The sequence below is a fragment of the Rhodococcus sp. 05-2255-3B1 genome, assembly GCF_002258545.1.
Lineage (GTDB): Bacteria > Actinomycetota > Actinomycetes > Mycobacteriales > Mycobacteriaceae > Rhodococcoides.
Genome location: NZ_NOZC01000007.1, coordinates 1 through 456,946, shown reverse-complemented (window position 1 = coordinate 456,946; position 456,946 = coordinate 1). Strand labels below are relative to the sequence as shown.

Genomic DNA, 456,946 nt, shown 5'->3' with positions numbered 1-456,946 from the left:
GGTGGACGGCACTGCGCTCGACTGGGTCATCTCTCGTCGCGGGCCCCCGGTGTCGATCTACTGACCGACATCCCTTTTCCCGCACATCTCTGCACAGAAATGACCCGATCCATGAAGAGCTCTCTTTCCCGTGCCCTGTTCGTCTCAGGAGCCACCGTCGGCGCGTTGCTGATCGGCGCAGGCGCAGCGTCCGCACACGTCGTCGTCTCGGCACCCGACGCCGCGCAGGGCGGCTACTCGGTGCTGACGTTCCGCGTTCCCACCGAGTCCGATACTGCCTCGACCAGTTCGGTCAAGGTGACCCTGCCTGGCTTGAATTCTGCTCGTACGCAGCCCATCCCGGGCTGGACGTCCACCGTCGAGAAGGACTCGGCCGATCTGGCCGTGTCGGTGACGTGGACGGCGAACCCCGGTTCCGAGGTCGGCCCGGGCCAGTTCCAGCAGTTCCTGCTCTCCGCGGGACCGCTGCCCGAGCAGGAGACCGTCTCGTTCCCGGCCACTCAGACCTACACCGACGGTGAGGTCGTGAACTGGAACGAGCCGATGACCGAGGACGGTAGCGAGCCCGAATTGCCCGCTCCCACCCTGACTCTGGCCGCGGCCGGCGGTGATGCGCACGGCAGCGCCCACACCGAGACCACCGCAACAGCCAAGGCATCGGCGGAGTCGTCGTCCTCCGACAACACCGCTCGCTGGCTCGCCGGCGTCGGACTGGTACTCGGAGCCGTCGGCGCAGGTCTGGGCATCGGCGCGACGATCAGGGCGCGGCGCTCGTGAGATCGCTCGTAGTTTCCACGAAGGCACTGCTCGTCTCGGCCGCAGCACTGCTGGTGCTGTTGATCGCCGCACCGATCGCATCGGCGCATTCGCAGGTCACCGGGTACAGCCCGGCCGACGGCTCCTCCCTCGACTCGTCTCCGGCGACGGCGTCGGTGTCGTTCAACGAGGTGCCGCAGTCGCAGTTCGCCACGCTCAACGTCGTCGGGCCCGACGGCAACATCTGGTCGAAGGGCGACGCACGCATCGAGGGCCAGAGCGTCGTCGTCGACGTCGGTGAATTGGGACCGATCGGCGAGTACACCCTCGCGTACCGCATCACCTCGGCCGACGGTCATCCCGTGAGCGGCACGGCGACGTTCACGCTGACGCAGGAAGGTTCCGGTACTCCCGGGGCACCGGCCGACGCGTCGGGCACCTCGGAGGAGTCGGCTGGCGGATTTCTCGGCGGCTACGGACACATCGTGTTGATCGTGGTCGCGGTTCTGGCCTTCGCGGGCGCGTTGGGGTTCGCCCTGCGCAAGCCGAAGACCCAGAAGTAGTACCGACGTGGCTGCGGTGGGCGAGAGAAGCGTTCGGTTGGTGCTCGCCGCCGCAGCTGCGGCGTTGCTGGGGGTCGCGGCGGCATTCGCGCTGGCGTACCCCACCTTTCCCGGTGGGTCGTCGTGGCTACGGGTGATCGCGGTGGCGTCGGGCTCGGTGGTGTTGGGGTTCGGAGTTCTCGCTGTCCTGGACGCCAGTTCCGAGTCCCGACGCCCCGCCGTCGACCCGCTGGTGATGTGGCGCGCGATCGGCTATCTGTCGGGGCTGTGGGCGGTGGCCGAGTTCGTTCTGCTGGCCGCTGCGGCAGCCGATTCGGCCGGGCGTACGCCACTGACGTTGTCGCCGATCGCTTTCACCACATTCGCCACCTCGATCTCGGTGGGCCGTCTGGGTTCGGCGACGGTGATCCTGGCGCTCACTCTGTGCGCCGTCGGGGTGGCCGGGTATCGGTCGGGGGCGAGCTGGTCTCCGACTCCGGTGATCGTGCTGGCGTCACTCGCCCTGGTGGCGCGGCCGATCACCGGTCACATGTCGCAGTTCGCGTTCGGATCCTTCGCCGTTGCCGTGCATGTGCTGTGCGCGTCGGTGTGGCTCGGCCTACTGAGTGCGATGGCGCTGAGTCTACGGAGCAAATCCGCGTGGGCGACTCTGTTGCCGGTCTATTCGCGGGTCGCGTTCTGGTGCGTCGTCGGGGTGGCCACCACCGGGGTGCTGGACGCGGTTCTGAAGCTCGACAGCCTCGGCGCCGTGGTCGAGACCGGTTACGGCCGAATCGTTCTCGCCAAGGTTCTCGCCACGGTGATCCTGGTCGCGTTGGCTCATCGAATCCGTGGGACGTGGTTGCCGACCGTCGCCGCACACCGATCCACGGTGGAGCACTCGGTGGGGCGAGCGGCCGCGCATGTGAGCCTGCTGGCGGTGGCATTCGGCTTGGCCGCGGCGCTGGCGACCACCGCGTGAGCCGGCGGTAGGCACAACCGTGTCGGTGCGCTGTACTAGCCTGAGTGCATGCCGAAGTTGACTGTGGTGCCGAGTGATTCCTCGGCACCTGCGCTCGGCCGGATCCACACTGTCGCGGAGTTCTTCGCCGGTATCGGCTTGGTGCGAATGGGCTTGGAGCAGGCCGGTTTCGAGGTCTCGTGGGCCAACGACATCGAGCGCGACAAGCACCACATGTATCGCCAGCACTTCGGTGACGATGCAGGCCATTTTCAACTCGGCGATGTTGCCCACACCCGGGGAGAGGACCTGCCCGACGGTTTGTCGTTGGCGTGGGCGTCGTTTCCATGCACCGACCTGTCGTTGGCCGGGGGCCGCGCCGGTCTGGCGGGCAAGAACTCCTCGACGTTCCGGCATTTCACGCGGGTGTTGAGCGAGCTCGGTGCCGCTCGGCCGAAGGTGGTGGCGCTCGAGAACGTCGTCGGGCTGGCCACCAGTCACGGCGGCGACGATCTGGCCGCAGCGGTGCGAGAACTCAACGAACTCGGCTACTCGGTCGATGTCCTCACCATCGATGCTCGACGCTTCGTTCCGCAGTCGCGGCCACGCCTGTTCCTGATCGGCGCGCAGAATCCCCCCGAGGATGCCCGCGATCCCAACAGTGAGCTGCGGCCGGATTGGTTGCAGGCGGTGTACGGCGATTCGACGTTGCTGACGCACCGCGCTCCGTTGCCGAGTCCGCCGATTCCGTTGACCAGTGGCCTCGGCGATGTGGTCGAGCGCATGGACTACCGAGACGAGCGGTGGTGGGACACAGCCCGTACCGCGGCGTTCGTGCAGTCGTTGTCGCCGATTCAGTTGCAGCGCATAGAGATTCTGAAGAAGTCCCGCAAGGTCAGCTACCGCACCGCCTACCGTCGCACCCGCAACGGCGTCGCGGTCTGGGAGGCTCGGCCCGACGACATCTCCGGCTGCCTTCGTACCGCCCGCGGCGGTTCGTCGAAGCAGGCGGTGGTGAAGATGGGCAACGGCCGGTTGCAGGTGCGTTGGATGACACCGCTCGAATACGCCCGCCTGATGGGTGCCGGCGAGTACACACTCGACGGTCTGCGAAACAACCAGGCGCTCTTCGGTTTCGGTGATGCGGTGTGCGTTCCCGTGGTCACGTGGCTCGCGGAGCACTACCTGATGCCACTGGTCAGCGGGACGATGCATGCATCGAATACAGCTGCGGCGCATGTCCAGTCACGGTAAGTCCTCGCTGCGGTCGTCTGCCGTTGCGCCGCGCAAGAGCACTCTTCCCGCGGACGATGTGCAGTCCTTTCGCGCGGCCCTGCGAGAAGTGCTGAGCGAGAGGGACGATCAGGGCCGGGTGTGGTCGGCGGCCAAGTGGGGCGTGTATGCGTTCTACGATTACGACGGCGAGCCGATCTACGTGGGGCAGACCAAGGAAAAGCTCAGCGTTCGGGTGCAGCGTCACCTGACCAACCAGCGCACCGACGCCGTCGCGATGCGGGTGCTCGACGTCTTCGAGGTCGCGGAAATCGAGATCTGGCCGCTGTGGCAGTACGAGGATCTCAAGAAGTCCGACGGTGCAGAACGATTCCGCGCAGCCGAGCGTGATCTGAACGCTCACGAGTACACGGCGTACCTCGAGGCCATCGACAAGTCGCGGCACAAGGCGATCCTGAACGAGAAGATCCCACCGGTCTCGGAGCCCATCGCACTCCCGGCCTCGCTGCGTCGATCGTTGATCTCGGAGCAGACCCGCCGCGAGCGCGGGCACCCCGACATCCGCATCGCCCGTCGTGCCGAGACGATTTCGCGATTGGCTGCGGTCACCCGCGAACGCGGCGAGGTCTCCGAGGGTCTACGACGCGTACTCGTGGTCCAGGCCGTGCGCCTGGCCTACCTTTCGGCCGAGCGACTCGCCTTCGTCGAGGGACACCCCATCCCCGACCCCGCCGCCATCGACGTCACCGCCCTGGTGGGATCGGTGCTGCACGAGCGCAGTGAGCCTGACGATCCCGAAGACACGGAAGATGCGATCGAGTCCGCGGACATCACCGAGCCCGACGGCGAGTTGGACCTGTTCAGCGAGTACTGACTCGCCCCGCCGTAGGCTCGCCTCGTGCCACTTCCCCCTCACGTTGCCGATCTCACCAGCATCGATCTGCTGCTGTCGGTGGCCGAGCTCGGCAGCATCGGGCGAGCGGGCAGAGCCCACGGCATGTCGCAGCCGGCGGCCAGTGCGCGCATCCGTGCCCTCGAACGCCGCGTCGGCGCGCCATTGCTGACACGGGGCGCGCGCGGAACGGTACTGACCGAACTCGGTGAGCTCGTCGCCAGTTGGGCTGCGCCGGTCGTTCGGTCCGCCGAGGACTTGGCGACGGCCATCGCCACGTTGCACGCCGAACGCATCGGCCATGTGCAGATTGCCGCGAGTCAGACTGTCGCAGAGTATCTTCTGCCGCGCTGGCTGGTCACGCTGCACACGCTTGTCCCGCACATCGTTCCGACGCTGAGTTCGGGTAACTCGACGGTGGTCGCCGAGAAGGTGCTCGCGGGAACCGCCGACCTCGGTTTCATCGAAAGCCCCAGTGTCCCTGCAGCTCTGGATCACCGTACCGTTGCCACCGACGAACTGGTGCTGGTGGTGGCACCGGACCACTCGTGGGCCGCCACTACGCCGTCGGCCACCGAGATCGTCGGCACTGCACTGGTGACGCGGGAGGCCGGGTCGGGGACGCGCTCGGCCTACGAAAGCGCCTTGGCGGCAGCGGGTCTCGGGCATCCGGCCTCGCCGCTCCTCGAGGTCTCCTCGACGACGGCGATCAAGTCCGCGGTCGGGGCAGGAATCGGCGGAGCCGTGCTGAGCTCACTGGCCGTCGCTCCCGAGCTGGCTGCCGGGACCCTGGTCCGCGTACCGATTCCAGGACTGACCCTGCATCGTGAACTGCGGGCGATCTGGCCGTCCGGCCGCGCGCCGAGTGGACCGGCCGCGGAGTTGCTCACCGTGGCTGCGAAGACGCAGCCATAGCCCTGGGTTATGACTGATTGTTGAACCGGTGCCTACCGAGCCGGCACGGCACCCCGCAGGCTGAAGACATGACAATGACAGCTCCTACCCGCGTGGTGCGCCGCCAGCCCTTCGAGCACATCACCCCCAACTGGTTCGCCGCGGTGATGGGGACCGGCATCGTGGCCACCGCGGCCGCCACGTTGCCGGTGCAGTTCGCGGCTCTGCACGTGTTCGCGGTCTCTGTCTGGGTCTGCGCAGCTACGGCGCTCGTCGTGATCGGTGCGGCCTTCGCGATGCACTGGATCGGGCACCGCGACCGAGCTGTCACCTATGCCCGGCACCCGGTGATGGTGCAGTTCTACGGCGCTCCGCCGATGGCACTGCTCACCGTCGGCGCGGGAGCAGGCCTCCTCGGAGTGGACCTGCTCGGATCCACCGCGGCCACCACGCTGTTCGCCGGTCTGTGGATCGCCGGGACGATCACCGGTCTGCTCACCAGCGTCGTCGTTCCCTATCGCATGATCACCGCGTCGGATCATCGCGACGTTGCCGCCCTGCCCGCGTGGCTGATGCCGGTGGTGCCGCCGATGGTCTCGGCCTCGACCGGGGCGTTGATGCTTCCGCACCTACCCGACGGCCAGTGGCGGCTGGCGCTGCTGTGCGCCTGCTACGCAATGTTCGGACTGTCGCTGATCGTCGGGATGATCACGCTGACTCTGATCTACGGACGTCTGCTGCACGGCGGTCTACCGCCCGTCGACGCGGCTCCCACCGTGTGGATCACGCTGGGGTTGATCGGTCAGTCGATCACGGCGGCGAACCTGCTCGGCACCGACGCCTCGATGGTGTTCACCGGTGGACAGTCGTCGATCGCCGTCGGATTGCACGTCTTCGGCATCGGCTACGGACTGATCATGGGCGGCTTCGGCGTGCTGATGTTCGCGCTCGCGACGGCTCTCACCGTCCACGCGGCGCGCAGGAACCTGGGGTTCTCGCTGACGTGGTGGTCGTTCACCTTCCCCGTCGGCACCTGCGTCACCGGGGCGAGTGCCCTGGGACATGCACTGAATTTCGGTGCGGTGCAGGCTCTGGCCGTTGCCCTGTACCTCTTGCTGCTCGCCGCCTGGTTCACCGTGGCCACCCGCACTCTGCGCGGTATCCGGCGCGGAGAGTTGTTGTACCCCGCCTGATCTCACATGTGCGAGAGCACGTTCACCACGTTGCCGTCGGAGTCGCGAAAGAAGAATCGGCGCACGCCCCACTCCTCGTTGGTGATCTCGTAGACGATCTCGAGTTCGGCGTCCATCGCTGCCCGGTACGCCGCGTCCACGTCGTCCACTTCGATCGACGCCGACGGGTTGACCGGTCCGGTGGGATCGATGGTGATCAGGCTCAGCTGCGCCGCGCTGTCACCCGATGGCGCGAGCGTGGCGATCCACCCGTGATTCATCACCACCTCCATGCCGGTGACCTGGACGTGCCTGTCCAGCGCCGCATCGAGATCGGTGACCGTGAGCAATGGCATCGCGCGCACAACGTCCATGCCCGGACTGTATCGCCGAAAACGTCCCCGCGGGGACGTCCTCCCCACTGCTCAGGTGGGCGCAAGTCCCACTCTCTCCATGGAGTCCATCGGATTGACTGAGCTTCGGCAGCACACGTCCGACTATGTCCAGCGCGCGGAGGCCGGCGAGTCGATGCTGGACCCGTGGCAGCGAGGCACCGAAGAGCTGTCGAGATCCACAGCCCCTGACGCCATCGCGTCGTTCACCCCGGCGACACGTGCAGTTCCCGCAACACACGCCTGCGCGTCGGTTCGGGTCGGAAGCATGAGCAACTTCCGTGCTCGATGCCTCCAGGAGATGTACCAAGTGAACACTGTTCGTCGCGTTGCCACCGGTGGAATCCTCGGTCTCGCCGCCCTCACCCTTGCGTCCTGCTCCGAGCCTGCGGCTCCCGAGGCCGGTGGAAATGGCGACGGGGCCAGCGGCACCCTCACGGTGTACACCTCTGAGCCGCAAGCCAAGATCGACGCGCTCAACGCCGAGTTCACGGCGGAGAACCCCGGCATCGACGTACAGGTGTTCCGCGCCGGCACCGGCGATCTCAACGCGCGCATCGCGTCGGAGCGGCAGACCGGTTCCATCGGTGCCGACGTTCTGCTCGCTGCTGACGCCCCCACGTTCGAGAAGTACAAGGCCGACGATCTCCTTCTGCAGTACACCCCTGCCGACGTCGACGCGCTCGATCCCAACGTCGTCGATCCCGACGGTTACTACGTCGGCACCCGCATCATCCCGACGGTCATCGCGTACAACACCGGCGCCGTCTCGCAGCCCCCGACGTCGTGGAAAGAACTGGCGGATCCCCAGTACAGGGGCCGGATCACGCTGCCCAATCCCGATGTGTCCGGCGCGGCCGCGTTCAACACCGCGGTGTGGCTCGGTCAGGACGACCTCGGCCTTCCGTGGCTCACCGACCTCGTCGCCAACGAGCCCGTGGTCGCCGAGAGCAACGGCCCGGTCGCTCAGGCCGTCGCCGCCGGCACCCAGCCCGTCGGCATCGTCGTCGACTACCTGGTGCGCGAGCTGGCCGAGAAGGGCTCGCCCATCGCTGCGTCGTACCCCACCGACGGTGTCCCGTACATCTCCGAGCCCGCCGGAATCTTCAAGGACTCGGCCAACCAGGAGGCCGCCCAGAGGTACGTGGACTTCCTGGTCAGCAAGCGCGGTCAGGAGATCGCCGTCGAGCAGCAGTACCTGCCGGTCCGGTCCGATGTCGGAACGCCCGAGGGTGCGCCCGCGCTCGACGACATCGAACTGCTCAACCCGGACCTCGACACGATCACCGCCTCGCAGCCCGATGCCGTCGCCACGTTCAACGATCTTCTTGGCTGACCGCATCACCTGGGTACGCGCCTGCCTGTGGTTGGCCGTCCTCGCCCTGATCGGCGCTCCGCTGGCCGCTGTGGTCTCGATCGGATTGGGCGGCAACCACATCCAGGAGCTGCTCGACGGCGGAATCGCGTCGGCTGCGGCCAACAGCATCGTGTCGGCAGGTCTGTCCGCGGCCGCGGCGGTGGCCATCGCGACCGTCATGGCCCTCGTTCTCGATCGCACCGATCTGCCGGGCCGGTCGGTGCTGCGCCTTATTCTGCTCAGTCCCTTGCTGATCCCGCCGTTCGTCGGCGCGATCGCCTGGACGGGTCTATTGGGCCCGAGCGGAATGATCAACTCGTTCTGGAACGAGACGTTCGGCGGCGGTCCGCTGTGGAACATCTACGGCGGCGACGGGGTGATCTTCTTGCTCACGGTCCACTCGTACCCGCTTGCGTACCTGATCATCTCGGCGGCGCTAAGGCGCGTACCGGGCGATCTGGAACAAGCGGCCCGCATTGCCGGAGCATCTCCGTTCCGGGCCATGCGCGACGTGACGCTGCCACTGCTGCGTCCGGCCCTGCTGGCGTCACTGACGTTGACGGCCGTATCCAATCTCGCAGACTTCGGCATACCAGCTCTGATCGGATTGCCCGAGCGCTACGTCACGCTCTCGACCATGGTGTACCGATACATCCAGTCGGGCACCGTCGATCGCCCCCTCGAAGTGGTCTCGACCATCGGCATCGGGCTCCTCGCACTCGCCGTGGTCGCAGTAGCGATCGATCGCATTCTCGGCCGTCGATCGATTCAACTGGACGGCGCGGTCACTGCCCCGCAGCTACTTCCGCTGGGTCGCAGTCGAATTCCCGCAGGAATCGTTTTCTGGCTCATCGGGCTGGCTCTGACGGTGTTGCCGATCCTGGCGTTGGCCACGCAGGCGTTGCTGCCGGCTCCCGGCGTACCACTCACCTGGGCCAATCTCACGCTACAGAGCATCGAGAGCGCGGTCACCGCACCGGGAACGCTGGTCGGCATCCAGAACTCGGTGACCCTGGCCCTCGGGGCCGCTGTGGTGTGCGGATTCCTCGGCCTGGCCATCGGCGTGCTCACCACCCGCACTCGCTCCCGCGACAACGTCGGCCTGGATCTGGCAGCGATGCTGCCGCAGGCGATTCCCGGCCTCGTCATCGCGGTCGGCTGGTTGATCATCGGCCGATACACCGGCCTGTTCGACACCACGTGGGTCATCCTGTGCGCCTACGTGATGGCGTTTCTCGCGATCGTCGTCCAAGCAGTCCGCGCACCGTTGAGTTCCACTCCGACAGCCCTCGAAGAAGTCGCCAGATCCTCTGGCGCGTCGCATCTTCGATCACTGTGGGACGTGCCGTGGAAGATGGCGATACCGGCTGCGATCACCGGCTCGGTACTCGTCGCCCTCACTGCGGTCCGCGAGCTGACCATGTCGGTGCTCCTCGTCGCGCCCGGCACACAGACCCTCGGCGTGTCCATCTTCAACCTGCAGCAAGCAGGCGACTACAACGCCGCCTCCGCCCTGTCCCTACTCGTCGCGCTCGTGGGATTCGCAGGCCTCGGCCTCGTCGCATCCACTCGAGCCGGACGCCCGTAGCTCCGACGCCGAGAAGAAGGAATCGATGTCCGCCATCACGATCGAGCAGCTCGGCCTCCGATACCCCGACGGCACAATCGGTTTGGAGGGCATCGACCTGGAGATCGCAGACGGCGAGTTCGTTGCGCTCGTCGGGCCGTCGGGCTCCGGCAAGACCACGCTACTGCGTACCGTCGCCGGCTTCCTGACGCCGACCGCCGGTTCGATTGCCGTCGGCCCCGATGTGGTTGCGAACAAGCAACTTTCGACGCCTCCCGAGTCGCGCAAGCTCGGCATGGTGTTTCAGCAGCACGCGCTGTGGCCGCACCGCAGCGTCGGACGGAATGTCTCCTACCCACTCGAACTGGCCAAGGTCACCAAGACCGAACGCGAGAAGAAGGTCGCCGACGTGCTCGAACTCGTCGGGCTGCCCGGGCTCGAGAAGCGGGATCCGTCGACGTTGTCCGGTGGCCAGCGACAACGCGTCGCACTCGCTCGCGCCCTCGTCTCTTCGCCGCGAGCGCTGCTGCTCGACGAGGCACTGTCTGCGCTGGACGAGCCCCTGCGTGATCGCCTTCGTCTCGAACTGCGCGCTCTGACGCGGGCCGCGAACCTGACCGTCCTGCACGTGACCCACGACCGCACCGAGGCCCTTGCCCTCGCCGACCGGGTGGTCGTCCTCGATCAGGGTGCCGTCGCACAGATCGGTACGCCCGAGGACGTGGTGCGCGCTCCGGCATCGGCGTTCGTCGCCCGCTTCCTGTCCGACGCCACCCTCGTGGACGGCACCGTCGCGCAGGGCACCTTCTCCTCGGGCTCCCTCACCCTCGCGGCGGAGGGTTCCGGACCCGGGACGCTCGCAATCCTGCCGACCGACATCGAGATCGTGCCCGACGGCGGGGTCAGTGACGAAAAGATCAGCGGCACCGTGACCTCCTCATTGTTCGGACGTGATGCCAGCGACGTTCTGGTTCGCTCCGGCGACGTGGACTTCCGATGCTCGGTGCGTGGACCGCGCCCGCAGGTGGGCGAGACCGTCGCGTTGAGCGTTCGGCGGTCGTTCTTCTACCCGAGCTAGCCACCCTCGATCGCGATCCGGCTCCAACCCTGTGACCCACCAGACAGGAATAATGTTTGCTTAGCGCATGTATGTATATATATGGTTGCAGACAGCAAGTAAATGGAACTCATCGTTGGAGCACTCATGGCAGTTCGATCCACTACAGCGGAGTCGCTGGTCGAAGAGGTCTTCCTCTTCGGGCGCACGCTGAAGCGGGCCGTGACCACCGGAGTCGAGGATTCACCCCTGCCGCAGGCCCTGACCGGAGTGTTGGCCATCCTGGCGACCGAGGGCGAATGCAGACAGACCGACCTGGCCAGCAGGCTCTGCGTCAGCCAGTCCGCCCTCAGCCGGCAGATCGCGGACCTCGTCGACCTCGGCTACATCGATCGGCATCCCGATCCGGACGACCGAAGGGCGTCCCGGGTCTGTGTGTCGGACGTCGGCCAGGTTCGACTGAAACAAATTTGGGACAGACGCGCACGTCGCCTGGCAGAGATGCTGAGCGGCTGGAGCGAGTCCGAGGCACTCGATGCACTCGACTCGATCCGCAAACTGAACGACACCTTCAACGAAGACGCCCACGCCCAGCACCAGGACGTGGTCCGCATTGAATCGATTGCGAGATAGAACATGACTACATCTGCGGAAACTCCGCCCAATCAGGCAGTCGTCGATCCCGACGCGATGTCGCACCGCCAGATCCTCGAGGCCCTCACCGGCCTGCTGGCCGCGCTGTTCACCGCGCTGCTGAGCACCACGATCGTCTCGACGGCGCTGCCCACCATCATCGGTGATCTGAAGGGTTCGCAGACCGCGTACGCCTGGGTCATCACCACAGCCCTGCTGGCCAACGCCGCCTCCACTCCCATCTGGGGCAAGCTCGCCGACCTGTTCAACAAGAAGGTGCTGGTCCAGAGCGCGATCGTCATCTTCGTCGCGGGCTCGCTCATCGCCGGCTTCGCACACAACGTGCCGGTACTGCTGGCTGCCCGCGTCGTCCAGGGCATCGGCATGGGTGGTCTGACAGCACTCGTCATCGCCATCATCGGCACCATCGTCTCGCCGCGTGATCGCGGCCGCTACTCCGGCTACACCGGAGCGGTCATGGCCGTGTCGATGTCCGGTGGCCCGATCCTGGGCGGCGTCATCGTCGACAGCCCCCTCGGCTGGCGTTGGTGCTTCTTCGTCTGCGTGCCGCTTGCCGTGATCGCCCTCGGACTGCTGCAGAAGACCCTGCACATCAAGACCGTTCGCAAGGACAACGTCTCCATCGACTGGCTCGGCGCACTCCTGCTCACCGCAGGCGTTTCCGTTCTCCTCGTCTGGGTCTCGTTCGCAGGCAAGGCGGACTACTACGCCTGGATCTCCCGTGAGACTGCCTACCTGGTGGGCGGCGGAGTTCTGCTGCTGATCCTGACGGTCGTTGTCGAGGCTCGGCACAAGTCGCCGATCATCCCGCTCAAGATCGTCACCGAGCGCACCACCGGCCTGGCCATCATCGCCTCCATCGCCGTCGGTGTCGGCCTCTTCGGAGCCACCACCTTCCTCGGCCAGTACTTCCAGACCGCTCGCGGCTACACCCCGACCGAAGCCGGATTGCTCTCCATCCCACTGGTGTTCGGCATGCTCGTGGCCTCCGTCGGTTCGGGTCAGCTCATCACCAAGTTCGGAAAGTGGAAGCCGTTCATCGTCACCGGATCCATCCTGCTGGTGATCGGATTCCTGCTCCTGGGCACCATCGATCACGCCACCAGCCTGGTCACGGTCGGCATCTTCATCACGATCGTCGGCCTCGGTACAGGCATGCTGATGCAGAATCTCGTTCTCGCAGTGCAGAACACGGTCAGTGTGCAGAACGTCGGTGCGGCATCGTCGACGGTTGCGTTCTTCCGCACCTTCGGCGGCGCGATCGGCGTCTCGGTTCTCGGTTCCCTGCTGGCGACCCGGGTGGCCGACAAGTCCGCAGCCGGCCTGGCCCAGCTCGGCGTCGACAGCTCGTCGGGCGGCGGTGGATCGCTCGATCTCACCTCACTGCCTGCTCCGGTCCTCGAAGTCATCCGCACCGCGTACGGTGATGCGACCGGTCGCATCTTCATGATCGCCGGGTTCGTCGCGATCGTCACGCTGATCGCGGTCGTCTTCATTCCGAATCGCCCACTGCGCCAGACGATCGACATCGCGTCGACCCCTGCCCAGGGACCCAAGGATGAGCCGCAGGACCAGCTCGCCGAGATTCCCTCCTTCGGTGCCACCCAGGATTACGTCTCCGCCGAGTACGAGACCGACCGTCGCTTCGAGGGCGGCCGCGCCGAGGGTCGTCACGAGGCGCAGCCGGGGCAGCGCCCCTTCGAGGGTCTGAGCACCGACGCACGTGACCGGCTGCTCGCCCTGCTGCTACCCGAGCCGAAGGACACGCTGGCGGCACTGGACGAGGCCGAGACCATCCGCGCCGAAGTGATTGCACTGCAACAGGAACTCGACGCGAAAATGCTCGATTTCGATGCGGTCTGCGAGCGGCTTCGTCGCCTCGGACTCAGCGAGCAGCAGATTGCTCGGGTGTTGGGAGACAACCACATTCCCGACAGTCGCAATCACTACGCACACGCCGGACTGAACGGACACAGCGTCAACTAGGCTCGCGCGTCGACGAAAGTTCCCCGCACCCCCACCGGGAGTGCGGGGATTTTTCGTTCTCTATGCTCCAAGACCGAACCGTCCACCATCTTTCGGTTCTGCACAGGCGGGAGGATCTTTCATGACACGTCGTCTCCAGGTCTCCGCCGCCGCGGTCCTGGTAGCAGCGCTTGCCTGCGCGTCGTGCGGAACCGAGGAACGAGCGTCGACGGCCGGCACTCCCATCGACGGTGCAACAGGACCTGCTCCGACGCTGGGCTGGACTCTCACTCCCTCGGATGTGGGTGTCGAAGGCGGTCAGTTTCGTGATCCCGTCCAGGGCAGCGACACCGATTCGACGGAATCCGGTTCCATCTCCGACGGCTCGACGGTCGTCACGCTCGTCGGCCGCCTCGACGGCAGAGAGTTCGTCGACGCCACCCTGGTGGGATTGCACATCGCCGACGGTGCGGTGCGGTGGCGTACCCCCGCGGAGAACGTCGTCGGCTGCGGTGAGGAGTTGGTCGACGGGCAGGTCGTCTGCTACCGCGGCTCCGCAGGCACGACATCCGAAATCCTCACCGTCGACGCTGAATCCGGGGAATCGAGTACTCGGGACGCAGCGTTTCCGATCACCGGTCTGACCACCACGGACGGCCACGTGTACACCTCTCGGGCGGTCCCCGAGGGCGTCCGGCCGACGGTGTCTCGCGGCACTGCGGACGACGTGGACGCGGACTGGTCGGTGCAGTTCGATTCCACGTCCTCACCCAACGCACAGTTCGCCTCGACACTGCACACCGAGAACGGAATCGGGCTGTTCGACGACGGCCGAGGAGTGTTCGCCTTCGACCTCGCCACCGGGGAGAACCGGTGGTCCAGAACAGCTCCGAACTGCGCTCGCTCGGGCACCGCGTCGAGCGACGGCAACGTGCGGGTGGTGCGGATGGACTGCTCGGATCCCACCGTGGTCACAGGTTCGGAGATCGTCGACGCCGACGGATCCGTGCTCGCTGCAACGGATTCCGTGACCCTGCAGCGGCCGACTTTCGACGCACCCGCCGAGCAGAGCCCGTTGCTGCTCGGGACGGGCGGCTATCGGCCACCGAATCCGGATCCCGTGTGGACCGACGAGAGTCTGGTCTGGGCTGTTGCGCCGGAGATCACCGGACCCGCCGCTGCGTTCCTGTCCACCAACGGACTGGCATACGCCGTCACGGGTTCGGTGGCGCTGCTGCGCAACGACGACACAGCCACCGAATCCGCAATCGACCTCGACACCGGGAACACGCTGTGGAGTCGCGAAACAGAAGGTTTCGCGGAGGTCGGTGCGCTCGACGGTGACGTCGCCACTCTGTTCGGACCGGAAGTGCTGCGCGGGATCGACGTCGGAACCGGATCCACAGTGTGGGACATCCCCGTGGCGACATTCGACGACGAGGGAATCGATCGGCAGTCGTGGCCGATGTTCGATCGAGTCGGCACCGACTCGATCTTCACCAGGGCCCTGAGCATCTCGGTCCTGCGTACGACCTAGACCGTCCCTCGTCGCCCGACGTCGCCGGGCCCGGTTCTACCGACCCGGGATGTACTTCAGCGCCTTGACGAAGGGCGGCATGATCTTCGCCCACAGCTTCGGCGGAAGTCCGCGCGGTCCACCGAGATTGAGCAGACGCGTCGTCGCGATGGTCTGCGACTCGGTGTACTTGAGCAGGCCCTCGGTACCGTGCCTGCGTCCGACACCGGACACGCCCATGCCGCCCATCGGAGCACCGGTGGTGCCCCACGTCGGTGCGTAGCCCTCGTCGACGTTCACGGTGCCCGAATGCAGCCGTGCCGCAATGGCTTCGCCCTGGGCCTTGGTCTTGGCCCACACGCTGGCGTTGAGTCCGTACTCGGTGTCGTTGGCCTTCTCGATGGCCTCGTCGACGTCGGCGACGGGATAGATCGACACCAGCGGCCCGAAGGTCTCGGTTGCCGCGCATTCCATGTCCTCGGTGACGTTCGTCAACAACGTCGGCTCGTAGAACAGCGGGCCGATGTCGGGGCGCGCATTGCCTCCGGCGACGACGGTCGCGCCCTTGACCTTGGCGTCGTCGACGTGGGCCGAGACGGTCTTGATCTGATCCTCGGAGATGAGGCTGCCCATCTCGATGCCGAATTCGTAGTCGGCTCCGAGGCTCATGTTGCGGACCCGCTGACCGAACTTCTCGGTGAACTCCGCGGCGATCGACTTCTCGACGTAGATACGTTCGATGGAGATGCAGAGCTGGCCGGAGTTGGAGAAGCAGGCCCGCACGGCCGCGTCGGACACTTCCCGGAGGTTGGCGCCCTTGGCCACGATCATCGCGTTCTTGCCGCCGAGCTCGGCCGAGAATCCGATGAGTCGACGCCCGGCCTGCTCGGCCAGGAGCTGGCCGGTAGCGGTGGAGCCGGTGAACATGACGTACTCGGTGTTCTCGACGATGGCGGTTCCCACCACCGAACCCGGGCCGGGAACGACGGCGAACAGGTCACGGGGCAGACCGGCCTTGTAGAGCAGTTCGACGCAGGCGAGCGCGCAGTACGGCGTCTGGCTGTCGGGCTTGAGCACGACGCCGTTGCCTGCCAGCAGTGCCGGGATGGCGTCGGACACTGCAAGGGTCATCGGGTAGTTCCACGGGGCGATGATTCCGACGACGCCCTTCGGCTGGTAGCGGACCCGGGTCTTGGTCAGCACGGGCAGCATGCCGGTGACCTTCTTCGGAGCCAGCAGCTTCGCGGCTGTGCGCGCGTAGTGCCGCGCGGTCATCGAGATGTCGAGAACCTCTTCGAGAGCGGCGGCGCGGGACTTGCCGGTCTCGGCCTGCGCCATGTCCATCAGCTCGTCGCGGTGGGCGAGCACCAGGTCGCGGTAGCGGTGGAAGATTTCGGCGCGCTCGGACACGGGCCGCTTGACCCAGGCAGCCTGAGCTGCGCGGACGCGCGCGATCGCGGCGGTCGCATCGGCGGCGGTACCGACCGGGATGGTCGCCAGCTCCTTGCCGGTGAACACCTCGGTGATGGTCTTCGTCGGCCGCGATTCGGCGTCGGGGATGGCGATGAGATCGGCGAGCCGGGTGAAGGTCGCAGCTGACGGTGCTGGCATGGACGGGTCCCTACTGGTGAGTAGTGTTCGGAGTAACAGACAACCTACCTGCTTGCTGGCTCAGTTCACAGACCCGAAATTGCGCCACCGTATGGCACGATGGTCACTGGTCTACCGGACGTCGGGGCGTACGGAGCTACAGGGTGGGAATCACATGCGCAAGGCACTCGTTCTGGCCGGAGCCGCAGCATTGATGCTGTCGTTGGCAGGCCCGGCTCAAGCCGATCCTGTTCAGGACTTCGTCGCTCCCCCTTCGGACCCCGCTGCGTACCTGCCCACCCCCCTGGGCGATGCGTGGTTCGATCCCCCGGCCGGGTACGAGAACCTGCAGCCGGGCACGGTGCTGAACCGTCGAGACGTCGCGGTGACGCCGGAGGCGTCGTCCGTTCAGTTGCTCTTCCGTTCGACCGACTCCAAGAACCGCCCCATCGCGGCGGCGACGACAGTCCTGACGCCCACCGCGCCGTGGTCCGGAGCCGGAGATCGTCCCGTCGTCGCATACAACGAGGCAACGGACTCGCTCGGTAATCAGTGCGCGCCGTCGTACACACTGCCGCGGGGCAACAACAAGGAGATCGATCAGGTTCGAATTCTGCTCGGTCGCGGCTACACGGTGGTCGTCACCGACTATCAGGGTCCTCGACAGGCCTATTCGGCCGGTCTCGTTTCAGGGCATACCGTGCTCGACGGCTTGCGCGCATCGCAGAGCGCGGGGGTGGCTGCGGACGCTCCGATCGGCATCACCGGTTACTCCGGCGGTGCCATCGCCTCGGGTTGGGCCGCGCAGTTGGCTCCGGAATACGCGCCGGAGTTGAACATTGCCGGCGTCGCGTTCGGTGGCCCGCCGACCGACTACAAGATTCTGCAGACGTCACTGAACGGCCAGATCGGATCGGGTCTGTTCACTGCGGCGACGATCGGCCTGTCCCGCGAGTACCCGGAGATGCGGCAGCTCGCCAACGACAACGGCAAGCGACTGGCTCTGGCGCAGAAGGATCAATGCGTGGACGTGTTGTCCTACACGGGACTGCTGCTGCTGGACCAGCGAAACCTCTCCAACGTCCCCGACGTGTTCGAGCATCCGATCACCAAGGCGATCGTCGAGGAGAACCGCATGGGCCAGCGCAAGCCCGACGCACCGATCTACATCTACCAGGGACTGCAGGACTTCCTCATTCCCAAGGAGGGTGCCGAGGCGGTGCAGGACCAGTGGTGCGCAGCGGGGGCGTCGGTCCGGCTCGAAGAGATTCCAGGGGATCATTCTCTGGCGCAGACCAACGGCCGTCCCGGAGCGTACGACTGGCTAGGGCAGCGGCTCGCCGGAGAATCGACCTCCGGGTGCGAGCGCGTCATCCGCTAGGAGTTGCCCCTGCGGAACGACCCGCGAGGCTCGTAGCTTGACCCTCACGTCACGGGAGGCGGCACAGTGTCTTTCGTGAGTGATTCTTCCGCGAACGGTTCGGCCGGCTTGCAGGTCGGGGCAGTCTCGAAGTTGGTGGGTGTCAGTGTCCGAACGCTGCATCATTACGACGAGATCGCGTTGGTGGTGCCGTCGGGCAGAACGCCGAAGGGCTATCGGACGTACTCGTCCGCCGATGTCGAACGGCTGCACCAGGTTCTGACCTACCGCGAACTCGGGTTCCCGCTCGACGCCATCGCGGCGTTGCTCGACGATCCTACGGTCGATGCCATGGCGCATCTACGCCGACAGCGCGACCTACTGAACGAGCGGATCGATCACTTGCACGCAATGGCTGCGGCCGTGGACAAGATGATGGAGGCGAAAAAGATGGGTATGCAACTGACTCCCGAAGAGCAGCGAGAGATCTTCGGCGACAACTGGCCTGGCGAGGAGTACGCCGAGGAAGCCGAGCAACGCTGGGGCGAGACCGACGAGTGGAAGCAGTCGCAGCAGCGGACGGCGTCGTTCACCAAGGACGATTGGAAGGCCGTCAAAGAGGAGACGGATCTACTGGAAGCGGATCTCGCTGCCGCGATGCAGCGGGGTGTGTCGCCGGAGTCCACCGAGGCCGGGCAACTGGCCGAGCGTCACCGGGCGTCGATCGAGCGGTACTACGACTGCGGCTACGAGATGCAGGTGAACCTGGCGGAGATGTACATCGCGGACGAGCGATTCGCCAAGCACTACAACGATATCGCCGACGGTTTGGCGCAGTACCTTCGTGATGTCATTGTCGCGAACGCCGCTCGTCAGGGGTGACGCGGACCATCGCAGAACGCTCGTGTGCGGTCGACCCTCCCCAGACTCCGTGCTTTTCGTCGGAGTCGAGCGCGTGTTGCAGGCAGCGTGCGATCACGGGGCATCGTTCGCACACGAGCTTCGCCTGTCGCTCGAGGCTTTTCAGCGAGTATCCCCGCAATCCCAACGGCGGGTAGAACATCGAGACCGGCATCGAGCGGCAGGCGGCATCGATCTGCCAGTCCCAGTGCTCGGCGATCGGTTGCAGTGCTTGCGCTTTCATCGGCAGTGTCCACCTCTTTCGGATCAGCGATCGAGCAGTCGGCGAGCGTTGCCGGATGTGGTCCCTCGCCAGTTGTCCAGTCCGCCGTTCGCGGCACCGGCGTCGAGTGATTGCAGTTGCTCCTGCACCGCGGCGATCGGCGTGAAGCAGTAGTCGCTGCCGTAGACCAGACGATCGGGGCCGACGGTGGAGAGCAATGCGGGCAGCTGCCTCGGTACAGGAGTTCCGGCGAGGTCGAACCACAAGCGCTGCAGCACATCCGGCGTGGTCGAGGTCCCCAGACCCACCTGGGTTCGGAAGAAATCGACTCGGTCCGCCAGCAGTGGTAGAACTCCGCCGCCGTGAGTGAACACCCAGCGAATGTTGGGGAATCGATCGACCACGCCCAGCAGAAGCAGGTCGATGACGGTTCGTGCTGTGTCGAAGAGGAACTCGATCATCGGTGCCGGACGCCCGAGCGATACTGCCCCCGAATTCGGCGGTGACGTCGGATGTACGAACACGACCGCCGATCGCGCATCGAGCGCCACCAGCAGTGGCGTCAAAGCGGCGTTGCCCAAATACATTCCGCCTGCGTTCGACATCACCGTCACTCCGTCGGCCCCCAGCTGGTCCAGCGCACGGATGGCCTCGACCGTCGAATCGACGACGTTCGGCAGTGGCAAGGACGCGAAGAACCCGAGTCGAGGCCGATTCGCGACCACCCCGGCTCCGAAATCGTTGACCCGTCGAGCCAGTTCGGCCGCTTTTCCGTCGTCACCGAAGTGCACACCGGGCGAGGAGACGGACAGGATCGCGCAGTCGATGCCGCAGCCGTCCATCATCTGCAGGTGCTCATCGACCGACCAGGACGGCCACTTCGGCATGCCGTCGGGAAGGACGATGCCCGACGCGAGAGCTTCGCGGAGATAGAAGTCGGGAACCATGTGCGAGTGGACGTCGACGAGCCCGGCCGACGTGAGGCCGGGGGACGCCGATGCCATGGCGGAGGTCAAGGTCGAGAGGGCAACCCCGGAGATCGTCGCGGCACTGAGAGTGCCCAGCAGCGTTCTGCGATCGATCACAGTGGAGGTCCTCGTTTCGATGCCACCGACTCAACTGACGTTATCGTCACATATGAGATAATCCGCAGTCAACGGTGAGATGTACCAACGAAGATCGGACTAGCATTGCGCGATGACCACCGAACGTACGAAGCCGAGCCCGCTGCAATTTCTGGGGTATTCGTTCGGTCGCACGCTGCCCGAGTCCATGCAGGAGTGGGTACGCAAGGACTTGGTGGGCAACGGAGCGCAGGTCCGCTACATCGCGCGGTTCACGGTGCCCGTCATCCCGCTGCTGTTGTTGTTCTTGTTGATCCCGGGACCGCTGTGGATGTCGCTGGCGATGATGGCCTTGCTGTTCATTCCGCTCGTCTACTTCGCGATCGCATTGATGAACGTCTACCGGCGGCATCGCTTGTTGATCCACGGCCTCGATCCGCAGTTGATCAACGCGAAGGCGCAGAGCCGCGCCGACCGCACTCGAAACGACTACGAACGCCGTCACGGCCGCGGTTGATGTCCGGGCGATAGTCTGTGCCGCATGACTTCACCTGTGGAATTCAAGGCAACAGCTGATCTGGCCGACGAGATCGGTCCCGACATCCGCAGCTGCGACACCCAGTTCATCCAGTACGGCAAGCACACCGAATTCGCGGGCCCCATCACCACCATCCGCTGCTTCCAGGACAACCTGCTGGTGAAGCAGACTCTGAGCGAACCCGGTAACGGTGGCGTTCTGGTGGTCGACGGCGACGCCAGCGTGCACACCGCACTCGTCGGCGACATCATCGCGGGCCGGGGCGTCACCAACGGTTGGGCCGGAGTCATCGTCAACGGCGCGGTGCGAGACTCGGCGATCCTGCGCACGCTCGACATCGGCGTCAAGGCACTGGGCACGAATCCGCGTAAGAGCACACAGACCGGCTCGGGTGAGAAGAACGTGCCGGTCAGCTTCGGCGGCGTCACCTTCACCCCGGGCGAGATCGTCTACAGCGACCACGACGGCGTCGTCGCGGTCTAGTCCGACGCAGAAAGGGACGGCGATTTCGCCGTCCCTTTCTGCGTTTGCCTCTACTTCACGAACGCGAGCAGCGCGTCGTTGACTTCCTGGAAGTGCGTCCACAGCAGTCCGTGCGGTGCGCCGTCGACTTCGACGTACGTGGCCTCCGGGAACACCTTGTGGAACTGACGGCCGGTGGAATCGATCGGCAGGATGTTGTCGGCCGTGCCGTGCAGAATCAGCGTGGGCTTGCCCGATGCGCGTACCTTCTCCACATCGCCGCGGAAGTCCTCGAGCCACGTGGGCACGACGGCGTAGGCGGCCACGGGCGCGCTGTTGGTCGCGGTGTTCCAGCTCGCACGTACCGTGGCCTCGCTGATACGGCTCCCGAGGTTCTCGTCGAGGTTGTAGAAATCCTTGTAGAAGTTGTCGAACCAGGCGAAGCGATCTTCCCGCGCGGCACTGTCGATGCCGCCGAACACCGACTGCGGAACTCCGGTTGGGTTGTCGTCGGTCTGCAGCAGGAACGGCTCGAGTGAGGCGAGAAATGCGAACTTCGCGACGCGATCCGTGCCGTACTTCGCCGCGTACCGAGCGAGTTCGCCTGTGCCCATGGAGAATCCGACCAGGATGACGTCGCGCAGATCCAGTTCGGTCAGAACCTTGTCCAGGTCCGAGGCGAAGGTGTCGTAGTCGTATCCGACGGTCGGCTTGCTGGATTGACCGAAGCCGCGGCGGTCGTAGGTGATGACGCGGTAGCCGGCGTCGAGCAACGCCCGTGACTGACGTTCCCAGGAGTTACCGTCGAGTGGGTAGCCGTGGATGAGGACGACCGGCTGACCGGAGCCGTGATCCTCGTAGTAGACCTCGACGGGGGTGGAGTTCTCGGTTCCGACGTTGATGTACGCCATGATCCTGCCTTCCTGTGTCTTGATCATCGAGCGGGAGAACGGTCGTTCTCTGCGCGTGTAGACTACAGTAGAGAACGTTGGTTCTCTCGGCAAGGGGTATGCGATGACCAGTACGGAAATCGGACGCGCACAGGTGGTGAACGCCGCGGACGCACTGTTCTACGCGCGCGGTATCCAGGCGGTGGGGATGGACGAGTTGCGTGCCAAGGCCGGTATCTCCCTCAAGCGCCTGTACACGCTCTTTCCCTCGAAAACCGCCATCGTCGCCGAGGTTCTTCGTGGTCGTACTCGGCAGTGGAACGACGGCATCAACGCCGAGGCCGCGGCCTACGAGTCACCTCGTCGGAAACTGCTGTCGATCTTCGACTTTCTGGACCACTGGTTCCGGGAGGACGACTTCCGCGGGTGCGCCTTCATCAACTCGTTCGGTGAACTGGGTACAACCATGCCCGAGGTCGCCGACGCGGCACAGCAGCACAAGAAGAACTTCATCGACTACGTCACTCGATTGGCCGTCGAAGCCGGATGCGCTCCGTCGGTGGGACTGCAGATCGCGTTGCTCGCCGAAGGTGCGCAAACCACCGCAGCCATCACCGAACTCACCGAATCTGCCACTGCAGCAAAGGCTGCGGCCGAGGTGCTGCTGGATTCGGGTAAGCAGTAGCGCAGCCCTGGTGTAGGCGGCGCCGAATGTGCCACACTCGACGCCATGACGGCATTCGGCCCCGCTGTTCCGATTCTGCGCATCTTCGACGACGTCGAAGCGCGTGCGTTCTATCTGGACTATCTGGGCTTTTCGGTCGAATGGGAACATCGATTCGAGCCGGATCTGCCGCTGTACATTCGTCTTTCGCGCGGGGACTGCACCCTGGATCTGTCCCAACACTACGGCGACGGCACTCCGGGAACCTCCGTCTGGATACCGATCACCGATGTCGCGTCCTTCAATGCCGAACTGCTCCAGAAGAACAACCCACGCAGCCGACCGGGAATCGATCACGACGCGCCGGGCGGTCCTACCATGACGGTCATAGACCCGTTCTCGAACACCCTCCGCTTCTGCCAGGTGAGTCGCTGACTCATCGAAAATCACTGACATTTGACACTGAAATCATCTGCGGGGCGTCGTTAGCGTCGACGACATGAGCAAGCTACGAATCCTCGCCGCCCTCACAGTGTCGACGTCCCTGCTGGTCGCCGGGTGCTCGTCGACCGATCAGCCGTCGACCGTCGAGCCGAGCACCACCGCACCCTCGAGCGGAACCATCGAGACCGACGACGTTCAGGCAGCATTGGACGCACTGGTCGACGCCGGTTCCGTCGCCGCGGTCGCGCAGGTACGCGACGGCGAGAGTTCGTGGTCGGGAGCCGCAGGGCTCGTCGAGCGCGACGGCACCGAGGCGGCGTCGGCCGACGACCCGGTCCGGATCGCCAGCGTCACCAAGGCGATGGTTGCGGCCGTCGTGCTGCAACTGGTCGACGAGGGGAAACTCGAGCTCGATCAGCAGGTGGACGAGTTGCTTCCCGGGGTGCTACCCAAGCCGGTGACCGTCCGCCAACTGCTCGATCACACCAGTGGGGTTCCGGACTACTTCACCGGATTCGACTCTGCGGAGCAGATTGCCGCCCGTGCGAACGACGCCGTCGCCGACGACGAGTTGATCGCGCAGGCTCTGGCCATGCCCTGGACGAGCGAGCCAGGCCAGGAGTTCAGCTACGCGAACACCAACTATGTTCTTCTCGGACGGATCGTCGCCGAACTGGACGGCAAGTCCATCGGACAAGCGTTGCAGGACAGGATCTTCGATCCGCTGGAGATGGCCGACACGACGTACCCCACCGATTCCGCTCTGGACGAGAACGCGTTGCACGGCTATGTCCTCGAGAACGGAACCTACACCGACGTCACCGATTACGACGCCGGCATCTGGTCATCCGGTGCCGCCGTGGTCTCGACCGTCGGCGACATGAACACCTTCTTCAGAGCACTCTTCGACGGCACACTGATCCCGCAGAACCTTATCGACGAGATGCAGGTCGTGACGCCGTCGACGTACGGACTCGGTCTGCTGCTGGGCGGAGACACGTGCAACCCGGGTTCGGGTGAGCTGGTGTTCGGCAACCGCGGCAACGGCTTCGGCTACCGCACCTACGCGTTCTCGAGCCCGGACGGTCAGCGTCAGGTATCGATGGCCTGGACCACGGCCGGTCCCAACCCGGCCGCCGATCCACTCGAACAGCCTGCCTCCGAAGCATTGATCGCCGGACTCACCTCCACCTGTCCGGCGTAGCACTCACAGCACACTCACCCAGCCGTGCACTTCGTCGCTGGTGAGCGCGGCCTGGTGACGCTTTCGCAGGGTGAGCGTCACCGGGCCTGACTCCTTCGTTCCTACTGCGCGACCGTCGATTTCGTTTACCGGGGCAACTCCCGCCGAGGTGCCGCAGACGAAGACCTCGTCGGCGATGTACAGCTCGGTGAGATCGACGGTGCGCTCCTGAACCGTCAGCCCCTCTTCACGCGCGAGCGTCAGGAGCGTCCGACGGTTGATGCCGTCGAGGATGTCACTGGTGACGTCAGGGGTGATGAGCGTTCCATTGCGGACGAGGAAGATGTTCGCGGCACTGAGCTCGCAGACGTGGCCGTTGATGTCGAGGAAGATGCAGTCGTCGAAGCCACTGTCGATCGCATCCTGTTTGGCCAGAACAGAATTGACGTAGGCTCCGTTCACCTTGGCGCGCGAGGGAATGGCGTTGTCCGGGATGCGTCGCCACACACTCGTTTTCAGACGCATCCCATTCTGCGGAACGATGGGAGTGGCGTCGTACAGGAAGATGGACACGGTGGTGTGCAGGCCACGGACCCGAGTTCCCGGGATCGACTCGTCCACGTGGACGGTGGCCCGAACGTAGACCTCGGTCGTCGGAGCGTTGGCGGCGACCACGTCGCGCGTCGCCTGGACGAACCTCTCGAAGGTCCACTGCGACGCGAAGGTGTCGATGCCGATGATCTTGCAGGACTCGACCAGCCGCTGGTAATGGTCGAGCAACCGAAACGCGGTACGCCGATCACCGTCCACCTGCACCGGGAAGACGGTGTAGACACTGAGCCCGTACAGAACGGCCGAGGTGGCGACTCCGAGAGTCGCGTCCTGCGCGTCGACCAGACGGTCGCCGAAATACACCTTCGAGTGTGGAAGAGCCATGTGGCGATGCTAGCCGCCCATCGAATGCGGGCGACAACGGTTTTTCTTCTCTATCGTCGAGTGCATGAGCGCACGCACCGTACCGACCCGAACCCTGTGGAACGACGGCCCCGAAGTCGGTGCCATAGGCCTCGGATGCATGGGGATGACCTGGGCATACAAGGCCGACGATCAGACGCAGAGCCCCGATCGAGTGATCGGTCATGCCCTCGATCTGGGTGTGAACTTCATCGACACGGCCGATGTGTACGGGCCGTTCACCAACGAGGAAGTTGTCGGAAAAGCCATCGGGAACCGGCGTGACGAGGTGATCCTCGCGACCAAGGGCGGTCTCGTCTCCCACGTCGGCGACGCCGGTGAACCCGTCATTTCGGGCCCCAACGGCAAGCCCGATCACCTTCGGCAGGCCATCGACGATTCGCTGCGCCGCTTGGGCGTCGACCATATCGATCTGTACTACCTCCACCGTCCGGACCCAGAAGTGAACGTGGAGGACAGCATCGGCGCGATGGCCGAGGCCGTGCAGGCAGGAAAGGTGCGTGCACTGGGGGTCTCGGAATTCAGCGTCGAGCAGCTGGATCGAGCCCAGCAGGTGCATCCGATTTCGGCGGTGCAGTCGGAGTTGTCGCTGTGGACACGCGATCACCTTGCCACGTCGCTGAAGTGGACGCAGGACAACGGTGCGGCGTTCGTCCCGTTCTCACCGTTGGGCCGCGGATTCCTCACCGGCAACTTCCGCGGAACCACCCCTGCCGCAGACGATTTCCGATCGCGATTGCCACGCTTCAGCCAGGACAACCTCGATGCGAACCTCGTGATCGTCGACGCCATCGCGGGTGTCGCCGACGACCTCGGTGCGACGCCTGCACAGGTGGCCTTGGCCTGGGTTCTTGCGCAGGGCGAGCACGTGGTGCCGATTCCCGGTACTCGACGCACGTCGCGTCTCGACGAGAACGCAGGAGCGGCGACGCTGACCTTGAGCCCGGATCACCTTGCGGCACTGGACGCTCTGCCTGCACCCGCCGGTAGTCGCTATTGAGATCGTCCGCGTCGACCCTGCCGCCGATCGGGGGCTCGCCGAACGGATTCTCGCGGTGCAGAAGAGTTCGTATGCAGTCGAGGCGCGACTGATCGGCGACGAGCGAATCCCGCTGCTGCACGAGTCGGTGGACGATCTGTGCGCTGCGCAGGTCCACTGGCTCGTCGCGCAGGACCAGCACGACATCCTCGGGGCTGCAGCGTGGTCCGAGGCTGAGATCGACCGCCTGGTCGTTGCTCCATACGCCCATCGGCGAGGCATCGGTAGGGCATTGGTCGGCACAATGCTGGAATCGATTGTCGCACAACGCGTGCGTGTGGCCACCGGGCGAGACAATCCACCGGCACGCACGTTGTACGAGGCCTTCGGCTTCGTGCACACCGAGGACACTCAGGTACTGCCCGGGCTGTGGCTCGCCCGCTACGAACTCGTCCGCTGATCAGAGTCAACGGCTTTCGGTCCAGGGCCTGTCCCCACCCGACTCGGCGAGGATCATTCCGACGTTTGAGCGGTACCGAAGATGGGCCAGCAGATTTCGGTTGCGGTGAACGCATACGGCTCCGATGGCGTTGCGCCGATGTAGTGTTCGCGGATCGGTCCTCGGCCGCTCACCAGTCGTTCGTTCACGTACGTCCCCAGGGCCGCGTAGCTGCGGTCGATGCCCTCGTGACCGCCGGAGTGTGTGAGGACCGCGAACTGGGTCTCGGGTAGGACCTGGGCCCGGATACCGTCCGGAGGGTCCGCCGATCCTGGAGCTGCGACGAACAGCGTTGCTTCGCCCCGGGATTCGAGGAAGAGTGCCCGGTCGTACAGGCCGCCCGGCACGACCTCGGAGTCGTCGCCTGTCGCCGCGACTGCATCTCGCAGTTTCCCGACCGTCACCGCGAACCAGCTGTCGATCTCGGCGACCTCGATGGTGGTGCCGATGGACCACACGGCGAGGGCCGGCTCGAGGCGCAGTTCGATCTCGGCGGGTGCGTGCACGGGCGAGAGTAGTTCGCGCAGCGCGCCGACGGTATCGCGAGTGTGCTGTAGCTGCATCTCCATCCGTTCGAGATGACTCGTGAGGATCTCGGTGCGGGCCGCGGCGTCGTCTGCACTCAGCAGCGCCTTGATGTCCGGGATGGACATGCCGAGCGATCGGAATCGGCGAATGATGTGTGCGTGATCGACCTGGCTGGTGTCGTAGAAGCGGTAACCGGTGTGTGCGTCGACGAGAGTCGGTTCGAGGATCCCGATCTCGTGGTAGTGGCGTAGCGCTTTTCTGCTGAGGCTGGTCATCACTGCGAAGTCGCCGATCGAGACCTGTGCGCCCATGGCGTCCTCCTGTCCGTAGCACCGTTCGCATTGTCGGTTGGGCCCATCGTGAAGTTTCCCCCTAGGGCAAGGTCAACAGGAAGCCGGGACCGAGTGTCGGTTACGGATACCGGTACAGACCCAGTGTTGACATTCCCCTTGGGGGAAGCATCACCGTGGGGTCATGACAACAGAATGGGATGGACTCCCGGACAACGTGAAGACGTTCATGACCGCACTCGACGCCCGACAGGGCGCGCGAGCGCTCACCGTGTTCACCGCGGACGCCGTGGTGACCGATGAGGGCCACGACCACTCCGGCCGTGACGAGATCGAGACATGGCTGACCGCCTCGGTCAGCGAGAGCGAATACACCTACACAACAGAGTTCACCGGGGCGACCACGACCGGCCCGACAGTCGACGTCGTGCAGCACCTGGAAGGCAACTTCCCCGGGGGAGTCGTCGACCTGCACTACCGCTTCACGCTGGACGGCGCGCTGATCGACCGCTTGGTGATCGAGCCATGAGCAAGCGATGGTTCATCACCGGTGGCACACCGGGCGGCTTCGGCATGGCCTACGCCGAGGTGGCGCTGGAGGCAGGAGACCGCGTGGTACTCACCGCCCGGCGCCCGGAGGAACTGACGTCGTGGGCCGAGCAGTACGGTGACCGCGTTCTCGTCGTGCCCATGGATGTCACCGACGCGGAACAGGTTGCACGAGCAGTACGAACAGCCGAAGAGCACTTCGGCGGTATCGACGTGCTGGTCAACAACGCCGGCCGCGGCTGGTACGGATCGATCGAGGGAATGAGCGAGACCTCGATACGGGCGATGTTCGAGCTGAATTTCTTCGCCGTACTGTCCGTGACCCGCGCAGTGCTACCAGGTATGCGCGCCCACGGAAGCGGGTGGATCGTCAACGTGTCCTCGGTGGCCGGACTCGTGGCGGCAGTCGGATTCGGCTACTACAGCGCCACGAAATACGCGATCGAGGCCGTCACCGATGCGCTGCGCCAGGAGGTCGCCGAGCACGGCATCTCCGTGTTGGCGGTCGAACCAGGGGCGTTCCGCACGAACGCGTACGCCGGATTCGCCGAAGAGCCGGTCTTGGAGGTGATTCCGGAGTACCACGACATGGTGCAACAGGTGCGGGCCGCCTTCGTCGACATGAACGGGGTGCAACCGGGAGATCCGCATCGCGGTGCCCATGCGGTGATCGCAGCGATGACCCAGGACCCGCCGCCACGCCGACTGATCCTGGGCAACAGCGGGTACGACGCCGTCATCGACGCGTTGGAACAGAACCTGAGCGACATACGATCGAACGAGACACTCGCTCGTAGTGCGGATTTCCCGCATAGCGGGACCGCCGAAGCAACGTACGACACCGAGCATCCGGCGCATCCGGGCCTGAATGTTGCTCGGATGGCGACGGATTCGAGGGTGGGCGTCGACTGGACCGACCCGGCGTAGCTCACCTTCGCGACGAGACGGATCGAGACTGTTCCGAGTGGTGGCTGAGCTACCGTCTCGGGTATGGCTTCTGCCGGTGGTGCCGTCACAGTCCTGCTGTCCTTGATGGCGTTACTGTCGATCGCCCGTGACCGCACCATGGGCTATCGGCCGAAGCTGGCGTGGGCATTCGTAGTGGTGGTCCTTCCGATCATCGGGCCGGTCCTGTGGTTCGTAGTCGGCAAGCGCTATCCCTACGGACCGAGCGGCGGCAACAGATGACAGTTCAATATCCAGTCGCGTTGCGCAGGTCGATGTTCACCAGATGACTCACCTGGTCGCGTAGCCACTCCACGGTCTGCGGATCGGGCACGGGCGGGTGGGCCAACAGCGTCCAGCGCAACCGGGTTTCTGGAGTCAGGTCGAACTGAACGAGGACGCCGGGGAGGCTCGGCCACGGCGAACTCCACACAACGCGGTCGAACTCGCTGCTCTCGACGATTCGAGGCAGAGCGGCACCCTCGAACATCACCGGCCAGGCGAACCCCTGGTTCTTCGGATGCACATCTGGGCGCATGAGCGCCTTCCACACGAAGCGGACCGGCGGCGACAGTACTGCCGTCCTGCTCGCGAGAACCATCATGAACCCACCGTACGCAACTGCTTTCGACGATTCCTGCCTGGAGCTGGGTCGATCTCTCGGCTTACAGCACGCCGCCCGTCCGGACGTGCGCGCACGCTCGACAAGGCCGCGCGTTGCGCTGGCTTCAGGCAGGACTGTGCCCGAGACTGGTTCGGACCGTCAGGCGGGTTGTCGTGGTTCTTCGTCGCCGGTGTCGTTGTGGTTGTTGCTGTGGTTGTGGTCGTCGGGTGGGTAGAGGACTTCTTCTGGGTGGTGGGCGTGATTGATCAGGCCTCGGCGTTTGGGATCCATTCCGGCGGGTGGGTGCCACAGGGTGCGGCCCGGGTACCGGTGTCCTGCTCCGGTTTTGGTGGTGGCCCACTTGCCGGGGCCGGTGCCGACGAGTGCGTGGTGCATGTCGCAGCCGAAGGTGAGGGAGTCGATGTCGGTGTAGCCGCCGGTGTTCCAGTCGGTGACGTGGTGGGCTTGGCACCAGGTCGCCGGGCGGGTGCAGGAGGGGAAGCTGCAGCCGCGGTCGCGGGCGATGAGCACGATGCGTTGGTCGGCGGAGGCGATGCGTTTGGAGCGGCCGAGGTAGAGGGCTCGGCCGTGGTCGTCGAAGATCGTCAGGTAGTGGTGGGCGTGCGAGGCCATGCGGATCGCGTCGCGGATCGACACCCGTGATCCGGTGGCGGTCATGGCGTAGCCGCAGCCGGCTTCGAGGTCTTTGAGGGTCATGGTGACGATGGCGGTGACGGGTAGGCCTCGGTGGGTGCCGAGGGTGCCGGAGGCGAGTGTCTGACGGAGCGCGAGTTTGAGGGCGTCGTGTTGGCGTTCGCGTTGGGTGCGGATATCCCGCGCGGCGGCAGCGTCGCGCGTTGCAGTCTTGTCCTGCGCTGCCGTGTTCGGGCCTGCATCGTCGGCGTCGCCGTCGCCGTCGGTATCGGTTTCGGATTCGGAGTCGGCAATGTCGTCGGGTTCGGCTGTGTCGTCGTGTCCTGTGCCGCAACCGCAACCGCAGTCGATGCCGTCGCCGCACCGGCCGTCACCGTCGCATGGACCGTCGCCCCACAGTCCCGCATCGCTCGTCGGACCATCGTCCGGCTGTGGGTGCGGTGGGGTGTCGGTATCGCGGACACCACCCGATGGAGGCGAATCCGGTTCGGTGGCTGCAGGATCGGGACGCGCACCGTCACTCTCGGCACCAGGGGTCGTGCTGTCCTTGCCGCCGGAAGTGCTGTCGGTCTCGTCGGTCTCTTCATGGACGACGGACGTCGGGTCTGCGGGGTTGTTGACGCCCGGTTTCGCGGCTTTGGAGAACAGGGCTTCGAGGTAGGCCCGTAGTTCGGGGTCGACGCAGAATTTTCCTTCGGACATTCCGTCGGCACCCTGCTCACCGAGGTAGAAGAACGCATCCCTGCGTTTCGGTGGTTTCGGTGGCTTCCCGTCTTCGTCTTCGTCCTCGTCTTCGTCGTGGTCGCCGTCGGGATTGAGGATCGAATCCAGGTGCGCCACCAACGGTGCGAAATCGTCGGGTCGCCTGGTCGAGGCGTAGCCCGCCAGTTGCTCGTCGGCGAGCTCGCGCGTCTGCGGATCGACATCCCGGGGCAGATGGCGGAAGAATTCGCGGATCATCTGCACATGCTTGGCATCGAGTAACCCCGCCCGCAACGCTCCCGCGGTGTGCGGCAGCAACGGCGGCAGGACTTCACCGGAGAAGGCGGTGCGGTCACCCAACTCGGCAGCCAGACGGACCCGAGCACCTGCTGCTCGTGGGGTGATCCGCAGCATCCACGCCACCGACGACGGCACCGATCCCGGATACACATCGAGCCCGTGCTGAGAGATCAGCTCGTTGAGCCAGGTGTACGAGTACGCGGTCAGCGATCTGGTCAGCATCTCCATCCGTTGGATCACCGCGCGCCGGTCCGCGTTCGTCCACGACACCGACGCCTGCCCGGCCAACTCCGCGATCGCGGATTCCACTCGGTCGACCAACACAGACAAGTCGGGATCGGACACCTCAGGGGCGGGCGGCACCGTCTCGATGCCGTCCACCCCTGATCCGCCGTCCCCCGAAAGCATGCACAGAATCTATCGCGACCCACCGACAAAATTTCGAACAGACGTTCTCCGTATGGCCGTACCGCAGATCGGTAGCGTGGTGACATATGCATTGGAGCGGTTCGCGGGCTGAGGCTCTGTATCGACCGGAACGAGTAAGGACACACAATGACCGTGCGGGCGTCCAGCGATCCTTCGGCCGCCGACTGGCTCGTTCACGCAGAGCGCGATTGGTGGGACCTCGCGGTCCGAGGTCCGCTGGGGTACCCGAGCTATGCGCGGCTACGGTTCATTCCCGATCCGACGTACCCCGGTCAGCGTGAGGGCGAAGCAGACGCTCCGTACGACGAGCGTTCGGAGACCGAACAATTGGCGACAGTCGTCGCTACGCTGTCGAAGCACACGACCAAACCGGAGGACTGCTACTTCTGCGTATGGGAAGGCTGGGGCGGACTCGAGGTTCATGGTGCCGCGCGAATTGCCCTCCCGGAACGGGAAGCGTTTCTGTTCAGGGGACCTGCCCTGGACTTACAGCAGTGGGAGCAGGCACTCGATCCCCCGGGTCCCGAAGGATTGCCGATTCCCTCGTTCGTCTGGCCCGGCGACCGCTCCTGGTGCATTGCAAACGACGTCGACCCTCACTTCGCCACCATCGGTGCCAGCTCAGCGGCGATCGAGGACGTTCTCGCGGACCCTCGAGTCGACACTGTCATCGACGATCCTGCCAGACCACAACCTTGGTACAGCCAGTGAATACTGCCGGCACAGAATGGTCGAACGCTGATCTGCAACAGGATGTCTCGGAAGCAGGCTGGGTAGATGACAGTCTGAAAGTCGTCGCCGAAACCACGGTGGGCTCGCTGGTCCCCACTGTGTTCGACGCCTATGCGCTCATCGACTATCCCGCTCGTAACGGGAGGCCGAACCCCTTGTCGCCGGCGAAAACCGTTGCAGCCTCGCATGTTCAGCTGGTTTCCATCATCGAGGTACTCGCCCGAACCACGAACACACCGAACGAATGCTGGTTCGCGGTCTGGGAAGGCAACACCGGACTCGACGACATTCGCGAAACGGCACCGACCGCGAATATCGCCGGTTACAACTACTTCCTGGTTCGAGGTCCCGTCTCACGCGCAGCGGACACCCTTGGTGGGTTGTCGCCGAATCTCTGGTGGCCCGCGGACCACGCATGGTGCGTGGCTCAGCACTTCGACTTCCCGTGCGCATATCTCGGAGGCAGCACGGATACCGTTGCGGACCTCCTCGAACTCACCGACGTCGAGTCCCGATCGGTCCGCGTCGACCAGATCATCACCGCGGACCAGCACGACGACCGAGAAACCTCACCCATCGAACGCAACAGTCTCGACGACTGATGCGTCCCATCGAACTCCGAATCCCTTAGGTAACGAACCCCGTTGGTAGTACTCCAACGCGCCGTACGGTGCCACACTGAACACGCCTGGGTGACGAGTCGCGATCCATGCCTCACGTTGCGCGAGAAAGCCGGCGCGATCGACCACTCGAAGGTTGCCCCGCGGTCTCGTCTTGTGGTCCAACCACAGGTATCTGTCCCACACCAAGCAGCCGTGCAACAACACATCACCTATCGGGTCTTCGTCACCCATCATGGCGGTAAAGCCGTCACCGAGGTGGGCGATCCTCTCCGTTCTGCCATCGATATGCACGGCCTCGACCCGAGCCGGCACCTCGGCGCACACCTGCGGGGGAAGTTCCATCTGCTCTGGTGAAGCCCAGTACGTCGTGGGTGAGAACACCGCACCTACGGCTGGTTCGTCAGGCCAGGGTTCCATGTCCTCGAGCATCCACAGTTGCGGCATTCGCCCATGCGCCTCAGGAGAACTGCGCCCTCGGCGCACCCATACCCGGGTCGATTTGGAACGGTCCGCTCGCAGAGGGCGCTATCGGGAAATCGAAGATCGCCGTGGGGATGTACACGGTGGCACAGGAGTTCGGAATGTCCACCACCCCGGACAGGCGTCCTTCGATCGGAGCCGATCCCAGTAGCAGGTACGCCTGCTCGGGGCTGTAGCCGAACTTGGTGAGGTAGTCGATCGCGTGCATACATGCGTTCTGGTAGGACAGGTCGGAGTCCAGATATTTCTGCTCGCCGTCCACGGTCACCGAAATACCCGAGAAGGCAATCCATTCCGAGTACTGCGGCGCGGTGTTTCCGGGCATGAAGATCGCGTTCTCGCTCACCCCGTAGGTTTCCATACCGCCCTTGATCAGGTCGACGTGCAGGTCCATGAAGCCACCCATCTCGATGGCACCGCAGAACGTGATCTCCCCGTCACCCTGCGAGAAGTGCAGATCACCGAAGGACAACTTCGCGCCCGGCACGAACACCGGATAGAAGACGCGGGTTCCTTTGGTGAGGTTCTTGATGTCCTGATTTCCACCGTTCTCCCGGGGCGGCGCTGTACGTGCGGCTTCACCTGCGACACGGGTGAATTCGTCGCCGCTCAAGGAACCGAGGATTGCACCGTCGAGCTCGGGTGCAAGGGCCAGTGGCGGAACCCGATTCGGATCTGTCGCGATCAACGCACCTTCACGGGCGTTCCACTTCGCCAGCAGGGCAGCCGACGGCGCGGTCCCCATCAGCCCGGGATGGGTGATGCCGGTGTACTTCACGTGCGGCACGTGGCGAGATGTGGTGGTCTGACCGGAAAAGTCCCAGATCGCCTTGTACGCATCGGGGAATCGATCGGTGAGAAATCCGCCTCCGTTCTGCTTGGCGAAGATCCCCGTGTAGCCCCAACCCTGGCCGGCCAGCGGACCCGAATCCTCCTGCGGTATCGGACCCACGTCCAGGATGTCGACGATCAGCAGGTCACCGGGCTCGGCACCCTCGATGTGGAAGGGCCCTGACAGTGTGTGCACGTTGTTGAGCGGCGCATTCAGGATGTCCTCGGCGGAATCGTCGTTGTGGATGGCCCCGTCGAACCATTCGCGACAGTGGGCCCGAAAGGACGTACCGGGTTTGACTGTGACCGCCGCCGGGATATCGGGATGCCATCGGTTGTGGCCGACGACCTCCTGCTCGGTGAAACTCTTCGTCGAGTCGAGCGGAAACAGCAGTTCGGGCACGAGGCACCTCCGGTTGCGCGGATTCTCCTGCCCCGATCATTGCACCGTCGCGGTCCATCCGGTCGGATATGGCATGTAAACCTTGTATGACGTTGTGCCGGAACGTTGCTGATGCGCCACATCGCGCTACTCTCGAATGCGTGCCCACCTACAGCTTCCGCTGCGCGCGACGATGCGCCCCCGTCGAGCAGAGATTCTCCATGGCGGACGCGCCATCCGAGGTGACGTGCCCGGAGTGCGGCGACGCGGCCCCACGACAGATCTCCTCGCCTGCTCTCGGACGTGGGAACAGCGCTGCGATGAAGGCACACGACGCCTCGCGCGCCACTGCGGACACACCTGCCGTGGTCTCGTCTCTACCTCCGGCCGGCAGATCCGCAACAAGGACCACGTCCAATCCACTGCATCGCCGCCTGCCGCGCCCCTGACGACTCCGCGTTTCCCTTTCGCGCCGACAGGGAAGTCCGACGCCATGCCCACGCTTCCAGCTCCCCCGTCGATTGCCGACGGCTCCACCACCGAGGACGTCGTCGACTGGGTCGCCGAGCATCTGGGGGATCTGACTCGCGAGGGTCCGGATGCCATCACGGCCGGCGGCATTCGCGGCGGGCAGTCCGCTGCCGATACCGCGCTGGCCGGACTCGACATCACCGGATATGCGCGCGATCGCAGCACCGTTCTACCGGTGAATCGCCGAGGTGCGAGCCGCATGTCGCCCTACACCCGACACGGGCTCCTGACGCTGCGGGAGGTATGGGACGCGGTCGCCGACGCTCCCCCACGCGACCGTTCCCGCTATCGCGACGAACTGATGTGGCAGGAATACGCGCGTCATCTCTACGCGCGCACCGGATCCGATCTCGGTCGTTCGCTACGCCGTGAGCAGCCGCGACCCCAGGGCTGGACCGCGCAGCCGTGGCCCGAGGAGATGAACTGCATGTCCTCGGTGGTGGGTGAATTGCACCAGGACGGCTGGCTGGTCAACCAAACCCGCATGTGGCTCGCCTCCCAGTGGGTAGTCCGTGCCGGGGCGACGTGGCGCGACGGCGAAGACGAGATGTTCGCCCATCTACTCGACGGCTCCCGCGCAGCCAACCGCCTCGGCTGGCAGTGGACCGTCGGTACCGGAAGCGGCAAGGTCTACGGATTCAGCCGGTGGCAGGTGAACAAGCGAGCACCGTCCCTGTGCCGCAACTGCGCATTGAAAGATGCGTGCCCCATCGAGAATTGGCCCGACGACGAGCTAGGCCCGGCGGTCGACGGTCCCGATCTGAACAAGGCACCGATCCCCGCCGGCCCCGCCCACATGGAAGGCACTGGCGCAGAACAGGTGTGGATAACGGCAGAGTCACTCGGCACCGCAGACCCGGCACTGGCCGCCGACACCGATCGACCCGCGGTGTTCGTCTTCGACGAGCCACTCCTGCGGAAACTCAGGCTCTCCGGCAAGAGGCTGGTCTTTCTCGCCGAGACGCTCGGTGAGATCGCGTCGACCCGCCCGTTGGAGGTACGTCGCGGCAGAGTGTCCGACGAGCTCTCCGGACGCTCCTTGGCTACCACCTGGGCACCCGTTCCCGGCTTCTCCCGCATCGCCGACGCCATACCCCCGGTCGAGTTGCATCCGTGGCCGTGGCTGTTCCGACCGACCACATCCTCGGTACGGTCGTTCAGCGCGTGGCGACGCAGTCATTGAACGGCGGTCCTCGACCGGAGCTATCTCCGCAGCACCGAAATCCGGCCCTCTTCACTGCTGACGGATACCGACCTCGGAGAACTCGGATCGTCGACGACGTCGATCTCGACATCTCCCTTCTCCGAAGTCGCCTCGACGTCGTACAACTCGGCCGGCGGGAGTTCGATCATGCTGTCGCCCTGCATGTTCTGCACACGTAACGAATCCGGCGGCTGCCTCGAATCAACGGTGACCCGACCGAACGTCGTGTCCACCTCCAGTGCCGACACGGCCGCATCGGTGATGTCCACGTCACCGAATCGTGTTGTTATGTTCAGGGTTCCGGCAGATCCCCGAGAGATCACCGAACCTGCCGAGGTGGACACCGATGTCTGCGCGTCGACGTCGACGAGCTCGACATCGGCTGTGGTGCCATCGATATCGAGTGTCAGGCCCGACGGTATCCGTAGTTCGAGACCTATGTCGCAACTGCTGCGCTTCCGGTAGGAGCATTCCACAGCGATGTTCGACCCGTCGTCACTGATGTCGACGGTCGGAGTGTCGCCTCGATAGGAACCGTCGGCCCGCACGTGCACCTCCGAGTCGGGACTCATGGACACCGACACGTGGGCGAAACCGGTCGTGAGCGAGAGATTCTTTCCGGTGATCGCTGCGTCGGTGGCGTAGTCGAACGACTGCATCTTGGGCATGGTGAATCCGTAGGCAATCGTGGCCGTCGTCGCCGCACCCGCCACGCCCACGACAGCTATGGCGACCGACACCGCAACGACGTTGCGCCACAATGACTTCTTCACTGGATCGCTCCCAGATATCGTAGGACGGCCATGACGCGGCGGTGATCGGCACTGTCTCCGAGTAGCCCGAGCTTGGCGAAGATGTTTCCGATGTGCTTCTCCACGGCAGCTTGACCGACCACCAATGCAGCGGCGATTCCGGCGTTCGACTTGCCTTCGGCCATGGCGGTCAACACGTCCCGCTCCCGCGGGGTCAGCGAATCGAGTGGATCCGACCGTGGGGCCCGCGCCAGGATCTGCTGCACCACCTCGGGATCGATGACGGTTCCACCGGTCGCAACGGCCCGCACGGCATCGGCGAACTCGTCCACGTCGGCCACCCGGTCTTTCAGAAGGTATCCGACGCCGTCCGTGCTCTGCCGGATGAGTTCGGCTGCGTACCGTTCCTCCACGTACTGAGAGAGCACGAGAACTCCTACAGCGGGCCACCGTTGGCGAATGACCAGCGCTGCGCGCAGACCTTCGTCCAGGAAGGTCGGCGGCATGCGTACGTCGATCACGCACACGTCGGGAAGCGGATCGGCAGCGGACATGGCCGCGAGCAGTTCCGACGCATCGGACACCTTCCCGATCACGTCTGCTCCGGTATCGATCAGCAGGCGAGCCACACCCTCTCGCAACAGAACCGAATCGTCGGCGATGATCACTCGCACGGGATGCTCACCTCGAGCCGCGTCGGGCCGCCGGACGGCGACGTGATGGACATGGTTCCGTCGATTCCGCTGAGCCTGTCCTCGAGCCCGGCCAGACCGCCCCCCGGTGCCGGATGCGCTCCCCCACAACCGTCGTCGACCACCGTCACTCGCACGGCGGACTCGACTTTCGAGACATCGACTCGGACGTGGGCGGCCTTCGCGTGCTTGCTCACGTTGGTCAGGGCCTCGGAGACGACGAAGTAGACCGTCGACTCGACCGTCGCGTCCGGGCGTCGATCACCGGAGAGGGCTGGGTCGATACAAACAGTGACCGGTACCGCACACAACGCCGCGACGGACGACAGAGCGGCGTCGAGACCGCGGTCGGTCAGAATCGGCGGATGCAGACCGCGCGTGAGGGTACGGATCTCGCCGATCGCGTTCTTGGCCTCCCGGTGGGCATCGTCGAGCAGGCCTTTCAGTACCGCATCGTCCGTCGCCGAGGCGCGCGACTTCGCCTGCCCCAGTGACATTGCCACCGATACCAAACGCTGCTGGGCCCCGTCGTGCAGATCGCGTTCGATGCGGCGGCGTTCGGCATCGGCAGCGTCGACGACGCGAGCACGACTGACCGTCAATTCGTCCACTCGCCTACTGGATTCGGATCGGCCGAGAAGGACTGCGGCACTCCACCAGTCGAGCCGTGCCAGAGCCGTGAGCAGTAGTGGAACCCCCGCGACGAAGGTCACCAGCGAGGCGAAGCCGACCAGCGCGACGAACGGATAGCCCACCCGATCTCCGATTTCGAGCTGATTGCCGACCGGGTTCGTCACGATCCAGGCGACCGGTGCCGCCGCCAGAACCGGCAGGACCACGAACAGCGCCGGCAGCAAGAACAGCAGAACGGCCGAGACCGGAATCCGAAGGAGCCAGTAGCAGAACGACTTCCACAATCCGATATCGCGGAGGCACCAGATGAACCTGCGCCAACTGGTCGGGTACACGGTCGGTTCTGGGCCCTCGATGGAAATTCCACCGGTGAAACCGATTCCGGCACGCGCTGCACGGTCCATCCACCGGAGCGCCACTATCGTCAGCGCAAAGACGAGCACACCACTGAGCGCAAACGGCAATGCGCACACCGCCAGTACCAGCAGTCCCAGGATCATCCAGCCGCCGAGCCCGGCGACCGTCGATGCCAGCAGCGACGCCACCGCCAGCCACCAGTTCGGCGAGATCCATGCCCTGAGCGGATTCAGGGGAATCGGTAGTGCCTCGTTCATGCGGATCAGCCTAAGTCGGGTGTCGTCGGCTTGTCGGCACTGCGAACCCACGGCCCGAGGTAGGGCCAGCCCTACCGTCGGTCCGTGGGTCGATCGTGGTGTTTTACGCGGTCCGGACGACGAGATTCGACAGGTATGAACCTGAACATCCTCGATGTGGACCGGTTGTCGTCCGTGCCCGTGTGGGTCGTCTTTGCCGTCGTCTTCGCACTGCTGGCATTCGAGTCCGCGTCGTTGCTCGGTCTTTTCACACCGGGAAACAGCGTGCCGATCACGCTCGGGGTGCTGACGTCGATCGGTGTGGTGCCGTGGCTGCCTGCCGTCGTCACCGCGGCGGTGGCGTCGAGCATGGGCGCGCAGTGGGCGTTCTGGCACAGTCGCCGCACCGGCACCGTTTTGGGTCTCGGACGAGCGGAGTCGGCGCTGCCTGCCGCGGTGATGAGGGTCGTCCTCGGGCTGACCACACAGGCGCGATCGAGGCCACGCGCTGTCGCCATCGTCGGACACCTCATCGGGGGTATCCGCACCATCACGCCCCGGCTGGTCGCGACGTCCTCACTGCGGCACCGCGAGTACACGGCGCTCAGCCTGCTGGCCGCAGTCGTGTGGGCAGGTGTACTGGTGTCGGTCGGAGCGTGGCTGGGTGACAGGACGGTCATCAGGACCGCGCTCGGATACGCCTGGATTCCGGCTCTGACCATCATGGCTGCTACCCAGCTCAGGCGTCGAACACGCTCGTCTTCTCCCGAACTTGTCGGAGCCCGGTGATATCAAGGAGGTAGAGAGATACGACAGAAAGGGATTCGCATGTCCGCACGCTTCGATACCTGCAACGGCACACTCGTGATCCACGCGGTCGGCGGTGCGGAGTGCACGGAGCCGGACTGCGTGGATCTCGAGTACGTTCGTCACTTCCTGGTGCTCGAATGCGAGGAAGTCACCGGCGGTTGCCAGTGCACCGCCCTCGTGGAGTTCGCTCAGGCGTCCTGACGTCGAACCACCGGCTGCTGCAGTTCGGTCACCCAATTCTCCTGCGGCTGCGGCTCGGACACCAGGTAGAACTCGCGGCAGATGCCGGAGAGTTCGTAGCCGTTCGCCTCGATCCACGCGATGAACTGCTCCCAGGTTTCGCCGATCGTGGCCATCGAACCGTGGTGGACGGTGGTCACCGCGAGCTCGACGGGCGGTAGCTCGCGCACCTCGTAGCCCTCACCGCCCACGACCTGGGGTCCCACCTCGAATGCGGCATGCACGGTGACGCCGCTGCCGTCTCCGTCGTCGACGGCCTCGTACATGGCGATGGACGACGGTCCGAACGTCACGCCGTGCCCGGCGAGTGTCCGGGCGAGCCGGGCGTACATCGGACCGATGATCGGTCCGATGTTCTGGGGGCCGAAGCCAGCGGCAGTCTCGGTGAGAACGGCAATACGGGTGGCCGGCAACGACTTGGTATCCACGGTGATCATCGAAATCCCTTCGGTGTGGGAAAGTCGCGCTTCGATGCGACGCAGGCGAGCGGCGTCGAGATCGAGCCGACGAGCGACATCATCGCGCTTGGCCGTGAGCATCTCGCGTAGCCGATCGTCATCGACCTGGCCGTGCACGATCTGTGTCACCTCGTCGAGCCTGAACCCGAGGTCCTTGAACATCAGAATGCGTCCCAGAACCTCGAACTGCGAACCGTCGTACGAGCGATAGCCCGTGAACGGATCAACCCGCGCCGGCGTCAACAACCCGATCTCGTCGTAATGCCGAAGCATACGAACCGACACCCGGCCGATCGATGCGAACTCTCCAATGCTGAACATGACCCTCCGAGGTTCTCGTCTCACACAGTGTGAGGGTCAAGCGCAGAAAGTTGGGTGCACTCGACCTTCACAGCACGGGAATCCGGAAACGAACCACCGACCCGATGCAGTCGACTTTCTCGCCTCCGGCACGCTCCAGAGTCGCTATCGAGGCCGCGTTGCTCACCTCGCAGACTGCCGTCACCCGGGTCATGCCCATGCCCGCCGCGAGCGTCAGCACCTCGCGTACCGCCCACGATGCAACTCCCCGACCTCGTTCGGACGGGCGAACCCCGTAGCCGATGTGCCCGAGTCGGGCGGCGAACTCATTGCTGTCGTGTCTGAGCGACGAGATCACCGGAGGGAACGACGAGGTCCACGGGCAGACGGTAACACCGGCGTCAGACCCGACGCATGGTCGGTGGTGGCGTCGTTGCCACCAGCGACAGAACTACCACCGCCGATCCGGCGGCCGTTCATCCTGGGCTGATGGAACCGAGGAAGGAGGTAGTCCAGATCGCCGAATTGGCCGAGCCTGCAGCATCGTTCGTCGGAACCAGACCGTTGAGCGTCACCTGGCCACCGGTCAGGCCGAGAGCCGGCTGCGGCGGCAGGGTGAAGCCACAGGACTGCTGTACGGTGCCCGGTTCGATGGGCAGATCGGTACGACGGCACTGCCCGGTGGACGTGGCCGTGAGCGCAGGCGTGACGCCGTAGCTGGTGATGCTCAGCGATGCGCCGAAATCCGGAGTCGACGGGTTCTGATAGCAGATCGATGCGGTGGCGGCCACGTCCGCGGACGGCTCGGTCGATGCCGCGCCAGTGGCAGCGTCCACGGACACGGCGTGGATCTCGGTGGTGCGCACGCCACCCGGACATGCGGGAGTGCTTCCGGTCGAAACCGAGTTCACCTCGCGTCCGACGCTGTACTTCACCGACCCGGTCGGTTGCGGTGTTCCTGCAACGGGTTCCGGCACGGGGGCAGTGCCGTCACCGAGTGTGTAGAGGGTCCACAGCGAGCCGGTGCGACCGTCCGGCAGGCGAAGCGGGTTGACGATGGAGTTGCTGGTCGCGACGCCGTCGACGACCCCGGAATCGTTGGGGTCGACTCGCATCACACAATCAACGGCCGCGCGTCCGGGCGAACCGATCAGGAACTCGAGTCCGCACGGGCCGTACATGGAGAGCCTGCCGAGGCCGGGAGCCGTCAGAGCACCCCACTGATCCAGGAAGGCCTGACCGTCGAGCAGGGGCCCGTCGCACACGTAGATCGGTCCGACGTTCTGGGCCGTCGGGTTCTGCAGGAAGCCCGTCGACGGGTCGTTGGTGAAGGTGTACATCCGTGCGTCGAGCCGTTCCACCACGGTCAGCGAACGCGGGGAGCCGAAGTAGTCGTTGCACGCAGCGTTGTCCTCGGCGGTGGGGCGCTGACCACTGTCGACGGTACGGAAGACGCTGAAGCTACCCGGCCCGTCGTCGATGGACCCCATGATGGTCGCTGGTGCCGGGCTCGGCGCAGGATCCGCCGAGACCGTGGCGATCGGACACAATGCGACCGCCACTGCACACACCACGACGCCGCGCAACCACTTCTTCGACACGTGTTCCCCCGGAACATCTGGATCCGCAATCGGTGCAGATCGGACTCACCCCGCCGAGGACAGTAGCGCAACAGACGTTGAGAAGCGAGAGTTGGAGGACCACAGCGGTAGCTGAGACTTCGCCGGAAACTTCCAACCCGGCGGTACGACACGGCTAGGGTTCGACCTGCGCACTCACCGACCGAGGAGAGACTTCATGAACAAGCGTCTGGCATCGTATTCGGTTGCAGTACTTGCTGCTTCCACATTCTTCGTGGCCCAACCCACCGGTGTGGCGAACGCTGCCCCGTGCTCGGATGTCGACGTGGCCTTCGCCCGTGGAACCGCGGAGTTCCCCGGCCTCGGTATCACCGGCGGGCCGTTCGTCGATCGGCTGAAGTCGGAGTTGTCGGACCGCTCGATCAGTACGTACGCGGTGAACTACGCGGCCGACGTCACACAGGCCAGCGCCGGACCGGGATCTCGGGACCTCGTCGAACACCTCACGTCCGTCGCAGCGTCGTGCCCGTCAACGACGTTCGTGATCGGGGGATACTCACAAGGGGCCACCGTGGTGACCAACGCCGTGAGTCTGCGGACCAGCAGCAGCAACACCGGAGCCGTCATCCCGGCGGAGATCGCCGACCGCATCGACGCGGTGGTGGTGTTCGGCAACCCGCTCGGGCTCCGCGGCAGCAAGATCGAGACCGCCAGCGCCACGTACGGCCCGCGCACGCAGAGTTTCTGCACGGCCGGCGACCCGGTGTGCCAGATCGGCAGCTTCGATGTTCTCGCGCACCTTCGGTACGCAATCGACGGATCCACCACCGCCGGTGCCCAATTCGCAGCGGCTCGAGTTCGTAGCTGACCCGATCTCAGCGGCGCAGGTTCAATCCCGTCGTGGTCGAGAAGTAGTGGGCCGCCTCGGCGCGAGGGGCGATGCGGAGGACATCGCCCTGCGACGGGGTAGCGATGTCGGGGATTCGCGCGATGATCTGCGCCCCGACGGTACCGAGGTTCGACGCGTCCTCGACGGTCCGGCCGTAGATGTAGGCGTCCGCGCCGAGTTCCTCGACGACGTCGACGACGATGTCGGTACCGGAGTCGGAAAGCGTCCACGCTTCCGGTCGGACGCCCATCGTGACGCGGCTGCCGTCGATTCGATCGGAGATCGTGCGCTCGATGGGCACCGACAGCGATCCGAGCTTCGCGGCACCGGCGACGACGTCCACCTCGAACAGATTCATCGCGGGCGATCCGATGAATCCTGCGACGAATGCGTTGACCGGGTGCTCGTAGAGCTCCTTGGGGCTGGCGCACTGTTGCAGCACACCGGCTTTCATGATGGCGACGCGATCACCCATGGTCATGGCTTCGACCTGATCGTGGGTGACGTACACGGTGGTGGTGCCGAGCCTGCGCTGCAGCAGCGAGATCTGAGTGCGGGTCTGCACGCGGAGTTTGGCATCGAGGTTGGACAGCGGCTCGTCCATGAGGAACACCTGCGGGTTGCGCACGATCGCGCGGCCCATCGCGACGCGCTGCCGCTGACCACCGGAGAGCGCCTTGGGTTTACGGCCCAGGTAGTCGGTGAGATCGAGGATCTTCGCAGCCTCCTCGACGCGTCGGCCCACCTCGGCCTTGTCCATTCCGGCGATCTGCAGCGCGAAACCCATGTTCTTGGCGACGGTCATGTGCGGGTACAGCGCGTAATTCTGGAACACCATCGCGATGTCGCGTTCCTTGGGCGCGAGTGACGTGACATCCCGGTCGCCGATCTTGATGGCACCGTAGTCGACGTCCTCCAGACCGGCGAGCATCCGCAGCGAAGTGGACTTACCGCAACCGGAAGGCCCGACGAGCACCAGGAATTCGCCGTCCTCGATGGCGAGGTCCAGCGATTCGACTGCCGCGACGTCCGATCCCGGGTAGAGCTTGGTGGCTCCTTCGTACGTGACCTGTGCCATGGGAGTGCTCCTTTGTATGGGTTAGAAGAATCGATGTGCGGAGCCGGCGGGCTCGGCAGTGAGAAAGGTGGGTTCCGGCAGTCCGGATCGTGTTGCACTGTAGGCGATCTCGTTCGCCACGGTCTCGACGAGTTCCGAGGGCACCAGCGCAATGGCCGAGCCGCCGAATCCGCCGCCCGTCATCCGAGCGCCGTACGCGCCTGCCCGCAGGGCCGCGTCGACTGCGCTGTCGAGTTCGGGAGAACTGACCTCGTAGTCGTCACGCAACGACCTGTGCGACGCGGTCATCAGCTCACCGAGCTCGGCACCTGCGGCACCGCGGTCGAGGAGTTCGGCAGCCTGCTCCACGCGCCCGATTTCACTGATGACGTGGCTGACTCGGGCGATCAACGTCTCGTCGCCGAGTCCCGACACCGCCCGCTCGAGATCCAGACCTCGTAACGTCGTCACCCCCAACTCGGCGTACGCCGTATCCAAGGCGGCGCGCCGGGCTCCGTACTGACCGTCGACCAGACGGTGCGGGGCGTTGGTGTCGATCACCAGCAAGCGCGTTCCCGACGTGGCCAGATCGAGGGGGATCTGACGCGTCGAACCGTCCAGGCAGTCGAGCAGCAGCGCGTGTCCCACCTCGGCCGACATCGCGATGTTCTGATCCATGCCGCCCGTCGACGCGCCGGCGATCTCGTTCTCGGCGCGAATACTGGCATCGATCAGCACCTTTCGGTCGAGCCGAAGATCGAACAGATCGTCGAGCGAGAGGGCGAACGAGCATTCCAGCGCCGCCGAGCTCGACAGCCCCGAACCCACCGGCACCGAGGAATGCACGGCCACGTCGACTCCGCCGACTCCATGCTCACCGAGTGCCCAGGACACTCCCGCCACATAAGCCGCCCAACCCGACGGGGTGCCCGGACCGATCTCGTCGAGCTCTCCGGTCCACGACTGCTCGGTGTGCGTCGACACGGCCCGCACGGTCGTGTCCTCGCGGCGACGCACGGCCACCGCGGTGGCATACGGCAGCGCGAAGGGCAACACCAGTCCCCCCGCGTAATCGATGTGTTCGCCGATGAGGTTGACGCGACCCGGAGCGATCCAGACGCCGTCGGGTTCACCGCCCAGTGCACTGCGGAACAGCGCGGCGGCACCGTCGGCGAGATCCTCGTCGGCAATCACGTCGAGCCAGTTCACGCGAGCACCTCGCGCATCCGGTCTGCGATCCGCTCGGGAGTGGTGTCGTTGATCCAGGCTCCCATCGCAGATTCCGATCCGGCGAGGAACTTCATCCGACCGGGTGAGCGCATCATCGAGAACAGTTGCAGATGCAGGCGTCCCAGTTCGCGATCGTCTCCGACAGGGGCCTGGTGCCACGCCGCGATGTACGGCACCTCGTCGACGCCCTCGAAGAATGCGTCGACTCCGCGCAACAGATCCCGATAGACCACGGCCAGCTCGTCCCGCTCCGCACCGCTCAACTCGGCGAGATCTGCAACGTCGCGACGCGGAGCGAGATGTACCTCGACCGGCCACCGCGATGCTGCAGGCACGTACGCAACCCAATGCTCGGCATCGACGACGATGCGTCGCCCCGAACGCAGCTCGGCGGCCAGCACATCGGCCAGCAGAACCCGGCCCGTGCTCTCGAAGTGCTTGCGAGACTGACGAATCAGCGCATCGGTGCGCGGCGGCAGGTACGGGTACGCGTAGATCTGACCGTGCGGGTGGGTCAGGGTGACGCCGATCTCCTTACCCCGGTTCTCGAAGCAGAACACCTGCTGGACACCGGGGATCGCGGACAATGCGGTGGTGCGATCGGCCCAGACGTCGATGATGGTGCGGACGCGAGAGAGCTCCAGCGCGACGAAGGATGTATCGGGGTCACTCGCGAAGCAGATCACCTCACACCGCCCGGTGCCGGGGGCCATCGGCCACAGCGCTTCGCCGTCCACCTCGCTCGGAAGTGATTGCTGCGCTGCCGTTTCGGACAGGGAGGGGAAGCGGTTCTCGAACACCACCACGTCGTAGTCGGCCGCCGGAATCTCCGTGGCCGGACGGTCCGGTCGGCTCGGTGCCAACGGCGACGCGTCGGCCGGCGGCAGGAACGTGCGGTCCATTCGTTGCGCCGCGATGACGATCCATTCCCCGGTGAGGACGTCGAATCGCATCTGCGACTGGGACATCGACGGTGCGAGGGCTCGGGTATCGACCAGATCGCGGGTGGCTCCACCGGAGAGGTAGGGCTCGGTGTCGTCGTAGTAGATCAGCTCACGGCCGTCGGCCAGAGTGGTCGACGTCTTGCGCATCGAGTGCGTCGTGGCGTCATGCGCGGTCATCGAGTGCTCGTTCCTCGTTCGTGTCGGGGGTGTGCTCTCCGGCGATCACCACGTCGTCGACCGTCTCGGACAACGCCTCGTGAACGCCGGGGTCGAGTCCGGCATCGGTGACGAACACGTCCACGCGCGAGAGCGGGATGGTGTTGGCCAGTGCGCGAACACCCCACTTGGTGTGGTCGGCGAGCACGATGACGCGACGAGACGACGCGACCAGCGCCTGGTTGGTCTGTGCTTCCATGAGATTGGGGCAGGTGAGCCCGGATTCGATGTCCACTCCGTGTGTTCCGAGAAACAGCATGTCCAGGTGAATACTCTGCAGGGCACTGACCGTGAGCGGTCCGACGAGCGCGTAGGACGGCGTGCGCTGTCCGCCGGTGAGCAACACCGTCTGATCCGACCGCCCACCGGTGTGGAAGACCTCGGCGACAGGCAGCGAATTGGTGACGACGGTGATGTCCGGAACGTCGAGGAGTTCCTGTGCGAGTGCATGCGTCGTGGTGCCACCGGAGATGCCGATGGAGGTCCCGGGCCGCACGAATCGTGCAGCGGCACGGGCGATGGCCGCCTTGGCATCGCGATCGAGTTCGGACTTGGCCGAGAACCCCGGCTCGAAGACGCTCGCCGATCGCGGCAGCGTCACGCCGCCGTGCACCCGCTCGACCAGACCGCGGGCGACGAGCTCGTTGACGTCGCGTCGAATGGTCATGTCCGACACCGACAGTGTGGCACCGAGATCCGCGACCTTGACCGCACCCTCCGCCGTCACCTGGTCCAGGATCTTCTGCTGGCGCTGGTGGGCGAGCATCAGCGGTTCTCGGCGATCACGGCACTGCCGCCTGCGGCCAGGATGAGTTCGCCGTTGATCTGTGCGCCGCCGACCAGATCGGTACCCGAGGCGGGCACGCTGACCTTGTCGGTTCCGTGGTTGAGCACGAAGAGCCAGGATTGCTCCCCTGCCGACCGTCGGACGATCTCCACATCCGATCCGAGATCGCGTCGGGTGTCGATTCCGGCTGCGGCGCAGAGCTTGTCGGCGAGCGTGGCCCAACCTGCCACGTCGGGCACGGTGGCGGCGTACCAGGCGGCACCGGTGCCGACAGTGCGTTTGGTCAGCGCGGGAACGCCGCGCAGATGCCCCCGGGTATGGCGCGCCAGCACATCGACGTCCTCGGTCGTGGTGAGGTATTCGCTCCAGATCTCACCGACGGTCTCGTCGTCGAGATTCAGCGTCTCGCCGTCGGCGAGCGGGAAGAACTCCTCGACTCGGACGCCGAGCAGCTCACGGAATGCGCCCGGGTAGCCGCCGAGTCGCACGTGGTCGTCCTCGTCGGCGATTCCCGAGAATGCGGTGACCAGTACCTGCGCGCCGGCATCGGCCGCGTCGGCTATCCGCGCCGCGGTCTCGTCGCTGCACAGGTACAGAGCCGGCACGACGACGATGTCGTAGCCGCCGAGATCCGTGGACGACGGAACGACGTCGCAGGTCACGCCTGCGGAGGTGAAGCCGCGATGTGCGCGTCGGGCAATCTCCATGGGCTGCATCGCCATCGACGGATGGCCCTCCTGCTCGCACGCCCACTGCGATGCCCAGTCGAAGAGCACGGCGACCCGGGCATCGACGGTGCTTCCTGCCACCGGGGCCATACGACGCAGCGCAGCGCCGAGCTCGACGACCTCGCGCCAGCGGGCGGAGTCCTCACCGGCATGCGGCACCAGTGCGGAATGGAACTTCTCGGCCCCGGCCTTGGAGGCACGGAACTGGAAGTACGCGATGCCGTCTGCGCCTCGGGCCATGTGCGCCAGGGAGTTTCGCATCATCTCACCGGGCATCTTGGCCCGGTTGATGTGCTGCCAGTTGACCGCGCTGGTGGAATGCTCCATCAACAACCAGGGTCGACGGCCGGCGACGCCGCGGGTCAGGTCGGCGGAGAACGACAGCTTGTGATGCGCTGCCGCGTCACCGGTTTCGGGGCCGACGAGGTAGTGGTCGGTCGAGACGATGTCCTGCTCCGGAGCCCAGGACGCGTAGTCCATGTTGCCTGCGAGCGCGGGGCCCTGGCCCATGCCGACCATGAAGTTCGTGGTGACCGGGACGTTCGGGGTGATGCGGTTCAGCAGGGCCTTCTCGGCGCGGTACTGCTCGAGGAGAGCGTCGGAGCAGAAGCGGTGCCAGTCGAGCTGGTGCGTCGGGTTGCCGAAAGTGGTGCTCACCGACGGGGGAACGATCTCGTCCCAGTCGCTGTAGCGCTGGCTCCAGAAGTCGGTTCCCCAGGCGGTGTTGAGGGTCTCGAGGTCGATGTACCTGGCGCTGAGCCATTCTCGGAATGCATGGGCACTGTCGTCGGAGTAGCACAGTGCGTTGTGGCAGCCGAGCTCGTTGGAGACGTGCCACATCGCCAGTGCCGGGTGCTCACCGTAGCGATGCGCCATCTTCTCGACCAGCACGAGCGAATGTTCGCGGTACACAGCGGAACTGGGGCTCCACGTCTGACGGCTTCCGATGGCGTAGCGGTAGCCGCGCTCGTCCACCGGGCGCATCTGCGGGTAGGCGGTGGCCAACCACGGCGGGGGCGAGGCCGTCGCCGTTGCGAGGTCGACGCGGATGTCGCCCTCGTGCATCAGATCCATGACTCGGTCGAGCCACTCGAAGTCCCACGTCGACGCGGTCGGCTGCAGGCGCGCCCAGGAGAAGACACCGACGGTCACGAAGTCGACGCCGGCCTCGTGCATCAGCTCGACGTCGCGTCGCCAGACGTCCTCGGGCCACTGCTCGGGGTTGTAGTCGCCGCCGAAGGAGATTCCCTGGGTCGGCCAGGTGCTGCGTCGCGCTGTGTCCATGCTCACAATATGAACGAGCAGTTCTCAGATGTCAACATGAATGAACATTTTCTTACTGATGCTGGTGAGCGGGCCTCGAAGAGCTTGACAGACGCCCTCGCGTCGTGTTTCTGTAACCTGCATCACCCCGGATGGTCAGAGAAACGACGCGGAACCTACCGCGAATATGTTCACTTCTGATCGTTATCGATACTTCTCGTCGAAGGACTTCCATGAACCCACACGAGTGGCCGCGCACGTGGCAGCCGTCACGACGCGATTTCCTGCGGTCCGCGCTCGTCGCCGCGGGTGCGATCACCGCCGGTGGCGCGCTGTCGTCGTGCTCGAACAGCGTCGACCCGAACGTCACCACGCTCGGGTCACGATTGTCCGACCCCAACTCCAAGCTGGGTGTCGAGGACTTCGTCGCGATGTATCGACAGCAGACCGGGCGACAGCTCGCCGTCAACACCGTCGACTCGACGTCGTTCCAGGAGAACGTCAACAACTACCTCCAGGGCACGCCCGACGACGTCGTCACCTGGATGGGCGGCTATCGGGTGAAGTACTTCGCCGAGAAGGGGTTGGTGGAGGATCTGTCGCCGATCTGGGCGAACCACGGCGGTGGCTTCAACGACAGCTTCCGCGAGAACTCGACCGGTATGGACGGCAAGCAGTACCTGATCCCGTTCTTCTACTACCCGTGGGCGGTGTTCTACCGGCCGAGCCTGTGGGCCGAGCGCGGGTACGAGCCCCCGGCGACCTACGACCAGTGGGTGGCGCTGAGCAAGCAGATGCAGGCCGACGGCCTCACCCCGATCGGCTTCGGGGCCCGCGACGGGTGGCCACCGTTCGGAACGTTCGACTATCTGAATCTGCGGCTCAACGGCGTCGAGTTCCACCGAACCCTGCTCGCCGGAGACGTGAGCTGGACCGACAATCGCGTGCGTTCCGTGTTCGACACCTGGCGTGAACTGCTGCCCTTCCACCAGCCGCAGCCGCTGGGCCGCAAGATCGCCGATGCGCAGATGGCGCTGCTGAACAAGAGCGTCGGGTCGCTCGTCGCCGGCATGTTCGTGGCGCAGAGCTTCCCCGCCGGTGCCGAGCGCGACGATCTGGACTTCTTCACCTTCCCCGAACTCGATTCAGCCGTAGGAACATCCACGGTCGAGGCACCGATGGACGGGTTCATGATGCGCACCGACCCGCGCAACCGGCCCGGAGCCGAGGACTTCCTCACCTACATGACCGGCCCCGACCCTGCCGTCGCATACGCGAAGCAGGATCCGCAGGCGATACCTGCTCACCGGGATGCCGACCTGTCGAGTTTCCCTGCACTGGTCCGCAAATCGGCCGATCTGGTGCAGAACGCCGAGGAGATCACCCAGTTCTTCGACCGCGATACCCGACCCGATTTCGCCTCGATCGTCATGATCCCGGCCCTACAACAGTTCATCGGCAACCCCAACGATGTCGACGGCCTGGTACGCAGTATCGAACGGCAGAAGTCGGCGGTGTTCGGAACATGAACGTGCGCAGTGTGATTCGACCCCCAACATCCACTCGACATCGAGATCAGGTAATGCCATGACCGCACCCGAACGGGTGAAGTCGCCGAAGATTCGGCGCAGTGTTCGCGAGAAGTGGACCATCGCGCTCATGCTCGGAGTCCCCGCGCTGATCGTCATCGGTCTCGTCTGGATTCCGACGGTCTTCACGGTGATCCTGTCCTTCGCCCGCTGGGACGGCATCGGCGGCACATCGAGCATCGAATGGATCGGCACTCGGAACTACGTCGATGCCGTCGAGGCCTACCCACCGTTCCAACAGGCCCTGCACAACAACGTGCTCTGGCTGGTGTTCCTGTTCCTCGTCCCCACCGTCATCGGCATCCTGCTGGCGATCCTTCTGGACAAGAACCTCAAAGGATCTCGGCTCTACCAGAGCATCTTCTACATTCCCGTGGTGCTGTCGATGGCTCTCATCGGCTTCATCTGGCAGCTCATCTACTCCACCGAGGGCGGCGTCCTCAACAGCCTGCTGGGCACCGACGTCGACTGGCTCGGCGACCCGGACATCAACATCTGGGCCGTGATGGTCGCCGCCGGGTGGCGTCACACCGGCTACATCATGTTGTTGTACTTGGCCGGCCTCAAGGCCATCGATCCATCCGTCCGCGAGGCCGCGGTGATGGACGGTGCCGGGCCGATCCGCACGTTCTTCAGCGTCATCTTCCCGCTGATGAAGAACACCAATCTGCTCATCGTCGTCATCACCGTCATCGAGGCACTGCGCGCCTTCGACCTGGTCTGGGTGATCAACAGGGGCAGAAACGGTTTGGAACTGATATCGGCGTTGGTCACCGCCAACGTCGTCGGTGAAGCAGGCCGCATCGGCTTCGGCTCGGCCCTGGCGACCGTCATGCTTCTCATCTCTCTCGTCTTCATCGCCCTGTACCTCGCCATCGTTCTTCGGAGCAAAGACTGATGACCACTTCACTCACCCGCACAGCACCGCCCGAGCGCGATCCGTTGACCCGCAACCGCGCCGCCGTCGCCAACCGTCGGCGCGCCGGCACCGCCCAGATCGCCATCTACGTGCTGCTGACCGTCATGGCGCTCGTCTGGATGTTCCCGCTCGTGTGGGCGGTGTACAACTCGTTCCGCGACTACGACTACGTGTTGCTCAACGGATACCTGTCCGTCGGCGGTTATACGTTCAGCAACTACATCGACTCGTGGCAGATCGGCGGAATTCCGCACTACTTCTTCAACTCGCTGATCATCACCGTGCCGTCGGTACTGCTCATCCTGTTCTTCGGCTCGATGGCGGCATTCATCCTGGCCCGCTTCAGCTGGAAGTTCAACATCTTCATGCTCGCGGTGTTCATCGCAGGCAACCTGCTGCCCCAGCAGACATTGCTCACGCCACTGTTCCGTCTGTACAACGCAATTCCCGTTCCGTACTGGATGAGTTCGTCGGGTTCGCTGTACGACAGCTACTGGGGTCTGATCATCGTGCACGTCGCGTTCCAGACCGGATTCTGCGTGTTCGTGCTGAGCAATTACATGAAAACAGTTCCGCACGAGCTGCTCGAGGCCGCCACCGTCGACGGAGCGAGTCTGTTCCGCCAGTACTGGCAGGTGGTCATGCCGCTGTGCCGTCCCGCGCTGGCTGCACTCGCGACACTGATGGTGACATGGATCTACAACGACTTCTTCTGGGCTCTGGCCCTGATGGTCAGTGGCGACAAGCTCCCGGTGACGACGGCGCTGCAGAATCTACAGGGTAGCTTCTTCACCGACACCAATCTGCTCGCCGCGGGCTCGGTGCTGGTGGCTCTACCGACAGTGCTCGTATTCGTTGCGCTGCAACGCCATTTCGTATCCGGTCTGACGATGGGTGCCAACAAGTGAGTTTTTCCGTCCTTCGCCGTGACGGTGTCATGGTGATTCTCGGCCCGTCGTCCACCGCCGTTCCGGCCGTGCTGCATTGGGGTACCGATCTGGGCGAGCTGTCCGAGAACGACCTGACCGAGCTGCGCAGGGCCGCGATCCCCGCTGTCCCGCATTCGAGCGTGGATGTGCCCCGGTGGCTCACCCTCGCACCCGGCAGCGACGACGCCTGGCAGGGCACACCGGCTCTGGCATTGCACCGCAATGGGTCGGTGCAGTACCCACGGTGGGGCGACGTCGCTGTTCGCGCCGACGACTTCCGTTGTGAGGTCGAGGCGTCCGACTCCGAGTTGGGAATCGCGTGGTCGATCGAGTTGTCGTTGGAGATCGGTGGCTCACTGCGAGTGCAGCAGAGTGTTCGCAACGTTTCCGGTGGACCCTTGACCGTCGACGGTGTCGTGACGCTGATGCCGTTGCCGGACAGTGCAACCGAACTACTCGACCTGACGGGACGGCACTGCCGCGAACGTACCCCCCAGCGGCGACGGTTCGATCACGGCTCTACCGTGCGCGCCTCACGACGCGGTAGAACCGGGCACGACGCCACCCTGGTTCTCACCGCCGGTAGTGAAGGCTTCGGCTTTCGCACTGGCGAGGTATGGGGTGCACATGTCGCCTGGAGCGGCGATCACCTGCATCTGGCCGAGCGGCTTCCCGAGCGGGCCGGTCAGGCCTCGGGGGTGCTGGGCGGCGGTGAGCTGCTCGGCCCCGGCGAGGTGGTACTGCAGGACGGCGACACCTACACGACACCGTGGGTGCACTTCGTGTATTCCGATGCAGGGCTGGATGGTTCGGCGCAGTCGCTGCACCGATGGATGCGATCCCGACCCGCACATCCCACCTCGCCGCGACCGGTGGTGTTGAACGTGTGGGAAGGGGTCTACTTCGATCACGATCTCACCCGACTCCGCGGGATCGCCGACGTCGCCGCGCACGTGGGCGTCGAACGATTCGTGCTCGACGACGGCTGGTTCCGACACCGCCGCGACGATCGAGCCGGCCTCGGCGACTGGCAGGTGGACGAGGGCGTCTGGCCCGACGGACTGGCACCGCTGTTCGATCACGTTCGTGAACTCGGTATGAGTCCAGGACTGTGGTTCGAGCCCGAGATGGTCAACCTGGATTCCGACATCACTCGGGCGCATCCGGATTGGCTGCTCGCGGCACCCGGGCGACTACCCCTCGAATGGCGTCACCAGCACGTGCTCGATCTGACCCGCCCGGAGGTGTTCGAGTATCTCCTCACTGCCATCGATACCGTGCTGACGAACGAGCGGCCCGACTACGTGAAGTGGGACCACAACCGGGACCTGATGCTGGCGGTCGATTCCGACGGACGCCCTGCGGTGCATGCCCAGACCTCGGCGTTCTATCGGCTGTTGGACGCGTTGCGTTCGCGGCATCCCCACGTCGAATTCGAGTCCTGTGCATCCGGCGGTGCCCGCATCGACCTCGAGGTCCTCGAACACACCGACCGCGTATGGGCGTCGGACACCAACGATCCACTCGAACGTCAAAGGTTGCAGCGGTGGACGACGCAGTTGCTGCCTCCGGAGCTGATCGGCTCGCACGTCGGTCCGCAGATCGCGCACACGTCCGGTCGGTGGTCGACTCTTCAGTTCCGTTGCTTGACATCACTGTTCGGTCACGCCGGATTGGAGATGGACGTCACCGAGCTGGCGGCGGAAGATCACGAGTACCTGCGGTCGTGGACTGCGCTGTACAAGGAATTGCGCGGACTGCTTCACACCGGCAACGTGGTACGCGCCGACCATCCCGACCCGAGTGTCTGGGTGCACGGCGTCGTGGCTGCGGACTGCTCGGAGGCCGCGTACGCAGTGGTGCGAATGGACACCTCGCCCGAGGACCGCACCGATCGGGTTCGGCTTCCGGGCCTCGATCCAGCCGTGCGGTATCGCGTCGAATTCGTTCATGCACTGAGTGATTCCGGCAACGGGATCGAGCTACCACCGTGGATCGCCGACGGCGGAGTGGTCGAGCTGTCGGGTTCGATGCTGGCTCGGGCAGGTGTGGCACTACCGGTGCTGTTCCCGCAGACCGGGGTATTGCTCAGGGTGCAAGCCGTCTGAACTGTGAATCGGCTCCTCAGTTCTGGATTTCCGACTGCGATCAGAGGATGGAATCCGAATCCGAGGAGCCGATTCGCCGCTTCAGTCCCAATTCACCCGGGACGCCATGCTCAGCAGCTTTGCTCGACGCGTTTCGTTCGTCTCGCCGATTCGGGCAATTCGCCCGTAGACATGCGCCCGAAAGTCGTTGTGGTGATGCCGATTCTGCTCGGCTGGGCCGCTAGCGATGCAGTTGTGCAGCAGTGCCCGGAGAGTGTCGTACTCCTCTCGGGGCACCGCCGGCCACGAGTTGACGACGAGGCCGGTGAGCTGTTGTCGCTGATGAGCGCGCCTGACCCTGGTCTTGTCCGGATGAATCGTGAAGCCTTCGTCGTGGGCGATCTGAGTAATCAACCACAGCAGTCTGTCCACGTCGAGGTCTGGCCCACCGGAGAACGCCAGATCGTCGGCGTATCGGCTGTAGCGGGCACCGACGGACCGGGCAAGCCCTGTGGCTCGGATATCGAGTTGTCGCGCAGCCAGATTCGCCAACGCAGGTGACGTAGGCGCTCCCTGAGGCAGGTGGGTGGCGCGAAGCCGCGCCGCCGTGGGACGGTCCACGCCGACCAACTCACGTGCCGGGGTCACCGTGGTACAGAGCGCGGCGAGATTCGCCGCGACTGTCCGCGGATATCCCACGGCCTCGAAGATCGCGACCACTCGATCGAATCCGATGGACGGAAAGAAGCGCCGAAGATCCACCGAGATCACCACGTCGCGTTCGGAATGCGGCATCGCGAATGTACGCGGACTGCGCGCCTTCGCGAAGCCGTGCGCCGCCGGATGAGCCGGGATCCGATCGATGATGCGGCGCAGTATTTTTCGTTGAATTTCCCGTAGACGTGGCTTCGGCACCTCGAGCAGTCGGATGCCTTGACGCTTGTCGAGCCGTGCAGATCGATAGTGCTGCAACGGGAACGGTGCAGTGCGAAGCCTCCCCTGCAGATCGGCGAACCATTCGATTTCGGAGATCGTCAGGTCCAGCGACCGCGCGAGCTGACCGGTGGTCTCGTACCGCGGTACCTCGAATCGCCAGGGCTTGTCACTGTTGCGCGTCGGTCTCTGTGACGACACCGACGGCTCCGGAATGAACGGAAGGTCGCGCAGCAGAACGAAAATCGATGCCTCGTCGAACGGCGGACTCGGATACAGATTGATGACCCGATCCGCCAACCACGTCGCTTTGGCCGGGACGAGTGGCTCGAACGCCTCCGCGAGTCCTGATCGCGTCCACTCGGCGTCCGCAGCCAGGCGCGCCAGCGTCGCGGCCGCCTGTGGGGTCAATTCGCGTTCGGTCACAGGCGGTCGTCGATCGGATGCAGTGCCGTGGAATTCAACGCCGTGACATGCAACGGCGCGGGGCGACCGAAATCTTTCGTCCTCGGAGCTGCCAAGCACGCGGAGCGTGCAGACCAGCTTCGGACGCAGTGCTCGATTCTCGTGATGTACCCAGGGGTTACCCCTGAGACCGGTCCCGCGGACCAACTCTCGCCCACGCGCCGCTGCATCCCTCCACCATGCCAAAGGGACGCAGATCTGTCAGTGCGGTGCCCGCAGGACCGTCACGGAAGAAGAGACTCGACTTCGCCTATGAGGTCGGAGATCTGCGGCCGAATCTGCTGGTTCACCAGCGTCCACCGCGCGCGACTACCCGCCGATCAACTGCGATTCCGAACGCCGAGGTTCGCAGCGAAGGTACTGGAACCGACAAGAGCCGGGCTGCGTCCAAGGACGTAGACGTCCGCGAGAAATGGGGGAGGCAATGCGTAGGGCACGACGATGGATGCCGGCGATGGCGGTGCTGGTGATCGCCGCGGGCTGCTCGAACACCACCGATGATGACGCCCTCGCCGACGCGACATCAAGTGGGGCGGCCAGTACGACCAACCCCGCGCCGACGCCCTGGGACCCATGCACCATCCCCAGCGAGGCCATCGAACGAGCGGGATTGAACGTGGACACCAAGGAATCGGGAGTCTTCGGGCGGGATCAGAATGGATTCAAGATCTGCAGCTGGGAGACGCAACCTCCGAGCAGCGAGTACATCTTCTCGATATTTGTCGGACTGGAAAGCATCGATTACATCGACGATCCGAGCTACTTCGACCGCCTCCAACCTGTTCGAGTAGGCACGCGTGACGCCACCCAGTACCAACAATTGTCTGCTGATGCGTCCCGAAACTGCGGTGTCGCCTTCGCAGCCGGGCCTGAACTGATCAGAGCCACAATCATCACCAGCGCGTTGGTCAAGAACCCGCTGTACGCCCCGTGCACGGAGCTGAACTCCCTGGTCGCAGGGCTCGACTCGGATCTTCCCAGCTAAATCCATCGACTGAGAGACGCAGAAATCGTGACCGAAGACAGGCCAAACCTCATCGCACACTGGGAAGACCTCAACGCCCAAGCCGACGCCGGCACCATCACCATTCCCCCCGACGTCGCCGCGAAATGCGACGCGGCATGCGCTGCCTACCTCATACACCTCGCCAAGATGCAAGCTCAAGCAACCCAGTTGACCGAAGTCAAGTCCTGGGGCGACCTCAAGTCTGCCCAAGATTTGCAGGGCAAATTCCTGCGTCTCGCCACCGGCACCGATCGGTCTCTCGACGTGATTCTTCAGCAGCACATCGAGGTCATCGAATCAATGCGGATGCTCTTTCGGCGCTACTTCGACGAGACCGAGGCTACCGATACCCAGACGTCTGCGAACATCACCGCACTCGCTCCGGGAAGCTAGCAGCGCAACACTTTTCGGTGGACTTCGACCTCGCGTTTGTCGTTGTCCAGTCGCCGTTCGACCGGCAGATAGCCGAGTGAACGCCACCATCCGATGCTCTCGACCATGCTGACCATCGGACCCACGAACACATGGGTCCACCCCTGCGCCGCAAGCCTGCGCTCGAGCTCCGCCAGCACCGGATTCGCCACACGATCGTGGCCCTCGTCCGCGTCGACGATCAGACTCCCCACCCATGGCTGTCCCTCGCGCGTATGCGGAACAAGCAACGTCACCACTCCCACGATTCGTTCTGCTACACGAATCACCAGGCACTGGGAGTTCTCCATAACCGTGTTGTGCCACAGGAACTTCTCGACATCCTCCGTGGTGAATGCGGTGACACCGGTGTGCAACGTACTCGCGTCGAGGAACTCGGGATTGCTGTTGAACACCGCCAGGAGGTCCTCAGGACCATCGCTGCCCTCGACCTCCCGGACCGCATACGAACCCACGTCGAATCGGATTTTCATCACGCCACGATAAGTCCACTACCCAATCCACGCCCTTCATCGTCATTCACGCCCGCTACAGGCGGTGTGAATCCCCACGAGGGGCGTGAATCCGCGCGCAAGCACTTCTGGCAGGCGATGCGTTTGCAGGCAGCTACCCGCAAGACGGTCGTGCTTCGCAACCCCTACCTCGAAGAGGCGTCGACGCCAACCTGCCACGGTCCGAAGCCGAAGTCGCTGCAGCTCGAGTCGACTTCTGCTGGTCCCTGGGAAGAATCAGCCTCCGTGCGCCTCCACGGCCACGGGCTGCCATTCGCGCCAGTTGGCCAGTCGCGACTCGTAGTCCTTCGTCGCGATCTGCAGTGGCGCGTCGCCGAAAAAGACTCGCAGCGGCGGCTTTTCGGCGTCGACGACCTTGAGCAGTGCCGACCGTGTTGCACTCGGATCACCGGGAGTTGCCTGCCGGGCACTGCGCAGCTTCGCAGCCTTGTCTCGAATCGAGTCGTACGCGGCGATGTCGGTCGACTTCTTCGCGGACGGGCCGGACCAGTCGGTGGAGAAACCGCCCGGCTCGATCAATGTCACATGGATGCCGAAGTCCTCGACCTCCTGCGCCAATGCCTGACTGAATCCTTCGAGGGCCCATTTGGAGGCGTGGTACGCACCGACGTTCGGGAACGCGGAGATTCCGCCGATGGACGACACCTGCAGGATGTGGCCACTCCCCTGCTCACGCATGAACGGCAGGGCCGCCTGCGTCACCCACAGCGCACCGAAGACGTTGGTCTCGATCTGCGCGCGGGCATCTTCCTCGGAGAGTTCCTCGATCATGCCGAACTGGCCGTAGCCGGCGTTGTTGACGACGATGTCGAGCGAGCCGAACTTGTCGTGGGCCTGCTGCACAGCCGCGAAGTCGGCCGCGCGATCGTTCACGTCCAGTTCGATCGGCAGGATGGCGTCGCCGTACTGCTCGACCAGGTCCTTCAATGTGTCGGTGTTGCGGGCGGTTGCCGCCACTCGGTCTCCGCGCTCGAGAGCTGCGATGGCCCACTCACGACCGAAGCCCTTGGAGGTGCCGGTGATGAACCATGTCTTCGCTGCCATGAATCTCGTCCCTTCGCTACACGGACAGAAGTAGGGACGACGCCCGCTGCAAACGCCTCTCGGCGAGTGGTCGCTCGAAGCGACAAATGGGGTGAGGCCCGGGGCTTGCCAAGCGGACGCCGTCAGGGGTTCCAACGAGACACCCCCGCCGACTATTCCCCACCCCGTCAGCTGTGTTCGGTGATCATCACTGCCATGGTGTTCGGCTCCAACGCTTCGAAGATATGCGGCACATCGCCGGGGTAGGCCACGTAATCGCCCGGAGCCAGCTCGACGGCCTCGCCGAGCGGCCCGACCATGGCTCGTCCCGCGCTGAGCACCACGTGCTCGACGACACCCGGCGAATGCGGATCCGAACGCCTAGGTTCGCCGACGTCCGCGCTGATCAAGTAGATGTCGCGGCGGGCGTTCGGCGGAGACGACGCCAGCAGGGTCGCCGTGTAGTCCGCTCTGTCCGACGCGAATCTCGGCCCCTCCCCCGCACGGATCAGGCGGACCGACTGCTTCGCGGGCTCGACCAGCCTGGAGAACGGCACGTCCAGCGTCACGCTGAGCGCCCACAGAGTCTCCAGGCTCGGATTTCCGGTACCCGATTCCAGTTGCGACAAAGTCGATTTGGCGATGCCGGCACGGCGGGCGACTTCTGCGAGGGACAGGCCGACGCGTCGTCGCTCCTGCTGGAGAGCGGCAGCGATGGCCGCAATCGGTGGACCGGTATCCGCCATTCGTTCACTCCATCGGTACGTCCGTTTGATTTGACGAACAGACTAACAGGGTCCACTATAACGACCATGCGTTCGACATGGCGAACCCTGCAGGGGGTCAACATCCGCGACATTGCGTTGGTCTGCTTGGCCGACGCCTTGGTCGGGGCATCATTCGGTGCCATCTCCGTAGCCGCGGGCCTGCCACTGTGGCTTCCGGTCGTGATGTCACTGGTGGTCTTCGCGGGCTCGTCCCAGTTCATCTTCGTCGGAATTCTGGCGGCCGGAGGAAATCCCGTTGCTGCTGTGGCCAGCGCGTTGCTCGCCAACATCCGACTGGTTCCGCTCGGCTTCTCCATCGGCGAGGTGTTTCGGAACGTCGCACCACTGAAGCGGCTACTCGGCACTCACCTCATCACCGACGAGGCAGTGGCCTTCAGCGTGGCCGAACACGACGAGGGCAGCCGTCGAACAGCGTTCTGGGTGTGCGGGATCGGACTGTTCGTCACCTGGAACATCGGCGTGGCGATCGGCACCCTTGGCGGTGGAGCAATCAGCGATACCGCCGCACTCGGTCTCGATGCCGCATTCCCGGCGATTCTGCTGGGACTGATCATGCCTGCGCTCCGAGACCGGGCCACCCGCAACGCAGCCCTCGCCGGAGCGTGCATTGCGCTCGTCGCGTCGATGTTCCTGCCCAGCGGACTACCCGTTCTCCTGGCACTGATCGCCGTCGTACCGGCAATGCTCTCCAATACCCCTGCCGCACAGAAGGAATCCGCATGAACCTCACGATTCCCCTGCTCGCGTTGATCATCGGCACCTACGCGCTCCGCATCGCCGGCCCGGCACTCCGAACCCGAGTCACCATCTCCCCTCGCATGGACAAGGTGATGACCACCGCAGTCGCCGTCATCTTCGTGGCACTGGTCGCCACCTCGACGCTGCTCGTAGGCAAGGACTTCGCCGGATTCGCGTTACCCGCAGGAGTAGCTGTCGCTGCCGTACTCGCCTGGCGACGAGCGCCGTTCGTGGTCATCGTCCTCGCCGCAGCCGCCACCACTGCGGGGCTTCGATGGGTCGGCGTTGCCTGAGTCTGCAACACTGGGTTGGTGTCCGAGTCCCCTGTTCAGTCCGTCGATCGCGCGATCGAGGTGCTCGAATACCTTGCCGACCACGGTGAATCCGGCGTGCAGGACGTTGCGGCGCACCTCGAAGTGCACAAGTCCACGGCGTTTCGCCTGCTCAGCGCACTGGAGTTTCGCCGACTCGTCGAACAACCAGGCGAGCGCGGCAAGTATCGCCTCGGCATCGGTTTGATCCGCCTCGCCACGTCGGTATCCGCGCAACTCGACATCACCCGCATCGCCCGACCGATCCTGCAGGAACTCGCCGACACCATCGGCGAGACCGTCAACATCGCTGTGCCGGACGGCAACGTCACCGTCAATATCGATCAGGTCCGCGGCGGTTCGTCGATCATCAGTCACAACTGGCTCGGTGAGAGATCTGCCCTGCATGCGACGTCCAGCGGGAAAGCACTGATGGCGTACGACGACTCGCTTCTGAAAGCCGGAGTCGACGGTCATCTCGAACTGTTCACCGCCAACACCATCACCACCAAGACCGCTCTGCTCGACGAGATCGAGACGGTCCGGTCCACCGGAATCGCCTACGCGCGCGAGGAGTTGGAGATCGGACTGAACGCGACAGCGGCCACCATCCTCAGCTACGACGGCTCCGCGGTGGGTGCGATCACCGTCTCGGGCCCCGCCTACCGACTTGACGAGGACCGCCTCACCGCGGCAGGGGTGTCCGTTCTCGCTGCTGCACAGCGCGTCTCGACGCTATTGGGTTGGTCCGGCCAAGCGTGATCCGACCCAGTCGTGAAACGCCCTGATGTGATGCTCCGCCGGCACCAGCACGCCGCCGTCGCGATACATCCGTGACGACATCGCCGGCTGGCACCGCTCGCACGCCTCGAAGTCCTGCTCGTTGACGCGATGGAACAGCTCCACACTCTTGTCCATCGTCGCCGCGCTGTGCGGATCTGCCACGACTGCAGGGGCATAGAGCCAATCGCATTCGACGACCGTTCGATCGACGGACATCGGGAACATGCGATGGATGATGACGTGGTCGGGAACCAGGTTGACGAACACCGTCGGCCTGATCGTGATGGCGTAGTACCGTCGATCCCGATCCTCCCCTACCCCGTCGAGGGCGTCGAATCCGTGGGAGCCGTCGACGGTGAAGCCGGCTATGTCACTGCCGAACTCTGCACCGTGCCCCACGTACGTCTGTGCTGCCATGCCGTCGGCGAACTCGGGTAGCACCTCGGTGAGCTCGGGATGAATCGTGGCGCAGTGGTAGCACTCCATGAAGTTCTCGACGATGAGCTTCCAGTTGGCCTTGACGTCGTAGACGATCCGGCGCCCGAGGGCGAGTGATTCCACGTCGTACGAATCGATGGCACCCACACCTCCGAGTCGTTCGCGAACGTCGCCCTGCACCGTGTCCTCGAACGACGGGGCCTCCTCGGCAACGCACACCCAGACGTATCCGAGCCATTCCCGGACATGCACCTTCCGGAGCCCGTACTCCACCCGATCGATCATCGGCATATCGATCAGGTTCGGAGCTGCGATCAGCTTGCCGTCGAGATCGTACGTCCATGCGTGATAGGGACATTGAAAGTTTCGACGCACCGTGCCCGACGCCTCGGTGCACAGAGTCGCGCCGCGATGTCGGCAGATGTTGAAGAACGCGGTCACGCCGCCCTTCCGATTGCGGCTGACCAGGATCGACTCTCGACCGACCTGAACCGTGCGGAATTTTCCGGGCTCTGCGATGTCGTCCGATCTGACGGCGCAGAACCACATCTGCTCGAAGATCTGCTCCTGCTCGCGAACGAAATATGCTGGATCGACGTATGTTTCGCCGCCCAACGTCGGGAGCAGAGTGGGCTGCAGTTCGGGATCGACCATGGTCATGCCGACACCGCGCATCTCGCCGGGTCGAACAGCGCTATCGGGTGTGACGTGGCCCCGTCGATCGCGAGGTCGGCCAGAACCTCTCCGATGACGGGAACGAACTTGAACCCGTGGCCCGAGAAGCCGCACGCCACGGTGACATTGGCGTGGTCCGGATGCTTCGCCAGTACGAAATGCTCGTCCGGCGTCGTGGTGTACATGCAGGTCCTCGCATCCAGGTGTGGTCCCGACAGCGCCGGGAACGTGGTGACGATGCGCTCCTGCAGTCGAGCGATCTCTTCGGGATGCACTGTGCGGTCGATGGTGTCGGGATCACACGGTGTCCCGGCGCGGAAGAACGAGATCTTCACACCGCCGCCGTCCCCGTCGATGGCCGGAAAGCCGTAGATCTGATCCGGCCCGTCCCCGCAGATGTAGACGGGGTGATGCGAGCTGTCGAAGGCCGCTTCGCCCGATTCCGGGGTGACCCAGTGCATCACCTGCCGTTCGACCACCAGCGGTACGCCGATCTCGGCCAACAGCTGCGGTGCCCACGCTCCCGGTGAAATGACCAGTGCTCCAGCGGTGTACGTTCCGGCCACCGTGGTCACGGTCACCGAGGAGTCGGTGGATTCCCAACCGAGCACCTTCTCGTCGTAGCGCAGTTCGGCACCGGCAGCCTCGGCGAGATCGAGATGTGCGGCCACCGTCGTCTCCGGTCGCGCGATGCCCGCCTTCTCCTCGAACAGGGCGAACTCGTCGGACCTGAGTCGGACCGTCGGGAAGCGTCGCTGCGCCTCGGCAGGGTCGAGTACGTCGTGCTTCAGACCCCACTTCTCCGACGCCCGAAGGCTTCCGCCGAACGTGAGCCCGTCGGGCCTTCCCACATAGAGGCCACCGGTTTCGGTGAACACATCGCGCCCACTGTCCGCGGCGAGGTCGTGCCACAGTTCGTACGCGCGCAGGAGCAACGGCACGTAGGCCGGGTCCTCGAAGTACGACTGCCGGTAGATGCGGGAGCCGCCGTGACTCGATCCCAGCGCATGCGCCGGTCCGAATTGGTCGATACCCAGCACCCGCTGCCCGCGTCGGGCGAGGTGACAGGCGGCGGCGCTACCCATGCCGCCGATACCGAGGACGATCACGTCATACGTCATGTCAGCACCTGATCTTGTTCATGTCGGGATCCACCAGCGGTTCGGCCATGACCGTCGCGGGTAGTAGGTCACGGAAGTACTGCACTGCAACGTGTTCGCCGGGTTGCAGCCCTGCCGGTAGCCAGGCGTAGGCCACAGTCTTGCCGATCGTGTAGCCGTAGGCGGCACTGGTGACGTAGCCAGCCACGGTGCCGTCGATCAAGACCGGTTCCTTGCCCATCACCACGTGCGACGGGTCGTCCAACGTCAGGCAGGTCAACACCGGTCTGCCGCGTTCTTCCTGCAGCGCCGAGGCTCCGATGAAGTCGCCCTTGGCCTTTCGTACCGCAAACCCGAGTCCCGCCTGATACGGATCGTGTTCGGTGGTCATGTCGGTACCCCACGACCGGTAGCCCTTCTCCAGTCGGAGACTGTTGAACGCACTGCGCCCTGCGGCCACGACGCCGTGCGCCTGCCCGGCCTCCCACAGCGTGTCCCACAGGCGCAGTGCGGTATCGGCGTCGGTGTACAGCTCCCAGCCGAGCTCTCCGACGTACGACAGTCGCAGCGCCAGGACGTCGATCCCGCCGACGTGAATGGTCCTGCCGTTGAAATACTTCAGCCCTGTGTGCGAGATGTCGGCCGAGGTGAGCGGAGCCAGTACCTTCCGCGCCGACGGTCCCCAGAGCCCGATACAGGCAGTGGCACCGGTGATGTCGCGAACGTACACGTCACTGCCGGCATGACGCAGCATCCAGTCCTCGTCGAGCGGACCGTTCACTCCCACTTGGAACCGATCCTCGGCAACTCGGGCGACGGTCACATCGCTGCGAACACCACCGGTCGCGTCGAGCATCAGTGCGTAGGTGACGCTGCCGACCTTCTTGTCGAGCTGGTTGGTCGTCAACTTCTGCAGCAGCGCGAGCGCACCGGGTCCGCCGACCTCGAGGCGTCGCAGCGGCGTCATGTCGTACATCGCCACCGCCTCGCGGGTGCGCCAGGCCTCGACGGCGCTGATCGGTGACCAGAACTTCGCCGACCACGGCTCTCGCTTCGGTGCCTGCCACTGTTCCGGAAGTTGTTCGAGCAGAACGCTGTTCGACTCGTACCAGTGCGGTCGCTCCCAGCCGGCACCGTCGAGGAACATCGCGCCGAGCTCCTGCTGACGACCGTAGAACGGGCTGACGCGGAGCGGTCGCGGTTCCACCTTGGGCTGCAGTGGGTGGATGATGTCGTACACCTCGACGAAGTTCTGCGCACTGGTGCGCGCCACGTTCGACGGCACCAGGTCGGTCTTCTCGAATCGGTAGAGGTCGCACTCGTGCATGTCGATCTCGCTGTGCCCGGTGATCATCTGCTCGGCGAGCGATTTCGCGACGCCGGCAGAATGCGTCACCCAGATCGCCTCGGAGACCCAGAGCCCCTGCACTTCTCGTGATTCTCCGACGATCGGCGCGCCGTCGGGTGTGAAGGAGAAGATGCCGTTGAACGCGTGCTGTATTTTCGCGTGTTCGAGCGTGGGAAGGAGCTCGGTGCTGCGCTGCCAGGCGTCGGCGAAGTCGGCTTCGGTGAACGGCATCGACGACGGCATGTTCTGCGCGGTCACGTTCTCACTGGAACCGAGTTCGCGAGAATCGACGGGCATGGGACGGTGGTGGTACGAGCCTATTCCCAGGTGATCGCCGTGTTCGCGGTAGTAGAGCCGCTCGTCCTGATGACGGAGGATGGGCAGAACCGCTTCGGTACGAGCTCGACGCGACGGTAGGTCCAACTCGGTCGTGTGCGCGTACTGATGCGCCAGGGGCTGTAGCGGCACCGTCATACCGAGAAGCTCGCCCAGCTCCGGCCCCCAGAATCCGGCGCAGCAGACGACGATATCGGCCTCGAAGGTGTGCTCGCCCGCCCGCACGGCCGTGACTCGACCGTTGCTCCGGTCGATCGACGTGACGTCCATGCCGCCGATGAAGCGCGCACCGCGGGCGGTGGCCTGCTCGGCCTGCGTCGCGCTGGCCTTGACGGCCTTGGCCAGTCCGTCGTCGGGGGTGTGCAGGCCGGCGAGTATGCGGCCGCGATCGAGCAGGGGGTAGAGCTCGAGGCACCGTTCGGCGTCCACCACCTCCGACTGCAGTCCCCAGGACGTGGCGAAACCGTGGCGTCGATGCAGTTCGTCGACGCGCTCGGGCGTCGTCGCCACCTCGAGGCCACCGACGTCGAGGAAGCAATCGAGGCTCTTGAACTTGGCGGCCGTGTAGGCCGCGAAGCGCGACATCGATCGGGACGAATTGGTGGCGAACACCAGGCCCGGCGCATGCGAGGTGGAACCTCCGGTGAGCGGTAGCGGGCCCTTGTCCAGGACGGTCACGTCCGTCCAGCCGCGCGCGGTGAGTTCGTCGGCGAGGCTGCAGCCGACGATTCCGGCACCGACGATCACAACCCTCGGGATGCTCGAGGACATGACACGCTCCTAGGGGGTGTACGTCGAGTTGATTTAGTTGCACAATACGAACTGCACTTCGTATAGCGCAACAGATTCACACGATCGAAACTCGAGCGTTCCATCGCCGCAACGGGGTGATCCCACGCTGGGTACAACACGAGCACTGCACACCCTCAGGTCCCCGGAGGCCCGACCATGACCGCAACGTTCTCCACCCGCGTCCTGCTCGACGTCGGTCGCGCCGAGGATCTCCCCGACGGCGAGGCCCTGCGCATCACCCCGGCCGGAGCACCGCCGATCGCGATCTTCAACGTCGGAGGTGAGTTCTTCGCCATCGACGACACCTGCACCCACCAGGACGCCTCATTGTCCGAAGGCTGGGTGGAGGATTGCGCCGTCGAATGCCCGCTCCACACAGCATGTTTCGACCTACGCACCGGAGCGGCACTGGGTGCTCCCGCGAAGATCCCCGTACGTACGCACGCCGTACACGTCGAGGACGGAGTCATCCGCATCGCGGTCACTCCGTGAAGTCGGTGACCGTGGTCGGAGCCTCGCTCGCCGGGGTGGCCGCAGCCCGTGCACTGCGCGATCAGGGTTTCGACGGCCGCATCACGATGATCGGCGACGAAGTGCACCTGCCGTACGACCGACCGCCCCTGTCCAAGAGTTTCCTTCTCGGTGACGAATCCGCACTGCCACTCGACATCGACGGTCTGGACGTCGAGTGGCGTCTCGGTTGTGCGGCCACCGGCCTGTCGGGGACCACGATCTCGACCGCATCCGGCGATATCGGCGCCGACGCGGTGGTGATCGCAACCGGAGCTGCGGCCTGCCGGCTCCCCGGCACCGTCGGGATCGACGGAATTCATGTGCTGCGCAGCCTGGACGATGCGCGTGCGCTGCGGTCTTCGCTGTCGTCGGGAGTTCGGGTCACGGTGGTCGGAGCCGGGTTCATCGGCAGCGAAGTCGCCTCCACTGCAGTAGGAATGGGCGCTTCGGTGACCGTCGTCGAAGCCTCGGAGACTCCGCTCGCTCGCGTGTTCGGCAGTGAGCTGGGCTCACTCATCGCCGGGTGGCACCGCAACGCCGGTGCGGCACTGCTGACCGGAGTATCGGTAGCCGGATTCGTCGTCCAGGCGGGCCGGGTACGTGCGGTGGAATTGGCGGACGGTTCGATGATCGAGTCCGACGTGGTCGTCCTCGGCGTCGGTTCGACGCCGAACGTCGGCTGGCTCGACGGATCCGGCCTGGACATCCACGGCGGAGTGGTGACCGATCACCGCGGCATCACCTCCAACCCAGCCGTCGTCGCCGTCGGGGACTGCGCTGCAGTGCGCGATGCCTCCGGGGTGATTCGGCGCGACGAACACTGGACCTCCGCCGCCACTCGCCCTGCCGTCGCCGTCGAGGCACTGCTGACCGGTGGGTCCAAGGGGTTCACCGGACTGCCATACGTGTGGTCCGACCAATACGCCGCGCGAATCCAGTTCGCCGGACATCACGGACCCGACTGCATCGCCGACATCGTCGAGGGCGACCCCACCACCGGGCCCTTCGTCGCTCTCTACCGACACAACGACCGCCCGGTCGCCGTGCTCGCGGTGTCCTCGCCGCGATCCTTCGGCAAATGGCGCCGTCAGGTGGTCGATACCTCGACCCTGATGACCTGAGCGTTCCCTGTTTCCCTCCGCCGACGGCGCTCCCCAGGTCCACTCGATGTGACATTGACCCCCGAAAAGGCCACCGAATGTCACATTGAGTACCCACCAACGGGAACAATGGTGATCGAACACGGGAATCGATTGTCGACTTTGGGAGCAGCAATGACCGCGCTGGATGCAGTACGACGACGGTGGCCGAAGACGATGCCGCTGCAGCCGCTGCCGTCGGAGTCGTGGGCCAAGCAGGAGCCCACTTGGAAGGGTGCGAATCCGCAGGTCATCGAGTCTGCTTTGAAGCGTGCGAAGACGCGGACCTCGGGCAACTGGTTCGTGTTCGCTGCCAGTCGTGACGTCAAGGCCGACAAGCCGTTCGGCAGGTATGTCGGCACCACCGAATTGGTGGCCTGGCGGGACTCTACGGGCAAGGTGCACATCGGGCCGGGTGCGTGCCCGCATCTGGGCGCTGCGTTGGATACCGCGAAGATCGAATGCGACACATTGGTCTGCCGCTGGCACGGTCTTGCGCTCGGGCCGAAGGGCAAGCCCGGTTGGCGTCCGGTGCCCGCGTTCGACGACGGGGTTCTGGTGTGGGTTCGGCTCGACGAGCTCGGTGGCGAGGAGCCGACGCCCGTCCCCGTGGTTCCGATCCGCCCGCCTGCTTCGACTGCCATCGCCGGTGTGGTCACTCTCGTCGGCAAGTGCGAGCCCGACGACATCATCGCCAACCGACTCGACCCCTGGCACGGTGCGTGGTTCCACCCGTACTCGTTCGCACGGCTGAAGGTGGTCAGCGCGCCCACCGACATCGATGTGCCCGAGGAGGACGATCGCTTTCTCGTCGATGTGACCTTCCGCGTCAGTCGTGGCGTCGGTGTGCCGGTGCGGGCCGAGTTCGTCTGCCCCGGTCCCCGCACCATCGTGATGCGCATCCTCGACGGTGAGGGAGCGGGCAGCGTCGTCGAAACCCATGCGACGCCGTTGGCCCCCGCACCCGACGGCACACCGCGTACCGCCGTCATCGAAGCCACGATCGCAAGTTCGGATCGACCGGGGTTCCAGATGGCGCGCAAGGCGTCCGGTCTCCTGCGACCGGCGATGAACTTCACCGCTGCGCGGTTGTGGAAGGACGATCTCGACTACGCCGAGCGACGCTACGAGTTGCGTTCGCAGGGCCGGGCTTGATCTAGCCTTCGACGAACTGGGCGAGTTGAGCGATGACGGTACCCCAGCCGTCGTGGAAGCCATACTCCTCGTGCATCTTTCGGTCTTCTTCGTTGCGGTGCATCACGTGGGCGTTGTACTGGGTTCCGTCGGGGTGGTCGGACAGGGTGATCACCGCGGTCATGAACAGCTGCGGTGCCGGCCGCCACCCTTCGACGAGGGAGTTGGTGAACACGATGCGCTCACCGTCGTCGACGGCGAGGAAGCAGCCGTCGATGTGCGGAGCGAAGTCGCCACCGGATTCGCTGATGAGGGTCCGGAAGGCGCCACCCGGTCGCGGGTCCCAGCCGTCCACCCGGCACTGAGCAGGCGCAGGGATCCACCACTTCTCGAATTTCGACGGGTCGATCCACGCACTCCACACTGCTGCGCGTGGAGCCTTGATCACGCGTGAAATGGTCAGGTCGAGGGAAGGATCGATCGATGTCATTGCGCTTCACTTTCTTTCGCGGTGTCGGTGACGAACTGTTCGAGGCGATCGGTGCGGGATTCCCAGACGGCTCGTTGCTCGCGTAGCCAGTGATCGGCCACGTCCAGGTTGGCTCGCTCGATCGTGCATGCACGAACACGGCCCACCTTGCGCGTGCGAATCCAGCCACTGCGCTCGAGCAGATGAATGTGTTTCATGAACGACGGCAGAGTCATGTCGAACGGTTCGGCAAGTTCGCCCACCGTGGCCGGTCCGGAGCTCAACCGGCTCAACACTGCCCGCCGGGTCGGGTCGGCCAGTGCCTGAAACACATCATCGAGAACGGTCGAATACTGAGCCATAAGGCACACTATCGCCAAGTCATACTTAGTGCAAGAGCTAAGTATCGAAACCGACTTCCCTGATCACGACCCATGCTGCGGCACAGCACTATTGGATCTGAAAAATTTCTGAGAACCTCCAGAAAACCCCTTGGCACTCGAAGGGTCAGAGTGCTAATTTCTGATCTGCACAGTTGAGGAGCGACTCGCCACAGGGGTGAGCGCATCTGGGTACAGGAGGTGGTTGCTGTGCTTCGTTTCGATCCGTTCCGTGATGTCGATTCCCTCACCTCGGCCATGCTGGGTGCCTCTTCCGGTTCGGACCGCGTCCCGCGATTCATGCCGATGGACCTCTACAAAGTCGACGACCACTACGTGCTCAGTGCCGATCTTCCCGGCATCGACCCCGGATCGATCGATGTCGACGTCGACCGCGGTACGTTGACGCTCACCGCTCATCGATCCGCTCCGGAAAACACTGGGGTGCAGTGGATTACCTCGGAGCGATTCGCCGGCACGTTCCGCCGCCAGGTCTCGTTGGGTGACGGCGTCGATACCGAGCGCATCTCCGCGGCGTACGACAACGGCGTTCTGTCCATCACCATTCCCCTCGCCGAACGCGCGAAACCACGCAAGATCGACATCGCACACACCGAGCAGAAGTCCATCGAACACGAATCGACCTGACCCGAAACGGACAGCCGAACAGATCACGAAAACCATTGGGGTGATGCACTATGCCATCCGAGGCGGTGGTGTGGACGGAATCGGCCGACCGTGAGCAGTGGTGGCGCACGGTGGTGGGTGTCGAGACGAGCATCAGGGAATGCTCGACGGCGGATGTGCTCGATCAGTGTCGAGCCGAGCCTCTCGACGACGATCTCTACCCGCACACACAGCAAGCAGCGTGACGAGAAAGGCCGGTACCGAATACTCGGTGCCGGCCCTCCGTCATCGGGACCTCTACAGAGACAACGAGAAGAACGTGCTCGATGGATCGAGCACGTAGTCCGCGAACGGTGGGCACTCGACGAACCCGTGGCGCACATACAGCCTGCGGGCAGCAGCGAAGTAGTCCTGGGTTCCCGTTTCCAGGCTCACCCGCCCGTACCCACGTCGACGCGCATCGTCGAGAACATGCACGAGCAGGCGCGAGGCGACACCCTGCCCCCTCGCCGCCCCCGTGGTCCGCATCGACTTCAGCTCGCCATGATCCGGGTTGAGCTCCTTCAGCGCTGCGATACCGCACAGTGTGTCGGCATCCCAAGCCGTCCACACGCAGACGTCGGACGCACGCAGACCCGACAGATCCAGGGCATGCACACTCTCGGCAGGCGAGGTGGCGTTCATGTCCTTGAGATGCTCGGTGAGCAGCGCCTGCACTTGCGGACGCGACAGATCGTCGACCTCGATCCGCATGCCGGAACTCACCTGTTCATGAGCCGCTCGATGGCGTCGAACATCTTGAATCGTCCACTCGTCGGCACTGTTTCGATGTCGTGACCGGTGACGCCCCAGCTCGCCAACAGTGTGTTCGCGGCCTGCAGCCCGGTGGTGGCCGCACGTTCCATCAGCGCCACCGGCAGATCTATACGGATTCCGTCGCCGGCAAGTACCAGTGCGGGTTCGGGGGTGCGGACGGTGGGGCGCTCGTCGAACGCGCCGAGGCCGAACATGGGGCAATCGTCACGCCACTCGGATCGTTCTGCGATCACCTCTGCATCGGCGGTTTCCGGATAGATCTCGTGCATCCGATCCATCAACTGCTGACGCGTGACCTCCTCGGATTCCTCGGCGGCGTAGGCGTGCAGTTCGACGACGGAGCCGCCGGTGCGGGCAGCCCACTGTGCGGCCTCGTCCTCGAACCGTTCGAGCACACTGATGTTGTCGATCGGGGGCATGCCACCGGTGCCGATGAAGGCGGGGCGATCGGCGTTGACGGCCTTGCTCAACCACACGCGGTGCACCAGGAACGGCGGTGTGTTCTGCAGCGCAGCAACCTGTTTGCGCCAATCGGGCGTCCCCAGCTCGGGCGACTGCTCGAGCACTCGCTGCAATCCGGCGATGTCCGTCGCCAGTACCACCGCGTCGGCGTCGATGATGCCGCCTGCGTCGACGCGAAACTTTCGCAACCCGCCGCGGCTGATCTCGCCGCACGGAGTTGAGGTTCTGATGTCGACTCCGAGTCCGGTGAGGTACTCCCCCAACGGGTTCCACAGAGCCTGCGGGTACGGGTCACGGGGAACGTCGAAGATCAGGCCCTCGGAGGAGCCGAGGAAGTAGATGTGGAACATCATGGCGAGCTCGGCGGCAGACATCTTCTCGGGGTCGGCGAAGAAGCTGCGGGAGAACACTCCGAACGCCAGGTGCCGAGCGGCCTCGGGGAAGTTGATGTTGCGCAAGAACTCTGCGGCGGGAGTGGTGTCCAACTCGTCGAAGGTCTTGGGCACGCTGACCGTCATCAACGGCAGTGCCGCAATACCGTTGAGGTCGGTGAGGTCCTTCCACCGGAACGTCGGACTACGTTTGACGAACGCGAAGGCGTTGAGTGGCGGCGTTTCGGGCAAGCCCTTGAATCCGTCGATCCGGCCGTCACCGTCGATCAGTGGGTAGTCGTCCACCGGACGCAGCCGAGCCAACTCGGGGTCGGTGCGGCGGAGCAGGTTTCGCAGGTTGTAGTACTGCCGAAAGAACGCATGGAAGCCGCGGCTCATGGTGGCGGGTGAGCCGTCCTCGAGCGTCGTGTCCCATCCGCCGACGCGGCCGCCGAGGTAGCTCTCGCGTTCGACCACGTGCACTTTCACCCCCCGCTCGGCCAGCGCGGTCGCAGCACTCAGACCCGCGATGCCACCGCCGACCACCACCACCTGCGGAACGTCCGCCAGCTGTGCGGCGTCGGAATATCCCTGCACCGCAGCATGAGTGACTCTCTTGGAATCGGTCAACGCTCTTCCTCCACGGGACGAGAGCCGAGGAACGTGTGCACCACACCGTTCTGCCAACCGGTCATGGTCTCTTTGGCCACCCCGGTGTAGCCGGCTCGCTGCATCCGCCGCATGAAGGCCGAGGCACCGTCGAAGGTCACGACGCTGCGCCACAGGTGCCGGTACAGGGTGGCGTCGCGCGTCGCCAGCCAGCCGAGAGGAATGATGATGCCCCAGCTCACCACGTTCCAGGAGATCCTGGCCCGCAGCGAGTCGTGCACCGAGTACTCGTGGAATGCGATGGTCGAGCCCGGACGCAGCAGGGACAGAAGCGATTTCAGCTCCGTGTCGGGATCGTCGACGTTCCTGATGAGGTACGCGGCGAGTATCGCGTCGAACGGACCGTCCACCCCGTTGATCGCCAGATCTTCGACGCGTGAGTGCACGAACGTCACGTTCGACGGCCAGTCCTTGCTCCGCGCGACCTCGAGCATCTCGGCCGACGCGTCGGCGGCGACGATCTCGGCATGCGGCGCGGCTTCGAGCAGCGCTGCAGTGGATGCGCCGGTGCCACAACCGATGTCGAGCAGACGCAGGCCTGCACCCAGATTCGGGATCCGCAGCCGCTTGGCCGACTTGAGCAGGTGTTCGTGGTAACCGGGGTTCGCTCCGACGAGCCGGTCGTACGCCTTGGCACCGACATCGAATGCCCCGGGAACTTCGTTGCGCGGCAGTCCGCCCTTACCGACCTTCACAGTGCCTCTTCCTTGCTGACGCGGGCCGAGGGCCCACCCTGGACCGATACGACATCACCGTGCTGCAACTGCCGTCCGCGCCGCACATCCACATCCCCGTTGACACTGACCAGACCGTCGGCGATCACGCCCTTCGCCTCGGCACCGGATTCGATGAGGTTGGCGAGCTTGAGGAATTGACCCAGTCTGATCGATTCGTCGCGGATGGGGACATCGTGTGCGTCGGACATGTCTCCATCCTGTACTAGCAAGCCGTTCGCTGCTACCAACCGGTCACATCGACGAACGGAACCGGCGCAACCGCAGGCTGTTGCTCACCACGAACACCGACGACAGCGCCATCGCGGCACCGGCGAGCATCGGGTTGAGCAGGCCCGCAGCGGCCAGCGGCACAGCGGCGACGTTGTAGGCGAAGGCCCAGAACAGGTTGCCCTTGATCGTGCTCAGGGTGCGCCGGGAGAGCCGGATGGCATCGCCCACGGCCCGTAGATCACCGCGCACCAACGTCAGGTCGCTGGCCTCGATCGCCACATCGGTGCCCGTACCCATCGCAAGCCCCAGATCCGCCGTGGCGAGGGCGGCCGCGTCGTTGATGCCGTCGCCGACCATCGCCACCACCTTGCCCGACGCCTGCAGTTCCCGAACGGCATCGACCTTGCCCGTCGGCAGGACACCGGCGATGACCTCGTCGATTCCCACCTCGGCGGCGATCGTGCGAGCGGTGGCCTCGTTGTCGCCGGTCAGCATGACCGGGGTCAGGCCGAGTGCCCGCAGTTCCGCGACGGCCTGCTTCGAAGTCGGCTTGACCGAGTCGGCGACCACCAGCACTCCGCGGGCCCTGCCGTCCCAGCCGAGAGCGACGGCGGTGCGTCCCTGCCGTTCGGCGGCCTCGAATGCATCTGCGAGTTCGGTGGGTAGAGGCATCGACCGGTCGGCCAACAACGAGCGACGCCCGAGGACCGCGGCGCGACCGTCCACGACGCCCTGCACCCCGAGGCCGTCGAGGCTGGTGAATTCTTCGACGGCCATGGACTGGGTCGAACCCGCGATGGCGCGGGCGATGGGGTGTTCCGAACCCGATTCCAACGCTGCCGCCACGGCACGGACCTCGGTCTCGTCCTCACCGTCGGTCACGTGAACCGACTGCAGCGTCATCTCACCGGTGGTGACGGTCCCGGTCTTGTCGAGTACGACGGTATCGATGCGGCGCGTGGATTCGAGGATTTCCGGGCCCTTGATCAGGATCCCGAGTTGAGCGGCCCGGCCGGTGCCGACCATCAGCGCAGTCGGTGTGGCCAGGCCGAGCGCGCACGGGCACGCGATGATGAGCACCGCGACTGCAGCAGTGAACGCGCCCGCTGCGGAACTGCCTGCACCGAGCCAGAATCCGAGGGTCGCGACCGAGATCGCGATGACAATCGGCACGAATATCCCGGAGATACGATCAGCCAATCGCTGCGCCTGCGCCTTGCCGGTCTGCGCGTCCTCGACGGCCTTCGCCATCTGTGCGAGCTGAGTGTCGGAGCCGATTCGCCTGGCTCGGACGGTGATTCGGCCACCGACGTTGAGCGTCGCGCCGACCACTGCGTCGCCGACGCCGACTTCCTTGGGCACGGATTCGCCCGTCAGCATCGATCGGTCGACGGCCGAGGAGCCGCTCTCGACGGTGCCGTCGGTGGCGACCTTCTCGCCCGGACGAACGACGAACAGATCGCCGACGGCCAACTGCTCGATCGGAATCTTTTGTTCCGTATCGCCTTTCAGAACGGCCACCGTCTTGGCACCGAGGTCCATCAGAGCGCGCAGCGCAGCGCCGGCCTGGCGCTTGGATCGGCTCTCGAACCATCGTCCGGCCAGGATGAAGGTGGTCACGCCCGCTGCGGCCTCGAGGTAGATGTTGCTTGCCCCGTCCGTACGCGCGATCGTGAACTCGAACGGATGCGTCATACCCGGGGTGCCTGCGGTGCCGAAGAACAGTGCATAGAGCGACCACCCCAACGCCGCGAGGGTGCCCATGCTGACGAGGGTGTCCATGGTCGAGGTGCCGTGCCGCAGATTGGTCCATGCGGCGCGGTGGAACGGCAGCGCGCCCCATACGACCACCGGCGCGGCGAGAGTCAACGACAGCCACTGCCAGTTGGTGAACTGCAACGCCGGAATCATCGCCATCGCGATCACCGGCACGCTGAGCACCGCCGAGACGATCAGCCGCTGCTTCAACGGGTCGGCGGGAGGCTGGTCGGCCTGTTCGGCCGCAGGCAGAGAGGCGGTGTAGCCGGCCGCCTCGACGGCCGCGATGAGGTCTTCGGTGGCCACGCCGTCACTGGTGACGCGCGCCTTCTCGGTGGCGTAGTTGACCGTCGCCGTTACCCCGTCGAGCTTGTTGAGCTTGCGTTCGATGCGGTTGGCGCACGACGCACAGGTCATGCCGCCGAGGATCAGTTCGGTTTCCTGGCTCATGCCTGCCCCTCCCGTGCTTCGATGGTGAATTCGGCTGTGTGCACGACGCCCCCGTGCTGAAAGTCCAGGAAGAGCGCATATGTTCCCGCGGTCGGCGCGGCGACGGTGAAGTCGACCGTCGGTCCCGGCGGCCCGTCCTCGGGGTGAACGTGTAGATAGGCGAGGTCGTCGGCGCGGAGGGCCACCAGGTGTCCGTAGGCACCGAGATACGGCTCGAGATCGGTGACCTCGCGGCCGTTCTGCGCGATCGACAAGGACACGATGGAGTCCTCGCCCGCGGTGACCGCTCCGGTGAGCGTCACGTCGTAACCGTCGACCCTCGATGTCACATTCGGTGTACTCAGGGGCTCCGGCCGATAGTCGCCGGGAACGGTCAACTCTGCCCCGAGGGTGATGTTCTCCCCGCCGGCCGGGGTGAAGTCGGCGAACAGGCGGTACGGCCCGGATCGGGTGAGATCGAGAGTCGTCGACCATGTTCCCGACGCGTCGCGCGTCGGATGGACGTGCTGGAAGTCGGTCAGATCGCGCCGAACGACGATGAGGTGCGGTTCCTCGGTGTGCATGAGGTCGTAGTCGGTCAGTGCCGCCCCGTCCGGTCCGCTGATCGTGAAGGCGACCGGTACGTCCGGTCCCGATTCGACGACCGATCGTTCGAGCGAGAGTGTGTAGCCGTCCTGGGTGGCCTGGAGCCCGGCTGGCACTGCGGCCGGGGCAGCCGTCTCGCCGTGCGCGTCGTGGCCGGTGTGCGACGCGGCTGCGGTCGCCTGGGCGTCGGGTCCGATCTTGTCCCCGACGAACAGCGCCGCCAGGAACAGGAACGCCATCCCGACGAAAAATCCGACGAGCTTGGTGGGTGCGTCGAGCTCCTGCCGTTCTGTGTTCACGGCACTACCCTACCCCCCCAGGGTATCTATTCGGTAGTTCGAGTGCCATCTTGTATCCGACGTGGGCAAGCCCGGGAATGACGGTCTACTGCAGCGCTCCCACCACCTCGTCACCGTGCACCGCCACGACCTGCAGGTTTCGCGGGTCCGATGAGATGTCGTCGAAGGCGGTGCGATACCGATCCATGTCATCGGCGCGCTCCCGCGTGAGACCCAGCGGGTCGTCGACGAGCAGAGCCACGATCGATTGGAGGTCCGACGCCACCGCCTCGCGCACGACGCAGGTCGACCCATCGGTCAGGTCGAATTCCGTCGATGTCATTCGTCGGTGAAAAGCCATGCGTACGACGGTAAATGATGCGGTTTGTAACGCGAACGACCCGACCGACGAAACCCCGGGTAACCCATTGGCAACTGCAGTGGGATCGGTTCGGGCGGACATGATGGGGATCGAAGACATGAATGTTGGCAAGTCGAAGCGTGCGCGCGTCGCGCTGAGCGCGTTTGCGATCGGAGCCCTCGGTGCCGGAGTAGTCGTTGCCGCACCGTGGTCGACTCCGTCCACGAGCACCGAGGCATCGATCGAACTGGTCTCGACCGCAACCTGCTACGACATGGTGAGCATCGCTATCGGCGGCCGCGGCGACACCCCGCGCGAGGGCGTCAAGTGGCTCACCACCCCCGAGGGCGAGCGGCTCCCCGCAGCGATGTCCGGCGACTACTCCAGCGACTGGATCGACCAGGCCGTCCGTGCGCCCAACAACGGCAACGTGGTTCCGGACTCCTACGCCGCGGTGTACGTCGAATACCCGGCAGACCTGGCGAGCTACGAGAACGCCGTACAGACCGGCGTCACCAACTCGCAGACCATCATGAGGACGATCTCGGCGTCCTGCCCCAAGACCCGCTTCGCCATCGTCGGCTACAGCGAGGGCGCAGACGTTGCCCGCCGCACCGCGATGGAGGTCGGTAACCAGGTTGCGTCCGCCGACGGCACCTACGGAATCGTCGACCCCAACCAGGTCGTCGGTGTCGTCATCTTCGCCGACGCCGGCCGCGTCGCCGGGGAAGGACCGTTCCCCGGCGCCGAGAACCCGTTCAGCAATCCGGACGGCTTCGACACCCGGTACCAGAACGGCAACAACGCAATTCCCGGTCAAGGAGCACTACCCGGTACGTCCGGTGGATTCGGAGCGCTCGACGGCCGAGTGGCGTCCTTCTGCTCCGACGGCGACCTCACCTGCGCACTGCCCGCCAACACGTCACTGATTCACCTCGCCGCCAACGTCGGTCGCCAGGTCAACGCCGACGCGCTGCAGAACGAGAACCTCAACCCCGCCACCGGTGCCGATCTGGCGCTGGCACTGGGACGCATCGCCGTCAATGCCTTCAACGACATTGCTTCTCAGCCCAATTGGATGCAGAGCGACGAGACGTTCCTCGACGTGCTGATCAAGGTGTCGGAGCCCGGCTACAAGCCCGGCACAGTGACCACTCCGGTCTCGGCCAAGGTCGACGGCGAGCAGGAGCCCATCGAGACCGGTCAGATGGTCGACATGGTGTACCTGCCGCAGAAGATCTTCAAGGAGATCACCGGATTCATCTCCTCGAACCAGAACACCATCCCCGTCGTGATGAACGACCCGTACGGCCTCACCCTGGCACCCGGATCGGGACACCACTTCGACTATTGGCGCGACGCCGACGCCGCCAACGGCAAGCCACTGACCTCGGTGCAGTACGCAGCGGCCTGGCTGACCCAGCTGGCCGAGCAGGCCAACCGGGGCGAGCCGGTGGAGACCAAAGAGGTGCAGGAGAAGGCCGGACGTGCAGCGGTCGAGACGATCGTGGCACCTGTGACCACGCCGGCAACCACGACTCCGAAGGCCACAACGACCACCCCGGCAACCCCGGCAACCCCGTCGCCGATCGTGACCACCACCGTTCCGGTTGTGCCTGCACCCGTCACCACCGCCGAGACACCGGCACCCGCCGTCGTCGCGACGACCCCCGAGTGCACGATCCCCGTCGAGGGTGGAACCCCCGTCGAGGGAGCACCGCCGGTCTGCGTCACCGCAACCGAGACGGCTGCCGAGTCCGTGGTTCCCACGACCACCGAGGTTGTGCCTGCGCCGTAGTCCAGTGCAGAACGCTCACGAGCCCGTCCACCGCAGTCATCGGGTGGGCGGGCTCGTGTGGTCTCGCATCAAGCGATTCGCCGTCGAATTCACCGGACTCAGGCCGTGCCGCGTAGCTTCCCTCGGATCACGATGCCCACGATCCTGGACATGCACCATGGCAATCGCCAGAGGTACCGCTACGACCAGCCACAACAGCGGGGACAGCGACAGTCCAACTCGGCCGAGCAGCGCGTCGGTGACGAGCGTGGCACCGAAATACGAGGGCAAGAACATCGCCACGGCGAGGAAGAACCCCAATGTCACATCGGAGACGTCGTCGGGCAGATCTCTGTTCCGGTTGTGATCGGCCATCCCACGCAGGCTACGGCCACGGTGCCGTCGCGGGAATGGCCGCTGTCGGCAGCTACCGCGCCGCCGGATTCTGGGTGGGTCTGCGCATCAACACCGCGCAGGCAACCGTCACCACCGCAACGACCACGAGCCCGGCCAGCGACAACACCAGGTGGTCGGGCTCGCTCATGCGGGTAGCGACCGCGTTGTCCGAAGACAATGACAGCCCCGCTTGGTAGCTCGCGGCGAACACCGTCACCGGCAGCGACATGGTGAACAACGCAGGCAACGCGACGGCCAGCGAACCCGGCGCCGTCGACAACACGGACACCAGCGCGTACGCGACGACGAACGGCAGAGCGAACTGCGACAACGACGGCAGAGCGACGTAGCCCTCGATCAGAGATGCACCGGCAACGACGAGCAGCCCACCCAGTCCGACGTACAGCTGCGGCCACCGGTAGCCGATCCCCGCTCCGACGACCAGCAACGCGACACTCACGGCGAGTTGCAGCGAATCCTCGACGGCGAATCCCATCGACCCGATCGTGGCCGACGCGAACAGCACCAGCAGTACGCGCCCGTCCCGGCCGGGGAATGCGAACGCGGCCACCACCGCAAGAACGGCCATACCGGCAAGTGCACCGAGCCAGACGGCATCCCCACTGTCGTGGCCGCCGGCGAACCAACTCACAACACCGGCAGCTATGGGCAGCGGAAGTCCGACCAGCAGAGTCCGTCGGGTCTCGTGCGACTGCAACGCCACATCGCGGTGTGCCTGGTAGAGCGAGAGCGCCGTACCCAGTGCCGCAATCACCATGACGATCGCTCGCTCCGGAACCACCGCATCCTCGGCACCGACGACATCCCACACGAACACGGGACCGTCGTCGGCTTGCAACAGGGCATCCAGCGCTGTGCCGAGAAGACCGGCTCCGATCGCCGCGACGGCCAGCGATGCCTGCGCTCCGCGATGTCGCCCCGCGAGTACGGCGGAGGCGCCGAGCAGGGCACCTGCGCCCACTGCGCCGGCCCAGTCGCCGAACATCCCGGTCACCATGCCGACTGTCCGGAACACGACGACGAGTACTGCTCCGATCGCCACGACGAGCACACCCCGCGCACTCGAACGCGCGAGCGCGACGCTCACCAGGCAGACGGTCAACGCGAGGACGGTGAGCCCGTTGACGATCGCTGTCGGTGAACCGAATTCGGCCGTGCTGCTCAGCAGGGAGTCGAAGGGTCGGATATCACTGACCGCATAGCCGACGACGAAGCCGGCCAGGATCATCGACAGTACTTTCATACTGTCGATCATGCCGTCAGCCGAATTTCACTCCCTGCGCCAGGGGCAGTTCGTTGGAGTAGTTGACGGTGTTGGTTGCGCGGCGCATGTATGCCTTCCATGCGTCCGAACCGGATTCACGTCCGCCGCCGGTTTCCTTCTCTCCGCCGAATGCCCCGCCGATCTCGGCGCCGGACGGTCCGATGTTGACGTTGGCGATGCCGCAGTCGGAGCCGGCAGCGGACAGGAAGCGCTCGGCTTCACGCAGGTCGGTCGTGAAGATCGATGACGAAAGACCCTGCGGCACATCGTTGTGCAGTGCGATGGCCTCGTCGAGGGTGTCGTACACCAGCACGTACATGATGGGGGCAAACGTCTCGTGCTTGACGATGTCGGTCTGCGCGGGCATCGTCACGATCGCGGGCTGAACGTAGAACGAATACTCGTCGACCACGTTCACCCGCTCCCCGCCGACCACCACTGTTCCGCCGTCGGATACCGCGGCTTCGAGCGCCTTCTGGTACCCCGCGAACGCACCGGCGTCGATGAGCGGGCCCACCAGAGTGTCTGTGGCCAAGGGAGATCCGATGGAGAGCGTCTCGTATGCCGCGACCAGCTTTGCGACCAGTTCCTCCGCGACCGAGGAATGCACGATGACGCGTCGCAGCGAGGTGCAGCGCTGACCGGCCGTCCCGGCGGCCGAGAACACCAGTCCACGCGTCGTCAGATCGAGATCGGCCGACGGCGTCACGATCGCGGCATTGTTTCCACCGAGTTCGAGCAACACCCGGCCGAATCGCTCGGCGACCCGAGGTGCGACGGCACGGCCCATTCTCGTCGAGCCGGTGGCCGACACCAACGCAACTCGCGAATCATCCACCAGCGCTTCGCCGGACGCGCGATCACCGATCACCAGCTGTGCGATCTTGGGGTCCACGCCCGCGGCAGCGGCGGCACGCTCGAACAGCGCCTGCACTCCGACGGCGGTCAGCGGAGTCTTCTCCGACGGCTTCCAGATGACGGTGTCTCCTGCGACCAGAGCAAGTGCGGTATTCCAACTCCACACGGCGACAGGGAAATTGAAGGCGGTGATGACACCGACGACACCGAGCGGATGCCATTGCTCCATCATCCGATGCCCGGGCCGTTCGGTGGCGATCGTGTTGCCGTACAGCTGACGCGAGAGTCCGACGGCGAAGTCGCAGATGTCGATCATCTCCTGCACCTCACCGAGCCCCTCGGAGACGATCTTTCCGGCCTCGATGGACACCAGCGCGCCCAGATCCTCTTTGTGTACGCGCAGCAGTTCGCCCAGTTCCCGAATCACCTGACCACGTGCCGGAGCGGGCACCTGCGACCACGACACGAACGCGGTGCGCGCGTCGGCGACGACGGCCTCGACGTCGGCAGCCGAGGCCGACGCCAGCGACGCCAGGTTCCCTCCGGTGATCGGCGATCGCGCGATGATCGCGTCGGGTCCCGCGGGGGCGTCGAGCGCGATCGTGGCACCCAGCCGGTCGAGGATGGCGCGAGTGCGCACACTCAACTCGTCGTGGGTGATGGATGCAGACATGCGCGTACACCTTCCGTGAAGAGAACCGAACCGTCGGAGATCAGCCTACCGACGACGGTCACAACAGTATAATTTCCTGTCATATGGACTTGCTTACGGAATTTTAACGCGTATCTTCGTCTTCATGACGCAAGTATTACAGCGCACCGGAGTGACCATCGATGCCTCCAACGTCCGCGACGTGATCGGCGAACACCTGTTGGCCGACGGTTTCGAGTTGGTACTGGACCTCGATGCTTCGACCGGGTGCACCCTGGTCGACGCCAGAGACGGCACCCGCTATCTGGACCTGTTCACCTTCTTTGCGTCCAATGCGCTGGGCATGAACCATCCCGCCCTGATCGACGACCCGGAGTTTCGGGCCGATCTCATGCAGGCGGCGATGAACAAGCCCAGCAACTCCGACATCTACACCGTGCCCATGGCCCGATTCGTCGACACGTTCGCGCGGGTTCTCGGTGACGCTCGCCTACCGCACCTGTTCTTCGTCGAAGGCGGCGCACTGGCGGTGGAGAACGCGTTGAAGGTCGCCTTCGACTGGAAGTCACGGTGGAACGAGCGCAACGGCATCGATCCCTCGTTGGGCTCGCAGGTGATGCACTTCGAGCACGCATTCCACGGACGCTCGGGCTACACGATGTCGCTGACCAACACCGACCCGAACAAGGTCGCCCGCTTCCCGAAATTCGACTGGCCGCGCATCCCGTCCCCCTTCATCAGATCCGACGCGAACATGGACGAACTCGAGGACGCATCGCTGGCGGCAGCCCGCATGGCGTTCGAGGCCAATCCGCACGACATCGCTTGCGCCATCATCGAACCCATCCAGGGCGAGGGTGGAGACCATCACTTCCGGCCACGCTTCCTGCAGAAGCTGCGCGAGCTGTGCCACGAGTTCGACGCGCTGTTCGTGATGGACGAGGTGCAGACCGGTGCCGGAATGACCGGCACCGCATGGGCATTCCAGCAGCTGGGCGTCGTCCCCGATGTCGTCGCCTTCGGTAAGAAGGTTCAGGTCTGCGGCGTCATGGCCGGCGGTCGCGTCGACGACATCGACGACAATGTCTTCGCTGTCAGCTCCCGCATCAACTCGACGTGGGGTGGCAACCTCACCGACATGGTGCGGTCGCGTCGAATTCTGGAAGTGGTCGAATCCGAGAAGCTCATCGACCGGGCCGGTGAGCTCGGAGCAGTGCTGTTGAACATGTTGCAGGAGCTGGCAACTCGACACACGGCTGTATCCGAGGTCCGTGGACGCGGGCTGATGTGCGCCTTCTCCCTACCCGACGCCTCCACCCGCGACCGAGTGATCGAGCTGTTGCGCACCGAGGAACATGTTCTGGCGCTCGGCTGCGGCGAGTCGGCAGTGCGATTCCGCCCTGCACTGACGATCACCGAAACCGAGCTGACCCAGGCCGTCGACTCCATCGACCGGGTGCTGAGAATGCTCTGACATTGTCAGGTAACTCTTGACAACATCGGCGGCCTGCTGTCAGGATTTTCCTGACACAGGAGGTCAGTCATGGATCCCATCACCCTCGCAGCCGAGGCTGATATCACCGCTGCAACGCGGGCGGTCGTAACAGCGGCAGCCACCGAAGCGGGCCGTATCGCAGACGAGATCATCGGCACCGGTCCGCTGCCGGGCACCCCGGAATGGGAGGCCGATCAATCTTCCGATCTGCCTGCACGTCGGAGTCTCGCGTGGCATCTACTCAGCCTGCGCGTGCAACTGGCGGCAGGCCTGGACGGCATCGAAACCGTGGTGGTGCTCCGAGTTCAGGGTGCAACGTGGGCGACGATCGGGACGGCCGTCGGCATGTCGCGGCAATCCGCGCACGAGCGGTGGGGTGCCCGCTCGGCGGCGATTCTCGATCCGGTCGGCGACGGTCTGCCCGAGATCGTGCCGAACGACAGTCCGGCCTGAATCACAACAACATTCGCTCTGCGCCCTCTGCCACGGCATCGGCTGCCCGTTGGAGTGCGGCAGACGACAACGACCACTGCTGCCAATACAGCGTCACGTCGTCGATTCCGTTGTCGTCGAAGCACATCAGCGTCTCGCGGGCCTGAAGATCCGGAATCATGCCCCAGCCGAAGCCGAGGTCGACGGCCCGTGCGTAATCCGAGGACGCAGGCACCAGATGTCTCGGCGGCTCATGCGGTTCGACATCGAATCGCTGTAAGTAGTGGTCCTGCAACCGGTCGTCGGCATCGAACACCACCACCGGCGCGGAGCGCAAGGCCTCTGCCGTCACTCCTGCGGTGAACCACCGTTCGATGAACTCGGGTGTGGCCGACGGCCGGTAGCGCATCGCACCGAGGCGTCGGACGGTGCAGCCACGAACCGGATCGGCAACGGACGTTATTGCGGCAGAGACGATCCCGTCGTGCAGCAACTGCGCCGTCCGGTCCTGATCCTGTCGATGCAGATCGAAGGTGGTGTTGCGCGCCAGTGAAGAGAGCGCGGGCAACACCCAGGTCGCCATCGAATCCGCATTGACGGCGAGCGAAATCGGCGCGGCGACGCCGTCGTCACTCAGTTCGGCACGAGTCTGCTCGGTGAGAGTGTCGATCTGGCGCGCCAGACGCAGCACTGCGACGCCCGACTGAGTTGCGACCACCGGCTTGCTCCGCTGGACCAGAGTCCGGCCGAGTGATTGCTCCAGTGACTTGATGCGCTGACTGATCGCCGAGGGCGTCACGTACAGCGCGCGGGCCGCGGCTTCGAACGTTCCGCTGTCGACCACGGCCCTCAGGGCTCTGAGCTGCTCGATCTCCATCAGATGAAGCTACGCTAATTGTTCCTGAAATACATTCGCTGGACCTAATGACGACTCGCTCCTAACGTTGCCGTCATGACCTCCCTTGCGGCCGCACAATCGACCCTCACCGGACTGGGCGTCGGACTTTCCCTCATCGTCGCCATCGGAGCGCAGAACGCCTTCGTGCTGCGCAAGGGGCTGCAACGAGCCCACGTATTACCGGTGGTCGCGGTGTGCGCACTGTCCGATGCGGTCCTCATCCTGGCCGGGGTGGCTGGAATCGGTGTCCTCGTGGATCGATTTCCCGTGGCTCTGCGGATCGTGACCGTCCTGGGTGCTCTGTTTCTCCTCGTCTACGGTCTGATGGCGTTGAACCGCGCCCGAACACCTGCTTCCATGACCTCCCAGGTGGAGGGAACGGGTTCGCTGATCGCCGCCCTTGCCACCTGCCTGGCCCTGACCTGGCTCAATCCGCATGTCTACCTCGACACCGTGGTGTTTCTCGGCTCGATCGGCAACCGACAGCCGGGGGACTTGCGGTGGTGGTTCGCCGTCGGCGCGATGCTGGGCAGCGTCCTGTGGTTCACCGCCCTGGGCTACGGATCACGGGTGCTGAGTCCGCTGTTCGCCAAGCCCGCTGCGTGGCGGGTACTCGACCTCGGCATCGGAGCGATGATGCTGACCCTGGCTGCTCTGCTGGTTTTCGGCTGAGCCACGACACTCGAGACGTTCGCAGCACTTGATCGGTGGTACAACGAGTGATCTGATAGTCGCGAAAGACCGACCGCACGGTCTCGAAAAGACTGGAGGATTCTCCGTGCCGTACCTCGGCCTGCTGATCATGCTGCTGTCGATCTTCTGTTTGATCGACGTCATCACCGCCGACGATTCGGGAATCCGGCACCTCCCGAAGATCGTCTGGCTGCTGCTCGTCATCGTTCTGCCGCTCGCCGGGTCCATTGCGTGGCTCATCGTCGGCCGGCCCGAGAACGGCGGCATCTGGGGTGGCAGCGGTGCACCGCGTACTGCGTCGGCCTATCCCGAGTACGACGCAAGACCCGGACGGGCCGTCGCCCAGTCGCAGGAAAGCGACGAGGAGTTCCTACGCCGCTGCCGCGCCCGCGCCGAGGAGCAGCGTCGCATCGCCCGCGAACAGCGCAAGAGCGAATGAGCCGACAACTAGAGAAGCCATGGCCAAGCTGACGACGTTTCCCGAACCGAACTCCGCCCTCTCCGATCCCGCCGACCTGTTTCGCGAGTACCTGCGCTTCTATCGCGGCGAGTTGGTTCGGCGCATCACTGCACTGAGCGGCGATTCCTTGACCACCACAGCCCTACCCTCCGAGTGGACCCCACTACAGATGCTGACCCATCTGGTGCACATGGAGCAGCGCTGGTTCGTCTGGGGATTTCTCGGCAGGGCAGTCGACGCGCCGTGGGGTGACGAGAAAGACGGCTCCTGGCATGTGCCGGCCGAAGTGGACGCCGAGACCCTGCTGGGCAGACTCGACGACGGTGCCCGGCTCACCGAAGAAGTACTGAGCACACATCGGATGGACGAATTGGCAACTCTCGGTGGAAGATTCACCGATGAGCGGCCGACTCTGATCTGGATCTGCTTCCATGTACTCCAGGAATACGCCCGTCACCTCGGCCACCTCGACGTCGCAGTCGAACTGGCCGGCGGGCCGAGAGGTGAGGGACCGGCATGAGAATCAACATCACCAGCGTCTTCGTCGACGATCAGAGCAAAGCGCTGACGTTCTACACCGAGGTACTGGGCTTCGTCGTCAAGCACGACGTAGCCATGGGTGGCCCCGATCGTTGGCTCACGGTCGTCTCGCCGCAGGATCCTGAAGGCACCGAGTTGCTGCTCGAGCCCAGCGGTCATCCCGCAACCGCACCGTTCAAGGATGCACTGTTCGCGGACGGCATCCCGTTCACACAGTTCGCGGTGGACAGTGTTGCAGCAGAATACGATCGGCTCATCGGCCTGGGCGTTCGGTTCACTCAGCAGCCCACCGAGATGGGCCCGGTGATCACTGCGGTGTTCGACGACACCTGCGGCAACCTGATTCAGATCATCGCTCCGTCGAGCTGACGCCTCAGAGGTTCGCGTACAGATCGACGGTGGTGCCGTCGGGATCGTGTACGACGGCATAACGCTGCCCCCAGAACGCATCCCACGGCTGCAGGTGTCCGGTGTACCCCGCCTCGGTCACCGCTGCCCACGCCGCGTCCACTCCGGCGGCGGAACCGCAATCGAACGCGAGCGCGACGCGGTGGCCCCCGCTGGGCGGCGTCCACGTCGGATCGAACGACGCGATGGTCGACGGCAGGTCGAACAGCAACCTGACGCCGCCGAGGTCGACCTCTACGTGCTGCTCGGCATCGGCGTCGGCCGGAATGTCCAGTCCCAGAACGCGATAGAACGCCAGAGCTGCGGCCATATCGGCGACGACGATCTCGATTCCTGCCAGACGTGGTTTCACGACGACAAGGCTAGCCGTGTCAGCCCCAGTTCGCGGCATTGGTCAGACAGAACGGATGCCCGGCCGGATCCAGCAGCACCCGCCAGGTATCGCCCGGCTGGTCCTCGGGCAGCGTCGCACCCAGCTCCACCGCAGCCGACGCCGCGACATCGAGGTCCTCGACCGCCAGATCGAAGTGAAACTGCTTGCTGCCGTTGGCGTTGGGCCACGACGGCGGTTGGTAATCGTCGACGCGACCGAATCCGAGCGCGCTGCTCGGACCCTGCAGCATCGCGTAGTCCTGCTCCGCGTGCACGACGCTCCAGCCCAGCAACGACGACCAGAATTCCGCGCTGGCCGTAGGGTCTGCACAGTCCAGGGTGACCATCTTCAGCGTGGCAACGGGTGTCTCGGTCATGGTGTTCTCCTTTTCGTGTCGGACCAGGCTCCTACACTGACGCGCGTGCCGGATAGGAAAAACGCGACAGCCACCCAGTCCGGCGTCCTGCGGCCGGATCAGCTGGCTCGATATGTCGATCTGACACGGCTGCCGTGTGCAGCGGCGTTGGAACCGTGGGTCGAGAACTACTGGCAGCTGCGATGGGATCTGCCGTCGGACATCTCGTATCGCAGCTCGACGCTCCCGCACCCGGCCTGCACGTTGAGCGTCGAGCACGGCTGGACCCGGGAAGGCGTCGTCGAACCGGTGGTCGTGACGGGCGTGCTCACCCGTCGCTTCGACGTCGTGCTCGCCGAATCCGGTTGGGTGTTCGGGGTCAAGTTCCGTCCCGGCGGATACGCGAGTTTCACCGGAACCGTGGCCCGAAATCTGCGCGACGTCTCGGTCGCGCCGCCGACCCCGTTCCGAGCCGAGACCGTTGCTGCACTGGCCGAGCTGGGAGGACATCTCAATGCCGACCACTGCCGAACCGTCGTCGACTCGGTTCTCGCGCCCTATGCCCGTGACGTGGAACCGGAGTACCGGACCGTCCTGGGCATCATCACGACGATGCTGCGCGACCGGACGCTGGTTCGCGTCGCACAGGTGGAACAGCGGTGCGCAATCGGCACTCGTCGATTGCAACGGCTGTTCGAGCGCTACGTCGGTGCGACGCCCAAGTGGGTGCTCGGGCGGTATCGGATTCACGACGCTGTCAGTGAACTCGACAACGGCTACTCGGGTCCGCTGGCAGACCTGGCCGCGCGATACGGCTGGTTCGACCAGGCACACTTCACTCGGGAGTTCACCGAACTGGTCGGAATGCCGCCGAGCGCCTACCAACCCTGAGTAACGCCTTCGTCACGCAATGCGACTTTTGCGGATTCGTTTGGCACAGTATCCCGCGGTGCTCGACGAGCATCTCGGTGAGGAACAGCAGCACAGAGGAAGAGTGGGCTTCAACGCATGATCAACATTCTCATCGCCGGTGGAATCGCGTTGGCGGTCTCGATTCTGTTGACTCCATTTCTCATCGCGCTGTTCACCCGGCAGGGATTCGGCCAGGAGATCCGTGTCGAGGGTCCGGCAAGTCACCACGCCAAGCGAGGAACGCCGACGATGGGCGGCGTCGCGATCATCGTCGGCCTGTGGGCCGGTTACCTCGGCTCCCACCTGGTGACGATGGGCGGCGACGGACCGTCGGCTTCGGCGCTGTTGATACTCGCTCTTGCGACGGCACTCGGCGTTGTCGGATTCCTCGACGACTACATCAAGCTCCGCATGAAGCGGAGCCTCGGACTCAAGGCGACCGGCAAGTACGTCGGACAGATCAGTGCAGCGGTGATCTTCGCCGTGCTGGCGCTGCAGTTCCGCAATGGGAACGGGCTGACTCCGGGCAATGTCGAACTGTCGCTGGTACGCCAATCCACGTTCTTCACCATGGCCCCGATCGTCTTCGTGCTGTTCTGTGTCTTCCTGGTCGTCGCCTGGTCCAACGCGGTCAACCTCACCGACGGTCTCGACGGCTTGGCCGCAGGATCGATGACACTCGTCCTCGGCGCGTACACGGTGATGACGTTCTGGCAGTACCGGCAATCCTGCGCCACCAACTCCGTGGCCGGGTGCTACCAGGTGCGCGATCCACTCGACCTCGCCGTCGTCTGCGCGGCTGCCGCGGGTGCCTGCATCGGATTCCTCTGGTGGAACGCAGCTCCGGCGAAGATCTTCATGGGCGACACCGGCTCACTCGCCCTCGGCGGACTGCTCGCAGGCCTGTCGATCGTGAGCAAGACCGAACTGATCGCCCTCGTCTTCGGAGCCCTGTTCGTCGCCGAGAGCGCCTCCGTCGTCATCCAGGTCGCGTCGTTCAAGAGCACCGGAAAGCGACCGTTCCGCATGGCACCCATCCACCACCATTTCGAGCTGGCCGGCTGGGCGGAAACAACGGTCATCATCCGACTGTGGCTGTTCGCTGCCATCGCGTCGGCACTGGGGCTCGGGTTGTTCTACAGCGAGTTCCTCGCCGCCGTCGGCTGACCTCTACGATTCTGGGATGACTGACGAACTGTCTCCGGTTGCCAAGGTCGACGCTCTCGCCGCCGAACTCGAGCAACTCGATGCTCGACGCGTCGCCATCGGGGTCGAACTCGTCAATCTTCAATTCGGTCTCGACGGAGACGCCAAAATCCGCGCGACGGAGGTCTTCCACAGCGACTACCTGGGCCGACTGTTCACCTTGGTCGAGGAACTGCGCACCGACGAATAGTTTCTGGCCCCGCTAAACAGCATCCGGGTCAGAGCGAGACACCACGGTCAGCCGGAAGTCTCGCAGCGACAGAGTGAATGCGGCCAACGCTGCAATCGCTACTCCACCGATCGGAAACACCAACCACGGATTGCCGATGGTGGGAGCGAAGGTCGACGGGACCTCTTCATCACCGAGATACGGTACAAACACTGCGTCTGTTTCATACGTTTCGGCCACGTAGGTGTCCGAAACTGAACTACCGATTGACGTCCAGCCGAAGTCAGCTGCAGGAGGCGAGTTGATCTCGATACTCAACGGATGCTCCCACCACCAATTCGACGCGACTTCAGTTGGTTGCGGTGGCCAATGCGTCCAGGCGAGTGCGCTGCCCGCTCCCAGCGCCACGCCGACCACGATCAACACCACGAACAGGTGGACGCGGCTGCGCCGACGATCCTGGACGATTCGCAGACCCGCATCGACGAGAAACGAGGCCACCACCAAGCCGGCCGCCAGTCCCGCAGCGACGAGATAGAGCGACACCGGGAACCAACTAGGACGGGCGTAGGTCACTCCCAGGTCCTGCGGATCGACAACGGCGACATGCCAGACCACCGCTGCGGCTGCGCCCGTCGAGGCCCCGACTGCCGCGAGCATTGCAACCAGCTTCTTCCCTGATGGGCTGTCCACGGGCGGGACTCTACCCTTGACCTGAAGTTCGGTTCAGGTTTTAGGGTCAGCCTCATGACAACGACAACCAGCAGACCGATGCAGCCGCCAGAGCGTCAGCCCATCGGGTTCTGGACCGCGCGAGCCGGGGAAGCCATTCGAGCACGAACCCGCGGCGCACTCCACGAAATAGGCGTCACACAACCCGAATGGTGGCTCCTACATCAGATCTCGCTGCATCCCGCGGGAGCCGATCGCGCCGAGACGATCGAGAAGATCGGCCACAACGACACCCCGGAGGTCATAGTCGAGGCCATCGACTCCGCGGAGTCCAAAGGTTGGATCGTGGAATCGAATTCGCGTATGACGTTCACCCCGGATGGTCGCGACACGTTCAGGCGCGCAGCCGATCTCCAGAACATGCTGCAGAAGGAGCGCATGAGGGGCATCAGCGAGGCCGACTTCGTGACCACCATCGAAGTCCTGCAACGAACGATCGAGAACGTCGGAGGCAATGCCTGGCATTGGTGACGATCAGGCGGTGCGGGCCACCTCGCGCGGGATCGGGTTACCCTCGAGCCCTCGACATCAGCACGCCTACAACTAAGCCGACGACTGCTCCCAGAACAGGCAAACCGACTACGAGTGCGCCCAGCGGCCCAGGCATACCCAGGAACTCCGAGTACTGCGAATGGCCTGCGACGAACGCGTAATTCACTCGACGCGGTGCGCCCGTCCACAGGACGATACCGATCGACGCGATGAGCCCGAGTGAGAATCCGATCAGTGCGGAGACCTTACGCATCCGAGCGGGCTTCGCGGGCCGCTGCTGCGAATGCGGCCATGCTCGGGAATTTCATGTCGACGCTGTATTGCTCGGACGGCTCCGGTGTTGCGCCCCATCCGGGGCGATCGTGTCGCCGATCGATCCACACCGAGGCGATGCCGTGCCGTTTCGCCGGTACGTGATCGTGGAACAGGCTCTGCGCAACATGGAGTAGCCGTGATCGTGGAACACCCAGCGTCTCGAGGACTCCATCGAGCGCGTCGAAGTGGTTGTCGGCCGGTTTGTAGGCCTTGACGTCCTCCGCGGTCACGATGGCATCGAACTGCACGCCGAGCCGGCGGTTGCTACCTGCGAAACCGTCGCGGTGCACATTGGACAGTATGACGAGCTTGTAGCTCTCACCGAGGGACGCCAAGGCGTCGGCGGAGTCCTCGAATGCCGGCCAGTCCGAAACGGAGGCCCCGAGCTTGTCCGCCCACTCGGCCGATACAGGTATTCCCAATGCGCGCCCGGTCTGCGCGAAAGCATCGGCGAGTATCCGCGGGTACAGCGCAGAGGGTGAATCCCGCTGCGCCTGAGATTCGTTGACGCCGTGCATCTCGAGAAGCTCGTCGTCGGACAGCGGAGAACCGGCCTGCTGCGCCCATGGTCTGAGCACCTCGAGGATGCCCGCTTCCCAATCGATCAGCGTTCCGTAGCAATCGAAGCTCAGGACGTCGTAGTCGGCGAGATTCATGCGGCCGGTCCTCCTTGCGACAATTCGATGACGGCCGACTGTTCGTGCCGATACCGTGTTCAGGTCACCAGCAGCCTACTGCTCTTCGTCTGTTCTCGAGCGTCCGACCGTCGCTGCGACCACCGGACCGGACGCCGACCGATTCGAGATCAAACGTGTTGCGCAGCAGATGTATCGGGTTGTTCACCGTGGTCTCGTCCGGGAAAGTGTCGGGCGGGGTGAGCTCGTTCGCAGCGATCCGTGCGGACCATCGCCGGGTCACGACGCAGGTAGAATTTCATCGAGCCGACTCGATCGACGACGAAGGGCAGCCCTGTGAGCATCGACCGCGACAGAGCCGACACCAACAAACGCAATGTCGACGACGCACTGAACAAGATCGACAAGCCCTGGCAGCCTCACCGACTCGTCAGCGTCGACGACTACGAAGTGAAGGTCGTCAAGCTGCTCGGCGAATTCGTCTGGCACACACACCCGGACACAGACGAGATGTTCTTCGTCCACCGTGGGGAACTGATCATCCAGCTGCGCGACCGGGACGTCGTTCTCGGACCTGGTGATGTCTTCGTCGTCCCGGCAGGCGTCGAGCACTGTCCCAAGGCCGTCGAGGAGGTGTCGGCGTTGCTGTTCGAGAGGGCGGGCACCGTCAACACCGGGGATGTTGGCGGAGAGATGACTTCGCAGGTCCACGAGTTGTGACTCGACTGAAGCTGCGCGCTGCTGTCCCGTCCGACGCCGATTTTCTCTTCTCGATGGCGTCGGACCCGGAGGTCGTCCGATGGGTCGGTGATGGAAAACCCTGGAGTAGAGACTATTTCGATGGTCGTTTCTCACGTTCCCTGAACGCCGAGGACACCCGAACGCCGGACGTGCCGAGATGGTTCATCGGCACCGCCGAGGATCGACACCCCGTCGGCTTGCTCAGCCTGACTCGACGATCGGATCACATCGAAGTCGGGTACTGGGTGCATCCGACCCAATGGGGTCGTGGCTACGCCGGCGAACTGATCGACCTCGCGCGGGATCACACGGATGGTCTCCCGATGGCCGCGCAGGTGTATCCGGCCAAAAGTGCCTCACGTCGGGTGCTCGAGCGTGCCGGGTTCACACTCGTCGACGACGGTGATCCCATGATCTTTCGATGTCCTCCGACGTAAGGATTCTCCGGTTCACCAGGTTCTGATGGGACGGGGCCGAACCGAGGTGCGGCCGGTGGTGACGCCGCGCACCATCGGTCGCATCAGGAATTCGTGCGGAAACCCCAGGTCGATAACGCTGGCTGCGTGCAGTGCATCGAGGTGGGAGTCGTCGAGGGTGACATCGAGCGCAGAGATGTTCTCCTGCAACTGTTCCGGAGTACGCGCGCCGATCAGCGAGCTGACGACCGACGGATGCCTGAGCGTCCATGCCAGCGCCACCTGAGCCGCGGACGCCCCGAGTTCGCGTGCGACACCAACGACGACGTCCGCGACTGCGAGCCCCCGCGTGGTCAGCGTTCCGTTCGCCTTGGCGTGATCACGACGGGTTCCCACTGGGCTGTCCGAGCCCGCCGTCGCAAGGTCTGCGGCAGAGTATTTGCCCGTCAACACGCCACCGCCGAGGGGAGCCCAAGGAATCACACCGAGGCCCAAACTCGCTGCCATCGGCAACAATTCCCGCTCGGTTGTTCTCTCCATCAAGCTGTACTCCACCTGAAGTGCCGCGAACGGCGGCCACCCGCGCAACTCCGCGGTGGTCTGCATTCGCGCGACTTCCCATGCCGGTGTGTCCGAAATTCCTATGTACAGAACCTTTCCCGAACGGACCAGCTCACCGAGCGAAGCGATGATCTCGTCACTCGGCGTCATACGGTCCCACGCATGCACATACAGCAGGTCGATGTAGTCGGTACCGAGATTCCTCAGGCTTGCCTCGACGGACCCGCGGAGACTCTTTCTACCGCCCCCACCTGCGTTCGGATCCGACGGATCACGCGTCGCCGCATATTTCGTCGCGACGACGACCGAATCGCGGCGGCCCCGGAGAAATGTACCCAGGTACCGCTCCGACTGTCCGTCGGTATAGATGTTGGCGGTGTCGACCATGTTTCCGCCGGCGTCGAGGTAGGCGTCGAAGATTTTCCTCGAGTCTTCCTCGTCCGCACCCCAACCCCACGCATCGCCGAATGTCATGGTTCCCAGCGACAGAGGTGAAACTCGCAGACCAGAGCGGCCCAGCAGTCGGTAGTCGTCCAAACGTGTCATCGGTCATGTCTCCTTCGTGTCCGGTCCCACTCACCGTCCTGGCACCGAGGGGGAACGGAAAGGACCAGATCATCCTGGGAAGAGCGATACCAGGCCGATCGCGCCCGAGTGCCCTACCGTGGATCGGGTGAGCGGGCAGCTGGGTCGAGACGAACTGGCGGCATTTCTGCGCGCCAGGCGCGAGGCGCTGATCCCGTCGGACGTCGGTCTACCACCTCGGATAGGGGCATCACGTACGCCCGGTCTGCGGCGTGAGGAGGTCGCTGCGTTGGCCGGTGTGAGCGTGGATTACCTCGTTCGTCTCGAACAGGCACGTGATGTCAGGCCGTCCGCCCACGTGGTGCAGTCACTGTCGAATGCGCTGAAGTTGTCTGCTGATCAGACGGGCTACCTGTTCACGCTCGCCGGCCATCGCGCACCCGACCGACCCGCCGTCCAGCAGGTGCCCGACGGCATCCGAGCGTTGATCGACGACATCGGTCCGCTGCCGGCGATGGTACTCAACCACTGACTCGACATCCTCGCCGCGAACGACACCATGGCCGCACTCCTCCTCGACATCGACGAACGCCCGGTGTCGGAGCGCAATGTTCTACGAATGTGTTTCCTGGACAGCCGATTCGACGGATTCTACGAGGCACGCGACGACGTCGTCCGAGGCGCAGTGGCAGACCTGCGTGCCGCATGGGTGAACCACTCTCACGACCAGGAGCTCGCCGCCTCGATCGACGAACTCGAACGAGGCAGCGCAGAATTCGCCCGCTACTGGCAGTCCCGTGAAGTGTCGGTGCGCAGCCGCGGTGACAAACCGATGCGACATCCGCTCGTCGGACCGGTGACCGTGACGTTCGATGTCCTCACTCCACTCGGCGACCCTGATCTACGATTGATCGTCTACCGGCCTGTCGATGCGCAATCTCGTTCTGCGCTGGACGAACTCGGCCGGTTACGCTCTCATCGAAAGCAGCGGCACCTGCGCACGATCTGAATCCGACCTTTCGCGGCACGGAAAGTCGAGACTCCATCGGTCCCGTGCTCCTATCGTTTCGGGCAGAACGAAGGAAGGTCACCGGCACATGCTCGAACGATGGAACGCAGCACTCGACTACATCGAGAAGAACCTCGACCGCGAGATCGATCCGACCGAACTCGCTCGGATCACCCGCACATCGGAGTATCACTTTCGACGCGTGTTCTCGGCGCTGGCGGGACTACCACTGTCGCACTACATCCGACAACGCCGAATGACGCTGGCAGCAGCCGACATTCTCGACGGACAGGGTGTGCTCGACGTCGCGACCAAATACGGATACACCGCGGACGCATTCACCCGCGCCTTCCGAGACCTACACGGCATCACACCATCTCGAGCACGCCGCCCCGGAGCCATCCTTCGTTCCAGACAAGCAGTGACATTTCACCTGACCATCGAAGGACGAAGCACCATGCGATACCGCATCACCGACCTGCCCGCATTCCACATCGTCGGCAAAACCACCCGAATCCCACTCCGATTTCACGGCGAGAACACCGCCATGACCGAATTCCACCGAAACCTGGCCCCCGGAACCGGCGACGAATTACGCGAACTTGCCGACCTGCCCGAACTCCCCGACATCCTCTTCGTCAGCGACGGCTTCGAACCCGAACGCGAGGACGGCAGTCTCTTCGACTACTACTTCGCAGTTGCAAGCACGTCGGCCGGAACACCCGACTGGGACACCCTCGCCGTGCCCGCATCGACCTGGGCGGTATTCGAGACGAGCAGCAACACCGCACTCGCCCCCGCACTCCAACAACTCTGGGCCGACGCCTTCAGCGAATGGTTCCCCTCCAACCCCTACGAAACAATCCCGGGACCGGAAATCCTGACCGTCACCGAAGCCTCCCCCGACTGGTCCTCGGGAGCGGGAGAACTGTGGCTCCCCATCCAACGAAATCCATAGCCGTCCTCATCTCCTCCCCTCCCGGCGCTGCCCCCCCCCGTTGACCACTCAATGTGACGTTCAGTGGCCTTTTCGGGGGTCAATGTCACATCGAGTGGACTGCTGGAGGGAGCCCAGCGCACGGCCAATCGGTCTCGGCCGCCGTGCTCGGTAGTCTGACGACATGTTGGCCGGCCGACGAGAGGGGTTGCGTCGGCGATATCTGTCGCTGGGGATCGGCGAGCTGGTCGCAGCCGTAGTCTTCCTGACGCTTGCCCTCACCATGGCGATACCGCGGCTCGACGACCGACAAGACCGTCTCGCGTTGTGGTCCGCCCTTGTTCCGTTGCTCGTCGTGCTCGTACAAGCGGGGGTCTACTGGCTGCTGGCGCGTTCCTGGGTCGAAAACCACCCGATGCCCGTCTTCCTACGCGGGACCTACCGGGTGTGTCGAATCGTCGACGTCGCGTTGCTCGCTGCCGGGTTGGTGGGCATCATCGTATGGCTTCCCGCCGGGATCGGTGCGGCTCTCGCCGTCGTCGCGGTATGGCTCTTCGGAGTCATCGAGTTCGTCAACTACTTCGTCGTCCGGCTTTCCTATCCCGTACGCCATTGGCTGTCGACTGTTCGTCAGCTGCGCACTCCTCGATTGGTTCGCGACATGAACACTGTTGCCTGACTCCACCGTCGGCGTACCCGGTAGACACTCGATGTGACATTCAGTGGACTTTTCGGCAGTCAATGTCACATCGAGTGGACTGCGGTCGACTGGGCGAAACGCTCAGGACGATCGACGAGCCAGGATTTCCGTGATGTCGGCCAGAGCAGGGATTGCCGCAGAGAGTGCTCGACGGCTGTCCACGGTCAGCTCGTCGAGTGCGTCGGAAAGGACCTGCGAGCTGACTGCGTCGTATTCGGCGAGGAGGCGGAGGGCCTTGGTCGACGCCGTCAGGGTCGCTCCCCGGAGGTCGTTCGACGAGATCGATCGTTCGACGAGACCCGCGTCGACCATTGCCTTGATCAGGTTGCTCACGGTGGAGCGAGCGAGGTTCAGATGTGCCGCGAGGACGCCGGGGCTCATCGACGGCTTGTCGACCAGCGCCCTCATCACCTCGACGTGCGAGTCGGGGAGGTCAGGCAAATCCGCGGCCTCGCGGGTCGCGCGGAGCAGCGAGCGTCGCAGCGGGCCCAGTTGTCGCGCGAGCTCGATTGCGGAGGAGTGCATCGTTCGATGATCGCACATGTAGTTTTGCCGCAAACATAGTTTTGTGACAAAATGTCCTTATGGATATAGAGACCTCGGTTCAGAATCCGGTCCCGAATCAGGACCTCAGCGGCATCGTCGGGCACCGCTTCATCTACACGTACGCGAACAACTGGCAGTACGAGATGTACGTCAAGAACGCTACGACGATCGACTACCGCATCCACACCGGCATGGTCGGTGGTCGATGGGTCAAGGACCAGGAAGTCGATCTGGTCCAACTCGATGACGACGTCTACAAGATCTCATGGAACGAGCCCACCGGAACATCCGTCGTCGTCAACGTCATTCCCGGCAAGCGGCGTCTGCACGGCACGATCTTCTTCCCTCAGTGGATCGAGTTGGACGGTACGAAAACTGTTCTGTACCAGAATGATCATCTCGACGAGATGCGCGCCTATCGTGATGCCGGACCGACCTACCCCATTTACGTGGTCCCCGAATTCGCCCGAATCACTTTGTTCGAGCACGTCGGCATCGACGACGAGACGATCGTGTCGCTCGCGCCCAGCGATCTGCCCGACGGATTCGCCGACCGAACGAACTGACGTGCGCCCCGATCTGATCTTCGTCGCACATCTGTCGGTAACCGTGGGCGAACCGATCGACTTGGGCGAGGTGGTCGATGGTCACCGCCGCATCGTGCCGATCCTCGGCGGGACCGTCGAGGGCCCCCTACTGCGCGGCCGAGTCCTGCCCGGAGGAGCGGATCACCAGATTCTCCGCACCCCCACAATCACAGAACTGGACGCCCGATACGCCCTCGAGACCGATGCGGGCGAACGAGTCGCCGTACACAACATGGGCATACGAAGTGGTGCCGAAGAGGACATCGACGCACTTGTCCGCGGCGAAGATGTGCCCGCCGATCGCGTCTACTTCCGAAGCCAACCGCGCCTGTCCTCCGCCGCAAGCCGCCTCGCATGGATGAACGAACGACTGTTCCTCGGATCCGGCAAACGACTGCCGAACTCGATCGAACTGGACATCTATCAGATCACCTGACCGACGTTATTTCGCGCAGTCAATGTGACATTCGGTGGCCTTTCGGGCAATCAATGTCACGTCGAGTGGACAGGGAGGGGTGTCAGGCCATCGATTGGCCGTAGACGTGGGTCACGGAGATAGTCACCAGAACTCGTCGGTCGGCGACCATGACTGCTCGGTATTCGTTCCAGTCAGGGTGCTCACCGGCCGCAGCGCGGTAGTAGTCGACCAGTGCCTCGACTTCGGGGCTGTTCGGTGACGATCCCGGACCGGTGAGGGTGACGGTGCCCTCCGCCGTCGCCCATGCCCTACCGTCGGGACTGGTCACTTCTAGTGCGGCGCGTGGATCTCGACGCAAGTTGGCCGTTTTCGCTCGTCCTTCGGTCACCGAGATTCGGATGGTCTCGGCAGCGCGATCGTAGAACGGCGTCACCGGCGAGAGCTGCGGAAGTCCGCTGGCCTTGATGGTCGCCAACACTCCGATTCGGCTCTGTTCGAGAAGGTCGTGTGGATCGAATGCGCTGTCGGTCATGGATTCCCCTCAGGTCGTGTTGACAACTCGGCCGCGTAGGCCCCGATTGCTCGACGATATTTCCCCATTGCAGGGTTCGCTGCCTGAAGCGCACTCCGAAGCGCCTGCGCTACATCCCCGATATCCCACAGGGCCAGCGCCACGAATGCGTCACGTGCGGAGATGTATTCGTTCGCGAACTCGAACTCTCGGAGCACATGCAATGCATCGTGCGGTCGCCCGACATTGCGCAATGAACTCGCCAATTGGATCCGGGCCTGATTTTCCCGGTCGCCCTCGAGACCAGCCGACAGGGAGGCTTCATACAACGGGACTGCGGCCGCACCGTCGCCCAAGAAGTCTTCCAGCGATGCACGCTCGAACAGAGTACGAGCATCCGAATAGGATGCGGCCGAGAGCAAGTCCGCCATCTCGACACGCATACGGACGGGGTCGGTGTCATCCGCTTCACGCCAGAACGCCACTAGCGGGTCCACATTGCCTCCACCTGTCGTCACGCGCTCCATCGTCGCAGACACCGCTTAGTCTCGACAGATGGATGTGGACCTGTCCCTACTCAAGTTGCTGGTGGAAATCGACCGCAGCGGGTCGATGACGGCCGCTGCCGAACGGCTCATGTTCACCCCCTCAGCTGTGTCCCAGCAGGTCAAGAGACTCGAGGCCGTCGTCGGAACCCCGGTCCTCGAGCGACACGCACGCGGAGTGCGCCTCACCGAGGCCGGTCGGCTCGTTGCGGGGAGAGCGGCGGCGATCGACACGCAACTGTCTGCCCTGCGCGCCGACCTCGACGATCTGCTCGACGCCCGCAGCGGCCACGTCACCCTGGGCGTCTTCCCTTCCTTCGCTGCATCTCTTCTGCCGGACGTCATGAGTGCATTTCGCTCTGCGCATCCAGGGATCGATTTGGGCATACGGTCGTCGCGGCTGCGCGACCTGCACGCGATGCTGCTGGGCCGAGAAGTAGATTTGTCCTTGGCATGGGACTACCCGGAATTGCCGATGGTGGTCGACGACGTCGAGACCGAAGTCATCGCCGAGGACGCCACGGTCCTTCTCGTTCCCGCGGGTTGGTCTCGGAGAGGCCCCGTTCCACTCCAATCGCTCGAAGGCGAACAGTGGATTGTTCGCGCGTCGCAGCACTCCATCACCACGATGTTCCGAACAGCCTGTCTCAAAGCCGGTTTCGAGCCGAAGATCCTGATCGAGTCCAACGACTACATGGAATCTCAGGCGATGGTTGCTGCCGGGCTGGGACTCACCGTGGCACCCGCGATGACCACTCGCTACCTTCGCGAGGGCGTCGAGTCGATTGCCTTGGATGAACTCTCGAGGCGGCGAATCCTGCTGTGCCGCCTCGAGCAGCGGGCGCCGTCCCCTGCATCGAATGCCATGACATCGGTGCTCGTCACGCTCTTCGAAGCTATGAATTCTGCTTGAGTCAGATGTAAGAAACGATCTCTGGTCTTCACGCTGCGTAGGCGGCAAGGTATGCCACAGGTCACATCGGTGACCTAGTCCGCAACAGTGCGGACGTGAACACCTGGAGACATCGTGACTACCGGACACCCAGCGCCAGCCCCAGACAACACAGTCGAACTGGTGGTTCTCGCCGGCGACGGCATCGGTCCCGAGATCAGCGCGGCGACTGCCTCGGTGGTCGAAAGTGCGCTCGCGCACAACGGAATCACCGCCAGGTTCACCGATGGAACCATCGGTTTCGATGCGCTCGCCGCCTCGCGGACAACCATGCCCGACGCCATCGTCGATCTCTCGCGTGCAGCAGACGGCGTCGTTCTGGGCCCGGTGTCGCACCTGGACTACCCACCGACCTCCGAAGGCGGCGTCAACCCGTCGGGAATACTGCGGCGAAAGTTGGACCTGTACGCCAACATTCGGCCCGCCAGGACTGTCCCGGCTCTCCCGAATCCTCTCGGCAAGAACTTCGACCTCGTGATTGCCAGAGAGAACACCGAAGGCTTCTATGCCGATCGGACGATGTTCGCCGGTGGTGGCGAGTTCATGCCCACAGAGGACCTCGCACTGGCCATTCGAAAGGTGACTCGTCACGGTTCCGAACGCATCGTGCGCCGAGCGTTCGAGCTGGCACGGACGCGTAGATCGAAAGTCACCGTGGTGCACAAGGCCAACGTCCTCAGGCTGAGCGACGGGCTGTTCCTCGAGGCGGCCAGAGCCGTCCGGCAGGACTTTCCCGACGTCTCCTACGAGGAGCTATTGGTCGACGCTGTCGCCGCGCTGCTGATACGTCGACCGGAGTCCTTCGACGTGATCGCAACCACCAACATGTTCGGGGACATCCTCTCGGACGAGGCCACCGAGCTCTCCGGCAGCTTGGGATTGGCGGCGTCACTGAATGTCGGTGACAAGCACGCCGTCGCGCAAGCACAACATGGATCGGCACCCGACATAGCAGGGCAAGGAATCGCCAATCCCGCGTCGCTGATCGGTTCTGCCGCAATGCTCCTGGACTGGATCGGACAGCAGCGCGGCGACGAAAGACTGACTGCAGCGGGCAGATCGATTCATCGAGCCATCGACACGGCCGTGGGTATGCCCGAGACCCGCACGGCGGACCTCCACGGAACCGCAACCACCGAGCGCTTCACGCTCGCAGTAATCGAGCACCTCGAATCGGAGCGCTGAATCATGTTGGCAGTGCTCGGATTCGTCTCACTCGCATCCTTCATGCTGGTGGTGATCAAGAAGTGGGCGACGGCACTGGTTGCCGTCGTCACCATCCCCATCGTTGTTCTGTTGATCAGTGGACAGGGTGCAGCGCTACCGGACATGGTCGCGAAAGGCATCGAAACCGTTGCTCCCACAGCAATTTTGCTGCTCTTCGCGGTGCTGTACTTCGGGATCATGATGGACGCCAAACTGTTCGACCCCATTTCGCGCGGCATCATCCGACTGTCCGGCGGAGACCCAGTCAAGATCTGCGTCGGCACAGCGGTTCTCGCACTCCTGGTCGCACTCGACGGCGACGGCACCACGTCATACATGATCATCTGCTCCGCGTTTATCCCCATCTATCGCAAGCTCGGAATCAACCCCCTGGTGATCGCCACGATCGCGACCATGGCTCTCGGGACCATATCCGGTACTACGCCGTGGGGCGGAGCCGCGACCCGAGCGATCAGCGTGCTGCAGATCGATGCCACCGAGTACTTCGTACACATGCTGCCGGCGATGCTGCTGATGTCCGCGGCGATCGTCGGCCTCGCGTACCTGTTGGGGCGCAGCGCACGTAAGAAGATCTCCCCTGAGCGCATCGCCGAAGTCACCGCGCACGTGTCTGCTGGCGGGCACGAAGAGGGCTCGGAGGGAACACTTCTGACGAAGGCAACCTGGCGAACGTGGGTGAACGCAGCACTGACGGTCACCTTGCTGGTGCTGCTGGTGCTGGGAGTCGCGGACCTATTGGTGCTGTTCATGCTGGGATTCATCATCGTGCTCGTCGTCAACCACCCCAAGCCCTCCGATCAGGGCGAGGTGATCCGATCGCACGCTGCCAACGCCGTCCCCGTCGTCATATTGGTCCTGGGTGCCGGCGTGTTCACCGGCATCCTCACCGAAACCGGTATGACAACCGCCATGGCCGACGCGCTGATATCTCTGATTCCGGACGGTGCCGAGGGCATGATTCCCGCCGCAGCCGCGCTGATCGGCATACCGCTGAGCTTCTTCATGGCCAACGACGCCTACTTCTTCGGGATAGTGCCGGTACTCGCGGAATCGGCTGCGCAGTACTCCATCCCACCCGAAGAGATGGCGCGTGCCGCCGTGATCGGCCAGATGGCTCACTCGATCGGACCGGCGTCGGCACCGTTGTGGGTTCTTCTCGGCCTGGTCCGCGCGTCACTGGGCGACTTCCAACGCTTCGCATTCCTGTGGGTGTTGGCCGCGTCGCTGATGTACATCGTGTTCGCGATTGTCACCGGAGCCATCTCGGTGGGTCTGTGACCTATTGTGCTGCCACGAATTCGATTCGATTGCCCACTCCGTCGCGGGTATGGAACCGTCGTCGACCCTCGATCCCCTCAGGGTCGGCCCAATCGACCGGGTAGCCGGCAGACGTCAACGCCGCAGCGGTTGCATCGACGTCGGCAACGAAAGCCGGGTGCGCCTTCACTGCCGGACGAAAGTCGTCGTCGACGCCGACATGCAACTCACCGTCGGGACCACCTACACCCGGCACCCGGAACCAACAGCCCCCGCGAACGGCCAACAACGGCGGCTTCGGGACCTCCTCCCAGCCCAAGGCTCCTGAGAAGAACGCTCGCTCTAGATCCTCGCCGCCCGCCGGACACGCGACCTGCACATGATGAATCATCGACAGAACGTACCGCCGACTCGATTGACACGTCGATGAACGGTAGGCAAACGTATGGGCATGCAACTGAGATTTCTGGCCGGCATCTCGACGGCCTTCGCATTCAAGCTTCTGCTGATGCGAGCGCTGACACTCAAGCTGCAGCGAGACATCGAAGCGCTGAACAACGGCGACTACCGTCCCCTGCTCGCGTCGTTCCACCGAGACGCAGTGCTCAAGTTCGCCGACGGAGACAGCCGCTGGTCGGGCACCCATCGCGGCCGCGCAGCCATCGAAAGATTCTTCCAGGACTTCGTCGCAGCCGGGATACAAGGACAGATCAGCGAAATCTACAGTGGCGGCGCACCCTGGCGAATGACCCTGCTCGTGCGGTTCGACGACCGAGCCCACGCAGCCGACGGCACCCAGATCTACAACAACCGCACCGTGCTCCTGGTCCGCACGAGCTGGGGGAAAATCATCTCGCAAGAAGACTTCTTCGAGGACACCACACGCATCGACGCATTCGAGAAGAAACTGCGGCAACTCTAGATCACCCGGCCCGGCATCACACCGTGTGCCATCCGCCGGTACTCAATGTGACATCCAGTGGCCTTTTCGGCGGTCAATGTCACATCGAGTGGACTCCAGGGTCGGAGGGGGTGGGGCGGCGATAGGTCACCTGGGGGTAGTTGTCGGCATTCGTGACGCTGGCGTTCACGTTGTACACCGTGCGCACGAGGTGTTCGGTGATCACTTCGTTCGGGGTTCCCGATGCCACGATGGTGCCGTGATCGAGGACGATGATTCGGTCGCAGAACATGGCGGCGAGGTTGAGGTCGTGCAGGGCGATGTAGCTGCTCAGGGGTAGGCCTGCGACGAGGGTGAGGATGTCGAGTTGATGTTGGATGTCGAGGTGATTGGTCGGCTCGTCGAGCAGTAGTTCGGTGGGTTGCTGGGCGAGGGCTCGGGCGATCTGGACTCGTTGGCGTTCGCCGCCGGAGAGGGTGTGCCACCGTCGGGTGGCTTTCGATGCCATGGCGGTGTCGGTGAGTGCTCGTGCGATGGCGGCGTCGTCGTCGGATGCGTCGCCGCCGAGGATGCCGTGATGTGGGATGCGGCCGAGGCGGACGACGTCGCGGACGCTGATGTCGACGTCGGTGTCGGAGTGTTGGTCGACCATGGCCACCCGTCTGGCGACGCGACGTCGGCGCAGTGTTCGCAGGTTGTCTCCGTCGAGCAGCACGTCGCCACTGTCGGGTGCGACGATGCCGGCAAGAATGCGCAACAGGGAGGATTTGCCCGAGCCGTTGGGGCCGATCAGGCCGATGGTCTCTCCCGGTTCGGGCGCGAAGCTGATGCCGTCGAGGATCGGGTGTCCACTCCGGGTCCATCGAATGTCTCTGGCGTGCAGTGTCATCGAGATCTCCTGAGCCGAAAGAGAATCAGGGCGAAGGCCGGAACGCCGATAAGGGCCGTGACCACTCCGACCGGAATTTCCTGTGGTGCGAACACCGTTCGAGCGATGGTGTCGACCCAGACCATGAATATTGCCCCCATCACCACCGTCGTCGGAAGCAGTCTTCGATGGCGCGACCCCACGAGGAAACGAGCAGCGTGCGGTAGCACCAGCCCTACGAATCCGATGGCACCGGCGGCGCTGACGAGGGCGGCCGTGATCAATGCGGTGATGACCAGCAACAGGATTCGCACGTACTTCACCGGAACGCCGAGGGATGCGGCCGCGTCGTGCCCGAAAGTGAAGGCATCGAGGGCCGAGGTGTTGAACAGGCACACCGCCATGCCCAGCAGTGCCACAGTGCCGCACAGTGCCACGTCCGTCCAGTCGGCGCCGCTCAAGGAACCGAGCAGCCAGAACAAGACTCCTCGGGTTTGCTCGGCGTCGGCCGAAGATATGACGATGAACGACGTCAGAGCCGAGAACAGTTGTGTACCTGCCACTCCCGCCAGCACGACGCGGTCGTTGCCGCCGCCCGCACCTGCGGCGAGCAGCATGACCAGCACGAACGACAGCAGCGCTCCGGCGAAGGCTCCGGTGGACAGCGACAGTGCACCGCCACCGACGCCGAGCACCGCGACGACGACGGCACCGGTGGATGCGCCCGACGAGATACCCAGTACGAACGGGTCGGCGAGGGGATTGCGCAGCAGCGATTGCATGATGGCTCCGCACAGCGCGAGGCCTGCACCGCAGACGGCGGCGAGCAGCGTTCGGGGCAATCGCAACTGCCAGACGATGCCGTCCTCGATGCGGCTCACTTCGGCCGTACCGATCCCGATGTGCCCCAGTATCACTCGATACACATCGGATACCGACACGCTGGCCGGACCGATGGTCACGGCCACGCCGATCGAGAGCAACAACACCACGAAGCCACCGAGCAGAAGCGGGATCAGCAACCCGCGATCGGTCCGGCTCATGGGGTGGTCGATCCCCAGTTCTGCAGAGCAGCAGCAACTTTTTCGACCCCGTCGATCGTACGGATCGACGGGTTGAGGTCGGCGCCGTTGACGACGATGTACCGCTTGCTCTCGACGGCGGTGAGCCGACTCGTGACGGGATTCGATTCCAGGAAGGCGATCTTGCTGTCGAGAGCATCACCGGCGATGCTCCGTCGGCTCAGGTCCGCGAGCACGAGCGCGGTGGGATCACGATCGAGAACACTCTCCCAATTGACCTGTGGCCATTCGTCGGTGGTGTCGGCGTAGATGTTCTCGGCACCGACGGATTCGGTGATGATGCCCGACGATCCACAGCATCCGGCCATGTAGGGGGTGTCGGTGTCGGCGAACCAGTACGCCAGCGACACACCGGAGGCGTCGACGGCTCCCGATGCCTTCGCGAAGCGATCCTGCAGTTCGGCGATGAAGCGTTCACCGCGATCACGCACGTCGAAGATGGCCGCGAGGTCGCGAATCTCCTGGTAGACGGTCTCGATCTCGAGTGGCGACGTACGCGCGCCGTCGGAGTTGACGCTGTCGTCGGTCTTGCCGTTGCAGTCGGTGGGAGAGAGGTAGCTCGGCACACCGAGCTGCTCGAACTGGTCTCTGTCGGCGACGCCTCCCGGTCCGAGGGTGCCGCCGAACGACGCGGTGACGAAGTCGGGCTCGGCGTCCAACACCACCTCGAGGGAAGGTTTGTTGTCCGCCAACCTGGGCACCTTCGCGTTCTCCGACTCGAGGTTCGCACGGACGGGGTCGGTCCAGGTGGCGGTGCCGACCATACGGTCGGCGAGGCCGAGCGAGAGAAGGATTTCCGTCGAACCCTGATTCAACGAGACCGCACGTTGCGGCGGGGCGTCGACGACGACGTCGCGACCGCAATTGTCGATGGTCAGCGGATAGTTTCCTGTGGTCGGGGTGGCCGCGTCGGTCGTCGCCGTGGACGAACAGCCGGCGAGAACGAGGAACGAGACAGCGCCTAGTACGGCGAGGGTGGTGCGCATCGTGAAGAGCTTCCTGCTGAGGGCTCGTGTCGCGGAGCCGCGGTTGGAGGTGGATCGCGACGTCCGAGCATTCGGACTTCGAGCTCTCACTCGTCACCGTTGCGCGCCAGCTCCGGAATTGCACCGGATTCCCTCTTTCGTCGCGTGCTGACCCTATCGTGCGGGGTACCTCAACGGTCAGCCTGCCGTTGCTGTCACCGGCTCCTGTCCGTAGCGACTCGGAAAGGTTCTGCGCGCCACCACGACCACGGCCAGCGCTGCGGCGACCAGGACTGTTGCAGCAGCGGTGACGGCCCCGATGCCGCTCAGGTCGATCACCACACCGCCCAGCAGTGCGCCCGTCGCGATCGCCAACTGGAAGGAAACGACGTAGATCGCCGACGCCTTGTCCGCATCGGCCGGGGCGGCTCTGACCACGGCCGATTGAATACAAACCGGAAGGGTGGTGAAGGCCAGCCCCCACAACGCGATGGCACCGACAGCGAACACGGCCCAGCTGCCCGGAGCCCCGCTCAGAGTGCACCAGAGAATTGCCACTGCCGCTGCGACCGCACCGAGGGCCGCGATGGTCGAGTGCCGGGGCCACCGGTCGTAGGTTCTCCCGATCACCCAGATGCCGACCACCCCGAACAGTCCGTACAGCATCAGCATCAAGGTCAGGGTGGTTCCCGCCGATCCGATGGCACGGTCGACGATCACCGAGAAGTAGGTGTACGCGGCGAAATGACCGAGGACGGCCAGGAACGTCACTGCACACAGAACGGCCAGGGAGCCGTCGAGCACCCGCGGTGTCTTCTTCGTTTCCGAGACCGCTCGGGTGACCGGTAGTGCCGGGAGGACGAAGTACAGCGCCACCGCGATGGCTGCGGCGACGATGCCGAGAATCGTTGCTGCGGTGCGCCATCCGAGCCACTGGCCCAGTGCGGCCGTGAGCGGGTTGCCGGCAACCAACGCCAACGAGGTACCGGCATACACCGTCGCGATGGCCTTGCCCTGCTTACCGGGTAGAGCCAGCGATGCCGCGACCGGAGCGACGACAGCCCAGAAGACTCCGTGCGTTGCCGCGCAGAGCATTCGAGAGATCACCAACATCGGATATCCGACCGATACCGCCGAGAGGAGTTGCGAGAGTGCCAATGCGGCAACGGTGATGACCACGACGCGTCGTCGGGGCCACTGCCGCACGAACCGGATCAACGGCATCGTCATCACGGCGACGCCGTACGCGTAGAAGGTCAGTAGGAGACCCACGGCGGATTCGCCGACACCGAGGTCCCCGGATATCTCGGGGAGCAACCCCACGGGCAGCGTTTCCGCCGTGACGTAGATGAATGCGGCTGCGGCGAGCACCAGCAGCTTCGGTAGCGGCGACGACATACTGTGTATCGTTACACATCGTGGGTGCCGCGCGCTACAGTGGGCCGGTGAACACTCGGGTGACCATGGCCGACGTCGCAGCGTCCGCAGGCGTTTCCACCATGAGCGTCTCGTACACCTACAACCGACCGAGCCGAGTTTCCGCGGCCACCCGCGATCGCGTGCACGAGGCAGCAGCGGCCCTCGGATACGCCGGTCCCAACCGCACCGCGCGGTCGTTGCGCAGCGGCAGGCACGACAGCATCGGAGTCGTCCTCGGCGAGAAGCTCACCTACGCCTTCGAGGATCCCCAGGCTCGACGCTTTCTGTCCGGCATCGCCGAAGCGTGTCTCGACGCCGACACCGCGCTGGTGATGCTGCCGAACCTGCACCGCGACACCGACAACGCTCGCATCCGAGACGCACAGGTCGACGGGTACGTGGTGTGGACCACGGAGATCGACGACCCCTTGCTCGACGTGCTCGTCGAGACCGGCCGCCCCACGTGCATCCAGGGTGGGCCCGACCACCCCGGCCTGAACTCGATCGCCATCGACGACAGGGCGGCAGCCGAGGCAGTGGCCACCGCCGCATTGCACAGCCGATCTCGACCTGCCATCGTCGCTCTCAGGCCCGATACCCGACGCGAATCGACGATCGTGAGTGGCGCGGACGCGTCGGACATCTCGATGCCGGTGACCCGAGCTCGACTCGAGGGTTACCGAGACGCATGCCTGCAATCGGGGATCGAATGGTCGACGGTACCGACACTGTTCACCACCAACAACGCCCGCCCCGAAGGGGACCGAGCAGCGCAGGTGTTGTTGCAGGACAACGCTATCGACACATTGCTCGTGATGAGCGACGAACTTGCCCTCGGGGTGCTCGATGCTGCGGCCACGGCCGGAATCGACGTTCCGGGGCGACTGGCCGTGACCGGGTGGGACGACTCCCCTGCCGCGGCCGAGGCCGGATTGACCACCGTTGCGCAGTCGCTGTTCGATCAGGGCCGGTCGGCGGCTCGGTGGGTGCTCGGACTCAGCGACAGCGTGGACGACGCGATCTGGAGCGTCGAAGAACGAGCATCGACAGGACGCGCAAACGGCCCACAAACCAAGGACACCGTGATCTAATAGTCCTAAAAAAGGGGATGCCCCCTGTTTATAGCGTTCAAGCAGACTCTTCGGCTAGTATCATCCATGGCTGTCCGGCCATGAGGGGGAACAGTGAGCCGAGAGCACGACGCGCCGCCCCGTCATGTCGCCGCGGTTACCTCAGCCGCTGCCGTAGGCGGAACAGCTGCCCAACGCGACGCGCTGACCGGTCTTCCGAACCGCGTCGAGATTCTTGCCCTCATCACCGACGAGCTCGACCGACGCACCCCGGATCGTCAGTTCAGCGTCCTGCTGGTCGACATCGACGGATTCCGAGAGTTCAACGACGCTCTCGGCCCCGCGCAGGGCGACAGCCTGCTGTGCATGGTCGCCGACCGACTGCTCGCCTCCACCCGCCCCGGCGACACCATCGGCCGACTCACCGGCGACGAATTCGTCGTCATCGCACGGGGCTGCCACTCCATAGCCGCGCGCGCCCTGGCTGCCGGATTCGCGAGCATCTTCGAGCCCGCCTTCGAGCTCTCCGGCCGCCAACTCACCCTCACCGCCAGCGTCGGAGTCGCCTCGAGTACCACCACCGACATCAGCGCCACCCAACTGGTCCACAACGCCACCGCAGCCATGCACGCCGCCAAAGCCGTCGGACGCAACGAACACCACGTCTTCACCGACGAGCTCCACCACACCAACCGCACCCGACTCGAACTCATCGAACGACTACGCGGCACCGCCATGGTCGAGCGCGAACTGACGATGGTCTACCAACCCATCGTGGAACTCGCGACGGGAACGGTCGTCGGAGCCGAAGCACTCATCCGATGGAACCACCCCGAACTCGGCCTGCTGATGCCCGACACCTTCATCCCCCTCGCCGAGGACGCCGACCTCATCGTCCCGCTGAGCATGTGGATTCTCGCCGAGGTCGCGCACACGATCGCGGACTGGCAGACCCGCAACATCCACCTCCAAGTGGGCGTCAACATCAGCCCAGCCCACTTCGCCACCGGAACCCTCGCCACCGACGTCATCGACACCGTCGACACCTACGGCATAGAACCCGGACGACTCGCCCTCGAACTCTCCGAATCACAGACACTCCACGACCTCGACGCAGTCCACTACCAACTCCGCGACGTCCAACGCCACGGCGTCCTCATCGCCATCGACGACTTCGGCTCCGGCTTCTCCTCCCTCGAACGACTCGCCACCCTCCCCGTCGACACCCTCAAGATCGACAAATCCCTCACCCAACACCTCGACAGCGACAACCTGCACCGACGCCGCGCCATGACCACGCTCTGCACAGCCCTCGTCGACGTCACCACCACTCTCGGCAAAGACACCGTCATCGAGGGAATCGAGACACCGGAACAACTCCAGATCTGCACCGACATGGGCGTAACCTTCGGCCAAGGACACCTACTCGGACGCCCCATGTCCGTTGCGGCACTCGAACAATTCATCACCCGACACAGCACCCACAGCGAATCCGCATAACCCGAGGAACCGAACGTGAAGATCGACAACGAAGTCCAACGCTTCACCGCCGCACCCCGAGCCCAACTCTCCACCATCAACCCCGACGGCACACCACACCTGGTCCCGATCGTCTTCGCCGTCGCCCCCACCGGCGACCGAATCTTCACCGCCATCGACTGGAAACCCAAGACAACGCAGAAACTCCAGCGACTCGACAACATCCGCGCCGACCCCGCCGTCAGCCTCATCGTCGACCACTACACCGACGATTGGTCCCAACTCTGGTGGATCCGCGCGGACGGATCCGCCCACATCGTCGAAACCTCCAGCGCCGAAGGCACATCGGCCACCGACGCCCTGGTCGCGAAATACAGTCAATACAAAAACAACAGACCCGAAGGTCCGGTCATCATCATCGACAAACTGTCCTGGAGATCCTGGTCGGCTTCCTGAACCCCGCCCTTGCCGCTGCCCCTTGTCCACTCAATGTGACCTTCGGTGGCCTTTTCGCCCGTCGATGGCACATCGAGTGGACTGCGAGCGGGTGACAGTGCAACGAAATTCGTTGGCAGATCGGGTGCACTGTTGACACACTGCTGGCCATGCTGGATGTACCTCCCGATCGGATTGTCACCGGCCGACTTCTCATTCGTCGCGAGTCGGCCGGCGATGCCGACGCCGTTGCCGACGTGATCGGTCGCAATCTCGCGCGCCTTGCGCCGTGGATGGGGTGGGCGACCGAAGAAGCGGCCCAGCCTTCGGTGCAATCGGCTCGCATTGCGGAGGCCGTCGAGCAGTGGAATGCCGGGGAGATGTTCGATTACGGAATTTTCGAGCGCGACGGCGGTGCGTTTCTGGGCAAGATCGGGATGCATCGCCGGATCGGCCCGCACGGCATCGAATTGGGTTACTGGCTCGACGCCCGGGCCGAGGGACGTGGGATGATCAGCGAGGCCGTCGCCGCCCTCATACGGGAGGCCTCAAGGCTGGACGGAATCAATCGAGTCGAAATTCATTGTGACGCAGCGAATCTCCGGAGCCAGGCCGTACCCAAGAGGCTTGGATTCGTGCTGGACAGGATCGAGCATCGGCCGATCGCAGCTACGTCCGAGACCGGCAAGCACATGGTGTGGGTGTATCAACCCGAGCGACTACGAGCCTGATCCGCTCGCGGTCGGACCGTGACATTCGGTCGCGGTCGCGCCTTGGCCTGCTCGTAACGCGCACGAAGGTCGGACAGAACGCGTTCCGGGTCCTCCCGAATATCGCTCGGCAGATGTGTCACCACGATGAGGCCGGCATTCTGCGCTCGTTCCCGACGCGCCACCGTCGCCCTGTGCGCCGCGGGCGAGAGATGGTATTCGAGCGAATCGATCTCCCAATCCAACGCGACATCGTCGAGCCAGTTGTCGGCTATCAGCAGGAACCTGCCCTGCTCGTCGTGGACAGCCACGTTGTGCTGCATCGTCGGAAGTCCGCTGCGCGCGTACAGCTTCTGGGCCTGAGCCTCCGCCACCGAGTGCGCACCTGCAGCCAGTTCCCTCAGAACTCGACGTGGCATCGCAGTTCCCCGCGTACTACCGGCGTTCAGTTCCTTCATGATCGCGTCCACGGTAGCCGCACCTCGCTGCACGACACCGGCAATCAACGCCATGCACTGCTCGGCATTCTTCATCCGTCGAACTGCATCGCACAGACACCGAACGATCGGGGCGACGCGAAGTCCCGACTTGATTTCCGCCGTCGGCATTCGCCACGTCCGCTCCACGACAGCGAAGCCCACGGACTTGCGATGTTGCGGCTCGGGAATCAGTGCGAACGTCTCCTCCAACGAACCCGACGTGCCCAATCCATGCAACGCCAGCCCTGCCCGACCGCTGATGAGAGCATCCTTTCCGCAGTAGATCGCAACCGCGGTGGCGCGTTCGATCGGCGTCAGCGAACGATTCTTCAAGAACACCAACCCAGGTAACACCCGTGACCAGCTGCCGTCCGGCTGGGTGCGTCGAACGATGGTCTTCGACGCCACCCCAAGCTCGAGTAAGTGCGCTGTCCTCATGAAGCCGCGATCCGACGCAGCCGCGATCACCTTCGCATCGACTCGTGCTCCACCCCGCTTCATGGCCATGATGATGCACAGTCCGCGCACCCCGAATCCGCCGCGACGACGGGAAACGAACTGCCCTGTGGATAACTCACGCCCTGTGGACGAACTTTCACCCACGCGCCGCCGAGGCGACGTCGTATCGAGATCCAACGCACCCGAAGATCCGCCGCCCGCAACCGACCCGATGTCCACTCGATGTGACATCGACTGTCGAAAAGGCCACTGAACGTCACATTGAGTGGGCGGGGGTGCGGGCAATGGGCACCTGACTCGCCTTGGCGGGGATACCGTCTACGGTGCAAGTGCATTCTGACTTCGGGAGTGAGATATGACGGCGACAGCAGTTTCCTCGGAGCGGTCCGGGTCCATGGTTCCGCGGTCGTTCGTGCCACCCGAGCGCGGTCGTTTGAGTGAGGTTCCGCATATCGCGGGTCTGGTGCTCGGTGTGTTCGCGGTGTTGTTGTTTCTGTGGAGTCTGTCGCCGACTCTTCGTTTCCTGATTCACGTTCCGCGTGAGTACGTCGACAGCTATTACTTCGATGCTCCCGATACGAGTTTGTCGTGGGCGCTGGTGGTCGGTTTGTTGGCGGCGGCGTTGGCGAGCCGTAAGCGCATTGCGTGGTGGTTGCTGACGATCTATCTGGTGTTGTTGGCGATCACCAATGTGGTCGAGGGGATCACGGACAAGAGCGTCAATTCGTGGATTGCGCTGGCTGTCCATGTTGTGGTGACGGGGGTGTTGATCGCCGCGCGCAAGGAGTTCTACACGCGGGTGCGTCGTGGTGCGGTGTGGAAGGCACTCGGGGTGCTCGTGCTCGGCGCGGCCATCGGGACGGTGATCGGGTGGGCGCTGGTTGCGTTGTTCCCCGGGTCGTTGCCGGAGAGTCAGACGTTCCTGTGGGCGTTCAATCGCGTGACGGCGTTGGCGACGGTGGACAACGAGCAGTTCGACGGCAGGCCGAACGGCATCGTGAACACGGCCCTCGGGCTGTTCGGAGCGTTGGCGTTGTTGGGGGCTGTCGTCACGTTGTTTCGGTCGCAGCGGTCGAGCAACGCGCTCACCGGTCGCGACGAGTCCGCGCTGCGTGGCCTGCTCGACAAATGGGGTGCCGACGATTCCCTCGGCTACTTCGCCACTCGCCGCGACAAGGGCGTCATCTTCGCCACCAGCGGTAAGGCGGCGGTGACGTATCGCGTCGAGGTCGGCGTCTGTCTGGCCAGTGGTGACCCGATCGGCAATCCCGAGGCGTGGCCGCATGCGATCTCGGAATGGTTGGACCTGGCCGAGAAATACGGCTGGACCCCAGCTGTCATGGGCGCCAGCGAGATCGGCGCGACCGCGTACAAGCGGGCCGGACTGAGTGTCCTCGAACTCGGCGACGAAGCGATCCTGAAAACCAAGGATTTCAACCTCAATGGACGCGAGATGCGCCCCGTGCGTCAGGCGGTCAACCGGGCTCGTAAAGCGGGTGTCGTGGTCACCGTGCGTCGTCATCGTGACATTTCGTCGGAGGAGATGTCGGAGATCATTGCCTGCGCGGATGCGTGGCGCGATACCGAAACCGAGCGTGGGTTCTCGATGGCGTTGGGTCGACTGGGTGATCCGCTCGACGGCGATTGTCTTCTGGTGCAGGCAGTTCAGGGCGAGAAGGTGATCGGCGTCCTCTCGCTGGTGCCGTGGGGTCGCACCGGTGTGTCCTTGGATCTGATGCGTCGTGATCCGGCGTCGCCCAACGGGGTGATCGAACTGATGGTGACCGAGCTCGCCACCAGCGCCGATCAATTCGGGGTCGGCAAGATCTCGCTGAACTTCGCGGTGTTCCGCGCGGCGTTCGAGGAGGGCAGCCGGATCGGTGCCGGGCCGGTGTTGCGAATCTGGCGCAGCGTGCTGGTGTTCTTCTCTCGGTGGTGGCAGCTCGAGGCCCTGTATCGCTCGAACGTGAAGTACCTTCCGGAATGGGAGCCGCGCTACCTCTGCTTCGCCGACAATCGGGTGTTGCCCAAGGTCGGCGTCGCGTCGGCCATCGCCGAGGGCTTCTTGACCCTGCCGACCTTCCGACGCGCCTCGAAGCACACCGGTTCTCACGTTGCGGTGCCCGCGGCTCTGGCCGACGCCGACGACATTCATCCCGACGGCAGCGGCCCCGACAGCGTCCCGGACGAGCCGACACCGGGCCGTAAGCGTCCCGACCAGGTGCGCGTACGCATGTCGAAACTCGATCGTCTCGAACGCGAGGGCACCGAGGGCTATCCCGTCGCCTATCCCCCGACGCATACGGTCGAGGCGGCGGTGGCCTCGCCGCAGGGCACAACGGTACGAATTGCCGGACGCATCCTGCGGATTCGCGACTACGGCGGTGTCGTATTCGCTGTGGTGCGTGACTGGTCGGCCGATATCCAGGTTCTCTTCGACCGCGATCGCGTCGGGGATTCGATCGAGAACTTCGACGCCGATTTCGACCTCGGCGATCTCATCGAGGTCAGTGGCGCGATCGGCCGCAGCAAGCGTGGGGAGCTGTCGCTGCTCGCGACGGACTGGCGAATGAATGCCAAGTGCTTGCATCCACTGCCGGACAAGTATCGCGGACTCACCGACCCGGAAGCTCGGGTGCGGCAACGCTACGTCGATCTGGCGATCAATCGCGATGCTCGTGCACTGATGATCGCCCGATCCAATGTCGTGAAGTCACTTCGTGATTCGCTCGGCGAGCGCGGATACATGGAGGTCGAGACACCGATTCTGCAGCAGGTTCACGGCGGTGCCAACGCAGCACCGTTCGTCACCCACATCAATGCCTACAACCTCGACCTCTACCTGCGGATCGCACCGGAGCTCTATCTCAAACGCCTGTGTGTCGGCGGCATGGAGAAGGTGTTCGAGATCGGCCGCGTGTTCCGCAACGAAGGCGCGGACTTCAAGCACAACCCCGAGTTCACGATCCTCGAGGCCTACGAGGCCCACAGCGACTACGAACGCGCAATGGTGTTGTGCCGCGAGCTGATTCAGCGAGCAGCCGTTGCCGCGCACGGACGCGAGATCATCCTGCGCCCGGACGGCCCGAACGGAGAAATGATCGAGATCGACATCTCCGGCGAATGGCCGGTCAAGACGTTGCACGGTGCCGTCGCCGAGAAGTTGGGAGTGCCCGTCGAACCGGCGACTCCTCTGGAGGAGCTGCAACGCCTGTGCGACGAGAACGACATTCCGTACGAGAAGACCTGGGATGCTGGGGCCGTCGCGCAGGGAATGTACGAACATCTCGTCGAGGACTACACCGAATTCCCCACTTTCTACAAGGACTTCCCGACGTCGATGTCGCCGTTGACGAGGCCGCATCGGAGCATTCCGGGCGTCGCCGAGAAGTGGGATCTCGTCGCGTGGGGTGTGGAGCTGGGTACCGCGTACAGCGAGCTGACCGACCCTGTCGATCAGCGACAGCGCCTCACCGAACAGTCGCTGTTGGCGGCCGGCGGTGACGAGGAAGCGATGAGCCTGGACGAGGATTTTCTGCAAGCACTCGAGCACGGGATGCCGCCGACCGGCGGTCTCGGCATGGGAGTCGACCGGGTCGTCATGCTCATCACCGGTGGCAGCATTCGGGAAACGCTCGCGTTCCCCCTGGCCAAGCCGCGTCAATGACCTTCCCTCGTGACCGATCCACGCACACGAGTGTGCAAAACGGGGAAAATGATGGAAACTGGAGCGTGAAACAGTCGACAGGTCGGTAGAGCATCGTGGAGTACCAAACATGGACAGCGGGGATCGAGCCGAACGCAGTGCGTTGTTTCCCGTGAAACATCCTCCCGGTCAGTACGTCGAGGTGGACGGGCAACGTCTGCATCTGTTCGTACGCGGAACCGGCCCCACGGTCGTCCTGTGCGGAGGCCTCGGCAGTAACTGGTTCGACTGGAACGACACCGTCGACATCCTGAGCGCCCACCATCACGTGGTCGTTCTCGACCGCCCCGGCTTCGGACTCAGCGACCCCTTGCCCGCCGGTGCCACACCCACCGTCCGCGGGGAGGCAGACCGAATCATCGGTGTCCTCGACGCACTCGGAGTCACCGACCCGGCCGTCGTGGTAGGTCATTCGATAGCCGGCTTCTACGCAGAAGCTGTGGCCCGGCTGTACCCGTCGCGCACCCGCGGAATTCTGTTGCTCGATTCCAGCGCCGAATCCGACCCCAGACGCTTCGTCCCGACCGTCGTGCGCGTCGAGGCTGCCCACGTCATCGCCACCGCGCTCAGCAAGACCGGCCTGCAGAAGCTGGTCGGACCGCGTGTGCGACGCGTCCTCAATCAGGCGACACCGCCCGACGGCACACCGCAGGAGACGTTCGACTGGGTCGACGACATCTATCGACGACCCACCTACCTCGCCGCCGCCCTGGTGGAGGACGTCGTCTACCCGGACCTCGCCGCCGAACTGAACAGAATGCGGAAGCGTTCGCCCCTCGTCGTTCCGGTCATCGTCGCCGCAGCCCACACCGGACGACCCTCCCCGTGGGGCAAGCGATGGATCAAGACTCAACGCAAGCTGGCCGCGTATCTGCGGGCCGACTTCACTGTCGTCATGCCCGCCCACCACCACGCCATGATCGACAAGCCCGCCGAGGTCGCAGCCCTCATCACCGAACTGGTGTGAACTCCTCGAGGCGACGCACGTAACGTGTGTCACCGAGCCCGTAGCCCAAGACCCGAGCCGAAGCTCGGCGATGGCGCGGTAGCACGAGAGGAAATTGAAGATGGGTGCGATCAGCACGACGCAGGGACGACAGTCGAAACTACTCGGACTCGGCGTTCACCGCCCCGAGAGAGTCGTGACCAACGACGAGATCTGTGAATTCATCGACTCGAGCGACGAGTGGATCCAGACGCGGTCCGGAATCAAGAACCGGCGCTTCGCCGATCCCAAGGAAAACGTCGTCGAGATGTCCATCGCGGCAGGTCGTAAGGCCCTCGAAGCCAGCGGAATCACCGCCGACCAAGTCGACACCGTCATCGTCGCCACCTCGACGCATCTCGAACTCACACCCCAAGCAGCTGCAAAAGTAGCGCACGGACTCGGCACCAAGGGGCCGGCCGCATTCGACATCTGCGCCGGCTGCGCGGGCTTCTGCTACTCCCTCGCCGTCGCATCGGACCTGGTCAAGGCCGGAACGTCCAAGTACGTCCTCGTCATCGGTGCAGAACAGCTCAGCGTCACCACCGACCCCTACGACCGCACCACCCGCTTCATCTTCGCCGACGGCGCCGGTGCCGTGGTCGTCGGCCAGAGCGACGAAACCGAGATCGGACCCGCCGTCTGGGGCTCCGACGGCTCGCAATCCGACGCCATCGTCCAGACCACCGACTGGTACGACTACATCACCGAAGAAGGCCTCGAGCGCCCCTGGATCCGAATGAACGGAATCTCCGTCTTCCGCTGGGCCGCATTCGAGATGGGTAAAGCCGCGCAGCGAGTCCTCGACGTCGCCGGCATCAAGACCGACGAACTGCACGCCTTCATCCCCCACCAGGCCAACAGCCGCATCACCGAACTCCTCGCCAAGAGCCTGAACCTGAACGAGGACACACCCGTCGCCAATGACATCGCCGAAACCGGCAACACCTCGGCAGCCTCGATCCCCTTGGCCATGGAAGAACTCCTGCGCACCGGCAAAGCAAAAGCAGGAGACACAGCACTGCTACTCGCCTTCGGTGCCGGACTCTCCTACGCCGGACAGGTAGTCAAACTCCCCAACCTGTAGTCGCCGATCCACATCGGATGCACCCGATTCCCGAGTGCACACCTTTCACCCCAGTGCACTCGATGTGACATTGAGTGGCCTTTTCGGCAGTCAATGGCACATCGAGTGGACTCCGGGGGACGCTGTGGGGCGATTCGGGACCCAAGGCGGGGGTCGAGTCGTACTGTTGTCGTATGCCCAAGCCTCCGTTGCCCGATGCCGCTGTCGAATTGCTGAAGAAGGCCAATCCCGCGGTCATGGCGGTGGTTCGTGCAGATGGGACGCCGATCACCGCACCCACGTGGTATCTGTGGGAGGACGGGAAGGTCGTGCTCAATTTCGATGCGTCGCGGAAGCGTCTCGAGCACATCAAGGCGAATCCGAAGGTCTCGATTTCGGTGTTGGACGAGGCCAGTTGGTACACACATGTGACGGTGCACGGTTCGATCGAGTTGCGTGACGATCCCGATCTGGTCGACATCGATCGCATTTCGACGCATTACACCGGCGATCCGTATCCGGTTCGGGATCAGCCGCGCGTGACCGGATACGTCACTGTCGACGCCTATGTGGGGTGGGGCAAGCTCGGCACGTAGCGCCGAGGGAGAGCGGTTGCGACTGCTGTCTCCAGGTGCCACACTCCCGCCATGGGCTATCCGCAGGGTGAGAGCAACGATCCGTTCGACGCAGTGAACAAGGATCAGCCGTACGGCGGGCAGCAGTACCCGCCCTATCAGAACCCGAACCCCCAGTACCCGAACCCCCCGCAACAGAGCCCCCAGTACCCGAACCCGCAGCAACAGTATTCGCAGTACGGGAATGCGCCGTATGCCGGCGGGTATCAGGCTCCGGCGTCCACCAACACCTTGGCGATCGTGTCACTCGTGTTGGCGATTCTCGGTCTGACGTTCATTCCGTTGATTGCGTCGGTGTGCGCGGTGGTGTGTGGCCACATCTCGCGCGGTCAGATCAAGCGCACCGGCGAAGGCGGATCGGGTTTTGCGACGGCGGGCCTGATCGTGGGTTACGTCTCGATCGCGCTCTTCGTCGTCATCGTGGGTGCGATCGTCATTTTTGCCCTCGCTGCCGCAAACACGTCAAGCTACTGATACCGGCTTCGCCAATCGGCCGTTCATGCACGCGGCCCACACGCCTGCGATCACTGCCAACGCAATGACGAACAGCGCCAACGCGTTCCATCCCTTGGATTGGAAGACGACGCCGCCGATCCAGCCGACGACGGAGGATCCGCCGTAGTAGAAGAGGTTGTACAGCGACGTCGCCTGGGCTCGGCCGTGGACGGCTCGTTGTCCGGTCCATCCCGACGCGATGGCGTGGGCGGCAAAGAATCCCATGGTCAGGATCACCAAGCCGGTCAGAATGACGGCGAGATTCGACGCCATCGTCAGGGCCACTCCGGCGATCATCGTGGCGGTGGATCCGGCGAGCACCACCGATCTGCCGTGCTTCGTCGCGAGATTGCCCGCTACCCGTGAGGACACGGTACCGCTGAGGTACGCCACGAAGATCAGGCTGATCAGAGACTGCGGGAGCCCGAAAGGCACGGCCTCCAAACGAAATCCGAGGTAGTTGTAGATCGCGACGAAGCCGCCCATCAGCAGAAATCCCTGGCCGTAGAGTGCCGCCATCCCCGGCTCGCGCAGGTTCACCCACAGCCGTCCGGGTAGGTCACGAATTTGGCTGTCCACGAGCGTCGTTCGCGGCTTCGGTGCGAGCCAGACGAACAGTCCGGCGGCCAACGCAGCGATCATCGACACGGTCAACGTGCCGATCCGCCAGTTGGTGTATTCCGCAACGGGTCCCGCGACGATGCGGCCGAGCAGTCCGCCGAGCGTCGTACCGGACACGTAGGTCGCCGCGGCCAGGGCTGTGTGCTTGTGATGGATCTCTTCGCTGAGGTACGCGATGGCGATGGCCGGAAGACCGCCCAGTGCAGCACCTTCGAAGAATCGAATCACCAGCAATACTTCGAGCGACGGCGCGAGCGGAACCAGCAGACCCAGCGCCGTGGCGGTGAGGATCGACGCCGTCATGGCCCGAACACGACCGATGCGGTCGGCCGCCACCGACCAGGGAATGACGGACACCGCAACGCCGACCGTCGCGAGCCCGACCGCGAGCGAGGACTGCGACGGCGTGATGTCGAGATTGGCGGCGATGAGGGGCAGAATGCCCTGCACCGAATAGAGCTGAGCGAACGTTGCGACTCCGGCGAACAGCAGTGCCAGCACGAGCCTGCGGTATTCGCGCGATCCCCTGGGGTGTCCCTCCCATCCGAGCACCTCGGGCTGCGTCGTGGTCATGCAGATCACGTTAGAAGCGCTCACGATATTCGTCCAATGCATGAGACCGGGCAAACCGATACACCGGCGATATGATTCGGGAATGCGTCGTGAAGCGATCGAACTCCTGCCGCTGCTACCGACTCTCGTCGCAGTGGCCGACACCGAACACATCACCGACGCCGCGCACGTCCTGGGCGTCCCACAGCCCACCGTCAGTCGGCAGGTCGCCCGCGCCTCGGCAATTCTGGGCGTCGACATCGTGGAACGACGCGGCCGCGGGATCGTGCTCACCAGCACCGGCCGAGTGCTCATTCCTTATCTCCAGCGGGCGTTGAGCGACATCGACGCCGGCATCGACGCCATGACCGAGCACGACGCCAGAGCCCGCGGCCGTATCGCGGTGGCGTTTCAGAACACCCTGGGCGAGGACGTCGTACCGGCGCTGATCCGCCAGTTCCGCGTCGACCACCCGGCCGTCACGTTCGATCTGGACCAGGGTGCCCGGGCACGCTGCCTCGACCGTCTCGCCGACGGGGTCTCCGACCTGGCGTTCGTCTCTCTCAGCGCCGAACACACCGAGCACAATTCGTTCCAGCTCTACGACGAGCGACTGATGCTGGTGGTTCCGGCCGATCATCGGCTGGCCACGCGCAGGTCGGTCGATCTGGCCGACACGGCCGACGAGAACTACATCGCGATGGGCCACGGCTTCGGGATGCGCTCGATCTGCGACGAGTTGTGGGCGGACGCCGGCTTCAGCCCGCGCATCGCCTTCGAGGGTCAGGACACCCACACGGTGCGCGGACTCGTCGGAGCCGGTCTCGGTATCGCCATTCTGCCGCGAATACGCGCGCACGGCGGTGAGGGCGGAACCGTGGACATCGGACTCACCCAACCGGCCGCGCGCAGGCGAATCGGCATGGTGTGGGATCCGCGGGCCGATTCGCCGCGTCAGGTGGCGGCATTTCGATCGATGGTGCTGCGCAGCGGCAGAACACTCGTGATTAGGTGAGTCGATGCAATTGGTTCTGGTGCGGCATGCCCTCCCGCAACGGTCGGAGACCTCGGCCGATCCCGCTCTGGCCGACCTCGGCGTCGAACAGTCCCAGCGAGTGCCGGGTGCCGTCGCCCGGTTCCCGATCTCGCGAGTCGTCTCGAGCTCGCAGCTACGCGCCGTCCGGACCGCGCAGCCTCTTGCCGATCGGCTCGGTCTGACCGTCGAGCCCGACGATCGCCTGACCGAATACGATCGCGACTTCGGCGGCTACGTCCCGATCGAGTCGGCCAAGACCGAATTCCGTGAGGCATTCGATCGCATCAAGGCAGGGTATCTCCCGGAGCAGGTCGACGAGCAGGCGTTTCGCCGGCGAGTCCTGGACGGTGTCGCCGATGTCGTCTCGGCGAGCGCACACACCGACACCGTGGCACTGTTCGCTCACGGCGGCGTGATCAACATCCTGCTGCAGGACATTCTGCAGACCCCGAAGGTACTCGGCTTCCCGATCGACTACTGCTCGGTGACGCGGGTGCTGTTCTCGCGCAGCGGCGCGAGGTCGGTCTCCTCGGTGAACGAAACCGAGCACGTGTGGGACCTGCTGCCCCGCAATCGGTAATCCACAGAGACCTCTTAAACTCCCAGGTCGAGGGCACAAAATAGGGCGTCGACGGTCGTCGGCTGGTCGGCGACGCTGCACCGTGCGGTTAGCCTCGAACTCATCATGGGTGAATTGCGTATCTTCCGACGTCCTGCCGTTGCTCTCACTGCGCTGGCGTTTCCTCTGGTAGCGGTAGGTGCCTTTGCACTGGGCACCGGCTACGACCTCGGTGGCGAGTCCGCGGCGACCACCACCGTCGTCGCCGACACCGAGCAGGCACCGGCAGCGGACCAGCAGACGGCCGATCCCCTGGCCGCGGCCAGGAGCAGCCTCAACAGCGCATCGCTGCCCATCACGTTCCTCTCCAGCGGTATCGGCCAGCTGACCGACGGCGGAACGCAGCTCAACGACGGCGTCGGGCAGCTCGCCGACGGCATCACCCAGGCGCACGACGGAACCATTCAGCTCGCCGATGGATTCGGGCAGTACCGCGACGGCATCGGGCAGCTCGGGGACGGCGCGTCGCAGATCAGCGGTGGCGTCGACCAGGTCGTCGATCAGCTCGCTGGCTTCGGCGCTCTGCAGGCCGATTTCACCGCCAAACTCGCCGCCACCGCTGACCAGGTCGATCGATTCCCGCACCCGGGATCGGACGCCATCTCCGGTGAGATCCGCGGGGTCATCGACACTCTGAACACGCAGGCTTTCGGGCCCGACACCCTCGCCCAGCTGCAGACCCTCAAGAGCGGTGCTCAGCAGCTGTCCTCCGAACTCAACGACCCCAACAGTCAGTTCCTCGGAGCCACCGCCCAACTCGGCGACGCGACCGTGCAGTTGCGTGACGGACTGGGCCAACTCGACGACGGCGGCCAGCAGCTCAAGGCCGGCACCGATCAGCTCGTGACGTCGGTCGAACCGGTCGAGGGAATCGTCAACGGCATCGCCACCAATGTGCGCGACGCCTCCGCGGCACTTCCGCAGGGAACCACTGCCGCTACCGACGACGCAGCGTCGGACCAGAACATTGCGGCCACGTCGTCGAGCACCGGAACCGGTGCCACCCCGTATCTGATCGCTGCACTGATCGCGCTCGGGGCTCTCGGGTGCGTCAGTCTCGTGCGGGTTCTGGGCAGGGACAGCAAGCCTCGCTGGCTCGCCGTGGCCGCAGCGGTCGCCGCAGTGGGCATCAGCGCCGCCGTTGCGTTCGCCTTCGCCACCGACGCCGCCCTCGGGCCGGTCCTGGGAGCGGGTGCGTTCCTGATCGTCTCGGCTGCGGCCTACCTCGCCGCAGCGGGAGCGATCCAACGGGTGCTCGGTGCCGTGATCGGCCAGATCGTCAACGTCGCCGCGCTCGCGGTGCAGGTCGTCGTCTGTGGCTTTGCGTACGCGTCGACGGCACCGATCTGGGGCGATCTCGCCGCCTTCATGCCCATGAGCTACACCGCCGCCGGAGCCCGCGTCATCGCGTCGGGCGAGATGAGCGGGACCGGCTGGCTCGCGATCGGAGCCACGGTGGCACTGCTGTCCGTCTCGGCGCTCGTGTACGCGAGCGCGCGGGCTGACTCAGCCGACGGGTCGGAGCGGATGGATGGCGGGCGGGGCCGCGAGATGGGCCCCGAACTCGCTTAACGCCTGCTGCAGGTGCGGGGTCTGCATGTGACCGTCGAGGTCCTCCTGCGACTTCCACACCTCGACGGTGATGAAGGTCCCCGGCTCGACCGCCGACTCGAACAGCTCGTAGGAGATGTTTCCGTCTTCCTTCCGAGATTCGGCAACCAGGGCCGACAGCCCGTCGCGCACGGCGTCGATGGCATCCGGCTTGGCGATGATCGTCGCGACTACCTTCAGATCGTTGGTCATGAGGTGATTTTTCCTTCGTTCGGCGAGAGACATGTTTCTTCACCGAACGTACTCCCGATCCCCCTAAGCTGAGGTGTCCATTCGGGAAGGGAAACCACAGTGAGCCAGACGGCAACCGACCAGCGCGCCACCGGTAAGGAGTGGCTCGGCCTCGCAGTGCTGGTGGTGCCGATTCTCGTCGTGTCGATGGACATGTCGGTGTTGTACCTGGCCCTGCCGTTCATGACGGCCGATCTCGAACCCACCAGCAATCAGTCGTTGTGGATTCTCGACATCTACGGATTTCTGCTTGCCGGCCTACTGATCACCATGGGCTCGCTGGGCGATCGCATCGGCAGGCGCACCCTGCTCATGATCGGTGCCGTCGTGTTCGGAGTGGCGTCTCTGGCCGCGACGTTCTCCACCTCTCCCGAGATGCTGCTCGCGGCGCGCGCTCTGCTGGGAATCGGCGGAGCCACCATTGCGCCGAGCACACTGTCGTTGATCCGCAACATGTTTCACGACCCCACTCAGCGAAAGGAAGCCATCGGCCTGTGGACTGCCGGCTTCGCCGGTGGAGCAGCAGTGGGCCCTGTCATCGGCGGTGTTCTGCTCGAACACTTCTGGTGGGGCTCGGTGTTCCTGATCAACATTCCGATCATGGTGGTACTTTTCGTCGCCGCCCCGTTTCTGGTCCCCGAGTTCAAGGACTCCGACCCCGGGAAGTTCGATCCCATCAGCGTGATTCTCGCTATCTCCTCGATGCTCTCGATCGTGTTCGCCATCAAACACGGCGCACAGGAGGGGATCGACGCGGCAACGATCGTCACCGCCCTCGTCGGGCTGACGCTCGGTGCAGTGTTCGTCATCCGGCAACGGAAGGCAGCACACCCTTTGATCGACGTCACGCTGTTCGCCGAACGTGCCTTCAGTGCAGCCGTCGTCGTGCAGTTCCTGGTGATCTTCGCGATGACCGGCTTCAGCCTGTTCGCCGCGCAGTATCTCCAGCTGGTAGTCGGGCTCGGGCCGCTCGAGGCCGGATTGTGGTTGTTGATTCCCGCCGCGGCTGCAGCGACCGGAGCTGTGTTGGCACCGACGATGAGTAAGGTCATCCATACGGGCACCATCATCGCCTGCGGCCTGGCTTTCATCGGATTCGGTTGTGTGGCAATGGTCTTCGTCACCAGCGACTCGGGCCTACCGTTACTCCTGACCGGGATGGCTCTGCTGACGTTCGGCATCGGCGCGGCGTCGACGCTCAACTCCGACATCGTCCTGACTGCCGCGGCACCCGAAAAGGCCGGTGCCGCATCGGCACTGTCGGAAACCGGAGCCGAACTGGGCGGTGCCGTGGGTATCGCGATCCTCGGCACGATCGGCAGCACCGTCTACCGGCACCGCATGGACGACGCCATCCCCGCGGGTACCCCTGCCGAGATAGCGGACCCCGCACGAGAAACCATAGGCGGCGCCGTCGCCGTCGCGGACTACCTGCCCGAGCCGTTCGCCTCGCAACTGACCACCGTCGCGAACTCGTCGTTCGTCGACGGCTTCAACCTCGCGGCCGGCTGGAGCGCCGGTCTGATGGCCGTCAGCGCTGTGGCGGTTTTCGTGCTGCTACGCCGTCAGACCGCGTCGGCGAGGTAGCGCGCCAACCACCGAGTCGCGGACTGGCCGCCCCCGACGTCGTAGCTCTGGTACTCCTGGTGGATACCCGAACGGTAGAACGCCTCGATCTCACGCTGACGCTGAGCGTTCGCCTGGTCGGTGAGCTGGCCCTGCAACACCGGCAGACCACCGGCCGCGGCGAGGTCCGCGATCAGGGACTGCGCTTCCTGCGAGTACTGATCGGCGACGTTCGGCGCGGGGTTGGACGAGACGGCCAAGAAGCCGGCCAGCCGCGCGACGTAATCGTCCTTGGGCGTCGAGCAGTACAGGTCGCCGACGGCACAGAACGTTCGCACCACGGGGCTGACGTAGCCGAATCCACCGACGCGGGGTCCGCCGACCCCAGTTCCGACCACGGCGGGTCCCACGAGAGCGTCGGTATCGGAGCGCTTCGGGTCGGAGATCAGCCCCACGGCGACCACCTTGTCCGCGGGCACCACGCCCACTCCGGTGCCGATGGCCGCGGCGAGATCGCCCGCCGCGTCGGCACCCTGGCTGTACCCGATGATGCCCAGTTTCGTTGCGCCACAACGATCCACCATGGCCTCGAGCATGCCGCCCGCGTTGGCGACGGCTTCGGCACGCGATTGCCCGTACACCTCGCCCTCCCATGGGAACGCGGTCGCGGGATACGAGACGTAGTCGGTGCGGATGTCGCCACCGAGACGATCGGTGACGTCGGTCAGCATGCCCGGCTTGGGGGCCGCACCCGAGCTGGTCTCCCAGGTGCCAGGAATGGCCACGACGTACATCGCCGGACAATCGGCCGGGTCTGCGGCGGCGGGCGATGCCGCTCCGACGACCAGGCCGGATGCAACAGCTGCAGCGACGCCGATACCGGCGCAGATCTTCTTGACACTCATGGGAGGGGGCCTCACTGGTGGTCGAACGCGCTTCGTTGTTCGATCACCACAATGACAGCGGCCTGTGACCATCAGATGCCTACATGGTTAACGGACGTAACCGTGTGTCGAATGGCAGCGGAAAGCAGACGAACTCGAAGTTGTGGACGGAATCGGACCTCGATCCGTCCACAACTTCGAGCTCGGCGGAGAAACGCGACTTACCGCTGCGGTGCCTGAGTGGGCACGATCGGTGCCGGTAGCGCCGTTGCTCCCTGCAGGAAGGTGTCGACGGCGGCCGCGCAGGAGCGGCCCTCGGCGATGGCCCACACGATGAGCGACTGGCCGCGGCCCATGTCGCCGGCCACAAACACGCCGGGGACGTTGGTGACCCACTCGTTGGTGCGCTCGACGTTGCCGCGCTGGTTGAAGTCGACACCCAGGTCGGTCAGCAGGCCGCCCTTCTCCGGTCCGACGAATCCCATGGCGAGCAGAACCAGATCGGCTTCGAGGGTGAATTCACTGCCCTCGACCTTCTCGAACTTGCCCGCCTTGAACTCGACCTCACAGGCCTCGAGTGCGGTGACCTTGCCGTCCTCGCCGACGAAACGCTCGGTGTTGACGGAGAAGACGCGTTCGCCACCCTCTTCGTGAGCCGAGGCCACCCGGTACATCAGTGGGTACGTCGGCCACGGGGTGGACGTCGCACGCTCCTCGGGCGGGCGGGCCATGATCTCGAACTGGTGGACGCTTTCTGCGCCCTGACGGTGCGAGGTACCGAGGCAGTCGGCCCCGGTGTCGCCGCCGCCGATGATGACGACCTTCTTGCCCTCGGCGCTCACCGGCGGCGCGGCGAAGTCGCCCTGCTGGACGCGGTTGGCGTGCGGCAGGAACTCCATGGCCTGGTAGATGCCGTCGAGCTCGCGGCCCTCGATGGGCAGGTCGCGCCATGCGGTGGCACCGCCGGAGAGGACCACGGCATCGAACTGCTCACGCAGTTCGTCGGCCGAGATGTCGACGCCCACATCCACACCGGTGCGGAAGACGGTGCCCTCGGCCTCCATCTGCGCCAGGCGACGGTCGATGTGGCGCTTCTCCATCTTGAACTCGGGGATACCGTATCGCAGCAATCCGCCGATGCGATCTGCCCGCTCGAACACCGTGACGGTGTGCCCGGCGCGGGTGAGCTGCTGCGCTGCAGCGAGTCCCGCGGGTCCGGAGCCGACGACGGCGACGGTCTTGCCGGTCAGATGCGTCGGGTAGACCGGCGTGACCCAGCCCTCTTCGAAGGCCTTGTCGATGATCTCGACCTCGACCTGCTTGATGGTGACCGGATCCTGATTGATACCCAGGACACACGCCGCCTCGCACGGGGCGGGGCACAACCGACCGGTGAATTCCGGGAAGTTGTTGGTGGCGTGCAATCGATCGATGCTGTCGCGCCAGCGGTCCTTGAACACCAGGTCGTTCCACTCGGGAATCAGGTTACCCAGCGGGCAGCCGTTGTGGCAGAACGGAATACCACAGTCCATGCATCGACTGGCCTGCGTGCGCAAGGTGTCCTTCGAGAAGTCCTCGTAGACCTCTTTCCAGTCCATCAGGCGCAGGTCGACAGGGCGCCGCTTCGGCACTTCGCGGGCCGTGTTCTTCAGAAATCCCTGTGGGTCACCCACGAGCTGCCTCCATGATCGCTTCGTCCACGTCCGCGCCGTTCTTCTCGGCTTCGGAAATGGCCAGCAGTACCTTCTTGTAGTCGCGAGGCATGACCTTCACGAAATGGTTCACCTGCTGTGACCAATCCGCGAGGATCCGCTCGGCCACCTCGGAGCCGGTCTGCTCCTGATGGCGGGTGACGATGTCCTTCAGCCAGGTGAACTCGTCACCTTCGAGCTCCTCGATGTCGACCAGCTCGGTATTGAGGTTGGCCTCGAACGTCTTGTTCGGATCGAACACGAACGCGACTCCGCCGGACATACCGGCACCGAAGTTGCGGCCCGTCGAGCCGAGGATGACGACCTTGCCGCCGGTCATGTACTCGCAGCCGTGATCTCCGACGCCTTCGACGACCGCAACGGCACCGGAGTTACGAACGGCGAAACGCTCGCCGACGACGCCGCGGATGAGAGCCTCACCGCTGGTGGCACCGAACAGGAACACGTTGCCACCGATGATGTTGTCCTCGGCGACGAATCCCTTCGGAGCATTCAGCGACGGACGCAACACCAGATGTCCACCGGAGAGTCCCTTGCCGACGAAGTCGTTGGCATCGCCGTTGAGTCGGAGCGTCATACCAGAGGGCACGAACGCACCGAAACTGTTGCCGGCCGAGCCGGTGAAGGTGATCTCGATGGTGTCGTCCGGCAGACCGACGCCGCCGTACGCCTTGGTGACCTCGTGCCCCAGCATCGTGCCGACGGTGCGGTTGACGTTGGTGATCTTGGACTCGAACGCGACCTTCTCACCCCTGTCCAACGCATTGCGGCTGGCCGAGATGAGCTGCTGATCGAGAGCCTTGTCGAGACCGTGATCCTGGACGCCGGTGTTGTAGAGATTCTGGTTCATGAACGCCGACTCGACCTCTTCGAGGATCGGTGCCAGATCCAGCTTCGACGCCTTCCAATGCTCCTTGGCCGCGGTGGTGTCCAGCAGACCCACCTGCCCGACGGCCTCGTCGAGCGTGCGGAACCCGAGCTCGGCCATGAGCTCGCGAACCTCTTCGGCGATGAACATGAAGAAGTTCTCGACGAACTCCGGCTTGCCTGCGAAACGCTTGCGCAGCAACGGATTCTGAGTTGCAACACCGACGGGGCAGGTGTCGAGGTGGCACACGCGCATCATGATGCAGCCCGAGACGACGAGCGGAGCGGTGGCGAAACCGAACTCCTCGCCGCCGAGCAGAGCGGCCACCATGACGTCGCGGCCGGTCTTGAGCTGACCGTCCACCTGCACGACGATCCGATCGCGAAGCCCGTTGAGCAGCAACGTCTGCTGCGTTTCGGCCAAACCGAGCTCCCACGGTCCACCCGCGTGCTTGACCGACGTCAGCGGCGTCGCGCCGGTGCCGCCGTCGTGGCCCGAGATGAGCACCACGTCGGCGTGCGCCTTGGACACACCGGCGGCGACCGTTCCGACGCCGACCTCGGAGACCAGCTTCACGTGAATGCGGGCCTGCGGGTTGGCGTTCTTGAGGTCGTGGATCAGCTGCGCGAGATCCTCGATGGAGTAGATGTCGTGGTGCGGCGGCGGCGAGATCAGGCCGACGCCGGGCGTCGAATGCCGAACCTCGGCGACCCACGGGTACACCTTGTGCGCCGGAAGCTGGCCGCCCTCACCGGGCTTGGCTCCCTGCGCCATCTTGATCTGGATGTCGGTGCAGTTGGTCAGGTAGTGCGAGGTGACGCCGAAACGTCCCGACGCGACCTGCTTGATGGCACTGCGTCGCCAGTCACCGTTCTCGTCCGGCTCGAACCGCGAGACGTCCTCGCCGCCCTCACCGGAGTTCGAGCGCCCGCCGAGACGGTTCATCGCGATGGCGAGGGTCTCGTGCGCCTCGGCCGAGATGGAGCCGTAGCTCATCGCGCCCGTGGAGAAACGCTTGACGATCTCGCTGGCCGGCTCGACCTCGTCGATCGAAATAGCCTGTCGCTCTTCGGTCTTGAAGCGGAACAGACCGCGCAGCGACGCGAGGCGCTCGGACTGGTCGTCGACCATCTTCGTGTATTCCTTGAAGATGTCGTACTGACCGGTGCGAGTGGAATGCTGCAGCTTGAACACCGTGTCCGGGTTGAAGAGGTGGTACTCCCCTTCGCGACGCCACTGGTACTCACCGCCGGTTTCGAGCTCGCGGTGCGCACGCTCCTGACGGTTGTCCAGGTACGCCACCGCGTGCCGCGCTGCGACGTCGTCGGCGACCTGATCGAGATCGATACCGCCGAGGTGGCTGTTGAGGCCGGTGAAGTACTCGTCGACCAGTTCCTGCGAGAGGCCGATGACCTGGAACAGCTGGGCTCCGGTGTACGACGCGAGGGTCGAGATGCCCATCTTGGACATCACCTTGAGTACCCCCTTGCCCGCGGCCTTGATGTAGTTGGCGACGGCCTTGTCGAACTCGATGTCGGTGAGGGCACCGCGCTCGATCATGTCCTCGATCGACTCGAACGCCATGTACGGGTTGACCGCTGCCGCACCGAATCCGATGAGCAGAGCCATGTGGTGCACCTCGCGGGCGTCACCGGCCTCGATGATCAGACCGACCTTGGTTCGGGTCTTCTCGCGGACGAGGTGATGGTGCACTGCCGAGGTGAGCAGCAGCGACGGAATCGGAGCGAGCTTCTCGCTGGACTCACGGTCCGAGAGCACGATGATCCGCGCGCCGCCCGAGATGGCAGCGGACACCTGAGCGCGGATGGCCTCCAACGACTTTCGGAGGCCCTCACCACCCTCGGACACCGGGTAGAGACCGCGCACGACCACCGAGCGCAGCTCTTCCTGCGTGCCCTCGTCGTTGATGTGGACGAGCTTGGCGAGGTCGTCGTTGTGCAGGATGGGCTGCGGAAGCACGATCTGCTTGCAGCTCTCGGCACCCGGGTTGAGCAGATCGCCCTCGGGTCCGATGGTGCCGCCGAGGCTGGTGACGATCTCCTCGCGGATGGCGTCGAGTGGCGGGTTGGTGACCTGCGCGAACAGCTGCGAGAAGTAGTCGAACAGCATCCGCGGGCGAGCCGACAGCACGGCGATCGGGGTATCGGTACCCATGGAACCGATGGCCTCGGCACCGGACTTCGCCATCGGCGAGACCAGTACGTTCAATTCCTCGGTGGTGTACCCGAAGATCTGCTGACGGATGAGCACGCGGTCGTGCGGCATGTGCACGTGCGGACGCTCGGGCAGGTCGTCGATCGAGGTCAGGCCCTCGTCGAGCCACTGCTGGTACGGATGCTCGGCGGCGAGCTCGTCCTTGATCTCGTCGTCGGAGACGATGCGGCCTTGCGCGGTGTCCACCAGGAACATGCGGCCCGGCTGCAGGCGAACCTTGCGGACGACCTTCGACGGATCGATGTCGAGCACGCCGACCTCGGAGGCCATGACGACCAGACCGTCGTCGGTGACCCACAGCCGGCTCGGGCGCAGGCCGTTGCGGTCGAGAACCGCGCCGATGACGGTGCCGTCGGTGAAGCACACCGAGGCCGGTCCGTCCCAGGGCTCCATCAACGAGGAGTGGTACTTGTAGAACGCCCGACGTGCGGGGTCCATGGACTCGTGCCGCTCCCAGGCCTCGGGAATCATCATCAGCACGGCGTGGGGCAGGCTGCGGCCGCCGAGGTGCAACAGCTCGAGCACCTCGTCGAAACGTGCTGTGTCACTTGCACCGTGGGTGACCACGGGGAAGATCTTCTCGAGAGCCTCGGAGCCACCGAACACGTCGGAGGTGATGAGTGCCTCGCGGGCGCGCATCCAGTTCTCGTTGCCGGTGGCGGTGTTGATCTCGCCGTTGTGGGCGACGCGGCGGAACGGATGTGCCAGCGGCCACGACGGGAACGTGTTGGTGGAGAAGCGCGAATGCACAAGTCCCAGTGCGCTTTCCACACGCTCGTCCTGCAGGTCCAAGTAGAAGCCCTTGAGCTGAGGCGTCGTCAGCATGCCCTTGTAGACGAACGTCTGCGAGGACAGCGACGGGAAGTACACGGTTTCGCGGCCGGGGCCGTCCTTGCCCGCGCCCTCTTCGCCCAGCTCGTGCTCGACGCGCTTGCGGATGACGAACGCGCGCCGCTCGAGGTCGAGGTCGGTGACCGACGCGTCGGGGGCCGCGAGGAACAGCTGACGGAAGGTCGGCATCGCGTCGCGCGCCAGAGCTCCGAGGGAGGAGTCGTCGGTGGGGACCTCACGCCAACCCAGAACCGACAGGCCCTCGCTCTCGACGATGCGCTCGACACCCTCGCAGGCACGCGCGGCATCGCTGCGGCCCTGGGGAAGGAACGCGACACCGGTCGCGTACGCGCCGGCAGCGGGGAGCTCGAAATCTACGACGGCGCGGAAGAACGCGTCCGGAACCTGGATCAGAATGCCCGCACCGTCACCGGTGTTCGGTTCGGAGCCGGCAGCACCGCGGTGCTCGAGGTTGACCAGTGCGGTGATCGCCTTCTCGACGATGTCGCGACTGCGTCGACCGTGCATGTCCACCACGAACGCGACACCACAGGAGTCGTGTTCGTTGACGGGATCGTAGAGGCCTTGCGGGCCCGGAGTGTGCTTCATACCTAGCCTTCGGATAAGTCCAGCCTTGATACTCGTCGGCGACGGTGTGGTGTAACCGGCTGCACGAACGGCCTGCGGTGCGTCCTCGCCGTTGAAGCAGCACCTGTCGATCGTCGACGCTTTCCCCTGCACGAGCGGGTGAGCTCATGGTAGAAAAGTGAGGGTCTCGACGGATCCGGCCGTGGTGAGGCCGATCCAACTACGAACGATAAGTCAGCACCTGGGTGCCCCCGCAAATAAGGTAAGCCTATTATGGGCTTTCACCTGCGAATTCTCGTATACGAGACGCCATCGAGACCGGGTACTGGACCAACCCGGCCGACATCGACCGAGAATCACACGCCTGTAGGACGATTCGAGGATCGGGCCGCGAGGAAACCGACCCGGAAGAAACTACTGGCCGCAGCGATCGAATCAGCTGCGGCCAGTGTGGTGGGCGGAGGGGGACTTGAACCCCCACGTCCCGAAGGACACTGGCACCTGAAGCCAGCGCGTCTGCCATTCCGCCACCCGCCCGGGTAACGGCGAGAACACTAACACGCACCATGCCGCGCTCGAAAATCGCCGCGTCGGGCAGCCGGGAGCCGACCGCGGCGGGCAGTCCCCGTCGGCGGCACCGTATATCATGCTTGCAGCGCGACTTCGTGATGACACGCGGCCGTCGCGTCCTGCACACCAGCAGGCACCACACGGTGGAAGAACACAGTGAGAGGAGGGGTCACGATGGGCATCGTTCAACGTTTCGAACGCAAGCTCCAAGGCGCTGTCGGCGACGTCTTCGCCCGCGTGTTCGGCGGAGGCGTCGTACCGGCGGAGGTGGAGGCAGCGCTCCAGCAGGAAGCGTCGGATCTGGTTCGGCCCCTGGACGGCGGGCATCTGCTGGCACCCAACAGCTACGTCATCACCATCAACAGTTCGGACCACGACGAACTCGCCGGCGACCGAGAACTCACGGTCAAGGCGTTCTCACGCCACCTCGACGATTACATCCGCGATCAAGGCTGGCAGACCTACGGCGACGTGGTGGTTCGATTCGAGCCGTCGCCCACCCTGCACACCGGACAGTTCCGTGCCAGTGGCTCGGTCGATCCCGATGTGGGACGATCGGCGACTGCTGGCCGCAACGCGCAGCAGGGTGCCTCGGCCCCGAAGAACGTATCGGCTCCGCCGGCACCCAGTCCCGTCCCTTCAGCTACGCAGCGACCGTCTGCCCCACCGATGTCGATACCAGGAGCCGGCCACATGACGCAGAACCCAGGCTACGACCCGCAGCGCGATCCCGCGGACGGCCATCGTCCCGATCCGCGCACGCGCAACGGTTACGCCGGTGGCCAGGATCCGCGCTACCCCGCACGTGAGCAGAACGGGTACGACGCCCAGGCCTACGCGCCTGCCGATCACGATCCGCGCTACGACCAGCAGCCGTACAACGGTGGCTACGACGAGCAGTCGTACCCCGAGCAGGGTCAGGCCTACAGCGCGGCCGGCCAGGAACAGGGCTACGACCCCAAAGCCTACGGCGCGCCCGGCGGCCAGGATCAGGGCTACGGTGCCCAGGGTTACGACGCGCAGGGGTACGACGGCCAGGCATACGACGCGCAGGCCTACAACGCGCAGGGCTACAACGGCCAGGGCTACGACTACAACGCCGCCGAGCAGGGTGCCGCGTACTCCGAGGCCCCCTACCAGGAGCAGGCGTACAACGACCCGGCCGGCCGGTATGCCGAGCCTCAGGCCGCCGGATATCAACAGCCCGGCTACCAGCAGCCCGGCTACGACTACCCGCCTGCGCCGGCCGCCTACGGCCGTGGCTATCCGCAGGGTGCGGGCGACCGCGGGGACGGTTACGGCTACGACCAGCCCGCCTCGTACGCAGGGCGGAGCCAGGCGCTCGCCGCCACGCTGCAACTGGAGGACGGCAGCGGCCGCTACTTCCAGCTCCGTGACGGTCAGAACATCATCGGCCGTGGCCAGGATGCACAGTTCCGGCTCCCCGACACCGGTGTCTCGCGTCGGCACATCGAGATCCGGTGGGACGGCCGCGTGGCCATGCTCTCCGACCTCGGTTCCACCAACGGCACCACCGTCAACGGCGCTCCGGTGCAGGACTGGCAGTTGGCCGACGGCGACGTCATTCGGGCCGGTCACTCCGAAATTCTGGTTCGGATCGTCTGACGATCGACGTGGGCTCGGGTGGGGGTTCGACTCGCACTCTCGTCCACCCGTATGTCGTCGACACGAGCTGCTTCACCCTATGATGCTGCGAGGCAACCATGTCTGCCGCGCCGCGACTTTGCGCGTGTGCGGAACACGGGTCGATTGCGAAGGAGGAGGTGAATCGTCGTGCAGGGATTGATTCTGCAACTGACAAGGGCGGGCTTCCTGCTCTTGCTGTGGTTCTTCGTCTGGGCCGTCCTTCGCACCTTGCGCAGTGACATCTATGCGGCCGCAGGCATGCGAGTGCCTCCTCGCTACTCCGGCGGCTCGAAAGTTCTCCCGTCGTTCAACAAGCAGAAGGTGGCCAAGTACCTCGTGGTGACCCAGGGCGGTCTCGCCGGAACGCGCATATCGCTCGGCACGCAGCCCGTCCTCATCGGGCGAGCGGACGACTCCACTCTCGTTCTGACAGACGACTACTCGTCGACGCGGCATGCGCGCATCTCGCCCCGCGGCGGAGATTGGTACGTCGAAGACCTCGGCTCGACCAACGGCACCTACCTCGACCGCGCGAAGGTGACCACCGCCGTTCGCGTCCCCCTGGGAACCCCTGTCCGCGTCGGCAAGACCGTGATCGAGTTGCGCCCGTGACCCTCGTCCTTCGCTATGCCGCCCGCAGTGATCGCGGTCTGGTTCGATCCAACAACGAGGACTCCGTGTACGCCGGGGCTCGCCTACTGGCGCTGGCCGACGGCATGGGCGGTCACGCCGCCGGTGAAGTGGCCTCGCAGTTGATGATCGCCGCATTGGCTCATCTCGACGACGACGAGCCCGGCGAGGATCTGCTGGGCAAGCTCGAGGCAGCCACCCGCGAAGGCAACGCGTCCATCGCAGATCAGGTCGAGGACGAACCCGAGCTGGACGGCATGGGGACCACACTGACCGCAATCCTGTTCGCGGGCAAGCGAATCGGACTGGTACACATCGGCGATTCGCGCGCGTACATGCTGCGCGACGGCTCGCTCACCCAGATCACCCGAGACGACACCTTCGTTCAGTCTCTCGTCGACGAAGGCCGCATCACCGCCGAGCAGGCGCACACACATCCGCAACGGTCCTTGATCATGCGTGCCCTCACCGGCAACGAGATCGAGCCGACGCTCACCGTTCGGGAAGTGCGCGCAGGCGATCGATATCTGCTGTGCTCCGACGGCCTCTCGGACGTCGTGAGCGACGAAACCATCGAGAACACTCTGAACGAGGGCGAGACGGGACCCTGCGCCGACCGACTGATCGAACTCGCGCTTCGCAGTGGCGGGCCCGACAACGTGACGGTCGTCGTCGCCGATGTGATCGACCTCGACTACGGACAGAGCCACCCCATCCTCGGCGGTGCCGCCAGCACCGAAGACGAGGAGGACGCCCCTCCGCCCAACACCGCAGCAGGGCGCGCCGCAGCGATGCGTCCCCCCCGTACGACGCCCAAGCGCGTCACCGCTCCGGTTGTCGCACCGGAGAAGAAATCGCACAAGCTGCGCTGGACACTCATTGCCCTGACCCTGGTCGTTCTCGCCGGAATCGGTGCAGTGGTGGCCAATTCGATCATCAAGGGCAATTACTACGTCGGTGCCGACAACAGCAAGGTGACCGTGCTGCGCGGGCTGCCCGGCTCGGTGCTGGGGTACTCGCTGCAGAGCGTCGAACTGATCGGCTGCCTCGACGACGACGGAGCCGTCACGTTGACCGCGCCGGATGCCGCCCCGGCGGACTGTGTTCCGTTCGAGATCGACGATCTTCTGCCTGCTGCACGTGAGCAGGTCACGGCCGGGTTGCCGTCGGGATCTCTCGACGATGCGCGCGGTCAGGTCGAGCGGTTGGCCTCCGGGGACCTGCTTCAGGTCTGCGAGACCGAGCCGGTCGTGACCACGACCGTCGAACCGACTCCGACGGCGATCATCCCGCCGCCCGCGGCCCCGCTGCCGCCCACGGTCGAACCCACTCCTGAGGCAGCACCGACCACCACAGCGGTGCCGACACCGACGGTTCCGCAAATTCCCGGTCAGAACTGCAGGACCGGTACTCGATGAGTTCCAATCCGTCCGCGGGAGGATCCTTTCCGAGTCCGCCCGAAGGGTTCGCGCCCGCGCCGGTTCAATCCAACCGACGCGGCATCGAAATGCTGTTGCTCGGCGCTGCCGTTCTGATCACCACGATCTCCTTGGTTCTGGTCGAAGCCAGTCAGGAACAGACCATCACCTGGGATCTGGCGAAGTACGCGGTGGCGTATCTCGCGCTGATGACGGTGGCGCACCTGGCGGTACGCCGTTTCGCGCCCTACGCGGATCCGTTGCTGTTGCCGATCGTGGCGTTGCTCAACGGACTCGGTCTGGTGCTCATTCATCGCCTCGATCTGGCCGACGAGCAGCAGGCCCAGTATCTCGGCAACCCCATTCCGTCCCCCGATGCCAACCAGCAGGTGCTGTGGACGACGCTGGCCATCGCCGGGTTCGTCGCTCTGCTGGTGCTGCTGCGCGATTACCGCACCCTGGCTCGCTACGGCTACACCGTCGGACTCGCCGGACTGGTGCTCCTGGCCATCCCGGCCATGCTGCCGTCGGCATTCTCCGAGGTCAACGGATCGAAGATCTGGATCCGACTGCCCGGCTTCAGTATTCAGCCCGGTGAGTTCGCGAAGATCCTGCTGCTCATCTTCTTCGCTTCACTGCTGGTGGCCAAGCGCGAACTGTTCACCGTCGCCGGCAAGCACTTCCTCGGAATGGACTTCCCACGGGCACGCGATCTGGGGCCGATCCTGGTCGTCTGGATCGTCTCGGTCGGCGTACTCGTGTTCGAGAAGGACCTCGGTACGTCGCTGCTGATCTTCGGAACCGTCCTGGTGATGATCTACATCGCCACCGAACGCGTCGGCTGGTTGATCATCGGATTCGGGCTGTTGCTCGTCGGATTCCTGTTCGCGTATCAGGTGTTCGGCCACGTCAAGATCCGCACCGACACCTGGCTGCACCCGTTCGACGACTACAACGACACCGGCTACCAGATCGTCCAGTCCATGTTCAGCTTCGCCACGGGCGGGTTGGCCGGCACCGGGCTCGGCAGCGGTCGCCCGTCCCAGGTTCCGTTCGCCAAGACCGACTTCATCATCGCGACGGTCGGAGAGGAACTCGGCCTCATCGGCCTGACCGCGGTCCTGATCCTGTACTTGCTGTTCATCATTCGCGGCTTGCGTACCGCGCTGGCCGTCCGCGACAGCTTCGGCAAACTGCTGGCCGCAGGTCTGTCGTTCACCATTGCCATCCAGCTGTTCGTCGTCGTCGGCGGCGTCACCAAACTCATCCCACTGACCGGCCTCACCACGCCGTATCTGTCCTACGGAGGATCGTCGCTTCTCGCCAACTACCTGCTCCTCGCGCTGCTGATCAAGATCTCCGACGCAGCCCGTGAGCCGGCAACGCCCAAGAAGAAGCCCGCCCCCGCAGCGCCCATCGCGGAGGCACCCACCGAGATGGTGAAGCGCGCATGAACACTCCCCTGCGCCGCGTCTCCATCGCCGTGATGGTCATGGTCGTTGCGTTGCTCGCCAACGCCACCTATCTCCAGGTCATCAAGGCCGACGATCTGCGCACCGACCCCAGGAATTCGCGAGTACTGCTCGACGAGTACTCGCGCCAGCGCGGTCAGATCTCGGCAGGCGGTCAGGTACTCGCGTCCTCGGTCCCGACCGACGACCGCTACAAGTACCTGCGCACCTACCCGCAGAATTCGATCTCCCCCGCCAGCCCGCAGGCCAACGCGCCGATCACCGGCTACTATTCGATGCTGTACTCGAGCAGTGGCCTCGAACGCGCCGAGGATCCCGTCCTCAACGGATCCGACGACCGGCTCTTCGGCGGACGCCTGTTCGACCTCATCTCGGGCCGAGATCCCCGCGGCGGCAACGTCGTCACCACCATCGACCCCGTCGTTCAGCAGGTCGCGTACGACCAGCTGACCGCCAAGGGATACACCGGTTCGGTAGTGGCCCTCGACCCCGCCACCGGCAACATCCTGGCCATGGCCAGCACCCCCAGCTACGATCCGAACCTGTTGGCCAGCCACGACGGCAGCACCACCACCGAAGCGTGGGAGAACCTGAGCAACGATCCCGAGAAGCCGATGGTCAACCGGGCGATCTCGCAGACCTACCCACCCGGATCGACGTTCAAGGTGATCACCACCGCAGCCGCACTCGAAGCGGGCGCGACACCGGACGATCAACTCACGGCCGCGTCGAACATCACGTTGCCGGGGACATCGACGACACTGGAGAACTACAACGGGTCGACGTGCGGCGGTGGCCAGACGGCAACCCTGCGCGAAGCGTTCGCACGCTCGTGCAACACCGCCTTCGTCGAGCTCGGCATCGACACCGGGGTCGACAGGATGCGTGAGACCTCCGCGGCATTCGGCATCGGTGAGGACTCGACCATTCCGCTCACCGTCGCCGACAGCACCATCGGGCCCATCGACGACGACGCCGCGCTCGGCCAATCCAGCATCGGCCAGCGCGATGTGGCGCTGACCCCGCTGCAGGACGCCGTCATCGCCGCCACCGTCGCCAACGGCGGCGTGCGGATGGCCCCGAACCTGGTGCAGCAGCTGCAATCTCCCGACCTGTCGGACCTGTCGAGCTACCAGCCCAAGGCCATGGGCGAGGCGATCAGCTCGGCGACCGCGGCGACGCTGACCGATCTGATGATCGGCTCCGAGAACAACACCAGCGGCGAGGGCAAGATCCCCGGCGTCCAGATCGCGTCGAAAACCGGTACCGCAGAACATGGTTCCGACCCGCGCAACACCCCACCGCACGCGTGGTACATCGGATTCGCACCCGCCGACGACCCCAAGGTCGCCATCGCCGTCATCGTCGAGGACGGCGGCGACCGAGCTCTCGCCGCAACCGGTGGATCCGTGGCCGCCCCCATCGGGCGAGCCGTCATCGCAGCCGCATTGCAGGGGAGGTGAACGTACGGTGCCACTGAGCAACGGGGCTGTCATCGCCCAGCGCTACCGACTGCTGCGCCTGATCGCCACCGGCGGTATGGGTCAGGTGTGGGAGGCAATGGACAATCGCCTGGATCGCCGCGTGGCGGTCAAGGTACTCAAGGCCGAGTTCTCCGAGGACCCGGAATTCCTGCAGCGCTTCAGGTTCGAGGCGCGCACCACCGCACAGCTGAACTACCCCGGAATCGCCGGGGTCTACGACTACGGCGAGACCCGTGACGGCGCGGGCGAATCACTGGCCTACCTGGTGATGGAACTGGTCAACGGTGAGCCGCTGAACGCGGTGTTGGGCCGGATGTCCCGGTTGCCGCTCGGCCATGCCCTCGACATGCTCGAACAGACCGGCCGCTCCCTGCAGATCGCGCACACCGCAGGCGTCGTCCACCGCGACGTCAAGCCGGGCAACATCCTGATCACCCCCACCGGGCAGGTCAAGATCACCGACTTCGGCATCGCGAAAGCGGTCGACGCGTCGCCGGTCACCAAGACCGGAATGGTCATGGGCACGGCGCAGTACATCGCCCCCGAACAGGCACTCGGCGAAGAGGCCACCTCGGCTTCCGACGTCTACTCGCTCGGAGTCGTCGGATACGAAGTACTCGCGGGCACGCGGCCGTTCGTGGGCGACGGCGCCCTGACCGTGGCCATGAAGCACGTCCGCGAGACGCCGGCACCCATGCCGCTCGACCTGCCCCCTGCCGTACGCGAACTCATCGAGATCACGATGGTCAAGGACCCCGCCGCGCGCTACGCCAACGGTGGCGAGTTCGCCGACGCCGTCGCCGCGGTCCGTGCAGGCCGTCGCCCGCCCGCACCCGGAAACTCCCGCGGTACGGGCACCGGCCGGGTCATGATGCCGGGCGTCGTACCCAGCCCTGCGGTGCCGCCGTCGAGCACCCAGATGATGCCGACATCGCAGCGCGAGTACCGCGGACCGGTCACCGGAACGGCAGCCGCCGCAGTCCCCGAGTCCACCGGAATGTCGTCGGCGCAGAAGGCCCTGGCCTGGGGCGGCGCCGGACTGCTGCTGCTGGCCATCCTCATAGGCGGTTACGTGCTGTTGACCGGGGGCAGGGACGACACGCCGACTCCGTTCGTGCCGCCGACCACCACGACCACGCAGCCGACCACCACGACGACCACAACCACCGAACCCACGACGACCACGGAAGAAACCACCACCGAAGAAACCACGACGACCACGACGACGACCACAACCGAGGCGCCGACGACCACCGAGGAAACCACCACGACCTCGGCCGAGCCGACGCAGACGACGACGAGACGGCCGCTGATCGAGATTCCATTCCAGCAAGATCCTCGAGGACAACAATGACGACTCCCCGTACGCTGTCCTCTCGCTACGAGCTGGGCGAGATACTCGGTTTCGGCGGCATGTCCGAGGTTCATCTGGCACGTGACACTCGGCTGGATCGCGACGTCGCCATCAAGGTCCTGCGCGCCGATCTCGCTCGCGACCCCACGTTCTACCTGCGCTTCCGACGCGAAGCCCAGAACGCGGCCGCCCTGAACCACCCCGCCATCGTCGCCGTGTACGACACCGGCGAGGCCGAGACCGAGGCCGGACCGCTCCCGTTCATCGTCATGGAGTACGTCGACGGCGACACCCTGCGCGACATCGTGCGCGCCGAGGGACCCATGGCGCCGCGTCGGGCCATGGAGGTCATCGCCGACGTCTGTGCTGCACTCGATTTCAGCCACCGCAACGGAATCGTGCACCGCGACGTCAAACCCGCGAACATCATGATCAACAACGCGGGCGCCGTGAAGGTGATGGATTTCGGCATCGCGCGTGCCATCGCCGATTCGTCGTCGCCGATGACCCAGACCGCCGCCGTCATCGGGACCGCTCAATATCTCTCACCCGAGCAGGCCCGCGGCGAACAGGTCGACGCTCGATCGGACGTCTACTCGCTCGGATGTGTGCTGTTCGAGATCCTCACCGGCGAACCGCCGTTCAAGGGTGATTCACCGGTCGCCGTCGCCTACCAGCACGTGCGCGAGGATCCTCAGCTGCCGTCGTTGGTCAACGACACCGTGCCGCGCGAACTCGACTCGATCATCCTCAAGGCGATGGCCAAGAACCCCGCCAACCGCTACCAGAGCGCCGCCGAGATGCGTACCGACCTGGTCCGTGTCCTCGGAGGTCAACGCCCGAGCGCCCCGATGGTCATGAACGACGAGGACCGCACCACGATCCTCGGATCGGTCGACTCCCGGCAGGCAGACTTCTCCGGCGCGGACAAACCGGCCGCAGCCGCCGCACCCCGTGCGTCGAGGCACGCCGAACGCGAGGACGAACCCAGGAGCCGTCGCGGCCTCAAGATCGCCCTCGTTTCCGCGGCGTCGATCATCGTCGTCGCGATCGTCGGAGCATTCCTGTGGTCTCTCGGTCCCGGAGCGGAGCCCACGTCCGTCACCGTGCCGTCCGTCGCCGGACTCGTCGCGGACGAGGCCCAGCGGGAACTCGAGAACGTCGGACTACGCGTCACCGTGCAGGAGAGGCCGGATGCGTCGGTCCCCGAGGGTTCGGCGATAGGCACCAACCCGGCCGCAGGGTCACAGACCGAATCACCGGGAGACATTCAGCTCGATGTCTCCTCGGGCCCGCAGCAGGTGCAGGTGCCGCGGCTGACCGGACGAACGCAACAGGAGGCGGCAGACGCCTTGAACGAGGTGGGCCTCGAACTCGATCCCACCGTCGCCCGTGCGCCGTCGACGCCGGAGAACCTCGACAAGGTCATCGAGCAGAACCCGTCCTCGGGCGTGAGCATGAACGCCGACTCGCAGGTTCGCATCACGCTCGGTTCGGGGCCTGCGCAGGTCCGGATGCCCAACGTCGTCGGCCAGCTCGTCGACGTCGCGCAGCCGAACGTCGAGGGTGCTGGGCTCCGTGTCCAGATACAGAACATCGACTCGAGTCAGCCGGTGGGACAGGTCGTCTCGACGGACCCGACCGGTGGTGCCAACGTCGCTGAGAACACCGTCGTGACATTGCGGGTCTCCAACGGCGACAAGATCCCGATGCCGGACCTGTCCGGCCTCACCGAGGCTCAGGCCCTGACAGCGCTGGAATCGGCAGGGTGGACCGGAACTGCATCGAACCTGTCGACGTCGAGGCAGTCGACACTCGACCCACTGATGGTCGGGCGAATCGTCAACCAGACGCAGCCGGCAGGCTCGGAGATCAGCAAGACCGACACCATCACCGTGAGCATCGGGGCGCTGGGAATCCCCAGCGGCAACTAGCCGCGTCGAGACCGGCTCAGGCGAACGCCTCGGCGACCTGGGCCTCGAGCTTGGAAACCAGACCCTGGTCGGTGGGCATCCCGCAGACGGTCAGCCAGTTCGCCAGCATGCGGTGACCGCCCTCGGTGAGGATGGACTCCGGATGGAACTGGACGCCGTGAATCGGTAGTTCGGTGTGCCTCATGGCCATCACCAGACCGGATTCGGTGCGCCCGATGATCTCGAGTTCGTCCGGGATCGTGTCCTCCCGGACGGTCAGCGAGTGGTAGCGAGTGGCCGTGAACGGCTCGTTCATCCCCTCGAGCACTCCGACGCCCGAATGGTGCACCAGGCTGGTCTTACCGTGCAGCAGTTCCGGAGCCTTCTCCACCGTCGCACCGAAGGCTGCACCGATCGCCTGATGGCCCAGACAGACCCCGAGCAGGGGCGTCTTCGCGCGAGCGCTGGCCGAGACGAGATCCATCGTGGCACCCGCGCGCTGCGGCGTGCCCGGCCCCGGGCTGAGCAGAATGCCGTCGAACCGGCCAGCAACGGCGTCACGATCGGTGAGGCGCTCGTCGTCGTTGCGCCAGACCTCGACATCGGCATTCAACTGGCCCAGGTACTGGACGAGGTTGAAGACGAAGCTGTCGTAGTTGTCGACGACGAGAATACGCATGTGGACAGCGTACTCAGCGAGGCTGTGCATACCGCATGCGCACCGATTCGGAGTACGCGGGCACCGAGAGGTTCTCGGACGCTGCGACGTCGTAACGGAGGCCGTACCGAAGCGCGTACTGCTCGTACAACCGCACACCCGGCTCGTTCTTCAATGCCGCGCGCAACCGATCCGAATCTCCGATCGCTGTCATCACGTACGGCGGACTGTACGTTCGCCCGCCGAGCAGAAGGGTGTTCCCGATGCACCGCGGAGCCGACGAGGCCACCAGGCGTTGATCCTGCATCGCGATCGCCGACGCGCCGCCGGCCCACAACGCGTTGAGCACGCTCTGGACATCGACCTGATGAACCACCAGATCGTCGACGGACGCGTCGGACGCATACGAGCCGTCCGGTCCACGGGGAGCGTCGGCCATCGTGACGGTCACACCCCCACCGGACGCGGGCTCGCGTCCCGCCGCGTCGGCCAGGGAATCGATACGCACCAACGCATCGGCAACCTCGGTGTCCCCCGTCGCAGTGCGTTTCTGGATGGACTCGACCTGCTGCTCGAGCGCGTCCCGGCTCCGCTGAGCATCGTCACTGCTGAGTCGGGCCGCATCGACCAGATCCGCGAGCCGAGTGGTGTCGCCGCCGCGCAGCTCGGAGCCGTCCGAGACATGCCTGGTGGTGCCGAGCAGCAGACCCACGACAGAGCAGACCACCACGGCGAGCACCCACCAGCGCGTGTCGGCGGGGGCAGTCGATCGTCGTCTCACGGGTGCTCGCAATTTGTCCGGTGGGTCGGTGCTGGGCTCACCTGCGTTAGCGTGTACAGCAACCGGTTCGGTGACCGTCACGGTCCTCGAGGTGACAATAGCCTGGGGATGCGCGGCACCCGCCGATCCACAGGTTCCGACCGTAAGTTGTCCACAGGTACGGCCGCAGTGCCACCGGCCGTCACGAACACGAAGAGGAAGCAATGCCGAAGTCGAAGGTACGGAAGAAGAACGACTACACGATCAACCCGGCGAACCGTACGCCGGTCAAGGTCAACGCCGGGCCGTCACCGGTCTGGTACGTGGTGCTGATGCTGGGATTCATGCTGGTAGGGCTGCTGTGGCTGATCGTCTACTACCTGGCTTCCGAGGACATCGCCTTCATCGGGAACCTCGGCGCCTACAACTTCCTGATCGGCTTCGGGTTCATGATCGTCGGACTCGTGATGACCATGCGGTGGCGCTGAGAGCCGACCGAGTTACATCGATGTCATTCATCCCCAATGTGGATAAACCCTGTGGATAACTCTACGAACGATCCACAGGGTGTGTACGAACAGCAGTGGGCGACGCCCCTCGTCGCCGTCGCAGCCCTGGTCGTAGGCGGAATCGCGCTCGGAATCGGAGCCGCACTCTCATCCACCGACGCAGCCGGAACATTCCTCGTCGGGCTCGCCGCCGTCGGAATGTGGATCATGGCCGCACTCGCCGCCGCACAACGCCCCCGACTGGCCATCACCCACGACGGATCACTGGTGATGAAACGCCTCGGCGGCAAACACACGTACACCCGCAATGACATCGTCCGCATCAAAATCGTGAAATACCCACGACTGGGCCGACGCGTCCCGATGCTCGAACTCGACGTCCGCCCACCCGGCGAAGACGACGACCGACTCATCATCTTCGGCAGATGGGACCTCGGAACCGACCCCCGAGATGTGTACGACGCACTCGAAATACACGGTCTGGTGCCCCGCAACTCCTGACCGCCCGGCCCCCAGGGGTCACTCAATGTGACATTCAGTGGCCTTTTGGGGGGTCGATGTCACATCGAGTGGACTTGCTAGAGGCCCATGTGGGCGCGCAGGTCGAGTACACGGATGGCGATGATGCCCAGTGACACCAGAGCGACGGCGATGACCGAGAGCCAGGCCATCGACACGCCGGCCATGGTTCGTTGTCGACCCGTGTCCGGGGTTCGTCGGGAGAGGAACACCAGACCGGCGGTTGCGGCGGCGCCGGCGACGAGTCCGCCCATGTGTCCCCACAGCGAGATGCTGGGGATCGAGATGCTGATGAAGATGTTCACTGCGATGACGATGAGGATGGGTGCCGGGCTTCGCTTGAGCCGCAGCAGGATGACGGCCTGCGCGCCGAGGAGGCCGAAGACGGCACCGGACGCGCCGACGGTGAGCGCCAGTGGGTTCTCCAGCAGCATCACCGACGCGCTTCCGCCGAGGAGCGAGAGGAAGTAGACGACCAGGTAGCGGGTTCGGCCGAGCACGAGTTCGACGTCGCGACCGATGATGTACAGCGCGAACATGTTCACGAGCAGGTGGATCGGCCCGTAGTGGACGAAGCCGCTGCCGATCAACCGGAACACGTCGCCGTCGGAGACGAGCAGGCTGTTGAGAGCCCAGCTGCGCGCGAGCGCGGATCCGGAGGTGTTGTTCATCGGATCGCCGGACTGTGCCACGGTGATGCCGTAGACGATCACGTTGACGGCGATGAGGGCGTACGTCAGGGGGGTTTTGGCCGATCGTGCCATGGGTGCACCGGCGACGGTCTGCGCAGTGCGGATGTTCTTGTTGCCCTCGCGCACGCAATCGACGCAGTGCTGTCCGACGGCGGCGGCCTGCAGACACTGCGGACATGCCGGCCGGCCGCAGCGCGAACAGGCCAGGCCGGTGGGGCGATCGGGATGTCGGACGCACACCGACTGGGGTGGGTTGGGCTGGTCGCCGTAGGCGCCACCCCAGCCGGGGTTCGTCATCTTGTCGAGAGTCCTTCGGTCAGATCAAGAGATGGTGACGTTGTTGATGACGACCTCGTCCACCGGGCGATCTCCGCGGCCGACCGGCGTGCTCGAGATCGCGTCGACGACCTTCTTCGACGCCTCGTCGGTGACCTCACCGAAGATGGAGTGCTTGCGGTTGAGGTGCGGGGTCTTGCCGGTGGTGATGAAGAACTGCGAGCCGTTGGTGCCGGGGCCGGCGTTCGCCATGGCCAGCAGGTACGGGCGATCGAAGGAGAGCTCCGGGTGGAACTCGTCCTCGAACTTGTAGCCCGGTCCGCCTGCACCGGTGCCGGTCGGGTCGCCGCCCTGGATCATGAAGCCGTCGATGACGCGGTGGAAGACCGCGCCGTCGTAGAACGGTCCGGTCTTGGCACCCGATGCGTTCTGCGTCGTGTACTCCTTGGATCCGTCCGCGAGACCGACGAAGTTCGCGACGGTCTTGGGGGCGTGATTGCCGAACAGTTCGATGACGATATCGCCGCGGTTGGTGTGCAGCGTGGCCGTTTGGGTCTTGTTTGGTGAAGTCACGCCCTCCATCGTGCCATCTCGGGTGATCGGGCAGTTCACAACGGGCATCGAGTCGGATGTATCGGGAGGGTTCAGCGGGGGCGTGTTGTGGAACAGTGAGGGTATGACGAGCACAACGAAGCCCGACCGGGGTCGGTCGACCACCGGTACCGCAGCGTCCGCGCTGCTCGGAGCCGCATCTGCCGCAAGCAAGGGTCCGGCCGGAGTGGGCCTGCTGTTGGCCAGACGGGGTTACGGGCTGGCACGCAAGCAGGCTGCGCAGCGGCGAGCGGTGACCGCGGAGCGTATTGCCGAAGCGAATCGCACCCCAGCGCTGGTCACGGTCGACGCCGGATCGCGTCGGACCCGCCGAATACTGGTGTTCGGTGCCGCTGCTGCCGTCGTCGGAGGTGTCGTGTTCTTCCTCGGTCGCCGTCGCAACGAGGTGCCCCCGCCTGCCGACGTTCCGCCGAGTCTGGCCGACTACGACGACACGCCGTCATAGGTACAGAGCTTTCTGCAGCAGGTCGAGCAGACCCGGCCTCGTTCTGATCACGGCCTCAGCGCCGCGGTCGGCGACGACCAGTGCCGTGTTGTGTCCGCTGGTGGTGCCCTCGGTGAGATAGTCGCTGTGACCGATCGAGCCGCGGGCACCGTCGGACGGCTCGGTGGACAGCAGTGTGACTCCGTCGAGTGCGCCCGGATCGCGGCCGAACGCGGCGAGATCGGCGACGATATCGCCCTGGGCCTCCGCTGCGAAGGCGTGTCCGACGGGAAGCTGAAGGTCTACGAGGCTGTGGGTGCCGAGCCCCGGTGACCCGAGAGCTACGAACTCGTCGACTCCCGTGTCACCTCGGAGCGCGGATGCTGCCGTGAGGGATCCGTAGGAGTGGGCCAACACCGACAGATGCGGATCGCTCGCACGCGCGGCGTCGAGACCGTTCAGAAACGGAACCAGTCGATCGGCTCCCGCCTGCGCAGCCGCACCCGAGACCACGGTCCGATTCGGATCGAGCAAGCTCCACCCCACCTGAGGGGCTTGGTAGTCCAGCCAGGTCACGGCAGCCGCAGATTGCGGTGCGTCTTGCGAAACAAGTTGCTGCACAGTGCTTTCGAGGTCCTCCATGTCGCCGTCGTAGCGGAGAAGATGACCGTGCACCGTCGAGCCGAGACCGGGCACGAAGACGGCGACATGGGTTGCGGTGTCGACATCGCCGACCGCCACGGCCGCCATCGTCTCCTCGTACGAGGAATTGTCGAGGACAAGAAGCTGTCGAGCTCCTTGCGCCAGCGTCGCGTCGATCGCATCGAGTGATGCCAGCCGTGTGCGAGTCTGCTCGAGTCCGGCATCGGCGTCACTGAAGATTCCGCCGAACACGTTGTCGTCCAACTCTTTCTGCAGTTCGGCCTCGACGGCGCGGAGGCGGATACGCTCGGCGGCCAACACTCGGCGGTTAGCGCTGTCCCGTACCCGTCCAGGCAGGCCGTCGAGATTGCCGATCAGCGCGGGCTGTTCGACGAGCAACCTGGTTCGTGCCGCAGGCGAGAGCGCGCTCCAGAAGGCAGCATTGGCCGCCGGTGACCCGTCGCGCGGCACCGAAGCCGCAACTGCCGCCGCGACGGAGGCTGCGGACGTTTCCCCGGCGAGGCGTCGGGCAAGGAAGTCGTCGAAGTCCGTGGCCGTACGAATCAGCTGCGCGATTCGCTCGGCGAGCTCGTCACGGCACCGCCGCCGCTCTCGCATCGTCGACCACAGATCCACGAGCGCAACCGAATACGACGCTGCAGCGTCGGACACCGAGCCATCGGATTCGACCGCGAATCGCTCGTCCGCCGCTCTCTGCTCCACCGAGCGGAGGGCAGCGACCAGACTCTGCATGTCGATCGAGGCATCCGCGGTACAGGTCGCGATCCGAAGCAACTCGGCTGCGACGTCTGCCAGATCGGATCGGATGCGGCTCATCGCCTCACGCGTCGCCTCGGCCGCAGGACCGTCCCACCCTGTGCCCAGGGCCGCGTCCGCTACCGAATCGTGCACGGCAGTCACTTCACGCCACCGCCACATCAGGGCTTCGGACGCGGCTGCCAGCACTCGGCTGTCCCATGTTCTGAACTCGTCGAGAGTGACCATCGCGTATCCCCCGCAGCATCGTCGTTGTCGACGAGTCAACGCGAGAAGTGCACAGCGCGGGAAAATCTATCCCCAGCCTGTGGATGAAATCTGGGGATCAACGCTGCATCGACGGAGTGCTACTGCGCGATCCTGCGAATCGGTCCGCTGTACCCGGCGTCGGGATCGGACGGCCGACTCGTCCTCGGCGGCCGGCTTCGCTTCGCCCGGTACAGATCGGCGTCGGCTGCCCGATAGATCTCACCCCAGCGGCGACCCGCGGGCATGCAGGCCAATCCGACGCTCCACTCCGCACGATGAGCGCGGCGCAGTCGCTCGATGATCTGCCAGGCCTCCGTTTCGAGAACCCCCGGCATGAACAGCACGAACTCGTCTCCGCCGAGCCGACCGAGAACGTCGCGTCGGGTCAACTGCCCCTTCCATGCCTTCGAGACCCGGGCGAGCAGGACGTCACCGGCAATGTGGCCGTACTCGTCGTTGATCTCCTTGAAATTGTCCAGGTCGAGCACGGCGAGGCTGACCGACAATCCGCGAGCGGCACATGCCGGCAACATCTTCTCGATCTTGGACTCGAACCCGAATCTGTTGAGCAGGCCGGTCAGAGCGTCGTGCGTCGCGGAATAGCGCATTCGGCGCGCGAAGACACCGAACACCTCCGTGGCACCGACGATGCCGAGCGCCACGAGGATATAACTGATGAACGGCGTGCCGTACGGCGCGATCGCGGCTCCGATGACCGCTGAAACAGCAAGCACTGCAACCCAAATGCCTGCACTGCGTTCGGACCAGAACGCACCGATGTGCATGCCGAGGAACATGGCCGCCTGGACGCAGATCAAGAACGCCGGCATGGTGTCGCTGCTCCCCAGCGCACAGGCGAGTGCCATCACCGACAATGCGGTCGCCAATCCCACCGCCTGCTTGGGGCTCGGCACACCCGCCCTTGCCAGCACCACGATCGCCGTCGGACCGAGGATCAGAGCCAAGGCGGCCAGAACCTGCTGCGCACCGGTCAGATTCGACCACGACGCTATCGCGCTGGCGGCGTACAGAACCGTGGTGACCGCCGCGAACACGGCGAGCATGCGTCCGGACTCGTCGAACCTGAGCCTGCTCACCAGTCGATTCCAACCGTGCAAGACCATGATTCGGCCGACTGGAGGCAGCATTCACCGAAAGGAACACCACCACTCACCCGATACCCCCCAGGCACCATCGGCCCTCCCCACGCACTACGGCCATCGCCTCACATGACCCAACGATGCCCGGACTCTAACACCTCCGAGACGTGATCACGACTCTGGCCGGCGAAGACGTAGCAGGTCAGGACGCCTTCTCGGCGCGTGCCGCCTCCCTGGCAAGCAGACGATCGCGAGACTCCTCGAACTTGGTCGCCTTGACTGCCAGGTCTTCGACGAAGGCTGCCAGCCGATCACGATCCCGCTCGCCCTCACCCGTGAAATCGTTGCGCTCGAAGATCTTCCACTTGCGCAAGACAGGCATCAACACCTCGTCCAGATGCTGCCGCAGATCGTAGATCCCGTGCTTGGCCAAGGTCATCGCATTCTTGCGGAAATTGGGCATGTTCAGACCGGGCATCTGGAAGTCGGTCGCGACATCGGTGATGGCGCGGACCATCTGATCGGGCACCAGATCCAGCGACGCCTCACCGAGGTTCCGATAGAAGATCATGTGCAGGTTCTCGTCCGCGGCAACACGAGCCAACATTCGATCCGCCACCGGATCTCCGCACGCCAGACCCGTGTTCCGGTGCGACACCCGCGTCGCCAACTCCTGAAACGTCACATACGCCACCGAATGGAGAAAATTCGCGCCATCCATCGGCGCATCGACGCCCACCGTCATGTGATGCATTCGAGCCCGCTCCAGCTCCACCGGGTCGACCGCTCGGGTCACGACCAGATAGTCGCGCATGACGATGCCGTGGCGATTCTCTTCCGCAGTCCAACGCCCCACCCACGTCCCCCAGGCACCGTCCAACGAGAAGTTGTCTGCCAACCCCCGGTGATACGACGGCAGATTGTCCTCGGTGAGCAAATTGGTGATCATCGCCGTGCGAGCCAGTTCCGACAACGACGACTGCTCCAGAGACCAGTCCTGCCCACCCATCGCCGCGAAGTTCCGACCCAGATCCCACGGAACGTAATCATGCGGATGCCATTCCTTCGCCATCGACAGATGGCGATTCAAATTGGCTTCCAGAGTGCCGTCGAGTTCCGTCAACAGCTCTTCATGATCGAGAACACGCGTCATCTGCGGGACTCCTTAGAGATTCGAGATGCCCGAACCGCCAACCGATTCGAGACAGTGGCGAACAGCGTCCGCCGAGATCGGACGACGGCACACCCCCCTGCGGTGCGCCGTCGCGACCATCCACATCGATCCGAGAACCGACGTGCTTTGCACAGCGACCACGCTAAGGATCGAAATACGGATACGACACAGAACCGGCGACTGTCTGGACATGTGGGCGCCGAAGCACAGACCGCCTTGGGTCCGATCACAACCGGGCCGCCGAATCCGCTTCGAACCTCTCGGCACTCGAGGGCACTCGATGTCACATTCAGTGGACTTTTGGGGGGTCGATGTCACATCGAGTGGACGTGGGGCCGGTGGAGAAACGAAAAAGGACGCCCACCGAAGTGGACGTCCTATTTCTTGTGGAGCCTAGGAGATTCGAACTCCTGACATCTGCCTTGCAAAGGCAGCGCTCTACCAACTGAGCTAAGGCCCCGGGTGTTGCCGGTAATCGTAGACGAACCTTACACGTCCACTCCGAGCGATTGTCACGCGGTGGGGATGCTGTGCCAGACGCCGTCTGCGCTGCGCTGCGAGCGCACCTTCGATAGTGTCAGCACTGCAATCACCGCCGATGCGACCAGAAGAAGGATTTTCACGTCCTGCCTCTTTTCGTTCGTTCGGTGTGGGCCTAGGAGGACTTGAACCTCCGACCTCTTCCTTATCAGGGAAGCGCTCTAACCGCCTGAGCTATAGGCCCTCATCACTACTTCGGACCGAAGAAAACCTCTCCTCGAACCGAGGGATGAGATTACCGTATCGGGCCGCTGTCTTCCAAAACGGCCCGATACGGCTGTCGATGATGCAGGTCAGTCGCGGTCTGCCAATGTCACTTCGACGCCGCCGACCAGGTCCGACGACAGGTTGTAGATGAAGGCGCCGATGGTGGTCAGAGCGGTGAAGAGTACGACATTGATCACACCGATCACCGCCGCGTAGCCGAATACCTGCCCGGCGCTGACGAGTCCGCCGTCGCCGGATTCGTTGACGATCTCGGTGAACGCACTGTTGAGCCGTTCCCAGACGCCCATGCCGTCGAGCACTGCGTACAGCAGGCCGACCGACACCATCCACACGAAGAACAGTGACACTGCGATCACGAGGGCGATCTTGAGCGTCGACCACGGATCGATCTTGCGGATCTGGATGGTCGCCCGCAGGGGATCGCCGTCGGCACTGGGCACGGCCGTGATCGATGCAGGCGCCGCACGCTCGGACAGGGACGGCTCCGGGTGCCGCACCGCAGACAGATCCGGCATGTCCTTCGCCAGATCCTTGCGTTCGATGTGCCGTGTCGGTCCGTCGATGACCGCGGCCTTCGACCTGGCGGCTTCTCGCCGTTCGGTCTTGTCCTCGGTCGATTCGCGCTGGATCGGCTCTGCGGACGTGCGAGCCGATCGATCGAACTCACCGGTCGGAGGCAGTGCCGCACCGCGTCCGGAGAGGTTGGTCTGCGGCTGATTCTGCGGCTGCTGCCGATCGTCGGTTCCCTGCGATGCGGGACGCTGACCGCGCTGCCAGGGCGGGGTTCCCGAGCCACCTTGCGGACCGTCGTTCTGCTGGGCCGGCATCGCCTGAGTTGCTGCCGGACCGGCCTGGTCCTGACCCCGAGCGGCTTCCGGCGCGCGTGACGCCTCGCCGGTGGCCGTCGACTCGGCGGAGACCTCCGCAGTGCGCGCAGTCTCTCCTGGTGCCGATCGCTGTGGAGCCGAGGGCTGTGGAGCCTGCTGTCGTGGAGGTTGACCGCCCGGTGCCTGCCGCTGTGGCGGCTGGCCGTTCTGCGGCGGACCAGCGTTGGGTCGACCGGCCGGTTGCTGACCGGGTCCGGGCGGACGGCCGAGAGCCTGGGGCGGCTGGGCCTGCGCCGGACCGGCAGGAGCCTGTCCCTGCCGAGGCGCACCCTGCTCGGTAGCCCCCGGAGGAGCCTGAGGCGGCGGTCCCTGAGGTGCAGGCGGCCGCTGCGGCGGGGGTCCCTGGGCCGGACGTGCCGGACCGTTCGGAGCACCCGGTGCGGGTCTCATCGGTGGGCGTGCACCCCCCTGCGGGGCCGGACCACGGCCTGCCGCGGGCGCGGGACGAGTGGCCGGCTGCGGGCGGTTGCCCGGGCGAGCTCCCTCGGGCGGCGCGGGACGCGCGGGCTGCTCGGCCCGCGCGGCATCCCGGCTGTCCGGTCCACCGCTGGGGCCGGGCCTGCTACCAGGCCGGTTGGGAGTGCTCACTTACGACTCCTTCGCTGCATCGTCTTCGGTGCCCAGAGAATCCGGTTCGATCTCGTCGGCGTTGCGCGCGATCGCGAGCAGTGTGTCGCCTTCACCGAGATTCATCAACCGCACGCCCTTGGTCTGTCGGCCGGCCTTCCGAACCTGCTTGGCAGCGGTCCGGATCACGCCACCACTGGACGTGATGGCGTACAGCTCGTCCTCGTCGTCGACGATGAGAGCTCCCACCAGCGTGCCACGCTTCGGGTCGTACTGGATTGTCAGCACTCCCTTTCCGCCGCGGCCCTGCTGGGGGTAGTCCTCCATCGCGGTGCGCTTGGAGTATCCACCCGAGGTCGCGACCAGCAGAAACTTGTTCTCGCTGACGACGTTGAGCGAGAGCAACGCGTCCTCGCCGTTGAAGCGCATGCCCTGCACGCCCGAGGTGGCGCGGCCCATCGGGCGCAACACCTCGTCGGTGGCAGAGAACCGGATGGACTGTCCCTGCGCCGAGACCAGCAGCAGATCGTCGTCCGAGGACGCGAGAACGGCCCCGACCAACTCGTCCTCGCCGCGCAGGTTGACGGCCACGATGCCGCCGCTGCGGTTGGAGTCGAAGTCGGTCAGTCGTGACTTCTTGACCAGACCGCCCTTGGTGGCGAGCACCAGGTACGGCGCATCCTCGTAGGTCTTGATCTGGATGACCTGGGCGATGCGTTCGTCCGGCTGGAAGGCGAGCAGGTTCGCGACGTGCTGGCCGCGAGCGGTCCGGTTGGCCTCGGGCAGTTCGTAGGCCTTGGCCCGGTAGACGCGCCCCTTGGTGGTGAAGAACAGGATCCAGTCGTGCGTCGAGCAGACGAAGAACTTGCTGACGATGTCGTCCTGCTTGAGCCCCGCTCCCATCACGCCCTTGCCGCCGCGCTTCTGCGAGCGGTAGAGGTCGGTTTTGGTGCGCTTGGCATACCCGGTCTCGGTGATCGTCACGACCACGTTCTCCCGGGCGATCAGATCCTCGTCGTTGACGTCCCCGTCGGCGGCGATGATGCGCGTGCGACGGTCGTCGCCGAACTTCTCGACGATCTCGGCGAGCTCGTCGCGCACGATCTGTCGCTGCCGTTCCGGCTTGGCCAGAATGTCCTGCAGGTCGGCAATGGTGCGTTCGAGTTCGGCCAGCTCGTCGATGATCTTCTGACGCTCGAGGGCTGCGAGGCGTCGCAGCTGCATGTCGAGGATGGCCTGGGCCTGAATGTCGTCGATGTCGAGCAGCGAGATCAGGCCCTGCCGCGCGTCGTCGACCGTCGGAGATGCCCGGATCAACGCGATGACCTCGTCGAGCGCATCCAGAGCCTTGACCAGGCCGCGCAGAATGTGGGCGCGCTCTTCTGCCTTGCGCAGGCGATACCGCGTACGTCGGACGATCACGTCGAGTTGGTGAGTGACGTAGAAGCGGATCATCTGATCCAGGCGCAGCGTCCGCGGAACGCCGTCGACGATCGAGAGCATGTTCGCGCCGAAGCTCGTCTGCAGCTGCGAGTGCTTGTAGAGATTGTTGAGCACGACCTTCGCGACGGCGTCGCGCTTGATCGTGACGACGATGCGCATGCCGACACGGTCGGAGGACTCGTCGTCGATCTTGGAGATGCCCGAGAGCTTGCCGTCTCGGACCTGCTCGGCGATGGAGGTGATCAGGTTGTCCGGGTTGACCTGGTAAGGCAGCTCGGTGATGACGATCGTGGTGCGACCGTTGGAATCTTCTTCGATCTCGACGACGCCGCGCATGCGGATCGAGCCACGGCCGGTGGAGTACGCATCCTGGATGCCCTGGCCACCGACGATGAGGCCGTGGGTCGGGAAGTCGGGGCCCTTGACGCGTTCCATGCAGGCCGCGAGCGTCGCTTCTTCGTCGGCCTCGAAGTTGTCGAGGGCCCAGAACACCGCGTCGCCCAGTTCACGCAGGTTGTGCGGCGGAATGTTGGTGGCCATACCGACGGCGATGCCGTTGGAGCCGTTCATCAACAGGTTCGGCACGCGGGACGGAAGGACCGTCGGCTCTTGGGTTTTGCCGTCGTAGTTGGGGATGAAGTCGACGGTTTCCTCGTCGATGTCGCGCAACATCTCCATCGCGAGCGGAGTCAGCCGGGCCTCGGTGTAACGCATGGCTGCGGCACCGTCGTTTCCGCGGGAGCCGAAGTTGCCCTGGCCGTCGACCAGCGGGTACCGCATCGACCACGGCTGAGCCAGACGCACCAGTGCGTCGTAGATCGAGGTGTCGCCGTGGGGGTGGTAGTTACCCATCGTCTCGGCAACGGGGCGTGCGGATTTGACGTAGCTGCGGTCGGGCCGGAAGCCGGAGTCGTACATCGCGTACAGCACGCGGCGGTGCACCGGCTTGAGTCCGTCACGCACCTCGGGCAGTGCTCGCCCGACGATGACGCTCATCGCGTAATCGATGTAGCTGCGCTGCATTTCCTGCTGGATGTCGACCGGATCGATCCGGTCGCCGCCCTCGGCGTTGGTGGTCGAACCCGGCGGGGGTCCTACCGGCGGTTCGGTGATGTCAGACATGCAAATCTCCTCGAGAAACGGTCACCGTCACGCACCGAGAGAACTCATCGGTGCGTGAAGGGAAGTGACTAAACGTCAAGAAAGCGAACATCTTTCGCGTTGCGGGCGATGAAGCTGCGACGCGCGGACACGTCCTCGCCCATCAGCACGCTGAACAGCTCGTCGGCTGCCGCCGCGTCGTCCAGTGTCACCAGACGCAGGACGCGCACCGACGGATCCATGGTGGTCTCCCACAGTTCCTTGGCGTTCATCTCGCCGAGGCCCTTGTAGCGCTGGACGCCGTCCTCGACGTTGATCTTGCGCTTGTTGGCGATACCGGCCTCGAGCAGACCGTCGCGCTCGCGGTCGGAGTAGGCGAAGTCGGGTTCACCCCGGCTCCACTTCAACTTGTACAGCGGCGGCATGGCCAGGTAGACGTGGCCGTGCTCGATCAACGGTCGCATGAAGCGGAACAGCAGCGTCATCAGCAGGGTCGAGATGTGCTGGCCGTCGACGTCGGCGTCGGCCATCAGCACGATCTTGTGATAGCGAAGCTTGGTGATGTCGAACTCGTCGTGGATGCCGGTGCCGAAGGCGGTGATGATCGACTGGACCTCGTTGTTCTTGAGGACGCGGTCGATGCGAGCCTTCTCGACGTTGATGATCTTTCCGCGCAGCGGCAGGATCGCCTGGAACATCGAATCTCGTCCCGATTTGGCCGAGCCGCCGGCGGAGTCGCCCTCCACGATGTAGATCTCGGACTTGCTCGGATCGTTCGAGCGGCAGTCGGCGAGCTTGCCCGGCAGGCCTCCGATGTCGGTTGCGCTCTTGCGGCGCACCAATTCTCGCGCCTTGCGTGCGGCCATCCGGGCCTGCGCGGAGGAGACCGCCTTGTTGATGATGGTCTTGGCGTCGGCGGGGTTCGATTCGAACCAGTGCGCCAGGTGCTCGTTGCATGCCTTCTGCACGAACGACCTGATCTCGGTGTTGCCGAGCTTGGTCTTGGTCTGTCCCTCGAACTGCGGCTCGCCGACCCGTACCGAGATGACTGCGGCCAGACCCTCACGGATGTCGTCGCCGGTGAGCTTGACGTCCTTCTCCTTGACGAGCTTCTTCTCGAGTGCGTACTTGTTCACCGTCGAGGTGAGCGCGGTTCGGAAGCCCTCTTCGTGGGTGCCGCCCTCGTGTGTGTTGATGGTGTTGGCGAAGGTGTGTACCGACTCGGAGTAACCGGCGTTCCACTGCATGGCGATCTCGACCTCGTGGCCCTCACCCTTACCGGTGAAGCCGACGACCGAATTGTGGATCGCGGTCTTGGTCCTGTTGATGTGCTTGACGAAGTCGACCAGTCCGTCCGGGTAGTGATAGGTCCGCTTGCGCACCTTGGCCGGCTTGGCGACGGCCGCGTCGGCCTGTTCTTCCTCGGCGGTCTTGGGTGCCTCGGCCGTCTCACCGAGTTCTTCCTCGGTGGCGTCGGTGGCTGCCACCCGCTCGTCGGTGAAGTTGATGGTCAGTCCCTTGTTCAGGAATGCCATCTCCTGCAGGCGACGGTGCACGGTCTCGAAGCTGTAGTCGAGGGTCTCGAAGATCTTGCCGTCGGCCCAGAATCGTACGGTGGTGCCGGTCTCGTCGGTATCGCCGACGGTCTCGAGGGGGCTGGGCTTGGCGTAGTCGTAGGTCTGCTTGTAGCGATGACCGTCGCGCGCGATCTGCAGTTCCACCTTGGTGGAGAGTGCATTCACCACCGAGATGCCGACGCCGTGCAGTCCACCGGAGACGGCATAGGAGTCGGAGTCGAACTTGCCGCCTGCGTGCAGCTGTGTCATGACTACCTCGACGGTGGGAACACCGGAGGCGTGCATGGCGACGGGAATTCCTCGACCGTCGTCCTTGACCTCGACGCTGCCGTCCTCGTGGATGGTGACGTCGACGGTGGACGCATAGCCGGCCATGGCCTCGTCGACGGAGTTGTCGACGACCTCCCAGATCAGGTGATGCAGGCCTCGTTCACCGGTGGAACCGATGTACATACCGGGCCTCTTACGAACCGCTTCCAGGCCCTCGAGGACCGTGATGGACGAAGCGCCGTAATCCTTGCTGTTGTCGTTGGTACCTGACTTCTGGGCAGCCACGGTTAGCTGGTTCTCCTTCTACGCGTCCACTACCCCGCTCACACCCCGCAGGGTGCTACCGCAGGGATGGGCGCAGTCGGTTCCGGCCGCGCCCGAGTCCATGCGTTTTTTCCGGGCTTGATGTCGTACCGGTCCATAGTACTGGTTGCCTGCGACAGCATGGGCACGATGACACCCCTAAAAGGCCCCTGATTGCTTCACAGACGCATTTTTTCGATACCGGACGGCAAAGATGAAGGGTAAAACCGGCGATTCGGCTACAGATCGAGCACGATCCGTTCGCCCTCGGAACGCGACACGCAGATCAACATCTCACGCTGCTGCTCCTCGGCCGTGAGCCGATTCTCCCGATGCTGCGGTGTTCCGCTCAGTACTCGAACGCGACACGTCCCGCAGAAACCCTGCTGACAGGAGTACGCCACATCCGGGCGCAGCCGCCGAATGGCATGCAGCGCAGTCTCTTCCGGGCCGACCGTGACGATGTCACCGGAGTCGACGAGTTGGACCTCGAATTCGGCTCCGTTCTTCACCGGTGGCGGCGAGAACCGCTCGAAGTGCAGATGCGTTGCGGGCAAGGAGTCGAACGAGGCCCGAACCAGGTCGATCATCGGCGGCGGCCCGCACACGTAGACCGAACCACCCGGTGCCGCGGCACCGAGCAGATCCATGCTCGACGGCATGCCGTCCACATCGTCGGTCCGCACCGTGACACGCTCGGCCTCCCAGCCGGCGATCTCGTCGAGGAACGGCATCGATTCACGCGAACGGCCGCAGTAGACCAGGTGCCAGTCCATTCCCGTCCGGCGAGCGCGACGGACCATCGAGATGATGGCAGTGATACCGATTCCTCCGGCCACGAACAGTGCATGCTCGGACTGTACGAACGGAAACCCGTTGCGCGGCCCCCGAATCGAGACTTCGGTGCCGACCGGGAGACCGTGCATCTCGCGCGACCCGCCGCCGCCGTCGGGCACCAGGCGCACCGCGATGGAGTACGAGTCGGCATCCGGATCGCCACACAACGAGTACTGCCGACGGCGGCCGGACGGGAGATAGAAGTCCAGATGCATTCCCGGTGCCCACGCAGGCAACACCGCTCCGTCGGCCGCGGCGAACGTCAGTCGGACCACGTGCTCGTCCACGCAGAGCACTTCGCGTGAGACCAAGGTCAGTACCCGGGTCCGTACGACGGGCGGTGCCGCGAACGACGCGTCGTAGTCGTCACCGTCGAGCAGCGCGAACCATTTGTCGAGCGCGTCGGTCACCAGTGACACGGTCTGATCGGGCTCGTCGCGGCCGTACAGATTCTTCGGAATCGTGCGTCCCAGTCGGAACGAGTCCACCTTCTGTGCCATTGCGCCGAGCTTGCTCCGCAACGTGCGTTTGGTCATCGATCGGCGGACCGAGCTGCCGGTGAGGTGGCCAGATACTGCACTGCCTGCGCCGTCGACCCTTCCTGCGAAGGGTGGTACGTGCGCTTGAAGTAGCGCAGCGACGCTTTCACCATCGACATCGGGGTCGGGAACAGACCCGCAGCGGCCACTCGGCGAAACTCTCGGAACGACGGTGTGCGCTGCTTTGCGGGAAGGTGCGCCAGCGTCGGATCCTGGCTCATGAGAAAGCGAACACCGCGGGTCCAGAACCACACGAGCGTGGGCGCGATGACGACGTAGGTTCGGATCCGCCGGGCCGGGCGGACGTCGAAGTACCGCATCACCTCGTAGGCCACCGATCGATGCTCGACTTCTTCGGCTCCGTGCCACCGCAGCAGGTCCAGCATGATCGGATCGATGTCCGCCTCGTCCAACGCCGTGGCATTGAGAACCCAATCGCCGAGAAAAGCGGTCAAGTGCTCGGCGGCGGCGATCAGGGCGAGACGTTCGACCAGGCTGTTCTGGCCGTGGCCGGTCCGGTTGCCGAGAGCACGGCCGAACAGGAACTTCATCTGATCGACGTACGGATCGACGTCGATGCCGTGGGCCCGAAGCTGATCGTGCACATCGGTGTGCGCCTGCGCGTGCATCGCTTCCTGACCGATGAATCCGATCACGTCGTCGCGCAGCTGATCATCGTGGATGAGCGGCAGCGCCTCCTTGAACGTGCGCACGAACCACTCCTCACCCTCGGGCAGGAGCAGGTGCATCACGTTGATCAGGTGGGTCGCGAGTGGGTTGCCGTCCATGTAGTGCAGCGGCAGGGAGTTCCAATCGAACTCCACGTTCCGCGCGTGCAGGATGACGCGATCTTCGGGGGTTCCGTCGACATCGACGGCTGCTGTCGATGTCTTCTTCGTTGGTGCAGACACAACTTCTCCTCGTCCGATGCGCACAGAACAGTAAATCGGTCCCCCGACCGTTGCGTGTCCCGAATCACGCTACGCACATCGACCTTGTCACAGCAACACTGGCCCCAACATCTGTTGAGAATCACCTGGACCAGGAGGTTTCGAAAGCGAAGGTTGGGACCTCTCACTATCCGTACGTGTCGCGCGGCCCTCGTCCCCGGACGTGCCGTTCGCCTTTTCTCCAACTCTGGGTCGTCGGACCGGTGATGCGTAGCGAGGTCACCACGCCGTGACCGACGGCGGCTGCGATCTTGGCCAGAATCTGCGACTGCATCAGCCTCAACTGGGTCGCCCACGCCGTGGACTCGGCGGAAATACTCAACACTCCGTCCTTGAGACCGGTGGGGTCCGCATGAGCCGAGATGTCCTCGCCGACCACGCTCGGCCACCGGCCGAGCACCGCGCCCTCCGACACCTTGGCCGACCATCCGCGCTTGGACGCGATCGAGTTCGCCAGCGCCCCGAACGCCTGGGGATCACGGTCGTCCGGCCCGGCTCCCGACCAACCCCGGCGACGACGCCCCCGCAGTGCTCTGACTCCGCCTGTCGGTGACGACCGTCCCTGTCCCACCGATTTGCCGCTGGCCTTGGCTGCGGCCCGGGCGTCCTCGAGTGCTCGACGCGCCAGATCCACGCCTTTCAGTTCCGGTACGTCACCGTTGTCCGTGGGAGTCGCGTCGTCGTCGGTCATCGATCCTCACCTTCCGAACGTGCGATATCGATATCGTTCGACAAGTCCGAGATACGCGAGATACGTCCTGCTGCACCGGAATCCGCGCTCTGCTTCGCTTCCACTCCGTAGCGACGAGCGTCCAGCTCGGGTGGTACGTCCTCGGGTACCGCGGCGGTGATGAGCACCTGCTCGGCACCGGCCGCCACCGTCGCCAGCGCGGCACGCCGTTTGCGGTCGAGTTCAGCGAAGACGTCGTCGAGCATCAGTACCGGGTCGGTACCGTCCTCCCGCAACAAGGCGAAGGAGCCGAGCCGCAGAGACAACGCGTACGACCACGATTCACCATGGCTGGCAAAGCCTTTCGTCGGTTGGTCACCGAGCATCAGTTCCAGGTCGTCGCGGTGCGGTCCGACCAGGCAGACCCCGCGTTCGATTTCACGCTGTCTCATCACCGAAAGTTGGTGGAGGAAGGCAGCTTCGAGAACTTCTGTGTCATCGGGCTCGGGTGCACGGTCGGCATCGGAGAACTCCGGTGGGAGCGCCTCGGCCAGACTGCAGCGATAGGCGACGGCAGCCAACCGCGACTCGGGTGCGATCGAACTGTAGGCCTGTTGCACGAACGGCATCAGCTCGTGCACCAAAGCTATTCTGGCAGCGAGCAATCGAGCTCCGTGCGCTGCCAGATGACCATCCCAGACGTCCAGGGTGGCGAGCGCACTCGCGCCGTCGCCCGAGGACGATCCGCGACGCAACGATCCACTCGCCGTCTTGAGCAGAGCCGATCGTTGCCGCAGCACCTTGTCGTAATCGGCACGCACGGTGGCCATTCGAGGAATCCGAGTGGTCAGTAGCTCGTCGAGATAGCGGCGTCGCTCGCCGGGATCGCCGCGCACGAGCGAAAGATCCTCGGGAGCGAACAGCACACTCTGCAACACCCCCAGAATCTCACGGGGGCGCCGCAGCGGAGACCTGTTCATCCGAGCCTTGTTGGCTCTGCCTTCGAGGAGCTCGACATCGATGATCAGTTCGCGACCGTGATTGACCACGGCACTGCCCACGAAGGCCTTGGCAGCACCGGCTCGAATCATGGGAGCGTCCGACGACACACGATGCGAGGACAACGTCGACAGATAGTTGAGCGACTCGAGCAGATTGGTCTTGCCGTGTCCGTTGGGCCCCACGAACACGGTCGAGCCCGGTCCGAGGTCGACGGTGAGATCGTCCCAGGATCGAAAATCGTGCAGCTGCAGAGACCGAACGAACACTTACTCGGTGTTCTTCGGCGCCGGGGCGCGCAGGGTCTCGTCGGCATCGGCCTTCTTCACCGCGTGCCCGCCGAACTGGTTGCGCAGTGCGGAAACAGCCTTCATTGCCGGTGAATCCTCTTGCCGCGACGCAAATCTCGCGAACAGGGCCGCGGAGATGACCGGCGCGGGAACCGCGTGGCGAATGGCCTCCTCGACGGTCCAACGACCCTCACCGGAATCCTCGGTGTAGCCGGAGATCGCACTGAATTCCGGATCCTGGCCCAGCGCTTCGACCAACAGGTCGAGCAGCCACGATCGCACGACCGTGCCCTTGCTCCAGGCTCGCAGTACGCCCTGGACATCCTGCACGAGTTCTTCGGCCTCGAGGATCTCGTAACCCTCGGCGTACGCCTGCATCAACCCGTACTCGATGCCGTTGTGCACCATCTTCGAGTAGTGGCCTGCACCGACCGGACCGGCGTGCACGAAACCGTCCGCACGCTCGCCTTCGGGACGCAAGGCGTCGAAGATCGGCATCGCCCGAGCGACGTGCTCGTCCTGACCGCCGACCATCAGGCCGTAGCCGTTCTTCAGGCCCCAGACCCCACCGGATACTCCGGCGTCGATGTAGCCGATTCCCTTGGCGTCCAACAGCTCTGCGTTGGGCTTGTCGTCGGTGAATCGAGAATTTCCGCCGTCGATCACCAGATCGCCCGGCTCGAGCACATCGGCCAGACCGGTGATGGTGTCGCGGGTGATCTTGCCCGACGGAACCATCACCCACACCACACGAGGCGCCGTCAGCGCCTGGGCCAGACCGGCCAGTGACGGAGTATCGGTCACCTCCGGTCGGGGGTCGTAGCCGACTACCTCGTGACCGTGCTCACGCAGTCTCTCGCGCATGTTGAAGCCCATTTTTCCGAGACCGACCAAGCCCAGCTGCATGATGAGGCGTCCTTGTCTGTGTCAGGTGCGAAAGTTCGCGCGGGTTCAACAGTAACCAGACCGGATCAGCCCGGCAGCCTGACCGGCATCAGCAAGTACGTGTACTCGGACTGCGGCGCCGCGAACTTGCCCGCGTCGTCGGGCACCAATTCCTCGTCCGAGGTCGGCCGCAGCACTGCGGGTCGGCTCGGCGTCGTGAATCCGAACGTGACCTTCTCGCTGTGCAGCGACGACAGGCCGTCGATGAGGTAACCGGGGTTGAACGCGATGGTCAGAGCCTCGCCCTGGAAATCGGCAGGCAGAGCCTCCTCGGCGCGACCTGCATCGTCTCCACCTGCGGAGAGCAACACACCCTCGCCGTTGAACTCCAGTCGAACCTGCGCGCCACGCTCGGCGACGAGAGCCACACGCTTGATCGCTTCGATCAGCGACGCGATCTCGAGGGTCGCCACCGCAGTGTGTTCGGCAGGCAGCAACTGACGGAACTTCGGGAATTCGGCGTCGAGCAGACGCGTGGTGGTGCGGCGCCCATCGCTGACGATGCCGAGCAGCCCGTCACTACCGATGGTCGAACCGGAACCGAGGGCCAGTTCGACGGGTGAGCCGGAGTTACCGCCGAGGGTTTTGGCCGACTCGGACAGGGTCTTGGCCGGGATGAGCACCGCGGTGGTGGTATCGGCGCCGGCGGGAGTCCACTCCACCTCTCGAACAGCCAACCGGAAACGGTCGGTGGCCGCGAGAACGACGTTGGTGCCGTCGATCTCGACGCGGATGCCGGTGAGCATCGGCAGTGTGTCGTCCTTGCCCGCCGCCACTGCGACCTGGGCAATTGCCTCGGAGAAGACATCGCCGGCCAGCGAACCGGTGTTGTTGGGCAGCTCGGGGAGCTGCGGGTAGTCCTCCACCGGCATCGTGGGCAGCGAGAACTTGGCGCTGCCGCAGTTGACCAGAACGCGGGTTCCGTCGACGGTGACGTCGACCGGCTTGTTCGGCAACGACTTGGTGATATCGGCAAGTAGCTTGCCCGACACCAGAACTCGGCCGGCAGTGGCAACTTCGGCGGAGACCTTGACCTGAGCGGAGACCTCGTAGTCGAATCCGGAGACCGTCAGACCCTGCTCGTCGGCGGCAAGAAGAACTCCACCGAGAACGGGAACGGGCGGCCGGGACGGCAGGCTACGAGCCACCCACGCGACGGAATCGGAAAAATCTTCACGAGCAACGCGAAACTTCAAACTTCCAAGCTCCATCGCTCGGCATTTCCTCTCGTTCGGTGGCGTTCGTCTTCACGATCCGGCGGTGCAACCACGATGGTTGCCGCTCGAACCGATGCAACGACGAGTGTGGCACATCCAGCGCAAGCACACCGTATGCCCTCCGAACCGGAGACGGAAGCGCGAGGGTCTCGCCGAACTCGGGATTCGGGTGTCCCCGAGGGGCCTGTGAACGGATCGTTCCCCAACACCTGTTTTCAAAGAAGTTCTTTCAAGGAGAAAACAGAAGTATTAATAGGTCCTGTGGAATCTGTGCACGGACCACTCGATCCGCTGGTGGCCGAGCGTGGTGTCGTGGGGATGAACTCGGGACCAATTCGTGGTTGACGAACCGCTGCCTGTGGACGAATCACATCGGTGCACAGGCGCCCACACTCCATCCCCAGAACTTCGATGTTGTCCACATGGTTATCCACAGGTGTGAATCAATGGTCGACGCCTCGAAAAATCACCGAATCCGCGTCGGGAATCGGTCCGCCGAACGACGAGAAAAGCACGACGGCACCGAACCCGCGATGGGATTCGGTGCCGTCCGACGAGTCGGTCCGTGCCGGGTCGTCTACCTCTTCGAGCGCTGCTTGATCCGCGCCGTCAGCTCCTGGACCTGGTCGTAGACCTTGCGACGCTCGGTCATCTCCTTGCGGATCTTCTTGTCCGCGTACATCACCGTCGTGTGGTCGCGACCGAACGTCTGGCCGATCTTGGGCAGCGACAGATCGGTGAGCTCACGGCAGAGATACATCGCGATCTGCCTGGCCATGGCCAGTGCTCGGGCCTTACCCGGACCGCACAGGTCCTCGATGGACGTGTTGAAGTACTCCGCGGTCACGGCCATGATCGTGGCCGCGTTGATCTCCAGACTCGACGAATCGGGGATGAGATCGCGCAGAACCACCTCGGCCAGGGTGAGGTCGAGTGCCTGTCCGTTCAGCGATGCGAAGGCCGTCACTCGAATGAGGGCACCTTCGAGCTCACGAATGTTGCGTTCGATCCGGCTGGCGATGAGCTCGAGCACGTCGTGCGGCACATCGAGCCGATCCATCCGAGCTTTCTTGCTCAGAATTGCGATTCGCGTCTCGAGCTCGGGTGGCTGCACATCGGTGATCAGGCCCCACTCGAAGCGGGTACGAAGTCGCTCCTCGAGCGTGGCCAGTTGCTTCGGTGGCCGGTCGGACGAGACGACGATTTGTTTGTTCGCGTTGTGCAAGGTGTTGAAGGTGTGGAAGAACTCCTCCTGGATGCCTTCCTTGCCTTCGATGAACTGGATGTCGTCGACGAGCAGCACGTCGGTCTCCCGGTAGCGGCGCTTGAACGCCACCTTCCGGTCGTCACGAAGACTGTTGATGAAGTCGTTGGTGAATTCCTCGGTCGAGACGTACTTGACGCGCATGCCCGGGAACAACCGCTGCGCGTAGTGGCCGGCCGCGTGCAGCAGATGCGTCTTGCCCAGACCCGACGCCCCCCAGACGAACAGCGGGTTGTAGGCGCGAGCAGGTGCCTCGGCAATGGCCACCGCGGCTGCGTGTGCGAATCGATTGGAGGCACCGATGACGAACGTGTCGAAGGTGTACTTCGAGTTGAGGCTGTTGGCGCCCGAGGACGGTGGCGTCGAGTCGGGAGGCTTGGTGAAATACGTCGGCCAGGAGTTCTGGACGCTGGCCAAGGCCTCGCGTTCGTCGTCGACCTCTTCGTAGTCGGCGGTTTCGGAGTCCGACGGCTCGTCGTCTCTGCTGGTCAGGATTCGGCGCCGGTAGGTAGGAGAACTGACTGCATCGGGGTGCGTGGATCGCTCGGCTTCGATCTTCTCGTCCTCGGGAGCCGAGATACGCACACCGAGTCCCTCGACACCCTGTCCCAGGTGACGCCCGAGGGCGCCGAGGATGGGTTCGCGAAGATCTCGCTCGATCGCTTCCTGCGCGAAGGTGGACGGAACTGCGAGCAGTGCGAACCCCTGCGTCAAGGTCAGCGGTTTGACCAGCGCGAGCCAGGCCTTCTGGCCTTTGGTCAGCGGCGACCCACTGTGTCGGTCGGATGTGAGCTCCGCGACCACCTCGGGCCAGATGCGCGCGAGCGCATCCGGATCGTCGTTCACGTTGGGCCCTCCGTCGTCGAGCATTGGTCTCGGGCGGTGTTCGACGCGTGAATTCGTGCGTCGTTTCGTACCCGCGCAGCAACATCGTCGGATAGCGTCGTCGTTCGTGCGTCGCTGCGGCCGAGACCAGGGTCCGTGGGTGGACCCCGCAAGGTACGAATATGCCACCTGAACTGTGTTTCCACACAATTATCCACAGGTGTGGATAAACGACACCGATGTGACCCCAGAACGCGTTTCGGTTCGTGGTATGGCGTTTGCGACAGTCTGACCTGCATCGATGCCGACTGTCTGTCGTGCGATCGGACTAATTGTGTCGCAGTGCCTGCTCGTTCGGCGGCGATGTCGAGCACCGTCGCACCATCGGTGGCCCCGGACCGGCACTGCCTGTGCATGAACGACGGCACGGTGCGCTCGGGAGCGAGTTTGACCGGCAGTGACTCGATCAGTACTCTCGAACAGTCACCCAATAGCGAGGTGGCCGATGCTTGCTGGCTGCTCACAGTCTGTCTTCACTCGGATTTCTCGCTCGGGAGGCTAGCGACTTCATCCGAACTCGCTGAGAACCTTTACAGCAGGCGCCGACAGATCGGCGTCGTCGAATCTCGAGGAGTGTTGACCGTGGCCAAGGGCAAGCGGACGTTCCAGCCGAACAATCGCCGCCGCGCGCGCGTTCATGGCTTCCGTCTTCGTATGCGTACCCGTGCGGGTCGTGCAATCGTTTCCGCACGTCGCGGCAAGGGCCGTAAAGAACTCACAGCCTGATATCTGTTCGTCCGAAGCTTGGAGCTCGGGATGCTTCCTGAGCCGAATCGACTACACCGAGCACGTGATTTCTCCGTAGCGGTGCGTCGAGGACGCCGAATGGGTAGATCGGATCTTGTGGTTCACGCCGTCGTGCGTGACGAACAGGACATCGCATCGACCGTTCGCGGGCCACGATTCGGATTGATCGTCAGCAAGGCAGTCGGGCCGGCCGTAACTCGTCATCGAGTTGCGCGCCGGCTTCGGCATATCTGTACCGACGTCATCGGTGAGCTCCCCGAGACCACCGACGTGGTGATCCGTGCACTGCCCGGAGCCGCGCGCGCGTCCTCGGCAGATCTATCGATTCAACTGCGTTCAGGATTGAAGAAGCTCGGTCTTCTCGAAGCTCCGAAGGGTCCGCCGTCATGACATTCATGGGCAACCTTCGTTCCATTCCTGCTCGAACACTCGTCTACGTCATAGGGTTGTACCGGACATACGTGTCCCCGATGAGACCTCCCACCTGTCGCTTCTCCCCCACCTGCAGCGAGTACGCCATCGAGGCACTCCAGGTGCACGGAATGACGAAGGGCTCGTTGCTGGCAGTCGTCCGCCTCCTCAAATGTGCTCCCTGGCACTCTGGAGGGTGGGACCCGGTACCCGAACCCGGTAGGTGGCGCGCGATCGTCACCGAACCTACCGAAACCGAAGAACACCACGATCTCGTGCGAGTGGAAGAACAGAGGAGTACATAGAGCCGTGCTCGACTTCATTTACTACCCGGTTGCCTGGATTCTCTGGGTGTGGCACAAGGTGTTCGGCTTTGTGTTCCAGGATCCCAGCAATGGGTTCGCCTGGGCACTGTCCGTCGTCTTCCTGGTCTTCACCCTCCGCCTGATTCTGTACAAGCCCTTCGTCAAGCAGGTTCGCACCACGCGGCAGATGCAGGAGCTACAGCCGCAGATCAAAGCGCTGCAGAAGAAGTACGGCAAAGACAAGCAGAAGATGGCCGTCGAGATGCAGAAGCTCCAGAAGGAGCACGGCTTCAATCCGCTGATGGGCTGCTTGCCGGTGCTGGCGCAGGCGCCTGTGTTCATCGGCCTGTTCCACGTACTGCGCTCGTTCAACCGCACCGGTACCGGTTTCGGTCAGCTCGGGTTGACTCCCGAGGAGAACCGCGAGCTGTCGAACTACGCGTTCAACGTGGCGGACGTGCAGTCCTTCCTGGACGCCCGCCTGTTCGGTGCACCGATCTCGGCGTGGATCACGATGCCGCAGGACCAGCTCAATGCATTCGCCGTAGGACCGGATGCGACCATTCCGTCCACCTGGGTCATCGCAGCAGTCTCCATCCCGCTGATGATCATCGCGGCCATCATGACGCACCTGAACTCGCGCGCATCGGTCGCGCGTCAGAGCGCGGCGGCCGCAGCGAACCCGCAGTCCGCGATCATGAACAAGCTCGCGCTGTACGTCTTCCCGCTCGGTGTTCTCGTGTTCGGTGCCCTGCTGCCCGTCGCGATCCTGCTGTACTGGGTCAGCAACAACACCTGGACCTACGCGCAGCAGCACCTGGTGTTCGGAAAGATCGACAAGGAAGAAGCCGCGAAGGTCGCTGCCGCAGTGGAGAAGCGTTCCGAGAACGCGCCCAAGCCCGGTGTGAAGCCGGTATCGACCACCAAGCCGAAGCCAGGTGCTCGTCCCAAGCTCTCGAAGATGACGCCGACGAGCGATTCGTCCGTGGCGGAGACCGCCGATGGCAGTTCCGGTTCGACGACCGGTGCCGCAACGCCGGCGAAACCGAGACCGCAGGCGAACCGGAACAAGTCGACCAAGCGCAAGCGGCGCTGACCGACACGTCGAGAGAAGGACGAACATGGCAGCGGACGTAGAAGAAGCACAGAACGACGAAGTACGGACAACCGGCGCGGTATCCGGGGATGGAGCGAGTGACGTGGTGGTCGAGGCCGATCAGGTGGGTGCAGTCGACGCGGAGGCAGATCAGGCTCCTGTGGTCGAGGAATCCGATGACTCGGGAGTGGTCGAGGACAAGACCGACGAGGATGACGAGGACGAGGACGACGAAGATTATCTGGTCGAGGAAGGCGAGATTGCCGGCGACTACCTCGAGCAACTTCTGGACGTCCTGGACTTCGACGGCGACATCGATCTCGACGTGGAGGGTGATCGCGCGATCGTCAGCATCGACGGAGGCGACGATCTCGCCAAGCTCGTCGGTCGCAAGGGCGAAGTTCTCGATGCACTGCAGGAGCTGACTCGTCTCGCCGTTCAGCAGTCGACGGGTGAGCGCAGCAAGCTGATGCTCGACGTCGCCGGCTGGCGCGCCAACCGGCGAACGGAACTCGGCAACCTCGGTGCCGAAGCAGCGCGGCGCGTTCTCGAATCCGGTGAACGCGAAGAACTGACCCCGATGACTCCGTTCGAGCGAAAGATCGTGCACGACGCGGTCGCCAAGATCGACGGCGTCGCGAGCGAAAGCACCGGCGTCGAGCCGGCCCGACGAGTAGTCGTCGTCAAGGCGTAACTGAGCCTCCCAGTCGATGGCCCCCACTTCGGTGGGGGCCATCGTCGTATCCGGATGTAGCCGCACATCCTGGCAAATATCATCGATGTAATTTGTGCGCCGAGCAGACGACGATGTTGCCGGTTCGATCGATTTCCTCGCCGAATTACCAGATCCAGGCATCCGGTGCGCTTTCGTCACTGTGACGGCAACTATGGCGGTGTGACGCGTCGGTATCGAGCGCACATTGTGCGGAATGTTTCACGTGAAACGTGCGACATCGATGTCGTCATCGTCCAACCATGTTGCGTCCGTCGCAGTGCTGTTCTCGCGGACGCTGGTTCTAGGCACCGCGCACACTGGGCCGTCGTGACGTTCGTTCTCTGATGAAGTTGAGACATTTCGACTGCTATTCGAGACGGTCCGGAGCCGGGGCGGTTTCACGTGAAACAGTCCGATGCCAGTTGGGTGTCCGGATCGAGTTCGGCGCAGCAGTGAAACTGAGTTCGAGACACTCAGCGAAGAAATAGCGACGGGCATCGATCGCGCAGGGTGTGTGCCGACGATCCGGCCGAGGGCAAATACGTGGGACAGGACATCCGGCCGTCGCTGTGGGATTCGATGTCGGCAAGGATCGGCGTTGCCGGGATTCGGAGATAGACATCAGCGGGCCCGGGCTCATGGACGATCCTTCCGACGACGATGCGACTCACCTTGGACAGTCGCGCATCGATCGTTGTGAAGGTCGAGAGAATCGTTCGATTGCTGTAGCCGCGGCGGGAACTCCAGCGCGATACGAAGTGCCCGTACCGCGAAGCCGACGATGAGGCGATACTCGCGGCGTTGTCGATCTTCGAGAGGGTGCCCGTCGAAATCTCCGCGGGCTCGATTCGGGGACATGAGCGAGGGCCGACGATGTGCTCGAGACAGTTGCACGGGAGCACTCGTCCAGCGATCGACTGTGTACGACTGCGACCCATCCGGCTGATCCACATGCAGTGTGGGTGCGTCTGGAGTTCGGGTGCAGCGGCTGGGTGCTGGAGGCGATCGCGAAGTGATCGAGATCGAAACTGTGGACTCTCCCCCGTCCGTGCCCGGCCGCGAGATCGAGGATCTCCGAGACGCCATTGCGGCCGAGAATGTCTGCGGTGTGCATCGGCTACCCGCGATCGTTCTGCGATGACGTTTGACGCGGGGCTGAGCAACGGTGGGTCGGTTTCACGTGAAACCTCGTTCTCGAGGATCCGCGTCATCAAGGCGTAGCGCCACCGACTGTGATCGTTCGCCGACGGGATGGACCCGTCCCGCGGTATCGGTACGGCGACGTTGGTGTGGATCGCACCGGGCCCATTCGGTTGGATTCTGGAGGCTGCTACCAGGTGCGGACGAACCGATCGATTGCGTCGGCTCTTCTCCCATCGACTTGTTGCTCAGTCGACGAACGTGTGCCCTATCGAGTCGGTGCGCGGTAGGCGATTGAGTGCCATCGATGGGAGGTGAAGTTTCACGTGAAACATGATGTGGGGCCGGTGGACCTCGATTCGTCGACAGGACCGAGTCCGTCGGGGATGGATAGGTCGGCCTGATTCTGATTGGGGCTGGAGATCATTGATTCGAGCGCACGGGCGGATCGGTTTGCTCGGACGGACCTGGCCGAAAACCGGCTGGCTCGCCAATCGTGACTTGCTACGGCTCGGTCCGAAGGGAGCCCGCACGGCGCCCGTGGTGTCGCCAATTCCGGTGCGAAAGTCGCAATCCGCCGAGTTACAGCGATGTCGTTTGGCGTTCCGCGCTCGGGCACGGGAAGATGTTTCACGTGGAACAAGAAGGCTCGGACAGCAACCAAGTGATGGCCGTGGCAGAGCAGATCTTCGGTGACCGGCTCGAGTTGGCACGGAGGTATCACGACTCGTTGGCAACGGCAGGCGTCGAACGAGGACTCATCGGACCGCGTGAAGTTCCACGGCTCTGGGAGCGACACATCCTCAATTGTGCGGCGATCGGTGAGCTCATCGATGAAGGCGAGACCGTCGTGGACATCGGCAGCGGCGCGGGCTTGCCCGGGATCCCGCTGGCGATCGCGCGACCCGACCTGCGCGTGACACTCGTCGAGCCCCTCCTCCGGCGGACCGTGTATCTCGCCGAGTTCATCGAGGAACACGATCTGAACATCTTGGTCGTGCGCGGCCGCGCGGAGCAGCCCGGCGTCAAGAAGGAAGCCGGCGGCGCCGACGTGGTGACGTCGAGGGCGGTGGCACCTTTGGAAAAGCTTGCAAAGTGGTCGCTGCCGCTCGTTCACGAGCACGGTCGAATGCTGGCTCTGAAGGGTTCGAGCGCCGCTGAAGAGATCGAACGTGACCGGGCTTCCCTCGCTCGGATGGGTGCTGGCAAGCTGGAGGTAGTGGAGTGCGGAGTGGGGCTGTTGCCCACTCCCACCATTGTCGTCAGAGCGGTGCGTGAGCCGCGGAGACTGAGTCGTCACTGAAGTCGATTGCGGGCTCACACGCCGCGCGCTCGACCCGATCGATCGTATTGAACACAGTCAGTTCCGCACTAAGGAGCACATATGTCGGGTGGGTCCGATCCCGCTGTTTCACGTGAAACAGCGCCCAAGAAGAACGCCTCGAGCAACTCGGAAAACAAGTCAGGGGTGACGGCCGGCTCAGGGTTCGAGTACACCAACGCGATCTCACCGAACGACACCCCCATCGGTGCCGCGGCACATCGAGCCAGCCAGGTTCTGCATCCCGGATCGGTGTCGCTGCCGAAGCCGGCGAAGCGACGCATGCTGACCATTGCCAACCAGAAGGGTGGCGTCGGGAAGACGACGACCGCCGTGAACCTGGCTGCCGCGCTCGCGCTCCAAGGCCTGACGGTTCTCGTGGTCGATCTGGACCCTCAGGGCAACGCCAGCACCGCGTTGGGCGTCGAGCACCACTCGGGTGTGCCGTCGAGCTACGAGGTCCTCATCGGTGAGGTGAGCGCCAAGGACGCCGTGCAGAAGAGTCCGCACAGCGACCGGTTGTTCTGCATCCCGGCAACCATCGACCTCGCCGGAGCCGAGATCGAGTTGGTGTCGATGGTCGCTCGCGAAGGGCGCCTCAAGACGGCGCTGTCCGTGGAGGAGCTCGCCGGCATCGACGCGGACTTCATCCTGATCGACTGCCCGCCGTCGCTCGGTCTGCTGACTGTCAACGCGCTCGTGGCCGCGACCGAGGTACTGATTCCCATCCAGTGCGAGTACTACGCGCTCGAAGGCGTGGGTCAGCTCCTCCGCAACATCGAGCTGGTGCAGTCTCATCTGAATCCCGAACTGCACGTCTCGACCGTCATCCTGACGATGTACGACGGCCGCACCAAGTTGGCGGACCAGGTAGCAGAAGAAGTACGCAAGCATTTCGGGGACGCCGTCTTGCGCGCCGTCATCCCCCGCAGCGTGAAGGTATCCGAGGCTCCCGGGTACGGCATGACGGTGTTGGATTACGACCCCGGTTCGCGAGGTGCGATGAGCTACCTGGACGCCGGACGAGAGCTCGCTGCCCGATCGGCCGGCATCGACGAAGCACGAAAGAAGTAACCAGATGAGTTCGACACGTAAGGGTGGTCTGGGTCGCGGCCTGGCCTCACTGATCCCCACCGGACCTGACGCCGGACCACGCCTCGGTAACGCCGCGGCAGACGTGATCATCGGCGCGGATCGCAACGCCAAGGACCGTCCCGATACGTCCACCAAGCCGAAGCGAACCGCACCCGCCGACGATCTCACCGAGACAGCCACGGCGCCCACTCCGACACCACCGGTGCTGAGCGGAGACGACCTCTCCCCCGTCGGTGCCGTCTATCGCGAGATCGCACCGGACCGAATCGAAGCCAACCCGAAGCAACCGAGGCACGTCTTCGACGACGAATCGTTGGCCGAACTGGTTCACTCGATCCGTGAATTCGGACTCATGCAGCCCATCGTGGTCCGCCTCGTATCGGGTTCCGCTGGTGCCGGTGACGCAAAATATCAGCTCGTCATGGGCGAGCGTCGGTGGCGTGCAAGCCAGGAAGCCGGCCTCGAGTCGATCCCCGCGATCGTTCGGGAGACCGCCGACGATGCGATGTTGCGGGATGCATTGCTCGAGAACATCCACCGGGTACAGCTCAATCCGCTCGAAGAAGCGGCCGCGTACCAACAGTTGCTCGAGGAATTCGACGTCACGCACGAGGAACTGGCTGCGAAAATCGGTCGATCACGGCCGGTCGTCACCAACATGATTCGTCTGTTGAAGCTGCCGATTCCCGTGCAGCGACGAGTGGCGGCCGGAGTTCTGTCGGCCGGACACGCCCGCGCCTTGCTGTCGCTCGACGCTGGGTCGGATGCGCAGGAGTCGCTGGCGGCGCGAATCGTCGCCGAGGGTCTCTCCGTACGCGCGACGGAAGAGGCCGTCACTCTCGCCAATCGGGAGGACGGAAAGAGCCCGGATCCGGCACCTCGGCGCAAGCCGATTCAGATGCCGGGCCTCCAGGACGTCGCCGATCGGCTCTCGGATTCGTTCGATACTCGGGTGACGGTCAGCCTCGGCAAGCGGAAAGGCAAGATCGTGGTCGAATTCGGTTCGGTAGACGACCTTCAGAGGATCGTCGAGATGATGGAAGCACAGAAGAAAAAGTAGTGGCGAATTTTCAGGACCAGTCATACGCGGTCAAAACGTCACTGTGACGTAGCTCGGCCGGAGGCGGTCACGAATGTTCGCAAAATGGTCGAAAGATATTGTCATACAACGTATTTGAATGATTCGCTCCGCTCGACGGGTTCGGCGATGGAATGGCGGGGGTGACGCCTGCGGAACAACCCATGTGACATCCTTGTCGAGGAGCGGATCGACTCCGACGGAGAATTCTCGCGTTGAACGAGTGCACGAAGGCTGAGGTAAGCGGTGTCGGCGATGGTGACCGGAGTGACGCTCGGTTCGTTCGAGCACTTGCCGACGCATTCGCGGCGGTGCAGCTTCTGGGTACTCGATCCCGCGTCGGAGAGTTCGTCGGTCGATCTCGAATTCGAGAACGAAGTATGGCTGTCGACCATCATGCTCGAGTGGGGATCGTGTGGGCAGTTGCTGTCCATCGATGGCAGGACGATCGGCTGCGCGCTCTACTGCCCACCCCGAGCAGTTCCACGCGCGGCGACGTTCCCGACTTCGCCCGTCAGCCACGATGCGGTCCTACTGACCCAACTCCGCATCGATTCGCCCGACGATGCGGATCTGCATTCGGCGACCCTGATCCAGGCAGTCGTGGGTGATCTGGTCAATCGTGGCGTCCGCGCTCTGGAAGCGTTCGGCATTCGACGCAACGCCGACGATGCTGCGCCGGTGGTTCCCAACGCCACCGCACAACTGACGTGTTCGGCATCGACGTGCATGATCGAAGCGGATTTCCTAGAGAAGGTCGGGTTCGAGGTCATCGCTCCCCACCACAGATTCCCGAGACTACGGCTCGAGCTCGATCGTGATCACGGGTGGAAGCAGGACGTCGAATCCGCACTCGAGCAGCTACTGATCGCGGCGAGTATCTCCGTCGTCGACATCGAGCAGAAGTCGACCGTCGGGGCGCGCTGAGTACTGACCGATCGACACGTTCGTGCGCGGTCGGTCAGGGGCGATCGGAGGCGGCGAGTTCTTCGGCGAGCAACTCTGCGAAGGTGAACGTTCCGGTCGGCTGATCGTCCTGCCCGAGTAGATACAGACGTTTGACGGCGATCAGAATTGCTTCGGCGATGATGTCGCGAAACTTCGGGTCGCTGAGCACTTCGACATCGGATTCGTTGGTGAGGTAACCGAGGTCGATCTGGATGGTCGGCATGTTGGTCAGACGCAACAGATCCCACGTGCGGCCGTGGCTACGGCAGTCCAGAAGCGGTGTGCGAGCGACGATTTCACGCTGCACGTAGCTGGTCAGTACCTGGCCGATCATCGAGGTGGATCCGTGCGAGTTACCGAAGTGGAAGCTTGCGACACCGTTGGCCATGGGGCTGGTGCTCGATGCGCAGCGCAACGAGATCATCAGATCGGCACCCCAGGCATTTGCGGTCTCGGCGCGGTCGGCAACCGAAGGATTGGTTCCGCGCGCACGGGAGAGGAACGTCTCCATGCCGGTCGCGGCCATGCGGCCCTCGAGCCGACTGGCCAGATCCCACAGAATCTCCGATTCGGAGACCCGGCCGAACGCTCCGTCGACGATGTGTCCGGTGTCTGCTCCGCCGAGATCGGGGTCGATGACGATGCGCTTGCCGGTCAGCTGCGGGCCGGACTTACGAACGAGTTCTTCCTCGCTCATGGCGTGAGGGGATCCACCGGTGACACGAGTTCCGAGAAGGTCCAGAGAGCGCAGAGTCGCAGGCCCACAGATGCCGTCGGGGGAAAGCCCGATCTCGCGCTGGAACGAGGACAGACCCTCGTGTGTGCGCGGACCGAAGAAGCCGTCGACGCGTTCGCTGTAGAAGCCGAGATCCTGAAGTCTCGTTTGCAACGAGGCGACATCGTCGCCGTACAGCGGAGCGGACAGCTGATAGATGAGGGTTCGAGCGCCGAGGCGATACGACGCCTCTTTCAACGCGCGATACGTGGCCGGGCCCACCACGCCGTCGACCAGCAGGCCGCGGTGTTGTTGGAAGGCGCGCACGGCACCTCCGAGGGCACCGTCGAACACGGATCCGGGAGCGGTCCAGTGGCCGTCGGCCATCGGACCTGGGGGAACGACTGCTTCGTGGAGAAAGCCGAGTGCCGACAGGGTGCCGCGGACCTCGGCGACGGCGGGTCCGGAATCGCCGTGACTGAGTTCCTGCATCCTCGACAAAGCCTCTCGATCGTTCCGACGGCACTCGCACCTCGCGGCCGATGTGCCGATGCCGAAGCATCGGCACATCAGATGATTGTCGCAGAAAGACTGGCTTCCGCTGCAATCCACACGGTGTGCGGGTGAGTCAGATAACGCCTTCGAGGTCCTTGAGCAGCGCGGCCTTGCCCTTTGCGCCGACAATTTGCTTGACCGGCTTGCCGCCCTGGAAGAGGATCAGCGTCGGAATCGACATGACCTTGAAGTCGCGGGCGGCCTGCGGGTTGGCGTCGATGTCGAGCTTGGCGATGGTGAGCTTGTCCTTGTGCTCGGCCGCGATCTCCTCGAGAACCGGGGCGACCATCTTGCACGGGCCGCACCAGGTGGCCCAGAAGTCGACCAGGACGGGCTTCTCACTGGTCAGAACATCGTCGACGAACGATGCGTCGGTGATGGTGACAGTGCTCTTGTCGTCGGACATATCTATCTCCTCGATATTGGAAGCTCGGTGCCTGTCAGGCGTTGACGGCGTCGACCGGTTGGTCGGCGTGTTCGAGTGTGTTGGTGGTGATATCGCCCTGCTCGGCCAACCAACGCTCGGCGTCGATCGACGCGGTGCAGCCCGTACCCGCAGCGGTGATGGCCTGCTGGTACACGTGATCGACGAGGTCTCCGGCAGCGAACACGCCTTCGACGGACGTGGCCGAAGTGGGCGACGCGACCTTGACGTAGCCGGCGTCGTCGAGCTCGACCTGGCCCTTGACCAATTCGTTGCGGGGATCGTGACCGATCGCCACGAACATTCCGGTCACGTCCAGGGTGGTCTTCTCGCCGGTGTCGGCGTGTTCGAGCGACAGTCCGGTCACGCTCGTGTCGCCGAGGACCTCGAGCACCTTGGTGTCGGTGAGGAAGCGGATCTTGTCGTTGTTCTTGGCGCGCTCGAGCATGATGCGCGACGCCCGGAACTCGCTGCGGCGGTGCACGATGGTGACACTGCGTGCGAAGCGGGTGAGGAAGGTCGCTTCCTCCATGGCCGAGTCGCCACCACCGATGACGGCGATGTCCTGATCGCGGAAGAAGAAGCCGTCACAGGTGGCGCAGGCGCTCACACCGCGTCCGAGCAGCTTCTCCTCGCCCGGGATGGACAGGTAGCGGGCTGCTGCGCCCATCGCGAGGATGATCGCGCGAGCCCGGTAGGTCTCGCCGCCGGCAGAGACGGTCTTGATCGGACCGGTCAGGTCGAGCTCCTCGACATCCTCGGTTCGGATGTCGGCACCGAATCGCTGCGCTTGCTCGCGCATCTGTTCCATCAGATCGGGGCCCATGATGCCCTCGCGGAACCCGGGGAAATTCTCGACCTCGGTCGTGGTCATCAGCGCACCACCGAACTGCGTTCCCTCGAACAGGATCGGTTCCAGTTCCGCGCGTGCGGCGTAGACGCCGGCGGTGTAACCGGCCGGTCCCGAGCCGACGATGATGAGATCGTGAACCTTGGGGGTACTCAATGCAGACCTTCCGATCTTGTGCGGCGTGTACGTGTCGTCGACAAGCGAGTGCTCAGCGCACACGACTCTCGACGTACATCTGGTCAACACCACCCTAGAGGCAGTTGTTCCCCGGTGAGAGATCCGTCAGCCGATATCGCGACGCGTGAGCACGTCGGGGTTGGCGGTGCCGCAGTCGTTGCCCACCGCGAGGGCGATGAACTGTGAGGGCTGTGCTCCGGCGAGGACGAGCAGGGTTCCGTCTCGGCCGTCGACGCGCACTCGACTCGAACCGAGAACGGTGGTGGCCGGATCCACATCGTTGGACCGAAGGCAGGCAGCAAGATCGGCCGGATCGGCGAGTGCTCCGGGATCGCGCTTGCCGATGATGCTGAAGGCGAAACCGGAATCGAGGTCGGCGGAATCGAGCACCAGAGACGAATCCGGAGCCTGCGACGGGTCGGCGGCGATCGATTCGGGTTCGTTCGGGGTGTACAACAGTGCCACGACGGCAACCGACCCGGCCACCAGAAGTGCTGCGGCAGCGGCAGTTCCGAGGACGACACGTCGTCTTCGGGGACGGAGCGGAACGACGACCTCCGGCGCGGATGCCGATCGCTCGACCGTCTGGATAGTGCGGTCGATCTGCCGGGCGACCTCGGGCGGGATCGACAACGTTCCGGTGAGGTCCTCACCCATCTCGTGGAGTCGAGCCGAGACGGCGTCGAGACCGGCGAGCATCCGCATCGAATCCTCGTCGAGACGAACCAGTGGCCACAGTCGTCTGCTGACGTCCTCGGGAAGTGCATCCGCATGCAGATCGGCGAGTAGTTCCGGCGAGAACGGGGCTTGTGGAGCGTCGGTGCTCGACGACACGTTCCTGCCTCCCTCCGCCGAATCTGCTTTCCCTCTCACACGGTATAGACGCGAGAGGGTCAGATTCGGTTCCCTGCATCTTTCAGATACGCGAGCTGTGTCGAGAGTTTGAGCCGGCCGCGGGCGCATCGACTCTTGACGGTACCGGTGGGAACACCGAGCAACACGGCAGCGTCGGCCACCGAATAGCCCTCCATGTCCACGATGACGACGGCTGCGCGTTGGTCGGGTGGCAACGTCATCAGAGCCTGTCGAACGAGAATGCTCGTCTCCGTCTCGGAGATCCGGTCCCTGGGCGAAACGGGCTCGTGACTTTCGTTCTCGCTCAACGGAACCGACGGCCGAGCCTTGTTTCTTCGGATGCGGTCGAGGCAGGCATTGACGACGATCTTGTGTAACCAACTTCGCACCGCGGCGTCGGCGCGAAAAGACCCGGCCGTGCGGTGAGCGGAGAGCAGTGCCTCCTGCAGAGCGTCGGAGGCGTCCTCGGGCGTGTAGCTGGTGCGTCGAGCCGTCAGCCACAGATGTTCGTGATGTCGGTAGATCAGCGTGGCGAAGGCATTCGGCTCCCCGGCCGCATGGGCAGCAAAAAGCTCCGCATCCGTGCGCTCCCCTGGCGCCGAATCGAAACGTTCGGTCATACGAAAACGGCTCCCCCCGTGTTAACGCATTGGGGGGAGCCTAAGCCATCGAGACCGCGAAGTACGAAACAAGTCGGTATCGGCTACCGAAAGCCCGATTTAGGAGTCGAAACCGATCCCGGAGATCGAGGTGGCGATGCGGCCGCCCTGCTCGCCGAGTCGGGTGATCCAGACGAGCACGTTCCCGGTCGGCTCCGCGTCGCTCAGGGCGATGTCGGTGCGGCCGTTCTGCAGTGTGGCTTCACCGAGGAGCGTGGTGTCGCTGAGACTGGGCGAGCCGTTCGGGGCCGACCGGATCTCGACGACAGTTCCGGGAGATGTCGACTCGATCCACGCGTTCTGCAGCGTCGAGGACGGAATGGACACGAGCAGCCCGACGCCGTTCTTGAGGGCCGGGAACTGCTGGAAGTACGAGTCGGTCGTCCACGCTGTGCTGGGGTCGTTGTCGATCGCGTTGGACGCGGTGCTGGGGTTGTCGGCGGAACCCTGAGGTGAGAACACGCTGACGTCCTCCATCGCCACGGGTCCACCGGTCTCGGCCGGCGGCGCAGCGGCCGCATCGCCCGCCGGTGGTGCCGTGGCAGGAGTGGTGAGACCGAAGTCCTGGGTGTCGAGCGGAGTGTCGGTGTCGTTGCCGGCAATCGAGGTGAACAGCCAGAAGCCGGCGAATGCGAGAACCACCACCGTCAGGGCACCGAGTACCGCGATGGCGATGTTGGTGCGCATCGACTTGGCCTTCTCGGCAGCGATCTCCTCGGGATCGGCGAGCGAGTGCCCACTGGCACCTGGCGCTCGTTGGCCCAGTCGCAGCGCCGGCATCAGATCCGTCTTGTCGTTGACCACTGCTGCTTGATCGAGAACGTGCTGCACGGTGGCAGCGGTCCTGATGCCGCTGTTCTGTTCCAATGCCCGCACGGCGACGGCGGAGATCTCGAACGGAACGTCCGGACGAACCTGCCTCGGCTCGAGCGGGGCACCCTTGTCGTCACGGTCGGCCGGACGCATGCCACCGACGCTGCGTGCCGGAGCTGCATCACCGGACACGACGGCATCGCCGGTGGTGTCGGACAGCGGCCACTTGGCGGTGATCAGGGCGTAGAGCATCGCGCCGAGTCCGCGGACGTCCGAACTCGGGTCGGCGTCGGCCAGTGTCGCGGGGAATGCGAGGACGGCGTTGCCGCTCGAGCTGATACGCACCCGATCGGGGTGGTCGATCGACAGGGCGCCTCCGCTGCGGTGCGCTGCCTCGGCCGCTGCGGCGAGGACCTTGATCGCACGCGCAGCGCCGGTCGGTGAGGGCACGGTGTCGGCCATCTCACGCAGTGAGCGGCCGGGAGTCCACTCCGCAACGACGATGCCGCCGGAGCTGCCGCGCACCACGTCGAGCACGCGGGCGAGGCCGGGCGAATTGATCCGTCCCAGACGCAGCGTGCGCGAGAGAATCGCCTGCGGTCCCTGCGTGCGGTCGTCGGTCGAGGCGGTCGATTGCTGATCGGCGTCGACGAACGTCAAGGCGACCTCGCGATCGAGCTTGACGTCATGTGCCTGCCAGAACTTGAGTCCACGGGCTCCGCCGTGCGGTGCCAGCAGTCGGTAGCGGCCACCGGCAACGGAGGCACCGGGAATGAGCGTCGGGCCGCGAAGCGTGCGCTCGGGAGCGCTCGACGGGGCTGCTGCAGTGGCACCCTCGTCGGTGCTGTCCGAGTCGGAGGCGTCGGGTGTGGCCGGTGCCGCTTCGGTCTTCTCGGAATCCGCATCCGCTGTGGAATCAGCGTCGGCCGCAGGCTTCGACTCCTGTGTGGCCTTCTTGTCGCTGTCGGCTTCGACCGGGAGATCGGCCTTCGAGATGGAGACGGTCTTGTCGGTCGGACGCGCCGCGAGAGCGGCCTTGGAGATGGAGACCGTCTTGTCGGCCGGCTTCGGGGCAGGCTTGTCGGCTGCCTTCTCGGCGTCAGGCTCGGGAGCTGCGGCCGACTTCTTCGCTTCGGGTGCAGCCTTCGGCTCGGCCGGTGTCTCGGCCGGCTTCGGTGTCTCGGCGGGCTTCGCACTCTTCGATGGCGAGGCAGCGTCGGCCTTCACGGGTTCGGTGCGGTCCTGGGTGTCGACCTCGACGCCGCCGCCGCTCGTTCGGTCGGCTTCGCTTGCTGGAGATTGTGCCGGCCCCCCAGCAACTTCGTCGTCGGTCACTGTCACTCCTTCAGGCGAATATGCCCCGTGTTGTCCTGCAAAAGGTCGACCTGCGTTGGCTTCTGCCCCCGGGTGCCGATGACCAGGGTACGGGAGCCGATCCCGCGCAGTGTCCCATGTGGGCTCGGTTCGAATAACCGGAATCACGCCGGTTTCTGCGGCGGCCGGATCGGTGTCCGTCGGAGCGGTTGTGCCGCGGAATCTCCGAACGACGCGGCTCAGGGCCACGGTGACTGCCAGGACTTCGGGAATCTTGCCGAACCAGAGTATCGAGAAGGTGATGCCGAGCATGATGACGGCGTCGATCGCGACGCGGACGAAGTTGCCGATCCAGCCGTTCGTCATGGCGTCGAGACCCAGGATCCGGTCGATCGCGAGCATGGCCGCACCGCCGGCCAGTGAGGCGATGAGGACCAGCCAGACCGTCTTGCCGACGTTGGCCATCCGCAGGCGGCCCAGGCTCTTGTGTAGCAGGTATCCGCCGATGATCGCGCCGACCGTGTACCCGAGGCCGGTCGCTGCGCCGAGGAGCAGCACCACCTGATCCGGGTCGGACGCGACGATCGGGGCGAGCAGAGACAGTCCGATCTTGACGGCGGTGATGCCGAGGATGATCCACGTCGGCGTCCAGGCCTTCTCGCGGGCGTAGAACACGCGGAGATGGATCAGGACGAGGGCGTACGGGATGAGGGAGAACGCCGACCAGCTCACGGCCTCGCCGAGTCGGGGTGCGACATCGGCGAACCGGCCGAAGCCGTACAGCGCCTCGCCCACCCACGGGCCCGCGAAGGTCAGGAACACCACGATGGGCACCAGCGCGACCATCGTCAGGCGGGTGGCGACCGAGAGGTCGTCGACGACGGACGGGGTGTCACCGTTGGCGGCGTTGCGGCTGAGTCTGGGCATGATGGCCGTCAGAACCGTCACGCCGAGGATGCCGTAAGGCAGCTGCAGGACGATCCAGGCCTGCGAGTAGATCACGTTGCTCGCGTCGTCGGTGCCCGACGCGATCCTGGTGGCCACGATCAGCCCGATCTGGCTGATGACGACGTAGAGCACGATCGCGGCGGCCATCGCGCCGAACTTCTTCAGGCGCTCGTCGAATCCCCAGAGCGGGCGCAGGTCGATGCGTTCACGGCGCAGTGCCGGGATCAGCGCGATGACCTGGGTGATGACACCGGCAGTGACTCCGAGGCCGAGAACGAGGAGTTTGGGGTTGCCCATCTCGACCGGGTTCACGCTGATCTCGCCCGGCATGAAGAAGTACAGCGCGAAGACGCCGAGCACGATCAGGTTGTTGTACACCGGTGCCCAGGCCCCGGGCTTGAAGTTCTGCCGGGTGTTGAGCACCGCCGTGAGCAGGCCGGACAATCCGTAGAACATCAGCGCGGGCAACACCAGGTAGGTGAACGCGATGGTCAGGTCCTCGTTGACCTTCGGATCGCCGTCGAGCATCAGCCGCGCCAGCAGCGGGGCCGCGATCGTTGCGGCCAGCGCCACGGTTCCGAGCAGCGCCACCGCGATGGTGAACAGCCGTCGAACGAATGCTCGCCCGCCGTCGGCGTCCTCCTGCTCGGCCCGGACCAACACCGGAACGACGATCGCTCCGAGCACCGCACCGAGGACCAGTTCGGAGATCATGTTCGGCAGGATCGTCGAGACGGTGAACGCACTGGCCAGCCCTGCCCCGAGGGTGGCCGTCATGGCGACCTGCTTGGCGAATCCGGTGATGCGGCTGACCAGGGTCGCCACCGCGATCGAACCCGACGCAGCCAGCAGTGACTTCTGCGGTTTCGGCTCGGGTTGCGGCACCGAGTCGGACCCCTTCGGCGGAAGGTCTGTCGGGGGGACCGTTCCGGAGGGTGCCTGCGGGTAATCCTCCTCGCGGAAACGCGGGATGAGTTGGGTGACGGTGTCGTCGGCGGCGGGCTGCCCGTCGAGCGGCGGCGGTGCCGGGTACGAGCGCAGCTCCGGGCGCGCCTGCCGCTCCCAGGGCGCGGACCGCGGTGGCGTCGTTCGTCGGAACACCTGCGACGCTGGCAGGCGTGACCGCGGCAGGTCGCCGTCGTACGGGACGTTGCCAGTCATGGTCTCTCGTACCCTTCGTCGGCCGGGTCTGGTTGACCTCTGAATCGATGCCAGAGGCGTCGACCTGCAAGTAACAGTAGGAGAGCTCCGGCGCAGGCGGTAATTATCGCCAGTGCCTGGCCGTACGCGTTCGATCGCACGGACACCGTGGACACTTCGCCGAGCCGGGAGCCGTCGAGCGTGGTGACGGAGAAGTCGACGGACAGGTTGCGCGTGTCGTCGACCTCGGCCGGGACGGTGATGGTCCGTGATCCCCGGGCCGGAAGTTGGGTGACGCCGACGTCACTGATCGTCATCTCCGGTGGTGCGTCGACCTGGAGCAGCACGTTGACCGGGACGGGGAGGTCGTTGCGGGCGACGAGCAGCAGCGGGCTCTGTTCCGAGGCGAGGGTGTAGACGCCGCCGGGGGCCAGCACGGTCACCGATCCGTAGATGGTGTCCAGTCCGATGCGGATCGCCGCGAGTCGGTCGCGTGCCATGGTGCCGGTTCGTTCGCTGGCGGCGCTCGCGCGACCTGCCCTCGACAGCACGCGGAGCATGTCCTCGCGCAGCGGAGCGGTGTACAGGCGTGGAGTCAGCGCCGACTGCGGATCCTCGACGAGCGATTGCATCAGGGTGTCGACTCGGGCGCTCTGCGATCGCACCAGGTCGATGGTGCCGGTATCGAGTTCGGTGGCCGCGTCGATGCCGGTCACCGGAGTTCCGGTCGTGGGCTCGGTGAGCAACTCGGCCAGAGGCCGCGGCGTCGCCAGTCCGGACCGCAGCAGCGAGGACACCGTCGACAGAATCGCCGACGGTTCGTCTCCGCCCGCGGTCCAGTACTGCGGGGGCGCGACGGTGACGGTGCGTCCGGGCCGATCGGCACCGACGAGGGCGTGGAAGTTGACGGCTCCGAGCGCGTCCTGCAGGCGTGCGGTGCGCGAGTCCGTGGCGAGATCGAAGCGTTGCTCGGAGGGAGTGAGGGCAGGCGTGGACGGCGTGGCCCCGACCCCGGCCAATGCCGCTGCGGTGGCGGCGTCGTAGTGGGTGGCGGCCAGCGGTTGGGTCTGCTCGGTTCCGGTCGATGCACTGTCGGTCGTCGCCAGCAGGGAGGTCGGTGCCGAGGTCGGCGGGCTGATGCTGTTGTCGGCGACCAGGACGGTGCCGGTGCCTGCCGCACGCAGGGCGTCGGCGGTGTTCGCATCCACCCCACCGGTGGTGCTCCAGGTGAAGCCGCGTGTCGAGGTGATGCCGAGGATGCCGTCGACGATGTCGGCCGGGGCGCTGACGGCACTGCTGAGCAGTGTGGGATCGCCGATGTCGGCCACCGCCCCCAGATCGGTCTGGGCGAACGGCATCGCCGTCACGCAGGTGCTCGACGCGATCGTTTCCAGTCGGGACAGCCACTGAGCTGCGGCTGCGCTTCCGGTGCCCTCGCGGGTCGTGCCGGCAGGATCGGCCGGGTTGTCGACGACGAGGTAACCGCGGGTCATGTTCGAGACGGTGACGAGCAGGTCGGGGTCGAGGCCGATACACAGGCTCGACGCCAGTCGGCCGTCGGGATCGAGGCCGGGTTGTGTCGCGAACTCGACGGCCTTGAGGAGGGTGTCGAGTCGGCCACCGGTGGCCAGCTCGCCGGCGAGTTCGTCGTCGATCAGCCGAACGCGCTCGTCGACCGAACCGGGGATCCCGGCAGCGAGTCGTGGAATGTCGGCAAGCGGCCACAGAACCGTCATGGCGACGGGGTTGCGGGTGTTGGGAGGCAGTGGCATCGCGTCGGGAGCGGTGGGGTCCATCTCACCGGGGTTGCGGGGCAGTCCGACGACCGGGAGCAGAAAGCGGGCGTCGTCGAGTCGTGCGGTTCCGCCGTATTCGGGAGTGCCGTTGACGTTGAGCAGAAGCGGGTAGACGCCAGGGGCCTCGATTCCCAGGGAGGGTTCGGTGGTGCTGCGCAGCTGCATCGACATGTCGAACTGGCGGCTCTCGTCCTTCTCCAGGGACTCGGCCACGGTGACGAAATCGCCGACGCGCTCGAAGCGGTCCTGGTCGAGGGTCAGCGAGGTCCGTAGTCCGGCCGTGGTGTCGACGGCGTCCGCGGCCTGCATCCGGACACTGACGTCGTCGACGCGGCGGTCCCCGGTGTTCTTCACGGTGGCGCGCACCGTCACGAACGGATCGCTGCTGGTGGTGACGGTGGAGGGGGCGACGGTTTCGATACTCAGCGTCAGGAAGGGGTTGCCGTCCTGCGTCATCGGGGTGTCCGGAACGGCGCTGGTGGTACCGCTCGTATCGCCGACGGAGGAGTCGGGTTGGGCTCCGGCGTCGGGAAGTTGTGCCGGGATCAGTGCCGCGGTGCCGACCGACGGTGCCACCGCGAGAACGAACGTGGTCAATGCGGCGGCAGCGACCTTCCGGGCCCGCACGATCACTTCCCGCCGGGGATGGGTGCGCCCGAGTTGCCGCTGCTCATGTCGTCGATCAGGCGGGTGGCGATGGCGGCGAGTTTGCGTTCGTCGGCGTAGGCGAGCCTGGACGGTAGTTCGGTCAGCGGAACCCACGCGACCTCGGTCACTTCGAGGTCCTCGTCCGAGAGTTCGCCGCCCAGGAATCGGAGCAGGTAGTGGTGGACGGTCTTGTGGACGCGTCGGCCCTCGGTGACGAACCAGTAGTCGATGCTGCCCAGCGAGGCCAGGACGGTACCGCGGATGCCGGTTTCCTCGGCGACCTCGCGCATGGCGGTCTGTTCGGCCGTTTCGCCCTGCTCGATGTGTCCCTTGGGCAGGGACCAGAGGAGGCGTCCGCGACGGTCGGTACGGCCGATCAGGGCGGCGCAGCGTTTGGCGGGCGGCCCGTCGAGGCCGTCGACCACCAGGCCTCCTGCCGAGGTTTCGCGGACGGTCCTCAGCTTGGGTGCTTCGGTGTCGGCGCGTGCCTGACGCCGCCGCGGGTTGCGGCGGCTCCTGTTCGCACGTTCGGCAGCAGACACCCAATCCATACTAGTTGCCTGTGCGCACTCTTCTACCGTGCCGCACCGCGCGGTGAAGGCCGGGACAATCGATGGGCTCGGCGCAAGTAGGCTCTTCCACCGTGGCCGATCAGTCCCTGTCCTCCGTTTCCGCCGAGCACACCGATGCCCGCCGGGAGAGGTTGCTGGCGGGAGCTGCTGTGACGCTGCGCGAACTCGCTCCGGTGTTGACTCCGCTCGGTACCTTGTTCGCCGCAGCCGGGCACGAGCTGTACCTCGTGGGCGGCACGGTGCGCGACGCAGTTCTCGGCCGACTCGGAACCGACCTGGATTTCACCACCGACGCCAGGCCCGAGAACGTTCAGGCGTTGCTCTCGGGCTGGGCGGACCATCAATGGGACACCGGCATCGCGTTCGGGACGATCAGTGCGGCCAAGGACGGCCAGACGATCGAGATCACCACCTATCGCACCGACTCCTACGATCAGGTCTCCCGTAATCCCGAGGTGCAGTACGGCAACAGCCTCGAAGAGGATCTCGTGCGCCGCGATTTCACCGTCAACGCCATGGCAGTGCGTCTCGGAGCCGACGGCGCCCAAGAATTCGTCGATCCGCTCGGCGGGATGGATGCGCTGCTCGAGGGCGTACTCGATACCCCGTCGGCACCGGAGGTCTCGTTCGGCGACGATCCGTTGCGGATGCTGCGGGCCGCGCGGTTCGTCTCCCAGCTGGGCTTCTCGCTGATGCCTCGGGTGCACCGAGCCATCGAGGACATGGCGGATCAGATCGATCGCATCACCGCCGAGCGAATCCAGGTGGAGCTGGACAAGCTGATCCTCGGCGCGCACCCGATCGACGGCATCGACGTGATGTGCGAGACGGGTCTGGCGCAGCGCATCCTTCCCGAGGTGCCCAACATGAAACTCGAGATCGACGAGCACCACCAGCACAAGGACGTGTACTCGCACTCGTTGACCGTGCTGAAGCAGGCGATCGACCTGGAGGACGGCGATCCGGATCTCGTATTGCGTTGGGCTGCACTGCTGCACGACATCGGCAAGCCCGACACCAAACGCAACGAGCCGGGCGGCGGAGTCAGCTTCCACCACCACGAGGTCGTGGGTGCCAAGCTGGTGCGAAAGCGTATGCGCGCCTTGAAGTATTCGAAGAAGATGATCGAGGACGTCTCGCATCTGGTGTTCCTGCATCTGCGGTTCCACGGCTACGGCAAGGGTCAGTGGACCGACTCTGCCGTCCGCCGCTACGCCACCGATGCCGGCGAGCTACTTCCCAAGCTGCACAAGCTGGTTCGCGCGGATTCGACGACGAGAAACAAGCGACGAGCTGCGGCGCTCCAGGCCACCTACGACGACCTGGAAGAACGCATCGCCCGCATCGCCGAACAGGAGGACCTGGCTCGGGTGCGGCCCGACCTCGACGGCAACGCGATCATGGAGCTGCTGAACATCCCGGCCGGACCCGATGTGGGCAAGGCCTGGAAGTACCTGAAAGAACTGCGCCTGGATCGGGGACCGCTCTCTCGCGAGGAGGCCGAGACCGCGCTGCTCGAGTGGTGGCCCACCCACTAGGCGCCTCCCGCGCACGTGCGCGAAAGTTCGTAGCCCGCTACGAATTTCCGCTCACGACGAGCGCAGCTCGGCCTTGACCAGATAGACGTTGTAGCTGTCCCACTCCGAGACGGTGAAGTACAGCTCGTCCGCCGTCGACCACGGGTGAACGAAGCCGCCATAGGTCTTCGGGTACTCGGCGGTGTCGATCAGGGTCGCCGGCGCGGTCCACTGCCCCTGCGGCGAATTCGCCTCGCGCAGAACGATATCGCCGCGCAGTGGATCGAGATACGTCATCCGCCAGAGGTCCCGGGCCTCGTCGTGATGGACCGACAGTTCCCCGGCCATACCGTCGGCGATGGGGGTGGCCTCGTTCGAGCCGACGGGAGCCCAGGTGCCGTTCACCCAGTACTGGTAGGCCGTCTTGTTCAGCACGTCCGCCTTCGGGACGCGCGCGAGCCCCACCTGTCCGACGCGACCGTTGACGGTACCGAACATGTACACGTACTCCCCCGCCGGGACCATCGTCGACACCTGGAACTTCGAGAAGCCGAAGACGTTGTCCCACTTGGCATGCTCGTCCTTGACCCAGGTGGAACCGTTGTCGTCCGAGTAGGCGATACCGCCGTAGTTGGTCCACCACATGCCGGGGATCGTGCTCCAGCGTCGAATGGACATGTAGGACATGTACTGCCGGTCGTCGATCGCGAACCCGGAGGTGGGGATGACCGTGGTCTCCCAATTCTCGATCTTGCGTGAGGGCAGCAGTTCGGCTGCGTGGCAACGCGAGTCCTGCACCATCGAGTCCAGGGTCATGCCGTCGGACAGGTCGGTGTCGGTGCTGTGTCCCAGTGCGTTGGATCGCCAGTCGTCGCCGCCGACGACGCCGAATTCCCACCCTTTGCCGAACGAATCGCCGAATGCCACTGCGATCTCGCCGGGCTTGCTCTCCCACATGATGCCGAGATCGGTGCCGTCGACCTGCCAGCGCTTGTCGGTGCGGTTCTCCGATCCCGGTCCGGTCACCTGCGAGACGACCTCGACGTGTCCGACGGCAGGTGCCGCGGGTGGCATCGTCGTCGGTCCGGGCTCTGCTGGGGTGACGGCGGGAGCGGGCGGCGGGGTTCCCGGGGTACCGCCGGGACCGGGGATCGGGATGGGAATGGTTTCGGGTTGCGGGTCGATCTCGATGCGGGGGAACGGCAGATGGTCTGCGGAGCCCGATGCCGGTGAATCGGTGTCGTCGGTGAGATCGGGGCACGGGTCCGCACACGGGTCGGTCAGCACATCGGCCTGTACGCGGGTGTTGTTCGGGGCCGGGTCGGGCACCGGCACGAGTTCGATCGACGGGTACGGCACGGGGATCACCACGCGGTCCGGCAACGGCGGCAACTGCGGTGGATTGCCGGGTCCGATGGGCTCGGGTGGGTAGTCCCTGGGGTCGAAACCGGTTTCTCCACAGGAGTTCACCGGCGGAGGCGGGGCCGCGAACGCCGGCGGCGCAGCAAGGACGGCCGTACCTGCAGCGACTGCCAGTATGCAGCCGAGCGATGTCGTACGGCCCTGCATGTGTTGCCCCCGTGATCTCCGACGATACTCATCGGTCCGGTACGGGAAGATACACCACGTCAGAGGCGTGCGCGCCTGGTGTCGATCACCGCTGCGGCCAGGCCGAGGGTATAGATTCCCGCCCCGACGAACACCAGCGCGTGTGCACTGGGGTCCTGGCTCAGATCGGTCGTGTCAGGGCCGACGGCGAAGGCCGCAGCGGCGAGGGCAGAGACGAATGCCACGTTGAACACGGTGTCCTGCAACGCGAAGACGCGTCCGCGGTGGGCGTCGTCGATCTCGATCTGCATGGCGGCGTCCCCGCTGAGCTTGACGGTCTGCCCGGCGATGCCCAGGAGGAAGGCTCCTATCAGCAAGCTGGTCTGTGTCAGGGCGGAGACGGCTCCGAGCTGCGCCGCGATGGCGAGCACGAGAGCGGAGGCAATCGTGCGGGTGCGCCCCAACCGGGGAACGACGAAGGGGGTTATGACGGCAGCGAGGAACATGCCGGTGGCGGTGGCACCCACGGCTATGCCGAAGCCGGCGAGTCCGCCGGGCAAGCTGCTCGCTGTCGTCTCGCGAAGAATCAACACCATGATCAGGGTGTTGATGCCGAACACGATGCGGTGTGCGCCGATGCCGATCATCGCGGTCGTGACGCCGGCCGAGCGCCAGACTGCCTGTGCGCCCGATTTCAATCCTGTCGCAACGTCTTTCACAGTACTGCCGGTTCGGCTCGGGGTTCCCGGTCCCAGTGATCGGGGCCGAAACCGTGACGCCGCGAGAGCGCCTGCGACCGAGCCGGTGGCCGCCAGACCCACGGCGATCCCCGAGCCGACATCGCCGGCACCGACGATGCCGATCACCGCGACAGCCAGGCCGGCACCCGCGGCGGCGAAACCGGAGCCGACGGTTGCAAGGACCGAGTTCATCGGCACCAGCCACGACTGCCGAACCACGTGAGGAAGCGACGCCGACGCTCCGGCGAGCACGAACCGGCTGAGCCCCACGGTGGCCAACGCCAGCAGAAGCAGTGGTGTGGAATCGACCCCACTGCACAGCAGTCCTGCCGTGGCCATGATCAGAACGATGCGAATCAAGTTGGCCCACAGCAGGACCGAGCGGCGATCCCAGCGGTCGAGCAATGCCCCGGCGAACGGTCCGACCACTGAATACGGGACGAGCAACACCGCGAATCCGGCCGCGATCTCGGCCGGGTTCGTCGCACGCTCCGGGTTGAACAGAATGGCACCGCTGAGCGCGGCCTGGAACAACCCGTCGCCGAACTGACCGGCGAACCGAACTGTGGTCAGCTTGCCGACTCCCGGGGACCGGCGCAGTCGGGTACGGAAGGACGCGTCGCTCACCGACGGGACTTTAGCCCCCGCGCGTCATACGGAGACAGCGGGAGTCGAGGCCCACCACGCCATCGTGGCGGCCGTACCGTCGACGAGTGAGGTGGGCTGCTGCCCCAGGATGCTCTCGCTGCGGCTCGAGTCGAGGACATAGGGGTAGCGGAACTGATACAGCGTGTCGCCGAGTTCCTTCATCGGGCCGGGCACCAGCCTCAGTGCGCGCATCACCCAGGCCGGAATGACGCCGACCTTCGGTGCGGTGAGTCCAGCTGCAGCGGAGAACATCTCGATCATGGATCGCTGCGATACCGCGGGAGCTGTCGGGGCATGCAGGACGGTGTTCCACAGCGATGGCGACGCCGCGGCGGTGATCATCGCGGCTGCCAGATCCGGGACGTAGGTGAACGAGTGGGGTAGATCGGCGGAGGCGACGACGCGGATCGGCTTGCCGGCCAGGATCGGCGCAATCACCCGCTCCCCCATGTGCGAGGCCAGCACGCGTGGCCCGTAGAAATCCGAGGCGGCGACGCTGACGGTGGGGGTCGCGTGCGCATCACGCGCAGCGAGGAGCTCGGTACGTACTCCCAATTTCCGGAACGTCGCGTCTCGGGGCGAGTCCTCGCGGATCGGTCCGTCGACCCGGCCGTAGGCGTAGAGACTTTCGGGGAACGCGACGACGGTGCCCGCGGCCGCGTCGAGCACCCGCTTTTCCATCGCTTCGAGCTTGTCCCGCCACACCTTGTCCTCGTAGGCGACGTGGGTGCAGTGGTAGATCGCGGTGGCACCGCTCAGATGGGGTCGAAGATCGTCGGATTCGATGTCGACGGCGCGGCGTTCGATCATCGGATGATCCGGTCCGCTACCCGACCGGGTGAGGACGCGCACCGAGTGGCCCTGTGTAGCAAGTTGTTCGGCGACGGTCCAGCCGACGGGCCCGGCTCCGGTGACGACGTGTAGTTCGGTCATGACTGCTCCAATTCGGTAAACGAGAGCGGTGCTCTCTGATGTAACTAGTGTGCACCCGGGGCGGCAATAAAGCAAGAGCAGTGCTCTCCAAAAAGAGCGGCAGTTACTGTGAGAGCCATGGCGAGCACCCCCCGCACCCGAGCCCGTGCGCAGACCTTGGCCGACATCACGCGGATCGGACGCGAGCACCTGGCCGCCGACGGTGCCGCGGCCCTGTCGCTGCGGGCAGTCGCCCGGGACCTCGGCGTCGTGTCCTCCGCCGTCTACCGGTACGTCGCCAGCCGCGACGAGCTGCTGACCCTGCTCGTCGTCGACGGATACACCGAGCTCGGGGACGCTGTCGACGCGGCGGTGGACGCGGTGGACAGTCCCAGGGAGAAGTTCCTCGCGCTCGGCCGGACGGTTCGACAGTGGGGACTGCGGGAGCCGGCGCGCTACGCGTTGCTGTTCGGCAGCCCGGTGCCCGGCTATCACGCGCCCGCGGAGCAGACCACCGGGCCGGGCACGCGCGTGATCACCACGTTGGTGGCCGTCCTCCACTCGGCGTGGCAGACACGTCGACCGGACGTCGAGGCCGATCCGCCGGAGCTGGCGTCACTGCACGGAAGCTTCGAGGACATCCGTGCGCAGATGGAGACGGATCTGCCCGACGGGCTGATCGCACTGGGAGTCATGGTGTGGGCGTCGCTGTTCGGGGCCATCAGCTTCGACGTGTTCGATCAGTACGGTGCCACGACCTTCGCCAACAGGGACGACTTGTTCGAGTATCAGTTGGGACTTCTCACCGAGATCGCCGGGCTCGGGTAGGGCCGAGGCGGGAGTGGAGCCCGCGGAACGACCCATGGAAACTGGCCGCGGTGCTTGCGCCACATCGGCGGGTGCGCGGTGCCACAATGGCTAGCGTGGCATCGCATGCGGAGGAACCCGAGGACCAGACGACATCGGCCTTGCGCGATGTCCGCCCAGGCAGCCTGTTGGTGTCGTCCATCGAACTGGTGGAGCCCACGTTTCGGCGCACCGTCATCTACATCATCGAACACAACGATGCGGGCAGCCTCGGTGTCGTGATCAACCGTCCCAGCGATACCGCGGTGCAGAACGTGCTGCCCAACTGGTCCGAGCTGGCCGCCAAGCCGCAGGCGCTGTACGTCGGTGGCCCGGTCAAGCGCGATTCGGCGCTGTGCCTGGCGACGCTGCGGACCGGCGTGTCGCTCGACGGTGTTGCCGGTCTACGACGCGTCGACGGCCGAGTGGTGATGGTCGATCTCGATTCCGATCCTGCTGATATCGCCCCACTGGTCGAAGGTGTCCGCATCTTCGCCGGGTACTCGGGGTGGACGTTCGGCCAGCTCGAAGGTGAACTGGACCGGGAAGACTGGATGGTGTTGTCTGCCTTGCCATCCGATGTGATCGGTCCACCACGCATCGACCTGTGGGCCCATGTGTTGCGTCGGCAGCCGATGCCGTTGGCGCTGCTGGCATCCCATCCGATCGACGTCGACCGGAACTGAGTGCTACGCAGTGGTGCGGTCAGGTGCCACCCAGGGCACTCAACCGCACCACTGCCGCAGGCACTCAGTGGGAGAAGGCCCTCGCGTTCGAGTGCCCGCCTGATTTCAGTCCGTCGATCACTTCGTCGATGGCGCTGCACAGCATTCTGCCCAGATCCGCGCTGAATCCTTCTCGGACAACGATTCTGAGAACTGCGACGTCGGTGGCGTCGTCGGGCATCGTGTATGCCGGCACCTGCCATCCACGGGCGCGCAGTTCGTGGGAGACGTCGAAGACCGTGAAGTCGCAGTGATCCTTCAGCATGAACGACAGCACCGGGATCGCAGATCCGTCGGTGACGACCTCGACGTCGGGATGTTCGTCGAGATGCCTGCTCACCCGAACGGCAGTGTCGCGCAGTGCTTTCATGATGTCGGTGTATCCGGATCTGCCGAGTCGCAGGAAGTTGTAGTACTGCCCGATCACCTGATTTCCCGGCCTGGAGAAATTCAGGGTGAAGGTGGGCATGTCTCCGCCGAGATAGTTGACCCGGAACACGAGGTCCTCGGGAAGATCTTCCTTGGTGCGCCAGACTGCGAATCCGATTCCCGGATAGGTCAATCCGTACTTGTGGCCGCTGGCATTGATCGACTTGACCCGCGGCAACCGGAAGTCCCATTCGAGTTCCGGGTCGAGGAACGGAACGACGAAGCCGCCGCTGGCCGCATCGACATGGACCGGGACGTCCGGGCCTCCGCTCGACGCGATCCTGTCCAGTTCCGCACAGATCTCCTGCACCGGTTCGAGTTCGCCGGTGAACGTGGTGCCGAGAATCGCGACGACGCCGATGGTGTTCTCGTCCACTGCATCCCGAACCTGCTCGGGGGTGATGACGTAGCGTCCACGTTCGACGGGCAGGTACTTGGGCTCGACGTCGAAGTAGCGGCAGAACTTCTCCCACACCACCTGAACGTTGCTGCCCAACACCAGATTCGGCGCGGCCGTTCCGGTGCCCTTGGCTCGCCAGCGCCACTTGAGTGCCAACCCGGCCAGCATGACGGCCTCACTGGACCCGATGGTCGACACGCCGGTGGCCGACGACGGGTCCTTTCGGTCGAGTCCGGGCGCGTGGAACAGATCGGCGACGATGTTGACGCAGCGCTCCTCGATGGCCGCGGTGGACGGGTATTCGTCCTTGTCGATCATGTTCTTGTCGAACGTCTCCGCCATGAGCTTCTCGGCCTGCGGATCCATCCACGTGGTGACGAACGTCGCCAGATTCAGGCGCGAGCTGCCGTCGAGCATCAGTTCGTCGTGGATGTAGCGGTATGCGGCTTCCGGGTCGAGTTGGTCCTCGGGAAGTCGCAGTGCCGGTACGGGATTGGTGGCGAGGCGGCCGGTGTAGGCGGCAGAGACGACGCCGTCGGTGTGCAGTTTCCTGGTCATCGTCTTCTCCCGATTTCTCGACTGGTCCTCAATCTAGTCCGCGACGCGGGCCACGGGGCCCAGTTCTGATTCCGGCCGTCGCGCGAAATGCTGCGCGATCACGGTGCACACCATCAGCTGAATCTGGTGGAAGATCAACAGCGGCAGCACGATCAGTCCGACGGGTTGGCCGACGAACAGCACCGCCGCGATCGGTAGCCCGCTGGCCAGACTCTTCTTGGATCCGCAGAACAGCAGCACCAACCGATCCTCGAACGTGAAGCCCAACCACTTGCCTCCGTACCAGGTGATCGTGAGCACCAGGGCGAGCAACGCGGCGCACACGGCGACGACGACGCCGATGCGCCACACCGCCACCGACGACCACACGTTCTGGTTCATCGATTCGCTGAAGGCGGCGAAGACCACCAGCAGGATCGAACCGCGGTCGACGAGTTTCGTCGGCGCGCTGTGTCGGGTGAGCCATCCGGTCACCCAGGGCCGGATCAGCTGACCGACGGCGAACGGAAGCAGCAGTTGCAGAGCGATATCGAGTACCGAGCCGGGGTCGATGGTCACGGAACCCGTGGTGGTCATCAGGGCGATCACCAGCAGTGGGGTGACGAACACGCCGATGATGTTGGAGAACGATGCACTCACGACAGCTCCGGCGACGTTGCCGCGTGCGATGGAGGTGAAGGCGATCGAGGACTGCACGGTCGAGGGGACCAGACACAGAAACAGGATTCCGGTGTAGAGGTCGTCACTGATCACCCCGGGGACGAGAATCCGCAGCGCAAGCCCGAGCGCGGGGAACAGCAGGTACGTGCACGCCAGGATCACCGAGTGCAGCCGCCAGTGCTTGACGCCGTCCCAGGCGTCGCGCGGCGAGAGCCGAGCGCCGTAGATCAGGAACAGCAGCGCAATGGCGATGCGCGTGATCCAGCCCAGGACGTCCTCCGCTGTGCCGGTGGCCGGGAAGAGACTTGCCAGCGCGGCGACCGCGAAGATGCCCAACAGGAAGGGATCCAGCACGGTATCCCGCAACAACTTCACTCGGCTAACTTAATCCATCGTGGTGCTGCGGGTCCGATCGGTGAGGGTGTTGAGGGTTCCCGCGATGATCGCCGCGTCGGCAGACCCGATGGTGAGCCGGTCCCCGTTCGCGAACGTGACGAAGGCCGCGGGCCCGGCTTCGGTGGCGACGGCGTAGTTGCCGCGTCCCTTGGCCCGTAGACCCCAACCACCGAACTCCTTCGACGGGTCCACCGTTCGAACGGACGAGCCGGTGATCTCGTCGATGTCGTAGTCGAACGCGGCCATTCCCAGACTCGATACGTACAGGCCGTCGCTGTCGACGTGCACGGTGAAGCGCAGCAGGGACAGGATGAGAATCGTCAGCGGTGCGAACAGGAAGATCGGCCACAGCGAGCTGGACAGGTAGCACGTCAGAGCAGCGCCTGCCAGAGATACCGCCGCGACGGTCGTGCCGGCGACTCGACTGGCACCGACATGGACGACCAGGGGCAATTCGGGATTGCACCGCGGCAGATCGGAGTGCGGCGGCGAGGTGGCGAGAACGCGCTCGCGGTGGTCGCGTAGCCGCGATGCGCCGAACAGTCCGGCCGCGAAGCCGGCGACGGTTCCCACCGCCATGGCCCAACCGGGGATGGTGACGCTCTGCGCGGTCGCCATGTCCAGTTCACGGACGAGGGTCGCGATCTGCAGAACACCGATGGTCCCGACGACGGTCAGCCCGATGATCAGCATCGTGCGACGCATGATCAGCAGCACCCGAGCCAATGATGCGACGGCACTGCACCCGCCGCCCACCAGCACGATCACGATGGCGAGGGTCCAGGCGTTGGAGAGCGGGTCGGCGAAGTCGTCGGGTTCGGTGCCGCTGAAGTGCGTGGCGACCTGCTCCGGCAGACGGTCCTGCCACAGGTACGCGAGGACGAGACCGAGAGCAGCGACGACCAGAGGTCCGAGAACACCGAAGACGACCCCGGCGGGATCGAACGTGCGGGCAGCCCTCGATTTCATCTGCTCGGCTCAGCTCGGCTGGCAGGCGTCCTTGAGGCTGCACGAGATGCACGAGCTTCCGCATCCGTCTGCCTCGGCGGGTGGCGGAACGGCCGCTGCTGCGCGGGCCCCGATGGTCCCGCCGGCTGCGGCGATGAACAGCGCGGCCACGAGGGCAACGACGACGCCGACGACAGCGGCGATGCCGCTCAGTGCGAGAGCGGCTACGGCGCCGATGGCCAGTACCAGAGCCGATGCGGCGGTGGTTGGGCCTGCGACGCGGTTGGCGAGGGTGAACGTCTCGTCGTCACGCATGGCCTCGGCGGTGCGGACTCCCGCGAAACGGTTGCGTGGCAGCCGGCCCAGCAGTGACGCGACAGCGACAGCGCCGACGACGAGGGCGAGCACGAACAACACAACCGAGACGATGACCACCTGGCCAGGATACGGCGCAGCGAGGTCCTGGTACCAGGCGGGCCGCGTCACACTTTAGGCTGGTAGGTGTGACCGATTCCGTTGAAGCACCCACCGAGTCCGCCCCCGAGTACCGCTACACAGCCGAACTCGCCGGGCACATCGAGGAGCAGTGGCAGGACCTGTGGGAGACGCAGGGCACTTTCGACGCGCCCAATCCGGTCGGAAGCCTCGCCGGAGACGTCCCGAAGGACAAACTCTTCGTCCAGGACATGTTCCCGTACCCCTCGGGCAGTGGGCTGCATGTCGGTCACCCCCTCGGCTACATCGCCACCGACGTCTTCGCGCGCTATCACCGCATGCAGGGCCGCAACGTGCTGCACGCGCTGGGTTACGACGCATTCGGTCTGCCGGCCGAGCAGTACGCCGTGCAGACGGGCACGCACCCGCGCAGCACCACCGAGGACAACATCACCAACATGCGACGCCAACTGCGTCGGCTGGGTCTCGGGCACGATCGCCGACGGTCCCTGGCGACGACGGACGTCGACTTCTACCACTGGACGCAGTGGATCTTCCTGCAGATCTTCAATGCCTGGTTCGACGTCGATCAGAACAAGGCGCGTCCGATCTCCGAGCTGGAGGCGGCCTTCGCCTCGGGCGAGCGGACCCTCGACGACGGCCGCTCCTGGGAGTCGCTGACCGTCGGTGAACGCCGCGAGGTGATCGACGGCTTCCGTCTGGTGTACGAATCCAACTCGATGGTCAACTGGTGCCCCGGTCTGGGTACGGTGCTCGCCAACGAGGAGGTCACCGCCGACGGACGCAGCGATCGTGGAAACTTCCCGGTGTTCCGAAAGAACCTGCGGCAGTGGATGATGCGGATCACCGCGTACTCGGACCGCTTGGTCGACGACCTCGAGTACCTGGATTGGCCCGAGAAGGTCAAGACCATGCAGCGCAACTGGATCGGGCGCTCCCGCGGTGCGCAGGTCTCCTTCTCGAACATCGAGGTGTTCACCACTCGACCGGACACGCTGTTCGGTGCCACTTACGTGGTGCTCGCCCCCGAGCACGAACTGGTCGACGAGTTGGTTGCTCCCGAGTGGCCGGCGGACGTCTCCGACAAGTGGTCCGGCGGAGCCGCAACCCCCGCGGAAGCCGTTGCGGCATATCGCGGTTCGATCGCCGCCAAGTCCGATCTGGAGCGACAGGAGAACAAGGAGAAGACCGGCGTCTTCATCGGTGCCTACGTGAAGAACCCGGTCAACGGTGAGCAGGTGCCGGTGTTCATCGCCGACTACGTGCTGACCGGCTACGGCACCGGCGCGATCATGGCCGTCCCCGGACACGACGCACGCGACTGGGAGTTCGCCACCGCGTTCGATCTGCCTGTGCGCGAGGTCATCTCGGGCGGAGACGTCACCGAGGCCGCATACGTCGGCGACGGTGAGCTGGTGAACTCCGACTTCCTCGACGGCCTGCCGGTGGACGAGGCCAAGGCCGCCGTCATCGCGCGACTGGAAGCCGACGGCACCGGCCGCGGCACCATTCAGTACAAGCTGCGCGACTGGCTGTTCGCTCGCCAGCGCTACTGGGGCGAGCCGTTCCCGATCGTCTGGGACTCCGAGGGCAACCCGCACGGGCTGCCGGATTCCGCGCTGCCGGTGGAACTTCCGGAGGTCGAGAACTACGCACCGGTGTCGTTCGATCCCGACGACGCGGGCTCCGAGCCGTCTCCGCCGTTGGCCAAGGCCTCCGAATGGGTCAACGTCGAACTGGATCTGGGCGACGGGCTGCAGACCTACACCCGCGACACCAACGTGATGCCGCAGTGGGCCGGTAGCTCCTGGTACCAGCTGCGCTACATCGACCCCACCAACTCCGAAGCCTTCGCCGACCCGGAGAACGAGAAGTACTGGGTCGGACCGCGTCCGGAGATCCACGGACCCCACGATCCCGGCGGAGTCGATCTCTACGTCGGTGGCGTCGAGCATGCGGTGCTGCACCTGCTGTACTCGCGCTTCTGGCACAAGGTGCTGTTCGATCTGGGCCACGTCAGCTCGAGCGAGCCGTACCGTCGCCTCTACAACCAGGGCTACATCCAGGCCTACGCTTTCACCGACGCTCGCGGCGTCTACGTGCCCGCGGCCGAGGTGATCGAGCGCGACGGTGGCTACTTCCACCAGGACCAGCCCGTCAACCGTGAGTACGGAAAGATGGGTAAGTCGCTGAAGAACTCGGTCTCCCCCGACGAGATCTTCGCCGAGTACGGTGCCGACACCCTGCGCTTCTACGAGATGTCGATGGGACCGCTGGACACCTCGCGGCCGTGGGCGACCAAGGATGTCGTCGGCGCGCAGCGCTTCCTCCAGCGAGTGTGGCGACTGGTGCTCGACGAGGTGACCGGCGAGGTCCGCGTCACCGACGCCAAGCCCACCGAAGACACGTTGCGGGTACTCAACCGCGTGATCGACGGTGTACACGCGGATTACGCTGCGCTGCGCGACAATACGGCCGGCGCCAAGCTGATCGAGCTGACCAACCACATCACCAAGGCGTACCCCGACGGTGCCCCGCGCGGGGTCGTCGAGCCGCTGATCCTGATGCTCGCTCCGTTGGCACCGCACCTGTCCGAGGAACTGTGGAGCAAGCTCGGTCACGAGAAGTCGTTGGCGCACGGGCCTTTCCCGCGCGTGGAGAAGAAGTGGCTCGTCGCCGACACCGTCGACTACCCCATCCAGGTCAACGGCAAGGTCCGCAGCCGCATCACCGTCCCCGCAGATGCGACGAAGGACGACGTCGAGAAGACTGCGCTGGCCGACGAGAAGATCGTGGCCCTGCTCGACGGCAAGGCCCCGACCAAGGTCATCGTGATCCCGGGTCGAATGGTGAACATCGTCTTGAAGTAACCCAGCCTTCGCCGAACTCGAAGTCATGGACGAAAATCTGGCGATTTCCGTCCATGACTTCGAGCTCGTAGGGGTTTAATTTGATGCATGTCACTGGCTGGTAGAGGCTTTGCAATGAGGCTGATGGCCTCGGTCGTTCTACTTCTCGGGTCTGCGTCATTCGTCAGTGTCCCTGTGGCACAGGCAGATCCGGGGCCGGGCTCACCGATTCCCGCCGACGATCCGTTCTACGAGTGGGACGGCGGCCTGGACGTCTCCCCGGGAACGGTGCTTCGGTCGAGGCCCATGACGTTCCGTACCCCCAGCCAGCCGACGCCTATAACGGGTAGCCAGGTTCTGTACCGAACCACCGACCAGCAGGGTGACGGCGTCGTCACGGTCGCAACTGTGCTGCGGCCCTTGGTTCCCGGGCCGACGCGGATCGTCTCGTACCACATGGCCTACGACGCGCTCGGCTCTCAGTGCAATCCCTCGTACACGCTCAGCGGCGGGTCGACGAGTCCCATTGCCGGCGCGGAACAGGCGGTCATTGCCGGCTACCTCGCAGCCGGCTACACCGTCGTCGTACCGGATTACGAGGGTGAGGAGCTCGAGTGGACGATCGGGCGGCAGTCGGGCTACGCAGCGCTGGACGGCGTTCGTGCGGCCCAGTCCTTTCTGGGGCTTCCGTCGAGCACGCCCGTCGGCATGGTCGGGTACTCCGGTGGATCCGTGCCGACGCAGTGGGGTGCCGAAATCGCTCCCGAGTACGCCCCCGAGCTGAACCTCGTCGGTGCGGCGGCCGGCGGGCTGCCCGTCGACCTGGCTCACAACCTGCCGTACGTCAGCGGAAACAAGCAGTGGGCGGGTGTCATCCCGGCACTGGTCGTCGCCTACGAACGTGCATACGGCCTCGACCTGAACAGTTTCATCTCCGACTACGGCCTCGATGTCATCGATCAGGTCGATCAGGAGTGCATCGCGCAGTTCGCCGACGACTATCCGACGCTCACCGACGCGTCGATGGTCAAGGCCCCGTACACCTCACTGCTGGACGTACCCGAGGTCGTGGCGGCGATCGACGACAACATCATGGGCAGTCAGGGCACTCCGCGAACGCCGATGTTCCTCGCTGTCGGGCACGCCGATCCGATCGGCGACACGATCATGATCACCGGCGACGTGCAGGGGCTGGCGTACGCATACTGCGGGCGGGGCGTCGATGTGCAGTACGCACAGTACGACGGCCTGACGCACAGTGATGCGTTCCCGGTGTTCGAGGCGCAGAGCCTGCAGTTCCTGACCGAGCGATTCGCCGGTGGGCCGACGCGCAGCAACTGTGCGACCGTCCCGCCCGGCAACGCCCTGACACCGACCACCTGATTCGGGAAGGCGCTACCGGCGCGCTACCTCAGATCGCGCCCAGATCGGCCGACAGCCAGTGCTCCGGCTGCAGGTAGAACACCACGTTCTCTTCGTGCTCGCTGTCGGCCATTTCGAGATAGCCGTCGACCTTCTCCGGCGGTAGGTAGCGCGCAGCCATGGCGCGTAGTAGCTCCGGCGTACTCGGCTCTTCCCGCGCAACCGGTCCCTCGACTGACACGTATTTGATGGTCGGATTCGTCTGCTCGATCATGAGCGTGAAACGCTGTGCAGCCCTGATCGATTCGGCTTTCCTGGACGTCTTTCCGGTGAGAACCCAGGCCTGGCCACCAGGTGTGTAGTCGTACCAGATGGGGACGGTGAGCGGACCACGATCCGGGCCCGCGGAGACGGACAGCGCGGCGACGTGAGACTCGGCCAGAAATTCTTCGCGTTCTGCCTTCGACAGTGCCATGACACAACCGTAGGACTTTCGCAGACCGAGTTCCAGACCTGGACGCACCCTCGGGTCGGGTGATGTCAGGGCGTCCTGGTCGAGACACCCGGCATCAGTACTCGCAGCACACCGGCGACGACGTCCGACGCCGTTTCGGTGGGACGCGTCAGGCATCGGAAGAGAACGTTGTTGGTCAGCATGATCGCCACCTCGGGTGCGGGTGCCTCGTCGCTGAACACACCGGTTTCGCGTCCGCGTTCGAGGATGGGGACGACGGCAGCGGGGAGGTAGAGGTTCTCGATCACGGTCGTGATCGTGCTCGGATGCTGGAACTGCTCGAAGCTCAGGGCGAGGAGCATCCCCGAGCTCATCGCCCGGTTGTCGATCACGAAGTTCCCCAGCGAGATCAGGGTCCGTTGCAGTGCGACTGCGGGCTCGATTCCGAGGCGTTCGTCGGCGCGGCGCAACCGTAGGACGCGATCGAACTCGGGTTTCAGTGCGGCGACGATGATGTCGACCTTGCTGGGAAACAGGCGGCGAAGATCCTCGACCCGGATCTTCGCCGCTGCGGCGATGTCGGCGAGCGTGACCAGGAAGTAGCCGTTGTCGAGGAAGAGCTTTTCCGTAGCCGCGATGACGTCGGCCTCCAGATCCGGGCGAAGGGAAGCGGCCCCCTCGAGCGCATCGACGGGGTCGGGTTCGGGTGCATTCCGATCGGAGTGCACCGGGTCGATGGCCCACCGCAGGATCGAGGTGACTGCGTCGGATACCTCGCCCGTGGCAACCGAACCGGGCGTGAGCATCTCACGGAGCGCGTAGCCGTCGAGGAGTGCGCCCAGGGCAGTGGACAGGGACGTCAAGGACAACGGCCGACGCACGGACCCACCCTGGGCCTGGATCGCCTGACCCACCACTGTGCGGAGGTCTGCATCGAGCCGTTCGAATTCCGGGGTGACTGCCTTGCGGGCTCCGTCGTGGTCGGCTGCGAACAGGACGGCGATGAGTCGGCGCCGCATCAATCCCGACGTCAGGTCGTCGAACAGGGCCGACACCGGCGCAGCCGCGTCGCGCCATCCCGTCGGCGGGTCGGTGGGTGGGACGGTTCCGCTGTAATTCACGGTGAGGTTGTCCAGCAGATCCGCGACGAACGCCTCTTTGCCGCCGGAGCCACCGCTGCGTGAGTTGCCTGGGTAGGCGTTGCGGAAGGTCTGATGGGACAGACCGGCACCGTCCACGACGGCCGCGATGGAGAGCGATCGCGCCAGATCGGTGGTGTCGAGTTCGTCCAGAAGCCGGTAGCCGGTCCGAAGGAACTGCTCGCGCGGGGTCGGCCTGGTGTTCAACGACTACCGCCTCTACAGACTGCACAGCTCCGGATTGGACCTCGAACCATAGCAATCCGAGTGTGTCGCCCGCTTGGTTTACAACCAACTACACGTGGGGTTAGTTGGAACACTCTGATGGAGACCTGAGTCGAATTGGTTTGTGTTGCAGGGGATTCACGCGCCGTGATCAGATGCACACGGGCCGAGAGTTCGTGTGACGGCCGATATCGCAAGGAGGCACACATGGTGGTGATCGGTCATCGACCCCCCACACAGCCGCGAGCTCTGGCACCACTCGGCACCAGGCAGCCCCTGACACGTTCCACGCACCCTCCGGTGCGAGTGCAGAGGACACCGCCGCAGGCGGTGCCGGTGTACGCATCTCCCGGATTGACCGAGCGTGAGGTCACCGTCCTGAAGGCTTGGCTGGACTGCGACTCCAAAGTCGACGTCGGGGCCCGTCTTCACATCGCACTGGGAACCGTCAACACGCACCTGACGCGAATCCGCGACAAGTACTCCCGCGTGGGTAGAGCGGCTCCGACGAAGGCTGCACTGGTCGCCCGGGCACTGCAGGACGGCATCGTGACGCTCGACGACCTCTGAACGCGATCGGAGATTCCATCCCCTCCTACGAGGCCGGAGTGGAGCCTGCGCAACGGCCGAGGGCACTTCTGCTCACCTGGTGCGCAGCACCAGCTCCGTGGGGTGAGCATCGGCGGGGGTATCGATGGCGTTGCGCACCGCGAGGGCAACGGTACTGGGCTGCAAGAACTTCGAACCGTCGTACTCCCTACCCTCGTGTGCGACGATCTCGCGCTGCATCTCGGTGTCGATACGTCCGGGATGAACCGAGGTCACACGAAGCGTCGGCTCCTCCTGTCGCAGTGCATCACCGAATGCGCGCAAGGCGAACTTGCTCGCTGCGTAGCCGCCCCACCCCGGGTTCGCGCGAATGCCGGCACCCGAGTTGATCAGCACCACATGGCCGTTGGCCTTCCGCAGCGCCGGTAGGAGCAGCCGAGTCAGCTCGACGACGGCGATGACGTTCACCTCGTACTGTCGCCGCCAGTCCTCCGCCGTCGACTCCTCGACGGTCCCCAGTGCTGCGACTCCGGCGTTGTGCACCAACACGTCGAGAGAATCGATGCCCGACGCGGCTGCGGCCACCGCGTCGGGATCGGTCAGTTCCACCGGCCACGGGGTGGCTCCCGACAGTTCCGACGAGACGGCCTCGAGAGACTCGGCCGATCGTCCGCCGAGCAGGACGTGGTGATCCGGGGCGAGCAATCGGGCGATGTGGGCCCCGAGGCCACGGCTTGCCCCGGTCACCAGCGCAGTACGAGTCATGAAGCCAGACTATCTAGAAGCTCATCCCCGCCTCGGATGCCCAGGTCCGGGTGGTGTTCGCTCCGTCGAGTTCCTCGCGAATGATGTCCGCGTGCCCTGCATGCTGCGAGATTTCGCGCAGGATGTGCAGCACCGTGAATCGTGCGCTCTGCCAGATGCGTTCGGGTGCCCAGGGTGCCGTCGGGACCGGGACGGACAGATTCAGATCCAACGTCGCCAAGGCATCGGTGGTGGAGCGCGCCACCTCTTCCCACTCGGTGATGAGCCCTGCGACAGTCTCGTCGTCCGCCATGACGTATTCGCCGCCGGCGGACTCCATGTCGAACTCGGCCGTGTCGTCGAGTTCGGCGATCACCTTCATCCAGTGCCGTTCGTTGCTGATCACGTGATGCAGCAGTCCGCCGAGGGTGAGTTCGCTGGCGGTCGTGCGGGTACGCGCCTGCTCGTCGCTGATGCCGCGCACGGTGATGAGAAAGTTCGCGCGCTGTTCGTCGAGCATTCTGGTGATGTCGGTGTTCTCGGTGGTCATCGTTTCCTCCTGGATGGGCTGGTGAAACCCACACTAGAAACAATCGAGGACATATTCGGTCCGCAATCGAAACGAGCGGAATCGCGCGCGCGGACGCAAACTGTCTGCATGGGCGATCGAGGTTTCACTTCCACGCAGTTGGCGGCGCGCGCGGCATATCTGCTCAGGGGCAACGACCTGGGCACCATGACCAGCGCGGCCCCGCGACTGTATCCGCACATGTGGAGCTGGGATGCGGCGTTCGTCTCGGTCGGGCTGGCTCCGCTGAGCGTGGAGCGGGCCGTGGTGGAGATGGACACCTTGCTCTCCGCGCAGTGGAAGAACGGGATGATCCCGCACATCGTCTTCGCCAACGGTGTCGACGGCTACTTCCCCGGTCCTGCGCGGTGGGCGACCGGCACGCTCGCGTCGCACGCACCGATGAGCCCGCAGACCTCGGGGATCACCCAACCTCCGGTGCACGCGATCGCGGTGCAGCGCATCCTCGATCATTCCAAGCGCCACGGACGTACGACGCGTGCCGTCGCCGAGGAATTCCTCGACCGCCGCTGGGGTGATCTGGTGCGGTGGCATCGCTGGCTCGCTCAGGCCCGCGATGTCGACGACAACGGACGGATCGCGGTCTTCCACGGCTGGGAGTCGGGGATGGACAATTCACCTCGTTGGGATTCGGCCTATGCGAATGTGGTTCCCGGAGAGATGGATCCGTACTTCCGAGAGGACAAGGCGGTGATCTCCGACGCCTCCCAGCGGCCGAGCAATCTCGAGTACGACCGCTACATCTGGCTGGTGGAGGAGATGAAGCAGGTCGGGTACGACGACGATGCATTGAAGACGAAGATGAGCTTCGCCGTCGAGGACGTGTTCGTCAGCGCCATCTTCGCAGTGGCATGCGATGTGCTCGCGACCATCGGCGAGGACCATTCACGTCCCCACTCCGATGTTCGGGAGTTGCGGTCGTGGGCGGAGAAGTTCCGCAAGGGCGTCATCGCGACGACGGATGCGCGCTCCGGTGGGGCCCGTGACTTCGATCTGCGGACGGGCCAGTGGATCGGCACCGAGACGATCGCGATGTTCGCCCCGTTGCTGTGCGGCGGACTGCCCCGCGAACAGGAACGAAACTTGATCCGCATCTTCGAGGGCACGCGGTTCTGCGGACATCCGGATCTGCGCTATGCCGTTCCGCCGTCCACGTCCCCGGTGTCGAAGGATTTCCGTGCCCGTGAGTACTGGCGCGGGCCGGTGTGGCCGGTGATGACGTGGCTGTTCTCGTGGGCGTTCGCGCGTCGTGGGTGGTCGGAGCGGTCACTGTCGTTGCGCGACGAAGGCTTGCGTCAGGCCAGCGACGGCAGCTTCGCCGAGTACTACGAGCCGTTCACCGGTAAGCCGCTCGGCAGCATGCAGCAATCCTGGACGGCCGCGGCCGTGCTCGATTGGCTGGGGTAACGAGAAGGATCAGCCGAGGTAGCTGTCGACGAGAGGGCCGACGACGTCGAACGAGGTGGCGTCGGGCACGAGGTACTTGGCGACGGTGCCGCAGACGAAGGGGTGCCACGCGGAACCGGAGTCGGTACCGAGGGACGAGACGGCCAGGACGTTGCCGAAATAGATGCCGGGCAGGTGGCGCTGGACGAGTTCGTCGTTGTGCGACGCGACGGCGAGCAGTTCCTCGACGTGGCTGCGATCGATCTCGTCACCCATGGCTCCGAGTAGATCTGCGCCCTCGGCGCGGGCCCGGACAGGGTCGCTGTCCAGCAGCGTCAGTGCGCCGACGGTGACGCCCCGGTTCTGCAGTTCGACGGCGATGGCGTGGGCGAGAACTCCACCGAACGACATGCCGAGGAGGTGGACGGTGCCGTCGGTCTGGATGCGAACGATGTCGTCGGCGTACTGCGCCGCCAGTGCCGCGAGGGATTCGGCGCGCTCACCGGACGCGGGTACCTGGACGCCGTAGATGGGGCGGTCGTCGTCGACGTGAGGTGCCAGGCCTGCGTAGCAATCGACCAGACCCACCAGCGGGTGGATGCAGAACACGGGGTCGAGGTGTCCGGTGGTTCGGATCGGCGCGATGGTCGGCACCGCATAGTCGGACGGGTCGAGATCCGTGAGAGCCAGATGCGATAGATCGTTCACGACAGTCATGGGTGCGCCTCCGAGCCAAGAGATGTAGTTCGTGTTTGCATTGGTTTGTTCGTGCCGACTCTGGGTATGTCGCTGTCGGCGGCGTGAGTGTTACCCACGTCTCATTACCGAGGACTCAACCATGTCTGTGGACCGATCGCATTAGTGACTGTTCACCATTGAGTGCCCAGGTCCGGGCCCCCTACTCTCACCCGAGTGGTCTTCTCTCGCACGTCACGTGCTCTGTTCGTATTGTTCTCGGCCGGTGTCATCGCCTGTGCTGCTCCCGGGATCGCGTCGGCCGTTCCGCAGGGCCCGGACGTCTCGTCGTGGCAACACATCGACGGCACCGCGATCGATTGGCATGCCGTCAAGGCGGCGGGCCACGGATTCGCGATGGTCAAGGCCACCGAGGGTCTGGACTACGTCAACCCGTACTTCGTCGAGGATTCCATCGTCATGCGTACGGCGAACGTGGCGCGCGGGGCGTACCACTACGCCGATGTGACGCTCTCACCCGAGTTGCAGGGCGCGTACTACTCGGCACTGGTGCTGGGCATCAACGGTCCGGGTGATCTGCCGCCGGTGCTCGACCTCGAGGACGCGAAGGGGAGGTCGCCTGCCGAGGTCATCGACTGGACGCACCGGTACCTCGATACCGTCCAGACGCTGACCGGCCGTCAGCCGATCATCTACACCTATCCGAACTTCTGGCGGACGGCGATGGCCGACACCCACGAGTTCAACAACTATCCGCTGTGGATCGCCGACTACGACGACGAGCTGGGGCCGCTGCCCGGCGGCTGGACCGACTGGTTGTTCTGGCAGTTCACCGACCGCGGCACGATTCCCGGAATCGACGGGCGAACCGACATCAATCACTACTCGGGCACACCGGAATCACTGCGAGTACTCGCTCGCTGGTGACGTTCCTGAAACTGCACGGCTGCGCACTCCGTCACCAGGGCACGCGCGTACCGTCCCACGACCACAGGGCTCCCGTGGGGCCGTCGTCGGCGAGGAGGGCGAGACGGACCACTCCCGTAGCCGCCTCGGCCGGGTCTCCGCCCGCCGACATGCCCGCGACGAGGTTGGTGTGGCGCAGCCCGGGTGCCAGGGCGTTGACCTTGACCTTCTCGCCGAGGGTCTGAGCGGTCAGCAGCGTGACGGCGTTGACGGCTGTCTTCGAGCTTCGGTAGGCCACGCCGCCGCCCTTCACTCGTTCCCAGTCGAACTGTGGGTTCGGGCTGCTGTTCCAGGTCAGGGATCCGGCTCCGCTGGACACGTTGACGATGCGTGGGTGCGCGGACCTGTGCAACGCAGGGAGAAATCCCTGAGTGACGGAGATGAGACCGAAGACGTTGGTCTCGTACGCAGTACGCAACTGCTCGAGCGTGGTGCCGACGACGTCGTCGTTGCCTGGGTTCACCCCGGCGTTGTTCACGAGTATGTCCAGTTCGCCGACCTGCTGCACGGCTGCGGCGACCGAAGACGGGTCCGTGACATCGAGCTGCACGACGCGCGCGCCCGAGCCCAGTTCTGCGGCTGCGCGTTGCCCCTTGTCGAGATCCCGCGCTCCGATCCATACGTTCACGCCGAGAGCCAGTAGCTGCCGCGCCGTCTCGAGACCGATGCCACTGTTCCCTCCCGTCACCAGAGCCACCGAGTTCGGCGCGGGCGATCGGATTTCTGCGGGAAGACTGTCGACGACGTTCATGTTTACTCTCCAACTCCAACGATGTAGTTGGAATGCTACCTCTCGAGCGCGGGGAAATTCCAACTCAGAAGTTGGTAATCTCGGCGGATGGCCTGGGACACGGACGGGACACGGCGTCGACTCCGCGATGCCGCGCTGGTGGAATTCGCAGCTCACGGGTTCGAGGGCACGACCGTCGCATCCATCGCAACTCGATCAGGCGTCAACAAGGAGAGGCTCTACAGCTACTTCGGCGACAAGAAGGCTCTCTGGGACCTCGTCCTGGCAACCGAGTTGGAGCGCCTTGCGACCGGCGTCGAACTCACAGGGGTCGACTTGGACGACATCGGCGAATTCGCCGGAGCGACGTTCGACTATCACGCATCTCATCCCGAACTGGGCCGCCTGCTGCAGTGGGAGGGTCTCCAGCCTGGCCCGCCGGCTCACGCGGAGGTGCGCACGACGCACTACCGAGAGAAGGTGGCGCGTTTCGCCGACGCCCAGCGACACGGCCTCATCGATTCGGAGATCGATCCTGCGCACTTGGTGTTCACGCTGATCGCGCTGGCCGCCTGGTGGCAGACCGTCCCGCAGCTCGCCGAAATGATCACCGGTGCTGGACCCAACGACCAGCAGGCACGGGCGGCACGTCGACGCTTTGTCGTGGAGGCAGCGAGGCGAATCGCCGCACAACCCGGGTCGTGAGGTGAAGCGTGACGCCTGGGCACTCGACCGATTCCAGCGCACCATCGATGGAGGTAAGTGAATGGAACCGCAGCCGTTCGTACTCGCAACGCCCGACGTACTACGCGAACGTCGAGAATCGTTCGACGTATATCGGGCACCCGACACGGCACCCGGCGAAGACGCTCCTCGGCCCGCTGTTGTCTTCGTCCACGGTGGTCCGCGTCCGCCGGGCGTCGAATGGCGACCCCGAGATCAACCGGTTTTCGTGGGATACGGATCCATCGCTGCGGCAGCAGGTGTCGTCGGTGTCGTACTCGAACATCACATGTCCTCGCTGGCCGAGTGTGCTGCGGCTGCCGATGAGATCGCCATCGGAGTCGACCAGGTTCGACAACTCCCCGGAGTGGATCCCAATCGAGTTGCGCTGTGGTTCTTTTCCGGGAGCGGGCTGCTCGCTGCCGACTGGTTGAAACACCCTCCGGCGTGGTTGACCTGTCTCGCATTGACATACCCGGTGCTGCAGACCCTCCCTGAATGGGGGGTCGAGCCGCGATTCGATTCCACTCTCGCCGTATCGGATTCGGGAGCACTGCCGATTCTGCTCACACGTGTGGGCCGCGATCGCCCCGAATTCGTCTCGGGGGCGAACGCTTTCGTCGAGGCTGCCCACGCTACGAACCTAGACATCATCGACGTACCCGACGGACAACACGGATTCGACATGCTCGATCACACCGGCGAATCGCGTGATGCCGTCAGCCGTGCGATGGCCTGGGTCGTCGCACGGCTGATGACAGATACGGCTGCCGACTGAGCGCCCCCGAGGACGCCTGACACAACCGAAGCGCCCGCAGTCGACTGTCTTCGACCACGGGCGCGTTCCGATCGATGCGAAACAGCTACGGCTACGCCGACTTCCACACTGCGACGACGGACGGCCGAGGCTGGGTGTCGTCGCCGTCGGGCCAATGCGAGATCGGTGCGTCGGCGGTGGCGTCGTCGCTTTCGCCCGGGTGCTGCACGCACACCACGACCCGTTCGTCGGAGACGATGGGACCACAGGTCTCGCCGCCCGCGGGAACCGTCAGGAACTGACGAGTCTCACCACGACGTGGGCCGTCGAGCACCACGGCGAACAGGCCGTCGTTGGAGTCGAGAGCGTTGCCGTCGGTGGAGACCCACAGGTTGCCCTTCGAGTCGAAGGCGAGGTTGTCGGGGCACGAGATGGGGCTGACCTGACTCTTGTCGAAGCCGCCGAAGTACGTGTCGGCCTCGTTCGGGTCACCGCACACCAGCAGCAGGTTCCAGGTGAACGACGTGCCCGCGTGGTCGTCGTCGAGCTCGAGCACCTGGCCGTTCTTGTTGGCGTTGCGGGGGTTGGCCTCGTCGGCCGCGGCCTTGCCCTCGGTGCCTCGGTTGGTGTTGTTGGTCAGCGCGACGTAGACCTTGCCGGTCACCGGGTTGGGCTCGAAGTCCTCCGGACGGTCCATCTTGGTTGCGCCCACCTTGTCGCCCGCCTGGCGGGTGAACACCGCGACCTCCTCGGCCGACATGCCGTCGACGAGTGACGTGCCGCGGCCGTCCTCGCCGGTCTCGAGCAGAGGGATCCACGTTCCGGTGCCGCGGAACTCGCCGTTGGCGGGCAGGGTGCCGGAGCCGTCGATCTCGTCGGGAGTGTCGCCGGTGAGGGTCGCGACGTACAGCGTGCCCGCGTCCAGCAGCGTCAGGTTGTTGCGCATCGCGGCCGCGCCGGTGCCGGGCATCATCGTGCGGCTCGAGACGAACTTGTACATGTAGTCGAAGCGCTCGTCGTCACCGCTGTAGGCGACGACGGTGCCGTCATCGGTGACGTGGATGGTGGCGGCCTCGTGCTTGAAGCGTCCCAGCGCGGTGTGCTTGATCGGAGCCGATTGCGGATCCCACGGGTTGACCTCGACGATGTAGCCGAATCGGTTGGCCTCGTTGGGCTCCTGAGCGAGATCGAAGCGCTTGTCGAAGGTTTCCCACTTGCGATCGCTGGCGGCGCCCTCGATGCCGTAGCGGGCGAGGCGATCGGCGGCGACGGTCTCGGTGACCGACTCCGCGTTGCCGAAGTACTGGTTGAAGTTCTCCTCACCGGAGAGCACCGTGCCCCACGGCGTCAGACCGCCCGAGCAGTTGTTGAACGTGCCGAGCACGCGGGTACCCGTCGGGTCGGCGCTGGTCTTGAGGAAGTCACTGCCCGCGGCCGGGCCGGTGACGACGAACTCCGTCGTCCCGGTGATGCGACGGTTGTATCGGCCCATCGTCGGCGTCAGCTTGCCCGAATCAGCCTCGCCCTGAACCTGAACCACCGTCAGGCCGTGTGCGGCGAGTGCAATGTCGAACTGCTCGCGCGTCGGCTTCTCCGCGTCGTAGCCCTTGAACATCGCCGGCTCGGTGGTGTACTCGTGATTGACCGCCAGCAGGAACGCGTTCGGTGTGCCCTCCACCGGAAGCAGGCCGGCGAAGTCGTTGTTGAAGCCGAACTGCATCGCCTGCGCAGCAGCGGTCTGGTTGTCGAAGTCGAACGCGGGAGCGCCCTCGACGACCGGATCGCCCCAGCGGATCACGACGGCCTGCTCGTGGCCCTCGGGTATCACGACGGCGTCCTCGGTGTTCGGTTCCACCGCAACGAAATCCACGCCGTCGACCGCCGGGGTGTCGGCACCCGACGCGCTGGAGGTTGCGCTTCCGGTGGCGGCGGGCTCGTCGGTCGAGCACGCGGCGAGAGCGCTACCGGCGCCGACGGCGAGCACCGCCATGGCACCGCCCTTGATCACTCCGCGCCGCGACATCGCGGTCTTGACGATGTCGCCGAAGTATTCACCCTTCGAGGTGTTGGGAACCTCGTGGAAACACGCATCGCCGCACTTGTATTTGCACGTCAATGCCGATCGCTTGGAGCTTCCGTCGTGAACCGCGAACAAGGGTAGTGGCTTCATGAGTGGGCACGCTGTCACCCAAAAGCGAAAGTAAAGGAACGTTCAGGTGAAGTCGCGGACAACGAGGTTGCCCTAACGTGCTACAGCACCTGCGACAGAAACGCTTTCAGTCGATCGGTGTGCGGATCGTCGAACAACTGCTCCGGCGTTCCGGTTTCGACGGCGCTGCCGTGATCCATGAACAGCACCCTGTTGGACACCGATCGCGCGAAGCCCATCTCGTGGGTCACCACCACCATCGTCATGCCGCCCTTCGCGAGGTCTGCCATCAGCGCCAGCACGCCCTTGACCAACTCGGGGTCGAGAGCGGAGGTGGCCTCGTCGAAGAACATCACCTCTGGCTTCATGGCCAGTGCTCGCGCGATGGCGACGCGCTGCTGCTGTCCGCCGGAGAGATTGCCCGGACGCGAATCCGCCTTGTTGGCCAGGCCGACCAACTCGAGCTGATCCATCGCGGCCGCGCGAGCAGCCTCCTTGGACAGGCCGAGCAGCTTCTGCGGGCCGAGCGCGATGTTGTCGGCAACGCTCTTGTGCGGGAACAGGTTGAACTGCTGGAACACCATGCCGATACGTTGACGCAACTGGTCGGGGTTGTCGTTCAGCACCGACTTGCCGTCGAGCAGGATGTCGCCCTGTTCGGGTTCGTGCAGTCGATTGAGAGCACGCAGCAGCGTCGACTTGCCCGAGCCCGACGGGCCGATGACCGTGGTGGTCGTGCCGGCCGGGACGTCGATGCTCACCCCGCGAAGCACCTTGTTGGTGCCGAAGGACAGGTGGATGTCCTTGCCTACGAGCGAAACAGAAGTCATGTCAGCCTCTTTCCACGACGACGGCCTGCTCGACCGGGTCCAGCGTCTGCTCGGCCTTGCCGGTGCGCAGTCGCTTGTCGATGTAGTTCACGAGATGGGTGAGCGGCACGGTCAGCACCAGGTAGAACAATCCGGCCGCGACGAGCGGAGACAGATTTCCGGTCTGTGCGTTGAGATCTCGACCGACCGCGAACAGCTCACGTTGGGTGGCGAGCAGTCCGAGGAAGTAGATCAGCGACGAGTCCTTGATCAGCGAGATGAACTGGTTCATCAGCGCCGGCAGGACGCGTCGGACACCCTGCGGGACGACCACCAGGTTCATCGAACGACGACGGCTGAATCCGAGTGCCCGGGCTGCTTCCATCTGCCCGGCTTCGACGCTCTGGATGCCGGATCGGAAGATCTCGCCGATGTACGCGGCGGCGAGCAGCGAGAGGGCGGCAGCGCCGAGCCAGTACGGATTGCCGCCGGTCACACCTTGCACCACCGGTCCGATGCCCAGTCCGATGATCAGAATGATGACCACGGCGGGCAGTCCGCGGAAGATGTCGGTGTAGACGCGGGCGGGCCAGCGCAACCAGCGCGTGCGGGAGAGGCCGGCCAGAGCCAGCAACATGCCCAGGACCGTACCGATGATGCCCGACGCCAACGCCAGAATCAGCGTGTTGGGCAGGCCCACCTTGAACAGGTCGGGGATGGCGGACTTGTACAGCGACCAGTCGAAGAACGTGTCGCCCAACTGCGCCAGCGTCGACTTCGGCTGAACCGCAACCGCTTCGGGAGCGTTCGCGTCGTTCTGCGCTGCGATGGCGGCGAAGTCGGGTAGCTCCGGCTCCGGCGCTGCCTTGCTGCCGGGCTTGAAGCCGTCGGGCAGCTCGCGAGGAACCCAGTCGGAGTAGAGCGTGGCCCAGGTGCCGTCGGCGATCACCGCGTCGAGCCCGGAGTTCAGCGCATCGATCAGTGGTTGATTGTCACGGGCGACGGCCCAGCCGACGAAGTTGTTCAGCGAGAACGTGTTCTGTGTGATCGCGGTGCCGTCCTCGGGCTTGACCAAGCCCTCGGCCTGCTGCGACGGGGCCACCCAGGCGTCGATCTGACCGGTCCGCAGGTTCGCGTAGGCGGTGTTGTAGTCCGGGAACTTCACCGGATCGAGGCCGAGCGTGTTCACCACGTAGTCGTCCTGCACGGTGCCCTGCACCACGCCGATCCTGGTGCTCGCGTTCAGGTCCTCGAAGCGGCTGATCGGACCGCCGGTCTGAGCGACGAGGGAGAAGTAGCCGAAGTCGTATCCGTTGGTGAATCCGACGGTGTTGCGTCGCTCGTCCGTCGTCGTGATCGAGGACGACCCGACGTCGAAGCGGCGGCCCGCAACCTGGGCGAGCAGGCCCGAGAACTCGGTGCCCGAGAAGTTGATCTGCAGCCCGAGCTTGTCCGCGACGGCCTTCAGCAGTTCGTTGTCGTAGCCGGTGTACTGGCCGGCCGAGTCGAGGCAGATGCTCGGCGGGGCGTCGGAGAGAGTGCCGACGGTCAACACTCCCGGCGTCGCCAATCCCAGGGCATTCGTGTCGATGCGGTCCAGCGGGGTGACGTTGTCCGTCGTGTATCTGTCCTCTGTCGCGGCCGCTGCGGCAGCGTCGAAGTTCGTCGGCGTGGACGACGCACTGTCGACTCCGGGAGGGGCGCACAGGTCGGTGGGACCTGCGGCCGCCTGATCATCGGAGTTCGAGGTTCCACACGCGGCGAGCGTGAGGGCCATCAACAGTCCGAGAACGAGAACCACGAGCGCGCGTGAAGCGCGTACGGCAACCATGGACAAAACCCTAAGCGGACCAGGGCCCACTCACCCAAACGGCCGACGCGCAAGGGTTTCGCTCAACGAACTGCCGTGACGTGTGACTACCGGTGCGCGTCCCGCCACGCGATGGCTTCGCCCAGTTCCGTGAGGTCGTATTCGGGGCCTCCGGTACCCACGGTGAACAGGGTGGCTCCGGCGTCGACGAAGTGCTGGGCGGTGTCCGCGCCCGGCCACGAGACCGATCGAGTGATGCCCGAGACGTCGCGCCCGACGGTGGTGCCATGCTCGGCGAGGATCTCGGACTTGCGCTTCAACGCCTCGAGGTCGGCGAAGCTGTGCCAGATGTGCGCGTACTCGGCGACCATCTTCAGGGTCTTCTTCTCACCGCCACCGCCGATGAGAATCGGGATGTCGCGGGTGGGAGCCGGGTTTCCGACGTCGAGTCGGTGTCGGATTCTGGCCAGGCTCTCCTTCAGCAAGGCCAGACGCGAACCGGCCGTGCCGAATTCGTAGCCGAAGTTGTCGTAGTCCTTCTCGTTCCACCCAGCGCCGATGCCGAGAATCAGCCGGCCGCCGCTGATGTGGTCGACGGTGCGCGCCATGTCGGCCAACAGGTCCGGATTGCGGTAGCCGCCGCCGGTGACGAGCGCGCCGATCTCGACGTTCGACGTCTGCTCGGCCCAGGCACCGAGCATCGTCCAGCACTCGAAGTGCGCGCCGTCGAGGTCGCCGTACAGCGGATAGAAGTGATCCCAGTTGAAGACGATGTCGACGCCCGCATCCTCCGATCGCAACACCGCGTCGCGGATCAACTGATAGTCGGGAGCGTGCTGGGGCTGAAGCTGAACACCGATCTTGACGGTCATGTACATCTCCTCGTCGTGTGGGCTGCGTCTCCCATGATGCACCCGAATGCGATCAGCCGATGCGGACGCCGCTCTCGGCCATCATCGCGCGCAGTACGAACCCGGCCTCGGAGCCGACGATCTCGCCGACGAGGGTGATGTAGCGGTCGACGAATGCGCCGCCGTGCTGCTGCTCGTTCTCCTCGGCGAAATGGTGCGCGAGCTCGTGCAACACCACCAGCTCTCGCAGCGCCCAGGCCCTGTTGCCCCGATGCAGGGGCACGGCAATGGTGGCGGTGTCCGATTCGTAGTGCGCCGCAGCCGAACCCGAACGGGCCCGGACGGTGATCACACGACCGGCGTCGGGCCAGGTGGCGGCGACCCAATCCAGCCCGAGCACCGCATCGACGTACGCCTGCACCGACTCGATGGAGGCGAATTTGCGCTCGATCGGCAGCGTGATCTGCGAACCCATCACCTCCACCATGCGAAGACCTCGCTCCTCGGCGCGATCGAACATGGTGCGGACCAGTTGCTCGGCGTCGTAGACGGCCGCTCGCTGCGCGTCCCTCGCCCTGCTCATCGGATCAGCCTAATTTGTGTCGCCTTCCCGATTCGCCTACAGTCCTCTATCGACAACGATTGTCGCATTCATAAACACCTTCAAGCCCAGGAGAAACCGTGCTCGCCGTCGATGACCTCTGCATCGACGCCGGACACTCGCGCATCGTCCGGCACGTGTCCTTCGAGATCCCCGCCGGTCGACGTCTCGGCCTTCTGGGTGCGTCGGGATCGGGAAAGTCGATGATCGCTTCGGCGTTGGTCGGAGCGCTGCCGCCGGGCATCACCTGCAGCGGCAGCATTCTCGTCGACGGCCACGACGTCACCGGGGTTCCGACGCCCCGGCGACCGCGCACCGCCCGTCCGGCGATGGTGTTCCAGGATTCGGCCACCGCGCTGAACCCGATGGTCACCGTCGGCAGGCAACTCCGCGCGCGCGACGCCTCCGCGCTGCTCGAGCGTGTGGGTCTGCGCGACACCGAACGCATCCTGGCCGCGCACCCGCTCGAGCTGTCCGGTGGTCAGCGTCAACGCGTCTGTATCGCAGTCGCATTGGCGCGCGAGAGCCCGCTGGTGATCGCGGACGAACCGACGACGGCCCTCGATGTGGTCAGCCAGGCGCGGGTACTCGACGCTCTTCGTGAGGTGGCCTCGCTGCTGCTGATCACGCACGACATCGCCGTCGCCGCACAGCTGTGCGATCACCTGATGGTTCTCGACTCGGGACGCATCGTCGAATCAGGTTCCACGGCAGAGATTCTCGACAGTCCCAGGTCCGATCTCGTGGTGCGCATGCTCGATCGAGCTCGCGCCGCCGATCCGTTTCGTCAGCTGGTAGCGCGATGACTGCGGGATTGGCGGCGACGAACATCACGCGCACCTACGTTCGGCACGGATCGTCTCGTACCGCGCTGGACGCTGTCTCGCTTTCGCTACCGCCTGCCGGTCGCGTCGCCGTTGTCGGCGAATCCGGTTCGGGGAAAACCACTGTGCTGCGCATGCTGCTGGCACTGGACTCCCCTGATGCGGGCACCGTGGAACTGGAGGGGCGCAACGTCCGTCCGGGTTCCGCGAGATCGCTGCGGTGGTTTCGCCGATTGGTGCAGTACGTACCCCAGGACCCCGCCACCAGTCTCGACCCACGCCGCAGTGTCCTGGATCTGGTGGCTACGCCGCTGCGACTGCTCGGCATCGACGGCGATCATCGAGCCAAGGCAGGTGCCGCACTCGCTGCCGTCGGGCTGGACCAGCGTTATCTGCAGCGCCGCCCGACGGAACTGTCCGGTGGCCAGAATCAACGCGTCGCCATTGCGCGTGCGGTGGCATGCGAACCGCGGTACCTGCTGGCGGACGAGCCGGTCAGCGGACTGGACCCCGAACTGCGTGAGCAGGTCCTCTCGGTGTTGGCCGGCCTACCGAGCGCCCTGCTGATCGTGAGCCACGACCTGTCTGCGGTCGCACGACTCTGCCGCGAGGTATCGGTGATGCACGACGGCCGGATCGTCGAAACCGGCAGTGTACGAGACCTTCTCACCGACCCACAGCACCCGTACACCCGAGACCTGATCGACGCCGTACCCCGGCTCGCACCACCACAGGAGATCCATTGACCACCAACGTCTTCCGCCTCGGCACCCTGGCAGCGGTAGGAACCCTCACGCTGACCGGCTGCTTTTCTTCGGCCCCTTCCGACGGCACCACGGACAGGGCCCGCGTTGCGATGCTGCAGCCGCCACGCTCGGGGCTCTCGCAGTTCAGCGATGATGCCTTCAAACTCTCGCGCTGGTCCACCGCCGAAACCCTGGTCACGCTCGATGATCTCGGTGACGCGCAGCCGGCTCTGGCCACCGCCTGGAACCGCGTCGACGAGCGCACCTGGAGTTTCGACCTCCGACCCGACGTGAGGTTCCACAACGGTGCGCCGCTCGACTCCGCCGCCGTCGTCACCGCACTGACCGCTGCCACCACCGCCGCGCCGAAGCCGCGCATCCTCGACGGCGTCGAGCTGACGGTGACCGCCACCGACGACGATTCGGTGGAGGTGACCACCGAGGACGTCGATCCACTGGTGCCGCAACGACTCTCGAGCCCTCAGCTCGCCATCCTGGCACCCGCGGCGTACTCCGCAGGCGGCAGCGACCCCGTCGGAACCGGCACCGGACCGTTCGTGTTGACCGCTGTGAACGGCACATCCAGTGCCACGCTGGATCGCAACGAGAACTACTGGGGTGAGACCGCGACGCTCGCCGGCATCGACGTCGACTTCGTGCCCGACGGTACGGCCCGCGCAGCGGCGCTCCGCAACGGCACCGCCGATGTGGTGGAGGCGATTCCGGTGTCGCAGGCCGCCAACATCGACCCGTCGCTGGTGCACGAGGTTCCGATGCCGCGTACCAACACCCTGTACCTGAACACGTCGTCCGGCGTGTTCGCCGATCCGGCCATGCGCGCCGCCGCACGGGAGTCGGTGGACAAGGATCGTCTGGTTGAGCAGGTCTACGAGGGCCGCGCGGACGCCGCGAACGGACTGCTCGGCCCCGCGCTGCCGTGGGCGGCGGACCGTCCCGCGCGCACCGAGACACCGGCGGGTGATGCCACCGACAAGAAGATCACCCTCGCCACCTTCACCGACCGCGCCGAACTTCCCGAGGTCGCCGTGCTGCTGCAGCAGGAACTCGAGGCGAAGGGCTTCGTCGTCGAGCAGGTGGTGCGCGAATACCAGTTCATCGAAACCGACGCGCTCAGTGGCGCATTCGATGCCTTCATCCTCTCCCGCGCCACCGTGCTCGATTCCGGTGACCCCGTGGCATACATGTTCTCCGACTTCGCTTGCGAGGGATCGTTCAACATCTCCCAGTTCTGCGACCCGCAGGTCGACGCGGCGTTGGCAGACGCCTCGGCCACCGAACCCGGAGACGACCGCCGCGCCGCCATCCTGGACGCCGAGAAGCTGATCCTGGAGAAGGATGCGGCCGTGCCGATGCTGCACGAACGCGTCATCCAGGGCGAATCCGAAGGCATCACCGGCGTCGCCCGCGATCCGAGGGAACGCACGCTCATCACCAACCAGACCGCCTTCGGGTAAGCAGTGAGAACAACCGCCTCGCGGCTGGTTGCCGTCGCCGGTGTCGTCCTCCTCGTCGGAATGCTGCCGTGGCTGTCCGATCGCGATCCGGCACTGAGCATTCTGCGGGCCCGCTCGGCCGAGCAGGAACCAACCCCCGAGGCCCTGGCAGCCATTCGCCGCGACCTCGGCCTCGATGCCGGACCGCTGCGAATGTTCTGGGACTGGCTCACCGGCATCGCGTCGGGCAATCCCGGAACATCCTGGAACACAGGTGAACCGGTGCTACCGGGGGCCCTCGATGCGCTGCTGGTGTCGCTGACCCTGATGGGGTTCGCGATGGTCGTCGCGATCGCAGCCGCCGCCCTCGTGGTCGTTCCCAGCGTTCGGGCCGGGCTCCGCGGTACACCGAGACGGACCGGGGGCGGCGTCGCGGCCGCACTCACGTCGATGCCGGAGTTTCTGCTCGCGTCGGTACTCGTCGTTCTCGGTGCCGTGTGGTTGTCGTTTCCGGCCTACGGCTGGAACGGTCCCGAGTACGCGGTGCTGCCTGCGCTCGCACTCGGGTTGCCTGCGGGCGGGCTGATCGGGCGATTGCTCGCCGACGCGATCGCTGTCACCTTCACCGAGGGGTGGGTCATCACGTGGACGGTCGCACGCTTCTCGCGGCCACAGATCGCCGGTGCGGTTCTGCGACGTGCCCTTCCCGGCCTCGCATCGCAGATCGGTCTGATCATGGTCGCGATGACCGGCGGGGCTGTGGCCGTCGAAAAAGTCTTCGCCATACCGGGATTGGGTCGCACCACCCTCGGCGATGCGCAATCGCAGGATCTGCCCGCCCTGCAGATCGACATCCTGTTACTGCTGGCCGTCAGTGCCGTTCTGGGGATTTCCGCCGAACTGGCCCGACGGTTTCTGCTCGGTAGCGCACTGCACGAGAAGGCGATGCCCATCCCGTCCGGCGTCTTCCACCCGTCGCCGCGACGGTGGCTGGTGCCGATCGCTGCGGCGTCGGTCCTGCTGGTCATGGTGCTTGCCGGACTCCCCCGCGACGGCCAGGCGACGACGCGGGAGAAGTTCTCGGCTCCGTCGCCGGCCCACCCGTTCGGAACTGACGCCTCGGGTCGAGATCTGTTGGCCCGCGTCGCCGACGGCGCACTGCGTTCCATCGGTCTCTCGCTTGCCGTGACGCTCGCGGCGCTGGTGGTCGGCGTGCTGATGGGACTGATTCCGCGGGCCTCCCGTGGGCTGGTCGAGGTGACCAATGCGGCACCACCCGTCGTCACCGGCATTCTGATCGCAGCGATCTGGGGTCCGAGTGCAGGCGGGGCGGCCGTTGCCGTCCTCATCGTCACGTGGGCTCCGCTCGCCGCGCACACAGCCGCTCTCGTCGAGGAGACCCGCGCTCGGCCCTACATTTCCATCCTGCCGACACTCGGGGCAGGCACTGCGCGAATCCTGTTCGGGTCCATCGTGCCCAGCGTCGTCCCGGTAGTGCTGCGGCACGCCATGATTCGGCTCCCCGGTGTCGCCCTCGCTCTGGCCGCTCTCGGTTTCCTCGGCCTCGGTCCGCAACCCCCCACTGCGGATTGGGGATTGATACTGTCCGACGGGGTCGCCGCCGTCGAGCGGGCACCGTGGGTCACTGCTGCTCCACTCGCGTCCTTGATCGCACTCGCCGTTCTTGCAGTCTCGCTCGCCGGTGCCACCTCGGGGCGGGTGCGCAAGACCGGTAGCGTCATCGAGAAAGTCGACGCAGGAGGACGCAGTACGTGAGCACGAGGACCGACGGATCTCCGACGCGGTGGCGGTGGTCGTTTCTGGTCGATCTGCGGCGAGCCACGCCTACCGTCCGCTTGCTCGTCCTGACTCAAATGACCTTCAACATCGGCTTTTTCATGGTGTTGCCGTATCTGTCGGTGCACCTGACGAGTGATCTCGGGCTCGGGGCCGCGCTCGTCGGTGTGGTCCTCGGGATCAGGACCTTCTCGCAACAGGGACTGTTCTTCGTCGGTGGCACCCTCGCCGATCGGTGGGGCATCAAGCCGGTCGTACTCGTCGGGTGTGTGTTGCGGGTGCTGGGATTCGTCGGTCTCGCCTTCGCCGATTCGCTGCCTGCTGTGCTGATCGCCACGGTGCTGGTGGGATTCGCAGCCGCATTGTTCTCCCCTGCAGTCGAATCCGCAGTGGCGATCGAAGCGGGCAAGAGCGAACGCGACGGCGGAGCCACGCGCGTCGAGAGCTTCGCGCTGATGTCGGTGTGCAGCCAAATCGGCTCCTTCACCGGCCCGCTCGTCGGATCGGTACTGTTGCTCGTCGATTTCAGGATCGCGTGCCTCGTGGCTGCGGCCATCTTCGTTCTGGTCATCGCCGCTCACATGCGGTGGCTGCCGCGTGAGCGCGGCGAACATCGCGACGACCCGTGGCTCTCGGGTTGGACCGACGTGGTGCGCAATCGGACCTTCGTGCTGTTCGCGGTGGCGATGAGCGCGCAGTTGGTGGCCTACAACCAGCTGTACCTGCTGTTGCCACTCGAGGTCGAACGCGCCTGGGGCTCGCAGACCGTGCTGGGCTGGTTCTTCGCGATCTCGGCAGTTCTCGTGGTGGCGGCGCAACTGCCCATCACTCGACGCGTCGCGGGGGTATCACCGCGAATCACGCTGCCGATCGGATTCGCCGTCATGGCAGCATCGTTCGCGCTCGTTGCGGTATTCAGTCCTCTGGAGTTGAAAGGTCTGCTCGGGCTGATCCCGGCTGCGCTCTTCGTGCTGCTGCTCGCGCTGGGGCAGATGATCGCCATGCCTCAGGCGCGGGATCTGGTGCCGCGCATGGCCGCCGAACGTCGACTGGGTTCGTACTACGGTTTCATGGCCTCGCTCGGGGGCATCGGAGTGCTCATCGGATCGACCGCACTCGGCGTGGTGATCGATGCATCCCCCGCCACCGGTTGGGGCGCAGCCATCCCGTGGCTGGTCGCGGCCCTGTTCCCCATCGCCAGTGTCATCGGCCTGCGCGTGGTGCTCTCCCGCCTCGACTGACCCCGCCGCTACGCCCGAGTCCCGCCGCGCTGCCAGTGCCGCCGCGCTGCCGCCGATTCCCGCCGCGCCCCCAATTTCCCGGTGCCCCCGGTTTTCCGCAAACGCGCGCGCGTTTGTCATTCGCGCGCAGATTCGCCCCCCAATTTCCCGTCGCGCCCCCGGTTTCCCGCAAACGCGCGCGCGTTTGTCATCCGCGAGCAGATTCGCCCTCAATTCGACGCGAATCCGTGCGCACCTGGCGAATGCGCGCGCGTTTGCGCGAACGACCGGCGACCCGCGAGACCTGAAGCTCGGTGGCAGCGGGGCGGAAGCTGGGGACGCGCAGAACTCGACTGTGCTGCTGTACTCACCGAACATGGTTCGGTCGTAGCGGTTTCCGAACCGGTCGATACAGCCGCGGTGCTCCGATTGTTCGGTAAGTCGATGGCCGAGATCGATGCGACCGTTACCGACACCACCGGACCACCGGGCGAGGTACTGCTCGCTTCTTCACCGCGAACGCAGTGGTCAGCGTCCCAGCTGCCTGCTTGCTCCGTCTATTTCGGCATGACCGCCGATCTTCGCGTTTCGCCCCGCGCGGTCGCCGGCCTTTCGTGCGCCCTCGGAGTACCCGGCGTTCGCGCTCTGGCCTCGCCAGTGTCCCCGAGCAGTCGAGGTCTGCCGGTAGTAGTCTCGGAGCTCGATCTCTTTGTTGCGCAACACCAGTGCTGTCCCAGCGCCCTGTTGTTCTTGTTCGATGGCTTTGGCCTCGGTCTCCTTCTTCACGTCGCCGAGCCGTTGACCGATGCGCGACGCGAATGCGGTCTGGAAGTTCAGCCGAGCCGTCACCGCAGCGACCGGCACTTCCTCGCGTCGGGTGTAGCGTCGGCGATTCTTGATCTCGGTGACGGTGCGGATGGCCGTCTCGGACCGGTACGCGCCGGATTTGATGTACGCGTCCGATGCTCGCACCATCTGGATCAACAGTGAGGAATACAGCGCCTCGGTGGTCTCGATGTCGGAGTCGAAGCCGTAGGCGAACACCTGCGTCGACGATCGAGACACATCGCACTGAACGTCGTTGGCGTGCGCGATGGCCACGAACAGATGCACGTAGGTCTTGAGTCCACGCTTGCCCGGCTCTCCGATGGGGATGACCTTCTGGCTCGGCGTCGCCTGTCGCTCCCTGGACGCACTGTGCGAGCGCGCCACCGCCAGATCGACCGATGCCGACGTCGCCAAACGCTGAGCTGCCTCCATGAAGGCCTCGGCCTCGTGTGGGTTGTCGGTGGACTCGGCTTGGCGAAGCAGCCCACCGATCCGCGTCAGCATCTTGTCCGAACTCATGAGCGAGAGGCTACCGGCCCTCTCCGACACCCCTGGGTTGACCGATTCAGGAAGGCAAAAATGACCACTGCGCGGTGCGATGTGTGCCACAGTACCCATCGACATATGTGTCAGGGGGAGCATCACAGCGAGATTCTGCGTGCCCAACTCCGGGCACATACCACCGCGTAGAAGTAAGTGGAGAGAACAATGGCGTCTTTGATCACGAAGGTGGCAGTGGTTGCGACAGCAGCTACGCTGCTGACGCTCACTGGATGTTCGAGCGACAGCGGATCGAGCGGCGATTCGGGCGCTGCGTCCGAAAATGCCGACGGCCGTGGACCTATCACCTATGTAGAGGGACAGGACACCACCGAGACCGGTGTCGTCCAGCAGATCATCTCGGAGTGGAACGCCGCCAACCCCGATGAGCAGGTCACCTTCAAGGAACAGTCCGCCGACGCCGATCAGGCCCACGACGACTTCGTTCAACAGCTTCAGGCCCAGCAGAGCGACTACGACGTGATGGCACTCGATGTCGTCTGGACCGCCGAGTTCGCTGCCAAGGGCTGGCTCGTGCCGCTCGAGGGCGAATTCGCACTCGACAACGCAGGCGTTCTGCCCGCGACCGTCGCGAGTGCGACCTACAACGGCAAGCAGTACGCCGCGCCGAAGAACACCAACGGCGGACTGCTCTACTACCGCAGTGATCTGCTCCCCGAGGCACCAACCACCTGGGCCGAGCTCACCGAGGACTGCCAGGTCGCGCGCGACAACAACATCGACTGCTACGCAGGGCAATTCGCCCCCTACGAGGGTCTGACGGCCAACGCGTCGGAGATCATCAACGCGCACGGCGGATCGATTGTCGGCGAAGACGGCAAGACCCCCACCGTCGACAGCCCGGAGGCCAAGGCCGGACTGCAGACCCTCGTCACCGCGTTCGAGACAGGCGTCATCCCGGCCCAGGACACCACATTCAAGGAGTCCGAGAGCCAGCAGGCGTTCCAGGACGGAAAGACACTGTTCCTGCGCAACTGGCCGTACGTTTACGGCACCGCCGCAGAGGAGGGTTCCGCTGTGGCCGGCAAGTACGCGGTCGCACCGCTTCCCGGGGTCACCGGCGTCGGCACGTCGACGCTCGGTGGATACAACGCCGCGATCAGCGCCTACTCCGAGAACAAGGCCACTGCTGCCGACTTCCTGCGATTCATGCAGGGCGAGAAGGCTCAGCGCATCATCGCCGAGGGCGCTCTGCCGCCCGTGCTCTCGTCGCTGTACGACGATCCCGCACTGATCGCCGCGATGCCGTACCTTCCCGCATTGAAGGCATCCATCGAGAATGCCGTCCCGCGCCCTGTCACCCCGTTCTACCCGGCCGTCTCGAAGGCTGTGCAGGACAACGTGTCTGCCGCCATCAAGGGCGAGAAGAGCGTGGACCAGGCGATCACCGACATGCAGGCCGGTATCGAAACCGCCGGCGCCAACTGATTTCGGGAGAACCAATGGCTGTACCTGCTGGTGTGACCAGTGGGGCCGGCGCAACCACCGCGGCCGGGGGCTCGTCCCCCGGCCGCGGTCGGCATGTGCGGTCCAAGAACAAGCGCTTCGGCCTGACGCCTGGTCGGGCCTGGCTGCTGATCGCACCGACGATGGTGATCCTCGCGATCGTCATCGTCTACCCGGTGATCCGAGCCCTGGTGATGTCCTTCTCCAAGGACCCAGGTCTCGATCCCGCCACCGGTATGTTCGTCACCGGTGGATCTGCCGGCTTCGACAACTACACGCATTGGATTCTGCAGCAGTGCACGTCGGCCTCGGGCACGTCGGTGCCCTGCCCGCCGGGAACTCTCGGGTCCCAGTTCTGGGGCGCGGTCGGTAACACGGCGTTCTTCACCGTCGTGACGGTGTCCATCGAGGTCGTCATCGGCTTCGCGATGGCCGTGATCATGGGCAAGACCTTCGCCGGACGCGCCCTGCTCCGCGCCGCGATCCTGATCCCCTGGGCCATCCCGACGGCTGTCACCGCCAAGCTCTGGTACTTCATCTTCGCGTACGACGGCATCGCCAATCGCATTCTGGGAACGAACATTCTGTGGACCGGCGACGCCTGGCCCGCTCGTTTTGCAGTGATCATCGCCGACGTGTGGAAGACGACGCCGTTCATGGCGCTGTTGATTCTGGCCGGGCTGCAGATGATTCCCACCGACGTCTACGAGGCTGCTCGCGTCGACGGGGCGTCGGCGTGGCAGCGGTTCACCAAGATCACACTGCCGCTGGTCAAGCCGGCGCTCATGGTGGCAATTCTGTTCCGCACCATGGACGCACTGCGCATGTACGACTTGCCGGCCATCCTCACCGAGGGCAACCCCGCCACGCGAACCATCTCCATCCTGGTGGTGGAGCAGATCCGGCAGGGGTTCAACAGCGCTGCGTCGCTGTCGACCATCTCGTTCGTCATGATCTTCATCGTGGCCTTCATCCTGGTGAAGTTCCTCGGTGCCAATGCCGTTGCCACCCAGGAGAATCAGCGCAAGGGGGCCGGGCGATGAAACAGGCCCGCATCTATCTCGGTGTCGTCGTCATCCTCGTCTGGGGACTGGCACCGTTCTATTGGATGGTCGTCACTGCATTCCGCGACCCGCGTTACACCTTCGACACGACGCCGTGGCCGACGCACGTCACGTGGGAGAACTTCGAGAACGCGTTGTCGACGGCGAACGGCAACAATTTCCTGCGTGCGGTAGGGAACAGTCTGATAGTAGGCGGCGCGACCACGCTGATCGCGTTGGTCATCGGCGTCTTCACGGCATACGCGCTCTCCCGCATCGACTTCTGCTTCAAGTACGTGGTCACAGGCATCATCCTGGGTGCGTCGATGTTCCCCGTCGTCGCATTGGTGACCCCGCTGTTCCAATTCTTCACCAACATCGGGTGGATCGGCAGCTACCAGGCGATGGTCATCCCCAACATCTCGTTCGTGCTGCCGTTGACGATCTACACCTTGGCCGCGTTCTTCGCCGAATTGCCCTGGGAGCTCGAAGAAGCCGCAAGGATCGACGGTGCCGGGCGCTTCCAAGCATTCCGCCTGGTGATGCTCCCACTTGCCGCACCTGCCCTGTTCACCACCGCGATCCTCGCGTTCATCGCAGCCGTGAACGAGTACCTGCTGGCCAGTCAGCTCTCGAGTGACAGGACCGAACCGGTCACCGTGGCCATCGCGCGGTTCACCGGCAACGATCCGTTGGTGGTGCCGTATGCCGCGATCATGGCCGCGGGCACCATCGTGGCGATTCCACTGGTGATCATGGTGCTGCTGTTCCAGCGTCGCATCATCTCCGGACTGACGGCGGGCGGCGTCAAATCGTGACCGCTCAGGACCATCTTCAGTTGCTGGCGGGCATTCTGGGATTCTTCGCACTCGTGGCGCTGATCGTTGCGGTAGCCGGGATCATCGGGGGCAATCCCGGCGTGCTGCCGTCGGTGGCCCTGCTGGGTCTGTTGATCGCACTGTGGTTCTGCGTCAAAAAGATTCGTTGAAGCTGCCCGTTGCCACCGAAACCAATTCGGTCAGTGCCGCGTTCATCCTGGGCCGCCAGACCAGGGCCAGCAGCGCGGCGGTCTGCGAGTCCGTGAGCTCCACGGCAACGAGTGTGTCGTCGTAGGACGTCGTCATCGATGCGCTGAGGATCGCCACCCCCAGGCCGCGGGCGGCGAGGTCGGCGACGGCGTCGGGGGCGGTCGCCTGCAACGCGATCGTCGGCGCGAGTCCTACTCCGGCACAGTCTCGGTCGAAGACCGCACGGATTCCGGTGCCGGGTGGAAGGGCGATGATCGGGTGCTCGCACACCTGCGCCAACGTCGCCTCGCCCTGTGCTGCCAGAGGATGCTGCGGTGGAACGGCTGCGACGATGCGTTCGTCTATCACCACCATCGATTCCAATCCGTCCGGGACCCGAGCTGCGACACCTACGAGTGCGATGTCGAGTTCTCCTGCGCGCACATCGGCCACCAGACGATCCGAATTACCCTCCTGCAGAGCAAGTTCGACGCCGGGGTGCGCCGAATGGAAGCGGGCCAACGCGTCGAACAGTTGTGGGACGGTGCAGGCGGTGACCATCCCGACGCGAAGCGAGCCCCGCAGGAGTCCGGCGATGTCGTCGACGGATTGTCTGACGGAGCCGGCGGCGGCCAGCGTCGCGCGGGCTTGTGTCAGCGCGGCCTGACCTGCGGTGGTCAATGTTGCTGTGCCACCGGATCTGTCGATCAATTCGGCACCGAGTTCGCGTTCGAGCGCGCGGATCTGTGCGCTGACGCCTGATTGGCTGATGTGCACTCTGGCTGCGGCGCGAGTGAAGTTCGCTTCCTCGGCCACTGCGACGAAGTACTCCAGCTGTCTCAATTCCACTGCTGCACTCCCAGATTCGGGCCCTCACCGGCGTCGAGTCTGGCGATGTTCCGCTTCGGGGCCGTGACGCGGTAGCTGCAGTCGATCAATTCGGCGGCCTCGGCCCAGACGTCGTCGTCGGCGTCGCTCAGGTCGAAGCCCACCCAGCCGGCCGGGCCGAGGTACCCGGGGTGGAAGTAGCGGGGTTCGAGTTCGCAGGCGCGCTGCTCCTCGGCACTCTCGCATTTGACCAGGATCGAGAGGTCGTATTGGTCGCCGCCTTTGACGCCGCCGCCGAAGTAGACGAACACCGAAGCGGTGCGGAAGGTCGGCCGGCCATGGGAGATCTTCTCGGACACCTCGGGATAGGCGAACGCCATCGCGCGAACACGTTCGAGGACCGGATGCTTCGAAGTGGGGTCGATGGCCACGAGCACACGATAGCGCGCGAACTCCAGCTGCGGCTATGAGTAGAACTTCTGACGATCATTGCTATCAACTGTTGGACTTCTGGTCCGGTGGGTTCGAGACTCGTTGTCATGACACAGACACCGAAAGAAGTTGCAGCAACCTACTTCGAGGCCTGGAAGGCGAAGGATTTCGACACTCTGGCGTCGATCCTGCACGAGGACGCGACGTTCCGGGGACCACTCGGCACAGCAGACAACGGTGCGGAATGTGTGGCCGGATTGAAGGGAATGTCGGAAATCGTCACCGATATCGACATCGCCCACGTCTTCGTGGACGGCCCGAACGTCCTGACGTGGTTCGACCTGCATACGTCCATCGCATCCCCGGCGAGCACCGCCAATTGGCAGCGAATCGAGAACGGAAAAATCATGGATATCAAGGTGACCTTCGATCCACGAGAAATCACCGCGGCCGGATAGACGAACGCCCGCCGGTACTCAATGTGACATTCAGTGGCCTTTTCGGGGGTCAATGTCACATCGAGTGGACCGGCGGGCGGAAGTTCGCGTCTAGCTGCGGGCCCTACGCGTCGATGATGAACGCTTCGAGTTGTTCGCGAGCGACGTCGTCGGCCAGCTGCTTCGGCGGGCTCTTCATCAGGTAGGCCGAAGCGGGGATGACGGGTCCACCGATGCCGCGGTCCTTGGCGATTTTCGCGGCGCGGACTGCGTCGATGATGACGCCTGCGGAGTTGGGCGAGTCCCATACTTCGAGCTTGTACTCGAGGCTCAGGGGTACGTCACCGAAGGCGCGGCCTTCGAGGCGGACGTAGGCCCACTTGCGGTCGTCGAGCCAGCCGACGTGGTCGGACGGTCCGATGTGGACGTCCTTGGCGTTGAATTCCTTCTGCAGGTTCGACGTGACGGCCTGGGTCTTGGAGATCTTCTTCGACTCGAGGCGGGTGCGCTCGAGCATGTTGAGGAAGTCCATGTTGCCGCCGACGTTGAGCTGCATGGTGCGGTCGAGCTGCACGCCGCGGTCCTCGAAGAGCTTCGCCATGACGCGGTGGGTGATGGTGGCACCGACCTGGCTCTTGATGTCGTCGCCGACGATGGGGACGCCTGCGTCCTCGAACTTCTTGGCCCAGACGGGATCGCTTGCGATGAAGACGGGCAGTGCGTTGACGAAGGCGACGCCTGCGTCGATGGCGGCCTGTGCGTAGAACTTGTCGGCTTCTTCGGATCCGACGGGGAGGTAGGACACGAGCACGTCCACCTTGGCGTCGCGCAGGGCCTGCGCTACGTCGACGGCGTCGCCGTCGGCCTCGGTGATGGTCTCGCGGTAGTACTTGCCGAGGCCGTCGAGGGTCGGTCCGCGCAGGACGTGGACGTCCTTCGGGGGTACGTCGGCGATCTTGATGGTGTTGTTCTCGCTGGAGAAGATGGCTTCGGAGAGGTCGAAGCCGACCTTCTTGGCGTCCACGTCGAACGCGGCGACGAACTCGACGTCGCGGACGTGGTACTTGCCGAACATGACGTGCATGAGGCCGGGGACGGTGGCGTTCTCGTCCGCGTCCTTGTAGTACTCGACACCCTGGACCAGGGATGAGGCGCAGTTGCCCACACCCACAATGGCCACGCGGATTGCGTTGTTGTTCTCACCCATGGTCGGGTTCTCCTTCTGTCTTGACTGTCCTGTTTGGTGCTGTGTGGGACGGTGCTGGGTTGGGGTCGGCCTGCTCGGCTGCGATGACTTCGTTGAGCCAGCGCACCTCGCGTTCGCTCGATTCGAGTCCGAGCTGATGTAGCTGCCTGGTGTAGCGGTCGAGTGTCCCGTTCGCCTTGGCCACAGCGTCGCGGAGCCCTTCTCGGCGCTCCTCGACCTGGCGACGTCTGCCTTCGAGAATGCGGACTCGAGCTTCCGCGGGAGTCCGACTGAAGAAGGCAAGATGTACGCCGAAACCGTCGTCGGTGTAGTTCTGCGGTCCGGTGTCGGCCACCAGTTCGGCAAATCGTTCCCTGCCGAGCGGGGTGAGCTGATACACCCGTTTCGCTCGTCTCTTCACGAGCAAGTCGGGACCGGCGTCCTCGGCGATGAGTCCGTCGGTTTGAAGTCGACGGAGAGCCGGGTACAGCGATCCGTACGAAAACGCTCGAAAAGCTCCGAGCAGGCCGGTCAGCCGCTTGCGGAGCTCGTAACCGTGCATGGGTGATTCGAGAAGCAGTCCGAGAATTGCGAGCTCGAGCATGCAACTCTCCCTTCTCGAATCCAACGATCACATCATGGCGATGCGATTGACCGCACTATCGAAGAATGTATCGCGCCGATACATATTCTGACAACTCGGCCGTGAACGTATCCTGCGACTTATGACCCCGGTCGACGCGCTCGCCGCCGCTGCCGCCCTCCACCTGGGCTTTCAGTTGGTGGTGACCGCCGTCGTCTACCCGGCGTTGGCGGAGGTGCCGGACGACGACTGGCAGCGTGCCCATGACGCTCACTCGCGGCGCATCACCCTCGTAGTCGGGCTGGTCTACGGACTACTCGCTGCTGCGTGTCTGTGGGTGTTGGTGTCCGGTTCGACCCACCTTGCTGCCCTGATCAGCGTTGCCGGCGCAGTGATCTCCGCGCTCGCGACTGCATTCAAGGCTGCTCCAGTCCATGGCGAACTGGGGCGTGCGGGACGCAACGGACACTTGATGAGTCGACTGCGATCAGCAGACCGCGTACGTCTCTGCGGTGCAGTGGTGTGTGCCCTGTTTGCTCTGTTGGCGTGACCGAGCGCGGGTGAACGTGGAGTGGCTTATCGGTTCAGCGAACCGGAGCCACCATGAGCACCGCGTCGACTCGGTACTCGCCCCACTGCTGCGCAGCCGTCCCGATTCGGTGCCAGCCTCGCCGGCGGTAGAAGCCGAGAGCGGCGCTACTCGGATCGACGAGCAGCACCGGTGCCCGTCCCTCGCTCCGTGCCGCATTCACTGCGTGTGCGAGCAACGCCGTTCCGCTGCCCGGCACGGAGCCGTCGGTCATCAACCGCGACACGACGGCGAGTCGATCGGCAGCGACCCCGGTTGCTCGCTGCCACTGCGCGCTCGCATCGTCCGCACCGGGATCCTGTCCCGGTGACGCCGTCGGATGCAGCGCTATGTGTCCGACGACGGTGCCCTCGTGCTCGGCGACCCAGGCTGCGAGTTCGTTGGGTGCGGCAAGCCAGTCGGCGCGCACCGCCGCTGCGCGCATGGGATAGCGCTGTGTTTCGTGCGTACGTTGCAGGATGGGTAGGAGGGTGCTCAGGTCGCCGTCCCGTCGGGGCCGCACGTGTATTCCCGATGTGGCGAACATGTGGGCGAGTGTAGGGACCGGACGGTCATGCCCACGGCGAGGATCGGCACAGTGTGCATGATCACGAACGACGGATCATCGCGTCGCAACAGGTGGAGCACTGTGTCTCGAGGCCGAAATGGGGCCTGCTCGTTGCCGAGGCGGGGTTCGCAGGTCCGCATCGGAGGGGCCGCACGTACTCTGGTCCTCGTGCGACTTCAGCGACAGGTGGTGGACTACGCCCTTCAGCGTCGGTCGCTGCTGGCCGAGGTCTACTCCGGTAAGACGGGTGTCGCAGCGGTCTGTGATGCAGATCCGTACCTGCTGCGCGCTGCCAAGTTCCACGGGCGCGGCAGCGACGTGGTGTGCCCCATCTGCCGCAAGGAGCAGCTCACGCTGGTGTCCTGGGTGTTCGGCGAGAAGCTCGGGGCGCTGTCCGGGTCGGCGAGAACTGCGGACGAACTCGTCCGCCTCGCGGCGACCCAGGAGGAGTTCTCGGTCCATGTGGTCGAGGTGTGTAGGTCGTGCAGTTGGAACCACCTCGTCCAGTCCTATGTCCTCGGGGCGGTTCCCGCGCCCAAACAACCCCGTCGTCCGCGATCGGGTTCCCGACAACCGAACCGTCGAACAGCGAGTGAGTGACACAATCGCTCCGCTGATCCCATCCACCGAGAGTTCGACGCGGCCGCCGAAATTACTGGAGATTCGTACGTGAGTTCCCCCTACGACAACAACCCGGGTAGCAACGAACCGGGCCGTAGCGACTCCGGACGGCGTCCCGACGTGCCCGGGCCGCCGCGCGGCAGTCGACATTCCGATCCTCCCGGTCGTCGCCCGGTGCCTCCTCCCGGCCCGCGTCCGATGCCGCCGCAGGGTCGTCCCCCGATGCCCCCTGCCGGTCAGCGTCCTGGACCTCCTCCCGGGCAGCGACCAGGGCCTCCTCCCGGGCAGCGTCCGATGCCGCCGCAGGGTCGTCCCCCGATGCCTCCTCCCGGCCAACGTCCTGGACCTCCTCCCGGGCAGCGACCCGGACCCCCTCCGGGCCAGCGACCGATGCCGCCGCAGAGCCGACCCTTTCAGGGCAGGCCGCCGGTCGATCCGGTCAGTGGACGTCCCGCAGGTGAGCGTCCTTACGGAGAACGTCGCTACGGAGAGCCGCCCATCGCGCCTCCTGTTCGGTCAGCTGCCCCGACGGCCGTCACTCGGTCCGGCTCCGTGCCACCGCCCTACGAACCGAACGATCCATCAGTTCTCTCCTCGGGTAGCGAACCGCCCGAGCCGCCCGAAAGAGGTCCCGCCGCGAAAACGAAGAAGAAGTCCAAGTGGCGGGTCGTTCGACGCACGATGTACGCGTTGATCGCCCTGGGTCTGATCGTGCCGATCCTGGCCTTCATGGTGGCGTACACCGTCGAGGACGTGCCGCGTCCCGGCGACATCAGGACCAACCAGGTCGCCACGATCTTCGCCGCGGACGGCGCGAGTGTGCTCGGCAAGGTGGTGCCGCCCGAGGGCAACCGCACCGACGTGACGATCGAACAGATTCCGGAGCACGTGCGCAATGCCGTGCTCTCGGCCGAGGATCGCGATTTCTACTCCAATCCCGGATTCTCGGTGACCGGCTTCGGTCGAGCGCTCCGTGACAACGTGCTCGGACGCGACAGCGCAGGCGGCGGTTCGACCATCACCCAGCAGTACGTGAAGAACGCGTTGGTCGGAAACGATCGGACGCTGACCCGCAAGATGCGTGAGCTCGTCATCTCCTCGAAGATGGCGCGTCAGTGGTCGAAGGACGACATTCTCGCTGCGTATCTCAACACCATCTACTTCGGCCGTGGTGCGTACGGTATCGCTGCCGCGTCGACGGCGTACTTCGGTAAGTCCGTCGATCAGCTCTCGGTCGAGGAGGGTGCCGTCCTCGCGGCGGTCATTCAGCAGCCTTCCAATCTCGATCCCGAAACCAACCCCACCGGCGCGCAAGCTCGTTGGGACTACGTGCTCGACGGCATGGTCTCGCAGGGTCAGCTCGACGCGACCCAGCGGGCCGCGATGATGTTCCCGGTGGTGGTCCCTACGTCACAGGTGGACTCCGGTGACGCCGACGACGCCGGTCCGAACGGTCTGATCAAGGCCCAGGTGCTGCGCGAGCTGTCCGCTGCCGGGGTCAGTGAGCAGGACCTCAACACCGAGGGACTGCAGATCACGACGACCATCGATCCGAAAGCCCAGGCGGCTGCGGTCGATGCCGTGAACAGCAATCTCGAGAACGAACCGTCCGAGCTGCGCACGGCTTCGGTGTCCATCGATCCCCGTACCGGTGCGGTCCGCTCGTACTACGGCGGCGCGGACGGACGAGGATTCGACTTCGCGCAGTCCGGCTTGCAGACCGGGTCCTCGTTCAAGGTGTTCGGTCTGGCCGCTGCGCTGGATCAGGGCATTCCGCTCTCGAAGATGTACGACAGCTCGCCGCTCGACGTCAACGGCATCGAGATCAGCAACGTCGAGGGTGCCTCCTGTGGAACGTGCACCATCGCCGAAGCGCTCAAGCGCTCGCTCAACACGAGCTTCTATCGCATGATGCTCGGCATGGACAACGGTCCGCAGGCCATCGCGGACATGGCGCACAAGCTCGGCATCCCGCAGGAGATCGACGGCGTCGGACCCACCCTCACCGAGCCCGACAACGCAGGCCCCAACTACGGAGTCGTGCTCGGCCAGTACCAGTCTCGCGTCATCGACATGGCTTCGGCCTACGCGACCTTGGCTGCGTCGGGCGTCTATCACACCCCGCACTTCGTGCAGAAGGTCGTCACGGCCGACGGCACAGTGCTTCTCGACCGCGCTCCCGAAGCGGGCCAGCAGGTCGTCTCGGCCGCGGTCGCGGACAACGTGACCTCGGCGATGCGTCCGATCGCCGGCTACTCCAACGGTCACAACCTCGCCGGCGGTCGCCAGTCGGCGGCCAAGACCGGTACCGCTCAGCTCGGAGACACCGGGCAGAACAAGGACGCCTGGATGGTCGGTTACACGCCGTCACTGTCCACGGCCGTGTGGGTCGGCACCGAGCAGGGTCTGCCGCTCGAGAACAGTTACGGCGGACCGATCTACGGATCGGGCATACCGTCGGACATCTGGAAAGACACGATGGACGGCACGTTGGAGGGCACCTCGAACGAGACCTTCCCGACGCCGGAGGCCATCGCAGGTCAGGCCGGGGTGCCGCAGTACTCGGCACCGGCCCCGACGGCGACGGTGGCACCGTCGACAGCTCCGCCGCAGGTGACCCTGCCGATTCCGACGGAGATCTCGCCGCCGGTGGTCATCACTCCGCGGCAGGTCGAGATTCTGCCCGGCGTCACCATCCCGCTGCCAGGACTGGCACCGGCGCAGCCCGCGGAACCCGAACCGGCGGCACCCGAACCCGCCGCGCCCGAACCAGCGGCACCCGGGCAGTAACGACTCCAGCGGTGACGACCGAACCCCAGCGCAAGGGTCGAGCAGTGGCCAGCCCCGGTCGGCTCGACCCCGCGAGCGCAGCAGACCGCGATCTGCCCAGTCGTACCGATCCGATGACCGAGGAACTGTCCTCGGTCATCGGCGGGCCGGTCGGCAAGCACGCGCTGATCGGTCGGCAGCGCTGGTTCACCGCATTACGGGTGATTCTGCTGCTGGCGGTGGTCTTCCTGTGCTTCGGTTGGTTCGCCAAGGCAGCCTGTATCCAGCAGGCACCGGTGGGACCGGGCGGCGAGCTCGGACTCGACTGGAGTGGCAGTCGTCAGTACGTGGCGATGTGCTATTCCGACACCGTGCCGCTCTACGGGGCGGAGCGACTCGATCAAGGTGCTTTCCCGTACAAGAAGTCCTGGGAAGAAACCAAGGCGGACGGGTCCAGTCAGATCAGGTACATGGAGTACCCGGTGCTCGCGGGATTGTACCAGTACGGCTCGATGGTCGTCGGAAAAGCCTGGAACTCACTGAGTTTCCTGCCGCAGGCGCTACCGGTCGTGGTCTACTTCAACGTGGTTGCCCTGGGATTGGCGGTCGCCTGGCTGGTCACCGTGTGGGCCACCGCGATAGCCGCCGGGCGCCGCATCTGGGATGCCGCGCTCGTGGCGGCCTCGCCGCTGGTGATCGTGCACGGGTTCACCAATTTCGACGCTCTCGCAACGGCTTTCGCTGTCACCGGGTTGCTGGCGTGGGCCAAGAAGCGGCCGGTTCTGGCCGGAGTTCTGATCGGTCTCGGCGGTGCCACCAAGCTCTATCCCCTGCTGTTCCTCGGACCCCTGCTGGTGCTGTGCTGGCGCACCGGAAAGATGCGCGAGTGGGGCATCACCGCCTGTGCGGCGCTCGGTGCCTGGCTGGCGGTCAATCTCCCTCTCGCGCTGCTGTATCCGTCGGGATGGTACGAATTCTTCCGGCTCAATTCCGAGCGCGGTGCCGACCCGGATTCGCTGTACAACGTCGTCACCTCGTTCACCGGCTGGACCGGTTTCGACGGCCCCCTCTACCCGGGCGACAAACCGTTGGTCCTCAACGCCGTGACACTCGTGTTGTTCGCCATCGTGTGTGCGCTGATCGCATACATCGGTACGACGGCACCGACGCGGCCGCGTCTCGCGCAGCTGGTGTTCCTGGTGGTGGCCGGGTTCCTGCTCACCAACAAGGTATGGAGCCCGCAGTATTCGCTGTGGCTGGTTCCGTTGGCCGTGCTGGCGCTGCCGCATCGGCGAATTCTGTTGGCGTGGATGACGATCGACGCGTTCGTCTGGTTCCCGCGGATGTACTACTACCTGGGTGTGGAGAACAAGGGCCTTCCCGAACAGTGGTTCACCGCGACCGTCGTGGTGCGCGATGTCGCCGTGATCGGATTGTGCGCGTTGATCGTTCGGCAGATCTACCGACCGTCCGAGGATCTCATCAGAAACGGCAGCGCCGTCGACCCGCTCGGTGGCGTGCTCGACGGCGCTGCAGATCGGACCATCTCGGATCGGACCGGGGCCCGAAAGGTCACATATAGCGGCCGAGCTGTTTGACGGCTTCACCGGCGTGCTTGGCCTGGATGCCGTCGCCGATCGCCTGGAGTTTCCACTCACTGCCCTGGCGATACACCTTGGCCATCACCAGACCGGTGAACGGCATGCCGCCCTGCAGGGTGAAGCGGGCGAGTTCGGTGTTGGTGGTGTTGTCGACCAGACGGCAGAATGCGTTCGCGACCTGCTCGAACGTCTGACCGCGGTACGAGGTGACGGTGAAGACGATGCCGGTCACGTGCTTGGGTACCCGCGTCAGGTCGACCACGATCACCTCGTCGTCGCCCTCGCCTTCGCCGGTGAGGTTGTCGCCCTGGTGCACGATCGAGCCGTCCTTGGCCTTGAGCTGGCCGTAGTAGACGACATCGTTGACGTTGCGGTCGGCGAGCATGATCGCCGACGCGTCCAGGTCGATGTTCGCGGCGCGGCCTCCGCCACCGAACAGTCCGCCCTTCTTCGGAGTGGTCACCGGATCCCAGCCGAGGCCCATGCGGATGACCGTCAGAGCCACGCCGCCGTCCTTGCGCAGGGTGACTTTCTGACCTTTGGTGAGGCTGACGGGCTTGGATTTGGTGAGGCTGACTTCCGGAGCCTCGGTACGGACCGGGGCGGCGGGTGGTGCGGGCGGCGCAGCGGGTGGCGGTGGAGTGGCGGGTGCGGGAGGCGGCGTCGGTGCGGGTGCGGGGGCGTCGTCCACGGACACACCGTGGTCGGTCACCAGTGCGGCGAAGCCACCTGCGTAACCCTGCCCGACGGCTCGCACTTTCCAACTTCCCTGACGTCGGTAGATCTCCAGTGCGATCACGATCGACTCCGAGCTCAAGCCGTCGATCGTGTACTCGTACAACACATTTCCGGTCGCGTCGCTCACTCGGGCGACGGGAGCGGCGGATCGACCGAAGTTGCTCGACGCGTCGTCGAGGGTGATGACAGCGCGGATCTGCTCGATGTCGGCGGGAACTGCGGCGAGCGACACGGCGAGCCGGGCCGGTCCACCTTGACCGGGCTCGAGGCGTACACCGGGGCCGGTGGGCTGGTTGAAGAACACGAAATCGGCGTCGGTGCGCACTTTTCCGGCGTCGGTGACCAGTAGCGCGGACAGGTCCGCGGGTACGGCCAGCGAGATGGAGACGACGACGTCACCGACGGTGAGTGGGCCGTTCTGACCCTTGGACAACGGTTGACCGGCCGGAGCAGACAATGTGATGGACTCTCTCTCGTAGTGCTGGTTACCGTCATCCAATGTACTTGTTCGATTTGTCCGACTGGCGTCACTGGGATTCGGCGGCCGTCAGATCTGCCGCAGGGTGAACAGGTCGCCGGGTGTGCAGTCGAGGGCGCGGCACACGGCGGTGAGGGTCGAGAATCGGATTGCCTTGGCGCGGTCGTTCTTGAGCACCGACAGATTGACCACGCTGACTCCGGCCAGACGCGAGAGCTCGGCGAGCGTCATCCCGCGGGCGTCGAGAATTTCGCCCAGATGGCAGACGACCAGGTGGTCGACGAACTCCTCCACCATCAGACCAGGCCCTCGGCATCGCGAGCGAGCTTGGTGCCCTGGGTGATGGTGGCGTAGACGAACTGCAGAAACACCGCTACTACGACTGCAACGTAGAGGCCGACGGTCGATATCGACGACGTTGCGACGTCCGATAGCTCCAGTGCGCCGACGACACTGTTCGTGCCCAGCAGATTCATGAAGCCGGTGATGGCGGGATAGACGGCGATGCAGACGCCGATCATCACCACGTCGGTGCGAGCGGCGTTGGTGAACGGGTTGCCCATGATGACGCGGTCGCAGAATCGGTAGACGAACAGCAGCCCGACCAGAATGATGACCATCCCTACGACGATGGACCCGTAGCGCATGAAGTCGATGATGCCCATCAGTCGGGTCAGGTCCGCTTTGGGCACGCTGAGCTCGATCGAGTTGCCCGGTTCCAACCGACCGCCGAACAACTCGGCTGGTGGTGTGCCCGATTGCAGTTCCAACCGCGCGAGGACGTCCTCAGACGAGTGGTACTGCCACAGCCTCCTTCCCGACCACACCACAGCCGCAGCCGCGTAGAACGCCATAGCCCATTTGTTGGCTCGTGCCGAGCCCAGTCCGTATGCCATCCCGCCGCCTCCATATCGATAGTCGATAACAACGAATATCGATAACCTATCGAAAATCGATACGGTGTCAAGGGCGCGCAGTCATTGCCTCAGCGCGACCGCCACGTGCCCTTCGATCTCCGACGCCAAGCCGGCGGTATCGGCAGGCGCTATCTCGATCGACTCTCCGGAGTGCACGATGTACCGGCCGTCCCGATCGAAGTCCATCCAGAAGAACGAGACGGCGTCGGTGTCGCGGCGGTTGTCGTAGGTCTTTCCGCGCGCGACGATGATCTCGCCCACTGCCGACCGTGGGCGGTCGAAGAACGATCGGAACTGCTCGTCCGCCGTCGCGCCTCGCGTTGCGGTGGACAGATGCGTGCCACCCGATGTCGCTGCGGCAGTGGCACGTTCGAGCCGCTTGGCCGGCCGGTGGCCTGCCGTGATACTCGGCACGGGCCCGAGGACCAGGGCGGGGGCACGAGCCGGACCGGTCAGTTCGATGGTGACGGCACCACCGCAGGAGGCGTCGGGCCCCGGCTGCTGAGTCAGCACCGCGGCCGTGTCGTGGCGAATCGCTGCGTGGCTGCGCACGATTGCGTTGGGGGAATCGGTTGTCTCGCCGCGACATTCGATACGAACCATCGGGTCGACGACGCTCCGAACAGCTGCGCCGAGCTCCTCGTCCATCATCGCGTCGATCCTTGCCGACGCCTCGAGTCGCAGTTGTCGCAGTTCGTCCACGGTATCGACGTCGATGGTGACCGCCAGGGGGTACGGCAGTCGGTCGCGTCCGAATCGACTGCACAGCATCATGAAATCGATGCCGGGCATGGTCCAGGTCGTCATCGTCAGCCGCCGAGTACCGGAGGTGCGACGAGGGGCAGATCGCCGATCAGTTCGCTGCCGTTGCTCACGTCCACCAGGTAACCGGGAGTCGCGTGTTCGCCGTCGTTGTCGCCCGCTCCCCGTGTGCCCGGTGCGCCCACGGCACCCATTCCCGGCATACCGTGCGCTCCCGCGCGGCCGGCCGCTGCTGCGCTGCCGAGTCCGCCGCCCGCCCCATTGCTGCCTGCCCCGCCGCCGCCCGTCCCGCCGCCGATCGGAGGGCCGAGAACCGAGCTGCCATAACCTGATCCGGCACCGGAACCGTTTCCGGATCCACCCGCGTATCCCGCGCCGCCGTAGCCCGAACCATTGGATCCTGCGAAGCCGCCACTGCCCGGTCCTGTTCCGCCGTAGCCGCCGCCGGGACCTGCGCCCAGCCCGGAACCCGCACCACCGGAAGCGCCGGGCCCGGTGGCCGATGCGGCCCGAGTGTCACCGGAGTTGTCGGCAGGAGGCAAGGAACCCGAACCGCCGGCCCCCGCCTGCTCCGATGGCGTACCGGTCCGACCCCTATCGGCACCTTCGGCGCCGCCGGGTGGTGCCTGCGTTGCAGCCGTCGGGGCCGCCGAATCTGTTCCGTTCGCGCTCCGGTTTCCGGAACTCGAGCCGAGGCTGCCGTCCCCCGCGGAGTTCCCGAGTCCCCAGCCTCCGCTGGAGGGGGCACTGTCTGCGACCGGGTTGTGCGCTGCCGGTAGCACCGGCACCTCGGAATCGGACTGCAACACCCCTGGTACGTAGACCGAGCGCATGATTCGACGAGCTTCTTCCTGCTGCTCCTCGCGGGCGGACGCTGCGTCCTTCGCGGCGAAGGGAATGGGCAGAAGGGAATCGATCATGCTGCTCACGGGTGCCGCAACCACCGGCGGCATCCTCGATTGCGTCTGCGTGAATCCGGAGTGCGCCTCGAGTAACTTGTTGCTGATCAGGCTCATCGAGGTGGACAGCGCGGTCGCAGACGACACGTAGTCGGCCACGCCGCCACGGACGGCGTCGGCTGTCGGTCCCGACCAGCCCGACGTCATGGCCGCCTCGATGCCGGACCGGAAGGCGTCGGATCCGGTGGTAGCGGCAGCGGACAAGTCGTTCCAGTTCTTGGACGAGTTCCCGATAGTGTCGGTTCCCAGCGATCCGACCATGGCCACGATCTCCTCGTGCGGCATCACCTCGAACGCCTCGGTGATGACCACCTCGGTCGGCTCGAACTCGCCGCGGTAGTCGAGGGCCACGTTCGCCTTCTCGAATGCCGCTTGCAGAACGGATCCGAGAAATTCGGGGCCGACCGGCGTCACGAACGCACTGGTGACGATGTTGTCGATCGTCGCTGCGAGTTCCTCGTACGGATCCGTCATGCCCACCCCTTGCCCCACTGCCTGTCTCCCCGACGAACAGTTAGACGCGGCGCACGGCACTTCGGTTCCGCAGCCACTCGAGAATCTCCTCGCTGGCCCGGACGCCGGAGGAGTCGGTGACGGTCAAGCCCGGCCGGGCGAATCCGAGCAGCTCGAGTTCGCCGTGCCGTGGTCGAACGGCCGAGTCGGCGGCCATGAGCATCTCCGCATCGAGTGCGCCGTCACCGGCGGCGAAGAGTCGAGCGTCGGCCTCCAGCGTGCCGTCCTGGATCAGCCGAGACCGTACCTCGGCCACCGCAGAGCTCTTGCACACCGCGTTGGGCATCGTGTAGATCTTTCGACCCTGCTGCGAGACGTTCCAGTCCCGAGCGGCGCACCACTGCGACCACTGCGCGACGAAGCCCTCGGGCACGGCGGACGTGTTCACCACCAGGTAGCAGAACAGCCCGTCCGCCTCGCGGTACTTGAGGACCCACTCCTCGGAGATCCGTGACCTCAACTCTACGCCGATTCCCACCAGATCCAACTCGAACCTGCTGCGCCACTGCATATCCGGCACACCGTCGACAAGGATGTTGCCCCCGTTGCTGGTGATGGCATATCGCCACGGTGCCCCGGGCAACGCGATCCGCCGAAACTGCTCGATGGTTCGCGTGGTGGTCGGCACCACGACCGTGGTCTCGCTCAACTCCCGAAGCAGCGTCACCGCGCGAGAGCTCATGTAGGACAGCGGTTTTCCCTCGTACATCTCGACGCACTCGAACGAATCGTCCAGGGGAACCCCGAGTGCTCCCTCGGAGAAGATCATCGTACGGTCGAGATCCACCGCGACGACAGCGCTCACGACGGGTCCCCGTTCGAGACGTTCTTGATCAGCCCCATGCACGAATAGGCGAGGTCGGGCACCACGTCCACCGGCACGCCCCTGGCTGCGGCGAGCATCCGAATGTGTTCGTGCTCGGGCGCATCGGCGTCCCGCACCAGTACCCGCCACGGGACGCGACGCAGCAACACCCGTGTGGTCTCGCCGACGCCCGGTTTGACGAAGTTGACGTGCGAGATTCCGTATTCTTCACGCACCTTCTCCACCGATGCCCATCCGGTCCAGGTGGGGGTTCGGTCGGAGCCCAACACCGCAGCCACCGAGGCATCGACCTCACCGCGGACATCGTCGAACCGCGCAGCGACGGTGTCGAGCAGGTGCCGCGAGACGTCGTCGGGGGCGAGATCGGCGTAGTACTTCGCGCCGTGGAAGTCCCCGGGACGAATCAGACTGTCGTTGAGCACGGTTCGTGAAACCAGGCCCGAGACCGTCGAATTGAGACAGGCGGACGCGATGAGGAAGTCGTCGCGGGTGCCGTACGTGCGCGCGCAGTTGCCAGGATCGGCGAGCACGGCGAGGTCGTCGTCGAACTCGGCACCGGGAAAGTCGCGGAGGGCGGCGGTGAGTTCGCGGGCGATCGCACCCTTGCCGGTCCAGCCGTCGACGAACACCACCGAGCGCGAGTCGTGGTGTTCGGCGAGGTAGCGCAGTGCCACGGCGTCGATGCCTCGATCACGCACGATCGAGACGGCGTAGTGGGGAAGCTCGATGCCGTGGGCCGCGAATGCCCAGCGGCGCATCAGAATTCCGACGGGTGTACCCGCCCGAGCCAATGACGCGAGTGCGATGTCGTGTCCGCGCTCGGCCAGCACGACCTCGGTGACGGTTCCGACCGCGACCGCCAGCCGTGACGCGCTTTCCTGTAGCACCTTCTCGAACAGTTCGCGGTAGGCCAGATCCGGCTGATACTCGACCGGAAGCGATTCGGCGTAATGGGCCTCGCCGGCTTGAATGCGCTGCTCCCGCTCCTCGATTCCTGCTTCGAGGGAGACCGACGAGAGGTCTTTGAGCAGCCACGTGACTTCGTCCGCCGCGTAGGAGCCGAATTCGGGTCCGCGGAGCGGGCGTGCGCGCCGGGAAACCTCGAGCGCCACCGGGTCGGCTCCCGTCACGACCACCAGGAGTACGTCGGTGCCCGAGGCTGCCAGTGTCTCCGCGGCGGCGGCAAGGGCGTCGGTGTCGGCGGGGGCGTCGGCGACGAGCACCAGTGTGGTCTCGTGCGGGGCGGACGCGTTGTAGAGGTAGCGCAGTCCCGATTCGTCCTCGGGTGCAGCGAATTCGAAACCACGGCGCAGGGGGTAGTCGGGCACGTCCAGCACGTACGCCGGTGACCGGGTCGTGGTCTGGAACAGCGCACGGTGCCCCAGTTTCTGCAGGGCCGCCGCGAGCCGGAGGGGCAGATACATGAGCTCCTCGTGGCCGATGACGACCACCGGTGTCGATTCGGAGAGCGACGCATCCACGGTGGCTGCGAGGGCGTCGATCGCGGAGTCGAAACCTGCCGAATCGGATCGGAGGAATCCGTGGCGTCCGCCGTCCGGCAGGGTGGCCGGCCAGTGGGCGTCGACTCGATGAACCGAGCCAGGCTGTGCAGCAGTGGGATTGAATACCGGATCCGGCAGGTCCAGCACTGTCTGCGTCAGTCCCGGCTCCAGCTCGACGGATCCCTGTGCCAGGCTCACGTTGTCGATCCGAACGCCGAGTTCTGTTGCCACCGCGGCAGCTGCAGCGAGATGCTCGGCGGTGCGCATGTCCACCAGGGATGCGATGACGTAGTGCGCGCGCCCGGCCGTGGAGTGAATCTGTCGCAACGCATCCAATGCGGTCGCTCCGGTCGAGATCTCGTCGTCGACGAGTATCAACGGCAGGTCGCCGGCGAGAAGGTCGGCCGAAGTGGGCATCAGCAGGTGGTCGGTGGCGTGCGAGTGACCCTCCTCGAACTCGCCGTGCACCGTCATGCCGGGAACACCGCGGCGCGTCGAGTGCAGGTAGCAGTGCGCGCCCAGAGCCGTTGCGACCGTGTGGCCCAATCCCGTTGCAGTCTCGGCGAATCCGAGAACATCGACATCGGAACCGTCCACCGCGGCGTGCACCAGGGCGGCCAGTTCGGTGCCTGCGGCGATCACGACGTCCGGATCCACAGGGATGTGTTTGCCGAGCACCGTCGAGACCAACAGATGGGCGCGGCGGGGATTGCGACGCAGACCTGGCCGCACCAATTGCGTGGCCGACCAGGACGACGACGAACCGGTGTCGGTGAGCGCGATTCCGTCGGCCGGGTTCGTGTTCATCGCTGTGCCAGTGCGGTCAGTAGATCCACGAACGTGATTCCCTCGTTGGTGACGCCGAACGCCCTGGCGCGCACCACCGTCTGCTTCGCCCAGTTGCGGTGCGGGCCGAGCTCGTTCATCTTGTTGCGGTAGCCGGACGCCTGGACGCCGCCCTGGTCGGAGGAGAGAATGTCGAGTGCATCGTGGTATTCCTCGTGCGTCACCGCGGACAGTGCGTGCACGGCAGGTACGTGCGAGGGGTGGATGACGGTCTTGCCCTGAATGCCGTTCGCGCGGTCGAGTGCCACCTCGCGCAGCAGGGCGTCGAGGTCGCTGCTGACCAGTTGCTGGCGGAAGCGTACGGCCTGTTGATCGACGAACGGCGTCTGACGCAGCAGGGGACGGAACATGCGTTCGTGGTCTGCGAAGTACTCCCACACCGGTCCGGTGATGACGAAGCCCGAACCGTCGTAGCGGCCCAGGTGATTGACGATCGCGCTGATGACGTCGGCGACGACGCGGACGTCGTAGATCGTCAGATCCCGGTCGCGGCGGATGCCGAACGTGCCGCACATGTCGGTGGCACCGATTCGCACCGCCAGTACGACGTCGCGGTACTCACCGAGCAGTTCGCGAATGGCAACCAGTTCCGCGTCGCGGGTCTCCCGGTGCACCACCTCCGGTGATTCGAGGACCGGCATGGCGAACAGACGGGTGCCGTGTGTCTTCGACGCAGCGACGATCTCGTCGAGGAACTCGGCTCCGCGTGCTGCCGTGAACTTCGGTACGACGAATCCGGCCAGCCCTGCGGCACCGTGGTCGAGGCCGTCGCAGATGCTGCGGATGTGGGCGGCGGTACGAGCCCGAACGAACACCAGCGATCCCGAACCCGAGAGTTCGTTCAGAGTTCGCACGGTGTTGGCCAACGCTTCTTCCAGATCATGATCTGCGACAGCGTCTTCGAGATCGATGACGATGGACCGCACACCCTCGTCGGTGCGTTTGTTCACCGTTGCCGTCAGGTCCGGACGCGTGGCCGGGATGTACAGCGTTGCGCCGAGAGCCGTTGCCACGAGGTCGTTTCCGTCGCTCGTCTCGATGTCTTCCGGTTGCATGAAGAACACTCGTCGGCGAGTGTCTGCGTCGAGATGGCGAAAGTGTTGCACCACTGTCCTTCGTGTGAATGTAGTCAGTGCGAGGTTCGCATGCGGTCGATCACGCCTGCGATGAAGTCCGAAATGGTATCCAGATCCTGCAGATATGACCAGTAGTCCGGGTGGGTACCCGTCAGCGCTGTGCTCGCCCTGTCGATCCGGGCGAGCTGAGCATCCAACACCGAGCCCCATTCGGCAACCAGACCACGATTGATCGCGAGTTGTTGAGCGTCACGAAGTTTGAACCGCACCTTGTTCTCGGTCTCTTTCGGATCGGCCCTGACCGCGCGCAGCAGTCGAACTCGGTCGGTGACCGCGTCGACCAGTTGTTCGGCATCGCTCAGGTGTTGGCGCGCCTGGGTGACCAGATCCAGTGACTGCTCGGGATTGCCCGAATCGAGTGCCGAACGCGCCGCGCGCAGGTCCTCGTCGGCCTGCTCGATGTGGCGCGCACTGGATCGTTCGTTTCGGGACAGATCCGCCGAGCTCTTGGCGTTGAATTCACGAAGCAAGCTCGAGAAGGCAGGCGCAATACCTTCGGATCTGGTTCGCACCGCCTCGATTCGGGTGCGCACGGAGGCCAGCGCGGTTCGGGCCTCCTGAAGGCGTCCCGGGGCCGAGTCCACGGCAGCACGCAGCGCGGCCGCACGGTCGCGGACTTGGGCGGCGTGCTCTCGGGCGCGCAGAGGGTCGCGCTGATCGGCCTGCAATTGTGTTGTCGCAGAATCGAGTTCGCGCCACGCCTGGCGAAGTGAGGGGTAGGCGGCGAACTGCTCGTCGACGGTGGAGCGGGCTGCGTCTGCCTCGGCCAACGCGTCCTGGACCAGGCGCGGGGTCGCGGCGAACTGAGCAGATGCCTGCTCGAGCGTGCCTCGATGGGCGTCGTAGAACCGATCGACGGCAGTGCTGGCATCGTGCAGAAGCGCGGTCGCTCGGTCGAACGCCGATCTGGCGGCAGGGGTGGTGATTCCGTCGAACTGCTCGACGGCGGCGAGGTAGGCGGCTCCGGCGTCGAAACATTGCTTCTCGGTGTCGGACCATCGGCCTGCGAGTCGATCCTGAGGGCGCAGTGCGGTGGAGGCCTCGACGCCGGCCGACGCGATGGACTGACGCTTGTCCATGTCGAGGAACGCGGCGACAGCGTTGTCCTGGGATCGACGCGCGGCGGCGTCCGATTCGGCACCCCGGCGGAACACCCCAGGCCAGCGACTTGTCACCTGCTCGATAGTACTGACGGGAACCCTGGCGATGTCGCAGTCGTTGGCTGAGTACGTCCAAGAACCGGACATTCCCACTACGGTTGACCCCGTAACGGGAAACCAATTGCGAAAGGACCTCTCAATGGGCGTCAGCCTCAGCAAGGGTGGCAATGTCTCGCTCACCAAGGCAGCTCCGAACCTGACCGCGGTCGTGGTCGGTCTCGGATGGGACATCCGCACGACGACCGGCACCGACTTCGATCTCGACGCCAGCGCCATCGCTCTGAACTCGACGAAGAAGGCCTTGAGCGACGGGCACTTCGTGTTCTTCAACAACCTGAAGTCTCCCGACGGCTCCATCGAGCACACCGGGGACAACACCACGGGTGAGGGCGACGGAGACGACGAGCAGATCAAGGTCGATCTCGCCGCAGTACCGCCGGAGATCGAGACCATCGTCTTCCCCGTGTCCATCTACGATGCGGACGCACGCTCGCAGTCGTTCGGTCAGGTGCGCAACGCGTTCATCCGCGTCATCAACCAGGCCGACAACTCCGAGCTCGCACGCTACGACCTCAGCGAGGACGCCTCCACCGAGACCGCCATGGTCTTCGGTGAGCTGTATCGCAACGGCGCGGAGTGGAAGTTCCGCGCGGTCGGTCAGGGCTACGCCTCGGGACTCGCAGGAATCGCTCGCGATTTCGGAGTAAACGTGTAGTAAAGGCCTCCTCAAGATTGGGAGTACCCCCGCCTCGTCATCCATGATGGGCGGGGGTTTTTCCGTCTTTGTCTCGAGAAGGGCCACGACTGTGGTTGTCAAGATCTTCGGATGGTCGATCGCGGTCACCATCGTGTCCGTCATCGTGGCTTTTCTGTACGGCGGGATCGAGGCGATGATCCTCGTCCTCATCCTCGGTGTACTCGAGGTGTCGCTGTCCTTCGACAATGCCGTCATCAACGCCACCGTGTTGCGACGCATGAGCGAGTTCTGGCAGAAGATCTTCCTCACCATCGGCATCATCATCGCCGTGTTCGGCATGCGGCTGCTGTTCCCGCTGGTCATCGTCTGGGCTGCGTCGGGCCTCGGTCCGGTCGCCGCGATCGACCTGGCCCTCAACCCGCCCGCCGACGGTGCCGCAACGTTCCCGGACGGTTCACCCAGCTACGAGACGCTCCTCACCGACGCGCATCCGCAGATCGCTGCATTCGGTGGCATGTTCCTGCTGATGCTCTTCCTCGGATTCATCTTCGAGGATCGCGAGATCACCTGGTTGAGTTGGCTCGAAAAGCCGCTCGCCCGCATCGGTCGCCTCGATCAGCTCTCCGTGGTCGTCGCAGGCCTGCTGCTGGTCCTGAGCGCCGAATTCCTCGCCGAGGACGACAAGATCTCCACCGTCATGGTCTCCGGCGTGCTGGGCATGATCACCTACATCGCAGTGAACGGACTCGGTGAACTCTTCCACGTCGAAGAAGAGGGCGAAGAGTCCTCGGGCGGGCCGAGCGAACTGGCGAAGGCGACGGGTAAGGCCGGGTTCTTCCTGTTCCTCTACCTCGAGGTGCTCGACGCATCGTTCTCGTTCGACGGTGTCATCGGTGCGTTCGCCATCACCGCAGACCCGATCATCATCGCGCTCGGCCTGGGCTTCATCGGTGCGATGTTCGTCCGCTCGATCACGGTCTTCCTGGTTCGCAAGGGAACGTTGTCCGATTACGTGTACCTCGAGCACGGTGCGCACTGGGCGATCGGTGCGTTGTCCATCATCCTGCTGGTTTCGATCGGTGTACACATCAACGAGCTGATCACCGGCTTCGTGGGAATCCTGTTCATCGGGGCCGCCCTGCTGAGCAGTATTCGACGCAACAAACGCCTCGAGAACGAGGGCGTGGACACTGCCGTCAGCGTCTGACCGACGGCATCACCGACCCTGGTTCACAGCTCCGAGATATCGACGAGCCCGTCCTGCAGGGCGCGCGCGACGAGGGCCGCCTTGGTCGGTGCCGGCCGTCCGACGGAGGTGTACTTGGCCCGAATCCGGGTGAGGTGGGTGTTGACGGTGCCGAGCGAGAGAAACAGTGCCTTTGCCACTTCGGTCTTCGAGTCGTGTCGAATCCAGCAGAGCAGCACCTCGATCTCGCGGCCGGTCAGATCCGGTCGCGGCGGGAAGGGGCTCGTGGCGGCGGGAACGGGATGTATCTGCATCGGGGGTGGAACGAGGCTGATCGGACCGCGTGAACGGCGCGTGGTCGGGACTCCGGAGTCATTCGCGGAGGGCAAGGGTTCGAGCAGTGCAGACATCTAATCTCCCGGACGCCGAAGTGAGTTGAGACCGACTAAACCAATGCGGTCGATTCTCACAGGTAATTCGCAGGTTTTCTGCCCTTGTTATTTGGGGCATTGAACCGTCAACCGTCCTGTCAGAGTGTCACGGGGCTACGACAGACTTCTCTCCGACTGCATCGAGTTCGATCCGCACGTCGGCGCTCGAGTCGCTGACCAGGATGGATACGACCTTCGCCCGTCCAGGCGGCAGTATCCGAGCGGTCACCACCCCGCCTGTCGCACCGCTGAGCGCGTCGGACACCGCGGTGCTCACTCGGTCCGAAATTGTGGGATGAGCCATAGTGAGCCCGCCGTCGAGCAGAATCACCTGCACTCCCCGTGCCCTGGCAGCCCGCGCTTGCGCGGCGACCTCGTCCGTCATCAGTCCCGGTGCCCGCAGTCGATCCCGCGAGTTGCTTCGAGAAGTTCGCAGGCCTGCCGCTCGGCGGTATCGAGACCGGACCCGCTCGCGATCTTCTCGAGTGGGGCCTGCATCAATCCTGTGGAGGTAGCTCGGGCATCGGGAGCCAGCCGTCCTCGACCGCACGCTTGTACAGATCGGTCTTCGTAGGTGCCGGACGCCCCGCCTCGGCGTATTTGTTGCGGATCCGCACCAGGTAGTCGTTGACGGTCTGCTCGGACAGTCCGGCCAGGCGGGCGACGCGTCCGGCCTTCTCGCCCGACGCGTAGAGGGCGAGTACTTCGCGTTGGCGTGGACTGAGTCCCACGTCCGGAAGCTGCGGATCACCGTCGATCGCGGCAGCCCAGTCCGTCGTGACGACCTGTCCCCCGCTCGCGGCGCGCCGGATCGCGGAGACGATCGCTGCGGCCGGTGCCGACTTGCGAACTACGCCCAGTACGCCCGCACGAGCAGCCGAGCGAACCAGAAAGGCGTTCTCGGCGCCGGTGTAGACGAGGACGCGCGCACCGGCGGCGTGCAGTTGCTCCACGTTGGAGCGGGGTGAGGACCCGTCACCGAGCCGAAGATCGAGTACCACCAGATCGAGTGTCGGCTGCTGGGCGAGCAACTCTGCGACGGTGGCGGCGGTGGACACCAGTTCCAGGTCGGCTTCGTCGGCGAGCATGGCCTTGAGTCCGAGCGCTACCGATTCGTGGTCCTCGACGAGGCCGACACGTCGTACTTCGGTGGCCCGATGTTCTGTGCTCTCCTGTGATCGCGACACCTGTGTCATGTCCCCGCCCCGCTCTGCGCCCTACTGCCCCGGTGATCCCGTCAGCGATGTCGCTGCTGGTCGGCGCGATGATACCGACTCCTGGTCTGTTTCGCCGCGCATCGGAATCCGCATGCGCGTACGGATGAACAGCACGAACAGCACCACCAGCAGCAGCGCCCGTCCCCACACCCCCACCAGAACGAAGAACTCCTCGTCCTCGGCGTCCACCCCGGAGGCCAATGCGGCGAAGTACTTGAACACGCCGATTCCCATCGACAGGTCCACGACCAGATACGCGGCGACGAGCGCCCACGGGACCCGAAGCAACACCAGGAACGGCAGCAGCCACAGCGTGTACTGCGGCGAGTGCACCTTGTGCAGCAGCATGAATCCGCACAGCATCGACCCGCTCACCGCGACCCACGGGTACGTTCCGACAACCTTTGCCCGACGCCAGCCGAGCCACAGCGCAAGTGCGAATGCGGCGAACACCAGCAGCGGCGACGCGACATCGACCACATCCTGGAAGGACGCGTCGGCCTCTGCGTAGGCATCGGGAGTCATCTGGTCGCTGATGTAGAAGTGGCGCAGTCCCCAGTACCAGATGGAGTTGGTCGTCAGGTCTGCCTGCCGCAGCGACTGGAAGGTGAAGGATGCACGCCACCCCTCGTAACCGAGCACTGCGAACGGCAGGTTGATTGCGACGACCGTGCCGATCGCGGCACCGGCGACCATCAGACCGCCACGGACGTCCCAGCGACCCCGGATGGTGTCGGCGGACTCGCGCCCGTCGATGCCGCCGGTGACCACATACGCGATCAGGGGCAATACGAAAGCTCCCGGGTAGAGCTTGAGGCAGAAGCCGACGGCCAACAGCATCGACGCGAGAATCGCTCTGCGCCGCAGCGGCATCGGCAGGGTCATGACGAAGATCGCGCCGACGGCAGCGGCCACGACCGGAAGTTCCCAGTTGTGGAAGGCGTACATCACCACAGGTGGGCCGATCGACCACAGCAACGCGGACCAGCCGGCCATCCGCCCGAGCATCCAGGCGGTGAGTAGACCGAACGGTGCCAGAATCAACGCCGAGGTCAGCAGGAACTGTGCATCGGTGTGGGCCGGGATTGCTCCGAGCCACATCAGCAATCCACTGAGGACGGGATACTCCACCGTCCCGCCGGTGAGGATCCCGTCGCTGGTGATGGCTCCGTGAATGTAGGGAAAGATGTGATTGTCGATGTCTCGGCCGAGCCACAGGAATTGGATGTCGGAGTAGCAGACCGAGGAATCCTTGATGGCGTCGAACACCGTGCTGCGTCCGGAGGCGTCGAACGGCGCGACCGCGCATCGGGCCTTGTTCAGATATCCCAGAATCAATCCCAACGCAGCCATCGCGACGACCACGACGACCGTCATCGGATTGGCGCGGACCCCGGATCGCATGGTGCAAGAGTATGACGCGTGAGGGCCGGACCGTGCGCCCGACGCGAATTAGCAGGTCAGGGCCCTGTCGTGTATCTTCGAGGGGTTGCTGACGCAACGACCCTCCTGCCACGGACAGTCCGTGGCCGTTTTCACTAGTCCACAGGAGGTGATGAGGTCTTATGCGTCATTACGAATTGATGGTCATTCTCGACCCCAATCTGGACGAGCGCACTGTCGCTCCGTCGCTCGACACGTTCCTCAACGTCGTTCGCAAGGATGGCGGCACCGTCGACAAGGTCGATGTGTGGGGCAAGCGTCGTCTGGCCTACGAAATCCTCAAGCATGCCGAGGGCATCTACGCCGTTGTGAACCTCAACGCCGAGCCTGCCACCGTCAGCGAGCTCGATCGTCAGCTCGGACTCAACGAGTCCGTTCTGCGCACGAAGGTCCTGCGACAGGGCAAGTAATTGTCGTTGCCCGCCTCTAGGCTGGCATCTACAACGCTTACTACTGAAAGAGGAACCATGGCAGGCGAGACCGTCATCACCGTCATCGGAAACTTGACGGCTGATCCAGAACTTCGATTCACCCCCGCCGGTGCGGCGGTTGCCAACTTCACGGTTGCATCCACCCCGCGAACATTCGATCGTCAGACGAACGAGTGGAAAGACGGCGACGCGCTCTTCATGCGCTGCAACATCTGGCGCGAGGCAGCGGAGAACGTTGCCGAGAGCTTGACCCGAGGCTCGCGAGTGATCGTGAGCGGACGGCTGCGGCAGCGCTCGTACGAGACGCGTGAGGGTGAGAAGCGGACAGTCGTCGAGCTCGAGGTAGACGAGATCGGACCTTCACTCCGCTACGCCACCGCAAAGGTCAACAAGGCCAACCGCGGTGGAGGTGGCGGCGGAGGCGGCTTCAACTCCGGCTCCGGCTCCGGTTCCTCCGGCGGATCGAGCGGCGGCCGCTCGAACTCCTCGTCCAACTCCGGTTCCGGCGGAGACGATCCCTGGGGCAGTGCCCCGGCGGCGTCGGGCTCCTTCGGCGGACGTGGCGGAGACGAAGAGCCACCGTTCTAGATCCTTCGATCGAGAACAACCAGATGTAACGGAGAAAGACCCATGCCCAAACCGCCATTGCGCGACAAGGTGCTCAAGAAGAAAGCGTGTTCCTTCTGCAAGGAAAAGAACACGTCGATCGATTACAAGGACACGACGTTGCTGCGTAAGTACGTCAGCGATCGCGGAAAGATCCGTGCTCGCCGTGTCACCGGCAACTGCGTCCAGCATCAGCGTGACGTGGCCGTTGCCGTGAAGAACTCGCGTGAGGTAGCACTGCTGCCTTACGCCGCGACGGCTCGATAGAAAGGGGCGATTGGTATGAAACTGATCCTCACCGCTGATGTGGACAACCTCGGTGCGCCTGGCGACACCGTAGAGGTCAAGGACGGCTACGGCCGTAACTTCCTGCTGCCCCGCGGATTGGCCATCCAGGCCACCCGTGGAGCTCAGAAGCAGGTCGACGGCATCCGCCGCGCTCAGGAAGCTCGTGCCGTCCGCGGCCTCGAGCACGCCAACGAGCTCAAGCAGGCCATCGAAGGCCTCGAGGCCGTCACGCTCTCCGTGAAGACCGCGGGCGACTCGGGCAAGCTGTTCGGCTCGGTCACCGCGTCGGACGTCGCTTCTGCTCTGAAGGCTGCCGGTGGCCCGGTCGTCGACAAGCGCAGCATCGATCTGCCGAAGGCTCACGTCAAGAGCACGGGCAAGCACGACATCGTCGTGAACCTGCACCCCGACGTGACCGCCAAGTTCAAGCTGGATGTCGTCGGAAGCTGATTTCAGCTTTCGGCCCGTTTCGGTCGAACAAAGCCCCACGAACCTCGGTTCGTGGGGCTTTTTCGTGTCTTCTCACAAAGATCAACTGTCGCAATGGGTTCCGATTTGTGAAGCATCTCTCTTCGGACGTTCGTGAGCAAAGCTTTGCGTACTCTTTAGGCGGGGCGACATCGAACATCATCACCAACTGGATTCACCCGACCTGACGCCTAGACGCCCGGAGGAACGCTGCCGTGACCACGACCGTGGAACCCGATTCCGACCCCAGTCCCGAGACCCGACTCGAGCCGCAGTCTCGCGTCGGGTCGATCCTGAAATACGACGTACCGGCCTCGTTGGTCGTTTTCCTTGTTGCAGTGCCACTTTCGATCGGTATCGCCGTCGCATCGGGCGCGCCGATCATGGCCGGTCTCATTGCCGCTGTGGTCGGCGGCATTCTTGCCGGCATACTCGGCGGATCACCGCTGCAGGTCAGTGGCCCCGCGGCAGGCCTGACCGTCGTGGTTGCCGAGTTGGTCAACCAATTCGGGTGGGGCGTAACGTGCGCCATCACCGTCCTGGCCGGTGCTGTGCAGATCCTGCTGGGAATGAGCCGGATTGCGCGCAGTGCGTTGGCCATCTCGCCCGTCGTGGTGCATGCGATGCTCGCCGGAATCGGTATAACCATTGCGCTGCAACAGATTCACGTGCTTCTCGGCGGGGAATCCGAAAGTTCTGCGGTCCAGAACGTCCTCGCCATCCCTACATCCGTCGCGAACGGCCAGTGGCCGTCGATCGTCGTCGGCGGAATTGTGGTCGTGCTGATGTTCGCCTGGCCACGGTTGAGCGAGTTGTCCGGCGTGCTGGCCAAGGTCACCAAGGTGCCGGCCGCCCTGGTCGCAGTGGTCACCGCCACCGCGGTCTCGATCTTCTTCTCACTCGATGTCGAACGAATCGAATTGCCCGGCAACCTGATCGAGTCCTTGAGCCTGCCGGTCATGCCCGACGAGCAGTGGAGTGCGTTCGTCACCGGCGTCATCACCATCGCGTTGATCGCCAGTGTCGAGAGTCTGCTCTCCGCGGTGGCCGTCGACAAGATGCACAGCGGTGAGCGCACCAACTTCGACCGTGAATTGATGGCTCAGGGTGCCGGCAACATGGCCTCAGGCGCCATCGGCGGTCTGCCGATCACCGGGGTGATCGTGCGCAGTGCCACCAACGTCAAGGTCGGTGCCAAGTCTCGGGCATCGGCGATTCTGCACGGCGTGTGGATTCTGATCTTCTCCGTACTGTTCATCTCGATCGTCGAACTGGTTCCCTTCGCAGCTCTGGCCGGGTTGCTGGTGATGATCGGTGTGCAGCTGATCAAGCTGGCGGACATCAAGATTGCGAACAAGACCGGAGACATCGCGGTCTATGCGGTCACTGTCGTCGGAGTGGTGGCGCTCAACCTGCTCGAGGGTGTGCTGATCGGTTTGGCACTGTCGATCATCCTCGTGCTGCGTCGGGTGGTGTGGGCGAAGGTCAGGGCCGAGGAAACCGTCGACGGCACCTGGCGTGTCACCACCGAGGGGTCGTTGAGCTTCCTCGCGCTCCCCCGGTTGACGCATGTGCTGTCCACTGTCCCGGCAGGCACGGCCGTCACGGTCCACCTCGGCGTAGACTTCCTCGACCATGCCGTGCACGACGCCTTGAACGAGTGGATGCGTCAGCACGAACTCGGCGGCGGCACAGTGAAAGTCGAAGAAGTGGGTACGGCGTCCATGGCGGCGGCTGCCGAAGGGCCACCCAAGCGTGGATCGGCGACGGTACGCAGTTCGTTGGCACCGTGGCGCGCCTGGCAGCTCAAGAGCGATGTTGCGCAGGAGGACTCGCCCGCGGCGCTGCGGCCGGTGTTGAGCGGCGTTGCGGAGTACCACCGCACGCATGCTCCCAACATCCGTCCGCACCTCGAGGGACTGACCGACAGCCAGGATCCGGACACTCTGTTTCTGTGCTGTGTGGATTCGCGAGTCATGCCGAACACGATCACCAGCAGCGGCCCGGGTGACCTGTTCACCGTCCGCAACATGGGCAACCTCGTTCCCGCTCAGGGGCAGGACTGCTCGGTGGAGGCGGCGCTGGCGTTCGGTGTCGATCAACTCGGGACCTCGTCGGTCGTGGTCTGTGGGCACTCGGGCTGCGGTGCCATGAAAGCGGTACTCAGCGGCCCTGAGAACGCCGCGGACGCCTCCGTCGCCGAGTGGTTGGGTTACGGGATGGCAAGCCTCGACGCGTATCGCAGCGGGCACGTGGTCGGTCGTCAGGCGGCGGAGCTCGGTTTCGGAGAGGCGGACCAACTGGCGATGGTGAACGTCGCAGTGCAGCTGCAGACGCTCACGCGGCATCGAGTCGTCGGTCGTGCCAACGCCGAGGGGCGCCTACGAATCACCGGCCTCTTCTTCGACATTCCGTCGGCACGAGTTCTGCAGATAGGTACCCAGGAGATCACGGTCCTCGACCCGGCGGACTGCCCGCAGAAGAGTGACTCCTGACGTCTCGGCGTGAGTGTCGAGGGGCCCGATTCCAAGAATGGGATCGGGCCTCTCGCGTCTAAACGGGAGAGTGGTCTGTTTCTGTGAGTGATCCCAGTCGGTGTGACCCAATTCACCCCTGGGTTCACCTGGCATTTACTCAACACGCCCGAGTTGTCAATTCGGCCGACACGCCGCTCCCGAATCGATGCACAGGAAGAAAACTTTATGTACACCCTTTGACCTGGCGAAGAACCCGAAAACCGGAAAGTTATACCCAGGTTGTCCACAGATGGTCAACACCGTTGTTCAACACCATCCACATTTCATCCACAGTTCCATCCACAGGCCATGTTGTGACTCCTGCCGATAGCGCTTAACGTCCGTGCAGCGTCTCTCTCGATGCCGTGCAGCGGCCTCCGGAGAGTGCGTATCCGGTGCCGAGCAGGACCTGTCGGTGCCCGGGGGTAGAACTTGCTACACAGCACCGCCGGGTGATATTCGACGGTGCCGACAACAATGGGGAGAGGACGGCCGGTTCGCGTGGCAGTTGTGGACGATCGAGGACAGTCCGACTACTCCGGCCCCTCCTCCAGCGAGGGCCCCGGCGAGGATTTCGGTCGCCAGCCCCCACAGGACATGGCGGCCGAACAGTCCGTACTCGGCGGCATGCTGCTGAGCAAGGACGCCATTGCCGACGTGCTCGAGGTGCTTCGTCCCGGCGACTTCTATCGCCCGGCCCACCAGAACGTGTACGACGCGATCCTCGACCTCTACAGCCGCGGTGAGCCTGCCGACCCGGTCACCGTATCGGCCGAGCTGGACCGTCGCGGTGAGCTCAAACGCATCGGCGGCCCCCCGTACCTGATCACCCTGACGCAGACGACGCCGACGGCAGCCAATGCCGGGTACTACGCCGAGATCGTCGCGGAGAAGTCGATTCTGCGCCGGCTCGTGCAGGCCGGTACCCGCATCGTGCAGTTCGGCTACGCCGGAGCCGACGGCCAGGACGTGGCCGAGGTGGTCGACCGTGCGCAGGCCGAGGTGTACGAGGTCACCGAACGCCGCACCTCCGAGGACTTTCTGCCCCTCGAGGAACTGCTGCAGCCCACGATGGACGAAATCGACTCCATCGCCAGCCGTGGTGGCATATCCCTCGGTGTACCAACAGGATTCGCCGAACTCGACGAAATCACCAACGGCCTGCACCCGGGTCAGATGATCATCGTGGCGGCGAGGCCTGGCGTGGGTAAGTCGACCCTGAGTATGGATTTCATGCGTTCGTGCTCGATCAAGCACGGCATGCCCAGTGTCATTTTCTCCCTGGAAATGAGTCGCACCGAGATCGTCATGCGACTGTTGTCCGCCGAGGCGAAGATCAAGCTCGGCGACATGCGTTCGGGAAAGATGACCGACGACGACTGGACCAAGCTGGCCCGGCGCATGAGCGAGATCAGCGAAGCACCGCTCTTCGTCGACGACTCCCCGAACCTGACGATGATGGAGATCCGTGCCAAGGCACGTCGCCTCAAGCAGCGCAACGGACTGAAACTCATTGTGGTGGACTACCTTCAGCTGATGTCGTCGGGCAAGAAGGTCGAATCCCGTCAGCAGGAGGTCTCGGACTTCTCCCGTCAGCTCAAGCTGTTGGCCAAGGAACTCGAATGCCCGGTGGTCGCGGTCTGCCAGCTCAACCGTGGCCCGGAGCAGCGAACCGACAAGAAGCCGATGGTCTCGGACCTCCGTGAGTCCGGCTCACTGGAGCAGGACGCCGACATGGTGATTCTGCTGCACCGCCCTGACGCAATCGAGCGCGACGACCCCCGCGGGGGTGAGGCCGACCTGATCCTCGGCAAGCACCGTAACGGCCCGACCGCGACAATCACTGTGGCTCACCAGCTTCACCTGTCCAGATTCGTGGACATGGCGCGGGGCTAGGGCCGACAGCGCTGGGTCGCGTATTCTCTTCAGGAATCAACCAAGCCCTTATCGCAGCATTCGACGAAAGTAATTCATGTCAGAGGACCAGCACACAGACGTTCCACCGAATCACCTCGCGATCGATCCGCGGAGCCCCTTCTACAACGAAGAGGTTCTTCGCCGGGACGTCGGTATTCGCTTCAACGGCGTCGAGAAGACCAGTGTTCGCGAATACAACGTCACCGAGGGTTGGGTGCGAGTCGAAGTCCCCACCGCGAAGGATCGCTACGGAAATCCCATGCTCGTCAAGCTCAAGGGCACGGTCGAACCGTACTTCCGCGACGCGAAATAGCGGACTGGGTACCAAGCAGATCGCCCTCGTGTCGGGGCGTTACTGATCAGATTCGGTATCGGATCAGTCGGGAGCTGTTGCCGACCACCGCGACCGAGGACGCGTTGTGCAGAATCGCGGCGAGCACCGGAGAGAGTGCTCCACCGGCGCTGACCAGGAGGCCCAGAGCGTTCACGGCGATCGACATTCCGTAGTTCTGCCGGATCACCGATACCGAGTGCCGACCGAGATCGCGAACGTCGAGCAACCGTGTCAGGTCGTCGCTGGCCAGAGCTACATCGGCCGTTTCGACGGCAACATCGGTGCCCGCCAATCCCATTGCGATTCCGATATCCGCGACGGCGAGCGCGGGAGCGTCGTTGGTGCCGTCTCCGACCATCGCGACGACGTATCCCTCTTGTTGGAGCTTGCGGACGGCGTCGAGTTTGTCGTCGGGCATCACCTCGGCTCGCCACTCGGCGATGCCCAGTTCGGCGGCGACGGCCGCGGCGGTCTCCGGGTGATCTCCGGTGAGCATGACGATCCGTTCCACACCGTCGGCGCGGAGCGCGTTCAGTACGTCCAAAGCATTGGATCGGACCTCGTCACGCAGGCTGATCAACCCGACCAGTACGCCGTCCACCGCCAGCAGTAGCGGAGTTTCGGCCTCACGCTGCAAGCGCGAAACCCATTCGGCCGCATGGTCGGAGACGGTGACGTTCTCGCTGCGCAGCAGTGACGGGCTGCCCAGCAGCAGAGTCCGGCCGTCTGCGACGGTACGCATGCCGAGGCCGACGAGTACTTCGCATTCCTCGTGCGGAGGAATTACGATATGGCGTTCCTCGGTGCTGCGAATCACGGCCTCCGCCAACGGATGCCGAGAGTGGATCTCGGAACTGGCGGCATACGCCAGCACCTGCTCCGGCTCCCAGTCGTCCTGGAATGACACGACATTGGTGACGACCGGGCGTCCGACGGTGAGGGTCCCGGTCTTGTCGAACACGAAGGCATCGACCCTGCCTGCTTGTTCCAGATGCGATCCGCCCTTGATGAGAATCCCCCGGCGAGCACCGTTTCCGATGGCGGCGCTGATGGCCGTCGGAGTCGACAGACCCACCGCACACGGGCACGCGACGAGCAGCATGGTCATCGCCCGTCGGACATCGCGGGTGACCAGGAGCGTGAGGCCCGACAGGATGAACGACGCGGGTACGAAGCGGCGTGAGAAGTTCTCTCCCACCGTCTGAATCGGGGCGCGGTCTTCCTGTGCCTCCTCGACGCGCGAGATGATGCGGCCGATCGTCGTATCGCGGCCTACCGCAGACGCGCGGACGACGATGCGGCCACGGACAACGACGGACCCGGCATGGATCCTGTCGCCTGCAGCTATCGACACCGGCAATGTCTCACCGGTGATGGCGGATTGGTCGACCACCGCGTCACCGTCTACGACGGTCCCGTCAACGGGCACGCCGACGTGATCGTGCACGACGACGTCGTCGCCGATCTCCAGCCGATCGACGTCGACGGAGATCTCGGAACCGTCCGGAAGGCGAATCCACGCGGTGTCCTGCGTGCCGGTCAGGAGATCGGAGATCGCGCGACGAGTGCGCTTGAGCGTCAGCTCCTGCAGATATTCACCGATGTTGAGCAGCCACAGCACGGTCAGGGCAACAACGTTCTCACGGAGCACCAGACTGGCCACGGTGGCGGCGCTGACGAGTGCGTCGGTCCCGGCGGACCGGTTTCCGGTCAGCGAGCGCAGCGCTCCCTTCAGGAATGGATAGCCGGTGAAGATGGTGGCTCCGGTCGCCACGACGCGGCTGGTGGGTCCGAGGAGGGGCGGCCGTCGGAAGGCGTAGCGACGGAAGCCGAGCAGGACCAGGGCCGCTCCGCCGATGGTCATGCGTAGGACATCACCGCTGGTGACGTCCGCAGAGCGTGGGCTTCGGACGGGCACAAGTCCCCAGTCGGTGGTGCGACCTGCGTTCACGGCATCGAACAGCTCGGCCCGGTCGATGCGCGAGCGGGAGTACCAGATGACGACCGATGCGGTGCGGGGGTACGCGTGGACAGCTCGAACGCCGCGAATCTTGTCGACGTGATCTTCGACGGCGACCGCGCGACCCGGACTCGATCGAAGCCAGTCGACGCGAAGCCGCATGCGGCCGGCGGCATCGGACAGGATCTCGATGCCATCCGCGCGGTCGGGAGCTGCTTCGAGGGAATGTTCGACGAGCATCGTCATGTTCGGCCGACTGCCGTGATCAGTGCGAGTGGCCGTGGCCGACTTCGGTGGCCGAGGGTGGCGGCACTTCTTCGCCGAGCCGGTCCCGCGCCTCCGCAACAACATCGGACACGGCCAGACGTGCTGACTCGGCGTGGATTTCGGCCTTTCGTGCGGCACGGAGACCGAGCTCGGTTGCCGACACCGCGACCTTGCGGACGGGAGCCTTGTCGTACAGCTTCTTGGCACCGTTGTACGCGGCGACGCCGACTGCGCCTGTTACGACCGTCGATACTGCTTTCGCGACGATGATCGGAAACGCCATGTTGTAGCTCCTCGAAGTCGAACCTGCACCCACTTATTGGGAATCATATTCGTTTTGCTCGGATGTGGCGACTCCCGGGGTTGGGGCGTCTCACCGGCTCGGCTTCGTGGTGCGGAAAGCCCTTGTGACATAGGGCAGTTCGATCGTCCTCGATCCCTCGAGACCCAATTCGTCGAACAGTGCAGTGAGATCCCGATCGATGCGGTTGCGCTCATCGGGGGTCGCGGTGATGTAGAAGCTGCGCGACCGAACCAGATCGGTCAACTGGGACCGGCTCACCGTGCGCGACCACGCCCACCGCTCCTCGTCGAGCCGGCGGAACGGTTCTGCGATCGGCGGTGGACCGTCGTCGAACATGGTCAGCGCTCCACCGCGCGAGACCACCGAGTTCAGTCGCCGAACCCACGAGTGCGACTCGTCGCGAATGTTCCAGATGAGTCCCAGGGTGCCACCTGGGCGGAGAACCCGGCCGATCTCGCGTGACGCGGCCACCGGCTCGACCCAGTGCCACGTCTGTCCGAGCAGGACGGCATCGACGCTCTCATCATCCAGCGGCAGGGACTCGGCAGTGCCGACGTGGGCGGGAACTCCGGGCACTGCAACGCGCAGGGCGTCGAGCATGGCGGGATCAGGATCGACCGCGACGGCGTCGCACCCGGCGGCGACGATGATGCGGGTGAGCTTGCCGGTCCCGGCACCGACGTCGGCGACAAGAGGCCGCCCGCCCGACTCGAGTACGGGTTCAAGCATCCACTCGACCGCGGCCGACGGGTATTCGGGGCGAGCAGATTCGTACACGTCGGCGACGGTCCCGAACGATGTAGAGCTGTTATCTCGGCTAACCATATGGCCAGGCTACATCTCTTGCGTCAGTTCAGCTCGAGTTCGTAATACAGAGCTTTGGGTCCCTCGCCACGGCCTTCGTGGCAGTCGAAGCCACGCTTTTCGTACACGTGTCGCGCCGCCTCGTCGTCCTCGGAAGTGTTGAGGTCCATGTAGGTGGCACCCCTGCCGCGTGCGTGCTCGATGACGTCGTCGAGAAAGGTTGTTCCGTAGCCCTTCCCGCGTAGGCCAGGCCGGACGTAGAACTCGGCGAGATAGGCCTCGATATCTGCGCTCAGAGTGCCGGCCCGAAATCGCAGAATCGCCACACCGATGGCGGGAGTCCCGAATGTCAGCACGCTGGTATCGCCGGATTTCACCAGAGTATCGAGATGAGCTGCAAGCCAATCCGACTCGGGCACCGGGTAGTCGTACTCGCGATTGAAGTCGATCAACAGGATTGCGGCCTCGGTCAGTCCGGCGGGATCCTGGACGGCACGTGTACCGCTGACTGACGACATCGCCTTCTCCTCGGTCAGTGATCCGGTCGAACGAGATTCTTGGCGTCACGCAGACCGAGACCGGGATGCATCTCTCGTAACGCTTTGATGGCGTGGACAGTTCTGCCGGATTCTGCGACCACCGCTTCGACATCCCCGGCGGGTACGGCTTCGGGTCCGATCTTGTCCGGAGACGTCCAGGTTCGGCGCTCTCCGTACCAGATGAACACAGCGGCCACAGCCAGCACAGCCAGCTTCGACCAGTTCCAGGCAGAAGGATCGGACACGATGTCGCTGATTGTCGAGAATGCGAGGAAGGCCAGCAACGCGGCAATTGCATAACGCTTCCACGGGCGTTCATGTGCCTTCATCTTTCCCATGCTGTCACCGCACTCCAATCGAGGCAACGGCTCAACGGCGCAATTCGGTATCGAGTCGGGCCATGAGCACGCCGAACCTCGTGCGCCCGGCGATCGGTGGCGGAAACCGACGCAAAACCGCTCGCACAGTCGCATCGGACTGCGCGTCGATCCATTCGATCTGTTCTGCAGCAGATTCGGGGTCGGCGAGCACCAGGTGCACGGCAGAACCGAGAATGTGTTTGATCTGATGGGGGCTGTACAGCGGATGGAGAAACACAGAGCCGGCCGCGTGCATTGCGGACAGTGCTGCGTCCGTGGCCGCTGAAGTCGGCAGTTCGCGGGCCGCTTTGTGCGCGTCCCAGGCGAGCCTGCGTAACTCCGCCGTCCGGTGGCCGGTCTCGGCGAATGCCTCGGCACCCTCGATCGCCGAGCGTGGACGCGCATCCCCGGGGTGGGCCATCTCGTAGATCGGTAATGCCCGTCGGGCGCAGGTAGCCGCAAAGGCCGTCACGTGTCGAATGTCGTCGGTGCTCAGCTCCACTTGGGCAGGCCCAGCCACCTCATGCCTCTCGAGTTCGCTTGCGCGTGAGTACGAATCCGAACTTGCCGAGAACGAATCCGGCCAGTGCACCGAGAGCTGCGGTACACACAGGCACTACGTACAGCCACAGCATGGACAGGCCTCGAGTTCTTCGGTCGAACGAATCGTTCATGTCACCGACGAATTCGTCGTCCATCGTGACACCGTTCAGGGCTTGATAGCCACCGGAATACACGACGCCATTCGCGTTGGTGGTCATCTCGCCCATCAGGTACCAGCCCAACGGCACCAATCCGACGATGAATCCGAACAGCAGCAGAACGATGACGAGATTGCGCACCATCTCAGGCTATTGCCCTCGTCAACCGTCGTACACCTCCGTGGTGATGCAGAAGGGGTGCCCGGCGGGGTCGAGCAGAACTCGCCATCGGGGGTCCGGCTGCTCTGCTGCCTCCTTGGCCCCGCATTCGACTGCAAAGGCGACGGAATCGGCCAGGTCGGCTCCAGCGTCCAGATCGAAGTGCACGATGGATGTCGACGGCCATTGGGGCGGAATGTAGTTCGTGACTTTCTGCGCAACGATGTTCAGGCCGGATTGTGTGCGGATCCCAACGCTCTCGGAGTTCTCCCACAACAACTCGCCGCCGAGAAGCGCGAGATAGAAGCGCGCTAGTTCCGCCGGATCGGCGCAGTCGATGGACGTCCCCGCTATAGCGAGGGGGTTTCGCGGCATATCTGGAGACTACGGTCGGTGGTGCCGTCAGTGTCCACAATTTGGCTCGAGAAGCGGAAATCGTCGTCCCGCCCGGGAATGTCGGACACTCACATCACCTCCCCCGCAGGGCTTGACCTCGAGTGCGCTCGAGGTTGCAGGGTGGGGTCATGCAGATGACATTCGACGAGTTGCCTCGGCTCATGACTCTGATGACGGGCGACGAAAAGCACAGCACCAGCGCCACTTCGACACTCGATGTGTTGTGGGTGTTGTACTCCGACATTCTGAGCCTGGACCCAGCCGATCCTGACGACCCGGACCGTGATCGGTTCTACCTGTCCAAGGGTCACGGGCCGATGGCGTACTACGCCGTGCTTGCGGCACGGGGATTCTTGACGCCGCACGAGCTCGCGTCGTTCGGCAGCTACGACTCACCGCTGGGAAATCACCCGGATCGCACGCTGGCACGCGGGGTCGATATCGGATCGGGATCGCTCGGTCATGGCTTGGCACTGGCCGCCGGAACTGCTGTTGCGCTGCGGATTCAGAACAGTATCGCCCGAGTTTTCGTACTGATCGGCGACGCCGAGCTCGACGAGGGGAGCAATATGGAAGCCGTTCAATTCGCTGCGCGATCGAATCTGGGCAATCTGACCGCGGTGGTGATCGACAACGACTCCGCCGGCCTGGGATGGCCCGGCGGTATCGCGTCGCGGTTCGCGGTCGAGGGGTGGTCCACTTCCGACGTCGACGGCCGAGATCACACCGCTCTCAGGCGCGCGTTTCGCCTCCATCATCCACAGGGGCCGCACGTGGTGGTCGCTCACGTCGAAAAGAAGGAGAGCTGATGAAAGCAACGCTGGACCAACGCGAGTACTTCTACGGCCTGCTGCCCGATCTGTTGGCGCAGAACGAGCGAACAGCGTTGGTGCTGGCGGAGATCGGAGTTGGATATCTCGAACCGCACCTCACCGCCGGTATTCGATCGCGGGTGATCAACGTTGGCATTCGAGAGCAGGCCATGATCGGGGTCGCCGGTGGTCTGGCCCTGGCCGGAATGCGTCCGATCGTGCACACCTTCCCGCCGTTCCTTATCGAGCGGCCCTTCGAGCAGGTGAAACTCGATCTGGGCCATCAGAGCGTCGGCGCAATCCTGGTGAGCTCGGGTGGATCCTACGGGTGGCCGCAGGGCGGCGAGACACACTTCGGTCAGCGAGATGTCGCACTCCTCGACACCCTGGACGGGTGGACGGTCCATGTTCCCGGGCATGTCGACGAGGTCGAGTGGATGCTGCAGAGCGCGGCGGCAACCGACGATCGCGTCTACATCAGGCTCGACGGGGTGTGCAACGAACGTCCATACGGCCGGCCCGATGGATTGTTCACCATTGTGCAACAGGGCAATTCGGGAACAGTGATCTCCGTCGGCCCGATGACGGACCGGGTTCTCGCCGCAGCCTCGGGACGCGACCTGACGGTGCTGCATGCGTCGACGATCAGGCCGTTCGACAGCCGAACGCTGCGGGCGACGTTGACCGCGCCGGACGTCATGATCGTCGAGTCGTATCTCGCGGGAACGTCAGTGCTGCAGGTGAACAGAGCCCTCGCCGATGCGCGTCATCGTGTGTCGGGAGTCGGGGTCGAAGCAGGAGAACGACGCAAATACGGCACGGTGGCCCAACATGATCGGGCCAACGGCCTGGATATCGAGGGGCTCTCCCGATCGATGGACGATTTCTTCGGCTGATCAGGCTTGGCGGCGCTCGTATCTGCTCTTGGCACCGTGATACGCGGCGTCGAGTAGTTCCCGAACACGCGTTTCGGTCTGCGAAGACGGGTTGACCACCGACAGCCAGCCTGCGGTGCCGTACTGAGGGTGGGCAGCGAGGACGTCGTCTGTGTCGGCCTGGGGTGCCTGGGCCGCTTCGCGGGGCGGCACTCCCAGCATCCTGTGGAATTCTTGTTTTCCTGCAACGATGTTGACGCGGAACGCGTCGGGTCGGTCCAGTCGGGACAGCTCGTCGCCCGGGTAGTTCTTGGTCACGATCGTGGCGAACGGCTGAGTGTTCGTGGGGATGGACCCGTCGGGCGAGTAGTAGAAGAACGCATCGCCCCAGGCGAGTTCGGGAGTTCCGTCTCCCTCTCGAGGCCGCTGCGTCACGGTGCCTTCGAAGCTGCGGACCAGATTCACGATGTCGTCGAGTGTCATGTCCCGATCGTCACACGGTCGGCAGGATCGTTCACCCGATTTCGTACGTGGCCGGTCGAGCAACAGATCCGCATCGTCCTCGGCTCAGGTCGTTGCAGTCGCCGTCGCGCGCGAGATGATCTGCTCGATTCGGTCTGCGTCGTCGGCGTCTCTGGGTGCGTAGACGAAGACGTAGGTCTCGGGTAGTCCGAGAACCGGGCGTCCGGCCAAGGGGTGCAGTTCACCCCAACCCGCGGAGATCACGGTCTGCGCATCGTCCGGCTGCATCACCACGTGCAGCGAGCCCTCACTGTCGTGCACGTGCAGAACTTCACCCTTCGTTCGTGAGATCCAGGGCGCAGCGGCACCGATGTCCGTGACGTACAGCGCGTCGCCTCTGCGCTCGAATCGACTGCGCTCGAGGTGAAACGGCCCGCCGGATCGGGCTTCGGCGACCACCGTTGCCGTGAGCCGCTCGATGAGCTCAATGCTGCCACGGTGGGTGAGTTGCCGGTGCGGTATCGGGTAGGGCGCGATCGTCGGACGAGGTCCGGGTCGGTGATCGAGGTGCCAGTGCAGTCCTGGGCTCCCGGCACCGTCGACGGTCGTCGTGTCGCGTCGGGCGAGTGGTTTGAGGGCAGTGGTGATCAGCCAGCCACCGACGTTGGCGGGGAGGCCACCCGGCCCCAGGTCGATCCACGCGGCGTAGTCGTTCCTGACCTTCTGCACGGGATCAACATAGCTGGTGGGGCCGGGCGGGAACAGCCCGTCAGGCCGGGCAGCTCACGGTGTAGGTCCAGACTGTGCCGACCGGTCCGGTGACGCGGACCAGCACAGCGGACGCGGTGCCGGGCGGAACCGACACCACCACCGAGCCGACTCCGGTGCTGCCGCCGACATAGCCGGTGTTGTGGATCAGTGCGCCCTGGTAGAAGACCTCGATCTGATCGGGAACATCGACGGTGTCGTAGCTGAGCACGAACGAGGTCGGTCCGGTTCGGCCCAGCTCGTGCAGGGTCTCCGTCACGCCCTCCTCACCCGACATCGTGGAGGCATTGCACTGCTGCGTAGCGATGCCTCCGTTGGCCGAACCGGTGTCGATGCCGAGAATGCCTCCGGCGATGGCACTTCCGCTGCCGAGGATGCGGGCACCGTTGTCGATGATGTTGCCACCGTCGAGGATTGCGCTTCCGCTGTCGACGATCGCGCTGCCACTGTCGACTATGGGGCCGAGTTCGGGTTGGGGGACCGCTGCCGCTGGGACGGCCAGGGCACATGCCCCGGTTGCCAGGGCGACTGCCATCGAACGACGAACCAGGTTCCTGCGAATTCCACTCGTGCGCGCCACATTTCCTCCACCGAAAGTATTGACGGGCTGTCCGTCTCAGCGATGGTGACACAGTGATCGCGCGTCGAGTATCCCTTGTTCGGATGATCGTGCGGGGCCGAAGATGCTGTGCCCCAAAGGTTGCTGTCATTCGATCGACTGAACGGTCTCAGATGATCGATCCGATCGTGCGCGCCGCGTCGGCGAACTCGCCGGGGTTGGGGCCTGCATAGTTGAGCCGTAGGTACTTGCCGGTGGGTTCGGCGGGAAAGTAATCGTCGCCCGCGCCGACGATGACACCCGCTGCCTTGCATTCCTGCACAATGCGTTCCAGGTCCGAGTCGTCGCGCAGGCGCATCCAGAGATTGAGCCCACCTCGGGGCACCGCGTCGAGGTGCCCACGCGGTGCGAACTCGATGAGGCTGTTGGCCAACAAGTCTCGGCGCGATGCCAACTGAGTGCGCAACCTCCGCAGGTGAGTTCGCCAGGCGGGTTGCGTGACGACGTCCAAGGCGACGGCTTGCAGAATCCCGCTGACGTACATCGATTCGGTGCCGGTGTCGGCGAGGATGCGCTCGTGGGCGGGCCCACGGGCGATCAGGCCGGCCAGGCGAACCGAGGGCGAGACCGTCTTGGTGAGTGAGCGAAGGTAGACGACATGCCCGCCGTCGTCCCGTGCGGCCAGCGGATTCGGCTCGGAGCTGATACCGAAATCGTGGGCCGAGTCGTCCTCGATCAGGAATGCGCCGTGGCGTCGAACAGTGTCGAGGACCCGCTCGGACAACGTGGGCGACCACTGGGCCCCGGTGGGACTGGCGAAGGTGGGTTGCGCGTAGAACGCCCGAGCGCCGGTGTGCGCGAACGCTCGTGCGAGTGCGTCGGGGTCGGGCCCGTCGACGCCGCTGGGTATCGGTACCACACGGACGCCGGCCTGCGTGGCAGCAAGGATCGCACCCCAGTACGTCGGGGACTCCATGAGCAGTGGACGCCCGGCACCGACGAGTGCTCGAAACGCTGTGCTGAGTCCGGTCTGGCTGCCGGGAATGATGACGACGTCACTGGCCGACGGTGGCGTGACGCCCAACGGTGTCGACGCCCCCAACTCGGCCGCGAACCACGCCCGCAGTTCCGGCAGACCCGCGGTGGGGGGTCGGGCGATCACCGAGTCGGTCCGTGACGCACGCGTGAAGGCGGCGTGAACAAGCCTTTCCGGCAACAACTCCCGGGCCGGGTAGCCCGAATGCAACGCGATCACATCGCTCGACGTCGACTGCAGAGCCGCCGGAAGTTGTAGTCGATTGTCCGGCGCTCCCAGCGCCGCCGTCTGCCACCCGTAGTCGTTGGGGCGGGCCGTGCGCACCGTCCTGACGAATGTGCCGACGCCAGGCCGGCTCTCGATGACGCCTTGCGCGATGAGCGTGCGCAGGGCCTTCTGTACCGTGACCGGGCTGGCCGAATGCTCGGCGACCAGGGCGCGGGTGGACGGCAGCCTGGCTTCGGGAGGGGCAGTCGCAATCCAGGTTCTCAGTGCAGAGACGATCCGGGAACTGCTATCGTCGGACATGACACAGCATAGTAGCGCTACTCGTTCTGGGACGGGCCTGCTATCGCGCGCCGGATTGCTCTGGGGCCTGGCGGGCGTTACGGCGTTCTCGTTCACGGTCCCGCTGACCCGCGTCGCGGTCACCGGAGGCCTGTCCCCGCTCTTCGTGGGCTGCGGACGTGCTGTGGTCGCAGCCGCGCTGGCCGCGATAGCGCTCGCCGCTACAGGACAACGGCTCCCGCAGGGACGGCAATGGATTCGGCTCGCAGTGATCGCGGGCGGTGTCGTCGTTGGCTTCCCGGTACTGACGTCGTACGCCCTCACCACCGCATCGGCGGGACACAGTGCCGTGGTCATCGCGTTGCTGCCTGCGGCCACCGCCGCTATTGCAGTTGCCCGCGAACGGCAACCGGTGCGGCCGATGTTCTGGGTGGTCGCAGGCGTGGGGGCCGCCGTCGCGGTCGGCTTCGCTGCGCTGCAAGGCGGACAGCTGACCGGATTGCAGTGGTCGGATCTGTTGCTGCTCGGAGCGGTCGTCGCCGCAGCGGTGGGATATGCCGAAGGCGGGCTGCTGTCGCGAGAACTCGGTGCGTGGCAGACGGTGTCGTGGGCGTTGGTGGTGTCCGTGCCGGTCACCGGAGCGTTGACTGCTCTCGCGTGGTGGCAGCAACCGTCGACAGCGGGGGCAACCGAGTGGGCCGCCTTCGGCTACCTGGCGGTGGTGAGCATGTACCTCGGGTTCTTCGCCTGGTATCGGGGACTGGCGATCGGCCCGATGTCCAGCGTCAGCCAGGTCCAGTTGATCCAACCTGTGCTGACCATCTGCTGGGCCGCGGTCATCCTGCGCGAGGGCTTGACGTGGCCGGTGCTCGTGGGTGGAGCGGCGGTCATCGTGTGTGCAACAGTGGCGGTCCGGACCCGGATGTCGCCGACCGTTCGGCAGGAGGAGTTTTCGAAATGACGAGATCGATCGACCAGGCGCGCAAGCTCGAGAACGTGCGCTACGACATCCGTGGACGCATTCTGGACAAGACGGAGGAACTCGAGGAGCAAGGGCACGCCATCCTGCGACTCAACGTCGGCAATCCTGCCCCGTTCGGTTTCGAGGCACCGGACGAGATCATGATGGCGATGATCCGCAACCTTCCCACCGCACAGGGCTATTCGGATTCCCGGGGCCTGTTCTCCGCCCGCACGGCAGTGGTCCAGTACTACCAGACCAAAGGCCTGACCGATCTCGACGTCGGCGACATCTACCTCGGAAACGGGGTCTCGGAACTGATCACCATGACGATGCAGGCGCTGTGCAACCCGGAAGACGAAATCCTGATCCCGTCGCCCGACTACCCGCTGTGGACCGGCTCGGTGGCCCTGGCCGGTGGTGTGCCCGTCCATTATCTGTCCGACGAAAACCAGGATTGGGCCCCGGACTTCGATGACCTCGAAGCCAAGATCACGCCCCGCACCCGCGCGATCGTGGTGATCAACCCGAACAATCCCACCGGAGCGGTGTACTCACGAGAGGTACTGCAGCGATTCGTCGACCTGGCACGGGAGCACGATCTGGTTCTGCTCGCCGACGAGATCTACGAGAAGATCGTGTACGACGGGGCGGTGATGACCAACCTCGCCACCCTGACCGGGAAAGATGTTCTGTGCCTTACCTATTCGGGTCTGTCGAAGGCGTACCGGGTGTGCGGATTCAGGGCGGGATGGCTGGCGATCACCGGCCCGCGCCGACGCGCGGCGAGCTTCATCGAGGGCATCACACTGCTGTCCAACATGCGCATGTGCGCGAATGTGCCGGCGCAACATGCGATACAGACCGCGCTCGGCGGCAGGCAGTCGATCGAGGATCTGCTGCTCCCGGCGGGCAGGTTGACCGCGCAGCGTGACCTGGCGCATCGCATGCTCAACTCGATCGACGGAATCAGCTGCGTCCAGGCAGCGGGGGCGCTGTACATGTTCCCCAAACTCGACACCGAACGGTTCGGGATCGTCGACGACGAGAAGTTCGTGCTCGACCTGCTCGAGTCCGAGAAAATTCTGGTCAGTCACGGCCGTGCCTTCAATTGGGATGTGCCCGATCACTTCCGACTCGTCACGTTGCCCAACGTCGACGATCTCGCGACGGCACTCGACCGCCTGGGCAATTTCATGAGCTCCTATCGGCAGTAGCTATCAGCTCTGATCCGGCTCGAACAGTTCCTCGATCGAGCAATCGAACGCCGCGGCGAGGCGAAAGGCGACAGGCAGGCTCGGGTCGAATCGCTCCTTCTCGATCGAGATGATCGTCAGTCGGGTGACGTCGATGCGCTCGGCCAGTTCGTGCTGAGACCAACCCTGCTCGGTGCGACGCCGTCGAACACTGTTCTTCACTCGGACAGTGCGCGATGTCGCGCGTAGGTGTACCGCGCGGTGAACGATGCGAACGCGGCGAGAAGCAGACCGATCAGCAAGAGGGTGGCCGGTGGTTCGGCTCGTGCGATCGAGACAACGGTCAGCGTCAGGCCCAGAGTGCACACCAGGTCGGTGGCCATCCCACTCGATGCGGCCGACGTCCAATGAGATTCGATGCTTTCGCCCGATGCATACGCCGGCTCGGTTGTCGTCGGGGCAACGAAGAGCACCCAGCCCAGCATGGCACCGAACGGAAGAGCGGTGAACCCGAACACCACCGCTGCGATCCCCGGTGCGACCGGTGAGACCAGCCAGGCCAGCAACGCCGTTGCCGAGGCGGCGGCAAGGCCGACTGCGCCGACCGACAGCCATCTGAGTGTCATGTGAGTGCTCCGATCGTAGGTATAGCTCGCTATACGTATAGGAAACCATACATCGGGCCCTCACGCTCGGATGATCGGGACGGTGAGAAGACTGTCACCGACGTGCAGCATCGGTGTAGTCGATCGAAACGTGTCAGGTGGTGAGGTGGTGTCACTCAGGAAAGGACCACTGTCATGCCGGATCTCTTCAGCCCGTTCACCCTCAAGAGTGTGACGCTTCGAAATCGAATCGCCATGTCGCCGATGACGATGTACCGCGCCGTCGACGGCAAGATGAACGACTTTCACCTGATGTATCTCGGTGCGCGTGCGGCAGGAGGTTTCGGGATGGTGTTCCCGGAACAGGTTGCGATCACGCCGGACGGTCGTACGACTCCTGGCTGTGCGGGGATCTACGACGACGACCAGATCGAGGGACACGCACGCGTGACGTCGATGATCAAGGAGATGGGATCGGTCCCGGCCATTCAGCTGGGGCACACCGGACGCAAGGGCAGCGAAGTCCCACCGTGGCAGGGCGGACATCAGCTTCCGGCCGACCATCCCGACGGCTGGGAATGTGTGGCGCCATCGGCGATTCCCTACGGCGGTGACCACTCGTTCCCCGTCCACGAACTCACCGTGCCCGAGATCAAGGCCATCCACCAGAGCTACGCCGATGCAGCTGTTCGGGCCGCCGAAGCCGGGTACGAATGGCTCGAAATGCACTATGCCCACGGTTATCTCGGTGCGAGCTTCTTCTCCCCGTTGGCCAACCAGCGCACCGATCAGTACGGCGGCAGCCTGGAGAACCGGGCGCGGTTCCACCTGGAGGCGCTCGACGCGGTGCGTGAGGTGTGGCCCGAGAAGTACCCCCTCACCATGCGATTGGGCTCGGACGATCACCACCCGGACGGTGTCCAGTTCGACGAATCCATGATCGCCATCGGATGGATGAAGGAGCATGGCCTGGACATGGCCGATGTCAGCCTCGGTTTCAACACCGACGACATGGTCGACCCGCCGTTCGGGGACATGGGCTTCATGGTCGAGCGCGCCGCACGCGTCAAGCGTGAGCTGGATATCCCGGTGACCTGCAGCTGGAATCTGGGCGTACCGGAGAACGCGGACGCCGTCATCCGCGAAGGCAAGATAGATGTCGTGCTGCTCGGGCGTCCGGCACTGGCCAATCCGCACTGGCCGGTCTGGGCCGCGCGTGAGCTCGGCCACGGGGATCCGTTCTCGCTGGTCCCCGAGGACTGGAGTTGGTGGCTGAAGAACTTCCGTGGACACGACCCGAGCATCGGACTGCCGCCCGCGAAAGTTCTCGACGACGAGCAGGAGAGGAAGATCGCGTAGCAGAGGGAAAGGCCGGACGGCGATCACGGACCATCCGCGGGCGGTAGGGTTCCAAGGGCTCGCATCATGAGGAGCCATGTGGTGTTCTCGTATCGACGCGGAGGTTTGTGATGGCCGGCGGACTCGTAGCCTTGCTCGACGACGTGGCAGCGCTGGCTCGCCTGGCTGCAGCGTCCATCGACGACGTCGGAGCAGCTACCGGCAAAGCGACGGCCAAGGCGGCCGGGGTCGTGATCGACGACGCCGCCGTGACGCCTCAGTACGTTCGCGGTCTCGCGGCCGAACGTGAACTGCCCATCATCAAGCGCATTGCCGTGGGCTCGCTGCGCAACAAGTTGCTGATCATTTTGCCGATCGCCTTGCTGCTCAGCCAGTTCGTGCCGTGGTTGCTCACGCCCATTTTGATGCTCGGCGGCTGCTACCTCAGCTACGAGGCGGCGCACAAGATATGGGGCGCACTCTTCGGCCACGGCGATGATCACGCGGCCGCCGAGGACGAGCCGCGTGACGAGGACGCCGTCGTCTCCGGAGCGGTGCGTACCGATCTCATTCTGTCGGCTGAGATCATGGTCATCGCGCTCGACACCATTGCTGCAGAAGGCTTCTGGAGTCGGCTGATCATCCTTGCCGTCGTCGCCGTGGTCATCACGATCGTCGTCTACGGCGTCGTCGCACTGATCGTGAAGATGGACGACATCGGACTGAAATTGGCCGACGGCTCCACAGGGTTCGTAGAGAGGCTCGGCCGAGGCCTGGTCAAGGGCATGCCCAAGGTCATGTCGGTGCTCTCGGTCGTCGGCACCGCAGCGATGCTGTGGGTCGGCGGGCACATCCTGCTCGTGGGTATCGACGAGCTCGGCTTCCACCCCATCTACGAACTCGTCCACCACGGCGAAGAAGCGGTGCGAGGAGTCGCCGGCATCGGCGGAGTGCTGGCGTGGATCGTCAACACACTCGCATCGGCGATCATCGGTGCCATCGTCGGTTGCATCATCGTGGTTGCGCAGCTGGGAATCTCGAAGGCGCTCGCCAAGCGAGCTGCTGCGAAGTAGTGGCTGTACCGGCGACTTTCGCCGTCGTTCATTCGTCCCAGGTGTGGCTGCACAAAATCTTGCTCTGATCAGCGTCGAGCCAGTTCGAGTACCCGTCGCTCGGACGCGGAGACATCGGCGAGGGATGCCGTCAACTCGTCCCACGCCCTCTGAACGCGGAGTTCGTCTCGGCGGAGGCGCTTCTGCGCAGCAGCGAGTCTGCGGCGTTCGGCCAGAAGCAGATTCCGATCGCGATCGCGATCGGCGATGAAGAGGTATGTGTGCGGATCGAACGGATACATGCCAACTCCTATGGTGTGGTGGGGAATCCGTGCATCAGCACCATGACGTGTTCGCGCTCCGCCGATGGTGATTGCTCGCCGTGTCGACGCCACTTGTCGATGACGGCGCGCATTTCCGTCCCCATGGTCTTCGTCTCTTCGGCGGTGAGTCGCAGGACGTCGTCGGAGCTGAACGCCGCCGCCACCCATTCCGGCCCCCAGGACTCCGAAGTTCGCCCGAAGTCGTGCAGACGCGACCACTGGTGCGCCAGCCAAGAATCCATGGATGCCTTGGCGACCGACAGCGATTCGGGTGAATCCGAGAAGTCGTTCTCGGACCAGCTGAACCCTCCCTCGTTGGCCTCCGACCACCAACGTTGACGTTTGTCGGATCCGTTCTCGACCTCCTTGACGAACCCGTGCTCGGCGAGTTTGCGCAGGTGATAGCTCACCGAGGCGGGTGACTCGTCCACCAGATCGCCGAGCTGGGTCGCCGTCATCGACTTGTTGGCGCGGAGTGCGTAGAGCAGGCGGAGCCGAATGGGATGCGTCAGCGCCTTCAGCTCGGACATGTCCGTCAGCTTCCTGGGTGTCCTGTCGGGCGGCGGTGGGGTCATGCGACAACCATAACCCGAAAGAAATATTTCGCAATACTTCTTTCGGAATCAGCTGTTGTGCACGGTAACGGCATACCCGTCCGGGTCTTGCAGGACGAAGGTCTTACCGAAGGGGCCGTCGAAGGGTGCGGTCAGGATGGGCACGTCGGCCGCGATCAGTGACTCGTGCAGCGCCTCGGCATCGTTGCACACGAGCCACAGCGCAACTCCGAGTCCCGGCTGACCACTGTCGAGATCTGTTCCGGGAGCCGGGTTTCGGACTGCGAACGGAATCGGTGACGTGGTGAATACCACTGCGCCGGGTGGTGCCTGAGGCGCGCGGACGAGACCCAGACGCGATTCGTAGAAATCCGCGCTGACGGCGAGGTCGCGTACTTGGAGTGAGAGGAAGCTCGGTCCGGAAACAGCTGCAACGGTCATGATGGGTCCTTTCGAGTGGTCGTCAAGTTCTTGACGAGGGAAATGTATGTCAAGATATTGACATGAGTCAAGTGGACGTCGATTCCTCCATCGGTCTGGCCCTCAAGCGAGCCACGTCCGCCCTGCGTTCGGCGATGGACGATGCTCTGAGCGAACTCGACATCACGGTCTCGCAGTACTCGAGCCTCGAACACCTCGCGCACACACCGGGCCTGTCCAACGCCGAACTCGCTCGCGCGGTGTTCGTCAGCAGGCAGGCAACCCATCAGTTGTTGGCCGGGCTGACGCGCGAGGGCTTGGTGGAGATCGAGGGCACCGGTCGTGACCAACGCCTGTACGTGACCGCTACGGGCCGAGAGCGCTTGCGGCAAGCGTCGGCCGCGGTCGCCGCCGTGGAGCAGGCCATGATTGCGTCACTGTCGAAGGGCGAGCGAAAAGTGCTGCATCGCAATCTCGTTGCGTGTGCTGAGGCGTTGGGCGGGCACCGGTCTTGACGTCACGCGATCGAGTCGAGGAACTCCAGCATCGCCGCGTTGAACTCACTGGGCCGGTCCATGTTCGCGGCGTGACCGCAGCTCTCCAAGACGACCGATCGACCGAGCGGGTTCAGGTCCACCGACTCGGAAGCATGTGCAGCAGGCCAGAACTGACTGTCACGCGCGGCGACCATCAGGTACGGCTTGTCGATACCGGCAATGGTTGCGCGCCAATCCTGCGCAGCATGATCTGCGAGCAGAGCCCTCATCGGTGGGGTGTCGGGGGACGCCAATTTCGGCATCGCACGTAATGCGAGCACAAGCCTCAGCAGCGACGGTACGGATTTCCACTGGGGCCGCCCGTGACCGGTATCGGGTATTCCGTTGTCGAAGAACGTCGTTCGATTGTCCTCGGTGAGTCCGTAGAACCCGTTGGCCCAGCCCGCGGTGTTGACCATTCTCGGTGTCTGATCCACCGACACGATGGCGCGAACGCGTTCGGTGCCGAACTGCGACACGTACGACCAGACGGTGCTCGCTCCCATCGAGCCGCCGATCAGAACGGCTTCGTCGAGACCCACCGCCGACAGGAAGTTCGCCACATCGCGTCCGTGCCGCTCCATGGTCGCGCCGTGTGTCGGTGCCTCCGAGGCACCGTGCCCTCGTCGATCGAGCGCCAGAACGCGGTATCCGTTCGCCACCAATGTCTTCTGCTGCAGCATCCAAGTGGTCGCGGGCGCGCAGAAGCCGGCGATGAGCACCACGGCCTGGCCCCTGCCCTCGTCGAGATAGTTCAGGGTGACGGCATCGTCGGTGATGACGGTCGGCATGAACGACACTCCCTCAGGCGAACTCGGCGTGCATTTCCCAGATCATGATCTCGCTCGACGTCGATGCTGTCACACGGTGTCCGCCGGTACCGGTGAGCCGCACCGCGTCACCCTGGTCGAGATCGCCGATGTCCTCGAACACCACTGAACCGTCGGCGACGAAGACGTGACCGAACGGTGCGTCGGGAACGGTGCTGGACTGTCCCGGCGCGAGCCGCGCAACATGAAGCGACACAAAGCGATTGCCGATGCGTACTCCTGTCCTGCCCGGCATTCCCGATGCGACGCAGACGAGCTCGCCGGATGCCAACTCGTCCCGCACGTCCAGTTCGTCGTACGACGGCACCCGTCCGTCGGCATCCGGTGGAATCCACATCTGTACGACGCGTAGCTTGTCGCGACTGGTCAGACTCGATGCGTTGCGTTCGGTGTGGCGGATGCCGGTGCCTGCGCTCATGCGTTGAATCAGTCCGGGGCGGATCAGCCCGCTGTTGCCCTCGGAGTCCGTGTGTTCGAGGGTGCCCTCGAGCACCCAGGTGAGGATCTCCATGTCCCGGTGCTCGTGCGAGTCGAATCCCTCGCCGGGAAAGACGGTGTCCTCGTTGTGCACCATCAGCAACCCGTGCGCGTTGGCCGCCAGGTCGTAGTTACCGGTCGCGGGGAAGGACTGTTTGGAATCGAGCCATTCGTTCCACCAGTGATGGCGCTGCTCCCCGGGAATGTGGCTGATCACGACGCGTGGTTCCGCATGGCCGAGAAAGTCCGGGTCAGTGCCGCAAGATCGTCCGGAGCCACGAGGTCGAACATGTTCTTCCGCACCGCCTCGACGTGCCCTGGACTGGCTGCGGCGAGGGTGTTCAGTCCGGCTTCGGTGAGTTCGGCGGACATGCCCCGCTTGTCGTCGTCGCACTTGACGCGCCGGACCCAACCGCAGTCGACGAGTCGGCTGATTGCCCTGGTTACGCCGCTGCGAGTGGTGGTGACGGCCTCGGCGAGTTCGCTCATGCGGCGTCGGCGATCGGGTGCTTCGGAAAGGACCACGAGCAGCTCGAAGTCGGTGAACGAGATCCCGGAGTCACGCGTGAGCTGATTGTCGAGATCGCGAAGCAGCAGCCGAGTGGCGTCGAGGTATGCGCGCCAGGCCAGCTGTTCGTCCTGGCTGAGCCACCGTGGGGAATCCATGAGTCCATAGTAGTTGACAACGCAACTACTGGGTGTACTGTTCTTGGTAGTTGACGAAGCAACTACTTGACCCGGAGGGTGCAGCGATGACCGACGACATGACTGCCGAAGAGACACGACGCGCGCAGGAACACGAAGAGCTGCGGGACCGTATCCGTGCCCAGCACCTGAAGCCCGCAGGCGAACGGCCGGCGTCGTCGGCTCGCGGCCTCCACCACACCGCGTTGGTCAGCAGTGACGTCGAAGCAACGGTCCGCTTCTATCAGGATCTGCTCGAGTTCCCGCTCACCGAGCTCATCGAGAACCGTGACTACCCGGGCTCTTCGCACTTCTTCTTCGATATCGGGAACAGCAACCTGTTGGCATTCTTCGACTTTCCCGGACTCGACGTCGGACCGTACGCCGAGGTGCTCGGCGGCCTTCATCACGTGGCGATCAGTGTCGAACCCACCAGGTGGGAGCACCTGCGTACCAAGCTCATCGACGCCGGAGTCGAACTGATCGAGCACAGCGAGGTCTCGCTGTACTTTCGCGACCCCGACGGTGCCCGCCTGGAACTGATCGCCGATCCACTCGGCGAGATGTACGGCTCGCACGTTCTCTGACCCCACACTCCACGAATTCGAGGGACATGATATGACCTCTGCAGCAACCACACTCGACGTCCGGCGAGCCGATGACCGATTCAAGACCAAGATCGGTTGGCTCGATTCCAAGCACTCCTTCTCCTTCGGCAACCACTTCGATCGCGGCAACACCCACCACGGCGTGTTGATGGTGAACAACGACGACATCGTCGTTCCCGGGCAGGGTTTCGACACCCACCCGCACCGCGACATGGAGATCGTCACCTGGGTGCTGCAGGGTTCGCTGGTGCACCAGGACTCGATGGGTCACTCCGGCGTCATCTACCCCGGTCTCGCCCAACGAATGAGCGCAGGTACGGGAATCCTGCACTCGGAGAAGAACGATTCGTGGCGACTCGGGGAGACCGCCGGCTCGTACTCGGGCAAGCACGGCGATCCCGTTCGCTTCGTGCAGATGTGGGTGGTGCCCGACGAACAGGGCATCACCCCCGGCTACGAGCAGCTCGAGATCGACGGCGAATTGCTCAGTGGCGGTTTGGTTCCCGTGGCATCAGGAATGGCACACCACGCCGACCACGCAGCCATTCGCATCAAGAACAAGTACGCCGCCATGCACGTGGCGCGCTTGCAGGCCGGGCAGGCTCCCGTCGAGATACCCGACGCCCCGTTCGTGCACATCTTCGTCGCCCGGGGCGAATCGATGCTCGAGGGCGTCGGACCACTGGCCGAGGGTGACGCCGTGCGCGTCAGCGGAGGCGGCGGTCAGAAGCTGAGCACCGCGACCGGAGCCGAAGTGATCGTGTGGGAGATGCACGCGGCGATCGCCGGCTAGTCGGTCTCTCGATGCGGGCGGAAGGAATGCTCTTCGTGATCGAGTTCGTGCTCGAGACTCCGCATGCTGTTGTCCGGCAGCCGGCCGGCGTCTCGCCAGCACAGCAGCTCCTCCCGCTCGACGTCGAGTATGCGGCGACGTGTGGTCATCGCGGCAATTTGCTCGGGTGAGATGACCGCATCGCCGATCTCGGACTCGTCGAGGTGATCCAGACGGCGATGGTAGCGGTCGATACGGTGCTCCAACTCGCGGCGCAGTATCTCGCGACCCTCGTCGTCCAGGTTCTCCTCGTCCGCAATCCGGTCCAACTGTGACAGAGCGGCTTTCGTCGAACCCTCCCGTGCTTTGTTGCGTAGACGTGCCTCTGCGGCGGGATCGGCCACGACGTTCAACCTGCGCACCAGCGGAGCGAAAGTCAATCCCTGACCGATCACCGTCACCAGCACGACGAGAAATGCACAGAACAGCAGCAGATCTCGGCTCTCGAACGGCTCGCCCGAGTCGATGGTCAGCGGCAACGTGAAGACGGCAGCGACGGTGATGACTCCGCGAGTGCCTGCCCAACTCATCACCACCGCCTCGCGGGCGGACAGCCCGGTGGTCAGGAGCCACAGCGGCCGCAGCAACAGGACGCCGGCGAGCGTCACCGTGACTGCGAGGGCGATCGTCGTCCCCGAGTAGGCCGACAGGCCGCCGACAACGGTGGGCAATTGCTCGCCGATCAACAAGAACACGAAGCCCTCGAGAAGCAGATCGATCAGCCTCCACACGGCACTGGTCTGCAGGCGACTGGCTCCGGAGATGGCGTGACGGGTGTGGTGACCGATCACCAATGCTGCGACGACGACGGCCAACACCCCGGACGCATGCACTTCCTCGGCAGCGAGGTACGCGAGGAACGGTGTAGCCAGCGAGACGATGTTGAGCAGCAGCGAATCGTGAACGAACCGCTGTATCAGCCGAATCGCCAGTGCGACGATCAGTCCGACGACGATGCCGCCTGCTGCGGCGAGCACGAACAATCCCCCGGCATGAGTGGCTGTCATGTCCTGACTCGAGATCGCGGCGATCGCCACGGTCAGCATCGTCAGTGCGGTCGCGTCGTTCAGCAGTCCCTCGCCCTCTATCAGGGTCACCAGTTTCGGTGGGATGCCTGCGCGTCGACCCACCGCCAGCGCCGCGACCGGGTCCGGTGGTGCCACGGCGGCACCGAGCGCCATACCAGCGGCCAGCGTGATCCCCGGAACGAGCAACCACAGACCGACGCCGACGAGGGCAGCCGTCGCCACGACGAGGGCGACCGACAAACTCAAGATGGTCCACACGTTGCGGCGGATGGCGATCAGGGAGGAGTTCAGAGCGGCGCTGTAGAGCAGCGGCGGAATCACCAGGGTCAGAACGAGCTCGGGGTCGAGAACGATGTCGGGCAACGCCGACGCCGAGACGGCCAGGCCGGCGAGCGTCAACAACGCTGCCGCGGGGAGTGTCGTCTTCTTCGAGATCACCTGTGCGGCGACGATCAGGCCTGTGGCTGCCAGGACGAGACCGAGTGTCTCTACCACGGTAGGTCGAGAGGGAAATAGTTCACCCAGCTGTATTCCCGCAGGTCAGCGGTTCAAACTACCTCTTCAGTCCGAACATCTTCGCGATCGTCTTCTCCATGAAGGTCGCAGGCAGCAGCCGCCGCGCGAGAAACACGACCGGTGCATTGCTTCCTCTGGCGTACAACGGTTTCGGCTTGTCGGCCTCGATGGCCTTCACTACTACCTCGGCGACGTCCTCGGCGGAGATGCCGGTTCCCTCCTTGCGGTCCAGCGACGAGATGGCGGTGTGGAAGTCGTCTCGATGGACCGAATCCGGTGCGATGTACTTGGTTCGGCGTTCACTGATTCCGGTGTTGATCGAGCCCGGCTCGACGGTGGTCATCCACACACCGAAGGGCGAGAGTTCCAGACGCGCCGCATCGGAGAAGCCCTTGATGGCGGCTTTCGTGGAGGCGTAGGACGAGCGATAGGCAAGCGGGAAGCTGGCCAGCATCGATCCGACCATCACGATGCGGCCGTAACCACGCTCGCGCATCCCGGGAATGACACCTTGCGACAGCGTCACTGCGCCGAAGACGTTCAACTGGAAGAGTCGCTCGATGGCATCGGTCGGTAGCTCCTCGAAGGGCCCGGACTGACTCTCACCGGCGTTGTTGACCAGGACGTCGACGTCCCCGAGATCGGCGACGAAGGTGCGGATCGAGTCGGCATCGGTGAGATCGAGAGCGCGATACTCGACACCGGTGGCTCGCTGCGCGTCAGTCATCGAGGCCGGATTGCGGGAGGTGCCGATCACTCGATATCCCCGGGCGACGAGCGCTTGCGCAACCGCGCGTCCGATACCCGACGAGGCCCCGGTCACCACTGCCGTGCGATTCATGCCCAGATGGTACCGACGCGGTCAATCCGTACCACGTGACGATCCGATCCATACCGGTTAGTCTCTTATCTGTGCAAACGAATTCTGCTGCCCTGCTGACGCGCGGATGGCGGTCGACAGGCTCATCGGCGACTCCGACGAGATCCTGCACGAGGTCATCTCACGGTAGGGCGCGGATTGCCTTACAGGGGTTGCCGGCAGCGAAGGTGTGCGACGGCACATCCCGGGTGACGACGCTGCCGGCACCGATCACCGAGTTGTCGCCGATCGTGACTCCCGGGCACACGATGACCCCGCCGCCCAGCCAGACGTTGTTCCCTATGGTGATGGGAAGAGCACTCTCCCAGCGTGTTCGGCGCGCCTCGTGATCCTCCATGGGGTGCAACGCCGTCAGTAGTTGTGCCCGAGGCCCGATCGATACATCGTCACCGATGGTGATCGGTGCGCAGTCCAACAGGATTGCGTCGTAGTTGAGGAAACTGTTGGATCCGATGGAAATGTATGTGCCGTAATCGCATTGGAACCTGGGCATGATCCACGAATCCGCTCCGATGGATCCGAGCAGCTCGCCGAGAATCTCGCGTCGTTCTTCGTTCTGATCTGCCTCGGTTGCGTTGAATCGGTCGAGCAGCTTCCCGCACGCCACCCGAGACGCCACCAGGTCGGGATCGTTGTCTCGGTACAGCTCTCCGTGCAGCATTCGATCCCGGTTCTCGCCCATGGACGACAGGCTACCGATCGGTCGACTTCTCGAACAGGGCCACGCTGAACCACGAACTGCCGTCGGCGAACTCGCGGCGTCCGACGTACCGGAATCCCTGATTCAGGTAGTGGCTGCGCAACTCGACGTTGGTCTCGGCGCAGTCCAGACGCAGCAGCGAGCGTCCTTCCCGGTGGGTCTGCTCCGCCGCCCACTCGAGCAGCAACGCGCCGAGGCCCGTGCCCGCTTCGCTTCTGTCGATCACCAATCCGTGGACGTACCCGGCGAGCCCATCCTCTTCGGGCCAGATTGTGGGATCGGCCCAGATCAGTCTCAGCGCACCGACTATCGGGCCACTCGGATCGCGCCGGGCGACGTAGAACTCTCCTGCCTCGATCTGCGCCGCGACAGTGGACAGGGGTACCTCGCGCGGTGTCCACTGGTCGATTTCTCGAGCGAACAGCCAGTCCTCGGCGGCGTGCCGGAGGCCGAGTATCGTTGCCGCGTCGGCGGCAGTTGCGAGTTCTACGGTGAGCACGGTGCCATCGTACGGAGGTGGCGAGTCTTGTGGTGAACGTGCTTGTGGTCGAGAGTGGTTCGGACAGAAGGTTCTTGCCCGCGATCGACGGAGTCGACTTCCGAAGCTGCACGATGGACGAGCTCGCCGGTGTGGTGTCGTGGGCAGAGGTGTTGCTGTTCCGAACGTTCGAGACCGCCGATTTGCGAACCGTGTGGCCGAATGCCGAGAATCTTCGCTGGATCCACGCATCGAGTGCCGGCGTCGATCGACTGCTCGATCCGGTTCTGCGCGAGGGCCGATGGATTCTGACGAACTCCGGCGGAATCCTCGACAGGGCGATTGCGGAGTACGTCGCAGCCGGCATTCTGGCGTCGGTCAAGAAGCTGCCTGTGGCGCTTGCTCGTCAGCGTGAGCGGGTCTGGGAACACAGAGTTACCAGTGGTATTCACGGTCGCGCCGCTCTCGTCGTCGGTCCCGGTTCGATCGGCCGCGAGATCGGCCGGGTCCTCGGCGCACTCGGTATGCGCGTCGATGCGTCGGCAACGTCGGAGCGGTCCGGTGACTCGGAGTTCGGACGAATCCGCGATGTTCGAGGATTGCCGTCGTATGCGGGTGAGTACGACGTGATCGTGCTGGCGACACCGTTGACCGACGCCACCCGAGCACTGGTCGACGCGGAGGTTCTCTCGGCCATGCGTTCCGATGCAGGCCTGGTCAATATCGCCCGCGGACCGGTCGTCGACGAACGTGCCCTGTGCGACGCCCTCGCTGACGGAGGCATCGGGTGGGCCGTGCTCGACGTGTTCGAGGTCGAGCCGCTACCGGACACGAGCCCGCTGTGGCACATGGACAACGTCATCGTGACCGCTCATTTGGCGGGCGATGCCGACGACTTCGCCGAGCGCCTGTGGGCGTTGTTCGAGGACAACCTCCATCGATATGTCCGTGGTTCGGCTCTGGTGAACGTGGTGGACAAGCAGGTGGGGTACGTACGCCGCTGAAACGGACGACCAAAGTATGCGTAACACGCCGTAGCGTGTACTAAGGTGCACGAGTGCGTGAAATCAACCGTTCGGCCGTTGCGTCGACCAGTCGCGAGGCGGCGTTCGCCTACATGGACGACTTCAGGAACGTCCCGCAATGGATGTTCGGCATCACCCGTTTCGAGCCGACGAGCGAGGTCACCTCAGGGCTCGGTGCCACGTACGACGCGACGATGCAGATCGGTCCGAAGGCCCTCACCTCCGTTGTGCACGTCACCGAATGGGTCCACAACGAGAGGCTCACGCTCGAGTCGGTCGAAGGCCTGTCCAACTCGTCCACGTGGTCGTTCTCCGATACGGCAGACGGCGGAACCCGTCTGGACGTTGTGTTCCGCTACAGCCTGCCCGGCGGGATCGCGGGCAAGGTGCTCGGCGCTGTTGTGGAACCCGTTGTGGGTCAGGCGATCAAGCACACGGAGTCGACACTGCGCTCACGCCTGGAAGCGGCCGACTAGTACACGTACTTGTCGAGAGCATCCAAGACCTGGTCGACGGCGAGCCACGCGAACAGGAATGCGCAGACACCCAGCGTCAGGTTGGTGAACCAGCCGTTGCGCCACTGCTTCGGCACGCGATCACTGTTGAGCAGTACCAACAGTGTCACCGCCAGGAACGGCATGAACACCGCGCCGAGTACGCCGTAGGCGAGCACGAGCCCGATCGGTTGGTCGAGCCACAGCAACGCCATGGGCGGGAACGTCAGCCACGCGACATACCACCGGAAGTACTTGCCTCCCACTCGTGTTTCCGGGTGACCCTGTTCGAGCCCCTTCAGATTGCCGACGAAGTCTGCGAACATCAGGCTCACGCCGTTCCACACCCCGATCAGCGACGAGAACGACGCCGACCAGAATCCGATGAGGAACACGTAGCCGAACACCGTCCCGTAGCGGTCCGCGAGCACGTCGGAGAGTTGGATCAAGCCCTGATCGCCGGTGGAGATCGCGATCTGCGACGAGTACAGCAGTTCGGCACCGACGATGAGCATCGCGAGAACGAAGATGCCGGAGATGACGTAGGCCATCGAATTGTCGATACGCATGACGCGCATGAATTTCGGTGTGATCCAGCCTTTCTCGCGCAGCCAGTAGCCGTACGCGGCGAGCGTGATGGTGCCACCGACGCCACCGGCAAGGCCGAGGACGTACACGATGGAGCCGTCGGGAATGGTGGGGACGATGCCCTTGACGATCGCGGGGACGTTCGGAACCGCCACTACCGCAGCACCGATCACGGTCACGAACATGATGCCGACGAAGACGGTGATGATCTTCTCGAAGAATCCGTAGCTACCCAGCCAGATGAGCGCGAAACCGAGGAGTCCGGACGCGATGGCGACGACCTTGAGATCCAAAGCGGGGAACAGTGCGACGATCGGCAACGCGCTCGACGACATCGCTGCCGCTCCGTAGACGAATCCCCAGATCACGATGTAGGGAGCGAAATACGCCGTCGTCCACTTTCCCAGCGAACGCCAGCCCTGGAAGATCGTGTTGCCCGACGCCAACGTGTAGCGGCCGGCACCTTCCACCAGAACGACTTTCATGACGACACCGACGATGATGACCCAGAGCAGGGCGTAGCCGTAGCGCGAGCCCGCCACCAGAGTCGCGACGAGGTCGGCGGCCCCGATGCCGGTTGCGGCGACCACCAGTCCGGGGCCGACCACCTTCCACTTCGGAGGTGCAGTGGTCTCGGTCATCGATTCTCCTCGCGTGCGGGGTCTACTCAGTGACCTGTCTCACTCTTTACGAAACGCACGGTTCCTGGCAAGTCGACCCTAGGTACCGTCGATGCGGTGACCGACGGACAGCAGTCATCGCGTGCATTGAGCTTCGGCAAGGTTGCCGAGAACTACGACCGGGCCCGTCCCGGCTACCCGGCCGAGCTGTACGCGGACATCGCGGCGGGCGACGGGATGCGAGTGCTCGAGGCGGGGGCAGGTACCGGCAAAGCCACTGTTGCGTTGGCTGAACTCGGCGCGTCCGTTGTTGCGGTGGAACCGGATTCGGCTATGGCGGAGCTGGTTCGGCGGCGCACCGAGAACCTCGACGTCGAAGTGCAGGTGTCGCGGTTCGAGGATTGTGCAGCCCCGGCGGCGGCGTTCGATGTAGTCGTTGCCGCCCAATCCTGGCATTGGGTGAACCACGAGCAAGGAGCTGCAGTGGCGGCCCGCGCATTGGTCCCCGGTGGTGCCCTTCGGTTGTGGTGGAACATGCCGGGCGACCTCGATGGCCCGGCATGGGAAGCGGTCAGGGCGGCCTACGACGCAACCGAGCCCGAAGTGGCGCACCTGTTGGTGCGTTCTCTCGGTACGCAACCGGAGTCCAACGTGCCGCGCGCTGCCGGCTTCGGTCCGTGGACGACCTCGACGTACGAGTGGGTCCAGCGCTACTCCGCAGACGAGTTCTGCGCCATGGCCGCCACGTACTCGAGCCATCTCGCCCTGGACGACCGGCGCCGCAGCGAGGTCCTGGGCGCAGTGCACGCGGCCATCGCCCGCCACGGCTACGTGGACTACCGCTACGTCACGCAGATGGTGACGGCGCAGCTCGACTAGGAGATCGTCGTGGTGCAGACGACGAATTGCCTGGCGTCGTAGGCGAATCCGCCCTCGGGGCATTCGTTGGGATCGGCGGTACCGGTCTTGATTTCGGTGACCTGTTCGACGTCGGTGGCGTCGGGGTCGCCGCAGTCGACCCGTGAGGGCTCGTCCATACCCACGGTGGGCACGCTCATGCAGCCGCCGACCACCCAGTCGACGTCGAGGCACAGTGCGCCCTGTTCCACACCGTCGAGCGTCTCGTAGTAGGTCTGATTGACGTCGGTTGGGCACTGCTCGTTCTGCTCGGCCTTGGCGATCACCTTGTAGTTCGATTCCATGCTGCCGCATTCGGCGTTGTCGATGGTGGCGGCCGTCATCGTCCCGCCGAGTTGGACGCACTGACCGATCTCGACATCGATGTCGGTGGAGCCGCCGGCGTCGATGCCCTCTTGGCCCGAGACGCCGTCGGTGGTGCTGGTAGCGGCGGACGTCGAGGCGGCTGTGGTGTCGGCAGCGACGGCGTTGCCGGCTTCGGACGATGAACAGCCTGCGGCGAACAGCAGCGTGAGAGCTGCACTCGCGACGAGGAGGCTTCTGGACAAAGCAAGCATGATGTCATGACCTTCGGAACTCATCCAGGCGAGGGAGTGACCCTCGTCGGCGGCCCAACGGGCCGCCGATCACCGATTCTTTACCATCGACGGAGGTTTGAACAGCCACAGCTGGAAGTCACGAACGGAACACGATGCGAGCAACCCACTTGGTGTTGTGGACACCCGGAAGGGCAGGAACGATCACACGCGCGGGAAATCCGTGATCGAGCGAGAGATCGACACCGTTGACTTTCAAGGCCAGCAACGAATTCGGGTGCGCCGCTTGATTTCCCTGCAACACCGCACGAGTGAAGGCTCCGTTCTGCTCCAGCGAGCTCACCTCTGCCGATCGCGGTGCGGGTACGCCCGCCAGCGCAGCGAGTTCGGCCAATGGGACACCGGTCCACGTCTGCGTGGTGGACCATCCTTCGACGCACGCGATCGGCAGTTCGGCAGTGCGCTGCGGCATCGACAGCAGCCTGCCGCGGGACAGCACGATCGGGACGGCGTCCTCGGCCGCGCTGCTGATCGTCAGTTGCCAGTCGGGCCCGGTCTGCGCCTCGGTGATCCCGGCCGCTTCGGCCGTTCGGTTGATCTGAAAGTCGTTGGGGCCGTCGCCGTACGAGCGTCCGCGGGGCAGCAGGATCGCGGCCTTGCGCAGCACTCCGCCGACCGTCTGTCCTGCCGTCAACACGGCAACGAAACCCATTCCGGCAGCGACCAAGCCGATGGCACCGCGTCGACCCATGGTCGCCGGTCGGTCGTCGTTCTTCTGCTCGTCCGGAGCTTCGTTCCTGGCGCGCAAGACGTCCATCAACGACTCCGACCTCAGGGTCCTCCACATCAGCGGGACCTTGAGCGCGAGGTGTACGAGGAATCCGGAGATGAACACCCAGGCACCGAAGTAGTGAGCGGCGTAGAAGTCGAAACCGAACACGTAGTCGTACTGAATGTTGAGAACACCCGTCACGATCTCGAACAGCAGGCCCCCGACCAGTGCCAGCAGCGACAGTCGTTCGAGCGCATGTGCCGGCGATCGCACCGGTGGTAGTTCGAAGAGCTTGGGCATCACCGACCACAGTTTGGCGATGACGAGCGGCACGATGATCAGGCCGAGTCCGACGTGCAGACCCTGCGTGAGCTGGTAGAGCCATGCCGGATTCGTCGGCCAGTCGAAGAACGGCAAGCGCAGCCACCCGACGGCACCCGGCCTGGCCTGGCCGAACTGTGGACCGTACGCGCTGTACGAGAGCAATCCCGTCACGATGACTATCGGCAGCGCGACGAGCAGAACTGCGCCGAACAGCGACGTCAACCACGTCCCGCGCAGCGGACTGGGAAAGCGCGCGAGAGACTTGCGTGCTTCGGCCATGTAGGGCATTCGCTGCCCAGAGGGTGCCGGATGTGTCGCGGCCGACTCCCGTGCCCGGCGCATCGCCTCGTGACAACGTCCCCGCGGGGACGCGTCGGGCATCGTGGGAGAGTTTCTGTCGGTGCCTCGTCGTACATTTCTCGAACATGCATTCGATGAATGGGGGCGTTCATGATCGACATGGTCGACGCGGGATCCGAGGCGGGGCGGATCGAGACGAAGGAAATCGAGACCGAAATCTGCGCTCTGGCAGGTCGGATCGCGGCGGCGTCGGCGCAGTATCTGATTCTGGTGGGCGAGTTCGATGCGCGACGCGGATGGGCGGGTTGGGAAGTGCGGTCCTGTGCGCACTGGTTGTCGTGGCGTGCGGGGGTCGATCTGCACACCGCTCGTGAGCAGGTGCGCGTGGCCAAGGCCATGCGAGAGCTGCCGCTGATCACCTCGGCGTATCTGAACGGCACCATCTCGTACTCGAAGGTGCGCGCGATGACTCGCGTTGCGACGGCCGAGAACGAGGCGTCGTTGCTGCAGAAGGCGCTCGACGCCCCGGCTGCGCACATCGAACGCCTCTGCCGTGGTCTGAAGAAGGCGATGCGTCCGACCAAGGGAAACGGCGTCGACCTCGACCCGTGCGCTGGGCGGTGGCGCTGGGATGAGGACGACGGCTCGCTCGTGTTGACGGCCCGCTTTCGGCCCGAGGACGGTAAGCGGTTTCTCGCTGCATTGACCAGGGCGGAGTACGAGCGCACCAGGACCGACGGCGAATCCGAGGGTGACCGGGCGGCCCCGGCACCGCTCAACCCGGTGCCGGCGATGATTGCCATGGCCGAGATGGTCTGCGCTGCGATGGATTCACCGGTCGTCTCTCCTGCTGCCGAGGTGCTGGTGCACATCGGTGGGGTCGACGAAGCAGGGTCCGACCACGCTCATTTCGACGACGGGCCGGGCCTCGACGACGAGACCCTCGCTCAGGTGCTGTGTTCCGCGGTCATGCGGACCGTCGGCCACGGCCGGCTGGGTAGAACTGTGCGGTGGAGTTCGACGGCGAAAGTTCCGAGCCGAACCCAATTGCGTCAGTTGATCATTCGGGATCGATGCTGCACGGTACCCGGGTGCGGCCGCACTCGATTTCTGCATGCTCACCACGTCACCTATCGCTCACGGGGAGGTGCGACGTCACTCGACAACCTGGTCCTGCTGTGCGGCGAACACCACCGTGCGCTGCACGACGGATATTTCTTCATCGAAGCCCTCGGCGATCAACGCTTCTCGTTTCGCCATCCCTCGGGAACCGAGATCATCCACGCTCCCGCGATGTCGGGAGACGCCGACGAAATCAGGCGACAGTACGGCGGTATCGCACCCGACGCCATCGTTCCGGACTGGGGTGGCGAAGGCCTCGATCTCAGCTACGCGACCGATGTCCTGATCACCAATTGGCAGCGGGCTGCATGAAACGGCGTCGTCGAGGGCAAGTTAGTGTGACGACGAGACTCGGACAAGAAGCGGTGGGACATGAGCGTCGACAGATCATTGGGGGACGAACAGCCCTGGCCGGTGGAACGAGCACCGAGCTGCAGTGACGCGACCAGGCCCGAGGACGATCCCTTCTATGCAGCGCCCGAGGGATACGAGGCAGCTCCACCCGGGACGATTCTGAAGGTGCGGCCGGTCGAGGTCGCGATGTTCGGTCGCATACGCCAGCGCGTCGACGCGTGGCAGCTGCTCTATCGCACCGCTGATCTCGGCGGGTTTCCCCAGGCCAGCGTCACGACGGTGTTGCGTCCGCGCAACGCCGAACCGGTTCTGCTGTCGTATCAGTGTGCGATCGACGGCGTCGCGTCCTCGTGTTTCCCGTCGTACGCGCTTCGGCGTGGTTCCCGGGCGTTAGGTGCCGTTCCGCAGTTCGAGTTCCTGCTTGTACTTCATGCCTTGCGCCGTGGGTGGACCATCTCGATCCCGGATCACGAGGGTCCCGACGGACATTGGGGTTCGCCGCAGGAACCCGGGTTCTGCACGCTCGACGCCGTTCGCGCGGCGTTGTCGTTCGAGCCGCTCGACCTGCATTCGAGTACGCCGGTTGCGCTGTGGGGCTACTCGGGCGGCGGACTCGCGACGTCCTGGGCGGCGGAGATGGCGCCGGAGTACGCGCCTGAGATCGAGGTGGTCGGTGCCGCTCTCGGCTCGCCCGTCGGAGATCCGGGGTCGGCGTTCACCCGGCTCAATGCGACGCTGCACGCAGCGTTGCCGACGCTGGTGGTGGCGGGCCTACGGCGCACCTACCCCGAGCTCGATCGGGTGATTCGCGAGCACGTCAACGAGGACGGAATGCGCATTCTCGATTCCGTCGAGTCGATGACGACCGTGCGTGCGGTGAGCAAACTGGCTCGACACGACCTGGACCACTACATCGACGTTCCGCTGGCCGATCTGTTGGCGCTGCCCGAGATCGTGCAGGTGTTCCTGGATATCCAGCCGGGACGAACGGCTCCGACGGCTCCGTTGCTGGTCGTCCAGTCGGTGCACGATCAGATCATCGCCGTCGACGACGTGGACGGGCAGGTGGATCGGTACATCGAGGCCGGTGCGCACGTGACCTATCTACGGGATCGGCTGAGCGAACACCTGTCGCTGCACCCGCTCAGTGCGCCACTGACGCTGGATTGGCTGGCCGATCGATTCGCCGGACTTCCGGTCGAGGAACCGTCGACGCGTACGGTGTGGTCCACGGCGTTCTCGTTCTCGGCGGTGCGTGGATTGTTGTCGCTGACCTGGACGACCATCACAGCGTTGGTCATCGGCATCCGGGCGTAGCTACCCTCGGTTCGATGCAACGAACCTGGATACGAATTCTCACCGGAACGATCGCCATTCTGGGCATCGTGACCGGGCTCGTCGCACTGGGCGTCTACTACACCGACACCCGGGTCAACGTCCTGATCGCGCTGGCGTCGTTCGTTCCGTTGATGTTCATCGCTGTCGTGGTCGGTGCCCTGGTGGCGCTGATCGGTCGGCGCTGGGTCCTGGCGGGAGTTTCTGCGCTGGTGCTTGCCGCAGGCGCATTCGCCTACGCACCGCTCTACATAGCGGACGCGGCACCCGAGGACGCGACGGGCAGCGAGGGCGTGCGGCTGCGTGTGATGCAGGCGAACCTGATGATCGGGCTGGCCGATCCGACTGTCGTGGTCGGTCAGGCCCGCGATCACTCCGTCGACGTCGTCACGATCCAGGAACTGACCGACGCGTCGGTGGTCGGCCTCCGCGACGCCGGCATGGAGGAGCTCTTCCCTTACAGCTACCTCCAGCCGTACGTGACAGGCGGCGGCGGAGCCGGAATCTACAGCCGTTACCCGATCTCGGGCAACCGTGAACTCGACGGATACGGTCCGGTGAATCTGGCCACCGAGGTCGAGGTCCCCGGTTCCGAGCCGGTCACGCTGCTGGCGGTGCATCCCGGGCCCGCCTACGTCACCCCGGCCGACATCTGGACCGCCGAATTGGACACGCTCCGAGACGATCTGGCGGCGGCGTCGGTCACCGGGCCGGTGATCGTCAGCGGCGACTTCAACACGACGTATTCGCACAAGAAGTTCCGCAACCTACTCGATGCCGGATATTCCGACGTTGCAGCGCAATTGGGGAAGGGGCTGATTCCCACGTACCCCACCGACAAGGGAACACCCGCCGTCGTCGGGATCGACCACATTCTCACCAACACCGGTCGTGCTCGGTCTCTGGAACGAATCGATCTCCCCGGATCGGACCACCATGGGTTGATCGGGGAGATCGAGTTCTCCGCAGGTGTCAGCTGACGCGAACGACCTGTTTCCGAGACTTGCCGCACTGCAGCAGGATTCGGACGGCCGCCGGTGTTCCGTCGAGCGACGTCACGATGTCGTTGCGCGTTTGCGCCGCTGCGCCTGCCACCTTGTCGAGGGACGTCACCGCGGGATCGAGCGTCGCGGTGATCTCGACGACTCTCTGGCCGCGATCGGACACCGAACGGCCGGTCGCCGATACGACGCCCTCGTGAGCGGCCAGGGATTTCGCGGCGCTCCGGGCAGCGGTTCCCAGGTCGACGCTGAGTCGGCCGTCGACATCTGCATCCGCTGACGACGCGAAGGCGACGGTGCCGACCGAACGTCGCGGCAGGTGCGCGAGGAGCCACCACAGACCGAGCAGCACGAGGACGATGGCGGCTGCTGCGAGAGCCCAGGGCCACCAGCCTGCGTCGACGGCGGTGTCGACGAAGGCCGCGTCGAGACGTTCGCGGCCGGGAAACCTTCCTTGCTCCCAGGCAATTGCTCCGCCGCCGAGGGCGATCAGGGCGAGGCCGACGACGGCGGTGCTGGTTCGGTCGACCGAAGCGGTTGCGCGTTTCACGATGCTTGTCCTGTCGTTCGCACTCGGGTGCGGACCTTGGGAGCCGACGCGAGTGGGCGGAGGGCGTCGTCCACGGAGGTGACGACCGAGGACTTCAGCTCCGCGGTGTCCGTGCCGGCGACGGTGGCCACCGCGACGGTGACCTTCTTGTTGCCGGCCTTGGCGGTTGCGGAATCGACGCCGACGCTGTCGAGTGCGGCGGTGCGGGCAACGGTTGCGACGTCGCCCTTGCGGAGCCAGACGTCCTGCTCGGAGAGGGCTCGGTGGGTGCGTCGCCGAGGACGCAGTGCAGCGATGACGAGAACGAACCCGACCACGACTGCGGCGATTCCTCCCGGCAGCATCCACGGCTGCGCGGTGAGTCCGTCCAGGCTCGTGGCGGCGGGGCCGACCCACTCGGGGCCGTCGATGGCACCGAGGTTCAGCAGCGCCTCGCGGCCGAGGACCACGCCGGCACCGATGAGGACGAGCGCGAACAGGATTGCGGGTACGGCTGCGGTGGGATTGGCTACCGGCTTCTTGCTTGCCTTCTCGCTCATTGCACTCTCCCTTCTTCACGGGTGGTCTCGGCGGGTACACATTGGACGGTGACATCGACTCGGTCGACGGTGTAGATGCCCAGTTCGGACAGGTCTCGTGCGACTGCGGCGCGAACGTCGGCGGCGACCTTCGCCAGCGGCGAGGGCCAGGTGACCGCTACCGCGACCTGAGCGCGAACGCGGGAGCCGCTGATCGTCACGTCGGCCTTGGGTAGGTCACGCCCACCCAGGACCCGCAGTCCGGGCTGGGGTCCGGCGACCGCGTCGGTGCTGCGGGCAGCGAGGACGGCGAGTCGCTCGACGGCCTTGTGCTTGATCTCCAGAGAGCCGCGCTCACCGGGGTCTACAGCAGCTGTCTCAGTCACGACCGCGACCACGCATGATCGAGTTCAGGTCCAGTTCGCCGTCCACGTAGCGGCCGACGAAGAATCCGAGGCCGCCGAGCACGATGGCGATGAGGAAGCCGGTGAAACCGCCGGCCGCTGCGGCGATGGCTAGCAGAAGTCCCACGAACAAACCGATGGTTGCAGTGGTCATGGTGTTGATCTCCACTCAGAGTTCGAAGTAGTTGCGCCTGGTGACGCGTTTGCGGATCCGAGCGATCCGCTTGGGCAGAGTGCGTAGCGAGGACGGAATCGGCGAGGCGCGGAATGCCGTCGGCGCGCTCGCTGCATTGGTCGGAGTCGAGGGAAGTACGGCGAAGCGTCGGTCGACCTCGGCGAGTTCGGCCATGTAGCGAGCCGGATCTCCACCGAGATCCGGGTGGTGTTCGCGCGCCACAGCGCGCCGAGCCGCCTTGTAGGCGGCGGCTCGGTCGTGCGCTGCATGCTCGTTCACCTGGTCAGACTCGCACAATGTCCTCGACGGTGACGTGCACGGGCCCGTCGACCATCGCTGCCACTGTGCTGCGCACGGCGTCGGCGGTTTCGCGCACCGCTACCCCGAACTCGAGAGTGACGTGGACCTCGGTGCCTTCGTCGTCGATCCGGATGCCGGCGATGCGTCGTCCGGGAAGGTAGGTAGCTGCCTCGCCGAACATGCCGCCGTGCAGCCCGACGACACCGTCGACCGCCAGTACGGCGTCGGCGATGTCCTCGGACCTGTCACGCTCCGTCATGTGCGGATCGGTCACTGCACTCGGGTGGAGGGAGCCTCGGTGGTCTCCTCGTCGTCCGAGCCGTCGTCGAGGTAGATGTCGTGAACGACGATGTTGACCTCGGTGACCTCGAGACCGGTCATACGCTCGACGGCGTTGATGACGTTGCGACGAATGCCCGCTGCGAGGTCTGCGATGGAGACGCCGTAGTCGGCGACGATGTCGATGTCGACTGCGGCCTGACGCTCGCCGACCTCCACCGAGACGCCCTGCGACTGGTTGACGCGGGCACCGGGGATGCGCTCGCGCAGGGCACCGATCGCGCGGCTCGCTCCGCCGCCGACGGCGTGGACGCCCTGGACCTCACGGGTGGCGATACCGGCGATCTTGGAGACGACGGTGTCGGCAATGGTGGTGCGGCCCTGCGAGCTGACGAGCACGGAGTCCGACTTGGTGGTGATGTCGGTCTTTCCCTCGCCTGCTGCGGATACGGTTGCCTTGGTGTCCGTCGTGGAGCTCATGAATGCCTCTCTTCGTTGGATGTCGTGCAGAGTGTGTGACAGGAGTTGGTCGTAGCTCGGTGGTCGAAACGCACGTCCGAATAAAGTGATCTACGTCATAGATTACGTCCGCTGGTAAACCGGTATCGAAGACATGCGTGATCGATGACCGCTACGTGAACTGGGGGCCCGATGGAGTGGGTTGATGCATCGGACCGCGTACTCGTCGGCGCAGCCGCGCTCGGCGAGACGGATGCGTTCGAGGAGATCGTCCGGCGCTACGGTCCGGAGATGTTTCGGTACGCGCGAAACATGCTGTCCGATCAGGGTGCGGCCCAGGAGGTGGTGCAGGACGCGTTCGTCGCAGCGTGGAAGGGGCTGGACAACTTTCGAGGCGACTCGGCTCTGCGAACATGGTTGTTCTCGTTGGTGTCGCACAAAGTGATCGATCATCGACGACGTCGCAGCGTTCCTCCCGCAGAAGATTGGGTATTCGAGCGAAAGAGCACCGGTGCGGGCAGTGATCCCGAGGCGGATGTCGAGGCCGACAGCTTCATGGCCGAACTCGGAGTCGCACTGGCCGAACTGCCCTACCGCCAGCGAGCCTGCTGGCTGCTCCGCGAGGTCGAGGGCCTGACTCACCCGGAGATCGGCGCGATCATGACGTTGTCCGCAGGAGCGGTACGTGGTCAGTTGACCAGAGCACGAGCAACATTGAGCGAAAGGTTGGCAACATGGCGAACCCAGTAGAGCCGGATTCGGTTCTCGCGCGTGCTGCCACCGAACTTCGGGACGCACCTCAGGAACCGAATTGGGTGGATATCAGCGCATCCATCATCTCGAAGGTCCGTAATACGACCAGGCGTACGTGGCCCGTCGACAGCGCCTTTCCTGCCGGCTCCGGCGCCGATCCGCAGGACTCGCTGCAGGTCAGCGACCACATCGTCAAGACCACGCTCCGTCGTGCTCTGGCGGACGTTCACGGTGCGCAGCCGACCGAGATCGACCTCCATCTCGACGACCACGCCTGCATCGGTCTGTTCGTCGCGGTGATCGGGGTGTACGGCGACGACCTGCAGGCTGCGGGAGACGAGCTGGCGACCATCGCGATCGATGTCGTCTCGGATCTGCTCGGCGTCACCCTCGATCGCGATGTGGTGGAGATACGCGTCGACGACATCGAGGAGCGGTAGGCGTAAATATTGCGTCATAGCCGCTGGTTGCGGTCGTAAGAAAGCGTAAGGAAACCGGCTGTGGCCGGTGGCGGGATTCAGGATCGAGCAATGACCGAATTGCTCTGTCTCACGGTGGCCGCGTTCGTCGCGGTGTACCTGTTCGTCGCTCTCCTCGATCCGGAGAGGTTCTGACGTGGTTGGGTTCTTCCAGATCTGCGCTGTGATCGTCGTCCTGGCCGTGGCGTACGTGCCGCTCGGCGACTACATGGCCCGGGTGTTCGACTCGTCCCACGACACGCGTGTCGAGCGCCTGCTCTATCGGGTGGCCCGGGTGAATTCGTCCTCGGAACAGACGTGGGTCGGCTACTCCACCAGCCTGCTCGGGTTTTCGTTCGCCGGCGTCGTGTTCCTGTTCGTACTCCAGCGGATCCAAGGCGTGTTGCCGCTGAACGGGGGCCTGTCGGGGGTCAGCCCGGCGATGGCCTTCAACACCGCGGCGTCGTTCGTCACCAACACCAACTGGCAGTCGTACGTCCCCGAGACCACGCTGTCGAACCTGACGCAGCCGCTGGGCCTTGCGGTGCAGAACTTCGTCTCCGCCGCAGTCGGTCTCGCCGTCGCGATCGCCGTCATCCGCGGCTTTGTACGTGTGTCCACAGGCGGTGAACTCGGCAACTTCTGGGTCGATCTCACCCGCGGAACGCTGCGCATTCTGCTGCCGCTCTCGCTGCTGGTGGCCGTCATCCTACTGACGCAGGGCACCATCATGTCCTTCTCCACCGGCTTCACCTCGACCGGCCTGGACGGACAGACGGTCACCAATGCGCTTGCGCCCGTTGCATCCCAGGAGGCGATCAAGGAAATCGGCACCAACGGCGGCGGCATTCTCGCGGCCAACTCCGCGCATCCGTTCGAGAACCCGACCCCGCTGACCAACATCGTGCAGATCATCTCTCTGCTGTTGATCCCGGTTGCACTCACCCGCACCTTCGGCACCATGATCGGCAACCGCAAGCAGGGTCTGACGTTGCTTGCAGTGATGGCAACACTGTGGGGAGTCCTGCTGGCGGTCACCCTCTATGCCGAGTCCGGTACTCGGGGAGTCGCAGCAACGGCTGCCGGCGCGATGATGGAAGGCAAGGAAGTTCGCTTCGGCATCCCGGCATCGGCCTTGTTCGCCGTCTCCACCACCGGAACATCAACCGGTGCAGTCAATTCCGCGCACGACAGCATGTCCGCGCTCGGCGGCGGTGCCGTGCTGCTGAACATGCTGTTCGGCGAGATCGCGCCCGGCGGTGTCGGCACCGGTCTGTACGGGTTGCTCGTGCTCGCGGTCATCGCCGTCTTCGTCGGCGGGCTCCTCGTCGGCCGGACCCCGGAATTCCTCGGCAAGAAACTGGGCCGACGCGCCATCACGATGGCAGCGCTGTCGGTACTGGTGATGCCGATCCTCGTGCTCGTCGGCACGTCCATCACCGTGATTCTCGAATCCACCACGAGTTATCAGGGCAATCCCGGCATCCACGGGTTCACCGAGGTGCTCTACGCGTATGCGTCGGCGTCCAACAACAACGGCAGCGCCTTCGGTGGACTGACGGTCACCAGCGACTGGTTCCAGATCTCCCTCGGCATCGCCATGCTGCTCGGCCGCTTCCTGCCGATCGTCTTCGTACTGGCGCTGGCCGGCTCACTCGCAACGACCAAACGCAGCGCACCGAACGCAGGAACCCTCCCCACCGACGGTCCGCTGTTCGGCAGCTTGCTGATCGGTACCGCGATTCTCGTCGCCGCCCTCACCTTCTTCCCCGCACTTGCTCTCGGACCCATAGCAGAGGCCATGCAATGAACCTGTCACTGAGAACGGCCGTACCCGGAGCGTTCCGCAAACTCGATCCACGACACTTGGCCCGCAACCCGGTCATGTTCGTCGTCTTCCTCGGCTCCATCGTCACCACCGTCCTCTCGATCGCCGAACCGTCGGTGTTCGCGTGGTTCGTCACCGGGTGGTTGTGGTTCACCGTGCTCTTCGCCAACCTCGCCGAGTCCGTCGCCGAAGGGCGCGGCAAGGCGCAGGCCGCGAGCCTGCGAAAAGTGAAGCAGGACACCGTTGCTCGACGACGCACTCCCTCCGGTGCCGAATTCGTCGTCACCGAGGTGGCCGGCGCGGAACTGAATGTCGGCGACGAGGTGATCGTCTCGGCAGGCGAGGTCATCCCCGGTGACGGTGACGTCATCGAGGGCATCGCCACCGTCGACGAATCCGCGATCACCGGCGAGTCGGCACCCGTGGTCCGCGAGTCCGGCGGCGATCGATCCGCCGTCACCGGCGGCACCGTCGTGCTCTCCGACGAGATCGTCGTGAAAATCACTGCAGCCCAGGGTGAGACGTTCGTGGATCGGATGATCGCCCTCGTCGAGGGCGCGGCTCGGCAGAAGACGCCGAACGAGATCGCTCTGAACATCCTGCTCGCCTCGCTGACGATCGTGTTCCTCTTCGCGGTGGTGGCCATCGGTCCGATGTCCGATTACGCAGGGCAGCAGCAGGATCCCATCCAGCTGATCGCGCTGTTGGTCTGCCTGATTCCGACGACCATCGGGGCACTGCTCTCGGCCATCGGCATCGCGGGAATGGACCGGTTGGTGCAACGCAACGTACTGGCGATGTCCGGCCGTGCCGTGGAAGCGGCAGGTGACATCGACACGTTGCTGATGGACAAGACCGGAACCATCACCTTCGGTAATCGGCGCGCGACCGGACTGCACCCGGCTACGGGCATCGATGCCGTCGAGCTGGCGCGCGCCGCCCGGTTGTCGTCGTTGGCCGACGGTACCCCCGAGGGGCGCAGCATCGTCGAACTGGTCGAGCGTGACTTCGAATCCGTAACGACAGAAAGCGAATCCGAGCGCGGCGAGTTCGTGGCCTTCACCGCGCAGACCCGGATGAGCGGTCTGGATCTACCGGGCATGGAGATCCGCAAGGGTGCAGCAGATTCGGTCTACGGCTGGATTCGTGAGGGCGGCGGCACAGCGAACCTCGACGCCACCGTGCACGACATCGCCCAGAACGGCGGTACCCCGCTGGTGGTTGCCGTCCGCGAAACCGGTTCTGCTGCCCGCGCTCTCGGCGTCGTCGAACTCTCCGATGTGGTCAAGCCGGGCATCGCCGAGCGGTTCGCTCAACTGCGCGCCATGGGAATTCGGACGGTGATGGTCACCGGCGACAATCCACTCACCGCCAAGGCCATTGCCGCCGAGGCGGGCGTCGACGACTACCTGGCCGAGGCGACCCCCGAGGACAAGCTCACGCTCATCCGGCAGGAGCAGGAGGGCGGCAGGCTGGTTGCGATGACCGGCGACGGTACCAACGACGCCCCGGCTCTGGCGCAGGCCGACGTCGGTGTCGCGATGAACACCGGCACCTCTGCGGCCAAGGAAGCCGGCAACATGGTCGACCTCGATTCCGACCCGACCAAACTGATCGAGATCGTCGAGATCGGCAAGCAGCTCCTCATCACCCGTGGCGCGCTGACGACGTTCTCCCTCGCCAACGATCTGGCGAAGTACTTCGCGATTCTGCCGGCGATGTTCTCCACCGTCTATCCGCAGCTGGGTGGACTGAACATCATGCATCTGGCGACGCCGGAATCGGCGATCCTGTCGGCGGTGATCTTCAATGCGCTGGTGATCGTTGCACTGATTCCGTTGGCGCTCAAAGGTGTTCGGTACACTCCGGCCTCGGCGGCAGCACTGCTGCGCCGAAATCTGTTGGTGTACGGCGTCGGCGGCGTCATCAGCCCCTTCGTCGGGATCTGGCTCATCGATCTACTCGTTCGACACATTCCAGGGATAGGCTGACCATGCGCTTCGTACAGGGATTTCTCCGCCAGGTCGTGGCAGGCTTCGCAGTGCTGCTGGCATTGACCGTCATTCTCGGAATCGGCTACCCGGCCGTGGTCTGGGGCATCAGCCGCATCGGCACCGACTCCGCCGAGGGTTCGCCGCTGCGCGACGCCGAGGGCTGCGTCGTCGGAAGCTCGCTGATCGGCGTCGATCCGCAGGTCGCTACGGGAGAGCCGGATCCGTACTTCCACACCCGCGTCACCGGGTCGGTGTCGGACGACGACCCGTTCGCCCCCGGGGATCCCGCGGCTGCGCTGCCGACCAACCAGGGACCGTCCAGCGAGGTCCTGGCGTCGTTCGTCGAGCAACGCCGCGCCGCCATCGCCGACCGCGAGAACGTCGACCCGTCGGCGGTACCGCCCGACGCCGTCACCGGTTCCGGGTCGGGTATCGATCCCGACATCAGTCCCGCGTATGCGGCCATCCAGGTCGCGCGCGTGGCGCAGGTCAACGGAGCGTCGGTGAGCGATGTCGAGGCTCTGGTCGCCGAGTACACCCACGGACCGCAGTACGGTGTACTCGGTGCCGAAGCGGTGAACGTTCCGGAGTTGAACCTGGCACTACGGGACACATACCGGCCGGGTGAGGAGACAGGCTGTGGCGGACAGGGGTGAGCTGCGGATCTACCTCGGCGCTGCACCCGGAGTCGGCAAGACCTACGCCATGCTCGGCGAGGCGCACCGACTGCGGAGCCGTGGTTGCGACGTCGTGGCCGCGGTGGTCGAGACCCACGGCCGCGCGCGGACGATAGACGCACTCGACGGCATCGAAGTGCTGCCGATGGCGACCGTCCACTATCGCGGGTCCTCGGCGCAGGAACTGGACCTCGACGCCGTCCTGGCCCGACAGCCGCAGGTGGTGCTCGTCGACGAACTGGCGCACACCAACACGCCGGGGAGTGTGCACGGCAAGCGGTGGCAGGACGTCGAAGTACTGCTCGACGCGGGCATCGACGTCATCTCCACCCTCAACGTGCAGCACCTCGAATCGCTCAACGACGTGGTGCAACAGATCACCGGAGTGCCGCAACGGGAGACGGTGCCCGACAGCGTCGTTCGAGCCGCCGACGAGGTCGAGTTGGTCGACATCACCCCCGAGGCGCTACGCAGCAGGTTGCGACACGGCAACGTCTACGCCGCCGAGAAGGTCGACGCCGCACTGAGCAACTACTTCCGCGGTGGCAACCTCACCGCCCTGCGAGAGCTCGCACTACTGTGGATCGCCGATCAGGTCGACGCGGCACTGGTGAAGTACCGCAAGGACAATCGCATCACCGACACGTGGGAGGCACGCGAGCGCGTGGTGGTGGCAGTGACCGGAGGACCGGAATCGGAAACGCTGCTCCGCCGAGCGAGTCGGATCGCCTCGAAGTCCAGTGCGGAGCTGATGGTGCTGCACATCGTCCGCGGTGACGGGCTGATGGGTGTGTCGGCACCGCAGATGGGTTCGGTGCGCAAGCTCGCCGCCGGTCTCGGGGCCAGCGTTCACAGCGTCGTCGGCGACGACGTGCCGTCGACCCTGCTCGACTTCGCCCGCGGCGTCAACGCGACCCAGCTGGTGATCGGCACCTCGAGACGGTCACGTGCCGCCCGAATCCTGGACGAGGGTATCGGCGCGGCAGTGGTGCAGAACTCGGGAAAGATCGACGTGCACATGGTCACTCACGACGAGCAGGCCCGGCGATGGGGGGTGCAGGTCGACTCGGGACGGCGCCGCATTCTGGCGTGGGTCGCCGCTGTTCTGGTGCCCTGCCTGGCCGCGGCAGTGCTCAGCACGGTCGGTCCGGACTTCGACTCGAGCGGTGAGAGCGCTCTGTTCTTCATGGTGGTGCTGTGCGTCGCATTGCTGGGAGGGGTTGCGCCGGCGGCACTGTCGGCGCTGATCGCGGGCTTCCTGCTCAACTACTTCTTCACCACCCCCCGATACAGCCTCACCATCGCCGAGCCCGACAACTTCGTTGTCACCGTCGTGCTGCTCCTCGTCGCCGTCGCCGTCGCTGCGCTCGTCGACGCGGCAGCCCGACGCACGCGTCAGGCACGGCGGGCGACCCAGGAAGCCGAACTGTTGACGCTGTTCGCCGGATCGGTGCTGCGCGGAGCCGACCTGACCGCCCTCCTCGAACGCGCCCGCGAAACGTACCGCCAGAGCGGAGTGGCTCTGTGGGACAACCAGTCCGGGTCCATCGTCGGTAGCGCAGGTGCGCAGGCTCCCGTCGATCGTGCCGGGGCCGACACCGAGGTCGACGCAGGCGACTTCACGTTGTTGCTCGTCGGCGAACGCACACACGCGCACGATCGGCGGGTACTCGCGGCAGTGGCCAACCAGGCCGCCGGCATGGTTCGGCAGGGCCGTCTCGCCGAGGAGGCCAGCCGAGCCAACGCTCTCGCCGAGGCCGACGCGTTGCGTCGAGCATTGCTCTCGGCCGTCAGCCACGATCTGCGGACACCACTGTCGGCGGTGAAGGCGGCATCCTCGTCTCTGCGCAGCACCGACGTTCAGTTCTCGCCCGAGGACACCGACGAATTGCTCGCGACCATCGACGAATCGGCCGATCAGTTGACCGCTCTGGTGAGCAATCTGCTCGATTCCTCGCGGCTTCAGGCAGGCGTCGTGCAGCCGAGCCTGCGTCCGGTGTTCGTCGACGACGTGCTCGGTGGCGCACTGGTCGGAGCGGACGACCGAGTGCGTGTCGAGGTGGGCGATGTGGAGGTACTGGCCGACCCGGGCCTGCTCGAACGGGTGCTCGCGAATCTGGTGAACAACAGTGCCCGCTACGCCCCCGTCGGCGACATCACCGTCAGTGCCGCCGCACACGGTGAGTGGGCCAGTATCTCCGTCGCCGACCACGGACCCGGCATCGCCGAGGGTGCCGAGGACACGATGTTCGACGCGTTCCAACGTCTCGGTGATCGGGACAACTCGGTGGGCGTCGGGCTCGGATTGTCGGTGGTGCGGGGATTCGTGCGTGCGATGGGCGGTACCGTCACGGCATCGAACACCGTCGGCGGCGGGCTGACGATGACGGTCGAGTTGAAGGCGGCGGGCAGGTGAAGGTGCGGGTGCTCGTCGTCGACGACGAGCCGCAGATCGTGCGGGCGTTGCGGATCAATCTCAATGTGCGTGGGTTCGAGGTGGTCAGCGCGGCGAGCGGCGGTGAGGCGCTGCGGGTGGCCGCGAACTTCCACCCGGACATCGTGATTCTCGACCTCGGACTGCCCGACATCGACGGAATCGACGTGATCGCCGGGCTGCGCGGCTGGAGCGACGTACCGATCCTGGTGCTCTCGGCGCGCACCGATTCCGCCGATACCGTCGAAGCGCTCGACGCCGGCGCCGACGACTTCGTCACCAAGCCCTTCGGCATGGACGAGCTGCTGGCCCGATTGCGCGCAGCACTGCGCCGCGGACCGCACTCCGTCGCCGACCCCGTCGTCGTCACCGCGGACTTCACCGTCGATCTCGCTACGAAAACCGTTGTGCGAGATGGTGCGAACGTGCACCTGACCCGCACCGAGTGGGGTGTACTCGAACTGCTGGTACGCAACGAGGGCAAGCTGGTGTCGCAGAAGGACATTCTGCGCACCGTCTGGGGACCCGGCCACGAGCGCGAAACGCACTATCTACGAATCTATCTCGGCCAACTGCGACAGAAACTCGAACGTGACCCGGCCGCGCCGGTGCACCTCATCACCGAAACGGGTATGGGCTACCGATTCGTGAGCTGACCCCTATCCTCCCAGTACCTCACCTTCGCGGCGCGGGTCTGCTCCCCCGATCCATCCGCCGTCGGTGCGCTGCAACGCACTCAGGCCGCTGGACTGGTCGGCGACGGACACCTGGTGGCCCATCTCGCGCAGCGCCGCGACCACCGGGTCGTTCTCGCCCGAGACGTTCGGGTGCTCGCCGCCGTAATTGGTCGACGGTGTGTTGGCCGCACCGAAGTCGACCATCGACACCGCCTGCTGCGGATCCATGCCCCAATCGAGCAGTCCCACCAATGTTTTGACGACGAACTGGATGATCACCGAACCACCGGGAGAGCCGGCGACGAGTACAAGATCGCCGCGCGCACCGTCGTCGCCCCGGTCGAAGACCAGCGTCGGAGCCATCGAGCTGCGCGGACGCTTCCCCGGCTCGACGCGGTTGGCCACCGGCGTGCCGTCCTCGGCCACCGGTGATGCCGCGAAGTCGGTGAGCTGATTGTTCAGCAGGAAGCCGTCGACCATGTGGAACGAGCCGAAGGCCGACTCGACGGTCGTCGTCATCGAGGCCGCGTTGCCCTGGCTGTCGACGACGGAGATGTGGCTGGTGCCGTACTCGGGATCGGTGGACGAGGCGAACTGCACCGGGCCGAAGTCGCCGGGCTGCGCTGTGCCCATGGACCTGCCCTCGTCGATCAGTCCTGCTCGCTCGCTGAGGTATTCGGGATCGAGCAGTGCATCGGGCGACCCACCGGGCAGGGGAACGAAGTCAGGATCGGCGACGTACTTGTCACGATCGGCGTAGGCGAGGCGCTCGGCCTCGGCGATCAGGTGCACGCCCTCGGCCGTCGGGGTTCCGCCGTTGGCGTCCATCCCCGTCGGCGCGTACTGCGCCAGATCGAAGTTCGACAGAATGCCCATCGTCGACGCCACCGCCATACCGCCCGAGGACGGGCCGGGCATCCCGCAGATGTCGTGATCGCGGTACTCGGTACACACGGCCGTACGGGTCTTGGGCTCGTACGCGGCGAGATCTTCCAGCGTGATCTGTCCCGGAGTGCGACCTGCGGTGGTGTCGGCGGACGCATCGACGATGGCCTGCGCGATGTCACCGGTGTAGAAGGCGTCGGCACCACCGGTTGCGATGGCGGAGAGCGTCTTCGACATCGCCGGGTTGTTCAGAACCGTCCCGGCCGGCTTACCGGTGCCGTCCGGCTGCAGGAAGTACTCCTTGGACGCGGGATCGAGGGCGAGCTTCGGTGCCGAGTCGGCAATGGAGGACGCCATGCGCGGGCTGATCTCGATTCCGTTGTCGGCGAGACCGATTGCGGGCTGGAACAGGTCGCCCCACTGCTTGGTCCCGTGATCGTCGTGGGCCTGCTCGAGCATGCGCAGCACTCCAGGAACGCCGATCGACCGCCCGCTGGAACGGGCATCGGGTTGCGGCAGAGTGCGATTGACGTCGTCGATGTACCGCAGATAGTCCCCGGTGGCACTCATCGGAGCGGTCTCGCGGCCGTCGTAGCTCTGTACTTCGCCGGTGGCCGAGTCGTAGTACATCAGGAAGGCTCCGCCGCCGATGCCCGAGGACTGCGGCTCGACGAGGCCGAGCACGGTCTGCGCAACGATCAGGGCGTCGGCCGCGGTGCCGCCGTCGCGCAGAACCGCACACGCGGCCTCGGTGGAGACCGGGTTGGCGGTCGAGACGGAGTACGAAGGCGTCTCCACCGGGCTCATGTTCGATCGATACCCGGTCGCCACTTCGGGATTGGTGGAGATGTCGCCCGAACTCGCGCTCGGCGTCGCGTTCACAGGCGTACCTCCACTGGCACCGAGGACACAGCTGTTCTCGGCCGCGGAGTCGGGATCGGTGCTCTCGCCGCTACTGCACGCGGCGAGCGGCACCAGCAGCAGGGCACAGGCAAGGACAGTCGAGCGGTGCACTCCTATTGCAGACACCGCCCGACGCTAACATCCGGATCACCTGCCGGGACGGGTCTCGGCGGATTCGAGAAGCCAGTGTGCGACGGGTGCAGGTCTGCCGAACAGAAAGCCCTGCGCGAAGCGGCATTCGAGAGCCTCGATGATCGCAGCCTGCTCCTCGGTCTCGACGCCCTCGGCCACCGTGGCCACCGGCAGCGCCGACGCCATGGCGACGATGGCGCGAATCAGCTGAGTGTCCGATTCCGAACTGCCGATCTCGTGAACGAAGGACTTGTCGATCTTCAGCAGCGCGATCGGCATCGCGCGCAGCCTGCTCAGCGAGGAGTAGCCGATACCGAAGTCGTCGAGAACGATGAGCACACCCATCGCGGCGAGTCGGTCGAGAACGCTCTTCGCCGTGCCCATGTCGTCGATCAGGACGCTCTCGGTGATCTCGAGTGCCAGATCTGCTCCGTGGAGGCCGTACGTGTCGAGCAGTCGGGCGACGATGACCGGCAACGAATCGTCTCGAAGCTGCAGCGGGGACACGTTCACCGACATGGTGACTTTCTGCCCGTTGGAACGCAGTGTCGCCAGATCGGAAATCGAGGTGCGCAGCACCCATTCGCCGATCTCCTTGATGAGATTGGTCGATTCGGCGATCGGGATGAACTCGTTGGGGGTGCGCACTCGCCCCTGCCAGTTCCAGCGCACGAGTGCCTCGTAGACCACGGTGGTACGCGAGGTGGTCTCGATGATCGGCTGGTAGTACACCTCGAGCTCGCCGCGTCTGATCGCGCCGCGCAATGCGGTGGCGGTCTCGATCGCGGACGTCGCTCGCGCACGCAGCGACTCGTCGAAGAACGCGTACCGCGCCGCACCGAGCGATTTGGCGTGATACATCGCGGTGTCGGCCTCGCGGATGGCGTCGTGCAATCGGTCCGCGTCTGCGATTCCCACCGAGGCCGTGACATATGCCGTCGCGGCGCTCAGGGGGAACGGCTCGTTCGTCCGATCGATGATGCGTCGGGCCAACGCTTCCGCTCCACCGCGATCGCGGCGGGTCAGCACGACGAACTCGTCACCGGCGTACCTGACCACGGTGTCGGTGGCACCGACTGCGGCCCGGATGCGTCCCGCTGCGGCGACGATGAGTTCGTCGCCGACGCGGTGGCCGTACGAGTCGTTGACCATCTTGAAGTTGTCGAGGTCGACGAACAGGACGCACGTGCGTCCCGGAGTCTGGGTCCGCTCGAGCCGGGTGAACTCCTCGTCGAGCATCGTGCGGTTCGGTAGGCCGGTCAACAGGTCGTGAGCGGCCAGGTATTTCGCGTGCTCCTCGCCGACCTGCACTCGGGTCAGCGCACGCTCGCCGCGTAGGAATGCGCCCACCAGGATCGATGCGAGCAACAGGGACCGGACGATCAGATCTCCGGTGGACACTGCCGAGCCCAGCAGCGGCACCGTGGCGCAGACGACCAGCAGCGTCACCACGAACACGACGCGGCGGCTGCTGTGCGCCGGTGCAGGAGTCTGCCGCTGCGAGACGGTGCGCATCGACGGATCGAGGGCGGCCATCGCCAGGGAGAGATACGCGAAGAGGTAGATGCCGTCGAGCAATCCCGAGGACGGAGCGTCGTCGGTGGTGGCCGCGAAGGCGTACGAGACGTCGCCGACCAGTGTCGCGACGAGTGCGATCAGGGCCCACTGCAGCGCAACGGTACGGGGCTTGGACGAGAACAGCAGGTAGGTGGTCAAGGTGATCAGCGCTGCGTCGATCGCCGGATACAAACCGTTGACCACCGTCGATGCCGATGAACGAGGAGATTCGAGGCCCGGGGAGATGAACAGCAACCACGACAGGAACAGGGTGCCGAGAAAGATCAGGCCGGCGTCGACGAGCGGAGTGATGTCGTCGATCGACTGACGATCTCGGATCCACCGCGAGAGTGCGTACCCGACGAGTGCGTACCCGGTCAGTGTGAACAGATCCGGCAGCAGCGGGAACGAATGACTCAGTGCGGTGGGATCGCTGCGCAGCGAGACCCCGAACATGAACAGCACCGAGGCACCGAACAGTGCCCACCAACAGCGCGAGTCGTCGGGACGGTATCGACGGATCGCGGCGCTGATGGCCAGTACCGAACCGACGGCGACGGTCGCGAGGACACCGGCCCGCACTCCGGCGTCGCCGAGAACGAAGACGGTGCTCGCGACGACGACCACTGCCACCAGTCCGGCGATCCGTTTGGTGTGCATGGCGAAGGGCGCAGCGACCTTCGTGTTCATCGAAGGACCTACTTCCTTCTCGCGCGTGGCGTTCGCATGGCTATTCGCGGCACCTTCATCGGTGAATATACGTCTTTGCGCAGCGTGTTCGGGTACGAAGTCGGACCTGGCGGGCGAAGAACTTCAACAGATGTTGCGATTTCATCGCGGCGTCAACCAAGTGTTGACGATTTAGAGTCGTCAACTTAGGGTTGACGAATGACCGAACCATTGAAGATGTCCAACCCCGTCCGTCTCGACGACCTCATCGAGGCCATCGAGAAAGTGCACACCGATGCGCTCGACCAGCTTTCCGGCGCGGTGATCGCCGCCGATGCCCTCGGCGAGGTCGCCGATCACCTGATCGGACATTTCGTCGACCGAGCGCGTCGGTCCGGGGCGTCCTGGACTGCCATCGGTGCGTCCATGGGGGTCAGCAAGCAGGCGGTGCAGAAGCGCTTCGTCGCCAAGGGGGGCGACGGTCCCGCCGATCTCGATGCCAATCAGGGTTTCTCGCGCTTCACCCCGAGGGCTCGCAACGTGGTCGTCGGCGCGCAGAACGAGGCGCGGGCCGCCGCGAACGACCGAATCACGACCGGGCACCTGATTCTCGGCCTGCTCGGTGAACCCGAGGCAGTGGCCGTGAAACTGCTGGGCGCTCAGGGCCTCACGCCCGAACGGATCCGCACGGCAGTGGCTGCCACGCTACCGGAACCGGCGGATCCGCTGCCCGCCCTCATCCCGTTCGACGCGGGATCGAAGAAGGCTCTGGAGCTGACCTTCCGCGAGGCGCTTCGGTTGGGGCACAACTACATCGGTACCGAACACATTCTGCTGGCACTGCTGGAGAACGAGGACGCCACCCTCGCCGAGCTCGGAGTTCGCAAGCCGGCGATCGAGGAGGGCCTGGCGGCGGCCCTCGGTAGCTAGGAAGCGATCGCCTTCGCTCGTTCGACGGCCATGCGGACCTCTTCCTCGATCAGGTCACCGTTGATCGCGGCACCTGCCTTGACTCCGGCCGCGGACGCCGCCACCACGGTGTCCATCGGCGCGGCCACGTTGCCTGCAACCCACACCCCGGGCACCGATGTGGCACCGACGGGATCGGCCTCGACATACGTGCCGAGGACGTGATCGTTCATGACCATCTCGGTCGTGCCGATCCCGAGCGACACCAGGATGTCTGCGCGGGAGGTGAAGTTGGGGCCCACGACCAGCGCGTCCAGCCGGATCTGCGTGCCGCTCGCGAGGGTCACTCCGACGATGGCGTCGTTGTCGACATCGACCCGAGCGATCTCCTCGTCGACCACCTCGATGCCACGGGCGGCAAGTCGCTCGAGATCTGCCTGCGCCAATTCCGTTGCCGTGTGCGCGAACACGGTGACGTGCTCGGTGAGTTGACGCCACATCTGGGCCTGGTGCCCGACCATGGCGCTGCCGATGATGCCGATCCTGCGATCGCGTACCTCCCAGCCATGGCAGTACGGGCAGTGCAACACGTCGCGCCCCCAGCGACCGGCCAGGCCGGGTATGTCGGGCAGGACATCGGTGAGACCGGTGGTGACCAGGAGGCGGCGGCCGCGGACGACGGAACCGTCGGCGAGACTCACCTCGAACCCGGTGTCGGTGCGATTCGCGGACGTCGCGATGCCCTCGACGATGCGCGCGCCGTAGTGCCGCGCCTCGTCTCGGCCGAGTCGAACCAGCTCGAGAGGCGACTCCCCGTCGCGGGTGAGGTAGTTGTGGGAATGCGCTGCCGGAGCGTTGCGGGGATCGCCCGCGTCGACGATGGCAACGGAGCGTCGGGAACGGCCGAGAGCCACGGCGGCGCTGAGTCCGGCGACTCCGCCGCCGATGATGATCGCGTCGACCGGAGTGTGTCGATCGGTGTCTGTAGTCATGTGGACAGTGTCCGACAGAGGCTGTCGGTTGGCAAGAAATGTTGCCGTAGCAGCAAATGGTGAAAGCGAAAAATACCGCTCGGCGTGAAAGATCGCCCGAACTCGGTACATCGCCGGATTGTGATCGTGCCGACTGGCGTCGAGGCTGTGAGAGGTCGATGTAAGCGCGGATGCGCCGCTTGAACAGGGGGTTCGCTCGAGGTCTACTGGTCGGCAAGAATCGAGCCGGGGGGGCGTATGGGGCACTTCGAGATCGGAGAGACCGTGATCACGGTCCGCAATCTGGGCCACGTGCGGTGGCGCAGCGGAATCCCGAAGGGAACGGTGGGAATCGTCGTCGGCGTAGATTGGCTCGGCGATGCTCGCGTGAACTTCGCCGTCGACGAGTCGATGCGCACCCGAGGCGAGACGGTGGAACACATCGTTGCCGACGGCGACGTTCGCACGTTGCGGGCCGCTCCCCGCCGTCTGATCGGCTAGTTGCCTGCGGTTCGCTCGTCGTCGGTTGCCGGACCGGTTTCGACGGCTCCGCCTTCGCTCGACCAATCGTTGTCCTCGGCCGCTGCGGCCGGATCGGACGTCACATCCGGTTTTGCCTCGGGGGCAGTGTCGGCGTTCTTCTGGTCGTCGTTCTGGGTAGTCATGATGCGGGGGTACCCGCGCGGCACCGAAACAATCGTCGGCCCCGCGCGGGCGAGCGTTCCGGTGGTCTCTACAGCCCGAAGGGCAGCGTTCCCGGTGCCAGCTCGAAGCCGCTGCTACCAGCGGAAATGGAGCCGAAGCCGCTGAGGATCTGGTTGATGAACGCGGTGATCATGTAATTCCTCTGTTCGATGCGATGGACTGTATGTCCCGGACAACCCGGTCGAGATTACCGGCAGCTGTAGCGTCGAAGCTGTGAGGAGCCAGGGAATTATCGTCGGTCTTGCTGTGTCGGCCTGCGTACTGGCGGGCTGCTCCTCGAATTCACCGGTATCGCAAGCGCCCGCTGGATCGTCGGAAGCATCCGCTGGGTCGTCCGATGCGGCGGTGCCGGTGAACTACGTCGCGTTGGGTGATTCGGCCGCGTCCGGCCCACGGATCCCCGACCAGGTCGGCGCACCGGGTTGTCAGCAGTCCGACGCCAACTATCCGCACGTGCTCGCCGAGGAATTGGCCGTGGGCTCCTTCGTCGACGTCACCTGCTCGGGTGCCGTCACCGAGAACATCGTCTCCACTCCGCAGGGCACGTCCAGCGGTGAGGTACCGGTGCAACTCGATGCACTGAGCCCGGACACCGATCTGGTGACCGTCACGATCGGCGGTAACGACATCGGGCTGGTCTCGACGGCCGTGCAGTGCCTGACGTTCGCGGACACCTCGGCCACCAACGTCTGCAGGGACCGCCTCACCGCACGCGGCGTCGACACCGTGGCCGCGGCGATCGCCGACAGCGCACCGAGCTGGGGTGCGATGCTCGACGCGGTGGCCGAGCGTGCGCCCGATGCGCGGATTCTGGTGGTCGGCTACGGCACCTACCTGCCGGACGGCGGCTGCTTCCCCACCCAACCGATGCTCCCCGAGGACGCCGACTACATCCAGGGCAGCATCACCGCCATGAACGAGGCCCTGCGGACCCAGGCCGAAGAGCACGGTGCCGAGTTCGTCGACACCGAGGCGCTGAGTGTCGGCCACGACGTGTGTGTCGCTCCTGATCAGCGGTACTTCGAGGGGGTCGTCCCGCAGAATCCTGCGGCACCGTTGCACCCGACGGCAGCCGGGATGGCAGCGATTGCCGACGGGGTGGCCACCCTCGTGCGTGCCGGATAGAGACCACGACACCGTAACTGGCTCTTCTCGGTCGGTACGTCGGCGTGAAGAGTTGTCCGCATGGTCTCGATTTCTGCTGTTGTCGGAGTGTTCGCCGTGGCTCTCGCGTTGGTTCTGACCCCGGGGCCCAACATGATCTACCTCGTCTCGCGGAGCATCTCGCAAGGGAAGCGGGCGGGACTGGTGTCGTTGGCGGGCGTCGCGCTCGGTTTCCTGGTCTATCTCACCGCCACCAATCTCGGCTTGGCAGCGGTCTTCTCGGCCGTGCCTGCGTTGTACACCGCGGTCAAGCTCGCCGGTGCCGCCTACCTCGCCTGGTTGGCTGTGCAGGCGCTGCGCGGTTCGGTGTCGGCCTTCGAACCGACCGAGCTGCAACAGGATTCGACCCGTCGGCTGTTCACGATGGGGTTGGTGACCAACCTGCTGAACCCGAAGATCGCGATCATGTACATCTCGGTCATCCCGCAGTTCGTCGATCCCGCGGCCGGACACCTTCTGCTGCAGGGATTCACGCTCGGTGGCGTACAGATCGCCGTGGCAGTCGCGGTCAATCTGGCGATCGTGGTGCTGGCCGGATCGATCGCTCAGTTCCTGGCCGTTCGCCCCACGTGGCTGAGGGTCCAGCGCTACGTCATGGGCACGGTACTCGGACTGCTCGCCGTGCGCGTGGCGACCGACGGAGGCAGACCGGTCCCGGCTTGAGCCCTGTATGCGCGCCAGCCGCCGAATTCGGTGATGTCGGTGCCGTTCTCGGCTGCGTCGTGCGCGCAGCAGAATCCGGTGACCCAGCGACCGTCGGACAACTCGACCGGACCCAGACCCATCGGCGCGGGCAATCCCGCGAGGAACGTTCCGAGGGCGGCGGCGGACATGCGATACAACTCTCCCGAGATGGGAGCGCCGTCGCCCGCGCGCCGCACGAGACCGGGCTTGGGCGGGGTGGTGTGCAGATCCACGAGTCGGTAGTCCGCCGTGGTCGTCACCTCGCCGATGAAGCGTGCACCGCGATCGGTCAGCTGGTGGTGCACGGGAAAGCCGCGCAGGTGCGCTCCGACGGCCAACACCTCGATACCGTCGTCGATCAGCGACGGCGACGCGGTGCCGCTCAACTGTGCAGCGAGGTCGATCGCGATCTGATCCTCGAATGCCGGTACCACGACCATGACGCCGAACGGGTTGCCGTCGTGCGTCGAGGCTCCGGGAACGGCCACCGCGGCCATGTCGAGCAGATTGCAGAAGTTGGTGAACGTACCGAGGCGTCGGTTGATGCCGACCGGATCCGATTGCACCGCAGCGATGCTCGGATGCTCGGTGGTGGTGGGCAACAGCAGGCCGTCGAAACCGTTCAGGAGTGCGCGGGCCGCGGTCTCGGCTCCGGCGAGAGCGGCGAGATCGTCGACGTACCGGTGTGCGGACGGCGCTGCCGCCGAGCGAACGATCGCGGACACCGTGGGATCGGCACCGGCAGGCGCGGTGTCGAGGAACTCTCCGACGGCCGAATACCGCTGGGCCACAATCGCTCCGTCGTACAGCAGTGTTGCCGCGTCCAGCAGCGTCGAGATGTCGACCTCGGCGTGGGCAATACCCTTCTCTGCCAGGCCGGCCACCGTCGCCTCGAATGCCCGACGGTACGCCGGACTCAGCGATGTCAGATCCTCACCTCGTGGGACGGCGACGCGGGACTGCGGGGACGCGGCGAGCCGTACGTCGGAAGGCCAGGCCCGGCTGCGTGGATCGGTGGCGGTGGGCCCGGTCATGACTTTCATCGCCGCAGTGGCACTGTCCAGATCGCGCGCGAGAACTGTGACGCAGTCGTAGTCGGCGCAGGCGGGCACGACGCCGGTGTTCGGCACGATACCCAGTGAGCTCTTGATGCCCACCAGGCCGTGGAAGGCTGCGGGCACTCGACCCGATCCGGCCGTGTCGGTGCCGATTCCGATGTCCGCGATGCCCAGTGCCACCGCGACGGCGGAACCGGAGCTCGAGCCTCCCGAGATCAGTGTCGGATCCCAGGCGCAGCGGACCGCGCCGTAGGGGCTGCGGGTGCCGACCAGTCCGGTGGCGAACTGGTCCAGGTTGGTCTTGCCGAGCACCAGTGCGCCCTGGCTCGTCAGTCGCTCGACGGCGACGGCGGAAATGCCGGGTGTGTAGGCGAATTCGGGGCATGCTGCGGTGGTGGGCAGGCCGGCGACGTCGATGTTGTCCTTGACTGCGACGAGTACTCCGGCGAGCGGTAGATCCGCACCGGCCGCGACCGCCTCGTCGAGGGCGACGGCCTCGGCCAGCACGTCGTCCTCGTCACGCAGGGTGATCCACACCTCCGGCCGATCGACCTCGGCAATTCGCTTGTATGCCTGCAGAACTCGTTCTCGTACCTCAGGCTGCATCGGTCCTGCCTTTCATCGTATCGAATTCGCCTGCTGCCGACCATGCGTCGCGTTCGGCACCGAAGGCGACGGCCTGCGTCGCGCGGAACTCGGCGATGGAGTCCGCGTTGGTGTCCAGGAAGTTCTCGTGCTCGGCGAGGGAGAACTCACCGTCGGTGATCTGCACTCCGCCGCCGCGGCCGGCCGCCAGATCTGCGCGCAGGTCCATCAGTTCCTCGGGTTCGACCGGGTACCAGGAGATTCGGTCGAAGAACCGGAGCAGCCACGGGGTGCCTTCCTCGAACGGTCCGCCGCTGTAGGCGGCACTGTGGTTCCACACCTGCGTGGTTCGTCCGACGAACTGGTAGCCGCCGGGACCTTCCATGCCGTAGATGCACAGGTACGCTCCGCCGATACCGACGGCGTTCTCCGGCGTCCACGTGCGCGCCGGGTTGTACTTGGTCGTCACCAGTCGGTGCCGCGGATCCAACGGTGTCGCCACCGGTGCGCCCAGGTACACGTCACCGAGACCGAGGACCATGTAGTCGGCGGCGAAGACGGTGTCGAACACCTCTGCCACCGAATCGAGTCCGTTCATCCGCCGGATGAATTCGATGTTCCAGGGGCACCACGGGGCGTCGGCGCGCACACCGTGCATGTAGCGCTGGATGGCCTCGCGGGTCGAGGGGTCGTCCCACGAGAGCGGCAGCCGAACCTGGCGGCTGGGGACCACGAGCTCCGAGGCCGCGGGTAGTTCGTTCTCGACCTCGGACAGCAGACCCATCAACGAATCGATGGACAGTACATCGGGATTCACCTTCACCTGCAACGAGCGGATCCCGGGAGTCAGGTCCACCAGGCCACGGGGCGCGAGGGCCTCGACGCGCTGATGGAGGGCATGCACCCGGGCGCGCAGGGCCAGATCGAGTTTCATGTCGCCGTACTCGACGAGCACGTTGTCGTCGCCCGAGCGACGGTAGGTGACGCACGTATCGGCGTCGCGTCGAGCGATCACTCCGTCGTCGCCGTCGCCGCCTGCGGAGAACACCGCGGGCAGAGACGCGCGGCGAGCGAGACCGAGTGAACCCAGCGGCGCCGTGGACGCGGCCTTCACGGGAACGAATCGGATGGTGTCGCCCGGCCTCAGTTGACCGAGCTTCCAGCGTTCGGCGGCCACGACGGTGACGGGGCAGACGAAGCCGCCCAGGCTCGGACCGTCGGGTCCGAGCAGGATCGGGGTATCGCCGGTGAAGTCCAACGCCCCGACGCTGTAGGCGTTGTCGTGGATGTTCGACGGGTGCAGTCCGGCCTCGCCGCCGTCGGGCCGAGCCCACTGTGGCCTCGGTCCGATCAGTCGGACTCCGGTGCGATCGGAGTTGAAGTGCACCTCGTAGCGGGTGGCGTAGAGGGTGTCGATGTCGTCGCGGGTGAAGAACTCCGGTGCGCCGTGTGGGCCCTCGGTGACGGCGATGTCCCAGCTCGACGTCAGCACCGGCAGGTGTTCCATGGGAATCGGACCGAGAACGGCGGGGTTGTCGGAGCGGCCGGCCAGTGCGATGACGTCGCCCTCGCCGAGCACGCCGCCGCGATGTCCGCCGAACTTGCCGAGTGTGAACGTCGCTGCACTGCCGAGGTAGTCGTCGACATCGAAGCCGCCCTGGACGAGCACGTAGACCCGCAGACCCGCACCGGTGGTGGTGCCGACATCGAGGGTGGCACCGGCGGGTACCAGGACCGGCTTCCACTGCGGGGCCGCGCGGCCGTCGATGCGCACCGGTACCGCGGCACCGGTGACGCAGACGTAGGTGTCGGCATCGAACGTCAATGCCGGCCCGGCCATGGTGGATTCGAGTCCCGGAGTGCCCTCGGGGTTGCCCAGGGCGACGTTGCCGAGCCGGAACGACAGGTCGTCCATCGGTCCCGATGGCGGTACGCCCACCTTCCAGTACCCGATGCGGCCCGGCCAGTCCTGCACCGTGGTGAGCATTCCCGGCCGGTGGACTGTCATCTTGGTCGCCTTCATGCCCCCGCCGACTCTCGCGTCACGATCATCCGGACCGCAGTGGGGTCGAATCCGTTGCAGGGGTTGTTGATCTGTGGGCAATTGGAGACGAGCACGAGGGTGTCGATCTCGGCACGCAGTGAGAGTTTCTTCCCGGGAGCCGAGAGACCGTCGACGATGCCGAGGGTCCCGTCGGCGTCGACGGGCACGTTCATGAAGAAATTGATGTTGGGTGCCAGATCTCGCTTGCCGAGGCCCCACTTGGATCCCTCGATCAGGAAGTTCTCGACGCAGGCGTGCTGGTGCTGAGTGTGGTGGCCGTAGCGCAGGGTGTTCGACTCCTTGGAGCAGGCACCGCCGACGGTGTCGTGGTTGCCGACCTCGTCGTCCACGATCGTCATCAGCGGCGTCGAGTCATCGCTGCGCAGAACGGAACCGGTGGTGAGGAACAGGTTCTGTTGCGCGGAGACCGTCGCGGCGGCGGAGTATCGGATGGAACGATCGTGCGCGCCGTACAGCAGAGTGTCGACGGCTTGATTGCCGTACAGGTCGACGATCGTCAGGATGTCACCGGCTTCGACCACGGCGGACCACGGACCGAAAGCGGGGGCGATCTCGTCTTTCACGATCACTGCACTGGTGGTCACTGTGCTGCCTTCCATGCGTCCTCGGTGTTCTGCACTGCGCGTTGATATTCGGGTTCGGTGTTGTCGAGCGTGAGCAGCTCCTCCGGTGCCCGCCAGGCCAACACGTCGAGGGCGGTGGTGGGGAATTCGGACCTCGGGTCGAGTGGGTGAGCGGTGTTGGCGAGCAACACGATCACCGGCAGGTGGATCAGCAGATCCACCGACTTGCCCGCTCCTGCGGATCCGGTGCTGACCAGAGCGCCGTCGGCGGCGACGGTGACGCCGTGGAAGAACGACAGGGACGGCGCGACGTCCCGCGGTTCGAGTCCGTGCTTGGCCGCGGCGAGGGTGAACAGTTCTCGACCGGCCGGAGCCGACGAATGTGGTCCGCTGTCTCCGTATTTGGCGACGTTGGTAGCGGTCGAGGTGGTGCCGCACAGTGCGTCGTGGCGGCCGGAGGTGTCGCCGACGACGGTGGCCAGAACACGGCCCTGGTCCGAGAGCAGGGGATGACCCGAGCTCAGATACGCCTGCCACGGCACCTTGACGGTGTCGGCGGTGTTGAGCCGTTCCCATGGTGCGTCGGCGCGGTACAGCAGCAGATTGGCGCAGGCGTCACCGTTCACGTCGACGAGGCGCAGCCGGGTTCCGCGAGCGAGGACCTTGGTGGTGTAGCTGCCGCCGGGGACCGACTCGGCCCAGGTGAGTTCCGAGATGCCCTCCGGCGCAGTGGGTGCAGGCGCGACGGTGGCCTGGGATCGTGCGTGTTCCTTGGCCGAGTGGGTGGTTGCGGTTGCCGTGCTCATGGTGATTCAGGCTCCGATCGTGACGGGCTTGGGGTGGGCTTTGCCGCGGGGCAGGCAGGCGATGCCCACGACGATCACGGCGAGGACGGTCAGTGGTGCGGCCCATCGCAGGATGGGGAATTCGCCGGTGGGGTCGAAGATCTCGGCGCGGGGCCACGACAGGTTGATCACCATCAGTCCGCCGTACAGGACCGCTGCGATGTTGACGGGCAGGCCGAGGCGGCCGAGGGTGAAGAGCTTCTCGCCGTCGCTGTCCTTCTGCACTCCGCCGTGCGGCCATCCCTTGAGCCGCTGGATCAGCAACGGGACGGTCACCATCATGTAGGCGAGGTAGATCAACACGATGCAGACGCTGGACAGCGTGGTGAAGATCGCGGAGTTGCCGACGTTGACGGCCAGGATCGCAACGCAGGCCACGCCGATCAGAACCGACGGTGCGATGGGGGTTCCGGTGCGCGAGTTGACCTTCGCCAGCGCTGCCGATGCGGGCAGTCGTCCGTCCCGGGCCATGGAGAACATCAGCCGCGATGCCGCGGTCTGGATGGCGAGGGTGCAGATGAACACGGCGATGGCGACGTCGATCAGCAGGACCTTGCCCCACGGTGAGGTGAGGATCGAGTCGATGACGTACGGAAGCCCCTGTGTCGCAAGCTGACCGTCGGTCAGGCTCGGTGCGGCCATCAGGGCACCGACGATCATCAGGCCACCGCCCAGTGCCGAGGCGGACAGTGCAAGGCGGATGGTGCGGGGCGCGACGCGTCGGGGATTGCGGGTCTCCTCGGCCAGTTCGCCTGCCGAGCCGAAGCCGACCATGACATAGGCGGCCATCAGGCCCGAGACGATCCAGGCCCCGATGTAGCCGGGATCGGCTCCGGCACTTCCGGTATCGAACACCACCTGTGGTCCGCGTTCGGCGTGGGTGAAGAACACCAGGACCAGGGCGATGACTCCGACGATCTCACAGGTGACGCCGATGCTGTTGATCCGCGACATCCAGTTCACGCCGATGCAGTTGATGGTGGTGGTGAGCACCAGCAGAATCGAGCCGAGCACAACGGCATTGGCGGCACCGCTCGGTGAGGTGAGTGCGGTGTCCTCGCCGATCAGCTGGAATCCGCCCCAGATGCTGGGAAGTACCACCTGCAGGGCGATGGCGGCGGCCGAGGCGGTGACGATCTGCGCGATGATCATGAACCAACCCGCGAACCACCCGACCAGCTCACCACCCATGCGCCGCGACCAGTGGTAGATCGCGCCCGAGATGGGATAGCGGGCAGCGAGTTCGGCGAAGTTCAGAGCCACCATGAACTGGCCGAGGAACACCAGCGGCCAGGTGAGGAAGAAGGCGGGGCCGCCGAAGCTGAAGCCGAGTCCGAAGAGCTGGAAGATGGTGGTCAGAATCGAGACGAACGAGAAGCCGGCCGCGAAGGACGCGTACTTGCCGAGGCTGCGATGGAGCTGCTGGTCGTAGCCCAGGGCGGCCAGGTCCGAATGATCCGAGGTGGCGGGTGATTCGGACCCCTGACCCGACGCGGGCAGTGTGGTCGAGCTCATGTGATCTCCTACGGGCGAGGTGGGTGGATGAGTGACCCCGCTGCATCGCCGAGGCGGGTTTTCTGTCAGTTGATAGTTTTCGGCACGGTCGTTCCCGGATCGTGTCCGTCGTGCAACAAGCTCGTTTCGTCTATTTCGATCAGATGACAGAAATCTCACCGTCATATCGACCTGACAGGATGCAGTCATGACCGGAGCAGGCAGGCCAAGGCTGAGTACGAAGAAGCGGCCCGGCGACACCGCTCGCGAGGAGATACTCGACGCCGCGGCCGAACTGTTCACCACTCGCGGCTTCACCAACACCTCGACTCGCGTCATCGCCGAGGCCGTCGGATTACGTCAGGCCTCGCTCTACCACCACTTCGCGACCAAGGACGACATCCTCGACGCACTGCTCAGCGGAACGGTCGACGCACCGCTGGCCGTCGCGCAGCGCATCCGAGACTCACAGGCCGAGCCCGCGACCCAGATGTACGCACTCGCCTACTTCGACTCCGGCCAACTCGGTGCGTCCACCTGGAATCTCGGCGCGCTCTATCTGCTGCCCGAGCTGCGCAGCGAACGCTTCGAGACTTTCCGCGACCATCGCTACACGCTCATGGGCCTGTATGCGGCGATCGCGTCGGACACGCTCGATCAACTCGACGCCGAGCGCCGTCCGGGGACGGAGGACCTGCCGTTTCGACTGGTGGAGACCGTGGTGAACGCGCGGGCCGATCGTGAGAACGGCCGGAGCGACCCGACAGCCGATGCCGCCGGTATCGCCGCAGCCGCACTGCGTGTGCTCGGCTGGACCGGCGATGTCACGGCGCTGCACGAGAGCGCAGAGGCCCTGCTCGAGTCGGTCGTCGGAATAGTCGAGGATGGACTCGCCTTGCACAGGTCATGACTTCCATAGCAATTGTCGGAGCAGGTGCAGGTCTCGGAGCAGCGGTGGCGCGCAAGTTCGGCGCGCAGGGTTTCTCGGTCGGCCTCATCTCCCGAAACCAGGCCCGTGTCGACGCTCTGGCCGATCAGCTCGCCGCCGACGGTATCTCCGCGAAGGGCTTCGTCGCCGACGTGCGTGACCCGGCCTCGATCGCCGCAGCGCTCGAGCAGGTCACCGAAACGCTCGGGCCCATCGAGGTGCTGCAGTACAGCCCCCTTCCGCAGAAGGACTTCATGCGGCCGGTGCTCGAGACCACCCCGGCCGACATGGTCGGCCCGGTCGAGTTCTCGATCTACGGACCGATCGCCGCCGTCCACCAGGTGCTCCCGGGCATGCGGTTTCTCGGCGAGAACAAGGGCACGATCCTGTTCGTCAACGGCGGCTCCGCAGTCAAGCCGGGTCGCACCGTCACCGGCACGTCCATCGCGTTCGCCGGCCAGGCAGCCTACGCGCAGTTGCTCAACGAGGAGCTGGCCGAAGAGGGAATCCAGGTGTCGCAGTTGATCATCGGTGGTGCCATCGACGGTAGCGACCCGAGGAAGAGCCCCGAGGCTCTCGCCGAGCAGCTGTGGAGCCTGCACACCGGGCGCGACACGTTCCGGGTTCAGATCGCTACGGATTAGGGTTGCGTCCATGACGTCGTTGCCTCACTGGGCTCTTGGCCTGGACCTCGCACCCCATCCCGAGGGTGGTTGGTTCCGCGAGACCTGGCGCAGCGAGGTCACCATCCCGCAGGAGTTCCTGCCCGACGGCTATCCCGGCCCGCGCGCGGCAGGCACGGCGATCCTGTTCCTGCTCATGCCCGGCCAGCAGTCGGCGTGGCACACCGTCCGCGGGACCGAGATGTGGCTGTATCACCGTGGTAGTCCGGTGCAGCTCGACCTCGGCGGCGCAGGGGACGAGCCGGGAACCGTGACTTCGCTGCTGGTCGCACCGGACGCGCCGCAGCAGATCGTGCCGCCCTCGGTGTGGCAGCGGGCGCGTCCGGTGGGCGACGAGCCGAGTCTGGTCAGCTGTACCGTCACGCCGGGATTCGATTTCGAGGACTTTCGGCTCGACGGGCCCGCGAATGGGTAGGAAGCGCGCGTCGGCACCGGCCGGCTCGCTGCAACCCGGAGTGTTCGAGATCGATTCGGGCACCTGTGAACTGGTCCGCGACGCCTTCTCCGACGACGGCTGGGTCGTCAATGTCAACGACGTCCCGAGTTCGCACATCGACATGAACGACCCCACCGTTCTCGAATTCGAGTACATGCGCTGGATCTCCGGACTGGTTCGCGCGCAGTGGGATTCGACCTTCCCGCTACGAGCGCTGCACCTCGGGGGTGGGGCGTGCACACTGGCACGTTCCTTCACCGCCGAATTCCCCGGTGCGCGTCAGGTGGTCGTGGAACTCGACGGCAAGCTCTCGGAGCTGGTACGCGAATGGTTCGACCTCCCGCGAGCACCGCTGCTCCGTATCCGCGTCGGTGAGGCGCGGGCGGTCACCGAGACCTTGAGCGAGAACAGTCGCGACCTGATCGTGCGAGATGTGTTCGCCGGGGCGGTCACTCCGGCCCCGCTGCTGACTGCCGAGTTCACCGCCCATGTTCGACGCGTCCTCGCGCCCGGCGGCATGTACGTCGTCAATTGCGGTGATCGACGCGATCTTTCGCTCGCGAAGCAGGAGGCGTCGACTCTTCGCAGTGTCTTTCCGCATCTGGCGATCGTCGCCGATCCGGCGATGCTCAAGGGCAGGCGCTACGGCAACATCATCATCGCGGGCAGCGATGTGCAGATCGGGGATTCCCCCTCGTTGGCTCGCGAACTGCTCGGCGGCGCGGTTCCGGCTCATGTGTGGCTGACCGAGCAGGTCGAGTCCTTCGCTCGCGATGCGAGAATTCTGAAAGATTAGGGTGCGGGGTTGTTGCCCGCGAGATCTTTCGCCAGTCGCTCGGCGGCCGAGATCAGCAGGGGTACGAACTGTTCGGCCGATTCGAGCGTGACTCGCGCGGTGGGTCCGGCGATGGACATCGCCGTCAGCGTGGGTGCACCGATCACCGGTACGGCGAAGCAGCGCACGCCCACTTCCTGCTCGCCGTCGTCGATCGCGTAGCCGCGTTGGCGGATCACCGCAAGATCTTCGAGTAACGCGTCCAGCGTGGTGATGGTGTTGACGGTACGGGGTGCCATACCGAGGCGGCCGACGATCGCGCGGACGGCGTCGTCGTCCAACTGCGCGAGGAGAGCTTTGCCGACGCCGGTGGAGTGCGGCAGCACCCGCTGTCCCACCTCGTTGAACATTCTCATGGCGTGTTCGGACGGCACCTGCGCGACGTAGACCGCCATGTCGTCTTCGAGGAATGCCATGTTCGACGTCTCGTGCGTGATCCGGACCAGCTCGGCCAGGTACGGCTTGGCCCATCCGCCGATCAGTTTGGAGGCGCTGTCGCCGAGACGAATGAGCTTGGTGCCCAATGCGTATCGACGGGACGGCAGCCGCCTGACGTAGCCGAGCGAGACGAGGGTCCCGATCAGTCGATGCACGGTCGGCATCGGCAGATCGGTTCCCTCGGCGAGTTCGCTGATCCCGATGGATCCGCCCGAGGCGGCCATGATGTCGAGCAGCTCGAATGCGCGCTCCACGGACTGCACCCCGCCACCTGCCGCCACAGTCCCACCTCGCATGCTCGTAGCTTCCACCGATCTCGGTAGAACACTACTGGTGATGCCGCGTCGCCACCGGTGGAGCCGCGGTCACCACCGAGGGTGAGGCCTTCTGGCCGATCGTGACGACGTTGAAGGCGATGTTCAGCAGGACCGCGACGATGCTCGCGGCACTGATGCCCGAGTCGAGTACCACGTGGACCCAGTCGGGGAAGGCTGCATAGAAGCCCGGTACCGCGATGGGGATGACGCCGAAGCCGATGGCGACGGCCACGATGACGAGGTTGAGATTGCCGTCGAACTCCACCTTGGACAGAGTCCTGATGCCGCTGGCGGCCACCGAGCCGAACAGCACGATGCCCGCGCCGCCGAGTACCGGCAACGGAACCGATGCGACGACCAGACCGAGGATGGGAAAGAGTCCGAGGAACAGCAGCACCGAGCCGCCGGCGGCGACGACGTAGCGACTCTTGATTCCGGTGACCGCCACCAGACCGACATTCTGGGCGAACGCACTGGCGGGGAAGGTGCCGAAGACGGGAGCGATGGTGGTGGCCACCATGTCCGCACGCAACCCGTCGCCGACGCGTCGGGCATCGACGTCGGTACCGACGATCTCGCCGACGGCCAGGATGTCGGCGGTGGTCTCGGTCATGATGACGAGGATGACGACCACCATCGACAGGATCGCCGCGATCTGGAAGGTCGGAGCTCCGAACGCGAACGGCTCGGGGAGGCTGAAGATGGCACCGTCACCGACACCGGAGAAGTCGGCCTTGCCGACCAGGACCGCGAACACCGTGCCGACGATGATGCCGATGAGGATCGACAGCCGCGACAGTGTGCCCTGCACCAGTCGGCTGACGAGCAGAACCACCACGAGGCTGAAGGCCGCGAGACCGATGTTGGACATCGAGCCCCAGTCGGTGGCCTGCTGATCACCGCCCATCGCCCACCGAACCGCAACGGGCAGTAGCGAGATACCGATGACGGTGATGATCGTGCCGGTCACCACCGGTGGGAAGAAGCGAACGATCTTGCTGAAGAACGGGGTGATGAGGATGCCGATGGCACCGGCGGCGATGATGGCTCCGAACACCGAGTTCAATCCGCCCGGCCCACTTGCGATGGCCACCATCGTCGACACCGAGGCGAACGAAATACCCTGCACCAGAGGGAGCTTTGCGCCGAAGTACGGCACCCCCAGGGTCTGCAGCAGGGTGGCCGCTCCGCTGACGAACAACGCGGCCGAGACCAACAGCGCGATCTCGGTGCCGGTCAACCCCGCTGCGCCGCCGACGATCAGAGGTGGTGCTATGACGCCGCCGTACATCGTCAGGATGTGCTGCAATCCGTAGAGATACGACCTACCGATCGACAACCGCTCGTCCTCGGGACGGGCGGGGTCGTGCGGTGCATGGGTCTTGGCCGCAGTGCGTTTTGTCAGCTTCATGTCGGCTCGCTCCTAGCAGAATCCGGGCACGGTATCCCAGGCGCGGCCTGCGTCCGGGGCATCGTCGCGCTGCACCGTGGCCTCGATCAGACCGTAGGGGCGATCCGCGACGTAGAAGACCTCACCGGGGTTGTCGAGTCCGAACGGCTCGAGGTCGACGAGGAAGTGATGGATGTTGGGCATCGAGAACTTGATCTCCCCGATCTCCGGGTGTGCCTCAAGAACCTGCTTGCCCATCTGGAACAGGCTCTGCTGCAACGCAAGAGAGTGAGTGGAGGCGAAGGCGTCGAGCATGATCGAGCGGACGTCGTCGAAGGTCTTGTCGAAATCGAGCTCGGTGGTGAGATACCGCCAGCGGGCACTGACCGAGGTGGCCAGTATGCGGTCGGTGGTTTCCTTCAGCGTCGTGTAGCGGTCCTTCGGGTACCCCCAGAACTCCGACGCCGTCGAGTTGAGGACCACGAGGTCGCTGATTCCGGAGACGATGGAGATGTTGTCGCCGTCGACCGTCACGATCGTGTTCCGCTTCTCGTCGCCGGCCTTGACGAACGAGTGGTCGTATCCGTCTTCACCGTCGGCGATTCGCGACCAGGAGTACTGCTCGATCTCCCAGCGGCCGCCGGTGATCCAGTCGAAGCTGTCGGTGAAGTGCGCGCCGAGGCGCAGAGCGAAGTTCTCGATCGCGCCGATACCGTCCCGCGCGAACGCGTACACGGTGTTCTTCTGAGTGTCGGTCGCGACGACGTGGGCGTTGTCGCCCTCGGTGTGGACGGCCTCGAGATCTCCGCGCAGCTGCGAGGTGACGCTGACGTCGGTGATGCGGTGGCGAGGAGTCTCGCGGTCGATGCGGACGAGTCTGCATTCGGCTTTGCCGTACTGGTTTGCTCCGAGCACGATGGTCATGGGTTCTAGCTCCCTCGATAGGTGGTGAAAGCGAACGGGCTCAACAGAAGTGGTATGTGGTAGTGCTGGTCGGATGCGGTGATCTCGAAAGTGACGAGAACCTCGGGGTGGAAGCACTCGGTGTGCTGGGCGGCGAAGTACGCGCCGGTTGCGAAAGTGAGGCGGTAGACGCCCGGTTCGAGTTCGCTGGGACCGAGCGCGGCGACGCGTCCTTGCTCGTCGGTGACCGCGTCGGCGACGGGGGTGCCGTGGACATCGGACAGTACGATCGAGACACCCTGCGCCGGAACGCCTCTCGCCGCATCGAGCACGTGAGCGGTCACATGGCTCCTCTGGTCAGACATCGCCGAGACTTCCTGTTGCCCGAATCTCGGCGATCTCCCGCAGTTCGTGTTCGACGACGACTGCCTCGGTCTCGGGGTCGTTGCCGAGCCTGGTCTGCAAAGCGTCGAGAACTGCGTCGGCATCCCGGCCGGCGGCCCTGATCAGAAACACCTGCCCGAAGCGGTTCTCGTAGGCCAGATTTCCTGCTCTCAGCCGCTGTTCGACGGTCGCGTCGGAGATGTCGACGCCGGATTGCTCGTTGCTCGCGTGCCGAGCGCTTGCGTCGTCGCCGTCTGGTCTCTCGCCGATGCGCGGATGCACGGCGAGTGCGCGGTGCACTTCATCGGTTGTCAATGGTGCGGCAGCGCGATGAATGGCGTGGCGCAGAGCCTGCACGTCGGTGAACGGCCGTGCGCTCAGAACTCCCGCGACCCAGCGAGGCACGTCGAGGCAGAGCGAGAGCGTGCGTGCCGCTTCGGTCTCACAGGCCGTGTTCAGATCGGCCACGACCCCGGCTGTCTCTGATTCCGCTATACGAAATGTTGATTCCACCAAACGAGCGTGACACCGATCACATCCACTGTCAAGGGTTGATCTCGGGCTGTCTGCGCCGAGTCTTTCGGTGTTGCCGCACTGCGGTATTCGGCGCTTCGGTCGGGCAGTCCGGGTGAGCGGGTCTTGACAGATCCACGTGGTGCACGCCACACTCGAAACACGAAACGGAATCACTATTCCGTATTACGGACTTTGAGTCCGGTCGATCGAGCCCGAGAGGAACGACTTCATGACGGAGCTTTTCTGCAACGGTGGTGCGATGCGGGGCGGCAGCCTGCACCACAACGTCTCGTCCCACCCGTTCGTCGGGACAGTGCGCACCACACCGAACTACCGCTTCTTCTCGGTACGCGACGAATTCCCGGCGCTGCTGCTCGACCACACCGCCGGTGCGGCCATCGAGGGCGAGCTCTACGACATTCCGCTCGACGACATCCGCACGGCGTTCCTGCCGGACGAACCGCCGGAGCTCGAACTCACCGTGGTCGCGCTCGAGGACGGGCGCTCGGTCCTCGGCGTCGGCCTCCGCCCCGGGGTGCTCGATGCACAACCGGACGAGCTGACCGACATCACCTACACCGGCAGCTGGCGCAGGTACCGCGGCCTGCCGCAACCTCAGAACTGAAAGGCACTGTGTATGAACACGTTCGCTGATTCCAGGCTTCACTACACCGTCAACTGTTCCATTCTCTTCACCGACGTGCCTCTGCTCGATCGACCGCAGCGCGCCCGAGATGCCGGCTTCGACGCCGTCGAATTCTGGTGGCCGTTCGGGGGCCCGGTGCCGTCGGACGCCGATGTCTCTGCGTTCGTGTCCTCGATCCGCGATGCCGGGGTACAGCTGACCGGTCTGAACTTCGCCGCCGGCGACATGCCGGCAGGCGACCGCGGGATTCTGTCCGATCCAGCGCAGGTGCAGGCCTTTCGCGACAACATCGACGCCACCGTCGGAATCGGCGAACAACTCGGCACCAAGACGTTCAACGCCCTCTACGGAAACCGCATCGACGGAGTCGACCCGCTCGACCAGGACGAGGTCGCGATCGAGAACCTGGCCGCAGCCGGGAAGGCCGCAGCGAAAATCGGTGCGGTCGTACTGGTCGAACCCGTCAGCGGCGCACCCGCCTACCCGCTGAAGTCCGCTGCCGGAGCCGTCGCCACCATCCGTCGAGTTGCCCGTGAACAGGACGTCCACAATCTGCGCCTGCTTGCCGACCTGTACCACCTCGCCGTCAACGGAGACGACGTGCCCGCAGCGCTCGAGGCCCACCACGACCTGATCGGGCACGTGCAGATCGCCGACTCCCCCGGCCGCGGAGAACCGGGCACCGGATCGCTCGACCTCGGCGGACAGCTCGCCGGCCTCGCCGAACGTGGTTACGACGGCTACGTCGGACTCGAATACAAAGCCACCCGCCAGGACACGTTCGACTGGCTGGAGCTGGCTCTTTCCACCGGCACCACTACCAAGTAGGGATTGATATGAGCACCATCGCATTCATCGGCCTCGGGATCATGGGCAGCCCCATGTCCGTTCATCTCGCCAAGGCGGGCCACCAGGTGGTCGGCTACAACCTGACTCCGGATCGCACCGGGCCCCTGGTCGAAGCGGGCGGCACGGCGGCCGACTCCATCGCCAAGGCCGTCCACGACGCGGATGTCATCGCGATCATGGTTCCCGACTCCCCCGATGTGCAGGACGTCCTGGTCGGTGAGGGTGGTGTGTTCGACAATGCTCGACGCGACGCGCTGATCATCGACTTCTCCAGCATCCGTCCCGACGTCACCGCCACCTTGGCCGCCGACGCGATCTCGCGCGGCTTCCGGATCCTCGATGCCCCGGTCTCCGGAGGCCAGGCCGGTGCCGAGAACGCGACCCTGTCGATCATGGTCGGTGGCAGCGCGGACGACTTCGCCACGGCCAAGCCGATTCTCGACGTCGTCGGCAAGACCGTCGTGCACGTGGGTCCGAGTGGGTCCGGGCAGACCGTCAAGGCGGCCAACCAGCTGATCGTGGCAGGCAACATTCAGGTGCTCGCCGAGGCCATCGCGTTCCTCGAGGCGTACGGCGTGGACCTGGCAGCGTCGGTCGAGGTTCTCGGCGGCGGCCTCGCCGGCTCGGCAGTGCTGAACCAGAAGGCACAGAAGATGCTGGACCGCTCGTTCGAGCCCGGGTTCCGCATCGACCTGCACCACAAGGATCTCGGCATCGTCACCTCGGCTGCGCGTGAGGCGGGGGTCGTGATCCCGATGGGCGCGGTGCTGGCGCAGCTGATGGCCTCGGCCCGCGCCAATGGTGATGGTGGACTGGATCATTCGGCGCTGTACCGCGGCGTCGCTCGGCTCTCCGGTAAGGGAAACTGATATGCCCAGGATGCGCGCGGCCGATGCCGCAGTGAAGATACTCGAACTCGAAGGTGCCACAACCGCATTCGGTCTCCCCGGTGCGGCAATCAATCCCTTCTACGCGGCGATGCGCGATCACGGTGGGATCCGCCACGTGCTGGCCCGCCACGTCGAGGGTGCCTCGCACATGGCGGAGGGGTTCACCAGAGCGGCACCGGGCAACATCGGCATCTGCATCGGAACCTCCGGCCCGGCCGGTACCGACATGATCACCGGGCTGTATTCGGCCATGGCCGACTCCATTCCGATCCTCGCCATCACCGGCCAGGCCCCGGTTGCGCGGCTGCACAAGGAGGACTTCCAGGCCGTCGACATCGCGGCGATCGCCGCACCGGTGACCAAGATGGCGATGACCGTGCTCGAACCGGCTCAGGTTCCCGGTGCGTTCGCTCAGGCATTTCACCTGATGCGATCCGGCCGTCCGGGACCGGTGTTGATCGACCTGCCCATCGACGTGCAGCTGGCCGAGATCGACTTCGATCCCGACACCTACCAATCGCTGCCCGTGCACAAGCCCGTCGCCTCGCGCGCCCAGGCCGAGAAGGCCATCGACATGCTGCTCGCGGCCGAGCGCCCGTTGATCGTGGCCGGCGGCGGCATCATCAACGCCGATGCCTCGGACCTGCTCGTCCAGCTCGCCGAGATACTCGACGTCCCGGTCATCCCGACCCTGATGGGCTGGGGCACGATCCCGGACGATCACCGTCTCGCCGCAGGCATGGTCGGGCTGCAGACCGCGCACCGGTACGGCAACGCGACCCTGCTGGCCTCGGACTTCGTGCTCGGCATCGGAAACCGCTGGGCCAATCGGCATACCGGCGGACTGGACACGTACCGCAAGGGCCGCAAGTTCGTCCACGTCGACATCGAGCCGACCCAGATCGGACGCGTCTTCGCACCGGACTACGGCATCATCTCCGACGCCAAGGCCGCCCTCGAGCAGTTCGTGGCCGTTGCCGAAGAACGTCGGGCGGCAGGCACGGTGCGCGATCTCTCGGGCTGGGTCGAGGACTGTGCGACCCGCAAGCGCACGATGCATCGCCGCACCCACTTCGACAACGTGCCGATCAAGCCGCAGCGCGTGTACGAGGAGATGAACAAGGTCTTCGACCGAGACACCCGCTACGTCAGCACCATCGGGCTCTCGCAGATCGCGGGCGGTCAGTTCCTGCACGTCTACTCCCCGCGCAACTGGATCAACTGCGGGCAGGCCGGCCCGCTCGGCTGGACCATTCCCGCGGCACTGGGTGCGGTGGCAGCCGATCCCAAGGCGAATGTCGTTGCACTGTCGGGAGATTACGATTTCCAGTTCATGATCGAAGAACTCGCTGTCGGCGCACAGTTCAACCTGCCGTACGTGCACGTGGTGGTGAACAACTCGTACCTCGGGCTGATCCGGCAGGCGCAGCGCGCGTTCGACATGGACTTCTGCGTGCAGCTGGGGTTCGACAACATCAATACTCAGGAATCACAGGACACGCAGCCCGGTATCCCCAAGGGCTACGGCGTCGACCATGTTCGGGTGGCAGAAGGATTGGGCTGCAAAGCGCTTCGCGTCACCGATCCCGACCTCATCGGCGAGACGCTGGTGCGGGCCAGGACTCTGGCCAACGAGCACAAGGTTCCCGTCGTCGTGGAGATCATCCTCGAGCGGGTCACCAACATCTCGATGGGCACCGAGATCGACAACGTCGGCGAGTTCGAGGAGCTGGCAACCACCTCGTCCGACGCGCCGACCGCGTTGCTTCTGCTGGACTAGAGATGACGCGCATTCTGCTCGCTCCGGACAAGTTCAAGGGCTCGCTGTCGGCGGCCGAGGTCGCGCGGGCGTTGGCGTCGGGGATGCTCTCGGTCGACTCGTCCCTCGAGACGGTGTGCCTGCCCGTCGCCGATGGGGGTGACGGCACCGTCGACGCTGCCGTCACCGCCGGGTGGGATCGAGTGGCCGTCACGTGCGCGGGGCCGACGGGTGAGCCGGTGGAGACGTCGTATGCCCGTCGCGGTGACACCGCTGTTGTCGAGCTGGCGTCGGCGGTCGGGCTCGAGCTCCTGCCCGGCGGTGAGCCGGATGCGTTGGGAGCGAGCACATTCGGTGTCGGTACTGTAATCGCGCACGCGCTCGAGTCAGGTTCCGGGTCTGTTTCGGGTGCGCGGCGTATCGTCGTCGGGCTCGGGGGCAGTGCCTCCACCGACGGCGGCGCGGGCATGCTCGTCGCGCTCGGTGCGCGCATCCTCGATGCCGGCGGAGGCGAGGTGGCGCGCGGTGGTGGTCCGCTCCGCGGTGCAGTCCACCTCGATCTGAGCGGATTGATGCCGTCGGCTCGGAACGCGGTGTTCGAGCTGGCGTGTGACGTCGACAATCCGTTGCTCGGTGTCACCGGAGCCGCGGCGGTCTACGGCCCGCAGAAGGGTGCCGGACCGCAGGAGTTGCTGTATCTGGAACACGGCATGCGGCAGTGGTCGCATCTGGTGCGCAACGCAATCGGCCGTGACCTCAGCGGCCTGGCGGGCGCAGGGGCGGCCGGCGGAACCGCCTTCGGTGCCATGGCCGTACTGGGTGCCGCGGCCAAGCCGGGGATCGAGACGGTGCTCGAACTGATCGACTTCGGTAGCGCTCTGGCGTCGGCCGATCTGGTCGTCACCGGTGAGGGCTCGCTGGACGAGCAGAGCCTGCACGGCAAGGCACCGATCGGTGTCGCGAACACCGCACGTGCAGCCGGTGTCCCGGTGATCACCGTCGCCGGACGGAGCACCGTCGGTGTGGATCGATTGCGTCCCTACGGAATCACCGCCTCCTATGCACTGACCGAGCTGGAGCCGGACCCTCGGATCTCGATGCGTGACGCGGCCCGGCTGTTGCACGAGGTGGGCCGAACCTTGGCCACCACACACATTTTGGAAGGAACTTCATGACCGGAACCGATTTCACCACTCTGACCGATCTGGCATCTCGGGCGCTCGGCGGCAGCGTCTCCGCAGCGAACGACGAATTGTTCGCCCAGCGCGAGAACCTGATCAAGCCCGATGCTCCGCTGTTCGATCCAGCGGACTTCGGCCACAAGGGAAAGGTGTACGACGGGTGGGAGACTCGCCGTCGCCGTGACGAGGGCGGTCACGACTGGGCGATCGTGCGACTGGGCGCCCCGGGCATCGTGCACGGCGTCGTGGTCGACACCGCTCACTTCACCGGCAACTACCCGCCGTTCGTGTCCGTCGAGGCTGCGTCGATCGAGGGCTATCCGTCCATCGAGGATGTGCAGAATGCGGAGTGGCACGCCATCGTCGACAAGTCCCCGGCGGCCGGTGACACCGCGAACAGGTACGAGGTGGCCGATCGGCACCGGTGGACGCATGTGCGTCTGTCGATCTACCCCGACGGCGGCGTCGCCCGGTTCCGTGTGCACGGCCAGGTGGTGCAGGATCCGCGGTTCCTCGCAGGCACCGTCGACCTGCTGGCCGCGGAGAACGGCGCTCGGCTCACCGAGTGCTCCGACGCCTTCTACTCCTCGCCGGCCAACATCATCCTGCCCGGGCGTGCTCGCAACATGGGCGAAGGCTGGGAGAACTCTCGACGACGCAACGGCGGCAACGATTTCGCAGTGTTCGCTCTCGCATCGCCCGGTGCCCCGCGCCACGTGGAGGTCGATACCAGCTACTACGTCGGGAACGCACCGGGGTGGATTCGACTCAGCGCCATCGATTCTCGTCGCCGACACATCACGGACCCGACGGCATGGACCGAGATTCTGCCCCGCACCGCCGTCCAGCCGGACACCCGCCATCGCTTCCTGTTGAACGAGGCCGACGCGTACACACACCTGCGACTGGACGTGTACCCCGACGGCGGACTGTCCCGATTGCGGTTGTTCGGTGAGCTCGACGCCGAAGCTCTCGATGCGGCCGACATCGCGTGGAAGTCCTCGGAGCTCCAGAGTGTCTCCAGTGCAGTCTGATCTGCTTGTTCGCGCGTCGCGGGCGGTGATCGGCGGACGGGAGGTTGCGGCCTCGATCTCCGTTCGTGACGGCCGAATCGTGGCCATCGACTCCGTGGATGCCCGCGCGTCCGCGGAGGTGGCGGTCGAGCTGGGGCCGGACGAGGTGCTGCTGCCGGGTTTGGTGGACACCCATGTGCACGTCAACGAGCCGGGGCGCACCGACTGGGAAGGGTTCGCCAGCGCGACCCGAGCCGCGGCCGCGGGAGGCATCACGACCATCGTCGATATGCCGCTCAACAGCATCCCGCCGACGGTGGACGTCGCGGCCTTGGAGATCAAGCGGCGGGTGGCGGCGGATCAGTCGGTCGTCAACGTCGGCTTCTGGGGTGGTGCCGTTCCGGGAAATGTCGAGCAGCTGCGGCCGCTGCACGAGGCGGGGGTGTTCGGCTTCAAGTGCTTTCTGCTCGCGTCGGGCGTGGACGAATTTCCGCCGCTGACGATTCCGGAGCTCGAGAAAGCTCTGATCGAGATCGCGTCGTTCGACGGGTTGATGATCGTGCACGCCGAGAACGCCGAGGTGATCGCCGAGGCACCGTCGGCGACGGGTCGTGAGTACTCGGGATTCTTGGAATCGCGTCCACGTGCCGCCGAGAACCGGGCCATCGAGCAGGTGATCGAGTTGTCGCGGAGGACGGGGTGCCGGGTGCATATTCTGCATCTGTCGAGTGCCGATGCGTTGCCGATGATTGCGGCGGCGAAGCGCGACGGGGTGCGGGTGACCGTCGAGACCTGCCCGCATTACCTGTGTTTCGATGCGGAAGCAGTGCCGGCGGGCGCCACCCAGTTCAAGTGTTGCCCGCCGATCCGCGAGGCCGGCAATCGAAAGTTGTTGTGGCAGGGTTTGTCCGACGGCACGATCGATACCATCGTCACCGACCACTCCCCCTGCACGCCGGATCTGAAGAGGTTCGACACCGGAGACTTCGGTGATGCGTGGGGCGGGATCGCGTCGTTGCAGGTCTCGCTCGCTGCGGTGTGGACGGAGGCGCGTGCCCGTGGGTTCGCACTGACCGACATCGTGCGGTGGATGGCCACGAATACTGCCGATCAGGTCGGTATGGCCGATCGCGGACGCATCGATATCGGTTGCGCTGCAGATCTTGTGGTGTTCGCACCCGACGAACGGTTCACCGTCGACGTCGCGCAGCTGTACCACCGTAATCCGGTGACGGCGTACGACCGACTCGGGCTGTCGGGTGTGGTGCGGCGGTCCTGGATCGCGGGATCGGAATCCTCGACCGGGCGTTTGTTGGCGCGCGCCTAGAACGGCGGTGCTGCCGTGTCGTCTGTCTCCTGCTCCTGGTTGTCGGGTGGGTTGGGGTAGGCGATGATGCCGGATCGTTTCGGTTGGGTGGGGATGTGTGGTCTGAGGTCGTTTCCGAGGATGGGGACGGCGGTGCCGTTGGCGGGAAGGGTGATTCGGGTGGTCTTCGATGTCGATGTCCACAGGATGGCTCCGCCGGGGAGCATGGTGGCTTTCCAGTAGCCGGCGGTTTTGACGGTGTGGTGGTATTCGCAGAGGCATTGCAGATTGTTGACGGTGGTCCAGCCGCCGCCGAGAGGGTTGGTGTGGTCGAACGGGTTCACGTGGTCGAGTTGGCAGCGGGCGGCGGGGCGGTGGCAGCCGGGGAAGCGGCAGTGTTTGTCGCGGAATCGGACCGCTGCGCTGGTGAGAGTGTCGGGTCGGTAGATCAGGGCGCGGTCGGTGAGTGGGTCGCGGGGTACCGACTTTCCGAGGGTGGGGTCGGCGGCGATGGCGGCTTCGAGTGCGGCGGCAAGGGAGGCGTTGCCGAGATAGAGGTCGCCGGGTGTGCGGCTTACCGGTGTGTGGATCGTGCGGTTGTTGCGCCGGGTCGCAGAGGGCAGGTCGAGGGCAGAGCTGTGCCGTGTGCCCCGGCCGACAGGGGTGTGGGTACAGAACAGCGCTGCGGCTGAGGTCAACGATTGCAGGCGGCGCGGAGGTCGATCCTCGGTATCGGTACCCGCACCTGGGCGAGTACTCGGTGCCGGACTACCGATCGGTGTGGGATCGGATCCACTGATAGTTTCCTCGTCACTGCCGGTTTCGTGGTTCCTGGTGGTATCGGATGGTGCAGTGGGAGATTGGTTTTCGCTCGTATCTGGCGCCGGATCAGCGGTCGGCCTCTGTTGGACAGGTGTCGACGAAGTCGGTGCGGGTGCTGGTGACGCCACTGGCTCTGGGCCGGTCGCCTTACACGGCTCCGGTGGCGGCTTGGTTATAGCCGCCGAAGCGGTTGTTGCTGCGTGCTTGTGGGCTGGGCCTGAGCCTGGGGTGGTAGCTGCTGCCGGGTCGGTCGCGGGCTCGGTGATAGGCACCGGATTGTCGACCTGATCGACCCTATCTCCTGCCGGCGAGCTGTGTTCGGGTGCAGGAGAACTGGGCCCGGTTGGTTCCGACGCCGAAGCTGTCTCCGCACTCGAATCAGCCGTCGATGCATTCTGTGCACCTGCACCTGCACCTGCACCTGCACCTGCGTTCGCGTCCGTGGGTGTCTCGGCAGTCGTGTCGGTGCCCGCAGAGGCATCCGCATCCGAATCCGGTACCGCCCCCGCCGCCGTGCCCGGAACGGCGCCCGCTGGCGCTGACTTGTCGGTGTCCGTGTCCGATGTCGCAGCCGACCCTGGGTCCGACTCCTGCTCTTGCTCTTTCGGTGTTCGTTCCCATTCCCCTGTCTCCGGGTTCTGGACGGCGAGGCCGAGGGATTCGGCGAGGGTGATCGCTTCGGTCAGCAGGACCTGCCACTGACTGTTGCGTGCGAGTTCCCGGGCGAGGTCGGGGTCGATGGAACCATGACCGGCCAGATACGCAGGGTTCGAGAGCAGGCCGATCAGGGTGGCGATGTCGACGGTGATCATCGTGAGCGGCACCCGCCGATCCGGCAGCACCGCATCCTTCTTCGGGCAGTTCTCCCTTTGGCACAAGCATTCCAGGCGGGGTTCGCCGTGCATGCGGGCCATGAAGGCATCGCACAGGCGTTCCTTCTTCCCACGCGGGTCTTTCGGGCAGAGGGTGTCGGCCATCTCCTCGAGCAGCTGCCATGCGGCGGCGGCTTCGGGTGCGGTCAACTCCGCCCGAATGCGGGCCAGTTCCCCGGCCGGGGTGTAGGTGACGGTGCGGAACTTCTTCGCGAACTCCCGCAACGCTGCTGCCTCCTCGGGTGCGACCCGCAGCAGGATGTCCCAGATCTCCTTCTCGAGCGGGCCCGGTGACAACCGGTGGGCCGCCTCGACGATCTCGTCCTCGACCTTCTTCACGATGTCGTCGCTCAGGTTGTCGAGGATCCGGCATACCGTCCGAACCCGCGCAAGGTCGACCTCACCGGTCTCGAACGCCGCGCGCAACAGTGGCAATCGGGTGTGCAAAGCGACGGCGATCGAGACGTACGATTCGGCGACCGTCGCCGAACATCCCAACGCGACCGCCATTTCGGTGCGCCCGTATCGGCTGTACTGCTTGTGCTCGGTGTCGAGGGTGATCCAGCTCCGATGAACCTCGTAACAGGCGGTGATCTTGCGGGCGGCCTGCCGATTCTCCGCACGCGCGGCCGCGGTCAACGCCTCCAGCGACACGGTCGGTACTGCCATCCCCATTCACCCCCCGGTGAGCAACAATTCAGAACGCATGTTCGAACTGAACAAAGAGTATCGCGACCCTCCGACAAGAAACGAAAGCCCGCGGTTCAAGGCCGCTGAATGCATTGTTTCGTGCAGGGTCCGGCGAAGTGATCCGTGCCGGAGGCGATCAGGTTACGACCGGGCGTCGTCTTCCTGGATCTCTGAACCGTATTGGTCACGAGAGTGGGTCAATCGATCGGCGTCACGCCAAGGATCACGATGTCGTACACAGCCGAGGCAACCGAGGGGCTCACCAGAAAGCTTGTATGAGCGCCGCTGAGTCCAAAAAACCCTGCGTTACAAGCACTTCCGAGACCAGTGATCGGCTCCGGCGGCTGAAACGGCACGCAGCGCTGGTCTCGCAAGCCGAGCGAACTCGCGAGGCAACCCGGCCCGACTGCGTCGGACAGTTCTCCTGACGAGACTGGCTCGACTAGTCGTTCGTAACGATCGACAGCAGGATCCTCCGAAAGTCGGCTCTGTCTTGTTCATCCAACTTGTCCATCATCGCGCCGAACTCTTTCGCCAGAGCAGCAAGCGCACGCTCCAAGACCAGCCGGCCTTCCGTCGTTGTCGATAGTCGATGACGACGTAGATCGGTTTCATCGATCTCTCGGGTAACCAAGCCTTTGGCGACAAGTGCACGAAGATAGACCGTGACACTGGCTTTGGGCAGCATCAATTGTGCGGCCAGCTCGGCGGGGTGTTTGCAGTTGTCCACCTCGTCGAGAACGAAGAACTCCTTGGTCTCGATCCCGAGATCGTCGAACTGCGGCGCTGCCGCGTTCATCACTCGCGTCAAGAGCCGGTGGTTCAATTTCCACAACTGTGCCGAATCGGTCGACTGCATGCGCCCTCCTCAACTGGTACAGTTTCGTACTAGTTTCATATCGAACAATCATGCTTTGCATGCATTGCGAAGCTGAACAAGAATACGAGAGACGCTTTCATGATCGAGCATCTATCCATCCCTCGAGGCACCCTCACCCTGGCAGCCGATCTCCACCTACCCAGCAATTTCGATCAGACGCAGCCGCATCCACTCATCGTGCTGTCCACGCCGGGCAGCAGCGTCAAGGAGCAGATCGGTGCCAACTATGCAGCAGCGCTCGCCCGCCGGGGAATCGCAGCCATCACGTTCGACCCCGCCTACCAAGGCGAGAGCAGCGGCGAACCACGCGATCTCGAAGATCCCTACCGTCGGGGCGAGGACATCTCGTACGTGATCGACGAAGTAACGAAACTCGACATGATCGATGCCGAACGCATCGGAACCCTCGGGATCTGCGCTGGAGGCGGATACGCAGTCCACACGGCCCGCACCGACCACCGCATCAAAGCCGTCGGCACCGTCGTCGCGAGCAACATCGGAGCGGCCTGGCGCGCGGGCTCAGCCCTCAACGGCCCAGCCGTAGCCCTCGACGAACTCGCCGCGGCCCGATCAGCGCACGTGGCCGCAGGTACGGTCGAGCGCGTGAACTGGCTGCCCGACACTCCCGAAGATGCAGTTGCACTTGGTATCACGGACATCGACAGCACTCAGGCGATCGCCTTTTACCGGACCCCGCGCGGCAGCCACGAACGTTCTACCAACCGCCGACTGTCACGAAGCGATTCACTTCTGATGGGCTACGACGCATTTCACCTCGTCGATCCGCTGCTCACCCAACCCCTCCAAGTGATCATCGCCGGTCGGAAGGGCAACACCGGCCAGTACGAAGCAGGAATGGCATTGTGGGACATGGCCCCGAACCCCGTCGACCTGCTCATCGTCGACGGTGCCGGCCACTACGAAATGTACGACGAGCCGAGGTATGTGGATCAGGCAGTCGACAGGCTCTCGAACTTTTACAACCAGAACCTCTGATCGCCGAGCGGAGCCCGATAATCGAGGAGTCGGCTTACGGATGCCCCGAATCAGGAATGGGCCGAGCGGCCTTGGCGAGACGGTCGATGAACCGCGGCAGCGATACCGCATGTGGCTCCGAGCCCTGGCGCATCGAACTATGCGTACTTGGCGTCCGCCCCGTCGTGGTGAATCGGACCGGCCGTACGTGTCAGTGGCAGCGCACTACCCCCGCGTCGCACGGCGACGAATTCCGCCGCGATGGCCAGCGCAGTCTCCTCGGGCGTTCGGGCTCCCAGGTCCAGACCGATCGGAGACTTCAAGCGTGCGAGCTCCTGCTCGGTCAATCCGACGTCACGCAACCGGGCCGCGCGATCGTCGTGAGTCCGGCGCGATCCCATAGCCCCCACGAACGCCACGGGCAGTCGCAACGCTACTTCGAGCAGCGGCACATCGAACTTGGCGTCGTGGGTGAGCACGCAGATCACCGTTCGGGCATCGACTGCCGTCCGCGCCAGATAGCTGTGCGGCCATTCGGTCACCACCTCGTCGGCGTCGGGAAACCGTGCAGCAGTCGCAAATACGGGCCGCGCGTCGCACACCGTGACGTGGTAGCCGAGGAACTTGCCCACGCGGGCGAGCGCTCCGGCGTAGTCGATGGCTCCGAAGATCAGTAGCCGCGGGGCGGTTGCGTACGACTGCACGAACACATCGAGGTCCGGCCTGCACCGCACCGACCGGATACCGATACCGCCGGAGTCCAACATCGCCAGCGCCTCACCGACGACCACCGCGTCGACGTCGGCGAAACCGGTGCTGCCGATCGTTGCCGTCGAAGACACCGCGAGCGACTCCCCGGACTCGGAGAGCACCGTCACCGTGGCCACTGCAGTATCCGATGCGATGGCCGCGAGTACGGACCGCGGCGGCCCGAGGCGGACGAAGACCTCGATCACACCCCCGCATGTCAGGCCGACCGCAAAGGCGTCGATATCGCTGTAGCCGAACGACTCTCGCTTGCACTCGCCGGTCTCGAGAACCTGCTGGCACAATTCGTACACGGCTCCTTCGACGCAGCCGCCGGAGACGCTGCCGACGGCCTCACCGTCGGCGCAGACCGCCATCGCGGCACCCGGAAGTCGTGGAGCACTTCCGGACACCGCGATGACTGTCGCCACCGCGTAGGGAACACCCGCGTGGTCCCAGGCGGTCAGACGATCGACGATCTCTTTCACGTTACGAGATTCCCAACGCTTCTTCGATCGGGTGCAGGGCGAAGTAGATCAGGAAGATGCCCGACATCAGATACAGCAGCCAATGCGTCTGACGCGCTTTGCCTTTGGCGAGGCGGACGAGGGTGTACGCGATGACACCCGCCGCGACTCCGACGGTGATCGAGTACGTGAAGGGCATCAGCACGATGGTCAGGAAGGCCGGGATCGCGATTTCGGTGTTCTCCCAGTCGATCTTGCGTACGTGCGTCATCATCAGCGCACCGACCAGAACCAGGGCCGGGGCCGCGGCACCGACCGGAACCACGCCGGCCAGCGGAGTGAAGAAGATCAGGCTCGTCAACAATCCGCCGGTGACGACGCTGGCGAGACCCGTTCGCGCACCCTCGGTGACCCCCGCCGCGGACTCCACAACGGCCGTGTTCGCAGATCCGTTGATCGCACCACCGACGATGGCACCGATGCCGTCGACGGTGAGGATGCGGCTCAGGCCGGGCATCCTGCCCTGCTTGTCGACCAGTCCGGCCTCTTCACCGACTCCGAGGATGGTACCCATCGCGTCGAAGAAGCCCGAGAGAACGAGAGTGAACAGAACGACCGACGCGGTGACGATTCCGGCCCGAGCGAACCCGCCGAACAGGTCGACGTTGAACAGCAGGTCGAATTGTGGTGTGGCGACGATGGAATCGGGCACCTTCGGAACAACCGGTCCCCAGGCCTCCGGTGCGATGTCGAACACCGAGTTCAGGACGATCGCCAGATTGGTGGCCACGAAGATTCCGATGAGCATCGCACCCGGCACCTTCCGCACGAACAGCATGATCATCAAGATCAGGCCGACACAGAAGACGAACACGGGCCAGCCGGCGAGCTTGCCGAACGTGCCGAGGGTGACCGCGGTGGCTGCTGACTCGTGGTGCCCGACGAACCCGGCGTCGACGAGTCCGATGAGCGCGATGAACGCGCCGATTCCGACACCGATCGCCTGTTTGAGGACCAGAGGTATGGCATCCATGATGAGTTGACGCACGCCGGTGAGAGCGAAGACCACGATGACGACGCCCTCGAGAACCACCAGTCCCATCGCCTGCGGCCAGGTCATGTACGGGGCTGCCTGGAACACCACGATGGGCGTCACCCCGAGGCCGGCCGCCATGGCGAGGGGCGCGTTTCCGACGACCCCCATCAGGATGGTCGTCAGACCGGCCGACAATGCCACCATGGTCGACAGCTGAGCCGGATCGAGCGTGGCACCGGTGACATCGCGGGCATCACCGATGATCAGCGGAATGAGGACGATCAGGTAGGCCATGGCCACGAATGTGGTGACGCCACCGCGAATTTCGCGTGAGAGCGTCGAACCGCGACCGGTGATGTCGAAGAACTTGTCGATCTGGGATCGACCTCGCCCACTTTGGCGAGTGCTGGATGTGCGTACGTCGGTCATGATCGGCCCTCCCAGGGCGTGATCAACCTCGTCGAGCGTGGGGCCGGGCCGACGTGCCGGGGGATTTGGCGTCGGTGCGGTTGTGCCGGATAAGGTTTCGTCGAATGGTGATGGAACTCGGATCAGCTGTTGATGATGTGTTCGGGTCGAACGGGCACGCGAGTCAACGCGAGCCCGGTGGCATTGCGGATGGCTGCGACCACTGCGGGCGTCGACGAGAGGGTGGGTGGCTCACCCGCACCACGAAGACCGTACGGTGCCAGGGGATCCGGGTTCTCGAGGATGTCCAGCTTCATGGGCGGCATGTCCAGAATGGTCGGAATCAGGTAGTCGGTGAACGACGGGTTCTTCACCAGACCGTCCACGACGACTATTTCCTCCATCACCGCCAGACCGAGGCCCTGCGCTGTGCCGCCGTGGATCTGGCCCTCGAGCGAGAGGCGGTTGAGAATCTTGCCGACGTCCTGTACGGCCGCCATCTCGACGACCTTGACCAGGCCGAGTTCGACGTCGACGTCCACCACGGCGCGATGGACACACAGTGCGAGCTGGGTATGGCTCGCGCCCTGTCCGGTGACCGGATCCATTCCGCTGGTGGGGCGATGGTGGAATTCGCGGGTCTGCTCGATGACTCGGTCGCCGAGTACATCCTCGATCGTCGCCAGCACACCGTCGGTGGCCGAGACGATCTTGCCGCCGTCGAGGCTCAGGTCTGCCACCGCGCGACCCAGGTACAGGCCGGCCAGGACGAACACCGCCTCGCGCACGGCCTCGCAGGCGGTCTTGACTGCCCCGCCGGTCATGTACGACTGCCGTGACGCAGAGGACGATCCGGCGTTGCCGACCTTGGTGTCGGCGGGGTGAATGACGACCTTGGTGACGCCGAGCTCGGTGCGTGCGATCTGCGCCTCCAACGTCACCAGTCCCTGCCCGACCTCGGCGGCGGCGGTGTGAACCAATGCTGTTGCCTCGCCACCGATCACCTCCAGTCGAACGCGCGCGGTGGAGTAGTCGTCGTAGTTCTCGGAGAAGCAGATGTTCTTGATGCCGACGCCGTAACCGATCCCGCGTACGACGCCTTCGCCGTGGGTGGTCTGCGATGCCCCACCCGGCAGATTACGGATGTCCGACGCGTCCACGGGAGCAGGCAGTTCCATCGCCTCGGCTCGGGCGAGCATCTCGGCGAGCGGGGCGGGCGCTTCGATGACCTGGCCGGTCGCCAGGATCGATCCCTGGCTGACGGCGTTGATCTGCCGGATCGCCACCGGACCGATGCCGCAGGCCTCGCCGAGCTTGTCCATCATCGACTCGTACGCGAAACATGCTTGTACTGCGCCGAATCCACGCATAGCGCCGCACGGCGGGTTGTTGGTGTACACCCCGTACGCGTCGATCTCGATGTTGGGGATGACGTATGGTCCGACGCCCAGTGAGGCGGCGTTGCCCACGACGTTGAGGGTGGCGGAGGTGTACGCGCCGCCGTCGAGGATGATCTCGACATCGGCGAACACGAGCTTGCCGTCGCGAGTCGCACCGTACTCGTAGTGCATCTGCGCGGGGTGGCGGTGCACGTGTCCGAAGAACGATTCGTAGCGGTTGTAGACGATCTTGACCGGCTTGCCCGTGTGCATGGCGAGCATCGCCGCGTGGATCTGCATCGAGAGGTCCTCGCGGCCACCGAATGCTCCTCCGACGCCGGCGAGCGTCATCCGGATCTTCTCCTCGGGCAGTCCGAGGCAGGGCCCGATCTGCGCGAGGTCGTTGTGCATCCACTGGGTCGCCACGTACAGGTCGACGCCGCCGTCCTCGGCCGGAACAGCCAGTCCCGATTCGGGTCCCAGGAATGCCTGGTCCTGAATCCCGACGGCGAAGTCGCTGCTGACGATCACGTCCGCGGTCGCCCGCGCGGCTGCGACGTTGCCGACGCGAACCGGCTGATGGCGGGCCACTCCGCCGCGTTCCTGCACCTTCGGGTAGTTCGGGTCGAGGGCTGCGCGCCGGGCATCGGTCAGGGGTTCGAGCACGTCGTAGACCACGACGATCTTTTCCATTGCACGCCGGGCAGTTTCGGGATGATCGGCGGCGATGAGTGCGATCGGTTCGCCTTCGTGCCGCACCTCGTCGAAGGCCAGCACCGGCTGGTCCCACGTGTGGTCGAGTCCGAAGCATTTGCGTCCCGGCACGTCGTCGTGGGTGAGCACGGCCTCGACGCCGGGAGTCGCCAGAGCCTGGGAGATGTCGACCGAGACGATCTTCGCCCGGGGATGAGGGCTGCGAAGCGTTGCGCCCCAGAGCATGCCGTCGATGAACAGGTCCGACGAATATGCGAACTCGCCCTTGACCTTCAGGGTGCCGTCGGGTCGCAGTGGGCTGTCTCCGACGCGACCGCGTCCCGGTGCGGGGATGTCGGCGGGAGCTTGCCGGGGTGTGGTGGTCGGGGCGCTCACAGCACGTCCTCCGCGAGTTTCATCAGGCGACGGTGCGCATCGGCTCCGGCGCGGCCTATTTCGTCCTGCGGTGCGCTGGTCAGGACATCGTTCTCGACGATCGTGCGACCGCCCACCATCAACCGCGCGAGCGGTGGTGTCTGTCCGTAGGCGAACGCGACGACGGGGTCGTCCACGGCCGAGTAGAAACCGTCCGTGCGCCAGATCGCGATGTCGGCCAGCTTGCCGACCTCGAGCGAACCGATCTCGCTCTGCCGTCCCAGTACCGTTGCTCCGCCCAGTGTTCCGATCTCGAGTGCCTGACGCGCCGTCAGTGCGGTCGGCCCGTACTTGGCTCGTTGCATGTACATCGCCTGACGGACTTCGCCGGCCAACGGCACCATTTCGGCCGATGCGGAGCCGTCGACGCCGAGGCCGACGGGCGCGCCTGCGGCGAGCAGGTCGGAAATACGAGCGATGCCCGCGCCGAGTCGTGCGTTCGAGCTCGGGCAATGAGCGGTACCGGTACCGGTGGCCGCCATCTTCGCGATATCGGAATCGTGCAGGTGTACCGCGTGGGCGAACCACACGTCGTCACCCAGCCAGCCGACCTGCTCCATGTACTCGACCGGGGTGCAGTTCATCTGAGCGAGGCAGTGCTCTTCCTCGTCGAGGGTCTCGGCCAGATGCGTATGCAGGCGAACACCTTTCGCGCGGGCGAGGCCCGCGGACTCCACGAGCAGTTCTTTGCTGATGGAGAACGGCGAGCACGGTGCGACCGCGATGCGGAGCATCGAACCGAAGGACGCGTCGTGGTAGGTGTCGATGGCCTCGGCCGTCGCGGCGAGGATGTCGTCGAGCGATTCGACCACCTCGTCCGGCGGCAACCCGCCGTCGGACACGCCTCGGTCCATCGAGCCGCGGCACGGCTGGAATCGGACGCCGATGCGTCGTGCGGCATCGATCTCGGCGGCGAACAGATCGCCTCGGCCCTTGGGGAAGATGTAGTGGTGATCGGTGCTGGTGGTGCAGCCCGACTTGGCGAGCCATCCGAGACCGGCGGCTGCGGCTCCCCCGACCACCTCGGCGTCCATCTTCGACCACGGCTTGTACAGGGCGACAAGCCATTCGAAGAGCGTGTTGTCCTTGGCCAGGCCCTGGGACGCCCACTGGTACAGGTGGTGGTGGGTGTTGACCAGGCCGGGGGTGACGAGGCAACCCGTCGCGTCGATCGTCTCGGCCCCGGCGATCACCGGTGCGGGGCCCGAGCCGATGGCGCTGATCGTGGTGCCCTCGACAACGAGATATCCGGAGGGGATTTCGTCCCCGACGATGGGTGCGATGTACGCACCCGAGATCACCGTGGTCATTCGGCTTCGGCCTTTCGTGTAGCAGCGAGCCGAACTGCATCCAGGATCTTCTCGTATCCGGTACAGCGGCAGAGGTTTCCAGCGAGAGATTCGCGAATTTCGACGTCCGACGGGTTGGGAACGCGCTCGATCAGGTCGTGCGCCTGGACCACCAGTCCCGGGGTGCAGAATCCGCACTGAACGGCTCCGCACTCGACGAACGCCTCTTGCATCGGGTCGAGCTTGTCGCCCTCGGCGAGACCCTCGACGGTACGGATCTCGCGGCCCTCGACCTGACCGGCCGCCACCAGGCAGGCGCAGGCCGGAATGCCGTCGAGATAGACGGTGCACGAACCGCATTCGCCCTGTTCGCACGCGTTCTTGGACCCGGGTAGTCCCATGCGCTCGCGGAGCAGGTACAGCAGACTTTCGCCCTCCCAGACGTCGTCGGCTTCCATGTCTTTACCGTTGATGGTGCAATTGACTCGCATGTTTCAGGCCACCTTCCGTGCGGCTGTGAGGTCCCGCCATGCCCAACCCAGTGTTCGCCGGGCCATCACGGACAGGGCGTGCTTGCGGTAGTCGGCAGTGCCACGTACGTCGTCGATGGGACTTGCTGCCGCACTGACCAATCGGCCGAACTCCTCCGACACCCGAGGATCGAGAGCACCGTCCCACTCGAGTTCGGCCGCGAGGTAGTTCTCGGCATCGTAAGCCCGGCGCGGCGTCGGCGCAGCGGAGCCGAGACCGGTACCGACGCGACCCTCCTGTGGAAACAGTGCGATCGAGAACGAGCAGACGGCGATGACCATGGCATTGCGGGTGCCGATCTTCGAGAAGTACTGCGGCCCTGCTGCCGGTGCCACGTGGAAGGCGCGAATGAGTTCGTCGGGCAGGCAGGAATTACGTTTGACGCCGAGGTAGAACTCGGTCGCGGGAATCATCCGTACGCCGCGCTCGGCCGATTCGACCTCCACGGTCGCGCCCGCCGCAAGCAGCGGCGCATGCAGATCGCCTGCAGGTGACGCGCCACCGAGGTTGCCGCCGACGGTGCCGCGATTGCGGATCTGCGGCGAGCCGACCGTACGGGACGCCTGGGCGATGCCGGGAAGCCTGTCACCGAGCTCGGCGATGATCCGTACGTACGGAACACCTGCTCCCACCCGCAGGGTGCCGTCGGGAAGCTGTTCCCACTCGGTGAGCTCGGTGATCGGGTTCAGGTCCAGCAATCCCCCCGGACGATGCAGATCGAAGTTCATCTCGACCATGACGTCGGTGCCGCCCTGGATGGGCACCAGGTCGACGTCGTCGGCCTTCGCGGCCAACGCGTCGCCCCAGGTCTGTGGTCGCAGGAAATCCATGTTCGGTGCTCCGCTCGCTGTCCATATTTCGTGTTCACCCAGTACAGCCGCCGGGCGCGATACGAGCGAGAGACAGGAACGACGAAGTATGACGCCGATCACAGTGTAGGTTTTGGAGGATCCTACGAAGAGGAGGTCGATTCACCGTGCGGCTGCGTGATCTGGCTGATCTTCCCGATCTGGAACTGCAGCCGATCGTCACCCCCGAGCACTTCGATCCGACGATCAGATGGGTCGTGACCACCGACATGCTCGATCCGAGCCGCTATCTCAGCGGCGGCGAGCTGGTGCTGACCGGTCTGATGTGGCGGACGGGCCCCGAGGACTCGATGACGTTCGTGCGGGCGGTGTCCAAGGCCGGCATCGCAGCGCTCGCGGCATCCGACGACGGCGTGGTACCCGACGATCTGGTGGACGCGTGCCTCGAACACGGGCTACCGCTCTTTCGTGTTCCGGCCGACATCGCTTTCGCCACGGTCACCGAGAGTGTCGTCCGACAACTGTCGACGGCGAGAGCATCGGACCTGAGTCTCGTGCTCGACCGGCATCGATGCCTCGTGGCGAGCGCAGGCCCGGGCGGCGGACTGGGTCCGCTGCTGGAGATGGTCAGTTCCGATCTGGGCATGAACTGCTGGGTGGTCACTGCGTCGGGACGGGTACTCGCCGGATCCGACAACCCGCCGGACACCGAGGCCGTGGCGCAGGAATTCATGACGTCGGTGCGGCTGCCGCGGTACTGCCGAGAGCAGCGTGTGTCGGTGTTCGCTGTCGATGGAGAGTCCGCACCGCGGGTCGTGGATTGGTTCGTGGCATTCGAAAGCGATTGGCAGACATGGGATGCACCGAGGCTGTCTCTGGCCGGGCAGCTGGCGTCGATCGTGGCCGTGGAGCGAGGTCGCGTCGACGACCGTCTCTCGGGGTCGGGAATTCTGGCCCAGGAGTTCGTGCGCGCGATCGTCGGGGGCGCGACGCCCGCCGACGTCCTCGCCCAGATGGACGTCATCGGACTCGACACCGAAACACGCTACGCTGCAGTGGCTGTGGCCACATCCGGCGAGCCGTTGCGGCTCGGTGAGCTACGTCCGTTGCTGCGAGAAGTGCTGGCACCGTGGGAGATCACGGTCGGGATCGTCGACGGCGAGGCCATCGCGTTGGTGGAGGCGCGAAGCGACCGAACCGATTCCGTTCGGCGAGCCGTCCACACGCTGGCGCCGGGACTGATCGGTAGCGGCACCTCGATCGGTGTCAGCGCACCGACCGCGCCCGCCGACATCCGAAGTGCGATAGAGGAAGCGCGCTACGCCCGCCGGCTCGCCGAGCGCCGTGGCTCGGACTGCAGCGTCGTGGGGCACGACGAATTGGCAACGCTGACAATACTTCTCGCCAACGTTCCGGGCGACGTGCGACGCATGTTCACCTCGCGGCTGCTGACTCCCCTGGTGGACTACGACGACTTACACAACAGCGATCTCGTCGAGACACTGTCGGTGTACCTCGACACCAACGGTGCCTGGACGCGTTGTGCCGAACAGCTGCACATGCACGTCAATTCCGTCCGATATCGCATCCAGCGCATCGAGGAACTCACCGGTCGTGATCTGTCGCGGCTGGAGGACAGAATCGAGTTCTACTTGGCACTTCGGCTCAGATGACCAGTGTGGGCGGGAGTGGAGCCTGCGGAACGACCCATAGACTGGGGTCATGGCTCTCATTGCATTGTTGGATTTGACGTTCAAGCCCGAGTCCGTCGCCGAGGCCCGTTCGTTGTTGCGGACGGTACTCGCCGATACTCGCGCATTCGAGGGCTGCCTCGGAGTCGAGGTGTGGGTCGACGAGGAGAACGAGGCGCACGTGATTGCCTACGAGACGTGGGAGTCGGTCGAGGCCGATGCGAAGTACCGCGAGTTCCGCGCGGGTCCGGGCAAGATCGTCGAATTGCCGCCGCTGCTCGCCGCAGCGCCGTCGTTGACCAAGTTCACCGTCGATTCGTCGATCTGATCCCGGAAGGTTCGGTCACGTCGCCACTCGTCGGTGGGAGTGCGCGGACGCCGGTTCCGGTCGGCCGGTGAGGAAGCCCTGGACCATCTCGGCCCCGAGTTCGTTCGCCACCTGCAGTTCCCCTTCGGTCTCGACGCCTTCCAGGATGACGGCGGCGTCGATCTTCCGGGCCAAGTCGATGATCGCGGCCGCGGCCGCTCGCCGCAGGGGATCACGGTCGATTCCGTGGACCAGCGCGTAATCCACTTTGAGGATGTCCGGGCGCAGTTCGATCACGTGACGTAGACCGGCGAATCCGGCACCGACGTCGTCGATGGAAATCTGCACTCCCGCAGCGCGGAGGGTGTCGATGGCTCGGGTGACCGCGAGGTAGTCGTCGACACGCTCGTGCTCGGTGATCTCGAGATAGAACGTCCGCGTCGCCAGGTGCGGACGTAGTCGATCGAGCAGGTTCGTCGTCCGGATGGTGTCGGCCGATGCGTTGAGCGAGACGAACGATCCCGGCGGCAGCTCGTGCATCGCGTCGAGCGCCCTGTCGAGTGCGGCTCGTTCGAGGCGGGGGCCGATGCCGGCCTCGGTGGCGTCGCGGTACCACGACAGCGGAGATCCGGCACCGAAGGGAAAGCGCGAGAGCGCCTCGAAGCCGACCACGGATCCGGTGACGGTCTCGCAGATGGGCTGAAAGAAGATATCGGGGCCGCCGGATGCGATGAGTTCGTCGATCCGGATCCGCGTCTGCTCGTGCGAGTTCGTTTCGGGAAGACGATCGGACGACACCGCGTTCCCGGAGGTTCGCGACTTGAATCGGTACATCTCTATGTCGGCCAGTGCGATCAATCGTCTGACAAGGACGTGAATGCTGGTCTCCGAATCGAGTGCTTCGACCGCGGATCCGAGGCTGGTGGTGAACCGAGGTCCGTCGAACGTCTCCTCCAGGGCGGCTCGAATCCTGTTGTCCGACTGGATGATCTCCTCGCGAGTTCCGGCTCGGACAACCACGAACTCGTCGCCGCCCAGTCGTGCGACCGCCGACCGATCGCCCACGGCCTCGGACAGGCGTCGGGCGACCTCGATCAGGACGGCGTCGCCCGAGGGGTGCCCGAATCTGTCGTTGATCTGCTTGAAACGGTCGATGTCGAGGACCGTCACCCCCACGGCGTCGCCTGCCTCGGAAGGCGAGACGCCGAGGGTGTCCACGGTGTCCAGCAGACCGCGGCGATTCCACAGGCCGGTCAACGGGTCGCGCAGCGCCCGTGCGGCCTTGAGTCGGAGCTGCCCGATGTAGGCCTTGATCATGAAGGGGGCGGCGTACAGGGAACCGATGGTGACGATGCGGGACGCAGCAGACCACGGATCGGCACCATCGACGACGGCCAGGACACCGAGCGTCAGCAGAGTGACGGTCGCGACGGCGAGGTGCAGCATCATCATCCGGTAGGAACTTCCGACGACGATGAAGGCGGCGACGATCGCGAACATCGCGCAACCCGGCATCGCGTCGAAGTGGGTCCGAAAGGCGAACAGAACCGAGACGATGCCGACATCGGCGTACAGGATGTAGGCCATGGCCAGGCGTGGGGATGTCCAGGGACGGAGGTACCAGGCGATGGCCACGGGCACCGTGGTGGCCGACGCGAGGAGAACCGCGATCGAGGCCGAACCGGAGAACTGCCCCGCCGGGATCATCAGCACCCCGGCCAGTCCGAACGTCAGCGTCATTCCGCTGATGAAAAGACGAACCCAACGCTCCTCGGCGGTGGGGATGAACTCTCCCAGATCGGAAATCGCAACGCCCTCCGTCGAATAAGGCCCCCCACCTGCATGAACGCTAGCACTCGGGGTGTTCACGCACCCCGAATCGGACCAATCAGACCATGTCTCGCTTGGTGAGCCACCGCAAGGTCGGCCACCCGAGAAACACCGGCAACCAGCAGGTCAGGACGCGATAGAGCAGGACCGACGGGACGGCGATGGAGGCGGGAACGCCGAAGGCCGCGAGACCGCCAATGAGCGCTGCCTCCACGGCACCCACACCGCCCGGCGTCGGCGCCGCGGAAGCCAGAGTCCCGCCGATCATGGTGACGACCGTGACCGTGACGAACGTGGTGCCGCCGCCGAAGGCCTCGATGCTCGCCCACAAGGCGAGCGCGGCACCCAACGTCGTCGCCGCGCAGCCGAGGATGATGATCGAGAAGCGTTTGGGGTCGCGGGCGAGTTCGCCCAGTTCACCGAGGACCTCTTTGATCTGCGGTCGGACGGCCACTTTGAGCCAGCGGCGCAGCTTGGGTACGAACATGAACGTACCGACGACACCGAAGGCCGCACCCGCGAGGAGATACAACACGGTGTTGCCCGGCACCATGTTCGACAGCCCGGACGACGTGCCTGCGACGACGCTGAAGAAGATCAACAGGCTCACGTGCGTGATCACCTGGACGGACTGCTGCAACGCCACGGCAGCCGTCGCGCGGACCGTTCCCAGACCGCCCTTCTGCAGGAACCGAACACTCAGGGCCAGTCCGCCGACACCCGCGGGAGTCGTGGTTGCCGCGAACGTGTTGGCGACCTGCATCACCGTCAGATTCCAGAAGCTGACTTTGCCCAGTGCACACGCCCACAACGCGGCTCCGGCACCGACGTACGTCAGAGCCGACACCGACAGACCGAGCAGAGCCCACCACCAGTTGGCCGAACCGAGTTCGGTGACGAACGCGGGAACCGCACTGATGAACGGATATGCGACGTAGACCAATCCGATCAACAACACGAGCGAGATGATCTGGTTGCGGCTGAATCGGGTGACCTGTTCGGCCTCGATCTTGGCGGTGCCGGTCTGCTCCAGAACCTCGAGCCGAACCGCCTTCATCGTCTTGTCGGCGTCGAGCACCGATTGGCGAATACGAGGCGGGATGGCGGACTTGGTCAATCGACCCGAGGCCGCGATCACGGTGTCGAAGCCGAGTACGTCGACGGCGGTGGCGACGGCGCGCTGAGAGCCGAACAGGTCTGCCGTGGTGAGCAACAACTGCGCGACGTCGGATTGCATCTGGGAATCCGACGCACCCAGTTCGGCGTGGCCGAAACCGCAGAAGAGGGCCTTGCCGTCGTGGATCCTCAGCTCGCCACGGTGCAGGTCGCCGTGGGAGATCTGATTCTCGTGCAGGGTGTTCAGGGCCGACCACAGAGCGCCGAGGGTGGCGTCGTCGTGCTCGGCCTCGACCGGATCACCGATGGGCAGACTGTGCGCGTACAGGGTCCATCCTCTGTCGAGCGCTGCCACCGCCAACGGGTGACTGCCTGCCGCTCCCAACCCCTTGATGGCCAGACCCATCAGGGCGCGATGCTCGACTGCCCGACGCATCGACGCGTGCAACGGCGCAGTCTCGCTGCCGCGCAGCGTGATCCACCGCCAGGACTGGCGCAGGGCACCGCCGCTGCGCTGATTCTGCCCGTACAACTCGACCACCACATCGGCGTCGGGAGTGTGCGCGTTCAACACCAACGGGCCGGGGCCGGCCGGACGGACGACGGTGAAGCTGCGAACGGTGACACCGCGGCTGTGGAACAGACGAACCGCCGCGTCGAGCGGAACCTCCAGAGCCGGTGTGCCGACGAGCAACACGATGACGGCTCCGACGAGCCAGCCGACCGCGAGTCCGAGCATCGAGCGAGCCGGAACCACGGTGGAGACGACCAGGTGGATCGGTACGAACGCGAGCAACAGCGTCCACCATGCCCGACGCCACTTCGCGGGGAGACCGGGGCCGGAGACCGTCAGCGCCGCAGCCAACATCGCGATCCAGCGCGAATCGTCGAGGAACTGCGCGAGGAACGTGTCGAGCCGCTCGGGAACGTCGAGGTCCCAGGTGGGAGTGGAGATCCCGGTTCCGGTGATCGACAGCGCCAGCGCGGCCAGCAGCGCCGCGGCCGCGTACCCGGCGAGCAGTTTCCATTTGCGGCCCGCGATCAGTCCGATCAGGACGCCGAACGGAAGCGCGAGAATGGCGACTCCGTAGACGATGTAGACCGCATTGGATTGGTCGGGGCTGAGCACACCGACGATGTTCGATACCGATTGCTCGAGCGCATCCCACTGATTTCTGGTGATCAGCGAACCGGCAATCACCACGCCCAGCAGAGCCGAGGCCGACACGACCCGAATGATGTCGCTGGTTCTTCGCACCAGCGGCTGAAGCAGGCTTCCCGCTACGGGAATGTCCCGCCCATCCACACGCATGGGGTCAACCTACCGTGCGGTACGCCTGCGGAGTTCGTTGCGGACGGTTGGCCATTCGGATTCGATGATCGAGAACACGACGGTGTCACGCAACGAACCGTCGGACATGCGTTGATGATTGCGCAGAATCCCGTCCTGCTTGGCACCCAGTTTCGCGATCGCCGTCCGCGATTGCAGGTTCATCCAGTGGGTACGAAATTCGACGGCGATGCATCCCAGTTCCTCGAACGCATGCGTCAACAGCAGCAGTTTGCTCGCGGGATTGGTGCCGGTTCCGTGCGCGGAGCGGGCATTCCAGGTGTATCCGATTTCGACGCGACGGTTGGTGGCGTCGGCGTTGCAGAATGTCGTCGCTCCGATGATCTGCCCGGTGTCGTTGCGGCGCAGTGTGAACGGAAGCATCGTGCCCGCATCGAGCAGCCCGAGTCGACGGTCGATCTCGGCCGCCATCTCCTCGGGCTTCGGGACGCTGGTGTACCAGAGGTTCCACAGCTCGCCGTCGCGCGCGGCGTCGCACAGACCTTCGAGGTGATCGTGGCTCAGCGGCTCGAGGGTCACGAGATCGTCAGTGAGGGTCACCGGCTGCAGAAAGGACATTCGCCGACGATACGTCGGATCTGCCCGTCCGGGAAAGCGCGATGATCAGTGCTGCTGTGACGGCAACGGCCACCACGACGAGGGCGATCACTTCGGTGAAGGCATGGGCGTAGGCGTCGGCGAACCCTTGCCGCCCGGCCGCCGCTGCCTCGGCGTCGGCTTCGTCGGGCACCCGGTCCCGGACGAAGATCGCCAGCAGCCAGGCGTAGCCGGCGACCATCACGGCCTCGCCACCGATGCGGAAGAGATTGAGTACTCCTGCTGCGGTGCCGCTGCTGTGCGGCGGAACTGCCGCGAGCGCTTCGCCGTCGACCAGACCGATCGGCAGCCCGAAACCGAGCCCCAACACGATCATCGGGACCACCACGGCGGCCAGCGACAGGCCGGGTTGCAGGGCCAGCATGCCGAGATTTCCGAGAACCAGGAAGCCGAGACTCGTCAGGATCACACGGTCGGGGGTGACGGCCTCGAAGACGACGATGGACCTGGCGACCGCCAGCGGAGCGATCAGCACCGGAATCGTCATCGCCAGCATGAACAGTCCGGCTCGTCCGGGAGTCAGGGACGCGACGGCACCGAGCGCGGTGGGCAAGTAGGTGAGCAGGGTGACGAATCCGATGGCTCCGGCGACCGGGACCAGGCACAGCGCGAGGAAGCGGCGGTTTCGCAGCAGGCCGAAATCCGGCAGTTTCGACGGTGTGGATGTGCTTCGCACGGCAGGAAGAGCCAGCGTCCCGACGGCCGCGACGAGCAGAACGAGGGCCTGAGCTGCGAACACTCCCCGCCAATCGAGCACGGCGATCAGCAGTCCGGAAATGGTCGGCCCGAGTGCCAACCCCAGTCCGTTCACGGTGCCGAACAGGGCGAACGCGGTTGCTCGTTCGGTCCCCTGGAAATGGAGCGAGAGAATCGACGTCGAGCCCACCAGGACAGCCGCGGCACCCGTGCCGGCGAGGACCCTCGCGGCGTCGAGCAGAAGCAGCGAGGACGCCAGAGCGCTGACCAGGCTGGCGACGGCGGTCAGCACGACGCCGATGCGAAACGACGTGCGGTGTCCGATGCGATCCGAGACCGCACCCCAGACGACGGTGAACAGCGCGAACGCGACGTTGAAGCCGTTGACGACCCACTGGAGCTGCGTCGGGTCGGAGCCGAGATCGGCAGCGATCACCGGGATCGCGATGGCTGTGCCCGAGATGGACATCGGTACGACGAACTGTGCCGCGAGTACGACCGGCAGAACCGCTCTCATGGATCCCCCTGCGCTGACGTAGGTACGATGACTTTCGTACTAGAACAGGTTTGAAGGTACGACGCAAGTCGTACCTAGCGAAAGGTGGCGTCGATGGCGGACGAGAACGGGCACCCCGAACCCGACGAGATGCAACTCGGTGCAGTGATGTCTGCACTGGCGGATCCACTGCGCCGCAAGGTGGTCACCGAACTCGTCGGCGACGACGACGGTGCCGAGCGCACCTGCATGTCGTTCGAGCTAGGCGTCACGAAATCGACTCTGACGCATCACTTTCGCGTGCTGCGCGAAGCGGGTCTGGTGTTCCAGGTCGACCGCGGCAACAGTCGCAAGGTGACTCTGCGACGCCAGGAGCTCAACGATCGATTCCCCGGCCTGCTGGATCTGATCGCCAACGAAATCCACTAGCTCGCTGCCCCGAGTGGGCTCTACGGTGGCAATCATGCACATCGCCATGATCGGCACGACTGCCCCCAGTCACATCTACCCATCGCTGGCCGTGATTGCCGAGCTGGTCCGGCGAGGGCATCGCGTCACCTATGCCGTCGGTGACTCTCTGCGGCATGTGGTCGAACCCGCGGGCGTCGAGGTGGTGCCGTTCTCCTCGATACTTCCCGACGGAGAGGGCTCGTGGCCGGACGATCCGGCGGCGGCGATGCAGGTCTTCCTCGACGAGGCCATTGCGTCGTATCCCGTGCTCACCGCGTTCTACGACGACGATCAGCCGGATCTGTTCCTCTACGACATCGGCGGAATGACCGCTCCCGTACTCGGCGTGCGTTACGGCGTTAAGGCCGTACAACTCTCGCCGACCTACGTGGCGTGGGACGGATACGTCGCGGATCTCGGTGATGCGATGACCTCTGTTCGGGAGTCGACAACGGGCGTTGCGTATCGCGACACCTACGCATCGTGGTTGCGAGACAACGACATCGACGCCGATCCCTGGGATTGGATCACCTATCCGACGCACTGCCTGTCACTGATTCCACGAGTGATGCAACCCAACGCGGATCGGGTGGCCGACTCGGTGCAGTTCGTCGGACCGTGCCTGGATCCGGTACGCCTGAACGACCGCAGCTGGACCGCGCCCGAAGGACCGATCCTGTACATCTCCTTCGGTACGGGCTACAACGAGCGACCCGACTTCTACCGACTGTGTATCGAGACCTTCGCGGACAGCGACTGGCACGTGGTGATCTCCATCGGCCGACGCGTCGATCCGGCCGCGCTCGGCGAGATTCCTGCCAATGTGGAACTGCACGAACATCTTCCGCAGCTCGCCGTGCTCGATTCGGCCACGGTGTTCATCACCCACGCCGGCATGGGTGGGTGCACCGAGGCCCTGTGGTTCGGCGTACCGACCGTGGCGGTCCCGCAGGCGGTCGATCAATTCGGCAACGCGGCGATGCTCGCCGAACTCGGCGTCGGCGTACACCTCGAATTCGAGAAGGTGACCGCCGCGAGCCTCGCAGGCGCTGTCGCGGGCGCGCGCGAATTGACCTCGCGCGCAGCCGAGATCAGTGCGGAGGTGCGATCACACGGAGGCGTCGACCAGGCCGCGGATGCGGTAGAGGCCTTCCTCGGCTGACCTCAGTCGAACGCGCTGCCGCTGCCGGGGAACGACGAGGCGGTCTCGACGGTGACCACGGTGGATTCCTGTTGCACCTTGTACGAGGTCCACGGGAGCGGAGTCAAGAATTCGTCGAGCCCGGGGTAGTCGGAGATCCACGCGGTTGTGGTCTCGCCCTCGGTGGACGTGCAGGATGCGAGGGCGACATACGAGCCCGCCGGAACATCGGCGATCGTCTGAACCGTCGTGCCCGGCTGAGTGTCCCCGTTGGTGTACAGCGACTGACCGTTTCCGATCACCTCGCCGACCGGAGGCAGTATGCCGTTCGGGGCGGGAGCCAAGGATGTTCCGCAACCGATCACCGTGCCCGATGTGTTGGTGATCGATCGGTACCGATGAGATTCGGGCCCGGGAGTGGTCTGTCTTTGCATGAACACATTCACAATCGATGTTCCCGGGGCAACCGTCACCTACGACGTTCATGGAGACCTGTCTGCCGGTTCGGTTCCACTGGTGTTGATCGGGTCGCCGATGGATGCCGGGGGCTTCGCCGCTCTCGCCGCGCAGTTCCAGGATCGAACGGTGGTGACGTACGACCCGCGCAACACCGGTCGAAGCACTCGGGACGATCCTACGTCGGCGGTGACACCGGCGCAGCACGCCGACGATCTCCACGTCCTTCTGCAGAACCTGGGAGTGGGGCCGGTCGATATGTTCGCCTCCAGCGGAGGGGCGGTCAACGCACTTGCCCTGGTCGCGCGCTACCCGAGAGATCTGCGCACGTTGGTAGCGCACGAACCGCCTGCGGGAGGAGCACTTCCGGACCACGATGCACTGCACGCGGTGTGTACGAGGATCGTCGCCACCTACGATGCCTCCGGCATCGGACCGGCGATGGCCCAGTTCATCGCACTGGTGATGCACCGAGGAGAACTGGATTCGCAGTACCTCGAGCGCCCCGCGCCCGATCCGTCGGAGTTCGGGTTGCCCACCCAGGACGACGGCCACCGTACCGACCCGCTCATGGCGAACATGCGCGGCGGGGTCGTGAATTTCGTGCCCGACGTCGACACTGTGAAGGCCGCGAACACCCGCGTCGTCATCGCGGTCGGTGCGGAATCGAACGAGGAGATCGCTGCTCGCGCCGCCTACGCCGTCGCGGCACTCCTCGGCACCGAAGCGGCGGTGCTTCCTGGCGACCACTCCGCCTTCACGGGTGAGAATCCCGCCGAATTCGCGAGGGCGTTGCGCGAGGTGCTCGCATGAACGCGGTCCGGGAGCGTCTTGTCGTGAGCCGAACGATGGCCGCGAGCCCCGCCGAGATCTTTGCCGTGCTGACCGACCCCAACCGACATCAGGACACCGAACCGGGCGACTGGGTGCGGTCGGCGGTGGATGCCGATCGCATCACGGCAATGGGACAAATTTTCGCGGTCAACATGTTTCACGAGATTGCGGGTGGCCACTACGTGGTGCACAACCTGGTGATCGCGTACGTGCAGGATCGAACCATCGCGTGGTTGCCGGGAGCGCGGAGGGAGGATGGGTCCGTCGACCATGGCGGGTGGTGGTGGCGCTACGACCTGGCGGCGGTGGCCGAAGGAACGACGGTGACTCTCACCTACGACTGGACCGACACCCCGGAGGCCGTCCGAGCCCATGTCGGTGGACTGCCGGCGGTACCAGCCGAGTTCCTCGAAGCGTCGTTGGCTTCGCTGGAGTCGAGCCTGCGTGAATCGGGTGCAGCCAGCCGCGCCTAGCGCGGCCCGATGCACCCGATTCAGTCCTCGAGAACGCTGACGCTCACGCCGTACGGCAGGAATCGGACGCGTCGACGCGGGTCGGTGTTGTCCTTGTGTGCACGGAGGGCATCGAGTTCGGTGGCGTAGAGCTGATCGATCTGCGGTGAGCCGGCGTCGTCGACGCTGTAGATCGCCCAGACTCCGTCACCTTTCTGACCTGTGGTTTCGGGCTCCGGCGGAGCTTTGGGTGCCCCGGTGCCGGAGGCGAACAGCGAGCCGACCACCTCACGCAGGCCCTCGGTTGCCTCACGGGCGAACTTGTCGAAGTCGTCGGATCCGAATCCGAAGGGTCCTTGGTTGGCCATGGCTGTACCTCCTCAGGTGATACTCCAGTATGCGCGTTTTTCCCGAACAGCCGCCGAGCGTCCGAACGTTCACCTTGCCGGGCAGCACCGATCCGGCCATGGTGTTCCTGCACGGGCTCGGCTCGGCGGGCGTCCCGGCGTTCGGGGCGATCGCCGCGGACATTGCTTTCGAGGGCAGGGAACGGGTACTGCCGGATCTGCTCGGGTTCGGATTCAGCGACCGTCCGCACGACATCGGCTACTCTCTCGACGACCATTCTGCTGCCGTTGCCGGCCTGCTCGATCAGCGGAATCTGACCTCGGTCGACCTCGTCGGCCACAGCCTGGGTGGATCGATCGCCACCGTGCTCGCGTACCGGAGGCCGGATCTGGTGGGCCGACTGATCGTGCTCGAACCCAATCTGCTGCCGTGGGACGGCACCGCGAGCGTGGAGATCGCCAGGCAGTCGGAGAGCGAGTTCGTCGACACCGGTGTGGCCGAGCTGATCGCCGACGCCGATCCGGAGTGGGCGTCCACCCTGCGCGTTGCCGATCCGGTCGCCCTTCACCGCACTGCGGTCGGGCTGTGTGTGGGACCGGAGCCGACGATTCGGTCCATGCTCGAGTCGGCAACTGTCCCCAGGGTATTCGTGTACGGAGATCGCACAGGCCCGCCGAGTCGGGAGGCCGAACTGATCAGCGCTGGAGTCGAGGTCGTACGAGTCGCCGATGCCGGGCACGTCATGATGGCCGACAACCCTGCCGGTGTGGTCGAGGTACTACGCGCCGCCCTGCTGTAGTCGTGCTCCGATCGAGTTGTGCAGAGATCTCAGGGAGTTCTGGCCGAGCGAGACCGTCTGCGACTCGACGTACCGCAACAGATGTGAATCGTCGAGAACCTTCTCGCTCGATTGGATCAGCACCGTGCCGGCACCGGTGAAGTCGAACTGGCGCTCCTCGCCGCTGTTGGCACCGAGAAATCCACGCGCCGCGCCGAGGAAGTTCTGCATCCAGTCGGCGTCGAAGTGATGCGAGGGTGACGGGCAATCAGCCCATCCCACAAGCGCTTCCGGGTCGATGCGCAGCGGCGGCTCGGCGAACATGACGGTGCCGTTGGACGAGGCCAGGAACTTGCCGGTTCCGAGCAGAGTGAGAAATCCCGGGACGATGGACTGCTTGAGATCCAGAGTCGGCTCGAACGCAAGGAGATTCGACGCCCGGATGGTGAGGTTGCCGTCGTCGAGGTCGTAGCTGTTGATGTTGAATCCGCGGTCGCCGAGGATGAGCTTGCCCTGGCCCTGCGCCAGTACCCAGTCGTTCGAGTACAGCGGAGACGAGAACCGTGCCGCGACGATGGCGGGCATGGAGGTCTGCCCGAGCGGCTCGAAGCGAACGTTGCCGTAGTAGGCGATCATCGCGCCCTTCGAGGTGAACCACGGCTGGCCTGCCAGTTCGACGCAGAACGCGTAGTCGTTGCCGGGGACGTTGTCGTTGACCGGCAGCGTGTACGGGGTGTGGATGTCGAGACCCATGAGATTGCTCCTCAGAACTTCTGCTCGGACGCCTGCACCCACACGGTGCCCATACCGGTCATCTTCAGCTGAATCGCCTCACCGCTGCCCTTGCCGACGGCGTCTCGCCACCCGACGTTCGCCGAGATGTCGATTTTGATGTTGCCGATGTGGCAGACGTACGCCTGCGGATCCACTACGACCTGAGGGTGATTCGGTCCGACCTGCAGCGGAGTCGCGCCGCCGTGCGAGAGAACCGCGACGCTGCCCTGACCGGTCAGTTGGGTCGTGAACAAACCCTGCCCGGTCATCGCGCCGCGCACCGCTCCGCGAACACCTCCCTGTGAGGTCAGGGCCACGATGGAACTCTGAAGGTAGCCGTCGTGCACCAGAAGTCGATCGGCTTCGACGGTGAGCATCGAGGACCCGTCGAGATGGATCACCTCGATGTACAGCCCGGCGTGGCCGTAGAAGACCTCACCCTGACCCTCGGCGGCCATCATCGCCACGTGCTCGCCTGCCATCATCCGGCCTGCCATCCCCGCCATGCCGCCCATGCCCGGCATGGCTCCGGCCGAACCGCCCATCGAGTGCGGAACGAACCGTACGTCGCCGGTGTAGTAGAGCATCGATCCACGACGCGCGAGCACGCTCTGATTGGGTGCCAGAACGGATTTCACGACTTTGCTGTTGACGAGTTCGAGCGGCACGTCAGCGCTCCTCGGGTTGGATGTAGACGACGCCCTGGCCGTCGAAACGGAGGGAGAACGCCTCGCCGCTGCCGCCGCCGATGGCGGAGCGCCACGTGACGTCGGTGACGAAGCTCTGATTCAGTTGGCCGCGGTGGGCAACGAACGCGTCGGGATCGACGACCAAGGGATACTGGGGGTCGACGGCGAGGGCGATGATCGGCCCACCCTTCGACAGCAATGCCACCGTTCCCGATCCGCTGACGACGGTGGTGAACAAACCTTGCCCCGACGATGCACCGCGAAGGCCGGAGAACTTGACGTCGGTGCGCAGTTGCCCTGTGAGAGCGAGCAACTGGGAGGATTCGACGTGGAGGTTGTCGCCCTGGACCTCGACGAGAGTGATGTCCTGAGCGTCGACGGCGAAGTAGACGGTGCCCTTGCCCGACACGTCCATCAGCGACAGCGACTCGCCGGTCACCTTCTGTTTGAGTGCGGCGCGAAATCCGCCGCCGCCGCCCATGCCTGCGTTCTTGAAGGTGACGTCACCCTCGTACGCCACCATGGAACCCGACATCGCGCGCAGGGAATCGCCGGTCAGGTCGGCGACCAAGACACGGTGCCCGTTCATCCTCAGCTGAGCCACGGGGGAACTATGCCACTGCACGCGCCCCCGCGGCTACCGCTGGAGAAAAATCTAGACGAGCGGCTTCAGGGCCTTACCTGCCAGTTCGACGGCTCCCGGCTGGTGTCCGTTGGTGATCAGGTTGATGATGATGCCGTCGATGCCGTGATCGAGCACGCGCTTCTGCACCTGCTCGGCTACGTCGTCGGGGGTTCCGCAGAAGTGGCGATCGGTGGCCTTCGCCGCGTCCTCCTCCGACAGGTTCGTCAGGTCGAGGCCCTGCTTCAGCACGAACTCGCGCTGCAGTTCCTTGGCCTTGTCGCCGTCCTCGTCGACGATGACGAACGCGAGGAAGCTCGTTTCGAGGTCCTTCGGGTCGCGGTCGACCTCCTCGCAGCGCGCTTGGACGGCAGCGATCTTGCGGGGCAATTCGTTTGCGTCGCAGATGATGTTGAGATGGTCGGCGAATTGTGCGGCCAGTCCGAACGTCTTCTTCTCGCCGCCGCCACCGAGCATGATCGGCAGATCGTCGCGGATGCGAGGCTCGTTGATCGCGTCCTCGACCTGGTACCAGAGGCCGTCGAACGTGGGGCGCTGGCCGCGAAGCATCGGCTCGATGATCTGCAGCGCCTCGTCGAGTCGCTCGAAACGGTCGGTGAAGGTGCCGAACTCGAGTCCGAAGCTCTGGTGCTCGAGCTCGTACCAGCCGGCACCGATACCGAGGATCGCGCGACCGCCACTGACGACATCCAGTGTGGTGACGGTCTTGGCCAGGATCGCGGGATTGCGATAAGTATTTCCGGTGACCAGCGCGGAGAGCTGGATGGTGTCGGTGGCCGTCGCGAGCGCGGACAGCGCGGAGTAGGCCTCGAGCATCGGCTCGTCGGGCTTGCCGATTCCGGGAAGTTGGTAGAAGTGATCCATCACGAATGCGGTGTCGAACCCGGCCGCTTCGGCCTCGCGCGCCTGCGCGATGACCTGGGGAAAGAGCTCTGCGACCGAACCGTCGTAGCTGAAGTTGGGCATCTGGTAACCGAGGCGAATAGTCACGAGATCCACGCTACTCGGATATCGGCCCCTGGCACGCGTGAGAGCGCGATAATTCGACGATGACAATCTTGGAACTGACCAGGCAGCCGTTCTCCGGGTTCTCGGTCGACGACCTACAGGCGGCGCGCGCGTTCTACGGCGAGACCCTCGGACTGACGGTCACCGAGAACGAGATGGGCATGCTCGAGCTGCACCTCGCCGCCGGGGCGATCGTGCTGATCTATCCACGTCCCGGGCACGTGCCCGCTCGGTACACGATTCTGAACTTCCCGGTTGCCGACATCGACAGTGCGGTCGACACACTGATCGCCAAAGGGATTGTGTTCGAGCAGTATCCGGACATGGGCACCGACGAGAAAGGAATCTTTCGACACGGCGGCCCGCTCATCGCATGGTTCACCGACCCGGCGGGCAATGTGTTGTCGGTGCTGCAGGGCTGAACTCAGGCTGTCGGGAGTGGAGCCTGCGGAACGACTTCAGGCTGTCGGGAGTGGAGCCTGCGGAACGACCTCACGCCGTCGGGAGTGGAGCCTGCGGAACGACCTCACGCCGTCGGCAATCCGGCGTCGAGAGTGACTGTGCCGGAGCTGGTCACACCCGCATCGTCGACCCATTCGACGACGGCGGAATCGCCCGGGCGTCGTCCGATGAGTGCCTGCGACAGGTCCGACGAGGATTCGATCTGCGTGCCGTCGAACGTCACGATCACGTCCGCGGCGGACAACCCCAGGGACTCGGCCGGGGAATCGGAGGTCACCGAGACGACGGCCGCTCCGATCGCCGGCCTGTTCTCGAAGACCGACACATCGCGTACCGAGACACCGAAGTACGGTGTGGGGCCTACGTGGACCGTGCCGCCCGATTGCCCGGCGAGTACCTGATCGAGTACCGAGACCGCCTCGGCGATGGGGACGGCATACGCCTCGGGTGCCTGTGGGGGCGAGAATTCGGTGCCGTTGCGGGCCTCGTCGGACAACCCGGCGGTGTTCACGCCCACCACACGGCCCCAGGCGTCGAACAGAGGCCCACCCGAATCCCCCGCTCGCACATCGGCATCGACGCGAATCATCCGCTCCAACGTATTTCGTGACCCGTCCACCGAACTGCGCGTACGCACCTGCTGATCGAGGGCGGTCACCGCCCCCGGCGCAGGCACCAATACCCCTGCACCCGAGGCATTCCCGACGGCTGTCACCGCATCACCCACCTCGGGAAGTGGGTCCGGGGCAAGCTCGACCACCGGCAGGTCGGCCGCGGTGATCAACTGCACGACCGCCACGTCACGGGACTTGTCGTAACCCAGCACGGTGGCGTCGTAGATCAGTCCGTTGCCCATGTGCACTGCGCTGATCTCGGTGGCGTTCTCGACGACGTGGAAGTTGGTGACCACGATTCCATCCGGCGCGACGACGAAGCCGGTGCCCGCGACCCCGGTGAAGCCGGCCGATGCCGACAGTGTGACAACGGTGGGATCGACCCGAGCCGAGAGCTCGTCGAGCGTCAGCGGCGGCGGTTCGACGGCGGGAGCAGCCGGCGCGATGGGCTCCGGCGTGGCCACGAAGTCTGTGGTTCCCGGATCGAGTTGCGGCGTCGCGAAGAGCCACACGCCGGCAGCGACCAGCGTCAGCACCACCGCTCGTCCACCCGACCGCATAGGAACCGATTATGGTCCGACGGTGATGGTGGTGCCAGCTGGTTGCAGCCGATTGCGCCGAACGTCTGGGAACTGCCCGTCTACAGTCTGCTCATGCCCGCGTCGCATCGACCTCGAGTTCTGATCGGTATCTCCGGGTGGACGTACGCGCCGTGGCGAGGTGATTTCTATCCGGCGGGCTTGGCCCATCGCAAGGAGCTCGGGTACGCGTCGGAGAAACTGTCGTCGATCGAGATCAACGGCACCTTCTATGCGATGCAGAAGCCGTCGAGCTTCACCAAATGGCACGACGAGACCCCGGACGACTTCGTGTTCTCGATCAAAGGCGGTCGCTACGTCACCCATATCAAACGGCTCGTCGGGGTCGAGGCAGCGCTCGCGAACTTCTTCGCCACCGGCGTGTTGACGCTGGGCGACAAGCTCGGACCGTTCCTGTGGCAGTTGCCACCGAACCTCGAATTCGACGCGCAGAAGGTGGCGGATTTCTTCGCCGTGTTGCCCCGAACAGTTTCTGCTGCAGTCACTCTGGCCCATTCTCGCGACGACAAACTCGCCGAGGATCGAGTGTTGCTGCCTCCGCCATCGTCTCGGCCGCTTCGGCACTGCGTGGAAGCTCGGCATCAGAGTTTCGCCACCGATGAAGCCGTGGAGTTGTTGCGAGAGAACGATATTGCGTTCGTCGTCGCCGATACTGCAGGTAAGTATCCGTACGTCGACACTCCGACGGCCGATTTCATGTACGCCCGCCTGCACGGCGACCAGGAGCTGTACGCCAGCGGCTACACCGATGACGCTCTCGACCGATGGGCGGCGAAGATCTCGGACTGGACGGCCACGGGCCGAGACGTCCACGTGTATTTCGACAACGACATCAAGGGACACGCACCCTTCGACGCCATGAGACTGATCGAGCGAATCGGTAGATGAGTATTCGGCTCTCTAGCTGATCGGGTAGATGTACGAATAACTCAATGTTCTCGTCCTGGCGCAGGTAGCGCTTCTGCCACACGGGACAAGCTCTGTGCGGAGGCCAGAACCGTCGCCACCTTCTCTCGCAGGGCATCGCCCTCGAAGGTCTCCGCTCGGCCGCCCACACTGATCGATGCAACGACCGCACCGTTTCGTCCGAGGATCGGTGCTCCGACGGCCGCGACACCGGTGAGGTAATCCGAGTTGCTCAGTGCGTACCCCTGAGACCGGATCTGTTCGAGACGGGTGAGCAACTCTTCCGGCGCGGTCGGTGTTCGATCCGTGAACGCAGGTAGGTCATCGGCGAGCCACCGGTCGCGTATCCGGGCGGAGAACGCCAGCATGGCCATCGGGCCTGCAGTGGCGTGATACGGCAGTACCGAACCGATCGAAATGCCCGCAACCACCAGGGGATTGCTTCCTTCGTGGCGATCGATGCAGACGGCTCCCTCGTCCGCTGGGACCATGAGATATGCAGTGTCGCCGAACTTTTCGGCAATCTCCGACAGGTATGGTTGCGCCGCACCGCGGATGTCGAGTTGGGTCAGTGCCGACGACCCGATCTCGAACACGGGCATGGCGATTCGATACGAGCCTTCGGCCGTTCGATCCACCCAACCGGCATGGATCAGCGTGGTCATCAGTCTGTGCACGGTCGTCTTGTTCATTCGACTTGCAGTCGTCAGGTCGTTGAGCGTCCACACCGGATGCGTCGTATCGAAGTGATCGAGCAATGTGCAGGCTTTGACGACGGCACCGACTATGTCGCGGCCGGCGTGGGTATCGGACTCGGTGGGAACGTCCACGTGTTGTTCCTTCCGGTCGGCTGAAGCGTCGACGCCATCCTACGAAGCGATCGGAACCGGTGAGTGCACCGACCGGTGTTGACTTGTGATCCGAGCCACTCTAAATTCGGAATACGTTCCGCATTACGAAATGGATGGTGCTCATGACCGCGACACTCAGAGATCTGACCGAACAGGGCCTGGTGTACGCCCCGGGCGTATGGGACGGACTGACGGCAAAGCTGGCCGAACAAGCCGGGTTCTCGGCCCTGTGTGCCTCCGGCTTCGCCGTGTCGGCCGCACTCGGACTCCCCGACGCCGAGCTGTACACGATGACCGAGAACCTCCAGGCGGTACGCACCATCGGCGAGGCGTCGTCACTACCGTTGGTCGCGGATATCGATACCGGCTACGGAAACGCCGTCAACGCGGCGCGGACCGCAGGTCGATTCGCCGTCGCAGGTGTGCAGGGCGTCTTCATGGAAGATCAGCTCTCGCCCAAGAAGTGCCCCATCTGCGTGGGCGAGCCCGTGGACCTCATCAGCATCGAGGAAGCGTCGGGAAAGGTCAGAGCAGTGCGGGATTCGCTGCCGGACCACGTCCTGATGATTGCCCGCACCGATGCGCGTGGCGACGACGCGATCCGACGCGCGACCGCATACGTCGACGCCGGTGCCGACATGATCATGCCGGTCACGAAGACCTTCGAGACCGCCGACGAGTGGGCTCGCTGTCACGACGCCGTCGGTGTCCCACTGATGGCGACATTGACCGCGTCTACGTGGACCGAGCGCGAGTTCACCCCGGAGGTGTTGCAGCAGATCGGCGTTCGACTCGCTCTACTGCCGACCCAGGTGCTGATGGCTGCCACCGGAGCTGCTCGTGAGGCTCTGCGCCGACTCGCACGCGGAGAAGCCCCGGCGGAGGTGAGTGCCGACGCGCTGCAGCACCACGAGTTCGTCGATCTCATCGGTTTTCCGGAAGTCGAAGCAGCGCAACGCAAGTACCTTCCCGCCGACTCGAAGGTGTGATCGGTATGAGTTCCGACGCACTGACGATGGTCGAGAAGATCCTCGGCCGAACCTGTGATGCCGATGTGGTGCACGCCGGAGAGAATCATGCCGTGCGACCCGCACGGATGATCGCCTACGACTTCCCGGGCTACACCGACGTGATGTTCCGGCAGATGCGCGAGGACTTCGGCATCACCGAACTCGACGACCCGGCGCGATACGTCGTCTTCATCGACCACATGCTCACCAAGAAGAACGCCAAAGAACAAGAGGTGCACCAGATCACGCGAGATTGGTGCGAGTTCTACGGCATCGAACTGCACGAGGGTCGCGGCATCGGTCATCAACTCACCGCCGAACTCGGACTCGCAACGCCAGGAGACTTTCTCGTCCACTTCGACGGGCACATCAGCGGAATCGGTGCGTTCGGTGCACTCGGTTGGGGCATCCGGCGCGATCTGATCGAGGCCTGGGTGACAGGACAGCTGTACGTCGACATCCCGGCCACCACCCGGTTCGACCTCGTGGGTGAGTTCGGCCCCGGCGTCGACAGTCGCGATCTCGTCCACACGATCATCGACCTGGTCGGTGCGGACGGGTGCGCCCACCAGGTCATGGAGTTCGGTGGTCCCGGAGCGCGGTCGATGAAGATCGACCACCGCCAGGGACTGTGCGGGATGGCGATGTTCACCGGAGCGGTCTCGGCGATCTTCGAACCCGACGAGCTGTCGCTCGCCTACGCCCACGACGTCGCCCGGCGCGCGTTCAGCCCCGTGCTCCCCGACGAGGGCGCCACCTACGCGGCCCGCCACACCATCGACCTGTCCACCATCGTTCCGCAAGTGGTGCAGCCCGGCTCGGCCCGTGCCGCCAACACGCATACCGCCGCCGATCTGGCCGGAATACCGATCACGAAGGCGTTCATCGGGTCCTGTGCCAGCGGCCGCATCGAAGACTTGCGCGCGGCGGCTCTGGTGCTCGACGGGCGGACGGTCGCACCCGGGGTCGAGTTGAACGTGGTGCCGACCTCGCAGAAGGTGCACGATCAAGCCGAAAGCGAAGGGCTGCTGGACATCCTGCGTTCGGCGGGCGCGCATATCGCGGTGTCGAGCTGCGACTTCTGCTTCGGATACCAGAAGCCCCTCGCGGCCGGCGAGAACTGCATTTCCACCGGGGTGCTGAACATCTCAGGGCGAATGGGTAGCTCCGACGCCAACATCTACATGGGTTCACCCTTCACAGTCGCGGCCAGCGCCCTCGCCGGGACGATCGCGCAGGTGGGGTCATGAGCGCATACCCGCCCCCGCCCGACGTCATCGACGGCGCAGTCGCGTGGATATTCGGCGACGACTTCGACATCGATCTGGTGGTGGGTGTCGCGAACATCAAGTCCTACGACCCCGATCACCTCAGATCGGTCTGCATGGCGGCGTACGACCCGGATTTCGTCGATCGAGTTCGCCCCGGAGACATCATCGTCGGTGGGCGGAACTTCGGCTACGGACATCCGCACTATCCGCCGATGGTGGCGTTGCGCAACCTGGGCATCAGTGCCGTTGTGGCGGAATCGTTCTCGCCCGGATTCTGGCGCGGCGAGACCTTCAACGGTATGCCCCTGATCACCGTCCCCGGAATATCGGACGCGGTGGCCGTCGGTGACGTAGTCGGACTCGACTGGCGTCGGGCCGAGGTGTCGAAGGCGGACGGCACCACGATCACCGGTCATCCACCCAATGCCCGCACCGTCGCCGTCATCGAAGCAGGAGGGTCGTACGAACTGCTTCTCTCCGAACACCGAAGCAAGCAACCACTCACAGAAGGATCAGCGCGATGACGAACACCGAACACTCCCGCGCAGGAGTCGCACCGCCCAAGGCGGACACCACGACCGCGCGCCGAGCTGCGCTCGCCGGAGGTGTCGGCACGCTCATCGAGTATTACGACTTCGCGGTCTACGGCTTCCTCGCCGTCGTCATCGCACCGCTGTTCTTCCCATCCACCAGCCCCGGCGTATCGATACTGGCGACCTTGGCGGTCTTCGGCGTCGCCTACGTCGCCCGTCCGCTCGGCGGAATCTTCTTCGGAAGACTCGGAGACCGTAAGGGTCGTCGGCACGCCCTCGTCATCACCGTGGTGTGCATGGGCGTCGCCTGCGGCATTCTCGGCCTGCTGCCGACGCACTCGAGCGTCGGCGTGCTGGCCCCGGTTCTGCTGGTCATCGTCCGGCTCGCCCAGGGATTCTCGGCGGGCGGTGAGATCGGCGGTGCCGCAACCTACATCGCCGAATCGGCACCGCCGAACCGTCGTGGATTCTTCGGTTCGTTCACGCCGGTGGGATCGACACTCGGCTTCGCCGTCGCTGCCGCCGTCGTCGGGGTCGTCGCTCTGATCACGACCGACGAACAAATGTCGTCCTGGGGATGGCGCATCCCGTTTCTGCTTGCTCTGCCCCTGGCGTTCGTGTGTCTCCGTGTCCGGCTGAAGCTGGAGGACAGCCCGGAGTTCGAGGAAATGGCAGCCAAGAACGAGGTAGCCAAGAGCCCGTTGAGTGACGTGGTGAGGAAGCAACCGTGGTCGGTGCTCCGCGTCGTCGGCATCGCGATCGCGATGAACGGATCCGGATACATCGGACTGACCTACTTCAGCGTGTACCTGATCAACGACCTCGGGTTCTCGAAGGACTCGGTGTACTGGACATCGGCGGTGGCAATTGCGTTGGCCTGCGCCACTTTTCCGTTGAGTGGGATGCTGACCGACAGATTCGGCCGCAAACCGGTACTGCTGTTCGGCTATGTGGCCTACGTGATCATCGCGCTACCGGTCTTCATGATTCTCGGTGCCACGTCGAGCATTTTGATCGTCGGCGTTGTCTACTTCGTCTACATGGTGCTCAATGGCGTCGTACAGGTTCCGGCGTTCCCGCTGTTCACCGAACTGTTCCCGCGATCGGTTCGCTACACCGGAGTGTCGTTGGGCTTCAACATCGGAACGATCGCCGCAGGCGGAACTGCTCCGTACGTCGCCGCACAGTTGGTCGAATCGACCGGCAACGCCATGTCACCGGCGTACTGGGTGATGGGCGTGTGCGCCATCGGTGTTGCGACGGTGCTGACCATCAAGGAGACCGGCCACAGCACGCTCCCCGTGTAGCTGGAGCTGCTCTGCTGTCAGCAGCGATCCCATCAGGCTGGTCGACGGCAGCGCGGACCGGATGACCGGCACACTGGGTACATGAAGCTATTGGTCCTCGGCGGCAGTGAGTTCGTGGGGCGAACTGCCGTCGAACATGCTCTCGATCTGCAGTGGGACGTCACGGTACTCAATCGCGGCACGACCCCGTCGGATCCCCGGGTCAACCAACTCCGTGGAGACAGACGCGCGACCGGTGGGCTGAATGCGATTCGAGAAGGTAACTGGGACATGGTGTTCGACACCTGGTCATGGGAGCCGAGCGCCGTCGAGCGGTCGTCGGCGACGCTCGTCGGTCGAGTCGATAGCTACATCTACGTCTCGAGCCGATCCGTGTACGACGCGCCCGAGGCAGGAGCGAACGAGACCTGGCCGACGGTCCACGGGCCTGGCGAGGACTATGCGCGATGCAAACTCGGCGGTGAGCAGGCCGCTGCTGCAGCGTTCGGCGCTCGAGCGCTGCTGGTCCGCGCCGGGCTGATCCTGGGACCCTACGAAAATATCGGCCGACTTCCCTGGTGGCTGAACAGAATCGAGCGCGCTGGCGATGTGCTCGCGCCCGGTCCCGCCGACCTGGCACTGCAATATGTCGATGCCCGCGATCTCGTTGCCTGGAGTCTGGATGCAGCGGCCCGGGGTCTCGGGGGCGCGTACGACGTGGTGAGCCGGCCAGGTCATGCCACGATCGACGACGTTCTGCAGGCCTGCATCCAAGCCACCCGCTCCGATGCTCGGCTGTGCTGGGTGGAGCCGGACGTACTCAGCGCTGCAGGCGTGCAGCCGTGGACGGAGCTCCCGATCTGGATTCCGCCGGGGGTCGATCACGATTCGTTGCATGCATCCGATGTCTCGAAGGCATTCGCTGCAGGGCTCCGGACTCGTCCGATTCAGGAGACCATCGCCGACACGTGGATGTGGTTGCAGTCGCTGAACGGACGGACGCCGATGAGGGACGATCGGCCGCCCGTCGGACTCTCGGCCGAGCGTGAGGCGGCAATTCTGGCGGGGCGGTGAACTCGGCAGACGCGCGCGGAATCGTCGGACGCGTTCGGAATTGCCACAGGATCGGTGTCGAAATCGCGCGCGTCTGACAAACGCGCGCGCGTTTGCGGGAAAACCGGCCCCGCTACCCCACTATTCGTCTCTCTTGATTGGAAACTAGAGAACGATAGACAACGCTACGGAGCGCAGAGTCGTCGTACTGCGCCCTCGATGATCGACGCCCGACGCTGGTGTTCGGTGTCGTCGACGGCTCCGCAGTCGTTACCCGGCGCGGTCATCCACGACGAGGTGATGCCGAAGATCATGGTGAACAGGTCGTCGACGGTGAACGCGTCCGAGATCGTCCCCTTCTTCTGTACCGCGGCTACAGCCGTTCGTCGCTCGGCGAATACCGATCGGACCTTCTCCACGCCTGCCGCGCCCTTGCCGCCCTGAAGTTGCGTCCACAGCAGCAATCGGTGTTCCTCGGGGTGCGCGGCGAAGTGCAGATACTCGCGGGCGGCGTATCGCCCCAGATCGTCGGCGGTGAACGGAACCGATTCGAGAAATCGGGTGAATCCGTCCTCCATCACGGCTCGGAACAGTGCTTGCTTGTCGCCGAAGTAGGCGTACAGGCGTTCCTTGCTGGCCTTGGCGGAGACGGCGATGCGATCCACTCGTGCTCCGGCCAGTCCGTGCTCGGAGAATTCTGCGCGAGCGGCGGCGACGATGCGGGCGCGGGTTGCGCTGGCGTCAGGCTTCATGACGGCCACGATACCGCCTACCAACTAGTTCGTTTGACACCTCGGACGGCATCGCCTACCTTTTCGATCGGGACATTTTCGTGCCCGAGAATCGACGAGTACGAGTGGGGTAGAAACATGTCGCAGCTCTCCGAGCGAGAATCGCCGGATCTCAACCCGAACTACGAGCGCCGATGGCTGGTGCTCTGCATCGTCGCCATCACTCAGCTCACGATCGTGCTGGACGGCACCATCGTCAATATCGCGCTGCCGCAGGCTCAGCTGGACCTGGGTATCAGCGACAGCAGCCGCGCCTGGGTCATCACCGCCTACGCGTTGTCGTTCGGCGCACTTCTGCTGCTCGGCGGACGCATCGCCGACTACTGGGGACGCAAGCGCTCGTTCATCGTCGGCATGGCAGGCTTCGCAGTTGCCTCCGCAATCGGCGGACTCGCCCAGGAGGGCTGGCAGCTGTTCATCGCGCGCGCCGGCCAGGGCGTCTTCGCCGCACTGCTCGCACCGGCAGCACTGGCCATCCTGACGGTCACGTTCACCGACACCAAGGAACGCGCCAAGGCGTTCGGTGTGTTCGGAGCGATCGCCGGTGGCGGCGCAGCCGTCGGCCTGCTCCTCGGCGGAGTGCTCACCGAATACGCGAACTGGCGCTGGTGCCTGCTCGTCAACATCCCGGTCGCCGTGGTCGCCATCGCTGCCGCGGTGCCGTTGGTCAAGGAAAGCAAGGCGCACGGAGACACTCGCTACGACCTGCCGGGCGCGATCCTCGTCGCACTCGGGCTGGCATCGCTGGTCTACGGCTTCACCGAAGCCGAAGACGGCTGGGCGACGGTACCGACCATCTCCTTCATCGCCCTCGGCCTCGCTCTTCTCGCGGCCTTCGTCGTGGTGGAGTCGAAGTCGGACAACCCGTTGCTTCCGCTCAGTGTGCTGCTCGATCGGGACCGCGGTGCCGCCTACATCGGATCCGCCGTCATCGGTGCCGCACTGCTCGGCGGCACGTTGTACCTCACGTTCTACTTCCAGATCGTGCTCGAGATGAGCCCGGTGATCGCCGGCGTGGCGTCGCTGCCGATGACCGGTGGAATCCTGATCACCGCTGCGATCGCCTCCGCGCTGGTGCCGAAGATCGGGCCCAAGCCGCTGATGACCGTCGGTCCCGTCGTCTCCGCGATCGGCCTGCTGCTGCTCACGCAGATCGGTGTCGACACCTCGTACTGGACGCACGTCCTCCCGGGCGTCGTGCTGCTCGGCCTCGGTCTCGGTCTCCTGATGGTGCCGATGCAGAACGTCGCGCTCATCGGAGTGCCCGATCACGACGCAGGTGCCGCATCCGCGCTGATCAACGCCACTCTTCAGGTCGGCGGCGCACTCGGCGCGGCGGTGTTCACCACGGTGTACACCTCGTCCAAGTCCACGTACCTGGCCGAGAACCCCGCACCGACTCCGCCTGCCGGAGTTCCTGCCGAAGCTCTCGCGAGCCAGGGGATCCCCAGCGACGAAGTTCTGGCCGCGTTGCCGGAGCCGATCCGAAACTTCGTGCTGGCCACCATCGACCACGCCTTCGCAGCCGAGGTCTCGGGTTACGCCTGGGCCTTCGGGACCGCCGCGATCCTCGTCGCGCTGGTGTGCCCGGTCGTGTTGGTGCTCGTCCGCGCGAAGAAGGACGACCTGCCCGTCGGCGACACCCCGGTGCACATCGGATAGCTATCGCAGAACACAGGCCCCGCTGCTCACCCGTCGAGCAGCGGGGTTTGTCGTAGTTCGGGTCTCTACTCCGGGTCGATCGCGTCGGCCTGCGCGGTGAGCAGCATGTGCAACAACTCCGGCGGCAATGCCAACGGTGGCATCGAACCGAGGGTGATGGAGTTCTCGGCATCGCCGTTGAGCTCCGTCACCTCGTCGTGCAGTCTTTCCATCTTCTCGTCGAGCTTGTTCGCGCTCTCGGCGGCCTCGGTCAGTTCGGCCAGCAGAGTGGGAGGAATTTCTCCGCGGTACTTGTAGAAGATCTTGTGTTCCAAGCTTGCCCAGAAATCCATCGCGATGGTTCGGATCTGCAGCTCGACGAGCACCGGTTGGACGCGGTCGGACATGAACACCGGAATCTCGACGATCAGGTGCAAACTCTTGTAGCCGTTGGGTTTCGGATTCGCGATGTAGTCCTTGGTCTCGACGACGCGCACATCGCTCTGGCTACTGAGCATGTCGGCAATGCGGTAGGTGTCGGAGATGAAGCTGCAGGTGATGCGCACACCCGCGACGTCGAAGATGTTCTCGCGGATCGCGTCGAGATTGAGCGAGCACTTCTTGCGTTGCGCCTTGTCGATGATGCTCTCGGGCGTCTTCAACCTCGACGAGACGTGTTCGATGGGGCTGTAGCGGTGTATGTGGGTGAATTCCTGCTTGAGGATGTTGATCTTGGTGATCAGCTCGTCGATCCCGAACTTGTAGCTCATCATGAATCGCGTGAAATCGTGCCTGAGTCGACCCAGGTCGACCGCGGTTTCACTGTTCTTCATGACCTCGTTCATGAACACGATTGTCCACGACGGCAGGTCGGGCGCGCGCGGCGCGCGAATCGAAGCTCGCATCACTGCACGACGGGCCCAGTTCGGGGGTGAATCTCACGACGCCACAGGACTGGCACTGATGCGTCCGGTGATGTCCGAGTTCACACGAACATGCCCGCGAACCGACGAGAACCGACCCTGCGACGAGCCGATGACCGTTGCCACAACGCTTCGGTGCTCTCTCGGCCCATCGATCCCCGACGCGATAGAGCGAGCCGGCCGCAGGCTCGGGTTCGACTGCCATTGCGTGCGACCGCCTTCGAGAATCCGTACAGTCCGCTCTGGACCGCCCGAAGTGGCTCCGCTGGCCGCATCGCCAACTCCGGGGGCACGCTCAGACTAACAGAAATCGAACGTGTGTTCTAATCTGTGGGTCAAAACCACGTCTTGCGGCCACCGACTGCGCGCCCCATCGAACCGAGCAGCGTCAGAACAGCGCCGACGACCACCAGAATGATGCCGATAGTGGTCAAGATGGATATGCCGGCGAAATAGCCGATGAGAGCGAGGATGATTCCGAGAACGATCATGACTACTCCTGGTGCCAAAGTGAGCCCGGTACCGACGAATTGCCGATGAAACCGAACCTACTCGGGCACGTGGACGATTGCTCACGATTGTCGCTAATTTCCGGCATCCACCTTCGCGGCGAGGAATGCCTCCGGATCGATCAGATCCGCCTGCCCCACGATCGATCCCAGGTCTGCTATGCGCTCGATGCCGGTGAGCACCATCTCCTCCTCGACCGTGCCCTCGGCGTAACCGTAGTAGCACGTCGAGGTGGTGTGGTTGTGGTCCTTGTCGATTCGGTTCGCACGCCCCTCGATCTGGCGAATGTCGATCGGTGTCCACCTCGGGTCGTGAATCAGCGTCACGCGCGGGGCGAGGGTCGAGACCGTCCCCTCGGGCAGCAGTAACTCGTTGGTGTGCAGATTGATTGCACTGGTGGTGGTCGACACGATGACCGACGCCGCCCCGGTCTGGAAACGTCTGATCGATGCCTCCTGCTCGGGGCTGCTCATGGAGCCGTCGACCACGGCGACATCGAGACCCTCGTCCCGCAGAGTCTGCGCGAGCGCGGCGACCGACTCGCGGTAGAACATCGAGACGAACACCTGATTGCCGGCCTTGACCCACGTCCGTACCTGGTCCGCGGACGCGGGAATGCGCAAGTACGAGCACTTCTGGCGAAACCGCAGCGTCGCCGCACGAGTACTCGGGTTCTTCTGCAGCACGCGCTTTCCGCCGACGGCCTTCCAGATCGGCAGCCCGACTTCCTTGCGATAGACCACCCATGCCGAGTTGTACAGCCGCTTCTGGGCGGCAGTGAGTTCCTGTCCGAGCGGTTCGCGGGGCGTCGGTGGCGAGGGACGCGAAATCGACCACGGCACAGTGCCTCCCGATAGCCAGCCGTGTACGGCCGCGATGTCACGTGCGCGGCGGGCCGCGTCCGCGGGCTCCCAGCGCCACGTCGTCAACCCCGTCGTCGCCTTGCCCGCCTTCACGGCGAACCCGGATTCGATGAGGAACTCGGCCCACTTCATCGTCACTGCGTACCCGAGGTACTCCTCGTCGCCCAGGATCTCGACGCCGCGACTGCGCTCCACCGCCCGAGCCATGTACGCGAAGTGCAGCGGCTGATAGCCGGGCGTGGCAGACATCCACACCACCGAACGGGCCGCCTCCTGATACCGCCAGAGAATCTGCGACTGTTGGGATTCGATGTTCATCAGCGCATGCGACTCGTCGGCGATCACCACGTCCATGTCGAACCGCAATTCACCGAGCGAGATGGTCCGTTTGTTCTGTGTCCGTTTGCGTTTGCCCAGATCGGTCTCCGGCGGAACCGACAGGAGCTTCTTCGTCGATTGGTAGGTGATCAGCAGCCAACGCTTGCGCTCGGACGGCTCGATGTCTGCCTCGCTGTCTGCGATGGTGCGACGCCACCCCGGCAGCGCGCCCTTGGGTGCGACCACCAGCACCGTGCCGATCTCGGCCGCCGACATCTGCCGGACGGCCTCGCACACCGCGAGCGTCTTGCCCAGACCCGTCGAATCCATCTGCGCGAAGTACGGGAAACCGGCCTCGAGGGCGGCGAGATGGCGCCCGACGGACTCGAGTTGGGTGTCGCGAGGCTGCATCGCCCGCTCTCGCACAGCTTCGTCACGCCAATTCTCGTTCGCGTCGTCCTCGAGCCACCGCTGCAGGCTGTACGGCATCGACTCGTACGGCTGCAGATACTCCGGCAACTCGGTGCCGTAGTACGCGAACACCCGAGGGCCCGGATACCAGCGCGCTCCGGCAGCGCCTGCCGCCGACCGATCCTCGAACGGCACGTCCAGCACCCAGACGCGCTCACCGGGATCGGGTACCCGCAGATCGGGGGCAGCAGTCTTGCGCGGCGAGGTCTTGCGCGGAGCGGCCCGCTTGCGTGGTGCGGCTTTTTTCGGAGCAGCGGCCTTCTTCGGTGCCGGCTCACCGTTCTTCGCGGCCGCGAACTTTCGCGCAGCGCTGCTCTGCCCGGCCTTGACGGTGCGGGCAGTGGTGGATCGGGCTGTGCGTCTACGAGGTGGCATCGGATCCAGTCTGTCGTACGGTGTGCACGAACACCGTAAAGGAGCCCTGTGACATACACGAACGACCCGCGCGCCGTAGTACTCGTCCACGACCGGGACCCGGCTCTCGCGCGACGCGACATCGGCACCCTCGACGCCGAATTGCGCAGCAGGGGTTTCCAGTTGGACGTGCACTCCTTCGATCACAGTCCCGACACCGCGCCGCCGTCACTGTCCGAGGCGCAGTTGCTGGTGGTCATGGGCTCGCCCGACGCTGCGTACGACGACACGCTGACCTGGCTCGCGCCGGAAATCGCATACGTACGGCAGGCCATCGACGCGCAGGTCCCGATCCTGGGTGTCTGTTTCGGAGGTCAGTTGCTCGCTCGGGTGCTCGGCGGAAGCGTGCGCAAGTCCGAGCATCCCGAGTACGGTTTCGTCGACGTCGAGTCGTCCGATCCCGAGCTCATCGCCGCCGGCCCGTGGATGGAGTTTCACGGAGACACCTTCGTCGCTCCCCCGGAGGCGACGGTGATCGCCCGCAACGGGGCCGCACAACAGGCGTTCGTCCACGGACCGCACCTCGGACTGCAGTTCCACCCCGAAATAGACCTCGACACGTACGACGCGTGGGCGGCCGCATGGGACCGTGACGGCGTCGAACACGAGGTGGACGCGCACGAGATTCGCCGAGCCATCGCCGACGCCGAGCCTGCAGCTCGGTTGCGGTGCTCGGCTCTGCTGGACTCGTTTCTCGCCCGAGCCTCGGCGGTGCCCCGGTAGGGTCGAACGATGACCGAGGCCAGGCCCAGCAACTTCAGCGATCACCAACTCGGCATCTACGCCGCCGGGATGTTCGCGCAACAGACACCGTCGATCACCACCAACCTGGCGCGGCTGGAGGATCAGGCTGCCGAGAAGCTCTCGCCCGAGGCTCTCGGCTATATCGTCGCCAGTGCGGGCAGTGGCTCGACGGCTCGTGCGAACCGGGCGGCGTTCGACAGGTGGGCCATCACGCCGCGGATGCTCCGCAGTTCGGCCTCGCGTGATCACGCGTGCACCGTGCTCGGCACCGACATGCCCGCTCCGTTGCTGATCGCACCGGTGGGGATCCAGACCCTCGCCCACCCCGACGGTGAGCTCGCGACGGTTCGCGCGGCTGCGGAACTCGGTGTGCCGTACATACATTCGACGCAGGCATCGCATTCGTTCGAGCAGATCGCCGAGGCGGGTGGCGACGCTCCCCGCTGGTATCAGCTGTACTGGCCGACGGACGAATCGGTACTGCTGAGCTTTCTGCAGCGCGCGAAGGATTCCGGGTTCACCACATTGGTGCTGACCCTCGACACGACCCTGTTGGGTTGGCGGCCCGCCGATCTCGACCGAGGGTATCTTCCCTTCCTGGCCAACCTCGGCATCGAGAACTACCTCAGCGATCCGGCGTTCCAGGCCGGGCTGGCCCAGCCCGTCGAGGAGAACCCCGTTGCCGCCGCGATGCATTGGGCGCAGATGTTCCCCAACCCCGGGCTGTCGTGGAAGAACCTCTCGTTCCTGCGGGAGCACTGGGACGGTCCGATCGTGCTCAAGGGAATCTGCACCGTCGGCGACGCGCGAGAGGCCGCAGCGCACGGCGTCGACGGCATCGTCGTCTCCAATCACGGTGGTCGTCAGATCGACGGGGCCAGAGCATCACTGGACGCATTGCCCTCGATCGTCGACGCCGTGGGCGAGCAACTGACAGTGTTGTTCGACTCGGGCGTGCGCACCGGAGCCGACATGGCCAAGGCCCTCGCACTCGGGGCCGATGCGGTACTGCTCGGCCGACCGTTCCTCTACGGACTCGCACTCGGTGGACAGGAGGGCGTGGCGCACGTATTGCGTTGCCTGCTGGCCGAATTCGACCTGGTGACCAGCCTGTCCGGCCACACCGGTGCGGGCGAGCTCGGCCGCGACTCGATCATGGAGTTCTGATGGAGTGGACGAAGCACGCCATCTGGTGGCATCTGTACCCACTCGGATTCACCGGCGCACCGGTCCACGGCTGGGACGGTGAGTCCCAAGCGGAGCTGCACCGGCTGAACAGAATCGAGAAGTGGCTCGACTACGCACTCGAGCTCGGCGCGTCGGGCATCGCCCTCGGTCCGATCTTCGAATCCGAGAAGCACGGCTACGACACGGTCGACTACCACCATGTCGACGGCAGGCTCGGCACCGACGAGGACATCGACTCGCTGATCGCCGCAGCGCACTCACGCGGCCTGAAGATCATGTTCGACGGCGTCTTCAACCATGTGGCACAGAGCTTTCCGAAGTTCCGTCAGGCCCTGGCCGAGGGGCCGGACTCCGAGGCCGCAGGGTGGTTCCATCTGGATTGGTCCGGCGACGAGCCGACGCATCGCAACTTCGAGGGGCACGACGAACTGGTTGCGCTGAACCACGAGAGCCCACACGTGCAGCAGTACGTCGTGGACGTGCTCTCGCACTGGCTCGAACGCGGCGTCGACGCCTGGCGACTCGACGCGGCCTATGCGGTGTCGCCGCGCTTCTGGGCGGCGGTACTGCCGAAGGTTCGCGAAAAGCACCCGGACGCATACTTTCTGGGCGAGGTGATTCACGGTGACTACGACCGAATCGTCTCGGCCTCCACGCTGGATTCGGTCACCCAGTACGAGCTGTGGAAGGCGATCTGGAGCGGTCTGAGCGAGAAGAACTTCTTCGAGCTCTCGCACGCATTGGAGCGGCACAACGGCTGGCTCGACGCCTTCGTACCTGCCACATTCGTCGGAAACCACGACGTCAATCGCATCGCGAGCGTCATCGAGGACGAGCGACATCTGCTGCACGCGTTGGTGGTTCTGTTCACCGTGGGCGGTATGCCGATGATCTACTACGGCGACGAGCAAGCGTTCCGCGGCATCAAGGAAGACCGCGTCGGCGGCGATGACGACGTGCGTCCGGAGTACCCCGAATCCCCGGACGATCTGGCCCCGTACGGCTGGCCCGTGTTCCGAATTCACCAGGAGCTGATCGGGTTACGACGCCGAAGCCCGTGGTTGTACTCCGCCCGCACCGAAACTCTCGAGCTCACCAACACCGCACTCGTTTACCGAGCTTCTGCGGACGGCGAGTCGATCACCGTGGCACTGAATCTCGGCGACGACGCGATCGACTACGCGGTCGAGGGCAGGGAGGTGCTGGCCGGGGAAGCGGGCCTGAACGACGGGCGGGTGAACGTTCCGCCGCACGGCTGGGCGGTCATCGGTTGAGGGCCCTGGCCGCTTTCGCGCGGTCGAAGAATGCCAGCAGGTGCGGCAACTGCTCGTCGGTGACAGTGAACTTCATTCGGTCGCCCGAGTAGCCGATGCTGCCGTCGGATGTTCGCAGACCGAGGACGATCTTGGTGCCGTCCCGGGTCGGCTTCGCGTCCACGCCGAGCTGATCCACATGCCACCGACAGCGCCCGCCCGATGCGATCCTCACGGCGGCGTCGAACACCTCGACGGTGCGGTGGTCGAGAACGAAGATGACGTTCTCGTCGAGGCGATACTCCAGGTAGACGCGTTCGGCCATGGCGGCACAGTAACTTGTCATCGTCGTATTCGGGTATCTATCAACTGAGCTAGAGAGCCGTATCGACGGCAATGCAGCGTCCTGCCAAGACCGGTGGGTACAGTCGAGCGCGACACGGGGTGCCCCCAGGGGCTGAGAACACACCCGTCGAACCTGATCTGGTTAGGACCAGCGAAGGGAATGTCGTGACGTTCGGTATTCCTGTCCCCTCGTGACGGTCCCGACCTCGAACGAGAGGCGAGGCGCATGAAATTCGACGAGCAGACAGTGTTGATCACCGGCGGTGGACGCGGACTGGGAGCAGCGATCGCCGCGGCGTTCGCCGGTGAGGGTGCACGTGTGGTGATCGATTACCGCAACAGCAAAGATGCTGCCGAGGCGCTGGCAGACCGGCTCGGCGAGAACGCGATCGCAGTGCAGGGTGACGTCACCGACGAGTCGGCCGTCGCCGCGCTGTTCGGCACTGCACGTGAGCACTTCGGCACCCCGATCACCACCGTCGTCAACAACGCACTTGCCGATTTCTCCTTCGACGGCGATGCCCGCCCCAAGGCCGACACCATCACCTGGGAGCGTTTCGACGCGCAACTGCGCGGCAGCGTCCGCGCGGCGTTGCTCACCACCCAAGCTGCACTGCCGGGTATGCGCGAGACCGGGTTCGGCCGAATCGTCAACGTGGGCACCAACTTGTTCCAGAATCCCGTGGTGCCGTACCACGACTACACGGCGTCCAAGGCGGCGCTGCTCTCCCTGACCCGCACTCTTGCCGCCGATCTGGGCGCGGACAACATCACCGTCAACATGGTCTCGGGTGGACTGCTGCGCACCACCGACGCCAGCGCGGCCACTCCGGCCGAGGTGTTCGACTTCATCGCTGCGTCGACTCCGCTGCAACGCGTCACCACCCCCGAGGAATTCGCCGACGCACTGCTGTTCTTCGCCTCGCCGTGGGCGCGGTCGGTCACCGGTCAGAACCTCGTCGTCGACGGCGGCCTGGTCAAGGACTGACATGCACCTCAACGCTTTTCTCTACGGTTGCGGGCACCACAGTGCGGCGTGGCGGCACCCCGATTCGCGGGTGGAGGACCTGGGCGACATCTCGTACTACGAGGAACTCGCGCAACTCGCCGAACGGGGAAAGTTCGACGCCGTGTTCTTCGCCGACGGACATTCGGTTCGCGATCCCGCCGGGGCCGGCACCTGGTTCCTCGAGCCGATCACCGCGCTGTCGGCCATGGCCAGGGCCACCACGCGCATCGGGCTCGTCACCACCGTGTCGTCGACGTTCTACACCCCGTTCCATGCGGCACGCATGCTGGCGTCGCTCGATCACATCAGCGGCGGCCGGGCCGGTTGGAACGTGGTCACCTCCATGTTCGACGCCGAGGCGCGCAATCACGGAATGGACGCAATTCCGGCTCGTGAGGAGCGCTACGCGCGCGCCGAGGAATTCGTCGATACGGCTCTGGCGCTGTGGGATTCGTGGGATGCCGACGCGTTGACACTCGATCGGTGTGGCAACTACGCCGATCCGGCCAAGGTGCACTCGATCGATCACGACGGCAAGCACTTTCGGGTCGACGGTCCGTTGACGGTACCGCGGTCGCCGCAGGGTCGTCCGGTCCTGTTTCAGGCCGGAGCGTCGGGACCGGGCCGCGAACTGGCGGCCAAGTATGCCGAGGCGATCTACGCCGTCGCCTACGATCTCGTGGCAGCGCAACGCTATTACGAGGACGTGAAGACGCGAATCCGCCATGCGGGTCGCGACAGCGCGACGGTGGGGATCATGCCGGGTCTGGTGACCTATATCGGCTCGACCATGGACGAAGCCCGCCGCAAGAAAGCCGAACTGGATCTGCTGCTCCCCACCGAGCAGTCGTTGGCGATGCTGTCGACATTCACCGGGCAGGACTGCGCTGCTTGGGAACTCGATGCTCCGGTACCGACTCTGCCACCGGCAGCGGAGTTCACCGGACCGCAGGGGCGCTACGAGACGATTCTGCGGATCATCGAGAAGGATGCTCCCACCGTGCGGGAACTGCTCGGCACCCTCGCGGCCGGCGGCGGCCACGCCACGATGATCGGCACACCGGAGTCGATCGCCGACGAGATGCAGTCGTGGATCGGTCGTGGTGCCGACGGGTTCAACCTGATGTGCCCTCGCTACCCGGACTCGCTCGTCGACTTCGTCGATCAGGTGGTCCCTATATTGCAGCAGCGCGGCATCTTTCGAGTGGACTACACCGGGTCGACGCTGCGTGGGCACCTGGCTCACTGAGTGGATTCACCGAGCGGCCGGACCGAAGACTCCCCGATCGACGAACGCCACCAGAGCGTCGAGTCCTTGCTCGGGCGAGCCCTGCCACAGCCGGGCGAAGTTCTCCGCCGCACCGCCGATCAGCATCGCGGTGGTGGCCGGGGATGCCGGTAGCTCGACGCCCGCCTTCTCGAAATTCGCGAGGCGGTTCACCCACGGCTCGAACTGGACCTGCGTGAATCGGTGCACTCGCTCGGCGAAGTCCGCATTGACGAGTGCGGCGTCGCGGAGGGCATCGATCACCACGCGGTGTCGAGTCATCAACTGCCAGAAGACTTCCACGTGTGGCCGCATCGTGGGGCGGTCGCGGGCCGTCGGATCCTGAGTGGCGACGATGATGTCGGCATCCACACCGATTTGCTCGGCCAACGCCAGCAGTAGTTCGTCCTTGCCGGAGTAATGGTTGTAGAACGACCCCGCTGCGCGGCCGGCTTGCCGGGTGATGTCGACGATCTTGGTGTTGAGGTAACCGGACCGGGCGAACACGACGCGGGCGGCGTTCTCCAGCTCGATGCGCGTCTGTTCGGCCTGCTGCGCCCGGCTCGTGGCCGCCATCGTCACACCCTCCCTGTTGACACCTCTGCCGTCACGATACACACTGAATATTGATTCAGTGAATATCGATTCGCTTCACAGGGGGACGGATGAAAGCCGCAGTTCTGACCGAATTCGGAGTGCCCACGTACGCCGACCACGCCGACCCGGAACCGGCACCCGGCATGGAGGTGGTCGACGTGGCGGCGGCGACACTCAATGCCGTCGATATCGTCATCGCCGCGGGCACCCACTACCTCAGCCCGCAGTCACTGCCGACCGTGAGCGGTATCGAAGGCACGGGCACCACGCAGGACGGTCGCCGAGTCTATTTCTGCCCGCCGGTCCCGCCCTACGGTTCGATGGCCCAGCAGGCGCTGGTACCGACGGCGTCGCTCGTGGAATTACCCGATGGGCTGGATTTCTCGACCGCAGCGACGCTCGGCAATGCCGGCCTTGCGGCGCTGATGCCGCTGACCCACGGTGGCCGGATGAAGGACGGGGAGAGCGTGGTGATTCTCGGTGGCACCGGGGTCGTCGGACGATTGGCAGTGCAGGCCGCCACGCTGCTCGGGGCCGGATCGATCACGGTGGTCGGGCGCGACGAGAGCGCACTCGACGCCACCCGAGAACTCGGCGCCACAGCGACGGTGGCCGTCGGCGACAAGAGCGTCGACGAACTGTCGTCCGCCATTCGGCACGCATCCTCCGGGGCGGACGTCGTGGTCGACTACACCTGGGGCACAGTCGCTCTGGCCGCACTGCGCGCAGGAAATCGGCTCGTTCGTCTGGTTCAGGTCGGCGACCGAGCCGGTGCGGAGGTCACCCTTCCGGCGCAGCTCCTTCGATCGCTCGGGGCGACCGTCGTCGGGTTCATGCCGCTGCACTACGGTCCGGAGGCCACAGCGCAGGCCTACCGAACCCTGACCGACTGGGCCGTGGCCGGCAAGATCACCGTGGAGTACGAGAACGTCCCGCTGGCCGAGGTGGCGAGCGCGTGGAAGCGAGCCCCACTCACCCGTCACAAACTGATATTGGTCCCCTGACCGGCTCGAGTGTCCAACGAGTCGATGAATTCTCTCGTCAACCTCGCGATGTCGTCGGCATGGGAGATCGGCGACCAGTGTCCGGCCGGAATGTCGTTGCGGGTCAGGTCTTTCACCCACTTGCCGGTGTCGTCGTAGTGATACGGCCGCACGGCGACGTCCTCGGTGTTGACGATGAGCTGGACCGGGATGTCGATGTGTCGGTCGCGTGGATTGCCCAGAATGGGAAGAATATTCGCGCGGTACAGATTGGTGCCGTTGGTGGCGTCGGACCACAGCGTGGGGTTCTGGGTGACGAGGGAGGGATCGACGCCCGAGAACTCTTCGAGAAACGCGGGCCATCCCTTGGCGAACTGCCGTTTGATCCGCAGCTTGGCGAGGAGGGGGATGTGGAAGGTGACGGTGTACCACGACGCGCGTACCTGGGCGAGCACCTGCTTGATACCGGTGAGGGTGGGTTTGCGCAGCCGCGACTGCGACCACTTGCCGAGGTGATCGAGGTTCGGGCCGGAAATGGATGTGTACGAGCGGATTCGGTCCTTCGCACGCGGCTGGGCGGCGGCTTCCCATACCTCCACGGCACCCCAGTCGTGGGCGAGCACGTGTACCGGGGCGTCGGGGCTGACGGCGTCGGCGACAGCGTAGAAATCCGAGGCCAGACGCGCCAGCTTGTAGGCGGACTGCTCGGTGGGAACCGTGCTCTCGCCTGCTCCGCGGGAGTCGTAGCTGATCACCCGGAAGCGGTCCTCCAGCTGGGGGACGATGTGGCTCCACAGCTCGTGGGTATCGGGCCACCCGTGGACGAGGACGATGGCATCACCCTCGGGGTTGCCGCTCTCGAACACCGCCAGGCGGATCCCCTCGTTGACGACCGTCGTCCGAACTGCGTTGCTGCTCAACAGTGTTTTCCGTTCTATAGATCGAGTACGAGACGCCCGCTGCGTGCCCGGGAGACGCAGATGAGCATGTGATCACGTTGTTCTTCGGGAGTGAGCCGAGATTCGAGATGTTCGGGCTCACCCGAGAGCACCCGAACCTTGCAGGTACCGCAGAAGCCCTGCTGGCACGAGTATGCGATGTTCGGTTTCTGTTCCTTGACCGCGGTCAGCACCGACGCGTCGGCCGCGACGTCGAGCACGGCACCGGTGCTGATCAGCTGCACCTCGAACGGAGTGCCGTCGAGAATGGGCGGCGGGCCGAAACGCTCGAAATGCAGTGCCGTGGCCGGGCACTGGCGAAAATCGCGGCGCACGGCGTCGAGCATGGGGGTGGGGCCACAGCAGTAGACGGCACCTCCTGCGGGTGCACGCTGGAGTAGTTCGCCCTCGGTGGGGTAACCGTAGACGTCGTCGGTGCGCACGAACACGCGGTCCGACTCCCAGCTCTCGATCTCGTCGAGGAACGGCATCGTGTCGCGAGATCGACCGCAGTACACGAACTGCCAGTCCATGCCGAGAATCCGTGCCGCTCGGACCATCGCGATGATGGGAGTGATGCCGATGCCGCCTGCGACGAACAGGGCGCTGCCCTCACCGACGAACGGGAATCCGTTGCGGGGACCGCGGACGGTCACCTCGGTGCCCGGCTCGAGCCCGTGCATCTCGATGGATCCACCTGCGCCGGTGGGGATTCGACGTACCGCGATTCGGTAGGAGCTGCGATCGGCCGGGTTGCCGCACAACGAATACTGGCGGCGGCGGCCGGAGGGCAGGTGCAGATCGAGATGGCAGCCCGGATGCCAGATCGGCAGCTGATCCCCCGTCGGCGAGGCGAGCGTGATGGCCGCGACATCGTTGTCCTCGGCGACGATCTCGCGTTCGGTGACGACCAACGTCAACGCGGAATCGGGATTGTGGCCGGCGACGGCCTCGTCGTACTCCGCACCGGCAGCCGCACGCATGTATCCGTTGAGAAACGTGCCGAGAAGCTGCATCGACCGATCGGGATGTGCCCGTCCGCGCAGATCGGGCGGCGCATCCTTGGGAAGCAGCCGCGGGACGCGACGCGAGGTGAGCTTCACCTCGCCGCAGCCTGCGCGGCCGGCGAGGACGCGAGGTATCGGACGGCCTGCGCTGTCGAGCCCTCCTGGCTGGGGTGGTACGACTTCCTGAGGTAGCGCGACATGCTGCGACCGACGTGCGTCAACGCGGGCAGGGTGCCGCGTCTGACCGACTTCCGCCACAGAGCCGACCGAGGCTTGCGCACGGATCTCGGGGCGGACTGCAGCTCCGGGTCGTTCTTCATCAGGAAGATGATCCCGCGCATCCAGATGTACGCCATCAACGGCACGACCAGCACGAAGGTTCGGAGGCGACGGACCTCGCGCTTGTCGAAGTATCGGAGCGTGTCGTAGGCGACCGAGCGGTGCTCGACTTCTTCGGCACCGTGCCAGCGCAGCAGATCGAGCATGGTGGGGTGGATGCCCGCGCGGTCGAGACCGTCCGCGTTGAGCACCCAGTCGCCGAGGAACGCCGTCACGTGTTCGATTGCTGCGATCAGGGCCAAGCGCTCGACCAGGTTGTTCTTCGCCCGCAGGCTCGTCACCGAATCGGCTCCGAGTACTTTGCCGAAGGTCCATTCCATCTGATCGGTGAACGGCTTGGGGTCGAGCCCCTTGGCCTCGAGGTGAACGAGTACGCCGGTGTGGGCCTCGGCGTGCACGGCCTCCTGGCCGATGAAGCCGATGACGTCGTCGCGCAGCTTCTCGTCGTCGATGTACGGCAGGGCCTCTTTGAACGTGTCGACGAACCAGTGCTCACCGGCAGGCAGCAACAGGTGCAGCACGTTGAGGACGTGCGTGGTGTACGGGTCACCCGGCACCCAGTGCATCGGCAGATCGGTCCAGTCGAACTTCACGTTCCTGGCCTGCAGCATCACTTCGCCGGGATCCGAGGCGACGGTGTTCCGTTCGTTCATCGAGCCACTTCCTCCACATCCGCATGTGTGGCCGATGCCACAGTGCGCGCTTTAGTATAAACACCAGTTACAGGTAAAAGGAACCGTGTCGGAGTCGAGTGAGAGACTGCTGTGATGACCGACTCCTCCCCCGTGTCGATTCCCCCTGCCCCGGCGTCGACTCCCCCGAGTCGCGTCCCCATCGCCTGGCCTGCCGAATGGCCCGTCGAGGTCCGAAGAATCGCCGATGCCACGAACGATGCCCTCGCCGCCGTTGCGGCGCGGGATCCGATCGCGTTCGACGACGCCGTCGAACTATTGGGCCGCTCGGACTCGGCGCAGGCCGGGCACGTGCATGCCGAAATGGTACGCACGTTGCTCGAAGAGGTACATAGCGATGGATTGACCGGCGAGAACGTCCAGGAGGTACTGGGCCGGACCGTGCGAGGCGCGGACTGGCTGCCGAACCTGGACATCGCGGGATTCGTCGAGGTGCTCACCGGAGCCTTGGGCGTCGCCGACGTCGAACAGCAATCGCGTACGAAGCCCAGGCCTGCGCACGCATTGTTGGTGGTCGCGGACCTACTCGCGGTGCGTCGCGGTCGCGCCGAGACCTACCTGCGCCGTGCACTGGCCGAAGTCCACCGGGCCGAGACGATCGAGATGCCCTAGCGAGTTCTTCCCCTGTCTTGCACGAGCGCTAGACAGGGGAAGAAAGCGCTACCGATGCAGGATGTTCGCCCCGGCGAGGATGGCCCTGATCGACGACAGGTCGGCGTCGGCAGCCATGCCCATCGACCATTCGCGACGACCGTCGTGCTCGGCGAGGATGAAGGTTGCCGTCTCGTCGCCGATGATCTGCTGGTGGAACGAGAGGATCTCGATCCGGAATCCGGCGTCGTGGAGCATCGACGTCAACGCCTCGATCGGACCGTATGTCGTTGCAGCACAGGCGATGATCGTGTCGCCGATGCCGAAGGTGGCGTCGAACTCGATCTTGCAGCCGGTGGACTTCGTCCCGGTCCACGATCCGAGCCGAAGAGGCCCGGTGGTGGGCGAGAAGCGGTCGGTGAAGGCCGTCCACGTCATGGAGTGCCAGGTGGACTCGGCGATCTGGTCCCGCATCGTGCGCGGCAGAGCGCAGCCGAAACGGGCGTGGAAAGGATCTGTGGCGAAAGAAGAAGCAAGTGCATTCATGGGAGTGGTCTTCCGGGTGTGAAGGGAGGACCGAGATAGCACGACGACCCGCAGCGAGGGGTCGGTCCGAATCAGACCCCGCTACGGCGGCGTACTACGAGAATGCGCTTCACAGCGACGAACTTAGCCGCGACCTGGACTGGCGCGCAAGTATCGAGCGAATACAGATCTCTAGGACACGAGCTAGATGTCCGCATATATCGCACGATTCGTTGTAACTTTGGCCCCATGGACCCCGTGCGTAACCCTTACGCTCCCGGCGCCGGCCAGCGCCCACCCGAGCTCGCAGGCCGAAAGAAGCAGCTCGACGCCTTCGACGTCGTGCTCGAACGCATCACCCGCGGCCGACCCGAACGCAGCGTCGTACTCACCGGGCTGCGAGGCGTCGGGAAGACGGTGCTGCTCAACCAACTCCGCTCCGCCGCGATCGCCCGCGGATGGGGCACCGGCAAGATCGAGGCTCGCCCCGACCAGGAATTGCGTCGACCGCTGTCGTCGGCGCTGCACATGGCGGTTCGTGGGATTGCGGCCTCGCATCGCGATCCCGAACGCGTCGACGAGTTCCTCGGCGTGCTCAAGGCCTTCGCACTGCGCGCCACCGCGGACAAGGGCATGCGGGAACGCTGGCAACCCGGCATCGACGTCCCGGCCAAGACCGGCCGCGCCGACTCCGGCGACATCGAGATCGACCTCGTGGAACTGCTGCTCGACGCCTCCGCGCTGGCCGGCGACGTGGGCGTGGGCATCGCCATCTTCATCGACGAGATGCAGGATCTGGGACCCGCCGATATCTCCGCGCTGTGTGCGGCCTGCCACGAGCTCAGCCAGGACACCGCGCCGCTGATCATCGTCGGGGCCGGGCTGCCGCACTTGCCCGCGGTGCTCTCGGCGTCCAAGAGCTACTCGGAGCGCCTGTTCAGCTACCACCGGATCGGCCGACTCGAACGAGCGGCGGCCGATCTGGCCCTGATCGCCCCGGCCGACCGGGAGGATGTCGAATTCACTCCGGACGCTCTGGATGCGCTGTACGCGGCCGCCGACGGCTACCCGTACTTCGTCCAGGCGTACGGCAAGGCGACGTGGGACCTCGCGGCCGACACCCCGATCACCGTCGAGGACGTGCGCGTCGCCGCCCCGACGGCGGAGGAGGAACTGGCCGTCGGATTCTTCGGTTCTCGCTACGAACGGGCAACGCCGGCCGAGCGCGAATACATGCGTGCGATGGCCGAACTGTCGGTGGACGACGGCTCGGTACCGACCTCGGCCGTGGCGACCGAGCTGGGGCGCAAGCCGGCGTCACTGTCGCCTGCGCGGGACGGACTGATCAAGAAGGGCCTGATCTACTCGGCCGAACGAGGAACCATCGCCTTCACGGTGCCGCACTTCGGCCGCTATCTGCGCGCGCAGACCGACGAACCTGCAGCGGTGTGAGCTGTCAGTGCAACTGCGCAACAAGTGGCCCAACCCGATCCAGACTATTCGTGGCTGTGCGGCGGGATGAAGCGAGCCAAATATTCGCGTAGACCCGAATCTACAACGTAGACGTACGTGCCCAGCATTCCGCGTGTCAGCAGTACTGCGTAGATGTTCGTGATGAACTGCAGAAGATCATCGTCGCTGTACTCGATGCCGAGCTTGGCGTTATTCTCCTTGCCCTTCGAGTCAAAATACGAGTCGCGATCGATGAATAGTCCCCTGCCCTGTTCGTATCGCAGGTCTGCGCCGACAATGACGCCTGCATAGTTGAGGTCGTAGCCTTGGACGGTGTGGATTGAGCCGACCTCGGCTAATGAACCGGGAGACGCAATCCAATCGACCTGCTTCCCGTTCCAACGCAACTGCTCCCCATCCAGCTCGATATCCCAAGCCGCTTTGTCTCTTTTGGACTTCCACTTCCACGCGTAGCCGGCGACGAGTCGAGCGAGCCCTACCTCTGCATCGCGCTTGTGGATCTCTTCGCGCATAGTGGAAAGGCTATCGAAGAGTTGAAAGTCATAGTCGGCAAAGGATTCTGGCCGTAGTTGTTTGAGGTTGGTTTCTGCTCCGAGAATTCTGCGGACGTACGACACGTAGTCTTCCCCCGCGCGGACTCGCATTTGCGACATGAGTTTGTAGAGCCGCATATCTTTTTCCGCATCGATCGTCAACGCCTGCAGTCTCGCGAGTGGCAGGTCTGCGGGTCGCACACGTTGCGCGCCGTCGACGAGTAGCAACTGATGATCGCTTTTGGCCTTGATCCAGTCGAGTTGGGTCTTGGCGGGATCGTCGGACCCGAACAATGCGATGTTGATCTCTGAGAACAGCTTGTTCTGGCCACCTGACGGTTGATTCGCTCGCTGGTTCAACCGGTGTGCTTCGTCAACTATCAAGACATCGTAGCTGCCTTTCGCTTTTCCCACATCAAACGGCGTCAGCACCATGTCGGGTCGTAGGCCGGGGGTCTTTCCGAACACGCGTTGAATCGATGTACGCAGAGACTGCTGCGGTACGACGAGACCAATTTTGACTTGGCTGAGTCGTTCCCGATTTTCGTCGACAAAGAACTCTGAGAATATCGAGTTGTTGTCCACTATGTCCTCGGGGCGTGAGAAAGCGATATCCATAAGCAATTTCAGTAGATAGATTGCGACGACGGTCTTGCCGGTCCCGGGCGATCCCTGAACGACACTCATGCTGTTCGACTTGGGCGACTCAAGATCTTCGAGTAGCCCTTCGACAATTCCCTCGACGGCAACGGCCTGATCGTGCGTCAAGGCTTTGAATGGCGACAGCTTGAAAAGGTCGCTGTTTTCGATCTCAGCGATCGATCGCGTGAACATTCCATCGTCGCGAAGTGACTGGAAGACATCCTTGAAGCTCGTCCGGTATGAGTCACGTTCGAAGTAATCCGACTCGACGACGCCACTATTCCGATTAAGTACTCGAAAGGTTCCATCGCCCGCAAGTAGGCGAATTAAGTAGGACTCAAGGTCAAGGCATACTGACTTGTTGAACTTGTCATCGAGAATGATTCGCACACTGCTGAGTTGTCGTTTCTCTGAATTCTCGAGGTGTTGTCTCATCCTGCTGACGGCATTCAGGGTTTCGCCGACGTACACATTGCGGAGCAGTTCGCCTCGGCCTGGGAGCGCGTCACCGTCGATGACGTACACGACTGGCCAGTTTCTGTACCGAGGGTTCGGCGGTGTCCAGTCGACTATCGAGGCCGTAGTGAAGTCCAAGCGCTGGATCTCAAAGGGCGTCATACTTCTCGCTGCGCCCGAAGGCCTTATCAACCGGATATTTTTCACGGGTGATGGCCAGCTTGTTCTGGACGATCTGATCAGGGTCCACTCCGAGCTTGTCGGCCAAGAGTAGGCAATAAGTCAAGACGTCAGCGAGTTCACCGCGAACATCGGCCTCATCTGCTTCGGAGCTCCATTGAAAGCACTCGAGAAGTTCGCCGGCTTCGATTGCAATGCTCTTGGCGAGGTTCTCCGGGCTATGAAATTGGGACCAATCGCGCTCGGCGACGAATGCGGCGATTTGCTCACGTGTCGTCCGCTCAACCATCACGTCAAGGTAGCACTGCCCCGTTACCGAGTGTGATTTCAGCCTGTGACTTCGGCTAGGAGCCGCTGTCCCTCGACCCGCGGGCCTATCAGGGCGCGGGGAATCTGGCCTCGGCTCGCTCGACACACAGCTGCTTGAGCTTCCGCACTGCCCTCGCGTCGGACCGATCGACGTTGACGAGGTCTGCGTCACCGTCGTAGAAGTCGACCAGACGCTGATCCATCACCGTGCGCCACAGCGGCGGAACCAGCGCGCAGAAGATCATCACCGCGTAGCCGGCCGGTAGCTGCGGGGATTCGTCGACGGTGCGCAACGACTGGTATCGGCGCACCGGATTCGCATGATGGTCGCTGTGCCGTTGCAGGTGGTAGAGGAACAGGTTGCTCCACAGGTGGTCACTGTTCCAGCTGTCCCGGTGGGTCGGCTTTCCGTAGCGGCCGCTCGGCCGTTTCTGTCGCAGCAATCCGTAGTGCTCGAGGTAGTTCGCTGCCTCGTACAGCACGATGGCGATCGCGGCCTGAATCAGCAGGTACGGAACGATCACGGTGCCGAAGACGGCGATCAGTACGGCGAACAGCGCGACGCTCATCGCCCCGGCGTTGAACAGATTGTTTCGGTACGACCACCGTGACAGGCCCTGCCGGGCGAGGCGTCGGGATTCCAGCGTCCAGGCCGAGCGCAGGCCGTGGACGATGGTGCGCGGCAGAAACTTCCAGAACGATTCGCCGAACTTCGCCGATGCCGGGTCCTCCGGGGTCGCTACACGCAGATGGTGTCCGTGGTTGTGTTCGACGTAGAAGTGGCCGTACAGGGTCTGTGCCAACGTCACCTTCGAGAGCCAACGTTCGAGGCGCGCCCGCTTGTGACCCAGTTCGTGTGCGGCGTTGATGCCCACTCCACCGACGATTCCGACGGTGATCGCGAGGCCGATTCGCTCGGGAACTCCCAACGGCCCGTGCGCCCACAGATAACAGGCCGCGACGAGCCCCGCGTACTGCAGCGGCAGGAACAGGTAGACGCACCAGCGGTAGTACGGATCGTTCTCCAGCGCGGCGATCGCCTCGTCCGGAGGATTGCTGCGATCCACCCCGGCGAACCTGTCCACCAGCGGTAGGGCGACACCCATGATCATCAGGCCGAGGGTCCAGAACGCCCCGGGGCCGAGGAGAGATACCAGCCCCCAGGCCAGGAACGGGCTCAGAGGAATGATCAACCCCAGCGGCCACAGGTAGCGTTTGGGGTCGCGCCACCGCGGCGACGTGCTCGTGGCGGACTCGTCACGCATTCTTGATTCTTCACTCCTGGTCGGTGCCGTGCCCCCGGGGTGCGAGGACTGATCGGTAGTGGCGTGTCACAACTACATCGCCCGTTCCACGATGATAGTTACCCAAGCAAAAATCTGTGGGTTCGCCGATGAGCCGTCGAAGGCCCCGCCGCCCTTGTACGGTGACCGAATGAAGCATGTCGAGTCGTCGTTCGTCGGCGTTCACGGAACCCGAATCGTCTACGACGTCTGGACACCGGAGAGCACGTCGACCGGGATCGTGGTGCTGGCTCACGGCCTGGCCGAGCACGCCGGCCGGTACCGGCACGTCATCGAACGACTCGGCTCCCTCGGGCTCGTCGTCTATGCACCCGACCACCGCGGCCACGGACGATCCGGCGGCAAACGGGTGTCGCTGGAGAAGTGGTCCGACTTCACCGACGACCTGCACACACTGTTCGGCATCGCCGCCGCCGAGCATCCGAATCAGCGCACCTTCCTGCTCGGCCACAGCATGGGTGGCGCCATCGCACTGTCGTACGCCCTCGACCACCAAGACGACCTCGACGGCCTGATGCTGTCCGGGCCCGCGGTGGCCCCCAGTGTCGGTCAGCCGAAAGCCCTGGTGGCCGTGGGTAAGGTCCTCGGACGTTTCGTACCGGCAGTTCCCGTGCTGAAGCTCGACCCCGCTCTCGTCTCCCGCGATCGCGACGTGGTCGATGCCTACGTCGCCGATCCGCTGGGCTACCACGGCGCGGTTTCGGCCGGCCTGGCCGCAGCCATGCTGGGTGTCGGTGAGACCTTCCCGACGCGACTGCCTGCGCTGAGGATTCCCGTGCTGCTGCAGCACGGAACTGCAGACCGATTGGCCGATGTCTCGGGCAGTGAACTGATCGCCGAGCGTGCCGGATCCGACGACCTGACCCTGAAGAAGTACGACGGACTGTTCCACGAAGTGTTCAACGAACCGGAGAAGGAGCGCGTACTCGACGACCTCATCGCTTGGCTACGTCCCCGTGTACACACCGGCGCTGTAAGTTCCTGACGGATCTTTCGAAGAAGGGGGTACGACCATGACCAGGCGAGCACTCGTATTGGGCGGCGGCGGAGTCGCAGGTATTGCGTGGCAGACGGGTGTCCTACTGGGATTGGCCGAATCGGGAGCAGACGTCAGCGACGCCGAGATGCTGCTGGGGACCTCGGCGGGGTCCTCGGTCGCAGCCCAGATCTCGAGCGGAGCCACGTTGGCCGAGCTGTTCGAGCGTCAGGCGGACGAGGCCAAGCAGGACCACGAACCGCATGCCGAGGCGACGATCGACGAGCTGGTCGCCATGCTGGCTCGGGCGGCCCAGAACTCGGACGGCAGTGCCATCGACACGCGTCGGCGTATCGGCACCGAAGCTCTGGCGGCCTCGACGATCTCCGAGCGTGAGCGCAGAGCGATCATCGAACGCCGGCTGCCGTCGCACACGTGGCCCAATCGCGATCTGCGGATCGTCACCGTCGATGCCGTGACCGGTCGGCATCGGGTACTCGATCGTGGCTCGGGCGTCCAGCTGATCGACGCCGTGGCCGCGAGCTGCGCTATCCCGGGAATGTGGCCGCCGGTGACCATAGGCGATCACCGCTATGTCGACGGCGGTATCCGGGCGAGCGAGAATGCCGATCTGGCAGTCGGTTTCGAGAAGGTGCTGGTGTTCAGGGTCGGTGCCCTCGATCTGGAGCACGACCCCTTCGACGTCGAACGAGAGCGGCTGATCAAGGGTGGCTCGAAGGTGGAGGTCGTTGCCCCCGACGCCGATTCGTCGGCCGCAATCGGCCCCGATGCCACCGACATCGCAGTTCGATCGGCTGCAGCCGTGGCCGGACGAGCGCAGGGCAATGCCATCGCAGAACGCATCGCCGAGTTCTGGGTCTAGAGGACCTCTCTAGCCGAACAGTGCAGCGCCGTTTCCCCAACAGACCGAACGCACCCAGTCGTCACCGAGATCGAGTCGGCTCACGGCCTGCAGCGCATGCAGATACGGGTACGGGATGTTGGGGAAGTCGCTGCCGAACAGAATGCGATCCTGCAGTTCGAGCAGCCGTGGCCGCTCGTGTTCGGGGAACGGTGCGCCCGCCTCGGAGAAGTCGGTGAACGCCATCGTGGTGTCCAGCCGCACGTTCCGGTAGCGATCGGCCAGATCGAGGAAGTCGCTGTACTCCGGCATGCCCATGTGCGCGATGATCAGCGGAAGCGTCGGGAACCGCTGCAGCAGTGCGGCAATGGGTTCCGGTCCGGTATGGGTGCCCGGTGCCGGGCCCGAACCGCAGTGGATCACCACGGGTACCTGCGCGTCCGAGATGGCACCCCAGACGCCGTCGAGCAAGGGGTCGTTCGGTGAGTAGTTGCCGACCTGGATGTGCGACTTGAAGATTCGAGCACCGTTCGTCAACGCCTGCTCGACGTACTCGGTGGCCCCGTCCTCGGGATAGAAGGTGGCGGTCTGCAGGCAGTCGGGGGTCCGGGCCGCGAAGTCGGCACCCCACGAGTTGAGCCAGGCCGCCATCGACGGCTTGTGTGGGTAGATCATCGACGTGAACCGCCGTACTCCGAACCCCCGAATGACCTCCAGCCGTTGTTCTTCGGCGAACCGGTAGGAGATGGGCCAGACGCTGCCGGTCAGTGGACCGGCACTGTCGAAATAGCTCCACACCTTGTCCATCACGTTCTTCGGCATGAAGTGCGTGTGGACGTCGAAGAGGCCGGGCAGGGACAGCTCGGTCCAGAAGGCGACGATCCGTTCGGTCTCGTCGAGAAGTTCGGCGTCGGAGCGTGGCGGCTCAGCGTGCGACATGGGCGTCGAACCACGCGAGAGTCTTGCCCCAGGCATCGGCGGCGGCGTCGGCGTCGAACACGGCAGGGCGGTCGTCGCAGTGGAATCCGTGCTTGCCATGGGCGTAGCGAGTGATCTCGGTGGCCACCGGTGCCGTCGCGGTGATCTCGCGCAGCGTCTCCACATCCTGGAACGGGATGCCCTCGTCCAGATCCCCGAAGAACCCGTGCCACGGCGTCTGGAGTGCGTCGCCCACCGAGGTCATCGCGGGATAGCCGAAGCGGCCCTGCGTGATTCCGCCGCCGTAGAACGTCGCGGCCGCACCGAGGGGGCGTCGAACAGCGGTCTGGAACGCCACACTGCCACCCATGCAGAAGCCGACGATCGCGATGGACGAGGGCTCGAAGCCGAGTTCGGCCAGTGCGGTCGCCGCTGCGTCCACGTCGGCGTCCACCTCGTCCGCCTCGAGTTCTCCGATGGCCGCCATGGCAGAATCCATGTCCGAGTAGTCGAGCACGGTGACGCCGTCCTGCCGGTGGAACAGGTGCGGAGCGACCGCGACCCACCCTGCGGCCGCGACGCGATTGCAGACGTCGACGATGTGGTCGGTGACCCCGAAGGCCTCCTGGATGACGATGACGCCGCCGCGGGCATCACCATCGGGCCGAACGACGGTGAGGGGAGTGGTGTTCATCCCTCGATTGGAGCACAGCAGGAGTGGAGCCTGCGGAACGACCCATTCGGCCAGCACGTAGTACATGCCGGTAGCGTCGGTCGGACTCGCTGTTTTGTACGGTGGCGTGCAGGGAACGATCCCGACCGAGAGGACAACTCATGCGTGCGGTACAGATCTCCAGCCTCGACGGACCCGATTCGGTGACCGTGGTGGACGTCGACGAGCCTGCCGCGCGCGACGGATCGGTGGTCATCGAGGTTCATGCCGCCGGCGTCGCCTTTCCCGACGCGTTGCTCACCCGCGGCCTCTACCAGTACAAGCCCGAGTTGCCGTTCGTCCCCGGCAGCGAGATCGCCGGCATCGTTCGGTCGGCACCGCCGGAGTCCGGCTTCTCGGCCGGGGATCGCGTCGCGGCGCTGACGGGACTGAGCGACGGTATGGCGGAGGTCGCCGTGGTCTCACCCGACACCGTCTTCGCGCTACCCGAGTCGGTGTCCCTGTCCGCGGGGGCAGGATTGTTGTTCAACGACCTGACGGTGCACTTCGCGCTTCGTGAACGCGGCCGTCTGGCTGCGGGCGAGACGGTCCTGGTGCACGGCGCAGCAGGGGGCATCGGAACCTCCGCACTGCGAATGGCTCCGGTACTCGGGGCATCTCGCGTCATCGCCGTCGTGAGCTCGCAGGCCAAGGCCGACATCGCCCGTTCCGCCGGAGCCACCGACGTGGTGCTCGTCGACGGGTGGAAGGACGCGGTCAAGGAACTGACCGGCGGCCGTGGCGTCGACGTCGTGGTCGACCCGGTGGGCGGTGACCGGTTCACCGACAGCATTCGCTCGCTCGCGCCGTCGGGCCGAATCCTGGTGCTGGGCTTCACCGGTGGCGAGATCCCCACGGTCAAGGTCAACCGATTGCTGCTCAACAACGTCGACGTCGTCGGAGTCGGTTGGGGTGCATGGTGGATGACGCGCCCGGGCTACCTCGCCACGCAGTGGGCCGAGATCGAACCGCTGCTCGCCGATGGATCGCTCAGCGCACCCGAGCCGTCGGTGTTCCCGGCCGCCGACGCTGCCGCCGCTATCGCGTCACTGGAGAACCGCACTGCCGCAGGCAAAGTGGTGCTCGACTTCACGCGCTGAGTTGCGGTCGAGCTGCCGGTTCACTCCGGCAGCTCGACGCCTCTTGCCTCGGCCAGGGCTGCGATCTCGGCAGGGAAGACGTTCTTGAACACGAACGGATCGGTTCCCAGAGCCCAGTCGGGCGCGAGTTCGATTGCGTACCGCTCGAAGTAGCCGAGCTGCTTGGCCACCAGGATCAACTCCTCCGGGCTCGACGTCTTGTACTGCTTGCCCATGCCAACCAGCGCTCGAATGAAGTCCGCCAGGCTGAAGTGCGCGAGGGTTGCCGAGAGCATCGGAGCGAAGACCGACTGTAGGATCGCACCGACTTCGGCGTCCGAACCCATCTGTGGGGCAACGATTCCCAGCCGTTTGACGGTACCGGCGAGCCGGGTGAAGTCGCCGTCGATCACGGTGGCGTGGAACAGGTCGAGCAGTAGCGCGCGCCACTGCTCGTCCACCTCGCCCATGACTCCGAAGTCGAGGAACGCCACCCTGCCGTCGTCGAGAACCCAGACGTTGCCCGCGTGCACGTCGCCGTGGAACAGGCCGTGCAGCACAAGGGCTTCCATCCAGACCTTGGCTGCGCGACGAACTATGAGCTCGGACTGATCCCCCGGCTCGTAGCGGTCGAGCGGGGAACCGTGCATGCGCTCCATGCAGATGACACGGCCACCGCAGTAGTCGAGGAAAACCTCGGGAGCGGTGACGTGCTCGTTGTCGCCGAACGCGCCGATTGCCGCGCGAAAGCTGTCCTGACGCTTGGCTTCCACGGCGCTGTCGAGTTCGGCGAACGTGGCAGCGTGCAGGTCGACGATGATGGCCGACGCGTTGGCCGTGGCGAAGAACGGAATGAACTTCTCGAGTCCGCGGGCGATGAGGTACGCGATACGCAGGTCGATCTTCATTCGGTGGTAGATGCCTCGTCGTTGCACCTTCATGACCACTTCACGGCCGTTGTCGCGGCGCACACACAGATGCACCTGAGCGACCGAGGCGGACGAGAGCGGCACGTCGTCGAACGAGGAGAACAGCTCGTCGATTCCGCGGCCCAGATCGGCCTCGATCACGGCGCGCGCCTGTGCCCCGGGGAACGGTGGCACCTCGTCGAGGCAGCGCAGACAGGTGTCGGCGAGGACCTTGGGAAACAGCCCCGGTGAGGACCCCATCAACTGCCCGACCTTGACGAAGGTGGGACCGAGAACGAAGAAGGCGTCGACGACGGCCTCCGAGGCGTGCAGCGGCCATCCGCGCCGCGGCGCGCGCACCCAGCGGCCGATCGCGACGAATTGGAAGTACGCCAACACCGAGCCGATGACGATGAGCCGCAACAGTTCTCGTACCCCGAACTTCCTCAGCTCGGGTGCCGGCTTCGGTGTCAGGGGCTCGGGCGTCATGCGTTCACCCCTGCAGGAACCCGCGCCGCCGAGGCTTCCAGGCGCGCCAGCAGTCGATCGAACCGGGTGGCGTCGTCGGAGGCGCGCGAGAGCACCAACGCGCCCTGTATTCCGGCCACGATCTCCTCGGCCAGTTCGGCGGCCGAGTCGCCGTGTCCCATACGGCTCAGTACCGGAGTGAGTGCGTCGATCCAGTGGGTGAAATGCGTTGCGACGCGGCCCGAGAACACGGCACGGTCGAGACCGAGTGTGAACGCTCCGAACAGGCACACCAGTCGATTGGATCGGAAGTATCGGGCGGTCTGCTCGAACATCTCGTGGGTGGTCGACGCGGCATCGGTGCCGTGTCGCAACGGCTCGAACACGTTGTGGTGGAACCACAGTTCGACGTCGTCGAGGACGGCCTCGGCCATCTCCTGCTTTCCCCGCGGAAAGTAGTGGTAGAGGCTGCCTTTCCCCAGGCCGGTCCGTTTGCTGATGACCGCGAGGGACGATCCGTCGAATCCGTGGTCGCGGAACACCCCTGCGAGTATCGGCACCACGTTGTGGCGATCGCTCATGAGCCGGTACTGTACCAATCGGTACACGCCAGGTGTATCGGGGCTCCGGGAGTGGAGCCTGCGAAATGACCCATCGGGGTCGAGCCGAGATGGGTCGAACAGCTGTGAAGAGAACGACCGTCCTGGCCGCTGGTGCGTTCCTCGTCGGCGGGGTGACCTATCTGGCCGCCGAGGCCGTCGCCGCGCTGGGGTGGACCGATCGGCCGTACAGCTACGCCCGCAACAACATCAGCGACCTCGGTATCCCGGACATCTCGCCGCTGCACGCGGTGATGAACACCGGCTTCGTCGTCGACGGCACGTTGTTCGTCCTGGCGGGGCTGGGACTGGCGGTTCTCTTCGAGGGCCGCGCGCGGTGGATCGTGGCCGGCACCTCCGTTGTGCACGGTGTCGGCAGCATCGTCGTCGGACTCGCTCACGCCTCCGTCGACGGGGCCTCGACGCCCCATGCGGTGGGTGCGGGCATGGCGATCGTCGGCGGCAATCTGGTACTGCTGGCGGCGGGCCGATACGGCGGCCGCGTCGGCGCGCCGCGTTGGTACACCGTGAGCAGTGCAACCGCAGGAGTTGCAGGCCTGGTGGGGCTGGCCCTGTTTCTCGCCGACACCGGAATCCTCGGCGGCGGAACATTCGAGCGCATTTCGGTCTACACCATCATCGGATGGGAGATCGTCACCGGCGCAACGATTCTGGCCAGGCGTCGCCTATCCGAAGTCGGGTGACTCCTTGGCGAGGAAGGCGCGCACACCCTCCCTGCCGTCCGCCGACTCGAATGCCTCCTCGAACACCGGCAACGCCCGTCGTGCCGGTAGGCCGGGGGACTCTCCGAACGTGAGCGCGAGGGCCTGCTTGTTCGCCCGAACAGCAGAGCGGGATTTTCGCGCCAGCGCCTGCGCCAAGTCCAGGGCCATCGACAAGGACTGTCCACGCGGAGCGACGCGATTGATCAGGCCCCACTCCAGAGCAGTCTCGGCCGATACGGGCTCGCCGAGCAACACCAGCTCGGCGGCGCGGGCCTGACCCACCCGACGCAGCGCACGCATGGAGCCGCCGCTGCTGGGGATCACACCGAGGTCGATCTCCGGGAGTCCGAGTCGAGCTCCCGCGTCGGCGACGACGAGGTCGCAGCACAGTGCCAGCTCGAGACCGCCGCCCAACGCGAATCCGCCAATTGCCGCGACGGTGGGCAGCGGCAGATCGTCGAGCAATTCCAGGGTGGCGTTCTCGAGATTGCTCTTGCGGGCCAGCACGTCACCGTCGTTCTGCATCTCGGGCATCTCGGTGATGTCCGAACCGGCGCTGAACACCCGGTCGCCGGTGAGAACGACCGCCCGAACCGCGGCATCGTCGGCCAACTCTCGAAGGACGGCGCGCAGTCGACGCGTCGCCGGTCGGGTCAGCGCGTTCACCGGCGGGTTGCTCAAGGTGATCTGGGCGACCGCCGCGTGCGGAAAGGTCAGGACAGGAGAAGGCTCGGTGGGCATACCTGAACCGTAGAGCGTGCGGCTGACCAGGCGATTGGGAGACTGCCGAGATGGCATGTAGCGTGGTGAACACCCGACGCGGGGTGGAGCAGCTCGGTAGCTCGCTGGGCTCATAACCCAGAGGTCGCAGGTTCAAATCCTGTCCCCGCTACTACACGAGTCAGGCCCGACATCGATGATGTCGGGCCTGACTCGTCTGTGGTGCCCTCGTCTGTGGTGCCGCGGGGTTCGTCGATCAGGGCTGCAGTCTGAACTGCACGACAGCGGTCACATTCTCGATGGCGTCGTCGAGAGCGGTCATGCGTGCTCGGGCGTCCGGCGCAGACAGGATGTCCAGTCGATCGGATTGACCCATCGGAATCAGTGCTGCCAGCGACCAGATCTTCTCGGCGGCCGAGATGGGCAGGCCCAGGAAGTCCGGAACACCGGGTGTGACAACGCTTTCCGCCGATTCGAGTCGACCGATCAGCTCGTAGAGATCTTCGACCCGCGCCCAGGTGGCGTCGAATTCGGTGTCGGCGATCACCGCGTCGGTGTCCTCGTCCGGCCACGCTCGGACGTCGGCCAGTGGGTACGGATCGTCCGGCAGCCAGGCGTCGATCCTGATCCGTTCACCGCCGACGCACTCGAGCAGGTATCGGCCGTTGCCGATGGACTCGTGCCCGATGATGTGTGCGGTCGTCGCCACGTCGTGCCGTACGTCGCCGCCGCCGGCCTCGTGCCCACGCGCGATGAGCACCACACCGAAGCTCGGATCTTCTTGCTTCAGGCAGTCGTGCACCAGAGCCTGGTAGCGCGGCTCGAAGATGTGCAGTGGCAGACGTTCGCCGGGGAGCAGCACGCTGCCGAGCGGGAACATCGGGGTCACGCTCACGGGTGCTGCAACGGAACAGCCGCCGGGGCGATCGCCTCGGCTGCGCTCTTCTCGGTCCGGTTGGAGTCCAGGAATTCGTCGAGCAGTCGGAAGAAGAAGTCCGGCTCGTCGAGCTGGGGAAAGTGGCCGGCGTCGGGAAAGATCTCGACGCGACTGTTCGGGACCTCGCGTCGAATGTTGTCGGCGTGCTTGGCGGGAATCATCCGGTCCTTGCCGCCCCAGACGAGCAGCGACGGAATCGACTCGAACTTCTCGAAATGTTGCTTGGCGCTGACGGTCTGACCACGCGGGCCCACCACGGCACGCGTCGATGCCAGAAATGCGCCGCGGGTGGAGCGGTCGGCCACGGACCGGAACGACCGCCAGGTCTCGGCCATGCTGGGACCCGGCTTGACCGGCAGACCCCATCTGCCCAGCTGCGCAAGCGCGCCCTCGGTGTTCTTGCGGAACCAGTCCGATGCGAGCAGTGGCAGTACCAGCTCACTGCCGGGCAGCGTCGCGGCCTTGAGGAGCAGGCTCACTTCCGGGCCGAGGCCGCCGCTGCTGACCAGCGCCAGGCGATCGACCCGCTCGGGGAAGAGGTACGTCAGCTGCATGACGATGCCGCCGCCGAGCGAGTGACCGACCATCGGGGCCGAGTCGATGTTCAGGTGATCCATGAGGTCGCGAATGGTGGCCGAGTGCGAACTCAGCGAGTAGTCGCCGGTGGGCTTGTCGGATTCACCGTGGCCGAACAGGTCGGGCGCGACGACCCGATACTTCTGCGACAGACGCTCGAGCTGCGTGCCCCAGGACTGATGCGATCCGAGCAGGCCGTGCACCAGAATCACGGGAGGGCCGTCGCCCATGTCCACGTATCGCAGGACGTCCTTGTGTAGTTCTACCGACTGCAATTCGTACGATGAACTCATGGTCGACCTCCTCGTCGTGTGATTCCCGGGTCGTCGCGTGGCTCGGCGAGCCGCTGGCACAAACGTACAAGCTGAGCCGACACTGCGACAGACCCTCGGTCAGCGCGCGAGCCCCGCCTCGTCGAAGGTGTTCGCGATCGTCTCGGCCAAGTGTTCGGCCATCGGTTCGCGCAACATGTCGACGTGATCTCCGGGGATGTCGACGAAGCTCAGCTCACCACGGCCGACCGCCTGCCACGACCTGAGATCCTTCACGTTCTCCGCTGTGCGAACCACGGTCATCGAACCCGACCACGGTGTCGGCACGTGCTTGTTCAACGCCACGTACCCGATGCTTGCGAAGACCAACCATTCCATTGTCGTCGGGTACCGCAGCAGCCCGGCGAACCGCATCCGTACCCAGAGGGCGGCGGTGCCGATGCGACCGAGGTGGAAGCCTGCTTCTTCTCGCGTACGAGCAGGCGGCGCAGCCGGAACCTCGGTACCACCGGGCAACCTGTCCAGCAGATGCCGGAACAGCCGCGTGTCGAGAAGCAGCAGGTGCGGGGAGCCGAGGCCGGAGTCTCGGATCTCCTCCGCCATCGCGATGGCGATCCAGCCGCCGAGCGAGTGACCGACCAGATGGAACGGGCCCTCGGGTTGGACCGTACGAACAGCGTCGACGTAGCGCTTCGCGGTTCGCCGAATCGTTCGGTCCGGGCGTCCGCGCTTGCCTCGGCCGTGCGCCTGCAGCGCATACACCGGGCGGTCCTCGTCGATGTGCTTGACGAGGTTGAGAAAGGCCATCGCACCGACGCCTGCACCGCCGATCAGGAAGATCGGTGCCTTGCTGCCCTCGGTGCGCAGCGGCACGAGGACATCGTGTTCGCCGGTTGTACGCCGACGCGCAGTCGCTGCTTCCTCCAGGCGAGCATCGACTGTCACGGCCAATGCTCGAACGGTGGTCGCCGTGAACACGTCCTCCGGCGTCAGATCGATCTTCAGGCTCTCACGAAGGTGAGCCAGCATCGCCGTTGTGGTCAGCGAGTTGCCGCCCAGCGCCAGGAAATCCTCGTCCCGGCCGATGGTGTCCAGCCCGATCGCGGTGCGCGCGGCCTCGGCCACGATGTACTCGGTCGGGCCGACCGCCGTGCGCTCGACGCGTCGATCGGCGGGCTCGGGCAGTGCACTTCGGTCGAGCTTGCCGCGCTCGTTTCGCGGCATCGCGTCGAGCGCGACGATGTGGGTGGGGACCATCCATTCCGGCAGCGTCCGGCGCAGCGACGCTCGAATCTCGCCCACGGAGGGTCGCCGACCGGAACGAGCCGAGCACACGTAGGCGACCAGGTCGGTGTCGGTGCCGGAGGTCCGACCGATCACCGCTGCGTCGCCGATCTCCGGCATGGCGCGCAGTGCTGCCTCGACCTCGGCCGGCTCCACCAGGTATCCGCGCACCTTGACCGCGTCGTCGATGCGTCCGGCCAGGTGCAGCGTCCCGTGGTCGTCGAGTCGGCCCAGATCGCCGGTGCGATACCGGAACAGTCCGTCGCCGAGGGCGGTGAATCGTTGGGAGTCCAGACCGGCGCCGCCGAGGTAGCCGTCGGCCAGGCAGCTCGCCGTCACCCGTACTTCGCCGATCACGTCCGGTGCACACGTGGAACCGTCGGAGGTCACGACTTCGACGAGCTTGCCCGTGATGGGCCTGCCTGCAGGGAGAAAGCCCGACGGCAGCGCTCGTTCGGGCGGGTATTCGCTGTACGCGACGGCACCGGCTTCGGTGGTCGCGTACCAGTTGACCACCGTTGCGCGGCTGTCGAATCGCCGCCGAAAGCCGTCGGCATCGTCGGAGTGCAGGGATTCCCCGTACGTGACGACCACCCGCAGCGTGGACACGGCCCCGCGCCCGATGGGTCCGTGATCGGCTCCGGTGACTGCGCGCAGCAGCGACGACGAGCAATGCAGCGTGGTCAGGGAATGCTCGGCTGCCCACTCGACGGTGCTGCTGGGGACACCGGACCTGGGGTCGCGGCAGTACACGGCGGCACCGCTGAGCAACCCCGCGAACAGGGTGTTCAAGCCGGCACCGAAGCTGACCGGAAGGGAGTTTCCGACGCGGTCGTGTGGGCTCAGTGCCAACGCGGTGGCGACCTCGTATGCCTTGGTCAGACACATGCGGTGGCTGAGGATCACACCCTTGGCGGTGCCGGTGGATCCCGAGGTGTAATTGATCACCGCAGTGTGGTCGCCCGACAGCGTCGGCAGTGGAACACAGGAGTCGATGGCTGCGGCGACGGTGGCGGGGTCCAACGCTGTCGCGCCCGCTTGGTCGATGATCGTGGCGCGACGCTCGGCGGGAAGCATGGGGTCCAGTGGAACCAGGGGATGGCCCGCTGCGACGACGGCGAGCATCAACTCGATCGAATGCGTCGTCGCGTCGGTCTCCACGGCGAGCGGCCGAGAATCGGTGGGAAAGAGCGTGGCGATCTTCCGTGCCGACGAGTAGGCGCGATGCAGGAGCTCGTCGAAGGTGAGTGAGGTGCCGTCGACGTCGAGTGCGATGGCGTGCGGCAGAGCGTGGGCCACCTCGCGGTAGCGGGCCATCAGGGTGTCGCGACGTTCCGGCCGACACAGCGGGGCCAGCGACAGTCGGGTCGGCGCATCGATGTCCTGAATAGACATGATTCTCCTTGCACGAGCCCGACCCGTGATTGCGAAGTCGGTTTGATACCTCTAAACCGGCTCCGAGACTGTTTTACCGCTCCAAAGGTAGACGTGAACAGCCTTTTTACGCAAGCGGAAAACCGGACATTCCACAACAATCGGGTGACGTTGCGGAATGTCCGGTCGGTTTCGGGTACGCCCCTACAGGTCCGCGATGGCCTCGAGAGGCTTCGTGCGTGCTGCTCGAACGGCGGGCCACAGCGCCGCCAACACACCGACGACAGCGGATCCGAGCAGCATCGCCACCACCTGGCCCCACGGCACGGTCATGGTGCCCAGGCCCTCGTCGCGGAGAGTCTGCACGAATCCCCACCCGAACGCGATGCCGAGGACGACGCCCACGATCGCGCCGAACAGTGCGATGAGCAGCGACTCGAGATAGATGATGCGTCGTACCTGAGGCCGCTGCATGCCTATCGCGCGCAGCATGCCGATCTCCCGACGCCGCTCGACGACCGACAGGGCCAGCGTGTTGACGATGCCGAGCACGGCGATCACGACGGCCAGTGCCAGCAATCCGTACAGAACGGCGAGCAGGGTGTCGATCTGTTGACCCTGGCTACCCTTGAACTCCTCCACGTCCTGGACCTGGACGACGACGAACGGCTTGGTCGCGGCCTCGAGGTCGGACCGCAGCGTGTCCAGGTCTGTTCCGGGCGTGGCCTTGACCAGAACCAGGATGTCGGACCGGGTGATGGACGGCGTCACCTCCTGGTAGATGTCGCCCGAGACGATCCAACTCCCGATGAGCGGATTGTCGGTGAACACGCCGGTGACGGTCACCGGGACCGACGCCCCGTCCACGGTGTCGAAGGTGACCTCGGTTCCGACCGTCCACCCGCGCGTCGCCGCTTCGGTCTCCGACACCGAGAATCCCTCGCTGTCGAGGTCTGCAGTGCCCTGAACCATCGACAGCTCTAGCAGTCCCTCGGGTGAGCCGTCGATGGCGGCGCCGTACTCCTCCTGGCCGGCGATGGTGACGAATACAGGGTGCAGTACCGCTGTGCGGTCCACGCCGGTCACCTGCTGTGCTGCAGTCGTTGCACCGGTCGGAACACCGATCGACTGCGGACCGGACAGGATGTAGTCCGCCTCGACGCCGGTGTCCACGAGTGAGTCGACACTGGCCTTGGCGGTGGATCCGAGCACGCCGATGACGGTGACGAGCATGAGTCCGAGCATCAGGGCGAAGGCGGTGGCCGCGGTGCGTCGCGGGTTGCGTACCGAGTTGGTCCTGGCCAAGCGTCCGATCGCGCCGAACGGACGGGTGATGACGGCACCCAGCGCGCCGACCACCGGCCGTGACAGCGACGGTGCGGCCAGTGCGGTGGCGACGATCAGCGCGACGGCTCCCGCGCCGACCGTGGCAGCGGCAGCCCCGCCGGTCGACTGCGCGCCGATGATCAGTGCGGCTGCGCCTGCGATTCCCAGGCCGACGCCCACGAAAGTCCGGGTGCGCAGGGTGTCGCCCGCAGAGGCGAACTCCTCTCGCATCGCGGCGACCGGCGGAATCTTGGCCGCTCGTCGGGCCGGTGCGTACGCGCTCAGCACGGTGACGAGGATTCCGACGGCGAAGGCGACGACAACGGTGCGCGGCTCCAGTGCCAGCGGTCCCGACGGCAGGCCCAGGTCGAAGGCGTTCAGCAGTGCTCGTAGGCCGTAGGCGAGCCCGACTCCGCCGACGAAGCCCAGGACGCTGCCGATGACGCCCACGACGAGGGCTTCGAGGACGACCGACCGGCTGACCTGTCCGCGGCTGGCTCCGATGGCGCGCAGCAGTGCCAGTTCGCGGACGCGTTGCGCGACGATCATCGAGAACGTGTTGTAGATGATGAAGGTGCCGACCAGCAGGGCGATCCCGCCGAAGGCGAGCAGGAAGTAGTTGATGAACGACAGCGCGGACTCGACCTCGGCCTGAGTCTCGGCCTGTACGTCCGCGGCGGTCTGGACCTTCAGATCGGGAAATGCCGCGGCGATCTCGTCGCGAAGATCGCTCTGACCCAATCCCTGTGCGGCGAGATCGTTGCCCGCGACGTCGATGTACTGCACGTGAGCGCCGTCGGTGAACAGCTCGTTCGCCTGGCTCTGCACGAACTGGATTCCGATGTAGCCGCCGGATTCGGTTGCCGTGGAATAGATTCCGCTGACGGTGACGTCGGTGATGCCCTTGGACGGCACGAGGACCTGGGTTGCGTCACCCACTTTCAGGCCTGCGCGCTCGGCGCCACCGGCATTGATGGCGATCTGACCAGGAGCGGTGGGAGCCGAACCGTCGACGAAGGTGGTCGGATCGCCGAGTCGTTGGTCGTCCGGGAGGTACGACTCACCGATGGTCGGTGCGCCGCCGGACTGGACGGCGGCACCGTCCGAGCCCAGCAGTACCAACTGTCCGCCGACGTACGGGGACACGGCGCGCACGTTCGGCAACGCCGAGATTGCTGCGATGTCCTCGTTCGGCACGCCGGAAGAGCGCGCGTCCTCGGGGCTCACTCGAACGTCCGCGCCCTGTGCGGTGTCGGCGAACAGCGAGGAGAAGGTGCGCTGGAGGGTGTCGGTGAAGACGAACGAACCCGCGACGAACGCCGTGCCGAGCACGACGGACAGCACGGTCAACGCCAACCGAACCTTGTGTGCTGCAAGGTTTCTCAACGACACCTTGCGCATGGGATTGCCCGACGGCTTTTGTCGAGGAGGTTTGTTGGAAACGGAATGCGCCATTATCGGACCGTCTCCAGCTTCTTCATCCGTTCGAGTACGGCGTCGGCCGTGGGCGAGTTCAGCTGATCGATGACCGCACCGTCGGCGAGGAACACGACGCGGTCGGCGTAGCTGGCCGCGCGTGGATCGTGCGTGACGATGACGACGGTCTGGTCGAATTCGTCTGCGGCAGTGCGCAGAATCGACAGCACCTCGCCGGACGAGCGAGAATCCAGGTTACCGGTCGGCTCGTCGCCGAACACGATGTCGGGCCTGCCCGCCAGCGCACGCGCGCACGCCACTCGCTGCTGCTGCCCGCCCGAGAGTTCGCTGGGACGGTGATCGAGGCGGTCGCGCAGGCCCAATTTGTCGACCACGGTGTCGAGCCAGGCCTGGTCCGCTGCGCGGCCCGCGATGTCGAGCGGCAACGTGATGTTCTCCAGCGCGGTCAGTGTCGGCACCAGATTGAACGCCTGGAACACGAATCCGATTCGGTCCCTGCGCAATCCGGTCATCTCCTTGTCGGAGAGTGCCGTCAACTCGGTGTCGCCGATGGTCACCGTGCCCGAGGATGCGTTGTCCAATCCGGCCAGGCAGTGCATCAGCGTCGACTTGCCCGAACCCGACGGTCCCATGATGGCGGTGAATTCGCCGCGCGCGAAGTCGACGCTCACCCCCGACAGTGCGTGAACCTGGGTGTCCCCGGATCCGTAAACCTTCGATACGTCGACCGCACGTGCGGCAATGTCGCTCATGCGTGCCAGTGTTCCAGCGTTCCGCGCCCGTCGCTATCAGGGGAGACCCTGAACACCACCCCTATGATGGGCGTCATGCGCATCGGAGCCCACGTCCGCGACAGCAGCGACCCTCTCGGTACCGCCGAGGCGCTCGGCGTCGACCTCGTCCAGATGTTCCTCACCGATCCGCAGAAGTGGAACAAACTTTCCCCGCACCCCCAGGGCGAGGCGCTGTTGACCGGCGACGTCGACGTGGTGGTGCACTCGTCCTACGTGCTCAACGTGGCGAGTTTGAACAATCGGATCCGCATTCCCTCGCGCAAGGCCGTCGTCGAGCAGGCTGCTGCCGCGGCCGAGATCGGGGCCATCGGTCTGGTCGTCCACGGCGGCCACGTTCGTGAGGGCGAGGACACCGCGAAGGGAATCGACAACTGGCGCAAGCTGTTCGAGCGCCAGGCGGAGCAGGGTGGCTTCGCCGTGCCGATCTTCGTCGAGAACACCGCGGGCGGAGACTCCGCGATGGCACGCCACTTCGACGACATCGCCCGGTTGTGGGACGCGATCGGTGAATTCGGTGCCGGATTCTGTCTGGACACCTGCCATGCGTGGGCCGGGGGCGAGGATCTGGTCGACGTGGTCGACCGAATCAAGGCCATCACCGGACGAATCGATCTGGTGCATCTGAACAATTCACGCGACGAGTTCGATTCGGCGCGAGACCGGCACGCGAATCTGGGCACCGGAACGATCGACGCCGAGATCCTGACGGCCGTCGCGCTGGCGGCCGACGCGCCGGTGATCCTCGAGACTCCGCCCGAGGGGATCGAAGACGACGTCAGGCTGCTGAAGAGCCTGTAGCGGCGGGCGTCGTCGTCGCCAACTGGCGAACGGTGTCCGACCACAGTCGGATCAGCTCGTCGGCTCCCTGCAGGCCGTGCGCCCAGGTGATTCGTGCCAGGGCAATGCCTGTGTCCGTCACTGTGATTCCGATGTCGATGGCGTGGTCGCGGCTGGGCTCGGCCAGGGCAGCGTCACGGACGATGATCTGCGCTCCCGCGCGGCAGGCCAGCGCGGGATAGTTGCGGGTCAGCGCATAGTCGCGGCCGGCGTTCGGCACCGCGGCGAGCCGCCTCGCGACATCGTCGAGAAGGTGTTCGGCGTGGGAGGGCACGGTGAGGGCGTCGGTGTGGACCGCGGGGAGTCGGACCGGGTGAACGGCACCGGTGCGATCGAGATCGAGGTCGACCAACGCGCCGGCCGAGGAGCCGCGACGGTTGTTTCTCTGCCACGTGGATACGGCCGAGCCCAGGGCGGCCAGCAGCAGAACGCGGCGGCGATGCGGACCGTCGGGCAGTGCGAACGTCATCGACGTCTGCTCGAATTTCGTGAACTGTTCGGTGAGCAACGGTCGCTCCGCCGGGGTCAGGACGGCGACCCAGTACGGGACCTGTTCGGCTACCTCGGTGCAGAGAGTGCGTCCGAGCTGGGCCGGGCTGATCGTCTCGCGGTGCACGAGTCTCAGCGGTCCGAACACGCTCATGCCGGCGACCCCACTTCCGATCGGATTGTCCTAGCCTTACCTAACCTTGCTCAGGTTAACTCGAGCCGGAATCGGACGCCAGGACGCCCCCGTCGGGATCGGTTCGGTCGGTGGTGCGCAGCGCCGGAATGCCGGGAGAGGCCGGTAACCTTCCGGTCTCGAGCTCGCCGAGCAGGCCCTCGGACCAGGTCAGCAGACCGGCGACATCGACACGATGCGGAGGGTCGGCCTCGAAACCGATGAGCCGGTCGTGTCCTTGCCGGAGCAGCGAACCGGCACCGACGCGGTTGCCACGCATCAGATGGGTCAAACCGACGGCGAGTTGGGCCAGGCCCTGCCACAACGGACGCTCGTCGGGCGAGCAGCTCTTCCACGTGCCTTCCAGTACCTCGTGCGCATGGAACGGCATGTTCGCGTCGAGGAATCTCTGGGCTTCGACGAGTGCGGCGGCGGGCGGAAGCCGGAGGTCGTCGGGCACGCGTGGGGTTCCGTTGCCGCCGCGAGCGAGGGGCCGCCCGAGACCGTCCCGAGGCCTGGCGTTCAGGGGCTTACCGTGCGCATCACGTTCACGTTCGGCCATGGCGGAAACCCTAGCGGGTGGTGGCCCGCACCGAGCTCACAGTCGCGACGACGTGCGTGCGGTGATGACACCCAGAGCTGCCAGTGCGGCGGCAGAGGTCGCGACCATCGTGGTGGACACGGCAACGGCGTCGTTTCCGAGGGCACCGACGATCGGCGCGACGATGGCACCGAGCCCGAACTGAGCTGCTCCGAGAAGGGCAGCGGCACCGCCTGCGGCCTCACCGTGCCTGGACAGCGCGAGCGCAGGTGCGTTGGGCATGACGAATCCGACGGCACCGAGCACGAACCACAGCGGAATCACGAAGCCGGCCATCCCACCGATCTCGGCGATCGCCAGCACGGCCATGACGCCGCCCGCGAGCACGGCGAACGACAGTGCGGCCAGCACGATCTGCACCGGAGCGAAGCGTCCGAGCAGGAGGACGTTGAGCTGAGATGCACCGATGAGCGAGATCGCACCGGCGGCGAAGACGATGGCGAACTGCTGCTCGTCGAGGCCGAATTCCTCCTGCAGAACGAACGACGAACCGGCGATGTATGCGAACAACGAGGACATCGCGAGGGCCGCGACGAGAACGAGCACCACGAACTGTGCGTCGCGCAGCAGAGAGCGGTAGGTGCGCAACACCGGCATGACTCCGCTCGCGCGACGGCGCTCGGGCGGCAGCGTCTCGCGTAGCGACACGATCGCCAGTGTCATCAGGGCGACACCCATGATTGCCAGCGCGGCGAACACGAGACGCCACGATCCCACCAGCAGCACGGCACCGCCGAGCGAGGGCGCCAGCACGGGTGCGACGCCCATGACGAGCATCAGCCGGGACAGCACGGTTGCGGCCGCGCGGCCGCTGAACAGGTCTCGCACGATGGCCATCGCGACCACTGCAGCGGCGGCGGCACCGAGACCCTGCACCACGCGTAGGCCACCGAGAACGGCGATGTTGGGAGCCACGATGCAGGCGACGGAGGCCAGGATGTGCACTCCGGTACCGACGATGAGCGGTAGTCGTCGGCCGACGATGTCCGAGAGCGGCCCGATGACGAGCTGTCCGAGGGCGAGGCCGATCAACGTGCCTGCGAGGGTGAGCTGCACCGCCGACGACGGGGTGTTCAGGTCGTCGGCGATGGCCGGAAGAGCCGGCAGATACATGTCGATGGTCAGCGGACCGAGCGCGATGAGTGCGCCGAGAACCAGGATCACCCGCAGGCGTTCCTTCGACGTCGGCTCGGGAGAGGTGTTCGTCGCTGGTGCTACGGGTGTCTCGGCTGCTGTCGTGTTCGGTGCTTGGGCCACCCGACGTTCAGCAACCGGGGTACTCGTTCTGTTCCCGGTTGCTGACTACAACTTTCGTGTCCTACGCCACGGCGTCGGACAGTACGGTCAGCTTCTCCACTTCCTGGCTGGTCAGAGCCAATGCGGGTGCGTCGAGCAGAGCCGGTAGCTGGGAGATCTTGCTCGCGCTGGCGATCGGGGCGGTGACGCCCGGTCGCGCGAGCAGCCACGCGAGGGCCACGCTCGAAATCTCCGCCGAACGTGATTCGGCGATCTCACGTAGGCCCTGCACCACGTCGAGACCGGCGTCCGAGAAGTACCCCGTGGTCAGACGTTCGCGTTGCTTGCCGGCCAGGTCCTCTCGGGTGCGGTACTTACCGGTGAGGAATCCGGCGGCGAGGGAGAAGTAGGGAAACACGCCGAGATCGTTCTCGACGGCCAGATTCTGCAGTTCGCCTTCGTAGTCACGGCGGGCGACCAGGTTGTAGTGCGGCTGCAGTGCTATCGGTGCCGCGAAACCGTTGTCTCGGGCGAGGTCGAGCCATTCACGCACCCGCGCCGGGGTGTAGTTCGAGATGGCCACGTACCGCACCTTGCCTGCCCGTACCAATGCGTCGAACGCGGCGAGGGACTCGACCAGCGGAGTCTTCTCGTCGTCGTAGTGCGCGTAGTAGACGTCGATTCGGTCGGTCTGCAGCCGAGCCAGCGACGCGTCTGCGGCGGCACGGATGTTCTCCGGGGCCAGTCCGCGGAACTCGGGATGTTGGCTGACCTTGGTGGCGATGACGACATCGTCCCGGTTTCCGCGGGCTCTGGTCCACTTGCCGATGATCGTTTCGGATTCACCGCCGGAGTTGCCGTCGGCGAATGCCGAGTACGAATCCGCGGTGTCGACGAAGTTGCCTCCGCCTGCGGTGAACGCGTCGAGGATCTCGAACGACTCGGCCTCGTCGCTGGTCCAGCCGAACGTGTTCCCGCCGAGTGCGAGCGGAAAGATCTCCAGATCGGAACTACCGATGGCAACCACAGACAAACCCCTTACGTTGGCGAACAACTCGACTGTACGAGCAGTGAAGGCTCAGTGCCACGTGTGATCCACCAGCGCGGTGCGAGGACCGAACTTGGGCTTGGTGGCCTTACCGCTCAGATACAGCAGCCGGATCGCGCGATGTCTGTGCGGTGCCAGGGGCCGGAGATACTCGACCATCTCCGCGTCGTCGATCGGCCTACCCAACAGCGACCAGCCCACCACGGACGCCAGGTGATAGTCGCCCACCGACAATGCGTCGGGATCCCCGAGGGCGCGTTGCGCGGTCTCGGCCGCCGTCCAGACGCCGACGCCCGGGATGGCCCGCAGCCTGCGCGCAGCGTCCTCGGGTGTCATTCCCGTCGCCTCCTCCAGACGACCGGCCGCGCAGGCAACGCGGACGACGGTCTTGGACCGGGCCGGGTCGACGTTGGCGCGGTGGTACTCCCACGACGGGATGCGGCGCCACACGTCGGGTGTCGGGAAGACGAACATCGGCTTCGGCGTCGGACCCGGTGCCTTCTCGCCGAACTTGGTCACCAGGTAACGCCACGACCCGAAGGCCGAAAGTCCGTGTACTCGTTGCTCGATGATCGCCGGGATCAGGGCCTCGAGCACCAGCCCCGTTCTACCCAGTCGCAGGTGCGGCAGCCGCCGGTGGGCTTCCTGGAGAATCGGATGCTCGGGTGCGAACGTGGAGGCATCGTCGTCCACTCCGAGGAGCGCGGGTGCCGCGTCCAACAGGTCGGGTGCACCGGGGCCCCACGCTCGAACCTGGGCACTCGTCGGCGAGGTCTGGGTCAGGCGGTACGTCACCGGACCGGAGCTCATGCGCGACGTGCGCCAGATCCCGCCGTCGGGCGTCGACTCGTACGTGGGATCACCTCGGCCCCGACGCAGCGGCGACACCGACATCCGAACGTCGATCCGCTGTTCGGAGGTGACGAGTCGGACCACCCCATCGGAACCGGCGTCGTCGGGCATCGGTTCTTCACCTCCGAAGGGTCGTGGCCGTGTGGCCCGAATGGGTCCTCGGCGGGGCGTCGATCGGCACGATCGCAGTACCGACGGCAAGATACATAGTGCCCCGCGGAACGCGGGATCACCGCACGGACTCCCTCGCCGCGTCCGGTTCCATCGACACCATCAGGAGGTTCTTCGTGACTCGATCGCGCGCAGCCGCGTTCGTCGGAGTTGCCTACGCGTTCGTCGTGGCGATGATGGGCACGACGATGCCGACGCCGCTCTATGCGCTGTACGAGATCGAGTTCGGCTTCTCCGTCTTCGTCGTCACCCTGGTGTTCGCGGCGTACGCGGTCGGTGTACTCGGTGCCCTGCTGGCCTTCGGCCGCTGGTCCGATTCGCTCGGGCGTCGGCCGATGCTGTTGGCCGCCATCGCTTTCGGACTGGTCAGCGCCGTGGTGTTCGTGTTCGCCGAGTCGTTGACGGCCCTGGTGATCGGGCGCCTGCTGTCCGGAATATCGGCAGGAATCTTCGTGGGCACCGCGACGGTGACCTTGATCGAACTGGTACCGGACAAGTGGCGCGACCGAGCCCCGGCCATCGCCACCGCGGCCAACATCGGCGGACTCGGCCTCGGCCCGTTGGTTGCGGGACTGTTGGCCGAGTACCTTCCCCAACCGCTGCGCCTGACGTTCTTCGTCGATATCGTCCTGCTCGTCGTGGCAGCGGTGGCGGTGTTCCTCGCGCCCGAGACCGTCAGGGTCGCACGCGGTGCCCGGCCGCACATGCAGCGCTTGTCCGTACCGGCGGATGTCCGCGGCACGTTTCTGCGCGCCTCGATCGGTGGCTTCGCCGGGTTCGCGGTACTCGGACTGTTCACCGCGGTCTCACCGGGATTCATCGCCGGCGTGCTGCAGATCGACAACCACGCGGTGACGGGTGCCGTGGTGTTCGCAGTCTTCGCCGCATCGGCGACCGCGCAGATCACCGTGCGCAAGGCCGACCCGACGTCGGCGCAGCGGTGGGGTTGCGTGGTCCTGATGCTCGGATTGGTGTGCCTGGCAGTGTCGTTGCTGGTGGCGTCGCTGACGGTGCTGATCGTTGCGGCTGTGCTGTGCGGAGTGGGGCAGGGTGTGACGTTCAGCAACGGCATGTCGGCCGTCGACGCGGAACTTCCGCCGCACCGTCGAGCAGAAGTGACGTCGACGTTCTTCGTGGTGCTCTACGTCGCCATATCGGTCCCGGTCATCGGCGCGGGAGCTGCGGCGAGCGAGTGGGGACTGGTGGCGGCGGGGGTGCTGTTCTCGGCCGTGATCGCCGTGTTGGCAGGACTGGCGTTCGTGTTGCTCACCGTGGACGGTAGGAAATCGCGGGTCGCTCGCGTGCCCTGATACGCGGGGTCGGTCGTGCCTCGGACCCATCGGGCAAGTCCCGCGGCGTTCGTGCGCGAGTCACCCGGGCTTTGTCGGTGCCCCGACGTAGGGTCTGAGACCGTGATCATCGTGAGTACGGACGGCTCGTGTCTGCGTAACCCCGGCGGAGCAATCGGGTGGGCGTGGGTCAACCACACGGGGCCGAGCAACTCCGGCGGTGAGCCCTCGGGCACCAACCAGGTCGCCGAGCTCAGGGCCCTGCTGGAGGCGGTGCTGGCGCACCCCGGCCCCGAGCCGCTGTTGATCGAATCCGATTCGCAGTACGCCATCAAGTGCGCGTCCGAGTGGCTCGCAGGCTGGAAGCGCAAGGGCTGGAAAACTGCGGGCGGTTCCCCGGTACGCAACCTCGAGCTCGTGCAGAGCATCGAGCGAGCCATCACCGAACGCGAAGGTCCGGTCCGGTTCCGGTGGGTCCGCGGACACGTCGGCAATCACTTCAACGAAGCAGCCGACGCCTTGGCAGGGGAGGCGGCACGCGCCGTGGCCGCAGGCGGTCCGACAGCGCCGGCCAAGAAGGCGACCGACAAATCGACACCGGCCCCGGCGGATGCAGTTCCCTCGTCTCCGGTTCAGGCCCCGGCTGCGCGCGAGACGTCGACGTCCGACGACGCGGTTCCCACTCTGTTCTGATCGCTCGTTCGCCTGGACGTCGGAATCCTCCCCCGGTACTCGGTAGGATCGCGACATTCCACTCATTTCGGGATTGTCCGATACCGGAGGCGTCGAGAGCACTGTGCACTGCATAGATCCCCCTAGGCCGCCCGTGGCCGCTGCTCCATCCGAGGTCACTGCTTCGGCCGTCCGTTTTCGAGTGATCGCATGGTGATCACCGCGCTACTGTCCTTGCTCCTCGGCTTCGTACTCACCGCCGCGATCATCGCGGCCAACGGATACTTCGTGGCTCAGGAGTTCGCCTACATGTCCGTCGACCGGGCGACGCTCCGTACCGGAGCCGAGAAGGGCGACGCGTCGGCCGAGCGGGCACTGAAGGTCACCAAGCGCACCTCGTTCATGCTGTCGGGCGCGCAGCTGGGCATCACGGTCACCGGTCTGATGGTCGGCTACGTGGCCGAGCCGTTCATCGGCGAATCGCTGGGCGAGCTGCTGAGCAGCGCCGGAGTTCCCATCGCGGTGGGAATTTCGATCGGCACGGTGGGCGCTCTCGTGCTCGCGACCGTCGTGCAGATGATCTTCGGCGAGCTCTATCCGAAGAATCTCGCGATTGCGAACCCCGATCCGCTGTCCCGACGCCTCGCCCGGTCGACGCTGATCTACCTGGCCGCGTTCGGTTGGCTGATCACCTTCTTCGACAAGTCCTCCAACGCGATGCTGCGTCTGCTGCGCGTCGAACCGGTCCACGACGTGGACAGCAGTGCCACCGCCAAGGATCTCGAGAGCATCATCGACGATTCCCGGGCCAGCGGAGATCTCACCGAGGATCTGTCGTTGCTGCTCGACCGCATCCTGGACTTTCCGGAACGCGACGTCGAGCACGCCATGATCCCGCGTAGTCGGGTGGACGCAGTCACCCCCGCCACCGCCATCGGCGAGATGCGGGCGCGGATGGTGCGTGCGCACACGCGCTACCCGGTGATCGGCGACCGTGACGAGCCGATCGGTGTGGTGCAGCTGGCCGAGGTGTTGGCCGCTGCCCCCGACGACAGCCGTTCGGTCACCGAGATCATGCGAGCACCGCTGATCGTGCCGGAGCTGATGCCGCTCGAGGATGCCTTGGAGCTGTTGTCGAGCACGAAGAACGAATTGGCATGCGTGATCGATGAATACGGCGGATTCGCCGGTGTGCTGACCATCGAGGATCTCGCCGAGGAGCTGGTCGGCGAGATCACCGACGAGCACGACGAGGACATCGTCGGCGTGGAGGTTCGGAAAGACGGAGTGTGGCTCATGGACGGCGACGTCCACGTCGACGAGGTCGAACGCACCATCGGTCGCGACATGCTGTTGCCGCGAGGCGATTACGAGACACTTGCCGGCCTGCTCATCGCAGAGGGCGGAAATCTGCCCGAGGTCGGAGACACGGTGCGGATCGACCTCGCGGTGTTCGGGGCCGACCTCATGGAAGAGGTGCCGCCGCGTCCGTCGTTGGAGGTGGAGGTGCTCGAGGTCGATCGGCACGTGCCGAGTGAGCTGAGAATCAGACTCCACGAGAATTCACCGGACGGCAGCGAGGATTCGCAGGAGTCGGACGAGGAGACGGACCGATGAACGCATGGGTCGTCGTCGCCGTGACGGTCGCGCTCATCGCGCTGAGTGCGTTCTTCGTCGTCATCGAGTTCGCTCTGCTCGGCGCCCGAAGGCACCGACTGGAGGAGAAAGCCGGAACGAGCCGATCGGTGCGGGCGGCGCTGCGCGGAATGAACGAGTTGACGATCATGTTGGCGGGCGCGCAGCTCGGCATCACTGCCTGCACCTTCGCTCTCGGTGCCGTCACCAAGCCCGCCGTCGATTCCTGGCTGGGGCCGATGTTCACCTCGTGGGGTGTGCCGGGTTGGTTGGCCGGAACCGCCGCGTTCGCGCTGTCGCTGTTGCTCGTCACGTTCCTGCATCTGGTGATCGGTGAGATGGCCCCCAAGTCCTGGGCCATCGCGCATCCCGAACTCGCTGCCACCATCATCGGGCTACCGTCTCGGGCGTTCATCCGCCCCTTCCGGCTGTTCCTGGTGTGGGTCAACAAGATTGCCAACAAGCTCGTCGAGCGGTCGGGAGTGGAGCCGGTGGAGAGCGCCGCGGTCGGCGGACGCGACGCCGAGACGATCCGCAATCTCGTCGAGTACTCGTCGCAGGTCGGTGTGCTGGAACCGGAACTGCAAACTCAGATCACCCGGGTGATCGAACTCGAGACACTGACCGTCGAGACGATCACGGTGCCCGACTCCGAGGCGACCTCGGTGCCGCACGGTGCCACCGTCTCCGATGTGCAGGCGGCCGCGCTCCGTTCCGGTCACCTTCGGGTACTGCTCACCGACAGCTCCGGCGCGACGCCCGGCGTCGTCCACGTGAGAGACACGTTGCTGGCCGACGTCGGGGAGCCGGCGGCCGACTACGCGCGGGAGGCCTACACGGTCGACGGATCGACACCGGTGTACGAGTTGCTACGGCAGATGCGCAACCGCAGCGTTCAGCTCGCGGTCGTAGAGACCGGTGGACGGTTCCTCGGCATCGTCACGCTCACCGACGTCATCAAGCGGGTACTACCCACGGCTCCTGCTGCATAGCAATGTGATTCAGCCGCGAGGTTGCATCCGGCTGTTGGGCAGAGGTGGCGCGTGCAGTCGAGATCCCGGATACCCCTCGACGGTGCCGAACTGCTCGCTCTCGCGCTCGTAGGCGGCCCGGTACTCGACGACGTCCTCGTGGCTGCGGCCGACGAAGTTCCACCACATGACGATCTGCTCGCCGAACGGCGGTCCACCGAGCAGCAGCAGTCGCACCGGCTCTCGGGTCGGGTTGTGCAGATCGAGCGTCGAACTGCCCGGTTCGCGGTAACCCAATTCGGCTGCTGCAAGGACGGTCTCGTCCATCGTCACGGTGCCCTGATCGACGATGACGCCGTGCTCGAACGTCGAGTCGACGTCGAGGGTGACGCGGGCTCCGGCGTCGAGCACGAGCTCGGCTCCGAGGAGCGGGGTGAACGTCGCCACCGGTGAGGTCTCACCGAGCAGCGAGCCGAGGAACACTCGTGCGGTCAGCCCCTGGCTCGTGTGGGTCGGTGGCACGTGGTGCTCGAAAGTCGGCGCGGTGAAGCGCGATCGAGCCGGCAGGGCAACCCACAGCTGCATGCCGTGCAGAATCTCGGTCTCCGGGGTGGAGGTCTCGGAGTGACTGATGCCGTAGCCGGCCGTCATCAGATTCAGCTCACCCGGCCGCACCATGGCATGTGATCCGACGCTGTCGCGGTGTTCGATCTCGCCGGAGAACAACCAGCTCACGGTCTGGAGTCCGGTGTGTGGATGGGGTGGCACGTCCATCGACGAGGTGTCGGGGCCGTAGTGGTCCGCGAAGCACCACGCGCCGATCAGTGAACGCTGCCGCTGCGGGAGCGTGCGCCGAACCTTCAGGGCGCGCGGGCCGCCGAGAGGAACCTCGCGTGGGGTGAGAATTTCGATCACGTCTGCTCCTGATGGCACGAAAGTCTTGGTGCTCGAATCGACTACGTGGAACAACCCGAATGCGACGAGGGCTGTTCCCGGTCCGGACTAACCGACGAGGGACGCGGTTCCGCTGAGCAGCCGCACGTCGTACGACTCGGCCGCACCGTGCACCTCGGTCGATCCACCGTGGACCGTGTAGAGCACCGCGTAGGAGGTGAAGGTGACGGGTTGGTTGTCGTCGGAGTCGACGGCCACGCGTGGCAATACGACAAGCAGGTGGGTCCGGTTACCGTCCGAAAGATTGTCGACGACGGTGCGAATCTCGAAACCCAGGTCCGATCGGGTGACGTCGGTGGACTCGAACGTCTGTCCGCTCAGAACGAGCTGCGCCGCCCAGACGCCTGCGGATCGATGGGCATCGACGGTCCCGGTGATGTCGTCGCCGGTGAAGTCGTAGTGATTCGCTGCGGTGAAAGGCATGGTCACAGGCTATTCCTCGGGTCGTGGAAAAACTTCGAAAAAATTCCTCATCCGGCACCCATCCACCTCGAGAGGGGCTGCGAATGCTCAATGAGACACCCGCTACTGCTGTCGCCCCCGACCGCCGTCAGTAGTGGGTGTCTCCCTTTTTGTGTGTGGGAAGACGTCCACATCGTGATGGATGCCCTCGGCTCGACCCGATCCGCCGCCCGAGACCGGATCGGAAGATTTCCGGCGAGTCGAACCGGTGATCGGTACGCTTTCGGACCTGGGCAGGTCGTTTCTCGAGGGAGCCTCATGTACGAAGACTTTCGATCGCCCGCATCGCGGCACGGCGAGCGATCGAATGCGTCGGTACAACCACGTTCGACGCGGGCGCACGGGCAGGCGCGTAGTCGCCACCGCAAACGGTCGAGCACGCCCTCGCCGCCGAGGTCGATCTCGAGTATCACCGCTCCGCCGCTCGGACCTCAGCCCAGTGCGGCTCAGGTTCTTCGCCACTGGTTCGCTGCCCCGCACGATTTCGACTGGATTTTCGTGCACAAGTCGACTCGTCCGCTGCACCGACTGATCCGAGTCGTGTTCGCGAGCTGTGTGGCTCTGTACGCCGCCGTGTCGATGTTGATGCTGGCCTCACCGAACGGGCCGACCGGATCGGGTCCGGTTGCCTACGTGATCTTCATCCTGGTTCTGCAGTTCGCCGCGATCCTGTGGTTGCTGGTCGGGCCGCTACCGGACCGCAAGTGGCAGCTGGTGGCTTTCCTGGTATTCGGCGACGTCGGTCTTGCGTCGGTGATTCTTCTCGATGTCCCCACGTCGGCGCTGATCGGCACGTTCCTCTTCGCGCTGACCGGGTCGATGTGCACCTTCTTCCTCGGTCCGAGACTGCTCGTCGCGCACCTGGTGTTCGCCAATCTGGTGATCGTCTACATCGGGGCGGCCGCATATGTGCAGGGCTTGTGGGGTCCGTGGGATGCGATCGCCGCCGTGCTGGTGGCCGCAGGGGCGACGTCGGGTGTCCCGATCTTCGCCCAGATCGCCTGGTCGTTGGTGTGCGAGGATGCGCGGCAGTCCGAGATCGATCCGCTGACCCGAATGAAGAACAGACGCGGATTGCAGAATGCCATCGAAGATCTGCGCATGGTCGCCCACCGCGAGCAGTTGGCTTTCGTTCTCGTTCTGGTCGATATCGATCGGTTCAAGAGCGTCAACGACCGCTATGGACACGACCAGGGCGATGCCGTCATCGTCCTCGTTGCCGACCGACTCCGCGCCCACCTCGGGAAGGTGGGGGTGGTGGCGAGAACCGGGGGCGAGGAGTTCGTGGCCGTCCTCGTCGGCGAGGCAGAACAATTGTGTGACCTGGTGCTCGACGTGAGCGGCACGCTGACGGACTGCTCGGATCCGATACCGGTCACGGTCAGTGCCGGCGCTGTCGTGATCGCTCCTGATTCGGAGGCATGGTCATCAGGGGTCGATGTGGTCAACGACGCGACGCGCGCGGCGGACTCTCTCATGTACCGAGCGAAAGCGGACGGTGGAAATCGGACGATGCTCGAGACGATGTAGAGCTCAATTCGCTCGTACTGTCATGAGCGAGCGCGGACTTCCTCTGCCCGCGCCCGCCCGGTGACGGTTCCCCGTCAGAACGGGTAGCCGACTCCCGTCAATTTCTCGCTGGCGTCCCACAGCTTCGCGGCAAGAGCCGGGTCCTGTGCGGTCTTGGTCATGCTCGCCGGGCCCGGCTTGCCGCGCGTCTCGAACAGGGATTTGGGGCCGCTGTACGTGCCGCCACCCGCAACGTCGACGGCGTAGAGCGTGGGACGTGCTCCGGCACTGGCGGATTGCGAGAAGATCTTCAGTCCGATCGGAGCGAGGGTGGACAGGATCTTGTTGCTGCCCAGCCCGTCGGGGCTCGAGTACAGCTCGGTGGCCGAGATTCCGGGGTGCGCGGCATTGCTGGTGATCTTCAGTCCGGCCTTGTCGATCCGGCGCTGGAGTTCCAGAGCGAACAGGATGTTCGCAAGCTTGGAATTGGCGTATCCACGCTGAGGGTTGTACCCACGCTCGAGCTGAAGATTGTCGAAATCGAGCTTGGGTCCCTGCCGGTGTGCGACGGATGCGATCGTGGTGATCTTCGCGTCCGCAGCGAGCTTGGGGAACAGCAGGCCAGTCAAGGCGAAGTGGCCTAGGTGATTGGTGCCGAGCTGGAGCTCGAAGCCGTCCGCCGTCTCGGTCCGCATTGACGGCATCATCACGCCCGCATTGTTGATCAGCACGTCGATCGACTCCGGTGCCGACGCGGCGTATTCACGCACCGAGGCCAGGTCCGCGAGGTTCAGGGTGGCGGTGTCGACGGTTCCGCGGGGTGCCTCCGCCGAAATTTTGGCCGCGGCGGCATCGGCCTTGTCCTTGTTGCGGCACGCGAGCGTTACGTGGTCGCCGCGCTTCGCCAACTCCAGGGCGGTGTAGTAGCCGATACCGGTGTTCGCACCGGTGATGACAACGCGTCTCTGCTTGTTTTCGGGCACGCCGCCAGGTTACCGGTCTGTTTTAGACTTTGCCCGTGAGCAGAGCAGAAGCCGACGAACGTCCGGACTTTCCGAAGGGCACCGGAAATCCTGCGTCTCGGGCATTCCGCGCGGCGGGATACATGTGCCTGGACGATCTTGCGGGGGTGCCCGCGGCCGAGCTGAAGAAACTGCACGGTGTCGGTCCCAAGGCGTTGACGGTCGTCCAAGCGGCGTTGGAGCAGACCGGTCGCTCGCTCGGCTGAAGTTCAGGCCCAATGACTGGGACGGGCCAAGGATTCGGGTAGCCGTGTTGCTCGGTCACCACGTGCCGCGCCGATCTGGAACTGCGTGGCATAGATGCTGCCGAGCATGTCCGTGCCGCGGAGGTCGGCACCCCGGAGATCCGCGCCGATCATGTCGGCCAGACGCAGGTCCGCCCTGCGCAGGTCGGCCCCGATGAGATACGTACCGCGCAGGCTCGCTCCGCGCAGGTCCGCGCCGGCAAGCTGTGCGCCGATCAGGTCGCGGCCGCGGTAGTTCTTCTTCTTGCCCTTCACTTCGGTTCGAACCAGATCGCTTGCCTCGATCAGCAACTCGTTGATTCGCGAACGCAGCCCGGAGACGTCGACCGACAGTAGAACCTCGGGAGCCGACTCGGTCAGCGCCTCCAGTTCGTCGTACTCGTGGCCGATCCGATTGTGCAGCGGCGCAGTCGAATCCCGGTCACGCACATCCGCGAGGTACCACAGCAGTTCGTGCAGATGACGCATGATCGGGAACACCGCGAACATCTCCGACGAGTTCGACGGTTGCTGCCGCCAGTTGCGTCCGGCGAACGTGGACTGCGATACCTTCTGGCCCGCACCGAAGCAGTCGTACACCGCGCACCCGGGAAAGCCTTTCTCCCGCAACGTCGAATGAATGCCGCACCGCGAGTCCCCGAGGAGGTTCCGGCACGGCTCGCCGGCGGCCTTGTCGACAGCGAAGTCCGACGACTTCGCGAAGGGCAGAGCGACGCAACAGAGTCCGAAACAACTGCCGCAATCGGCCAGCAAGTTCTCGGGCGCGCGCATGCGGCCACTCTGTCCCCCGACGCGAGGCAGCGTCAAGCGAGTTTGTTCGCGGCAGTCACTCCGGTCGATTCAGCAGTGCGATGAGCTTCTTCGGGGCGCGATCGCAGTAACTCTCGGTGATCAGTTCGCCGAGTTCGGTCCGGTCCACGGACTCGTCGAGCGGCATTCCGATGATCTGCGGACCCCATCCGGGCTTGAAGAACCCGGCACGGGCGGACAGTGCGTCGAGTTCGATTCCGCTGGAGCGAAAGATCAGCACGTGAGCCGGACCGTCGGTGCCGGCGGCTGCGGCGGATGCAGGCGGGGCGCCGTCGAGGATCTCGAGAACGTGGGCGAAGGTGCGCCCGCGAACTCGCCAGCGTGTCCCGACCCATGCCTGCTCCTCGTAGGTCTCGGGCAGGGCCAAGCACATCCGTCGGACAGCGGCTTCCCAGTTCGTCCTGTCGTGCGACATACCGGACTACAGTATTTCAGCGGGCGGGCAGGCGGGCGAAAAGCACTCCGGAAGGCACGGTCGATGTCGGAACTCGAGTACGGCGAGGTGGTGTCCTCGCTGCGCAGAGCCGGATGCGTGTTCGCCGACGAGGAAGCCGACATTCTCGTCGAGTCCGCGTCGACCCCGGCGGAGCTGACCGCAATGCTCGCACGCCGCGTCGCCGGCGAACCGCTCGAGCATGTCGTCGGCTGGGTCGCGTTCTGTGGTCGACGCATCGCCGTCGAACCGGGCGTGTTCGTACCTCGCCGGCGAACCAAATTTCTCGTCGAATGTGCTGCAGCGCTGCATCCTTCGGTGTTACTGGACCTGTGCTGTGGATCCGGGGCGATAGGCCTGTCGGTCGACGGTGTCACCGAGTTGCATGCTGCCGATGTCGACGCGGTGGCGGTTCGGTGTGCATCGCGCAATGTCGCCGCAGGCGTGGGCACGGCACCGGTCGGTCACGTACATCGCGGCGACCTGTACGACGCCCTGCCGCCGGAGATGCGCGGCAGATTCGACGCGATCGTCGTCAACGCGCCCTACGTTCCGACGGCCGACATCGGGCTGATGCCACGAGAGGCGCGCATCCACGAGCCGCACATCGCGCTCGACGGTGGTTCGGACGGTGCCGGGATTCATCGTCGGGTCGCGGTCGGTGCGCCGCAGTGGCTGGCTCCCGGCGGCTACCTCCTCATCGAAACCAGTGCAGCACTGGCACATTCGACGCTACGAGCTGTAGTCGACGCCGGCTTCACCGGTCGCATCGACGAATCCGAGGCACTCGATGCCGTCGTGGTGATCGGTTCGACTCCGAGTCGGTGAGGGTTTCGATCGGGCTCCCGCGTGGCATGCAGGACCAGATACCGACGACGAGAGGTTGTTCGACCATGACAACATTGCTGTTCGCAGTCACCGCTGCCGACCACTGGACCCTGAACGACGGAAGCAAGCACCCCACCGGGTACTGGGCCGAGGAGCTCGTCGAGTCCCATCGCACGTTCGTCGACGCAGGCTGGGATATCACGGTCGCGACGCCGGGCGGTAAGGCTCCGGTCGTCGACGAAGGCAGCTTGGCCGTCGATGCCAACGGCGGCGACGAGGAGAAGGTGGCGGATCAGAAGAGCTACCTCGCCTCCATCGAGTCGATCCTGTCCTCGCCCGCAAAGCTGGAGGAGCAGAAGGCGTCCGACTTCGACGTCGTCTTCGTGCCCGGTGGTCACGGGCCGATGGAGGACCTCGCCGTCTCCGAGAGCTTCGGGGCACTGGTGATCGACTTCCTCGACTCGAACAAGGTGGTCTCCGCGGTGTGCCACGCGCCTGCCGCCCTGCTCCCCGCCGTCCGCAGCGACGGAACCTGGGCGTTCGACGGGTACGAGCTCACCGGATTCACCGACGAAGAGGAGACCCAAGCAGGTCTCGCCGACAAGGCCCCGTGGTTGCTCGAGTCCCGGTTGCGCGAGAACGGCGCGAAGTTCGACTCCACCGACGCGTGGGCACCGAAGGTCGTCGTCGACCGGAACCTGTACACCGGTCAGAACCCGGCGTCGACGCGCCCCCTCGCGGAGAAGCTGGTCAGCGCGCTGAAGTAACCGGTGCGGGGCGGTCGGCGTTCTGCCCACGGAGAACAAGGAACATCGGCGGGAACATCACTACTGCTTTCGAAGTTGAGCCTCTATAGCTCAATCCTTTGGAGGAGAAGTGACCGAAACCGTTCGTGTCCCCGTACTGTTCCTGACCGACCCGATCGTCCTGCCCGGCATGGTGGTGCCCGTAGAACTCGACGAGGCAGCGCGTGCCGCCGTCGACGCCGCAAAGGCGAGCAACGACGGCACGCTGCTCGTCGCGCCGCGTCTCGAGGACCGCTACGCCGCATACGGAGTCCTCGCCACGATCGTGCAGATGGGACGCCTCGCAGACGGCCGCCCGGCCGCTGTCATCAAGGCCACGCGCCGCGCGCACATCGGCCACGGAGTCAGCGGACCCGGTGCCGCCCTGTGGGTCGAGGCCGAGACCGTTGCAGATGTGCCCCCGAGTGACGACCTCAAAGCCCTGGCGGCCGAGTACAAGCAACTCGTCGTTGCGATGCTGCAGCGCCGAGATGCGTGGCAGGTGATCGACTCGGTCAACAAACTCACCGACCCGGGCGCGATCGCCGACACGGCCGGCTACGCGTCGTACCTCACCGACGTGCAGAAACGGGACCTTCTCGAAACCCCGGACGTGGCAACGCGTCTGACCTCACTCATCGAGTGGACCAAGGCTCATCTCGCCGAAGTCGAGGTCAACGACAAGATCTCCGGTGACGTCCGCGAGGGCATGGAGAAGACTCAGAAGGAGTTCCTGCTCCGGCAGCAGTTGGCGGCCATCCGCAAGGAACTCGGCGAGGACGAGCCCGACGGTGCCGACGACTACCGCGGCCGCGTCGAGGCAGCGGATCTACCCGAGAAGGTGCGCGAACAGGCGCTGCGCGAGGTCGGCAAACTCGAGCGGGCCAGCGATCAGAGCCCCGAGTCGGGCTGGATCCGCACCTGGCTCGATACCGTGCTGGATCTGCCGTGGAACAACACCACGACCGACAACAACGACATCGATTCGGCGCGTGCGGTTCTCGATGCCGACCACCACGGACTCGACGACGTGAAGGATCGTATCGTCGAATACCTGGCCGTCCGGGCCCGTCGCTCCGAGCGTGGACTGCAGTCGGTCGGTGGGCGTGGGTCCGGTGCCGTCATGGTGCTCGCAGGTCCGCCCGGAGTCGGCAAGACCTCACTGGGTGAGTCGGTCGCACGTGCACTCGGTCGGAAGTTCGTACGTGTCGCTCTCGGCGGCGTCCGCGACGAGGCCGAGATCCGCGGGCACCGTCGTACTTACGTCGGCGCGCTGCCGGGCCGGATCGTGCGGGCCATCGGCGAGGCGGGATCGATGAATCCGGTTGTCCTGCTGGACGAGATCGACAAGGTCGGCTCGGACTATCGCGGCGACCCCAGTGCTGCGTTGCTCGAGGTGCTGGACCCGGCTCAGAATCACACGTTCCGTGATCACTATCTCGATCTGGACCTCGACCTGTCCGACGTGGTCTTTCTCGCTACCGCCAATGTGATCGACCAGATTCCCGGGCCGTTGCTCGACCGTATGGAATTGGTGACCATCGACGGCTACACCGAGGACGACAAGGTCGTCATCGCCCGGAACTACCTGCTTCCCCGTCAGATGGACAGGGCGGCAATCACATCCGAGGAGGTGACGGTCACCGACGCCGCGCTGCGCAAGATCGCGGCCGACTACACCCGTGAGCCGGGTGTGCGGCAACTCGAGCGATTGCTGGCCAAGGCGCTTCGCAAGGTGGCGACGAAGCTGGTGGGCACCACCGGTGTCCTGAAGATCGACGAGCCGGACCTGGTGCCGTACCTCGGTCGCCCGCGGTTCACACCCGAGGCGCACGAGCGCACCGAAGTACCAGGAGTGGCAACGGGTCTCGCGGTCACCGGACTCGGCGGAGATGTGCTGTTCATCGAGGCCGCGGCGACCGAAGGCGACTCCCGGCTCGAGCTCACCGGCCAGCTCGGTGACGTGATGAAGGAGTCCGCACAGATCGCTCTGTCCTACGTGCGCTCGCACGCAGCGCAATTCGGCGTCACGCAGGAATCTCTGGATCGGAGAATTCACGTGCACGTTCCGGCGGGCGCGGTGCCGAAGGACGGTCCTTCGGCCGGTGTGACGATGGTGACCGCCCTGGTGTCGATGGCCACCGGGCGTCCGGTGCGCTCGGATGTCGGCATGACCGGTGAGGTCACGTTGAACGGTCGGGTGCTGCCGATCGGCGGGGTGAAGCAGAAGTTGCTGGCTGCGCAGCGTGCGGGACTGAAGACCGTGTTCATTCCGGCGCGCAACGAGCCGGATCTGGACGACGTACCCGCAGAGGTGTTGGAGGCGTTGGATGTTCGTCCGATGACCGACGTCGCGGATATTCTCGCGCTCGCACTGGAGCCGGCGACGGCAACTGCTGCGGCATAGCGCCGCGGTGATCGTCGTGGGAGGGGCAGGTGGCTCGGCCGCCTGCCCCTCCCGTCGGTCTCGGGTGCCGCGCTTGACCTCGAGTCGTGTCGAGGTTCTACGTTGGTGGGATGAGCATGGAGATGACCGCCTGGAATCAGATGTATCGCACGATGAACAGGCCCGACACCCAGTCGTCGTTCTCGAAGGAGACGGCCCGCAGGATCCTGACGTTCGCGGCACCGCATCGCCGCGCACTCGGCGGGTTTCTGGTGCTCAGCGTGGCTCTGGCCGTTCTCGCGGTGGCCACACCGGTCTTGGCGGGGCGGGTGGTCAATGCGATCGTCGACGGGCGAGAGCTACGCGTGGTGGTACTGCTTGCATCGGCGATCGCAGGGATTGCTCTGGTGGACGCTGTGGTCGGTCTGATCAACCGATGGCTCTCGGCGAACATCGGCGAGAGCCTGATCCTGGATCTGCGGACGGCCGTGTTCGACCACGTGCAACGGATGCCGATCGCATTCTTCACGCGAACCCGCACCGGTGCGTTGGTGAGTCGACTCAACAACGACGTGATCGGAGCGCAGCGCGCATTCAGCACCACCCTGTCCGGTGTCGTCAGCAATCTCGTGACCCTGGTACTGACGTTGGTGGTCATGATCGGAATCTCCTGGCAGATCACCCTTCTCGCACTGGTTCTGCTGCCGGTGTTCGTACTTCCTGCGCGCCGGATGGGTCGACGCCTCGCGCGGCTGCAACGGGAAGCGGCAGCGCACAATTCGGCGATGAGTACGCAGATGACCGAGCGTTTCTCGGCACCGGGAGCAACCCTGGTGAAGTTGTTCGGGCATCCCGAACAGGAATCGGTCGAGTTCGCGGTCCGGGCGGCCAGGGTGCGCGATATCGGAGTGCGCAGTGCCATGGTGCAGACGGTGTTCGTCACCGCGCTGACACTGGTCTCGGCACTGGCGCTCGCCGTGGTGTACGGATTGGGCGGCTTCTACGCCCTCCGTGGGACTCTGGACCCGGGTTCGGTTGTGGCACTGTCACTTCTGTTGGCCCGGCTGTACTCACCCCTGACCGCGCTGGCCAGCGCCCGCGTGGAGGTCATGAGCGCGTTGGTGAGCTTCGAGCGAGTATTCGAGGTCCTCGACCTCGTTCCGTTGATAGCCGACAAGCCCGACGCGACAGCGCTACCGCCCGGGCCGGTGGCCGTCGAACTCGATGATGTCAGGTTCGCGTACCCGTCCGCGGACAAAGTATCGCTCGCCTCGCTCGAGGAGGTCGCCACCTTGGATTCGCGCGGGGGAGAGGAGGTTCTGCACGGTGTGTCGTTCCGAGCCGAACCCGGCCAGATGGTTGCGCTGGTCGGCACATCCGGTGCAGGCAAGTCCACGATCGCGCAGTTGATCGCACGGCTCTACGACGTCGACGGCGGTTCGGTCCGGCTCGGCGGCGTCGATGTGCGGGACCTGACGGCCGAATCCGTCCGCGGCACAGTGGGAATGGTGACCCAGGACGGGCACCTGTTCCACGAGAGCATTCGGTCGAATCTGTTGCTACCGCGTCCCGACGCCACCGACGACGAACTGTGGGATGCGCTCTCGAGGGCGCGGCTCGCGGACCTCGTGCGCTCCCTGCCCGACGGTCTGGACACCGTCGTCGGCGAGCGCGGGTATCGACTCTCCGGTGGTGAGCGTCAGCGCCTGACGATCGCGCGGTTGCTGATCGCACAGCCGCGAGTGGTCATCCTCGACGAGGCAACGGCATCGTTGGACTCGACGTCGGAGGCCGCGGTGCAGGCCGCGTTGGCCGAGGCGCTGGAAGGCAAGACGTCGGTTGTCATCGCGCACCGGCTGTCGACCATCCGAGCTGCGGACGTGATCCTGGTGATCGAGGACGGAAGAGTCGCCGAGCGCGGCACCCACGACGAGCTCCTCGCAGCAGGAGGCCGCTACGAGGAGCTGCATCGGACGCAATTCGCGCAGGCGGAGTGAGCCTGCGAAGCCGGGATCGGAGCCTGCGGAGTGACCCTACGGAACCGGGTCCGGGACCACGGTTGCTGGGTCGTCGTCGGTTGCGGCGGCGAGCATCGGGGTGAATCCGTCGATCGCGTAGTCCAGCGAGAGTGGGCTCGAGTATCCGAGGGCCGAGGGTAGGTCCGTACTGAAGGAGCCGATGTAGGCGGTGCGGTCCTGCCGGACGACGTCGAGGGCGGCGAGCAGAGGGTTGGCCTGCAGCTGCTCGCGGCTCTGGCCGGCGATGACGAGGACGTCGGTGTCGAGTCGATCGAGGTTCTCCGCACTGATGGTCTCGGAGGCGTCGGGAATCTCGAAGCCGAGGTCGGTGAAGAACAGGGCGCGGATGTCGTCCTTGCCGAGAAGCAGGTAGCTGCCGTCGTCCATGACGAACGCGAGAGACAGTGACTTGCCGGTGAATTGGGGGTTCGCGGCTTCGGTGTCGGCGAACTTCTGCTCCAGCTCGGCCGTTCGATCCTGGGCTTCCTGCGACTTGCCGAGGGCTTCGCCGACCACGGCGAACTCCTGCTGCCAGGTTGCGGCGGGTACGTCGTCGTAGCCGCCGATGTCGGCGATCGTGGGGGCCATCCCGGACAGGGTGTCGTACTGGCCCTGGTCGATGAAGGAGTACGGGCCGAGGATCAGGTCGGGTGCTTGCGCCGCGATCTGCTCCAGCTCGAGGTCGGTACTGCCGACTTCGGGAATCTCGGTTCCGCCCAGGGCTGCTCGAGCCCACGGGCGCTGTCGGTAGTCGTAGCTCAGGTTGCCGCGTGTCGCGACGGGCTTGACGCCCAGCGCGAGTGCGAAGTCCTGCTCGTTGAAGCCGATCGTCACGACACGGGTGGGTTCGGCGTCGATGACGGTCTCACCGAAACGGTGCTCGATGGTGACGGGGAAGCCGGCGGCGCTACCGGGGCCACCGGATGCGTCGGTGTCGGCATCGGACGAACAGCCCGCTGCCAGAGCCAGGACGGACGCACCGGCGGCCACGAGCTGGACGGTCTTCTTCATGTGATCTCCTCGCAACTGAAGTTAGCGAGGTTAGCCTAACCGACCCACCGATGCGTCGATCATGTGCGAGGGGGTCGGGCGGCGCGATCAGCAGTTGGTCGTGGCCGGCACTCCCGCGAATCGCTGGTCGATCCACTCGAGGGCCTGTGGCAGGCCGAGTACGGCAGCGGTCAGGTGATCGTTGCTGGGCACCTTCACCTCGGTCACGAGCACTCCGGCGCGGCAGTATCGGGCGATCGTGTTGTCGATGGCGCTGACCGGGATCAACGCATCGGTGGGGCTGTGCCACTCGAAGTACGGTGCCTTCGGTACTCCGGGATACAGCTCGACGCTGTTGTCGTTGACGGCGGCGATCGCTTCCGGACTGTTGATGAGGTCCAGCGTGCCTGCGACCTCCATGGCGCTCTTACCCGCGCCCGCGGCGATGATGTCGTTGGTGCACCCGTTCTGGATCTTGTTCTCGATCTCCTTGCCGAGCGGGTTGAGCTGAGAGCTGATCGGGATGCGGGTGGGGTACTCGCGTTCGATACCGAGCGCGGCAGCGAACGCCAGACCGAACATGGGGTGCGGGGCGAAACCGAGATCGCGGGCCATCCGCTCGAGGTTCATCGGAGCGCCACCGTTCGCGCTGCCGACGATGTTCAGCTCGGGCGCGTAGTCGTTCTGAAGCGCGGCTGCCCATGCCGTGGCCATTCCGCCGCCGGAGTAGCCGGCCAACGCAACGGGGCTCTGCTGAACCTGGATGGGATCGAAGCGCTGAGTGGCGCGAATGCTGTCGAGCACGATCTGCCCGCCGAGCTTGGCGGCACCGTAGGCGCTGTTGGGTCCGAGGTGATCGGCGATGACGACCGTCCACCCGCGCTGCAGTACTGCGTTCAGAGCGGGCGCCTCACGAATCATCAAATTGGGATCGTTGGTCCAGAGCGCTTGTGAAGGTGCACATTCGAGACCGAGTGCATTGATGATGTGTTGGTAAGAAAGTAAAGGGCCGTTCGGTGCTTTGTTTTGTGGAACCAAGACGGTATTGATTGCGGCGATGGGATCGCCGGCCGAATTGGTGGAGCGGAATTTCAACTGCCACACGTCCACGCCGAAGAATCCGGGCGGCGGTGGCATCGGGCGGCTGGAGATCACGTCGCCCGGAGCGAGCGCATCGAGATCGGCTGGCGGTGCGTAGAAGCCGTCGGCGATCGGCGTCGGGTACAGCGGCGTAGCAGCAGCTTGACCTGCGCCGACGAGTGACGAACACAGAACTGCAACCGCCGTCATGCTGACAGCGCCTGCCAACTTGAGAACCCGCATGTGGTAAACCCCTCCGTGCCTGAACCGAAGCGACGAGCGCTGCGGCGATCTGGCAAGCCCCCGTAGAGCCGGCCCGCAAACCGTTATAGCTGATGATGCTCGAGTTGTTACGCTCCCCCCGGAAACGATGGGCGCAACGGTACGCATCGGCTCATTTTATGGCAACCGAACGTTACCTATCCTGGTTTTTCCGACCGGGTCCAAGTTTTTCACCCGAGGCATTTCTCGTCATTCCCGATGCACTGCCTTCGGTTCCTTGTCCGGGCGGAGACCGCGCCAGCTCGGATGCCGCAGATGGCCGGATTCCGTGGCCTCGTAGTACCGCACCTCGCCGACGAGCACCGGCTCGACCCACACCGCTCCGTTCCGATCGGCCGCGGGCAGCACCGAGGAGAAGGGACTGTCCGACGCCTCGAGTGGCGCGAGGAGGGCAGCGAGCGTATCGAGCGCACGGTCGTCGAACCCGGTTCCGACGCGCCCTACGTATCGCAATCCGTCCCCGTCGGGAATGCCCATCAGGAGTGAGCCGAACCCACCGGAACGACGACCCTGCCCCCGACGCCACCCGCCGATCACGATCTCCTGAGTCCGCCAGTTCTTGTGCTTGATCCAGGTGTGGGCGCGCTTGCCGGGTTGATAGACGGAGTCGGTTCGTTTGGCGACGACGCCTTCCCAGCCTCGTTCTCTGCTTTCGGCGATGGCGTCCGCAGCGGTCCCCGTCAGCCGCGGTGGCACCAGCACCGAGTCGAGTCCTGTGGTCAGTAGTTCGAGCAACCGTCGTCGATCCGAGTATTTCTTGCGCAGCAGTGACGTGCCGTCGAGGTGAAGCAGATCGAACGCGATGAATCGGATCTGGTCACGGGTGGCGTTCTGCAGTTTCTCGAAGCTACTGACCCCGTCGTCGTCGAATACCACGACTTCTCCGTCGACGATGGCGTCGTGCTCGGCCAGGTCATCTGCGAAAGATTGGAGTGCGCCGAACTTTTCGGTGTAGTCGTTACCGCTTCGCGTGCGCAGCGTCATCGAACCGTGCGTCAGTTCTGCAATGATGCGGAACCCGTCCCACTTGCCCTCGAACGACCACTCGTCGTCCGGAAGATCGAGGATGTCGCCCGCGGTGGCGAGCATCGGCGAGATGTTCTTCGGCTCGGGCTTGTCGGGTGCGTCCTTCATCAGATGCATGAGCCACTGATTGCCCTTGGTGTGGATCAGGGCGAAGCGCCCGGTCGCCTTCTTTCCGTGCAGAACGACGATGACCTCGTCCTCTCGCCATTTCTCGAGTTCGTAGGTTCCGCTGTCCCAGATCGAGACGTCGCCACCGCCGTACTCGCCCTTGGGTATCCGACCGGAGAACGACGCGTATTCGAGTGGGTGGTCCTCGGTGTGTACCGCCAGCCGGTTCTGCTTCGGGTCCACCGGGATGTTCTTCGGGACGGCCCACGAGACCAGGACGCCGTCGTGCTCGAGTCGGAAGTCGTAGTGCAGCCGTCGGGCATGGTGTTCCTGGATCACGAACGTGTCGTTGTTGCCCTGGGGTTCGGTGGCGGTCGGTATCGGTTCGGGGGTCTTGTCGGCGCTACGCATGCTGCGGTACTTGACGAGTTTGTCCGTGGCAGAACTACTTTCGGGTGCCGAGTCGACGGTGGGGTCCAGCTCTGCGAGAAGATCGCCGAGGTCCTGGAATCGCTCGAGGACCTCTTCGAATCGAAGCTGTTGCAGCCCCGATGCTTCCAGCTCGTCCCAGGTGCGTGGTGCCGCGACCGTGGGGAGCGCTCGTCCACGGAGAGAGTACGGGGCGACCGTGGTCTTCTTGCCGTTGTTCTGGCTCCAGTCCACGAATACCCTCCCGGTTCGCTTCGCCTTTGCCATCGTGGCCGTGACCCGGTCCGGCGAGCGCTCTTCGAGCAGCGTGGCAACACGCTTGGCGACCGTGGACGCGCCGGAGGTCGACAGCGGTTTTTCGAGCGGCACGTACAGGTGGATTCCCTTGCTGCCGCTGGTGACCGGATATGCGGTCATCCCGATATCGCCGATCAGATCCCTTATCTCGCAGGCTACTTCGGCGCATCGCGCGAGATCCACGTCGTCGCCGGGATCGAGGTCGAAGACCATGCGGGTGGCCGGTCCGGCTTCGGTGCCGTCGAACCGCCACTGCGGCACGTGCGCTTCGATGGCCGCTTGTTGACCGAGCCAGGCCAGATCGGCTGCAGTGGAGAACAATGGGTAGGTGACGACGCGGTCGGAATGCTGCATCGAACGCCGATCGAGCCAGTCGGGTGCGGAGGCGGCAAGGTTCTTCTCGAAGAACGACGACTGGTCCACGCCGTTGGGCCAACGCTTACGGGTCACCGCTCGGCCCACGAGGTGAGGAAGCATCGCAGGCGCGATGGCAACGTAGTACTCGATGATGTTGCCCTTGGTGGTCCCTGTTTCGGGGAACAGCACTTTGTCGAGGTTGGTGACGGAGACCTTGCGACCATCGATCTCGAGGGTGGCCATCGTCTCAGGTTAACGGCCGCCGTCTGAAGATGCGGGGGAGTTGTGACAGGCTCTTTTCTTATGGCGACGATCAGTGTCTCAGTACAGATGCCCGAGAATCCGCAGGGTGCGTGGGACAAAGCTTCCGCACTCGATCGGTTCGACGAGTGGATGACCATCCACGGTGGATGGTGCAGCCCACCGCCCAAGAAGGTCGGCAAGGGCACCGAAGTGGAGTCGCTGGTGAAGGTGAAGGGCTTCAAGAACACGATCAACTGGACCTTCACGGAGTACGACGAGCCCAAGCTGATCGAGATGTCCGGCCGAGGTAAGGGTGGAGTGCGAATCTCGCTGACGGTCCATGTACGTGAGGCCGAGGGTGGATCGGAGCTGACGCTCGATGGGAAGTTCGGCGGGGGTGTGCTGTTCGGTCCGGTGGGATCGGTGGTGGCGCGAGCACTCGATACCGATGTGAAGAAATCCGTTGCGAACCTGGCGGCGCTGAGCTGACGGATCTTCGTCGAACTAGCTGCACGACAGTCTCTTCCAGCCCCGCACCGTGTTCTCGGTGCGGGGCTGGGGTCGTCTGTGGGCTTGTGTGGTGCGCGGGTCAGGCGATGTGGGGGCCTGCTCGGGCGTGGGATGGTCGGGGTTGTCGGTACGGGTCGACGGTGGCCGGTGGCACGAACCACGGGTGGCCGTCGGTGCCGATGAACACTTCCCAATCGGAGTGGTGGAGGAGTCGGTGGTGGAATCCGCACAGGAGGACGAGGTTGTTCATGTCGGTGGGGCCACCATCGGCCCAGTGCCGGATGTGATGCGCTTCTGTCCAGGCGGCGGGTTTGCCGCAGCCGGGGAAAGCACAGGTGTGGTCTCTCGCGATGAGGGCTTTGCGTTGTTTGGCGGTGACGGTGCGTGCGGTGCGGGCAAGGTTGATCGGGGAACCCGTCTCGTCCATGACGATGGCGGTGAGCAGGCAGTCGCAGGCGAGTTGCCGGGAGGTGTTGCGCGACAGTGGTCCCATCCAGGGGAGCCACCCGACGGTAGTGCCGTCACCGAACAGGTCCCGGTACGCGCCACGATCTGCGGTAACTGGATCTGTGTCGGATTCGTCTGCAGCGCGGGTGTTCTCGTCGTCGGCGATGTCGTCTGCGTCGGCACTGTCGGCACTGTCGCGGAGGTCGGTGAGATCGCGCAGGCTGATGTGCAGGTTCAGGTGCGGTCTCTCACCGCCTTCGGTGGGGCGGTTACTCGAGGCGAGGTATTGGTCGAGGATGTGTCCGAAGGCGTCGGCGCGGCGCTTGGCGGGGCTGCGGTCGTCTCCGGTTTTGGGTGTCTCGGTGCCGTCGGGGTCGGGGCGGGGTTCGGTCAGCGGTGAGAGTGCGGTGAGGAGTTTTTCTCCGGTGATCGCATCGAAGTCGCCCTTGAGTACGAGCCGCCCGTTGAGGGTTCTGGAGGCGAAGAGTTCGTTGCGGTCGGTGTCGTCGGCGGGTGGTGTCTTGCCGCCGTAGGTGTCGTGGAGTTTGGTGATCGCTTCGCGGATGCGGCCGGTGCGGGCACCAGGCCCGGTCGCAGCGGTGATCATCGCTTTCCGCGCGATGTCCTGGCCTTTTTGCGGCAGATTCTTCGGTGGGGTTTCGGCGAAGGTGAGGATCAACGCGGCGTGATCGACGGACATGACTCCTGCGTTCACGGCGTCGGCGATGTCGGGGAAGTTCTTCAGTCCGCGGGCGAGGGCGACGATCTTGGTGGCCTTGGACGGTGAGAGCAGGGTGGTGGAGGTCAGCCAGCCTGCGGGTCCGGGGAAGCCGAGCTTCTCCCGGCTCACGCGGGTGTCGATCTCGGCGACGAGAGCGATCCGCCTGGCCTCCAACAACTGAATCTGGTGGGAGACCGCGGCGGCGTCGGCGAGGAGTTCTGCCTCGCTCAGTTGCCAGATCGCTGTGGTCATGTCGTGAAGTGTATCGAACGTGCGTTCGACTGACAACGATGATTGAATCGAAAACTGTTGTCCTGCTTAACTATTCGCTTATCCGGACTTGTCGGTACCCCGTGATAAGGCCGAGCATCGAGGGACTCCGAGTCCGCAACCCGGATCCCAGCGCTTCACGGTTGGAAGTTCTCCGGAGCGGCCTACGTATTCACGACGGTCGAGACTTTCCGTGTGTCCGGTGACGGACCCCTAGAGCTGTCGGGTCTTTCGCAACCACCACAGTCCCGCGATGGGGAGTACCACCGGGATGAAGACGTATCCGGATCCGAAGTGCGACCACACCGTCGGCTCCGGGAAGTCCTGGGGCTGAATGTAGCTGAGCGTGCCGATGCCGATGACTCCGACGAGTTCGATGATGCAGGAGACCGTCACCACTCGTCGAGACGCTTCTGTTGCTCGGGCCAGTCCTACCGTGGCGACGATGTAGACCACAGCAGCGAACGCCGAGAGCAGGTACGCCACCGGTGCGTCGTCGAATCGCGTGGTGAGTTGCACGATCGAGCGTGATGTCGCGGCGACGGCGAACACGGCGTAGACGGCGATGAGGAAGCGCCCGAATCCGGTGCGCGTCGCTTGCTGGAGGTTGTCAGGCATATCCGGCCCAAATCTGGCTCAGGCGCAGCACCATGGCCGCGAGGGTGAGGACGGCAACGAGGAGTACGGCAGTGCCGCCGCGGGAGCGGTCGCCCAGAGACCACCACGTGCCGAGGGGGAGAAGGAACAGCAGCCCGACGAGGTAGGACCCGAATGTCAGCCGGTGTATCTCGCGGTCCGAGGTGAACATCATGACGAACCCGATGACGGCCTGCAGCGCGACGACGGCCTCGGTGGCCGCGATGGTCCAGAACAGTGCGCGATCGGACTTGTTCTTCAGCAGAACCGGTCGGTTCATGACGAGCTTCGCGAGCACCCAGACACCGACGACCAGGGACAACGCATACAACAAGCCGGTGACGGCGCCGATCATCGAGTTCCTCGTCAAGTTCGTGGTGGATGGGTGATGCAGCCTCCACACTATCCGCGTAACGCCACGTCAACACTGTGAGGCCCTCGAAACACGGCGTTGTTCCGGGTGTGACCAATCGGAAATGGATGGGGCTTGTACTTGTTCCACGGCCGCAGAGGATCCGCTCTCTCGCCGGACATGACCTCTCTTCCTCAGGTGGCCATCGGTGTCCACCGCATCTCGAGTAGTTGCCCACTGCATTCAGCCAGTTCCGCGAACCTCAGGAGACACCAGTGTCAGATCTCGACCAGTCCATCGCCGAGAACATCAAGAAGTCCCTCGAAGAGATTCCGCACCCTTCACTTCCCAAGGGCAGCAACATCTACGGCTCCACCAAGATCTTCCCCGATTACAAGGCCGAGAATGGCGAGAGCTACTTCACGCTGGTGCACGGCATCGCCCACGAGTCCTCGGTGTCGTTCGTCGCGGTACTCCAGGCGACCCGCGCTCTGCGCAAGGGCTTCGAGTCGGCCATGTACTTCTACGGTCCCGGTGCCATCAATTGCCTTGCCACTCGCGGCTTTCCCACCACCGGTGACTCTGGGTTCCCGGGCGAGCAGAACATCAACGATTCGCTCGCGACCTTCATCGCCGAGGGTGGCACCGTGTTCTGCTGCCGCTTCGGACTGGCCCTGCACGGCGGTCGCGAAGAGGACCTGATCGAGGGCGTCATCCCGGCCCACCCCCTGGACGTGCAGGACGCGCTGATCCACTACGCGCGCAAGGGTGCCATCATCAACTCGACCTACATGGTCTAGGAGCGCACCGTGTCGGTCAGTACGCGTGTAGATCTGGCGTTGCTCGGTATCCGAGGATCCACGCCGGTCTCGAGAACGGCAGGCGCCGGGCCGAGCGACGACGGGCATGTCACGATCGATGGCCTCGGCGCAGCCATCCCGCGCAATCCGCTCAGTCCGTACGTCCTCGAAGAGGGTCGAGTGCTGTTCGACGGCAACGACATCGGGCTCGACGTGCAGGCTGTCGACCGTCCGAAGTTCTACGACCTGGAAACCGCCGACGGTATCGCCTACGAGAAGATCGCGAAGCTGCACGGCTCCAGCGTTCTCGCTACGACCGTGGTGCAGACCTGCATCCGCTACGACGCCGATCAACGCTGCCGCTTCTGTTCCATCGAAGCCTCGCTCGACGCCGGCGACACGATCGCAGTCAAGACCCCGGCGCAGCTCGCCGAGGTGGCCGAGGCGGCGGTGCGGCTCGACGGCGTCACGCAGATGGTCATGACGACGGGCACCTCGGCCGCCAAGGACCGCGGTGCCCGTCACCTGGCTCGATGCGTGCGAGCCATCAAGGCTGTGGTTCCGCAGCTGCCGATCCAGGTGCAGTGCGAACCTCCTGGCGACCTGCAGACCATTCGAGATCTGTACGACGCCGGAGCCGAATCCATCGGCATCCACGTCGAATCCCTCGACGATGACGTTCGACGCCGGTGGATGCCGGGCAAGGCGTCGGTCTCGATGGACGAGTACCGAGCTGCGTGGAGAGAAGCGGTTCGTATCTTCGGACACAACCAGGTCTCGACGTACATTCTGGTGGGGCTCGGCGAGGATCCGGACGAATTGGTGGCCGGGGCAGCGGAACTCATCGACATGGGTGTCTACCCCTTCGTCGTTCCGTTCCGTCCGCTCGCCGGAACGTTGGCGGTGGACGTGGACCGAGCGAGTGCCCCCGACCGGGACGTCCTCGAAAACGTCACCCGACGCGTCGCCAAGGAACTCCAGGCCGCGGCGATGCTCGGATCCGATCAGAAGGCAGGCTGCGCGGCATGCGGTGCGTGCAGCGTTCTGCAGAACGCGGGAGGCTGACATGTTCGGTGTCGTAGAAGCGGGCGATCTTGCCGGATTGTCCGGTACTGCAACCACTGTCGTCGAGCCGAGGTTCATCATCCAACCGTGCGAAAGCGCAGCGCAGTTGGACGCCTATCGTGGACTCAGGAGAGCGACCTTCGTTGCCGAGCAGGGCCTGTTCGCCGGCACCGATCACGACGACGTCGACGACGATCCCCGCGCAGTCGTTCTGGTCGCCACCGATCGGGACGGTACGGTGCTCGGCGGAGTGCGGCTGGCACCCTGTACCGCAACGGATCTGGGGTGGTGGGCCGGGAGCCGCCTCGTGGTGTCCGCCGCGGCGCGTACGTCCGGCGTCGGGCCCGCCCTGGTTCGGGCAGCCTGCGCCCATGCGGAGAGTCGAGGCGTACTGCGCTTCGACGCGACGGTGCAGAAGCGCAACGAGCAACTGTTCACCCGCCTCGGGTGGATTCGCCGTGGCGACGTCGAGGTGGCCAACACGCCGCACGTTGCGATGTACTGGCCGATCGACCGCATCGAACGACTCGTCTCGTCGACCAAGGCAATGCTGGCCGGGGTGCTCGCACCTCTGAAGGCGCAGCCACTCGGGCTCGGAGCCAGAGGTTTTCGCGGCGACGACGGCGTTCCGGTACCAGGTAGCGACATGATCGCCGCGTGCGATGCCATCATCCCTTCCATGGTCGATCGTGATCCGGAGTGGGCCGGCTGGTGCGCGGCGCTGGTCAATCTGAACGACCTGTCGGCGATGGGTGCGCGCGCTGTCGGAATGCTCGATTCCGTCGGAGCCCCCACCCAGAGTCGGCTGACCCGCATCATCCGTGGTCTCGCCAATGCCTCTGCGGCATGGCAGGTTCCGGTACTCGGCGGCCACACTCAGGCCGGGGTGCCGTCATCGCTGTCGGTCACCGCACTCGGGCGGACCTCTCGACCGGTGCGTGCCGGCGGCGGCAGCGTCGGCGATCGGTTGACGCTCACCGGAGACATCGAGGGCGAGTGGAGGCGCGGATACCATGGGCAGCAATGGGATTCGTCTTCTCGCCGGAACTCCGACGAATTGACGGAAATGGCGTCGTTCGTTGCCCGCACCGCACCCAAGGCCGCCAAGGACGTCTCGATGGCGGGCCTGGCCGGCACCACGGGAATGCTCGCCGAGGCGAGCGGAACCGGTGCCGTACTCGACATCGCCTCGATACCGAAGCCCGACGCAGCGTCGATGGGTGAATGGATAACGTGTTTTCCAGGGTTCGCGATGATCACCGCGGACCGTCCCGGTGCACCTACTGCACCGTCGGGACCTGCCCTGTCCGCAGTCTGCGGAGAGCTCACCGACATTCCGGGCGTCGCGCTGCGATGGCCCGACGGAATCACCACTCGCGCGGTCACGTCCACCGTGACCGGATTGGGAGAAGCATGACCACCCACCCGAAGCCCGTCACCATTTCTGTCGCCGCAGCCGAGTTCGGTCGCGACATGGAACAGGGTTACGCCACCATCGCCGCCCTGCTCGAGGAATCACGCAACCGCGGCAGCCAACTGCTCGTCCTACCCGAGGCCTGCCTCGGCGGCTACCTGCCGAGCCTCGGTGGCGGCGACGAGACCGAGGAATCGCGACAGCGTCGACTGAAAGCACTTCCCCCGGCCCTCGAACTCGACGGACCCGAGATCAGGCGGGTCATCGACATGGCGGGCGACACCGTCATCACGTTCGGCTTCTGCGAGAAGGACGGCGATACCCGCTACAACGCCGCCGTGACGGTCGACGGCAGCGGCATTCTGGGTTCGTACCGCAAGGTGCATCAGCCGCTGGGTGAAAACCTCTGCTACGACGCGGGAGACAGCTACTCCGCCTTCGACACTCCGATCGGTCGCATGGGCATGCAGATCTGCTACGACAAGGGATTCCCCGAGGCAGCAAGGGAACTCGCGCTCGACGGTGCCGAGATCGTCGCGTCCATCTCCGCCTGGCCGACGGCCCGCACCGCGACCGTCGAGAACATGGAAGAGGACCGGTGGAAACAGCGGTTCGACATCTACGACCGAGCCCGCGCTCTCGAGAACCAGATCGTCTGGGTCGCAGCCAATCAGGCAGGCACCTTCGGATCGCTTCGATTCGTCTGCAGCGCGAAGATCGTCGGACCCGGCGGAGAGATCCTCGCCGGAACGGGCGTCGAACCGGGCTTGGCCACGGCCACCGTCGACGTCGCCGCACTCATCGGCGCGGCACGTGGCGGCGGCATGTACAACCTTCGTGATCGCCGTCCGTCGGTGTATCGGACCATAACGAAGGAGCCGATCCATGCCTGAGATGTCGTTCCTCGTCCGATGGCCCGATGGTCGCGAACAGTCCTGCTATTCACCGTCTCTGGTGATGCACGACTATCTGACACCCGGGCAGGAGTACCCGGTGGCGGAGTTCGTACAGCGGACGTCGGAGGCGTTGACGATCGCCAGCGATCGAGTTCTCGCCAAGTTCGGCATGCGGTGCACCTCGGCCGCGCAGCAGATGGAAGAGATCCACGGTGTCAGTACCTCGTACGAGGCCGGTGCCGTTCGCGTAGTGAGTATGTCGGGAGCTGAACTGCTGTGACCGGAGACATCGTCGAGCATCACCGAGTGATCGTCGTCGGCGGCGGACAGGCCGGCCTGTCGATCAGCTGGCATCTGACGCAGCGTGGCATCGAACATATCGTGTTGGAGCGCGACACGATCGCGCACGAGTGGAAGGACTCGCGCTGGGACAACTTCACTCTCGTCACGCCGAACTGGCAGTGCGCACTCCCTGGATACTCCTACGACGGTGACGATCCCGACGGGTTCATGCAGCGCGACGAGGTGTACGCCTTCGTGCGCCGTTACGCCGAGAGCTTCGATGCGCCTGTACGAGAACATGTTTCTGTCGACCGAGCTCTGCAGGGCCTGGATGGCGGCTTCGACCTGCAGACGTCCGACGGCCCCATGCATGCCGACCAGATCGTCGTCGCCGTCGGTGGATACCACATCCCCACCATCCCGCGGTTCGCCGAGAAGCTACCGCGTGACATCGTCCAGATCCACTCGTCCGATTACCGAGGATCCCACCAGTTCCCGGACGGCGACGTGCTGGTGGTCGGCACCGGACAGTCCGGTGCTCAGATCGCCGAGGACCTGCACCTCGACGGCCGACGTGTTCACCTGGTGGCCGGCACCGCTCCCCGCGTCGCACGCTTCTATCGCGGCCGCGACTGTGTCGCCTGGTTGCACGATATGGGGGTCTACGATGTCTCCATCGAAGATCAACCCGGTGGCGTCGGCAAACGCGAGAACACCAACCACTACGTCACCGGTCGTGACGGTGGTCGAGACATCGACCTGCGCGCATTCGCCACCGAGGGGATGCAGCTCTACGGCCGATTGCTCGGCGTCGAGGACGGTGTTCTGCAGTTCGCACCCACCCTGGAGGCATCTCTCGATGCCGCGGATCGGGTGGCCGAAAGCATCAAGGACAACATCGACGCCTATATCGAGCGCGAGGGAATCAGCGCCCCCACCGAGGATCGCTACGTGCCGGTGTGGCGGCCGGAGACCGAGACCACCGAACTCGACCTCGCCGCCACCGAGATCAAGGCCGTCGTCTGGTCGGTCGGCTTTCGCACCGACTACCGGTGGCTGAAGGTCGGTACCTTCGACGGTGAGGGGCACCCGACGCACAACCGGGGCGTCACCTCGGTGCCGGGCCTGTACTTCCTCGGCCTGCCGTGGCAGCACACCTGGGGTTCGGGACGCTTCGCCTCGGTGGCCCGGGACGCGCAGTTCCTCGCCGACCAGATCGGTCTCGAGATCAGTGCAGCACAGTCTCGAAGCTCAGTGCAGCCGCAGAGCCAGATGGTCTGAGTCCCGTTGGCTCCTATCAAGATCGGCGCGCTGGCAGCACATTTCGGGAGAGATGTCGACCGGGCCGTACTGAAGATCACCACGATCATCTCCAGTGCGGCTCGAGAAGGCATCGATCTCCTGGTGCTGCCCGACGCGTCCCTCGGGGGCTACATCAACAGCCTGAGCAATCCGGATCCCGCGGAACTGCCGCCCACCCTCGATCCCGACGGTCCGGAATTGGCCGCCATCATCGCCGCGGCCGGAGACATGACGATCTGCATCGGGTACACCGAGCTGTCGAAAGGGTTGCGGTACAACGCTGCCGCCTGTCTGACGGGAGACGGCATTCTGGGTAGTCACCGCAAGGTGCATCAGCCGCTCGGGGAGTCGCTCGCCTACGCGGCCGGTGACCACTTCGAGGCCTTCGATACCCCGGTGGGGCGGATGGGGATGCTGATCGACTACGACAAGACGTTCCCGGAGTCGGCGCGGACGTTGGCGCTCGACGGAGCGAGAATCATAGCGGCGCTGTCGGCGTGGCCCGCCAGCGTCACAGATCGGGCGTCCTCGCTGCCGAACGATCGACAGTCCCGACTGTTCGATCTGTACGACGCAGCCCGAGCGGCCGAGAACCAGGTGGTGCTGGTCTCGTCCAATCAGACCGGGGTGATGGGGTCCCTCCGCTTTCTGGGTCAGGCGAAGATCGTCGGTCCCGGTGGCGACGTACTGGCGCGGACCTGGTCCAAGGGCGGGCTCGCGGTGCACGAGATCGATGTCGACGCCGAGGTCGACCGAGCCCGCCGGGGACTGCATCACCTGGCGGAACGCCGGGTGGATGCCTATCCGAATCTGTTGCAGGAGAAGCCGGGCCAGTGAAGATCAGCCTGTTGACGTACTCGTCCAAGCCGCGCGGCGGAGTGGTGCACACGCTGGCGTTGGCGGAGGCACTGGCGCGCGCCGGTCAGGACGTCTCGGTGTGGTCTCTCGGGCGCGGTGGAGACAGCACGTTCTTCCGTGCCGTCGACCCCGCAGTCGACATCAGAATGGTCCCGTTCGAGCACCGGGACGAAGAGAACGTCGGAGAACGAATTCTGCGGTCGATAGATGTTCTGCGGCAGGCGTTCACACCGGACGAGTACGACATCGTCCACGCGCAGGACTGCATTTCCGCCAATGCCGTCGGCCGCTGCATCAGGACGATCCATCACCTGGACGAGTTCACCACGCCCGAGCTGGCCGCATGCCACGAACGCGCGATCACTGCGCCGTATGCGCGTATCTGTGTGTCGGCGGCAGTGGCGAGCGATGTTCGCCGCGGATGGGGATTCGAGCCTACGGTCATACCCAACGGCGTCGACGCCGAGAGGTTCACTGCGGCTGCGCAATCGGGTCGATCGCACTGGCGTGAGAAGCTCGGCCGCTACGTGCTCGCAGTCGGGGGCATAGAACCACGCAAGGGCAGTCTCGATCTGCTCGACGCCTTCGCCCGGCTTGCTGCGCACGATCTGCGCCTGGTCTTCGCCGGCGGCGAGACGCTGTTCGACTACCGCGACTACCGTTCCGAGTTCGACCGGCGCGCAGCAGAACTCGATATCGAGCCGGTGATACTCGGTACCGTCGACGACGACGAGTTGCCGCACCTCGTGGCGCAGGCCGCTGTGCTGCCGTTCTTCTCCACAAAGGAGGGTTTCGGGCTGGCGGCCATGGAGGCTCTCGCGGCGTCGACTCCCGTCGTCGCGCGAGATCTGCCGGTCCTGCGGGAAGTGTTCGGAGACAGTGTTACCTACGCGTCCACGGCAGCGACCATGGCGGCCGAACTGGAACGTGCGCTCGCGACCCCGCAGGACCCGTCACCCGGTCTGACGCTGGCGCGCAGCCTGACATGGGACGAGGCCGCGCGTCGACACCTCGAGTTCTATTCCTCGCTGCGCTGACCGTTGCGCTTGTTGCGCCTGAGTCCGTGGGGCTTGAGCTTGTGGAACCCCTTGACCCGTAGTGAGCGAATCGATTTGAGGTAGAACTCGGAATCGTGACGCAGCTCTTCGGTCATGACCGTGTCGACGAGAGTCGTTCCGGGATTGGCCGAACTGGTCAGGCGCGCAGCGATGTTGACCACGGAGCCGTACAGGTCGCCGTAGCGGGCGAGAACCGGTCCCCAGGCCAACCCGACGCGCAGGTCCGGCATGTCTTCCTGCTCGGCGAACGCGTCCTGCAGGTCGAGGGCGATGTGGGCGGCGTCCTCGGGCGTCTGTGCGCTGAACATCACTTCGTCGCCGACGTTCTTGATCACCGAACCACGCCCGCGCGCAATGATATTGGTGGCGAGCGACTCGAACTCCTCGAGCAGTGTCGTCAGTTCGCCGATGTCGAGTCGACGCGTCAGGCTGGTGTAGCCGACCATGTCCGCGAAGCCGACGGCCATGACGGGGCTGTCGGTGGCGTCGTCGGGAGCGGCGATGGACCGTCCCGCTGCTGCGGCCAGATGCCGACGCCAGGTGTAACCCTGGAGCGCTTCGAGGGTGGGCACAGTCTCGGCCGCGATGTCCCTGGCGTTGCGCCGGATGGCGTCGATGTCGTTCTTGTCCTCGTCGTTACTGGTGATGCGCTCGAGGATGTGAGAGTTCACCACGCCCACTTGCCATTCGGCGAGCCTGGACATCGACTGGCCGAGAGTGCGCGCAATCGCGACCTCCATCTCGGGCTTGATGACCTTCTGTTCGGTGAGTCCGGTGATCAGCTTCAGTGCCTCGAGGTCTGCGTCGGTGTAGACGACGGCCTCGGTGTCGGTGTGGATGGGAAAGCCCATGCCGATCCACAGTGCGATGACCCGCTCGAGCGGCAGCCCCGACTTGCTGACGATGTCGGAACGGTTGTACTTCGGCGTGCCCCCCAGGAGATTGCGTTCGATCTCCGCTTGCACCACCGAGTTGATCTGGTTCTCAGGCATATCCCAACGTTCTGTCGAAATAGGAACGGACATCGTCGACGTACGAGTCGATCTTCTCGGGCTCCCAGTCCGTGGTGGGAATTGGCTCGCCGACGGTGACCTTGACGGTACCGGAATGGACGGTGAAATCCTTTTTCCACATCACGTCGCCCGCATTGTGGATGACGATCGGAACGATGGGCACTCCGGCCTGCATCGCCAGGTGAAATCCGCCCTTCTTGAATCGGCCGAGACGCGACGTCGGCATCCGCGTGCCCTCGGGCGCGATGGCGACCGAGATGCCACTGTGCAGCTTCTCGATGGCCGGGCGCATCGCCTCGCGGGCCTGAGCGGGATCGCCGCGGTCGACGTAGGCGACGTCGAAGATCCTGCCCAGCAATGCGAATCGTGGGTCGCGTTCGAGTTCTCGCTTGGCGACCGCGGTGATGTCGCGTCGGAGAATGGAGGTGACGATGATCGAGTCGGCGGTGCTCTGGTGGTTGAACATGAAGACCGCCGGGCGTGCCGACCACGCGTTCTCGGTGCCGGTCACGTCGAGCTTGACGCCGGCGATGGTCAACGCGATGTCCGGAGCGATGGTGCTGGTGATGTTCGCTCCGTTGCGGCGGCTGCGCGTCAGCAGTCCCAGTCCCAGGCCGATAGATGCGCTGGCCAGCACCGAACCGAGAGCGGCGGTGCTGCGTACGGCCGAGGTGAGGTCGGTGCCGCGCTTGGGGCTCTCCAGCGTCAGCGACGGCCATTTCTTCTTTGCCGCGTACCGCTGTAGTTCCGGGTCCGGATTGAGTGCGACGGGGCGCCCGACGGCCTCGAGCAGCGGCACGTCCTCGCCGCCGTTGGAGTAGGCGAAGCAGCCGGCCAGTGCGATGCCCTCCCGCTCGGCGTAGTCGATCGCCGCCTGTGCCTTGCGCGGGCCCCACAACGAATCGCCGACCAGTTCGCCGGTGAGTATCCCGTCGGTGACCACCGGAGTGGTGCAGAGCAGAGTCTCGAACATCATGTCCTGCTGCACGGGCAGAGCCTGGTACGGCGTGGCCGAGGTGGCCATCACCAATCGGTGCCCGGCATGGCGATGAGCTTCGACGAGCGCGCGGGCCTGTGGGTAGATCATCGGCGCGATCTCGTTGCGGAACAGCGTGTACGCCTGCTCCATGAGGTCTTCTTCCCGACGGCCTTCGAGGCCGCGGACTGCCTTGCCCATCAGGTTGTCGACCGGGGAGTTACGCATCCGCATCTCGACGACGGCGCTCGATATCTCCCACAGTTCCTTGACCGTCACGTCCAGGGTCTTGAGTCGTTCGAGAAAGACTGCGCGGGCCGAGAACCCGTTGATCAGAGTGCCGTCGAGATCGAAGAATGCCACGGTGTCTCGGCCGGGTGGAGCGGCGGCGATCGCGATGAGTCGATCGTCGAATTCGGTCATGAATTGTTCTCCTCGGGGGCCGAGATCGGATCCACCTCGCGCAGCATGCGGTGCGCCATGTCGCGGATCGTGCGCACCTTGCGTGCCCACTCGTCGATCTCGAGCGCGAATGCCCTGCGGCGGCGGGCGATACCGTCTGCGCTCGAATCGACCAGGTCGCGATTCTCCGCCAATTGCAGTGCAGTGTCGAACAATTCGCCGGAGATCGACTCGCTGTGATCGAGCTGCTGACGAAGCCGTCTGGCCTGAGCAGCACCGAGGCATTCGGTGATGAACTTCGGCTTGTCGAACTCACCGCTCTGGGGCAGCAACATCAGCTGATCGGCAACCACCTGGTAGGCCTCGAAGATCGGCTGCAACACACGGTGCGCCAGATGCAGATCCTGCGACTGAAGTTGTCGCGCAGCGTAATCGGGGTCGCTGATGTGGGTGCGCCAGTCCGGATCGATGAGATCGACCTCGGATTCGAGCCGTTCGCCGAAGTCCTTCTTGTCGCCGAAGAAGAACTCGAACTTGAGCAGATCGCGCAACTGCAGTGCCGACTGCCACAGAGATTCCTGGGTCAACGGCGTCGAATCGCCGCTGGTCGGGAGCACCACCAACTCGCCGATGGCGCGCATGACGAAGAAGTGGATGGCGTTGTTGCGGAAGAACGCTGCCACCAGGTGCTTGTCCTGGGCCAGGTAGAACAGCGGCTCGGGGCCGTCGTCGAAACGCTTGACGACGTTGGCGTTGACCTGTGCGATGACGGCCGAGCGCACGACATCGACGTCGGCGATGTCCACGCCGCCCGCGGTGGGCAGGTTGCGGCGTTTTATGTAGCGCGCGAGCGGGGCGATGATCGCCCACATCTCGTTGACGTTGAGAGCGCGATCCTCGATGCCGAGCAGGGCCATGGTGACCAACGCCGCCGGCGTCACCGGTGTCGCGTCGTTGATCGCGTGGGAGACGCCGAGCGCGATCTTCTGCACCGCCACCCGCTTGTCGGGATTGTCGGCGACGATCGACGCCACCGACATCGGCTCGCCGAAGTTCAGGTACACGTTGCCGCGCAACGTGCCCTGCGCCCGGATGTAGCCGATGGCCATGCGAATGCCCTCGGCCTGCTTCTTCGCTCCGTGCGACTCCTCGGCCATCGCACCGACCTCGTGGAGGCGGTCGTAGGTGATGGACGTCGGAACCAGGTAGACGTCCTCGGCATCGCTGGTCTCGAGTGCGTCGACCAGATAGGTCAACAACCCGAACCGCGGCGGGCGGAGCTTTCCGGTGCGGCTGCGGCCGCCTTCGATGTACCACTCGAGGTTGAACCGCTTGCTCAGCAGGAAGCTCATGTACTGGCGCAGCGTCCACTTGTAGATCGCGTCCGAGAATTTCCGCTGGATGAGCACCACGCCACTGCGTTTGGCGATCGGACCCAGCGGCCAGAAGCCGACGTTGATGCCGCCCATGACGTGGTTGAGCGGCAGCCCTTCGGCCAGCAGCGCCGGACGCAGCACGAGCGGGTCGAGATAGGAACGGTGGTTGGGAAGGAACACCAACGGATAGTTCTTGTTGAGCTCGCGCACCTTCTGCAGTTGATCGCGGTCCACGTCCACCTTGTACGCCCGCGAGAAGTACGCCCCGAGGGTTCCCCACATCTCGACTGCACGACGGGTCTCGGTTGCCACCATCTCGCCCAGGATGTCCTGGACGCGCTTGTCGACGGCCTCGCGATCCTGGCCGACCTCTTCCGCGAGCTCGGTGATCCCGTCGCGGAACTTTTTCTGCTCCGTCATGTCCTCGACGACGAAGCGCGGGATCTTGTACTCGGAGCCGATGACGCCGCGCTCGGCCTTGTCCAATGCCAGACTGGCCTGACGCAGAATGAACGACGACAGGGACGTGCCGCCACCGCGTTCGAACCGCTCTCGCAGATCACTGAGCGTCGCGGGTTCCCCGACCAGCACCGCGGAGTGGTCGGGGTCGTCGCCTGCCACCCATCGCTGCCATACCTGGGTGGGCTTGGACCGACCACGGGGCGCGAAGATGCGGTGCAGAATGCCGTTCTTGCGATCGGACAACGTGACCCGCAGCGGGATCAGCAGCGGATCGTCGGCGTACCCGCGAACACTGTCCGACAGTGACGTTCTCGCCTCACCCGAGAGCACAACCGAGGGCGGACGGGGCTCGCCGTCCGGTGTGGTGGCGTCGATCCACTGATTCAGAGCCTGCACCTCGAGGGTGGATTTGGCGTCGAGCAAATACACGTGCGGACCGTCGCTGAGCGACTGTTCGTCCGCGTCGAGGTGGTACATCGAGACTCCTGTTCCGCACCTCCGCAAGAAGGCACGCCGCCAGGCTACGCGGCAGAAACCGCGCGCGAGGGTGGTTCGGCGAGGGTGGTTCCCGGACGCCGATCTCCCCGAGAGTCGGGCAGCTACCGGCCGGTACTCGGTGAGGGGCGACGACACCTGGAGTGGGCTCGGGCGGCGCGCGCGACGGCTGTCGTATAGGGTCGGAGTCATCGACCTTCTCGGTCACCCTCAATCTAAGTGTTAATCCAAGTAACAGTTACTTGTGGTTCCAGTTACTTGGATTAACAGACAAATTGCCTCTCGATGCGTCGATCCGACGCGCTCTGCGCTGCCCGGCCGCATCTCACCTGCATCTGTGCGACAGTATTCGCAAACACTTTCGAGAAAGGTCGGTAGTCGAATGCCACCCCGTGGGCGCGCCGTGAACGATTCGTTGACCTCCGAGAATCTGACGACACTGGCGGCGGCGCTGGCCGAGGGGCGTCGTGCCACCGTCTATCTCCGTGAACCGAACCCGAGCCTCGGGCTGCCCGACGGCACCTCGGCGAAGGTCGTGTCGATCGACGGCAACACGGTCACGATCAGCCCGAAGGGCGTCAACGACGAATTGCCCTACGAAGCCGAGGAACTGCGCATCACCCGCAACGCGGCAACCCCGCCTGCGCCGGCCAAGCGTGTACCTGCCAAGAAGGCCTCGGCGGCTCCGTCGGTGAGAAGAGCCGAGCCGCTGCAACCCGCGCCCGAGGCGGTGGCGCCCAAGGCAGAACCGGTACAGCCCAAGGCGGTGGAACAACCGAAGACTGCGTCACCGCAGAGTTCTTCTCCCCGTCGAGTCAAGAAGCCACCGGGCGGAATCAGCGTCACCATTCATGCCGGCGCCGATAACGATTGGTCGGTCACGGTGACCCAGGGTGCGAAGCGGCCCACCAAAGCGCAACCGGTGAGCCCGGAGTCGGTGAGCCGCGCTGTTCGGGAGTTGGGCGATCCCACGGCACGCGACGCAGTCGAGGCAGTCATCTCCCACGCGCGCGAAGAGGCCGCACGGCGCGTTGCAGAACTGAGCCGGCAACTCGAAGAGGCGCGCACGACGCTTGCCGCCCTCGAGCAGGACGTATGAACGACTCACTCGTGTTCGTACACCTGTTGTTGCTAGGGTTCTGCCGACACCGCTGAGAGGGAGTACATGTTCAAGAAATTCATGCTCGTCGTCGTGGGGGCGGCTGCAATCGTAGCCAGCGTCGGCGTGGGGACCGCATCCGCGGCCGCTCCAGCTGCTCTCGGCGGCGGCTCGGGAATCATCGTCGGAGGCCAGGCCGAGTGCACGCTGACGACGATCGGAAACGACCGCAACGGAAACCTGGTCGGCTTCACCGCCGGCCACTGCGGGCAGGCGGGTGCCTCCATCGTTCCCGAGTACGACACCTCCCTCGGCGAGGTCGGCCGCATCGCGTTCTCGAACCCGGAATACGACTACGCCCTCATCGAATTCCAGCGTGACAAGGTCGCACCGATCAACCGCGTCGGCAATGTGACCATCTCTCAGGTCGGCCCGCCGACGGCGTTCCCGAACATCGTCTGCAAGGAAGGCCGTACCACCGGCAACACCTGTGGACTCGCGTACGGCGACATTCTGCAGTCGCAGGAGACCTGGGCTCAGCTGTGCGTCGTCGAAGGTGACTCGGGCAGCCCGGTCGTCGTCGGCAACACCCTTGTCGGCATGGTCAACGCCTACCTCGGCGTGGCGTGCTTCGGACCCGAGGTCGGCACCAACTTCGACGCGATCCTTCGCAACGTCGATCAGGGCAACGGACTCGGCGCAGGGTTCGTCCCGGCTCCCTAGCTCCACCTGGTTTCGACCGAAGGCCCCGTTCGCGCGATGTGTTGCGCGAACGGGGCCTTCGCCGTTCGCGGGGTAGGTGAGGCTCTCAGCGGGCGCGGGCCGACGAGTCGGACGACCGAATGTCGGCGACGATGCGTTCGGCGTCGTCCGGCGCGATTCCCAGCAGCACCAGGCTCGACGTCGTCGTCGCTCCCGCCGGGTCGCCGATCGCACCGGCGTTGGTGGCATCGAGGATCGACAGTGCGATCGCCTCGATGTTGAGGATCAGTACTTCTGCGGCGAGATACGAGGAGAACACACCCTCGCGCTGGCCGCGCCGGATGACGGCGGCGGCCGATTCTCGCATCGGTCCGAGGAGATCGTGAATACTGTTGTGTCCCAAATCTGTTCGCGCAACGGCGAGTAGCAGTCGGTACTGATCGCCGACGCGTGTCAGAGCGAGTGTCTGCCGGACGAACACCGTGACGGCCGATTCGTCCGCGGCGGGAACCCGGCCGAGTGCGGCCGAGATGCTGTCCGCTGCCTCCAGGGCGATACCGTCGATCAGAGCTTCGCGAGAGGCGAAGTGGGCGTACACGGTTCGCCGGACTACTCCTGCGGCAGCGGCGACATCGTTGATGGTCGCATCGGGATTGTCTGCCAGGACCCCTTGCGCAACGTGCAGAATTCGCGCTCGGTTGGACCGGGCGTCACGGCGTTGCACGGGCGGCGCTGCTGCGTCCCGTGCAATCGAACTCGACTCCGTCGTCTTGCGCACAGGACAACATCTAGCACGATCGCGGGCGGCCAGTGTGGCTGCCGCCACAAAAGATTGCCGATCCTAGCCGATGGTTCCTAAGCTGCACAGCACTGTGCAAGGTGTGTCTCGCACTTTGCCAACGGGGGGGAACACACGATGACACTGCTTGCGATGACGCCTGTCCAAGACATGCACAAGCCGTACCCGCGACGCTGGTCGGCGCTGGTGGTGCTGTGCCTGAGCCTGCTGATCGTGGTCATGGCCAACACGTCACTGCTGGTCGCCGCACCGGCGATGACACTCGACCTGAGCCTGACGAGCAGCGACCTGCAGTGGGTGATCGACGGCTACACCGTCCCCTACGCGTCGTTGATGTTGTTGTGCGGCGTGATCGGAGATCGCTACAGCCGCCGTGGCGCTCTGATCATCGGTCTCATCATCTTCGTCGCCGGTTCGGTGGCCGGGGCGCTCACCGATGCCACCCTCGGGGTGATCCTGGCCCGCATCGTCATGGGTGTGGCCGCTGCCATCGTCATGCCCGCCACACTGTCGTTGCTGGTGGCGACCTTCCCGAAACGGGAGCGCGCCACCGCGGTCACCGTGTGGGCGGCCACCTCGGGACTCGCGATCGCGGCAGGGCCGCTGTTGGCGGGCTGGCTTCTCGAGAGCTACACCTGGCATTCGACGTTCCTGATCAATGTTCCGATCGCGTTGGCCGCCATCGTCGGAGCCGTCGTACTGGTCCCGCCGTCACGGGCCGTCGACCCGGGTGCGATCGACTGGATCGGTGGTCTGCTGTCGGTGCTGGCCGTGTCGACCATCGTGTACGCCATCATCGAGGGGATGCACTTCGGCTGGACGGTCGGGCCGTTGTACTTCGCGCTCGTCGGGCTGCTGTCGGTCCTGGGCTTCGTGGGATGGGAACTGCGCCATCCCAATCCGTTGCTCGACGTCCGAATGTTCTCGTCCCGCGTCCTCAGCGGAGCCACCCTGGCGGTGCTGATCTTCTTCCTCGTCACCTTCGGTGCCATCTACTTCGTCGCGCAATACCTCCAGTTCGCTCTCGGTTTCGGTCCGGTGTCCACCGGCATTCACCTCCTGCCCTTGGCCGGGGCAGTCTTCGTCGGATCCGGAATCACGATGTGGCTCACGCCGAAACTGGGACCCCGCATCACCGTCACCGCAGGCATGGTCGTGGGAACGCTGTCGGTCGTCTCGCTCATCGGGATCGACGCGACGGCAACGTACTCCGACTTCCTTCCAGTACTGACGCTGCTCGGTCTCGCAATCGGCCTGTCCGTCTCGCCCTGCACCGACTCCATCATGGGCGAGTTCCCGGACAGCAAGCTCGGGGTCGGCGGCGGCCTCAACGACACCGCCCTCGAACTCGGCGGATCGCTGGGGATCGCTGTGCTCGGATCGGTGCTCGCCGCGTCCTACCGTCAGGGAATCGAAGGGTTTCTGCAGACCTTCCCCGGCAAGCAGCCGAACGGCCAGTACACCGGGCAGGCGGCGGAAGGGCTTGCCGCGTCTCAGGATTCGCTGGCCGGTGCGGTGATCGTCTCCGACGTCATCCGCGACCAGAATGCATTCCTCAGCGGGTTCGCCGACAATCTCGAAGCCAATGCCGTCGCGGCGTTCGGTGACGCAGTGGTGCACACGAGTGTCGTTGCCGCCGTGATGTTCGGCGTCGGCACCGTGATCGTGGCGCTGCTCATCCCGGCCAAGACTGCGACGGCGTCGTCGGAGAAGATCGCGTTCGAGCCGATCGTCCCCTTCGTCGCACCGCCGGCCAAGGATCCGGCAGCAGATCGAGAGGTCGCGGAGCTCGAACAACTCCTCGAGCGGCCGTCGGCCAAGCCCCAGAAATCCGGTGCACGACACGCTTTGCGAATCGCCGAGGAGACCGCACCGCCGGCTGCACGCATCGTGGCCGAGCCGGCTCTGGTGGACGCCGAGCTCGAGCGTCCCAGCATCTATCAGCTGGCCTCGAAGGTGTACGAACTCGACGCCTCCGTCGCCCGGCAGGCCACGGTGGACAGCAAGTCCGGTGACCGCGTGACGATCCACCAGCTCGCCCTGTCCAACCTGGCGCGCACCCGACGCGTCGAGGCCGAGGAAGCTCTCGACGCTGCGCTCGAATTGAGCGACCTTCCGGTTGCACCCGCACCGGAGCCGGTCGAATCGACCTCGCCGCTGCAGACCTTCTACCAACGGGCCAGCAGACAACAAGCAAACTGCACCGCATTCAAGGAACGCTCGAGCTCCATGTGGGCAATGCCGCTGTAGCTCTTCACTGTCCGCCCGCCCGCCCCATTCGCGTCAATGGACCCTTGCACTCTTCAGACGTATGCAGTGGTTCATTCACGCGCGGCGCATCGCTGCGTCAATGGACCATTGCACCGCCGAGACGTATGCGATGGTCCATTGACGC

At 64.9% G+C, this 456,946-nt stretch carries 459 protein-coding genes, 4 tRNA genes and 2 riboswitches (1 of these 465 cut by a window edge); of the genes, 227 read left to right on the top strand and 236 right to left on the bottom strand.

The genetic code is table 11. The annotated features are described in order from the left end of the window. The 8 genes from CH249_RS06465 to CH249_RS06430 form a co-directional block, all read left to right on the top strand. Positions 1-64, top strand: partial view of a hypothetical protein gene (locus CH249_RS06465; protein WP_094646352.1) — the end only. 458 nt of this gene lie to the left of the window's left edge; only the last 64 of its 522 coding nucleotides appear in the window; its start codon lies beyond the left edge, outside the window; the stop codon is at positions 62-64. A gap of 47 nt (positions 65-111) precedes the next feature. Further along, entirely contained in the window at positions 112-777 is a 666-nt protein-coding gene (locus tag CH249_RS06460; RefSeq protein ID WP_094682512.1) for a YcnI family protein, read from the top strand. Beyond that, positions 774-1,319: an MprA protease, GlyGly-CTERM protein-sorting domain-containing form gene (gene mprA / locus CH249_RS06455; protein ID WP_094646351.1), complete on the top strand. Its 546-nt coding sequence runs from the start codon at positions 774-776 to the stop codon at positions 1,317-1,319. Before CH249_RS06460 ends, mprA begins: the two co-directional genes overlap by 4 nt. A 16-nt stretch (positions 1,320-1,335) precedes the next feature. Beyond that, complete coding sequence (locus CH249_RS06450) at positions 1,336-2,280, top strand: copper resistance D family protein (protein WP_179272797.1); 945 nt, start codon at positions 1,336-1,338, stop codon at positions 2,278-2,280. Between the two features lie 48 nt (positions 2,281-2,328). Next, on the top strand, positions 2,329-3,513 hold the full coding sequence (locus CH249_RS06445; protein ID WP_256981109.1) for a DNA cytosine methyltransferase: 1,185 nt from the start codon (positions 2,329-2,331) through the stop codon (positions 3,511-3,513). Next, positions 3,497-4,366 (top strand): GIY-YIG nuclease family protein, encoded by an 870-nt coding sequence (locus CH249_RS06440; RefSeq protein ID WP_143544375.1) that lies wholly within the window; start codon positions 3,497-3,499, stop codon positions 4,364-4,366. Before CH249_RS06445 ends, CH249_RS06440 begins: the two co-directional genes overlap by 17 nt. A 24-nt stretch (positions 4,367-4,390) precedes the next feature. Next, positions 4,391-5,299 (top strand): LysR family transcriptional regulator, encoded by a 909-nt coding sequence (locus tag CH249_RS06435; protein WP_094646349.1) that lies wholly within the window; start codon positions 4,391-4,393, stop codon positions 5,297-5,299. Between the two features lie 68 nt (positions 5,300-5,367). After that, positions 5,368-6,471 carry a TDT family transporter gene (locus CH249_RS06430; RefSeq protein WP_094682371.1) on the top strand — a complete coding sequence of 368 codons (1,104 nt, stop codon included), beginning with the start codon at positions 5,368-5,370 and terminating at the stop codon, positions 6,469-6,471. 2 nt (positions 6,472-6,473) lie between these two features. On the opposite strand, the gene CH249_RS06425 is transcribed toward CH249_RS06430, so the two are convergent. Beyond that, a complete protein-coding gene (locus CH249_RS06425; RefSeq protein ID WP_179272798.1) occupies positions 6,474-6,824 on the bottom strand; it encodes a VOC family protein in 351 nt (116 codons plus the stop codon). A gap of 319 nt (positions 6,825-7,143) precedes the next feature. Between CH249_RS06425 and CH249_RS06420 the strand changes: the two genes are divergently transcribed. The 6 genes from CH249_RS06420 to CH249_RS06395 all read left to right on the top strand — a co-directional run bounded on the left by CH249_RS06420 (position 7,144) and on the right by CH249_RS06395 (position 14,979). Continuing rightward, positions 7,144-8,178, top strand: a complete 1,035-nt coding sequence (locus tag CH249_RS06420; protein ID WP_094646462.1) for an ABC transporter substrate-binding protein — start codon at positions 7,144-7,146, stop codon at positions 8,176-8,178. Next, on the top strand, positions 8,171-9,787 hold the full coding sequence (locus CH249_RS06415; RefSeq protein ID WP_373453507.1) for an ABC transporter permease: 1,617 nt from the start codon (positions 8,171-8,173) through the stop codon (positions 9,785-9,787). The genes CH249_RS06420 and CH249_RS06415 overlap by 8 nt, the downstream gene beginning before the upstream one ends. A gap of 25 nt (positions 9,788-9,812) precedes the next feature. Further along, positions 9,813-10,844, top strand: a complete 1,032-nt coding sequence (locus CH249_RS06410) for an ABC transporter ATP-binding protein (protein ID WP_094646346.1) — start codon at positions 9,813-9,815, stop codon at positions 10,842-10,844. 126 nt (positions 10,845-10,970) lie between these two features. Then, entirely contained in the window at positions 10,971-11,456 is a 486-nt protein-coding gene (locus tag CH249_RS06405; RefSeq protein ID WP_032397378.1) for a MarR family winged helix-turn-helix transcriptional regulator, read from the top strand. Positions 11,457-11,459: 3 nt separating this feature from the next. Continuing rightward, positions 11,460-13,463, top strand: a complete 2,004-nt coding sequence (locus tag CH249_RS06400; RefSeq protein WP_256988144.1) for an MDR family MFS transporter — start codon at positions 11,460-11,462, stop codon at positions 13,461-13,463. 121 nt (positions 13,464-13,584) lie between these two features. Beyond that, positions 13,585-14,979, top strand: a complete 1,395-nt coding sequence (locus tag CH249_RS06395; RefSeq protein WP_094682372.1) for a PQQ-binding-like beta-propeller repeat protein — start codon at positions 13,585-13,587, stop codon at positions 14,977-14,979. A gap of 36 nt (positions 14,980-15,015) precedes the next feature. Here CH249_RS06395 and CH249_RS06390 read toward each other — a convergent pair whose 3' ends face one another. Then, a complete protein-coding gene (locus CH249_RS06390) occupies positions 15,016-16,569 on the bottom strand; it encodes a succinic semialdehyde dehydrogenase (protein ID WP_032397109.1) in 1,554 nt (517 codons plus the stop codon). 154 nt (positions 16,570-16,723) lie between these two features. Here CH249_RS06390 and CH249_RS06385 point away from each other — a divergent pair, with 154 nt between their 5' ends. Together CH249_RS06385 and CH249_RS06380 are read left to right on the top strand one after the other, a co-directional pair. Beyond that, positions 16,724-17,929: a lipase family protein gene (locus CH249_RS06385; protein WP_045197934.1), complete on the top strand. Its 1,206-nt coding sequence runs from the start codon at positions 16,724-16,726 to the stop codon at positions 17,927-17,929. A gap of 66 nt (positions 17,930-17,995) precedes the next feature. Further along, the gene (locus CH249_RS06380; protein ID WP_256980405.1) at positions 17,996-18,790 is read left to right on the top strand and encodes a MerR family transcriptional regulator; all 795 of its coding nucleotides are present in this window, start codon (positions 17,996-17,998) and stop codon (positions 18,788-18,790) included. Here CH249_RS06380 and CH249_RS06375 read toward each other — a convergent pair. Together CH249_RS06375 and CH249_RS06370 are read right to left on the bottom strand one after the other, a co-directional pair. Further along, positions 18,759-19,052: a WhiB family transcriptional regulator gene (locus CH249_RS06375; RefSeq protein WP_032397107.1), complete on the bottom strand. Its 294-nt coding sequence runs from the start codon at positions 19,050-19,052 to the stop codon at positions 18,759-18,761. The two genes, CH249_RS06380 and CH249_RS06375, sit on opposite strands and share 32 nt — an antisense overlap. 23 nt (positions 19,053-19,075) lie before the next feature. Then, the gene (locus tag CH249_RS06370; RefSeq protein ID WP_256988142.1) at positions 19,076-20,116 is read right to left on the bottom strand and encodes an amidohydrolase family protein; all 1,041 of its coding nucleotides are present in this window, start codon (positions 20,114-20,116) and stop codon (positions 19,076-19,078) included. A 112-nt stretch (positions 20,117-20,228) separates the two neighbouring features. Here CH249_RS06370 and CH249_RS06365 point away from each other — a divergent pair, with 112 nt between their 5' ends. Then, on the top strand, positions 20,229-20,612 hold the full coding sequence (locus CH249_RS06365) for a DUF5313 family protein (RefSeq protein ID WP_032397106.1): 384 nt from the start codon (positions 20,229-20,231) through the stop codon (positions 20,610-20,612). A gap of 24 nt (positions 20,613-20,636) precedes the next feature. Further along, positions 20,637-21,116 (top strand): ribonuclease E activity regulator RraA, encoded by a 480-nt coding sequence (rraA, locus tag CH249_RS06360; protein ID WP_032397105.1) that lies wholly within the window; start codon positions 20,637-20,639, stop codon positions 21,114-21,116. Positions 21,117-21,166: 50 nt separating this feature from the next. Here the strand turns inward: rraA and CH249_RS06355 are convergent, their stop codons facing one another. Next, positions 21,167-22,006, bottom strand: coding sequence for an alpha/beta fold hydrolase (locus tag CH249_RS06355; protein WP_094682515.1), 840 nt, complete (start codon positions 22,004-22,006; stop codon positions 21,167-21,169). Between the two features lie 103 nt (positions 22,007-22,109). Here CH249_RS06355 and CH249_RS06350 point away from each other — a divergent pair, with 103 nt between their 5' ends. The 3 genes from CH249_RS06350 (at position 22,110) to CH249_RS06340 (ending at position 24,297) form a co-directional block, all read left to right on the top strand. Next, positions 22,110-22,670: a TetR/AcrR family transcriptional regulator gene (locus CH249_RS06350; RefSeq protein ID WP_032397375.1), complete on the top strand. Its 561-nt coding sequence runs from the start codon at positions 22,110-22,112 to the stop codon at positions 22,668-22,670. A gap of 45 nt (positions 22,671-22,715) precedes the next feature. Then, a complete protein-coding gene (locus CH249_RS06345; RefSeq protein WP_032397103.1) occupies positions 22,716-23,084 on the top strand; it encodes a glyoxalase superfamily protein in 369 nt (122 codons plus the stop codon). Positions 23,085-23,148: 64 nt separating this feature from the next. Beyond that, positions 23,149-24,297, top strand: a complete 1,149-nt coding sequence (locus tag CH249_RS06340; protein ID WP_094629278.1) for a serine hydrolase — start codon at positions 23,149-23,151, stop codon at positions 24,295-24,297. 3 nt (positions 24,298-24,300) lie between these two features. Here CH249_RS06340 and CH249_RS06335 read toward each other — a convergent pair whose 3' ends face one another. Next, positions 24,301-25,212, bottom strand: coding sequence for an aminotransferase class IV (locus CH249_RS06335; RefSeq protein ID WP_179273155.1), 912 nt, complete (start codon positions 25,210-25,212; stop codon positions 24,301-24,303). A gap of 64 nt (positions 25,213-25,276) precedes the next feature. Here CH249_RS06335 and CH249_RS06330 point away from each other — a divergent pair, with 64 nt between their 5' ends. Further along, positions 25,277-26,251: an aldo/keto reductase gene (locus CH249_RS06330; RefSeq protein ID WP_094629277.1), complete on the top strand. Its 975-nt coding sequence runs from the start codon at positions 25,277-25,279 to the stop codon at positions 26,249-26,251. Between the two features lie 55 nt (positions 26,252-26,306). Continuing rightward, on the top strand, positions 26,307-26,690 hold the full coding sequence (locus tag CH249_RS06325) for a GNAT family N-acetyltransferase (protein WP_176459084.1): 384 nt from the start codon (positions 26,307-26,309) through the stop codon (positions 26,688-26,690). Positions 26,691-26,743: 53 nt separating this feature from the next. On the opposite strand, the gene CH249_RS06320 is transcribed toward CH249_RS06325, so the two are convergent. Beyond that, a complete protein-coding gene (locus CH249_RS06320) occupies positions 26,744-27,568 on the bottom strand; it encodes a MerR family transcriptional regulator (protein WP_094682373.1) in 825 nt (274 codons plus the stop codon). Positions 27,569-27,731: 163 nt separating this feature from the next. On the opposite strand from CH249_RS06320, the gene CH249_RS06315 reads away from it, so the two are divergent. From CH249_RS06315 to CH249_RS06305, 3 genes are all read left to right on the top strand, one after another. After that, entirely contained in the window at positions 27,732-28,076 is a 345-nt protein-coding gene (locus CH249_RS06315) for a nuclear transport factor 2 family protein (RefSeq protein ID WP_179273154.1), read from the top strand. Then, positions 28,073-29,023, top strand: a complete 951-nt coding sequence (locus CH249_RS06310) for an SDR family NAD(P)-dependent oxidoreductase (protein ID WP_094682374.1) — start codon at positions 28,073-28,075, stop codon at positions 29,021-29,023. The genes CH249_RS06315 and CH249_RS06310 overlap by 4 nt, the downstream gene beginning before the upstream one ends. Positions 29,024-29,086: 63 nt before the next feature. Next, positions 29,087-29,284, top strand: coding sequence for a PLD nuclease N-terminal domain-containing protein (locus CH249_RS06305; RefSeq protein ID WP_094682375.1), 198 nt, complete (start codon positions 29,087-29,089; stop codon positions 29,282-29,284). A 4-nt stretch (positions 29,285-29,288) separates the two neighbouring features. Here CH249_RS06305 and CH249_RS06300 read toward each other — a convergent pair whose 3' ends face one another. Both CH249_RS06300 and CH249_RS06295 read right to left on the bottom strand, forming a co-directional pair. After that, complete coding sequence (locus CH249_RS06300) at positions 29,289-29,645, bottom strand: hypothetical protein (protein ID WP_094682376.1); 357 nt, start codon at positions 29,643-29,645, stop codon at positions 29,289-29,291. Between the two features lie 159 nt (positions 29,646-29,804). After that, a complete protein-coding gene (locus CH249_RS06295; protein ID WP_094698901.1) occupies positions 29,805-31,709 on the bottom strand; it encodes an HNH endonuclease signature motif containing protein in 1,905 nt (634 codons plus the stop codon). Positions 31,710-31,856: 147 nt separating this feature from the next. On the opposite strand from CH249_RS06295, the gene CH249_RS06290 reads away from it, so the two are divergent. The 3 genes from CH249_RS06290 to CH249_RS27820 all read left to right on the top strand — a co-directional run bounded on the left by CH249_RS06290 (position 31,857) and on the right by CH249_RS27820 (position 33,439). Next, positions 31,857-32,441 carry a hypothetical protein gene (locus tag CH249_RS06290; RefSeq protein ID WP_094682378.1) on the top strand — a complete coding sequence of 195 codons (585 nt, stop codon included), beginning with the start codon at positions 31,857-31,859 and terminating at the stop codon, positions 32,439-32,441. Further along, the gene (locus CH249_RS06285) at positions 32,438-33,064 is read left to right on the top strand and encodes a hypothetical protein (protein ID WP_094682379.1); all 627 of its coding nucleotides are present in this window, start codon (positions 32,438-32,440) and stop codon (positions 33,062-33,064) included. The genes CH249_RS06290 and CH249_RS06285 overlap by 4 nt, the downstream gene beginning before the upstream one ends. A 213-nt stretch (positions 33,065-33,277) precedes the next feature. After that, positions 33,278-33,439: a hypothetical protein gene (locus tag CH249_RS27820; protein ID WP_179273142.1), complete on the top strand. Its 162-nt coding sequence runs from the start codon at positions 33,278-33,280 to the stop codon at positions 33,437-33,439. 103 nt (positions 33,440-33,542) lie between these two features. Here CH249_RS27820 and fmdA read toward each other — a convergent pair whose 3' ends face one another. Continuing rightward, positions 33,543-34,799 carry a formamidase gene (gene fmdA / locus CH249_RS06275; protein WP_032397096.1) on the bottom strand — a complete coding sequence of 419 codons (1,257 nt, stop codon included), beginning with the start codon at positions 34,797-34,799 and terminating at the stop codon, positions 33,543-33,545. 68 nt (positions 34,800-34,867) lie between these two features. Here fmdA and CH249_RS28690 point away from each other — a divergent pair, with 68 nt between their 5' ends. After that, positions 34,868-35,227, top strand: coding sequence for an FmdB family zinc ribbon protein (locus CH249_RS28690; protein ID WP_373453505.1), 360 nt, complete (start codon positions 34,868-34,870; stop codon positions 35,225-35,227). A gap of 44 nt (positions 35,228-35,271) precedes the next feature. After that, on the top strand, positions 35,272-36,492 hold the full coding sequence (locus CH249_RS06265) for an FAD-binding domain-containing protein (protein ID WP_094682381.1): 1,221 nt from the start codon (positions 35,272-35,274) through the stop codon (positions 36,490-36,492). A gap of 20 nt (positions 36,493-36,512) precedes the next feature. On the opposite strand, the gene CH249_RS06260 is transcribed toward CH249_RS06265, so the two are convergent. From CH249_RS06260 to CH249_RS06250, 3 genes are read right to left on the bottom strand one after another with little or no spacing between them, the layout of a single operon-like run. Further along, entirely contained in the window at positions 36,513-37,286 is a 774-nt protein-coding gene (locus CH249_RS06260) for a DUF4097 family beta strand repeat-containing protein (protein WP_094682382.1), read from the bottom strand. Beyond that, positions 37,283-37,939, bottom strand: a complete 657-nt coding sequence (locus CH249_RS06255; protein ID WP_094646326.1) for a response regulator transcription factor — start codon at positions 37,937-37,939, stop codon at positions 37,283-37,285. Before CH249_RS06255 ends, CH249_RS06260 begins: the two co-directional genes overlap by 4 nt. Continuing rightward, on the bottom strand, positions 37,930-39,204 hold the full coding sequence (locus tag CH249_RS06250) for a histidine kinase (protein WP_094682383.1): 1,275 nt from the start codon (positions 39,202-39,204) through the stop codon (positions 37,930-37,932). Before CH249_RS06250 ends, CH249_RS06255 begins: the two co-directional genes overlap by 10 nt. 135 nt (positions 39,205-39,339) lie before the next feature. Between CH249_RS06250 and CH249_RS06245 the strand changes: the two genes are divergently transcribed. Both CH249_RS06245 and CH249_RS06240 read left to right on the top strand, forming a co-directional pair. Next, entirely contained in the window at positions 39,340-39,972 is a 633-nt protein-coding gene (locus CH249_RS06245) for a DedA family protein (RefSeq protein ID WP_032397092.1), read from the top strand. A 39-nt stretch (positions 39,973-40,011) separates the two neighbouring features. Then, on the top strand, positions 40,012-40,194 hold the full coding sequence (locus CH249_RS06240; protein ID WP_032397091.1) for a hypothetical protein: 183 nt from the start codon (positions 40,012-40,014) through the stop codon (positions 40,192-40,194). Here the strand turns inward: CH249_RS06240 and CH249_RS06235 are convergent. From CH249_RS06235 to CH249_RS06225, 3 genes are all read right to left on the bottom strand, one after another. Further along, entirely contained in the window at positions 40,182-41,012 is an 831-nt protein-coding gene (locus tag CH249_RS06235) for a MerR family transcriptional regulator (RefSeq protein WP_094682384.1), read from the bottom strand. The two genes, CH249_RS06240 and CH249_RS06235, sit on opposite strands and share 13 nt — an antisense overlap. Before the next feature lie 67 nt (positions 41,013-41,079). Next, entirely contained in the window at positions 41,080-41,349 is a 270-nt protein-coding gene (locus tag CH249_RS06230; RefSeq protein WP_094682385.1) for a GNAT family N-acetyltransferase, read from the bottom strand. Positions 41,350-41,467: 118 nt separating this feature from the next. Beyond that, positions 41,468-42,592, bottom strand: coding sequence for a hypothetical protein (locus CH249_RS06225; protein WP_094682386.1), 1,125 nt, complete (start codon positions 42,590-42,592; stop codon positions 41,468-41,470). A gap of 196 nt (positions 42,593-42,788) precedes the next feature. On the opposite strand from CH249_RS06225, the gene CH249_RS06220 reads away from it, so the two are divergent. After that, positions 42,789-43,439: a cutinase family protein gene (locus tag CH249_RS06220; RefSeq protein WP_094682387.1), complete on the top strand. Its 651-nt coding sequence runs from the start codon at positions 42,789-42,791 to the stop codon at positions 43,437-43,439. Between the two features lie 7 nt (positions 43,440-43,446). Here the strand turns inward: CH249_RS06220 and CH249_RS06215 are convergent, their stop codons facing one another. The 5 genes from CH249_RS06215 to CH249_RS06195 are packed head-to-tail and all read right to left on the bottom strand — an operon-like array spanning position 43,447 to position 49,706. Next, complete coding sequence (locus CH249_RS06215) at positions 43,447-44,538, bottom strand: ABC transporter ATP-binding protein (RefSeq protein ID WP_094628896.1); 1,092 nt, start codon at positions 44,536-44,538, stop codon at positions 43,447-43,449. 21 nt (positions 44,539-44,559) lie between these two features. After that, a complete protein-coding gene (gene galK / locus CH249_RS06210; protein ID WP_094682388.1) occupies positions 44,560-45,726 on the bottom strand; it encodes a galactokinase in 1,167 nt (388 codons plus the stop codon). Continuing rightward, the gene (galT, locus tag CH249_RS06205) at positions 45,723-46,838 is read right to left on the bottom strand and encodes a galactose-1-phosphate uridylyltransferase (protein ID WP_094682517.1); all 1,116 of its coding nucleotides are present in this window, start codon (positions 46,836-46,838) and stop codon (positions 45,723-45,725) included. Before galT ends, galK begins: the two co-directional genes overlap by 4 nt. Before the next feature lie 16 nt (positions 46,839-46,854). Further along, positions 46,855-47,673, bottom strand: coding sequence for a DeoR/GlpR family DNA-binding transcription regulator (locus tag CH249_RS06200; protein WP_094682389.1), 819 nt, complete (start codon positions 47,671-47,673; stop codon positions 46,855-46,857). Beyond that, positions 47,673-49,706, bottom strand: coding sequence for a beta-galactosidase (locus CH249_RS06195; RefSeq protein WP_094682390.1), 2,034 nt, complete (start codon positions 49,704-49,706; stop codon positions 47,673-47,675). Before CH249_RS06195 ends, CH249_RS06200 begins: the two co-directional genes overlap by 1 nt. A gap of 212 nt (positions 49,707-49,918) precedes the next feature. On the opposite strand from CH249_RS06195, the gene CH249_RS06190 reads away from it, so the two are divergent. From CH249_RS06190 to CH249_RS06175, 4 genes are read left to right on the top strand one after another with little or no spacing between them, the layout of a single operon-like run. Next, a complete protein-coding gene (locus CH249_RS06190) occupies positions 49,919-51,214 on the top strand; it encodes an ABC transporter substrate-binding protein (RefSeq protein ID WP_045197909.1) in 1,296 nt (431 codons plus the stop codon). 58 nt (positions 51,215-51,272) lie between these two features. Further along, complete coding sequence (locus CH249_RS06185) at positions 51,273-52,172, top strand: carbohydrate ABC transporter permease (RefSeq protein WP_094682391.1); 900 nt, start codon at positions 51,273-51,275, stop codon at positions 52,170-52,172. After that, entirely contained in the window at positions 52,172-53,101 is a 930-nt protein-coding gene (locus tag CH249_RS06180; protein ID WP_082073862.1) for a carbohydrate ABC transporter permease, read from the top strand. Before CH249_RS06185 ends, CH249_RS06180 begins: the two co-directional genes overlap by 1 nt. Then, on the top strand, positions 53,098-55,230 hold the full coding sequence (locus CH249_RS06175) for an alpha-galactosidase (protein ID WP_256988139.1): 2,133 nt from the start codon (positions 53,098-53,100) through the stop codon (positions 55,228-55,230). The genes CH249_RS06180 and CH249_RS06175 overlap by 4 nt, the downstream gene beginning before the upstream one ends. 81 nt (positions 55,231-55,311) lie before the next feature. Here the strand turns inward: CH249_RS06175 and CH249_RS06170 are convergent, their stop codons facing one another. Further along, positions 55,312-56,568: a reverse transcriptase family protein gene (locus CH249_RS06170; protein ID WP_094698898.1), complete on the bottom strand. Its 1,257-nt coding sequence runs from the start codon at positions 56,566-56,568 to the stop codon at positions 55,312-55,314. A 463-nt stretch (positions 56,569-57,031) separates the two neighbouring features. On the opposite strand from CH249_RS06170, the gene CH249_RS06165 reads away from it, so the two are divergent. Together CH249_RS06165 and CH249_RS06160 are read left to right on the top strand one after the other, a co-directional pair. Next, the gene (locus CH249_RS06165) at positions 57,032-57,592 is read left to right on the top strand and encodes a DUF3558 domain-containing protein (protein WP_256988137.1); all 561 of its coding nucleotides are present in this window, start codon (positions 57,032-57,034) and stop codon (positions 57,590-57,592) included. A gap of 27 nt (positions 57,593-57,619) precedes the next feature. Beyond that, positions 57,620-58,006, top strand: coding sequence for a hypothetical protein (locus CH249_RS06160; protein ID WP_094682394.1), 387 nt, complete (start codon positions 57,620-57,622; stop codon positions 58,004-58,006). On the opposite strand, the gene CH249_RS06155 is transcribed toward CH249_RS06160, so the two are convergent. The 3 genes from CH249_RS06155 to CH249_RS06145 form a co-directional block, all read right to left on the bottom strand. Further along, complete coding sequence (locus tag CH249_RS06155) at positions 58,003-58,518, bottom strand: hypothetical protein (protein WP_094682395.1); 516 nt, start codon at positions 58,516-58,518, stop codon at positions 58,003-58,005. The two genes, CH249_RS06160 and CH249_RS06155, sit on opposite strands and share 4 nt — an antisense overlap. A 255-nt stretch (positions 58,519-58,773) precedes the next feature. Continuing rightward, complete coding sequence (locus tag CH249_RS06150; protein WP_094682396.1) at positions 58,774-59,601, bottom strand: SDR family oxidoreductase; 828 nt, start codon at positions 59,599-59,601, stop codon at positions 58,774-58,776. Between the two features lie 167 nt (positions 59,602-59,768). Then, the gene (locus CH249_RS06145) at positions 59,769-60,326 is read right to left on the bottom strand and encodes a helix-turn-helix domain-containing protein (RefSeq protein ID WP_032397072.1); all 558 of its coding nucleotides are present in this window, start codon (positions 60,324-60,326) and stop codon (positions 59,769-59,771) included. A gap of 66 nt (positions 60,327-60,392) precedes the next feature. Between CH249_RS06145 and CH249_RS06140 the strand changes: the two genes are divergently transcribed. Genes CH249_RS06140 through CH249_RS06130 form a run of 3 tightly spaced genes read left to right on the top strand, consistent with a single transcriptional unit; the run spans position 60,393 to position 62,179 of the window. Then, a complete protein-coding gene (locus CH249_RS06140) occupies positions 60,393-61,091 on the top strand; it encodes an AzlC family ABC transporter permease (protein ID WP_045197892.1) in 699 nt (232 codons plus the stop codon). Next, positions 61,088-61,399, top strand: a complete 312-nt coding sequence (locus tag CH249_RS06135; RefSeq protein ID WP_045197890.1) for an AzlD domain-containing protein — start codon at positions 61,088-61,090, stop codon at positions 61,397-61,399. Before CH249_RS06140 ends, CH249_RS06135 begins: the two co-directional genes overlap by 4 nt. 18 nt (positions 61,400-61,417) lie before the next feature. Then, entirely contained in the window at positions 61,418-62,179 is a 762-nt protein-coding gene (locus tag CH249_RS06130) for an IclR family transcriptional regulator (protein WP_094682519.1), read from the top strand. Here the strand turns inward: CH249_RS06130 and CH249_RS06125 are convergent. The 3 genes from CH249_RS06125 to CH249_RS06115 are packed head-to-tail and all read right to left on the bottom strand — an operon-like array spanning position 62,153 to position 66,868. Next, positions 62,153-63,298, bottom strand: a complete 1,146-nt coding sequence (locus CH249_RS06125) for an aromatic ring-hydroxylating dioxygenase subunit alpha (protein WP_045200696.1) — start codon at positions 63,296-63,298, stop codon at positions 62,153-62,155. The two genes, CH249_RS06130 and CH249_RS06125, sit on opposite strands and share 27 nt — an antisense overlap. Beyond that, complete coding sequence (solA, locus tag CH249_RS06120) at positions 63,295-64,434, bottom strand: N-methyl-L-tryptophan oxidase (protein ID WP_032397068.1); 1,140 nt, start codon at positions 64,432-64,434, stop codon at positions 63,295-63,297. The genes CH249_RS06125 and solA overlap by 4 nt, the downstream gene beginning before the upstream one ends. 1 nt (position 64,435) lies before the next feature. After that, positions 64,436-66,868: an FAD-dependent oxidoreductase gene (locus tag CH249_RS06115; RefSeq protein WP_094682397.1), complete on the bottom strand. Its 2,433-nt coding sequence runs from the start codon at positions 66,866-66,868 to the stop codon at positions 64,436-64,438. Between the two features lie 177 nt (positions 66,869-67,045). Between CH249_RS06115 and CH249_RS06110 the strand changes: the two genes are divergently transcribed. The 3 genes from CH249_RS06110 to CH249_RS06100 all read left to right on the top strand — a co-directional run bounded on the left by CH249_RS06110 (position 67,046) and on the right by CH249_RS06100 (position 69,696). After that, positions 67,046-67,381 carry a bifunctional 3-phenylpropionate/cinnamic acid dioxygenase ferredoxin subunit gene (locus CH249_RS06110; RefSeq protein WP_176459175.1) on the top strand — a complete coding sequence of 112 codons (336 nt, stop codon included), beginning with the start codon at positions 67,046-67,048 and terminating at the stop codon, positions 67,379-67,381. After that, on the top strand, positions 67,378-68,523 hold the full coding sequence (locus CH249_RS06105; protein ID WP_179273141.1) for an NAD(P)/FAD-dependent oxidoreductase: 1,146 nt from the start codon (positions 67,378-67,380) through the stop codon (positions 68,521-68,523). The genes CH249_RS06110 and CH249_RS06105 overlap by 4 nt, the downstream gene beginning before the upstream one ends. 153 nt (positions 68,524-68,676) lie before the next feature. Further along, positions 68,677-69,696 (top strand): DUF5914 domain-containing protein, encoded by a 1,020-nt coding sequence (locus CH249_RS06100; protein WP_179273140.1) that lies wholly within the window; start codon positions 68,677-68,679, stop codon positions 69,694-69,696. A 1-nt stretch (position 69,697) separates the two neighbouring features. Here the strand turns inward: CH249_RS06100 and CH249_RS06095 are convergent, their stop codons facing one another. Continuing rightward, on the bottom strand, positions 69,698-70,165 hold the full coding sequence (locus tag CH249_RS06095; protein ID WP_094628920.1) for an SRPBCC family protein: 468 nt from the start codon (positions 70,163-70,165) through the stop codon (positions 69,698-69,700). After that, entirely contained in the window at positions 70,162-70,506 is a 345-nt protein-coding gene (locus CH249_RS06090; RefSeq protein ID WP_032397064.1) for a helix-turn-helix transcriptional regulator, read from the bottom strand. The genes CH249_RS06095 and CH249_RS06090 overlap by 4 nt, the downstream gene beginning before the upstream one ends. A gap of 228 nt (positions 70,507-70,734) precedes the next feature. Here CH249_RS06090 and CH249_RS06085 point away from each other — a divergent pair, with 228 nt between their 5' ends. Continuing rightward, complete coding sequence (locus CH249_RS06085; protein WP_094682522.1) at positions 70,735-71,172, top strand: Hsp20/alpha crystallin family protein; 438 nt, start codon at positions 70,735-70,737, stop codon at positions 71,170-71,172. 50 nt (positions 71,173-71,222) lie between these two features. Beyond that, positions 71,223-71,396: a hypothetical protein gene (locus CH249_RS27815; protein WP_155290817.1), complete on the top strand. Its 174-nt coding sequence runs from the start codon at positions 71,223-71,225 to the stop codon at positions 71,394-71,396. 52 nt (positions 71,397-71,448) lie between these two features. Here CH249_RS27815 and CH249_RS06080 read toward each other — a convergent pair whose 3' ends face one another. The 7 genes from CH249_RS06080 to CH249_RS06050 all read right to left on the bottom strand — a co-directional run bounded on the left by CH249_RS06080 (position 71,449) and on the right by CH249_RS06050 (position 77,848). Next, the gene (locus CH249_RS06080) at positions 71,449-71,904 is read right to left on the bottom strand and encodes a GNAT family N-acetyltransferase (RefSeq protein WP_094682523.1); all 456 of its coding nucleotides are present in this window, start codon (positions 71,902-71,904) and stop codon (positions 71,449-71,451) included. Between the two features lie 8 nt (positions 71,905-71,912). Next, positions 71,913-73,430, bottom strand: a complete 1,518-nt coding sequence (locus CH249_RS06075; RefSeq protein ID WP_094682398.1) for an NAD(P)/FAD-dependent oxidoreductase — start codon at positions 73,428-73,430, stop codon at positions 71,913-71,915. Beyond that, the gene (locus tag CH249_RS06070; protein WP_094646306.1) at positions 73,427-74,164 is read right to left on the bottom strand and encodes a class I SAM-dependent methyltransferase; all 738 of its coding nucleotides are present in this window, start codon (positions 74,162-74,164) and stop codon (positions 73,427-73,429) included. Before CH249_RS06070 ends, CH249_RS06075 begins: the two co-directional genes overlap by 4 nt. Beyond that, the gene (locus tag CH249_RS06065) at positions 74,161-74,394 is read right to left on the bottom strand and encodes an RNA-binding S4 domain-containing protein (protein ID WP_032397061.1); all 234 of its coding nucleotides are present in this window, start codon (positions 74,392-74,394) and stop codon (positions 74,161-74,163) included. Before CH249_RS06065 ends, CH249_RS06070 begins: the two co-directional genes overlap by 4 nt. A 43-nt stretch (positions 74,395-74,437) precedes the next feature. Next, positions 74,438-76,624 carry a cation-translocating P-type ATPase gene (locus CH249_RS06060; RefSeq protein ID WP_094682399.1) on the bottom strand — a complete coding sequence of 729 codons (2,187 nt, stop codon included), beginning with the start codon at positions 76,622-76,624 and terminating at the stop codon, positions 74,438-74,440. Next, complete coding sequence (locus CH249_RS06055) at positions 76,621-77,508, bottom strand: hypothetical protein (RefSeq protein WP_256988134.1); 888 nt, start codon at positions 77,506-77,508, stop codon at positions 76,621-76,623. Before CH249_RS06055 ends, CH249_RS06060 begins: the two co-directional genes overlap by 4 nt. A gap of 85 nt (positions 77,509-77,593) precedes the next feature. Then, positions 77,594-77,848, bottom strand: coding sequence for a hypothetical protein (locus CH249_RS06050; protein WP_143544365.1), 255 nt, complete (start codon positions 77,846-77,848; stop codon positions 77,594-77,596). A gap of 103 nt (positions 77,849-77,951) precedes the next feature. Here CH249_RS06050 and CH249_RS06045 point away from each other — a divergent pair, with 103 nt between their 5' ends. Next, the gene (locus CH249_RS06045; RefSeq protein ID WP_094682525.1) at positions 77,952-79,646 is read left to right on the top strand and encodes a cutinase family protein; all 1,695 of its coding nucleotides are present in this window, start codon (positions 77,952-77,954) and stop codon (positions 79,644-79,646) included. Positions 79,647-79,682: 36 nt separating this feature from the next. Here the strand turns inward: CH249_RS06045 and CH249_RS06040 are convergent, their stop codons facing one another. Genes CH249_RS06040 through CH249_RS06030 form a run of 3 tightly spaced genes read right to left on the bottom strand, consistent with a single transcriptional unit; the run spans position 79,683 to position 82,837 of the window. Further along, positions 79,683-80,000 (bottom strand): hypothetical protein, encoded by a 318-nt coding sequence (locus tag CH249_RS06040; protein ID WP_094682400.1) that lies wholly within the window; start codon positions 79,998-80,000, stop codon positions 79,683-79,685. 52 nt (positions 80,001-80,052) lie between these two features. Then, positions 80,053-81,285, bottom strand: a complete 1,233-nt coding sequence (locus tag CH249_RS06035; protein ID WP_094682401.1) for a hypothetical protein — start codon at positions 81,283-81,285, stop codon at positions 80,053-80,055. 16 nt (positions 81,286-81,301) lie between these two features. Further along, positions 81,302-82,837: an aldehyde dehydrogenase family protein gene (locus CH249_RS06030; protein ID WP_094682402.1), complete on the bottom strand. Its 1,536-nt coding sequence runs from the start codon at positions 82,835-82,837 to the stop codon at positions 81,302-81,304. A 124-nt stretch (positions 82,838-82,961) separates the two neighbouring features. Here CH249_RS06030 and lat point away from each other — a divergent pair, with 124 nt between their 5' ends. Next, entirely contained in the window at positions 82,962-84,290 is a 1,329-nt protein-coding gene (lat, locus tag CH249_RS06025) for an L-lysine 6-transaminase (protein ID WP_094682403.1), read from the top strand. Positions 84,291-84,359: 69 nt separating this feature from the next. Next, on the top strand, positions 84,360-84,764 hold the full coding sequence (locus CH249_RS06020; protein WP_045197865.1) for a hypothetical protein: 405 nt from the start codon (positions 84,360-84,362) through the stop codon (positions 84,762-84,764). A gap of 1 nt (position 84,765) precedes the next feature. Here CH249_RS06020 and CH249_RS06015 read toward each other — a convergent pair whose 3' ends face one another. Next, entirely contained in the window at positions 84,766-85,620 is an 855-nt protein-coding gene (locus CH249_RS06015) for a LysR family transcriptional regulator ArgP (RefSeq protein WP_179272804.1), read from the bottom strand. Between the two features lie 75 nt (positions 85,621-85,695). Between CH249_RS06015 and CH249_RS06010 the strand changes: the two genes are divergently transcribed. From CH249_RS06010 to CH249_RS05995, 4 genes are all read left to right on the top strand, one after another. Next, positions 85,696-86,313 carry a LysE/ArgO family amino acid transporter gene (locus CH249_RS06010; RefSeq protein WP_094646296.1) on the top strand — a complete coding sequence of 206 codons (618 nt, stop codon included), beginning with the start codon at positions 85,696-85,698 and terminating at the stop codon, positions 86,311-86,313. Positions 86,314-86,419: 106 nt separating this feature from the next. Continuing rightward, a complete protein-coding gene (locus tag CH249_RS06005) occupies positions 86,420-86,773 on the top strand; it encodes a PLD nuclease N-terminal domain-containing protein (RefSeq protein WP_094646295.1) in 354 nt (117 codons plus the stop codon). 19 nt (positions 86,774-86,792) lie between these two features. Continuing rightward, positions 86,793-87,314, top strand: coding sequence for a DUF664 domain-containing protein (locus tag CH249_RS06000; RefSeq protein WP_094646294.1), 522 nt, complete (start codon positions 86,793-86,795; stop codon positions 87,312-87,314). After that, positions 87,311-87,703 (top strand): VOC family protein, encoded by a 393-nt coding sequence (locus tag CH249_RS05995; protein ID WP_032397048.1) that lies wholly within the window; start codon positions 87,311-87,313, stop codon positions 87,701-87,703. The genes CH249_RS06000 and CH249_RS05995 overlap by 4 nt, the downstream gene beginning before the upstream one ends. Positions 87,704-87,707: 4 nt before the next feature. On the opposite strand, the gene CH249_RS05990 is transcribed toward CH249_RS05995, so the two are convergent. Both CH249_RS05990 and CH249_RS05985 read right to left on the bottom strand, forming a co-directional pair. Continuing rightward, on the bottom strand, positions 87,708-88,133 hold the full coding sequence (locus CH249_RS05990; RefSeq protein WP_052049975.1) for a VOC family protein: 426 nt from the start codon (positions 88,131-88,133) through the stop codon (positions 87,708-87,710). Further along, positions 88,114-88,491, bottom strand: a complete 378-nt coding sequence (locus CH249_RS05985; protein WP_032397046.1) for a VOC family protein — start codon at positions 88,489-88,491, stop codon at positions 88,114-88,116. The genes CH249_RS05990 and CH249_RS05985 overlap by 20 nt, the downstream gene beginning before the upstream one ends. 45 nt (positions 88,492-88,536) lie before the next feature. On the opposite strand from CH249_RS05985, the gene CH249_RS05980 reads away from it, so the two are divergent. From CH249_RS05980 to CH249_RS05970, 3 genes are all read left to right on the top strand, one after another. Continuing rightward, positions 88,537-89,361 carry a helix-turn-helix transcriptional regulator gene (locus CH249_RS05980; RefSeq protein ID WP_256981102.1) on the top strand — a complete coding sequence of 275 codons (825 nt, stop codon included), beginning with the start codon at positions 88,537-88,539 and terminating at the stop codon, positions 89,359-89,361. A gap of 117 nt (positions 89,362-89,478) precedes the next feature. Further along, positions 89,479-90,549: a phospho-N-acetylmuramoyl-pentapeptide-transferase gene (gene mraY / locus CH249_RS05975; protein WP_032397044.1), complete on the top strand. Its 1,071-nt coding sequence runs from the start codon at positions 89,479-89,481 to the stop codon at positions 90,547-90,549. A 16-nt stretch (positions 90,550-90,565) separates the two neighbouring features. Continuing rightward, positions 90,566-90,778, top strand: a complete 213-nt coding sequence (locus CH249_RS05970) for an oxidoreductase (protein ID WP_094646291.1) — start codon at positions 90,566-90,568, stop codon at positions 90,776-90,778. Between the two features lie 12 nt (positions 90,779-90,790). Here CH249_RS05970 and CH249_RS05965 read toward each other — a convergent pair whose 3' ends face one another. After that, positions 90,791-91,450, bottom strand: coding sequence for a hypothetical protein (locus tag CH249_RS05965; RefSeq protein WP_094682404.1), 660 nt, complete (start codon positions 91,448-91,450; stop codon positions 90,791-90,793). A gap of 54 nt (positions 91,451-91,504) precedes the next feature. On the opposite strand from CH249_RS05965, the gene CH249_RS05960 reads away from it, so the two are divergent. Then, complete coding sequence (locus CH249_RS05960) at positions 91,505-91,960, top strand: MarR family winged helix-turn-helix transcriptional regulator (protein ID WP_094682405.1); 456 nt, start codon at positions 91,505-91,507, stop codon at positions 91,958-91,960. A 266-nt stretch (positions 91,961-92,226) separates the two neighbouring features. Here CH249_RS05960 and CH249_RS05950 read toward each other — a convergent pair whose 3' ends face one another. Next, entirely contained in the window at positions 92,227-92,952 is a 726-nt protein-coding gene (locus CH249_RS05950; RefSeq protein ID WP_094682406.1) for a haloacid dehalogenase type II, read from the bottom strand. Positions 92,953-93,321: 369 nt separating this feature from the next. On the opposite strand from CH249_RS05950, the gene CH249_RS05940 reads away from it, so the two are divergent. Both CH249_RS05940 and CH249_RS05935 read left to right on the top strand, forming a co-directional pair. Next, the gene (locus CH249_RS05940; protein WP_179273144.1) at positions 93,322-93,651 is read left to right on the top strand and encodes a cupin domain-containing protein; all 330 of its coding nucleotides are present in this window, start codon (positions 93,322-93,324) and stop codon (positions 93,649-93,651) included. Further along, positions 93,648-94,109, top strand: coding sequence for a GNAT family N-acetyltransferase (locus CH249_RS05935; protein WP_179273139.1), 462 nt, complete (start codon positions 93,648-93,650; stop codon positions 94,107-94,109). The genes CH249_RS05940 and CH249_RS05935 overlap by 4 nt, the downstream gene beginning before the upstream one ends. A 12-nt stretch (positions 94,110-94,121) precedes the next feature. Here the strand turns inward: CH249_RS05935 and CH249_RS05930 are convergent, their stop codons facing one another. After that, on the bottom strand, positions 94,122-95,195 hold the full coding sequence (locus CH249_RS05930) for an aldo/keto reductase (protein WP_094628954.1): 1,074 nt from the start codon (positions 95,193-95,195) through the stop codon (positions 94,122-94,124). Between the two features lie 127 nt (positions 95,196-95,322). On the opposite strand from CH249_RS05930, the gene CH249_RS28300 reads away from it, so the two are divergent. The 4 genes from CH249_RS28300 (at position 95,323) to CH249_RS05915 (ending at position 97,799) form a co-directional block, all read left to right on the top strand. Beyond that, on the top strand, positions 95,323-95,706 hold the full coding sequence (locus CH249_RS28300; RefSeq protein WP_256988131.1) for a helix-turn-helix transcriptional regulator: 384 nt from the start codon (positions 95,323-95,325) through the stop codon (positions 95,704-95,706). Between the two features lie 6 nt (positions 95,707-95,712). Beyond that, positions 95,713-96,183, top strand: coding sequence for a hypothetical protein (locus CH249_RS28295; RefSeq protein WP_256988180.1), 471 nt, complete (start codon positions 95,713-95,715; stop codon positions 96,181-96,183). 88 nt (positions 96,184-96,271) lie between these two features. After that, positions 96,272-97,141, top strand: a complete 870-nt coding sequence (locus tag CH249_RS05920; RefSeq protein WP_094682408.1) for a helix-turn-helix domain-containing protein — start codon at positions 96,272-96,274, stop codon at positions 97,139-97,141. Between the two features lie 163 nt (positions 97,142-97,304). Beyond that, positions 97,305-97,799: a hypothetical protein gene (locus CH249_RS05915; RefSeq protein ID WP_045197834.1), complete on the top strand. Its 495-nt coding sequence runs from the start codon at positions 97,305-97,307 to the stop codon at positions 97,797-97,799. 102 nt (positions 97,800-97,901) lie between these two features. Here the strand turns inward: CH249_RS05915 and CH249_RS05910 are convergent, their stop codons facing one another. Next, entirely contained in the window at positions 97,902-98,345 is a 444-nt protein-coding gene (locus CH249_RS05910; protein ID WP_217901355.1) for a MarR family winged helix-turn-helix transcriptional regulator, read from the bottom strand. A 59-nt stretch (positions 98,346-98,404) separates the two neighbouring features. On the opposite strand from CH249_RS05910, the gene CH249_RS05905 reads away from it, so the two are divergent. Then, a complete protein-coding gene (locus CH249_RS05905) occupies positions 98,405-98,932 on the top strand; it encodes a phenolic acid decarboxylase (RefSeq protein ID WP_094628960.1) in 528 nt (175 codons plus the stop codon). 1 nt (position 98,933) lies between these two features. Next, complete coding sequence (locus CH249_RS05900) at positions 98,934-99,389, top strand: DUF3237 domain-containing protein (protein ID WP_094646282.1); 456 nt, start codon at positions 98,934-98,936, stop codon at positions 99,387-99,389. Between the two features lie 82 nt (positions 99,390-99,471). Here the strand turns inward: CH249_RS05900 and CH249_RS05895 are convergent, their stop codons facing one another. Both CH249_RS05895 and CH249_RS05890 read right to left on the bottom strand, forming a co-directional pair. After that, entirely contained in the window at positions 99,472-99,903 is a 432-nt protein-coding gene (locus tag CH249_RS05895; protein WP_094646281.1) for a PPOX class F420-dependent oxidoreductase, read from the bottom strand. Continuing rightward, positions 99,900-100,409, bottom strand: coding sequence for a tetratricopeptide repeat protein (locus CH249_RS05890; protein WP_094646280.1), 510 nt, complete (start codon positions 100,407-100,409; stop codon positions 99,900-99,902). The genes CH249_RS05895 and CH249_RS05890 overlap by 4 nt, the downstream gene beginning before the upstream one ends. A gap of 28 nt (positions 100,410-100,437) precedes the next feature. On the opposite strand from CH249_RS05890, the gene CH249_RS05885 reads away from it, so the two are divergent. The 3 genes from CH249_RS05885 to CH249_RS05875 all read left to right on the top strand — a co-directional run bounded on the left by CH249_RS05885 (position 100,438) and on the right by CH249_RS05875 (position 103,884). Next, complete coding sequence (locus CH249_RS05885; RefSeq protein WP_094646279.1) at positions 100,438-101,340, top strand: LysR family transcriptional regulator; 903 nt, start codon at positions 100,438-100,440, stop codon at positions 101,338-101,340. A 162-nt stretch (positions 101,341-101,502) separates the two neighbouring features. Beyond that, entirely contained in the window at positions 101,503-102,564 is a 1,062-nt protein-coding gene (locus CH249_RS05880; protein WP_230596961.1) for an isocitrate/isopropylmalate dehydrogenase family protein, read from the top strand. A 3-nt stretch (positions 102,565-102,567) separates the two neighbouring features. Next, positions 102,568-103,884, top strand: coding sequence for a CitMHS family transporter (locus tag CH249_RS05875; protein ID WP_094682409.1), 1,317 nt, complete (start codon positions 102,568-102,570; stop codon positions 103,882-103,884). A gap of 1 nt (position 103,885) precedes the next feature. Here CH249_RS05875 and CH249_RS05870 read toward each other — a convergent pair whose 3' ends face one another. Next, positions 103,886-104,254 carry a glyoxalase gene (locus CH249_RS05870; protein ID WP_094646277.1) on the bottom strand — a complete coding sequence of 123 codons (369 nt, stop codon included), beginning with the start codon at positions 104,252-104,254 and terminating at the stop codon, positions 103,886-103,888. Positions 104,255-104,314: 60 nt separating this feature from the next. Between CH249_RS05870 and CH249_RS05865 the strand changes: the two genes are divergently transcribed. Beyond that, a complete protein-coding gene (locus CH249_RS05865) occupies positions 104,315-104,785 on the top strand; it encodes a nuclear transport factor 2 family protein (RefSeq protein WP_082074044.1) in 471 nt (156 codons plus the stop codon). Between the two features lie 79 nt (positions 104,786-104,864). Here CH249_RS05865 and CH249_RS05860 read toward each other — a convergent pair whose 3' ends face one another. From CH249_RS05860 to CH249_RS05845, 4 genes are all read right to left on the bottom strand, one after another. After that, on the bottom strand, positions 104,865-105,653 hold the full coding sequence (locus CH249_RS05860) for an ABC transporter ATP-binding protein (protein WP_045197814.1): 789 nt from the start codon (positions 105,651-105,653) through the stop codon (positions 104,865-104,867). Next, positions 105,650-106,675 carry an iron ABC transporter permease gene (locus CH249_RS05855; protein WP_094682410.1) on the bottom strand — a complete coding sequence of 342 codons (1,026 nt, stop codon included), beginning with the start codon at positions 106,673-106,675 and terminating at the stop codon, positions 105,650-105,652. Before CH249_RS05855 ends, CH249_RS05860 begins: the two co-directional genes overlap by 4 nt. Then, a complete protein-coding gene (locus CH249_RS05850; RefSeq protein WP_094646276.1) occupies positions 106,672-107,700 on the bottom strand; it encodes an ABC transporter substrate-binding protein in 1,029 nt (342 codons plus the stop codon). Before CH249_RS05850 ends, CH249_RS05855 begins: the two co-directional genes overlap by 4 nt. A gap of 67 nt (positions 107,701-107,767) precedes the next feature. After that, a riboswitch (cobalamin riboswitch) is annotated at positions 107,768-107,832 on the bottom strand. Positions 107,833-107,877: 45 nt separating this feature from the next. Continuing rightward, the gene (locus CH249_RS05845; RefSeq protein WP_094682411.1) at positions 107,878-109,077 is read right to left on the bottom strand and encodes an MFS transporter; all 1,200 of its coding nucleotides are present in this window, start codon (positions 109,075-109,077) and stop codon (positions 107,878-107,880) included. Between the two features lie 47 nt (positions 109,078-109,124). On the opposite strand from CH249_RS05845, the gene CH249_RS05840 reads away from it, so the two are divergent. The 4 genes from CH249_RS05840 to CH249_RS05825 all read left to right on the top strand — a co-directional run bounded on the left by CH249_RS05840 (position 109,125) and on the right by CH249_RS05825 (position 112,813). Further along, on the top strand, positions 109,125-110,189 hold the full coding sequence (locus tag CH249_RS05840; RefSeq protein WP_256988128.1) for a substrate-binding domain-containing protein: 1,065 nt from the start codon (positions 109,125-109,127) through the stop codon (positions 110,187-110,189). Between the two features lie 93 nt (positions 110,190-110,282). Then, entirely contained in the window at positions 110,283-111,668 is a 1,386-nt protein-coding gene (locus CH249_RS05835) for a bifunctional diguanylate cyclase/phosphodiesterase (RefSeq protein ID WP_094646274.1), read from the top strand. A gap of 15 nt (positions 111,669-111,683) precedes the next feature. Continuing rightward, on the top strand, positions 111,684-112,103 hold the full coding sequence (locus CH249_RS05830; protein ID WP_094646273.1) for a TIGR03668 family PPOX class F420-dependent oxidoreductase: 420 nt from the start codon (positions 111,684-111,686) through the stop codon (positions 112,101-112,103). 149 nt (positions 112,104-112,252) lie between these two features. Further along, on the top strand, positions 112,253-112,813 hold the full coding sequence (locus CH249_RS05825; RefSeq protein WP_094656703.1) for a GNAT family N-acetyltransferase: 561 nt from the start codon (positions 112,253-112,255) through the stop codon (positions 112,811-112,813). On the opposite strand, the gene CH249_RS05820 is transcribed toward CH249_RS05825, so the two are convergent. Then, on the bottom strand, positions 112,789-113,778 hold the full coding sequence (locus CH249_RS05820; protein ID WP_256988126.1) for a hypothetical protein: 990 nt from the start codon (positions 113,776-113,778) through the stop codon (positions 112,789-112,791). The genes CH249_RS05825 and CH249_RS05820 overlap by 25 nt on opposite strands. A 307-nt stretch (positions 113,779-114,085) precedes the next feature. Between CH249_RS05820 and lysX the strand changes: the two genes are divergently transcribed. The 5 genes from lysX (at position 114,086) to CH249_RS05795 (ending at position 120,596) form a co-directional block, all read left to right on the top strand. Continuing rightward, on the top strand, positions 114,086-117,397 hold the full coding sequence (gene lysX / locus CH249_RS05815) for a bifunctional lysylphosphatidylglycerol synthetase/lysine--tRNA ligase LysX (protein WP_094646271.1): 3,312 nt from the start codon (positions 114,086-114,088) through the stop codon (positions 117,395-117,397). Positions 117,398-117,506: 109 nt separating this feature from the next. After that, a complete protein-coding gene (locus CH249_RS05810) occupies positions 117,507-118,403 on the top strand; it encodes an alpha/beta fold hydrolase (RefSeq protein ID WP_176459181.1) in 897 nt (298 codons plus the stop codon). A gap of 100 nt (positions 118,404-118,503) precedes the next feature. Next, complete coding sequence (locus CH249_RS05805; protein WP_032397016.1) at positions 118,504-119,508, top strand: beta-ketoacyl-ACP synthase III; 1,005 nt, start codon at positions 118,504-118,506, stop codon at positions 119,506-119,508. Between the two features lie 173 nt (positions 119,509-119,681). Then, on the top strand, positions 119,682-120,083 hold the full coding sequence (locus tag CH249_RS05800) for a PPOX class F420-dependent oxidoreductase (protein ID WP_045197803.1): 402 nt from the start codon (positions 119,682-119,684) through the stop codon (positions 120,081-120,083). A gap of 51 nt (positions 120,084-120,134) precedes the next feature. Further along, entirely contained in the window at positions 120,135-120,596 is a 462-nt protein-coding gene (locus CH249_RS05795; protein ID WP_094682412.1) for a DUF4190 domain-containing protein, read from the top strand. Here CH249_RS05795 and CH249_RS05790 read toward each other — a convergent pair. Then, positions 120,585-121,811: an MFS transporter gene (locus CH249_RS05790; RefSeq protein ID WP_094682413.1), complete on the bottom strand. Its 1,227-nt coding sequence runs from the start codon at positions 121,809-121,811 to the stop codon at positions 120,585-120,587. The genes CH249_RS05795 and CH249_RS05790 overlap by 12 nt on opposite strands. Positions 121,812-121,893: 82 nt before the next feature. Between CH249_RS05790 and CH249_RS05785 the strand changes: the two genes are divergently transcribed. From CH249_RS05785 to CH249_RS05775, 3 genes are all read left to right on the top strand, one after another. Beyond that, the gene (locus CH249_RS05785) at positions 121,894-122,805 is read left to right on the top strand and encodes a LysR family transcriptional regulator (protein WP_256988125.1); all 912 of its coding nucleotides are present in this window, start codon (positions 121,894-121,896) and stop codon (positions 122,803-122,805) included. 4 nt (positions 122,806-122,809) lie between these two features. Further along, complete coding sequence (locus CH249_RS05780; protein WP_094682415.1) at positions 122,810-123,406, top strand: histidine phosphatase family protein; 597 nt, start codon at positions 122,810-122,812, stop codon at positions 123,404-123,406. 105 nt (positions 123,407-123,511) lie between these two features. Further along, a complete protein-coding gene (locus CH249_RS05775; RefSeq protein WP_094682416.1) occupies positions 123,512-125,017 on the top strand; it encodes a phage infection protein in 1,506 nt (501 codons plus the stop codon). Here CH249_RS05775 and CH249_RS05770 read toward each other — a convergent pair. Next, the gene (locus CH249_RS05770; RefSeq protein ID WP_094682417.1) at positions 124,952-125,248 is read right to left on the bottom strand and encodes a putative quinol monooxygenase; all 297 of its coding nucleotides are present in this window, start codon (positions 125,246-125,248) and stop codon (positions 124,952-124,954) included. The genes CH249_RS05775 and CH249_RS05770 overlap by 66 nt on opposite strands. A gap of 99 nt (positions 125,249-125,347) precedes the next feature. On the opposite strand from CH249_RS05770, the gene CH249_RS05765 reads away from it, so the two are divergent. Further along, on the top strand, positions 125,348-126,874 hold the full coding sequence (locus CH249_RS05765) for an MFS transporter (protein WP_094682418.1): 1,527 nt from the start codon (positions 125,348-125,350) through the stop codon (positions 126,872-126,874). On the opposite strand, the gene CH249_RS05760 is transcribed toward CH249_RS05765, so the two are convergent. From CH249_RS05760 to CH249_RS05745, 4 genes are all read right to left on the bottom strand, one after another. Further along, a complete protein-coding gene (locus tag CH249_RS05760) occupies positions 126,853-127,758 on the bottom strand; it encodes a cutinase family protein (protein ID WP_094682419.1) in 906 nt (301 codons plus the stop codon). The two genes, CH249_RS05765 and CH249_RS05760, sit on opposite strands and share 22 nt — an antisense overlap. 200 nt (positions 127,759-127,958) lie before the next feature. Then, positions 127,959-129,410 (bottom strand): glutamate synthase subunit beta, encoded by a 1,452-nt coding sequence (locus tag CH249_RS05755; protein WP_094682420.1) that lies wholly within the window; start codon positions 129,408-129,410, stop codon positions 127,959-127,961. Next, positions 129,403-133,992, bottom strand: coding sequence for a glutamate synthase large subunit (gene gltB / locus CH249_RS05750; RefSeq protein WP_094646264.1), 4,590 nt, complete (start codon positions 133,990-133,992; stop codon positions 129,403-129,405). Before gltB ends, CH249_RS05755 begins: the two co-directional genes overlap by 8 nt. 430 nt (positions 133,993-134,422) lie before the next feature. Further along, a tRNA-Leu gene (locus tag CH249_RS05745) sits at positions 134,423-134,508 on the bottom strand. 207 nt (positions 134,509-134,715) lie between these two features. Between CH249_RS05745 and CH249_RS05740 the strand changes: the two genes are divergently transcribed. From CH249_RS05740 to pknB, 7 genes are all read left to right on the top strand, one after another. Then, entirely contained in the window at positions 134,716-136,167 is a 1,452-nt protein-coding gene (locus CH249_RS05740; protein WP_094682421.1) for a DUF3662 and FHA domain-containing protein, read from the top strand. 168 nt (positions 136,168-136,335) lie between these two features. Then, a complete protein-coding gene (locus CH249_RS05735) occupies positions 136,336-136,800 on the top strand; it encodes an FHA domain-containing protein (RefSeq protein WP_032397005.1) in 465 nt (154 codons plus the stop codon). Next, positions 136,797-138,236, top strand: coding sequence for a PP2C family serine/threonine-protein phosphatase (locus CH249_RS05730; RefSeq protein ID WP_045197786.1), 1,440 nt, complete (start codon positions 136,797-136,799; stop codon positions 138,234-138,236). Before CH249_RS05735 ends, CH249_RS05730 begins: the two co-directional genes overlap by 4 nt. Then, complete coding sequence (locus tag CH249_RS05725) at positions 138,233-139,690, top strand: FtsW/RodA/SpoVE family cell cycle protein (RefSeq protein ID WP_094682422.1); 1,458 nt, start codon at positions 138,233-138,235, stop codon at positions 139,688-139,690. The genes CH249_RS05730 and CH249_RS05725 overlap by 4 nt, the downstream gene beginning before the upstream one ends. Beyond that, on the top strand, positions 139,687-141,171 hold the full coding sequence (locus CH249_RS05720) for a penicillin-binding protein 2 (RefSeq protein ID WP_032397002.1): 1,485 nt from the start codon (positions 139,687-139,689) through the stop codon (positions 141,169-141,171). The genes CH249_RS05725 and CH249_RS05720 overlap by 4 nt, the downstream gene beginning before the upstream one ends. 7 nt (positions 141,172-141,178) lie before the next feature. Beyond that, positions 141,179-142,546, top strand: coding sequence for a serine/threonine-protein kinase (locus CH249_RS05715; RefSeq protein WP_094682423.1), 1,368 nt, complete (start codon positions 141,179-141,181; stop codon positions 142,544-142,546). Continuing rightward, positions 142,543-144,480: a Stk1 family PASTA domain-containing Ser/Thr kinase gene (pknB, locus tag CH249_RS05710; protein ID WP_032397000.1), complete on the top strand. Its 1,938-nt coding sequence runs from the start codon at positions 142,543-142,545 to the stop codon at positions 144,478-144,480. Before CH249_RS05715 ends, pknB begins: the two co-directional genes overlap by 4 nt. Positions 144,481-144,496: 16 nt before the next feature. Here the strand turns inward: pknB and CH249_RS05705 are convergent, their stop codons facing one another. Together CH249_RS05705 and CH249_RS05700 are read right to left on the bottom strand one after the other, a co-directional pair. Further along, positions 144,497-145,138: an aminodeoxychorismate/anthranilate synthase component II gene (locus tag CH249_RS05705; RefSeq protein WP_045200668.1), complete on the bottom strand. Its 642-nt coding sequence runs from the start codon at positions 145,136-145,138 to the stop codon at positions 144,497-144,499. 13 nt (positions 145,139-145,151) lie between these two features. Next, positions 145,152-145,898, bottom strand: coding sequence for a DUF881 domain-containing protein (locus tag CH249_RS05700; protein WP_094682529.1), 747 nt, complete (start codon positions 145,896-145,898; stop codon positions 145,152-145,154). 203 nt (positions 145,899-146,101) lie between these two features. Between CH249_RS05700 and crgA the strand changes: the two genes are divergently transcribed. Both crgA and CH249_RS05690 read left to right on the top strand, forming a co-directional pair. After that, entirely contained in the window at positions 146,102-146,365 is a 264-nt protein-coding gene (gene crgA / locus CH249_RS05695; protein WP_094682424.1) for a cell division protein CrgA, read from the top strand. 36 nt (positions 146,366-146,401) lie between these two features. Next, positions 146,402-146,887 (top strand): PH domain-containing protein, encoded by a 486-nt coding sequence (locus tag CH249_RS05690; RefSeq protein ID WP_094682425.1) that lies wholly within the window; start codon positions 146,402-146,404, stop codon positions 146,885-146,887. Between the two features lie 77 nt (positions 146,888-146,964). Here CH249_RS05690 and CH249_RS05685 read toward each other — a convergent pair whose 3' ends face one another. Both CH249_RS05685 and CH249_RS05680 read right to left on the bottom strand, forming a co-directional pair. Then, on the bottom strand, positions 146,965-147,894 hold the full coding sequence (locus tag CH249_RS05685) for a rhomboid family intramembrane serine protease (protein WP_045197780.1): 930 nt from the start codon (positions 147,892-147,894) through the stop codon (positions 146,965-146,967). 24 nt (positions 147,895-147,918) lie between these two features. Further along, positions 147,919-148,455 (bottom strand): peptidylprolyl isomerase, encoded by a 537-nt coding sequence (locus CH249_RS05680; protein WP_094629007.1) that lies wholly within the window; start codon positions 148,453-148,455, stop codon positions 147,919-147,921. 94 nt (positions 148,456-148,549) lie between these two features. On the opposite strand from CH249_RS05680, the gene CH249_RS05675 reads away from it, so the two are divergent. After that, a complete protein-coding gene (locus CH249_RS05675) occupies positions 148,550-148,930 on the top strand; it encodes a hypothetical protein (RefSeq protein WP_045200665.1) in 381 nt (126 codons plus the stop codon). Here the strand turns inward: CH249_RS05675 and CH249_RS05670 are convergent. The 15 genes from CH249_RS05670 to dnaA form a co-directional block, all read right to left on the bottom strand. Beyond that, complete coding sequence (locus CH249_RS05670; RefSeq protein ID WP_094682427.1) at positions 148,925-150,556, bottom strand: alpha/beta hydrolase; 1,632 nt, start codon at positions 150,554-150,556, stop codon at positions 148,925-148,927. The two genes, CH249_RS05675 and CH249_RS05670, sit on opposite strands and share 6 nt — an antisense overlap. Positions 150,557-150,675: 119 nt before the next feature. Continuing rightward, on the bottom strand, positions 150,676-151,674 hold the full coding sequence (locus CH249_RS05665; RefSeq protein ID WP_235386946.1) for a diguanylate cyclase: 999 nt from the start codon (positions 151,672-151,674) through the stop codon (positions 150,676-150,678). 205 nt (positions 151,675-151,879) lie between these two features. After that, entirely contained in the window at positions 151,880-152,830 is a 951-nt protein-coding gene (locus CH249_RS05660) for an acyl-ACP desaturase (RefSeq protein ID WP_045197778.1), read from the bottom strand. A gap of 408 nt (positions 152,831-153,238) precedes the next feature. Beyond that, positions 153,239-153,311: transfer RNA gene (locus CH249_RS05655), tRNA-Ala, on the bottom strand. Between the two features lie 190 nt (positions 153,312-153,501). Beyond that, a tRNA-Ile gene (locus CH249_RS05650) sits at positions 153,502-153,575 on the bottom strand. A gap of 109 nt (positions 153,576-153,684) precedes the next feature. Then, positions 153,685-155,094: a DUF3566 domain-containing protein gene (locus CH249_RS28600; protein ID WP_306436628.1), complete on the bottom strand. Its 1,410-nt coding sequence runs from the start codon at positions 155,092-155,094 to the stop codon at positions 153,685-153,687. After that, positions 155,095-157,638, bottom strand: coding sequence for a DNA gyrase subunit A (gyrA, locus tag CH249_RS05640; protein WP_032396992.1), 2,544 nt, complete (start codon positions 157,636-157,638; stop codon positions 155,095-155,097). Positions 157,639-157,706: 68 nt separating this feature from the next. Further along, positions 157,707-159,749 (bottom strand): DNA topoisomerase (ATP-hydrolyzing) subunit B, encoded by a 2,043-nt coding sequence (gyrB, locus tag CH249_RS05635; protein ID WP_032396991.1) that lies wholly within the window; start codon positions 159,747-159,749, stop codon positions 157,707-157,709. A gap of 257 nt (positions 159,750-160,006) precedes the next feature. Continuing rightward, positions 160,007-161,104 carry a PDR/VanB family oxidoreductase gene (locus CH249_RS05630; RefSeq protein ID WP_094646444.1) on the bottom strand — a complete coding sequence of 366 codons (1,098 nt, stop codon included), beginning with the start codon at positions 161,102-161,104 and terminating at the stop codon, positions 160,007-160,009. Between the two features lie 32 nt (positions 161,105-161,136). After that, positions 161,137-162,054, bottom strand: a complete 918-nt coding sequence (locus CH249_RS05625; protein ID WP_052049959.1) for a metal-dependent hydrolase — start codon at positions 162,052-162,054, stop codon at positions 161,137-161,139. A gap of 166 nt (positions 162,055-162,220) precedes the next feature. After that, positions 162,221-162,784 (bottom strand): DUF721 family protein, encoded by a 564-nt coding sequence (locus tag CH249_RS05620; protein WP_032396990.1) that lies wholly within the window; start codon positions 162,782-162,784, stop codon positions 162,221-162,223. After that, positions 162,781-164,031, bottom strand: a complete 1,251-nt coding sequence (recF, locus tag CH249_RS05615; RefSeq protein WP_094629012.1) for a DNA replication/repair protein RecF — start codon at positions 164,029-164,031, stop codon at positions 162,781-162,783. The genes CH249_RS05620 and recF overlap by 4 nt, the downstream gene beginning before the upstream one ends. Beyond that, positions 164,032-164,958 (bottom strand): phosphogluconate dehydrogenase (NAD(+)-dependent, decarboxylating), encoded by a 927-nt coding sequence (gene gnd / locus CH249_RS05610; RefSeq protein ID WP_032396988.1) that lies wholly within the window; start codon positions 164,956-164,958, stop codon positions 164,032-164,034. 65 nt (positions 164,959-165,023) lie between these two features. Further along, positions 165,024-166,208: a DNA polymerase III subunit beta gene (gene dnaN, locus CH249_RS05605; protein ID WP_032396987.1), complete on the bottom strand. Its 1,185-nt coding sequence runs from the start codon at positions 166,206-166,208 to the stop codon at positions 165,024-165,026. Positions 166,209-166,791: 583 nt separating this feature from the next. Next, positions 166,792-168,324, bottom strand: coding sequence for a chromosomal replication initiator protein DnaA (gene dnaA / locus CH249_RS05600; RefSeq protein WP_094682530.1), 1,533 nt, complete (start codon positions 168,322-168,324; stop codon positions 166,792-166,794). A gap of 621 nt (positions 168,325-168,945) precedes the next feature. Between dnaA and rpmH the strand changes: the two genes are divergently transcribed. The 10 genes from rpmH to CH249_RS05545 all read left to right on the top strand — a co-directional run bounded on the left by rpmH (position 168,946) and on the right by CH249_RS05545 (position 177,198). Continuing rightward, positions 168,946-169,089, top strand: a complete 144-nt coding sequence (gene rpmH / locus CH249_RS05595) for a 50S ribosomal protein L34 (protein WP_026347786.1) — start codon at positions 168,946-168,948, stop codon at positions 169,087-169,089. Between the two features lie 30 nt (positions 169,090-169,119). Then, positions 169,120-169,500, top strand: a complete 381-nt coding sequence (rnpA, locus tag CH249_RS05590) for a ribonuclease P protein component (RefSeq protein WP_032396986.1) — start codon at positions 169,120-169,122, stop codon at positions 169,498-169,500. Then, positions 169,497-169,826: a membrane protein insertion efficiency factor YidD gene (yidD, locus tag CH249_RS05585; RefSeq protein ID WP_032396985.1), complete on the top strand. Its 330-nt coding sequence runs from the start codon at positions 169,497-169,499 to the stop codon at positions 169,824-169,826. Before rnpA ends, yidD begins: the two co-directional genes overlap by 4 nt. A gap of 4 nt (positions 169,827-169,830) precedes the next feature. Continuing rightward, positions 169,831-170,922 carry a membrane protein insertase YidC gene (yidC, locus tag CH249_RS05580; RefSeq protein WP_045197769.1) on the top strand — a complete coding sequence of 364 codons (1,092 nt, stop codon included), beginning with the start codon at positions 169,831-169,833 and terminating at the stop codon, positions 170,920-170,922. Positions 170,923-170,947: 25 nt separating this feature from the next. Beyond that, complete coding sequence (locus tag CH249_RS05575) at positions 170,948-171,616, top strand: R3H domain-containing nucleic acid-binding protein (protein ID WP_094646252.1); 669 nt, start codon at positions 170,948-170,950, stop codon at positions 171,614-171,616. A 1,033-nt stretch (positions 171,617-172,649) separates the two neighbouring features. After that, positions 172,650-172,778 (top strand): hypothetical protein, encoded by a 129-nt coding sequence (locus CH249_RS28285; RefSeq protein WP_254923856.1) that lies wholly within the window; start codon positions 172,650-172,652, stop codon positions 172,776-172,778. A 624-nt stretch (positions 172,779-173,402) separates the two neighbouring features. After that, positions 173,403-174,080: a 16S rRNA (guanine(527)-N(7))-methyltransferase RsmG gene (gene rsmG / locus CH249_RS05560; RefSeq protein ID WP_094629016.1), complete on the top strand. Its 678-nt coding sequence runs from the start codon at positions 173,403-173,405 to the stop codon at positions 174,078-174,080. An 81-nt stretch (positions 174,081-174,161) separates the two neighbouring features. Further along, positions 174,162-175,172, top strand: a complete 1,011-nt coding sequence (locus CH249_RS05555) for a ParA family protein (RefSeq protein WP_032396980.1) — start codon at positions 174,162-174,164, stop codon at positions 175,170-175,172. Positions 175,173-175,176: 4 nt separating this feature from the next. After that, the gene (locus CH249_RS05550; RefSeq protein ID WP_045197761.1) at positions 175,177-176,253 is read left to right on the top strand and encodes a ParB/RepB/Spo0J family partition protein; all 1,077 of its coding nucleotides are present in this window, start codon (positions 175,177-175,179) and stop codon (positions 176,251-176,253) included. A 264-nt stretch (positions 176,254-176,517) separates the two neighbouring features. Next, positions 176,518-177,198, top strand: a complete 681-nt coding sequence (locus tag CH249_RS05545) for a hypothetical protein (protein ID WP_032396978.1) — start codon at positions 176,518-176,520, stop codon at positions 177,196-177,198. A 34-nt stretch (positions 177,199-177,232) separates the two neighbouring features. Here CH249_RS05545 and CH249_RS05540 read toward each other — a convergent pair whose 3' ends face one another. The 8 genes from CH249_RS05540 to CH249_RS05505 form a co-directional block, all read right to left on the bottom strand. After that, positions 177,233-178,426, bottom strand: a complete 1,194-nt coding sequence (locus CH249_RS05540; RefSeq protein ID WP_032396977.1) for an N-acetylmuramoyl-L-alanine amidase — start codon at positions 178,424-178,426, stop codon at positions 177,233-177,235. Positions 178,427-178,562: 136 nt separating this feature from the next. After that, on the bottom strand, positions 178,563-178,895 hold the full coding sequence (gene trxA, locus CH249_RS05535) for a thioredoxin (protein ID WP_008711582.1): 333 nt from the start codon (positions 178,893-178,895) through the stop codon (positions 178,563-178,565). Between the two features lie 34 nt (positions 178,896-178,929). Next, the gene (gene trxB / locus CH249_RS05530) at positions 178,930-179,919 is read right to left on the bottom strand and encodes a thioredoxin-disulfide reductase (RefSeq protein WP_032397344.1); all 990 of its coding nucleotides are present in this window, start codon (positions 179,917-179,919) and stop codon (positions 178,930-178,932) included. Positions 179,920-180,045: 126 nt separating this feature from the next. Beyond that, on the bottom strand, positions 180,046-180,774 hold the full coding sequence (locus CH249_RS05525) for a hypothetical protein (RefSeq protein ID WP_094682431.1): 729 nt from the start codon (positions 180,772-180,774) through the stop codon (positions 180,046-180,048). A gap of 59 nt (positions 180,775-180,833) precedes the next feature. Beyond that, positions 180,834-181,415, bottom strand: coding sequence for an RNA polymerase sigma factor SigM (sigM, locus tag CH249_RS05520; RefSeq protein WP_094682432.1), 582 nt, complete (start codon positions 181,413-181,415; stop codon positions 180,834-180,836). 99 nt (positions 181,416-181,514) lie between these two features. Next, positions 181,515-185,690 (bottom strand): lipid II flippase MurJ, encoded by a 4,176-nt coding sequence (locus CH249_RS05515; RefSeq protein ID WP_179273137.1) that lies wholly within the window; start codon positions 185,688-185,690, stop codon positions 181,515-181,517. Continuing rightward, positions 185,687-188,092: a glycoprotein gene (locus tag CH249_RS05510; protein ID WP_094682532.1), complete on the bottom strand. Its 2,406-nt coding sequence runs from the start codon at positions 188,090-188,092 to the stop codon at positions 185,687-185,689. Before CH249_RS05510 ends, CH249_RS05515 begins: the two co-directional genes overlap by 4 nt. Before the next feature lie 2 nt (positions 188,093-188,094). After that, complete coding sequence (locus tag CH249_RS05505; protein WP_032396972.1) at positions 188,095-188,655, bottom strand: NUDIX hydrolase; 561 nt, start codon at positions 188,653-188,655, stop codon at positions 188,095-188,097. Between the two features lie 101 nt (positions 188,656-188,756). On the opposite strand from CH249_RS05505, the gene CH249_RS05500 reads away from it, so the two are divergent. Next, the gene (locus CH249_RS05500; RefSeq protein ID WP_094682433.1) at positions 188,757-190,223 is read left to right on the top strand and encodes a CCA tRNA nucleotidyltransferase; all 1,467 of its coding nucleotides are present in this window, start codon (positions 188,757-188,759) and stop codon (positions 190,221-190,223) included. A 51-nt stretch (positions 190,224-190,274) separates the two neighbouring features. On the opposite strand, the gene CH249_RS05495 is transcribed toward CH249_RS05500, so the two are convergent. The 3 genes from CH249_RS05495 to CH249_RS05485 are packed head-to-tail and all read right to left on the bottom strand — an operon-like array spanning position 190,275 to position 194,071. Next, entirely contained in the window at positions 190,275-191,771 is a 1,497-nt protein-coding gene (locus CH249_RS05495) for a DUF4185 domain-containing protein (protein WP_094646247.1), read from the bottom strand. A gap of 59 nt (positions 191,772-191,830) precedes the next feature. Beyond that, positions 191,831-193,117, bottom strand: coding sequence for an MFS transporter (locus CH249_RS05490; protein ID WP_094682434.1), 1,287 nt, complete (start codon positions 193,115-193,117; stop codon positions 191,831-191,833). Between the two features lie 24 nt (positions 193,118-193,141). After that, the gene (locus CH249_RS05485) at positions 193,142-194,071 is read right to left on the bottom strand and encodes an NAD-dependent epimerase/dehydratase family protein (RefSeq protein ID WP_094682435.1); all 930 of its coding nucleotides are present in this window, start codon (positions 194,069-194,071) and stop codon (positions 193,142-193,144) included. 117 nt (positions 194,072-194,188) lie between these two features. Between CH249_RS05485 and CH249_RS05480 the strand changes: the two genes are divergently transcribed. Beyond that, positions 194,189-194,878, top strand: coding sequence for a TetR/AcrR family transcriptional regulator (locus CH249_RS05480; RefSeq protein ID WP_094629024.1), 690 nt, complete (start codon positions 194,189-194,191; stop codon positions 194,876-194,878). Between the two features lie 86 nt (positions 194,879-194,964). Beyond that, a complete protein-coding gene (locus CH249_RS05475; protein WP_032396966.1) occupies positions 194,965-195,582 on the top strand; it encodes a YqgE/AlgH family protein in 618 nt (205 codons plus the stop codon). A 64-nt stretch (positions 195,583-195,646) separates the two neighbouring features. On the opposite strand, the gene CH249_RS05470 is transcribed toward CH249_RS05475, so the two are convergent. The 4 genes from CH249_RS05470 to CH249_RS05455 are packed head-to-tail and all read right to left on the bottom strand — an operon-like array spanning position 195,647 to position 199,447. Continuing rightward, complete coding sequence (locus CH249_RS05470; RefSeq protein ID WP_094682436.1) at positions 195,647-197,008, bottom strand: glutamate decarboxylase; 1,362 nt, start codon at positions 197,006-197,008, stop codon at positions 195,647-195,649. 33 nt (positions 197,009-197,041) lie between these two features. Further along, positions 197,042-198,043: a bile acid:sodium symporter family protein gene (locus tag CH249_RS05465; protein ID WP_094682437.1), complete on the bottom strand. Its 1,002-nt coding sequence runs from the start codon at positions 198,041-198,043 to the stop codon at positions 197,042-197,044. Between the two features lie 9 nt (positions 198,044-198,052). Beyond that, positions 198,053-199,033, bottom strand: a complete 981-nt coding sequence (locus tag CH249_RS05460) for a DUF1648 domain-containing protein (RefSeq protein ID WP_094646242.1) — start codon at positions 199,031-199,033, stop codon at positions 198,053-198,055. Between the two features lie 9 nt (positions 199,034-199,042). Further along, complete coding sequence (locus tag CH249_RS05455; RefSeq protein ID WP_032397343.1) at positions 199,043-199,447, bottom strand: SdpI family protein; 405 nt, start codon at positions 199,445-199,447, stop codon at positions 199,043-199,045. Between the two features lie 68 nt (positions 199,448-199,515). On the opposite strand from CH249_RS05455, the gene leuS reads away from it, so the two are divergent. Next, positions 199,516-202,338: a leucine--tRNA ligase gene (gene leuS / locus CH249_RS05450; protein WP_094682438.1), complete on the top strand. Its 2,823-nt coding sequence runs from the start codon at positions 199,516-199,518 to the stop codon at positions 202,336-202,338. Between the two features lie 123 nt (positions 202,339-202,461). Further along, complete coding sequence (locus tag CH249_RS05445; RefSeq protein ID WP_179273135.1) at positions 202,462-203,700, top strand: lipase family protein; 1,239 nt, start codon at positions 202,462-202,464, stop codon at positions 203,698-203,700. A gap of 28 nt (positions 203,701-203,728) precedes the next feature. Here CH249_RS05445 and CH249_RS05440 read toward each other — a convergent pair whose 3' ends face one another. Both CH249_RS05440 and CH249_RS05435 read right to left on the bottom strand, forming a co-directional pair. Beyond that, positions 203,729-204,154: a pyridoxamine 5'-phosphate oxidase family protein gene (locus CH249_RS05440; RefSeq protein ID WP_045200650.1), complete on the bottom strand. Its 426-nt coding sequence runs from the start codon at positions 204,152-204,154 to the stop codon at positions 203,729-203,731. 65 nt (positions 204,155-204,219) lie between these two features. Continuing rightward, positions 204,220-205,479: a TetR/AcrR family transcriptional regulator gene (locus tag CH249_RS05435; RefSeq protein ID WP_094646239.1), complete on the bottom strand. Its 1,260-nt coding sequence runs from the start codon at positions 205,477-205,479 to the stop codon at positions 204,220-204,222. A gap of 225 nt (positions 205,480-205,704) precedes the next feature. On the opposite strand from CH249_RS05435, the gene CH249_RS05430 reads away from it, so the two are divergent. Continuing rightward, the gene (locus tag CH249_RS05430; protein ID WP_082322619.1) at positions 205,705-206,067 is read left to right on the top strand and encodes a LuxR C-terminal-related transcriptional regulator; all 363 of its coding nucleotides are present in this window, start codon (positions 205,705-205,707) and stop codon (positions 206,065-206,067) included. 72 nt (positions 206,068-206,139) lie between these two features. Here the strand turns inward: CH249_RS05430 and CH249_RS05425 are convergent, their stop codons facing one another. Beyond that, entirely contained in the window at positions 206,140-206,811 is a 672-nt protein-coding gene (locus CH249_RS05425) for an SDR family oxidoreductase (protein WP_094682440.1), read from the bottom strand. 13 nt (positions 206,812-206,824) lie between these two features. Then, positions 206,825-207,340: a DinB family protein gene (locus CH249_RS05420; protein ID WP_032396957.1), complete on the bottom strand. Its 516-nt coding sequence runs from the start codon at positions 207,338-207,340 to the stop codon at positions 206,825-206,827. A gap of 108 nt (positions 207,341-207,448) precedes the next feature. Here CH249_RS05420 and CH249_RS05415 point away from each other — a divergent pair, with 108 nt between their 5' ends. Continuing rightward, a complete protein-coding gene (locus tag CH249_RS05415; RefSeq protein ID WP_032396956.1) occupies positions 207,449-208,786 on the top strand; it encodes an amylo-alpha-1,6-glucosidase in 1,338 nt (445 codons plus the stop codon). A gap of 9 nt (positions 208,787-208,795) precedes the next feature. Here CH249_RS05415 and CH249_RS05410 read toward each other — a convergent pair whose 3' ends face one another. After that, the gene (locus tag CH249_RS05410) at positions 208,796-209,482 is read right to left on the bottom strand and encodes a thioesterase domain-containing protein (RefSeq protein ID WP_032396955.1); all 687 of its coding nucleotides are present in this window, start codon (positions 209,480-209,482) and stop codon (positions 208,796-208,798) included. Between the two features lie 195 nt (positions 209,483-209,677). On the opposite strand from CH249_RS05410, the gene CH249_RS05405 reads away from it, so the two are divergent. Beyond that, positions 209,678-210,388 (top strand): glycoside hydrolase family 25 protein, encoded by a 711-nt coding sequence (locus CH249_RS05405; RefSeq protein ID WP_094682441.1) that lies wholly within the window; start codon positions 209,678-209,680, stop codon positions 210,386-210,388. A 31-nt stretch (positions 210,389-210,419) separates the two neighbouring features. Here CH249_RS05405 and CH249_RS05400 read toward each other — a convergent pair whose 3' ends face one another. Then, entirely contained in the window at positions 210,420-211,178 is a 759-nt protein-coding gene (locus CH249_RS05400; protein ID WP_094682442.1) for an SDR family NAD(P)-dependent oxidoreductase, read from the bottom strand. An 87-nt stretch (positions 211,179-211,265) separates the two neighbouring features. Between CH249_RS05400 and CH249_RS05395 the strand changes: the two genes are divergently transcribed. Both CH249_RS05395 and CH249_RS05390 read left to right on the top strand, forming a co-directional pair. Next, on the top strand, positions 211,266-211,862 hold the full coding sequence (locus CH249_RS05395; protein WP_068047591.1) for a TetR family transcriptional regulator: 597 nt from the start codon (positions 211,266-211,268) through the stop codon (positions 211,860-211,862). 61 nt (positions 211,863-211,923) lie between these two features. Then, complete coding sequence (locus tag CH249_RS05390) at positions 211,924-212,658, top strand: alpha/beta hydrolase (protein ID WP_094682443.1); 735 nt, start codon at positions 211,924-211,926, stop codon at positions 212,656-212,658. Positions 212,659-212,749: 91 nt separating this feature from the next. Here CH249_RS05390 and CH249_RS05385 read toward each other — a convergent pair whose 3' ends face one another. The 5 genes from CH249_RS05385 to CH249_RS05365 form a co-directional block, all read right to left on the bottom strand. Then, positions 212,750-214,807 (bottom strand): PhoX family phosphatase, encoded by a 2,058-nt coding sequence (locus tag CH249_RS05385; protein WP_094682444.1) that lies wholly within the window; start codon positions 214,805-214,807, stop codon positions 212,750-212,752. 80 nt (positions 214,808-214,887) lie between these two features. Further along, a complete protein-coding gene (locus tag CH249_RS05380; protein ID WP_094656675.1) occupies positions 214,888-215,616 on the bottom strand; it encodes an amino acid ABC transporter ATP-binding protein in 729 nt (242 codons plus the stop codon). Position 215,617: 1 nt separating this feature from the next. Further along, positions 215,618-217,426, bottom strand: a complete 1,809-nt coding sequence (locus CH249_RS05375; RefSeq protein WP_045197721.1) for an ABC transporter substrate-binding protein/permease — start codon at positions 217,424-217,426, stop codon at positions 215,618-215,620. A gap of 86 nt (positions 217,427-217,512) precedes the next feature. Then, positions 217,513-218,283 carry an LLM class F420-dependent oxidoreductase gene (locus CH249_RS05370; RefSeq protein ID WP_179273134.1) on the bottom strand — a complete coding sequence of 257 codons (771 nt, stop codon included), beginning with the start codon at positions 218,281-218,283 and terminating at the stop codon, positions 217,513-217,515. Positions 218,284-218,329: 46 nt separating this feature from the next. Further along, positions 218,330-218,839 (bottom strand): TIGR04338 family metallohydrolase, encoded by a 510-nt coding sequence (locus CH249_RS05365; RefSeq protein WP_094682445.1) that lies wholly within the window; start codon positions 218,837-218,839, stop codon positions 218,330-218,332. A 98-nt stretch (positions 218,840-218,937) separates the two neighbouring features. On the opposite strand from CH249_RS05365, the gene CH249_RS05360 reads away from it, so the two are divergent. Genes CH249_RS05360 through CH249_RS05340 form a run of 5 tightly spaced genes read left to right on the top strand, consistent with a single transcriptional unit; the run spans position 218,938 to position 224,919 of the window. Beyond that, the gene (locus CH249_RS05360) at positions 218,938-219,663 is read left to right on the top strand and encodes an ABC transporter ATP-binding protein (RefSeq protein WP_094656672.1); all 726 of its coding nucleotides are present in this window, start codon (positions 218,938-218,940) and stop codon (positions 219,661-219,663) included. After that, on the top strand, positions 219,660-220,427 hold the full coding sequence (locus CH249_RS05355) for an ABC transporter ATP-binding protein (RefSeq protein ID WP_094682446.1): 768 nt from the start codon (positions 219,660-219,662) through the stop codon (positions 220,425-220,427). The genes CH249_RS05360 and CH249_RS05355 overlap by 4 nt, the downstream gene beginning before the upstream one ends. Next, on the top strand, positions 220,424-221,902 hold the full coding sequence (locus CH249_RS05350) for an ABC transporter substrate-binding protein (protein WP_256988122.1): 1,479 nt from the start codon (positions 220,424-220,426) through the stop codon (positions 221,900-221,902). Before CH249_RS05355 ends, CH249_RS05350 begins: the two co-directional genes overlap by 4 nt. 3 nt (positions 221,903-221,905) lie before the next feature. Beyond that, positions 221,906-223,657: an ABC transporter permease subunit gene (locus CH249_RS05345; protein ID WP_218828380.1), complete on the top strand. Its 1,752-nt coding sequence runs from the start codon at positions 221,906-221,908 to the stop codon at positions 223,655-223,657. Further along, positions 223,654-224,919: an MFS transporter gene (locus tag CH249_RS05340; RefSeq protein ID WP_094682448.1), complete on the top strand. Its 1,266-nt coding sequence runs from the start codon at positions 223,654-223,656 to the stop codon at positions 224,917-224,919. Before CH249_RS05345 ends, CH249_RS05340 begins: the two co-directional genes overlap by 4 nt. 507 nt (positions 224,920-225,426) lie before the next feature. On the opposite strand, the gene CH249_RS05335 is transcribed toward CH249_RS05340, so the two are convergent. Continuing rightward, complete coding sequence (locus tag CH249_RS05335) at positions 225,427-226,245, bottom strand: DUF2786 domain-containing protein (RefSeq protein ID WP_094682449.1); 819 nt, start codon at positions 226,243-226,245, stop codon at positions 225,427-225,429. A gap of 189 nt (positions 226,246-226,434) precedes the next feature. Here CH249_RS05335 and CH249_RS05330 point away from each other — a divergent pair, with 189 nt between their 5' ends. The 4 genes from CH249_RS05330 to CH249_RS27800 are packed head-to-tail and all read left to right on the top strand — an operon-like array spanning position 226,435 to position 229,764. After that, positions 226,435-227,715, top strand: a complete 1,281-nt coding sequence (locus CH249_RS05330; protein ID WP_032396943.1) for an ABC transporter substrate-binding protein — start codon at positions 226,435-226,437, stop codon at positions 227,713-227,715. Between the two features lie 14 nt (positions 227,716-227,729). After that, positions 227,730-228,776: a carbohydrate ABC transporter permease gene (locus CH249_RS05325; protein WP_176459186.1), complete on the top strand. Its 1,047-nt coding sequence runs from the start codon at positions 227,730-227,732 to the stop codon at positions 228,774-228,776. Then, positions 228,773-229,594 carry a carbohydrate ABC transporter permease gene (locus CH249_RS05320; protein ID WP_094682450.1) on the top strand — a complete coding sequence of 274 codons (822 nt, stop codon included), beginning with the start codon at positions 228,773-228,775 and terminating at the stop codon, positions 229,592-229,594. The genes CH249_RS05325 and CH249_RS05320 overlap by 4 nt, the downstream gene beginning before the upstream one ends. Continuing rightward, on the top strand, positions 229,591-229,764 hold the full coding sequence (locus CH249_RS27800; protein WP_179272810.1) for a hypothetical protein: 174 nt from the start codon (positions 229,591-229,593) through the stop codon (positions 229,762-229,764). Before CH249_RS05320 ends, CH249_RS27800 begins: the two co-directional genes overlap by 4 nt. On the opposite strand, the gene CH249_RS05315 is transcribed toward CH249_RS27800, so the two are convergent. Together CH249_RS05315 and CH249_RS05310 are read right to left on the bottom strand one after the other, a co-directional pair. Then, complete coding sequence (locus tag CH249_RS05315; protein WP_094682451.1) at positions 229,748-230,632, bottom strand: LysR family transcriptional regulator; 885 nt, start codon at positions 230,630-230,632, stop codon at positions 229,748-229,750. The two genes, CH249_RS27800 and CH249_RS05315, sit on opposite strands and share 17 nt — an antisense overlap. Beyond that, complete coding sequence (locus CH249_RS05310) at positions 230,623-231,042, bottom strand: MmcQ/YjbR family DNA-binding protein (RefSeq protein WP_373453504.1); 420 nt, start codon at positions 231,040-231,042, stop codon at positions 230,623-230,625. Before CH249_RS05310 ends, CH249_RS05315 begins: the two co-directional genes overlap by 10 nt. Positions 231,043-231,150: 108 nt before the next feature. Here CH249_RS05310 and CH249_RS05305 point away from each other — a divergent pair, with 108 nt between their 5' ends. Continuing rightward, positions 231,151-231,501, top strand: a complete 351-nt coding sequence (locus tag CH249_RS05305) for a nuclear transport factor 2 family protein (protein WP_094682452.1) — start codon at positions 231,151-231,153, stop codon at positions 231,499-231,501. Between the two features lie 103 nt (positions 231,502-231,604). Here CH249_RS05305 and CH249_RS05300 read toward each other — a convergent pair whose 3' ends face one another. Both CH249_RS05300 and CH249_RS05295 read right to left on the bottom strand, forming a co-directional pair. Continuing rightward, positions 231,605-232,687: an inositol-3-phosphate synthase gene (locus CH249_RS05300; RefSeq protein WP_032396939.1), complete on the bottom strand. Its 1,083-nt coding sequence runs from the start codon at positions 232,685-232,687 to the stop codon at positions 231,605-231,607. Next, positions 232,680-233,270, bottom strand: coding sequence for a PadR family transcriptional regulator (locus tag CH249_RS05295; RefSeq protein ID WP_032396938.1), 591 nt, complete (start codon positions 233,268-233,270; stop codon positions 232,680-232,682). The genes CH249_RS05300 and CH249_RS05295 overlap by 8 nt, the downstream gene beginning before the upstream one ends. Before the next feature lie 121 nt (positions 233,271-233,391). Between CH249_RS05295 and CH249_RS05290 the strand changes: the two genes are divergently transcribed. Then, positions 233,392-233,799 (top strand): hypothetical protein, encoded by a 408-nt coding sequence (locus tag CH249_RS05290; protein WP_094646223.1) that lies wholly within the window; start codon positions 233,392-233,394, stop codon positions 233,797-233,799. A gap of 34 nt (positions 233,800-233,833) precedes the next feature. Here CH249_RS05290 and CH249_RS05285 read toward each other — a convergent pair whose 3' ends face one another. Then, positions 233,834-234,364: a GNAT family N-acetyltransferase gene (locus CH249_RS05285; RefSeq protein ID WP_094646222.1), complete on the bottom strand. Its 531-nt coding sequence runs from the start codon at positions 234,362-234,364 to the stop codon at positions 233,834-233,836. 189 nt (positions 234,365-234,553) lie between these two features. Between CH249_RS05285 and CH249_RS05280 the strand changes: the two genes are divergently transcribed. The 3 genes from CH249_RS05280 to CH249_RS05265 all read left to right on the top strand — a co-directional run bounded on the left by CH249_RS05280 (position 234,554) and on the right by CH249_RS05265 (position 239,373). Beyond that, on the top strand, positions 234,554-234,985 hold the full coding sequence (locus tag CH249_RS05280) for a DUF5318 domain-containing protein (RefSeq protein ID WP_179273674.1): 432 nt from the start codon (positions 234,554-234,556) through the stop codon (positions 234,983-234,985). 702 nt (positions 234,986-235,687) lie between these two features. Beyond that, the gene (locus CH249_RS05270; RefSeq protein ID WP_094682453.1) at positions 235,688-237,796 is read left to right on the top strand and encodes a transglycosylase domain-containing protein; all 2,109 of its coding nucleotides are present in this window, start codon (positions 235,688-235,690) and stop codon (positions 237,794-237,796) included. 113 nt (positions 237,797-237,909) lie between these two features. Continuing rightward, positions 237,910-239,373, top strand: coding sequence for a glycosyltransferase family 87 protein (locus CH249_RS05265; RefSeq protein WP_094646437.1), 1,464 nt, complete (start codon positions 237,910-237,912; stop codon positions 239,371-239,373). Here CH249_RS05265 and CH249_RS05260 read toward each other — a convergent pair. The 9 genes from CH249_RS05260 to CH249_RS05220 form a co-directional block, all read right to left on the bottom strand. Continuing rightward, complete coding sequence (locus CH249_RS05260) at positions 239,348-240,571, bottom strand: TerD family protein (protein ID WP_256981096.1); 1,224 nt, start codon at positions 240,569-240,571, stop codon at positions 239,348-239,350. The two genes, CH249_RS05265 and CH249_RS05260, sit on opposite strands and share 26 nt — an antisense overlap. A 90-nt stretch (positions 240,572-240,661) precedes the next feature. Next, positions 240,662-240,889 (bottom strand): helix-turn-helix transcriptional regulator, encoded by a 228-nt coding sequence (locus CH249_RS05255; RefSeq protein ID WP_032396935.1) that lies wholly within the window; start codon positions 240,887-240,889, stop codon positions 240,662-240,664. Next, a complete protein-coding gene (locus CH249_RS05250; protein ID WP_230596950.1) occupies positions 240,889-241,488 on the bottom strand; it encodes a hypothetical protein in 600 nt (199 codons plus the stop codon). The genes CH249_RS05255 and CH249_RS05250 overlap by 1 nt, the downstream gene beginning before the upstream one ends. A gap of 81 nt (positions 241,489-241,569) precedes the next feature. Beyond that, positions 241,570-242,316 (bottom strand): ESX secretion-associated protein EspG, encoded by a 747-nt coding sequence (locus CH249_RS05245; RefSeq protein WP_094646221.1) that lies wholly within the window; start codon positions 242,314-242,316, stop codon positions 241,570-241,572. Between the two features lie 2 nt (positions 242,317-242,318). Then, a complete protein-coding gene (locus tag CH249_RS05240) occupies positions 242,319-243,704 on the bottom strand; it encodes a PPE domain-containing protein (protein ID WP_094646220.1) in 1,386 nt (461 codons plus the stop codon). Positions 243,705-243,744: 40 nt separating this feature from the next. Further along, positions 243,745-244,548 (bottom strand): HAD family hydrolase, encoded by an 804-nt coding sequence (locus tag CH249_RS05235; protein ID WP_179273132.1) that lies wholly within the window; start codon positions 244,546-244,548, stop codon positions 243,745-243,747. Continuing rightward, positions 244,545-246,878 (bottom strand): phosphoribosyltransferase, encoded by a 2,334-nt coding sequence (locus CH249_RS05230; protein WP_094682454.1) that lies wholly within the window; start codon positions 246,876-246,878, stop codon positions 244,545-244,547. The genes CH249_RS05235 and CH249_RS05230 overlap by 4 nt, the downstream gene beginning before the upstream one ends. Next, entirely contained in the window at positions 246,875-248,023 is a 1,149-nt protein-coding gene (locus tag CH249_RS05225; RefSeq protein ID WP_032397329.1) for an HpcH/HpaI aldolase/citrate lyase family protein, read from the bottom strand. The genes CH249_RS05230 and CH249_RS05225 overlap by 4 nt, the downstream gene beginning before the upstream one ends. A 23-nt stretch (positions 248,024-248,046) precedes the next feature. Further along, positions 248,047-249,132 carry a hypothetical protein gene (locus CH249_RS05220; protein WP_032397328.1) on the bottom strand — a complete coding sequence of 362 codons (1,086 nt, stop codon included), beginning with the start codon at positions 249,130-249,132 and terminating at the stop codon, positions 248,047-248,049. Positions 249,133-249,352: 220 nt separating this feature from the next. Between CH249_RS05220 and CH249_RS05215 the strand changes: the two genes are divergently transcribed. Continuing rightward, positions 249,353-249,928: a TerD family protein gene (locus CH249_RS05215; RefSeq protein ID WP_032396932.1), complete on the top strand. Its 576-nt coding sequence runs from the start codon at positions 249,353-249,355 to the stop codon at positions 249,926-249,928. A gap of 91 nt (positions 249,929-250,019) precedes the next feature. Beyond that, positions 250,020-251,117 carry a DUF475 domain-containing protein gene (locus CH249_RS05210; RefSeq protein ID WP_094629055.1) on the top strand — a complete coding sequence of 366 codons (1,098 nt, stop codon included), beginning with the start codon at positions 250,020-250,022 and terminating at the stop codon, positions 251,115-251,117. Positions 251,118-251,140: 23 nt separating this feature from the next. Here CH249_RS05210 and CH249_RS05205 read toward each other — a convergent pair whose 3' ends face one another. The 4 genes from CH249_RS05205 to CH249_RS05190 all read right to left on the bottom strand — a co-directional run bounded on the left by CH249_RS05205 (position 251,141) and on the right by CH249_RS05190 (position 254,148). Then, positions 251,141-251,506 (bottom strand): helix-turn-helix transcriptional regulator, encoded by a 366-nt coding sequence (locus CH249_RS05205; RefSeq protein ID WP_032396930.1) that lies wholly within the window; start codon positions 251,504-251,506, stop codon positions 251,141-251,143. Positions 251,507-251,633: 127 nt separating this feature from the next. Beyond that, positions 251,634-251,912, bottom strand: a complete 279-nt coding sequence (locus CH249_RS05200) for a hypothetical protein (protein WP_094682455.1) — start codon at positions 251,910-251,912, stop codon at positions 251,634-251,636. Positions 251,913-252,024: 112 nt separating this feature from the next. Next, positions 252,025-252,723 (bottom strand): response regulator, encoded by a 699-nt coding sequence (locus CH249_RS05195; RefSeq protein ID WP_094682456.1) that lies wholly within the window; start codon positions 252,721-252,723, stop codon positions 252,025-252,027. A gap of 21 nt (positions 252,724-252,744) precedes the next feature. Further along, complete coding sequence (locus CH249_RS05190; protein WP_094682457.1) at positions 252,745-254,148, bottom strand: glycosyltransferase family 87 protein; 1,404 nt, start codon at positions 254,146-254,148, stop codon at positions 252,745-252,747. Between the two features lie 161 nt (positions 254,149-254,309). On the opposite strand from CH249_RS05190, the gene rpsF reads away from it, so the two are divergent. From rpsF to CH249_RS05155, 7 genes are all read left to right on the top strand, one after another. Further along, positions 254,310-254,597 carry a 30S ribosomal protein S6 gene (rpsF, locus tag CH249_RS05185; protein WP_008711385.1) on the top strand — a complete coding sequence of 96 codons (288 nt, stop codon included), beginning with the start codon at positions 254,310-254,312 and terminating at the stop codon, positions 254,595-254,597. A gap of 57 nt (positions 254,598-254,654) precedes the next feature. After that, the gene (locus CH249_RS05180) at positions 254,655-255,206 is read left to right on the top strand and encodes a single-stranded DNA-binding protein (protein WP_032378699.1); all 552 of its coding nucleotides are present in this window, start codon (positions 254,655-254,657) and stop codon (positions 255,204-255,206) included. A 42-nt stretch (positions 255,207-255,248) separates the two neighbouring features. Next, a complete protein-coding gene (rpsR, locus tag CH249_RS05175; protein ID WP_032396926.1) occupies positions 255,249-255,491 on the top strand; it encodes a 30S ribosomal protein S18 in 243 nt (80 codons plus the stop codon). Positions 255,492-255,506: 15 nt separating this feature from the next. Next, on the top strand, positions 255,507-255,962 hold the full coding sequence (rplI, locus tag CH249_RS05170; RefSeq protein WP_032396925.1) for a 50S ribosomal protein L9: 456 nt from the start codon (positions 255,507-255,509) through the stop codon (positions 255,960-255,962). A 233-nt stretch (positions 255,963-256,195) separates the two neighbouring features. Continuing rightward, the gene (locus CH249_RS05165; protein ID WP_094682458.1) at positions 256,196-258,475 is read left to right on the top strand and encodes a bifunctional SulP family inorganic anion transporter/carbonic anhydrase; all 2,280 of its coding nucleotides are present in this window, start codon (positions 256,196-256,198) and stop codon (positions 258,473-258,475) included. A 522-nt stretch (positions 258,476-258,997) separates the two neighbouring features. Next, positions 258,998-260,392 carry a replicative DNA helicase gene (gene dnaB, locus CH249_RS05160; RefSeq protein ID WP_032396923.1) on the top strand — a complete coding sequence of 465 codons (1,395 nt, stop codon included), beginning with the start codon at positions 258,998-259,000 and terminating at the stop codon, positions 260,390-260,392. Between the two features lie 76 nt (positions 260,393-260,468). Further along, positions 260,469-260,726, top strand: a complete 258-nt coding sequence (locus CH249_RS05155; protein WP_032396922.1) for a DUF3297 family protein — start codon at positions 260,469-260,471, stop codon at positions 260,724-260,726. Positions 260,727-260,772: 46 nt separating this feature from the next. On the opposite strand, the gene CH249_RS05150 is transcribed toward CH249_RS05155, so the two are convergent. From CH249_RS05150 to CH249_RS05115, 8 genes are all read right to left on the bottom strand, one after another. Then, a complete protein-coding gene (locus CH249_RS05150; protein ID WP_306436627.1) occupies positions 260,773-262,953 on the bottom strand; it encodes a cation-translocating P-type ATPase in 2,181 nt (726 codons plus the stop codon). A 19-nt stretch (positions 262,954-262,972) separates the two neighbouring features. Continuing rightward, entirely contained in the window at positions 262,973-263,257 is a 285-nt protein-coding gene (locus CH249_RS05145) for a DUF1490 family protein (RefSeq protein WP_032396920.1), read from the bottom strand. A gap of 90 nt (positions 263,258-263,347) precedes the next feature. Continuing rightward, positions 263,348-264,103, bottom strand: coding sequence for a class I SAM-dependent methyltransferase (locus tag CH249_RS05140; protein ID WP_094629060.1), 756 nt, complete (start codon positions 264,101-264,103; stop codon positions 263,348-263,350). Positions 264,104-264,126: 23 nt separating this feature from the next. Next, the gene (locus tag CH249_RS05135; protein WP_094629061.1) at positions 264,127-264,600 is read right to left on the bottom strand and encodes an N-acetyltransferase; all 474 of its coding nucleotides are present in this window, start codon (positions 264,598-264,600) and stop codon (positions 264,127-264,129) included. Positions 264,601-264,614: 14 nt separating this feature from the next. Continuing rightward, entirely contained in the window at positions 264,615-264,950 is a 336-nt protein-coding gene (locus CH249_RS05130; protein WP_141214688.1) for a hypothetical protein, read from the bottom strand. A gap of 40 nt (positions 264,951-264,990) precedes the next feature. Continuing rightward, positions 264,991-265,482 carry a putative immunity protein gene (locus CH249_RS05125; protein WP_094629063.1) on the bottom strand — a complete coding sequence of 164 codons (492 nt, stop codon included), beginning with the start codon at positions 265,480-265,482 and terminating at the stop codon, positions 264,991-264,993. Between the two features lie 19 nt (positions 265,483-265,501). Then, positions 265,502-265,822, bottom strand: coding sequence for a hypothetical protein (locus CH249_RS05120; RefSeq protein WP_141214689.1), 321 nt, complete (start codon positions 265,820-265,822; stop codon positions 265,502-265,504). Between the two features lie 21 nt (positions 265,823-265,843). Beyond that, positions 265,844-266,215, bottom strand: coding sequence for a VOC family protein (locus CH249_RS05115; protein ID WP_094629065.1), 372 nt, complete (start codon positions 266,213-266,215; stop codon positions 265,844-265,846). A 149-nt stretch (positions 266,216-266,364) separates the two neighbouring features. On the opposite strand from CH249_RS05115, the gene CH249_RS05110 reads away from it, so the two are divergent. Continuing rightward, entirely contained in the window at positions 266,365-267,045 is a 681-nt protein-coding gene (locus CH249_RS05110) for a thiamine pyrophosphate-dependent enzyme (RefSeq protein WP_032396913.1), read from the top strand. After that, positions 267,045-267,944: a transketolase family protein gene (locus tag CH249_RS05105; protein ID WP_094646215.1), complete on the top strand. Its 900-nt coding sequence runs from the start codon at positions 267,045-267,047 to the stop codon at positions 267,942-267,944. Before CH249_RS05110 ends, CH249_RS05105 begins: the two co-directional genes overlap by 1 nt. On the opposite strand, the gene CH249_RS05100 is transcribed toward CH249_RS05105, so the two are convergent. The 4 genes from CH249_RS05100 to CH249_RS05085 all read right to left on the bottom strand — a co-directional run bounded on the left by CH249_RS05100 (position 267,945) and on the right by CH249_RS05085 (position 271,276). Beyond that, the gene (locus CH249_RS05100; RefSeq protein ID WP_094682459.1) at positions 267,945-268,406 is read right to left on the bottom strand and encodes a DUF6194 family protein; all 462 of its coding nucleotides are present in this window, start codon (positions 268,404-268,406) and stop codon (positions 267,945-267,947) included. It lies immediately after the preceding gene. 84 nt (positions 268,407-268,490) lie between these two features. Then, positions 268,491-269,114, bottom strand: coding sequence for a hypothetical protein (locus tag CH249_RS05095; RefSeq protein ID WP_094656652.1), 624 nt, complete (start codon positions 269,112-269,114; stop codon positions 268,491-268,493). A 40-nt stretch (positions 269,115-269,154) separates the two neighbouring features. Continuing rightward, on the bottom strand, positions 269,155-269,688 hold the full coding sequence (locus CH249_RS05090) for a hypothetical protein (RefSeq protein WP_094646212.1): 534 nt from the start codon (positions 269,686-269,688) through the stop codon (positions 269,155-269,157). 193 nt (positions 269,689-269,881) lie between these two features. Continuing rightward, complete coding sequence (locus CH249_RS05085) at positions 269,882-271,276, bottom strand: PLP-dependent aminotransferase family protein (protein WP_094682460.1); 1,395 nt, start codon at positions 271,274-271,276, stop codon at positions 269,882-269,884. On the opposite strand from CH249_RS05085, the gene CH249_RS05080 reads away from it, so the two are divergent. Then, a complete protein-coding gene (locus CH249_RS05080) occupies positions 271,275-272,216 on the top strand; it encodes a DMT family transporter (protein WP_094682461.1) in 942 nt (313 codons plus the stop codon). The two genes, CH249_RS05085 and CH249_RS05080, sit on opposite strands and share 2 nt — an antisense overlap. Then, positions 272,213-273,433 carry a pyridoxal phosphate-dependent aminotransferase gene (locus CH249_RS05075; protein WP_094629071.1) on the top strand — a complete coding sequence of 407 codons (1,221 nt, stop codon included), beginning with the start codon at positions 272,213-272,215 and terminating at the stop codon, positions 273,431-273,433. The genes CH249_RS05080 and CH249_RS05075 overlap by 4 nt, the downstream gene beginning before the upstream one ends. Before the next feature lie 3 nt (positions 273,434-273,436). Here CH249_RS05075 and CH249_RS05070 read toward each other — a convergent pair whose 3' ends face one another. Beyond that, positions 273,437-273,634 (bottom strand): helix-turn-helix transcriptional regulator, encoded by a 198-nt coding sequence (locus CH249_RS05070; RefSeq protein ID WP_032396904.1) that lies wholly within the window; start codon positions 273,632-273,634, stop codon positions 273,437-273,439. Next, the gene (locus CH249_RS05065) at positions 273,631-274,038 is read right to left on the bottom strand and encodes a hypothetical protein (RefSeq protein ID WP_032396903.1); all 408 of its coding nucleotides are present in this window, start codon (positions 274,036-274,038) and stop codon (positions 273,631-273,633) included. The genes CH249_RS05070 and CH249_RS05065 overlap by 4 nt, the downstream gene beginning before the upstream one ends. Before the next feature lie 174 nt (positions 274,039-274,212). Here CH249_RS05065 and CH249_RS05060 point away from each other — a divergent pair, with 174 nt between their 5' ends. Both CH249_RS05060 and CH249_RS05055 read left to right on the top strand, forming a co-directional pair. After that, entirely contained in the window at positions 274,213-275,376 is a 1,164-nt protein-coding gene (locus CH249_RS05060; protein WP_032396902.1) for an NADH:flavin oxidoreductase/NADH oxidase, read from the top strand. A 110-nt stretch (positions 275,377-275,486) separates the two neighbouring features. After that, positions 275,487-276,428 carry a DUF808 domain-containing protein gene (locus CH249_RS05055; RefSeq protein ID WP_094682462.1) on the top strand — a complete coding sequence of 314 codons (942 nt, stop codon included), beginning with the start codon at positions 275,487-275,489 and terminating at the stop codon, positions 276,426-276,428. 68 nt (positions 276,429-276,496) lie between these two features. Here the strand turns inward: CH249_RS05055 and CH249_RS05050 are convergent, their stop codons facing one another. Genes CH249_RS05050 through CH249_RS05040 form a run of 3 tightly spaced genes read right to left on the bottom strand, consistent with a single transcriptional unit; the run spans position 276,497 to position 277,725 of the window. Beyond that, positions 276,497-276,709 carry a hypothetical protein gene (locus tag CH249_RS05050; protein WP_094682463.1) on the bottom strand — a complete coding sequence of 71 codons (213 nt, stop codon included), beginning with the start codon at positions 276,707-276,709 and terminating at the stop codon, positions 276,497-276,499. An 8-nt stretch (positions 276,710-276,717) separates the two neighbouring features. Further along, on the bottom strand, positions 276,718-277,305 hold the full coding sequence (locus CH249_RS05045) for a helix-turn-helix domain-containing protein (protein WP_045197648.1): 588 nt from the start codon (positions 277,303-277,305) through the stop codon (positions 276,718-276,720). 48 nt (positions 277,306-277,353) lie between these two features. Next, entirely contained in the window at positions 277,354-277,725 is a 372-nt protein-coding gene (locus CH249_RS05040) for a VOC family protein (protein WP_094629074.1), read from the bottom strand. Positions 277,726-277,787: 62 nt separating this feature from the next. Here CH249_RS05040 and CH249_RS05035 point away from each other — a divergent pair, with 62 nt between their 5' ends. Then, positions 277,788-278,219, top strand: coding sequence for a MarR family winged helix-turn-helix transcriptional regulator (locus tag CH249_RS05035; RefSeq protein ID WP_094682464.1), 432 nt, complete (start codon positions 277,788-277,790; stop codon positions 278,217-278,219). Between the two features lie 2 nt (positions 278,220-278,221). Here CH249_RS05035 and CH249_RS05030 read toward each other — a convergent pair whose 3' ends face one another. The 3 genes from CH249_RS05030 to CH249_RS05020 are packed head-to-tail and all read right to left on the bottom strand — an operon-like array spanning position 278,222 to position 280,213. Then, the gene (locus CH249_RS05030) at positions 278,222-279,031 is read right to left on the bottom strand and encodes an alpha/beta fold hydrolase (protein WP_094682537.1); all 810 of its coding nucleotides are present in this window, start codon (positions 279,029-279,031) and stop codon (positions 278,222-278,224) included. Positions 279,032-279,044: 13 nt separating this feature from the next. Next, positions 279,045-279,764, bottom strand: coding sequence for a pirin family protein (locus CH249_RS05025; RefSeq protein WP_094682465.1), 720 nt, complete (start codon positions 279,762-279,764; stop codon positions 279,045-279,047). Next, entirely contained in the window at positions 279,761-280,213 is a 453-nt protein-coding gene (locus tag CH249_RS05020) for a MarR family winged helix-turn-helix transcriptional regulator (protein WP_094656644.1), read from the bottom strand. The genes CH249_RS05025 and CH249_RS05020 overlap by 4 nt, the downstream gene beginning before the upstream one ends. A gap of 86 nt (positions 280,214-280,299) precedes the next feature. Between CH249_RS05020 and CH249_RS05015 the strand changes: the two genes are divergently transcribed. Then, positions 280,300-280,818 (top strand): VOC family protein, encoded by a 519-nt coding sequence (locus CH249_RS05015; protein WP_094682466.1) that lies wholly within the window; start codon positions 280,300-280,302, stop codon positions 280,816-280,818. Between the two features lie 31 nt (positions 280,819-280,849). After that, positions 280,850-281,632, top strand: coding sequence for a pirin-like bicupin family protein (locus tag CH249_RS05010; RefSeq protein WP_094682467.1), 783 nt, complete (start codon positions 280,850-280,852; stop codon positions 281,630-281,632). Here the strand turns inward: CH249_RS05010 and CH249_RS05005 are convergent. From CH249_RS05005 to CH249_RS04990, 4 genes are all read right to left on the bottom strand, one after another. After that, complete coding sequence (locus CH249_RS05005; RefSeq protein ID WP_094682468.1) at positions 281,629-283,194, bottom strand: Na+/H+ antiporter; 1,566 nt, start codon at positions 283,192-283,194, stop codon at positions 281,629-281,631. The two genes, CH249_RS05010 and CH249_RS05005, sit on opposite strands and share 4 nt — an antisense overlap. Before the next feature lie 58 nt (positions 283,195-283,252). Then, positions 283,253-284,056, bottom strand: a complete 804-nt coding sequence (locus CH249_RS05000) for an SDR family oxidoreductase (protein WP_094629081.1) — start codon at positions 284,054-284,056, stop codon at positions 283,253-283,255. 160 nt (positions 284,057-284,216) lie between these two features. Continuing rightward, positions 284,217-284,777 (bottom strand): sugar O-acetyltransferase, encoded by a 561-nt coding sequence (locus CH249_RS04995; RefSeq protein WP_094646202.1) that lies wholly within the window; start codon positions 284,775-284,777, stop codon positions 284,217-284,219. Positions 284,778-284,787: 10 nt separating this feature from the next. Next, positions 284,788-285,294, bottom strand: coding sequence for a GNAT family N-acetyltransferase (locus CH249_RS04990; protein ID WP_256988115.1), 507 nt, complete (start codon positions 285,292-285,294; stop codon positions 284,788-284,790). Between the two features lie 74 nt (positions 285,295-285,368). Between CH249_RS04990 and CH249_RS04985 the strand changes: the two genes are divergently transcribed. Then, on the top strand, positions 285,369-286,277 hold the full coding sequence (locus CH249_RS04985; protein ID WP_256981090.1) for a D-2-hydroxyacid dehydrogenase: 909 nt from the start codon (positions 285,369-285,371) through the stop codon (positions 286,275-286,277). Positions 286,278-286,330: 53 nt separating this feature from the next. Then, entirely contained in the window at positions 286,331-286,774 is a 444-nt protein-coding gene (locus tag CH249_RS04980; RefSeq protein ID WP_032396885.1) for an SRPBCC family protein, read from the top strand. Here CH249_RS04980 and CH249_RS04975 read toward each other — a convergent pair. Continuing rightward, entirely contained in the window at positions 286,771-288,021 is a 1,251-nt protein-coding gene (locus tag CH249_RS04975; protein WP_032396884.1) for an Nramp family divalent metal transporter, read from the bottom strand. The genes CH249_RS04980 and CH249_RS04975 overlap by 4 nt on opposite strands. Before the next feature lie 96 nt (positions 288,022-288,117). Here CH249_RS04975 and CH249_RS04970 point away from each other — a divergent pair, with 96 nt between their 5' ends. After that, entirely contained in the window at positions 288,118-288,879 is a 762-nt protein-coding gene (locus CH249_RS04970; protein ID WP_094682469.1) for a class I SAM-dependent methyltransferase, read from the top strand. Here CH249_RS04970 and CH249_RS04965 read toward each other — a convergent pair. Both CH249_RS04965 and CH249_RS04960 read right to left on the bottom strand, forming a co-directional pair. Next, a complete protein-coding gene (locus CH249_RS04965) occupies positions 288,876-289,475 on the bottom strand; it encodes a hypothetical protein (RefSeq protein WP_045200616.1) in 600 nt (199 codons plus the stop codon). The genes CH249_RS04970 and CH249_RS04965 overlap by 4 nt on opposite strands. Positions 289,476-289,593: 118 nt before the next feature. Beyond that, a complete protein-coding gene (locus tag CH249_RS04960) occupies positions 289,594-290,829 on the bottom strand; it encodes a molybdopterin-dependent oxidoreductase (protein ID WP_373453503.1) in 1,236 nt (411 codons plus the stop codon). A 171-nt stretch (positions 290,830-291,000) separates the two neighbouring features. On the opposite strand from CH249_RS04960, the gene CH249_RS04955 reads away from it, so the two are divergent. From CH249_RS04955 to CH249_RS04945, 3 genes are read left to right on the top strand one after another with little or no spacing between them, the layout of a single operon-like run. After that, positions 291,001-292,284, top strand: a complete 1,284-nt coding sequence (locus CH249_RS04955) for an HNH endonuclease signature motif containing protein (RefSeq protein ID WP_179273131.1) — start codon at positions 291,001-291,003, stop codon at positions 292,282-292,284. Between the two features lie 60 nt (positions 292,285-292,344). Further along, positions 292,345-293,643, top strand: a complete 1,299-nt coding sequence (locus CH249_RS04950; RefSeq protein WP_094682472.1) for a lipase family protein — start codon at positions 292,345-292,347, stop codon at positions 293,641-293,643. Positions 293,644-293,657: 14 nt separating this feature from the next. Further along, positions 293,658-294,641 (top strand): endonuclease/exonuclease/phosphatase family protein, encoded by a 984-nt coding sequence (locus tag CH249_RS04945; protein ID WP_094682473.1) that lies wholly within the window; start codon positions 293,658-293,660, stop codon positions 294,639-294,641. On the opposite strand, the gene CH249_RS04940 is transcribed toward CH249_RS04945, so the two are convergent. The 7 genes from CH249_RS04940 to CH249_RS04910 are packed head-to-tail and all read right to left on the bottom strand — an operon-like array spanning position 294,634 to position 297,368. Further along, positions 294,634-295,212: a hypothetical protein gene (locus CH249_RS04940; RefSeq protein ID WP_094629090.1), complete on the bottom strand. Its 579-nt coding sequence runs from the start codon at positions 295,210-295,212 to the stop codon at positions 294,634-294,636. The two genes, CH249_RS04945 and CH249_RS04940, sit on opposite strands and share 8 nt — an antisense overlap. Then, complete coding sequence (locus CH249_RS04935) at positions 295,209-295,751, bottom strand: DUF6286 domain-containing protein (RefSeq protein WP_094629091.1); 543 nt, start codon at positions 295,749-295,751, stop codon at positions 295,209-295,211. The genes CH249_RS04940 and CH249_RS04935 overlap by 4 nt, the downstream gene beginning before the upstream one ends. Further along, positions 295,748-296,116, bottom strand: a complete 369-nt coding sequence (locus CH249_RS04930; RefSeq protein WP_158462582.1) for an Asp23/Gls24 family envelope stress response protein — start codon at positions 296,114-296,116, stop codon at positions 295,748-295,750. Before CH249_RS04930 ends, CH249_RS04935 begins: the two co-directional genes overlap by 4 nt. Continuing rightward, positions 296,109-296,288 carry a hypothetical protein gene (locus CH249_RS04925; protein WP_032397316.1) on the bottom strand — a complete coding sequence of 60 codons (180 nt, stop codon included), beginning with the start codon at positions 296,286-296,288 and terminating at the stop codon, positions 296,109-296,111. The genes CH249_RS04930 and CH249_RS04925 overlap by 8 nt, the downstream gene beginning before the upstream one ends. A gap of 15 nt (positions 296,289-296,303) precedes the next feature. Continuing rightward, on the bottom strand, positions 296,304-296,588 hold the full coding sequence (locus tag CH249_RS04920) for a hypothetical protein (protein ID WP_094682474.1): 285 nt from the start codon (positions 296,586-296,588) through the stop codon (positions 296,304-296,306). 4 nt (positions 296,589-296,592) lie between these two features. Continuing rightward, a complete protein-coding gene (locus CH249_RS04915; RefSeq protein WP_094682539.1) occupies positions 296,593-296,868 on the bottom strand; it encodes an Asp23/Gls24 family envelope stress response protein in 276 nt (91 codons plus the stop codon). Positions 296,869-296,879: 11 nt separating this feature from the next. Next, entirely contained in the window at positions 296,880-297,368 is a 489-nt protein-coding gene (locus CH249_RS04910; protein ID WP_032396878.1) for an Asp23/Gls24 family envelope stress response protein, read from the bottom strand. A gap of 171 nt (positions 297,369-297,539) precedes the next feature. Between CH249_RS04910 and CH249_RS04905 the strand changes: the two genes are divergently transcribed. From CH249_RS04905 to CH249_RS04870, 8 genes are read left to right on the top strand one after another with little or no spacing between them, the layout of a single operon-like run. Beyond that, positions 297,540-298,097 (top strand): RNA polymerase sigma factor, encoded by a 558-nt coding sequence (locus CH249_RS04905; protein ID WP_094682475.1) that lies wholly within the window; start codon positions 297,540-297,542, stop codon positions 298,095-298,097. Next, a complete protein-coding gene (locus CH249_RS04900) occupies positions 298,082-298,540 on the top strand; it encodes a hypothetical protein (RefSeq protein WP_045197616.1) in 459 nt (152 codons plus the stop codon). The genes CH249_RS04905 and CH249_RS04900 overlap by 16 nt, the downstream gene beginning before the upstream one ends. Positions 298,541-298,600: 60 nt before the next feature. Beyond that, positions 298,601-298,714 carry a potassium-transporting ATPase subunit F gene (locus tag CH249_RS04895; protein WP_256981088.1) on the top strand — a complete coding sequence of 38 codons (114 nt, stop codon included), beginning with the start codon at positions 298,601-298,603 and terminating at the stop codon, positions 298,712-298,714. A gap of 1 nt (position 298,715) precedes the next feature. Next, positions 298,716-300,368, top strand: a complete 1,653-nt coding sequence (gene kdpA / locus CH249_RS04890; protein ID WP_032396875.1) for a potassium-transporting ATPase subunit KdpA — start codon at positions 298,716-298,718, stop codon at positions 300,366-300,368. Beyond that, positions 300,365-302,377 (top strand): potassium-transporting ATPase subunit KdpB, encoded by a 2,013-nt coding sequence (kdpB, locus tag CH249_RS04885; RefSeq protein ID WP_094682476.1) that lies wholly within the window; start codon positions 300,365-300,367, stop codon positions 302,375-302,377. The genes kdpA and kdpB overlap by 4 nt, the downstream gene beginning before the upstream one ends. Before the next feature lie 2 nt (positions 302,378-302,379). After that, the gene (locus CH249_RS04880) at positions 302,380-303,036 is read left to right on the top strand and encodes a potassium-transporting ATPase subunit C (protein ID WP_094682477.1); all 657 of its coding nucleotides are present in this window, start codon (positions 302,380-302,382) and stop codon (positions 303,034-303,036) included. Continuing rightward, positions 303,020-305,473, top strand: coding sequence for a sensor histidine kinase KdpD (locus CH249_RS04875; protein WP_094629096.1), 2,454 nt, complete (start codon positions 303,020-303,022; stop codon positions 305,471-305,473). The genes CH249_RS04880 and CH249_RS04875 overlap by 17 nt, the downstream gene beginning before the upstream one ends. After that, complete coding sequence (locus CH249_RS04870; protein WP_094646189.1) at positions 305,470-306,147, top strand: response regulator; 678 nt, start codon at positions 305,470-305,472, stop codon at positions 306,145-306,147. The genes CH249_RS04875 and CH249_RS04870 overlap by 4 nt, the downstream gene beginning before the upstream one ends. A gap of 3 nt (positions 306,148-306,150) precedes the next feature. On the opposite strand, the gene ggt is transcribed toward CH249_RS04870, so the two are convergent. After that, the gene (gene ggt / locus CH249_RS04865) at positions 306,151-308,082 is read right to left on the bottom strand and encodes a gamma-glutamyltransferase (protein WP_094682478.1); all 1,932 of its coding nucleotides are present in this window, start codon (positions 308,080-308,082) and stop codon (positions 306,151-306,153) included. 21 nt (positions 308,083-308,103) lie between these two features. Then, the gene (locus tag CH249_RS04860; protein WP_094682479.1) at positions 308,104-310,335 is read right to left on the bottom strand and encodes a bifunctional diguanylate cyclase/phosphodiesterase; all 2,232 of its coding nucleotides are present in this window, start codon (positions 310,333-310,335) and stop codon (positions 308,104-308,106) included. A gap of 198 nt (positions 310,336-310,533) precedes the next feature. Here CH249_RS04860 and CH249_RS04855 point away from each other — a divergent pair, with 198 nt between their 5' ends. Further along, positions 310,534-311,244, top strand: a complete 711-nt coding sequence (locus CH249_RS04855) for a Clp protease N-terminal domain-containing protein (RefSeq protein ID WP_179272817.1) — start codon at positions 310,534-310,536, stop codon at positions 311,242-311,244. On the opposite strand, the gene CH249_RS04850 is transcribed toward CH249_RS04855, so the two are convergent. Then, positions 311,241-312,215, bottom strand: a complete 975-nt coding sequence (locus CH249_RS04850; RefSeq protein ID WP_094682480.1) for an NAD(P)/FAD-dependent oxidoreductase — start codon at positions 312,213-312,215, stop codon at positions 311,241-311,243. The two genes, CH249_RS04855 and CH249_RS04850, sit on opposite strands and share 4 nt — an antisense overlap. A 264-nt stretch (positions 312,216-312,479) precedes the next feature. On the opposite strand from CH249_RS04850, the gene CH249_RS04845 reads away from it, so the two are divergent. Beyond that, positions 312,480-312,695, top strand: a complete 216-nt coding sequence (locus CH249_RS04845) for a hypothetical protein (protein ID WP_032397313.1) — start codon at positions 312,480-312,482, stop codon at positions 312,693-312,695. Here CH249_RS04845 and CH249_RS27795 read toward each other — a convergent pair. Continuing rightward, positions 312,692-312,859, bottom strand: coding sequence for a hypothetical protein (locus CH249_RS27795; protein ID WP_176459194.1), 168 nt, complete (start codon positions 312,857-312,859; stop codon positions 312,692-312,694). The two genes, CH249_RS04845 and CH249_RS27795, sit on opposite strands and share 4 nt — an antisense overlap. A 385-nt stretch (positions 312,860-313,244) precedes the next feature. Here CH249_RS27795 and CH249_RS04840 point away from each other — a divergent pair, with 385 nt between their 5' ends. Both CH249_RS04840 and CH249_RS04835 read left to right on the top strand, forming a co-directional pair. Further along, positions 313,245-314,024 (top strand): SGNH/GDSL hydrolase family protein, encoded by a 780-nt coding sequence (locus CH249_RS04840; protein ID WP_256988112.1) that lies wholly within the window; start codon positions 313,245-313,247, stop codon positions 314,022-314,024. A gap of 60 nt (positions 314,025-314,084) precedes the next feature. Further along, complete coding sequence (locus CH249_RS04835; protein WP_032396867.1) at positions 314,085-314,726, top strand: LysE family translocator; 642 nt, start codon at positions 314,085-314,087, stop codon at positions 314,724-314,726. Here the strand turns inward: CH249_RS04835 and atzF are convergent. Genes atzF through CH249_RS04810 form a run of 5 tightly spaced genes read right to left on the bottom strand, consistent with a single transcriptional unit; the run spans position 314,651 to position 321,378 of the window. Then, positions 314,651-316,411 (bottom strand): allophanate hydrolase, encoded by a 1,761-nt coding sequence (gene atzF / locus CH249_RS04830; protein WP_094682482.1) that lies wholly within the window; start codon positions 316,409-316,411, stop codon positions 314,651-314,653. The two genes, CH249_RS04835 and atzF, sit on opposite strands and share 76 nt — an antisense overlap. Continuing rightward, a complete protein-coding gene (locus tag CH249_RS04825) occupies positions 316,401-318,413 on the bottom strand; it encodes a 5-oxoprolinase/urea amidolyase family protein (protein WP_094646183.1) in 2,013 nt (670 codons plus the stop codon). Before CH249_RS04825 ends, atzF begins: the two co-directional genes overlap by 11 nt. After that, positions 318,410-319,054 carry an urea amidolyase associated protein UAAP2 gene (locus CH249_RS04820; protein WP_032396865.1) on the bottom strand — a complete coding sequence of 215 codons (645 nt, stop codon included), beginning with the start codon at positions 319,052-319,054 and terminating at the stop codon, positions 318,410-318,412. Before CH249_RS04820 ends, CH249_RS04825 begins: the two co-directional genes overlap by 4 nt. Then, on the bottom strand, positions 319,036-319,824 hold the full coding sequence (locus CH249_RS04815) for an urea amidolyase associated protein UAAP1 (protein ID WP_094646182.1): 789 nt from the start codon (positions 319,822-319,824) through the stop codon (positions 319,036-319,038). The genes CH249_RS04820 and CH249_RS04815 overlap by 19 nt, the downstream gene beginning before the upstream one ends. Before the next feature lie 6 nt (positions 319,825-319,830). Then, on the bottom strand, positions 319,831-321,378 hold the full coding sequence (locus tag CH249_RS04810) for an amino acid permease (RefSeq protein ID WP_045197596.1): 1,548 nt from the start codon (positions 321,376-321,378) through the stop codon (positions 319,831-319,833). 187 nt (positions 321,379-321,565) lie between these two features. On the opposite strand from CH249_RS04810, the gene CH249_RS04805 reads away from it, so the two are divergent. Genes CH249_RS04805 through CH249_RS04790 form a run of 4 tightly spaced genes read left to right on the top strand, consistent with a single transcriptional unit; the run spans position 321,566 to position 324,200 of the window. Further along, positions 321,566-322,267, top strand: coding sequence for a TetR/AcrR family transcriptional regulator (locus CH249_RS04805; RefSeq protein ID WP_094646181.1), 702 nt, complete (start codon positions 321,566-321,568; stop codon positions 322,265-322,267). Beyond that, on the top strand, positions 322,264-322,929 hold the full coding sequence (locus CH249_RS04800; protein WP_045197593.1) for an SDR family NAD(P)-dependent oxidoreductase: 666 nt from the start codon (positions 322,264-322,266) through the stop codon (positions 322,927-322,929). Before CH249_RS04805 ends, CH249_RS04800 begins: the two co-directional genes overlap by 4 nt. A gap of 10 nt (positions 322,930-322,939) precedes the next feature. Next, the gene (locus tag CH249_RS04795) at positions 322,940-323,383 is read left to right on the top strand and encodes a cupin domain-containing protein (RefSeq protein WP_094629106.1); all 444 of its coding nucleotides are present in this window, start codon (positions 322,940-322,942) and stop codon (positions 323,381-323,383) included. Next, entirely contained in the window at positions 323,376-324,200 is an 825-nt protein-coding gene (locus CH249_RS04790; RefSeq protein WP_094629107.1) for a spermidine synthase, read from the top strand. The genes CH249_RS04795 and CH249_RS04790 overlap by 8 nt, the downstream gene beginning before the upstream one ends. Here CH249_RS04790 and CH249_RS04785 read toward each other — a convergent pair. Genes CH249_RS04785 through uraD form a run of 5 tightly spaced genes read right to left on the bottom strand, consistent with a single transcriptional unit; the run spans position 324,197 to position 328,139 of the window. Further along, positions 324,197-324,973 (bottom strand): IclR family transcriptional regulator, encoded by a 777-nt coding sequence (locus CH249_RS04785; protein ID WP_045197588.1) that lies wholly within the window; start codon positions 324,971-324,973, stop codon positions 324,197-324,199. The two genes, CH249_RS04790 and CH249_RS04785, sit on opposite strands and share 4 nt — an antisense overlap. A 31-nt stretch (positions 324,974-325,004) precedes the next feature. Further along, on the bottom strand, positions 325,005-326,405 hold the full coding sequence (locus CH249_RS04780; protein WP_082073850.1) for a nucleobase:cation symporter-2 family protein: 1,401 nt from the start codon (positions 326,403-326,405) through the stop codon (positions 325,005-325,007). A 12-nt stretch (positions 326,406-326,417) separates the two neighbouring features. Then, complete coding sequence (pucL, locus tag CH249_RS04775; protein ID WP_032396857.1) at positions 326,418-327,308, bottom strand: factor-independent urate hydroxylase; 891 nt, start codon at positions 327,306-327,308, stop codon at positions 326,418-326,420. A 5-nt stretch (positions 327,309-327,313) separates the two neighbouring features. Continuing rightward, complete coding sequence (gene uraH, locus CH249_RS04770) at positions 327,314-327,652, bottom strand: hydroxyisourate hydrolase (protein WP_094646180.1); 339 nt, start codon at positions 327,650-327,652, stop codon at positions 327,314-327,316. Continuing rightward, positions 327,645-328,139 carry a 2-oxo-4-hydroxy-4-carboxy-5-ureidoimidazoline decarboxylase gene (gene uraD / locus CH249_RS04765; RefSeq protein ID WP_256981086.1) on the bottom strand — a complete coding sequence of 165 codons (495 nt, stop codon included), beginning with the start codon at positions 328,137-328,139 and terminating at the stop codon, positions 327,645-327,647. The genes uraH and uraD overlap by 8 nt, the downstream gene beginning before the upstream one ends. A gap of 277 nt (positions 328,140-328,416) precedes the next feature. On the opposite strand from uraD, the gene CH249_RS04760 reads away from it, so the two are divergent. The 7 genes from CH249_RS04760 to allB are packed head-to-tail and all read left to right on the top strand — an operon-like array spanning position 328,417 to position 335,852. Next, entirely contained in the window at positions 328,417-328,812 is a 396-nt protein-coding gene (locus tag CH249_RS04760) for a gamma-glutamylcyclotransferase (protein WP_032396855.1), read from the top strand. A gap of 12 nt (positions 328,813-328,824) precedes the next feature. Then, a complete protein-coding gene (locus CH249_RS04755; RefSeq protein ID WP_094646178.1) occupies positions 328,825-329,661 on the top strand; it encodes a hydroxypyruvate isomerase family protein in 837 nt (278 codons plus the stop codon). Between the two features lie 8 nt (positions 329,662-329,669). Further along, entirely contained in the window at positions 329,670-330,551 is an 882-nt protein-coding gene (locus tag CH249_RS04750; protein WP_032396854.1) for a 2-hydroxy-3-oxopropionate reductase, read from the top strand. Between the two features lies 1 nt (position 330,552). Continuing rightward, positions 330,553-332,352: a glyoxylate carboligase gene (gene gcl, locus CH249_RS04745; RefSeq protein ID WP_094646177.1), complete on the top strand. Its 1,800-nt coding sequence runs from the start codon at positions 330,553-330,555 to the stop codon at positions 332,350-332,352. A 2-nt stretch (positions 332,353-332,354) separates the two neighbouring features. After that, the gene (locus CH249_RS04740; RefSeq protein ID WP_094646176.1) at positions 332,355-333,506 is read left to right on the top strand and encodes a glycerate kinase; all 1,152 of its coding nucleotides are present in this window, start codon (positions 332,355-332,357) and stop codon (positions 333,504-333,506) included. Beyond that, positions 333,503-334,546 carry an allantoicase gene (alc, locus tag CH249_RS04735; RefSeq protein WP_094646175.1) on the top strand — a complete coding sequence of 348 codons (1,044 nt, stop codon included), beginning with the start codon at positions 333,503-333,505 and terminating at the stop codon, positions 334,544-334,546. The genes CH249_RS04740 and alc overlap by 4 nt, the downstream gene beginning before the upstream one ends. Further along, on the top strand, positions 334,488-335,852 hold the full coding sequence (gene allB, locus CH249_RS04730) for an allantoinase AllB (protein WP_094698893.1): 1,365 nt from the start codon (positions 334,488-334,490) through the stop codon (positions 335,850-335,852). Before alc ends, allB begins: the two co-directional genes overlap by 59 nt. Here the strand turns inward: allB and CH249_RS04725 are convergent. Together CH249_RS04725 and CH249_RS04720 are read right to left on the bottom strand one after the other, a co-directional pair. Continuing rightward, positions 335,849-338,194: a DUF222 domain-containing protein gene (locus CH249_RS04725; RefSeq protein WP_179273130.1), complete on the bottom strand. Its 2,346-nt coding sequence runs from the start codon at positions 338,192-338,194 to the stop codon at positions 335,849-335,851. The two genes, allB and CH249_RS04725, sit on opposite strands and share 4 nt — an antisense overlap. Before the next feature lie 463 nt (positions 338,195-338,657). Then, positions 338,658-339,074, bottom strand: a complete 417-nt coding sequence (locus tag CH249_RS04720) for a MarR family winged helix-turn-helix transcriptional regulator (RefSeq protein ID WP_094629118.1) — start codon at positions 339,072-339,074, stop codon at positions 338,658-338,660. A 99-nt stretch (positions 339,075-339,173) separates the two neighbouring features. Here CH249_RS04720 and CH249_RS04715 point away from each other — a divergent pair, with 99 nt between their 5' ends. Next, positions 339,174-340,091: an alpha/beta hydrolase gene (locus CH249_RS04715; protein ID WP_094629119.1), complete on the top strand. Its 918-nt coding sequence runs from the start codon at positions 339,174-339,176 to the stop codon at positions 340,089-340,091. Positions 340,092-340,228: 137 nt separating this feature from the next. On the opposite strand, the gene CH249_RS04710 is transcribed toward CH249_RS04715, so the two are convergent. The 6 genes from CH249_RS04710 to CH249_RS04685 form a co-directional block, all read right to left on the bottom strand. Beyond that, positions 340,229-341,305: an XdhC family protein gene (locus CH249_RS04710; protein ID WP_218828378.1), complete on the bottom strand. Its 1,077-nt coding sequence runs from the start codon at positions 341,303-341,305 to the stop codon at positions 340,229-340,231. Between the two features lies 1 nt (position 341,306). Then, entirely contained in the window at positions 341,307-342,749 is a 1,443-nt protein-coding gene (locus CH249_RS04705; protein ID WP_094646172.1) for an NCS2 family permease, read from the bottom strand. Between the two features lie 122 nt (positions 342,750-342,871). Continuing rightward, positions 342,872-345,196: a xanthine dehydrogenase family protein molybdopterin-binding subunit gene (locus CH249_RS04700; RefSeq protein ID WP_256981084.1), complete on the bottom strand. Its 2,325-nt coding sequence runs from the start codon at positions 345,194-345,196 to the stop codon at positions 342,872-342,874. Beyond that, entirely contained in the window at positions 345,193-346,545 is a 1,353-nt protein-coding gene (locus tag CH249_RS04695; protein ID WP_176459198.1) for an 8-oxoguanine deaminase, read from the bottom strand. Before CH249_RS04695 ends, CH249_RS04700 begins: the two co-directional genes overlap by 4 nt. Continuing rightward, positions 346,542-347,015 (bottom strand): (2Fe-2S)-binding protein, encoded by a 474-nt coding sequence (locus CH249_RS04690; protein WP_032396847.1) that lies wholly within the window; start codon positions 347,013-347,015, stop codon positions 346,542-346,544. The genes CH249_RS04695 and CH249_RS04690 overlap by 4 nt, the downstream gene beginning before the upstream one ends. 3 nt (positions 347,016-347,018) lie before the next feature. Beyond that, positions 347,019-347,885, bottom strand: a complete 867-nt coding sequence (locus tag CH249_RS04685; protein ID WP_094656782.1) for a xanthine dehydrogenase family protein subunit M — start codon at positions 347,883-347,885, stop codon at positions 347,019-347,021. A 146-nt stretch (positions 347,886-348,031) separates the two neighbouring features. On the opposite strand from CH249_RS04685, the gene CH249_RS04680 reads away from it, so the two are divergent. Both CH249_RS04680 and CH249_RS04675 read left to right on the top strand, forming a co-directional pair. After that, complete coding sequence (locus CH249_RS04680; RefSeq protein WP_256988106.1) at positions 348,032-349,537, top strand: PucR family transcriptional regulator; 1,506 nt, start codon at positions 348,032-348,034, stop codon at positions 349,535-349,537. A gap of 49 nt (positions 349,538-349,586) precedes the next feature. After that, complete coding sequence (locus CH249_RS04675; RefSeq protein WP_032396844.1) at positions 349,587-349,883, top strand: putative quinol monooxygenase; 297 nt, start codon at positions 349,587-349,589, stop codon at positions 349,881-349,883. Positions 349,884-349,898: 15 nt separating this feature from the next. On the opposite strand, the gene CH249_RS04670 is transcribed toward CH249_RS04675, so the two are convergent. The 4 genes from CH249_RS04670 to CH249_RS04655 all read right to left on the bottom strand — a co-directional run bounded on the left by CH249_RS04670 (position 349,899) and on the right by CH249_RS04655 (position 355,969). Continuing rightward, on the bottom strand, positions 349,899-351,602 hold the full coding sequence (locus CH249_RS04670) for an EAL domain-containing protein (protein ID WP_094682485.1): 1,704 nt from the start codon (positions 351,600-351,602) through the stop codon (positions 349,899-349,901). Between the two features lie 148 nt (positions 351,603-351,750). After that, positions 351,751-354,120 carry a lysylphosphatidylglycerol synthase transmembrane domain-containing protein gene (locus CH249_RS04665; protein WP_094629122.1) on the bottom strand — a complete coding sequence of 790 codons (2,370 nt, stop codon included), beginning with the start codon at positions 354,118-354,120 and terminating at the stop codon, positions 351,751-351,753. A 9-nt stretch (positions 354,121-354,129) separates the two neighbouring features. Then, positions 354,130-354,717 carry a GNAT family N-acetyltransferase gene (locus tag CH249_RS04660; protein WP_032397303.1) on the bottom strand — a complete coding sequence of 196 codons (588 nt, stop codon included), beginning with the start codon at positions 354,715-354,717 and terminating at the stop codon, positions 354,130-354,132. After that, positions 354,686-355,969 carry an MFS transporter gene (locus tag CH249_RS04655; RefSeq protein WP_032396841.1) on the bottom strand — a complete coding sequence of 428 codons (1,284 nt, stop codon included), beginning with the start codon at positions 355,967-355,969 and terminating at the stop codon, positions 354,686-354,688. Before CH249_RS04655 ends, CH249_RS04660 begins: the two co-directional genes overlap by 32 nt. 93 nt (positions 355,970-356,062) lie before the next feature. Here CH249_RS04655 and CH249_RS04650 point away from each other — a divergent pair, with 93 nt between their 5' ends. Then, positions 356,063-356,377 (top strand): helix-turn-helix transcriptional regulator, encoded by a 315-nt coding sequence (locus tag CH249_RS04650; protein WP_032396840.1) that lies wholly within the window; start codon positions 356,063-356,065, stop codon positions 356,375-356,377. A gap of 34 nt (positions 356,378-356,411) precedes the next feature. Continuing rightward, a complete protein-coding gene (locus tag CH249_RS04645; protein WP_094682540.1) occupies positions 356,412-357,560 on the top strand; it encodes a macrolide family glycosyltransferase in 1,149 nt (382 codons plus the stop codon). Between the two features lie 2 nt (positions 357,561-357,562). Here CH249_RS04645 and CH249_RS04640 read toward each other — a convergent pair whose 3' ends face one another. Then, the gene (locus CH249_RS04640) at positions 357,563-357,973 is read right to left on the bottom strand and encodes a hypothetical protein (protein ID WP_045197561.1); all 411 of its coding nucleotides are present in this window, start codon (positions 357,971-357,973) and stop codon (positions 357,563-357,565) included. Here CH249_RS04640 and CH249_RS04635 point away from each other — a divergent pair. Continuing rightward, the gene (locus tag CH249_RS04635) at positions 357,972-358,808 is read left to right on the top strand and encodes an alpha/beta fold hydrolase (protein ID WP_094682486.1); all 837 of its coding nucleotides are present in this window, start codon (positions 357,972-357,974) and stop codon (positions 358,806-358,808) included. The genes CH249_RS04640 and CH249_RS04635 overlap by 2 nt on opposite strands. Beyond that, entirely contained in the window at positions 358,805-359,302 is a 498-nt protein-coding gene (locus CH249_RS04630) for an ATPase (RefSeq protein ID WP_094682487.1), read from the top strand. Before CH249_RS04635 ends, CH249_RS04630 begins: the two co-directional genes overlap by 4 nt. A 20-nt stretch (positions 359,303-359,322) precedes the next feature. On the opposite strand, the gene CH249_RS04625 is transcribed toward CH249_RS04630, so the two are convergent. Then, on the bottom strand, positions 359,323-359,649 hold the full coding sequence (locus tag CH249_RS04625) for a hypothetical protein (RefSeq protein WP_032396836.1): 327 nt from the start codon (positions 359,647-359,649) through the stop codon (positions 359,323-359,325). Between the two features lie 29 nt (positions 359,650-359,678). Between CH249_RS04625 and CH249_RS04620 the strand changes: the two genes are divergently transcribed. Beyond that, positions 359,679-360,428 (top strand): alpha/beta fold hydrolase, encoded by a 750-nt coding sequence (locus CH249_RS04620; RefSeq protein WP_094682488.1) that lies wholly within the window; start codon positions 359,679-359,681, stop codon positions 360,426-360,428. On the opposite strand, the gene CH249_RS04615 is transcribed toward CH249_RS04620, so the two are convergent. From CH249_RS04615 to CH249_RS04600, 4 genes are all read right to left on the bottom strand, one after another. Then, the gene (locus CH249_RS04615; protein WP_045197553.1) at positions 360,408-361,160 is read right to left on the bottom strand and encodes an AIM24 family protein; all 753 of its coding nucleotides are present in this window, start codon (positions 361,158-361,160) and stop codon (positions 360,408-360,410) included. The two genes, CH249_RS04620 and CH249_RS04615, sit on opposite strands and share 21 nt — an antisense overlap. Before the next feature lie 11 nt (positions 361,161-361,171). Further along, a complete protein-coding gene (locus CH249_RS04610) occupies positions 361,172-361,849 on the bottom strand; it encodes an AIM24 family protein (protein WP_094682489.1) in 678 nt (225 codons plus the stop codon). Between the two features lies 1 nt (position 361,850). Beyond that, positions 361,851-362,459, bottom strand: a complete 609-nt coding sequence (locus CH249_RS04605) for an AIM24 family protein (protein ID WP_032396833.1) — start codon at positions 362,457-362,459, stop codon at positions 361,851-361,853. A 66-nt stretch (positions 362,460-362,525) separates the two neighbouring features. Continuing rightward, positions 362,526-363,503 carry an LLM class F420-dependent oxidoreductase gene (locus CH249_RS04600; protein WP_032397300.1) on the bottom strand — a complete coding sequence of 326 codons (978 nt, stop codon included), beginning with the start codon at positions 363,501-363,503 and terminating at the stop codon, positions 362,526-362,528. Between the two features lie 59 nt (positions 363,504-363,562). Between CH249_RS04600 and CH249_RS04595 the strand changes: the two genes are divergently transcribed. Next, complete coding sequence (locus CH249_RS04595; RefSeq protein ID WP_094646163.1) at positions 363,563-363,943, top strand: VOC family protein; 381 nt, start codon at positions 363,563-363,565, stop codon at positions 363,941-363,943. A 104-nt stretch (positions 363,944-364,047) separates the two neighbouring features. On the opposite strand, the gene CH249_RS04590 is transcribed toward CH249_RS04595, so the two are convergent. Next, on the bottom strand, positions 364,048-365,157 hold the full coding sequence (locus CH249_RS04590; protein ID WP_094646162.1) for a S1C family serine protease: 1,110 nt from the start codon (positions 365,155-365,157) through the stop codon (positions 364,048-364,050). A 93-nt stretch (positions 365,158-365,250) separates the two neighbouring features. Here CH249_RS04590 and CH249_RS04585 point away from each other — a divergent pair, with 93 nt between their 5' ends. Further along, complete coding sequence (locus CH249_RS04585) at positions 365,251-366,084, top strand: DUF72 domain-containing protein (RefSeq protein WP_094646426.1); 834 nt, start codon at positions 365,251-365,253, stop codon at positions 366,082-366,084. 41 nt (positions 366,085-366,125) lie between these two features. Here the strand turns inward: CH249_RS04585 and CH249_RS04580 are convergent, their stop codons facing one another. Continuing rightward, positions 366,126-366,932, bottom strand: coding sequence for an IclR family transcriptional regulator (locus CH249_RS04580; RefSeq protein WP_094646161.1), 807 nt, complete (start codon positions 366,930-366,932; stop codon positions 366,126-366,128). Between the two features lie 134 nt (positions 366,933-367,066). On the opposite strand from CH249_RS04580, the gene CH249_RS04575 reads away from it, so the two are divergent. The 5 genes from CH249_RS04575 (at position 367,067) to CH249_RS04555 (ending at position 372,127) form a co-directional block, all read left to right on the top strand. Continuing rightward, complete coding sequence (locus tag CH249_RS04575) at positions 367,067-367,942, top strand: oxaloacetate decarboxylase (RefSeq protein WP_094646160.1); 876 nt, start codon at positions 367,067-367,069, stop codon at positions 367,940-367,942. Positions 367,943-367,947: 5 nt separating this feature from the next. Continuing rightward, positions 367,948-369,213, top strand: a complete 1,266-nt coding sequence (locus tag CH249_RS04570; RefSeq protein ID WP_373453502.1) for an aconitase family protein — start codon at positions 367,948-367,950, stop codon at positions 369,211-369,213. Beyond that, positions 369,210-369,758, top strand: a complete 549-nt coding sequence (locus CH249_RS04565) for a 3-isopropylmalate dehydratase (RefSeq protein ID WP_045197542.1) — start codon at positions 369,210-369,212, stop codon at positions 369,756-369,758. The genes CH249_RS04570 and CH249_RS04565 overlap by 4 nt, the downstream gene beginning before the upstream one ends. Next, a complete protein-coding gene (locus CH249_RS04560) occupies positions 369,755-371,074 on the top strand; it encodes an MFS transporter (protein WP_032396826.1) in 1,320 nt (439 codons plus the stop codon). Before CH249_RS04565 ends, CH249_RS04560 begins: the two co-directional genes overlap by 4 nt. Before the next feature lie 81 nt (positions 371,075-371,155). Continuing rightward, the gene (locus CH249_RS04555) at positions 371,156-372,127 is read left to right on the top strand and encodes an NAD-dependent epimerase/dehydratase family protein (protein WP_094682490.1); all 972 of its coding nucleotides are present in this window, start codon (positions 371,156-371,158) and stop codon (positions 372,125-372,127) included. Positions 372,128-372,291: 164 nt separating this feature from the next. Here CH249_RS04555 and CH249_RS04550 read toward each other — a convergent pair whose 3' ends face one another. Continuing rightward, positions 372,292-372,858, bottom strand: coding sequence for a TetR family transcriptional regulator (locus CH249_RS04550; RefSeq protein ID WP_032397298.1), 567 nt, complete (start codon positions 372,856-372,858; stop codon positions 372,292-372,294). A gap of 117 nt (positions 372,859-372,975) precedes the next feature. On the opposite strand from CH249_RS04550, the gene CH249_RS04545 reads away from it, so the two are divergent. Beyond that, positions 372,976-374,559, top strand: coding sequence for an MFS transporter (locus CH249_RS04545; RefSeq protein WP_094682491.1), 1,584 nt, complete (start codon positions 372,976-372,978; stop codon positions 374,557-374,559). A 65-nt stretch (positions 374,560-374,624) separates the two neighbouring features. Here CH249_RS04545 and CH249_RS04540 read toward each other — a convergent pair whose 3' ends face one another. The 3 genes from CH249_RS04540 to CH249_RS04530 all read right to left on the bottom strand — a co-directional run bounded on the left by CH249_RS04540 (position 374,625) and on the right by CH249_RS04530 (position 377,998). Further along, positions 374,625-375,383 carry a GTP pyrophosphokinase family protein gene (locus tag CH249_RS04540; protein WP_052050039.1) on the bottom strand — a complete coding sequence of 253 codons (759 nt, stop codon included), beginning with the start codon at positions 375,381-375,383 and terminating at the stop codon, positions 374,625-374,627. Positions 375,384-375,796: 413 nt separating this feature from the next. After that, complete coding sequence (locus CH249_RS27790) at positions 375,797-375,952, bottom strand: DUF6131 family protein (RefSeq protein WP_094611554.1); 156 nt, start codon at positions 375,950-375,952, stop codon at positions 375,797-375,799. Between the two features lie 93 nt (positions 375,953-376,045). Continuing rightward, entirely contained in the window at positions 376,046-377,998 is a 1,953-nt protein-coding gene (locus CH249_RS04530; RefSeq protein WP_256988103.1) for a DEAD/DEAH box helicase, read from the bottom strand. Between the two features lie 48 nt (positions 377,999-378,046). Between CH249_RS04530 and CH249_RS04525 the strand changes: the two genes are divergently transcribed. Genes CH249_RS04525 through CH249_RS04515 form a run of 3 tightly spaced genes read left to right on the top strand, consistent with a single transcriptional unit; the run spans position 378,047 to position 381,243 of the window. Beyond that, on the top strand, positions 378,047-378,760 hold the full coding sequence (locus tag CH249_RS04525) for a type 1 glutamine amidotransferase (RefSeq protein WP_094682543.1): 714 nt from the start codon (positions 378,047-378,049) through the stop codon (positions 378,758-378,760). Positions 378,761-378,769: 9 nt separating this feature from the next. Then, positions 378,770-379,948, top strand: a complete 1,179-nt coding sequence (locus CH249_RS04520; protein WP_094682492.1) for an alpha-hydroxy-acid oxidizing protein — start codon at positions 378,770-378,772, stop codon at positions 379,946-379,948. Next, positions 379,948-381,243 carry an alpha-amylase family glycosyl hydrolase gene (locus CH249_RS04515; protein ID WP_094629136.1) on the top strand — a complete coding sequence of 432 codons (1,296 nt, stop codon included), beginning with the start codon at positions 379,948-379,950 and terminating at the stop codon, positions 381,241-381,243. The genes CH249_RS04520 and CH249_RS04515 overlap by 1 nt, the downstream gene beginning before the upstream one ends. Here CH249_RS04515 and CH249_RS04510 read toward each other — a convergent pair. Then, the gene (locus CH249_RS04510; RefSeq protein WP_032396819.1) at positions 381,233-381,547 is read right to left on the bottom strand and encodes a hypothetical protein; all 315 of its coding nucleotides are present in this window, start codon (positions 381,545-381,547) and stop codon (positions 381,233-381,235) included. The genes CH249_RS04515 and CH249_RS04510 overlap by 11 nt on opposite strands. Before the next feature lie 105 nt (positions 381,548-381,652). Next, a riboswitch (TPP riboswitch) is annotated at positions 381,653-381,745 on the top strand. A 48-nt stretch (positions 381,746-381,793) separates the two neighbouring features. Between CH249_RS04510 and CH249_RS04505 the strand changes: the two genes are divergently transcribed. Together CH249_RS04505 and CH249_RS04500 are read left to right on the top strand one after the other, a co-directional pair. After that, positions 381,794-382,555, top strand: coding sequence for a 3-oxoacyl-ACP reductase (locus tag CH249_RS04505; protein WP_094629137.1), 762 nt, complete (start codon positions 381,794-381,796; stop codon positions 382,553-382,555). A gap of 1 nt (position 382,556) precedes the next feature. Further along, on the top strand, positions 382,557-383,825 hold the full coding sequence (locus tag CH249_RS04500; RefSeq protein ID WP_094682493.1) for an LLM class flavin-dependent oxidoreductase: 1,269 nt from the start codon (positions 382,557-382,559) through the stop codon (positions 383,823-383,825). Positions 383,826-383,831: 6 nt separating this feature from the next. On the opposite strand, the gene CH249_RS04495 is transcribed toward CH249_RS04500, so the two are convergent. Next, positions 383,832-384,419: a TetR/AcrR family transcriptional regulator gene (locus tag CH249_RS04495; RefSeq protein WP_032396816.1), complete on the bottom strand. Its 588-nt coding sequence runs from the start codon at positions 384,417-384,419 to the stop codon at positions 383,832-383,834. Positions 384,420-384,508: 89 nt separating this feature from the next. Between CH249_RS04495 and CH249_RS04490 the strand changes: the two genes are divergently transcribed. Then, complete coding sequence (locus tag CH249_RS04490) at positions 384,509-385,444, top strand: zinc-binding dehydrogenase (protein ID WP_094682494.1); 936 nt, start codon at positions 384,509-384,511, stop codon at positions 385,442-385,444. On the opposite strand, the gene CH249_RS04485 is transcribed toward CH249_RS04490, so the two are convergent. From CH249_RS04485 to CH249_RS04475, 3 genes are read right to left on the bottom strand one after another with little or no spacing between them, the layout of a single operon-like run. Beyond that, positions 385,420-386,343 carry an alpha/beta fold hydrolase gene (locus CH249_RS04485; protein ID WP_094682495.1) on the bottom strand — a complete coding sequence of 308 codons (924 nt, stop codon included), beginning with the start codon at positions 386,341-386,343 and terminating at the stop codon, positions 385,420-385,422. The two genes, CH249_RS04490 and CH249_RS04485, sit on opposite strands and share 25 nt — an antisense overlap. 14 nt (positions 386,344-386,357) lie before the next feature. Continuing rightward, positions 386,358-387,464 (bottom strand): PDR/VanB family oxidoreductase, encoded by a 1,107-nt coding sequence (locus CH249_RS04480; RefSeq protein ID WP_032396814.1) that lies wholly within the window; start codon positions 387,462-387,464, stop codon positions 386,358-386,360. After that, positions 387,461-388,360 (bottom strand): metal-dependent hydrolase, encoded by a 900-nt coding sequence (locus CH249_RS04475; RefSeq protein WP_032396813.1) that lies wholly within the window; start codon positions 388,358-388,360, stop codon positions 387,461-387,463. The genes CH249_RS04480 and CH249_RS04475 overlap by 4 nt, the downstream gene beginning before the upstream one ends. Before the next feature lie 114 nt (positions 388,361-388,474). Between CH249_RS04475 and CH249_RS04470 the strand changes: the two genes are divergently transcribed. Then, on the top strand, positions 388,475-389,011 hold the full coding sequence (locus CH249_RS04470) for a hypothetical protein (protein WP_230596940.1): 537 nt from the start codon (positions 388,475-388,477) through the stop codon (positions 389,009-389,011). A gap of 48 nt (positions 389,012-389,059) precedes the next feature. On the opposite strand, the gene CH249_RS04465 is transcribed toward CH249_RS04470, so the two are convergent. Then, the gene (locus CH249_RS04465; RefSeq protein ID WP_094682496.1) at positions 389,060-389,536 is read right to left on the bottom strand and encodes a 2-isopropylmalate synthase; all 477 of its coding nucleotides are present in this window, start codon (positions 389,534-389,536) and stop codon (positions 389,060-389,062) included. A gap of 228 nt (positions 389,537-389,764) precedes the next feature. Here CH249_RS04465 and CH249_RS04460 point away from each other — a divergent pair, with 228 nt between their 5' ends. Continuing rightward, on the top strand, positions 389,765-390,967 hold the full coding sequence (locus tag CH249_RS04460; protein ID WP_032396811.1) for an ATP-binding protein: 1,203 nt from the start codon (positions 389,765-389,767) through the stop codon (positions 390,965-390,967). Between the two features lie 44 nt (positions 390,968-391,011). On the opposite strand, the gene CH249_RS04455 is transcribed toward CH249_RS04460, so the two are convergent. The 3 genes from CH249_RS04455 to CH249_RS04445 form a co-directional block, all read right to left on the bottom strand. After that, positions 391,012-392,688 carry a DNA/RNA helicase domain-containing protein gene (locus CH249_RS04455; RefSeq protein WP_256988101.1) on the bottom strand — a complete coding sequence of 559 codons (1,677 nt, stop codon included), beginning with the start codon at positions 392,686-392,688 and terminating at the stop codon, positions 391,012-391,014. 79 nt (positions 392,689-392,767) lie between these two features. Then, complete coding sequence (locus CH249_RS04450; RefSeq protein ID WP_094629144.1) at positions 392,768-393,088, bottom strand: nucleotide pyrophosphohydrolase; 321 nt, start codon at positions 393,086-393,088, stop codon at positions 392,768-392,770. An 88-nt stretch (positions 393,089-393,176) separates the two neighbouring features. After that, positions 393,177-394,373 (bottom strand): alkane 1-monooxygenase, encoded by a 1,197-nt coding sequence (locus CH249_RS04445; RefSeq protein WP_094682498.1) that lies wholly within the window; start codon positions 394,371-394,373, stop codon positions 393,177-393,179. A 169-nt stretch (positions 394,374-394,542) separates the two neighbouring features. Between CH249_RS04445 and CH249_RS04440 the strand changes: the two genes are divergently transcribed. Both CH249_RS04440 and CH249_RS04435 read left to right on the top strand, forming a co-directional pair. Next, positions 394,543-395,397 carry an alpha/beta hydrolase gene (locus tag CH249_RS04440; RefSeq protein WP_094682499.1) on the top strand — a complete coding sequence of 285 codons (855 nt, stop codon included), beginning with the start codon at positions 394,543-394,545 and terminating at the stop codon, positions 395,395-395,397. 28 nt (positions 395,398-395,425) lie between these two features. Beyond that, on the top strand, positions 395,426-396,271 hold the full coding sequence (locus tag CH249_RS04435; protein ID WP_032396808.1) for a patatin-like phospholipase family protein: 846 nt from the start codon (positions 395,426-395,428) through the stop codon (positions 396,269-396,271). A 9-nt stretch (positions 396,272-396,280) separates the two neighbouring features. On the opposite strand, the gene CH249_RS04430 is transcribed toward CH249_RS04435, so the two are convergent. After that, complete coding sequence (locus tag CH249_RS04430; protein WP_045197515.1) at positions 396,281-397,189, bottom strand: amidohydrolase family protein; 909 nt, start codon at positions 397,187-397,189, stop codon at positions 396,281-396,283. After that, positions 397,176-397,862 carry a dienelactone hydrolase family protein gene (locus tag CH249_RS04425; protein WP_032397293.1) on the bottom strand — a complete coding sequence of 229 codons (687 nt, stop codon included), beginning with the start codon at positions 397,860-397,862 and terminating at the stop codon, positions 397,176-397,178. Before CH249_RS04425 ends, CH249_RS04430 begins: the two co-directional genes overlap by 14 nt. 140 nt (positions 397,863-398,002) lie before the next feature. On the opposite strand from CH249_RS04425, the gene CH249_RS04420 reads away from it, so the two are divergent. Further along, a complete protein-coding gene (locus tag CH249_RS04420) occupies positions 398,003-398,980 on the top strand; it encodes an NADPH:quinone oxidoreductase family protein (protein ID WP_032396807.1) in 978 nt (325 codons plus the stop codon). A gap of 20 nt (positions 398,981-399,000) precedes the next feature. Here CH249_RS04420 and CH249_RS04415 read toward each other — a convergent pair whose 3' ends face one another. Together CH249_RS04415 and CH249_RS04410 are read right to left on the bottom strand one after the other, a co-directional pair. Next, a complete protein-coding gene (locus CH249_RS04415) occupies positions 399,001-400,356 on the bottom strand; it encodes an AarF/ABC1/UbiB kinase family protein (protein ID WP_032396806.1) in 1,356 nt (451 codons plus the stop codon). Beyond that, positions 400,353-400,916 carry a TetR/AcrR family transcriptional regulator gene (locus CH249_RS04410; protein ID WP_179273129.1) on the bottom strand — a complete coding sequence of 188 codons (564 nt, stop codon included), beginning with the start codon at positions 400,914-400,916 and terminating at the stop codon, positions 400,353-400,355. Before CH249_RS04410 ends, CH249_RS04415 begins: the two co-directional genes overlap by 4 nt. Before the next feature lie 104 nt (positions 400,917-401,020). Between CH249_RS04410 and CH249_RS04405 the strand changes: the two genes are divergently transcribed. Continuing rightward, positions 401,021-401,638, top strand: coding sequence for a DUF998 domain-containing protein (locus CH249_RS04405; protein ID WP_179273128.1), 618 nt, complete (start codon positions 401,021-401,023; stop codon positions 401,636-401,638). On the opposite strand, the gene CH249_RS04400 is transcribed toward CH249_RS04405, so the two are convergent. Beyond that, the gene (locus CH249_RS04400; protein ID WP_179272822.1) at positions 401,621-402,400 is read right to left on the bottom strand and encodes an enoyl-CoA hydratase/isomerase family protein; all 780 of its coding nucleotides are present in this window, start codon (positions 402,398-402,400) and stop codon (positions 401,621-401,623) included. The genes CH249_RS04405 and CH249_RS04400 overlap by 18 nt on opposite strands. 77 nt (positions 402,401-402,477) lie before the next feature. Here CH249_RS04400 and CH249_RS04395 point away from each other — a divergent pair. After that, positions 402,478-402,551, top strand: a tRNA-Met gene (locus tag CH249_RS04395). Between the two features lie 84 nt (positions 402,552-402,635). Here CH249_RS04395 and CH249_RS04390 read toward each other — a convergent pair. From CH249_RS04390 to CH249_RS04370, 5 genes are all read right to left on the bottom strand, one after another. Continuing rightward, positions 402,636-403,274 (bottom strand): LON peptidase substrate-binding domain-containing protein, encoded by a 639-nt coding sequence (locus CH249_RS04390; protein WP_032396804.1) that lies wholly within the window; start codon positions 403,272-403,274, stop codon positions 402,636-402,638. After that, on the bottom strand, positions 403,271-404,185 hold the full coding sequence (locus tag CH249_RS04385; RefSeq protein WP_045197511.1) for an alpha/beta fold hydrolase: 915 nt from the start codon (positions 404,183-404,185) through the stop codon (positions 403,271-403,273). Before CH249_RS04385 ends, CH249_RS04390 begins: the two co-directional genes overlap by 4 nt. A 99-nt stretch (positions 404,186-404,284) precedes the next feature. Further along, complete coding sequence (locus CH249_RS04380; RefSeq protein ID WP_094682501.1) at positions 404,285-406,843, bottom strand: alpha/beta fold hydrolase; 2,559 nt, start codon at positions 406,841-406,843, stop codon at positions 404,285-404,287. 183 nt (positions 406,844-407,026) lie between these two features. Beyond that, positions 407,027-409,549, bottom strand: coding sequence for an ABC transporter permease (locus CH249_RS04375; RefSeq protein WP_032396801.1), 2,523 nt, complete (start codon positions 409,547-409,549; stop codon positions 407,027-407,029). A gap of 53 nt (positions 409,550-409,602) precedes the next feature. After that, positions 409,603-410,337 carry an ABC transporter ATP-binding protein gene (locus CH249_RS04370; RefSeq protein ID WP_032396800.1) on the bottom strand — a complete coding sequence of 245 codons (735 nt, stop codon included), beginning with the start codon at positions 410,335-410,337 and terminating at the stop codon, positions 409,603-409,605. Between the two features lie 75 nt (positions 410,338-410,412). Between CH249_RS04370 and CH249_RS04365 the strand changes: the two genes are divergently transcribed. Beyond that, positions 410,413-411,177: a deoxyribonuclease IV gene (locus CH249_RS04365; RefSeq protein WP_045200588.1), complete on the top strand. Its 765-nt coding sequence runs from the start codon at positions 410,413-410,415 to the stop codon at positions 411,175-411,177. Here CH249_RS04365 and CH249_RS04360 read toward each other — a convergent pair. The 5 genes from CH249_RS04360 to CH249_RS04340 form a co-directional block, all read right to left on the bottom strand. Then, complete coding sequence (locus CH249_RS04360) at positions 411,155-411,859, bottom strand: hypothetical protein (protein WP_094682502.1); 705 nt, start codon at positions 411,857-411,859, stop codon at positions 411,155-411,157. The two genes, CH249_RS04365 and CH249_RS04360, sit on opposite strands and share 23 nt — an antisense overlap. A 55-nt stretch (positions 411,860-411,914) precedes the next feature. Next, the gene (locus CH249_RS04355; RefSeq protein ID WP_045197506.1) at positions 411,915-412,439 is read right to left on the bottom strand and encodes a DUF309 domain-containing protein; all 525 of its coding nucleotides are present in this window, start codon (positions 412,437-412,439) and stop codon (positions 411,915-411,917) included. A 36-nt stretch (positions 412,440-412,475) separates the two neighbouring features. Beyond that, a complete protein-coding gene (locus CH249_RS04350) occupies positions 412,476-413,735 on the bottom strand; it encodes a multidrug effflux MFS transporter (RefSeq protein WP_032396799.1) in 1,260 nt (419 codons plus the stop codon). A 61-nt stretch (positions 413,736-413,796) separates the two neighbouring features. Continuing rightward, entirely contained in the window at positions 413,797-414,741 is a 945-nt protein-coding gene (locus CH249_RS04345; protein WP_094682503.1) for an aldo/keto reductase, read from the bottom strand. Between the two features lie 51 nt (positions 414,742-414,792). Continuing rightward, entirely contained in the window at positions 414,793-415,725 is a 933-nt protein-coding gene (locus CH249_RS04340; RefSeq protein ID WP_094682504.1) for a DNA-3-methyladenine glycosylase, read from the bottom strand. 23 nt (positions 415,726-415,748) lie between these two features. On the opposite strand from CH249_RS04340, the gene CH249_RS04335 reads away from it, so the two are divergent. The 4 genes from CH249_RS04335 (at position 415,749) to CH249_RS04320 (ending at position 420,373) form a co-directional block, all read left to right on the top strand. Next, a complete protein-coding gene (locus CH249_RS04335; protein ID WP_256986303.1) occupies positions 415,749-417,095 on the top strand; it encodes an MFS transporter in 1,347 nt (448 codons plus the stop codon). Between the two features lie 102 nt (positions 417,096-417,197). Continuing rightward, positions 417,198-417,767, top strand: coding sequence for a ribonuclease H (locus CH249_RS04330; protein ID WP_032396797.1), 570 nt, complete (start codon positions 417,198-417,200; stop codon positions 417,765-417,767). 192 nt (positions 417,768-417,959) lie between these two features. Beyond that, complete coding sequence (locus tag CH249_RS04325) at positions 417,960-419,363, top strand: hemolysin family protein (protein ID WP_032397285.1); 1,404 nt, start codon at positions 417,960-417,962, stop codon at positions 419,361-419,363. Beyond that, the gene (locus CH249_RS04320) at positions 419,360-420,373 is read left to right on the top strand and encodes a hemolysin family protein (protein WP_094682505.1); all 1,014 of its coding nucleotides are present in this window, start codon (positions 419,360-419,362) and stop codon (positions 420,371-420,373) included. Before CH249_RS04325 ends, CH249_RS04320 begins: the two co-directional genes overlap by 4 nt. 9 nt (positions 420,374-420,382) lie before the next feature. Here CH249_RS04320 and CH249_RS04315 read toward each other — a convergent pair whose 3' ends face one another. Together CH249_RS04315 and CH249_RS27485 are read right to left on the bottom strand one after the other, a co-directional pair. Then, the gene (locus CH249_RS04315; protein ID WP_094629159.1) at positions 420,383-421,267 is read right to left on the bottom strand and encodes a pirin family protein; all 885 of its coding nucleotides are present in this window, start codon (positions 421,265-421,267) and stop codon (positions 420,383-420,385) included. Positions 421,268-421,354: 87 nt separating this feature from the next. After that, entirely contained in the window at positions 421,355-421,729 is a 375-nt protein-coding gene (locus tag CH249_RS27485; RefSeq protein ID WP_143544362.1) for a hypothetical protein, read from the bottom strand. Positions 421,730-422,266: 537 nt separating this feature from the next. Between CH249_RS27485 and CH249_RS27785 the strand changes: the two genes are divergently transcribed. After that, positions 422,267-423,298: a GGDEF domain-containing protein gene (locus CH249_RS27785; RefSeq protein WP_179272823.1), complete on the top strand. Its 1,032-nt coding sequence runs from the start codon at positions 422,267-422,269 to the stop codon at positions 423,296-423,298. 74 nt (positions 423,299-423,372) lie between these two features. Here the strand turns inward: CH249_RS27785 and CH249_RS04305 are convergent, their stop codons facing one another. Further along, a complete protein-coding gene (locus CH249_RS04305; RefSeq protein ID WP_094629161.1) occupies positions 423,373-424,260 on the bottom strand; it encodes an oxidoreductase in 888 nt (295 codons plus the stop codon). A 35-nt stretch (positions 424,261-424,295) separates the two neighbouring features. On the opposite strand from CH249_RS04305, the gene CH249_RS04300 reads away from it, so the two are divergent. Next, complete coding sequence (locus CH249_RS04300) at positions 424,296-424,505, top strand: DNA-binding protein (protein ID WP_094646136.1); 210 nt, start codon at positions 424,296-424,298, stop codon at positions 424,503-424,505. Between the two features lie 3 nt (positions 424,506-424,508). Here the strand turns inward: CH249_RS04300 and CH249_RS04295 are convergent, their stop codons facing one another. Together CH249_RS04295 and CH249_RS04290 are read right to left on the bottom strand one after the other, a co-directional pair. Beyond that, positions 424,509-425,315 carry a pentapeptide repeat-containing protein gene (locus tag CH249_RS04295; protein WP_094682506.1) on the bottom strand — a complete coding sequence of 269 codons (807 nt, stop codon included), beginning with the start codon at positions 425,313-425,315 and terminating at the stop codon, positions 424,509-424,511. A 55-nt stretch (positions 425,316-425,370) separates the two neighbouring features. Then, a complete protein-coding gene (locus tag CH249_RS04290; RefSeq protein ID WP_094682507.1) occupies positions 425,371-425,769 on the bottom strand; it encodes an MmcQ/YjbR family DNA-binding protein in 399 nt (132 codons plus the stop codon). A gap of 63 nt (positions 425,770-425,832) precedes the next feature. On the opposite strand from CH249_RS04290, the gene CH249_RS04285 reads away from it, so the two are divergent. The 4 genes from CH249_RS04285 (at position 425,833) to CH249_RS04270 (ending at position 431,783) form a co-directional block, all read left to right on the top strand. After that, positions 425,833-426,615 (top strand): putative protein N(5)-glutamine methyltransferase, encoded by a 783-nt coding sequence (locus CH249_RS04285; RefSeq protein WP_094682508.1) that lies wholly within the window; start codon positions 425,833-425,835, stop codon positions 426,613-426,615. 65 nt (positions 426,616-426,680) lie between these two features. Beyond that, entirely contained in the window at positions 426,681-427,382 is a 702-nt protein-coding gene (locus CH249_RS04280) for a type 1 glutamine amidotransferase domain-containing protein (protein ID WP_032396787.1), read from the top strand. A gap of 109 nt (positions 427,383-427,491) precedes the next feature. Continuing rightward, positions 427,492-429,807 carry an endopeptidase La gene (lon, locus tag CH249_RS04275; RefSeq protein WP_094629166.1) on the top strand — a complete coding sequence of 772 codons (2,316 nt, stop codon included), beginning with the start codon at positions 427,492-427,494 and terminating at the stop codon, positions 429,805-429,807. A 110-nt stretch (positions 429,808-429,917) separates the two neighbouring features. Continuing rightward, the gene (locus CH249_RS04270) at positions 429,918-431,783 is read left to right on the top strand and encodes an ABC transporter ATP-binding protein (protein ID WP_032396785.1); all 1,866 of its coding nucleotides are present in this window, start codon (positions 429,918-429,920) and stop codon (positions 431,781-431,783) included. Between the two features lie 36 nt (positions 431,784-431,819). On the opposite strand, the gene CH249_RS04265 is transcribed toward CH249_RS04270, so the two are convergent. From CH249_RS04265 to CH249_RS04255, 3 genes are all read right to left on the bottom strand, one after another. Beyond that, positions 431,820-432,815 (bottom strand): iron-siderophore ABC transporter substrate-binding protein, encoded by a 996-nt coding sequence (locus CH249_RS04265; protein ID WP_094682509.1) that lies wholly within the window; start codon positions 432,813-432,815, stop codon positions 431,820-431,822. An 87-nt stretch (positions 432,816-432,902) separates the two neighbouring features. Then, positions 432,903-434,117 (bottom strand): lipase family protein, encoded by a 1,215-nt coding sequence (locus tag CH249_RS04260; protein WP_094629168.1) that lies wholly within the window; start codon positions 434,115-434,117, stop codon positions 432,903-432,905. 228 nt (positions 434,118-434,345) lie between these two features. Beyond that, a complete protein-coding gene (locus CH249_RS04255; protein ID WP_094682510.1) occupies positions 434,346-436,616 on the bottom strand; it encodes an ATP-dependent DNA ligase in 2,271 nt (756 codons plus the stop codon). A 60-nt stretch (positions 436,617-436,676) separates the two neighbouring features. On the opposite strand from CH249_RS04255, the gene CH249_RS04250 reads away from it, so the two are divergent. After that, positions 436,677-437,105 carry an SRPBCC family protein gene (locus tag CH249_RS04250; protein WP_094682511.1) on the top strand — a complete coding sequence of 143 codons (429 nt, stop codon included), beginning with the start codon at positions 436,677-436,679 and terminating at the stop codon, positions 437,103-437,105. A 100-nt stretch (positions 437,106-437,205) separates the two neighbouring features. Here CH249_RS04250 and CH249_RS04245 read toward each other — a convergent pair whose 3' ends face one another. From CH249_RS04245 to CH249_RS04235, 3 genes are all read right to left on the bottom strand, one after another. Next, the gene (locus tag CH249_RS04245) at positions 437,206-438,546 is read right to left on the bottom strand and encodes an HNH endonuclease signature motif containing protein (protein WP_094698891.1); all 1,341 of its coding nucleotides are present in this window, start codon (positions 438,544-438,546) and stop codon (positions 437,206-437,208) included. A 231-nt stretch (positions 438,547-438,777) separates the two neighbouring features. Further along, positions 438,778-439,182, bottom strand: a complete 405-nt coding sequence (locus tag CH249_RS04240; RefSeq protein WP_032396780.1) for a hypothetical protein — start codon at positions 439,180-439,182, stop codon at positions 438,778-438,780. Then, entirely contained in the window at positions 439,175-439,555 is a 381-nt protein-coding gene (locus CH249_RS04235; RefSeq protein ID WP_045197472.1) for a hypothetical protein, read from the bottom strand. Before CH249_RS04235 ends, CH249_RS04240 begins: the two co-directional genes overlap by 8 nt. 272 nt (positions 439,556-439,827) lie before the next feature. Here CH249_RS04235 and CH249_RS04230 point away from each other — a divergent pair, with 272 nt between their 5' ends. The 8 genes from CH249_RS04230 to CH249_RS04195 are packed head-to-tail and all read left to right on the top strand — an operon-like array spanning position 439,828 to position 447,206. Further along, positions 439,828-440,352, top strand: coding sequence for an MSMEG_0572/Sll0783 family nitrogen starvation response protein (locus CH249_RS04230; RefSeq protein ID WP_027495238.1), 525 nt, complete (start codon positions 439,828-439,830; stop codon positions 440,350-440,352). 9 nt (positions 440,353-440,361) lie between these two features. Continuing rightward, positions 440,362-441,417: an MSMEG_0568 family radical SAM protein gene (locus tag CH249_RS04225; protein ID WP_094682052.1), complete on the top strand. Its 1,056-nt coding sequence runs from the start codon at positions 440,362-440,364 to the stop codon at positions 441,415-441,417. 1 nt (position 441,418) lies between these two features. Beyond that, complete coding sequence (locus CH249_RS04220; protein ID WP_094682056.1) at positions 441,419-442,834, top strand: MSMEG_0567/sll0787 family protein; 1,416 nt, start codon at positions 441,419-441,421, stop codon at positions 442,832-442,834. Continuing rightward, complete coding sequence (locus CH249_RS04215; RefSeq protein WP_094629172.1) at positions 442,831-443,724, top strand: carbon-nitrogen hydrolase family protein; 894 nt, start codon at positions 442,831-442,833, stop codon at positions 443,722-443,724. The genes CH249_RS04220 and CH249_RS04215 overlap by 4 nt, the downstream gene beginning before the upstream one ends. Next, positions 443,717-444,007: an MSMEG_0570 family nitrogen starvation response protein gene (locus CH249_RS04210; RefSeq protein WP_094682051.1), complete on the top strand. Its 291-nt coding sequence runs from the start codon at positions 443,717-443,719 to the stop codon at positions 444,005-444,007. The genes CH249_RS04215 and CH249_RS04210 overlap by 8 nt, the downstream gene beginning before the upstream one ends. Positions 444,008-444,015: 8 nt before the next feature. Then, positions 444,016-445,290 carry an MSMEG_0569 family flavin-dependent oxidoreductase gene (locus CH249_RS04205; RefSeq protein ID WP_094682055.1) on the top strand — a complete coding sequence of 425 codons (1,275 nt, stop codon included), beginning with the start codon at positions 444,016-444,018 and terminating at the stop codon, positions 445,288-445,290. Positions 445,291-445,296: 6 nt separating this feature from the next. After that, positions 445,297-446,148, top strand: a complete 852-nt coding sequence (locus CH249_RS04200; protein ID WP_032396775.1) for a carbon-nitrogen hydrolase family protein — start codon at positions 445,297-445,299, stop codon at positions 446,146-446,148. Further along, complete coding sequence (locus tag CH249_RS04195) at positions 446,145-447,206, top strand: MSMEG_0565 family glycosyltransferase (protein ID WP_094682050.1); 1,062 nt, start codon at positions 446,145-446,147, stop codon at positions 447,204-447,206. The genes CH249_RS04200 and CH249_RS04195 overlap by 4 nt, the downstream gene beginning before the upstream one ends. On the opposite strand, the gene CH249_RS04190 is transcribed toward CH249_RS04195, so the two are convergent. The 3 genes from CH249_RS04190 to CH249_RS04180 are packed head-to-tail and all read right to left on the bottom strand — an operon-like array spanning position 447,188 to position 451,933. After that, positions 447,188-448,219: an adenylate/guanylate cyclase domain-containing protein gene (locus CH249_RS04190; RefSeq protein WP_032396773.1), complete on the bottom strand. Its 1,032-nt coding sequence runs from the start codon at positions 448,217-448,219 to the stop codon at positions 447,188-447,190. The genes CH249_RS04195 and CH249_RS04190 overlap by 19 nt on opposite strands. Further along, the gene (locus CH249_RS04185) at positions 448,212-449,639 is read right to left on the bottom strand and encodes an HAD-IB family hydrolase (RefSeq protein WP_032396772.1); all 1,428 of its coding nucleotides are present in this window, start codon (positions 449,637-449,639) and stop codon (positions 448,212-448,214) included. Before CH249_RS04185 ends, CH249_RS04190 begins: the two co-directional genes overlap by 8 nt. After that, on the bottom strand, positions 449,636-451,933 hold the full coding sequence (locus tag CH249_RS04180) for a glycerol-3-phosphate 1-O-acyltransferase (protein ID WP_045197464.1): 2,298 nt from the start codon (positions 451,931-451,933) through the stop codon (positions 449,636-449,638). Before CH249_RS04180 ends, CH249_RS04185 begins: the two co-directional genes overlap by 4 nt. A 400-nt stretch (positions 451,934-452,333) precedes the next feature. On the opposite strand from CH249_RS04180, the gene CH249_RS04175 reads away from it, so the two are divergent. Together CH249_RS04175 and CH249_RS04170 are read left to right on the top strand one after the other, a co-directional pair. Then, on the top strand, positions 452,334-453,050 hold the full coding sequence (locus tag CH249_RS04175) for a DUF6319 family protein (protein WP_094646127.1): 717 nt from the start codon (positions 452,334-452,336) through the stop codon (positions 453,048-453,050). 66 nt (positions 453,051-453,116) lie between these two features. Beyond that, positions 453,117-453,773, top strand: coding sequence for a hypothetical protein (locus tag CH249_RS04170; protein ID WP_032396769.1), 657 nt, complete (start codon positions 453,117-453,119; stop codon positions 453,771-453,773). An 85-nt stretch (positions 453,774-453,858) separates the two neighbouring features. Here CH249_RS04170 and CH249_RS04165 read toward each other — a convergent pair whose 3' ends face one another. Further along, the gene (locus CH249_RS04165) at positions 453,859-454,530 is read right to left on the bottom strand and encodes a TetR/AcrR family transcriptional regulator (RefSeq protein ID WP_052049897.1); all 672 of its coding nucleotides are present in this window, start codon (positions 454,528-454,530) and stop codon (positions 453,859-453,861) included. Between the two features lie 138 nt (positions 454,531-454,668). Between CH249_RS04165 and CH249_RS04160 the strand changes: the two genes are divergently transcribed. Then, positions 454,669-456,801 (top strand): MFS transporter, encoded by a 2,133-nt coding sequence (locus CH249_RS04160; protein WP_094646126.1) that lies wholly within the window; start codon positions 454,669-454,671, stop codon positions 456,799-456,801. Positions 456,802-456,946 lie beyond the last annotated feature (145 nt).

Bases quoted from the DNA above. Each gene is read 5' to 3' on its own strand.
- CH249_RS05140 (WP_094629060.1), bottom strand. From the start codon at position 264,103: ATGGTTAGCCGAGATAACAGCTCTACATCGTTCGGGACCGTCGCCGAC.
- CH249_RS05895 (WP_094646281.1), bottom strand. From the start codon at position 99,903: ATGACCGACAGCGCATTCGATCCACACGACCTTCTCGAACAGAGCCGA.
- CH249_RS04815 (WP_094646182.1), bottom strand. From the start codon at position 319,824: ATGAGCACGGCAACCGCAACCACCCACTCGGCCAAGGAACACGCACGA.
- CH249_RS04595 (WP_094646163.1), top strand. From the start codon at position 363,563: ATGACAATCTTGGAACTGACCAGGCAGCCGTTCTCCGGGTTCTCGGTC.
- CH249_RS05030 (WP_094682537.1), bottom strand. From the start codon at position 279,031: ATGCCGACCGTCATCACCGACGATGCCGTCACCCTGAACTATCTCGAC.
- CH249_RS05480 (WP_094629024.1), top strand. From the start codon at position 194,189: ATGGCGAGCACCCCCCGCACCCGAGCCCGTGCGCAGACCTTGGCCGAC.
- CH249_RS04175 (WP_094646127.1), top strand. From the start codon at position 452,334: ATGCCACCCCGTGGGCGCGCCGTGAACGATTCGTTGACCTCCGAGAAT.
- CH249_RS06290 (WP_094682378.1), top strand. From the start codon at position 31,857: ATGACCGTGCGGGCGTCCAGCGATCCTTCGGCCGCCGACTGGCTCGTT.
- CH249_RS05380 (WP_094656675.1), bottom strand. From the start codon at position 215,616: ATGACTTCTGTTTCGCTCGTAGGCAAGGACATCCACCTGTCCTTCGGC.
- gnd (WP_032396988.1), bottom strand. From the start codon at position 164,958: ATGCAGCTGGGCTTGGTCGGTCTCGGAAAAATGGGCTTCAACATGCGC.
- CH249_RS04910 (WP_032396878.1), bottom strand. From the start codon at position 297,368: ATGAGCTCCACGACGGACACCAAGGCAACCGTATCCGCAGCAGGCGAG.
- CH249_RS04805 (WP_094646181.1), top strand. From the start codon at position 321,566: ATGACCGGAGCAGGCAGGCCAAGGCTGAGTACGAAGAAGCGGCCCGGC.
- CH249_RS04380 (WP_094682501.1), bottom strand. From the start codon at position 406,843: ATGTCTATTCAGGACATCGATGCGCCGACCCGACTGTCGCTGGCCCCG.
- CH249_RS05190 (WP_094682457.1), bottom strand. From the start codon at position 254,148: ATGCGATCCGGGGTCCGCGCCAATCCGATGACGGTCGTCGTGGTCGTC.
- CH249_RS05970 (WP_094646291.1), top strand. From the start codon at position 90,566: ATGACTGACGAACTGTCTCCGGTTGCCAAGGTCGACGCTCTCGCCGCC.
- CH249_RS06135 (WP_045197890.1), top strand. From the start codon at position 61,088: ATGAACCTCACGATTCCCCTGCTCGCGTTGATCATCGGCACCTACGCG.
- CH249_RS05910 (WP_217901355.1), bottom strand. From the start codon at position 98,345: ATGCACTCCTCCGCAATCGAGCTCGCGCGACAACTGGGCCCGCTGCGA.
- yidD (WP_032396985.1), top strand. From the start codon at position 169,497: ATGACATTCATGGGCAACCTTCGTTCCATTCCTGCTCGAACACTCGTC.
- CH249_RS05180 (WP_032378699.1), top strand. From the start codon at position 254,655: ATGGCAGGCGAGACCGTCATCACCGTCATCGGAAACTTGACGGCTGAT.
- CH249_RS04185 (WP_032396772.1), bottom strand. From the start codon at position 449,639: ATGACCGAATTCGACGATCGACTCATCGCGATCGCCGCCGCTCCACCC.
- gltB (WP_094646264.1), bottom strand. From the start codon at position 133,992: ATGAAGCACACTCCGGGCCCGCAAGGCCTCTACGATCCCGTCAACGAA.
- CH249_RS05865 (WP_082074044.1), top strand. From the start codon at position 104,315: ATGCAACTGAGATTTCTGGCCGGCATCTCGACGGCCTTCGCATTCAAG.
- CH249_RS04695 (WP_176459198.1), bottom strand. From the start codon at position 346,545: ATGACCACGGTGATCTCGGGTGCGTACATCGCACCCATCGTCGGGGAC.
- CH249_RS04425 (WP_032397293.1), bottom strand. From the start codon at position 397,862: ATGAACACCACTCCCCTCACCGTCGTTCGGCCCGATGGTGATGCCCGC.
- CH249_RS05555 (WP_032396980.1), top strand. From the start codon at position 174,162: ATGTCGGGTGGGTCCGATCCCGCTGTTTCACGTGAAACAGCGCCCAAG.
- CH249_RS06320 (WP_094682373.1), bottom strand. From the start codon at position 27,568: ATGGGCGCACAGGTCTCGATCGGCGACTTCGCAGTGATGACCAGCCTC.
- CH249_RS06315 (WP_179273154.1), top strand. From the start codon at position 27,732: ATGACAACAGAATGGGATGGACTCCCGGACAACGTGAAGACGTTCATG.
- CH249_RS04620 (WP_094682488.1), top strand. From the start codon at position 359,679: ATGCGCGTTTTTCCCGAACAGCCGCCGAGCGTCCGAACGTTCACCTTG.
- CH249_RS04750 (WP_032396854.1), top strand. From the start codon at position 329,670: ATGAGCACCATCGCATTCATCGGCCTCGGGATCATGGGCAGCCCCATG.
- CH249_RS04520 (WP_094682492.1), top strand. From the start codon at position 378,770: ATGACCGAGGCCAGGCCCAGCAACTTCAGCGATCACCAACTCGGCATC.
- CH249_RS06200 (WP_094682389.1), bottom strand. From the start codon at position 47,673: ATGCTCGCCCACCAGCGCCAGCAGAAGATCCTGGACCAGGTGACGGCG.
- CH249_RS05255 (WP_032396935.1), bottom strand. From the start codon at position 240,889: ATGGTGGAGGAGTTCGTCGACCACCTGGTCGTCTGCCATCTGGGCGAA.
- CH249_RS04465 (WP_094682496.1), bottom strand. From the start codon at position 389,536: ATGAATGCACTTGCTTCTTCTTTCGCCACAGATCCTTTCCACGCCCGT.
- CH249_RS05845 (WP_094682411.1), bottom strand. From the start codon at position 109,077: ATGTCGTCGCCGCTACCGAAGCTGCTGGTGCTCGCCGCAGCCGCATTC.
- solA (WP_032397068.1), bottom strand. From the start codon at position 64,434: ATGACGTATGACGTGATCGTCCTCGGTATCGGCGGCATGGGTAGCGCC.
- CH249_RS04665 (WP_094629122.1), bottom strand. From the start codon at position 354,120: ATGCGTGTGGATGGGCGGGACATTCCCGTAGCGGGAAGCCTGCTTCAG.
- CH249_RS05370 (WP_179273134.1), bottom strand. From the start codon at position 218,283: ATGTACATGACCGTCAAGATCGGTGTTCAGCTTCAGCCCCAGCACGCT.
- CH249_RS06020 (WP_045197865.1), top strand. From the start codon at position 84,360: ATGGATCCCATCACCCTCGCAGCCGAGGCTGATATCACCGCTGCAACG.
- CH249_RS04190 (WP_032396773.1), bottom strand. From the start codon at position 448,219: ATGCCTGAGAACCAGATCAACTCGGTGGTGCAAGCGGAGATCGAACGC.
- CH249_RS06010 (WP_094646296.1), top strand. From the start codon at position 85,696: ATGACCTCCCTTGCGGCCGCACAATCGACCCTCACCGGACTGGGCGTC.
- CH249_RS04495 (WP_032396816.1), bottom strand. From the start codon at position 384,419: ATGGCGGCCACGAGCCGGGCGCAGCAGGCCGAACAGACGCGCATCGAG.
- CH249_RS05820 (WP_256988126.1), bottom strand. From the start codon at position 113,778: ATGGCCATGAAGCGGGGTGGAGCACGAGTCGATGCGAAGGTGATCGCG.
- CH249_RS05215 (WP_032396932.1), top strand. From the start codon at position 249,353: ATGGGCGTCAGCCTCAGCAAGGGTGGCAATGTCTCGCTCACCAAGGCA.
- CH249_RS05690 (WP_094682425.1), top strand. From the start codon at position 146,402: ATGTGGATAAACCCTGTGGATAACTCTACGAACGATCCACAGGGTGTG.
- CH249_RS05850 (WP_094646276.1), bottom strand. From the start codon at position 107,700: ATGCGCACCACCCTCGCCGTACTAGGCGCTGTCTCGTTCCTCGTTCTC.
- CH249_RS06080 (WP_094682523.1), bottom strand. From the start codon at position 71,904: ATGCGGATCGAGGTCGACGATCTGTCGCGTCCGCAAGTGCAGGCGCTG.
- CH249_RS06395 (WP_094682372.1), top strand. From the start codon at position 13,585: ATGACACGTCGTCTCCAGGTCTCCGCCGCCGCGGTCCTGGTAGCAGCG.
- CH249_RS04505 (WP_094629137.1), top strand. From the start codon at position 381,794: ATGAAATTCGACGAGCAGACAGTGTTGATCACCGGCGGTGGACGCGGA.
- CH249_RS05620 (WP_032396990.1), bottom strand. From the start codon at position 162,784: ATGACCGACGACGACGCGACTCCCACGGACAACGGTGACGTACCGGAA.
- CH249_RS04935 (WP_094629091.1), bottom strand. From the start codon at position 295,751: ATGAGCGAGAAGGCAAGCAAGAAGCCGGTAGCCAATCCCACCGCAGCC.
- CH249_RS06420 (WP_094646462.1), top strand. From the start codon at position 7,144: ATGTACCAAGTGAACACTGTTCGTCGCGTTGCCACCGGTGGAATCCTC.
- lysX (WP_094646271.1), top strand. From the start codon at position 114,086: ATGACGGCGACAGCAGTTTCCTCGGAGCGGTCCGGGTCCATGGTTCCG.
- CH249_RS05055 (WP_094682462.1), top strand. From the start codon at position 275,487: ATGGCCGGCGGACTCGTAGCCTTGCTCGACGACGTGGCAGCGCTGGCT.
- CH249_RS04550 (WP_032397298.1), bottom strand. From the start codon at position 372,858: ATGAAGCCTGACGCCAGCGCAACCCGCGCCCGCATCGTCGCCGCCGCT.
- pknB (WP_032397000.1), top strand. From the start codon at position 142,543: ATGACGACTCCCCGTACGCTGTCCTCTCGCTACGAGCTGGGCGAGATA.
- CH249_RS05135 (WP_094629061.1), bottom strand. From the start codon at position 264,600: ATGTCGTCAGTCAGCGGTACACGTGCCGTCCAGGATCCCGCCGGACTG.
- CH249_RS04740 (WP_094646176.1), top strand. From the start codon at position 332,355: ATGACGCGCATTCTGCTCGCTCCGGACAAGTTCAAGGGCTCGCTGTCG.
- CH249_RS04955 (WP_179273131.1), top strand. From the start codon at position 291,001: ATGATCGACATGGTCGACGCGGGATCCGAGGCGGGGCGGATCGAGACG.
- CH249_RS04365 (WP_045200588.1), top strand. From the start codon at position 410,413: ATGCGCATCGGAGCCCACGTCCGCGACAGCAGCGACCCTCTCGGTACC.
- CH249_RS05780 (WP_094682415.1), top strand. From the start codon at position 122,810: ATGCAATTGGTTCTGGTGCGGCATGCCCTCCCGCAACGGTCGGAGACC.
- CH249_RS05115 (WP_094629065.1), bottom strand. From the start codon at position 266,215: ATGCCGCGAAACCCCCTCGCTATAGCGGGGACGTCCATCGACTGCGCC.
- CH249_RS05440 (WP_045200650.1), bottom strand. From the start codon at position 204,154: ATGGCACTGTCGAAGGCAGAACGCGAAGAATTTCTGGCCGAGTCTCAC.
- CH249_RS06390 (WP_032397109.1), bottom strand. From the start codon at position 16,569: ATGCCAGCACCGTCAGCTGCGACCTTCACCCGGCTCGCCGATCTCATC.
- CH249_RS06345 (WP_032397103.1), top strand. From the start codon at position 22,716: ATGACGGCATTCGGCCCCGCTGTTCCGATTCTGCGCATCTTCGACGAC.
- atzF (WP_094682482.1), bottom strand. From the start codon at position 316,411: ATGCAGCCTGAGGTACGAGAACGAGTTCTGCAGGCATACAAGCGAATT.
- CH249_RS04295 (WP_094682506.1), bottom strand. From the start codon at position 425,315: ATGCGCGCGCCCGAGAACTTGCTGGCCGATTGCGGCAGTTGTTTCGGA.
- CH249_RS04690 (WP_032396847.1), bottom strand. From the start codon at position 347,015: ATGCGAGTCAATTGCACCATCAACGGTAAAGACATGGAAGCCGACGAC.
- CH249_RS04925 (WP_032397316.1), bottom strand. From the start codon at position 296,288: ATGACCACTGCAACCATCGGTTTGTTCGTGGGACTTCTGCTAGCCATC.
- CH249_RS04860 (WP_094682479.1), bottom strand. From the start codon at position 310,335: ATGAACACGAAGGTCGCTGCGCCCTTCGCCATGCACACCAAACGGATC.
- CH249_RS06330 (WP_094629277.1), top strand. From the start codon at position 25,277: ATGAGCGCACGCACCGTACCGACCCGAACCCTGTGGAACGACGGCCCC.
- CH249_RS06115 (WP_094682397.1), bottom strand. From the start codon at position 66,868: ATGTCCTCGAGCATCCCGAGGGTTGTGATCGTCGGTGCCGGAATCGTC.
- CH249_RS05300 (WP_032396939.1), bottom strand. From the start codon at position 232,687: ATGGGTGAGAACAACAACGCAATCCGCGTGGCCATTGTGGGTGTGGGC.
- CH249_RS04945 (WP_094682473.1), top strand. From the start codon at position 293,658: ATGCAACGAACCTGGATACGAATTCTCACCGGAACGATCGCCATTCTG.
- allB (WP_094698893.1), top strand. From the start codon at position 334,488: ATGCGGCCGACATCGCGTGGAAGTCCTCGGAGCTCCAGAGTGTCTCCA.
- crgA (WP_094682424.1), top strand. From the start codon at position 146,102: ATGCCGAAGTCGAAGGTACGGAAGAAGAACGACTACACGATCAACCCG.
- CH249_RS06430 (WP_094682371.1), top strand. From the start codon at position 5,368: ATGACAATGACAGCTCCTACCCGCGTGGTGCGCCGCCAGCCCTTCGAG.
- CH249_RS06095 (WP_094628920.1), bottom strand. From the start codon at position 70,165: ATGACATCGATCGATCCTTCCCTCGACCTGACCATTTCACGCGTGATC.
- CH249_RS04950 (WP_094682472.1), top strand. From the start codon at position 292,345: ATGAGCGTCGACAGATCATTGGGGGACGAACAGCCCTGGCCGGTGGAA.
- CH249_RS04285 (WP_094682508.1), top strand. From the start codon at position 425,833: ATGTCGGAACTCGAGTACGGCGAGGTGGTGTCCTCGCTGCGCAGAGCC.
- CH249_RS05795 (WP_094682412.1), top strand. From the start codon at position 120,135: ATGGGCTATCCGCAGGGTGAGAGCAACGATCCGTTCGACGCAGTGAAC.
- CH249_RS05485 (WP_094682435.1), bottom strand. From the start codon at position 194,071: ATGACCGAACTACACGTCGTCACCGGAGCCGGGCCCGTCGGCTGGACC.
- CH249_RS04810 (WP_045197596.1), bottom strand. From the start codon at position 321,378: ATGAGCTCGACCACACTGCCCGCGTCGGGTCAGGGGTCCGAATCACCC.
- CH249_RS04260 (WP_094629168.1), bottom strand. From the start codon at position 434,117: ATGCGGGTTCTCAAGTTGGCAGGCGCTGTCAGCATGACGGCGGTTGCA.
- CH249_RS06385 (WP_045197934.1), top strand. From the start codon at position 16,724: ATGCGCAAGGCACTCGTTCTGGCCGGAGCCGCAGCATTGATGCTGTCG.
- CH249_RS06150 (WP_094682396.1), bottom strand. From the start codon at position 59,601: ATGGCAGCGAAGACATGGTTCATCACCGGCACCTCCAAGGGCTTCGGT.
- CH249_RS04445 (WP_094682498.1), bottom strand. From the start codon at position 394,373: ATGCGTGACGAGTCCGCCACGAGCACGTCGCCGCGGTGGCGCGACCCC.
- CH249_RS06060 (WP_094682399.1), bottom strand. From the start codon at position 76,624: ATGAGCCAGGAAACCGAACTGATCCTCGGCGGCATGACCTGTGCGTCG.
- CH249_RS06365 (WP_032397106.1), top strand. From the start codon at position 20,229: ATGACCACCGAACGTACGAAGCCGAGCCCGCTGCAATTTCTGGGGTAT.
- CH249_RS05295 (WP_032396938.1), bottom strand. From the start codon at position 233,270: ATGCTCGAGCTCGCAATTCTCGGACTGCTTCTCGAATCACCCATGCAC.
- CH249_RS05800 (WP_045197803.1), top strand. From the start codon at position 119,682: ATGCCCAAGCCTCCGTTGCCCGATGCCGCTGTCGAATTGCTGAAGAAG.
- CH249_RS05305 (WP_094682452.1), top strand. From the start codon at position 231,151: ATGACACAGACACCGAAAGAAGTTGCAGCAACCTACTTCGAGGCCTGG.
- gcl (WP_094646177.1), top strand. From the start codon at position 330,553: ATGCCCAGGATGCGCGCGGCCGATGCCGCAGTGAAGATACTCGAACTC.
- CH249_RS05320 (WP_094682450.1), top strand. From the start codon at position 228,773: ATGAAACAGGCCCGCATCTATCTCGGTGTCGTCGTCATCCTCGTCTGG.
- CH249_RS04255 (WP_094682510.1), bottom strand. From the start codon at position 436,616: ATGGCCACCCTCGAGATCGATGGTCGCAAGGTCTCCGTCACCAACCTC.
- CH249_RS05110 (WP_032396913.1), top strand. From the start codon at position 266,365: ATGCAGATGACATTCGACGAGTTGCCTCGGCTCATGACTCTGATGACG.
- CH249_RS06190 (WP_045197909.1), top strand. From the start codon at position 49,919: ATGAACCCACACGAGTGGCCGCGCACGTGGCAGCCGTCACGACGCGAT.
- CH249_RS04905 (WP_094682475.1), top strand. From the start codon at position 297,540: ATGGAGTGGGTTGATGCATCGGACCGCGTACTCGTCGGCGCAGCCGCG.
- CH249_RS05960 (WP_094682405.1), top strand. From the start codon at position 91,505: ATGACAACGACAACCAGCAGACCGATGCAGCCGCCAGAGCGTCAGCCC.
- kdpB (WP_094682476.1), top strand. From the start codon at position 300,365: ATGAACCTGTCACTGAGAACGGCCGTACCCGGAGCGTTCCGCAAACTC.
- CH249_RS05990 (WP_052049975.1), bottom strand. From the start codon at position 88,133: ATGCCGCGAACTGGGGCTGACACGGCTAGCCTTGTCGTCGTGAAACCA.
- CH249_RS04800 (WP_045197593.1), top strand. From the start codon at position 322,264: ATGACTTCCATAGCAATTGTCGGAGCAGGTGCAGGTCTCGGAGCAGCG.
- CH249_RS04570 (WP_373453502.1), top strand. From the start codon at position 367,948: ATGAGTTCCGACGCACTGACGATGGTCGAGAAGATCCTCGGCCGAACC.
- CH249_RS05515 (WP_179273137.1), bottom strand. From the start codon at position 185,690: ATGACTGGCAACGTCCCGTACGACGGCGACCTGCCGCGGTCACGCCTG.
- alc (WP_094646175.1), top strand. From the start codon at position 333,503: ATGACCGGAACCGATTTCACCACTCTGACCGATCTGGCATCTCGGGCG.
- rpsR (WP_032396926.1), top strand. From the start codon at position 255,249: ATGCCCAAACCGCCATTGCGCGACAAGGTGCTCAAGAAGAAAGCGTGT.
- CH249_RS04320 (WP_094682505.1), top strand. From the start codon at position 419,360: ATGAACGCATGGGTCGTCGTCGCCGTGACGGTCGCGCTCATCGCGCTG.
- CH249_RS05905 (WP_094628960.1), top strand. From the start codon at position 98,405: ATGGATATAGAGACCTCGGTTCAGAATCCGGTCCCGAATCAGGACCTC.
- CH249_RS06065 (WP_032397061.1), bottom strand. From the start codon at position 74,394: ATGTCCGACGCACACGATGTCCCCATCCGCGACGAATCGATCAGACTG.
- CH249_RS06250 (WP_094682383.1), bottom strand. From the start codon at position 39,204: ATGAACGAGGCACTACCGATTCCCCTGAATCCGCTCAGGGCATGGATC.
- CH249_RS05085 (WP_094682460.1), bottom strand. From the start codon at position 271,276: ATGTCCGACGATAGCAGTTCCCGGATCGTCTCTGCACTGAGAACCTGG.
- pucL (WP_032396857.1), bottom strand. From the start codon at position 327,308: ATGACCATCGTGCTCGGAGCAAACCAGTACGGCAAAGCCGAATGCAGA.
- CH249_RS04475 (WP_032396813.1), bottom strand. From the start codon at position 388,360: ATGAACGAACGGAACACCGTCGCCTCGGATCCCGGCGAAGTGATGCTG.
- CH249_RS06000 (WP_094646294.1), top strand. From the start codon at position 86,793: ATGGCCAAGCTGACGACGTTTCCCGAACCGAACTCCGCCCTCTCCGAT.
- CH249_RS04975 (WP_032396884.1), bottom strand. From the start codon at position 288,021: ATGACCGAGACCACTGCACCTCCGAAGTGGAAGGTGGTCGGCCCCGGA.
- CH249_RS05540 (WP_032396977.1), bottom strand. From the start codon at position 178,426: ATGCAGGAACTCAGTCACGGCGATTCCGGACCCGCCGTCGCCGAGGTC.
- CH249_RS04915 (WP_094682539.1), bottom strand. From the start codon at position 296,868: ATGACGGAGCGTGACAGGTCCGAGGACATCGCCGACGCCGTACTGGCG.
- CH249_RS05240 (WP_094646220.1), bottom strand. From the start codon at position 243,704: ATGACGGATCCGTACGAGGAACTCGCAGCGACGATCGACAACATCGTC.
- CH249_RS05265 (WP_094646437.1), top strand. From the start codon at position 237,910: ATGACCGAGGAACTGTCCTCGGTCATCGGCGGGCCGGTCGGCAAGCAC.
- CH249_RS04855 (WP_179272817.1), top strand. From the start codon at position 310,534: ATGACCGAACCATTGAAGATGTCCAACCCCGTCCGTCTCGACGACCTC.
- CH249_RS05000 (WP_094629081.1), bottom strand. From the start codon at position 284,056: ATGAATCGCACGGCAGTGGTGACCGGGGCCTCGTCGGGTATCGGACGC.
- CH249_RS05065 (WP_032396903.1), bottom strand. From the start codon at position 274,038: ATGACACTCAGATGGCTGTCGGTCGGCGCAGTCGGCCTTGCCGCCGCC.
- trxA (WP_008711582.1), bottom strand. From the start codon at position 178,895: ATGTCCGACGACAAGAGCACTGTCACCATCACCGACGCATCGTTCGTC.
- CH249_RS05420 (WP_032396957.1), bottom strand. From the start codon at position 207,340: ATGACCACCGAGAACACCGACATCACCAGAATGCTCGACGAACAGCGC.
- CH249_RS04400 (WP_179272822.1), bottom strand. From the start codon at position 402,400: ATGCCCACCGAGCCTTCTCCTGTCCTGACCTTTCCGCACGCGGCGGTC.
- CH249_RS06100 (WP_179273140.1), top strand. From the start codon at position 68,677: ATGACCGCGCTGGATGCAGTACGACGACGGTGGCCGAAGACGATGCCG.
- galT (WP_094682517.1), bottom strand. From the start codon at position 46,838: ATGCGCAAGACGTCGACCACTCTGGCCGACGGCCGTGAGCTGATCTAC.
- CH249_RS05325 (WP_176459186.1), top strand. From the start codon at position 227,730: ATGGCTGTACCTGCTGGTGTGACCAGTGGGGCCGGCGCAACCACCGCG.
- CH249_RS05390 (WP_094682443.1), top strand. From the start codon at position 211,924: ATGGAACCGCAGCCGTTCGTACTCGCAACGCCCGACGTACTACGCGAA.
- CH249_RS27790 (WP_094611554.1), bottom strand. From the start codon at position 375,952: ATGATCGTTCTCGGAATCATCCTCGCTCTCATCGGCTATTTCGCCGGC.
- CH249_RS05825 (WP_094656703.1), top strand. From the start codon at position 112,253: ATGCTGGATGTACCTCCCGATCGGATTGTCACCGGCCGACTTCTCATT.
- CH249_RS05930 (WP_094628954.1), bottom strand. From the start codon at position 95,195: ATGACACGTTTGGACGACTACCGACTGCTGGGCCGCTCTGGTCTGCGA.
- CH249_RS04530 (WP_256988103.1), bottom strand. From the start codon at position 377,998: ATGCCACCTCGTAGACGCACAGCCCGATCCACCACTGCCCGCACCGTC.
- CH249_RS06145 (WP_032397072.1), bottom strand. From the start codon at position 60,326: ATGGCGGATACCGGTCCACCGATTGCGGCCATCGCTGCCGCTCTCCAG.
- rnpA (WP_032396986.1), top strand. From the start codon at position 169,120: ATGCTTCCTGAGCCGAATCGACTACACCGAGCACGTGATTTCTCCGTA.
- CH249_RS05385 (WP_094682444.1), bottom strand. From the start codon at position 214,807: ATGAAGCCACTACCCTTGTTCGCGGTTCACGACGGAAGCTCCAAGCGA.
- CH249_RS06400 (WP_256988144.1), top strand. From the start codon at position 11,460: ATGACTACATCTGCGGAAACTCCGCCCAATCAGGCAGTCGTCGATCCC.
- CH249_RS05375 (WP_045197721.1), bottom strand. From the start codon at position 217,426: ATGGTTGCCGTACGCGCTTCACGCGCGCTCGTGGTTCTCGTTCTCGGA.
- CH249_RS05355 (WP_094682446.1), top strand. From the start codon at position 219,660: ATGACTGCGGGATTGGCGGCGACGAACATCACGCGCACCTACGTTCGG.
- CH249_RS04615 (WP_045197553.1), bottom strand. From the start codon at position 361,160: ATGGGTCTCGACATCCACACCCCGTACACGCTGCCGGTCAACGACAAC.
- CH249_RS04960 (WP_373453503.1), bottom strand. From the start codon at position 290,829: ATGGCCGAAGCACGCAAGTCTCTCGCGCGCTTTCCCAGTCCGCTGCGC.
- CH249_RS05705 (WP_045200668.1), bottom strand. From the start codon at position 145,138: ATGCGTATTCTCGTCGTCGACAACTACGACAGCTTCGTCTTCAACCTC.
- CH249_RS04995 (WP_094646202.1), bottom strand. From the start codon at position 284,777: ATGGGCGAGAACCGGGATCGAATGCTGCACGGAGAGCTGTACCGAGAC.
- CH249_RS04340 (WP_094682504.1), bottom strand. From the start codon at position 415,725: ATGCCCGACGACGCCGGTTCCGATGGGGTGGTCCGACTCGTCACCTCC.
- CH249_RS05060 (WP_032396902.1), top strand. From the start codon at position 274,213: ATGCCGGATCTCTTCAGCCCGTTCACCCTCAAGAGTGTGACGCTTCGA.
- CH249_RS04795 (WP_094629106.1), top strand. From the start codon at position 322,940: ATGACGTCGTTGCCTCACTGGGCTCTTGGCCTGGACCTCGCACCCCAT.
- CH249_RS04540 (WP_052050039.1), bottom strand. From the start codon at position 375,383: ATGAACGAGGTCATGAAGAACAGTGAAACCGCGGTCGACCTGGGTCGA.
- CH249_RS04685 (WP_094656782.1), bottom strand. From the start codon at position 347,885: ATGGATTTCCTGCGACCACAGACCTGGGGCGACGCGTTGGCCGCGAAG.
- CH249_RS06045 (WP_094682525.1), top strand. From the start codon at position 77,952: ATGGGGATCGAAGACATGAATGTTGGCAAGTCGAAGCGTGCGCGCGTC.
- CH249_RS04880 (WP_094682477.1), top strand. From the start codon at position 302,380: ATGCGCTTCGTACAGGGATTTCTCCGCCAGGTCGTGGCAGGCTTCGCA.
- CH249_RS05045 (WP_045197648.1), bottom strand. From the start codon at position 277,305: ATGACCCCACCGCCGCCCGACAGGACACCCAGGAAGCTGACGGACATG.
- CH249_RS05760 (WP_094682419.1), bottom strand. From the start codon at position 127,758: ATGAGTGTCAAGAAGATCTGCGCCGGTATCGGCGTCGCTGCAGCTGTT.
- CH249_RS05365 (WP_094682445.1), bottom strand. From the start codon at position 218,839: ATGAGCAGGGCGAGGGACGCGCAGCGAGCGGCCGTCTACGACGCCGAG.
- CH249_RS06375 (WP_032397107.1), bottom strand. From the start codon at position 19,052: ATGAAAGCGCAAGCACTGCAACCGATCGCCGAGCACTGGGACTGGCAG.
- CH249_RS05200 (WP_094682455.1), bottom strand. From the start codon at position 251,912: ATGACGGACGAGGTCGCCGCGCAAGCGCGGGCTGCCAGGGCACGGGGA.
- CH249_RS04660 (WP_032397303.1), bottom strand. From the start codon at position 354,717: ATGTCCTTTCTGCAGCCGGTGACCCTCACTGACGATCTCGTGACCCTC.
- CH249_RS05575 (WP_094646252.1), top strand. From the start codon at position 170,948: ATGGCAGCGGACGTAGAAGAAGCACAGAACGACGAAGTACGGACAACC.
- CH249_RS05805 (WP_032397016.1), top strand. From the start codon at position 118,504: ATGGGTGCGATCAGCACGACGCAGGGACGACAGTCGAAACTACTCGGA.
- rsmG (WP_094629016.1), top strand. From the start codon at position 173,403: ATGTTTCACGTGGAACAAGAAGGCTCGGACAGCAACCAAGTGATGGCC.
- CH249_RS05770 (WP_094682417.1), bottom strand. From the start codon at position 125,248: ATGACCAACGATCTGAAGGTAGTCGCGACGATCATCGCCAAGCCGGAT.
- CH249_RS05220 (WP_032397328.1), bottom strand. From the start codon at position 249,132: ATGGACAAGCGTCAGTCCATCGCGTCGGCCGGCGTCGAGGCCTCCACC.
- CH249_RS04510 (WP_032396819.1), bottom strand. From the start codon at position 381,547: ATGGCCGAACGCGTCTACCTGGAGTATCGCCTCGACGAGAACGTCATC.
- CH249_RS04565 (WP_045197542.1), top strand. From the start codon at position 369,210: ATGAGCGCATACCCGCCCCCGCCCGACGTCATCGACGGCGCAGTCGCG.
- CH249_RS05335 (WP_094682449.1), bottom strand. From the start codon at position 226,245: ATGAGTTCGGACAAGATGCTGACGCGGATCGGTGGGCTGCTTCGCCAA.
- CH249_RS06265 (WP_094682381.1), top strand. From the start codon at position 35,272: ATGCCCACGCTTCCAGCTCCCCCGTCGATTGCCGACGGCTCCACCACC.
- CH249_RS04415 (WP_032396806.1), bottom strand. From the start codon at position 400,356: ATGACGCCCGAGCCCCTGACACCGAAGCCGGCACCCGAGCTGAGGAAG.
- CH249_RS06425 (WP_179272798.1), bottom strand. From the start codon at position 6,824: ATGGACGTTGTGCGCGCGATGCCATTGCTCACGGTCACCGATCTCGAT.
- CH249_RS05080 (WP_094682461.1), top strand. From the start codon at position 271,275: ATGACACAGCATAGTAGCGCTACTCGTTCTGGGACGGGCCTGCTATCG.
- CH249_RS04170 (WP_032396769.1), top strand. From the start codon at position 453,117: ATGTTCAAGAAATTCATGCTCGTCGTCGTGGGGGCGGCTGCAATCGTA.
- CH249_RS04375 (WP_032396801.1), bottom strand. From the start codon at position 409,549: ATGCGCAAGGTGTCGTTGAGAAACCTTGCAGCACACAAGGTTCGGTTG.
- CH249_RS05400 (WP_094682442.1), bottom strand. From the start codon at position 211,178: ATGAACGTCGTCGACAGTCTTCCCGCAGAAATCCGATCGCCCGCGCCG.
- CH249_RS05630 (WP_094646444.1), bottom strand. From the start codon at position 161,104: ATGGCACAGAAGGTGGACTCGTTCCGACTGGGACGCACGATTCCGAAG.
- CH249_RS04435 (WP_032396808.1), top strand. From the start codon at position 395,426: ATGACCAGGCGAGCACTCGTATTGGGCGGCGGCGGAGTCGCAGGTATT.
- CH249_RS04790 (WP_094629107.1), top strand. From the start codon at position 323,376: ATGGGTAGGAAGCGCGCGTCGGCACCGGCCGGCTCGCTGCAACCCGGA.
- CH249_RS05785 (WP_256988125.1), top strand. From the start codon at position 121,894: ATGCGTCGTGAAGCGATCGAACTCCTGCCGCTGCTACCGACTCTCGTC.
- CH249_RS04560 (WP_032396826.1), top strand. From the start codon at position 369,755: ATGACGAACACCGAACACTCCCGCGCAGGAGTCGCACCGCCCAAGGCG.
- CH249_RS04670 (WP_094682485.1), bottom strand. From the start codon at position 351,602: ATGACGCTGACGTTCGGACTGGCCGGGGTGCTGATGATCCCGGCGGGG.
- CH249_RS05550 (WP_045197761.1), top strand. From the start codon at position 175,177: ATGAGTTCGACACGTAAGGGTGGTCTGGGTCGCGGCCTGGCCTCACTG.
- CH249_RS05685 (WP_045197780.1), bottom strand. From the start codon at position 147,894: ATGACGAACCCCGGCTGGGGTGGCGCCTACGGCGACCAGCCCAACCCA.
- CH249_RS27815 (WP_155290817.1), top strand. From the start codon at position 71,223: ATGCCATCCGAGGCGGTGGTGTGGACGGAATCGGCCGACCGTGAGCAG.
- CH249_RS05445 (WP_179273135.1), top strand. From the start codon at position 202,462: ATGGCCTCGGTCGTTCTACTTCTCGGGTCTGCGTCATTCGTCAGTGTC.
- CH249_RS05150 (WP_306436627.1), bottom strand. From the start codon at position 262,953: ATGACGATGCTCGTCGAACATTCCCTCGAAGCAGCTCCCGACCGCGCG.
- CH249_RS04785 (WP_045197588.1), bottom strand. From the start codon at position 324,973: ATGCGAGGTGGGACTGTGGCGGCAGGTGGCGGGGTGCAGTCCGTGGAG.
- CH249_RS04755 (WP_094646178.1), top strand. From the start codon at position 328,825: ATGAACACGTTCGCTGATTCCAGGCTTCACTACACCGTCAACTGTTCC.
- CH249_RS04715 (WP_094629119.1), top strand. From the start codon at position 339,174: ATGATCGAGCATCTATCCATCCCTCGAGGCACCCTCACCCTGGCAGCC.
- CH249_RS06310 (WP_094682374.1), top strand. From the start codon at position 28,073: ATGAGCAAGCGATGGTTCATCACCGGTGGCACACCGGGCGGCTTCGGC.
- CH249_RS04545 (WP_094682491.1), top strand. From the start codon at position 372,976: ATGTCGCAGCTCTCCGAGCGAGAATCGCCGGATCTCAACCCGAACTAC.
- CH249_RS04240 (WP_032396780.1), bottom strand. From the start codon at position 439,182: ATGCCTGACAACCTCCAGCAAGCGACGCGCACCGGATTCGGGCGCTTC.
- CH249_RS06035 (WP_094682401.1), bottom strand. From the start codon at position 81,285: ATGAAAGTACTGTCGATGATCCTGGCCGGCTTCGTCGTCGGCTATGCG.
- CH249_RS04490 (WP_094682494.1), top strand. From the start codon at position 384,509: ATGAAAGCCGCAGTTCTGACCGAATTCGGAGTGCCCACGTACGCCGAC.
- CH249_RS04625 (WP_032396836.1), bottom strand. From the start codon at position 359,649: ATGGCCAACCAAGGACCCTTCGGATTCGGATCCGACGACTTCGACAAG.
- CH249_RS06040 (WP_094682400.1), bottom strand. From the start codon at position 80,000: ATGGCCGATCACAACCGGAACAGAGATCTGCCCGACGACGTCTCCGAT.
- CH249_RS06405 (WP_032397378.1), top strand. From the start codon at position 10,971: ATGGCAGTTCGATCCACTACAGCGGAGTCGCTGGTCGAAGAGGTCTTC.
- CH249_RS05950 (WP_094682406.1), bottom strand. From the start codon at position 92,952: ATGAATCTCGCCGACTACGACGTCCTGAGCTTCGATTGCTACGGAACG.
- CH249_RS05495 (WP_094646247.1), bottom strand. From the start codon at position 191,771: ATGCAGGGCCGTACGACATCGCTCGGCTGCATACTGGCAGTCGCTGCA.
- CH249_RS05020 (WP_094656644.1), bottom strand. From the start codon at position 280,213: ATGGATTCCCCACGGTGGCTCAGCCAGGACGAACAGCTGGCCTGGCGC.
- CH249_RS05050 (WP_094682463.1), bottom strand. From the start codon at position 276,709: ATGTATCCGTTCGATCCGCACACATACCTCTTCATCGCCGATCGCGAT.
- CH249_RS04450 (WP_094629144.1), bottom strand. From the start codon at position 393,088: ATGGTTGAGCGGACGACACGTGAGCAAATCGCCGCATTCGTCGCCGAG.
- CH249_RS04780 (WP_082073850.1), bottom strand. From the start codon at position 326,405: ATGAAGCTGACAAAACGCACTGCGGCCAAGACCCATGCACCGCACGAC.
- CH249_RS05985 (WP_032397046.1), bottom strand. From the start codon at position 88,491: ATGACCGAGACACCCGTTGCCACGCTGAAGATGGTCACCCTGGACTGT.
- CH249_RS05995 (WP_032397048.1), top strand. From the start codon at position 87,311: ATGAGAATCAACATCACCAGCGTCTTCGTCGACGATCAGAGCAAAGCG.
- CH249_RS05870 (WP_094646277.1), bottom strand. From the start codon at position 104,254: ATGATTCATCATGTGCAGGTCGCGTGTCCGGCGGGCGGCGAGGATCTA.
- CH249_RS06125 (WP_045200696.1), bottom strand. From the start codon at position 63,298: ATGACCATGGTCGATCCCGAACTGCAGCCCACTCTGCTCCCGACGTTG.
- CH249_RS05035 (WP_094682464.1), top strand. From the start codon at position 277,788: ATGAGTCAAGTGGACGTCGATTCCTCCATCGGTCTGGCCCTCAAGCGA.
- CH249_RS05810 (WP_176459181.1), top strand. From the start codon at position 117,507: ATGGACAGCGGGGATCGAGCCGAACGCAGTGCGTTGTTTCCCGTGAAA.
- dnaN (WP_032396987.1), bottom strand. From the start codon at position 166,208: ATGGAGCTTGGAAGTTTGAAGTTTCGCGTTGCTCGTGAAGATTTTTCC.
- CH249_RS06180 (WP_082073862.1), top strand. From the start codon at position 52,172: ATGACCACTTCACTCACCCGCACAGCACCGCCCGAGCGCGATCCGTTG.
- CH249_RS04355 (WP_045197506.1), bottom strand. From the start codon at position 412,439: ATGGCCGAACGTGAACGTGATGCGCACGGTAAGCCCCTGAACGCCAGG.
- CH249_RS04965 (WP_045200616.1), bottom strand. From the start codon at position 289,475: ATGCTTGCTTTGTCCAGAAGCCTCCTCGTCGCGAGTGCAGCTCTCACG.
- CH249_RS04180 (WP_045197464.1), bottom strand. From the start codon at position 451,933: ATGTACCACCTCGACGCGGACGAACAGTCGCTCAGCGACGGTCCGCAC.
- CH249_RS04820 (WP_032396865.1), bottom strand. From the start codon at position 319,054: ATGGAAGGCAGCACAGTGACCACCAGTGCAGTGATCGTGAAAGACGAG.
- CH249_RS05855 (WP_094682410.1), bottom strand. From the start codon at position 106,675: ATGAGCCGGACCGATCGCGGGTTGCTGATCCCGCTTCTGCTCGGTGGC.
- CH249_RS04720 (WP_094629118.1), bottom strand. From the start codon at position 339,074: ATGCAGTCGACCGATTCGGCACAGTTGTGGAAATTGAACCACCGGCTC.
- CH249_RS04515 (WP_094629136.1), top strand. From the start codon at position 379,948: ATGGAGTGGACGAAGCACGCCATCTGGTGGCATCTGTACCCACTCGGA.
- CH249_RS06335 (WP_179273155.1), bottom strand. From the start codon at position 25,212: ATGGCTCTTCCACACTCGAAGGTGTATTTCGGCGACCGTCTGGTCGAC.
- CH249_RS04655 (WP_032396841.1), bottom strand. From the start codon at position 355,969: ATGAGAGCGGTTCTGCCGGTCGTACTCGCGGCACAGTTCGTCGTACCG.
- CH249_RS06110 (WP_176459175.1), top strand. From the start codon at position 67,046: ATGACCGCAACGTTCTCCACCCGCGTCCTGCTCGACGTCGGTCGCGCC.
- CH249_RS05285 (WP_094646222.1), bottom strand. From the start codon at position 234,364: ATGTTCGCCACATCGGGAATACACGTGCGGCCCCGACGGGACGGCGAC.
- CH249_RS04280 (WP_032396787.1), top strand. From the start codon at position 426,681: ATGACAACATTGCTGTTCGCAGTCACCGCTGCCGACCACTGGACCCTG.
- CH249_RS04385 (WP_045197511.1), bottom strand. From the start codon at position 404,185: ATGAGTTCATCGTACGAATTGCAGTCGGTAGAACTACACAAGGACGTC.
- CH249_RS05415 (WP_032396956.1), top strand. From the start codon at position 207,449: ATGGGCGATCGAGGTTTCACTTCCACGCAGTTGGCGGCGCGCGCGGCA.
- CH249_RS04290 (WP_094682507.1), bottom strand. From the start codon at position 425,769: ATGTCGCACGACAGGACGAACTGGGAAGCCGCTGTCCGACGGATGTGC.
- CH249_RS06295 (WP_094698901.1), bottom strand. From the start codon at position 31,709: ATGCTTTCGGGGGACGGCGGATCAGGGGTGGACGGCATCGAGACGGTG.
- CH249_RS05040 (WP_094629074.1), bottom strand. From the start codon at position 277,725: ATGACCGTTGCAGCTGTTTCCGGACCGAGCTTCCTCTCACTCCAAGTA.
- CH249_RS05205 (WP_032396930.1), bottom strand. From the start codon at position 251,506: ATGTCTGCACTGCTCGAACCCTTGCCCTCCGCGAATGACTCCGGAGTC.
- CH249_RS05130 (WP_141214688.1), bottom strand. From the start codon at position 264,950: ATGAAGGCACATGAACGCCCGTGGAAGCGTTATGCAATTGCCGCGTTG.
- CH249_RS05775 (WP_094682416.1), top strand. From the start codon at position 123,512: ATGGGTGAATTGCGTATCTTCCGACGTCCTGCCGTTGCTCTCACTGCG.
- CH249_RS04160 (WP_094646126.1), top strand. From the start codon at position 454,669: ATGACACTGCTTGCGATGACGCCTGTCCAAGACATGCACAAGCCGTAC.
- CH249_RS04265 (WP_094682509.1), bottom strand. From the start codon at position 432,815: ATGAAGAAGACCGTCCAGCTCGTGGCCGCCGGTGCGTCCGTCCTGGCT.
- CH249_RS04835 (WP_032396867.1), top strand. From the start codon at position 314,085: ATGGTCTCGATTTCTGCTGTTGTCGGAGTGTTCGCCGTGGCTCTCGCG.
- CH249_RS27485 (WP_143544362.1), bottom strand. From the start codon at position 421,729: ATGCCTTTCACCGCAGCGAATCACTACGACTTCACCGGCGACGACATC.
- CH249_RS05155 (WP_032396922.1), top strand. From the start codon at position 260,469: ATGTCAGAGGACCAGCACACAGACGTTCCACCGAATCACCTCGCGATC.
- CH249_RS05230 (WP_094682454.1), bottom strand. From the start codon at position 246,878: ATGAACACGAACCCGGCCGACGGAATCGCGCTCACCGACACCGGTTCG.
- CH249_RS05430 (WP_082322619.1), top strand. From the start codon at position 205,705: ATGGTGGTGATCGGTCATCGACCCCCCACACAGCCGCGAGCTCTGGCA.
- uraH (WP_094646180.1), bottom strand. From the start codon at position 327,652: ATGTCTGACCAGAGGAGCCATGTGACCGCTCACGTGCTCGATGCGGCG.
- CH249_RS04420 (WP_032396807.1), top strand. From the start codon at position 398,003: ATGCGTGCGGTACAGATCTCCAGCCTCGACGGACCCGATTCGGTGACC.
- CH249_RS04370 (WP_032396800.1), bottom strand. From the start codon at position 410,337: ATGAGCGACATTGCCGCACGTGCGGTCGACGTATCGAAGGTTTACGGA.
- CH249_RS04675 (WP_032396844.1), top strand. From the start codon at position 349,587: ATGGCTCTCATTGCATTGTTGGATTTGACGTTCAAGCCCGAGTCCGTC.
- CH249_RS04460 (WP_032396811.1), top strand. From the start codon at position 389,765: ATGGACCCCGTGCGTAACCCTTACGCTCCCGGCGCCGGCCAGCGCCCA.
- CH249_RS05105 (WP_094646215.1), top strand. From the start codon at position 267,045: ATGAAAGCAACGCTGGACCAACGCGAGTACTTCTACGGCCTGCTGCCC.
- CH249_RS04585 (WP_094646426.1), top strand. From the start codon at position 365,251: ATGCCCGCGTCGCATCGACCTCGAGTTCTGATCGGTATCTCCGGGTGG.
- CH249_RS05425 (WP_094682440.1), bottom strand. From the start codon at position 206,811: ATGACTCGTACTGCGCTGGTGACCGGGGCAAGCCGTGGCCTCGGGGCC.
- CH249_RS06090 (WP_032397064.1), bottom strand. From the start codon at position 70,506: ATGGCTCAGTATTCGACCGTTCTCGATGATGTGTTTCAGGCACTGGCC.
- CH249_RS06300 (WP_094682376.1), bottom strand. From the start codon at position 29,645: ATGATGGTTCTCGCGAGCAGGACGGCAGTACTGTCGCCGCCGGTCCGC.
- CH249_RS28690 (WP_373453505.1), top strand. From the start codon at position 34,868: ATGGCATGTAAACCTTGTATGACGTTGTGCCGGAACGTTGCTGATGCG.
- CH249_RS05790 (WP_094682413.1), bottom strand. From the start codon at position 121,811: ATGACCACGACGCAGCCCGAGGTGCTCGGATGGGAGGGACACCCCAGG.
- CH249_RS04825 (WP_094646183.1), bottom strand. From the start codon at position 318,413: ATGAAGGCGACCAAGATGACAGTCCACCGGCCGGGAATGCTCACCACG.
- CH249_RS04605 (WP_032396833.1), bottom strand. From the start codon at position 362,459: ATGAACGGGCACCGTGTCTTGGTCGCCGACCTGACCGGCGATTCCCTG.
- CH249_RS05245 (WP_094646221.1), bottom strand. From the start codon at position 242,316: ATGACGACCTGGACCATGCCCGGCATCGATTTCATGATGCTGTGCAGT.
- CH249_RS04725 (WP_179273130.1), bottom strand. From the start codon at position 338,194: ATGGCAGTACCGACCGTGTCGCTGGAGGCGTTGACCGCGGCCGCGCGT.
- CH249_RS04630 (WP_094682487.1), top strand. From the start codon at position 358,805: ATGAACGCGGTCCGGGAGCGTCTTGTCGTGAGCCGAACGATGGCCGCG.
- CH249_RS04705 (WP_094646172.1), bottom strand. From the start codon at position 342,749: ATGACCGACGTACGCACATCCAGCACTCGCCAAAGTGGGCGAGGTCGA.
- CH249_RS06215 (WP_094628896.1), bottom strand. From the start codon at position 44,538: ATGGCACAGGTCACGTACGAAGGAGCCACCAAGCTCTACCCGGGATCG.
- CH249_RS05075 (WP_094629071.1), top strand. From the start codon at position 272,213: ATGACGAGATCGATCGACCAGGCGCGCAAGCTCGAGAACGTGCGCTAC.
- CH249_RS05270 (WP_094682453.1), top strand. From the start codon at position 235,688: ATGTACGCGTTGATCGCCCTGGGTCTGATCGTGCCGATCCTGGCCTTC.
- CH249_RS05470 (WP_094682436.1), bottom strand. From the start codon at position 197,008: ATGACCAGGAAACTGCACACCGACGGCGTCGTCTCTGCCGCCTACACC.
- CH249_RS05015 (WP_094682466.1), top strand. From the start codon at position 280,300: ATGACCGACGACATGACTGCCGAAGAGACACGACGCGCGCAGGAACAC.
- CH249_RS05890 (WP_094646280.1), bottom strand. From the start codon at position 100,409: ATGGAGCGCGTGACGACAGGTGGAGGCAATGTGGACCCGCTAGTGGCG.
- CH249_RS06220 (WP_094682387.1), top strand. From the start codon at position 42,789: ATGAACAAGCGTCTGGCATCGTATTCGGTTGCAGTACTTGCTGCTTCC.
- CH249_RS06305 (WP_094682375.1), top strand. From the start codon at position 29,087: ATGGCTTCTGCCGGTGGTGCCGTCACAGTCCTGCTGTCCTTGATGGCG.
- CH249_RS06355 (WP_094682515.1), bottom strand. From the start codon at position 22,006: ATGGCGTACATCAACGTCGGAACCGAGAACTCCACCCCCGTCGAGGTC.
- CH249_RS05915 (WP_045197834.1), top strand. From the start codon at position 97,305: ATGTTGGCCGGCCGACGAGAGGGGTTGCGTCGGCGATATCTGTCGCTG.
- CH249_RS04635 (WP_094682486.1), top strand. From the start codon at position 357,972: ATGAACACATTCACAATCGATGTTCCCGGGGCAACCGTCACCTACGAC.
- CH249_RS04210 (WP_094682051.1), top strand. From the start codon at position 443,717: ATGCCTGAGATGTCGTTCCTCGTCCGATGGCCCGATGGTCGCGAACAG.
- CH249_RS06245 (WP_032397092.1), top strand. From the start codon at position 39,340: ATGAACCTGAACATCCTCGATGTGGACCGGTTGTCGTCCGTGCCCGTG.
- CH249_RS05395 (WP_068047591.1), top strand. From the start codon at position 211,266: ATGGCCTGGGACACGGACGGGACACGGCGTCGACTCCGCGATGCCGCG.
- CH249_RS04220 (WP_094682056.1), top strand. From the start codon at position 441,419: ATGTTCGGTGTCGTAGAAGCGGGCGATCTTGCCGGATTGTCCGGTACT.
- CH249_RS04590 (WP_094646162.1), bottom strand. From the start codon at position 365,157: ATGCGGTCGGGTGGACGAGCGGTGGTGCTGACGCTGGTCGCTGCCGGC.
- CH249_RS05885 (WP_094646279.1), top strand. From the start codon at position 100,438: ATGGATGTGGACCTGTCCCTACTCAAGTTGCTGGTGGAAATCGACCGC.
- CH249_RS04760 (WP_032396855.1), top strand. From the start codon at position 328,417: ATGACGGAGCTTTTCTGCAACGGTGGTGCGATGCGGGGCGGCAGCCTG.
- CH249_RS05410 (WP_032396955.1), bottom strand. From the start codon at position 209,482: ATGACTGTCGTGAACGATCTATCGCATCTGGCTCTCACGGATCTCGAC.
- CH249_RS05100 (WP_094682459.1), bottom strand. From the start codon at position 268,406: ATGACACTCGACGACATCGTGAATCTGGTCCGCAGCTTCGAAGGCACC.
- CH249_RS06340 (WP_094629278.1), top strand. From the start codon at position 23,149: ATGAGCAAGCTACGAATCCTCGCCGCCCTCACAGTGTCGACGTCCCTG.
- rplI (WP_032396925.1), top strand. From the start codon at position 255,507: ATGAAACTGATCCTCACCGCTGATGTGGACAACCTCGGTGCGCCTGGC.
- CH249_RS06015 (WP_179272804.1), bottom strand. From the start codon at position 85,620: ATGGAGATCGAGCAGCTCAGAGCCCTGAGGGCCGTGGTCGACAGCGGA.
- CH249_RS05860 (WP_045197814.1), bottom strand. From the start codon at position 105,653: ATGACACTGCACGCCAGAGACATTCGATGGACCCGGAGTGGACACCCG.
- CH249_RS05725 (WP_094682422.1), top strand. From the start codon at position 138,233: ATGAGTTCCAATCCGTCCGCGGGAGGATCCTTTCCGAGTCCGCCCGAA.
- CH249_RS04470 (WP_230596940.1), top strand. From the start codon at position 388,475: ATGACCGACTCCTCCCCCGTGTCGATTCCCCCTGCCCCGGCGTCGACT.
- CH249_RS05090 (WP_094646212.1), bottom strand. From the start codon at position 269,688: ATGGCAGTCGCCCTGGCAACCGGGGCATGTGCCCTGGCCGTCCCAGCG.
- CH249_RS05875 (WP_094682409.1), top strand. From the start codon at position 102,568: ATGTTGGCAGTGCTCGGATTCGTCTCACTCGCATCCTTCATGCTGGTG.
- CH249_RS06410 (WP_094646346.1), top strand. From the start codon at position 9,813: ATGTCCGCCATCACGATCGAGCAGCTCGGCCTCCGATACCCCGACGGC.
- CH249_RS06155 (WP_094682395.1), bottom strand. From the start codon at position 58,518: ATGAAAATCCGATTCGACGTGGGTTCGTATGCGGTCCGGGAGGTCGAG.
- CH249_RS04575 (WP_094646160.1), top strand. From the start codon at position 367,067: ATGGTGCTCATGACCGCGACACTCAGAGATCTGACCGAACAGGGCCTG.
- CH249_RS05660 (WP_045197778.1), bottom strand. From the start codon at position 152,830: ATGACGCGTGTTCTCGATCATGAAGAGCTGTTGACGGAACTCGACGGC.
- CH249_RS06185 (WP_094682391.1), top strand. From the start codon at position 51,273: ATGACCGCACCCGAACGGGTGAAGTCGCCGAAGATTCGGCGCAGTGTT.
- CH249_RS04900 (WP_045197616.1), top strand. From the start codon at position 298,082: ATGGCGAACCCAGTAGAGCCGGATTCGGTTCTCGCGCGTGCTGCCACC.
- CH249_RS04640 (WP_045197561.1), bottom strand. From the start codon at position 357,973: ATGCAAAGACAGACCACTCCCGGGCCCGAATCTCATCGGTACCGATCG.
- CH249_RS05010 (WP_094682467.1), top strand. From the start codon at position 280,850: ATGACCTCTGCAGCAACCACACTCGACGTCCGGCGAGCCGATGACCGA.
- CH249_RS06165 (WP_256988137.1), top strand. From the start codon at position 57,032: ATGCGTAGGGCACGACGATGGATGCCGGCGATGGCGGTGCTGGTGATC.
- lat (WP_094682403.1), top strand. From the start codon at position 82,962: ATGACGCAAGTATTACAGCGCACCGGAGTGACCATCGATGCCTCCAAC.
- gyrA (WP_032396992.1), bottom strand. From the start codon at position 157,638: ATGTCTGACATCACCGAACCGCCGGTAGGACCCCCGCCGGGTTCGACC.
- CH249_RS05675 (WP_045200665.1), top strand. From the start codon at position 148,550: ATGACGAGCACAACGAAGCCCGACCGGGGTCGGTCGACCACCGGTACC.
- sigM (WP_094682432.1), bottom strand. From the start codon at position 181,415: ATGACCGAACGTTTCGATTCGGCGCCAGGGGAGCGCACGGATGCGGAG.
- CH249_RS04440 (WP_094682499.1), top strand. From the start codon at position 394,543: ATGAAGCATGTCGAGTCGTCGTTCGTCGGCGTTCACGGAACCCGAATC.
- CH249_RS04500 (WP_094682493.1), top strand. From the start codon at position 382,557: ATGCACCTCAACGCTTTTCTCTACGGTTGCGGGCACCACAGTGCGGCG.
- CH249_RS05670 (WP_094682427.1), bottom strand. From the start codon at position 150,556: ATGGTCACTCTCGACGAGTTCAGAACATGGGACAGCCGAGTGCTGGCA.
- CH249_RS06440 (WP_143544375.1), top strand. From the start codon at position 3,497: ATGTCCAGTCACGGTAAGTCCTCGCTGCGGTCGTCTGCCGTTGCGCCG.
- CH249_RS05195 (WP_094682456.1), bottom strand. From the start codon at position 252,723: ATGACACAGGTGTCGCGATCACAGGAGAGCACAGAACATCGGGCCACC.
- CH249_RS05330 (WP_032396943.1), top strand. From the start codon at position 226,435: ATGGCGTCTTTGATCACGAAGGTGGCAGTGGTTGCGACAGCAGCTACG.
- CH249_RS06235 (WP_094682384.1), bottom strand. From the start codon at position 41,012: ATGTTCAGCATTGGAGAGTTCGCATCGATCGGCCGGGTGTCGGTTCGT.
- CH249_RS04645 (WP_094682540.1), top strand. From the start codon at position 356,412: ATGCACATCGCCATGATCGGCACGACTGCCCCCAGTCACATCTACCCA.
- CH249_RS04410 (WP_179273129.1), bottom strand. From the start codon at position 400,916: ATGAGCGATCGCCACAACGTGGTGCCGATACTCGCAGGGGTGTTCCGC.
- CH249_RS05460 (WP_094646242.1), bottom strand. From the start codon at position 199,033: ATGAAATCGAGGGCTGCCCGCACGTTCGATCCCGCCGGGGTCGTCTTC.
- CH249_RS06195 (WP_094682390.1), bottom strand. From the start codon at position 49,706: ATGGACACAGCGCGACGCAGCACCTGGCCGACCCAGGGAATCTCCTTC.
- CH249_RS06140 (WP_045197892.1), top strand. From the start codon at position 60,393: ATGCGTTCGACATGGCGAACCCTGCAGGGGGTCAACATCCGCGACATT.
- CH249_RS04270 (WP_032396785.1), top strand. From the start codon at position 429,918: ATGAGCATGGAGATGACCGCCTGGAATCAGATGTATCGCACGATGAAC.
- CH249_RS06460 (WP_094682512.1), top strand. From the start codon at position 112: ATGAAGAGCTCTCTTTCCCGTGCCCTGTTCGTCTCAGGAGCCACCGTC.
- CH249_RS04215 (WP_094629172.1), top strand. From the start codon at position 442,831: ATGACCACCCACCCGAAGCCCGTCACCATTTCTGTCGCCGCAGCCGAG.
- CH249_RS06445 (WP_256981109.1), top strand. From the start codon at position 2,329: ATGCCGAAGTTGACTGTGGTGCCGAGTGATTCCTCGGCACCTGCGCTC.
- CH249_RS05290 (WP_094646223.1), top strand. From the start codon at position 233,392: ATGACCCCGGTCGACGCGCTCGCCGCCGCTGCCGCCCTCCACCTGGGC.
- CH249_RS04430 (WP_045197515.1), bottom strand. From the start codon at position 397,189: ATGTCGCACGCTGAGCCGCCACGCTCCGACGCCGAACTTCTCGACGAG.
- CH249_RS04555 (WP_094682490.1), top strand. From the start codon at position 371,156: ATGAAGCTATTGGTCCTCGGCGGCAGTGAGTTCGTGGGGCGAACTGCC.
- CH249_RS06240 (WP_032397091.1), top strand. From the start codon at position 40,012: ATGTCCGCACGCTTCGATACCTGCAACGGCACACTCGTGATCCACGCG.
- CH249_RS04850 (WP_094682480.1), bottom strand. From the start codon at position 312,215: ATGACTACAGACACCGATCGACACACTCCGGTCGACGCGATCATCATC.
- CH249_RS04245 (WP_094698891.1), bottom strand. From the start codon at position 438,546: ATGACCACAGCGATCTGGCAACTGAGCGAGGCAGAACTCCTCGCCGAC.
- rraA (WP_032397105.1), top strand. From the start codon at position 20,637: ATGACTTCACCTGTGGAATTCAAGGCAACAGCTGATCTGGCCGACGAG.
- CH249_RS06050 (WP_143544365.1), bottom strand. From the start codon at position 77,848: ATGGCTTTTCACCGACGAATGACATCGACGGAATTCGACCTGACCGAT.
- CH249_RS05250 (WP_230596950.1), bottom strand. From the start codon at position 241,488: ATGGCATACGGACTGGGCTCGGCACGAGCCAACAAATGGGCTATGGCG.
- CH249_RS06030 (WP_094682402.1), bottom strand. From the start codon at position 82,837: ATGTCTGCATCCATCACCCACGACGAGTTGAGTGTGCGCACTCGCGCC.
- CH249_RS04360 (WP_094682502.1), bottom strand. From the start codon at position 411,859: ATGAGCGTGTTCGGACCGCTGAGACTCGTGCACCGCGAGACGATCAGC.
- mraY (WP_032397044.1), top strand. From the start codon at position 89,479: ATGATCAACATTCTCATCGCCGGTGGAATCGCGTTGGCGGTCTCGATT.
- CH249_RS05720 (WP_032397002.1), top strand. From the start codon at position 139,687: ATGAACACTCCCCTGCGCCGCGTCTCCATCGCCGTGATGGTCATGGTC.
- CH249_RS05475 (WP_032396966.1), top strand. From the start codon at position 194,965: ATGGCTAGCGTGGCATCGCATGCGGAGGAACCCGAGGACCAGACGACA.
- rpsF (WP_008711385.1), top strand. From the start codon at position 254,310: ATGCGTCATTACGAATTGATGGTCATTCTCGACCCCAATCTGGACGAG.
- CH249_RS06350 (WP_032397375.1), top strand. From the start codon at position 22,110: ATGACCAGTACGGAAATCGGACGCGCACAGGTGGTGAACGCCGCGGAC.
- CH249_RS27795 (WP_176459194.1), bottom strand. From the start codon at position 312,859: ATGACTACCCAGAACGACGACCAGAAGAACGCCGACACTGCCCCCGAG.
- CH249_RS05145 (WP_032396920.1), bottom strand. From the start codon at position 263,257: ATGGCGTTTCCGATCATCGTCGCGAAAGCAGTATCGACGGTCGTAACA.
- CH249_RS04250 (WP_094682511.1), top strand. From the start codon at position 436,677: ATGGCGACGATCAGTGTCTCAGTACAGATGCCCGAGAATCCGCAGGGT.
- CH249_RS04650 (WP_032396840.1), top strand. From the start codon at position 356,063: ATGGCGGACGAGAACGGGCACCCCGAACCCGACGAGATGCAACTCGGT.
- CH249_RS05680 (WP_094629007.1), bottom strand. From the start codon at position 148,455: ATGGAGGGCGTGACTTCACCAAACAAGACCCAAACGGCCACGCTGCAC.
- CH249_RS05920 (WP_094682408.1), top strand. From the start codon at position 96,272: ATGCTCGAACGATGGAACGCAGCACTCGACTACATCGAGAAGAACCTC.
- CH249_RS05740 (WP_094682421.1), top strand. From the start codon at position 134,716: ATGGGCATCGTTCAACGTTTCGAACGCAAGCTCCAAGGCGCTGTCGGC.
- CH249_RS04235 (WP_045197472.1), bottom strand. From the start codon at position 439,555: ATGATCGGCGCCGTCACCGGCTTGTTGTATGCGTTGTCCCTGGTCGTC.